The organism is Neorhizobium lilium (assembly GCF_004053875.1).
Taxonomy (GTDB): domain Bacteria; phylum Pseudomonadota; class Alphaproteobacteria; order Rhizobiales; family Rhizobiaceae; genus Neorhizobium; species Neorhizobium lilii.
This window is the reverse complement of the sequence record NZ_SBIP01000002.1, coordinates 562,194-1,019,028: the sequence shown is the minus strand read 5'-3', so window position 1 is coordinate 1,019,028 and position 456,835 is coordinate 562,194. Positions and strand designations below refer to the sequence as shown.

427 protein-coding genes, 8 tRNA genes, 1 other RNA gene and 8 pseudogenes (2 of these 444 only partly in view) are annotated in these 456,835 nt (G+C 60.2%); 235 read left to right on the top strand and 209 right to left on the bottom strand.

The window, feature by feature from the left end; all coding sequences use genetic code 11:
• From glgC to EPK99_RS11050, 8 genes are all read right to left on the bottom strand, one after another.
• A protein-coding gene (gene glgC, locus EPK99_RS11085; RefSeq protein WP_128443077.1) for a glucose-1-phosphate adenylyltransferase crosses the window boundary here: on the bottom strand, positions 1-551 show its beginning. 712 nt of this gene lie to the left of the window's left edge; the window shows 551 of its 1,263 coding nt (coding positions 1-551); its start codon is at positions 549-551; its stop codon lies beyond the left edge, outside the window.
• A gap of 21 nt (positions 552-572) precedes the next feature.
• Positions 573-2,786 carry a 1,4-alpha-glucan branching protein GlgB gene (glgB, locus tag EPK99_RS11080; RefSeq protein WP_128443076.1) on the bottom strand — a complete coding sequence of 738 codons (2,214 nt, stop codon included), beginning with the start codon at positions 2,784-2,786 and terminating at the stop codon, positions 573-575.
• Complete coding sequence (locus EPK99_RS11075) at positions 2,786-5,248, bottom strand: glycogen/starch/alpha-glucan phosphorylase (protein WP_128443075.1); 2,463 nt, start codon at positions 5,246-5,248, stop codon at positions 2,786-2,788. The genes glgB and EPK99_RS11075 overlap by 1 nt, the downstream gene beginning before the upstream one ends.
• A 198-nt stretch (positions 5,249-5,446) precedes the next feature.
• The gene (locus EPK99_RS11070; protein ID WP_128443074.1) at positions 5,447-6,667 is read right to left on the bottom strand and encodes a TadE/TadG family type IV pilus assembly protein; all 1,221 of its coding nucleotides are present in this window, start codon (positions 6,665-6,667) and stop codon (positions 5,447-5,449) included.
• A gap of 133 nt (positions 6,668-6,800) precedes the next feature.
• Positions 6,801-7,679: a transglutaminase family protein gene (locus EPK99_RS11065; protein WP_128443073.1), complete on the bottom strand. Its 879-nt coding sequence runs from the start codon at positions 7,677-7,679 to the stop codon at positions 6,801-6,803.
• Positions 7,680-7,694: 15 nt separating this feature from the next.
• Positions 7,695-10,115 carry a circularly permuted type 2 ATP-grasp protein gene (locus EPK99_RS11060; protein ID WP_128443072.1) on the bottom strand — a complete coding sequence of 807 codons (2,421 nt, stop codon included), beginning with the start codon at positions 10,113-10,115 and terminating at the stop codon, positions 7,695-7,697.
• A gap of 9 nt (positions 10,116-10,124) precedes the next feature.
• The gene (locus EPK99_RS11055; protein WP_128443071.1) at positions 10,125-13,457 is read right to left on the bottom strand and encodes a transglutaminase family protein; all 3,333 of its coding nucleotides are present in this window, start codon (positions 13,455-13,457) and stop codon (positions 10,125-10,127) included.
• 111 nt (positions 13,458-13,568) lie between these two features.
• The gene (locus tag EPK99_RS11050; RefSeq protein WP_128443070.1) at positions 13,569-14,528 is read right to left on the bottom strand and encodes a quinone oxidoreductase family protein; all 960 of its coding nucleotides are present in this window, start codon (positions 14,526-14,528) and stop codon (positions 13,569-13,571) included.
• Between the two features lie 60 nt (positions 14,529-14,588).
• Here EPK99_RS11050 and EPK99_RS11045 point away from each other — a divergent pair, with 60 nt between their 5' ends.
• The 3 genes from EPK99_RS11045 to EPK99_RS11035 all read left to right on the top strand — a co-directional run bounded on the left by EPK99_RS11045 (position 14,589) and on the right by EPK99_RS11035 (position 17,740).
• Positions 14,589-15,083 (top strand): MarR family winged helix-turn-helix transcriptional regulator, encoded by a 495-nt coding sequence (locus EPK99_RS11045; RefSeq protein WP_128443069.1) that lies wholly within the window; start codon positions 14,589-14,591, stop codon positions 15,081-15,083.
• A 117-nt stretch (positions 15,084-15,200) separates the two neighbouring features.
• A complete protein-coding gene (locus tag EPK99_RS11040) occupies positions 15,201-17,024 on the top strand; it encodes an ABC transporter ATP-binding protein/permease (RefSeq protein ID WP_128443068.1) in 1,824 nt (607 codons plus the stop codon).
• A complete protein-coding gene (locus EPK99_RS11035; protein WP_128443067.1) occupies positions 17,021-17,740 on the top strand; it encodes a DUF1003 domain-containing protein in 720 nt (239 codons plus the stop codon). Before EPK99_RS11040 ends, EPK99_RS11035 begins: the two co-directional genes overlap by 4 nt.
• A 29-nt stretch (positions 17,741-17,769) precedes the next feature.
• Here EPK99_RS11035 and EPK99_RS11030 read toward each other — a convergent pair whose 3' ends face one another.
• The 3 genes from EPK99_RS11030 to EPK99_RS11020 all read right to left on the bottom strand — a co-directional run bounded on the left by EPK99_RS11030 (position 17,770) and on the right by EPK99_RS11020 (position 21,639).
• Positions 17,770-18,153, bottom strand: a complete 384-nt coding sequence (locus EPK99_RS11030; protein ID WP_128443066.1) for a response regulator — start codon at positions 18,151-18,153, stop codon at positions 17,770-17,772.
• A gap of 13 nt (positions 18,154-18,166) precedes the next feature.
• Positions 18,167-19,144 (bottom strand): sensor histidine kinase, encoded by a 978-nt coding sequence (locus EPK99_RS11025; protein WP_128443065.1) that lies wholly within the window; start codon positions 19,142-19,144, stop codon positions 18,167-18,169.
• A 425-nt stretch (positions 19,145-19,569) separates the two neighbouring features.
• Positions 19,570-21,639 carry an ATP-dependent helicase gene (locus tag EPK99_RS11020; RefSeq protein WP_128443064.1) on the bottom strand — a complete coding sequence of 690 codons (2,070 nt, stop codon included), beginning with the start codon at positions 21,637-21,639 and terminating at the stop codon, positions 19,570-19,572.
• Positions 21,640-21,796: 157 nt separating this feature from the next.
• On the opposite strand from EPK99_RS11020, the gene EPK99_RS11015 reads away from it, so the two are divergent.
• The 4 genes from EPK99_RS11015 to EPK99_RS11000 all read left to right on the top strand — a co-directional run bounded on the left by EPK99_RS11015 (position 21,797) and on the right by EPK99_RS11000 (position 25,749).
• The gene (locus EPK99_RS11015; RefSeq protein ID WP_128443063.1) at positions 21,797-22,813 is read left to right on the top strand and encodes an iron ABC transporter substrate-binding protein; all 1,017 of its coding nucleotides are present in this window, start codon (positions 21,797-21,799) and stop codon (positions 22,811-22,813) included.
• 70 nt (positions 22,814-22,883) lie between these two features.
• Positions 22,884-24,452, top strand: coding sequence for an ABC transporter permease (locus tag EPK99_RS11010; RefSeq protein ID WP_128443062.1), 1,569 nt, complete (start codon positions 22,884-22,886; stop codon positions 24,450-24,452).
• Positions 24,449-25,483, top strand: a complete 1,035-nt coding sequence (locus tag EPK99_RS11005) for an ABC transporter ATP-binding protein (protein ID WP_128443061.1) — start codon at positions 24,449-24,451, stop codon at positions 25,481-25,483. Before EPK99_RS11010 ends, EPK99_RS11005 begins: the two co-directional genes overlap by 4 nt.
• Before the next feature lie 92 nt (positions 25,484-25,575).
• Positions 25,576-25,749: a DUF1328 domain-containing protein gene (locus EPK99_RS11000; protein WP_128443060.1), complete on the top strand. Its 174-nt coding sequence runs from the start codon at positions 25,576-25,578 to the stop codon at positions 25,747-25,749.
• Positions 25,750-25,809: 60 nt separating this feature from the next.
• Here the strand turns inward: EPK99_RS11000 and EPK99_RS10995 are convergent, their stop codons facing one another.
• The 3 genes from EPK99_RS10995 to cpdR1 form a co-directional block, all read right to left on the bottom strand.
• Positions 25,810-26,049 (bottom strand): hypothetical protein, encoded by a 240-nt coding sequence (locus EPK99_RS10995; RefSeq protein ID WP_128443059.1) that lies wholly within the window; start codon positions 26,047-26,049, stop codon positions 25,810-25,812.
• A gap of 348 nt (positions 26,050-26,397) precedes the next feature.
• Positions 26,398-26,472, bottom strand: a tRNA-Val gene (locus EPK99_RS10990).
• A 105-nt stretch (positions 26,473-26,577) separates the two neighbouring features.
• Positions 26,578-26,940: a response regulator CpdR1 gene (cpdR1, locus tag EPK99_RS10985; RefSeq protein ID WP_128443058.1), complete on the bottom strand. Its 363-nt coding sequence runs from the start codon at positions 26,938-26,940 to the stop codon at positions 26,578-26,580.
• Between the two features lie 182 nt (positions 26,941-27,122).
• On the opposite strand from cpdR1, the gene EPK99_RS10980 reads away from it, so the two are divergent.
• A complete protein-coding gene (locus tag EPK99_RS10980; RefSeq protein WP_128443057.1) occupies positions 27,123-28,010 on the top strand; it encodes an N-formylglutamate amidohydrolase in 888 nt (295 codons plus the stop codon).
• Between the two features lie 262 nt (positions 28,011-28,272).
• Positions 28,273-29,049, top strand: a complete 777-nt coding sequence (hisN, locus tag EPK99_RS10975) for a histidinol-phosphatase (RefSeq protein ID WP_128443056.1) — start codon at positions 28,273-28,275, stop codon at positions 29,047-29,049.
• Between the two features lie 7 nt (positions 29,050-29,056).
• Here the strand turns inward: hisN and EPK99_RS10970 are convergent, their stop codons facing one another.
• On the bottom strand, positions 29,057-30,022 hold the full coding sequence (locus EPK99_RS10970; protein ID WP_128443055.1) for an alpha/beta fold hydrolase: 966 nt from the start codon (positions 30,020-30,022) through the stop codon (positions 29,057-29,059).
• 385 nt (positions 30,023-30,407) lie between these two features.
• Between EPK99_RS10970 and EPK99_RS10965 the strand changes: the two genes are divergently transcribed.
• From EPK99_RS10965 to mazF, 3 genes are all read left to right on the top strand, one after another.
• Entirely contained in the window at positions 30,408-30,890 is a 483-nt protein-coding gene (locus EPK99_RS10965; RefSeq protein WP_128443054.1) for an Hsp20 family protein, read from the top strand.
• Between the two features lie 144 nt (positions 30,891-31,034).
• Positions 31,035-31,277, top strand: coding sequence for an AbrB/MazE/SpoVT family DNA-binding domain-containing protein (locus tag EPK99_RS10960; RefSeq protein WP_128443053.1), 243 nt, complete (start codon positions 31,035-31,037; stop codon positions 31,275-31,277).
• The gene (gene mazF / locus EPK99_RS10955) at positions 31,277-31,609 is read left to right on the top strand and encodes an endoribonuclease MazF (RefSeq protein WP_128443052.1); all 333 of its coding nucleotides are present in this window, start codon (positions 31,277-31,279) and stop codon (positions 31,607-31,609) included. The genes EPK99_RS10960 and mazF overlap by 1 nt, the downstream gene beginning before the upstream one ends.
• A gap of 30 nt (positions 31,610-31,639) precedes the next feature.
• Here the strand turns inward: mazF and EPK99_RS10950 are convergent, their stop codons facing one another.
• Positions 31,640-32,638, bottom strand: coding sequence for a bile acid:sodium symporter family protein (locus EPK99_RS10950; protein WP_128443051.1), 999 nt, complete (start codon positions 32,636-32,638; stop codon positions 31,640-31,642).
• 85 nt (positions 32,639-32,723) lie between these two features.
• Here EPK99_RS10950 and EPK99_RS10945 point away from each other — a divergent pair, with 85 nt between their 5' ends.
• The gene (locus EPK99_RS10945; RefSeq protein WP_128443050.1) at positions 32,724-33,578 is read left to right on the top strand and encodes a LysR substrate-binding domain-containing protein; all 855 of its coding nucleotides are present in this window, start codon (positions 32,724-32,726) and stop codon (positions 33,576-33,578) included.
• A gap of 10 nt (positions 33,579-33,588) precedes the next feature.
• Here the strand turns inward: EPK99_RS10945 and EPK99_RS10940 are convergent, their stop codons facing one another.
• Positions 33,589-34,641 (bottom strand): threonine aldolase family protein, encoded by a 1,053-nt coding sequence (locus tag EPK99_RS10940; protein WP_128443049.1) that lies wholly within the window; start codon positions 34,639-34,641, stop codon positions 33,589-33,591.
• 472 nt (positions 34,642-35,113) lie between these two features.
• Here EPK99_RS10940 and gltB point away from each other — a divergent pair, with 472 nt between their 5' ends.
• Together gltB and EPK99_RS10930 are read left to right on the top strand one after the other, a co-directional pair.
• Complete coding sequence (gene gltB / locus EPK99_RS10935; RefSeq protein ID WP_128443048.1) at positions 35,114-39,847, top strand: glutamate synthase large subunit; 4,734 nt, start codon at positions 35,114-35,116, stop codon at positions 39,845-39,847.
• 68 nt (positions 39,848-39,915) lie between these two features.
• Positions 39,916-41,370, top strand: coding sequence for a glutamate synthase subunit beta (locus EPK99_RS10930; protein ID WP_128443047.1), 1,455 nt, complete (start codon positions 39,916-39,918; stop codon positions 41,368-41,370).
• A gap of 19 nt (positions 41,371-41,389) precedes the next feature.
• Here EPK99_RS10930 and EPK99_RS10925 read toward each other — a convergent pair whose 3' ends face one another.
• Complete coding sequence (locus EPK99_RS10925; RefSeq protein ID WP_245582388.1) at positions 41,390-42,592, bottom strand: SGNH/GDSL hydrolase family protein; 1,203 nt, start codon at positions 42,590-42,592, stop codon at positions 41,390-41,392.
• Positions 42,593-42,655: 63 nt separating this feature from the next.
• A complete protein-coding gene (locus EPK99_RS10920; RefSeq protein WP_128443046.1) occupies positions 42,656-43,876 on the bottom strand; it encodes a lytic murein transglycosylase in 1,221 nt (406 codons plus the stop codon).
• Between the two features lie 199 nt (positions 43,877-44,075).
• Between EPK99_RS10920 and galU the strand changes: the two genes are divergently transcribed.
• The gene (gene galU, locus EPK99_RS10915; RefSeq protein ID WP_128443045.1) at positions 44,076-44,963 is read left to right on the top strand and encodes a UTP--glucose-1-phosphate uridylyltransferase GalU; all 888 of its coding nucleotides are present in this window, start codon (positions 44,076-44,078) and stop codon (positions 44,961-44,963) included.
• 78 nt (positions 44,964-45,041) lie between these two features.
• On the opposite strand, the gene fucP is transcribed toward galU, so the two are convergent.
• Both fucP and EPK99_RS10905 read right to left on the bottom strand, forming a co-directional pair.
• Positions 45,042-46,367, bottom strand: a complete 1,326-nt coding sequence (gene fucP / locus EPK99_RS10910; RefSeq protein WP_205909086.1) for an L-fucose:H+ symporter permease — start codon at positions 46,365-46,367, stop codon at positions 45,042-45,044.
• A gap of 346 nt (positions 46,368-46,713) precedes the next feature.
• A complete protein-coding gene (locus EPK99_RS10905) occupies positions 46,714-48,285 on the bottom strand; it encodes an outer membrane beta-barrel protein (RefSeq protein ID WP_128443043.1) in 1,572 nt (523 codons plus the stop codon).
• Between the two features lie 134 nt (positions 48,286-48,419).
• Between EPK99_RS10905 and EPK99_RS10900 the strand changes: the two genes are divergently transcribed.
• Complete coding sequence (locus EPK99_RS10900; RefSeq protein WP_128443042.1) at positions 48,420-49,415, top strand: KpsF/GutQ family sugar-phosphate isomerase; 996 nt, start codon at positions 48,420-48,422, stop codon at positions 49,413-49,415.
• Positions 49,416-49,420: 5 nt separating this feature from the next.
• On the opposite strand, the gene EPK99_RS10895 is transcribed toward EPK99_RS10900, so the two are convergent.
• Together EPK99_RS10895 and EPK99_RS10890 are read right to left on the bottom strand one after the other, a co-directional pair.
• Positions 49,421-49,879 (bottom strand): NfeD family protein, encoded by a 459-nt coding sequence (locus tag EPK99_RS10895; RefSeq protein WP_128443041.1) that lies wholly within the window; start codon positions 49,877-49,879, stop codon positions 49,421-49,423.
• On the bottom strand, positions 49,876-50,910 hold the full coding sequence (locus EPK99_RS10890; protein WP_128443040.1) for an SPFH domain-containing protein: 1,035 nt from the start codon (positions 50,908-50,910) through the stop codon (positions 49,876-49,878). The genes EPK99_RS10895 and EPK99_RS10890 overlap by 4 nt, the downstream gene beginning before the upstream one ends.
• Before the next feature lie 131 nt (positions 50,911-51,041).
• Here EPK99_RS10890 and queC point away from each other — a divergent pair, with 131 nt between their 5' ends.
• On the top strand, positions 51,042-51,752 hold the full coding sequence (queC, locus tag EPK99_RS10885; RefSeq protein WP_128443039.1) for a 7-cyano-7-deazaguanine synthase QueC: 711 nt from the start codon (positions 51,042-51,044) through the stop codon (positions 51,750-51,752).
• 12 nt (positions 51,753-51,764) lie between these two features.
• On the opposite strand, the gene hemH is transcribed toward queC, so the two are convergent.
• The 5 genes from hemH to EPK99_RS10860 form a co-directional block, all read right to left on the bottom strand.
• Positions 51,765-52,796 (bottom strand): ferrochelatase, encoded by a 1,032-nt coding sequence (hemH, locus tag EPK99_RS10880; protein ID WP_128443038.1) that lies wholly within the window; start codon positions 52,794-52,796, stop codon positions 51,765-51,767.
• Between the two features lie 203 nt (positions 52,797-52,999).
• Positions 53,000-55,018, bottom strand: coding sequence for a 5'-nucleotidase C-terminal domain-containing protein (locus tag EPK99_RS10875; protein ID WP_128443037.1), 2,019 nt, complete (start codon positions 55,016-55,018; stop codon positions 53,000-53,002).
• A gap of 228 nt (positions 55,019-55,246) precedes the next feature.
• On the bottom strand, positions 55,247-55,612 hold the full coding sequence (omp10, locus tag EPK99_RS10870) for an outer membrane lipoprotein Omp10 (protein WP_128443036.1): 366 nt from the start codon (positions 55,610-55,612) through the stop codon (positions 55,247-55,249).
• A 143-nt stretch (positions 55,613-55,755) separates the two neighbouring features.
• Positions 55,756-57,207 (bottom strand): homospermidine synthase, encoded by a 1,452-nt coding sequence (locus EPK99_RS10865; RefSeq protein ID WP_128443035.1) that lies wholly within the window; start codon positions 57,205-57,207, stop codon positions 55,756-55,758.
• A gap of 140 nt (positions 57,208-57,347) precedes the next feature.
• Positions 57,348-58,256, bottom strand: coding sequence for a heme-dependent oxidative N-demethylase family protein (locus EPK99_RS10860; RefSeq protein ID WP_128443034.1), 909 nt, complete (start codon positions 58,254-58,256; stop codon positions 57,348-57,350).
• Between the two features lie 242 nt (positions 58,257-58,498).
• Between EPK99_RS10860 and EPK99_RS10855 the strand changes: the two genes are divergently transcribed.
• From EPK99_RS10855 to EPK99_RS10845, 3 genes and pseudogenes are all read left to right on the top strand, one after another.
• Positions 58,499-59,290: an N-formylglutamate amidohydrolase gene (locus EPK99_RS10855; RefSeq protein ID WP_128443033.1), complete on the top strand. Its 792-nt coding sequence runs from the start codon at positions 58,499-58,501 to the stop codon at positions 59,288-59,290.
• A 23-nt stretch (positions 59,291-59,313) separates the two neighbouring features.
• Positions 59,314-59,659 (top strand): annotated as a pseudogene (locus tag EPK99_RS10850) (DUF1244 domain-containing protein).
• 83 nt (positions 59,660-59,742) lie between these two features.
• On the top strand, positions 59,743-60,015 hold the full coding sequence (locus EPK99_RS10845; protein ID WP_128443032.1) for a DUF2312 domain-containing protein: 273 nt from the start codon (positions 59,743-59,745) through the stop codon (positions 60,013-60,015).
• Between the two features lie 110 nt (positions 60,016-60,125).
• Here EPK99_RS10845 and EPK99_RS10840 read toward each other — a convergent pair whose 3' ends face one another.
• A complete protein-coding gene (locus EPK99_RS10840; protein WP_128443031.1) occupies positions 60,126-61,034 on the bottom strand; it encodes a LysR family transcriptional regulator in 909 nt (302 codons plus the stop codon).
• 107 nt (positions 61,035-61,141) lie between these two features.
• Here EPK99_RS10840 and EPK99_RS10835 point away from each other — a divergent pair, with 107 nt between their 5' ends.
• Positions 61,142-62,368 carry an MFS transporter gene (locus EPK99_RS10835; RefSeq protein ID WP_128443030.1) on the top strand — a complete coding sequence of 409 codons (1,227 nt, stop codon included), beginning with the start codon at positions 61,142-61,144 and terminating at the stop codon, positions 62,366-62,368.
• On the opposite strand, the gene EPK99_RS10830 is transcribed toward EPK99_RS10835, so the two are convergent.
• From EPK99_RS10830 to EPK99_RS10820, 4 genes and pseudogenes are all read right to left on the bottom strand, one after another.
• A complete protein-coding gene (locus tag EPK99_RS10830; RefSeq protein WP_128443029.1) occupies positions 62,365-63,825 on the bottom strand; it encodes a sensor domain-containing diguanylate cyclase in 1,461 nt (486 codons plus the stop codon). The two genes, EPK99_RS10835 and EPK99_RS10830, sit on opposite strands and share 4 nt — an antisense overlap.
• Before the next feature lie 152 nt (positions 63,826-63,977).
• Positions 63,978-65,753, bottom strand: a complete 1,776-nt coding sequence (locus EPK99_RS10825; RefSeq protein ID WP_128443400.1) for a peptidoglycan L,D-endopeptidase MepK — start codon at positions 65,751-65,753, stop codon at positions 63,978-63,980.
• 300 nt (positions 65,754-66,053) lie between these two features.
• Positions 66,054-66,233: pseudogene (locus tag EPK99_RS26090) on the bottom strand (helix-turn-helix domain-containing protein); the annotation flags it as partial.
• 195 nt (positions 66,234-66,428) lie between these two features.
• Positions 66,429-67,616, bottom strand: a pseudogene (locus tag EPK99_RS10820) (sigma-54-dependent transcriptional regulator); the annotation flags it as partial.
• A 160-nt stretch (positions 67,617-67,776) separates the two neighbouring features.
• On the opposite strand from EPK99_RS10820, the gene EPK99_RS10815 reads away from it, so the two are divergent.
• Entirely contained in the window at positions 67,777-69,639 is a 1,863-nt protein-coding gene (locus tag EPK99_RS10815; RefSeq protein ID WP_128443027.1) for a M3 family oligoendopeptidase, read from the top strand.
• Positions 69,632-70,015 carry a nuclear transport factor 2 family protein gene (locus tag EPK99_RS10810; protein WP_128443026.1) on the top strand — a complete coding sequence of 128 codons (384 nt, stop codon included), beginning with the start codon at positions 69,632-69,634 and terminating at the stop codon, positions 70,013-70,015. The genes EPK99_RS10815 and EPK99_RS10810 overlap by 8 nt, the downstream gene beginning before the upstream one ends.
• A gap of 8 nt (positions 70,016-70,023) precedes the next feature.
• Here EPK99_RS10810 and EPK99_RS10805 read toward each other — a convergent pair whose 3' ends face one another.
• Entirely contained in the window at positions 70,024-70,287 is a 264-nt protein-coding gene (locus EPK99_RS10805; RefSeq protein WP_128443399.1) for an Atu4866 domain-containing protein, read from the bottom strand.
• Between the two features lie 162 nt (positions 70,288-70,449).
• A complete protein-coding gene (locus tag EPK99_RS10800) occupies positions 70,450-71,172 on the bottom strand; it encodes an SDR family oxidoreductase (protein WP_128443025.1) in 723 nt (240 codons plus the stop codon).
• Between the two features lie 109 nt (positions 71,173-71,281).
• Between EPK99_RS10800 and EPK99_RS10795 the strand changes: the two genes are divergently transcribed.
• Positions 71,282-72,172, top strand: a complete 891-nt coding sequence (locus tag EPK99_RS10795; RefSeq protein WP_128443024.1) for a LysR family transcriptional regulator — start codon at positions 71,282-71,284, stop codon at positions 72,170-72,172.
• Between the two features lie 32 nt (positions 72,173-72,204).
• Here the strand turns inward: EPK99_RS10795 and EPK99_RS25300 are convergent, their stop codons facing one another.
• Positions 72,205-72,351, bottom strand: coding sequence for a hypothetical protein (locus EPK99_RS25300; protein WP_205909084.1), 147 nt, complete (start codon positions 72,349-72,351; stop codon positions 72,205-72,207).
• 298 nt (positions 72,352-72,649) lie between these two features.
• On the opposite strand from EPK99_RS25300, the gene EPK99_RS10790 reads away from it, so the two are divergent.
• Positions 72,650-73,033 carry a DUF1036 domain-containing protein gene (locus EPK99_RS10790; RefSeq protein WP_245582415.1) on the top strand — a complete coding sequence of 128 codons (384 nt, stop codon included), beginning with the start codon at positions 72,650-72,652 and terminating at the stop codon, positions 73,031-73,033.
• Complete coding sequence (gene pyk, locus EPK99_RS10785) at positions 73,033-74,472, top strand: pyruvate kinase (RefSeq protein ID WP_128443022.1); 1,440 nt, start codon at positions 73,033-73,035, stop codon at positions 74,470-74,472. The genes EPK99_RS10790 and pyk overlap by 1 nt, the downstream gene beginning before the upstream one ends.
• 84 nt (positions 74,473-74,556) lie before the next feature.
• Here the strand turns inward: pyk and EPK99_RS10780 are convergent, their stop codons facing one another.
• From EPK99_RS10780 to EPK99_RS10755, 6 genes are all read right to left on the bottom strand, one after another.
• Positions 74,557-75,597 carry an alpha/beta fold hydrolase gene (locus tag EPK99_RS10780; protein WP_128443021.1) on the bottom strand — a complete coding sequence of 347 codons (1,041 nt, stop codon included), beginning with the start codon at positions 75,595-75,597 and terminating at the stop codon, positions 74,557-74,559.
• 13 nt (positions 75,598-75,610) lie between these two features.
• A complete protein-coding gene (locus EPK99_RS10775) occupies positions 75,611-76,231 on the bottom strand; it encodes a tetratricopeptide repeat protein (protein ID WP_128443020.1) in 621 nt (206 codons plus the stop codon).
• 98 nt (positions 76,232-76,329) lie between these two features.
• Positions 76,330-76,455 carry a type B 50S ribosomal protein L36 gene (gene ykgO, locus EPK99_RS10770; RefSeq protein WP_128443019.1) on the bottom strand — a complete coding sequence of 42 codons (126 nt, stop codon included), beginning with the start codon at positions 76,453-76,455 and terminating at the stop codon, positions 76,330-76,332.
• A 126-nt stretch (positions 76,456-76,581) separates the two neighbouring features.
• A complete protein-coding gene (locus EPK99_RS10765; RefSeq protein ID WP_128443018.1) occupies positions 76,582-77,661 on the bottom strand; it encodes a 5-(carboxyamino)imidazole ribonucleotide synthase in 1,080 nt (359 codons plus the stop codon).
• 18 nt (positions 77,662-77,679) lie between these two features.
• Positions 77,680-78,180 carry a 5-(carboxyamino)imidazole ribonucleotide mutase gene (gene purE, locus EPK99_RS10760; protein WP_128443017.1) on the bottom strand — a complete coding sequence of 167 codons (501 nt, stop codon included), beginning with the start codon at positions 78,178-78,180 and terminating at the stop codon, positions 77,680-77,682.
• An 11-nt stretch (positions 78,181-78,191) separates the two neighbouring features.
• Complete coding sequence (locus EPK99_RS10755) at positions 78,192-78,395, bottom strand: YdcH family protein (protein WP_128443016.1); 204 nt, start codon at positions 78,393-78,395, stop codon at positions 78,192-78,194.
• A 335-nt stretch (positions 78,396-78,730) separates the two neighbouring features.
• Between EPK99_RS10755 and EPK99_RS10750 the strand changes: the two genes are divergently transcribed.
• On the top strand, positions 78,731-78,907 hold the full coding sequence (locus EPK99_RS10750; RefSeq protein WP_128443015.1) for a YdcH family protein: 177 nt from the start codon (positions 78,731-78,733) through the stop codon (positions 78,905-78,907).
• Between the two features lie 106 nt (positions 78,908-79,013).
• Here the strand turns inward: EPK99_RS10750 and EPK99_RS10745 are convergent, their stop codons facing one another.
• Together EPK99_RS10745 and EPK99_RS10740 are read right to left on the bottom strand one after the other, a co-directional pair.
• On the bottom strand, positions 79,014-79,274 hold the full coding sequence (locus EPK99_RS10745) for an ArsR/SmtB family transcription factor (protein WP_128443014.1): 261 nt from the start codon (positions 79,272-79,274) through the stop codon (positions 79,014-79,016).
• A gap of 91 nt (positions 79,275-79,365) precedes the next feature.
• Positions 79,366-80,136, bottom strand: a complete 771-nt coding sequence (locus EPK99_RS10740; RefSeq protein WP_128443013.1) for a sulfite exporter TauE/SafE family protein — start codon at positions 80,134-80,136, stop codon at positions 79,366-79,368.
• 108 nt (positions 80,137-80,244) lie between these two features.
• Here EPK99_RS10740 and EPK99_RS10735 point away from each other — a divergent pair, with 108 nt between their 5' ends.
• Both EPK99_RS10735 and EPK99_RS10730 read left to right on the top strand, forming a co-directional pair.
• On the top strand, positions 80,245-80,895 hold the full coding sequence (locus tag EPK99_RS10735; protein WP_128443012.1) for a thiamine phosphate synthase: 651 nt from the start codon (positions 80,245-80,247) through the stop codon (positions 80,893-80,895).
• Between the two features lie 9 nt (positions 80,896-80,904).
• Positions 80,905-82,017, top strand: coding sequence for a tetratricopeptide repeat protein (locus tag EPK99_RS10730; RefSeq protein WP_245582386.1), 1,113 nt, complete (start codon positions 80,905-80,907; stop codon positions 82,015-82,017).
• A gap of 13 nt (positions 82,018-82,030) precedes the next feature.
• Here the strand turns inward: EPK99_RS10730 and EPK99_RS10725 are convergent, their stop codons facing one another.
• Complete coding sequence (locus EPK99_RS10725) at positions 82,031-82,513, bottom strand: Got1/Sft2-like family vesicle transport protein (RefSeq protein ID WP_128443011.1); 483 nt, start codon at positions 82,511-82,513, stop codon at positions 82,031-82,033.
• A 51-nt stretch (positions 82,514-82,564) separates the two neighbouring features.
• On the opposite strand from EPK99_RS10725, the gene EPK99_RS10720 reads away from it, so the two are divergent.
• A complete protein-coding gene (locus tag EPK99_RS10720; protein WP_128443010.1) occupies positions 82,565-83,365 on the top strand; it encodes an inositol monophosphatase family protein in 801 nt (266 codons plus the stop codon).
• Positions 83,366-83,385: 20 nt separating this feature from the next.
• Here the strand turns inward: EPK99_RS10720 and EPK99_RS10715 are convergent, their stop codons facing one another.
• Entirely contained in the window at positions 83,386-84,303 is a 918-nt protein-coding gene (locus tag EPK99_RS10715; protein ID WP_128443009.1) for a LysR family transcriptional regulator, read from the bottom strand.
• A gap of 88 nt (positions 84,304-84,391) precedes the next feature.
• Between EPK99_RS10715 and EPK99_RS10710 the strand changes: the two genes are divergently transcribed.
• The 4 genes from EPK99_RS10710 (at position 84,392) to EPK99_RS25910 (ending at position 87,631) form a co-directional block, all read left to right on the top strand.
• Positions 84,392-85,198, top strand: a complete 807-nt coding sequence (locus tag EPK99_RS10710) for an NAD(P)H-dependent oxidoreductase (protein ID WP_128443008.1) — start codon at positions 84,392-84,394, stop codon at positions 85,196-85,198.
• 220 nt (positions 85,199-85,418) lie between these two features.
• On the top strand, positions 85,419-86,462 hold the full coding sequence (locus EPK99_RS10705) for a flagellar motor protein MotA (protein ID WP_128443007.1): 1,044 nt from the start codon (positions 85,419-85,421) through the stop codon (positions 86,460-86,462).
• Positions 86,463-86,465: 3 nt separating this feature from the next.
• Positions 86,466-87,497 (top strand): peptidoglycan -binding protein, encoded by a 1,032-nt coding sequence (locus EPK99_RS10700; RefSeq protein WP_128443006.1) that lies wholly within the window; start codon positions 86,466-86,468, stop codon positions 87,495-87,497.
• Between the two features lie 2 nt (positions 87,498-87,499).
• Positions 87,500-87,631: a hypothetical protein gene (locus EPK99_RS25910; protein ID WP_281033456.1), complete on the top strand. Its 132-nt coding sequence runs from the start codon at positions 87,500-87,502 to the stop codon at positions 87,629-87,631.
• Positions 87,632-87,638: 7 nt separating this feature from the next.
• On the opposite strand, the gene EPK99_RS10695 is transcribed toward EPK99_RS25910, so the two are convergent.
• Positions 87,639-87,884: a DUF982 domain-containing protein gene (locus EPK99_RS10695; protein WP_128443005.1), complete on the bottom strand. Its 246-nt coding sequence runs from the start codon at positions 87,882-87,884 to the stop codon at positions 87,639-87,641.
• 42 nt (positions 87,885-87,926) lie between these two features.
• Positions 87,927-89,723 (bottom strand): ABC transporter transmembrane domain-containing protein, encoded by a 1,797-nt coding sequence (locus EPK99_RS10690; protein ID WP_128443004.1) that lies wholly within the window; start codon positions 89,721-89,723, stop codon positions 87,927-87,929.
• Positions 89,724-89,909: 186 nt separating this feature from the next.
• Here EPK99_RS10690 and rpmE point away from each other — a divergent pair, with 186 nt between their 5' ends.
• Positions 89,910-90,131 (top strand): 50S ribosomal protein L31, encoded by a 222-nt coding sequence (rpmE, locus tag EPK99_RS10685; protein WP_128443003.1) that lies wholly within the window; start codon positions 89,910-89,912, stop codon positions 90,129-90,131.
• A gap of 173 nt (positions 90,132-90,304) precedes the next feature.
• Here rpmE and rcdA read toward each other — a convergent pair whose 3' ends face one another.
• The 3 genes from rcdA to EPK99_RS10670 all read right to left on the bottom strand — a co-directional run bounded on the left by rcdA (position 90,305) and on the right by EPK99_RS10670 (position 92,719).
• Complete coding sequence (gene rcdA / locus EPK99_RS10680; RefSeq protein WP_128443002.1) at positions 90,305-90,817, bottom strand: protease adaptor protein RcdA; 513 nt, start codon at positions 90,815-90,817, stop codon at positions 90,305-90,307.
• A 433-nt stretch (positions 90,818-91,250) separates the two neighbouring features.
• On the bottom strand, positions 91,251-91,442 hold the full coding sequence (locus tag EPK99_RS10675; protein ID WP_128443001.1) for a DUF1192 domain-containing protein: 192 nt from the start codon (positions 91,440-91,442) through the stop codon (positions 91,251-91,253).
• An 11-nt stretch (positions 91,443-91,453) separates the two neighbouring features.
• Positions 91,454-92,719 (bottom strand): MFS transporter, encoded by a 1,266-nt coding sequence (locus EPK99_RS10670; RefSeq protein WP_128443000.1) that lies wholly within the window; start codon positions 92,717-92,719, stop codon positions 91,454-91,456.
• A 183-nt stretch (positions 92,720-92,902) separates the two neighbouring features.
• On the opposite strand from EPK99_RS10670, the gene EPK99_RS25295 reads away from it, so the two are divergent.
• The gene (locus tag EPK99_RS25295; RefSeq protein WP_164901750.1) at positions 92,903-93,064 is read left to right on the top strand and encodes a hypothetical protein; all 162 of its coding nucleotides are present in this window, start codon (positions 92,903-92,905) and stop codon (positions 93,062-93,064) included.
• Here the strand turns inward: EPK99_RS25295 and EPK99_RS10665 are convergent, their stop codons facing one another.
• The 4 genes from EPK99_RS10665 to EPK99_RS10650 all read right to left on the bottom strand — a co-directional run bounded on the left by EPK99_RS10665 (position 93,065) and on the right by EPK99_RS10650 (position 98,468).
• The gene (locus tag EPK99_RS10665; RefSeq protein ID WP_128442999.1) at positions 93,065-93,982 is read right to left on the bottom strand and encodes a PhzF family phenazine biosynthesis protein; all 918 of its coding nucleotides are present in this window, start codon (positions 93,980-93,982) and stop codon (positions 93,065-93,067) included.
• A gap of 148 nt (positions 93,983-94,130) precedes the next feature.
• The gene (locus tag EPK99_RS10660; protein WP_128442998.1) at positions 94,131-95,030 is read right to left on the bottom strand and encodes a fructose bisphosphate aldolase; all 900 of its coding nucleotides are present in this window, start codon (positions 95,028-95,030) and stop codon (positions 94,131-94,133) included.
• A gap of 313 nt (positions 95,031-95,343) precedes the next feature.
• The gene (locus EPK99_RS10655) at positions 95,344-96,546 is read right to left on the bottom strand and encodes a phosphoglycerate kinase (RefSeq protein ID WP_128442997.1); all 1,203 of its coding nucleotides are present in this window, start codon (positions 96,544-96,546) and stop codon (positions 95,344-95,346) included.
• Between the two features lie 98 nt (positions 96,547-96,644).
• Positions 96,645-98,468 (bottom strand): potassium/proton antiporter, encoded by a 1,824-nt coding sequence (locus tag EPK99_RS10650; RefSeq protein ID WP_128442996.1) that lies wholly within the window; start codon positions 98,466-98,468, stop codon positions 96,645-96,647.
• A 311-nt stretch (positions 98,469-98,779) separates the two neighbouring features.
• Here EPK99_RS10650 and EPK99_RS10645 point away from each other — a divergent pair, with 311 nt between their 5' ends.
• Complete coding sequence (locus EPK99_RS10645; protein WP_128442995.1) at positions 98,780-99,175, top strand: DUF6632 domain-containing protein; 396 nt, start codon at positions 98,780-98,782, stop codon at positions 99,173-99,175.
• Positions 99,176-99,273: 98 nt separating this feature from the next.
• On the opposite strand, the gene gap is transcribed toward EPK99_RS10645, so the two are convergent.
• Both gap and tkt read right to left on the bottom strand, forming a co-directional pair.
• Positions 99,274-100,284 carry a type I glyceraldehyde-3-phosphate dehydrogenase gene (gap, locus tag EPK99_RS10640; RefSeq protein ID WP_128442994.1) on the bottom strand — a complete coding sequence of 337 codons (1,011 nt, stop codon included), beginning with the start codon at positions 100,282-100,284 and terminating at the stop codon, positions 99,274-99,276.
• Positions 100,285-100,361: 77 nt separating this feature from the next.
• The gene (tkt, locus tag EPK99_RS10635) at positions 100,362-102,335 is read right to left on the bottom strand and encodes a transketolase (RefSeq protein ID WP_128442993.1); all 1,974 of its coding nucleotides are present in this window, start codon (positions 102,333-102,335) and stop codon (positions 100,362-100,364) included.
• Between the two features lie 337 nt (positions 102,336-102,672).
• Here tkt and EPK99_RS10630 point away from each other — a divergent pair, with 337 nt between their 5' ends.
• The 11 genes from EPK99_RS10630 (at position 102,673) to EPK99_RS10580 (ending at position 112,482) form a co-directional block, all read left to right on the top strand.
• On the top strand, positions 102,673-102,945 hold the full coding sequence (locus EPK99_RS10630; RefSeq protein ID WP_128442992.1) for a DUF4164 domain-containing protein: 273 nt from the start codon (positions 102,673-102,675) through the stop codon (positions 102,943-102,945).
• Positions 102,946-102,956: 11 nt separating this feature from the next.
• On the top strand, positions 102,957-103,334 hold the full coding sequence (locus EPK99_RS10625) for a cell division protein ZapA (protein ID WP_128442991.1): 378 nt from the start codon (positions 102,957-102,959) through the stop codon (positions 103,332-103,334).
• A gap of 51 nt (positions 103,335-103,385) precedes the next feature.
• Positions 103,386-103,544: non-coding RNA, 6S RNA (ssrS, locus tag EPK99_RS10620), on the top strand.
• Positions 103,545-103,676: 132 nt separating this feature from the next.
• A complete protein-coding gene (locus EPK99_RS10615) occupies positions 103,677-105,482 on the top strand; it encodes a sensor domain-containing diguanylate cyclase (protein WP_128442990.1) in 1,806 nt (601 codons plus the stop codon).
• 103 nt (positions 105,483-105,585) lie between these two features.
• Positions 105,586-107,085, top strand: coding sequence for a sensor histidine kinase (locus EPK99_RS10610; protein ID WP_128442989.1), 1,500 nt, complete (start codon positions 105,586-105,588; stop codon positions 107,083-107,085).
• Positions 107,082-107,525: a response regulator gene (locus EPK99_RS10605; RefSeq protein WP_128442988.1), complete on the top strand. Its 444-nt coding sequence runs from the start codon at positions 107,082-107,084 to the stop codon at positions 107,523-107,525. The genes EPK99_RS10610 and EPK99_RS10605 overlap by 4 nt, the downstream gene beginning before the upstream one ends.
• Before the next feature lie 8 nt (positions 107,526-107,533).
• Positions 107,534-108,565 (top strand): sensor histidine kinase, encoded by a 1,032-nt coding sequence (locus tag EPK99_RS10600; protein ID WP_128442987.1) that lies wholly within the window; start codon positions 107,534-107,536, stop codon positions 108,563-108,565.
• A gap of 225 nt (positions 108,566-108,790) precedes the next feature.
• Positions 108,791-110,074, top strand: a complete 1,284-nt coding sequence (locus tag EPK99_RS10595) for a hemolysin family protein (protein WP_128442986.1) — start codon at positions 108,791-108,793, stop codon at positions 110,072-110,074.
• A 2-nt stretch (positions 110,075-110,076) separates the two neighbouring features.
• A complete protein-coding gene (locus EPK99_RS10590) occupies positions 110,077-110,667 on the top strand; it encodes a 5-formyltetrahydrofolate cyclo-ligase (RefSeq protein ID WP_128443397.1) in 591 nt (196 codons plus the stop codon).
• Between the two features lie 11 nt (positions 110,668-110,678).
• Positions 110,679-111,503 (top strand): TIGR00282 family metallophosphoesterase, encoded by an 825-nt coding sequence (locus tag EPK99_RS10585; protein WP_128442985.1) that lies wholly within the window; start codon positions 110,679-110,681, stop codon positions 111,501-111,503.
• A gap of 118 nt (positions 111,504-111,621) precedes the next feature.
• Positions 111,622-112,482, top strand: coding sequence for an MBL fold metallo-hydrolase (locus EPK99_RS10580; protein WP_128442984.1), 861 nt, complete (start codon positions 111,622-111,624; stop codon positions 112,480-112,482).
• A gap of 21 nt (positions 112,483-112,503) precedes the next feature.
• On the opposite strand, the gene EPK99_RS10575 is transcribed toward EPK99_RS10580, so the two are convergent.
• A complete protein-coding gene (locus EPK99_RS10575; RefSeq protein ID WP_128442983.1) occupies positions 112,504-113,016 on the bottom strand; it encodes a pyridoxamine 5'-phosphate oxidase family protein in 513 nt (170 codons plus the stop codon).
• 174 nt (positions 113,017-113,190) lie between these two features.
• Here EPK99_RS10575 and EPK99_RS10570 point away from each other — a divergent pair, with 174 nt between their 5' ends.
• Entirely contained in the window at positions 113,191-113,937 is a 747-nt protein-coding gene (locus tag EPK99_RS10570; protein ID WP_128442982.1) for a YebC/PmpR family DNA-binding transcriptional regulator, read from the top strand.
• Between the two features lie 64 nt (positions 113,938-114,001).
• Here EPK99_RS10570 and EPK99_RS10565 read toward each other — a convergent pair whose 3' ends face one another.
• The 3 genes from EPK99_RS10565 to EPK99_RS10555 all read right to left on the bottom strand — a co-directional run bounded on the left by EPK99_RS10565 (position 114,002) and on the right by EPK99_RS10555 (position 118,131).
• Positions 114,002-115,537, bottom strand: coding sequence for an inorganic phosphate transporter (locus EPK99_RS10565; protein ID WP_245582414.1), 1,536 nt, complete (start codon positions 115,535-115,537; stop codon positions 114,002-114,004).
• Between the two features lie 154 nt (positions 115,538-115,691).
• Positions 115,692-116,699 (bottom strand): LLM class flavin-dependent oxidoreductase, encoded by a 1,008-nt coding sequence (locus EPK99_RS10560; RefSeq protein ID WP_128442980.1) that lies wholly within the window; start codon positions 116,697-116,699, stop codon positions 115,692-115,694.
• Between the two features lie 118 nt (positions 116,700-116,817).
• Positions 116,818-118,131: a methyl-accepting chemotaxis protein gene (locus EPK99_RS10555; protein WP_128442979.1), complete on the bottom strand. Its 1,314-nt coding sequence runs from the start codon at positions 118,129-118,131 to the stop codon at positions 116,818-116,820.
• A gap of 174 nt (positions 118,132-118,305) precedes the next feature.
• Between EPK99_RS10555 and ruvC the strand changes: the two genes are divergently transcribed.
• From ruvC to EPK99_RS10515, 8 genes are all read left to right on the top strand, one after another.
• Complete coding sequence (gene ruvC / locus EPK99_RS10550) at positions 118,306-118,815, top strand: crossover junction endodeoxyribonuclease RuvC (RefSeq protein ID WP_128442978.1); 510 nt, start codon at positions 118,306-118,308, stop codon at positions 118,813-118,815.
• A 91-nt stretch (positions 118,816-118,906) separates the two neighbouring features.
• The gene (ruvA, locus tag EPK99_RS10545; RefSeq protein WP_128442977.1) at positions 118,907-119,524 is read left to right on the top strand and encodes a Holliday junction branch migration protein RuvA; all 618 of its coding nucleotides are present in this window, start codon (positions 118,907-118,909) and stop codon (positions 119,522-119,524) included.
• A 59-nt stretch (positions 119,525-119,583) separates the two neighbouring features.
• Positions 119,584-119,895, top strand: a complete 312-nt coding sequence (locus tag EPK99_RS10540) for an AbrB/MazE/SpoVT family DNA-binding domain-containing protein (RefSeq protein WP_128442976.1) — start codon at positions 119,584-119,586, stop codon at positions 119,893-119,895.
• A complete protein-coding gene (locus EPK99_RS10535; RefSeq protein WP_128442975.1) occupies positions 119,892-120,290 on the top strand; it encodes a type II toxin-antitoxin system VapC family toxin in 399 nt (132 codons plus the stop codon). The genes EPK99_RS10540 and EPK99_RS10535 overlap by 4 nt, the downstream gene beginning before the upstream one ends.
• Positions 120,287-121,327, top strand: a complete 1,041-nt coding sequence (ruvB, locus tag EPK99_RS10530) for a Holliday junction branch migration DNA helicase RuvB (protein ID WP_128442974.1) — start codon at positions 120,287-120,289, stop codon at positions 121,325-121,327. The genes EPK99_RS10535 and ruvB overlap by 4 nt, the downstream gene beginning before the upstream one ends.
• The gene (locus EPK99_RS10525; protein WP_128442973.1) at positions 121,320-121,838 is read left to right on the top strand and encodes an NUDIX hydrolase; all 519 of its coding nucleotides are present in this window, start codon (positions 121,320-121,322) and stop codon (positions 121,836-121,838) included. The genes ruvB and EPK99_RS10525 overlap by 8 nt, the downstream gene beginning before the upstream one ends.
• A gap of 54 nt (positions 121,839-121,892) precedes the next feature.
• Positions 121,893-122,114: a hypervirulence associated TUDOR domain-containing protein gene (locus tag EPK99_RS10520; RefSeq protein ID WP_128442972.1), complete on the top strand. Its 222-nt coding sequence runs from the start codon at positions 121,893-121,895 to the stop codon at positions 122,112-122,114.
• A complete protein-coding gene (locus tag EPK99_RS10515; RefSeq protein WP_245582385.1) occupies positions 122,107-122,511 on the top strand; it encodes a hypothetical protein in 405 nt (134 codons plus the stop codon). Before EPK99_RS10520 ends, EPK99_RS10515 begins: the two co-directional genes overlap by 8 nt.
• Here the strand turns inward: EPK99_RS10515 and EPK99_RS10510 are convergent.
• From EPK99_RS10510 to EPK99_RS10500, 3 genes are read right to left on the bottom strand one after another with little or no spacing between them, the layout of a single operon-like run.
• Entirely contained in the window at positions 122,498-123,385 is an 888-nt protein-coding gene (locus EPK99_RS10510) for an NAD-dependent epimerase/dehydratase family protein (RefSeq protein ID WP_128442971.1), read from the bottom strand. The two genes, EPK99_RS10515 and EPK99_RS10510, sit on opposite strands and share 14 nt — an antisense overlap.
• Positions 123,382-124,191: a glycosyltransferase gene (locus tag EPK99_RS10505; protein WP_128442970.1), complete on the bottom strand. Its 810-nt coding sequence runs from the start codon at positions 124,189-124,191 to the stop codon at positions 123,382-123,384. Before EPK99_RS10505 ends, EPK99_RS10510 begins: the two co-directional genes overlap by 4 nt.
• 23 nt (positions 124,192-124,214) lie before the next feature.
• Entirely contained in the window at positions 124,215-125,435 is a 1,221-nt protein-coding gene (locus EPK99_RS10500) for an NAD-dependent epimerase/dehydratase family protein (RefSeq protein ID WP_128442969.1), read from the bottom strand.
• Positions 125,436-125,559: 124 nt separating this feature from the next.
• On the opposite strand from EPK99_RS10500, the gene ybgC reads away from it, so the two are divergent.
• The 10 genes from ybgC (at position 125,560) to glmM (ending at position 137,028) form a co-directional block, all read left to right on the top strand.
• The gene (gene ybgC, locus EPK99_RS10495) at positions 125,560-126,012 is read left to right on the top strand and encodes a tol-pal system-associated acyl-CoA thioesterase (protein WP_128442968.1); all 453 of its coding nucleotides are present in this window, start codon (positions 125,560-125,562) and stop codon (positions 126,010-126,012) included.
• Positions 126,013-126,385: 373 nt separating this feature from the next.
• Positions 126,386-127,105, top strand: a complete 720-nt coding sequence (tolQ, locus tag EPK99_RS10490; RefSeq protein ID WP_128442967.1) for a protein TolQ — start codon at positions 126,386-126,388, stop codon at positions 127,103-127,105.
• A gap of 28 nt (positions 127,106-127,133) precedes the next feature.
• Complete coding sequence (gene tolR, locus EPK99_RS10485; RefSeq protein ID WP_128442966.1) at positions 127,134-127,589, top strand: protein TolR; 456 nt, start codon at positions 127,134-127,136, stop codon at positions 127,587-127,589.
• 10 nt (positions 127,590-127,599) lie between these two features.
• The gene (locus EPK99_RS10480; RefSeq protein WP_128442965.1) at positions 127,600-128,826 is read left to right on the top strand and encodes an energy transducer TonB; all 1,227 of its coding nucleotides are present in this window, start codon (positions 127,600-127,602) and stop codon (positions 128,824-128,826) included.
• A 60-nt stretch (positions 128,827-128,886) separates the two neighbouring features.
• On the top strand, positions 128,887-130,164 hold the full coding sequence (tolB, locus tag EPK99_RS10475) for a Tol-Pal system beta propeller repeat protein TolB (protein WP_425374196.1): 1,278 nt from the start codon (positions 128,887-128,889) through the stop codon (positions 130,162-130,164).
• A gap of 175 nt (positions 130,165-130,339) precedes the next feature.
• Entirely contained in the window at positions 130,340-130,876 is a 537-nt protein-coding gene (gene pal, locus EPK99_RS10470; protein ID WP_128442963.1) for a peptidoglycan-associated lipoprotein Pal, read from the top strand.
• Between the two features lie 182 nt (positions 130,877-131,058).
• Positions 131,059-132,087: a tol-pal system protein YbgF gene (gene ybgF, locus EPK99_RS10465; RefSeq protein WP_128442962.1), complete on the top strand. Its 1,029-nt coding sequence runs from the start codon at positions 131,059-131,061 to the stop codon at positions 132,085-132,087.
• Positions 132,088-132,107: 20 nt separating this feature from the next.
• Positions 132,108-133,427 (top strand): tRNA lysidine(34) synthetase TilS, encoded by a 1,320-nt coding sequence (gene tilS, locus EPK99_RS10460; RefSeq protein WP_128442961.1) that lies wholly within the window; start codon positions 132,108-132,110, stop codon positions 133,425-133,427.
• 104 nt (positions 133,428-133,531) lie between these two features.
• Positions 133,532-135,466, top strand: coding sequence for an ATP-dependent zinc metalloprotease FtsH (gene ftsH, locus EPK99_RS10455; RefSeq protein ID WP_128442960.1), 1,935 nt, complete (start codon positions 133,532-133,534; stop codon positions 135,464-135,466).
• Positions 135,467-135,672: 206 nt separating this feature from the next.
• Positions 135,673-137,028 (top strand): phosphoglucosamine mutase, encoded by a 1,356-nt coding sequence (gene glmM / locus EPK99_RS10450; protein ID WP_128442959.1) that lies wholly within the window; start codon positions 135,673-135,675, stop codon positions 137,026-137,028.
• Positions 137,029-137,381: 353 nt separating this feature from the next.
• Here the strand turns inward: glmM and EPK99_RS10445 are convergent, their stop codons facing one another.
• Entirely contained in the window at positions 137,382-139,190 is a 1,809-nt protein-coding gene (locus EPK99_RS10445) for a glycoside hydrolase family 15 protein (RefSeq protein WP_245582384.1), read from the bottom strand.
• 262 nt (positions 139,191-139,452) lie between these two features.
• Here EPK99_RS10445 and EPK99_RS10440 point away from each other — a divergent pair, with 262 nt between their 5' ends.
• The 4 genes from EPK99_RS10440 to EPK99_RS10425 all read left to right on the top strand — a co-directional run bounded on the left by EPK99_RS10440 (position 139,453) and on the right by EPK99_RS10425 (position 144,643).
• Positions 139,453-140,277 carry an outer membrane protein gene (locus EPK99_RS10440; protein WP_128442958.1) on the top strand — a complete coding sequence of 275 codons (825 nt, stop codon included), beginning with the start codon at positions 139,453-139,455 and terminating at the stop codon, positions 140,275-140,277.
• 186 nt (positions 140,278-140,463) lie between these two features.
• The gene (locus EPK99_RS10435; protein WP_128442957.1) at positions 140,464-141,645 is read left to right on the top strand and encodes a phosphoserine transaminase; all 1,182 of its coding nucleotides are present in this window, start codon (positions 140,464-140,466) and stop codon (positions 141,643-141,645) included.
• An 80-nt stretch (positions 141,646-141,725) separates the two neighbouring features.
• Entirely contained in the window at positions 141,726-143,321 is a 1,596-nt protein-coding gene (gene serA, locus EPK99_RS10430; protein ID WP_128442956.1) for a phosphoglycerate dehydrogenase, read from the top strand.
• A gap of 272 nt (positions 143,322-143,593) precedes the next feature.
• A complete protein-coding gene (locus EPK99_RS10425; protein WP_128442955.1) occupies positions 143,594-144,643 on the top strand; it encodes a Tim44 domain-containing protein in 1,050 nt (349 codons plus the stop codon).
• A 49-nt stretch (positions 144,644-144,692) separates the two neighbouring features.
• Here EPK99_RS10425 and EPK99_RS10420 read toward each other — a convergent pair whose 3' ends face one another.
• A complete protein-coding gene (locus EPK99_RS10420; protein WP_128442954.1) occupies positions 144,693-145,118 on the bottom strand; it encodes a DUF1810 domain-containing protein in 426 nt (141 codons plus the stop codon).
• 95 nt (positions 145,119-145,213) lie between these two features.
• On the opposite strand from EPK99_RS10420, the gene EPK99_RS10415 reads away from it, so the two are divergent.
• The 4 genes from EPK99_RS10415 to EPK99_RS10400 all read left to right on the top strand — a co-directional run bounded on the left by EPK99_RS10415 (position 145,214) and on the right by EPK99_RS10400 (position 148,993).
• Entirely contained in the window at positions 145,214-146,335 is a 1,122-nt protein-coding gene (locus EPK99_RS10415) for a mechanosensitive ion channel family protein (protein ID WP_128442953.1), read from the top strand.
• A gap of 384 nt (positions 146,336-146,719) precedes the next feature.
• On the top strand, positions 146,720-147,916 hold the full coding sequence (gene mnmA / locus EPK99_RS10410) for a tRNA 2-thiouridine(34) synthase MnmA (protein WP_128442952.1): 1,197 nt from the start codon (positions 146,720-146,722) through the stop codon (positions 147,914-147,916).
• Between the two features lie 133 nt (positions 147,917-148,049).
• Positions 148,050-148,126, top strand: a tRNA-Met gene (locus EPK99_RS10405).
• Between the two features lie 162 nt (positions 148,127-148,288).
• Positions 148,289-148,993, top strand: coding sequence for a DUF1796 family putative cysteine peptidase (locus EPK99_RS10400; protein ID WP_342633737.1), 705 nt, complete (start codon positions 148,289-148,291; stop codon positions 148,991-148,993).
• Positions 148,994-149,424: 431 nt separating this feature from the next.
• Here the strand turns inward: EPK99_RS10400 and EPK99_RS10395 are convergent, their stop codons facing one another.
• From EPK99_RS10395 to EPK99_RS10385, 4 genes are all read right to left on the bottom strand, one after another.
• Positions 149,425-149,613, bottom strand: coding sequence for a hypothetical protein (locus tag EPK99_RS10395; RefSeq protein WP_128442950.1), 189 nt, complete (start codon positions 149,611-149,613; stop codon positions 149,425-149,427).
• 77 nt (positions 149,614-149,690) lie between these two features.
• Entirely contained in the window at positions 149,691-149,816 is a 126-nt protein-coding gene (locus EPK99_RS25905) for a hypothetical protein (protein WP_281033455.1), read from the bottom strand.
• Between the two features lie 118 nt (positions 149,817-149,934).
• Positions 149,935-150,585: a DUF2161 domain-containing phosphodiesterase gene (locus tag EPK99_RS10390; RefSeq protein ID WP_128442949.1), complete on the bottom strand. Its 651-nt coding sequence runs from the start codon at positions 150,583-150,585 to the stop codon at positions 149,935-149,937.
• Positions 150,586-150,655: 70 nt separating this feature from the next.
• The gene (locus EPK99_RS10385; protein ID WP_128442948.1) at positions 150,656-150,868 is read right to left on the bottom strand and encodes a hypothetical protein; all 213 of its coding nucleotides are present in this window, start codon (positions 150,866-150,868) and stop codon (positions 150,656-150,658) included.
• A 331-nt stretch (positions 150,869-151,199) separates the two neighbouring features.
• On the opposite strand from EPK99_RS10385, the gene EPK99_RS10380 reads away from it, so the two are divergent.
• On the top strand, positions 151,200-152,060 hold the full coding sequence (locus EPK99_RS10380) for an SMP-30/gluconolactonase/LRE family protein (protein ID WP_128442947.1): 861 nt from the start codon (positions 151,200-151,202) through the stop codon (positions 152,058-152,060).
• 16 nt (positions 152,061-152,076) lie between these two features.
• On the opposite strand, the gene EPK99_RS10375 is transcribed toward EPK99_RS10380, so the two are convergent.
• Positions 152,077-152,337 carry a hypothetical protein gene (locus EPK99_RS10375; protein WP_128442946.1) on the bottom strand — a complete coding sequence of 87 codons (261 nt, stop codon included), beginning with the start codon at positions 152,335-152,337 and terminating at the stop codon, positions 152,077-152,079.
• A 277-nt stretch (positions 152,338-152,614) separates the two neighbouring features.
• Between EPK99_RS10375 and EPK99_RS10370 the strand changes: the two genes are divergently transcribed.
• Complete coding sequence (locus EPK99_RS10370; protein WP_128442945.1) at positions 152,615-154,066, top strand: DHA2 family efflux MFS transporter permease subunit; 1,452 nt, start codon at positions 152,615-152,617, stop codon at positions 154,064-154,066.
• Positions 154,067-154,070: 4 nt separating this feature from the next.
• Here EPK99_RS10370 and EPK99_RS10365 read toward each other — a convergent pair whose 3' ends face one another.
• A complete protein-coding gene (locus EPK99_RS10365) occupies positions 154,071-155,054 on the bottom strand; it encodes a TIGR03885 family FMN-dependent LLM class oxidoreductase (protein ID WP_128442944.1) in 984 nt (327 codons plus the stop codon).
• 204 nt (positions 155,055-155,258) lie between these two features.
• Between EPK99_RS10365 and EPK99_RS10360 the strand changes: the two genes are divergently transcribed.
• From EPK99_RS10360 to EPK99_RS10335, 6 genes are all read left to right on the top strand, one after another.
• The gene (locus EPK99_RS10360; RefSeq protein ID WP_128442943.1) at positions 155,259-155,489 is read left to right on the top strand and encodes a hypothetical protein; all 231 of its coding nucleotides are present in this window, start codon (positions 155,259-155,261) and stop codon (positions 155,487-155,489) included.
• A gap of 139 nt (positions 155,490-155,628) precedes the next feature.
• Positions 155,629-155,919 (top strand): hypothetical protein, encoded by a 291-nt coding sequence (locus tag EPK99_RS10355; protein WP_128442942.1) that lies wholly within the window; start codon positions 155,629-155,631, stop codon positions 155,917-155,919.
• 440 nt (positions 155,920-156,359) lie between these two features.
• The gene (locus EPK99_RS10350) at positions 156,360-157,547 is read left to right on the top strand and encodes a glycosyltransferase (protein WP_128442941.1); all 1,188 of its coding nucleotides are present in this window, start codon (positions 156,360-156,362) and stop codon (positions 157,545-157,547) included.
• 162 nt (positions 157,548-157,709) lie between these two features.
• Positions 157,710-159,776: a family 1 glycosylhydrolase gene (locus EPK99_RS10345; protein ID WP_164901748.1), complete on the top strand. Its 2,067-nt coding sequence runs from the start codon at positions 157,710-157,712 to the stop codon at positions 159,774-159,776.
• Positions 159,773-160,912: a glycoside hydrolase family 1 protein gene (locus EPK99_RS10340; RefSeq protein ID WP_128442939.1), complete on the top strand. Its 1,140-nt coding sequence runs from the start codon at positions 159,773-159,775 to the stop codon at positions 160,910-160,912. The genes EPK99_RS10345 and EPK99_RS10340 overlap by 4 nt, the downstream gene beginning before the upstream one ends.
• Positions 160,905-162,710 carry an ABC transporter ATP-binding protein gene (locus tag EPK99_RS10335; protein ID WP_205909082.1) on the top strand — a complete coding sequence of 602 codons (1,806 nt, stop codon included), beginning with the start codon at positions 160,905-160,907 and terminating at the stop codon, positions 162,708-162,710. Before EPK99_RS10340 ends, EPK99_RS10335 begins: the two co-directional genes overlap by 8 nt.
• Before the next feature lie 251 nt (positions 162,711-162,961).
• Here the strand turns inward: EPK99_RS10335 and EPK99_RS10330 are convergent, their stop codons facing one another.
• The 5 genes from EPK99_RS10330 to EPK99_RS10310 all read right to left on the bottom strand — a co-directional run bounded on the left by EPK99_RS10330 (position 162,962) and on the right by EPK99_RS10310 (position 168,356).
• A complete protein-coding gene (locus tag EPK99_RS10330) occupies positions 162,962-163,876 on the bottom strand; it encodes an SMP-30/gluconolactonase/LRE family protein (protein ID WP_128442938.1) in 915 nt (304 codons plus the stop codon).
• A 22-nt stretch (positions 163,877-163,898) separates the two neighbouring features.
• Positions 163,899-164,846, bottom strand: coding sequence for an ABC transporter permease (locus tag EPK99_RS10325; RefSeq protein ID WP_128442937.1), 948 nt, complete (start codon positions 164,844-164,846; stop codon positions 163,899-163,901).
• Entirely contained in the window at positions 164,843-165,784 is a 942-nt protein-coding gene (locus tag EPK99_RS10320; RefSeq protein WP_128442936.1) for an ABC transporter permease, read from the bottom strand. Before EPK99_RS10320 ends, EPK99_RS10325 begins: the two co-directional genes overlap by 4 nt.
• The gene (locus EPK99_RS10315) at positions 165,781-167,244 is read right to left on the bottom strand and encodes an ATP-binding cassette domain-containing protein (protein ID WP_128442935.1); all 1,464 of its coding nucleotides are present in this window, start codon (positions 167,242-167,244) and stop codon (positions 165,781-165,783) included. Before EPK99_RS10315 ends, EPK99_RS10320 begins: the two co-directional genes overlap by 4 nt.
• A gap of 95 nt (positions 167,245-167,339) precedes the next feature.
• The gene (locus EPK99_RS10310; protein WP_128442934.1) at positions 167,340-168,356 is read right to left on the bottom strand and encodes an ABC transporter substrate-binding protein; all 1,017 of its coding nucleotides are present in this window, start codon (positions 168,354-168,356) and stop codon (positions 167,340-167,342) included.
• Positions 168,357-168,590: 234 nt separating this feature from the next.
• Between EPK99_RS10310 and EPK99_RS10305 the strand changes: the two genes are divergently transcribed.
• Together EPK99_RS10305 and EPK99_RS10300 are read left to right on the top strand one after the other, a co-directional pair.
• Entirely contained in the window at positions 168,591-169,847 is a 1,257-nt protein-coding gene (locus EPK99_RS10305) for a GAF domain-containing sensor histidine kinase (RefSeq protein WP_128442933.1), read from the top strand.
• On the top strand, positions 169,844-170,560 hold the full coding sequence (locus EPK99_RS10300; protein ID WP_128442932.1) for a response regulator transcription factor: 717 nt from the start codon (positions 169,844-169,846) through the stop codon (positions 170,558-170,560). Before EPK99_RS10305 ends, EPK99_RS10300 begins: the two co-directional genes overlap by 4 nt.
• 81 nt (positions 170,561-170,641) lie before the next feature.
• On the opposite strand, the gene EPK99_RS10295 is transcribed toward EPK99_RS10300, so the two are convergent.
• From EPK99_RS10295 to EPK99_RS10280, 4 genes and pseudogenes are all read right to left on the bottom strand, one after another.
• Positions 170,642-170,860 carry a hypothetical protein gene (locus tag EPK99_RS10295; RefSeq protein ID WP_128442931.1) on the bottom strand — a complete coding sequence of 73 codons (219 nt, stop codon included), beginning with the start codon at positions 170,858-170,860 and terminating at the stop codon, positions 170,642-170,644.
• The gene (locus tag EPK99_RS10290) at positions 170,857-171,180 is read right to left on the bottom strand and encodes a hypothetical protein (RefSeq protein ID WP_128442930.1); all 324 of its coding nucleotides are present in this window, start codon (positions 171,178-171,180) and stop codon (positions 170,857-170,859) included. The genes EPK99_RS10295 and EPK99_RS10290 overlap by 4 nt, the downstream gene beginning before the upstream one ends.
• A gap of 77 nt (positions 171,181-171,257) precedes the next feature.
• Positions 171,258-171,620 (bottom strand): annotated as a pseudogene (locus EPK99_RS10285) (response regulator); the annotation flags it as partial.
• A 214-nt stretch (positions 171,621-171,834) separates the two neighbouring features.
• Positions 171,835-173,196, bottom strand: coding sequence for an amidase (locus EPK99_RS10280; RefSeq protein WP_128442928.1), 1,362 nt, complete (start codon positions 173,194-173,196; stop codon positions 171,835-171,837).
• A 154-nt stretch (positions 173,197-173,350) separates the two neighbouring features.
• Between EPK99_RS10280 and EPK99_RS10275 the strand changes: the two genes are divergently transcribed.
• The 4 genes from EPK99_RS10275 to EPK99_RS10260 all read left to right on the top strand — a co-directional run bounded on the left by EPK99_RS10275 (position 173,351) and on the right by EPK99_RS10260 (position 175,499).
• Positions 173,351-173,665: a hypothetical protein gene (locus tag EPK99_RS10275; protein WP_128442927.1), complete on the top strand. Its 315-nt coding sequence runs from the start codon at positions 173,351-173,353 to the stop codon at positions 173,663-173,665.
• Positions 173,666-173,796: 131 nt separating this feature from the next.
• The gene (locus EPK99_RS10270) at positions 173,797-174,216 is read left to right on the top strand and encodes a DUF983 domain-containing protein (protein ID WP_128442926.1); all 420 of its coding nucleotides are present in this window, start codon (positions 173,797-173,799) and stop codon (positions 174,214-174,216) included.
• Between the two features lie 78 nt (positions 174,217-174,294).
• On the top strand, positions 174,295-174,543 hold the full coding sequence (locus EPK99_RS10265) for a hypothetical protein (RefSeq protein ID WP_128442925.1): 249 nt from the start codon (positions 174,295-174,297) through the stop codon (positions 174,541-174,543).
• Between the two features lie 98 nt (positions 174,544-174,641).
• On the top strand, positions 174,642-175,499 hold the full coding sequence (locus EPK99_RS10260) for an SDR family oxidoreductase (protein ID WP_128442924.1): 858 nt from the start codon (positions 174,642-174,644) through the stop codon (positions 175,497-175,499).
• Between the two features lie 59 nt (positions 175,500-175,558).
• On the opposite strand, the gene EPK99_RS10255 is transcribed toward EPK99_RS10260, so the two are convergent.
• From EPK99_RS10255 to EPK99_RS10230, 7 genes are all read right to left on the bottom strand, one after another.
• On the bottom strand, positions 175,559-175,843 hold the full coding sequence (locus tag EPK99_RS10255; RefSeq protein ID WP_128442923.1) for a hypothetical protein: 285 nt from the start codon (positions 175,841-175,843) through the stop codon (positions 175,559-175,561).
• A gap of 342 nt (positions 175,844-176,185) precedes the next feature.
• On the bottom strand, positions 176,186-178,720 hold the full coding sequence (gene treY, locus EPK99_RS10250) for a malto-oligosyltrehalose synthase (RefSeq protein WP_128442922.1): 2,535 nt from the start codon (positions 178,718-178,720) through the stop codon (positions 176,186-176,188).
• The gene (gene treZ, locus EPK99_RS10245; RefSeq protein ID WP_128442921.1) at positions 178,720-180,531 is read right to left on the bottom strand and encodes a malto-oligosyltrehalose trehalohydrolase; all 1,812 of its coding nucleotides are present in this window, start codon (positions 180,529-180,531) and stop codon (positions 178,720-178,722) included. Before treZ ends, treY begins: the two co-directional genes overlap by 1 nt.
• A 128-nt stretch (positions 180,532-180,659) precedes the next feature.
• A complete protein-coding gene (locus tag EPK99_RS25290) occupies positions 180,660-180,797 on the bottom strand; it encodes a hypothetical protein (RefSeq protein WP_164901747.1) in 138 nt (45 codons plus the stop codon).
• 57 nt (positions 180,798-180,854) lie between these two features.
• The gene (locus EPK99_RS10240; protein ID WP_128443393.1) at positions 180,855-181,604 is read right to left on the bottom strand and encodes a metallophosphoesterase family protein; all 750 of its coding nucleotides are present in this window, start codon (positions 181,602-181,604) and stop codon (positions 180,855-180,857) included.
• 17 nt (positions 181,605-181,621) lie between these two features.
• Positions 181,622-182,425, bottom strand: a complete 804-nt coding sequence (locus EPK99_RS10235; protein ID WP_128443392.1) for a nucleotidyltransferase family protein — start codon at positions 182,423-182,425, stop codon at positions 181,622-181,624.
• Positions 182,426-182,578: 153 nt separating this feature from the next.
• The gene (locus tag EPK99_RS10230; protein ID WP_128442920.1) at positions 182,579-182,836 is read right to left on the bottom strand and encodes a hypothetical protein; all 258 of its coding nucleotides are present in this window, start codon (positions 182,834-182,836) and stop codon (positions 182,579-182,581) included.
• A 150-nt stretch (positions 182,837-182,986) separates the two neighbouring features.
• Here EPK99_RS10230 and EPK99_RS10225 point away from each other — a divergent pair, with 150 nt between their 5' ends.
• A complete protein-coding gene (locus EPK99_RS10225) occupies positions 182,987-183,175 on the top strand; it encodes a DUF3008 family protein (RefSeq protein ID WP_128442919.1) in 189 nt (62 codons plus the stop codon).
• A gap of 82 nt (positions 183,176-183,257) precedes the next feature.
• Here the strand turns inward: EPK99_RS10225 and hutX are convergent, their stop codons facing one another.
• Positions 183,258-183,782 carry a heme utilization cystosolic carrier protein HutX gene (gene hutX / locus EPK99_RS10220; RefSeq protein ID WP_128442918.1) on the bottom strand — a complete coding sequence of 175 codons (525 nt, stop codon included), beginning with the start codon at positions 183,780-183,782 and terminating at the stop codon, positions 183,258-183,260.
• Positions 183,783-183,790: 8 nt separating this feature from the next.
• Positions 183,791-184,135: a heme-degrading protein HmuQ gene (gene hmuQ / locus EPK99_RS10215; RefSeq protein WP_128442917.1), complete on the bottom strand. Its 345-nt coding sequence runs from the start codon at positions 184,133-184,135 to the stop codon at positions 183,791-183,793.
• Between the two features lie 156 nt (positions 184,136-184,291).
• Between hmuQ and EPK99_RS10210 the strand changes: the two genes are divergently transcribed.
• The 3 genes and pseudogenes from EPK99_RS10210 to EPK99_RS10200 form a co-directional block, all read left to right on the top strand.
• A complete protein-coding gene (locus EPK99_RS10210; RefSeq protein ID WP_128442916.1) occupies positions 184,292-185,179 on the top strand; it encodes a heme/hemin ABC transporter substrate-binding protein in 888 nt (295 codons plus the stop codon).
• Positions 185,180-185,196: 17 nt separating this feature from the next.
• The gene (locus tag EPK99_RS10205) at positions 185,197-186,267 is read left to right on the top strand and encodes a FecCD family ABC transporter permease (protein WP_425374184.1); all 1,071 of its coding nucleotides are present in this window, start codon (positions 185,197-185,199) and stop codon (positions 186,265-186,267) included.
• A 29-nt stretch (positions 186,268-186,296) separates the two neighbouring features.
• Positions 186,297-187,046, top strand: a pseudogene (locus EPK99_RS10200) (heme ABC transporter ATP-binding protein); the annotation flags it as partial.
• Between the two features lie 20 nt (positions 187,047-187,066).
• Here EPK99_RS10200 and EPK99_RS10195 read toward each other — a convergent pair.
• From EPK99_RS10195 to EPK99_RS10185, 3 genes are read right to left on the bottom strand one after another with little or no spacing between them, the layout of a single operon-like run.
• Positions 187,067-187,423: a YbaN family protein gene (locus EPK99_RS10195; RefSeq protein WP_128442913.1), complete on the bottom strand. Its 357-nt coding sequence runs from the start codon at positions 187,421-187,423 to the stop codon at positions 187,067-187,069.
• 21 nt (positions 187,424-187,444) lie between these two features.
• Positions 187,445-187,768: a helix-turn-helix domain-containing protein gene (locus EPK99_RS10190; RefSeq protein WP_128442912.1), complete on the bottom strand. Its 324-nt coding sequence runs from the start codon at positions 187,766-187,768 to the stop codon at positions 187,445-187,447.
• Positions 187,758-188,123, bottom strand: a complete 366-nt coding sequence (locus EPK99_RS10185; RefSeq protein ID WP_128442911.1) for a type II toxin-antitoxin system RelE/ParE family toxin — start codon at positions 188,121-188,123, stop codon at positions 187,758-187,760. The genes EPK99_RS10190 and EPK99_RS10185 overlap by 11 nt, the downstream gene beginning before the upstream one ends.
• Positions 188,124-188,239: 116 nt before the next feature.
• Here EPK99_RS10185 and galE point away from each other — a divergent pair, with 116 nt between their 5' ends.
• The 4 genes from galE to EPK99_RS10165 all read left to right on the top strand — a co-directional run bounded on the left by galE (position 188,240) and on the right by EPK99_RS10165 (position 191,641).
• The gene (gene galE, locus EPK99_RS10180; RefSeq protein WP_128442910.1) at positions 188,240-189,229 is read left to right on the top strand and encodes a UDP-glucose 4-epimerase GalE; all 990 of its coding nucleotides are present in this window, start codon (positions 188,240-188,242) and stop codon (positions 189,227-189,229) included.
• A gap of 13 nt (positions 189,230-189,242) precedes the next feature.
• Positions 189,243-189,941 (top strand): uracil-DNA glycosylase, encoded by a 699-nt coding sequence (gene ung, locus EPK99_RS10175; RefSeq protein WP_128442909.1) that lies wholly within the window; start codon positions 189,243-189,245, stop codon positions 189,939-189,941.
• A 135-nt stretch (positions 189,942-190,076) separates the two neighbouring features.
• Positions 190,077-191,006, top strand: coding sequence for a VOC family protein (locus EPK99_RS10170; protein WP_128442908.1), 930 nt, complete (start codon positions 190,077-190,079; stop codon positions 191,004-191,006).
• Between the two features lie 20 nt (positions 191,007-191,026).
• Positions 191,027-191,641, top strand: a complete 615-nt coding sequence (locus EPK99_RS10165; protein WP_128442907.1) for an alpha/beta hydrolase — start codon at positions 191,027-191,029, stop codon at positions 191,639-191,641.
• A gap of 38 nt (positions 191,642-191,679) precedes the next feature.
• Here the strand turns inward: EPK99_RS10165 and EPK99_RS10160 are convergent, their stop codons facing one another.
• Positions 191,680-192,255 (bottom strand): transglycosylase SLT domain-containing protein, encoded by a 576-nt coding sequence (locus EPK99_RS10160; RefSeq protein ID WP_128442906.1) that lies wholly within the window; start codon positions 192,253-192,255, stop codon positions 191,680-191,682.
• A 237-nt stretch (positions 192,256-192,492) separates the two neighbouring features.
• Here EPK99_RS10160 and EPK99_RS10155 point away from each other — a divergent pair, with 237 nt between their 5' ends.
• Positions 192,493-193,029: a transglutaminase-like cysteine peptidase gene (locus tag EPK99_RS10155; RefSeq protein ID WP_164901746.1), complete on the top strand. Its 537-nt coding sequence runs from the start codon at positions 192,493-192,495 to the stop codon at positions 193,027-193,029.
• A gap of 32 nt (positions 193,030-193,061) precedes the next feature.
• Here the strand turns inward: EPK99_RS10155 and EPK99_RS10150 are convergent, their stop codons facing one another.
• Entirely contained in the window at positions 193,062-193,949 is an 888-nt protein-coding gene (locus EPK99_RS10150; RefSeq protein WP_128442904.1) for a DMT family transporter, read from the bottom strand.
• Between the two features lie 269 nt (positions 193,950-194,218).
• On the opposite strand from EPK99_RS10150, the gene EPK99_RS10145 reads away from it, so the two are divergent.
• Positions 194,219-195,514 carry an adenylosuccinate synthase gene (locus EPK99_RS10145; protein ID WP_128442903.1) on the top strand — a complete coding sequence of 432 codons (1,296 nt, stop codon included), beginning with the start codon at positions 194,219-194,221 and terminating at the stop codon, positions 195,512-195,514.
• Between the two features lie 59 nt (positions 195,515-195,573).
• Positions 195,574-197,943 (top strand): hypothetical protein, encoded by a 2,370-nt coding sequence (locus tag EPK99_RS10140; protein ID WP_128442902.1) that lies wholly within the window; start codon positions 195,574-195,576, stop codon positions 197,941-197,943.
• 198 nt (positions 197,944-198,141) lie between these two features.
• Here EPK99_RS10140 and rpoH read toward each other — a convergent pair whose 3' ends face one another.
• The 3 genes from rpoH to EPK99_RS10125 form a co-directional block, all read right to left on the bottom strand.
• Positions 198,142-199,044, bottom strand: a complete 903-nt coding sequence (rpoH, locus tag EPK99_RS10135; protein ID WP_128442901.1) for an RNA polymerase sigma factor RpoH — start codon at positions 199,042-199,044, stop codon at positions 198,142-198,144.
• Between the two features lie 193 nt (positions 199,045-199,237).
• A complete protein-coding gene (locus EPK99_RS10130; RefSeq protein ID WP_128442900.1) occupies positions 199,238-200,023 on the bottom strand; it encodes a class I SAM-dependent methyltransferase in 786 nt (261 codons plus the stop codon).
• Positions 200,024-200,253: 230 nt separating this feature from the next.
• Complete coding sequence (locus tag EPK99_RS10125) at positions 200,254-200,952, bottom strand: helix-turn-helix transcriptional regulator (protein ID WP_128442899.1); 699 nt, start codon at positions 200,950-200,952, stop codon at positions 200,254-200,256.
• A 100-nt stretch (positions 200,953-201,052) separates the two neighbouring features.
• Here EPK99_RS10125 and EPK99_RS10120 point away from each other — a divergent pair, with 100 nt between their 5' ends.
• Entirely contained in the window at positions 201,053-201,922 is an 870-nt protein-coding gene (locus EPK99_RS10120) for a DMT family transporter (RefSeq protein ID WP_128442898.1), read from the top strand.
• An 8-nt stretch (positions 201,923-201,930) separates the two neighbouring features.
• Here EPK99_RS10120 and EPK99_RS10115 read toward each other — a convergent pair whose 3' ends face one another.
• Positions 201,931-202,956: an RluA family pseudouridine synthase gene (locus EPK99_RS10115; protein ID WP_128442897.1), complete on the bottom strand. Its 1,026-nt coding sequence runs from the start codon at positions 202,954-202,956 to the stop codon at positions 201,931-201,933.
• A gap of 30 nt (positions 202,957-202,986) precedes the next feature.
• On the opposite strand from EPK99_RS10115, the gene EPK99_RS10110 reads away from it, so the two are divergent.
• Positions 202,987-203,373, top strand: coding sequence for a hypothetical protein (locus EPK99_RS10110; RefSeq protein WP_128442896.1), 387 nt, complete (start codon positions 202,987-202,989; stop codon positions 203,371-203,373).
• Positions 203,370-204,203, top strand: coding sequence for a TrmH family RNA methyltransferase (locus tag EPK99_RS10105; RefSeq protein WP_128442895.1), 834 nt, complete (start codon positions 203,370-203,372; stop codon positions 204,201-204,203). Before EPK99_RS10110 ends, EPK99_RS10105 begins: the two co-directional genes overlap by 4 nt.
• A 15-nt stretch (positions 204,204-204,218) precedes the next feature.
• Here the strand turns inward: EPK99_RS10105 and EPK99_RS10100 are convergent, their stop codons facing one another.
• Both EPK99_RS10100 and EPK99_RS10095 read right to left on the bottom strand, forming a co-directional pair.
• Positions 204,219-205,442, bottom strand: coding sequence for a coiled-coil domain-containing protein (locus EPK99_RS10100; protein ID WP_128442894.1), 1,224 nt, complete (start codon positions 205,440-205,442; stop codon positions 204,219-204,221).
• A 127-nt stretch (positions 205,443-205,569) separates the two neighbouring features.
• Positions 205,570-206,160, bottom strand: coding sequence for a DUF1134 domain-containing protein (locus EPK99_RS10095; protein WP_128442893.1), 591 nt, complete (start codon positions 206,158-206,160; stop codon positions 205,570-205,572).
• A 189-nt stretch (positions 206,161-206,349) separates the two neighbouring features.
• Between EPK99_RS10095 and chpT the strand changes: the two genes are divergently transcribed.
• A complete protein-coding gene (gene chpT, locus EPK99_RS10090; RefSeq protein WP_128442892.1) occupies positions 206,350-206,997 on the top strand; it encodes a histidine phosphotransferase ChpT in 648 nt (215 codons plus the stop codon).
• 98 nt (positions 206,998-207,095) lie between these two features.
• Entirely contained in the window at positions 207,096-207,458 is a 363-nt protein-coding gene (locus tag EPK99_RS10085) for a response regulator (protein WP_128442891.1), read from the top strand.
• A gap of 126 nt (positions 207,459-207,584) precedes the next feature.
• On the opposite strand, the gene ctrA is transcribed toward EPK99_RS10085, so the two are convergent.
• Positions 207,585-208,286, bottom strand: coding sequence for a response regulator transcription factor CtrA (gene ctrA / locus EPK99_RS10080; protein WP_128442890.1), 702 nt, complete (start codon positions 208,284-208,286; stop codon positions 207,585-207,587).
• A gap of 421 nt (positions 208,287-208,707) precedes the next feature.
• On the opposite strand from ctrA, the gene EPK99_RS10075 reads away from it, so the two are divergent.
• Both EPK99_RS10075 and EPK99_RS10070 read left to right on the top strand, forming a co-directional pair.
• Complete coding sequence (locus EPK99_RS10075; protein WP_128442889.1) at positions 208,708-209,061, top strand: flagellar export protein FliJ; 354 nt, start codon at positions 208,708-208,710, stop codon at positions 209,059-209,061.
• 184 nt (positions 209,062-209,245) lie between these two features.
• Positions 209,246-209,695 (top strand): paraquat-inducible protein A, encoded by a 450-nt coding sequence (locus tag EPK99_RS10070; protein WP_128442888.1) that lies wholly within the window; start codon positions 209,246-209,248, stop codon positions 209,693-209,695.
• 87 nt (positions 209,696-209,782) lie between these two features.
• On the opposite strand, the gene sciP is transcribed toward EPK99_RS10070, so the two are convergent.
• Both sciP and EPK99_RS10060 read right to left on the bottom strand, forming a co-directional pair.
• Positions 209,783-210,058, bottom strand: coding sequence for a CtrA inhibitor SciP (sciP, locus tag EPK99_RS10065; RefSeq protein WP_062455190.1), 276 nt, complete (start codon positions 210,056-210,058; stop codon positions 209,783-209,785).
• A 277-nt stretch (positions 210,059-210,335) separates the two neighbouring features.
• Complete coding sequence (locus EPK99_RS10060; RefSeq protein ID WP_128442887.1) at positions 210,336-211,367, bottom strand: DUF2793 domain-containing protein; 1,032 nt, start codon at positions 211,365-211,367, stop codon at positions 210,336-210,338.
• 249 nt (positions 211,368-211,616) lie between these two features.
• Between EPK99_RS10060 and EPK99_RS10055 the strand changes: the two genes are divergently transcribed.
• From EPK99_RS10055 to EPK99_RS10040, 4 genes are read left to right on the top strand one after another with little or no spacing between them, the layout of a single operon-like run.
• Positions 211,617-212,867 (top strand): sarcosine oxidase subunit beta family protein, encoded by a 1,251-nt coding sequence (locus EPK99_RS10055; RefSeq protein ID WP_128442886.1) that lies wholly within the window; start codon positions 211,617-211,619, stop codon positions 212,865-212,867.
• A 9-nt stretch (positions 212,868-212,876) separates the two neighbouring features.
• Positions 212,877-213,158 carry a sarcosine oxidase subunit delta gene (locus EPK99_RS10050; RefSeq protein ID WP_128442885.1) on the top strand — a complete coding sequence of 94 codons (282 nt, stop codon included), beginning with the start codon at positions 212,877-212,879 and terminating at the stop codon, positions 213,156-213,158.
• Positions 213,155-216,112, top strand: coding sequence for a sarcosine oxidase subunit alpha family protein (locus EPK99_RS10045; RefSeq protein WP_128442884.1), 2,958 nt, complete (start codon positions 213,155-213,157; stop codon positions 216,110-216,112). The genes EPK99_RS10050 and EPK99_RS10045 overlap by 4 nt, the downstream gene beginning before the upstream one ends.
• Positions 216,113-216,121: 9 nt before the next feature.
• Positions 216,122-216,673: a sarcosine oxidase subunit gamma gene (locus EPK99_RS10040; RefSeq protein WP_128442883.1), complete on the top strand. Its 552-nt coding sequence runs from the start codon at positions 216,122-216,124 to the stop codon at positions 216,671-216,673.
• A gap of 17 nt (positions 216,674-216,690) precedes the next feature.
• Here the strand turns inward: EPK99_RS10040 and EPK99_RS10035 are convergent, their stop codons facing one another.
• Positions 216,691-216,993: a HigA family addiction module antitoxin gene (locus EPK99_RS10035; RefSeq protein WP_128442882.1), complete on the bottom strand. Its 303-nt coding sequence runs from the start codon at positions 216,991-216,993 to the stop codon at positions 216,691-216,693.
• A 44-nt stretch (positions 216,994-217,037) separates the two neighbouring features.
• Positions 217,038-217,319 (bottom strand): type II toxin-antitoxin system RelE/ParE family toxin, encoded by a 282-nt coding sequence (locus tag EPK99_RS10030; RefSeq protein ID WP_128442881.1) that lies wholly within the window; start codon positions 217,317-217,319, stop codon positions 217,038-217,040.
• Between the two features lie 252 nt (positions 217,320-217,571).
• On the opposite strand from EPK99_RS10030, the gene EPK99_RS10025 reads away from it, so the two are divergent.
• The 7 genes from EPK99_RS10025 (at position 217,572) to EPK99_RS09995 (ending at position 225,786) form a co-directional block, all read left to right on the top strand.
• Positions 217,572-219,998 (top strand): GcvT family protein, encoded by a 2,427-nt coding sequence (locus tag EPK99_RS10025; protein WP_128442880.1) that lies wholly within the window; start codon positions 217,572-217,574, stop codon positions 219,996-219,998.
• 242 nt (positions 219,999-220,240) lie between these two features.
• Positions 220,241-221,143: a branched-chain amino acid ABC transporter permease gene (locus tag EPK99_RS10020; protein ID WP_128442879.1), complete on the top strand. Its 903-nt coding sequence runs from the start codon at positions 220,241-220,243 to the stop codon at positions 221,141-221,143.
• Positions 221,144-221,180: 37 nt separating this feature from the next.
• Positions 221,181-222,533, top strand: a complete 1,353-nt coding sequence (gene livM / locus EPK99_RS10015) for a high-affinity branched-chain amino acid ABC transporter permease LivM (protein ID WP_425374195.1) — start codon at positions 221,181-221,183, stop codon at positions 222,531-222,533.
• Positions 222,533-223,399, top strand: a complete 867-nt coding sequence (locus EPK99_RS10010; RefSeq protein ID WP_128442877.1) for an ABC transporter ATP-binding protein — start codon at positions 222,533-222,535, stop codon at positions 223,397-223,399. The genes livM and EPK99_RS10010 overlap by 1 nt, the downstream gene beginning before the upstream one ends.
• Positions 223,399-224,127 carry an ABC transporter ATP-binding protein gene (locus tag EPK99_RS10005; protein WP_128442876.1) on the top strand — a complete coding sequence of 243 codons (729 nt, stop codon included), beginning with the start codon at positions 223,399-223,401 and terminating at the stop codon, positions 224,125-224,127. The genes EPK99_RS10010 and EPK99_RS10005 overlap by 1 nt, the downstream gene beginning before the upstream one ends.
• 39 nt (positions 224,128-224,166) lie before the next feature.
• The gene (locus EPK99_RS10000; protein ID WP_128442875.1) at positions 224,167-224,520 is read left to right on the top strand and encodes a DUF6867 family protein; all 354 of its coding nucleotides are present in this window, start codon (positions 224,167-224,169) and stop codon (positions 224,518-224,520) included.
• 138 nt (positions 224,521-224,658) lie between these two features.
• A complete protein-coding gene (locus EPK99_RS09995; protein WP_128442874.1) occupies positions 224,659-225,786 on the top strand; it encodes a branched-chain amino acid ABC transporter substrate-binding protein in 1,128 nt (375 codons plus the stop codon).
• A 122-nt stretch (positions 225,787-225,908) separates the two neighbouring features.
• On the opposite strand, the gene EPK99_RS09990 is transcribed toward EPK99_RS09995, so the two are convergent.
• The 3 genes from EPK99_RS09990 to EPK99_RS09980 all read right to left on the bottom strand — a co-directional run bounded on the left by EPK99_RS09990 (position 225,909) and on the right by EPK99_RS09980 (position 231,560).
• Positions 225,909-227,126, bottom strand: a complete 1,218-nt coding sequence (locus tag EPK99_RS09990; RefSeq protein ID WP_128442873.1) for a hypothetical protein — start codon at positions 227,124-227,126, stop codon at positions 225,909-225,911.
• Between the two features lie 131 nt (positions 227,127-227,257).
• A complete protein-coding gene (locus tag EPK99_RS09985) occupies positions 227,258-228,181 on the bottom strand; it encodes a response regulator transcription factor (RefSeq protein WP_128442872.1) in 924 nt (307 codons plus the stop codon).
• The gene (locus EPK99_RS09980) at positions 228,174-231,560 is read right to left on the bottom strand and encodes a hybrid sensor histidine kinase/response regulator (protein WP_128442871.1); all 3,387 of its coding nucleotides are present in this window, start codon (positions 231,558-231,560) and stop codon (positions 228,174-228,176) included. The genes EPK99_RS09985 and EPK99_RS09980 overlap by 8 nt, the downstream gene beginning before the upstream one ends.
• A gap of 298 nt (positions 231,561-231,858) precedes the next feature.
• Here EPK99_RS09980 and olsC point away from each other — a divergent pair, with 298 nt between their 5' ends.
• Positions 231,859-232,680, top strand: a complete 822-nt coding sequence (olsC, locus tag EPK99_RS09975) for an ornithine lipid ester-linked acyl 2-hydroxylase OlsC (protein ID WP_245582383.1) — start codon at positions 231,859-231,861, stop codon at positions 232,678-232,680.
• A gap of 43 nt (positions 232,681-232,723) precedes the next feature.
• Here the strand turns inward: olsC and EPK99_RS09970 are convergent, their stop codons facing one another.
• On the bottom strand, positions 232,724-233,998 hold the full coding sequence (locus EPK99_RS09970) for an MFS transporter (protein ID WP_128442869.1): 1,275 nt from the start codon (positions 233,996-233,998) through the stop codon (positions 232,724-232,726).
• Positions 233,999-234,097: 99 nt separating this feature from the next.
• Positions 234,098-235,759: an alpha-amylase family protein gene (locus EPK99_RS09965; RefSeq protein WP_128442868.1), complete on the bottom strand. Its 1,662-nt coding sequence runs from the start codon at positions 235,757-235,759 to the stop codon at positions 234,098-234,100.
• A gap of 192 nt (positions 235,760-235,951) precedes the next feature.
• Here EPK99_RS09965 and urtA point away from each other — a divergent pair, with 192 nt between their 5' ends.
• The 12 genes from urtA to ureC all read left to right on the top strand — a co-directional run bounded on the left by urtA (position 235,952) and on the right by ureC (position 247,307).
• Positions 235,952-237,241 (top strand): urea ABC transporter substrate-binding protein, encoded by a 1,290-nt coding sequence (urtA, locus tag EPK99_RS09960; RefSeq protein ID WP_128442867.1) that lies wholly within the window; start codon positions 235,952-235,954, stop codon positions 237,239-237,241.
• 323 nt (positions 237,242-237,564) lie between these two features.
• Complete coding sequence (gene urtB / locus EPK99_RS09955; protein ID WP_128442866.1) at positions 237,565-239,184, top strand: urea ABC transporter permease subunit UrtB; 1,620 nt, start codon at positions 237,565-237,567, stop codon at positions 239,182-239,184.
• On the top strand, positions 239,181-240,353 hold the full coding sequence (gene urtC / locus EPK99_RS09950; protein WP_128442865.1) for an urea ABC transporter permease subunit UrtC: 1,173 nt from the start codon (positions 239,181-239,183) through the stop codon (positions 240,351-240,353). Before urtB ends, urtC begins: the two co-directional genes overlap by 4 nt.
• 4 nt (positions 240,354-240,357) lie before the next feature.
• The gene (gene urtD / locus EPK99_RS09945) at positions 240,358-241,119 is read left to right on the top strand and encodes an urea ABC transporter ATP-binding protein UrtD (protein ID WP_128442864.1); all 762 of its coding nucleotides are present in this window, start codon (positions 240,358-240,360) and stop codon (positions 241,117-241,119) included.
• 188 nt (positions 241,120-241,307) lie between these two features.
• Entirely contained in the window at positions 241,308-242,003 is a 696-nt protein-coding gene (gene urtE, locus EPK99_RS09935; protein ID WP_128442863.1) for an urea ABC transporter ATP-binding subunit UrtE, read from the top strand.
• A gap of 113 nt (positions 242,004-242,116) precedes the next feature.
• The gene (locus EPK99_RS09930) at positions 242,117-243,391 is read left to right on the top strand and encodes a CE1 family esterase (protein ID WP_128442862.1); all 1,275 of its coding nucleotides are present in this window, start codon (positions 242,117-242,119) and stop codon (positions 243,389-243,391) included.
• Positions 243,328-244,173, top strand: a complete 846-nt coding sequence (locus EPK99_RS09925; RefSeq protein ID WP_128442861.1) for an urease accessory protein UreD — start codon at positions 243,328-243,330, stop codon at positions 244,171-244,173. Before EPK99_RS09930 ends, EPK99_RS09925 begins: the two co-directional genes overlap by 64 nt.
• 18 nt (positions 244,174-244,191) lie before the next feature.
• The gene (locus EPK99_RS09920) at positions 244,192-244,494 is read left to right on the top strand and encodes an urease subunit gamma (protein WP_128442860.1); all 303 of its coding nucleotides are present in this window, start codon (positions 244,192-244,194) and stop codon (positions 244,492-244,494) included.
• A 9-nt stretch (positions 244,495-244,503) separates the two neighbouring features.
• A complete protein-coding gene (locus tag EPK99_RS09915) occupies positions 244,504-244,755 on the top strand; it encodes a DUF1272 domain-containing protein (RefSeq protein ID WP_128442859.1) in 252 nt (83 codons plus the stop codon).
• 11 nt (positions 244,756-244,766) lie between these two features.
• Complete coding sequence (locus EPK99_RS09910) at positions 244,767-245,072, top strand: urease subunit beta (protein WP_128442858.1); 306 nt, start codon at positions 244,767-244,769, stop codon at positions 245,070-245,072.
• 49 nt (positions 245,073-245,121) lie between these two features.
• Positions 245,122-245,541, top strand: coding sequence for a lysozyme inhibitor LprI family protein (locus tag EPK99_RS09905; protein ID WP_128442857.1), 420 nt, complete (start codon positions 245,122-245,124; stop codon positions 245,539-245,541).
• 56 nt (positions 245,542-245,597) lie between these two features.
• On the top strand, positions 245,598-247,307 hold the full coding sequence (gene ureC / locus EPK99_RS09900; protein ID WP_128442856.1) for an urease subunit alpha: 1,710 nt from the start codon (positions 245,598-245,600) through the stop codon (positions 247,305-247,307).
• A 4-nt stretch (positions 247,308-247,311) separates the two neighbouring features.
• Here ureC and EPK99_RS09895 read toward each other — a convergent pair whose 3' ends face one another.
• Both EPK99_RS09895 and EPK99_RS09890 read right to left on the bottom strand, forming a co-directional pair.
• On the bottom strand, positions 247,312-247,641 hold the full coding sequence (locus EPK99_RS09895) for a hypothetical protein (RefSeq protein WP_128442855.1): 330 nt from the start codon (positions 247,639-247,641) through the stop codon (positions 247,312-247,314).
• Positions 247,641-248,126, bottom strand: coding sequence for a hypothetical protein (locus EPK99_RS09890; RefSeq protein ID WP_128442854.1), 486 nt, complete (start codon positions 248,124-248,126; stop codon positions 247,641-247,643). Before EPK99_RS09890 ends, EPK99_RS09895 begins: the two co-directional genes overlap by 1 nt.
• Before the next feature lie 218 nt (positions 248,127-248,344).
• On the opposite strand from EPK99_RS09890, the gene ureE reads away from it, so the two are divergent.
• From ureE to ureG, 3 genes are read left to right on the top strand one after another with little or no spacing between them, the layout of a single operon-like run.
• Positions 248,345-248,827, top strand: coding sequence for an urease accessory protein UreE (gene ureE, locus EPK99_RS09885; protein ID WP_128442853.1), 483 nt, complete (start codon positions 248,345-248,347; stop codon positions 248,825-248,827).
• A 6-nt stretch (positions 248,828-248,833) separates the two neighbouring features.
• A complete protein-coding gene (locus EPK99_RS09880; protein WP_245582382.1) occupies positions 248,834-249,541 on the top strand; it encodes an urease accessory protein UreF in 708 nt (235 codons plus the stop codon).
• A gap of 38 nt (positions 249,542-249,579) precedes the next feature.
• Positions 249,580-250,191, top strand: a complete 612-nt coding sequence (gene ureG / locus EPK99_RS09875) for an urease accessory protein UreG (RefSeq protein ID WP_128442852.1) — start codon at positions 249,580-249,582, stop codon at positions 250,189-250,191.
• A 123-nt stretch (positions 250,192-250,314) separates the two neighbouring features.
• Here the strand turns inward: ureG and EPK99_RS09870 are convergent, their stop codons facing one another.
• The 12 genes from EPK99_RS09870 to EPK99_RS09815 all read right to left on the bottom strand — a co-directional run bounded on the left by EPK99_RS09870 (position 250,315) and on the right by EPK99_RS09815 (position 263,926).
• On the bottom strand, positions 250,315-250,998 hold the full coding sequence (locus tag EPK99_RS09870) for a Crp/Fnr family transcriptional regulator (RefSeq protein WP_128442851.1): 684 nt from the start codon (positions 250,996-250,998) through the stop codon (positions 250,315-250,317).
• A 137-nt stretch (positions 250,999-251,135) separates the two neighbouring features.
• Positions 251,136-254,486: an efflux RND transporter permease subunit gene (locus EPK99_RS09865; RefSeq protein WP_128442850.1), complete on the bottom strand. Its 3,351-nt coding sequence runs from the start codon at positions 254,484-254,486 to the stop codon at positions 251,136-251,138.
• A gap of 5 nt (positions 254,487-254,491) precedes the next feature.
• Positions 254,492-255,664, bottom strand: a complete 1,173-nt coding sequence (locus EPK99_RS09860; RefSeq protein ID WP_425374193.1) for an efflux RND transporter periplasmic adaptor subunit — start codon at positions 255,662-255,664, stop codon at positions 254,492-254,494.
• A 321-nt stretch (positions 255,665-255,985) separates the two neighbouring features.
• Positions 255,986-256,957, bottom strand: a complete 972-nt coding sequence (locus EPK99_RS09855; protein WP_128442848.1) for an ABC transporter substrate-binding protein — start codon at positions 256,955-256,957, stop codon at positions 255,986-255,988.
• Positions 256,958-257,022: 65 nt separating this feature from the next.
• Positions 257,023-258,159 carry an ABC transporter permease gene (locus EPK99_RS09850; protein ID WP_128442847.1) on the bottom strand — a complete coding sequence of 379 codons (1,137 nt, stop codon included), beginning with the start codon at positions 258,157-258,159 and terminating at the stop codon, positions 257,023-257,025.
• Positions 258,156-259,043, bottom strand: a complete 888-nt coding sequence (locus tag EPK99_RS09845; protein WP_128442846.1) for an ABC transporter permease — start codon at positions 259,041-259,043, stop codon at positions 258,156-258,158. The genes EPK99_RS09850 and EPK99_RS09845 overlap by 4 nt, the downstream gene beginning before the upstream one ends.
• Positions 259,043-259,378, bottom strand: a complete 336-nt coding sequence (locus EPK99_RS09840; protein ID WP_128442845.1) for a hypothetical protein — start codon at positions 259,376-259,378, stop codon at positions 259,043-259,045. The genes EPK99_RS09845 and EPK99_RS09840 overlap by 1 nt, the downstream gene beginning before the upstream one ends.
• A 3-nt stretch (positions 259,379-259,381) precedes the next feature.
• Positions 259,382-260,173 carry an ABC transporter ATP-binding protein gene (locus EPK99_RS09835; protein WP_128442844.1) on the bottom strand — a complete coding sequence of 264 codons (792 nt, stop codon included), beginning with the start codon at positions 260,171-260,173 and terminating at the stop codon, positions 259,382-259,384.
• The gene (locus tag EPK99_RS09830) at positions 260,170-260,529 is read right to left on the bottom strand and encodes a hypothetical protein (RefSeq protein WP_128442843.1); all 360 of its coding nucleotides are present in this window, start codon (positions 260,527-260,529) and stop codon (positions 260,170-260,172) included. The genes EPK99_RS09835 and EPK99_RS09830 overlap by 4 nt, the downstream gene beginning before the upstream one ends.
• Positions 260,530-260,531: 2 nt before the next feature.
• Entirely contained in the window at positions 260,532-261,986 is a 1,455-nt protein-coding gene (hydA, locus tag EPK99_RS09825) for a dihydropyrimidinase (protein WP_128442842.1), read from the bottom strand.
• Positions 261,983-262,657 (bottom strand): endonuclease domain-containing protein, encoded by a 675-nt coding sequence (locus EPK99_RS09820; RefSeq protein WP_128443390.1) that lies wholly within the window; start codon positions 262,655-262,657, stop codon positions 261,983-261,985. Before EPK99_RS09820 ends, hydA begins: the two co-directional genes overlap by 4 nt.
• Before the next feature lie 15 nt (positions 262,658-262,672).
• Positions 262,673-263,926: a Zn-dependent hydrolase gene (locus tag EPK99_RS09815; protein WP_128442841.1), complete on the bottom strand. Its 1,254-nt coding sequence runs from the start codon at positions 263,924-263,926 to the stop codon at positions 262,673-262,675.
• A gap of 226 nt (positions 263,927-264,152) precedes the next feature.
• Here EPK99_RS09815 and EPK99_RS09810 point away from each other — a divergent pair, with 226 nt between their 5' ends.
• Positions 264,153-264,797 (top strand): TetR family transcriptional regulator C-terminal domain-containing protein, encoded by a 645-nt coding sequence (locus tag EPK99_RS09810; protein WP_128442840.1) that lies wholly within the window; start codon positions 264,153-264,155, stop codon positions 264,795-264,797.
• 80 nt (positions 264,798-264,877) lie between these two features.
• On the opposite strand, the gene EPK99_RS09805 is transcribed toward EPK99_RS09810, so the two are convergent.
• On the bottom strand, positions 264,878-265,918 hold the full coding sequence (locus tag EPK99_RS09805) for a glutamine synthetase beta-grasp domain-containing protein (protein ID WP_128442839.1): 1,041 nt from the start codon (positions 265,916-265,918) through the stop codon (positions 264,878-264,880).
• 436 nt (positions 265,919-266,354) lie between these two features.
• Here EPK99_RS09805 and EPK99_RS09800 point away from each other — a divergent pair, with 436 nt between their 5' ends.
• A complete protein-coding gene (locus tag EPK99_RS09800) occupies positions 266,355-266,549 on the top strand; it encodes a DUF2735 domain-containing protein (RefSeq protein WP_128442838.1) in 195 nt (64 codons plus the stop codon).
• Between the two features lie 152 nt (positions 266,550-266,701).
• Here the strand turns inward: EPK99_RS09800 and EPK99_RS09795 are convergent, their stop codons facing one another.
• From EPK99_RS09795 to EPK99_RS09785, 3 genes are all read right to left on the bottom strand, one after another.
• Positions 266,702-268,615 (bottom strand): HAMP domain-containing methyl-accepting chemotaxis protein, encoded by a 1,914-nt coding sequence (locus tag EPK99_RS09795; RefSeq protein ID WP_128442837.1) that lies wholly within the window; start codon positions 268,613-268,615, stop codon positions 266,702-266,704.
• Between the two features lie 259 nt (positions 268,616-268,874).
• Positions 268,875-270,188, bottom strand: a complete 1,314-nt coding sequence (gene preA, locus EPK99_RS09790; protein ID WP_128442836.1) for an NAD-dependent dihydropyrimidine dehydrogenase subunit PreA — start codon at positions 270,186-270,188, stop codon at positions 268,875-268,877.
• Between the two features lie 14 nt (positions 270,189-270,202).
• Positions 270,203-271,564: an NAD(P)-dependent oxidoreductase gene (locus tag EPK99_RS09785; RefSeq protein WP_128442835.1), complete on the bottom strand. Its 1,362-nt coding sequence runs from the start codon at positions 271,562-271,564 to the stop codon at positions 270,203-270,205.
• A gap of 211 nt (positions 271,565-271,775) precedes the next feature.
• Here EPK99_RS09785 and EPK99_RS09780 point away from each other — a divergent pair, with 211 nt between their 5' ends.
• Entirely contained in the window at positions 271,776-272,207 is a 432-nt protein-coding gene (locus tag EPK99_RS09780; RefSeq protein ID WP_128442834.1) for a DUF2325 domain-containing protein, read from the top strand.
• Complete coding sequence (locus EPK99_RS09775) at positions 272,188-272,433, top strand: hypothetical protein (protein ID WP_128442833.1); 246 nt, start codon at positions 272,188-272,190, stop codon at positions 272,431-272,433. The genes EPK99_RS09780 and EPK99_RS09775 overlap by 20 nt, the downstream gene beginning before the upstream one ends.
• An 18-nt stretch (positions 272,434-272,451) precedes the next feature.
• Here EPK99_RS09775 and EPK99_RS09770 read toward each other — a convergent pair whose 3' ends face one another.
• From EPK99_RS09770 to rfbC, 7 genes are all read right to left on the bottom strand, one after another.
• Positions 272,452-272,775 carry a DUF423 domain-containing protein gene (locus tag EPK99_RS09770; protein WP_128443389.1) on the bottom strand — a complete coding sequence of 108 codons (324 nt, stop codon included), beginning with the start codon at positions 272,773-272,775 and terminating at the stop codon, positions 272,452-272,454.
• 55 nt (positions 272,776-272,830) lie between these two features.
• Positions 272,831-273,220 (bottom strand): group II truncated hemoglobin, encoded by a 390-nt coding sequence (locus EPK99_RS09765; RefSeq protein WP_128443388.1) that lies wholly within the window; start codon positions 273,218-273,220, stop codon positions 272,831-272,833.
• A gap of 99 nt (positions 273,221-273,319) precedes the next feature.
• Entirely contained in the window at positions 273,320-273,499 is a 180-nt protein-coding gene (locus EPK99_RS09760) for a hypothetical protein (protein WP_128442832.1), read from the bottom strand.
• 149 nt (positions 273,500-273,648) lie between these two features.
• Positions 273,649-274,524 (bottom strand): glucose-1-phosphate thymidylyltransferase RfbA, encoded by an 876-nt coding sequence (gene rfbA, locus EPK99_RS09755; protein WP_128442831.1) that lies wholly within the window; start codon positions 274,522-274,524, stop codon positions 273,649-273,651.
• Positions 274,525-274,612: 88 nt separating this feature from the next.
• Positions 274,613-275,503, bottom strand: a complete 891-nt coding sequence (gene rfbD / locus EPK99_RS09750; protein WP_128442830.1) for a dTDP-4-dehydrorhamnose reductase — start codon at positions 275,501-275,503, stop codon at positions 274,613-274,615.
• Positions 275,500-276,567, bottom strand: a complete 1,068-nt coding sequence (gene rfbB / locus EPK99_RS09745; protein WP_128442829.1) for a dTDP-glucose 4,6-dehydratase — start codon at positions 276,565-276,567, stop codon at positions 275,500-275,502. Before rfbB ends, rfbD begins: the two co-directional genes overlap by 4 nt.
• 102 nt (positions 276,568-276,669) lie before the next feature.
• Positions 276,670-277,227, bottom strand: coding sequence for a dTDP-4-dehydrorhamnose 3,5-epimerase (rfbC, locus tag EPK99_RS09740; RefSeq protein WP_128442828.1), 558 nt, complete (start codon positions 277,225-277,227; stop codon positions 276,670-276,672).
• A 250-nt stretch (positions 277,228-277,477) separates the two neighbouring features.
• Here rfbC and EPK99_RS09735 point away from each other — a divergent pair.
• A tRNA-Gln gene (locus EPK99_RS09735) sits at positions 277,478-277,552 on the top strand.
• A gap of 45 nt (positions 277,553-277,597) precedes the next feature.
• Here EPK99_RS09735 and EPK99_RS09730 read toward each other — a convergent pair.
• From EPK99_RS09730 to EPK99_RS09690, 9 genes are all read right to left on the bottom strand, one after another.
• Positions 277,598-278,671: a hypothetical protein gene (locus EPK99_RS09730; protein WP_128442827.1), complete on the bottom strand. Its 1,074-nt coding sequence runs from the start codon at positions 278,669-278,671 to the stop codon at positions 277,598-277,600.
• Entirely contained in the window at positions 278,658-280,652 is a 1,995-nt protein-coding gene (locus EPK99_RS09725) for a glycosyltransferase family 2 protein (protein WP_164901745.1), read from the bottom strand. The genes EPK99_RS09730 and EPK99_RS09725 overlap by 14 nt, the downstream gene beginning before the upstream one ends.
• A 111-nt stretch (positions 280,653-280,763) precedes the next feature.
• On the bottom strand, positions 280,764-281,603 hold the full coding sequence (locus EPK99_RS09720; RefSeq protein WP_128442825.1) for an ABC transporter permease: 840 nt from the start codon (positions 281,601-281,603) through the stop codon (positions 280,764-280,766).
• 142 nt (positions 281,604-281,745) lie between these two features.
• The gene (locus EPK99_RS09715) at positions 281,746-282,993 is read right to left on the bottom strand and encodes a KpsE/RkpR family capsule polysaccharide export protein (protein ID WP_128442824.1); all 1,248 of its coding nucleotides are present in this window, start codon (positions 282,991-282,993) and stop codon (positions 281,746-281,748) included.
• 47 nt (positions 282,994-283,040) lie between these two features.
• Positions 283,041-283,694, bottom strand: coding sequence for an ABC transporter ATP-binding protein (locus tag EPK99_RS09710; RefSeq protein ID WP_128442823.1), 654 nt, complete (start codon positions 283,692-283,694; stop codon positions 283,041-283,043).
• Between the two features lie 3 nt (positions 283,695-283,697).
• Positions 283,698-284,897 (bottom strand): KpsE/RkpR family capsule polysaccharide export protein, encoded by a 1,200-nt coding sequence (locus EPK99_RS09705; protein ID WP_128442822.1) that lies wholly within the window; start codon positions 284,895-284,897, stop codon positions 283,698-283,700.
• A 291-nt stretch (positions 284,898-285,188) separates the two neighbouring features.
• Positions 285,189-286,160, bottom strand: a complete 972-nt coding sequence (locus EPK99_RS09700) for a glycosyltransferase family 2 protein (RefSeq protein ID WP_128442821.1) — start codon at positions 286,158-286,160, stop codon at positions 285,189-285,191.
• A complete protein-coding gene (locus EPK99_RS09695) occupies positions 286,160-287,323 on the bottom strand; it encodes a rhamnosyltransferase WsaF family glycosyltransferase (protein WP_164901744.1) in 1,164 nt (387 codons plus the stop codon). The genes EPK99_RS09700 and EPK99_RS09695 overlap by 1 nt, the downstream gene beginning before the upstream one ends.
• A 317-nt stretch (positions 287,324-287,640) precedes the next feature.
• Positions 287,641-287,716, bottom strand: a tRNA-Val gene (locus EPK99_RS09690).
• A 261-nt stretch (positions 287,717-287,977) separates the two neighbouring features.
• On the opposite strand from EPK99_RS09690, the gene EPK99_RS09685 reads away from it, so the two are divergent.
• The 24 genes from EPK99_RS09685 (at position 287,978) to dnaE (ending at position 314,702) form a co-directional block, all read left to right on the top strand.
• Positions 287,978-288,054, top strand: a tRNA-Asp gene (locus EPK99_RS09685).
• A 62-nt stretch (positions 288,055-288,116) separates the two neighbouring features.
• A tRNA-Asp gene (locus EPK99_RS09680) sits at positions 288,117-288,193 on the top strand.
• Between the two features lie 380 nt (positions 288,194-288,573).
• The gene (locus tag EPK99_RS09675; protein ID WP_128442819.1) at positions 288,574-288,939 is read left to right on the top strand and encodes an NADH-quinone oxidoreductase subunit A; all 366 of its coding nucleotides are present in this window, start codon (positions 288,574-288,576) and stop codon (positions 288,937-288,939) included.
• Complete coding sequence (locus tag EPK99_RS09670) at positions 288,930-289,511, top strand: NuoB/complex I 20 kDa subunit family protein (RefSeq protein WP_164901743.1); 582 nt, start codon at positions 288,930-288,932, stop codon at positions 289,509-289,511. The genes EPK99_RS09675 and EPK99_RS09670 overlap by 10 nt, the downstream gene beginning before the upstream one ends.
• A 17-nt stretch (positions 289,512-289,528) precedes the next feature.
• On the top strand, positions 289,529-290,131 hold the full coding sequence (locus tag EPK99_RS09665) for an NADH-quinone oxidoreductase subunit C (RefSeq protein WP_128442817.1): 603 nt from the start codon (positions 289,529-289,531) through the stop codon (positions 290,129-290,131).
• Positions 290,132-290,208: 77 nt separating this feature from the next.
• The gene (locus EPK99_RS09660) at positions 290,209-291,399 is read left to right on the top strand and encodes an NADH-quinone oxidoreductase subunit D (RefSeq protein ID WP_128442816.1); all 1,191 of its coding nucleotides are present in this window, start codon (positions 290,209-290,211) and stop codon (positions 291,397-291,399) included.
• Entirely contained in the window at positions 291,399-291,659 is a 261-nt protein-coding gene (locus EPK99_RS25720; RefSeq protein ID WP_128442815.1) for a hypothetical protein, read from the top strand. The genes EPK99_RS09660 and EPK99_RS25720 overlap by 1 nt, the downstream gene beginning before the upstream one ends.
• Before the next feature lie 16 nt (positions 291,660-291,675).
• On the top strand, positions 291,676-292,617 hold the full coding sequence (gene nuoE / locus EPK99_RS09650; protein ID WP_128442814.1) for an NADH-quinone oxidoreductase subunit NuoE: 942 nt from the start codon (positions 291,676-291,678) through the stop codon (positions 292,615-292,617).
• Positions 292,618-292,708: 91 nt separating this feature from the next.
• Entirely contained in the window at positions 292,709-294,013 is a 1,305-nt protein-coding gene (gene nuoF / locus EPK99_RS09645) for an NADH-quinone oxidoreductase subunit NuoF (protein WP_128442813.1), read from the top strand.
• Between the two features lie 129 nt (positions 294,014-294,142).
• On the top strand, positions 294,143-296,224 hold the full coding sequence (gene nuoG, locus EPK99_RS09640; RefSeq protein ID WP_128442812.1) for an NADH-quinone oxidoreductase subunit NuoG: 2,082 nt from the start codon (positions 294,143-294,145) through the stop codon (positions 296,222-296,224).
• A 7-nt stretch (positions 296,225-296,231) separates the two neighbouring features.
• A complete protein-coding gene (nuoH, locus tag EPK99_RS09635) occupies positions 296,232-297,275 on the top strand; it encodes an NADH-quinone oxidoreductase subunit NuoH (protein ID WP_128443387.1) in 1,044 nt (347 codons plus the stop codon).
• A gap of 40 nt (positions 297,276-297,315) precedes the next feature.
• Complete coding sequence (nuoI, locus tag EPK99_RS09630) at positions 297,316-297,807, top strand: NADH-quinone oxidoreductase subunit NuoI (protein WP_128442811.1); 492 nt, start codon at positions 297,316-297,318, stop codon at positions 297,805-297,807.
• 124 nt (positions 297,808-297,931) lie between these two features.
• Positions 297,932-298,546, top strand: a complete 615-nt coding sequence (locus EPK99_RS09625; protein WP_128443386.1) for an NADH-quinone oxidoreductase subunit J — start codon at positions 297,932-297,934, stop codon at positions 298,544-298,546.
• Between the two features lie 22 nt (positions 298,547-298,568).
• Positions 298,569-298,877 (top strand): NADH-quinone oxidoreductase subunit NuoK, encoded by a 309-nt coding sequence (gene nuoK, locus EPK99_RS09620; protein WP_128442810.1) that lies wholly within the window; start codon positions 298,569-298,571, stop codon positions 298,875-298,877.
• A 7-nt stretch (positions 298,878-298,884) separates the two neighbouring features.
• The gene (gene nuoL / locus EPK99_RS09615; protein ID WP_128442809.1) at positions 298,885-300,885 is read left to right on the top strand and encodes an NADH-quinone oxidoreductase subunit L; all 2,001 of its coding nucleotides are present in this window, start codon (positions 298,885-298,887) and stop codon (positions 300,883-300,885) included.
• Entirely contained in the window at positions 300,885-302,396 is a 1,512-nt protein-coding gene (locus EPK99_RS09610; protein ID WP_128442808.1) for an NADH-quinone oxidoreductase subunit M, read from the top strand. Before nuoL ends, EPK99_RS09610 begins: the two co-directional genes overlap by 1 nt.
• A gap of 18 nt (positions 302,397-302,414) precedes the next feature.
• Positions 302,415-303,857: an NADH-quinone oxidoreductase subunit NuoN gene (gene nuoN, locus EPK99_RS09605; RefSeq protein WP_128442807.1), complete on the top strand. Its 1,443-nt coding sequence runs from the start codon at positions 302,415-302,417 to the stop codon at positions 303,855-303,857.
• Between the two features lie 2 nt (positions 303,858-303,859).
• Positions 303,860-304,633 (top strand): biotin--[acetyl-CoA-carboxylase] ligase, encoded by a 774-nt coding sequence (locus EPK99_RS09600; protein ID WP_128442806.1) that lies wholly within the window; start codon positions 303,860-303,862, stop codon positions 304,631-304,633.
• 7 nt (positions 304,634-304,640) lie between these two features.
• Positions 304,641-306,308: a ribonuclease J gene (locus EPK99_RS09595; RefSeq protein WP_128442805.1), complete on the top strand. Its 1,668-nt coding sequence runs from the start codon at positions 304,641-304,643 to the stop codon at positions 306,306-306,308.
• A 171-nt stretch (positions 306,309-306,479) separates the two neighbouring features.
• The gene (locus tag EPK99_RS09590; RefSeq protein ID WP_128442804.1) at positions 306,480-306,749 is read left to right on the top strand and encodes a DUF1467 family protein; all 270 of its coding nucleotides are present in this window, start codon (positions 306,480-306,482) and stop codon (positions 306,747-306,749) included.
• A 526-nt stretch (positions 306,750-307,275) separates the two neighbouring features.
• Entirely contained in the window at positions 307,276-308,598 is a 1,323-nt protein-coding gene (proS, locus tag EPK99_RS09585) for a proline--tRNA ligase (RefSeq protein ID WP_128442803.1), read from the top strand.
• A gap of 174 nt (positions 308,599-308,772) precedes the next feature.
• Positions 308,773-310,080, top strand: a complete 1,308-nt coding sequence (locus EPK99_RS09580; RefSeq protein WP_128442802.1) for a lipoprotein-releasing ABC transporter permease subunit — start codon at positions 308,773-308,775, stop codon at positions 310,078-310,080.
• A 12-nt stretch (positions 310,081-310,092) separates the two neighbouring features.
• On the top strand, positions 310,093-310,776 hold the full coding sequence (locus tag EPK99_RS09575) for an ABC transporter ATP-binding protein (protein ID WP_128442801.1): 684 nt from the start codon (positions 310,093-310,095) through the stop codon (positions 310,774-310,776).
• A 428-nt stretch (positions 310,777-311,204) separates the two neighbouring features.
• Positions 311,205-314,702 carry a DNA polymerase III subunit alpha gene (gene dnaE, locus EPK99_RS09570; protein ID WP_128442800.1) on the top strand — a complete coding sequence of 1,166 codons (3,498 nt, stop codon included), beginning with the start codon at positions 311,205-311,207 and terminating at the stop codon, positions 314,700-314,702.
• Between the two features lie 18 nt (positions 314,703-314,720).
• On the opposite strand, the gene EPK99_RS09565 is transcribed toward dnaE, so the two are convergent.
• The 4 genes from EPK99_RS09565 to EPK99_RS09550 all read right to left on the bottom strand — a co-directional run bounded on the left by EPK99_RS09565 (position 314,721) and on the right by EPK99_RS09550 (position 318,544).
• Positions 314,721-316,097 carry a L,D-transpeptidase family protein gene (locus tag EPK99_RS09565; RefSeq protein ID WP_128442799.1) on the bottom strand — a complete coding sequence of 459 codons (1,377 nt, stop codon included), beginning with the start codon at positions 316,095-316,097 and terminating at the stop codon, positions 314,721-314,723.
• A 108-nt stretch (positions 316,098-316,205) separates the two neighbouring features.
• Positions 316,206-317,498, bottom strand: coding sequence for a DNA polymerase IV (locus EPK99_RS09560; RefSeq protein ID WP_128442798.1), 1,293 nt, complete (start codon positions 317,496-317,498; stop codon positions 316,206-316,208).
• A gap of 79 nt (positions 317,499-317,577) precedes the next feature.
• Entirely contained in the window at positions 317,578-318,234 is a 657-nt protein-coding gene (locus EPK99_RS09555; RefSeq protein WP_128442797.1) for a hypothetical protein, read from the bottom strand.
• Between the two features lies 1 nt (position 318,235).
• Positions 318,236-318,544: a DUF3572 domain-containing protein gene (locus EPK99_RS09550; RefSeq protein WP_128443385.1), complete on the bottom strand. Its 309-nt coding sequence runs from the start codon at positions 318,542-318,544 to the stop codon at positions 318,236-318,238.
• 131 nt (positions 318,545-318,675) lie between these two features.
• Between EPK99_RS09550 and EPK99_RS09545 the strand changes: the two genes are divergently transcribed.
• Together EPK99_RS09545 and EPK99_RS09540 are read left to right on the top strand one after the other, a co-directional pair.
• A complete protein-coding gene (locus tag EPK99_RS09545; protein WP_128442796.1) occupies positions 318,676-319,047 on the top strand; it encodes a response regulator in 372 nt (123 codons plus the stop codon).
• Positions 319,048-319,057: 10 nt separating this feature from the next.
• On the top strand, positions 319,058-320,428 hold the full coding sequence (locus EPK99_RS09540) for a PleD family two-component system response regulator (RefSeq protein WP_128442795.1): 1,371 nt from the start codon (positions 319,058-319,060) through the stop codon (positions 320,426-320,428).
• Between the two features lie 482 nt (positions 320,429-320,910).
• Here EPK99_RS09540 and rpmG read toward each other — a convergent pair whose 3' ends face one another.
• From rpmG to EPK99_RS09485, 9 genes are all read right to left on the bottom strand, one after another.
• Complete coding sequence (rpmG, locus tag EPK99_RS09530) at positions 320,911-321,078, bottom strand: 50S ribosomal protein L33 (RefSeq protein ID WP_003547442.1); 168 nt, start codon at positions 321,076-321,078, stop codon at positions 320,911-320,913.
• 90 nt (positions 321,079-321,168) lie between these two features.
• Complete coding sequence (locus EPK99_RS09525) at positions 321,169-322,353, bottom strand: MFS transporter (RefSeq protein ID WP_128442793.1); 1,185 nt, start codon at positions 322,351-322,353, stop codon at positions 321,169-321,171.
• A gap of 301 nt (positions 322,354-322,654) precedes the next feature.
• Entirely contained in the window at positions 322,655-323,107 is a 453-nt protein-coding gene (locus EPK99_RS09520; RefSeq protein WP_128442792.1) for a DUF983 domain-containing protein, read from the bottom strand.
• 1 nt (position 323,108) lies between these two features.
• The gene (rnr, locus tag EPK99_RS09515) at positions 323,109-325,460 is read right to left on the bottom strand and encodes a ribonuclease R (RefSeq protein WP_128442791.1); all 2,352 of its coding nucleotides are present in this window, start codon (positions 325,458-325,460) and stop codon (positions 323,109-323,111) included.
• A complete protein-coding gene (gene topA, locus EPK99_RS09510) occupies positions 325,457-328,147 on the bottom strand; it encodes a type I DNA topoisomerase (protein ID WP_128442790.1) in 2,691 nt (896 codons plus the stop codon). Before topA ends, rnr begins: the two co-directional genes overlap by 4 nt.
• Before the next feature lie 429 nt (positions 328,148-328,576).
• Positions 328,577-329,722, bottom strand: coding sequence for a DNA-processing protein DprA (gene dprA / locus EPK99_RS09500; protein ID WP_128442788.1), 1,146 nt, complete (start codon positions 329,720-329,722; stop codon positions 328,577-328,579).
• 4 nt (positions 329,723-329,726) lie between these two features.
• The gene (gene plsY, locus EPK99_RS09495) at positions 329,727-330,344 is read right to left on the bottom strand and encodes a glycerol-3-phosphate 1-O-acyltransferase PlsY (RefSeq protein ID WP_128442787.1); all 618 of its coding nucleotides are present in this window, start codon (positions 330,342-330,344) and stop codon (positions 329,727-329,729) included.
• Between the two features lie 12 nt (positions 330,345-330,356).
• A complete protein-coding gene (locus tag EPK99_RS09490; protein WP_128442786.1) occupies positions 330,357-331,673 on the bottom strand; it encodes a dihydroorotase in 1,317 nt (438 codons plus the stop codon).
• Positions 331,670-332,611 carry an aspartate carbamoyltransferase catalytic subunit gene (locus EPK99_RS09485; protein WP_128442785.1) on the bottom strand — a complete coding sequence of 314 codons (942 nt, stop codon included), beginning with the start codon at positions 332,609-332,611 and terminating at the stop codon, positions 331,670-331,672. The genes EPK99_RS09490 and EPK99_RS09485 overlap by 4 nt, the downstream gene beginning before the upstream one ends.
• A gap of 193 nt (positions 332,612-332,804) precedes the next feature.
• On the opposite strand from EPK99_RS09485, the gene EPK99_RS09480 reads away from it, so the two are divergent.
• Complete coding sequence (locus EPK99_RS09480; RefSeq protein WP_128442784.1) at positions 332,805-334,457, top strand: acyl-CoA dehydrogenase family protein; 1,653 nt, start codon at positions 332,805-332,807, stop codon at positions 334,455-334,457.
• Here EPK99_RS09480 and EPK99_RS09475 read toward each other — a convergent pair.
• The gene (locus EPK99_RS09475) at positions 334,439-335,374 is read right to left on the bottom strand and encodes an AEC family transporter (protein ID WP_128442783.1); all 936 of its coding nucleotides are present in this window, start codon (positions 335,372-335,374) and stop codon (positions 334,439-334,441) included. The two genes, EPK99_RS09480 and EPK99_RS09475, sit on opposite strands and share 19 nt — an antisense overlap.
• A gap of 170 nt (positions 335,375-335,544) precedes the next feature.
• Between EPK99_RS09475 and EPK99_RS09470 the strand changes: the two genes are divergently transcribed.
• The 3 genes from EPK99_RS09470 to EPK99_RS09465 all read left to right on the top strand — a co-directional run bounded on the left by EPK99_RS09470 (position 335,545) and on the right by EPK99_RS09465 (position 336,783).
• Entirely contained in the window at positions 335,545-336,189 is a 645-nt protein-coding gene (locus EPK99_RS09470; protein WP_128442782.1) for a TetR/AcrR family transcriptional regulator, read from the top strand.
• Positions 336,190-336,322: 133 nt separating this feature from the next.
• Complete coding sequence (locus EPK99_RS25285; RefSeq protein WP_164901742.1) at positions 336,323-336,493, top strand: hypothetical protein; 171 nt, start codon at positions 336,323-336,325, stop codon at positions 336,491-336,493.
• Entirely contained in the window at positions 336,490-336,783 is a 294-nt protein-coding gene (locus EPK99_RS09465; RefSeq protein ID WP_128442781.1) for a DUF6105 family protein, read from the top strand. Before EPK99_RS25285 ends, EPK99_RS09465 begins: the two co-directional genes overlap by 4 nt.
• Here EPK99_RS09465 and ruvX read toward each other — a convergent pair.
• The gene (gene ruvX, locus EPK99_RS09460) at positions 336,759-337,253 is read right to left on the bottom strand and encodes a Holliday junction resolvase RuvX (RefSeq protein WP_128442780.1); all 495 of its coding nucleotides are present in this window, start codon (positions 337,251-337,253) and stop codon (positions 336,759-336,761) included. The two genes, EPK99_RS09465 and ruvX, sit on opposite strands and share 25 nt — an antisense overlap.
• A 107-nt stretch (positions 337,254-337,360) precedes the next feature.
• Between ruvX and EPK99_RS09455 the strand changes: the two genes are divergently transcribed.
• From EPK99_RS09455 to gatA, 3 genes are all read left to right on the top strand, one after another.
• On the top strand, positions 337,361-338,071 hold the full coding sequence (locus tag EPK99_RS09455; protein WP_128442779.1) for a metal-dependent hydrolase: 711 nt from the start codon (positions 337,361-337,363) through the stop codon (positions 338,069-338,071).
• A 105-nt stretch (positions 338,072-338,176) separates the two neighbouring features.
• Entirely contained in the window at positions 338,177-338,464 is a 288-nt protein-coding gene (gene gatC / locus EPK99_RS09450; protein WP_128442778.1) for an Asp-tRNA(Asn)/Glu-tRNA(Gln) amidotransferase subunit GatC, read from the top strand.
• Positions 338,465-338,517: 53 nt separating this feature from the next.
• Complete coding sequence (gene gatA, locus EPK99_RS09445; protein WP_128442777.1) at positions 338,518-339,999, top strand: Asp-tRNA(Asn)/Glu-tRNA(Gln) amidotransferase subunit GatA; 1,482 nt, start codon at positions 338,518-338,520, stop codon at positions 339,997-339,999.
• 30 nt (positions 340,000-340,029) lie between these two features.
• Here the strand turns inward: gatA and EPK99_RS09440 are convergent, their stop codons facing one another.
• A complete protein-coding gene (locus tag EPK99_RS09440) occupies positions 340,030-340,323 on the bottom strand; it encodes a type II toxin-antitoxin system RelE/ParE family toxin (RefSeq protein WP_245582381.1) in 294 nt (97 codons plus the stop codon).
• Positions 340,307-340,492, bottom strand: a complete 186-nt coding sequence (locus EPK99_RS09435; protein WP_128442776.1) for a hypothetical protein — start codon at positions 340,490-340,492, stop codon at positions 340,307-340,309. The genes EPK99_RS09440 and EPK99_RS09435 overlap by 17 nt, the downstream gene beginning before the upstream one ends.
• Before the next feature lie 148 nt (positions 340,493-340,640).
• Here EPK99_RS09435 and EPK99_RS09430 point away from each other — a divergent pair, with 148 nt between their 5' ends.
• The 6 genes from EPK99_RS09430 (at position 340,641) to EPK99_RS09405 (ending at position 344,729) form a co-directional block, all read left to right on the top strand.
• Positions 340,641-341,150: a GNAT family N-acetyltransferase gene (locus EPK99_RS09430; RefSeq protein ID WP_128442775.1), complete on the top strand. Its 510-nt coding sequence runs from the start codon at positions 340,641-340,643 to the stop codon at positions 341,148-341,150.
• Positions 341,151-341,238: 88 nt separating this feature from the next.
• Positions 341,239-342,744: an Asp-tRNA(Asn)/Glu-tRNA(Gln) amidotransferase subunit GatB gene (gatB, locus tag EPK99_RS09425; protein ID WP_128442774.1), complete on the top strand. Its 1,506-nt coding sequence runs from the start codon at positions 341,239-341,241 to the stop codon at positions 342,742-342,744.
• 5 nt (positions 342,745-342,749) lie between these two features.
• On the top strand, positions 342,750-343,256 hold the full coding sequence (locus EPK99_RS09420) for a GNAT family N-acetyltransferase (protein ID WP_128442773.1): 507 nt from the start codon (positions 342,750-342,752) through the stop codon (positions 343,254-343,256).
• 11 nt (positions 343,257-343,267) lie between these two features.
• Positions 343,268-343,729, top strand: coding sequence for a GNAT family N-acetyltransferase (locus EPK99_RS09415; protein ID WP_128442772.1), 462 nt, complete (start codon positions 343,268-343,270; stop codon positions 343,727-343,729).
• 103 nt (positions 343,730-343,832) lie between these two features.
• Entirely contained in the window at positions 343,833-344,231 is a 399-nt protein-coding gene (locus tag EPK99_RS09410) for an NADH:ubiquinone oxidoreductase subunit NDUFA12 (protein ID WP_128442771.1), read from the top strand.
• Between the two features lie 66 nt (positions 344,232-344,297).
• Complete coding sequence (locus EPK99_RS09405; protein WP_128442770.1) at positions 344,298-344,729, top strand: DUF2155 domain-containing protein; 432 nt, start codon at positions 344,298-344,300, stop codon at positions 344,727-344,729.
• 6 nt (positions 344,730-344,735) lie between these two features.
• Here the strand turns inward: EPK99_RS09405 and aat are convergent, their stop codons facing one another.
• The 6 genes from aat to EPK99_RS09375 all read right to left on the bottom strand — a co-directional run bounded on the left by aat (position 344,736) and on the right by EPK99_RS09375 (position 351,677).
• The gene (aat, locus tag EPK99_RS09400) at positions 344,736-345,353 is read right to left on the bottom strand and encodes a leucyl/phenylalanyl-tRNA--protein transferase (RefSeq protein WP_128442769.1); all 618 of its coding nucleotides are present in this window, start codon (positions 345,351-345,353) and stop codon (positions 344,736-344,738) included.
• 8 nt (positions 345,354-345,361) lie between these two features.
• Entirely contained in the window at positions 345,362-346,708 is a 1,347-nt protein-coding gene (gene accC / locus EPK99_RS09395; protein ID WP_128442768.1) for an acetyl-CoA carboxylase biotin carboxylase subunit, read from the bottom strand.
• Between the two features lie 9 nt (positions 346,709-346,717).
• On the bottom strand, positions 346,718-347,185 hold the full coding sequence (gene accB / locus EPK99_RS09390; RefSeq protein WP_128442767.1) for an acetyl-CoA carboxylase biotin carboxyl carrier protein: 468 nt from the start codon (positions 347,183-347,185) through the stop codon (positions 346,718-346,720).
• Between the two features lie 28 nt (positions 347,186-347,213).
• Positions 347,214-347,651, bottom strand: coding sequence for a type II 3-dehydroquinate dehydratase (gene aroQ / locus EPK99_RS09385; protein ID WP_128442766.1), 438 nt, complete (start codon positions 347,649-347,651; stop codon positions 347,214-347,216).
• Between the two features lie 124 nt (positions 347,652-347,775).
• Complete coding sequence (locus EPK99_RS09380) at positions 347,776-348,537, bottom strand: DsbA family protein (RefSeq protein ID WP_128442765.1); 762 nt, start codon at positions 348,535-348,537, stop codon at positions 347,776-347,778.
• A gap of 188 nt (positions 348,538-348,725) precedes the next feature.
• Positions 348,726-351,677 carry an Rne/Rng family ribonuclease gene (locus tag EPK99_RS09375; RefSeq protein WP_128442764.1) on the bottom strand — a complete coding sequence of 984 codons (2,952 nt, stop codon included), beginning with the start codon at positions 351,675-351,677 and terminating at the stop codon, positions 348,726-348,728.
• A 640-nt stretch (positions 351,678-352,317) separates the two neighbouring features.
• Between EPK99_RS09375 and EPK99_RS09370 the strand changes: the two genes are divergently transcribed.
• The 3 genes from EPK99_RS09370 to prfB all read left to right on the top strand — a co-directional run bounded on the left by EPK99_RS09370 (position 352,318) and on the right by prfB (position 357,489).
• Complete coding sequence (locus tag EPK99_RS09370; RefSeq protein ID WP_128442763.1) at positions 352,318-353,541, top strand: N-acetylmuramoyl-L-alanine amidase; 1,224 nt, start codon at positions 352,318-352,320, stop codon at positions 353,539-353,541.
• 256 nt (positions 353,542-353,797) lie between these two features.
• A complete protein-coding gene (locus EPK99_RS09365; RefSeq protein WP_128442762.1) occupies positions 353,798-356,263 on the top strand; it encodes a penicillin-binding protein 1A in 2,466 nt (821 codons plus the stop codon).
• Positions 356,264-356,357: 94 nt separating this feature from the next.
• Positions 356,358-357,489 (top strand): peptide chain release factor 2 gene (gene prfB / locus EPK99_RS09360; RefSeq protein WP_128442761.1). Its coding sequence is split into 2 segments (ribosomal slippage): positions 356,358-356,426 and positions 356,428-357,489, totalling 1,131 coding nucleotides; the frame shifts between segments, so codons are not numbered across the junction.
• Positions 357,490-357,563: 74 nt separating this feature from the next.
• Here the strand turns inward: prfB and EPK99_RS09355 are convergent.
• A complete protein-coding gene (locus EPK99_RS09355; RefSeq protein WP_128442760.1) occupies positions 357,564-358,763 on the bottom strand; it encodes a multidrug effflux MFS transporter in 1,200 nt (399 codons plus the stop codon).
• A gap of 161 nt (positions 358,764-358,924) precedes the next feature.
• Between EPK99_RS09355 and EPK99_RS09350 the strand changes: the two genes are divergently transcribed.
• Positions 358,925-359,581, top strand: a complete 657-nt coding sequence (locus EPK99_RS09350; RefSeq protein WP_128442759.1) for a TetR/AcrR family transcriptional regulator — start codon at positions 358,925-358,927, stop codon at positions 359,579-359,581.
• A 24-nt stretch (positions 359,582-359,605) separates the two neighbouring features.
• On the opposite strand, the gene EPK99_RS09345 is transcribed toward EPK99_RS09350, so the two are convergent.
• The gene (locus EPK99_RS09345; protein ID WP_128442758.1) at positions 359,606-360,379 is read right to left on the bottom strand and encodes an NAD kinase; all 774 of its coding nucleotides are present in this window, start codon (positions 360,377-360,379) and stop codon (positions 359,606-359,608) included.
• A 315-nt stretch (positions 360,380-360,694) separates the two neighbouring features.
• On the opposite strand from EPK99_RS09345, the gene EPK99_RS09340 reads away from it, so the two are divergent.
• Both EPK99_RS09340 and EPK99_RS09335 read left to right on the top strand, forming a co-directional pair.
• A tRNA-Thr gene (locus EPK99_RS09340) sits at positions 360,695-360,770 on the top strand.
• A gap of 136 nt (positions 360,771-360,906) precedes the next feature.
• Positions 360,907-361,143 carry a hypothetical protein gene (locus tag EPK99_RS09335; RefSeq protein WP_128442757.1) on the top strand — a complete coding sequence of 79 codons (237 nt, stop codon included), beginning with the start codon at positions 360,907-360,909 and terminating at the stop codon, positions 361,141-361,143.
• 169 nt (positions 361,144-361,312) lie between these two features.
• Here the strand turns inward: EPK99_RS09335 and EPK99_RS09330 are convergent, their stop codons facing one another.
• From EPK99_RS09330 to EPK99_RS09320, 3 genes are all read right to left on the bottom strand, one after another.
• On the bottom strand, positions 361,313-362,740 hold the full coding sequence (locus EPK99_RS09330) for a mannose-1-phosphate guanylyltransferase/mannose-6-phosphate isomerase (protein WP_128442756.1): 1,428 nt from the start codon (positions 362,738-362,740) through the stop codon (positions 361,313-361,315).
• 35 nt (positions 362,741-362,775) lie between these two features.
• Complete coding sequence (locus tag EPK99_RS09325; protein WP_128442755.1) at positions 362,776-364,215, bottom strand: phosphomannomutase; 1,440 nt, start codon at positions 364,213-364,215, stop codon at positions 362,776-362,778.
• Positions 364,216-364,432: 217 nt separating this feature from the next.
• Positions 364,433-365,164: a sugar transferase gene (locus tag EPK99_RS09320; RefSeq protein WP_425374192.1), complete on the bottom strand. Its 732-nt coding sequence runs from the start codon at positions 365,162-365,164 to the stop codon at positions 364,433-364,435.
• 592 nt (positions 365,165-365,756) lie between these two features.
• On the opposite strand from EPK99_RS09320, the gene gmd reads away from it, so the two are divergent.
• The 6 genes from gmd (at position 365,757) to EPK99_RS09290 (ending at position 372,384) form a co-directional block, all read left to right on the top strand.
• On the top strand, positions 365,757-366,899 hold the full coding sequence (gmd, locus tag EPK99_RS09315) for a GDP-mannose 4,6-dehydratase (RefSeq protein ID WP_128442754.1): 1,143 nt from the start codon (positions 365,757-365,759) through the stop codon (positions 366,897-366,899).
• A gap of 1 nt (position 366,900) precedes the next feature.
• Positions 366,901-367,863 (top strand): GDP-L-fucose synthase, encoded by a 963-nt coding sequence (fcl, locus tag EPK99_RS09310; RefSeq protein WP_128442753.1) that lies wholly within the window; start codon positions 366,901-366,903, stop codon positions 367,861-367,863.
• Positions 367,864-367,931: 68 nt separating this feature from the next.
• Positions 367,932-369,161, top strand: coding sequence for a WcaI family glycosyltransferase (locus EPK99_RS09305; RefSeq protein ID WP_245582380.1), 1,230 nt, complete (start codon positions 367,932-367,934; stop codon positions 369,159-369,161).
• Between the two features lie 211 nt (positions 369,162-369,372).
• Complete coding sequence (locus EPK99_RS09300; protein WP_128442751.1) at positions 369,373-370,608, top strand: O-antigen ligase family protein; 1,236 nt, start codon at positions 369,373-369,375, stop codon at positions 370,606-370,608.
• A 40-nt stretch (positions 370,609-370,648) separates the two neighbouring features.
• Complete coding sequence (locus EPK99_RS09295) at positions 370,649-371,815, top strand: glycosyltransferase (protein WP_128442750.1); 1,167 nt, start codon at positions 370,649-370,651, stop codon at positions 371,813-371,815.
• On the top strand, positions 371,812-372,384 hold the full coding sequence (locus EPK99_RS09290) for an LbetaH domain-containing protein (protein ID WP_128442749.1): 573 nt from the start codon (positions 371,812-371,814) through the stop codon (positions 372,382-372,384). The genes EPK99_RS09295 and EPK99_RS09290 overlap by 4 nt, the downstream gene beginning before the upstream one ends.
• A gap of 515 nt (positions 372,385-372,899) precedes the next feature.
• On the opposite strand, the gene EPK99_RS09285 is transcribed toward EPK99_RS09290, so the two are convergent.
• From EPK99_RS09285 to EPK99_RS09280, 3 genes are all read right to left on the bottom strand, one after another.
• On the bottom strand, positions 372,900-374,057 hold the full coding sequence (locus EPK99_RS09285) for an SGNH/GDSL hydrolase family protein (protein WP_128442748.1): 1,158 nt from the start codon (positions 374,055-374,057) through the stop codon (positions 372,900-372,902).
• A 348-nt stretch (positions 374,058-374,405) separates the two neighbouring features.
• Positions 374,406-374,570 (bottom strand): hypothetical protein, encoded by a 165-nt coding sequence (locus tag EPK99_RS25280; RefSeq protein WP_164901741.1) that lies wholly within the window; start codon positions 374,568-374,570, stop codon positions 374,406-374,408.
• 340 nt (positions 374,571-374,910) lie between these two features.
• Positions 374,911-375,546, bottom strand: a complete 636-nt coding sequence (locus EPK99_RS09280) for a TetR/AcrR family transcriptional regulator (protein WP_128442747.1) — start codon at positions 375,544-375,546, stop codon at positions 374,911-374,913.
• A 110-nt stretch (positions 375,547-375,656) separates the two neighbouring features.
• On the opposite strand from EPK99_RS09280, the gene EPK99_RS09275 reads away from it, so the two are divergent.
• From EPK99_RS09275 to EPK99_RS09260, 4 genes are all read left to right on the top strand, one after another.
• Entirely contained in the window at positions 375,657-376,733 is a 1,077-nt protein-coding gene (locus EPK99_RS09275) for an efflux RND transporter periplasmic adaptor subunit (protein WP_128442746.1), read from the top strand.
• Positions 376,730-377,815 carry an efflux RND transporter periplasmic adaptor subunit gene (locus EPK99_RS09270; protein ID WP_128442745.1) on the top strand — a complete coding sequence of 362 codons (1,086 nt, stop codon included), beginning with the start codon at positions 376,730-376,732 and terminating at the stop codon, positions 377,813-377,815. Before EPK99_RS09275 ends, EPK99_RS09270 begins: the two co-directional genes overlap by 4 nt.
• The gene (locus EPK99_RS09265) at positions 377,812-380,883 is read left to right on the top strand and encodes an efflux RND transporter permease subunit (RefSeq protein WP_128442744.1); all 3,072 of its coding nucleotides are present in this window, start codon (positions 377,812-377,814) and stop codon (positions 380,881-380,883) included. Before EPK99_RS09270 ends, EPK99_RS09265 begins: the two co-directional genes overlap by 4 nt.
• 62 nt (positions 380,884-380,945) lie before the next feature.
• Positions 380,946-382,079, top strand: coding sequence for an alpha/beta hydrolase (locus tag EPK99_RS09260; RefSeq protein ID WP_245582379.1), 1,134 nt, complete (start codon positions 380,946-380,948; stop codon positions 382,077-382,079).
• 317 nt (positions 382,080-382,396) lie between these two features.
• Here the strand turns inward: EPK99_RS09260 and EPK99_RS09255 are convergent, their stop codons facing one another.
• From EPK99_RS09255 to EPK99_RS09220, 8 genes are all read right to left on the bottom strand, one after another.
• The gene (locus EPK99_RS09255) at positions 382,397-383,641 is read right to left on the bottom strand and encodes a glycosyltransferase family protein (protein WP_128442743.1); all 1,245 of its coding nucleotides are present in this window, start codon (positions 383,639-383,641) and stop codon (positions 382,397-382,399) included.
• A gap of 1 nt (position 383,642) precedes the next feature.
• Positions 383,643-384,494 (bottom strand): hypothetical protein, encoded by an 852-nt coding sequence (locus tag EPK99_RS09250; protein ID WP_128442742.1) that lies wholly within the window; start codon positions 384,492-384,494, stop codon positions 383,643-383,645.
• Positions 384,467-385,453 (bottom strand): hypothetical protein, encoded by a 987-nt coding sequence (locus EPK99_RS09245; protein ID WP_128442741.1) that lies wholly within the window; start codon positions 385,451-385,453, stop codon positions 384,467-384,469. The genes EPK99_RS09250 and EPK99_RS09245 overlap by 28 nt, the downstream gene beginning before the upstream one ends.
• Positions 385,454-385,472: 19 nt before the next feature.
• Positions 385,473-386,498 carry a polysaccharide pyruvyl transferase family protein gene (locus EPK99_RS09240; protein WP_128442740.1) on the bottom strand — a complete coding sequence of 342 codons (1,026 nt, stop codon included), beginning with the start codon at positions 386,496-386,498 and terminating at the stop codon, positions 385,473-385,475.
• 487 nt (positions 386,499-386,985) lie between these two features.
• Positions 386,986-387,552 (bottom strand): CatB-related O-acetyltransferase, encoded by a 567-nt coding sequence (locus EPK99_RS09235; RefSeq protein ID WP_128442739.1) that lies wholly within the window; start codon positions 387,550-387,552, stop codon positions 386,986-386,988.
• Positions 387,552-388,355, bottom strand: a complete 804-nt coding sequence (locus tag EPK99_RS09230; RefSeq protein ID WP_128442738.1) for a glycosyltransferase family protein — start codon at positions 388,353-388,355, stop codon at positions 387,552-387,554. Before EPK99_RS09230 ends, EPK99_RS09235 begins: the two co-directional genes overlap by 1 nt.
• 200 nt (positions 388,356-388,555) lie before the next feature.
• Positions 388,556-389,623: a GSCFA domain-containing protein gene (locus tag EPK99_RS09225; protein WP_245582411.1), complete on the bottom strand. Its 1,068-nt coding sequence runs from the start codon at positions 389,621-389,623 to the stop codon at positions 388,556-388,558.
• Positions 389,624-389,627: 4 nt separating this feature from the next.
• Positions 389,628-390,479: a WcbI family polysaccharide biosynthesis putative acetyltransferase gene (locus EPK99_RS09220; protein WP_128442736.1), complete on the bottom strand. Its 852-nt coding sequence runs from the start codon at positions 390,477-390,479 to the stop codon at positions 389,628-389,630.
• Between the two features lie 558 nt (positions 390,480-391,037).
• Between EPK99_RS09220 and EPK99_RS09215 the strand changes: the two genes are divergently transcribed.
• On the top strand, positions 391,038-393,710 hold the full coding sequence (locus tag EPK99_RS09215) for a glycosyltransferase family 4 protein (protein WP_128442735.1): 2,673 nt from the start codon (positions 391,038-391,040) through the stop codon (positions 393,708-393,710).
• Positions 393,710-394,621 (top strand): hypothetical protein, encoded by a 912-nt coding sequence (locus tag EPK99_RS09210; RefSeq protein ID WP_128442734.1) that lies wholly within the window; start codon positions 393,710-393,712, stop codon positions 394,619-394,621. Before EPK99_RS09215 ends, EPK99_RS09210 begins: the two co-directional genes overlap by 1 nt.
• On the opposite strand, the gene EPK99_RS09205 is transcribed toward EPK99_RS09210, so the two are convergent.
• Positions 394,605-396,134 carry a glycosyltransferase gene (locus EPK99_RS09205; protein ID WP_128442733.1) on the bottom strand — a complete coding sequence of 510 codons (1,530 nt, stop codon included), beginning with the start codon at positions 396,132-396,134 and terminating at the stop codon, positions 394,605-394,607. The genes EPK99_RS09210 and EPK99_RS09205 overlap by 17 nt on opposite strands.
• Positions 396,135-396,424: 290 nt before the next feature.
• Here EPK99_RS09205 and EPK99_RS09200 point away from each other — a divergent pair, with 290 nt between their 5' ends.
• From EPK99_RS09200 to EPK99_RS09190, 4 genes and pseudogenes are all read left to right on the top strand, one after another.
• Complete coding sequence (locus tag EPK99_RS09200) at positions 396,425-397,912, top strand: phosphomannomutase (RefSeq protein ID WP_128442732.1); 1,488 nt, start codon at positions 396,425-396,427, stop codon at positions 397,910-397,912.
• Positions 397,909-399,336: a mannose-1-phosphate guanylyltransferase/mannose-6-phosphate isomerase gene (locus tag EPK99_RS09195; protein ID WP_128442731.1), complete on the top strand. Its 1,428-nt coding sequence runs from the start codon at positions 397,909-397,911 to the stop codon at positions 399,334-399,336. The genes EPK99_RS09200 and EPK99_RS09195 overlap by 4 nt, the downstream gene beginning before the upstream one ends.
• A 266-nt stretch (positions 399,337-399,602) precedes the next feature.
• Positions 399,603-399,764: pseudogene (locus EPK99_RS26085) on the top strand (IS3 family transposase); the annotation flags it as partial.
• 41 nt (positions 399,765-399,805) lie between these two features.
• A complete protein-coding gene (locus EPK99_RS09190; protein ID WP_164901740.1) occupies positions 399,806-401,293 on the top strand; it encodes a rhamnan synthesis F family protein in 1,488 nt (495 codons plus the stop codon).
• 97 nt (positions 401,294-401,390) lie between these two features.
• On the opposite strand, the pseudogene EPK99_RS09185 reads toward EPK99_RS09190, so the two are convergent.
• Both EPK99_RS09185 and EPK99_RS09180 read right to left on the bottom strand, forming a co-directional pair.
• Positions 401,391-401,582: pseudogene (locus tag EPK99_RS09185) on the bottom strand (IS630 family transposase); the annotation flags it as partial.
• Between the two features lie 78 nt (positions 401,583-401,660).
• A tRNA-Arg gene (locus tag EPK99_RS09180) sits at positions 401,661-401,737 on the bottom strand.
• Positions 401,738-402,026: 289 nt separating this feature from the next.
• Here EPK99_RS09180 and EPK99_RS09175 point away from each other — a divergent pair.
• Complete coding sequence (locus EPK99_RS09175; RefSeq protein ID WP_128442729.1) at positions 402,027-402,242, top strand: DUF3329 domain-containing protein; 216 nt, start codon at positions 402,027-402,029, stop codon at positions 402,240-402,242.
• A 38-nt stretch (positions 402,243-402,280) separates the two neighbouring features.
• On the opposite strand, the gene EPK99_RS09170 is transcribed toward EPK99_RS09175, so the two are convergent.
• Entirely contained in the window at positions 402,281-402,772 is a 492-nt protein-coding gene (locus EPK99_RS09170; protein WP_128442728.1) for a hypothetical protein, read from the bottom strand.
• Positions 402,773-402,889: 117 nt separating this feature from the next.
• On the opposite strand from EPK99_RS09170, the gene EPK99_RS09165 reads away from it, so the two are divergent.
• Positions 402,890-403,135 (top strand): type II toxin-antitoxin system Phd/YefM family antitoxin, encoded by a 246-nt coding sequence (locus tag EPK99_RS09165; RefSeq protein ID WP_128442727.1) that lies wholly within the window; start codon positions 402,890-402,892, stop codon positions 403,133-403,135.
• Entirely contained in the window at positions 403,132-403,542 is a 411-nt protein-coding gene (locus EPK99_RS09160) for a type II toxin-antitoxin system VapC family toxin (RefSeq protein ID WP_128442726.1), read from the top strand. Before EPK99_RS09165 ends, EPK99_RS09160 begins: the two co-directional genes overlap by 4 nt.
• A gap of 373 nt (positions 403,543-403,915) precedes the next feature.
• Here the strand turns inward: EPK99_RS09160 and EPK99_RS09155 are convergent, their stop codons facing one another.
• From EPK99_RS09155 to EPK99_RS09145, 3 genes are read right to left on the bottom strand one after another with little or no spacing between them, the layout of a single operon-like run.
• Positions 403,916-404,770, bottom strand: coding sequence for a transglutaminase family protein (locus EPK99_RS09155; RefSeq protein ID WP_128442725.1), 855 nt, complete (start codon positions 404,768-404,770; stop codon positions 403,916-403,918).
• Between the two features lie 19 nt (positions 404,771-404,789).
• The gene (locus EPK99_RS09150; RefSeq protein ID WP_128442724.1) at positions 404,790-405,731 is read right to left on the bottom strand and encodes an alpha-E domain-containing protein; all 942 of its coding nucleotides are present in this window, start codon (positions 405,729-405,731) and stop codon (positions 404,790-404,792) included.
• 12 nt (positions 405,732-405,743) lie between these two features.
• Positions 405,744-407,153, bottom strand: a complete 1,410-nt coding sequence (locus EPK99_RS09145) for a circularly permuted type 2 ATP-grasp protein (RefSeq protein ID WP_128442723.1) — start codon at positions 407,151-407,153, stop codon at positions 405,744-405,746.
• A gap of 275 nt (positions 407,154-407,428) precedes the next feature.
• Between EPK99_RS09145 and EPK99_RS09140 the strand changes: the two genes are divergently transcribed.
• Positions 407,429-408,304: a DMT family transporter gene (locus EPK99_RS09140; protein WP_128442722.1), complete on the top strand. Its 876-nt coding sequence runs from the start codon at positions 407,429-407,431 to the stop codon at positions 408,302-408,304.
• A gap of 114 nt (positions 408,305-408,418) precedes the next feature.
• Here EPK99_RS09140 and EPK99_RS09135 read toward each other — a convergent pair whose 3' ends face one another.
• The 3 genes from EPK99_RS09135 to EPK99_RS09125 all read right to left on the bottom strand — a co-directional run bounded on the left by EPK99_RS09135 (position 408,419) and on the right by EPK99_RS09125 (position 412,615).
• Positions 408,419-410,080: a DEAD/DEAH box helicase gene (locus tag EPK99_RS09135; protein ID WP_245582378.1), complete on the bottom strand. Its 1,662-nt coding sequence runs from the start codon at positions 410,078-410,080 to the stop codon at positions 408,419-408,421.
• Between the two features lie 381 nt (positions 410,081-410,461).
• Entirely contained in the window at positions 410,462-410,827 is a 366-nt protein-coding gene (locus EPK99_RS09130; protein WP_128442720.1) for a hypothetical protein, read from the bottom strand.
• A 201-nt stretch (positions 410,828-411,028) separates the two neighbouring features.
• On the bottom strand, positions 411,029-412,615 hold the full coding sequence (locus EPK99_RS09125) for a trimethylamine methyltransferase family protein (protein ID WP_128442719.1): 1,587 nt from the start codon (positions 412,613-412,615) through the stop codon (positions 411,029-411,031).
• A gap of 256 nt (positions 412,616-412,871) precedes the next feature.
• Here EPK99_RS09125 and EPK99_RS09120 point away from each other — a divergent pair, with 256 nt between their 5' ends.
• Positions 412,872-416,516: a PAS domain-containing hybrid sensor histidine kinase/response regulator gene (locus tag EPK99_RS09120; RefSeq protein WP_245582377.1), complete on the top strand. Its 3,645-nt coding sequence runs from the start codon at positions 412,872-412,874 to the stop codon at positions 416,514-416,516.
• Positions 416,517-416,575: 59 nt separating this feature from the next.
• On the opposite strand, the gene EPK99_RS09115 is transcribed toward EPK99_RS09120, so the two are convergent.
• Positions 416,576-417,139 (bottom strand): NADPH-dependent FMN reductase, encoded by a 564-nt coding sequence (locus EPK99_RS09115; RefSeq protein WP_128442718.1) that lies wholly within the window; start codon positions 417,137-417,139, stop codon positions 416,576-416,578.
• A gap of 135 nt (positions 417,140-417,274) precedes the next feature.
• Complete coding sequence (gene mnmC2 / locus EPK99_RS09110; RefSeq protein ID WP_164901738.1) at positions 417,275-418,048, bottom strand: tRNA (5-methylaminomethyl-2-thiouridine)(34)-methyltransferase MnmC2; 774 nt, start codon at positions 418,046-418,048, stop codon at positions 417,275-417,277.
• Between mnmC2 and EPK99_RS09105 the strand changes: the two genes are divergently transcribed.
• The 14 genes and pseudogenes from EPK99_RS09105 (at position 418,047) to EPK99_RS09040 (ending at position 427,160) form a co-directional block, all read left to right on the top strand.
• Positions 418,047-419,264, top strand: a complete 1,218-nt coding sequence (locus EPK99_RS09105; protein ID WP_128442717.1) for an NAD(P)/FAD-dependent oxidoreductase — start codon at positions 418,047-418,049, stop codon at positions 419,262-419,264. The two genes, mnmC2 and EPK99_RS09105, sit on opposite strands and share 2 nt — an antisense overlap.
• A gap of 114 nt (positions 419,265-419,378) precedes the next feature.
• On the top strand, positions 419,379-420,086 hold the full coding sequence (locus EPK99_RS09100; RefSeq protein WP_128442716.1) for a DUF1045 domain-containing protein: 708 nt from the start codon (positions 419,379-419,381) through the stop codon (positions 420,084-420,086).
• Between the two features lie 117 nt (positions 420,087-420,203).
• The gene (locus EPK99_RS09095; protein ID WP_128442715.1) at positions 420,204-420,569 is read left to right on the top strand and encodes a hypothetical protein; all 366 of its coding nucleotides are present in this window, start codon (positions 420,204-420,206) and stop codon (positions 420,567-420,569) included.
• A gap of 224 nt (positions 420,570-420,793) precedes the next feature.
• Positions 420,794-421,732, top strand: a complete 939-nt coding sequence (puuE, locus tag EPK99_RS09090) for an allantoinase PuuE (RefSeq protein WP_128442714.1) — start codon at positions 420,794-420,796, stop codon at positions 421,730-421,732.
• Positions 421,729-422,232, top strand: a complete 504-nt coding sequence (gene uraD / locus EPK99_RS09085) for a 2-oxo-4-hydroxy-4-carboxy-5-ureidoimidazoline decarboxylase (RefSeq protein ID WP_128442713.1) — start codon at positions 421,729-421,731, stop codon at positions 422,230-422,232. The genes puuE and uraD overlap by 4 nt, the downstream gene beginning before the upstream one ends.
• Positions 422,229-423,251: an allantoicase gene (gene alc / locus EPK99_RS09080; RefSeq protein WP_128442712.1), complete on the top strand. Its 1,023-nt coding sequence runs from the start codon at positions 422,229-422,231 to the stop codon at positions 423,249-423,251. The genes uraD and alc overlap by 4 nt, the downstream gene beginning before the upstream one ends.
• 57 nt (positions 423,252-423,308) lie before the next feature.
• Positions 423,309-423,599: a nucleotidyltransferase family protein gene (locus EPK99_RS09075; protein WP_128442711.1), complete on the top strand. Its 291-nt coding sequence runs from the start codon at positions 423,309-423,311 to the stop codon at positions 423,597-423,599.
• 32 nt (positions 423,600-423,631) lie between these two features.
• Positions 423,632-423,958, top strand: coding sequence for a HepT-like ribonuclease domain-containing protein (locus EPK99_RS09070; protein WP_205909081.1), 327 nt, complete (start codon positions 423,632-423,634; stop codon positions 423,956-423,958).
• A 75-nt stretch (positions 423,959-424,033) separates the two neighbouring features.
• Positions 424,034-424,327: a nucleotidyltransferase family protein gene (locus tag EPK99_RS09065; RefSeq protein WP_128442709.1), complete on the top strand. Its 294-nt coding sequence runs from the start codon at positions 424,034-424,036 to the stop codon at positions 424,325-424,327.
• A complete protein-coding gene (locus EPK99_RS09060; protein WP_128442708.1) occupies positions 424,324-424,689 on the top strand; it encodes a HepT-like ribonuclease domain-containing protein in 366 nt (121 codons plus the stop codon). Before EPK99_RS09065 ends, EPK99_RS09060 begins: the two co-directional genes overlap by 4 nt.
• Before the next feature lies 1 nt (position 424,690).
• A complete protein-coding gene (locus EPK99_RS09055) occupies positions 424,691-425,191 on the top strand; it encodes an ureidoglycolate lyase (RefSeq protein WP_128442707.1) in 501 nt (166 codons plus the stop codon).
• Positions 425,188-425,544 carry a hydroxyisourate hydrolase gene (gene uraH / locus EPK99_RS09050; RefSeq protein WP_128442706.1) on the top strand — a complete coding sequence of 119 codons (357 nt, stop codon included), beginning with the start codon at positions 425,188-425,190 and terminating at the stop codon, positions 425,542-425,544. The genes EPK99_RS09055 and uraH overlap by 4 nt, the downstream gene beginning before the upstream one ends.
• A pseudogene (locus EPK99_RS09045) lies at positions 425,544-426,290 on the top strand (metallophosphoesterase family protein). Before uraH ends, EPK99_RS09045 begins: the two are co-directional and overlap by 1 nt.
• A 108-nt stretch (positions 426,291-426,398) precedes the next feature.
• On the top strand, positions 426,399-427,160 hold the full coding sequence (locus EPK99_RS09040; RefSeq protein WP_128442705.1) for a hypothetical protein: 762 nt from the start codon (positions 426,399-426,401) through the stop codon (positions 427,158-427,160).
• A gap of 166 nt (positions 427,161-427,326) precedes the next feature.
• Here the strand turns inward: EPK99_RS09040 and EPK99_RS09035 are convergent, their stop codons facing one another.
• Positions 427,327-428,073, bottom strand: a complete 747-nt coding sequence (locus EPK99_RS09035; protein ID WP_128442704.1) for a glucose 1-dehydrogenase — start codon at positions 428,071-428,073, stop codon at positions 427,327-427,329.
• A gap of 104 nt (positions 428,074-428,177) precedes the next feature.
• On the opposite strand from EPK99_RS09035, the gene EPK99_RS09030 reads away from it, so the two are divergent.
• A complete protein-coding gene (locus EPK99_RS09030; protein ID WP_128442703.1) occupies positions 428,178-428,522 on the top strand; it encodes a winged helix-turn-helix domain-containing protein in 345 nt (114 codons plus the stop codon).
• Positions 428,523-428,592: 70 nt separating this feature from the next.
• Here the strand turns inward: EPK99_RS09030 and EPK99_RS09025 are convergent, their stop codons facing one another.
• The gene (locus EPK99_RS09025; protein WP_128442702.1) at positions 428,593-429,738 is read right to left on the bottom strand and encodes an alpha-hydroxy acid oxidase; all 1,146 of its coding nucleotides are present in this window, start codon (positions 429,736-429,738) and stop codon (positions 428,593-428,595) included.
• Between the two features lie 108 nt (positions 429,739-429,846).
• Positions 429,847-430,815: a quinone oxidoreductase family protein gene (locus tag EPK99_RS09020; RefSeq protein WP_128442701.1), complete on the bottom strand. Its 969-nt coding sequence runs from the start codon at positions 430,813-430,815 to the stop codon at positions 429,847-429,849.
• A gap of 92 nt (positions 430,816-430,907) precedes the next feature.
• Here EPK99_RS09020 and EPK99_RS09015 point away from each other — a divergent pair, with 92 nt between their 5' ends.
• Positions 430,908-431,807, top strand: coding sequence for a LysR family transcriptional regulator (locus tag EPK99_RS09015; protein WP_245582376.1), 900 nt, complete (start codon positions 430,908-430,910; stop codon positions 431,805-431,807).
• A gap of 165 nt (positions 431,808-431,972) precedes the next feature.
• On the opposite strand, the gene guaD is transcribed toward EPK99_RS09015, so the two are convergent.
• The 3 genes from guaD to EPK99_RS09000 form a co-directional block, all read right to left on the bottom strand.
• Positions 431,973-433,280, bottom strand: a complete 1,308-nt coding sequence (guaD, locus tag EPK99_RS09010) for a guanine deaminase (protein WP_128442699.1) — start codon at positions 433,278-433,280, stop codon at positions 431,973-431,975.
• A complete protein-coding gene (gene puuD / locus EPK99_RS09005) occupies positions 433,277-434,515 on the bottom strand; it encodes a urate hydroxylase PuuD (protein ID WP_128442698.1) in 1,239 nt (412 codons plus the stop codon). Before puuD ends, guaD begins: the two co-directional genes overlap by 4 nt.
• An 85-nt stretch (positions 434,516-434,600) precedes the next feature.
• Entirely contained in the window at positions 434,601-435,509 is a 909-nt protein-coding gene (locus EPK99_RS09000) for a LysR substrate-binding domain-containing protein (RefSeq protein WP_128442697.1), read from the bottom strand.
• Between EPK99_RS09000 and EPK99_RS08995 the strand changes: the two genes are divergently transcribed.
• Positions 435,508-435,855, top strand: coding sequence for a hypothetical protein (locus EPK99_RS08995; protein WP_128442696.1), 348 nt, complete (start codon positions 435,508-435,510; stop codon positions 435,853-435,855). The genes EPK99_RS09000 and EPK99_RS08995 overlap by 2 nt on opposite strands.
• Here EPK99_RS08995 and xdhC read toward each other — a convergent pair.
• The gene (gene xdhC / locus EPK99_RS08990; RefSeq protein WP_128442695.1) at positions 435,811-436,665 is read right to left on the bottom strand and encodes a xanthine dehydrogenase accessory protein XdhC; all 855 of its coding nucleotides are present in this window, start codon (positions 436,663-436,665) and stop codon (positions 435,811-435,813) included. The genes EPK99_RS08995 and xdhC overlap by 45 nt on opposite strands.
• Positions 436,666-436,968: 303 nt before the next feature.
• On the opposite strand from xdhC, the gene EPK99_RS08985 reads away from it, so the two are divergent.
• A complete protein-coding gene (locus tag EPK99_RS08985) occupies positions 436,969-437,820 on the top strand; it encodes a manganese catalase family protein (RefSeq protein WP_128442694.1) in 852 nt (283 codons plus the stop codon).
• A gap of 133 nt (positions 437,821-437,953) precedes the next feature.
• Positions 437,954-438,268 carry a metal-sensitive transcriptional regulator gene (locus EPK99_RS08980; RefSeq protein WP_128442693.1) on the top strand — a complete coding sequence of 105 codons (315 nt, stop codon included), beginning with the start codon at positions 437,954-437,956 and terminating at the stop codon, positions 438,266-438,268.
• A 14-nt stretch (positions 438,269-438,282) separates the two neighbouring features.
• Here EPK99_RS08980 and xdhB read toward each other — a convergent pair whose 3' ends face one another.
• From xdhB to EPK99_RS08960, 4 genes are all read right to left on the bottom strand, one after another.
• Positions 438,283-440,625, bottom strand: a complete 2,343-nt coding sequence (gene xdhB / locus EPK99_RS08975; protein ID WP_128442692.1) for a xanthine dehydrogenase molybdopterin binding subunit — start codon at positions 440,623-440,625, stop codon at positions 438,283-438,285.
• A gap of 216 nt (positions 440,626-440,841) precedes the next feature.
• Entirely contained in the window at positions 440,842-442,314 is a 1,473-nt protein-coding gene (xdhA, locus tag EPK99_RS08970) for a xanthine dehydrogenase small subunit (protein ID WP_128442691.1), read from the bottom strand.
• Between the two features lie 64 nt (positions 442,315-442,378).
• Positions 442,379-443,155 (bottom strand): 3-hydroxybutyrate dehydrogenase, encoded by a 777-nt coding sequence (locus EPK99_RS08965; protein WP_128442690.1) that lies wholly within the window; start codon positions 443,153-443,155, stop codon positions 442,379-442,381.
• 106 nt (positions 443,156-443,261) lie between these two features.
• Positions 443,262-444,137 (bottom strand): GGDEF domain-containing protein, encoded by an 876-nt coding sequence (locus EPK99_RS08960; protein WP_128442689.1) that lies wholly within the window; start codon positions 444,135-444,137, stop codon positions 443,262-443,264.
• Positions 444,138-444,336: 199 nt separating this feature from the next.
• Between EPK99_RS08960 and glpK the strand changes: the two genes are divergently transcribed.
• Together glpK and EPK99_RS08950 are read left to right on the top strand one after the other, a co-directional pair.
• Positions 444,337-445,824 carry a glycerol kinase GlpK gene (gene glpK / locus EPK99_RS08955; RefSeq protein WP_128442688.1) on the top strand — a complete coding sequence of 496 codons (1,488 nt, stop codon included), beginning with the start codon at positions 444,337-444,339 and terminating at the stop codon, positions 445,822-445,824.
• Between the two features lie 110 nt (positions 445,825-445,934).
• Entirely contained in the window at positions 445,935-447,203 is a 1,269-nt protein-coding gene (locus EPK99_RS08950; protein WP_128442687.1) for a D-alanyl-D-alanine carboxypeptidase, read from the top strand.
• Between the two features lie 23 nt (positions 447,204-447,226).
• Here the strand turns inward: EPK99_RS08950 and EPK99_RS08945 are convergent, their stop codons facing one another.
• On the bottom strand, positions 447,227-447,703 hold the full coding sequence (locus EPK99_RS08945; protein ID WP_128442686.1) for a GFA family protein: 477 nt from the start codon (positions 447,701-447,703) through the stop codon (positions 447,227-447,229).
• A 42-nt stretch (positions 447,704-447,745) separates the two neighbouring features.
• Positions 447,746-448,453, bottom strand: coding sequence for a glutathione S-transferase N-terminal domain-containing protein (locus tag EPK99_RS08940; RefSeq protein WP_128442685.1), 708 nt, complete (start codon positions 448,451-448,453; stop codon positions 447,746-447,748).
• Positions 448,454-448,671: 218 nt separating this feature from the next.
• Here EPK99_RS08940 and EPK99_RS08935 point away from each other — a divergent pair, with 218 nt between their 5' ends.
• The 8 genes from EPK99_RS08935 to sbmA all read left to right on the top strand — a co-directional run.
• Positions 448,672-450,099, top strand: a complete 1,428-nt coding sequence (locus EPK99_RS08935; RefSeq protein WP_128442684.1) for a sensor domain-containing diguanylate cyclase — start codon at positions 448,672-448,674, stop codon at positions 450,097-450,099.
• A gap of 78 nt (positions 450,100-450,177) precedes the next feature.
• Positions 450,178-450,651, top strand: coding sequence for an SRPBCC family protein (locus EPK99_RS08930; RefSeq protein ID WP_128442683.1), 474 nt, complete (start codon positions 450,178-450,180; stop codon positions 450,649-450,651).
• 185 nt (positions 450,652-450,836) lie between these two features.
• On the top strand, positions 450,837-452,312 hold the full coding sequence (locus EPK99_RS08925; protein ID WP_245582375.1) for a sensor histidine kinase: 1,476 nt from the start codon (positions 450,837-450,839) through the stop codon (positions 452,310-452,312).
• Positions 452,299-452,715: a response regulator gene (locus EPK99_RS08920; protein WP_128442682.1), complete on the top strand. Its 417-nt coding sequence runs from the start codon at positions 452,299-452,301 to the stop codon at positions 452,713-452,715. The genes EPK99_RS08925 and EPK99_RS08920 overlap by 14 nt, the downstream gene beginning before the upstream one ends.
• An 80-nt stretch (positions 452,716-452,795) precedes the next feature.
• Positions 452,796-453,869: an LLM class flavin-dependent oxidoreductase gene (locus EPK99_RS08915; protein WP_128442681.1), complete on the top strand. Its 1,074-nt coding sequence runs from the start codon at positions 452,796-452,798 to the stop codon at positions 453,867-453,869.
• Between the two features lie 10 nt (positions 453,870-453,879).
• Complete coding sequence (gene map, locus EPK99_RS08910) at positions 453,880-454,635, top strand: type I methionyl aminopeptidase (RefSeq protein WP_128442680.1); 756 nt, start codon at positions 453,880-453,882, stop codon at positions 454,633-454,635.
• Between the two features lie 108 nt (positions 454,636-454,743).
• Complete coding sequence (locus EPK99_RS08905; protein WP_128442679.1) at positions 454,744-455,919, top strand: YbfB/YjiJ family MFS transporter; 1,176 nt, start codon at positions 454,744-454,746, stop codon at positions 455,917-455,919.
• 129 nt (positions 455,920-456,048) lie between these two features.
• Positions 456,049-456,835, top strand: partial view of a peptide antibiotic transporter SbmA gene (gene sbmA, locus EPK99_RS08900; RefSeq protein WP_128442678.1) — the 5' portion only. Its footprint extends 494 nt past the window's final position; 787 of the gene's 1,281 nt are visible here — the first part of the coding sequence; the start codon lies at positions 456,049-456,051; its stop codon lies off the right edge, out of view.

The window sequence follows — 456,835 nt, the reverse complement described above, 5'->3', positions numbered from 1 at the left end:
TCGATGATCTCGTCCTTCTCGTTGACGTGCATGACGCCAAAGCCCACCGCTTCCATGCGCGGCACTTCCAGGCAACCGACAGTGACGTCGGCGCCGCTGTCCACATGCTGCTGCAGCATGTATTCGTAGTCCATCTTGTAGACGTGGTCGCCGGCCAGGATCACCATGTATTCCGGCGCATAGGCCTCGATGATGTCGATGTTCTGGAAAACGGCGTCCGCCGTGCCTTCGTACCACTGCGTTTCCGAAACGCGCTGGGAGGCGGGCAGGATGTCGAAGCTCTCATTGCGTTCGGGGCGGAAGAAGTTCCAGCCGCGCTGCATGTGGCGGATCAGCGAATGCGCCTTGTACTGGGTGGCGACGCCGATGCGGCGAATGCCGGAATTGAGCGCATTCGACAGCGCGAAGTCGATGATGCGGGCCTTGCCGCCGAAATAGACGGCCGGCTTGGCGCGCCGATCCGTCAGTTCCTTCAGGCGGCTGCCTCGCCCGCCGGCAAGGACATAGGCCATCGCGTCTCGTGACAAAGGCTGAAAGCGTTTCTCGATCATCGTTCCTCCCCCTATGCTTGTTTAAATCTGTTCCAGTTCGAGCATGATGGTTGCAAGCGGCGGCAATGTGATTTCAGCGGATATGGTTCCTCCCGCATTCACCGCCTGCACCCTTCCTCCGTTGCCCTTGCCGCTGCCGCCGTAAATTTCGGCATCGGTATTGAGGATTTCCCGCCATCTTCCCTCGTTTGGCAAGGGGAGGCGGTAATTTTCTCTGTAGACCGGCGTGAAATTGCTGATCACGGCGACGGGCTTTTCCCCAGGCGCCAGGCGCAGCCAGGCAAAGACGGAATTGTCCGCGTCGTCGGCAACCAGCCATTGGAAGCCTTCGCCCTCGCAGTCGCGCGCATGCAGCGCGGGCTTGGAGCGATAGCAGAAGTTGAGGTCGCGGATCAGGCGGCGAACGCCCTCGTGCGGATGGTAGGCGAGGAGATTCCAGTCGAGCGAGCGATTTTCGCTCCATTCGCTCCATTGAGCGAATTCCTGGCCCATGAACAGCAGCTTCTTGCCCGGATGGCCCCACATATACCCGTAATAGGCGCGCAGATTGGCGAATTTCTGCCAGTCGTCGCCGGGCATCTTGGCGATCAGCGATCCTTTGCCATGCACGACTTCGTCGTGGGACAGAGGCAGCACGAAGTTTTCCGAGAAGGCGTAGATCAGCCCGAAGGTCAGCTCGTTGTGGTGATGCCGGCGGTAGATCGGCTCGCGTTTCATGTAGCTCAGCGTATCGTGCATGAAGCCCATGTTCCACTTGAAGCCGAAGCCGAGACCACCTTCATGGACGGGATAGGAGACCTTGGGCCAGGAGGTGCTTTCCTCGGCAATGGTCATGACGCCCGGATGTGCCCCGTAGGAAAGCGTGTTCATCTTCTGCAGAAAGCGCACGGATTCGAGGTTCTCGCGGCCGCCATATTCGTTCGGCACCCATTCGCCCTCCTTCCTCGAATAGTCGAGGTAGAGCATGGAGGCGACCGCATCGACGCGCAGGCCGTCGAGATGGAATTTCTCCGACCAGTAGAGAGCGTTGTTGACCAGGTAGGACAGGACCTCACTGCGGCCGAAATTGTAGATGGCCGTGTTCCAGTCCGGGTGGAAGCCCTGGCGTGGATCTTCATGTTCGTAGAGGGCGGTGCCGTCGAAGAAGCGCAGGCCGTGCTCGTCGGTCGGGAAATGGGCCGGCACCCAGTCGAGGATGACGCCGACGCCGACCTTGTGGCAGCCATTGACGAAGCGCGCAAAGCCCTCCGGCTCGCCGAAGCGGGCGGTCGGTGCGAAAAGCCCGGTCGTCTGGTAGCCCCAGGATGGGTCATAAGGGTGTTCGGTAATCGGCAGAAATTCGATATGGGTGAAGCCCATGTCGGTGCAGTAGGGAATGAGTTCGGAGGCGAGCTCGTCCCAGCTGAGGAAGGAGCCGTCGGGCTTCCTGCGCCAGGAGCCGGCATGCACCTCGTAGATGGAGATCGGCTGACGGCGGTGGTCGGATTTCTCCCAATGCTCCCGATGCGCCGCGTCGTCCCAGGTCTGCTGCAGCTCCGGTGCGGTGACGGAGGCCGTCTTGGGGCGCATTTCGGCGCGGCGGGCATAGGGATCGGCCTTCAGCGGCAGCACTTCACCGCCCTTGCCGACGATCTCGAACTTGTAGGCGGAGCCGGCGCGGATATCGGGTGCGAAGATCTCCCAGATCCCCGTATCCATCCGCAGGCGCATGACGTGGCGCCGGCCGTCCCAATTGTTGAAGTCGCCAACGACGGAGACCCGTTTAGCATTCGGCGCCCAGACGGCGAAGTGGAAGCCCTCGACGCCCTCATGCTTCAGCGGATGAGCGCCCATCTTGTCGAACAGGCGTAGATGCGAACCTTCGCGGACGAAGTAGTCGTCCATGGGACCGAGCACCGGGCCAAAGCTGTAGGGATCGGTAACGGCCCATTCCGTATCGCCGCGGCGGGCACGGTAGCGCAGGGGTTGACGCTGCGTGGCAGTGACGAGGCCTTCGAAAAAGCCATCGTCATGGCGCCGTGCCAGTTCTCCGAGCTCCGCGCCATTGAGGCCAAGCACGCTGACCGCTTCCGCGCCGGGCACGAAACAGCGGACGCGGAACTCTTCGCCGAGCTTGTGAATGCCCAGCACGGCGAAGGGGTTCGTATGCCTGCCTTCCAGAATCGCCTCAATCTCGGATAACGGAATTTCTCCAGGAGCTCTTCCATCGTCCAGAACACTCGGCGATTTTGTCATTAGGCTCTCCAGATCTCCGACGCGTACTGGCGAATGGTTCTGTCAGAGGAGAACCATCCCATCCGGGCGGTGTTGCGGATTGTTTTCGAATACCAGGACTTAGGGTCCGCCCAGATTTGGTCAACGCTGCGCTGCGCAGAAGCATAGGCGTCGAAATCGGCGGCGACCATGAACCAGTCGTGGTTGTAGATACCGTCGATCAACTCCTGGAAGCGCGAACGGTCGTCCGGCGAGAAGACGCCCGATGCGATCGCGTTCAGCGCCTGGGAGAGTTCCGGCGATTTCTCGATCACTGCGCGGGGGTTGTAATCTCCCTGGCGGACCTTCGCGACTTCGTCGGCGGTGAGGCCGAAGATGACGATGTTTTCTTCGCCCACATGGTCGCGCATTTCCACATTGGCGCCGTCGAGCGTGCCGATGGTGAGTGCGCCATTGAGGCCGAACTTCATGTTGCCGGTGCCGGATGCTTCCATGCCGGCAGTCGAGATCTGCTCCGACAGGTCTGCGGCAGGCATGATGATCTCGGCCAGCGAGACATTGTAGTTCGGCACGAAGACCACCTTCAGCAGGCCGCGGACCGCCGGGTCGTTGTTGACGACGCGGGCAACGTCATTGGCGAGCTTGATGATGAGCTTGGCATTGTGGTAGCTCGGCGCCGCCTTGCCGGCAAAAAGCTTGACGCGCGGCGCCCAGTCGAGTTCCGGACGGGACCGGATCTGGTCGTAGAGCGCCACGGCCTCGATGATGTTGAGGAGCTGGCGCTTGTATTCGTGGATGCGCTTGACCTGGATGTCGAAGAGCGCAGAAGGATCGAGCCGCACGCCCATGCGGCTGCTGACCAGATTGGCAAGCTGGACCTTGTTGGCGCGCTTCACATCGGCGAATTTCTTCTGGAAGGTGCTTTCGTCGGCATAGGCATCGAGTGCCGCCAGCGCTTCCGTATTGTCCAGGAATTCGTCGCCAATCGCTTCGCGGATCAGGTTGGTGAGGCCCGGATTGCACTGCATCAGCCATCGGCGCGGGGTAATGCCGTTGGTCTTGTTGTTGATGCGGGTGGGGTAGAGCGTGTGCAGGTCGGAAAAGACCGTCACCTTCATCAGCTCCGTATGGAGCGCCGACACGCCGTTGATGGAATGCGAGCCGACAAAGGCCAGATTGCCCATGCGCACGCGGCGCTCACCAGCTTCCTCGATCAGCGAGATCGAGCGGATCTGCGTATCGGAGAAGCGCTTTTCCTTGCGGGCTTCGAGCAGGATCTTGGTGTTGATCGCATAGACGAGCTGCATGTGGCGCGGCAGGAGCCGCTCGAACAGCGGCACGGGCCAGCTCTCCAGCGCTTCCGGCAGCAGGGTATGATTGGTGTAGGAGAAGGTCTGGCGGGTGATGTTCCAGGCTTCCTCGATGTCCATGCCGTGGATATCGACGAGCAGGCGGATCAGCTCGCCGATCGAGATGGCCGGATGGGTATCGTTGAGCTGGATCGCGACCTTTTCATGCAGATTGGTGAAGTCGGGATATTGCTGGAGGTGGCGGCGCAGGATGTCCTGCAGCGAGGCCGACGAGAAGAAGAATTCCTGCCGCAGGCGCAGTTCCTGGCCGGCCGGATTGGCGTCGGCCGGATACAGCACGCGGGTGAGCGATTCGGCCTTGTTGCTTTCGCGCAGCGCCCCGATGTGGTCGCCGGCGTTGAAGGCGTCGAGCAGGATCGGGTCGATCGGCTGGGCAGACCAGAGGCGCAGCGTATTGACGCGCTTGCCACGCCAACCGACGACCGGCGTATCATAGGCCATGGCGATGACACGCTCGGCCGGCTTCCAGACATAGCGCGGCTGGTCTTCGTAGCCGCCGACGGTTTCCACCGTGCCGCCGAAGCCGATTTCGTAGGAGCTTTCGCGGCGCTCGAATTCCCACGGATTGCCGTGGGCAAGCCAGGTTTCCGGCAGTTCGACCTGCCAGCCGTCGGCCATCTGCTGGCGGAAGAGGCCGTGCACGTAGCGGATGCCGTAGCCATAGGCCGGGATATCGACCGTCGCCATGCTTTCCATGAAGCAGGCTGCGAGGCGTCCGAGACCGCCATTGCCGAGCGCCGCATCCGGCTCAAGCCCGGAGATCACGGCGATATCGACGCCGAGCGAGGTCAGAGCGTCGGTGATTTCCTGCATCAGGCCGAGATTGCTGACCGCATCGCGCATCAGCCGGCCGATCAGGAATTCGAGCGATAGGTAGTACACGCGCTTGCCGCCGGTCCGGTAGACCTTGCGGGTCGATTCCATCCACCTGTCGATGATCCGGTCGCGCACCACGAGGATCGTCGCCGTCAGCCAGTCATGCGGCTTGGCAACCTGGGCGTCCTTGCCGATGCGGTAAGTGAGACGTTCGATGATCTCCTCCGCCAGAATTTCCGGTCGGGAACTGCGCGGAGCCGGATGAGGGATTTCGACGGAAGAAGTGGTGTTTTCCATATATCGCCAACTTTCTGGGAGCAGGGAGGAAGGGCGTCCGGTTCAGTCCATCAGGCATGATGCAGGCTGACAGTTTATGCACCCTTGTAGCATGCTTTCAATGGCGGATTTACGATAGGGAACTTGAGTGGAACTGGCGAGCGCGCAGAATCAAAAACCCCGCCGGCAAGGGCGGGGCTGATCAGGAAGGCGGATGGTTCAATTGGTCAGGCGGGTATCGGTCTTGGCGGCCTTGCGGGCGATCTCGCCGAAGCTCTGTATGAGGCCCGTCATGTCGTCAGGCTCGTAATAATAGTCGCTGCTGGTGGCACAGGTGCTCAGCAATGACTTGCCCCTGTCGGGTGCCATGAAGGCGATCGCGTAGATCTTGATGCCGTCGTCCTTGGACTGCTTGCACAGCGCGCGAACCTTGGTGTCGAGCGACGAGTTCCAGTTGGCGCTGTTGCCCGTCATTTCGCCATCGGTCATCAGGACGATGAAGCGCTCAAAACTGGTGTTCTTCTTTTTCGCCTGTTCGCTGGCCTCGGTGGTATTGGCCTTCTTCAGCGCATTGAACGCATTGGTCATGGCACCTGTCGCGTCCGTTCCACCGTCGGGAACGTCAGGCAGGTTTTTGACATATCTGGCGACATCGGTGGTGCCCCAATTGATCGCCTGCTGGGCCTTGGTCTGGTCGTCGTAGGAATCGGCGCCGACACGGATGAGTTCACTTTGCGGATCGGCGATCTTCAGCTCGCTGAACATGGCCGCGGCCGCGGCCTTCAGGGTCTGCATCTTGGTGATGTAGTTCGTGACGGTCCGGTAGCAGATGCTCCGGTTTCCGCAGCTGTATGCTTCCTGCTTGGTCTTCTGGGCTGAATTGACGGTCGTGGTATCCCACGCCATCGAGCCCGACTCATCCAGTGCGAGATACATGGAAAGCGCATTGCCTTCGCGGCCGCTCTGGCTGGTGCTGGAAACGCTGACATTCATCGTGGTCAGTCCGAGGACGTGGCTGAGACCTGTCAGCGCGATGTCGTAGTTCATCGTCATGCTGATATTGTAGGTCCTGCCGTTTCCAGACGTATTGGTAACCGAGGCGTTGGTTGTACTTCCATCGCTGAGGGCTTTTAGCCGCGCAGCCTTCTGCGCCGGAGACTGACTCCCATCTTCGGTTTCTTGCTCGGCCTGGCCCAGGAAGTAGCTTTTGGCGAATGCATTCGCCTCGGCCGCAGTCATGTCCTTGTCGGACATGGCGGACGCGGTTGCGAGAGTGGTGGAGTCCACCAGGCCTTGCAACTGGTTCTTGACCTGAAGTGCATTCGTAACATCGATCGCTACGCCCGCTGCGCCGACGAGCACCGGCAGAAGTATCGCCGTCATCAGGCCGAAATTGCCGCCTCGGTCTCCGGCGATCCGCGAAAGAAGTGACAATACCATCGTCGTCCCCGGTCAATGTTCAAATCATTTGAACCTGGGATGACGATCTAGCCGCCGCTTGTTGAGGAAGGGCTAAGGCAATCGCTAGGATTGTAACGACTTTGGTAAAAGAGCGTCAAAACGGCGCGAGACCCTATTTCGCGGGAACGACATCCACTGCCTGGACGATCTTTTGATTGCCATAACCCTTCAGCACGCCGATCACGGGTGCTACGTCCGCATAGTCGCGGCCATAGGCAACGACGATGTGGTCGCTGCCCGCCTGGATATTGTTTGTCGGGTCCAGTTCGAGATAACCGGTGGCGTCCCCACACCAGACCCTGACCCAGGCGTGCATGGCATCGGCGCCCTCCAGGCGTTCCTTGCCCGGCGGCGGCGTGGTGCGCAGGAAGCCGGACACGTAGCCTGCCGGGATGCCGAGGCTGCGCAGGGCGACGATCATGATATGGGCGAAATCCTGGCAGACGCCGCGCTTGATCTTGAAGGCCTGGGCCGGCGTGGAATCCACCGTTGTCGCCTTGGCATCGTAGGTGAAGTCCTTGTGGATACGGCTGCACAGCGCGACCGCCATTTCGCGTACGGTCTGGCCCGGCGTCACGAGCGCGCGGGCATAGGCGGCGATCGCAGGGTCCTGCGGCAGGCGCGGGCTCGGTCCCGTCAGGTGGTGCGGCGACTCTGGCGATACCGACCAGAGATCGTCCAGCTCATCCTTCAGCTTTTCTAGCTCCGGCGACAGATCGGCGGTGATCGGTGGCGCCTCCACCAGGACGCGGGCCTGCATGCGGATGTCCAGCCGCTCATGCGGGGCGCGCAGGAGAACGGCGGTCGCCTGCTGGCCGAAGAAATCGATGAAGCTGCTGCGCTCGTCGGCGCCGGGCGAAACGATGACGGAGCCGGCGACAAGGCGCTGCCGGTCCGGCAGGGAGAGCGGCAGGACGCGAATGACGTGCCGGGCACCGGATGCCGGAACGTCGTAGACATAGCCCATATGCAGGGAGAGGTCGTAGAGCATTGCCGCGATCCTCTGCTAACCGAAGTAAGTCTGGCCGAGAATATCGGACAGCTTCTCCATTTCCAGCTCGAGCTTGCGGTAGACCTCCTCGTCCATGGCTTCCGGCGTCATCACCGCGAGCCCGGAATGCAGCCGCATGGCCTCGCGGTAGAAGGTCGACATCTGGCCGTTGACGAAGGCGTTCGGCAATTGCTCCACCTCGGTGCGGATCTCGTTCAGCTGGTAGAGGACGGAGCGCGGATTGAGGGGGTCGAGAGCGAGAAGGTCGGCCACCGTCAGCCGCGCCGTGTTGACATTGTAGCGGCGCCGATGGGTCATGACGCTGTCGCCGATCTCCAGCAGCATATCGAGCGAACCGTCCGGCGCATCGGGTCCCGACATATGGCCGAGCAGGCGGGTCATGTGAAGGCCGCGCTCCAGATAGCGGCCAATGGACAGGAAGCGCCAGCCGGTAAAACGGTACATGTTTTCATGCACGAGGCCGGCGAAGCCCGCGAGCTTGCGCAAAAGCACGGTCATGGCATGGGCCGCGTCGTCGCCAAGCTGTACCGCATCGTGGAAGCGGCGGGCCGTCTTGGCAAGGTCGTTGAGAGCCAGCCAGCCATCGGGTGAGAAGCGGTCGCGGATATTGCTCGCCGAGAAGATGGCGCTTTCGATATTGTGCAGAAGCGGCGCCGGAACCGCCTTGGTCATCTCGATATCGATGCTCTTCAGGTAGCGGCTGACATCGGCCAGCAACGGCGCTTCGGGATCGGCCGATTCGGCATAACGCAGGTTCCATGCGCGCAGGATGCGTAGCGCGCCTTCCGCCCGCTCGATATAGCGGCCGAGCCAGTAGAGATTGTCGGCGGCGCGGCTCGGCAGGCTGCCCGGCATGTTGCGGGTGAAGCTTTCCTCCGGCGGCAGCAGGCTCGGCTTGGCGACCGGCTTGTCGGAGACGATCCAGACGTCGGCGGCGCGCCCTCCCGACTGCATGGCGATGGCCGATACGTCGTCGCCGGAGCCGATGCGGGCAAAGCCGCCCGGCATGAGCTGCCAGCCGTCTTCGGTGCGGGCGGCAAAGACGCGTAGCGACATGGGCCGCGGCGTGAGCTTGCCGTCCACATAGACCGGCGTGGTGGAGAGGGTCACGACTTCCTGGCCGACGAGCTGGGAGCCCTCCGACGCCAGCCAGTCGCCGACGGTATCCCTGGCGGTTTCGCGCAGCGTCGAGCCGAGGACGGACTGGCCGTTGTCGTCGAAGAAGGGCAGGCGGGAATAGGCTGGCCCGATGACCATGCGCTCGATGTTGTTGGCGACATGCTCGCGCTCGGATTTCTGACCGCACCACCATGTAGCGATGGAAGGCATGCTCAGGTCCTTGCCCGTCAGCCGGCGCGAAATGGTCGGCATGAAGGCAAGCAGGGCGCGGGTTTCCAGAATGCCGGATCCGAGGGCATTGACGAGGGTCAGCGAGCCGGACCGCAATGCCTGCACCATGCCCGGCGTGCCGATATGGGAGTTCTGGTCGAGTTCCAGCGGGTCGGCATAAGAGGAATCGAGGCGGCGCCACAGCACGCCGATGGGTTTAAGGCCGGCCACGGTGCGTACCATGACGCGGTTGTTGACCACCGTCAGGTCCTCGCCTTCCAGCAGCATGAAGCCGAGATAGCGCGCGATATAGGCGTGTTCGAAATAGGTTTCGTTGGCCGGGCCGGGGGAAAGCACGGCGATGCGGTCGTCCGGGTTCTGCTTGTGGGTCTGCAGCGCGTGGCGGAAGGCGCCGAAGAAGGAGGCCAGCCGGTGGACATGGCTTTCCGCATAGATGTCGGAAAAGGCGCGGGTGGTGGCGACGCGGTTCTCCAGGGCGAAACCGGCGCCGGAGGGGGCCTGGGTGCGGTCCGCCAGCACCCACCACTTGCCGTCCGGCCCGCGGCCGATCTCGAAGGAACAGAAATGCAGGTAGTGGCCGCCGACCGGCTTCACGCCCACCAGCGGCCGGAGGAATTCCGGATTGGAGGCGAGCAGCTGCGGCGGCAATATGCCTTCCTGCACGAGCCGATTTTCGCCGTAGATATCGGCAATCAGCTTTTCTAGAAGATCGGCGCGCTGCACGAGCCCGCGCGATACCTCAGCCCATTCCTCGCCGTCGATGAGGACGGGAACATGCGAGATCGGCCAGTTGCGTTCAGTCGTTCCACGGATGACGGGCGCGCCATAGGTGCGGTAGAAGACGCCGGCGTCGCGCAGATAGCGGTCCGCACGGGCAAAGCGTTCATGCAGCTCGCCTTCCGACATGCGGCTGAGGCGCGCGATCAGATTGTACCAGACCGGCTTGATCTCGCCTTGGGCGTCCAGCATCTCGTCTGTCACGCCCGGAAGGGCCGCGTAGCCGAGAATGGGATCCTTTCCCAGGGCTTCCGCCGCCTTGCGTTCGATTGCCGGTGCCTTGGACATCAGGCCTTGTTAGACTCCTTGCGGCCGGCGCAGATCGAGCGTCAGCGGGAATTCGGGCGAGGGCGTTTCGGCAAGAAGCGTGTATTGACCCGCCGTATGCCCCCAAGGTTCGAACCGGGAGAGGCGACGGGCTTCCGCTTCGTTGCCATTGACCGGGAAGGTCTCATAACTGCGCCCACCGGGATGGGCAACATGATAGATGCAGCCGCCAACGGAGCGGCTCGACCATATATCATAAATATCGAATGTAAGTGGAGCATTAACCGGCAGCATCGGATGCAGGCCCGACGGCGGCTGCCAGGCCTTGAACCGCACCCCTGCAACCGAAACACCCGCGGTGCCCGTCGGCTTCAGCGGCACGGCGCGGCCGTTGCAGGCCACCGTGTAGCGTTCCGGATTGGCGGTTTCCAGGCGTACCTGCATGCGCTCGACCGAGGAATCGACGTAACGCACCGTGCCGCCGGGCGCACCTTCCTCGCCCATGACGTGCCAGGGTTCCAGTGCCTGGCGAAGCTCGAGCTTCGTGCCCTGGTATTCGACCTCGCCGCAGAAGGGAAAGCGGAATTCTAGCTGCGCCTCGAACCATTCTGGCCGGAAATTGAAGCCGTTTTCGCGGAGATCCTGCAGCACGTCGAGAAAGTCTGCCCAGACATAGTGGGACAGCATGAAGCGGTCGGCAAGCGCCGTGCCCCAGCGGACGAACTTGCCCTGGGCCGGGTTCTGCCAGAAGCGCGCGATCAGGGCGCGGACAAGAAGCTGCTGGGCAAGCGACATGCGGGCATTCGGCGGCATTTCGAAGCCGCGGAATTCGACCAGGCCGAGGCGACCGGTCGGGCCATCCGGCGAAAACAACTTGTCGATGCAGATTTCGGAGCGATGCGTATTGCCGGAAACGTCCGTCAGGAGGTTGCGGAAGAGACGATCGACCATCCATGGGAGCGGCGCCTGCGCCATACCGGGCACGGGCACCTGAGACATGGCGATTTCCAGCTCATAGAGCGTATCGTGGCGGGCCTCGTCGACACGTGGCGCCTGGCTGGTCGGGCCTATGAACATGCCCGAGAACAGGTAGGACAGTGACGGATGCCGCTGCCAGTGCAGTATCAGGCTCTTCAATAGGTCGGGGCGGCGCAGGAACGGGCTGTTGTTGGGATTGCTGCCGCCGACCACGACATGGTTGCCGCCGCCTGTGCCCGTATGACGGCCGTCGATCATGAATTTGTCGGCGCCGAGCCGCGTCTGCCGGGCCTCTTCGTAGACGATCGAGGTGATCGCCACGCAATCGGCCCAGTTCGAGGCCGGATGGATGTTGACCTCGATCACGCCGGGATCGGGAGCGACGCGCATGACGTTGATGCGCTCGTCCTGCGGCGGCGTATATCCTTCGATATGGATCGGCAGTCCGATTTCCTCTGCGGCCTTTTCTGCCGCTGCGACGAGATCGAGATAGTCTTCCATACGTTCGACCGGCGGCATGAAGACGCAGAGCCGCCCGTCGCGGGCCTCGACGCTCATGGCTGTGCGCACGGCGCCGCGGATGTCGCCGGTGGAGCCAGCGAGGTTCTGCTCGTTGCGGCTCTGCTGGGCCTCGCTCGCCTTGCGCGAGGCCTCCGCCATGGCCCGTGCCGGTGTGCCGTAATCCGGCAGCGGGTCGCGGGGGACGGAAGGGTCGGCCTCGTGGATATAGGGATATTCCGATGGCGGGACGTAAGGCAGCGTACCGAGCGGCATCCTGAACCCGACAGGACTGTCGCCGGGGATAAGGAAGATCTTGCCGCGCCGGGTGCGCCAGCGCTCGCTCACCCAGCGACGTCCATCCGCCTTGGCGTTCCAAGCCTGCACAGGCAGGATGTAGCCGGTGGGATTGGTCAGCCCCCGCTCGAACACTTTGGCGATGCGGGCACGTTCTTCCGGGCTTTCCAGTTTGGAGTTGGACGGGTCGACGTTTTCAGGAAGGCTGCCTTCCTTGATGATCCATTCGGCTGGATCCTCGAAGGCTGGAATGACCATGTCCGCTTCGATGTCGAGCTCGGAGGCGATCGCCATGATCAGCTTTTCAGCTTCGTTCGCCGTGACATTGGTATCCTTGCCTTCGGCGGCGATCAGATCCGGGTTCTGCCATATCGGCTTGCCGTCCTTGCGCCAGTAGAGCGAGAAGGTCCAGCGCGGCAGGCTTTCGCCCGGATACCATTTGCCCTGTCCGTAGTGCAGGAAACCGCCTGGCGCGAAGCGCTCACGCAGCTTGCGTATCAGGATATCGGCCTTCTCGCGCTTGGTCGGGCCGACCGCCGTCGTGTTCCATTCTTCGGATTCGAAGTCGTCGATCGATACGAAGGTGGGTTCGCCGCCCATGGTCAGGCGTACGTCCTGCGCCTGCAGGGCGCGGTCGACGTGTTCGCCCAACTGGTTCAGCGCGTCCCAGCTCTCGTCCGAAAACGGCTTGGTGATGCGCGGATGTTCCGCAACCCGCTTCACCGTCATTTCGAAGCCGAAGGACGTCTCCGCCTCGCCGAAATAGCCGCCGGAAATGGGTGCTGCGTTGCGGAAATGCGGCGTGGCGGCGAGCGGAATATGGCTTTCGCCGGTCAGCAGGCCGGAGGTCGGGTCAAGGCCCACCCAGCCGGCGCCCGGCAGGTAGACTTCGCACCAGGCATGCAGATCGGTGAAATCGACGTCCGTGCCGGACGGACCGTCGAGCGCCTTCAGATCCGGCGTCAGCTGGATCAGGTAGCCGGACACGAAGCGGGCAGCCAGACCGAGATGGCGCAGGATCTGCACCAGCAGCCAGCTCGTGTCGCGGCACGAGCCCATCGCGGAGGTGAGCGTCTGCTCCGGCGTCTGAACGCCGGGCTCCATGCGGATCACATAGCCGATCGCCTGCTGCAGGCGCGCATTGATGCCGACCACCATATCGACCGTGGGCTGGCCGGGAGACATGTCGAAGGTCTTCAGATACTCCACCAACGCCGGCTCCGGCGGCTCCGGGGTCCTGTAGATCGAGAGATCCTCGATAAGGTCGGCCGGGTAGGTGAAGGGCCACTTCATCGCATCCTCTTCGACGAAGAAGTCGAAGGGGTTGTAGACGGTCATGTCGGCGATCAGATCGACCTCGATCTTGAATTCCGTGACCGGCTCGGGAAACACATACCGGGCGAGGTAATTGCCGTAGGGGTCCTGCTGAAGGTTCACGAAGTGATTTGCAGGCGTAACCTTCAGCGAATGGCTCAGGACCTTGGTGCGGGAATGGGCGGCAGGCTTGAGGCGGATGATCTGCGGTCCAAGGCGGACCGGCCTGTCGTACTTGTAGTGGGTAAGATGGTATATGCTTGCCTTGATCGACATCGTGCCCCTTTGCCGGCCACTTGAACGGACCGATCCGTGATCGTTGCCGGGAGTTTGTGCAATGCATGAAAAGAATGCAAGGCGGATTCGAGCTTATCACCCATTGCGTCCTCAGGCTTCCGTCACGATGACTGTCCGCCCTCCCGTCTCGTCCCAAGCCCAGGCATTTTCGATATCGGACAGCGGAGCCATCCGTGTCGCAATCCGAAAGCCGCCCCGACCTGCCGCCTTCAGCAGATCGGCGATGCACGCGATCAGCCTGTCCAGGGATATGCTGCCTATGCCGCTTCCCATCAGCTGGATTGCCGAAGAGCGAAGCACGCTGGCCGGCAGATTGATGTCCGAGCCGCTCATGGACCCGACTTGAACGTAGCGGATAGGCCTGGCATCCTGGCCTGCCCGGGCGGCGGCCGTCAGCACAAGTTCGGCGCTCCGGCCCCAAAGATAATCGATCACGACATCCACGCCGGCCGCGAATTCCCGACTGAAGGCGACGTCCAGTGCGCTTTCTTCCTGAAGAAGCGGGATTGTCACATCGGCGCCGAGGCTTTCAAGCTCCTGCAGGGCTTCTTCATTGCGCCCGGTGGCGATAATCCTGCCCGCTCCCATATGCCTGGCGATCTGGACCGCCAGGCGGCCGGATGTTCCCGTCGCGCCGTTGACGAGGACGGTCTCGCCCGGCTTCAGTCTGGCGCGCTCTGCATAGGCTGCCCAGGACGACATGCCCGGATTGGCGATCGCTGCCGCCGTCACGTCGTCCAGATCGTCATGCAGGGGAAGGCAGCGATGGGCAGGCACGACCGTCCGTTCCGCGAGGGCGCCATGCGGCCGGGAGGGGAGCACGAAAAACACCCGGCTGCCGTCCTCCAGCCTGCCGACGCCGTCTATTCCCGCAACGAAGGGGAAATGGCCCGACGAGCTGTAGTGTTTGCCTGAAGCACGGCTGCGGGTCAGGTGGCTCAGCGCGGATGCGGTGACGGCGACCAGACGCTCCTCCGCCAGTGCGGTCGGCTCTGCAAATTCCTCATAGACCGGGGTCTGGGCCAGTCCTTTCACGACGGCTGCTTTCATCGAAATCTCCTTTCAAGGAAGAATTATATGTGTATTATGCACGCATATAAGGAGGTGTGGATGCCGTCAAGAAATAATGTGCAAAATACACACATGTCGGAAACATTGCAGCAGCTGCACAAGGCTCTGCTCGATATTCTGAGCGTGATGAACCGGCCCCAGCGTGACGACGTCCTGATCAGCGAGGCGGGAATCAAGCTGGATAGAGCGCTTTTTCCGCTTCTCGTGGGCATCGATCGGTTCGGTCCGATCGGTGTTGTCGATCTCGCCGACCGCCTGGGGCGCGATCACACGACCGTCAGCCGGCAGGTGGCGAAGCTCGAAAGCCTGGGGCTTGTCGATCGACGGGCAGGCCTTGCGGATAAGCGCGTCCGCGAAGCCGTCGTCAGTCCGGCGGGCAAGGCGATGACGGATCGGATCGACGCCGCTCGCGAACGGATAGGCCAGGCGGTCCTTTCCGGCTGGGACCCCGAAGAGGTTGGTGACCTGGCGCGGCTGATGCGCAAATTCGCCGATGCCATCGCCGATGGTCAAGCCGCCGCGGATCGTCGCTGAGCATCCAGATAATCTGGACCTTATGCCCCGAGCACTCCGTCGCATGCCTGTACATGGGTGAGGCGCGTGGTAAGAGTTGTTGTGTGCATTGCAATGCAAGCAGTTGAAGGAGCAAAGATGACGCAGATTCCGGACGCGGCAGCGCAAGCCTACGAGCTTCCGCTATCCGGTCAGCTTCGGATGATGGTCGGCGCCTTCTGGGGATCGCGGGTGCGCAGCCGCGTGCTGGTGTTGATCGCGGCACTGCTGATCGTCATATTCGCCACCACCTACGCCACCTACCGGCTGAACCAATGGAACGGCCCCTTCTACGACGCGCTGGAGCGGCGCGACATGGGCGAATTCCTGCGCCAACTCGTGGTGTTCGGCGTGATCGCACTCGTGCTGACGCTGCTCAACGTCGTCCAGCAATGGCTGAACCAGATCACCGCGATGCGGATGCGGGAAGGCCTGGCGCGGGACCTGGCCGATGTTTGGCTAACGCCCGGCCGGGCGCTGAAGCTCGCCGCCGCGGGCCAGATCGCCAACAATCCCGACCAGCGGCTGCACGAGGATACCCGTATCCTTGCCGAAAACACGACCTCGCTGGCGATCGGCCTCGTCAATTCCACCATTCTGCTTGCAAGCTTCATCGGTGTGCTATGGGCAATCTCCACGGATTTCGCCTTCACCTTCGGTTCGCGCACCGTCGTCATTCCGGGCTACATGGTCTGGGCCAGCATCGCCTATGCGCTGCTCGGTTCGGTGCTCAGCAATGTCGTGGGTGCCCGGCTGCCGCGGCTCAACGCAGACCGTTACGCCCGCGAGGCGGACCTGCGCTCGTCGCTTGTGCGGGCCAATGAGAACCTCAAGCCGATCACGCTTGCGCGCGGCGAGGAAAGCGAGCGGCGGCGGGTGCATGCGGCGATCGACGCGGTGCTCGAAATGCTGCGCCAGACGGCATGGGCGCTCGCCAACCTCACCTGGGTTTCGGCGGGCTTCGGCTGGCTGGCGCTGGTGGCGCCGATCATCATCGCCTCACCCATGTATTTTTCCGGCCAGCTTTCGTTCGGCGGACTGATGATGGCGGTTGGGGCCTTCAATCAGGTAAACCAGGCACTGCGCTGGTATGTGGCGAATTTCAGCGTCATCGCCGACTGGCGGGCAACGCTGGCGCGCGTGTCGTTTTTCCGCAATGCCCTGCTGATGACGGATACGCCATCGGCGGAAGGAGAGATCATCAGCTACCGCCAGGGTAAAGCCGGTGAGGGGCTCTGCCTCGACAATGTCGAGGTTCATGGCGATTGGGAGGCGGGCGCTGCCGGTCACGGCATCAAGCTGGCCGAATCCTTCTGCCTGATCAATGCGGGCGAGCGGATCATGATCAACGGCGATCCTGGCACGGACCGCCACCTGTTCTTCCAGGCCGTTTCCGGGATCTGGCCCTGGGGCCGGGGCGAGATCAGCGTGCCGCTTGGCGAACGGATGATCATGATGCCGCAGGAAAGCTACCTGCCGACCGCGGCGCTGCGCGAGGTCATGACCTATCCGGCCGGCATACCGGACATTTCCGACGATGCCATGCGCGATGCCTTGACCCGTGTCGGCCTCGCCCGCCTGGCAAACCGGCTGGACACTGTGGAGCGTTGGGACCGGCTGCTGGACAAGGACGAGGAGGTTGCCCTACAGGTGGCCAATGCCGTGCTGCGCAAGCCCGACTGGCTGATCATGGACGATATTTTCGAGGGACTGGAGGCGGAAACGCAGACCCTGCTGATCGAAGTGCTGGGCGGGCTGTCCAACTCCACCCTGATTTATATCGGCCGCTCGGCGGAATTCTCCAAGGCGTTCTCCCCTCAGGTCTACCATGTCTCGCCGCTGCATCCCTCGGGGCAGGCGAATGAGCCTGACACCCGCGGCCAGCCGGAGCCGGCACAGACATCGAACGGGACTGCGACATGAGCAAGCATTCTTCTTCCGTTGCCAGGACCGGGCACTGCATCGTCTGCGGCCGGAGCTTCCCCTTGTCCAGGCTCCGCAAAGTCGACAGCCTGAGGCCGCGCCTTTTCGAGATGATCGCCGAAGAGGTGACGGACTGCACGGTCGAAAGCCTGATCTGCGACGAGGACCTGGGTCGCTACCGTCGCCGCTATGTGGAGAAGTTGCTGGAAGAGGAACGCGGCGAGCTTTCCACGCTCGACCAGAAAGTGCTCGACAGTTTCGAGAAGGGAACGCTGACCGTCCAGCAGAGCGCCGAGGTCGTGGTCGGTGTCAATCCGAGCTTCGGAGAACGGGTGGCCGACAAGGTCGCGTCCTTCGGCGGGTCCTGGACCTTCATCCTGACGTTCCTGGGCATTCTCATGGTCTGGATGGCGGTGAATGTTTCCGGCCTTCTGAGCGAGGCGTTCGATCCTTACCCCTTCATCCTGCTCAATCTGGTCCTGTCATGCGTTGCCGCCCTGCAGGCGCCGGTCATCATGATGAGCCAGAAGCGGCAGGAGGAGAAGGATCGCTTGCGGGGAGAGAACGACTACATGATCAACCTGCGTGCGGAACTGGAAATCCGCCAGTTGCACGAAAAGATCGACCACCAGATGGCCGGACAGTGGGAGCGGTTAGCCGAGCTGCAACAGATCCAGATCGAGCTTCTGGAGCGGCATGGCGAAAGGCGTCAATAAGCGACGGTCGGCCAAGGCTGCCGGGATCTTCAAGCCTGCAGGGCGCGGACGGTTTCAACCAGACGCTTCAGGTCTGTCGGCTTTCCGAGGTTCTCGATGCTTGAGAGCGCTTCATGGCGCGCGAGTTCGTCTGCGCCGCTGGCACTGGTCAGCACGAATGGCACGCCGAGAGACTTCAGGTGAAGGGCAACGGGCGTCACTTTTTCATGGCCGAGATTGAAGTCGAGAACGGCGGCATCCGGGCGCTCTTCATGCAAAAGATCAAGAGCGTGGTCCACCGAGCCTGCAGGTCCCAGCACCCGGAACCCGGCCTCCGTCAAAGCTGTCTTCACGTCCAGCGCTATGAAAAACTCATCTTCGACGACAAGGACGCATCCCGTGGGTCCCAACTCGTTGTCGGTAGCGTCGCTCATCAATGCTTATGCCTCACACTGGAAATTTGATGACGGCGTTTAAACCCTCTGGATGAAACTTAAGTTCCACCATTCCGCCTACATGGGCGCAGGTGGCCTGGATGAGTTCCGTGCCATAGCCTTTGTGTTCGGGCATGGTGACGGCAGGACCATTTTCCTCGCGCCACTCGCACCGGAGAAACACCCGCCCGCGCGGACCGTCTTCAAGCGACCATGTGACGTGAACTTCGCCGTCCTGGCCAGACAAGGCGCCGTACTTCGCCGCATTGGTGGCAAGTTCATGGAATATCATGCTGACTGGCATGATCCGGGAGTTGCTGAGTTGCACGGAAGGGCCTGTGCAATGGAAACGCTCGGCGCCAAGCGGGTTGACCGACTGCCTCAGCAGCGCTTCAAAATCCGCCGGGGTATTGCTGACGGAAATTTCCTGAGCCCGCAGAGTGACATCGAGCCTTCCGAGGAACGTGTCTCGGTAATCGGCCGCCGTACGACCCTTCGTCTCGGTTTGCATGGCGATGGAACGCACGACCGCAAACAGGTTCTTCATGCGGTGGCGGGTTTCGGAGACGATGAAATCCATTTCCGCATCGTGCCGCTGACGCTCGGTCACGTCTTCGAACAGAACCAGGATATTTGCACTGTTGTCATCCGGATGGACGAGGCGCCGCGCATCGACCAGGAAGGTACGCTGCCCGATCACGGGGAAGTCGTGCTTGACCTCATAGCCGATGACCGCGGCGGCCCTTGGGATGATGCCTCCAATGAGCTGCCGGAGCGACTCGATGTCCCACTGGCCATTGCCGAGTTCGAAAAAGACGCGACCCTGGATATCGTCGCGGTCCGCCTTGAAGGTCTTGATGAAGGCATTATTGGCCGTCACCACGCATAAGTTCTGATCAAGAACGATGATTGGCTGGGTTATCGTATCGACCACGCCCTGCGCCTGGACGTGACCGCTTCTGAGCAAGCGATAAAGGTCTTCCAACATCATCTGTGCGTTTTTCCCGGTGCGGAAGTCTCGCTTTTCAAGCTCGTTCTTCCACAATTCCCTTTGCGATTGTCAATTCCTGAGCCAACACATAGGGGAAGACAAAAGCTTTGACAGACCCGCCGCCGCGTTTTTCAATTCGCGTGCAGGAATCCACTATACCGGGCAGTCTATAAACTTGCGGTTGACGTCGCCGACACCCGGATCCGGGCCTCGGTACTTTCCGTCAGGCCGACATGCTCTTTATCGTCTTCGGCATGACAGGCGCGCCGGTATATTTCGTCTGTTCGTCTTGCTCTCCTTTGTCTTGCTCTCCTTTGTCTTGCCAGAGCGACGAACAGGATAACTATGCCAGAGTTCCCGGCACCCCGCCAATCGGTCACTTGCTTCTCATGTCGGGAGCGGCCGGTTCTGTTTTCGGGCTGCCGCTACCGCCACATGCCGCGCATGCGGGCTGTGACGTCGATGCGGACCTGCTGGCGGGCCTGACGCTCCGCATCCGACATGGCCGCAACCACCGGCCAGGCAGCCGTTTCGAAGAACTGCAGCAGGGTTGCGGGAATGAAGCGGCTACGCGCCGCATAGACATGCCGGTCGCCCTGCGAATATTGGCCGTGCACGAAGAAGCGCTGCGGGGTGATGAGGTGCAGATGATCGCGGGCGCGGGTCATGGCGACATAGAGCAACCGCCGCTCCTCCTCCAGTTCCGCCGTCGAGCCGGCGCCGAGATCGGACGGGATGCAGCCATCGACGCAATTGAGCAGGAAGACGGAACGCCATTCCTGACCCTTGGCCGAATGGATGGTCGAGAGGATCAGGTAGTCCTCGTCAAGCAGGGGTACGCCTGCCTCGGCGCTCGTGGCGTCCGGCGGATCGAGCGTCAGTTCGGTCAGGAAGCGTTCGCGGGAGGCATAGCCGGAGGCGATCTGTTCGAGCTGCAGAAGATCGGCCTTGCGCGTCTCGGCATCCTCGTGGATGCGTTCCAGATGCGGCTCGTACCATTGGCGGGCAAGCCCGATCTCAGCCGGCCAGCCCTCCTTCTTGCGGATGGCTTCCAGCATGTCCACGAAAGCGGGCCAGTCGTTGCCGGAGCGCGGTGGCGGCGGGATTTCCTGAAGGGCGGCAAGCGGTTCCGGATCTGCGCTGATGGCGTCGAGGATCTTAGCCGCCGTCTGCGGTCCGATACCGGGCAGAAGCTGCATCAGCCGGAAGCCTGCGACACGGTCGCGCGGGTTCTGGGCAAAGCGCAGGGCGGCCAGCATGTCCTTGACATGGGCGCTGTCGAGGAATTTCAGCCCGCCGAACTTGACGAAGGGGATGTTGCGGCGGGTAAGTTCCACCTCCAGCGGGCCGGAATGGTTGGAAGCGCGGAACAGCACGGCTTGCTGCTTCAGCGTCATGCCCGTTTCGCGGTTCTCCAGCACTTTCTCGACAATGTAGTTCGCCTGCTCGTTCTCGTCCTTGACGGTGACGAGGCGCGGGCGCTCCAGCGATTCCCGATCTGTCCAGAGGTTCTTGGTAAAACGCTCGCGCGCCAGGTCGATCACGCCATTGGCAGCCGCAAGGATGGTGGTGGTCGAGCGGTAGTTGCGGTCGAGCGTGACGATGCTGGCCGGTGGATTGAAGCTGGCGGGAAAATCGAGGATGTTGCGGATCGTCGCGGCCCGGAAGGAGTAGATGGACTGGGCATCGTCGCCGACCACCGTCAGCCCGCGGCCATTAGGCTTCATGCCCATGAGAATGGAGGACTGCAGCCGGTTGGTGTCCTGGTACTCGTCCACCATGACATGATCGAAGCGGCCGCCGACGTCTTCCGCAATTAGCGGCTCAGCCATCATCTGCGCCCAGTAGAGAAGCAGGTCGTCGTAATCGAGCACGTTCTGTGCCTGCTTGGCTTCCACGTACCCGGCGAACAGATCCCGCAACTGCTTGTCCCAGGCCTGGCACCAGGGAAACTGCGCCTTCAGCACCTCGTCGAGCGGCGCCTCCGAATTGACGGCGCGGGAATAGATGGCAAGGCAGGTGCCCTTGGTCGGGAACCGGCTTTCCATCTTCGAGAAGCCGAGCTCATGGCGCACGAGGTTCATCAGGTCGGCGGAATCCTCCCGGTCGTGGATGGTGAAATCCGGATCGAGCCCGATCTGCCCGGCATACATCCTGAGCAGCCGGGCGCCGATGCCGTGAAACGTGCCGGCCCAGGCGAGCGCATCGGTCATGACGCCGGCCTTGGCGCCCAGCACCTGTTTGCAGATTCGCTCGACGCGTCTTGCCATTTCCGAAGCGGCGCGGCGGGAAAAGGTCATCAGCAGGATGCGGCGCGGATCGGCACCCGAGACGATCAGATGCGCCACGCGGTGGGCAAGGGTGTTCGTCTTGCCGGAGCCGGCGCCTGCAATCACGAGAAGGGGACCGGCCGGACCACCGTCGGCGACTTCCGCGCCATGCGCCACAGCGCGTCGCTGGGCATCGTTAAGTTTCTCAAGATAGGCGATGCTCATGCGGATTCCGATTGCCCGTTCCCGGTGTGTTCAAATGAGCAATAGCTGATTCGCTGACCGGCCGCGCCCGTTCACGCATTTGAGATCGGGCTATAACTTGACTGATCTTGTCTTCTTTGTCTAAGAGGGCGTCATTCATTCTCATGCGGAGGCGATTTTGACGACTTCTTACGCTCTGGCTGCCGGTGCAGCCGTTCTCGGCTTTTCCGTTCTGGCATTTTCGACCTCTGCATCTGCGCAGGTGGCCGACAGCCTCACCATCTACAATGCCCAGCACGAAGCCTTGACCAAGGAATGGGCGAACGCCTTTACCGAGGAAACCGGCATCGTCGTGACGGTCCGCAACGGCTCCGACCTGGAATTCGCCAACCAGATCGTCCAGGAAGGCGCCAATTCGCCGGCCGATATCTTCCTGACCGAAAATTCCCCAGCCATGGCGCTGGTGGACGGCAAGGGCCTGTTCGAGCCTGTTGCCAAGGATACGCTGGAGCAGGTGCCGGAAGGTTTCCGCCCGGCCAATGGCCATTGGACCGGCGTTGCCGCCCGCTCCACCGTGTTTGCCTATGACAAGACCAAGCTGACCGAAGACAAGCTGCCGAAGTCGATGCTCGATCTCGCCAAGCCGGAATGGAAGGGCCGTTGGGCCGCATCGCCGTCCGGTGCCGATTTCCAGGCGATCGTCGGCGCCTTCCTGCAGCTCAAGGGCGAGGAAGCGACGGCCGAATGGCTGAAGGGCATGAAGACCAACTTCACCGCCTATCGCGGCAATTCCACCGCCATGAAGGCCGTCAATGCCGGACAGACCGAAGGCGCGCTGATCTATCACTACTACTATTTCGGCGATCAGGCGAAGACGGGTGAAAACAGCAAGAATGTCGCGCTGCATTACTTCAAGCATCAGGACCCGGGTGCCTTCGTGTCCATCTCGGGCGGCGGCATCCTCGCGTCTTCCAAGCACAAGGAGCAGGCCCAGGCCTTCCTCAAGTGGCTGACGGGCAAGGGCGGCCAGAAGGTTCTGCGCGACGGCACCTCGTTCGAATATGCCGTGGGCAAGGGCGAGGCTTCCAACAAGGCGCTGGTGCCGCTTGCCGACCTGCAGGCGCCCAAGGTCGAGCCGTCCACGCTCAACAACGCCAAGGTCACCGACATGATGACCGCAGCAGGCCTGCTCTAAAGGATCGATTCCTATTGCGCGGCGACATCGCAGGGGCTACCTGCGGTGTCTCACATTTGCCGAGTTCCGCATGAGTGCCACCACCGACACCAGGGTCCTGACTGCGCCGCGATACCGCCTGCCTGCCGCGTCGTCCTGGACGCTGACGATCGCAGTCGTGGTGGCGCTGCTGGCTCTGCTGCCGCTCGGCTTCGTGCTGTGGGCGGCATTTGCAACAGGCTGGGACACCGCCGTCCAGTTGATCTTTCGCGAGCGTGTCGGCGACCTGATGGTCGATACGATCCTGCTCGTTCTCCTGACCATCCCGATCTGCACGCTGCTATCCGTCACACTCGCCTGGCTGACGGAGCGGACGGACTTGCCCGGCGCACGGCTCTGGTCCTGGCTCTGCGTGGCGCCGCTTGCCGTGCCGGCCTTCGTGCACTCCTATGCCTGGGTGGGGTTCTGGCCCGGAATCCACGGGCTCGGTGCCGGCGTCGCGATCTCGGTGGTCGCCTATTTCCCGTTTCTCTACCTGCCGGTGTCGGCAGCCTTCCGTATGCTCGATCCGGCGCTCGAGGACCAGGCGGCATCGCTTGGCCTTGCGCCCTTCGCCGTCTTCCGCCGCGTCGTGCTACCGCAGCTGCGGCTGGCGATCTGCGGCGGCACGCTGCTGATCGGCCTGCATCTGCTTGCGGAATACGGCCTCTACGCCATGATCCGCTTCGATACGTTCACGACGGCCATTATCGACCAGTTCCAGTCCACCTATAACGGTGTCGCGGCTTACATGCTGGCGCTGGTGCTGGTGCTGTGTTGCTTCGTCCTGCTGGGCGTCGAGGCGGGCTTGCGGGGCAGCCGTCGCTATGCGCGGCTAGGTTCCGGCGTCGCCCGGCGCACCAGGGTGGCGCGGCTGGGGCGGTGGAAATATCCGCTGCTCATTCTTCCGCTCGTCACCGCCGCGTTTTCGCTGGGCATACCGGCGCTGACGCTTGGCCATTGGCTGGTGGCCGGTGGCGCCGCCATTTGGCGTATGGATGAAATCGGGCTTGCGCTCGGCCAGACGTTGGTGATCTGCCTGATCGGCGGGTTTGCGACGACGGCGGCGGCTGTGCCGATCGCCTGGCTTTCCGTGCGCCGCGCCAACCGGTCGAGCCGCTTCCTCGAAGGCTGTTACTATCTCGCAAGCTCCATGCCGGGCGTGGTGGTTGCCCTTGCTCTTGTGACGGTGACCGTGCGGGTTCTCCTGCCGTTCTACCAGACGCTGGCGACCATCGTGCTTGCCTATGTCATCATGTTCCTGCCGCGTGCGCTGGTAAGCCTGCGCGCCAGCATCGCGCAGGTGCCGGTGGAGCTCGAACAGGCGGCGGCAAGCCTTGGACGCTCGCCCGGCAATGCGCTCTGGTCCACCACAGTGAGACTGGCAGCGCCGGGTGCGGCGGCGGGCGTTGCGCTGTCGTCGCTCGGCATCATGAACGAGCTGACCGCCACGCAGATGCTGGCCCCGAACGGCACCCGGACGCTTGCCATGGCCTTCTGGGCGCTGAGCAGCGAGATCGACTATGCGGGCGCCGCACCCTATGCGGTGCTGATGGTGCTCTTTTCGCTGCCGCTCACCTGGCTGCTCCACCACCAATCGAAAAAGATTGCCGGGCGATGACGTTTCTCAAACTCAATTCCTTACGCAAACACTATGGCGCCGTTGCAGCGCTGGACGGCGTTGATCTTTCCGTGGCCCCCGGCAGCCGCTCCGCGATCGTCGGCCCTTCCGGCTGCGGCAAGACCACGCTTCTTCGGCTGATCGCCGGCTTCGACGTGCCCGAGGCCGGTACTATCCTGCTCGACGGAGAGGTGGTTGCCGACGCCCAGGGCCAGGTGCCGGCGCATCTGCGCAATATCGGCATCGTGGCGCAGGACGGCTGCCTGTTTCCGCATCTTACCGTTGCCGACAATATCGGTTTCGGCCTGAAGACGAGCCGGGAGGCGAAACAGGCGCGGGCCGCCGAGCTGATGGAGATGGTGGGGCTCGACAACGCCATGCTGTCGCGCAAGCCGGACCAGCTTTCGGGCGGCCAGCAGCAGCGCGTGGCGCTTGCCAGGGCGCTTGCCCGCAAGCCGCGGTTGATGCTGCTCGACGAGCCCTTTTCGGCGCTGGACACCGGCCTGAGGGCCGCCACGCGGAAATCCGTGGCGGACGTGCTGTCGGCGGCGGGCATCACCACGATCCTCGTCACCCACGACCAGCAGGAGGCCTTGGCCTTTGCCGACCAGCTGGCGGTGATGCGGGCGGGCAGGTTCGCCCAGGTGGGCGCTCCGCGGGACGTCTATGCCCGGCCGGTGGATGCCGCGACGGCCGCCTTTCTGGGTGAGGCGATCGTGCTGCCTGCAACGGTCAAAGCCGGTCAGGCGCAGAGCCCGCTTGGGCTTCTACCGGTCGATGAACGGGATTTCGAAGGGCAGGCGAGCATTCTGCTGCGGCCCGAGCAGATCTCGGTGGATCGGGCCGAGGGGCTGAAGGCCAATGGGACCGTGGGCGAGGTGGCGTTTGGCGGTTCCACCTGCGATACGCGGGTGACGCTGGACGGTGCGGGAGCATTTTCCTTCCGGCTCGACATTCCCAACCGGGACATGCTGCTGAAAGGGGATCGTATTGCGATCTCCGTCTCCGGCAAAGCGCATGTCTTCCGCTGAGACGGGCGCCTCAAACGGTCACGCGTCTGCCTTTGGAACTCTGGAACCTTTTTAGCGTTATCCGCCCATTCGACTATAAAGGGTAGATTTCCATGCTGAAGTGGGCTCTCATTTTCCTCGTTATTTCGCTGATCTCGGGCTTTCTCGGCTTCTCGGGCGTGTCCGCGGCCACGGCTTCGATTGCTAAGGTCCTGTTCTTCATCGCGATCGTGGTGTTCCTGATTTTCGTCGTGCTCGCTTTCGCAGCCGGCAACGCCATTCTCTAATGGATGCCACCCAGGCGGTCTCGGTGCGGTTTGCGCCGAGACTGCTACACTGTCGCGCCGTCAGCCTCGCGACGGATGCTTCTGGGCGAAAACCAGCATTTTCCAGACGACGGGACCGAGCACGGTGTGCTCATGATGGGTCTTGGGGATGGCAGCGCCCTTGTCGACGACGGTCTCGTCGCCACAGGTGGCGCAGCGGTAGATGCCGGCATTGCGCACCACCTGGCCGGGCTTCCAATCCTGATCGAACGCCCAGGACTTCGTCTCGCTCATATGGGTCGGATATTTGTACTGCGCCATTCCCGTCTCCGCGGTGTATGCGGCGCATCTTATGCCGGGAAAGTAACCAAATCGGTTGGGAATTGGGTGAACGAATTGGAACGCGGCAGCGTAACAATCGAGCTATCCTAAAGCCTTTGAAGGCGAGGGGCAGCCGACGTGGCCTCGTGGCAGCAACGTGACGTCAATCTGTCGCCCGACCCCGTTCTAAAGCTAACGGCGGTCGCACCCCTCGGTTACGCTTCTGACAGACCTGTCGATCCGCGTCCAGCTTTGCCGAAGCCGCACCGCGATTTCTCTCGAACGGCAATCGGAAACACACAACGAAAAAGGCCCTTCGATTTCTCGAAAGGCCTTTTTGGAACTGGATGGTGGGCGTAACAGGGATTGAACCTGTGACCCCTACGATGTCAACGTAGTGCTCTCCCGCTGAGCTATACGCCCATCCGATGGCGGCGCATAGACCATAGACTGGTCGGGCCGTCAACAGGTTTTTGCCGGGAAATTCCAAGCTTTTTCCAAAGCCTTGGATCTCCGGGCTCGGCGCCCTCAGGCAGCCAGAAGCTTGTTCACTTCGTCCACGAGATCGCGCAGGTGGAAGGGCTTGGAAAGCACCTTCGCATCCTTCGGGGCCTTCGAATCGGAGTTGAGTGCGACGGCGGCAAAGCCGGTGATGAACATGACCTTGAGATCGGGATCGAGTTCGGTCGCGCGGCGCGCCAGCTCGATCCCGTCCATTTCGGGCATGACGATGTCCGTCAGAAGCAGCGAGAAGGGCTCTTCACGCAGGCGGTCGTAGGCGCTGGCGCCATTGTCGAAGGAGATAACCTTGTACCCCGCTTTTTCCAGGGCTTTCACCAGGAAGCGGCGCATGTCGTTATCGTCTTCTGCGAGAAGAATTTTCTGGATCATCGTTCGGAGACCGTCATCCGTCTATTTGAAATGTCTGCATGGCCGTTCACACTGCCAAGACGGGGTAAATATCCGTTTAATGGGGTGGAAGCGACGTCGGAAGGATATACATAGTATGGACTTGGCTTCAGGCAACTGGCAACATGCCTGCTCCACAGACTTCGTGACATGGTAAAAGCAGGATGGATTCACCCACGGGCGATCTGGATCATTTCGAAGTTAGGGAGCCCGTAAAGCAAACCATCCCCTTCGTGTTCAATTCTCCGCATAGCGGCCGCCGCTATCCGCCCGAATTCCTGGCCAGCAGCAATCTCGATTCGATCGCCATTCGCCGCTCCGCCGACCACTATGTCGACGATATCTTCGCCGATGCCCCCGAACTTGGCGCTCCGCTGCTGAGGGCTCATTTTCCGCGCGCCTATCTGGATGTCAACCGGGAGCCCTACGAGCTCGATCCGCGCATGTTCGACGGTCCGCTTCCATCCTATGTCAATATCGGCTCGATGCGGGTCGCGGGCGGGCTTGGCACGATCCCCCGCATCGTAGCCGAGAACATGGAAATCTACCGGCGTCGGCTGCCGGTGGACGAAGCCCTTTTCCGGATCGAGACGATCTACAAGCCCTACCATGCCTGCCTGCGCAAATTGATCGCCGCCACCCACGCCCGCTTCGGGCTCTGCCTGCTGATCGACTGCCATTCCATGCCGGGTAATATCCGGCTGTCCGGATCGGACATGCGGCCCGACTTCATTATCGGGGATCGCTATGGCACCAGCGCTTCAGCCGAGCTGTCCCGCGCGGCGCTGCATATTCTCGACGGGATGGGGTTCACGGCCCTGCGCAACAAACCCTATGCGGGTGGCTTCATCACCGAGCATTACGGGCGGCCGGTGCGTGGACTGCATGCGCTGCAGATCGAAATCAACCGGTCACTTTACGTGGACGAGGTAACGCTCGCCAAGAAGCGGGAATTTCCGGCGATTGCCGCAGCACTTTCCACCTTCATGCGGCAGATGGCGGATTTCGTCGCCGACTTCAGCGGCAGCAACAGCGCGCTTGCTGCAGAGTAAGCCTCCGAAAAAGACAAAAAAAACCGCGCTTGTGGCGCGGCTAAGTCTAGGGAGGAAACACCCAAGGAGGGTATTACAGTCAGAGACTGTGATTAAGAAGCTAAGGGTTTATGCTCAATTGTCAAGCATCTTTCTTTGCTGATTAAATTTGCATCGTTTTTAATCGCTATGGTGAGATTTTCGTCACCTCGATGGCGCCGGTCCCGGTTCCTTTCTGAAGCGGCAAGGGGTAGAAGATGCTTCCTGCCATGAGGAAACCGCCATGCTCCCCGACCGCTTCTTCTTCGATGCGCTTGCCGATGCTGCCAAGGCCGAGACGCTGCCGCGATTCCGTACCGGGCTTTCTGTGGTCAACAAGATCGAGGGCGGATTCGACCCGGTCACGGAAGGCGACCGCGCGGCGGAAACCGCCATTCGAGCACTGATCGAAGAGAGATTTCCGGATCATGGCATCCTGGGGGAGGAGCACGAGAATATCGGCCTCGACCGGGAGCATATCTGGGTGATCGACCCGATCGACGGTACGCGGGCTTTCATTTCCGGCCTGCCGGTCTGGGGTACGCTGATCGGCTTCCAGTCCAACGGCCGCGCGACAATGGGCCTCATGGACCAGCCTTTCATCGGCGAGCGCTATTTCGCTGACGGCGAGCGGTCCTGGTATGCAGGGCCGGACGGTGAGCGGCAGATCCAGGTGCGCGATTGCGGCAGCCTTTCCGATGCTATCCTGTTCACCACATCGCCTCACATTTTCACGGGAGAGGCTGCCAACCGCTACAGGGCGGTGGAGGGCCGTGTTCAGCTTTTCCGCTATGGCTGCGATTGCTATGCCTATGCGCTGCTGGCGTCAGGGCATGTGGATCTGGTGGTCGAGAGCAGCCTGAAGCCTTACGATATCGGCGCGCTTATTCCGCTTATCGAGCAGGCGGGCGGCGTCATCACCACCTGGGATGGCGGCCGGCCGGAACAAGGCGGCAATATCGTTGCCGCAGGCTCGCCAACCGTTCATGCTCAGGCGTTGGCGCTGTTGTCCGGCTTGTAAGCCAGGTTCAGGCCGCAGTTTCGGAGAGGTCGAGACCGCCGTCCAGCCCAGGCATGAAGGCTTCGATGGCGGCCAGCGCCTGGGCGCGGTAGATATCGCGTTCCTGCAGCAGTTCATGCCGTCCGCCATTGATGGTGACAAGCTGACCGGCGCGGAAATTGCGCGAAAGTTCCTCCTGCGCCGCATAAGGCACGATGCCGTCGAGCACGGGCGCCAGAATAAGCGTCGGTATGGTGATCCGGGTGAGATGAGCCTGGGAGGTGACGCGCCGTGCCGCCTTGAAGGTTTCGTGCAGCCAGCGCGCAGTGGGTGCTCCAATCTCCAGATCAGGTCGGGCGGTGATTATCTGCGCATTGCGCCGGTAGCGCTCCGGGTCCGAGGTGAGGGGATTGCCTTCGAAGCCTCTCTGGCTCTGGTCCTTGCCGAGCGCCAGGCCACCCAGTCCCGTCCAGCTGAGAGACCGGGCTATGGTGCGGATCGTCCCTTCCGAGAAGGCCTGGCCGGTCAAACCGATATAGGGCGCGGACAAGGCCATGCGGCTGATGCGGTTCGAGAGACGAGGTGCGGCGGAGAGTGCGATCAGCCCGCCGGTGGAATGGCCAAGCAGGAAGAAGGGCAGGCGCGCATCCGGCAGGACGACCTGCTCCAGGAAGATCTCCAGATCCCGCTCATAGTCGCTGAAGCGGCGCACATGACCCTTGCGCGCATTTTTCGCCACTCGGTCCGATCCGCCCTGGCCCCGCAGGTCGTAGGTTGCGACCCACAGGCCGATCGCATTCAGGTCGCGGATCGTCTCGAAATATTTCTCGATGGATTCGTTGCGGCCTGGAACGATGACCATCGTGCCGATTGCGGGCGTCCGTTCCGAACGGAAAAGCCCGTAGCGGATCCGCGTGCCGCGATGTCCCGTGAAGTAGCCGGCGGTATAATTGGCAGGCGCGGGATTTTCGGGAGTAATGTGGAGAATGTCCATGGGGGAGCCACCGTGTCGTTCAGCCTGCCAAGCACACGGCAAGCGCTGCCTTCCGTCAAGGAAAAAAGGCCGGAACCACAATGTGCGGCTCCGGCCAAGGCATGGACCGAAGCGAAGGGACGAATGGACGCTTCGGCCGCGGAGGCAGTCTGCCTTCCAGTTCCGCCGGTATAGGGTGCTGCGGGTGAACCGAGACCGAACTGGGTATTCACTTGTCGTTCAGCCCGCCGCCAAGGCTCGAAAAGGGTCTTGAAGGCGAATTCGGCAATCCCCATCTTGATGCTGCGGGCGCCGATGAGGGCCTGCGAAACCGGGGTTCCGCATCGCCAGAACGGGAGCGGAGCCGCAACTGAAAACCGCAACGTCGCTTCCCAAGGAGGACATTATGCGTCACGTCGATTTTTCGCCCCTCTACCGCTCCACGGTCGGTTTCGACCGCCTCTTCAACCTGCTCGACAATCGTGGGATTGCCGATCAGACGCCGAGCTATCCGCCCTACAATATCGAGCGGACCGGCGATAACACCTATCGCATCACCATGGCCGTCGCCGGTTTCGACGAAAAGGAACTCTCGCTCGAAGCGCATGCCCATGTGCTGACCGTGAAGGGCGAAAAGGCCGAGGCCCCCAGCGTCGGCGAGAGCGAGTATCTCTATCGCGGTATCGCCACGCGCGCTTTCGAACGCCGCTTCCAGCTCGCCGACCATGTTGAAGTCCAGTCCGCTTCGCTCAAGAACGGCCTGCTCCACATAGACCTTCTCCGGAATATTCCGGAAGCCATGAAGCCCCGTCGCATTGCCATCGCTGCCGAAGCCGGTGACGAAGGAAAGACGATCGAAGCTCAGGTCGCCCCGCAGCAGATCAACTAAAGCCCTCGACCCCAAAACCTCCAAGTCAAGGATCGAATGCCGGACGCCTCTTCCCCTCACCGGGGAGGGGCGTTTTTTTGTTGTTCACTCAGCGGGCTGTGGCATGGTATGTAGAGACAATGTATCTACGGTAGAGGTCATCTCATGCGCGTCGTTATCAGGAAGTGGGGTAACAGCGCTTCGGTCCGCATCCCCTCCGCGGTCATGGCTGCGGCTCGTCTCGATATAGATGCTGTGGTCGATGTGTCTGAAGAGGACGGCAAGATCATCATCGAGCCCTTGCGCAAACCATCGGTCGATCTGAATGCCCTGATCGCCCGAATGACCCCGGAGAACCTTCACGAAGAAGCCGATTTCGGAGAACCGCAGGGCAAGGAAGCGCTTTGATGGCACCCTATGTGCCGGATGCTGGCGACATTGTTTGGCTGGAGTTTTCGCCGCAGGCGGGGCATGAGCAAGTGGGGCGGCGGCCTGCAGTGGTGCTCAGTCCAGCCAGCTACAACCGTTTTGGGCTGATGTTGTGCTGCCCGATGACGACCCGAAGGAAGGGTTACCCGTTCGAGGTCGCGATTGCTGACGAGAAGGAGAGCATCGTGCTCGCCGACCAAGTTAAAAGCCTCGACTGGAAGATCCGCAAGGCGCAGTTGCGGAGCAAGGTTTCGGAGACGGAGCTGTCGGAGATCCGGGCCATGGCTGCCGCCCTGATCGGCGCGCCCTGACCCATTCTAAGGATTGACCCTAACGCGCTCTCACGCCACTGCGGGCTCGGCTGCCGCCAGTTTCTCTTGTCGGCGCTGGGCGTATCTCTGGGCGATTACGGCGCAGGTCATCAGCTGGATCTGATGGAAGAGCATTATCGGCAGAACGATGGCGCCCACCGAAGCCGACTGCCCGGAGAAGATGGCGTTGGCCATGGGAACGCCGCTTGCCAGCGACTTCTTGGAGCCGCAGAAGGTGATGGTGATCTCGTCTTCCTTTGAGAAGCCAAGCGCACGGCTGCCGAACATGGTGATGCCAAGAACGGTTGCCAGGAGCGCCATGTCGAGCAGGATGACGGTGCCGATGTCGGCAAGCGAGAAGGTGTGCCACAGGCCTTCCATGACGGCTTCCGAAAAGGCCGAATAGACCACCATCAGGATCGAGCCGCGATCGACCGGCATCAGAAGCGTCTTGCGGGCGCGGATCCAGTTGCCGATCCACGGCTGAAGGAGCTGCCCCAGCAGGAAGGGGGCCAGAAGCTGCAGTGCGATTTTCTCGACCGCATCCAGCGAAACTCCATCGCCACCGGTCGTGGAGAGCAGCAGGCCCGCCAGCAATGGCGTCAGGAACATGCCGAAGAGGTTGGAGCCGGATGCCGATACGATGGCCGCCGGCACATTGCCGCCTGCCATGGAGGTGAAGGCGATGGACGACTGGACCGTTGAGGGCAGTACGCAGAGGAACAGGATGCCCATGTAGAGCGGTGCGGGAAGGATGCTTTCTGGGATGAAACCAATCGCCAGGCCAAGCAGCGGGAAGATCGCAAAGGTCGTCAGCAGAATGGTCAGGTGCAGGCGCCAGTGCAGCATGCCGGCGATCACCACGTCACGCGACAGGCGGGCGCCATGCAGGAAAAAGAGCAGCCCGATGGCGATGTTGGTCGCGATGCCGAACCACTCGGCCCACTGGCCGTGGACGGGCAATACTGACGCCAGGATAACCGTGCAGACCAGCATGATCGTGAAACGATCAGGAAGAAAACGCGTCATGATGTCATTCCTTTTGAGGCTTTACGCATCGCTTATCATAGGACAGAATGCAAACACTAACAGTTATCCGGAAACGTGATTACCCATGCTCAATCTGCAGCATCTCAACAGCTTTCTGACACTGCAACAAACCGGCAGTTTTACCGATGCTGCGGCACGGCTCGGGCTTGGACAATCTACGGTTACGCAACACATTCAACGGCTGGAGAAGTCGCTCGGACGGCGCTTAGTGGCGCGGGACACCCACCAGGTGCGGCTGACGACGGATGGCGAGGCGCTGCTCGGCTATGCCCAGAGCATGCTGGACCTCGACGGCAAGGTTGCGGCACTTTTCGGCGAGAGCCGGTTGCGAGGCCGGCTCAAGCTTGGTGTTTCCGAAGATGTGGTCGCCAACCGCCTGACGGAGATCCTGGAGGATTTCATCCGGCTGCATCCGCTCGTGGATCTCGAACTCACGGTCGCCCTGAGCGCGGTCCTCTACCAGATGCAGGATGTCGGCGATCTTGACCTCGTTCTCGCCAAACGTCATGTCGGCGAGACTCAGGGTCGGCTGTTGTATCGGGAACCGCTGGTCTGGCTGGCGCGTGATCCGGCTTTCATCCTGTCGCGGAGCGAGGCCCTGCCGCTGATCGCCTTCCCGCATCCGTCGATCACGCGGCGAGTGGCGCAGGAGGCGCTCGACGGAGCGAAAGTGCCGTGGCGGATCGTCTGCACCTGCGGCAGCCTGAGCGGGCTGACGGCTGCGGCGCGGGCCGGAATGGGGGTCATGGTTCAGCCGCGCAGCATGGTGCCGGAGGGGCTGAGGGAAATTCCGGCCGACCGGCTGCCGGTTCTGGAAGACGTGGAATTCGTGCTGGTATCGAGGCGCAGCGCCGATGCGGCCATGGTCGATGCGCTGTCCAGCCTGATCGCAGCACGGATGGTGCCGCAATCAGGCTGAGGGGACACGATCAGGCGGCGCCGCAGATCGACAGGAACTGGTCCACATCCTCTTGCGTGGTGGCAAAGCTGGTGACGAGCCGGATCAGGATCTCGTCGCTGCCGACCAGGTCTTTCATGGCGTAGGGAACGGGCCAGTCGTAGAAGGCGGAGCCCTTGGCGCGGGCGGCTTCGGCCGAGGCACGGCTGAGCACAGCGAAGACTTCGTTGGATGTCGTATCCCAGGCCAGGCGCGCGCTGTTCAACGCGCCGATACCGGCCCGCAGGCGGCTCGCCATGGCATTGGCGTGATCTGCGAGGTTAAGCCAGAGGCCGTCCTGCAGATAGGCTTCGAACTGGGCGGAGATGAAGCGCGTCTTCGAGAAAAGCTGGGCCGAGCGTTTGCGGATGTAGCCGAAATCCTTCGCAAGGTCCGGATTGAAGAAGACGATCGCTTCGGCGCACCAGCAGCCGTTTTTGGTGCCGCCGAAGGACAGAACATCGACGCCGCGTTTCCAGGTCATTTCGGCGGGCGTGGTGCCGAGTGCCACGAGCGCATTGGCAAAGCGTGCGCCATCCATGTGGACCGGCAGAGCGTGTTCTCGGGCAATCGCCGTCACGGCTTCGATCTCCTCCAGCGAGTAGACGGTGCCGGTTTCGGTCGCCTGGGTCAGCGTCACCGCAGCGGCACGGCCATGATGCAATGCGTCCTGTGGGAAACCGGCCATCCGGTGTTTCAGTTTTGCCGGGTCGATCTTGCCTCCGGCGCCTTCGACGTCCACCATGCGCATGCCGCTGAAGAAGTCGGGCGCGCCGCATTCGTCCTCGATCACGTGAGCTTCCGAATGGGCGAAGACAACCCCGCCGACCCGTGCAATGCTGGCGAGTGAAAGCGAATTCGCCGCCGTACCCGTGGACACGAAGTAGACGGAGACATCCTTCTCGAAGATTTCGTTGAAGCGGGCTTCGACCGCCTTGTCGAGTTCGCTATTGCCATAGGCCGCCGCAAAGCGGGTGGATTCCTTGGAAAGACGATCGTTGATGGCGGCATGGGCGCCGGCCCAGTTGTCGGAAGCGAAGAACATTGAGGCACCTTGGTGATGGAAGCTTGGGAGGCTGGCGGAGATTAGAAGTTTTGGCGCGCCGTTCAACCGGAAAGGCGAGTTGACGCCGTGGTCTTGTCCGCTCCGCAATCAAACGAACAATGTTTGCCTGTCGCTGTAACAAAGTTGCGCCTGATGGGCTGCAGACGTAATTCGCTGTCGCATAGGATCATGTTTTTATGTTCCAGCTCTTGTGATGTTCCACGATCTATGTCATAGGAATTCAAGAACTAGGTCAGTATGACTGTCCTAAATCGCGGTTGGTGGCTCCAGTTAGGCAGCGTCTGCACCGACGGCGGCTCCGAACTGGTTCATGCCGACTGTTACATGTGGCAGGTTTGGGTCGCACGAAAGCAATGCTTGACTATACCGGACGACGCATTGTCATCCGCAGGAAATGAACGACAGCCACCTTACCGTCTTCAGGATGAAGCGGCCACCAGGAGGAATGACGATGACGAAGATGATCCCCGATATGGCTGGCAAGGCCCCCGGTGCCGATGCGGCCATCTCTTCCGGGACGCCATCCAGCGTTCCCTTCGTCGCGTCGGGTATTCCGGCTGCGCAGGGTCTTTATGATCCGCGCAACGAGCACGATGCCTGCGGCGTCGGCTTCATCGCGCATATGAAGGGCAAGAAGTCGCACCAGATCGTCAAGGACGGCCTGTTCATCCTTGAAAACCTGACACATCGCGGCGCCGTCGGTGCCGACCCGCTGATGGGCGACGGTGCCGGCATTCTGGTGCAGATCCCCGACCGCTTCTTCCGCGAGGAAATGGCAAAGCAGGGAATAACCCTGCCGAAGGCGGGCGAATATGCCGTGGGACATTTTTTCCTGCCGCGCGACCCGGAGCAGATCGAGCACTTCAAGCAAGTCATCATCGACACGACCGCCGAAGAGGGGCAGCAGTTCATCGGTTTCCGTGAAGTGCCGGTCGACAATTCCTCGCTGTCCAAGGCGCCGGATATCGCCGCGACAGAACCCTATCACCTGCAGGTCTTCATCGGCGCCGGCCGCGACGCTGCGACGAACCTGGAATTCGAGCGCAAGCTCTTCCTGGTGCGCAAGGTGATCTCCAACCGCATCTACGACCAGTTCGGTGGCCAGGAAACCGGCTTCTATCCGGTTTCGCTGTCGTCCTCGACCATCGTCTACAAGGGCATGTTCCTGGCCTACCAGGTCGGCGCCTACTACAAGGACTTGTCCGACCCGCGGTTCGAGACGGCGGTGGCGCTTGTCCACCAGCGCTTCTCCACCAACACCTTCCCGTCATGGAAGCTGGCGCATCCCTACCGCATGGTTGCCCATAACGGCGAAATCAACACGCTGCGCGGCAACGTCAACTGGATGGCGGCGCGGCAGGCGTCCGTGTCTTCGCCACTGTTCGGCGAGGACATCTCCAAGCTCTGGCCGATTTCCTACGAGGGCCAGTCGGATACGGCCTGTTTCGATAACGCTTTGGAATTCCTGACGCGCGGCGGCTATTCGCTGGCGCATGCCATGATGATGCTGATCCCTGAAGCATGGGCCGGCAACCAGTCCATGTCGAAGGAGCGCAAGGCGTTCTACGAATACCATGCGGCCCTGATGGAGCCCTGGGACGGACCAGCTGCGGTCTGTTTCACCGACGGCCGCCAGATCGGCGCAACGCTCGACCGCAACGGCCTGCGTCCGGCCCGCTACCTCGTGACGGACGACGATCGCGTCATCCTGGCGTCCGAAGCGGGCGTTCTGCCGGTTCCTGAAGAGAGCATCATCAAGAAGTGGCGCCTGCAGCCGGGCAAGATGCTGCTGCTCGACATGGAAAAGGGCCAGATCATCTCGGATGACGAGCTGAAGTCGCAGCTCGCGACCACGCATCCCTATGGAAAGTGGCTGGACCGTACCCAGCTTATCCTCGAAGAACTGAAGCCGGTGGAGCCGCGGGCGCTGCGCCGCGATGTGTCGCTGCTCGATCGCCAGCAGGCCTTCGGCTATACCAGCGAAGACACCCGTATCCTGATGTCGCCGATGGCGACGACGGGCCAGGAAGCCATCGGCTCCATGGGCACGGATACGCCGATCTCCGCCATGTCGCTGAAGTCGAAGCTGCTCTACACCTATTTCAAGCAGAACTTCGCGCAGGTCACCAACCCGCCGATCGACCCGATCCGTGAAGAGCTCGTCATGAGCCTCGTGTCCTTCATCGGACCGCGCCCGAACATTCTCGATCACGAGGGTGCTGCGCATGCCAAGCGTCTGGAAGTGCGCCAGCCGATCCTGACCAATGGCGATCTGGAAAAGATCCGTTCGATCGGCCATACGGAAGACCGGTTCGACACCAAGACGCTCGATTTCACCTATGACATGGAGCGTGGCGCCGAAGGCATGCCGGAAATGCTCGACCGGCTCTGCGAGCGCGCGGAAGCGGCGGTCAAGGGTGGCTACAACATCATCGTGCTGTCCGACCGCCAGATCGGGCCGGACCGTATCGCGATCCCGGCGCTGCTGGCGACGGCTGCCGTCCATCACCACCTCATCCGCAAGGGGCTGCGCACTTCGGTTGGCCTCGTCGTCGAATCGGGCGAGCCGCGCGAAATCCACCATTTCTGCTGTCTCGCCGGTTACGGCGCCGAGGCGATCAATCCTTACCTTGCCTTCGACACGCTGACCGACATGCACATGCGCGGCGAGTTCCCCAAGGAAGTGGATTCCCAGGAGATCGTCACCCGCTACATCAAGGCCGTCGGTAAGGGCATTCTCAAGGTCATGTCCAAGATGGGCATTTCCACCTACCAGTCCTATTGCGGCGCTCAGATCTTCGACGCGATCGGTCTGAATTCGCAGCTGGTGGAAAAGTACTTCTTCGGCACCGCCACCTCGATCGAGGGGATCGGCCTCGAAGAAATCGCGCAGGAAACCGTGGCTCGCCACCATGCCGCCTTCGGCAAGGACCCGGTTCTGGCGACCACGCTCGATATCGGCGGCGAATATGCCTATCGCATGCGTGGCGAAAGCCATGCCTGGACGCCGGATGCGGTCGCGACGCTGCAGCATGCCGTGCGCGGCAACTCCGAAGAGCGTTACCGCGAATTCGCGCAGATGGTGAACGAGACCGCGCTGCGGATGAACACCATTCGCGGCTTGTTCAAGATCAAGACGGCCGAAGCGCTGGGTCGCCAGCCGATTTCGGTAGACGAGGTCGAATCCGCAGCCGATATCGTCAAGCGCTTCTCGACGGGGGCCATGTCCTTCGGATCGATCAGCCGCGAGGCGCATACGACGCTGGCGATCGCCATGAACCGGATCGGCGGCAAGTCGAACACCGGCGAGGGCGGCGAAGAGAGCGACCGCTACCTGCCGCTGCCGAACGGCAGCCAGAACCCGGAACGGTCGGCGATCAAGCAGATCGCTTCGGGCCGCTTCGGCGTGACGACGGAATACCTGGTCAATGCAGACATGCTGCAGATCAAGGTGGCGCAGGGTGCCAAGCCCGGCGAGGGCGGCCAGCTGCCTGGTCACAAGGTGGATGCGACGGTCGCCAAGACCCGCCATTCGACGCCGGGCGTCGGTCTCATTTCGCCGCCGCCGCATCACGACATCTATTCGATCGAAGATCTGGCACAGCTGATCTTCGACCTGAAGAACGTCAACCCGACCTCCGACATCTCCGTCAAGCTCGTCTCGGAAGTGGGGGTCGGCACGGTTGCGGCCGGCGTTGCCAAGGCGCGCGCCGACCACATCACGGTTGCGGGTTTCGACGGCGGCACCGGCGCTTCGCCGCTGACCTCGCTGAAGCATGCGGGCTCCCCTTGGGAAATCGGGCTTGCCGAAACCCAGCAGACGCTGGTGCTGAACGGGCTTCGCTCGCGCATCGCGCTGCAGGTGGATGGCGGGCTGAAGACCGGCCGCGACGTCATCATCGGGGCGTTGCTGGGTGCAGACGAATTCGGCTTCGCGACGGCTCCGGTCATCGCCGCCGGCTGCATCATGATGCGCAAGTGCCATCTCAACACCTGTCCGGTCGGCGTCGCCACGCAGGATCCGGTGCTGCGCAAGCGCTTCAAGGGCACGCCCGAACACGTCATCAACTACTTCTTCTTCGTGGCCGAGGAAGTGCGTGAAATCCTGGCATCGCTTGGCTTCACCAGGTTCGACGACATTATCGGCCTGTCCGAACTTCTGGAAAAGGACGAGATGATCGCGCACTGGAAGTCCAGAGGCCTCGATTTCTCGAAGATCTTCCACAAGGTGGAGGCTCCCAAGGAAGCGACATACTGGACGACCCGCCAGAAGCATCCGATCGACGACGTGCTGGACCGCAGGCTGATCGAGAAGTCGATGCCGGCGCTGGAAAGCAAGGAGCCGGTGGTCTTCGAAGTGCCGATCAAGAACGTCGATCGGTCTGCTGGCGCCATGCTGTCGGGCGCGCTTGCCAAGCGCTGGGGCCACAAGGGCCTCAAGGACGATACGATCCACGTCACCCTTCGCGGCACGGCCGGCCAGAGCTTCGGTGCGTTTCTGGCGCGGGGCATCACCTTCGATCTGGTGGGCGACGGTAACGACTATGTCGGCAAGGGCCTGTCGGGTGGCCGCATCATCGTGCGTCCGCCGGAGAACTCGCGCATCGTCGCAGAGCATTCGATCATCGTCGGCAATACGGTGCTTTACGGCGCCATCACCGGGGAATGCTATTTCCGCGGCGTGGCAGGCGAGCGCTTCGCGGTCCGCAATTCGGGCGCGATCGCCGTCGTCGAAGGCGTGGGCGACCACGGCTGCGAATACATGACGGGCGGCATCGTGGTGGTGCTGGGCGAGACGGGCCGCAACTTCGCGGCCGGCATGTCGGGCGGTGTCGCCTATGTGCTTGACGAGAGCGGGGATTTCGCCAAGCGCTGCAACATGGCCATGGTCGAGCTGGAGCCGGTTCCAGAGGAGGACGACATGCTGGAGAAGCTGCACCATCACGGCGGCGACCTCATGCACAAGGGCCGCGTGGACGTTTCTGAGGATATGACGCGTCACGACGAGGAGCGCCTCTACCAGATGATCTCGAACCATCTCCACTATACGGGTTCTACCCGCGCCAAGGAGATCCTGGATCGCTGGAGCGAATACCGGCCGAAATTCCGCAAGGTCATGCCGGTGGAATACCGCCGTGCCCTGGTGGAGATGGAACGGATGCGCATGGGCGTGGCTGCGGAGTGAGCCGGCGCGGCAGGTAAACAAGGTTTAACCAGCTGCGCTAGCGGCGGGACGAGTTGAGGGGTTTAAGCATGGGCAAGGTTACGGGTTTCATGGAAATCGACCGGCAGGTGGCGAAGTATCAGCCGGCCTCCGATCGTATCCGCCATTTTCGTGAATTCACGATCCCGATGTCGGATCCGGAAGTGACCAAGCAGGCGGCGCGCTGCATGGACTGTGGCATTCCTTATTGCCACGGCCCGACCGGCTGTCCGGTCCACAACCAGATCCCGGACTGGAACGACCTCGTCTACAACAACAAGTGGGAGGAGGCGATCCGCAACCTTCATTCCACCAACAACTTCCCCGAATTCACCGGCCGTGTCTGCCCGGCGCCTTGCGAGGAAGCCTGCACGCTCAACCTCGAAGACGCGCCCGTGACGATCAAGACGATCGAACAGGCGATCGCCGACAAGGCCTATGAACTGGGCTTCATCGCGCCGCAGCCGGCGACGATTCATACGGGCAAGAAAATTGCGGTGATCGGCTCCGGTCCCGCCGGCATGGCGGCTGCCCAGCAGCTGGGCCGCGCCGGCCACGAAGTCCATCTCTACGAGCGCGAATCCAAGGCGGGCGGCCTGCTTCGCTATGGCATTCCGGACTTCAAGATGGAGAAGAACTTCATCGACCGCCGCGTCGAGCAGATGAAGGGCGAAGGCGTGACCTTCCATACCGGCGTCAATGTGGGCGTCGATCTTCCCGTCGAGCAGCTGATTGCCGAACACGATGCTGTGCTTTACTGCGGCGGCTCGGAAACCCCGCGTCCGGCCGGCATTCCCGGCGCGGACCTGCACGGCGTCTACGATGCCATGCCCTATCTCGTGCAGCAGAACCGCCGCATCGGCCGGGAAAACATCGATAGCGTCGCCTGGGCAGCCGAGCCGATCCTGGCCGGCGGCAAGCATGTCGTGGTGGTCGGCGGTGGCGATACGGCATCCGATTGCGTTGGCACAGCCTTCCGCCAGGGCGCGGTCAAGGTCACGCAGCTCGACATCCGCCCGCAGCCGCCGGAAAAAGAGGACAAGCTTGCCGTCTGGCCCTTCTGGGCAACCAAGATGCGCACCTCGTCTTCCCAGGCTGAAGGGGCGATCCGCGAGTTCCAGGTCGCCACGCTCGAATTCATCGGCGAAGACGGCCAGCTGACCGGTGTGCGCTGCTGCGAAGTGGACGAACGCCGCCAGCCGATCGCCGGCACGGACTTCATCATCAAGGCCGATCTCGCCTTCATCGCCATCGGCTTCTCCGGGCCGATGAAGGAAGGCGTGTTGACCGAGCTGGAAGGCAAGCTGGACGTCAATCTCGACCGCCGCGGTTCAACCAACGTCATCGCCAACGACCGCGACTACAAGACGTCGCTCGACAAGGTCTGGACGGCAGGCGATGTCCGCCGTGGCCAGTCCCTGGTTGTCTGGGCGATCCGCGAAGGCCGGCAGGCCGCCCGGGCGATAGACGAGGCACTTATGGGAAGTTCGGTCCTGCCGCGCTGATGACGGGTGGCTACTACGCTTAGCGCGTGGCGCCGCGCCGGTAGTCGTCTATTCGGCCGGCGGGCGCATCCGGCAGTTCGCCGCGCCGCACCAGCTTGTCGCGCGGCGTTTCCGTCAGGGTGGCGGGCGCCGGTGCCGCTCCGAGCAGATCCTTGCCGCCGTCCAGATTGGGGTCGATCAGGCTGATCGGCTGGGTCTGGAGCGTATCGGCGGGTGACGGCGTCATGGACAGGGCGGGCAGGCTGCCCGCATCCAGGTTGACCATGTCGGGGCTGGCGATGTCGCCCATATGTCGGCGCACGAAACGCTCCACATAGAAGGCCAGCTTCTGTTTGCCCGCCTTGGTGAAGGTGATGCCGTCGGAGCCGCGAAGGCGCACCTGCTGGCCGTTGATATCCGAGCCGGTGACGATGAACTTGCCTTCCTCGTCCACGAAACCATCCCAGACATCGACGAACTCGCCACCCAGCTTTTCCATTTCGCTGCGGTACAGGGCATTGAGCGTGACCGCATCTGCCATCAGCGACGGCGACTGGAAAGCGGGAAGCCCCACCCATAGAAGCGGCAATTTGCGCGAGGTCACGGTCCCGGCCAGCTTGTCGATCCGGGCCGTGTATTCCTTCAGCCAGGCTTCGGTTCGAAATTTCTCCTTCGTGCCGCCCATGCTCATCATCTGCCGGTCGTTGGCGCCCAGCATGACCACGACGATAGCCGGTTTCACCTCATCGATCAGGCCGGGCAGTGCTGCCTGCCAATCCAGGTGGTCGTCTCGCACAAGGCCGGACGAACCGTCGCTGCGATCGACCACCGCGACGCCGGGGGAGCCCTCGAAAGTCGTCTCCAATCCGCTGCCGACATTACCTGCAAGGAAGTCGCCGACGACCAGCACCTTGCGGGCGTTTTCAAGCTTGGCGACCGGTTCCGGTTTGGGGGGCACGGCCGGCAGGGCGGGACGAGGGGTTGCGGCGCGCACGGCACCACGGTTGCGAGGCGCACGGGGCGCCGGTTCCATGATGGCGCCATCGTCCTCGGGGCGGTAGCGGCGCCTGGGCTCGTAGCGCGGATAGTCGTCTTCGTAGCGAGGACCGCCGAACAGCATGTCGAGAAGATTGCGCGCCGAGGCCGGGGCGGGATGAAGCGGCAAGGCCGTGGTGAGCGCGACGATCAAGAGGACCGCGCGCCGGTATCTCCGCTTGTGGCTGTCAGCCGGCAAAATCGTCAAGCCTCCGGTCTCTGGCGTGAGACACCGTTCAATACCCACGATGCGGCGCAAATCAGGCCGTTGTCAACGCAGGGCCTGAAGAAGGCGGCGCGACGGCTCACCATTGGGCTGCATGCCAAGACGCTGCTGGATGGTGGAAATGGCGGCCTTGGAACCGGAGCCGAAATTGCCGTCCACTTCTCCGTTATAATAGCCAAGCTCCTTCATGCGGTTCTGCAGCTCGAACTTCTCCTTGATGTCCAGCGTGCCCTCGGGCCGTGGCCAGGATTGCTGCATTCCGCCATAGCCGGCGATTTCGTCCGCCAGAAGGCCGACCGCAAGAGCGTAGCTGTCGGCAGCATTGTATTTCTTGATGGTGAAGAAGTTGCCGAGCATGAGGAAGGCCGGACCGTTGGCGCCGGCGATCAGCTTGAGCGAGGCGCGCTCACCGCCGTGGGTGAAGCCCTTGCCGTTGGGCCGCTGGAAACCGAGGGCTGCCCACTGGGCGAGCGTCTTTGTCTGGCCTTCATAGCGTTCCCCGCCCGCAGGCAGAACCGCCTCATAGCCCCAGGTCTTGCCGGCCTGCCAGCCGTTCTTGGCAAGCAGGTTGGCGGAGGTGGCAAGTGCGTCGGGGATCGAGTTCCAGATATCGCGCTTGCCGTTGCCGTCCGCATCGACGGCGTAAAGCAGGTAGCTGGTCGGAATGAACTGCGTGTGACCCATGGCGCCTGCCCAGGAACCAGTCAGATGCTTCGGCGTCACATCGCCCGCCTGGAGGATCTTCAGCGCCGCGATCAACTGCGTGCGGGCATATTTGGAACGCTTCGCATCGGCCCATGCGAGGGTCGCCAGCGCCTGCGGCACGCTGTGCAGCCGCTCCGGATTTTCCAGCGCGCTGCCGTAGTTGGATTCCATGGACCAGATGGCAAGCAGAATGTTCTTGTCGACGCCGTACTGACGTTCGAGCGACGTGAGCGTCACCCGGTATTTGGCCGCCATTTCCCGCCCAATCCGAACCGTGTAAGGATTGACGCGCGAATCGAGGTAGTCCCATATTTTCGACTTGAATTCCGGCTGGTAGGCAGCCTTTTCCAACACGTCCCGGTCGGGCTCGGTCACACCGGCAAAGGCCTTTTCATAGGTGGAGCGCGTGATACCGCTGCGGGCCGCAGTTTCGTAGAATTTTGCAATCCACGTCTTGAAACCTGCATCCGCCTGGGCATCTATCGGGCAGGTTGCTGCGACAAGGCCTGCAGCCAGAAGAAAAACAAAACTGCGGATAGGGTGGGTACGGAGGCTTTTCATCGGTAGTCGTGTCCATTCTTCTCTTCAAAAACCGAAGGCGAGACCGGAGTGCGGCTTGACGATGTCATATCAGGATAGGGTCAACAAAATCTTTACCATAGAAATGCCCTTGCGGCAGCCCTTTGTGAAAAGGTAGCAAAGGGGAGATAGAGGCCTGAAGGTCCGTAATCCGCACAATGAAGTGCATCAGGAGGCACGAGTGTCAGAGCAACGCAAAATTCGCAAAGCAGTTTTTCCGGTCGCAGGCCTGGGAACGCGCTTCCTTCCCGCCACCAAGGCCGTGCCCAAGGAAATGCTGACGGTCGTCGATAAGCCGGTCATCCAGTATGTCGTGGATGAGGCGGCCGAAGCCGGCATCGAGCATTTCGTTTTCGTGACCGGCCGCGGCAAGGGCGTCATCGAAGACTATTTCGACATCCAGTACGAGCTGGAGCAGATGCTGCGCGAGCGCAACAAGAATGCCGAGCTGACGCTGTTGTCGCACATCCTGCCGAAGGCGGGTACGGCCAGCTTCACGCGCCAGCAGGTGCCGCTCGGCCTCGGCCATGCGGTCTGGTGCGCCCGCGACATCGTCGGCAACGAGCCCTTCGCCGTTCTGCTGCCGGACATGATCATGTCTTCGGAAAAGAGCTGCCTGAAGGGCATGGTCGATCTCTACGCACAGACTGGTGGCAATGTGCTGGCCGTCGAGGAATGCGCCCCCGACCAGACCCATAAATACGGTATCGTCGGCAAGGGTGCTCCGGTTGGGGAAGGCTTCAAGATCACTGAGATGGTGGAGAAGCCTGCCAAGGGAACCGCGCCCTCTAACTTCTTCATCAACGGCCGCTACATCCTGCAGCCGGAAATCTTCAAGATCTTGGAAACCCAGGAACGCGGCGCCGGCAACGAAATCCAGCTGACCGACGGCATGCTGGCTCTCGCCAAGGCGCAGGAGTTCGCCGCCTATCATTTCCGGGGCGAAACCTACGACTGCGGCGCCAAGGACGGCTTCATTCTTGCCAACCTGGCCTTTGCGCTGAAGCGGGATGATATCCGCCCGTCGATCGAAGGGCCGCTTAAGGCGATGGTCGAGAAGCTGAACTAAGCTTCGCCCGTTCTACTTGCAAAAAAAAGCCGCCGGAGCGATCCAGCGGCTTTTTTACGTTTGGAAAGTTCACGCGCTTCAGGCCGGCTTGTGGCCCTTCACGCCGTAGAAGGCGATGTAGACGTAGCAGACGACCGGCATGAGGAAGGCGAGGTGGATGCCGATCGTATCGGCAAGTCCGCCTTGCAGGACAGGCAGAAGAGCGCCGCCGACGATCGCCAGGCACAGGATGCCGGAGCCCTGGCTGGTGTGGCGGCCAAGGCCCTTCAGCGCCAGGCTGAAGATGGTCGGGAACATGATGGAGTTGAAGAGCCCGACAGCAAGCACGGCCCACATGGCCACCTTGCCGCCTGCAAACACGGTTGCCACCAGAAGCAGGCCCGCAATTACGGCATTGAAGGCGAGCGCCTTGCCGTCATCCACATAGCGCATGGCAAACGAGCCGATGAAACGGCCGATCATGGCGCCACCCCAGAAATAGGCGACGTAGTGGGCAGCCTCGGCTTCCGGCATATTGGCAATGCTCGGTTCGGCCAGGTAGTTTACGAGGAAGCTGCCGATGCTGACTTCTGCTCCGACATAAAGGAAGATGCCGACCGCGCCCAGCACCAGATGGCGGTAGGACCATGCGGAGCCGTGATGCTCGCCGCCGACCGCTTCAGCAACGTCTTCTTCTTCCACTTTCGGCAGCTTCAGCGCCGCGAAGATCGCCGCAAGTACGAGGAAGGCAATCGCAAGGATCATGTAGGGGAAGCGCACGGCGTTCGCCTCCGCGATGCGCAAAGCCTCAACCTGTTCCGGTGAAGCGTTCTGGACGTCGGCGACGGCGGCAGACAGGATCAGCATTGCGCCGAACAAGGGCGCGACGGTGGTGCCGAGCGAGTTGAAGGCCTGAGTGAGCGTGAGGCGGCTTGCAGCCGTTTCCGGAGCGCCAAGCTCGGTGACATAGGGATTGGCAGCCACCTGCAGGATGGTAACGCCGGTTGCGAGCACGAAGAGCGCGCCGAGAAAGAGCGCGTAGACGCGGTAGCTGGCAGCCGGGATGAAGAGGGCGCAGCCGACCGCGGCAATCAGCAGGCCGACGACGATGCCCCATTTATAGCTGATGCGCTTGACCAGCGCGCCGGCCGGCAGGGATACGATGAAGTAGGCCCCGAAGAAGCACAACTGGATCAACATGGACTGCGTGTAGTTGAGCGAAAAGACGTTTTTCAGATGCGGAATGAGGATATCGTTCAGGCAGGTAATGAAACCCCACATGAAAAACAGCGACGTCAACGCAACGAGGGCGAACTGGTGGTTGTTGGTGCTTGGGCGGGCGGAAGACGAAGCTCCTGCCGGCACGCTAGGGCTGGAATAACTTGACACTTTAAACCTCTGATCATGCTGTGCAGCTTGCTGCATTGCGGCAGAAATGCGCCGCTCAGATGCGTATATGTTGCAACTGCTCACAGAAGGAAAGACTTCCGCCGACACCAGCTGCCGGATCGGCCTAAAACAAAGGTGCATAGGTGGACGAGCGAGCTATGCGTTTTTGATAGGACGCTCGTCAACGGATCGAGGGCCGTTCTTCGGCGACGAAACAATCTTGCGCGCAAGGCTTAGAGTAGAACAATTTGAACACGGCACTGCGGTTGGTAGCTCGGCACCGGTTCGTAGCCGCTCAATTTCTGACCATAATCCCTCGAGAGACGGCATTTTCAGGACATGCAAGATCACGGAAACGTGAACTTGTCGCGGGGGACTTCGCTTAGCGTTTCACGCTCAGCCCCACGCCGGCGCGCAGTATGTCCTGTTCCGATCCACCGGTGGTGCGCTCGTATTCGATATCACTCGTGAAGTCGAAGTAGCGGTTGATCGCCCAGGTGAGCCCGGCGCCGGCGACCCAGGTCATGTTGTCCTCGCTTGTGCCGCCGTCGAAATTTCTGAAGGTCGTGCTGCCGGTCAGGCGGCCTGTGAGGTTGTCACGGATCTCATGTGCCACCGCAGAGGTAAGCTGGTACTCGATCCAGCCGCTTTGCCCAGCCGTGGTGGAATCCTGGACCGTGGTCCGAAGGCCGAGGTTGACGTCGGTGCCCCGGCGCGGCGACCAGACCGCCTTGCCGTCGAAGGTGACGGCACCGACGGAGTCGAGCCGGCTATCCTCGTAATCGACGACTTCGTAGCCGGTACCCACTTCCCCGCGCAGCTTGTCGCCGAAGTCGAACTCGACGCCGGTGCGTGCCGCATAGCTCTGGGACGAGCGGGCATAACCGGAATTGTCCCGCTTCTGATCGTAGAAGGTGTGGCCGCTCGCCACCTCGATGAAGGGGATGATCGCCGTTGAAAGCTCGTAACCCAGCCGCAGGCGGCCATCGATACCAGTCCGATCTCGGTCTGCCATGCTGATCACATCGCCACTGGAGAGCTTTGCGTCCGTGTAGATGGAGCGAGTACCTTCGACAGCGGCGAGACCGTGGATACGGCCGAGATCACGCTCCACCGACAGGCCGCCATTGAACTGATGCACACCGGACTGGGTTTCCGCATCGCCTACTGCGTTCGGATCGTCCGTATCTTCGCGGGTAAAGTTGTAGCCGCCGGTAACGTGAGCGATCGTGTCGTCGGCAAGATCGAGCCGCAGGTCGGCCGCGATCGTGCCTTCCGGGGAAAATTGCCTGTTGCCGCCGCTCAAGTCGTGCTCGAACACGCCTTCACCCGTTACCGTCAGCGCGTGGCGCGACCAGTCGGAGGACAGCGTGCCGCGAATGCCTGTCGCCAGGTAGTTGCGTGTATCCTTGGCACCGTTCGAGCGGGTGATCTCGGTGTTGATGCTCTGGCTGACGGAAGGGCGGAGCATGAAGCTTCCAAGTCGAATGCCTGTTGGATCCCCCGGCTGGCGCGGCGCCTCCTGCTGATCGATGGGTTCGCCCGCCGCATCCAGAGGCTCGCTCAAGGGTTGGTTCAAGTCCTCCTCGGCGGCCTCTGCACCAGTGTTCCCTGCGGCTCCGGGTAAAGGTGTGGCGGGCCTCAGATCGTTTGGCGCATTCTGAGTGGTCGGGTCGGCATTGGGATCGGCGGTGAGATCGAGAGCCGTGCCGGCCGGTCGGGCGCCGGTGAAAGAGGTCGAATTCGGCAACCCTTGCGCATTCCGAGTAATGGTCGAGGTGCCGGCCGTGCCTATCTGACTGTCGGACAGTGAGGGCAGCGGGCTTGAATCGGTCGGAAACAGCGTTTGCGAGGCAGCCAGGACGGGCACGACAAGGGCGGAACAGGCCAGCAGCAGGCCAAGCGCCGTCCGCCGCCCCTGCGAGCTCCTGCCTGTCTTTCCTGTGGTTTTCATGAACCTGCCTGGCGAACGGGAATTCTTACCCAAACGTAAAGCGAGGTGGTTAATGTTTGGTTTCTTGCCATGCCGGATTGGCCAGGTTTTGCGAGACGGTGGACTTGGACGTCGAAAAGGACTAAGCCAGCGCCATGATCAAGAGAGCTCTGCAAGCCGTCGAACACGACGTGATCGATTCCGCCTTGAGAACGATTGCCTTTGGAAAGCAGGGGCTTAACGCGCTGGAGCTGGCTCTTCAGAACGGTCTTGGCGATGCGTTCCGCAAATCGGCCGAATTGATCGGCGCAATCGAAGGACGCGTGATCGTGACCGGCATCGGCAAGAGCGGTCATATCGGCGGCAAGATCGCGGCGAGCCTCGCCTCCACGGGCACGCCGGCCTTTTTCGTGCATCCGGTCGAGGCCAATCACGGCGATCTAGGCATGATTACGCCGAGCGACGTGGTTCTCGCGCTCTCCTGGAGCGGCGAAACCGCCGAGCTACAGGGGATCGTATCGTTTACCCGTCGCTTCTCAATTCCGCTGATCGCGATCACGTCCGGCACATTTTCGACGCTTGCGCGGGCGGCGGATCATGTCCTGCTTTTGCCAAAGGAGCAGGAAGCCTGCCCGCACGGATTGGCGCCCACGACCTCGACGCTGATGCAGCTGGCGCTCGGCGACGCGTTGGCCGTGGCGCTGCTCGAGGCGCGCGGTTTTTCGGCCACGGATTTCCGCGTCTATCATCCCGGCGGCAAGCTCGGTGCCATGCTTAGCCATGTCAGCGACCTGATGCACAGCGGTGACCGTATTCCCTTGGTAAGACAAGGCGTTTCCATGCCGGAGGCGATCCACGAGTTGTCCCAGAAGCGTTTCGGCTGCGTCGGAGTTCTCGACGATGACGGGCGGCTGTGCGGCGTGGTCACCGACGGTGATATTGCCCGTCATCTCGACGTCAATCTCGGCACGCTGACCGTGGACGAGGTGATGACGAGAAATCCGAAGACGGTTGGCAAGGAAACGCTGGCGACCGCGGCCATGGCGCTTCTCAACAAGCATAGCATCGGGGCGTTGATCGTCGTGGACGACGACCGCCGGCCGATCGGCATCATCCACTTCCACGATCTTCTGCGGGTCGGCGTGGCCTGACAGGCTCAGGCCTGGGCGACCTTCAGATCGCGCCCACGCGCCTCTACCACGACGACTCGGGCACCCGCCGGCAAGTCGGGACCCATGACCGGCCACCAGGTATCGTCCAGGCGAATCCGTCCGCGACCTTCTGCAATGGGTTCCGCAAGCACAGCTGTGCGTCCTACAAGGCTTTCGCTGCGGCGATTCAGCATGGGTTCGTCGCTGTGCTCGCCACGTCCGGCATAGACGCGGCGTCCGGCGATCGCAAAAACGATCGACAGCACGCCGAACACCAGAAGCTGGACCTGCCAGCTCCACCATCCGGTCTGCCAAAGCCCCAGTGAAATTGCACCGACGACGATTGCGGCCATGCCGATCCAGATGAGGAAGACGCCGGGTGCGGCAAGCTCGGCGACGAGAAGCACGAGGCCAAGGATCCACCAGCCCCAGGGACCCAGGTTTTCAGCGAGACCCTCGATCATCCTTGGGGCTCCCGCGGGAGATCGAAGGGATTGACGGCCGGAGTGGTGCGTGGCGATACGGCGGGGGCACGGGCAGGCACCGGCGGGCGTGGCTGAACGACCGAGGCTGCTCCGTCGCCGAAGATCTCCTTGGAGATTGCGCCGATCCCCCCGAGCGAGCCGATGAGCGAGGAGGCTTCCAGCGGCATCAGCACGATCTTGGAATTGGGCGCCTTGCCGATCTCGACCAGCGCTTCGGTATATTTCTGCGCCACGAAATAGTTGATCGCCTGGACGCCGCCCGCGGCAATCGCCTGCGACACGAATTCGGTCGCCTTGGCTTCGGCCTCGGCAAGCCTTTCGCGCGCCTCAGCCTCCCGAAACGCTGCCTCGCGACGGCCTTCGGCTTCCAGCACGGCCGCCTGCTTGGCGCCTTCGGCACGCAGGATCTGGGCGTTGCGCGAGCCTTCCGCTTCGAGGATCTGGGCACGCTTCTCGCGCTCGGCCTTCATCTGCCGGCCCATGGATTGGACGAGATCGGCCGGCGGCTGGATATCCTTGATCTCGACGCGGGTGACCTTGATGCCCCAGGGGCCAACCGCCTCGTCCACCACGCGCAGCAAGCGGTCGTTGATGACTTCGCGGTTGGACAGGAGTTCGTCCAGATCCATCGAGCCCATGACGGAGCGAATATTGGTCATGGTGAGGTTCTGGATGGCGTTTTCCAGGTTGGAGATCTGGTAGGCCGCCTGGGCCGGATTGAGGACCTGATAGAAGGAGACGGCATCGGCGGAGACGCTGGCATTGTCCTTGGTGATCACCTCCTGCGTCGGGATATTGAGCACCTGCTCCATGACGCTCATGCGTGCGCCGATCCGCTCGATGAAGGGTGTGATCAGGTTGAGACCCGGATCGAGCGTGCGGGTGTAGCGGCCGAAGCGCTCCACCGTGTAACGATAGCCCTGCGGCACCGTCTTGATACCCGCAAAAAGGATCAGGATAGCGAGCGCCACGGCCACGATCACCACAATATCAAAGCCGCCCAGGAACATGGTTTCCTCCACTGTCGTTTGGCGCCGATCCTATTGGAGCCTAACGCCATTCACAAGCGCAACGGGCCGGTCTAGAAAGGATGCACTGCAAACCGGTCGCGGCCTACCCGGACAAAACAAGGACAAATCCCATGAAGACTATCGTCGTCTGCTCCGGCGGACTGGATTCCGTTTCGCTCGCCCATCGGGTCGCCGCACAGCAGGACCTGGCCGGGCTGGTCTCGTTCGACTACGGGCAAAGGCATCGGAAGGAACTGGATTATGCCGCCCGTTGCGCGAGGCGGCTCGGCGTCTTTCACGAGATCATCGACATGACCGCGATCGGCGCCCACCTCACCGGTTCGGCGCTGACGGACGATATCGCGGTGCTGGACGGCCATTATGCGGAGGAGACGATGCGGGTGACCGTGGTGCCGAACCGCAATGCAATCATGTTGGCGATCGCCTTCGGCGTCGCGGCAACGCGTCAGGCGGAAGCCGTCGCGATCGCAGTGCATGGCGGCGACCATTTCATCTATCCCGATTGCCGGCCGGGCTTCATCGATGCCTTCCAGGCGATGCAGGATCAGGCGCTCGACGGCTACGCATCGGTGAAGCTGCTGGCGCCTTACGTCAATGGTTCAAAGGCGGATATCGTCACCGACGGCGCCCGCCATGCCACGCCTTTTGCCGAAACCTGGTCCTGCTACAAGGGCGGTGACAGACATTGCGGCCGCTGCGGAACCTGCGTGGAAAGACGTGAGGCCTTCCATCTGGCCGGCGTGGAGGACCCGACGGACTATGAGGATGAAGACTTCTGGAAAGCCGCGACCGCAGCCTTCCAAGCGGAAGAAATCCGCTAACCTTTTACAGGCTCAGACCCAGCCCTGAAGCTCGCGGCGCACGACCGTTTCGAGAACGTTCATGCCGCCCTCGCTGTCGTTGAGACAGGGAATGTGCACGAATTTCTCGCCGCCATGGTGCATGAAGATCTCGCCCGCCTCGCCGGCGATTTCCTCCAGGGTTTCCAGACAGTCGGAGACGAAGCCGGGGTTCATGATCGCCACCCGCTTGATGCCTTCGGCGGCTAGCGTTTCCATCGTCTTGTCCGTATAGGGTTGCAGCCATTCCTCCGGCCCGAAGCGGGATTGGAAGGTGATGCGGAACTGCTTGTCTGAATAGCCCAGCGCCTCACGCAGCAGGCGCGCCGTCTTCTGGCAGTAGCAGTGATAGGGGTCGCCCTTGGCGAAATAGGATTGCGGAATGCCGTGGAAGGACGTGATCAGCAACTGCGGCTCCCAATCGAGCGTCGCCAGCGTCTGGCGAACCGAATTGGCAAGCGCCTCGATATAGGCCGGGTCGTCGTGATAGGTCGGCACGGTGCGCACGGCCGGCTGCCAGCGCATCTTCATCAGGTGCTGGAAAGCCTTGTCGTTGACGGTGGCGGTCGTTGCCGACGCGTATTGCGGATAAAGCGGGAAGAGGAGGATCTTCTCGCAGCCCTGCGCCTTCAGCGCATCGATGCGCTCGGCGATTGGCGGCTTGCCGTATCGCATGGCCCAATCGACCACGACGTTCGGCAGATCCTTCAGGCGCTCGGCCATCAGCGTCCCCTGGTTGCGCGTGTAGGTCCGCAGATAGCTTTCGTCGAGCGTCTTGTTCCAGATCGCCTCATAAGCCTTGCCCACCTTCTGCGGGCGCTTGTTGAGCACGATGCCGTAGAGGATCGGATACCAGAACAGGCGCGACCACTCGATGACCCGCCGGTCCGACAGGAACTCCGCTAGATAGCGGCGCATCGACCAATAGTCGGTGCCGTCAGGGGTGCCGAGGTTGACGAGCAGGACGCCCACCTTGCCGAACGTGACCTTGGGATGATTGGCGGGCATGGAGAGGGAAGAGGTCATGACGATATTCCAGGTGAACTTGCTGATGCGTTCTACGGTAAAGACGGTTTTGCGGATTGGTGTCGCCTCTCCGTTTAGCCGTAAAATAGGTCCGAAACAAACAACGGCTCGGGAAAGCCCAAGCCGTTGCGGAAAGCGCGACAATTCGCCGACTGTCTATGGTTCAGCCTGCCGATCCGGACCTTGATCCGGATCAAGCCGGATCACTTTGCCGGAAGCTCCAGTTCCTCGCCGACCTGAATGAGATCGGGATGACGCAGCTTGTTGCTCTTGGCAATCTCTGTCCACTTTTCGCCGTCGCCATAGGTCTTCTCGGCGATCTTCCAGAGCGAGTCGCCCTTGACCACGGTGTATTTGGTCGGGCCTGCCGGCTGCGCCGCGACCGGGGCGGTTGTTGCAGGTGCTGCAGGAGCGGCCGGAGTGGAGGCTGCGGGCGCCGGACTGGCTGGCGCAGCGGGAGTTGCCGGGGCTGCGGGAGGCTGGGCAGTCGTTGCAGGAGCAGGAGCAGGAGCTGCGGGTGCAGGAGCAGGAGCTGCGGGTGCAGGGGTCGTTGCGGCAGGGGCGGGCGGTGCCGCAGGAGCCGGCGGCGGAGGCGCCTTGTAGTCGGCCGGCGTCAGGTCGGTGATGCGGCCGTCCGTGTAAGGCTTGTAGGGGTTATGGGCGGCGAGATAGTCCGCGACCGCGTTTTCGAGGTTCGGCCCGAAATCATAAGCGTTCTGCGCTGCCGTCGCGAAGATCTTGTAGCCGTCGCCGCCGCCACGCACATAATTGTTGGTAACGACGCCATAGGTCTTGTTCTGGTCGATCGGAACGAAGGCATCGCCTTCCTTGACCTGCACGTCGCTGACGCGGCTGCCGACCGGCTTCGACTTGTCGAAGGAATACTTGATCCCCGCCACCTGCGGGAAGCGCCCTGCGCCGTCGTCGATCTGGCTGACGCCGTTTTCGAGCGCCTTCAGAAGATCCGAACCCTTGATCTGGAAGGTGGCGATCGTGTTCTGGAAGGGCAGCACGGTCAGGACTTCGCCCATGCCGATCTCGCCGGCATTGATCGAAGCGCGCAGCCCGCCGCCGTTCTGGATGGAGATGGTGATCCCCTGGTCCTTGACCCGGTCCAGCTGGGCATCGGCGAGCAGGTTACCCATCGAGCATTCCTTGGCGCGGCAAACCCTGCGGTCGCCGTCGATCGGGCTTTCGGCCGAGCCGACGACCTTCTTCTTCATCTCCTCGATGGGCGCCTTCAACTCGTTGATGCGGCCGACCATAGACTGGTCCGGCTGGAACTTGTTGTCCACCGGGATCGGTTCGCCGCTCGCTTCCTTGACCACGCCGGCATCGTCGAACACGACCTTCAGGTCGCCGAGATAACGGCTGTACTGGAAGGCCTGGACGACCGGAACCTTGTAGCCGGCCGGATTGTCCACCCAGGTCGGGTAGGGGCCTTCGGCGCCCTTGACCGTGTTGGACAGCAGCGTGTGGGTATGGCCGCCGACAACAACGTCCACATCCGGGATTTTTGCGATAAAGGCGAGATCGCGCGGATAACCGACATGGGTCAGCGCGATGATCTTGTTGACGCCCTGCGCTTTCAGCCCCTGAACGGCCTCGGTGATCTTGGCGACGTCGTCGGCGATGGTGATGTTCGGGCCAGGATTGGCGATCTCAGGCGTATCGTTGGTGACGGCACCGACGATGCCGATCTTCTGGCCGGCGACATCGAGCACGATGGACGGCTTGATGCGATCGCCGATCTTGGCGGCCGCGCTTGGCACCACATTGGCGGTGACGACCGGGAACTGGACCTTGTCCAGGAAGGTTGCCAGCACATCGTCGCTATCGTCGAATTCATGGTTGCCGACGGTCATGGCGTCGAACTTCATGGCGTTGAGGACTTCGGCTTCCACGGCGCCCTTGTAGGTCGTGTAGAAGAGCGAGCCCTGGAAATTGTCGCCGGCGTTGAGCAGCAGAACGTTCTTGTTCTGCCCCTTCAGCGCGTCGCGGGTCTGGTTGATGGCGGTGAGGAGCCGGGCTGCGCCGCCGAAGCATTCGCCCTTGCCCTCTTCCTCGGCAGAGCAGGTGCTGTCGTATTTGTTGACGGATTCGATGCGCGAGTGGAAGTCGTTGATGTGCAGGATGTCGAGCTCGAAATCGGCCAGTGCCGCGCCGCTCGAAAAGGCCATCGCCGATGCGGCCAAGAGGCCAAGCCTCATAGTCTTCATCATCTGTCTCTCTCCTGTTGTTATCTCTGCGCGACGCCGTTCTGCCGCCTGTCGCCAATTTCCGCTTTAGCGTTCCAGCGTGACAATCATTGTGCGGGGCATGGTTTCATCAAGAAAAACCGGTTTCAAGCGAAATATGACAGTCCGGCATTCGCATGACCGTCGCACAACGAAAAAACCCGCCAAGGCGGCGTGCCCGGCGGGTTCATCATCATGCAAATAGTGTCGGCCTCAGGTACGGCGCGCGAGCGAAAACTGGGCGCCGGTGTCCTGCGTGCAGTTCAGCTGGCTTGGTGTCGCAAGCGAACAATTGACGCGCGACTGTGTCTTGCGGACGAGCGAGGTCATGTTGATCTCGACCAGGGTCGGCGAGAGCTTCGTGTAGGTGCCCGATGCCAGTAGCGCGTTGCTGTCGCTGGCGCGCGTGTTGAAGGTGCCGCTCTGGAAGGTCGAGACGATGCCGTTCGGATCGACCCATGTGCCTTCGACCCCCTGCGGCAACGCAGGCTGCAAGGAGGCCATGCGCTGGGGCTGGGAGGAAACGCAAGCCGTGAGGCTGGCGGCGGCCATGAAAACGAGGCCCATCTTGAAGTTCATGATCTTTCTCCCGCGATTCGCACCGTCTGGCGTGTGAAGGTCATATTAGCCCTGACATACTCTAGGGTTCGGTGCAGCCTGTTTCCACACAGAAAACGCCCGCTTGATGGCGGGCGTTTCCAAATACACAGAAAAGTAGTGAATCAGCGAACCAGGATGTTGCGGAACTGCCATGGATCCTTCTCGTCCAGGTCTTCCGGGAAGAGGCCCGGGCGACCGTCGAGCGGGGTCCAATCAGTATAGTGGCCTTCGACTGGGCCGAGATAAGGCAGCTGGACTTCCAGGCAGCGCTTGTAGTCGATCTCGTCGGCTTCGACGATGCCGGCTGTCGGGTTTTCGAGCGCATAGACCATGCCGGCGAGAACAGCCGAGGTCACCTGCAGGCCGGTCGCGTTCTGGTAGGGAGCGATGCGGCGGGTCTCTTCGAGAGAAAGGCGCGAACCGAACCAGTAGGCGTTCTTCTCATGGCCGTAGAGCAGTACGCCGAGTTCATCGACGCCGTCGACCAGTTCGTTCTCGTCGAGAACGTGATGGACAGGCTGCGGATGGCCGCCATTGCCGAACATTTCGTGCAGCGACAGCACGGCATCATTGGCCGGATGGTAGGCGTAGTGGCAGGTCGGGCGGAAGGTCACTTCGCCGTCCTTGTCGCGCACCGTGAAGTAATCGGCGATCGAGATGGATTCGTTGTGGGTAACGAGGAAACCGTATTGCGGGCCAGGCGTCGGGCACCAGGTGCGTACACGGGTGTTGGCGCCCGGCTGCTCCAGATAGATGGCGGCCTGTGAACCCTTCTTGTGCTTCTTGGCGTTCTTCGGCATCCAGTTTTCGTGGGTGCCCCAGCCGAGTTCAGCCGGTTGCAGGCCTTCGGAAATGAAGCCTTCGACGGACCAGGTGTTCCAGAAGACGTTGAGCGGCTTCGGGTTCTTCGTCAGCTGGGTGTCGCGCTCGGCGATGTGGACACCCTTGACGCCGAGCTTCTTCATCAGCTTGGCCCAGCCTTCGCGGTCGTGCTGGTCCGGCTCTTCGAACTTCAGGCCCGTATCGTTGGCGAGGTTGATCAGCGCCTGCTTGACGAACCACGAGACCATGCCCGGGTTTGCGCCGCAGGTGGAAACGGCAGTCGCGCCGCCCGGGTTCTTCTTCTTTTCGTGACGCACGGTTTCGCGTAGCGCGTAGTTGGTGCGCTCGGAATTCTTCATGTTCTTGTCGAAATAGAAGCCGAGCCAGGGTTCGACGACCGTGTCGATATAGAGCACGTCGAGCTTGCGGCAGAGCTTCATCAGGTCGAGCGAGCCGGTATCGACCGACAGGTTGACGCAGAAGCCCTGGCCTTCACCTTCCGTGAGGAGCGGCTTCAGGAGATCCTTGTAGTTCTCCTTCGTCACGTATTCCTTGATGTGGCGGATACCGTGCTTCTTAAGGATTTCCATGTCGGAAGGTTCCTCGCGCGGATCGATGACGACCATCCGGCTCTTGTCGAACTTGAAGTGGCGTTCGATCAGCGGCAGGGTGCCGCGGCCGATCGAGCCGAAACCGATCATGACGATCGGGCCGGTGATTTCGCCGTAAACCGGATAGGTGGTCTCTGCCATGCTTATCTCCTTTGGATCTGCAGCCTGTCGGCCGCCGCCCGCTTCTTCGGCGGTGATTTCTTGCGCAAATGCGCGATTTCGCCGGGCTCTAGATCATAAAACCGCGTCACAATAAAGAGCCTGCTGCGAGCAGAGACTGGTCAGGCTTCAGATTCTGCGAGCACTGCCGGTTGAGAAGCAGCCCGCAGCAGCCGGATCAGCTCGTTGCGTTTCGAAACCAGGCCTTTGTAGCGGGCTTGGTCGATCGTCAGCGCTTCCAGCTGCGCGGCCAGCGATGCGGCAAGTTCGGCGGCATTGGGCTGCGCCAGGATCGTCTTCACCGGATCCAGATAGATGCGGATTGTGAAGAGGATGTCGCCGGAGACAGACAGCTTGCGCAGCGTCTGGCGCTCCACCCGGATCACGGCGTCCCCAGAGGACGCGGAGGCGAGCTCGTTCGCCGGCGTCGGTGCGGGATGATAAAGCGCGGCACGCCAGTTGACCGACCAGTTCCAGCGCACCACGATGCGGCCCGGCGCCAGATTGTCGAACATGCGGTTGATGAGGTCGGCATTGCGGCTGCCGGCGCCGAAATCCGGCACGGGCGCATGCACCTCGTCCATGACCTTTCCGAACTTTTCCTGAAGCGACCAGGAGGATGGGAAGGCAAGGAGAGCGGCCGCGATCCGCCAGCCGTTTTCGCCGCGGCGCATGAGAACGAGATCGTCCTGAACGAGGAAGCCGGCGCACTGCAGCGCGGGCATGGTTGCATCCGTCAGATCGATGGGCCGGCCCGCCACCTGCATCCGGTTCCCGTCGCGACGGTAATAGGCAGGATGACGAGCAGGCAGGTAGTCGATGAGGGCCTGAAGAATTTCGGCCTGTGCCGCTTGGGTGTCCGGCTCTGCCCGGAACACCTGCTCGCCATGCTCTGCCAGGAGCCGTCTCTTTTCCTCCACCTGTTCGGCAAGGTGTTCGTCGGGCTCGATCCAGCGATCGGGATCAAGCTGCGAAAGGCCGATCGTGAAGGGCTTGGACGATCCGTCATAGGGCGTGTGGGCGAGTTTCATGGGATCCGGTTTCATGCTATAACAGGACGAAGTTGGAGGTGCCTGCGCTCATGACTTCTCACGCGATATCCCTCGTATATCGAGCGAGATGAAGGAACGGCTCGATTATTTATCCTCCGTTACCAGCCGGCCCGCAACAGCGATTGCCGAGGAAGCGCTCGAAGAATATCTCCTGCAACAGGAAAGCGAAACGGTGGGCTGTGCAATCAAACCTTCCCCCATGCAGATCGAAGCGGGACGCCATGCAGGATTTCATACCCTTCGAGATCGTAGAAGGCGATTATGACATCGGCATGGTCCTGATCGCCGACCATGCCATGAACCGCCTGCCGGCCGCCTATGGCAGCCTCGGCCTGCCGGAAAGCGCCTTTCGGCGCCACATCGCCTTCGATATCGGCATCGAGGGGCTAACCCGCCGGCTTGCAGCCAGGCTCGGTGTGCCGGCCGTGCTGGGCGGCTTTTCCCGCCTGCTGATCGATCCGAACCGGGGCGAGGACGATCCGACGCTGATCATGAAGATTTCCGACGGCGCGATCGTTCCCGGCAACCACCCGATGGCGCAGGACGAATGGGATTTTCGCCTGGATGCCTTTCACCGGCCCTATCACTGGGCCGTGGAACGTACCATCGTCAGGGCTAGCGCTTCCGGCCGGGCGCCACTGGTTCTATCGCTGCATTCCTTTACCCCCTTCTGGAAGGATTTCGCCCGGCCCTGGCATGCGGCCGTCTTGTGGGATAGCGACGGCCGCGCCGTGACACCGCTACTCGACCTGCTGCGGCAGCCGGGCGATATAATCGTCGGCGACAACGAGCCCTATGACGGTGCCCTCAAAGGCGACACCATGTACCGGCACTGCATGATCCCGGGCATCCCGCATGCGCTTCTCGAAGTTCGTCAGGACCTGATCGCCGACAAAGCCGGCATCGCTGCCTGGGCGGAAAGGCTGGCGCCGATCTTCCAAACACTGAATACGCAACCCACATTGCATGAATACCGCATCTTTCCGTCCCGCACTGGTCCCTATCCGGGCTGAACGCGGGCAAGAGGAGAAAAGCTATGACCGACACTGCTCCACTGGCACCTGCAGGCGCCGTTACCGGTCTCACCAGCCAACAACAGACGGAGTTCGAGGCCGCGGTTTTCCGTCGCCTCGTCCACCACCTGCGCGAGCGCACGGATGTCCAGAACATCGACCTGATGAACATGGCCGGCTTTTGCCGCAACTGCCTGTCCAATTGGTATCTGGACGCCGCGAACGCGGCAGGCGCACCGCTCACCAAAGACCAGTCTCGCGAAGTCGTCTACGGGCATGCCTTACGAGGACTGGAAAAACCTCCACCAGGCAGAAGCTTCGGACGCACAAAAAGCCGCATTCGACGGCAACAAGCCTGTCCATGGTTGATCCGGTCCCGTTTGGACTTGACCTCGGGACAGCTTTTCGGCAGGTGACAGCCACTCTTTCCATCTCACCATCAGGAGACCCAGATGTCTGATGCTCATGGCGTCGCCCGCGACCAGCTCCGCGCTTTTGTCGAGCGCATTGAACGACTCGAAGAAGAAAAGAAGACGATCGCCGACGACATCAAGGACGTCTACGGCGAGGCGAAGGGCATGGGCTTCGACACCAAGATCCTCAAGAAGGTGATTGCCCTGCGCAAGAAGGACGATCAGGAGCGGATGGAAGAGGACATGATCCTCGACACCTACCTCCAGGCGCTGGGCATGATCGAAGCCCCGGCCGAGCAGGACGCTGCCTGACGCTTTCCAAGCAAGGCGAAGGCGCCTGCTTCTGAAGATGGCCTATCGATAGGGAACCCGCCGATGATCTCGGCGGGTTTTTCTTGCCCGGCGTGCGGCGACAGGCTGCTTCACCGGATGCGCAGCTCCTGCGCCAGCAGCGTTATCAGCGCATCGACCTTGGGGCTGAGCTGACGGCTGCGCGGCCAGACCAGATGCAGCGGCAGCCCGTCCGTGGCCGCCTCCGGCAGGACCTGCACCAGTTCGCCCCGCTCGAGCTCGTCCCTGATCAGCCACGTAGCCAGTTGTGCGATCCCGAATCCCGCCTTGACCGCCTCCACCTGCGCCTCTGCGCTCCCGAGGACAAGCCGACCTTCCATGACGCGGGCTTCGGCAGACGCGCCATCCTGTGTGATCCTCCAGGGTATCGTGCTCCCGTCCGCCCTTCCGTAGAGGACGCTGTCGAACTCGGCCAGGTCGTCGATCGAGCCCGGCGAACCCTGTCTTTCGATAAAGCCGGGCGATGCGCAGATGATGAGGCGCTCGGCCCCGAGATGCCGCCGGCCCAAGGCGTCGGGCCAGACGTCCGACGCGGTGATGCGGACGGCAAGATCGACGTTCTCCTCCACCATATCCACGAAACGGTCGGTGAAATTCACCTCGGGACGAAGCCCGGGATGCCTTTCTGCAAGCTGCAGGACGAGCGGCATGACCTGCATGCGGCCAAAGGCGACCGGCACGTTGATCTTCAGGCGTCCAATGGGTTCGTTCTCATGCGATGCCAGCACGGCCTCGGCATCGGCGAGATCGGAAAGCACCCGCAGGCAGATGGCATAAAAGGCGCTGCCGGCATCCGTGAGCGCCAGGCTTCGCGTCGTACGTTCGAACAGCCGGCGGCCGAGCCTCGCCTCCAGCCTGCCGACGCTCTTGCCGACAGCCGAGTTGGTGAGGTTAAGGCGCTGCCCTGCCACGGTGAAGCTGCCGGCCCGCGCCGCTTCGACAAACACCTCTATGCCCTTCAGACGCTCCGTCGGATACATGAGACATCCCGTATTATGGAAACATAGTCCATAATTACCGGAATTTTGACCGCGTGACCAGCCGGCTCTTCCGCAGTAGACCAGTCTCCTTTATCAGGAGCACCCCTATGAGCATCGGCACCTCGGCCACCCCCTTGTCCACTCAGGCCTCAGGCGCGCGGCTTTCCGTTCTTCTTCTCGCAGCGTCTGCTTTCGTCATCGTCACGACGGAATTCATCATCGTCGGCCTGCTTCCAGGCCTGGCCCGAGACCTCGGTATCTCGGTCGCCCTTGCAGGCCAGCTTGTGACGCTATTTGCCTTTACGGTGATGCTGGCCGGACCATTCCTCACTGCCATGGTTTCGCATCTGGATCGCAAGCGGCTGTTCATCTTCATCCTCGGTGTCTTTGCCATATCCAACGCACTGGCTGCACTGGCACCGAACATCTGGGTTCTCGGGCTCGGCCGCTTCCTGCCGGCGCTCGCCCTCCCGGTCTTTTGGGGCACGGCCAGCGAAACTGCAGGCGAACTTGTCGGTCCGGAACGGTCCGGCAAGGCGATCTCGCAGGTCTATATGGGCATTGCCGCCGCCATGGTGTTCGGCATACCGCTTGGAACGCTTGCGGCTGATGCTCTCGCATGGCGCGGCACCTTCTGGCTTCTTGCAGGCCTCTCGGCACTCATGGCGGTTCTGCTCGCCTTCGTCATGCCATCCGTCGTTCAGCCTAAGAAAGTCGGCGCTGCCGACCAAGCACGTATCCTGAAGGAGCCATTCTTTCTCGGCAATATGGCCCTGTCGGTGGTGGTCTTCACTGCCATGTTCACTGCCTATACCTATCTCGCGGACATTCTGGAGAGGATCGCCATGGTTCCGGCCGGGCAGGTCGGCTGGTGGCTGATGGGCTTCGGCGTTCTCGGATTGATCGGCAACTGGCTTGGCGGACACTTCGTCGGCAAGGGACCGCTTGCCGCCACCGGTGTCGCGACGGCCGTTCTGGCCTTGGGCATGGCCGCGACCGTGCCTCTATCTTCCTCTCATGCCCTGCTGATGGTCGCCCTCGGCGTCTGGGGCATCGCCAACACCGCCCTCTACCCCATCTGCCAGGTGCGGGTGATGAAGGCCGCTACCCATGCACAGGCTCTGGCAGGCACCCTCAACGTCTCCATGGCCAATGCCGGCATCGGCCTCGGTGCGATCATCGGCGGCACCGTCATCCAACACCTTGGCCTCGAAAACATCGGCTATGTGGCAGCAGCCATTGCCGTTCTTGGCGTGCTCCTCTCTGTCGGGGTCGCCCGGTTGAAAGGCGGCGACACGGAGAAAGCGATGACAACGCACGGATCTCTGAGCTAAAAAGAGCCCGAATGCTCCGCGCTACCATGATGCTTGACCTGATAATGGGCCTTCTTGTGCTCGTACATCAGCACATCGGCCCGCTTCAGCAGCGATTCCATGGACTCGCCCGGTTCGCTTGTAGCGGCGCCTAACGACATGCTGATCTGGGCAGTCGAATAAAACTGGTTGTTGATCTTCAGCAGCTCGTTGATCGTCTCCATCATCGACGCAGCGGCCTTGGCATCCGCGCCCGGCATGAGGACTGCAAACTCGTCGCCGCCGATGCGGCAGGCATGGTTGGGAGGCGACACTGCGCCATTGAGGATTTCTCCGAACCGGCGCAGCAGGGCGTCACCCGCGTCGTGGCCCATCTGGTCGTTGGTTTCCTTCAGGCCGTTGAGATCGACGACGATAGCGGAAACGGGACGGAGCAGCTTTCGCTCCAGCCGGTTCATTTCGTCCACGTAGAAGGCGCGGTTGTAGAGCTTCGTCAGCACGTCGTGCTTGCCGAGATATTCGAGATAGGCTTCAGCCTTCTTGCGCGCGGTAATGTCCGCCAGCGCCACCTGCACGCGCGACCAGTCGTGCTCATGACCTGGAAACACGGAAAAATGCAAAAGAATATGGCGTTCGCTTCCGTCCAGTGCGTAGTTGATGACCTCGCGGTGGTGGAAGAGATTGCCGTTCCACAGCTCGTTCAGTTGCTCGCGGAAGGGCTTTTCCATATCGTCGCGCAGGACGTCGCCAAGCCGCATCAGCAGTGTCGTCTGGTCCGGTGCGCCGAAGAGATCAAGCGTTGCCTGGTTGACGCTCAGGACGCGAATTTCGCTGATGCATTGCTGCACGAACTCCGGATGCACATCCGTAAAAGTGCGGAAGTCGCTGATGCCGCGCGCGCGGACATTGTCGATCAACTGCTTGATACGGCTGAAATCCTCGATCCAGAGAGAGACGGGGGAATGCTGGAATATCCCCTCCGCATACCGCCTCTGGGCAGCTTCGGCCCGCCGCGCATCCTCCTGCACGGTAATGTCTTCCGTGGTCAGCAGCAGCTTTCCGAGCGTCGCCTCATAGCCCGGCATGACCGCGCCGCGAAGCTGAATGTCGAGCCGCCGCCCTGTCAGGCTATAGTTGACGGTGGGAGTGGAGAAGGAAAGCTTGCCGTCGAACAGCTCGGCGAGCTCGTTGATGTGGGGCTCCAGCATGTCGTCGCGAAAGACCCGCGAGATGTTGGTCCTCAAATGCTCGATATCGTCCGCTTCGAACAGCTCCAGCGTCTTCCTGTTCACCTCGTCGATCCGGATCAGCCGTGAGCATTGGACGACGCGGGACGTCTCCTCCCGAAGAAAGGAGCGGATATCGGTTACTCCTTCCGCCTTCCAGGCGTTGAAGAGGTTGTTCACCTCGCTGAAGTCTTCGATCCACATGGCGATGGGTGCGAGGTTGAAGACATCCGTTCCGAGTGCTTGCGACATGGGGCGTCACCTGAAAAATCTACTTTAATATTGGTGGGGCTGGCTGACCCTAGAATATTTGGTCGATAACGCCGAAGCGTAAACTTACCCTGAACCTAAAAATAACCCGGCGCCGCAAGGAGCCGGGTTTATTTTCGATATCGTGTCATCGATCAGTTGGCTGGGCCGCTGAAGCGGTTGGGATCGATCGCGACCGTAGCGGCGACCGGCTTGAAGCCTCCGCCCGCATAGGCTGCCGAATATTCGCCGTTCAGCGTCCGGCTCACCACGCGGGGAGCCTTGATGGACGCGACGGCATCGACGCGATTGTTGTTGAGCGCCCATTTGGCAAGGGCTTCACCCGTCAAACCCTTGTTGCTGGAAGCAGCAGCGGGCGCCGCACGGCCACCACGGGTTGCCTTGCCCGAAACGCTGCCCATCGAAGCACTAACGGGCTTTGGAGAGTCGAAGCCATCTCCGAACTGCATGGTCTTGGACGACGGCTGGATCAGCTTACGCTCGATCGCTGCGGTCTCCAGCGGCTTGGTGACCGGCAGAGGCCTGGATACAGGCACTACCGCGGCCTGGGTAAGCGGTTGCACCACCGGCATGGCAGCCACGGGAGCTGGTGCTGGCGCAAGCGCCGGAGCCTGGGGCTCCATGCTCTGCGATAGCGCCGCTACAAGTTCAGGCGTCAGCGTCTGCTGTGGATCCGGGGTCCGGCTCGACGCCAGCGTCGTTGTGGCCGGCCGGCGCATCGGCAGCGGGATAGCGCCCAAATCCTCCGACTCCAAAGGTCCGGCCGAAGCCGTCATCAGTTCAGCATCGCCCTTCATGCCGCGCGCGCCGAGCAGCGTCGGGACCGGAACCGCATAGGCGGAAAGATCGGCAAAAGTGTCGCCCACAGGCTGCGAAGGCGTGGCCGGTGCAGAGGCTTGCAGCGCCAACGCATCCTGCGCCGGGTTGCGGGCCTGCGAATAAAGCGCTGTTGCAAGGCCGCCTGGTCCGGCATCCGACCGGAAGGCGGGACGCGACAGGGGTACGGGGGCGACGATGGTAGGAGCCGGCTCAGCCGATGCGACGGCAATTGGAGCGGCAATCTCAGGCACGATAGGCTCCGGTGCCGGCTTGGATGGCACGATTGGCTTGGCCGGAGCAGCGGGCTGTGCGGCTACGTCAGGACCGGTGCTTTCCGCATTGTCTTCTTCCTCGTCGGCACCGCCGCCAAACAGCATGGCAAACAGGCCCGGCCGTTTTTTGTCAGGCGTATTTGACCGGAACCGGCCACCGGCTGAACTGGCGATCTGGATCGAATCGGAGCTGACGCGCTTCTTGTAGTCGGCCATTGCTTCTTCGTAGCCGGGAAGCGGATTGCCGTCGGCAGGAAGATGCAACGTTTTGCCATTCGGGAAGATCTGCACGAGCTCCTGGCGCGTCATGCGCGGCCAGGCGCGAACGCCGCCGACATCGAGATGCACGAAAGGCGAGCCGGACGTGGGATAGAAGCCGACGCCGCCCACCTGCATTTGCATGGCGAGCGCCCGCAGCGTCGAAAGCTTGACACCGGGGATGAAGAAATCCATCGCCTTGCCCTGCATGTGCTGGCTGTTCTTGGCAACGCCCGTATAGCGCGAACGGGTGCGCAGCATGTTGTTTGTCTCAGGCGACCGGAACGCGGAAACGACATGGATATAGTCGGTCGCGCCGCTTCGGCGATAGACCTCCCATACGAGGTCGAACAGGCGCGGATCCATTCGGGTCGGCTGGCCCTTGCGCCAGTCACGCAGGAATTCGTTGATCTGGGCAAGTCCCCTGGGGTCGAACCGGCCATTGCGCTTGAAGGTGATGACGGCCTTTTCGCCGGTATGCACGAAGTAAAGCTTCAGGCTTCGGTCTTCGGCGGCGGCCTCATTGGCCGATGCGGATAAGAACGGGAATGCCACCACCATCAACAGCAGGAATGCGGCTGCCCGCCGGGCCACCACGGAAAGGATGACGGCAGGAAGAAAACCCTGCCACCCGTCCAAGGGCGCTTTTCTTGCATTGAGTTCCGGCAAAACGATCCCCGTCCTGTAGACAACTTCCCTTGTTGTCTCATGTGATGGCAAAATGCGGTCAGAGCATGGCAATTGTGCCACACATGCACAAGCTTCTCTCCTATAGTCAATAAACCACTAACGGGAGATTGACAAAGGGTGACACCACATCCTTGCTCCAGGATTGCGTTTGCGTATGTTCTAAAATAATAATCAGGCCGCTTCCTTCAGGGGATCGTCCGGATCGATGCCGTAATCCTTGAGCTTGCGGTAGAGCGTCGAACGCCCGATTCCAAGCTTGCGCGCCACCTGGCTCATCTGTCCTCGATAGAACTTCAGGGCGAATCGGATCAGCTCTTCCTCCACATCGGCAAGCTTGCGCACCTCACCCGATTCGTCGGTGGTAGCGATGACGTTTTCGGCGGTGGGATAGGCCGCAGCCAGCATTGCCTTGGCGTCGATCCGGCCGTCGCGTCCACGTTCGCTGTTGGCGAATACGGGCGTTTCGGCAAGAGCGTCGCGCACCGCACGCTCGGATTCGGTCGAGACCGAAGGAAGGCTTGGCGTTCCGACCAATTCGCCGCGGTGGTAGTCCGGCAATTGCGCGGCGATCTGCGGGAAATCGGCTTCCGTCAATTCCGTGGTCTGCGCCAGCACGACCGCCCGGAAGATGGCGTTTTCCAGCTGCCGGATGTTGCCCGGCCAGTCATAGGCGGTCAGTAGCGCAAGAGCGCCGGCGCTCAGCGTCACCTGCCGCGGAAGCTTCTGCTCGACGGAGAACCGCTCGGCAAACACGCGCGCCAGATGCGGGATGTCTTCCTTGCGCCGCCGCAATGCCGGGATGGTGATGGGGAAGACGTTCAGGCGGTAGTAGAGATCCTCGCGGAAGCGCCCAAGCCGAACCTCTTCGATCAGATCCTTGTTGGTGGCCGAAATCAGCCGCACGTTGACCTTCTGCACCTTGCCGGCGCCGACGGTCTCGATCTCGCCCTGTTGCACGGCGCGCAGCAGCTTCACCTGCACCTCGAGCGGCAAATCACCGATTTCATCCAGGAACAGCGTGCCGCCATCGGCTTCCACAAACTTGCCCGTGTGCTTTTCGGAAGCACCGGTGAAGGCTCCCTTTTCGTGCCCGAACAGGATGCTTTCCACAAGATTGTGAGGAATCGCGCCACAGTTGACGGTGATGAACGGCTTGCCGGCCTTGTCGCTGGCGGACTGGATCGCCCGCGCCACCATTTCCTTGCCGACGCCTGATTCGCCTTCCAGCACGACTGGGATGTTGGAATGGGCCGCACGCTGCGCTAGGTCGATCACCCGAAGCATGTCGGGGCTGGCCGAGACGATGTCGTTGAAGCCGATTGCCCCGTTGCGGCGGCGCACCGCACGCGATCTCGATTCCTTCTGGTCGACCTTCAGCGCATTGGCGACGGACGCTGCGATGCGTTCGGGCGAGACGGGCTTCACCACGAAATCGAAGGCGCCGGCTCGCATGGCCTCCACCACCGTTTCGATGCCGCCCTGCCCAGTCTGCACGATCACCGGCGTTTCGATGCCGAGATTGCGGATGGCTGCCAGGAAGGTCAGGCCATCCATTTCCGGCATCATCAGGTCGAGGATGATGACGTTCATGATGCCGCTGGTATTGCGCAGGAACTCCAGCGCAACCCGGCCGTTTTCGGCCAAATGCGCGGTATAGCCCTGCCGCTCCACGGCATTTTTCAGAAGTCGGCGCTGGATAGGATCGTCATCGACGATAAGGATGTGCGCAGTCATGCTCGGCTCCCGCAACGTTCATCGTGCGCCCTTCTCGGGCTCTTGTTGATGACGTTGTGTCAGATAGGCTTGAACATCCTCTTTTGAGAAAAGCTTGCATTTTAACGGCCGGCGATCAAAACCATCGGTGATATCTCGACCGAACGGAGAGGAACCCGAAATGACCCTGCTGCACCGCCCGCTGCCTTCCCTGCTCTTGTCCACGGCGTCCGCAGGCGCCGCTGCAACGGCGGCGGCACTTGGCCCCCTGCCGGTCTGGAAGCTGTCCGATCTTTATGAGGCCAAGGACGCACCGCAGCTCAAGCAGGATATGGAAAAGGCAAGCGAACTTTCGCTCGCCTTCGAAGCGAAGTGGAAAGGCAAGCTCGCGGAAGCAGCGGCCAGCACGGGCGCCGGCGGTATTGGCGAAGCGCTGAAGGAATACGAGGCGCTGGACGATCTTCTCGGCAAGATCGGCTCCTTTGCCGGTCTTACCTATTTCTCCGACACATCCGATCCCGCCAACGGCAAGTTCTACGGCGATGTGCAGGCGAAACTGACGGACCTTTCCTCCCACCTGCTGTTCTTCGCGCTGGAACTGAACCGTATCGACGATGCCGTTATGAACGCCTGCATGGATCGGGACCCGTCGGCCGGACATTACCGCCCCTGGATCGTCGATCTGAGGCAGGACAAGCCCTTCCAGCTGGATGACAAGCTGGAACAGCTCTTCCTCGAAAAGTCTATGACGTCGGCAGCCGCCTTCAACCGCCTGTTCGACGAGACCATGGCGGAGCTGCGGTTCGAGGTGGACGGCGAACGCCTGAACCTGGAGCCGACGCTCAACATGCTGCAGGAGCCGCGGCCGGAAGCGCGCGCCAAGGCGGCTGCAGCACTCTCGAAGACTTTCGGCGACAACCTTCGCGTCTTCACGCTGATCACCAATACGCTCGCCAAGGACAAGGAAATCTCCGATCGCTGGCGCGGCTTTGAAGATATCGCCGACAGCCGCCACCTTGCCAATCGTGTCGAGCGGGAGGTTGTGGATGCGCTGGCGGCCGCGGTTCAGGAGGCCTATCCGCGTCTCTCGCACCGCTATTACGCGATGAAGGCGAAATGGCTCGGCATGGACCAGCTGAATTACTGGGACCGCAACGCGCCGCTGCCGGAAACCCCGAATGCGCTCATCCCCTGGAAGGACGCCCAGAATACGGTTCTTTCCGCCTATCGCGACTTCGCGCCGGAGATGGCCGAGATCGCCGGTCGCTTCTTCGACGAGGACTGGATCGACGCGCCCGCGCGTCCCGGCAAGGCGCCTGGGGCCTTCGCCCACCCGACCGTGCCATCGGCTCACCCTTACGTGCTGGTCAACTATATGGGCAAGCCTCGCGACGTTATGACGCTCGCCCACGAACTCGGCCACGGCGTGCATCAGGTTCTGGCCGGCGAACAAGGCGCGCTGATGTGCCAGACGCCGCTGACGCTTGCGGAAACCGCCTCCGTCTTCGGTGAAATGCTGACCTTCCGGGCGCTGCTCGAAAAGACGACCGATACCAGGGAGCGCAAGGCCATGCTGGCCCAGAAGGTGGAGGACATGATCAATACGGTCGTGCGCCAGATCGCCTTCTACCAGTTCGAGCGCAAGCTCCACACGGCGCGCAAGGACGGCGAACTGACGGCTGAGCAGATCGGCGAACTCTGGCTGTCGGTGCAGGCGGAAAGCCTCGGGCCGGCGATCAGGATCTCGGAAGGCTACGAGACCTGGTGGACCTATATCCCCCACTTCATCCACTCGCCCTTCTACGTCTATGCCTATGCCTTCGGCGATTGCCTGGTCAACTCGCTCTATGCCGTCTACCAACAAGCGGCCCCAGGCTTCCAGCAGAAGTATTTCGAACTCCTGAAGGCAGGCGGCACCAAGCATCACTCGGAGCTTCTGAAGCCCTTCGGCCTCGATGCCACCGATCCGTCCTTCTGGTCCAAGGGCCTGTCGATGATCGAAGGCCTGATCGACGAACTGGAGGCGATGGACACAAGTGCCTGAGCCGAACCAAGCCCTGCTCGAGCATTTGCTGGCGCTCGAAGCAGCGCTGCAGACACGAGAGGTCCGCAGCGTCGAGGCAAGGCTGCGCGAATTGCTGGCGCCGGACTTCCGCGAATTCGGGCGATCCGGCGCGGCCTATACGTTGAACGACATTCTTGGCAGTCTTCCCGCCGAAACCGGGCGGGACGACGACACTCTGTCGATCTCGGACTTCCGGATATCGGTGCTGAGCGAAGGCGTCGCGCTGGCCACCTATCTCGGCACCCGAACCAGGCCTGACGGCAGCCGCCTTCTCACCAATAGAAGCTCGATCTGGCGAGAAGAAGCGGACGGCCAATGGCGGATGGTTTTCCATCAGGGAACGCCGGCCATCTGAGATGCACTCTACTTTTCCCGCGTCAGAACCATCCCGGCATGGTGCAGCACGCCGTCGATGAAGTCGCCATCGGCCGTGAAGCCCGTGTCGTCCCAATAGTCGATATGATTGCCCGTCACGGCATAGCGTCCCTGATAGGCGCTTTTGCGGGTTCCGCGAGCCTCGTCATAGCGGCCGTTCGGCAGGAGCTCGTGGCGGATATGGCCGTCGCCGGTTACCCAAATGCCAACGTATGGATGCGTTTCGGTTTGTACCTGGCTCTTATCGTCCATCTTGTCCTCGGCTTTGGCGAAGTGCACCACCGCACCAAGCGACGCGGTGGCAATAATGATGATGGCGGCTATAATTCTGAGAGGGTCGTTCATCCTGTGGCCTCGGCAGGCTGCCCGCCTGGACGGGACTGTTTCGTGAAAAGGCGCCACCGGCAAAGATGCTCAGTTCGCTGATTTGGTGGGCCGGATGACGATCTCGCTGACATCGACATCCTCCGGCTGCTCGATCGCAAAGCGCACGGCCCGACCAATCGCAGCGGGCTTCAGCGCAATGGAACGGTAGTGCTTCATGGCTTCCGCCGCGGCGGGGTCGGTAATCGTGTCCGCCAGTTCGCTTTCCACCACGCCGGGATGGATGCAAGTGACGCGGATATCGTCATGCTCCTGCCGTAGCCCGTCGGAAATTGCGCGTACCGCATATTTCGTGGCGCAGTAGACGGCTGCGGTCGGCGAGACGCTCAAGGCGCCAATCGAGGCGATGTTGATAATGTGTCCTGACCCGCGCGCCCTCATTTCCGGCAGCACGGCGGCGATGCCGTAGAGCACGCCCTTGATGTTGACGTCGATCATCCGGTCCCATTCATCGACCTTCATCGACGCCATCAGGGACAGCGGCATGACGCCGGCATTGTTGACGATGACATCTACCCGCCCGTACGCCTCTCGCGCAGCCTCGGCAAAGGCAGCAACGTTGGCGCGGTCTGTCACATCCAGCTTCCGCGTCAGCACGTGACCGCCGGCGCTGCGGATCTCCTGCGCAAGCGCCTCCAGCCTGTCGGTCCGGCGAGCACCGAGCACCAGTGTCGCGCCGGCGTCTGCCAGTTCGCGGGCGATACCGGCGCCGATGCCGCTGGATGCGCCGGTAATAAGGACAACCTTGTTCATGTCTGTCTCCTGTCAGATCCGCATCATTGCGGTTGCCAGAAAGATAGACCTCGGCCATTGTTGCGATAAGCCGCCCAATTCTTTCCATGCTCGAAAGACTGACTAACCAATGATACCCGATTTCAACGCTCTTGCAGTCTTTGCTCTTGTGGCGGAGGAACGAAGTTTTCGCGCGGCCGCCGACCGGATGGGCGTCACCCGTTCCGCGGTCAGCCAGACGATCCGCAAGCTGGAAGAAAGCCTTGGCATTGCGCTCGTGCAACGAACGACCCGAAGCGTCAGCCTGACGGAAGCCGGCGAGCGGCTTTATGCTGATTCAGCGCCGGCCCTCGCCGGCATGCAGGCCGCTGTCGAAGCGGCAGGCAATCTCAGCGACCGGCCGCGTGGCCGTCTGCAGCTTGCCGTGTCGTCCATCGCAGAAAGTTTCCTGTCCGGCCCTCTGCTCGCCTCCTTCGCGGAACAGAACCCGGACGTGAAAATCCATGTTACCGTGACGGACGACGAGTTCGACATCGTCGCCGAAGGTTACGATGCGGGCGTGAGGCTGGGGGAAGTGATCGCGCAGGACATGATCGCCGTGCCCGTCTCAGGCGACCAGCGCCAGATCGCGGTTGCGTCGCCGGCCTATCTGGAACGCTTCGGCGTGCCATCGCATCCGCGCGAACTGGCGGCACGCCGCTGCATCGGCTGGCGGGCGGGATTGAACGTGGCACCCTATCGTTGGGAATTTTCGGAAGCAGGAAAGGAGTTTGCGGTCGCAGTCGAGGACGCGATCACCACGACCGACATGGCGCTGATGATCCGGCTTGCGATTGCAGGCGCCGGTATCACCTTCGGCATGGAGGAGAGCTTCCGCACGGCCATGGAGCGCGGTGAGCTCGTGCCCGTCCTGGAGGATTTCTGCCCGCGCTTTCCCGGCTTCTATCTCTATTATCCCAGCCGCCGCAATATGGCGCCCAAGCTGCGTGCGCTGGTGGACCATCTGCGGCGCCCGAGATAATCTGGCCAGGGTTACTGAGGCGACTGAATCACCTAACGCGTCGGCCCCGTGCGCGGCTTCAGCCTGCGGCCGTCGAAGACCTCGATGATTTCCAGCTCGTCATCCACGACACGATAGATCAGGGAATAGACTGAGTTGGGCACGACGAGGCGGCGGACGTGCGGCCTCTGTGTCTTCACGCCAACCTGGGGATGTGAATGCAGCACTTCCGCAGCCCGAAACCTGAATGTCGATTGGTCCTAGGGGAAGAGGAGCGCAAGCCGTGGCTGGTCCGAGCCTGTCGGGCGAGTGCCGTCACGTTACAACCGATTAGACTTTCGTTGACTTTCAGGCCCTGCCGCGCGAAGAACGTGCTTCACGAATAACCATGGAGTCCTGACGGAAACCGTGTTGAAGAAATCCCTGAAAACCTATCTCCGCCTTCTGGTTTCCGCGCCTGTGGCCCTGTTCACGGTCTGCGCCGGCGCCCCGCTTCTGATGGCGAGCGCCGCCCACGCAGATTTCCGCGTCTGCAATGGCACCCAGAACCTTGTTGGCGTCGCCATCGGCTATCGCGCCAAGGAAGGCTGGATGACCGAAGGATGGTGGCAGGTTCCTGCCTCCACCTGCGCGACCCTGATCGAAGGCGAGCTGCAGTCCCGATATTATTACCTTTATGCCGAGGATGCGGCCCGTGGCGGCCGCTGGACCGGCAACGTCAACATGTGCGTTGCCGAAAACGAGTTCAAGATTGCCGGCGTCAACGATTGTTTTGCCCGAGGCTACCAGCGCATGGGCTTCAAAGAATATGATACGGGCCGTCAGGGAAGCTGGATGGTCCAGCTATCCGATACGCCCGGCACCCAAGAAGGCCAGAATTGATGAGGCGTAACCGCAAAGTTAAAATCCTTGCCACGCTCGGACCGGCTTCCTCGGAAGAGGCCATGATCCAGAAGCTGCATGAAGCGGGGGCCGACCTCTTCCGCATCAATATGAGCCATGCCAGCCACGACATCATGCGTACGCTGATCCAGCGGATACGAGCGGTCGAGGCAAAGAGCGGACGGCCGATCGGGATCCTTGCCGACCTTCAGGGACCAAAGCTGCGTGTCGGCAAGTTCGCCAACACGAAGGTTATGCTGAAGCCCGGCCAGACCTTCACGCTGGACAACAACCAGGAGCCGGGCGACGAAAACCGTGTCTTTCTTCCGCATCCGGAAATTCTGGAAGCGGTGAAGCCCGGCCACAGGCTGCTGATCGACGACGGCAAGCTGGCGCTGAAGGCCGTGGAATCGGATGGCACGCGCATCGTCTGCACCGTTGTCTCCGGCACAAGCATCTCCGACCGCAAGGGCGTGAGCCTGCCGGACACGCTGCTGAGCGTCGGCGTGCTGACCGACAAGGACCGCGCCGATCTGGATGCGGTGCTGGCGACCGACGATGTCGACTGGGTCGCGCTGTCCTTCGTGCAGCGCCCCGAGGATCTGTCCGAAGTGCGCAAGATCGCCCGTGGGCGCGTCGGCATCATGTCCAAGATCGAAAAGCCCCAGGCCCTGGAGCGGATCGACGAGATCATCGAACTGTCCGACGCCGTCATGGTGGCGCGTGGCGACCTGGGCGTGGAAATGCCGCTCGAAGCCGTTCCCGGCATTCAGAAGCAGCTCACCCGCGCATGTCGGCGTGCCGGCAAGCCGGTCGTCGTGGCGACGCAGATGCTCGAATCGATGATCTCGGCGCCGGTTCCGACCCGCGCCGAAGTCTCGGACGTATCGATCGCCGTTTTCGAGGGTGCGGATGCAATTATGCTTTCGGCCGAATCGGCCTCCGGCGATTATCCCGTCGAGGCGGTTTCGATGATGGCCTCGATCGCCCAAACGGTCGAGAAGGATCCTTATTATCCGAACATCATCTATGCGCAGCGCGCCACTCCGGAAGCGACCGGTGCCGATGCCATTTCGCTTGCCTCGCGGCAGATTGCCGAAACGCTGAAGCTGTCGGCCATCGTCACCTATACCTCGTCCGGTACGACCGGCTTGCGCGCTGCGCGCGAGCGGCCACAGGTGCCGATCATCGCCTTGTCGCCGATCATCAAGACGGCCCGGCGGCTGTCGGTGGTGTGGGGCCTGCATTGCGTGGTCACCCATGATGCCACCGATCTGGACGACATGGTCAATCGCGCCTGCCGGATCGTCGTATCCGAAGGCTTTGGCAAGCCCGGAGACCGGATCATCATCTCTGCCGGTGTACCGCTCGGCACGCCCGGCGCAACGAACATGATCCGCATCGCCTATATCGGCGCCGACGGCCAGACGGGCATTTAATCATCGCGATGATTGAGAAAAACCGCCGGAGCGATCCGGCGGTTTTTTGTTGCGAAAATGGCGAGACTATTCCCGATTCTTGCTTCAGGCTTTCTCGATCGACATGTCAAGTTCTGGCTCCGGGTCGAGTGCCGCCGCTGCGAGGTGCGCTTCCACGCGCCGCGCCGTGGCCTGAAGGTCCCGTGGTAAGCCCGCCAGCTTCTCCACCGCTGCCACGACGACATCTGCCGCGAGATAGTCCGGCTTGTGGCCCAGCCCTTTGATGACGACCAGTTCCGCACCTGCCACGTCGGCTGCCATCTGCCGCGAGTGGATGTCGACGGAGACGATGGCGTCCGTATCCCCCGTTATGATGACTGTCGGTGCCTGGATGGCCTTGTAGCGGGGCGCAACGTCACGCAGGTAGCCGTTGAGCTTAAGGACGTCGATTGCGTTGCTGCGGAAGTTTGCGGGTCGCAGGACAAGGCCCGGAGCGCCGTCTTCCAGATAGCTCTCCGGGCGATGGTTTGGATGAAAGACCGAGCGGGTCGCCTTGTCCAGGAGCGCGAGGCCGGCCGGCAGGGTTAGCAGGCGGGTGAACAGCCGGCCCAGATAAGGCCGCGCGGCAAGATGATAGTACCAGTCCACATCGCCATTCCACGGATGCGTTGCCGGCGATAGGAGCAGCAGGCCTGCCGTCCTGTCGGGATGGTCCACAGCAAAGCTGCTGGCGATTGCGCCGCCAAAGGAATGACCGACGATGATGGCTCGGCGGATGCCGCGTCTCTCCATCAGTTTGGCCACTGCGTCGGCCTGGCCATCGGGTAAATCGTTCCGCGGGCCGCCCCGCTCGGAATAGCCATGACCGGGGCGGTCCACAAACAGCAGCTCCGCCCGACCTTCGAAGATGTGACGGAAGGCTGCGGCCTGGTCGCGCAGATTGCCGCTCGCGCCATGGATGAAAACGATGGGCGGCAGATCCGCACTGGAGGCTGCCGGTAGATGAAGCGCGTTGAGGCTGTAGCCGCCAATATTCGTCATCTGGCCGATATTGGGAAAGCGCGCCTCGATAGCGCGCGACTTCCAGGCGGTGAAGCCATAGGCGGCAGCGACGAGGCCGAGGATGACGGCGGGGAGCATGATCATGCGGCTGTAATCTTCAGGTGCGGCTGCCGGCGAGCTTTTCCGAAAGCTTGGTGACCGCTTCCTGCGCATCGCGGTCGGCTGGGTAGACGTCGAGGTAACGCTCCCAGGCTTTCAGCGCCAGCTGGTCCTTGCCCGATTCCGTCAGTATGCCGGCCATGCCCACCAAGGCGCCCAGATGGCGCGGCTCGCGCCGGAGCACTTCGGCAATATCCGACATGGATTTTCGGGTTTCCCCCATCGTGTAGTGCAGAGTGGCACGGCGGTTCCATCCTTCCGGATAGGCGGGGTCCAGCACCGTCACCTGATCGAGAAAGTCGAGTGCCGCGACGTTGCGCTTTTCCTTGATGGCCGTGGCCGCCCACTGCATCAGCAGATTGACGGTTGCGCTGCCTGAGTCGTTCATGTCCGCCATGATCTGGCTTGCAATGCCGCGCGCCTTGATCGGGTCGCGTTCGCGCTTCAATGCATCGAACAACGAATCGATAGTTTTGGCTGGAGCGATGGCAGCCGGCGCCGCAGGAGCGGGTGGCATGGGCTGGCTCAGGGCAGGTTTCTGGCCTGCGTCTTGGGCAAGAACCACAGCGGCGGGCAGGGACAGGGCGAATGCTAAAAAGCTGAAACGAAAAGGGCGCATCCGGATAAGGTAATCCGCATGCGCCCAAGATCAAATCCGTTTTATCACGCTATCGACAAATTGATCGGCTGCAGCGGATATCCGCAGCCCTTGCCGTATCAGCCCTGACGAGCCTTGAAGCGTGGGTTCAGCTTATTGATGATGTACATGCGGCCCTTGCGACGAACCAAGCGGTTATCGCGATGACGAGCCTTCAGCGCCTTGAGCGAGTTCTTGATCTTCATTTTACTGGTCCAGCAGTCTGTGGGCTCTTCAGCCGATTTTTATCAATCAAAAGCGCGCCGCCTGTCTTTTGGAAGAGGAGCGCGCTTTCAAGTTGGCGGTGCAGATAACCCGCGCCTGTGACCATGTCAACCTTGTGACGGCATTTTCGGCCCGGTCAGCTGGGTTACATGCCCCATTTTTCTGCCCGGTCGGGATTCCGTCTTGCCATAGAGATGGACGAATACGTCAGGCCTGGAGAGCCAGGCAGGAACCTCATCGATGTCGTCGTCGATAAGGTTGGTCATGACACAGTCCGAGTGACGCCGCGGATCGCCAAGCGGCAGTGACGCTACGGCCCTGATGTGCTGCTCGAACTGCGATACGATACAGGCGGCCTCCGTCCAGTGGCCCGAATTGTGAACGCGCGGGGCGATCTCGTTGGCGATCAGGCCGCCGTCCGCCATCACGAAGAACTCCATGCCGATGACGCCGACATAATCCAGTGCCGCAAGCAGTTTCGCGGCCGATTCGCGGGCAGCCAGCGCGGTCGCATCTGAAATCGAGGCCGGCAGGGTGGAGGTGTGGAGAATGCCATCCCGGTGGATGTTCTCGGCCGGGTCGTAGCTGGCAATGGCGCCGTCCGTGCCGCGTGCGGCAATGACGGAGATCTCGCGTTCGAAGGCGACGAAGCTCTCCAGAATGAGGGGCACACCGCCAAGAGCCTCGAAGGCGCCTTGCGGGCTATCGGCGGCGGCGCGGAAGACGCGCTGCCCCTTGCCGTCGTAACCCAGGCGGCGCGTCTTCAGGACGCCCCGGCCGCCGAAATCTGCCAGCGCGTGTTCCAGATCGGCCTGACCGTCGACGGCGTGGAAGCGCGCCGTTTCGATGCCGCAAGCGTTGAGGAAGCGCTTTTCCGTCACCCTGTCCTGTGCAACGTCGAGTGCCTTCGCCGGCGGATGTACCGGGACCGAACGCTGAAGCTCTTGCACGGCCCCGACCGGCACGTTTTCGAACTCGTAGGTGACGACGTCGCAGCGGGCGGCAAGCTCTGCCAGCGCGGCCGGATCGTCATAGGCAGCGACGATCTGCGCACTGGCAACCTGGGCTGCCGGGCAGTCCGGCTGGGGTTCCAGAATAACGGTGCGGAAATTGAGGCGCGCGGCGGCCATGGCCAGCATGCGGCCCAGCTGACCGCCGCCAATGATGCCGATGGTGCGCATGCTCATGATCTCTCTCAATATATCTTAAGGGGCTTCGTCGATGGGGTAGTTGGCGACGGCAGCGCTTTGGCGGGCGCGCCATTCGTCCAGGCGGTCGGCAATCTCTTCGTCATGAAGGGCAAGCACAGCCGCCGCGAGAAGCGCTGCATTGACCGCACCCGCCTTGCCGATGGCAAGCGTACCGACCGGAATGCCGGCCGGCATCTGCACGATCGATAGGAGGCTGTCCTGGCCGGACAGCGCCTTGGACTGGACAGGAACGCCGAAGACGGGAAGGGGTGTCATCGCGGCCGTCATGCCGGGGAGGTGTGCGGCGCCGCCGGCACCGGCGATAATGATCTTGAAGCCTTCGTCACGGGCGCCGGTGGCAAAGCTTACCAGGCGTTCGGGCGTACGATGGGCTGATATGATGCGGGCTTCGTAGCCGATATCGAGCGCTTCGAGCGTATCGGCGGCATTCTTCATGGTCTCCCAGTCCGACTGGCTGCCCATGATGATTGCGACGGCAGGTCTTTCGGCAGACATGGCGCCCTCCTTCAAGCAATGATATCCGGCACGAGCTGATCTTCGATCTGGGTCATCCTGTCCTTGATGGACAGCTTTTTCTTCTTCATGCGCTGGACGCGAAGGGCATCGCATCCGACCTTTATCATGGCATTGATCGCGGCGTCGTAATCCTCGTGTTCCTGGCGCAGTTTTGCGAGCGTCAGGCGCACATCCGCCTGTTCCTGATCAGCCATTATCGCATTCCCCATGTCACGTCCGGCCTTTTGGCGTTGCCCGGCCTGGTTGGCAAGCTCCTACCATCAATCCGCGTTAACAGCTACAGCATGTCGCGCAAAAGTGTGTAGCGGTTTTGCGTCAACGACATGCGATAAAACAAGGGCTTAAAGCGTGGAAAGCGAATCTGAAAGATCGCGGCACGCTTTCGTTAAACAAGGTCACGAATTTGCCCCTTTGAAACCATGATTTCTCCTTCGACAAACGGGTTCGATCGTGTCACACTTCTGTTGTAAACCTGAAGCTTCGGCGAAGGGAACAGCCGAGGCAGGTATCCAAGGAAGGAACATGCCACATGACCGTCCAGGCTCATATCGCATCGCTTGAAAAGAAGCACGTCGCTCTCGAGGAGGAGCTCCAGTCCATTCTCGCGTCCCCCTCTTCCGACGACAAGCAGATCGCCGACCTCAAGCGCCGCAAGCTGCGTCTCAAAGATCAGATGCAGCGACTACAAGCCTCTACGCGTCACTAGTTCTTACCATAGGAGAGACCGCCGCAGCCCGTGTAGTGACTAGTCAGGGCGACTAAATGAAGCGGCACAACCAATCCAAAACAAACCTCTGGTCGTGGTCTCGGTATCACGACCAGAACTGATCGAGCCAGAGACTAACCTTGCCAAAGCCCTTGCTGTTGACCGCGTAGATGCGCCGCGTGCCTTCCGCCGTCACAGTCACAAGGTCACTGTCCAGTAAGGCTTTCAGATGCTGCGAAACGGCTGGCCGACTGATCGGCAGGCCCTGGGCCAGTTCATTGACCGTTTTCGGCGCACGCCGCAATTCCTCCAGCAAGTAGCGCCGGTTCGGATCAGCTATGGCTGCAAAGGGATCAGTGGTGGTCATGTGCCAAAGCGTAGGGCAGACGCTGCATTGCGACAAGACGAATTGTGCGCTGCACACGCTTCCATTTCATCATTAGCATCAGTGCACGTGCTCAGAAAGGAAGCCCGTCCCACAGGAGCTTCAAGCCGGCAATCAACGCCAGGCCGTATGTCATTGGATAGAAGGTTTCCGCCTTCAGGTGCTTCACGACTGCCGCACCGGCAATGGTCGATAATAGGGCTACCGGCAAAAGGGTTGCCGACATGGTCAGGTTCTGGCGATCCAGCGCGCCCAACATCAGATAAGGCACGACCTTCACCGCGTTGACAATGGCGAAGAAGCGGATGCTGGCGCCGGTGTAGGATTTCGGGTCGAGCCGCATCGGCAGGACATAGATCTGGAAAGGCGGGCCGCCGGCATGGGCGACGAAACTCGCATAGCCGGACAAGGCTCCCCAGAAGGTGGCGGCGACCGGCCTGTGCGGCAGCGGCGCGATTTGCCGGTTGGAATGGGAACCATAGACCTGCCAGAAGTAGCGCAAGGTGAAGAGGATGGTGACCGTTGCGATGACCAGACGCAGGGCGCTGTCGGAAACATAGGCCGAGGTGGCCCAGCCGAGCGCGATGCCGATGACGCCGCCGGGCAGGATGATCAGTAGCGTCTTGCGGTCGTTGAAGTTTCGCCACGACCAGAGCGCGACCATGTCCATGACGATCAGGATGGGCAGGAAGATGGCTGCTGCCTGTACGGGTTCCACGGCCAGCGACATGATGGGAACGCCGAGAAGCCCGAACGCGCCTCCGATGCCGCCTTTCGAAAGACCCACGAGCATGACGGCAGGGATGGCGGCGGCGAAAAACGCCATGGTCAGCGTATCGGGCATGAAACTTCGATCTTGCGGGCTGTTGATCCTCGTATCCTTCCGGTCTATCGAAAATAACAATAGAAAACGAGAGCGGATTCCTCACGAATCGGCCGATTGGGACGAGACATGACAAAACAGGAAGACCGTTGCCGGCTCGTGCTGGTCGTGCCGGAGGAGGATGACGCTCAGGCGCTGGCGCAAAAGCTCGAAGCTGCGCTTTCGGGTGGCGATGTCGCCTCGGTGATCGTGCCGCAATATGCTTCCGACGAGCAGGTGTTCCAGAAGCGCGCCGAACTGCTGCTGCCGATCATTCAGGATGCCGGAGCGGCGGGAATGATCGCGGGCGACAGCCGTATCGCCGGCCGGGTCAAGGCCGACGGTCTGCATGTTGAGGTGGTCGCCGAATTGGTGGAGACGATGGAAAAGTTCACGCCGAAGCTGATCGTCGGCGCGGGCGGTGCATCGGACCGGCACAGGGCGCTCGAAATCGGCGAAGCGCGGCCGGACTATATCTTCTTCGGCAAGCTGGACGGCGACATCAAGCCCGAGGCTCATCCGAAGAGCCTTGCTCTGGCCGAGTGGTGGGCGTCCATGGTGGAGATCCCCTGCGTCGTCATGGGCGGCACGGACGGGGCCTCGGTCATACCGGTTTCCGAAACCGGGGCTGAATTCGTGGCGCTACGCGAGGCCGTGTTTTCACATCCGCAGGGGCCGGCGGACGCCGTGCGCGAGATCAACAGCCTGCTTGACGAAAAAGCGCCACGGTTTGGGGCTTGATGGTGCCTCATGCCATCGAACCGTCACCTTCTCCCGACCTTTGCCCTGCTGATTGGACCGCTTTGCGTGGTCACTCTACTGCCGACCGCGGCTGGAGCGCAGGCGTCGCCGCAGCAGCCCGCTGAGGCGGCACAGTCGCGCCAAGTCATGACGCGGCCGGTGGAGCCCGATGCGGGCGCCATGTCGAAGGAGAACCAGCCCGACGGGATCGTACCTTCCGGCGGAGTAGGGCTTTATGAGCGCATGGGGGCCACACTGCCTCCGGCGCCGCCGGAAAAGCCGTTTACCGGGCAAGTGGACGAGGCCTACGGCGCCTACCAGCGGGGCTTTTATGTGACCGCGTTGGACATGGCGTTGCAGAGGGCAAGTGCCGGCGATGCGGCGGCCCAGACGCTAGTCGCCGAGATGATGACCAAAGGGCTAGGCATCAAGCGCGACGCGAAGACGGCTGCTTTCTGGTATCAGCAGGCAGCCGAGCGCGGCGATCCGGCTGCCATGTTCCAATACGCTTTGCTGCTGATGAGCGGGAGAGACGTGCCGAGGGACAAGAAGAAGGCCGACGAATATATGCGCAAAGCGGCCGAGGGCGGCAATTCCTCGGCACAATTCAATTGGGCGCAGATCCTGGTCTCGGAAAATCCAGGCGATCGCGGCCTGGAACTTGCCATGCCTTTTTATGAAAAGGCTGCCCAGCAGGGCGTCGCGGATGCTCAATATGCCGTGGCGCAGGTTTATCGGATATTGAGAAGCCTTCCGCAGGAAAAGAAGGCGCAGGCCCGCATGTGGCTGGAGCGTGCCGCCAAGGCCGGGTTCGACACGGCGCAACTCGATATGGGGATCTGGCTGGTCAACGGGATTGCCGGCCCGCAGGATTACGACAAGGGCTTCGAATGGATGCGCACTGCCGCTCTTCGGGGCAATGTGGTCGCGCAGAACAAGCTCTCCCACCTCTATATCGATGCGCTTGGCACAAGGCCCAATCCGGTGGAAGCCGCCAAGTGGTATGTGCTGTCGCGCCGGGCGGGATTGCAGGACCCGGAGCTCGAAGACTTCTATCTCGGTATAGACGACGAGCAGCAGAAGCAGGCGATCGAGGCTGCCGACAAGTTCCGCCAAAGCTGACGGGTGAACCCGATCAAGCTCCTCGAAGGGCCATCAGCGCGCCTCGGATGATCAGGCCATGGCCTAGTGCCGACACCAGAATGATGGCAAGCCAAAGCATGATGTAGCGTTCAGGCTTCAGCGCGACCCGGGGGGCCATCCTCGGCACAAGCGCAAAGAGTGCCGTCGCGACCAGGAGCGTGACGGGCATAAGGGAAAGGGCCAGGCCTGCGGAAGCGGTGCCGTCCGCGCCCCCCAGTCCGAAGGGCAGGGCGATGCCGTGACCCGGCGGCAAAGCTGTCGCCATGCCGATCGACAGGCAGATCATGGTCGTCAGCATTCCGAGGCTGACGATCAGCGGCAGGGCGATCTTCATGGGGCGTCTCCGGTCGGTCGGGCAGGTGCTTGGCCGCTTGTCGCAAAGGGCGGCGATGCTGGCAAGTGTCACGCTGTCGCGCCCGACTTGAATTTCTCTCGGTTTTGTGGTCTTGAACCCGCCAATCATACCATCGCTCATGGAACGTCGTCCCGAACGAACGCTTTTCGGGGCAACGCAAGGATTTCCCGCATGGCACGCTCCGCCCTTCTCAACGTCATGGTTCAAGCTGCCTTGAAGGCAGGAAAGTCTCTCAGCCGCGATTTCGGCGAGGTCCAGAACCTGCAGGTTTCGGTCAAGGGACCGGGGGATTTCGTATCCCAGGCCGACTTCAAGGCGGAAAAGATCGTCCACGACGAGCTGATGAAGGCTCGCCCCACCTATGGCTTCATGGGTGAAGAGAGCGCAGAAGAAAAAGGCACGGATGGCGCGCATCGCTGGATCGTCGATCCGCTGGACGGCACCACCAACTTCCTGCACGGGATTCCGCAGTTCGCCGTCTCGATAGCCCTGGAGCGCAATGGCGAAGTGGTCGCCGGCGTCATCTTCAATCCGGCAACCGACGAATTGTTCACGGCGGAAAAGGGCGGCGGCGCCTTCATGAACGATCGCCGCATTCGCGTCGCGGCGCGCCGGGTGCTGTCCGATTGCGTGATCGGCTCCGGCGTACCGCATCTCGGCCGCGGCAATCACGGCAAATACCTTGTCGAACTGCGCCATGTCATGGGCGAAGTGGCAGGGATTCGCCGATTCGGCGCCGCCGCGCTCGACCTCGCCTATGTCGCGGCCGGCCGGCTGGACGGGTTCTGGGAGAGCGGATTGTCGCCCTGGGATGTCGCGGCCGGCCTGATCCTGATCCGCGAGGCCGGCGGCTTCGTCAGCGACATGAAGGGCACGACGGATATCTTCGGCAGCGGCGATGTGGTCGCCGGCAACGAACTCATCCACAAGGCGCTGGTGGACGTGGCCAACCGGCCTGTTCCCACCCGCTGAGATTCCAAGATCAGCCAGGTTCAGGCAGTTGGGCCGAGAATGGCCCGGATCCGTTCGGCCAGGAAATCCGCCAGCAGCCTCACGCGCGCAATACCGGCGCGTTCGGGCACGATCAGCATGCTGAGCGGAACCGGGTCCAGCCCGTAATCCGGCAATACCGGTTCAACCTCTCCAGACTGCAGTAAATCATCGACCAGCCAATGATGGGCCGGCGCAATTCCGCGCCCGGCAAGAACCGCTTCCCTGGCCGCCAGCCCATGGTCCACCATCAATCTCCCACCGAACGGCACGATGTGCTGTTTTGTCTTGCCATCGCGAAGAACCAGCATGTCGCTACCTGCGATATTCGCCATGCGGATGCCCTGGTGTTGCCTGAGATCATCGGGGGCGGCCGGCCTTCCATTGCGATCGAGATAATCCGCCGACGCGACCAACAGCCGCCGGCTTGCACCCAGGAGTCTCAGCTTGAGCGAACTGTCGGCGAGTGGCCCGAGCCGGATGGAGAGATCAACGCCTTCCTGCACCAGATCGATGCGCTCGTCCGAAAGGCTCAGATCGATATGGATTTCGGGATAAAGGTCCTGAAACTCGAACAGCAGGCGGCTGACCTTGAGGATGCCAAAAGCACCTGTGCATGAAATCCGGATCATGCCGGCTGGTGCACCACTGACGGTGCGAGCCTCATCCCCGGCCTTGTCCACGAGCCGGAGGATCTGGAGGCATTGCGCATAGTAGGCGCTCCCTTCGGGCGTCAGGTTAAGCCGCCGTGTCGTGCGGCTCAAAAGCGGCACTCCGAGCGCCTCTTCGAGCTCGCGCAACTGCCGGGAAACGGTGGATTGGCCGATGCCGAATTCTCGCGCGACGGCCGAAAGGTTGGCGCGTTCGGCAATCCGGACGAAGATCCTCATCCGTTCGAGCGTGATATTCGATTTATCCATTTTTTGGCACAATCCTATCTGACCTGCATGCCTACTGCATGAGCTGCAGCAAGTCTATTTGAGGTTCACCAACACGATGGAGAGCCACATGAATGTCCTGATCGTCTTTGCCCATCCGGAACCACGGTCGCTCAATGCGTCGCTGCGCGACGTGGCGGTGTCCGAACTGGAACGTCTCGGTCACACGGTTCAGGTTTCCGACCTCTACCAGCAGAAATGGATATCGGAGGTTAGCAAGGCCGATTTTCCGCATCTTGCCGCAGATGATCGCCTGCGGGTGGCGGATGCCTCGGGCGTTGCCTTTGAAGCAGGATCGTTGACCGACGACGTCAAGAACGAGCATGAGAAGCTGCTGTGGGCAGACACCGTGATCCTGCAGTTTCCCCTCTGGTGGTACAGTATGCCGGCGATCCTCAAGGGATGGGTGGATCGCGTCTACGCCTACGGCTTTGCCTATGGCGTGGGCGAACACAGTGCCCGCCGCTGGGGCGACAGGTTTGGCGAAGGAGTTTTTGCCGGTAAGCGGGCCATGCTGATCGTCACTGCGGGCGGCTGGGAAAGCCATTATTCCGCGCGCGGAATCAACGGGCCGATCGATGACCTGCTGTTCCCGATCAACCACGGCATCCTCTATTATCCCGGATTCAGCGTACTGCCTCCTTTCGTCGCCTATCGGGTCGATAAAGTCGATGAGGAGGGCTTTGCCTCGCTGGCCGCTGCCTTGCGCGTCCGCATGCAGCAGATCGAGGTGACGCCGCCTATCGCCTACCGGCAACAGAACGGCGGCGACTACCTCATCCCAGGCATGGAGCTGCGCCCGGGGCTCGGTGGTGAGCGCGCTTCGGGGTTTGCATTGCATGTGGATGACGAGACGAAGTGCGGCCCGCTACGCTGAGAGCGGGGAGGCGTGGCATGTTGCTCGTGCCTGAGGGCACCGGCAGGCGACGAAGTCCGGTTGCAGACGTTCGTGTCATCAATCCGGCGCGGCATCTGCGCTCTTCACGTAACAGCGCAAATCCTTGTGTTCATTACTGAAGTTTTGCGTTGTCCCGACACTTCAATTCGTCGCAATTTTCCACTAGCCTCCGGCGCGAAGCACGGAGGCTAGGCGTAATATGGCGAATGCGACGGTGGACGATCTGGACGAGTCCGAAACGAACCGCGGCGGTTATTCGCACAAGCTTTCCAACCCCGTTTCCTTTCTCTGGACGATAATTATCTTCCTGATCATCGTCGGTTTTGTGGCTGCCATCCTGTATCGCCAGGCTGCCCACGCCTTTCAGACCAATCCCGGCCTCAACGGTTTCATTCTCGGCGTACTCCTGATCGGCATCGTCCTGGTTTTCGTTCAGGTGCTCAGCCTGATGTCGGAAGCGCGCTGGTTCAATTCCTTCCGCGCCGCAGGCAGTGCCGACAAGGTCGGTCGTGAGCCTCGCCTGCTGGCGCCTTTGCGGACGCTGCTCGGCACCCGCCGCAAGGTGGTGCTGTCCACGACGGCCTTCCGTTCCATCCTCGACTCCGTCGGCACCCGCCTCGACGAAACGCGCGACACATCTCGCTATCTCATCGGCCTTCTGGTCTTTCTCGGTCTGCTCGGCACGTTCTGGGGCCTGATTGGGACGATCGGCTCGATCAGCGATGTCATCAGTGCGCTCGACCCTGGTTCAGGGGGCTCCAACGACGTGCTTGCCGCGATCAAGAGCGGCTTGGCCCAGCCGCTGGCCGGCATGGGTACGGCGTTTTCGTCCTCGCTGCTTGGCCTGTCCGGCTCGCTCATCCTGGGCTTTCTCGACCTGCAGGCGGGGCGCGCCCAGAACCGGTTCTATACGGAGCTCGAAAACTGGCTCTCCTCCCTGACCGATGTCGGTTCGGAGCTTCCCTTGGGCGAGGGCCCTGCCGGCGATTCGTCGCGGGAGCTGAAGGCGCTGGCGACGGAACTGCGCAAGCTGACGGCCGCTCAGGCAAAAACCTCCGATGGCGGACAGAATGAGAAGTCGCTGGCCGCCATGGCGAACCTTGCCGAGGGTATTCAGGGACTGGTCAAGAACATGCGCAACGAACAGCAGATGCTGCGCGACTGGATTGAGGCGCAGCAGGAAGAATCGAAGGCCATGCGCCGAACGCTGGACCGACTCTCCGACAAGATCGGGAGCAAATAGGCCATGGGGCTTGCTCGCAACCGACGCCGCGACCGGAGCGTCGACTTCTGGCCCGGCTTCGTGGATGCGCTATCCACGCTGCTGATGGCCATCATGTTCCTGCTCACGGTGTTCGTGCTGGCGCAGTTCCTGCTGAGCCGGGAGATTACCGGTCGCGACGAGGTGCTGAACCGGCTGAACAGCCAGATTGCGGAACTGACCGAACTGCTTGCCCTGGAAAAGGGCAGCAATCAGGATATGGAGGACCAGCTCGCAAACCTGCAATCCTCGCTCGCCAGTGCGGAAAGCGACCGCTCGCGCTTGCAACAGTTGCTGAGCCAGGGAAGCGGCAGCAGCGACGCTGCCAATGCGCGCGTGGGTGACCTGACGAACCAGCTCAGCCAGGAAAAGCAGGTCAGCACGCGGGCCATGAGCCAGATCGAGCTGCTGAACCAGCAGATTGCCGCCTTGCGCGCCCAGATCGCCGCTGTCGAGCAGGCGCTGCAGGCTTCCGAGTCCAAGGATCAGGCTTCGCAGACCCAGATTGCCGATCTTGGACGCCGCCTGAACGTCGCGCTTGCCCAGCGCGTACAGGAGCTGAACCGCTACCGGTCCGACTTCTTCGGACGGCTGCGTGAAATCCTGTCCGACCGCGAAAATATCCGCATCGTTGGCGACCGCTTCGTGTTCCAGTCCGAAGTGCTCTTCCCCGTCGGCGGCAATGAACTGGACGACGCCGGCCATGTGGAGATGGACAAGCTTGCTGCGGCGCTCCTCGACCTTGCCAAGGAAATTCCCGCCGAGATCAACTGGGTGCTGCGCGTGGACGGCCATACGGACAATTCGCCCTTGTCGGGCAACGGACGCTATCGCGACAATTGGGAGCTTTCGTCGGCGCGCGCCACTTCCGTGGTCAAGTATCTGATTTCCAAGGGCGTACCGGCCAACCGGCTGGTGGCCGCTGGCTTTGGCGAATTCCAGCCGATCGCGCCCGGCGATACCCCCGACGCCCGCAACCAGAACCGCCGCATCGAGCTCAAGCTGACCGAGCGCTGACGATGGCCGAAGCCCGCCGCAGCTTCGAGGAAGCCGAGGCGGCGCTGGGCGGACCCGTCACGCTCAAGATGAAGGCGAAGCGGAAACGCAACGGCGATTACGTGGTGAAGTGGACCTTCAAGACTATAGAATAAGCAGGCGTCAGCTTCTGACGAGGATGCCGGCTTCCAGTGCCGCTTCAATAAAAGCCTGTCTTGCCTCTTCGGGCTTGCGCTTTCCGGCATCGACCGCCGCGCAGATCGCCAAGGCTCGGTCGAGCGCGGTTCCATCCTCGATCGGCCAGTCCTCGATCATGGCCCAGGCCGCCCCTTGGGTGGTTTCGATGATCGTTTCCTCAGGCGGTTCACCGAGCGATAGGACGACCGGCTGGGTCCAGGGGGTGTTCATGGCGCTTTTCCTGTCGTTATGCGGGCGTCACCGACTGCCATATCAGATTGCCGCGGCGCTCGGATGCTCAAGATCGTGGAACTGCAGTCGTGCAAGCTTGGCGTAGAGGCCGCCCCTGGCAATCAGGCTCTGGTGCGTGCCTTCCTCGACAATGCGACCGTGGTCCAGAACGAGGATGCGGTCCGCCTTCAACACGGTTGCCAACCGGTGGGCGATGACCAGCGTCGTGCGGTTGCGCATCAGGCCGTCCAAAGCCTTCTGCACCAGCGTTTCGCTTTCGGCGTCCAGTGCTGAGGTCGCTTCGTCGAGCAGCAGAACCGGAGCATCCTTGAGGATGGCGCGTGCGATGGCGATGCGCTGGCGCTGGCCGCCGGACAGCGTGATGCCCCGCTCACCGGCCAGCGTGTCGTAGCCTAGATCGAGCCTGGAAATGAATTCATCCGCCTGGGCCGAGATTGCGGCCGCCCGCACGGCTTCGCGGCTGGCATTCGGCACACCAAAGGCGATGTTGTCATGGATGGAGGCAGCAAAAATCGTCACGTCCTGCGGAACGATGGCAAGCCGCGATCTGATATCGGCGACGCGAGCCCGGTTCAGTTCCACTCCGTCGAGCTTGATGGCGCCCGAAGTGGGGTCATAGAATCGCAGCAGAAGCGAGAAGACGGTGCTCTTGCCTGCACCGGATGGACCGACGATTGCGACCGTCTCTCCAGGTGCGACACGGAAGGACAGGCCGTTCAAGGTGATGGCGCTGACCCGGGCCGGATAGGCAAAGGAGACGGATGAAAACTCCACTTCGCCAAGGGCGGGTACGGGCAGGGCAACAGGGGCCACCGGATCGCGGATGGCCGGCACTTCCTGCAGCAGTTCGGTTAGCCGCTCGGCCGCGCCGCCTGCGGCCGATAGCTCGCCCCAGACTTCTGAGAGCTGCCCGAGCGAGCTCGCAACGATAACGGAGTAAAGGACGAACTGGCCGAGCGTTCCGGCTGTCATGGCGCCGGACAACACGTTCTGGGCACCGTACCAGAGCACGCCGACAATGCTGCCAAAAACCAGAAGAATGCCGAAGCCGGTCAGCAATGCGCGGGCCTTGATCGCGACGCGGGCGGCGTCATAGGCGTCTTCCACCGCCTGTCCGTAGCGACTCGCCGCCATTTCCTCGCCGGTAAAGGCCTGGACGGTGCGGGCGGCGCCGATGGTTTCGGCAGCAAAGGCTGAGGTATGGGCAAGCGTGTCCTGAGCTGCACGGGAGCGTTTTCGCACGGAGCGGCCAAAGCCCACCAGCGGGAAGACGATGAGCGGGATGGCACCCAGCACCAGCGCCGAAAGCTGCGTGCTGGTATAGATCATCATGCCCATCGCACCCAAACAGAGGATGGTGTTGCGCAGAGCCTGGGATGCGGCGGAGCCGAAGGCCGCCTTGATCTGAGTCGTATCGGCCGTGAGGCGCGAGACGATCTCGCCCGACTGGTTGACATCGAAAAAGGATGGCGACAGGCGTGTCACATGGGCAAAGACCTCGCGCCGCAGATCCGCCACCACGCGTTCACCGATCGTGATCACATAGTAATATCGAAGCGCGCTTGCGACTGCGAGCAGGGCGGCGAGCACCAGCAGCATGGCGAAATATTTGTTGATGAAACTGCCGTCTGCGGCTGCAAAGCCGTGGTCGACCATGCGGCGCACGGCAAGCGGCAAAGCAAGCGTCGTCGCAGCCGCCAGAACCAGAAAAACGACCGCCGCCGCCACCATCGACCGGTAGCGAGACAGGTAGGGAATGAGCCTTCCAAGCGGCCTCATGGCGCGGTTTTTCTGCTTGTCGTCTTGGGCTTCGGCCATGTCGTCTCCATGACCCCGGACCGTGCATTCTCGGCCTTGCGGGGTCTTGTACTTAAAGCGACCTTCCTGTATAGGCTCCGCATCCAATTGGGAAGCCGTGGCCATACTGGTCTGCGGCTTCATTTATTAAAGAGGGTCCTCGCTCGCAATTGCGACAAATGGACCTCGCAGAGCAGGATTAGCGACATGAAGGCTGGCATTCATCCCGACTACCACACGATCAAGGTCGTCATGACCGACGGCACCGAGTACGAGACCCGTTCGACCTGGGGCACGGAAGGCGCTACGATGAACCTCGAAATCGACCCCAGCTCGCATCCGGCATGGACGGGCGGCAACCAGCAGCTTCTGGACCGCGGCGGCCGCGTTTCGAAGTTCAACAAGCGTTTCGGCGGCCTCGGCCTCTAATCTGCCTCGCAGACAAGAACAAGAAAAGCCTGGCGAAAGCCGGGCTTTTTGCTGTCTGGGCATGGTGTTCCATCATGAACAGAGCTGCCGCCGAATACGGCAACAAAAAAGGCAGGTCGCGGGACCTGCCTTTGCATTTCATCGATCGATATCAGCCAGCGCAGATTGAGCAATCAGTGCGCGAATGCGGTGCGCAACAAGCTGAGCTGGGCGCGAACGCTGTTTTCATTGTCGGGAACGACGGAAGGTTCGCCCGGGCGATAGATCTCACGGTCGAGCAGGGCGATCCGGTTCTGCAGGCGCAGGGAGCGCTCCACCAGTTCGCGGAAACCTTCCGGCAGATCGAGCCATCCTGGTGCGGTGCGATCGACGTTGAAGCCGTCGAGGCGAACCTTGCTCTTTTCCGAAATAACCTGATCGCGGCTCATTTCGCCATTGTTGACGGCGCGCTGCAGCAGCAGCCAGGAGGCCATCTGCATCAGGCGGGTGGTGAGGCGCATCGATTCGGCAGCGTACAAGACCGAGGCCATGCGCGGCAAAACCTTGGACGCTGCGCGACCCGTTCCATCCAGATAGCTGGCCGTTTCTTCCACCAGTGTCATGCCCTCGGTATAGAGCGCCTTGAACTGAGAAGAGCTGGCGGCGCGGCCGGCAAAGCTGACAGTGTTCAATCCAAGTTCGGACATGGAGGGTTTTCCTGCTGACACATTCAATAAGGCAATGACGGTGAAGAAGAAAAGTTCCGCTGCCTTTTCGTTGGCCTGAAGATGATACTTATAATGGAGATCCGCAAGGCGTTTCTTAAGGAAAGGTTAATACCCACAGGAAGTCGTAAATGCCGAGGATCTTCTTGAAATGGGACATATTCTTGAGTGTGGAAGGCGGGCTTGGCCGCGTCATCCTGTAACGGCAGCGCACTGGCGTCTGCTGCGGATGAACAAAAAAGAAGAGCCGCGGAAAGGCGGCTCTCAAGGTAAAACAGGGAGAAATCAGACCATTCGCCGAAGAGGAGAAACTGCCTGAGTCCGGCAGAACCGGACGTAGCTATATTCTCCGTTAATGATTAATATTCTCTTAAAAGCTCTCGAAATGGCTTGCTAATCTTGGGAAGGATAGCAGTTACGAGCGGAAGAAACTCTCCGCTGCCTTCCGGCCACTGTTTTTCCTGTCGATCTCTGCCTGCAGCCTCTGGATCTCCCCCTGCAGAAGCCCGACACGAGCCGAGAGCTCGTCGGTGGACAGGAGGGAGAGGTCGCTGCCGACCTCGTGAACTGTCGGCTTTTTCGGTCGGTCGTCATCCATGAAGCTCATCGTCCTGCCCTTTACTCGTTATTGTCGCGGCGGCTCTCGTGCTTGGCGCGGGGATCCAGCGAAACGCTCTGCGGTGTCGACAAGGTGCCCGTGGTCGATGGTCCGGTCGTGTAGACCTCCCGTTCCGATGCGGGCACCCGAGCCCTTATCCTGCTGCGGATGATGGCATAGGCGGCAATTAGCACATGGGCAAACGCCGTGACGGCGAACAGCGCATGCGGGCCGGCCCAGGTCATGATCGGGCCACCGACGGAGGGGCCTATGATCGTACCGATTCCGTAGAGAAGAAGCAGGCCTCCCGACACTTTCACGAAGTCTTCCGGGCTGGCGAAGTCGTTCGCATGGGCGACGGCGATCGGGTAAAGCGAATTGGCGGCGGCGCCATATATGGCGACGAGGACGACGATCTCGTACACCCCGGCGGGCCGGATCACGGCAACGGCGAGGCCCGCCAGTGCGGCTGCGGCCGAAAGACCGGCCAGCACATGACGTCGATCCATCCTGTCCGACAGGCGTCCTGCCGGAAACTGCATGATGGCGCCGGCGAAGATCGTGATGCTGACCATGGCGGCGACCGCGCCCTGGTCCAATCCCGCCCGCGTCGCGAAGACGGCGCCCAGCGTGCCATAGGCGCCGTTGGCGATGCCGATCAGCAGGATGCCGACAAAGGAGATCGGCGAGTTTCGGAACAGGCCTTTCAGATCCAGCCGGGCTCGCTTCAGCGGCTGGGGCGAGGCAGCCTTTGAAAGCGTCGTGGGAAGCGCTGCAATGCTGTAGAGGATGCCGCCGATCATGAAGAGCGTGGTGGTCGATACATCGGCCAGCGGCACCAGCAATTGCCCGCCGACCACGCCGAACAGGGTGATGGAGATATAGAAGGAGAAGATCGTGCCGCGGCTTTCGCTGGTGGCGCGCTCGTTGAGCCAGCTCTCGATGATCATCGAGGTGCCTGCGGTGCAGAAGCCGGTGATGGCGCGCAGCACCAGCCAGGCGGTTTCGTCGACAAGCAGGCCGGTCAAAAGGACGTTGAGGCAAATGAGCGCGAGGAAGCTTGAAAAGGCGCGAACATGGCCAATGCGGCGCACCACATTGGGCGCCACGAAGCAGCCGATGACGAAACCGGAGGCCCAGCTGGTGCCGAGCAGGCCAAGCGTGCCGTTGGAATACCCTTCGAGCGATCCGCGCAACGGCAGCAGCAAGCCCTGCAAGCCATTGCCGAGGAAGAGAAAGAGCGTGCCGCAGAGGAGAGCCAGAACGGGTAAGAGATTTCGTCTCATCGTCGATACTGCCCGCTTTCACCGCGAATGAATCACACCAGCCCGCCCGCGCTGTTGCGCAGGGCCGAACCGAGGGTTAACGAAGGCCGGAGCGGACGTTCAGTCCCCGAATCCGCTCCGGGCCTATCTGTGGTGGAGAGCAAACATGTCCAGCCTATGGCACCACGCGAAACGAATGCGTCCATGACCAAAGTCATAGCGATTCTGCTCATCCTCCTCATGCTGATTCAGATCATCAAACCGCTGAATATTCCAGGGCTAAGGCGGAGGATGGACTTCTGGAAGCTCGCGCTCTTCGCATTCGCTATCTGGACGCTTGCGCTGCTGCTGCGCGAATTCACTTAATCAATAAGTAATGGTGCCCCTCATGGCGGCAACGCAGCGGCCGCTGATGCGCACATCGGTGACTGCGCCATCGGATTTGGCGACGGCAAGCTCGATGACGCTGCGACGGCCCATTTCCACGCCCTGTTCGATCGTCAGTTTGATCTCACCATCCCGGAGAGGATCGCTCGTCGCAAGAAGGGCGGCCAGTGCGGCCGACGCGCTGCCGGTGGCAGGATCTTCCTGAACATTGTCCAGCGGCGCGAACATGCGGGCTCGGATCTGCGAAGGGTCCTGCGCATTGCGGACGTAAATGAAGAGAGAGAAATCGCCGGCCTGACGAGGATGGCGTGCGGCAGCCTCGTGGAAAGCGGAAAGATTGGGCTTTGTGGCGGCGAGGGTTTCAAGGTCTTGCAGTTCGGCAATGGCGAAAGGGAGGCCGACAGAGGCGATGACAGGCTTTTGCGGTTGCGTTCGAACCCTTGAGCCGTCGATCGATGCGCAGCGGCCGATAAGCTCCGGGGAAACGTCGTCACCGATCTCAAGCGCTTTCGGGGCGCGGATCGTGGCGCCGACCACGGCGGAATTTTCGCGGAGGAGATCGACCTCCACGATGCCGGCGATCTCCTCGAAACGAAGCCTGTCGCCCAATGGCTTTCCGAAGAGCGTTCCGAGCTGGCCGATCACGAAGGCGGTGCCGACATTGGGATGGCCGGCAAAGGGGATTTCCGCGGTGGGAGTGAATATGCGCACGCGGGCCGTGTTTGCCGGGTCCTGCGGCGGCAGCACGAAGGTGCTTTCCGAATAGTTGAATTCGGTGGCAATCTGCTGCATCTGCCGCGCCGTCAGGTCCCGCGCATCGACGACGACCGCCAGAGGGTTGCCGGTGAACCTTTCCTCGGTAAAGACATCGACGGTGACGTAATCGGCGCTCGGCATGGCAATTTCCTTGAGTGAGCCGCATTATCACCTACGAGCCCAAGCCGTGACCAGCCAATCTTTCTGATGGATGCCATCAGCAAAAGAAAAGGCCGCGCGGTCTGCATTACCGCACGGCCCACTATAGCTTCATGAAAACGGAGTGGGCTCAGGCAGCCTTGTTCACGCTGGCATTGTAGATCTCATCGATCGTTTCGGCCAAGCTCGCGTCGAAGTCTGCGTCGCTCATCGTGACGTGCAGGTTTTCCGTCAGTGCGCGCGAGAAGCTCGCGATCATGCCATGGTTGTGGCTGAGCTTTTCGCAAGCATCCGCGCGACTGTAGCCGCCGGACAGGGCGACGAGCCGGACAACCGATTTGTGTGCAATCAAAGGAGCGTAGAAATCGGCGACTGTCGGGATCGTCAATTTCAGCATCACGGTTTCGCCTGTGGGAAGCTTGTCGAGCTGCTGCGCGATCTCGTCGCGAAGAATGGCTTCAGCCTGTTCTTTCGTCGGGCTCTTGATGGAGACTTCAGGCTCGATGATCGGGATGAGGCCATGGCCGATGATCTGCCGCGCCACCTCGAACTGTTCCTGCACGACAGCGGCAATCCCGACCTTGTCGGCATTGGCGATCACTGAACGCATCTTGGTTCCGAAGATACCCTTTTCGCGGGCGCGGGACAGGAGAGCGTCCAGATCGGGCATCGGCTTCAGCAATTGAACGCCGTTTTCTTCTAGACGGAGGCCCTTGTCGATCTTGAGAAAGGGCACGACGTCGCGCTTTTCCCAGAGATAGGAGGGAACGGCCTGACCATCGACGTCGCCGTCCATGGTTTGTTCAAACAAGATGGCGGCGATGACCTTGTCGCCTGAAAAGGCCGGCGCGCTCATGATGCGGACGCGCATGGCGTGCATCAGGCGGAACATTTCCTCATCACCTTGATAGTCGGACTCGGAAATGCCGTAGAGACGCAACGCTCCGGGTGTTGAACCACCGCTCTGATCCAGCGCCGCGATGAATCCGGGCGCCGAGCTGATCTTCTCCAACATCTTCGCGTCCACCATATTTCGCTCCTATCCCTAAAAATGACGCGTCACGCGCTCACGTATGGTCTTTGATTTTTGCGACCGATCGGCAATGCCGGATCGATCAATCCCCGCATGGATATTTGCAAGACGTTCAGTTTTAGCTCTCTCCCGCCGCTGTCCACCTGCCGATAACAGAAGTTGTTTTAAAGGAAAATGCTTGGCTAAGCCACTGAAACGATTGAAATGTCTTCAATCGTTTGAAATATTTAATTTGCTTGAAAGATCTTGTCGAAAACCCGCGCGGCGCCAACCGCGCGGGTTTTCTGTTCAATACGCAATAGATAGCGCATCATTCGGATTTGGACAGGACCGCGACGCCGGGCAATTCCTTGCCTTCCATCCATTCGAGGAAGGCGCCGCCGGCCGTCGAGACATAGGAAAAGTCGTCCGCCACGCCTGCATGGTTCAACGCTGCGACTGTATCGCCACCGCCTGCGACAGACACCAGCGTCCCAGCCTTGGTCCGCTCGGCGGCGAACCTTGCGGCTGCGACGGTGGCCGCGTCGAACGGCTGGATCTCGAAGGCGCCAAGCGGGCCGTTCCAGACCAGGGTGGCGGCCTTGGCGATCCACTCCTTGACGTCCTCGACGGACTGAGGGCCGACATCGAGGATCATGGCATCGGCGGGGATGAGTTCGGTCACCACGACTTCGTTGGCGGCATTGGCCTTGAATTCGCGGGCGACCACGCCGTCCACGGGAAGCACGATCGTGCAATTGGAGGCTTTCGCCTCGGCCATGATCTTTTGCGCCACGTCCGCGAGGTCGTGTTCGCAGAGCGATTTCCCGACCTCGATGCCGTTCGCTGCGAGGAAGGTGTTGGCCATGCCACCGCCGATCACCAGTGCATCGACTCGTTTCACCAGGTTTTGAAGCAGATCGATCTTGCTGGAGACCTTGGCGCCGCCAACGATGGCAACGACCGGACGCGCCGGATTGCCGAGACCTTTTTCCAGGGCCTCAAGCTCCGCCTGCATGGTGCGGCCGGCATAGGCGGGCAGGTGATGCGCCAGCCCTTCGGTCGATGCGTGGGCACGGTGGGCGGCGGAGAAGGCATCGTTGACAAAAATGTCGCCGTTCTGGGCCAGTTCTTCCGTGAAAGCGGGATCGTTCTTTTCCTCGCCCTTGTGGAAGCGGGTGTTTTCCAGAAGCAGGATATCGCCATTGGCCATCTTCCCGACGGCCTGTTCAGCCTCGGGGCCGATGCAGTCGGCAGCGAAGAATACCTTGCGGCCGAGCACTTCGTTGACGGCGGAGACGATGAGAGACAGCGACATGTCGGCGACCGGCTCGCCCTTGGGACGGCCGAAATGGGCAAGCAGGATGACCTTGGCGCCGCGGGCCGACAGCTCCAGAATGGTCGGCGCGACACGCTCTATACGGGTGGAATCGGTAACCTTGCCGTCGGCGACGGGCACGTTGAGATCGACGCGCAGGAGGATGCGCTTGCCCGCGATATCGGTGAGGTCGTCGAGGGTTTTGAAGGCCGCCATGGTATCATCCGTTCAGTGTTCAAAGGTGAGCGGACCATACTATTCCTGACCGGCGACGCAAGGCGTCGATGCGCCAGGCGGAACGGTTTGCGAGCGCCTCAGCGCCCCTGGCCGGAGACGGCCTTGCCGCGGTATTTGCGCAAGCGATCGCGGATTCGGTGGGCGATGTCTCGCATGTTGATGAAGATCGGGAAGTTGGTGGCCGGCTCCACGGGCTCAAGCGAAATGCCGATGCTGCGGATATGGCCCTGCTCGTCGAGTTCGCGGACGATGAGCACGATCGAGCCGAAGCGCATGCGGTCGGCGTAATCCGCATGGCCGTTCAGCCTATGGGCCATCAGTTCGCCAACGGTCAGGCTTTGCTCTGCCGGTGCGAGCAGGCCCGGACCATAGGCGACATCCAGTTCCTTGGCGGGCCGGTTCGGCGAGATCGAGAAGGCGCCGAAGAAATCCGCATCGTCCTCATCCACCGGCACCCGGCTTGCGAACAACCGGTCGAGCAGGCGGATATAGTTGGGTGTCACGAACAGATAGACCTGATCGCCTTCGCGCAGGCGCCCGGCATACTGGTAGCGCATGCTGCGGCCATCGCGGATGACGAGCGAGGGCATGGCCCAGCGCGGGATGCGCTCGCCGAGCAGGACCGGGCTGTCTTTCATGACGCGGTAGGAGACCAGTTCGTGGGTGGCCTTGCCCGGCAGGTCGAGCTCCACCTTGTCCACGGCGCCGATGCGGGGAGGGATGATGAGGCCGAGATATTGCGCCACCGGCCGAATGGTCCAGCCCTGCAGCAGCAGCGACACCAGCACGATGATGAAGGTGGTGTTGAAGAAGAGGGCGCCGTTTTCCACGCCGCTGAGGATCGGCATGATGGCGAGCAGGATCGAGACCGCGCCGCGCAAGCCGACCCAGGCGACGAAGCCGATTTCCTGCTGGGTGAAATCGTAGGGCAGCAGGCTGAGCCACACGGCGATGGGGCGGGCGACGAAGATCAGGAACAGCGCTAGGCCGACCGCCGGCAGAAGGATGACCGGAAACTGCGACGGCGTCGCGAGCAGCCCGAGCACGAGGAACATGATGATCTGCGCCAGCCAGGTCAGCCCCTCGTTGAAGCGGACGATCTGTTGCTTGGCGAAGAGGCGCTTGTTGCCCGCATAGATGCCGGCGACGTAAACCGCGAGAAAGCCGCTGCCGCCCATGGTGCCGGTGAAGGAGAAGACGAGCAGCGCCAGCGCCAGCACGAAGATCGGCGCCAGGCCCCGGTCGCTGGTGAAGCGGTTGAGCACCCAGACGATCATCATGCCGCCCAGCACGCCGAAGAGAACGCCGAGCCCCATTTCCTCCACGAAAAGCAGCAGGAAGCTGAAGTTGAGGCCGGCAAAGCCCTGGCCGGTGGCGACGAGTTCGGCCAGGGCAACAGTCAGGAAGATCGCCATCGGGTCGTTGGTGCCCGATTCCACTTCCAGCGTAGAGCGCACCTTGTCGCGGATATTGATGCCGCCGATGCGCAGCAGGAAGAAGACGGCCGCCGCATCGGTGGAGGCGACGATCGAGCCGAGCAGCAACCCTTCCAGCCAGGTGAAACCGAGCATGAGGGTGGCGCCGCAGGCAAACACGGCAGAGGTGATGAGCACGCCGACGGATGCGAGCGTCATCGAGGGAATGGCGGCGATCTTGAACGAGTGGACGGGGGTGCTGAAACCCGAATCGAACAGCACGATGGCGAGCGCCAGGGACCCCAGCATGAAGGTGAAGGAGTAGTTCTCGAAACGGATGCCGAGGCCATCGACGCCGGCCAACAGGCCGATGGACAGGAAGATCAGCAGGAGAGGCGCGCCGAAGCGGAAGGCAAGGAGGCTGGAGAAGGCCGCCGTCAGCACCAGCACCGTGCCGACCAGCAGAATGATGTAGAATGCCTCCAAAGTTCCGTCCTTCCCTCGCAGCGCCGCCGTCGCATGATCCCCGTTCGCAGGCCCCGCGGATCATCAGGACCTGTGCCGTGTGCCGCAATGCGGCCTATGCAGAATGGGACAGGCCGGAGCCCGAAGAATCGATTTGACGTTGTCGATTAGGCGGCAAGAATTCCGGCAAGAGAAGGGCGGGGGTCAAAAAAACACGCGGCCGGCGCATGCTTGTCCCAAGTTCTGACAAGCGCTATCATGGCGCAGTGGGCGCAGGGCGCCAGATCGAACATGCCATGGAGAATTGAGACGCCATAGATCTGGAGGGCGAAATGGATGTGGGTTATGGTGCATATCTTCGACATGCGTTGATCGCAGTCGGCTTGATCATGATTTTCGCAATTTACCCCCTGACCATCCTGTGGCCATCCGGCTGGGGATGGGGGCACGGAAGCTCCCATTACATCTACATGATCGTCGGCATCTACGTGACGCTCGGTGCGTTCCTGCTGCTGGCGTCGCGCAATCCGGCAGAGCATGGAAGCCTGATCTGGTTTACGGTCTGGTCCAGCCTTGTCCATGCCGTCATCATGACGGTTCAGGCGATTGAAGACCCGATGGAACGGGGTCACCTGGCCGGGGACGTTCCCGCACTCTACCTCATTGCTATTCTGCTTGCCGTCCTGATGAAACGGCGCAATGCCAGCGTAGTGTCCCCTGCGGTATAAAACATCCCTTCAAAATAAAACCCTCTCCTTTGCGGGGAGAGGGTTCAAGGATAAGCGCCAGCGGCCCGAAGGGTTTACGCTTTGCGTTCTGGATCAGCTCAGATCAGCTTGGCAAGCGCCACGGCCGTGTCCGACATGCGGTTGGAGAAGCCCCATTCATTGTCGTACCAGGAGAGGATGCGCACGAAATTGCCTTCCAGCACCTTGGTCTGGTCGATCGCGAAGATCGAGGAATGGCTGTCGTGGTTGAAGTCGCGGCTGACGAGCGGTTCTTCGGTATAGCCGAGAATGCCCTTGAGCTTGCCGTTGGAGGCGGCCTTGATGGCTTCGTTGACTTCCTCGACCGAGGTCGTCTTCTTGGCGACGAACTTGAAGTCGACAACGGAGACGTTCGGGGTCGGAACGCGGATCGAGGTGCCGTCCAGCTTGCCCTTCAGTTCCGGGAGAACCAGACCGACGGCCTTTGCAGCGCCGGTCGAGGTCGGGATCATCGAGAGCGCAGCCGCGCGGGCGCGGTACAGATCCTTGTGCATGGTATCGAGCGTCGGTTGGTCGCCCGTATAGGAGTGAATGGTGGTCATGAAGCCGTGATCGATGCCGATCGCGTCATTCAGGACCTTTACGACCGGCACCAGGCAGTTGGTCGTGCAGGATGCGTTGGAGATGACCAGGTGGTCCTTGGTCAATTGGTCGTGGTTGACGCCGAAGACGACGGTCAGGTCGGCACCATCGGCCGGAGCCGAAACGATAACGCGCTTGGCGCCGGCCGTCAGATGGGCGGCGGCCTTGTCGCGGGCGGTGAAGATCCCGGTGCATTCCAGCGCAATATCGACGCCCATTTCGCCATGCGGCAGAGCTGCCGGGTCGCGGACCGCGGTCACCTTGATCGGCTTGCCGCCGCCCACGATGATCGTGTCGCCGCTGACTTCGACGCTCGCCGGGAACTTGCCGTGGATCGAGTCGTAGCGCAGCAGGTGGGCATTGGTCTCGACCGGGCCGAGATCGTTGATGGCGACCACTTCGATATCGGTGCGGCCGGATTCGACGATGGCACGAAGGACGTTACGGCCAATGCGGCCGAAACCGTTGATGGCAACCTTGACTGTCATGTGCATTCACTCCCTGGAATGGATCTGTCTTTTGGAAGTGGAGGCGCCCCGGTCGTTGAACCGCAGGCGCCGTCCGATCAGAGCTTGGCTTCGGCGGCGACGACGACCGCATCGGCGGTAATGCCGAAATGCTTGAAGACGTCCTTGGCCGGGCCGGAAGCGCCGAAGCTCTTCATGCCGACAAACGTGCCTTCAGGGCCGATGAATGCGTCCCAGCCTTCGCGAACCCCTGCTTCGACGGCGATCTTCACCGGCGAATTGCCAAGCACGTCCTGGCGATAGGCATCCGGCTGCTCGAAGAAGAGTTCCGTCGAGGGAACCGAAACGACGCGAACACTGACGCCCTTTTCTTCCAACGTCTTGCGGGCGGCAACCGCCAGCTCGACTTCGGAACCCGAAGCGAAGATCGTCACCTTGGCGTCGGCATTGCCGGCCAGCGTATAGGCGCCCTGTTCGCACAGGTTCGTCTCGCTGTATTCGGTGCGAACCGGCGTCAGGTTCTGGCGGGTCAATGCCAGGCCGGTCGGGCGGTTCTTGGTCTTCAGCGCGATCTGCCAGCATTCGGCCGTCTCGGTGACGTCCGCCGGGCGGAACATCATCAGGTTCGGAACGGAGCGCAGGCTCGCCATCTGTTCGACCGGCTGGTGGGTCGGGCCGTCTTCGCCAACGCCGATCGAATCATGGGTCAGCACGTGGATGACGCGGATGCCCATCAGCGAGGCGAGGCGGATCGGCGGGCGGCAGTAATCGGAGAAGATCATGAAGCCGCCGCCATAGGGGATAAGGCCCCCGTGCAGCGCGATGCCGTTCATGGCCGACGCCATGCCGTGTTCGCGAATGCCCCAGTGCATGTAGCGGCCGGAGAAGTCGCTCGGGGTGATCGACACCATCTGGCTGGTCTTGGTGTTGTTCGACGGCGTCAGGTCGGCGGAGCCGCCGAGCGTCTCGGGCAGGAAGCCGTTGATAACTTCCAGCGCGTCTTCGGATGCCTTGCGGGTCGCGATGACCGGCTTGGTATCGATGATCTTGCGCTTGTAGTCGGCAATGGCCGCATCGAAGCCTTCCGGCAGGTCGCCGGCAAAGCGGCGGGCGAATTCCGCCTTGGCAGCAGACGCTTCGAAACGGCCTTCCCAGGCCTTGACGGCTTCGGCCGAGCGGGTGCCGGCGGCGCGCCAGTCGGACAGCACGTCGTTGGGGATGACGAAGCGCTCGTATTCCCAGTTCAGCGCCTTGCGCGTGGCAGCGATCTCATCGGGACCGAGCGGCGAACCGTGAACCTTGTGGCTGCCGGCCTTGTTCGGCGAACCGAAGCCGATCACCGTCTTGCAGGCGATGAAGGTCGGGCGGTCGGACTTGTGAGCTTCCTCGATCGCGGCTGCGATGGCGGCCTGGTCATGGCCATCGACTTCGATCGTGTTCCAGTGAACGGCCTTGAAGCGCATGATCTGGTCGGTCGAATCCGACAGCGAAACGGCGCCGTCGATGGTGATCGAGTTGTTGTCCCAGAACATGATCAGCTTGTTGAGCTTCAGATGTCCGGCAAGCGCGATCGCCTCATGGCTGATGCCTTCCATCAGGCAACCGTCGCCGTGGATCACGTATGTATAGTGATCCTGCAGGTCGGCGCCGAATTCCTCGCGCAGCTTGCGCTCGGCAATCGCCATGCCGACACCATTGGCAATGCCCTGGCCGAGCGGACCCGTGGTCGTCTCGATGCCTGTGGCATGGCCGTATTCCGGATGGCCGGCGGTCTTGGAGCCGAGCTGGCGGAACTGCCTGATGTCGTCGATCGTCATGTCCGGATAGCCGGTCAGATACAGGACCGAGTAGAGCAGCATGGAACCGTGGCCGGCCGACAGCACGAAGCGGTCGCGATCTGGCCAATGGGGCTTGGTCGGGTCGAATTTGAGGTATTTGCTGAAAAGCACCGTCGCCACGTCGGCCATGCCCATCGGCATGCCTGGGTGGCCGGAATTCGCCTTTTCGACAGCATCCATGGCGAGGAAGCGGATCGCATTTGCCATCCGGTCGTGTTGTTCGCGAGAAATCATGGCTAATCCGCTTTTTTTGGATCGGGGTCAGGGTCCCGGGAGGGACCTACGGGAAGCGGCTGATCCTTAACAGGTGCAACGCTCAAGTCAACAAAAGCACGGATATGATGGCGGTTTAATGAGGAGGACGAACGGTCGCATGTTTTTGTTGGTCGGCGCCTCGAATGGGGCAAAGATGCCGAATATAAGCTGCCTCAGGCGCGATCCACAGTTAGCTTCGGCCCCGGAGACCGGCGTTTGTTGACCGGGTCGAAGCCGGCGAATAGTCTCCGATGCGTGTTGGCCGGGCGGTTTCATCGATTCGCAAAGCGCCTGCAGCATCGACAGGAAAAGGCGAATGCCCTCAGAAAAGACCTTGGATGTGGCGCTCTTGGAGCTCCGGGCGGCAATGGGCGGCCTCGAGAGCGCGGTCGATGCGCGCATCGAGCGGCAGCGGGAAAACAGCGAGGCCGAGGGCGAGGTGAGGCGGGTTCATGCCGATCGCGCCCGCCTGGCGCAGGAGCTCGACCAGTCTCAGTTCCGCGCCAACCGGCTCGAAGAGGTCAATCGCGAAGTCTCCCGGCGGCTGGTCACGGCGATGGAAACGATCCGCGCCGTGCTGGACCGGTAAGGATCAGGAATATGGCACAGGTCACGGTCACCATCGACGGCAAGGCGTATCGCATGGCCTGCGAGGAGGGGCAGGAGGGGCATCTTTCCGAGCTCGCCGAGCGCTTCGACCGCTATGTCGGTCACCTGAAAAGCCAGTTCGGCGAGATCGGCGATCTGAGGATCACGGTCATGGCCGGCATCATGATCATGGACGAATTGTCCGAGCTCTCCCGCAAGGTCGCGAGCCTCGAGGGGGAGCTAGACGCGCTCAGATCGAACCGGCTGGGCGCCGCCGAGAGCCAACAGGTGCGTGAACACGAGATGGTTCAAGCGGTTTCGGAGCTTACTGCCCGGCTGGAAGGGCTGACGGCCAAGCTGAACGGCCGCACACTTCCCACAGTCAATTAAATCGCATCGCCTGCCACTGGCGCGGCGAAGCATTCCCCCTTATATTGCTATTGCGATCTGCGCCTCTCGACAGGAACAACAATCCCTGGGGCCATACTCGATCCAAAGGGAGCTGTCCCTGGCTAGGCCCGTGGGCCTGGACACACGGCGCCCACCTACGTTTGTAGGCACCCAGGATCGTAAAAATCCACCGGTTGCCGCGGATCGCACCCTCCGTTCCTTCGTCATGACGAATTCATTTACCCTACCGCGTGCATGACTGCATTCGCGTGGCGCCGGCGGCCTATGTTAACGTCATTTTCAACCGCCCCCCGCAGGTTTTAATAGATCCTGGCTGTAACCATGCGCATAAACGAGATCACCAACTGGGCTTATGGGATCACCGTCGTCCTGACGGTTCTTTCGGGCGGCGCCTTCATCATGTCGTCCCGCAGTGCCGCGCAGGAGAGGGCGGCCATCGAGGAGCGCCAGGCTTTTGACGAGCTTGCAGACGCGCTGGAACTGGGCGCCGAAATGCGATCGGACGCTGCCCGCTCCTATGTGATGACCGGCGAGCAGCGCCATCTGCAGGCTTTTCGCGGCGACGAAAGCGAGGAGCATCGGCTGGAAAAGGAAGCGGATGCCATTCGCTCGCGAGGTGCCGCCGAATTGGAGATCGCCGCGCTCGCCGATATCGAGCGGGATGCGGATGCCCTCGACAAGCTGGAGGAGGATGCGGTTGCGCTTCCAGGCGGCAGTCGCACGGACGCATCCGGGGTTCTCTTCGGCGCGGAGCACGAGCGGTTGGAGACGGCTCTTGCCGAAAGCGTAAACCAGTTCCGCCAACTGGTCAGCGTACGGACGGCGAGTGCCGTCCGGGATGCTCAGGCGCGCAGCGATCAATGGAGCCTTGTGGCCAAGATCATGCTGGGCGTCACCGCCGCGCTGTTCCTCGGCGTACTCTACTTCATCCTCAGGCGGCGGGTCGCCATGCCGTTGATGCGCATGAGCGGCATCGTGACGCGGCTGGCGCGCCAGGATTATGCGGTGGAAGTGCCGCATGATGCCCGCCGTGACGAGATCGGAGACATGCACCAGGCCATCCATGTGTTCCGGGACAATGCTTTGGAACGCGACAGACTGGATGCCGAACGGCGCGCCGAGCAGCATACCAAAGACCTGATCCTGCAGATGATGCACCGGCTGCAGGCCTGCCTGACGCAGCCGGAGCTTGCAGAGGTCGTCTCTCTGTTTGCTCCGCAGATCTTTCCAAAGCTCGCAGGCCGGTTCTTTGTCCTCAACGACAGCCGTACGCTGCTGACGCCCGTCGGCGCCTGGCTCGATCCACAGCAACCGAACGTTTCCTTTTCCTCTAGCGCCTGCTGGGGCGTGCGGCGCGGGCGACCGCATTTGAGCAACCACCATCAGGACGACGTGCCCTGTCCGCATCTGGATGGCGCACTCTCGACATGCCTTTGCGTGCCCTTGACAGCGCAGGGCGACGCCATCGGGCTGCTGTGCTTCGAAGAGGGCGGCGATACCCGATCCGCCGTCGAGGGTTCTCGCCTTTATCTCGAACTGATTGCCGAGAATATCGGCCTTGCGGTCGCCAATCTGCAGCTGCGCGACCGGCTGATGAACCTTGCCGTGCGCGACGCCCTGACGGGGCTTCTCAACCGGCGCTGTCTGGACGAGGCGCTGGCGCGGGCGGAACGGGACGATTCCGGCAAGCCGCTCTCCTGCCTGATGATGGACATCGACCTCTTCAAGCGCTTCAACGACGAATTCGGGCATGACGCCGGCGACAAGGTCATGCAATACGTGGCGCAGATCATGCTGGACGTGGTGAAAGAGACGGGCAACTGCTACCGCTTCGGCGGAGAAGAGTTCACTGTGCTCCTGCCTGGGTGTGGCGGACCGGATGCTTTCGAAGTCGCGGAACGGCTGCGTGAAAAGATTGCGACGGCGCCGCTTTCCCATGGCGGACGGATCCTCGGCATGGTGTCCGTATCGATCGGCGTGGCAGAAGCCGGTTCCAGCCAGGCGGTAGCCAACCTCCTGACGCGTGCGGACTCGGCGCTTCTGGGCGCAAAGGCGAGCGGCCGGAACCGGAGCATGCTTGCCGGCAGCACTGGAAGGACGGAGCAAAACGCCCACCCATCCGCTTGATCCAACGGTCATTCTTTCCGTGCAGGACCATTTTCCAGCTCAACCTTGACAAGCGGCGCGTGGCTGCCGACTAGTGGCCGTCCTTCAATTCGGCTGCTCCTTCATGCCCTTTTCCCAAACCACATTCGCGCGCTCCTCCCTGCTGATGCTTCTGGTGGGCGCGGCGATCCTGCTCGGCATCGTCCTGTCCTCCTTCTTTCTGGCGCAGGCGACGCGGGTCTATTTCGATGACGTGACACGGCTGCGTGCCGTCCGCTCGGCTTCCGCGGATCTTCTTCTGCTGCTGCAAGCCGCCGAGACGGGACAGCGCGGTTATCTCCTCGTCCACAACAGCACGTTCCTTGAGCCCTACAGCAAGGCATTGAACGCGCTGCCGGCGCAGCTCGACAAGTTCGAGCGTGCCGCCTCCAGCCAGTCTGCGGTTGCTGTGCCGGTCGATGACATCCGGCGGCTGATCTCACAGAAGGTTGCCGAGATGCAATCAACCCTGAACCTTGCCGGTAACGGCGATGTCGAGGGTGCTGTGGCAATCGTCAGGAACCAGTCTGGCCTGGAAATGATGACGAATCTCCAGTCCATCCTGGCGGAGGTCATGTCCCAGCTGGACTCCCATCTGGTGTCCGGGATCGAGGACTTGCGCGACTCTGCCGGATCGCTGCAGTGGTTCACCATCGGCGGAGGCGTGCTGATCATCCTGGTCGTGGCCGGCGCGATCCTGGTGGTCGGGCAGCATGTTCGCGAGCTGTCGCGAGCTCGCCGCGAAGTGGAGGATCTGAATGCGGGGCTGGAGGAGCGCGTCAACGAGCGCACCGAGGATCTGATCCAGGCCAATCGCGAGATCCAGCGCTACGCCTATATCGTCTCGCACGATCTGCGCGCGCCGCTCGTCAACATCATGGGCTTTACCAGCGAGCTCGATACGACGCTGAAGGCAGTCAGCAAATATGTGCTCGCTGACGGCGCCGAGCTGAGCGAGAGCGATGTGCGCGATGCGCGGTTGGCTGTCGAAGAGGACCTGCCGGAAGCGATCGGCTTCATCCGGTCCTCGACCAAGAAAATGGACGGGCTGATCAACGCCATCCTGAAAATTTCCCGCGACGGACGCCGCGAGCTGAAGCCGGAACGCATCGATTTGCGGGATCTTCTCGACACGACTGCCGCCACCATCTACCATCAGGTTCACGAAGCCGGCGGCGATGTGAAGATTTCGGTGGATGCGGCGCGCAGCCTGATTACCGATCGCTTCTCCATGGAGCAGATCTTCGGCAATCTCTTCGACAATGCGGTCAAGTATAAGCATCCGGACCGGCCGCTGCTGCTGACCGTCAAGGCAGCGCCTGCGGGGCGAGGCTCCATGCGCATCGAAGTATCCGACAATGGACGAGGCATTGCGCCGCAAGATCACGAACGGGTCTTCGAGCTTTTCCGCCGCTCGGGGGTCCAGGACAAGCAGGGGGAAGGTATCGGCCTCGCCCATGTGCGATCATTAGTCAGAAATTTAGGCGGCGAGATTACGGTGAAATCCACATTGGGAAGCGGGACCACGTTCATCGTCCGCCTGCCCACGGATCTATCCCAATATGTCAGGAGTAACGGGTCATGAAAGCTGCCGGTAAAGAAGTCACCATCGTCATGGTCGAGGATGATGAAGGCCATGCTCGTCTGATCGAGAAGAACGTGCGCCGCGCCGGGGTGAACAACGAGATCGTTCCCTTTACCAATGGCAACGAAGCGCTCGATTTCATCCTCGGTTCCGACCGCTCAGGTTCCGTCAACAGTGACCGCTATCTGTTGATCCTTCTCGATCTCAACCTTCCCGATATGTCGGGTATTGACATCCTCGAGAAGGTGAAGTCCAACGCTCACTCGAAGCGCCTGCCTGTCGTGATCCTGACCACTACGGACGACGAACGGGAGATCCAGCGCTGCTACGACCTCGGCGCCAACGTCTATATTACGAAACCAGTGGACTATGACAGCTTTGCCCACGCGATCAGACAGCTTGGCCTGTTCTTTTCCGTGATGCAGATACCGGGACAATAACGCCATAAATGCCGCAGACGATCCTCTATGTCGATGACGACTTTGCTCTGGCCCGTCTCGCCACACGCCATCTTGGCCGTGCCGGCTACGAGGTCGTGCATGCGCCTGACGGCAAGACAGCGATGGAGGCAATCGACCGAGGCGGCATCGATGCGGTGGTCCTCGACCATTATCTGAAGGCCGAAACCGGGCTGGACATCCTGCGCCGGCTGAAGGACCAGGAGATCTCGATACCGGTCATCTACGTGACCGGGTCGAGCGACGCCACGATCGCAATCGATGCCTTGAAGAACGGCGCTGCCGACTACGTCATCAAGACGGTCGGCGACGAATTCTGGCCGCTCATGGAAAGCGCGATCGCGCAAGGGATTGCGACGGCCGAGCTGCGGCGAGCCAAGGAAAAGGCCGAACAGGAAATCCGCCTCGGCAAGGAACGGGCGGAAGTGCTGCTGGCCGAGGTCAATCACCGCGTGGCCAACAGCCTGGCATTGGTGGCAGCCCTGATCCGGCTGCAGGTCTCCAGCAGCAAGAACGATGACGTGAAGGCAGCGCTGGCCGAAACGCAGGCGCGCATTACGGCCATCGCCGGCATGCACCGGAGCCTCTATACCTCCGACGACGTGCGGCAGGTCGAGATGGACAAATATCTCGGCACGCTGGTGCGCGAGGTGCAAGGCACGGTCAACGACCAGCAGGGTCCATCCATCAAGCTCGATGCCGACGCCATGTCGCTCGCCTCGGACCGGGCCGTATCGGTCGGGATGATCGTCACCGAGCTTTTGACCAATGCCCTCAAATATGCCTATCCGGCCGGCTCCGAAGGGGAGGTGCGCGTGCATCTTCGGCGACAGGACGACGGCAAGGCGCTGCTGTCGGTGGAAGACGACGGAGTAGGCTGGCGGGAAGGGGACGTGCCCAAGGGCACGGGACTGGGCAGCCGGATCGTCAAGTCCATGGCCTCGACGCTCGGCTCCGCTATTCATTACGTTCCCATGTCATCCGGAACGCGCGCCGAGCTCGTTCTCGACCTGCAGGCGTGAATAAGCACGGGCCATCTTGTTCCCGCCATTGCATTGCATCGCCGCCGACCCTATGATTTCTCGATGCGAGTGAAGATGCGCGGTTTCGGGAGAACGATCTTGCTTCCAGACAGTTCATCCAAGCTGCGCTGGCCCGCTGCGGTGTAAAAGCTGTTCGGTTGCCAGTCCGCTTAGCGGAGCATCCGGTATCGCGCGCACGATCATGTCACAGCCAAAGAGCCTCTTTTGTTAACCGAAATTCTCATCGTCATTGCGCTCACTGTTCTCAACGGTGTCCTGTCAATGTCGGAACTCGCGGTCGTGTCCTCGCGACCGATGCGCCTTAAGGTCATGGCCGAACAGGGCAATACGGGCGCTGCCACAGCGCTTAAGCTTGCGGAAGATCCCGGCCGCTTCCTGTCTTCCGTGCAGATCGGCATCACGCTGGTCGGCGTACTTTCCGGTGCCTTCTCGGGCGCCACGCTCGGCGCCCGGCTGACCGGGTGGCTGGAGGCGCAGGGGATGGCCGGTAACATGGCTGACTGGCTCGGTGTCGGCACGGTGGTCGTCTTCATCACCTATCTGTCGCTGATCATCGGCGAACTCGTGCCGAAACAGATCGCGCTTCGCGCGCCGGAAACCATGGCTGCCCGCGTGGCGCCGGCCATGAAGCTGATTGCGACCGTTGGCGGGCCGATCGTCTGGCTGCTCGATGTGTCCGGCCGCATCGTGCTGAGCCTGCTCGGGCAGAGGGGCGAGACCGGCGACAAGGTTACCGACGAGGAGATCCGCACCGTTCTTGCCGAGGCGCATAGCGCCGGCGTGATCGAAACGGAAGAATCGGCGATGATTTCCGGCGTGATGCGCCTTGCCGACCGCACGGCGCGTGGTTTGATGACGCCACGCCGCGACGTGGAAGTGCTCGACACGGAAGACGATCCGGAGGAACTGCGGGCCCAGCTGCGCGCGACCTCGCGCTCCAGGCTGCCGGTGCGCCGGGGCAGTTCGGACGAGGTCCTGGGCGTCCTGTTCGTGAAGGACGCCTATGACTTCATGGCCGGCGGCAGGCTCATCGACATCACCACGATCATGCGCGAGGCGCCCGTGGTGTCCGACCTGACCGGCGCACTGGATGTGATCCAGTCCTTGCGAAAGGCATCGGCGCATATGGTGCTCGTGTTCGACGAATACGGCCATTTCGAAGGCATCATCACCTCCGGCGACATCCTGGAAGCCATTACCGGCGTCTTTCAGGAGGACGAACAGGAGGAGCCCGCCATGGTGGCGCGCGAGGACGGGTCCTTCCTCGTAGCCGGCTGGATGCCGGTGGACGAGTTCGCCGACCAGATGGGCTTTTCGGTCGGTGACGATCCCGGCTACGAGACGGTTGCCGGCTTCGTGCTGGACGAGATGAAGCATCTGCCGGAACTCGGCGAGAGCTTTACCAAGAACGGCTGGATCTTCGAGGTGATCGATCTCGACGGCCGGCGCATCGACAAGCTGCTCATCCGGCGGGCGCCGGATAAATGACGATGACGATCGCCGAGCAGAAGACGGCGCTTCGAAAGGAGCGGCTTGCCGTCCGCGATGCGTTGCCTCCTGTCGAGCGTATCGAAAAGAGCCTTTCCATCGCGTCCCACGGCCTCGATGCGCTCAGCTTCCAAACCGGCACGGTGATCTCAGGCTTTCTGCCCATCCGCTCCGAGGTGGATCTGCGCCCGCTGATGGCGCAACTGCGGGACATGGGCGCACGGCTCTGCGTGCCGGTTATCCTCGACAAGCAGACGATTGTCTTCCGGGAGCTCGTGCGCGGCGCGGAACTGGTGCCCGGCACTTTCGACACGTTCGGGCCGGGACCAGATGCGGCGGAACTTGATCCGCAGATCATGCTGGTTCCGCTTTCGGTGTTCGATGCCCGCGGCGACCGCATCGGCTATGGCGGCGGCTATTACGACCGCGCCATCGACCGTCTGCACCAAAAAGGTTTGCGGCCGGCGCTGATCGGCATTGCCTTTGACTGCCAGGAAGTGGCATCAGTCCCCGATGAACCTCACGATGTCAGGTTGGATGCCGTGCTGACTGAGAGCGGCTATCGACGCTTCGGTGGCAAGCCAAGCCTGTAGATTGGATAAGAATGCGCCTCTTGTTTCTGGGTGACATGGTCGGCAAGACCGGCCGCACGGCGGTCTGGGAAAAGCTGCCCGGCCTTGTCTTCGACCTCAAGCTGGATTTCGTCGTCGTCAACGGGGAAAACGCCGCCGGCGGCTTCGGGATCACCGAGGACATCTTCCTGGAGACGATCAATGCCGGGGCAGATGTGGTGACCACCGGCAACCATGTGTGGGACCAGAAGGAGGCGGTTTCCTTTGCGGGGCGCCACGAACAGTTCCTCCGGCCAGCCAATTATCCGGCCGGCACGCCCGGCCGCGGATCCGGCATCTATTATGCGCGCAACGGAGCGCGGATACTCGTTGCCAACATCATGGGCCGGGTCTTCATGCATCCGGAGCTCGATGATCCCTTCAAGAGCGCGGAAGCCATTCTTGCCGCCTGTCCTTTGAAGGAACAGGCGGACGCGATCGTCTTCGACTTCCACGCGGAAGCAACCAGCGAGAAGCAGTGCTTCGGCCACTTCGTCGATGGCCGTGCCAGCCTGGTGGTGGGCACGCATACGCATGTACCGACGGCCGATTGCCAGATTCTCAATGGCGGCACAGCCTATATGTCCGACGCCGGCATGTGCGGCGATTACGATTCGTCGCTTGGCATGGAAAAGGAAGAGCCGCTCAACCGGTTCATCTCGAAAATGCCGAAGGGGCGCTTTGAGGCGGCAAGCGGTCCGGCGACCATTTGCGGACTGGGTGTCGAGATCTCCGACAGATCCGGCCTGGCCGAGAAGATAGCGCCGCTGCGCATCGGGCCGCGGCTTGCCGAGACGATCCCGAGCTTCTGGGCTTAACACACGAGTCGCAATGACGGCTTTGTGAGAGCAGGGCCTGTCGTCCCATCTGGACGGACCCCGTGTCATGCCGCATCCTTCATCGACATGACGATCGATGGTCGGGCAGGGGGATGGCATGATTCTTCGGGCTCTCGCATTGAGTTTCGGCATGCTGGGTCTGGCGGCGGTGTCAGCGCCGGCACAGCAGACGCCGCAAGCCGGTCAGCCTCAGGTCAGCCAATGCCAGGCGATTGCCGGACGCGTCCCTTCAGCCACATATGCCAGCTTCGAACCTTCCGTCTTGTCTTCGAGACTGATGAGGACCGCGCTGAACGTCTCGCGGGACGAGGAGGTGAAGATCACCTATGTCGGCCACTCGACCTATTTCATCGAAACGCCTGGCGGCATCGGCATTGCGACCGATTATAGCGGCGCCTACCAGCCGTCCCGATTGCCGGACGTGGTGACCATGAACCGGGCGCACTCGACCCATTATACGCTGAGCCCCGATCCGGCGATTGCGCATGTGCTGCATGGCTGGAGCGACGTGCCGGGCGAGAAGGCAGAGTATCGGCTGACGGTTGGCGACGTTTATATCCGTAACGTCGTGTCGGACACCCGCGGCTGGGGCGGGCAGTTGGAAGAGAATGCCAACTCGATCTTCATCTTCGAAGTGGCCGGGCTTTGCATTGGTCATCTCGGGCATCTGCATTTCGAGCTGACGGAAGATCAATATGTGGATATCGGTCGGCTGGACGTGGTGATGGTGCCGGTGGATGGTGGGCTGACCATGGGTGCGGACAGCATGAGCCGCGTGGTACGGCGGCTACGATCATCGCTGATCCTGCCGATGCACCGTTGGGGCCCGCCGCTCGACAATTTCCTGGCGATGTTCGATGGCAAATTTGACGTTGCTTATGCGAGAAATCCGGTCATCACCGTGTCGGTGCGTTCCCTGCCGAAGAAGCCGACGATCATGGTGCCGCAGGGGCTTTGATCACCCCTGCGGCTTATGCGCTTAGTGATATTGTGGGAAGGTGAGGTGCTGCTTGACGCCGACCTCTGGCACCTTCTCGTCGCTGAGATTGGCCTTGGCGATCTCCCAGCCAAATTTGAGCGTGCTGTCTGTGGACGCCCAGATTTCGGCATCGTCGACACGCAGCGCCAGCATTGTCAGCATCGGGTCGTCCTTGCCATGTTCATACCAGGCGGCGGTGACCGCGCTCCAGTACTCGTCCATCTTGGCGCGGTCGATGCGGACTTCCAGCGTGCCCGACAGGAATGCGTGATAGTCGTGGTTCTTGCCAACGACGGAGAGGTATCCTCGGCTGCTGGTGCCGACCGCCTTCACCAGATCCGTATCCGTCCGGGTGAAGAACCAGATCGTGCTCGTCTTCGGATCTGCGTTCGGCGCCATGGGCTGGAAGTGCATGTTGTCGCCCTTGATGCCGAGCATGCCGGCATGGATCTTGCCGATCTCGTCCCAGAGCTGTTGTTCCGGGGCTTCGCGGGCTTCGGTCAAGCTTGCCATCGAGTGTCTCCTTGATTGTTTTTCTCGGTCGAAGAACGGCAGGGCACTGCCTTTGTTCCTGCCGAACAGCGGTTGCGGACCCATCGAGGAGCAATGTCGTCAAAATGCCTTGAATGGCGGGGGCTTGGAAATTATAAGGCGCCATCCCAAACACACCAAAGCGTCAGGGTTGTCATGGCCGGCCATTCACAGTTCAAAAACATCATGCACCGCAAGGGCAAGCAGGACGGCATCCGCTCGAAGATGTTTTCCAAGCTTGCGCGAGAAATCACCGTTGCTGCCAAGACGGGCTTGCCCGATCCCGCCATGAACTCCGCTTTGCGCCTGGCCGTCCAGAACGCTAAGGCACAGTCCATGCCGAAGGATAATATCGACCGCGCCATCAAGAAGGCCTCCGGTGCCGACGCGGAAAGCTACGACTCTGTCCGCTACGAAGGCTATGGCCCGGGCGGAACGGCGATCATCGTGGAAGCGCTGACAGACAACCGCAACCGCACGGCATCGAATGTCCGCTCCATCTTCACCAAGGCGGGCGGTGCACTGGGCGAAACCGGCTCGGTTTCCTTCTCCTTCGATCATGTTGGCGAAATCACCTACAAGACGAGCGTCGGCGACGCAGACAAGGTGATGGAAGCGGCGATCGAGGCCGGCGCGGACGACGTGGTGTCGGACGAAGATGGCCACACGATCGTCTGCGCGTTCGAAAGCATCGGCGAAGTGTCGAAGGCGCTCGAAGCGGTGCTCGGCGAGGCCGATACGGTCAAGACCGTGTGGAAGCCGCAGAACACGATAGAAGTGGACGAGGAAAGGGCGCAGTCGCTTCTGAAACTCATCGACAACCTCGAAGACGACGACGACGTGCAGACCGTCTTCTCGAACTTCGAGGTTTCGGACGAGGTCATGGCGAAGCTCTCGGCCTGAATTTTTCATGCGAAATGCCGGCGGCACGGTCATCACTGTACCGCCGGCATTCGTTTGTGAAACGTCAGAAAATCTGGCGGAGGAGCACGAACAGACCGAAGGCGAGGCCGATCGAGATCGGCAGGGTCAGCACCCAAGCCATCAGCATGTTGCGGACGGTCGACCACTGAAGCCCGGATCCGTTTGCTGCCATGGTTCCGGCCACGCCTGACGAGAGAACATGGGTTGTCGAGACCGGCAGCCCCAGATGGTCGGCAGCACCGATTGTGATCATTGCGACGACTTCGGCGGATGCGCCCTGGCCATAGGTCAGGTGGCTCTTGCCGATCTTTTCGCCCACCGTCACGACGATGCGCTTCCAACCCACCATGGTGCCGAGACCGAGCGCGATGGCGACTGCGATCTTGACCCAAAGCGGAATGTACTTGGTCGCATTGTCGACGGCCTGGTGATAGGCCTTGACCGCATCGAGATCCGCGCCTTCCATAGGCAGGAGTTTCTTCTTGTCGATCAGCTTCAGCGCTTCCCCGATCAAGTAGACATCGTTGCGGATGTTGCCGACCAGGGATGTCGGAACCGCTTCAAGCGTCGGGAATTTCGAGATCTGTTCGCTCGACGAATGAATGAACTGCTGCAGGGCCAGCGTCGTCTTGTCGTTCCACGCCTTGTTCTTGACGGCGTCGGAGACTTCGGCACGAGCATCCGTCACCGCGACGCCCGGCTTGAGGTATTTCTGCAGCACGGTCTCGACGCTTGCCGAGGCAGTCTCATACGCTTTCACATATTGCGCGTCGGGCGTGCGGTTGAGCGCAAAGGCAGTCGGGACCAGGCCGATGAGGATGAGCATGATGAGGCCCATACCCTTCTGGCCGTCGTTGGAGCCATGGGCGAAGCTGACGCCCGTGCAGGTGAAAATCAGCAGGGCACGGATCCATAGAGGCGGCGGCTTGTTGCCCTTCGGCTCCTCGTAAAGCGCCTTGTTGCGCACCAGTGTTTTCATCACCAGCAGCAGGATGGCCGAGAGGCCGAAGCCGATCAGCGGCGAGATCAGCAGCGACAGGCCGATGCTGCTTGCCTGGGACCAGTCGATACCGCTGGTGGCGGTGCCCTGCGCTGCCAGAAACTGGTTGGCCAGGCCAACGCCGATGATGGAGCCGATCAGCGTGTGCGAACTGGAAGACGGCAGGCCCAGATACCAGGTGCCGAGGTTCCAGATGATGGCGGCGATGAGCAGCGCGAAGACCATGGCGAGGCCGGCGCCGGATCCCACCTGCAGGATGAGTTCGACCGGCAGCAGCGCAACGATGCCGAAGGCAACGGCACCGGACGAGAGCAGCACGCCCAGGAAATTGAAGAAGCCGGACCAGATGACCGCCAGTTCGGCGGGCATGGAGCGTGTGTAGATCACGGTCGCAACCGCATTTGCCGTGTCATGGAATCCGTTGACGAACTCGAAGCCGAGCGCGATCAGCAGTGCCAGTCCGAGCAGGAGCCATGGCACGGAGGTAGCGACTTCCAGATCCGCCGCAAGCCCGTAACCGACATAGCCGAGGCCGACTATCAGCACGAGCGCGAAAATCGGCAGGAACCATCTGCCGATAGAGGTCCTCTGTTCGAGAGGATGATAGGAATGGCCGGGATCGCGGCCTGAAGCGGTTGCGTCTGTCACCCTGGAAGCTCCAAGTTTCACCAGTATTAACAAAAACCTAATACGAGTGAATGAAGCTCTTGTGACAGTTTAGCCCGGACACACTCTAAGCAGCCAGCTGCTGTTTCTCCATCAGCGGCAGGCTGGCAAACATCTCCACCGAGCGCAGGCGCGCATCGATGTCATGGATCGGCATCGAGATGATCAACTCGTCCGCTTCCGTCTCGCCCAGGAATTCGCTGAGCTGCGCTTCGATCGTGGACGCCGAGCCGACGGCTGAATAGCGCAGCGTGTGCTCGACGCTCATCTTTTCCATCGGCGTCCAGAAGCCTTCCATGCTGTCGAGCGGCTTGGGGAAGGGAGTGCGCACATTCTTGCGCAGGTTGACGAACTGCTGCTGCGAGGAGGTGAACAGCTTTTGCGCCTCGCTATCGGTTTCCGCCGCCACACCCATGATGCCGACCATGACATAGGGTTGATCGAGATCGGCTGAAGGCTGGAAGCGGTCACGATAAATGGAAACTGCCTCCATCAGCATATCCGGAGCGAAGTGGGACGCAAAAGCGTAAGGCAGGCCGAGCGCCGCTGCCAGATGGGCGCTGTAGATGCTCGACCCAAGCAGCCAGATCGGTACGTTGGCGTTCATACCGGGCACGGCCAGCAGCCCCTGGTCTTTTTCCGGCGCGCCGAGCAGCCGCTGCAGTTCGAGGATGTCGTGTGGGAAGCTCTCGGCACCAGCCTCCAGATTGCGGCGAAGCGCACCTGCCGTGCGCATGTCGGTGCCGGGCGCGCGGCCGAGGCCCAGATCGACGCGGCCGGGGAAGAGAGCTTGCAGCGTGCCGAACTGTTCGGCGATGACCAGTGGTGAATGGTTTGGCAGCATGACGCCGCCGGAGCCGATGCGGATTTTCTTCGTGGCGGCGCCGATATGGCCGATGACCACGGCGGTGGCGGCGCTGGCAATGCCCGGCATGCCATGGTGTTCCGCCAGCCAGACGCGTCTGTACCCTTGTTCCTCCGCCTTGATCGCCATGCGGGCGGACTGATCGAGCGCGTCGCTTACGGTGTAGCCATCGCCGATGGGCGAGAGGTCGAGAAGGGAGAAGGGGATCATAGAGGAGGTCCTGAAACGAATGGAGATATCGTTTCTGTTATTTAGGCAGTCGTTCCTGCCAATACGACCCCCGGCATTCTTCGTCTGTCAGTCTCCATCTCTCATTCCAGCGATTGGTTTATGGCGTGACCAACCGCAAATGCGGAGGTCGTATGGGCTTATCCGTCGGCTGCGGCCTGAAGACGCTGTCAGGCTGGATGATGGTGACGGGAATATATCGGCCCGCCTGCCGATCAAGCGCCATGACCCCTCGCGTCATATCGTCAGCCTTACGCGAAAGCTGTTCCACCTGCACTGCGTGGTCGCGGCTGCTCTTGGCCAATGTCATGACTGCCGAGCGCAGGGAATCAGCGTCCTGGCGCTGTTCTATGGTCGAAGTGCTAAGCTTTTCCGTCTTCTGATGCAGTGCTTCCACGTAGATCCCGATTGCGGCCATTTCTCCAGATACCCGATTGGCCTGTTGTTCGCCGGTGGCGGCAACCTGCGCGGCGCGCCTGCCGAGCACTGCCACTTGTTTGGCGGCCTCGGCGGTTTCCTCTGCCAGGCGGCGAATTTCTTCCGCCAGACCATCCATCGCCGGGGCGTTTCCTTCGCGGTGCGACGCCTGGATATTGAGGTTCATGGCTGCCATGTTTGCCTCCAGGGCCAACTGGACGATCCGGTCGGCGACCGGTGCCATTTCGGTCGTCGTTGCGGAGACCGAGCGCATGGCAGTGAGAGGAACTGAAAACACGTCCTGCGATTTGCGGAGGTCGAGCAGGGCATTGTAGCTCACCGTAGAAAGATGCCTGATTTCCTCATCGCGCTGACGGGTGCTTTCCAGGAGGCTACCTGTTTCGGCTGTGGCTTTTGCAATTGCAGCGGAATGTTCCGCGAAGCTGATCTTTGCGGCATCGACCTGCACCTGAAGTTCGGCACCGCTGCCATGGAGCGCCGACGCCGTGCTGGTCACTGCCTGCAAGGTGTCTTCAATCCGCATGACCGACTGGTTGAAGTCCGTTCGCAAGCCCTCGAACGTCTCTGGAAACTCGTCGGCCAAACGGATGGTCAGATCACCGCAGGCAAGGCGGCGTAGGGCGCCATCCAGAGTGGCCAGCACAGCCTTCATCGCCTCCGCCTCATATCTCAGCGCCTCAAGGCGCAGGTCGTCATCGGATTTGAGGGTCTCGTGGAGCGTAAGCACCAACGCCTGTTTAGGCAGGGAAGCTGGCGGGCTGGTGATACCCGGATTGTCTGGCTCCGCCGCCTGTTCTGTCGGCGGTGTTGAAATAGATAGCATCCAGCCGGTAAGCAGCAGCGATAACAGCATCGCAGTGGTGATCTGCCAGAAGGCCAGGCTGGAACACAGTAAGAGTGCTGTCGCCATCAACAGGTTTTGCGCCGCCGCGAGAGCCGCGAGCCCGAAGGACGGGAAAAGGCGTTTCTTCAACATGACCTGTCTCCTCTCGATGCCTCCAGCCCTCTCTTGAACGTCGTTCTCCGGCAGCCGTTGCACCCGGACAGGGCTTCAGGGTCATTGTGGTTAATGCGCTGTTAACGCTCAAATGTTTCTGGTTTGTTCACTTTTGCGTGGCAGTTGATGTGGATGCACGCTAAACTCACGCACATGACACAGACGATTCGCATCATCGGGATCGACCCCGGGCTTCGGCGCACGGGCTGGGGCATCATCGAGACAATCGGCAACAGCCTGCGTTTCATCGCTTCCGGGACCGTCGTCTCAGACGGCGATCTCGATCTCGCCTCCAGGCTTTGCCAGCTCCATGACGGGCTGGCCGAGGTGGTACACAGCTATCAGCCGAATGAGGCAGCGGTGGAGCAGACCTTCGTCAACAAGGATGCGGTGGCGACGCTGAAGCTTGGGCAGGCGCGCGGCGTGGTCATGCTGGTGCCGGCGCGCGCAGGGCTGCCGGTTGCGGAATATGCTCCTAATGCGGTCAAGAAGTCGGTGATCGGCGTGGGGCATGGCGAAAAGCAGCAGATCCACATGATGTTGAAGATCCTGATGCCGAAGGCGGAATTCAAGGGTAATGACGCGGCGGACGCCTTGGCTATCGCCATTTGCCATGCCCATAATCGCGGCGGACAGCGCATGCGGCAGGCTCTCGCCGGGTGACGTGTTCTTGCGATTCGTTCGGTTACTGAGCCTATTCTCCCTGCGTCGATTTGATCACACCCGACACCCACCCCATTCCAGGATCCCGGCCATGATCGGCAAGCTCAAAGGCACTATCGACGAAATCGGCGACGACTACGTGCTCGTCGATGTTCACGGCGTCTGCTACGAGGTCTTCTGCTCCTCGCGCGTGCTCGGGCGGATGGGATCGGTCGGTGAGGCCATCGTGCTGTTCATCGAGACCTATGTGCGCGAGGACCAGTTCAAGCTGTTCGGCTTCCTGACGGCGCTGGAACGGGAGTGGTTCAACCTGCTGCAAAGCGTGCAAGGCGTGGGGGCAAAGGTGGCGCTGGCGGTGCTGTCCACCCTGACGCCGTCCGAGCTTGCCAATGCCATCGCGCTGCAGGACAAGACGGCGGTGTCGCGTGCCCAAGGCGTCGGGCCTAAGGTTGCGGTGCGGATCGTGACCGAGCTCAAGAACAAGGCCCCGGCCTTTGCGGGCGAAGCTTCCGCCAATATCGGCCTCAAGCAGGAGCTTGGCGAAGGTGTCGCCGCAGCACCGGTGGCGGATGCCGTCTCGGCGCTCACCAATCTCGGCTATACCCGTGATCAGGCCGCCAATGCGGTTGCCGCAGCCCTCAAGACTGCCGGCGAAGACGCCGATAGCGCCAAGCTGATCCGCTTCGGGCTGAAGGAGTTGTCGCGGTAATTTGGCTGTGGAGTCATTTCGAGCTAGGATCGAAATGCACAACCCATGGGGGCCTTGAGATGAGTGCTTTATCAAGATTGAGTTCAAAGGGTCAACTCACCATCCCGAAAGACGTGCGGGATAGGCTGGATCTTTCGCCCGGCACGGAGTTCTACGTGACGGTGGAAGGCGGACGAGTCTTGGCCACGCCCAAGAATTTGACCGGTCCCAAGGAGGCTAATCGAAAGAGCGTCATGGACCTTGCGGGAATTCTTGGTAAGCCGCCGAACGGCAGGAGCTTTACCATAGAGGAGATAGACGAAGCGATCATCAACGCGGTCGTTGAAGATGACGAGCGGATCCAGCGGGAATGGAACGAAGGCCATAAATGATCGGTATAGACACGAACGTCCTGTTGCGATTTCTCGTGGAGGATGAACCGGCGCAGAGCGCGGTTGCGCACCAGTTCATGCTAGAGCGATCCGCTGAGGATCCCGCTTATATCAGCGCCGTAGTGCTTGCCGAAACGGTCTGGTTCTTGAGCCGACGCCTTGATTATCCAAAAACTCGGATTTTCGAAGTCCTGGGAGTGCTTGCTCAATCGGCCGAAATCGTTGTCGAGCATTCTGCCGAACTGAAGCACCTAGTAGCAGCCACTCGGCAGCCAGCCGCCGACATTGCAGACTATCTCGTCGCCTGGTCGGCTTTGAAGTCGGGCTGCAGCAAGACCTTTACCTTCGACCAGAAAGCCGCGACCCGCGTGCCCGGAATGGAACTTCTTGCATGACCGAACCCGCCCGCCTGATATCGCCGGAAAAGCGCGGCGAAGACCTGGATACGGCGCTGCGGCCGCAGTCTTTGGACGAGTTTACCGGCCAGGCCGAGGCGCGCGCCAATCTCAAGGTCTTCATTGAAGCTGCCAAGGGGCGCGGCGAGGCGCTGGACCATGTGCTGTTCGTCGGTCCGCCGGGGCTCGGCAAGACGACGCTGGCGCAGATCATGGCCAAGGAGCTGGGTGTCAATTTCCGCTCCACTTCCGGTCCGGTGATCGCCAAGGCGGGCGATCTGGCGGCGCTTCTGACCAATCTCGAAGAGCGCGACGTGCTGTTCATCGACGAGATCCATCGTCTCAACCCAGCGGTGGAGGAAATCCTCTATCCGGCCATGGAAGATTTCCAGCTCGACCTGATCATCGGGGAGGGGCCGGCGGCGCGGTCGGTGAAGATCGACCTGTCGAAGTTCACGCTGGTGGCGGCAACGACCCGGCTTGGCCTTCTGACGACCCCACTCCGCGACCGTTTCGGCATTCCGGTGCGGCTGTCCTTCTATACGGTCGAGGAACTGGAATTGATCGTGCGGCGCGGGGCGCGGCTGATGAACTTGCCCATGACGGATGAGGGTGCGCGCGAGATCGCGCGGCGGGCTCGCGGGACGCCGCGTATCGCCGGCCGGCTTTTGCGCCGCGTTCGCGACTTCGCCGAGGTTGCCAGGGCGGAATCGGTCACCAAGCAGATCGCCGACGAGGCGCTGACGCGCCTGCTGGTGGACAATATGGGTTTCGACCAGCTCGACAAACGCTATCTCAATATGATTGCGGTCAATTTCGGCGGCGGACCCGTGGGAATAGAGACGATCGCCGCTGGCCTTTCCGAGCCCCGGGATGCGATCGAGGACATTATCGAGCCCTATATGATCCAGCAGGGTTTCATCCAGCGGACGCCGCGGGGCCGCGTACTGACGCCGAATGCTTGGAAACATCTGGGGCTGCAGCCGCCGAAGGATCTGGAAGCTGCACAATTCCGCATGAGCCTGGAAGATGAGTAAGCCTCAGGACCTTCGCATCCGGATGAAGTTCAAGCCGAAGCGCCTTTTCCAGATGCGCATCGCCGGGCTTGGTTTTCGCGACGGACATGTGCTGGTTCACCGCGCGGTGCATGAGGCGTTCTGGACCTTTCCGGGCGGGCGCGCCGAAATGGGCGAGACCTCGGAGGAAACGCTGAAGCGCGAGATGATGGAAGAACTGGGTGTCGACGTCAGTGTCGGGCGGCTTCTCTGGACAGTCGAGAACTTCTTCCATTACGAAGGCTGGAATTGCCATGAACTGGGGTTCTTCTACCTGATGGACGTGCCGCCGCATTTCCCGTTCCATCCGACAGACATCGTCCACCGCGTGCAGGATGGCCATGAGCTGGAGTTCAAATGGGTGCCGGCTACGACGGCTGCCCTGCGTGCGCTCGACATACCGCCCTATTTCATCGCGGAGGAGATCGAGAGCCTGCCGACGACGGTGCGGCACGTGGTCTGGCACGACGGCGACCTCGATTTGAAGTCGTGAATTTCGGAACATCATCCGGCCCCTGTCGTTTGCCTCGGACGGAAGGAGCCAAACATGCAGAACATCAAGGTCGGAAACGAAGTCGAGTGGAAGTGGGGCCGCGGAAAGGCTGAGGGCGAGGTTACGGAGAAATTCACCAAGGACGTCGAGCGCACGATCAAGGGCAAGACCATAAAACGCAAGGCCGATGCCGAAAAGCCAGCCTTCCTCGTCAAGCAGGAAGACGGCGACCGGGTTCTGAAAAGCCAATCGGAGCTGAAGAAGACCGATGGCTAACGCACAAATAGCTCACGACCATAAGGCTTCAACAACCGCGTCCAGCGGCGAGGCAGATTTCCGTCCGCCGGTCGAGGTCGCCGCTGCGGCTGAGAAGGGTCTGAAACTGCGCGAACAGTTCCGGCGCGGCGGTACGACCATCGGCATTGCCCGGGCGCGGGATCTGAAGCATCGGAAGTCTCTTTCGGAGAAGACCGTCAAGCGGATGGTCAGCTATTTCGCCCGCCACAGCGTCGATAAGCGCGCCGAGAACTTCGGAAACGATGAGAATCCATCGGCTGGTTATATTGCCTGGCTGCTCTGGGGCGGCGATGCCGGCCAGAAATGGGCCGAGCAACACAAGGCGGCGATCGAGAAAGCGAAGCAGAGCAAGATGCGGCGCGTCAAGCAGCACTGACTCCCGACGCCAGCAATTGCATCGTCCGGGCAAAGAGCGGTTTGCCGCCCGGATGCCAGCCAAGCGAACGGATCTTCCCAGTGTCCATGATATTGAGACCGCTCATATCCGCAAGGGGCGGCAGGATGGCATGTGCAGGCGTCGGCAGATAACCCAGTATGTCTCGCCGATCGACGACAAGGTCCGACAGGTTGAAGCTTTGGCCGCTGACCAGCTGCGGTTCCGCCTGCAGCATCAGCCGCACCGCCGCGACCACATCCGCTCCATGCACTTCGGTGCCAGCCCGAGGCGTCACAGGCTTTCCCGCCAGATAATCCCCAAACAACCCATCCCATTTGTTTGGCCGAAGACTGCCATAAACGCCGGTCATTCGAAGGCTGGCGGTGGTGAAACCGCTTGTCGCGAGCTCCGCGAGAGCGTGCTCCGTCTGAAGCTTGATTTGGCCGTAAAGGCTATCCGGCACAAGGGTCAAGTCTTCGTGGAGGCGGGTTCCGGCGGGCAACCCGTCATAGACGGCACGGCTCGACAGGAAGACGGTGCGGTGGACGCCGGCGCGCCTGGCCGTTTCGAAGAGCTTCACAGTGCCGTCGAGATTGAGACGGTGGAAGCGGCCGGGGTCCTCTCCTTCGCCGCCTCGATACTTCCCAGGAAGGTGGTCGAAGGCGGCATGGACGAAGGCTGCCGCGTCTTGGAAAGCGTCGGTCTGGTCGAGATCCGGGTTGAGCGAAAGAGGTGTGAAGCCAACGGGGCGGCTGAACAGACCCGGCCGGGGAGGCGTTCGACTGCCCGCAATCACTGTGTAGCCGTCGCCAAGAAGTCCTTCGACGATGTAGCGGCCGACAAGGCCGGTGGCGCCGGATACCAGGACTTTCATGATTTGCCCGGCGGTGACGGCAGCGCGTCCAGATCGACCTCCCGCTCTTCGTAGATGTCTTGCCACAGATCGATCAGCGGCTTCAGTCGCTCGGCCTTCGGATGGTCTTTCTCCCATGGCTTTTCATACTGGTAGTGAAGCACGGCAATGCTGTTCCAATCCCAAAGATCGGGCAGGTTGAACCAGACATATTGCAGCATGTTCATGAAAACCGGCAGGCCGTGCCAATCCGGAAAGAAGCTTTCGAGAAAACTCTGGTCGGTCCGGCGCCAGAAGCGCTCCGGCTCTTCGAGTGCTGTCAGCATGGCCTCATAGGTCGCAACCGAGGGGCGGGCCACGAAAACACCGGAGTTCAGCCGGTGGAAATCGGCAAGGCTTTCATAGACATTCGGCGCGGCTGAAAATTCTGGATAAACGAACAGCTTGTCGATGTTCTTCAGCACGATGGCATCTGCGTCGATGAAAACGCAGCGCTCGTATTGCGTCAGCTGCCATAGGCGCAGCTTGCAGAAATTGTCGAGCGGCGTGTGGAAGTCCGGCTTGCGGCCCTTGGTGAAGGGTGCGGCGCCATGAAGGGTCTTGCGGGCATGCCGCTCGTTGAAGGCGTCCGAGAGCGGCAGATGCTCGACCTCCACCACCCGGCAGCCGAGGGCGGCAAGTGGTGCGAGGTCTGTTTCTGGGACGACGTTCGTATAGAGGACGACGATATCGGCTGTCGTTCCGGTGCGCCGGATCGAGCGCGTCAGCGCGGTGGCGCCCATCGCATAATCTGCGTTGGTCACGAGGGTGACATAGGCGTTGGTCATGAGGTGAGGCGCCTTCAACAAACTCACGACACCGATTTCAGCCGCCTGCCTTCGGGATCGTGCTCCACCTTGGCGGCAATGTCCTTCGTCCAGGCGGATACGGCCGGAACGCGGGAGCGATCGACCCGATAAGCATATTTGCGGGCGACATCGACAATTTCCGACAGCAGGCCTTCGCCGAGCGTGGTCGGGTCCAGACCCAGGCCCAGAAATTTCTCGTTCCTGACCACGAGATCGTTTTCGGGAGCCTCCTTGCGCGGGTTTGGCAACCAGGCGATCTGCGAACCGCTCATGCGGGCAATCATTTCGGCCAGATCGCGAACCCTGTGCGTCTCCGTCATCTGGTTGAAGATCTCGACCCGGCTGCCGCGGACCGGTGGATTGTTGAGCGCGATCTCGATGCAGCGTACCGAATCCTGGATGTGGATGAAGGCGCGCGTCTGGCCTCCCGTACCGTGCACGGTCAGCGGATAGCCGATTGCTGCCTGGATCAGGAAGCGGTTGAGCACGGTTCCGTAGTCGCCGTCATAGTCGAACCGGTTGATCAGCTGCTCGTGGCGGCGGGTCTGTTGCGTATGCGTGCCCCAGACGATGCCCTGGTGGAGATCGGTGATCCGCAAGCCATCGTTCTTGGCGTAGAACTGGAACAGCAGCTGATCCAGGCACTTCGTCATATGGTAGATGGAGCCGGGATTGGCCGGATAAAGGATTTCCTGGGACGCCGTGCGGCCATCGGTCGTCTCGATGCCGACGGGAAGATAGCCTTCGGGGATGGCCGCACCGACCGTGGAATAGCCATAGACGCCCATAGTGCCCAGATGCACGAGATGGGCATCGAGATCGAGCTCCACCATGGCATTCAGCAGGTTATGCGTGGCGTTGACGTTGTTGTTGACCGTATAGTTCTTGTGCCGGTCGCTTTTCATGGAATACGGCGCCGCGCGCTGCTCGGCGAAGTGGATGATCGCGTCCGGGCGGTTCTTCGCCAGCCAGCCCTTCAGCAGCTCGTAGTCCCTGGCCAGGTCGATCAGGTGGAAATGGATGCGGCGGCCGGTTTCCGCGTGCCAGATTCGGGTCCGCTCCTGAATGCTATCCATGGGCGTCAGTGACTGGACCCCGAGTTCGGTATCGATCCAACGGCGGGAAAGATTGTCGAGAATGTGGATGTCGTGGCCCGCCTCCGAGAGATGGAGCGAGGTCGGCCAGCCGACAAAACCGTCGCCGCCGAGAACTGCTATCTTCATCAAGACTCTCCGCTGGTTTTCGGACTATTCCTGATAGGCGGGATATGTGACAGGAATCCGGCGTGGCTGGGTCAATGTTCCAAGTCTAACCAATGAAGCAGCGAAAATTTTCCAAGGCAATGGCATGAGTGACCAAAAATTTCTTCTGGCTGGCGAATTACTGGATGGTGGCCATCGCCTGGTGCAGCGCGTCTACTACGAGGACACGGACTTTTCCGGCATGGTCTACCACGCCCGCTATCTTCACTTCCTCGAGCGCGGCCGCACGGACTATCTGCGCTGCCTCGGCTGCGAGCAGAGCACGCTTCTATCTGCCGACGAGGAGGGGTTGGTCTTCGTCGTCCACCGGATGGAGATCGATTTCAAGCAGCCAGCGCGGATGGACGACATCCTCATGATCCAGACAATGACGGAGAAGGCAGGCGGCGCGAAGATGTTGCTGAATCAGGAAATTCGCCGCGGCGAGACGCTGCTGATCGCCGCCAAAGTGGTGATAGCGGTCATCAACAAACATGGCCGCCCCCGCCGCCTGCCGGAGACCATCGCCGAGAAGTTCCTTACCGCAGCGGCGGAATGAAGACGTTACCTGCCGCCGCAGGTGTGTTGCGAATCGCCCATCGACCAGTTCAGCCGGCTCCCGTGAGATATTTGGTCCGACCCTCACGCGGCTTTGATTGAAGCGCCAGTAATAATCGCGGTGGTGTGCAGAAAGATACTTGAAGCTCCGCCTGTAACACATTCTTAACGATAATGATGTCTTACTGCGGGCTGAGGAAATTGTGCAACGCACGCCTTCCTTTGACCAAATTTGAAAGCGAGAAGCCAAGCTGAAGCTCATTGCGCACAGGGCGAAGGGCGCATCCAGCGAACATTCGGAATTCTCGCGAGAGCGCGCTTTTGAACCCGCCCGGTCTTAAAGCCGGGCGTTTGGATTCGGGGATTGTTGATCGATGGAACAGGTAGGTTTGGCGGCGGCGGCAAGCGAAGTGAGCCTCTGGTCGCTGTTCATGCAGGCGGGTTGGGTCGTCAAGCTGGTGATGATCGGGTTGCTCGGCGCGTCCGTCTGGACCTGGGCGATCGTCATCGACAAATATGTGAGCTTTGCCAAGGCCAAGCGCCAGTTCGACCAGTTCGAGCAGGTGTTCTGGTCCGGCCAGTCGCTGGAAGAGCTCTATCGGAGCCTGGCCGATCGCCAGAATACCGGGCTGGGCGCGATTTTCGTGGCCGCCATGCGGGAATGGAAGAAGAGCTTCGAGCGGGGTGCGCGTTCGCCGATCGGTCTGCAGATGCGCATCGACCGGGCGATGGACGTGACCATAGCACGCGAGGGCGAAGGCTTCGAAGCGCGGCTCGGCTCGCTGGCAACGATCGGCTCCGCCGGTCCCTTCATCGGCCTGTTCGGGACCGTGGTCGGCATCATGACCTCTTTCCAGGCCATTGCCGGTTCCAAATCAACCAATCTTGCGGTCGTGGCGCCGGGTATCGCCGAAGCGCTTCTGGCAACGGCCATCGGTCTCGTGGCCGCTATTCCGGCAGTTATCGCCTACAACAAGTTCATGGGCGATGCCGGCAAGCTGTCGGCCCGCATGGAAGGCTTTGCCGACGAGTTTTCAGCCATCCTGTCACGCCAGATCGATGAAAAGCTGCAGCCGCGCCAGGCTGCGCAGTAACGGTTAGCCGGGCCAAGGAGCACGTATCATGGGCATGTCTGCCGGAGGATCCAAGGCATCGGGAGGCGGACGTCGCAGGCGTGGCGGGCGTCGCGGCGGTGCCATCAGCGAAATCAACGTCACGCCTCTCGTCGACGTCATGCTGGTGCTGTTGATCATCTTCATGGTCGCCGCGCCGATGATGACCGTCGGCGTTCCCATCGACCTGCCTGAAACCCAGGCCAAGGCGATGAACTCCGATACGCAGCCGATCACCATTTCCGTCAATACGAAGGGCGAAATCTTCCTGCAGGAAACGCCGATCGCCATCGACGACATCCTGCCGAAGCTGCAGGCCATTGCCACCACCGGCTATAACGAGCGCATTTACGTGCGCGGAGACACCTCAGCCGCCTATGGCGGGGTGATGAAGGTCATGGCCCGTATTTCTGCAGCTGGTTACAAGAATATCGGTCTTGTAACGCTGCAGGAACAGGAGAAGTGATCGCGGCGCCATGAAAGGTAGTGTCGGCACATCGGTCGCTCTGCACCTGCTGGTTCTCGGCTGGGCGATGTTAACGCTTTCCGCTCCGGCGCCGCTGACGGTTGCCGACGTGGAGGCGTTCCCGGTCGATATCGTGCCGGTGGAATCGATGACGCAGATGCAGCAGGGCGACAAGAAGGCTCCCAACAAGGACAAGCCGTCGCCGAAGGAAACCAAGAACCAAAAGGCCATCGAGAACGCTGAAAATGCGGGCGAGAACGATGTGGACCTGAAGACGCCGCCGACGCCGACGGCAAAGCCGAAGCCAGTCGAGGTGGCTGCTGCGCCGAAGCCTGTCGAACGGCCGACGCCCACGCCAACGCCCGAGCAGAACGAGGTGAAGGAAATCGCGCCGGAGGAGACCGCTCCGAAACCTGTGGAGACGGCAGCGCTGCCGCAGCCTAAACCCGAGCCGACACCGCCCAAGCCGGAACCCACCCCGCCGAAGCCCGAGCCCATGCCGCCGAAGCCGGAAGCGGCCAAGCCGACGCCGGCGCCCGTTCAGGCGGAAAACCAGTCCGAGACCGGAGAGCTGCCGCAAACGCCGCCGCTTCCGATGGCAAAACCGCAGCCGCCCAAGCCCGAGCCGCCGAAGGAAGAGGCAAAGCCGGTCGAGAAGCCCGTGGAAAAGACGCCGGAGAAGAAGCCGGAAACCCCGAAGCCGACCGAAGTCGCCAAGGCCGATACAAAGGCGACGGATACATCCAAGCCGACCGACAAGAAGGAAGGCAAGAAGCAGGACGCCGCCAAGTCTTCGTCGTCGCAGAAAAGCGATTTCAATGCCGACCAGATCGCAGCCATGCTCAACAAGCAGGATGCTTCGGGTGGTGGCGCCAAGCGGTCCGCAACGCCGGCCTCGACGGGAAGCACCAAGCCTTCTACAGGCGCGAAGCTCAGCCAGAGCGAGATGGACGCGTTGCGCGGCCAGATCTCCAACAACTGGTCGACCATTGCCGGCATCGAGGGCCTGCAGGGGATGATTATACGGGTGCATATGAGGCTCGACCAGTCGGGCGCGATCGTGGGCGAGCCGGAGGTTTCCTCCAGCGGCGGCTCCGATACGGCCAGACGAACAATGGAATCAAGCGCCCGCCGCGCAGTGCTGCGGTCGTCACCCTTCAAGAATCTGCCTGCCGACAAGTATGATTCTTGGAGCGAAGTCGTCGTCAATTTCGACCCCAGCGAGCTGGGGCTCTAAGAGATGAAAGCGTAGCTGAAAGGCTTTATGGATATGATCAGACGTTCCTTCCTTGGCCTCATGATGGGAGGCGCCAGCGTGGCGGCTCTCACGTCCCCGGCCCATGCGCTGGTGGAAATCAACATCAACAAGGGCAATGTCGAGCCCTTGCCGATCGCGATCACGGACTTCCTGTCCAATAACGAGCTCGGGCCGCAGATCTCTCAGGTGATTGCAGCCGATCTGCAGCGCTCCGGGCTGTTTGCGCCGGTCAACCGGCAGGCCTTCATCGAGAAGATCACCGATCCGGGCAAAGCACCGCGCTTCGAGGACTGGAAGGCGATCAACGCCCAGGCGCTCGTGGTCGGCCGCGTCAGCCGCGAAGGCGACGGCCGGTTGCGTGCCGAGTTCCGCCTCTGGGATACCTATGCCGGCAGCCAGATGAGCGGCCAGCAATTCTTCACCCAGCCGGAAAACTGGCGCCGCCTGGCCCATATCATCGCCGACGCGATCTATGAGCGCATCACCGGCGAGAAGGGCTATTTCGATACCCGCGTCGTGTTCGTTTCGGAAAGTGGCCCGAAGACTGCCCGCCAGCGGCAGCTTGCCATCATGGACCAGGACGGGTTCAACGTCCGCATGCTGACCAATGGCAAGGACCTGGTGCTGACGCCGCGCTTTTCGCCAAGCCGGCAGGAAGTCACCTACATGTCCTTCGAAGGCAACCAGCCGCGCGTTTATTTGCTGCAGCTGGAAACCGGCCAACGCGAGGTGGTGGGCAATTTCCCCGGCATGACCTTCTCGCCGCGCTTTTCGCCGGATGGCCAGAAGGTCATCATGAGCCTTCAGCAGGAAGGCAATGCGAATATCTACACGATGGACCTTCGCTCGCGCACCACGACGCGCCTGACCAGCACGGCGGCGATCGATACGGCGCCCTCATACTCCCCAGACGGCGGTCGGATCACCTTCGAAAGCGACCGCGGCGGCAAGCAGCAGATCTACGTCATGGGTGCCGACGGTTCCGGCCAGAGCCGCATCTCGTTCGGCGACGGCTCCTATTCGACGCCTGTCTGGTCGCCGCGCGGCGACCTCATCGCCTTTACGAAGCAGTCGGGCGGCAAGTTCTCGATCGGCGTGATGAAGCCGGACGGATCGGGCGAGCGGGTTCTGACCTCTGGCTTCCACAATGAAGGCCCGACCTGGGCGCCCAACGGGCGCGTGCTGATGTTCTTCCGTCAGGCGGCCGGTGCCGGAGGACCCCAGCTATATTCCATCGACCTGACGGGTTATAACGAACAGCTGGTCAAGACGCCGGGTTATGCGTCCGACCCGGCATGGTCGCCGCTGCTCGAATAAGACGGAAACTTGACCTGGCGGCCGACACCGCCTCTTTCCCGCCCTATTCTCTTGGAAAAGGGCGGAACAACGGGACAGACAAGACTTCATTAACCATAGAAGTTTGATCATGGTTAACCGCTTTCGGTTAGAGTCTGGCAACTCTGAAATGCAATCGATCAAGGAGAGACCGGCCATGAGCCGCACTGGAACCCCGGCGATGAGCCGCATGCAGACCCTCGCTCGCAACCCTGCCGTCATCGCGCTGACGCTCGCCCTGGCGCTCGCGGGCTGCGCCAACAAGAAGAACCTGCCCAACAATGCAGGTGATCTCGGCCTCAACGGTGCAGGCTCGGCAACGCCCGGTTCGACCCAGGACTTCACTGTGAATGTCGGCGACCGCATCTTCTTCGATACCGACTCGACCTCGATCCGTGCCGATGCCCAGCAGACGCTCGACCGTCAGGCCCAGTGGCTGCAGCGCTATCCGAAATATGCCATCACGATCGAAGGCCATGCCGACGAACGCGGCACGCGCGAATACAATCTGGCGCTCGGCGCACGCCGCGCTGCCGCCACGAAGGATTATCTGTCTTCACGCGGCATTCCGGCCAATCGCCTGAAGACCATCTCCTACGGCAAGGAACGCCCGGTCGCCGTCTGCGACGACATTTCCTGCTGGTCGCAGAACCGTCGCGCTGTAACGGTGCTTGGCGGCGGCGCCGGCATGTAACCACACCCGGACGGGGTGACAATTTGGTAATAAAAGGCGGCTTCGGGCCGCCTTTTTATTTTTTCCTTAGTTTGGCCCCGATTTGCAGGATTTTGGACCTGACATTGGTTGCTTTTTTACGGCAGTTGTAAAAATCTCCTGACGCGCCATTCCGGCGCAAATCAAAGAGCAGGACGGACGACATGAGAAAAATTGTCTTGGCAGCGATGCTAGGGCTGGCGGTGACGAGCGGCCCTGCGGGCGCCTTTTCGTTGCCGAAACTTTTTCAGGGCGAGCAGACCGTTTCGCAACAGCAGGCGGCCAAGGATCGGCCCGTCATTCTGGCGCAAAGCAACGATGCCGTCCGGATCCAGCAGCTCCAGGAAGAGGTGCGTCAGCTCAATGGTCGCATCGAGGAAATGAGCTATCAGCTGCTGCAGATGCAGGAGCAACTGCGAAAGACGCAGGAAGATAACGAATTTCGTTTCCAGGACCTGGAAAAGAAGAAGAGAACCGAAGTGGACGACACGGCCGGGAAACCGGCCGTGGCGGCCAACCGCGGCACAACCGCCGCCCCACCGGCATCGTCCGGTGCTTCGGACGACGTCGCCCGCATCATCGACCAGCCGTCGGCTGCGATCCCAGGCGCAGGCGCACCTTCTTCATCGGGTCGTGCCGCGCCACCGCCAACGACGCTCGGCTCGATCGATTTCGACCAGAACGGCAATGCTCGTGGGGCATCGCGCAGCCAGACGAACAATTCCGCTGGACTTCCTGGTGTCGATACGGGCGGTCAGACGGCGCGCGGAGCCACAGGCAACCAGGATCAGCAGCAGACGGCATCGCTCGGCAGCGAAAACGACTCTTACAAGATCGCCTATGACCATGTTCTTGCCGGCGACTATCCGCTGGCAGAGAAGGAATTTTCCAGCTACCTCGCCGCCTATCCAAAGAGCACCCGCGCCGGCGATGCCAGTTTCTGGTTGGGCGAAGCCCAGTATTCGCAGGGCAAATATACGGACTCGGCCAAGACGTTCCTCAACGCCCACCAGACTTACGGCAAATCGGCCAAGGCGCCGGAAATGCTGCTGAAGCTCGGCATGTCGCTGGCGCAGCTCGACAACACCGAGACCGCCTGCGCAACACTTCGCGAAGTGCCCAAGCGTTATCCCAATGCGCCCAAGGCCGTGCTGACCAAGGCAACCAGCGAGCAGAAGCGTCTCTCCTGCTGACCGCATTTTCCGGGTAACGGATGCTTTCTCCCGAACAGGCTGCCCGGCGTCTTCTCCAATCCCTCCACAGGCCTTGCCGGTTGCTGGTCGCAGTGTCAGGCGGCAGCGATTCGCTTGGTCTTCTTACGATGCTTGCCGACAGCCTTGGCGCGTCCTCCGCTGACGGTATTTCCCTTGCCGCCGCCACCATCGATCATGGTCTTCGCGCCGAAAGCGCCGACGAGGCTGATGCCGTTGCTCAATTCTGCAGCGCCCGGGGCATACCCCATTTGATCCGCCGATGGGGTGGCGATAAGCCGAAGGCGGGGCTTTCCGCCGCAGCCCGCGAGGCGCGCTACGCCCTGCTGATGGACATAGCCGATGAGCTTGATGCGACGGCTATTCTCACCGGTCATACGCTGGACGACCAGCGGGAGACGGTGGCGATGCGGGCAGCAAGAAGCGACGATCACGACAATCTCGGTCTTGCGGGAATGGCGGAAGAGGTGCTCCTGCAGCGCCGGCGCTGGCTGCTGCGTCCGTTTCTGTCAACGCGGCGGGCAGATATTCGGCTTGCTCTGGTGGAACGGGACATCGCCTGGCTCGATGATCCCAGCAACACCGATCCTCATTACGAGCGGGTGCGGATGCGGCAGGCGCTGGCCACGGAAGCCTTGTCTGTTTCGCGCGAGATCTTTGAGGCCGGGGAGCGGCGGCGCAGACTGTCCGAAGAGGCTGCGGGTTTCTTGCGGCGGCATGCGACGCTGCAGCAGGGTGTACTGGCCCATATCGGACCCGCCGGCCTCGACGAACCGCAAGACGTGCTTCGCCATGGGCTCGCTGCCTTGGCCGCTGTGCTCGGGGGGAGGGAGCACGGATTAAGGCGGGAAAGCCTCGACCGAATCATGGCGTTCGTCGGCGCTCGCCGGCCGGGACGCATTACTGCCGGCCGCGTCATCTTCGACATGAGGCGGGAAGGGCTTTACATGCAGCGTGAAAATCGTGGCCTGCCTTCGGTCGATGTGCTGCCGGGGGAAGACACCGTCTGGGACGGACGCTACCGTATCGACAACGCTAGCGACGATGTGCTTCGGATTGCTTCCATGGCAACGGACAGGGAGGCTGGGGCGAAACTGTTCCCCGACGTGCCGCCATCGGTGGCGTTCAGGGCAATGTCCGTCATGCCGAAGCTAGAAAGCCTTGCTGGCGCGTTATCTGGCCGCGTCCGTATGGAGGTCATGGCTCCGTTCGAGCGCTTCCTGCCTTCGTTCGACCTTGAAATGGCCCGCCAGATTGGGGTTTTGCTCGGATGCAACGATTTCCCGCTGTCGCCGGTTAATGTTTCCAGACGGAAAAGCTAAACCGTGTTCCGCTACTGCCTTGGCAAGCCCGGCCCGCAATCCTATGTTAAGAGCCAAGCAAAGGCGGCCGCCAACGTGCTGGCCGTCGCAGTCCGGGGAGTTCGATGAACCCAAACTTTCGTAATTTTGCCCTCTGGGCTATCATAGCCCTCTTGCTGATCGCTTTGTTCAGCATGTTCCAGACGGCGCCAACGCAGACCAGCTCGCGCGAGATTCCATATTCGCAGTTCCTGCATGATGTGGATTCCGGGCGGGTGCGCGATGTCGTCGTCACGGGCAACAGGGTGCTTGGAACCTATACCGAGAACGGTGCCAGCTTTCAGACCTACTCCCCCGTCATAGACGACACGTTGATGGACCGGCTGCAGTCCAAGAACGTCACCATCGTCGCCCGTCCGGAAACGGATGGGTCTTCTGGTTTTCTGAGCTATCTCGGCACGCTGCTGCCCATGCTGCTGATCCTCGGCGTCTGGCTGTTCTTCATGCGGCAGATGCAGGGCGGTTCGCGCGGGGCCATGGGCTTCGGCAAGTCCAAGGCAAAGCTTCTGACCGAAGCGCATGGCCGCGTGACGTTCGAAGACGTGGCCGGCGTGGACGAGGCCAAGCAGGATCTTGAAGAAATCGTGGAGTTCCTGCGCGATCCGCAGAAGTTCCAGCGGCTCGGCGGCCGTATTCCGCGCGGCGTGCTTCTGGTCGGTCCTCCGGGTACAGGTAAGACGCTTCTGGCCCGCGCCATTGCCGGCGAGGCCAATGTGCCCTTCTTCACCATTTCCGGTTCGGACTTCGTTGAAATGTTCGTCGGCGTCGGCGCAAGCCGTGTGCGCGACATGTTCGAACAGGCCAAGAAGAACGCGCCCTGCATCATCTTCATCGACGAAATCGATGCGGTCGGTCGTCACCGCGGCGCCGGTCTCGGTGGCGGCAATGATGAACGCGAACAGACCCTCAACCAGCTGCTGGTCGAGATGGATGGCTTCGAGGCGAATGAAGGCATCATCCTGATCGCGGCGACCAACCGTCCCGACGTTCTCGATCCGGCGCTGCTGCGTCCGGGCCGTTTCGACCGTCAGGTCGTGGTTCCGAACCCAGACATCGTCGGTCGCGAGCGCATTCTGAAGGTCCATGCCCGCAACGTGCCGCTTGCACCGAATGTCGATCTGAAGGTGCTGGCGCGCGGTACGCCCGGCTTTTCGGGTGCCGACCTGATGAACCTCGTCAACGAAGCTGCCCTCATGGCTGCCCGCCGCAACAAGCGGATGGTCACCATGAGCGAATTTGAAGACGCCAAGGACAAGATCATGATGGGCGCGGAACGCCGCTCCTCCGCCATGACCGAAGCCGAAAAGAAGCTGACCGCGTATCACGAGGCCGGCCATGCCATCACGGCGCTCAACGTGCCGGTTGCCGATCCGCTGCACAAGGCAACGATCATTCCGCGCGGTCGCGCGCTCGGCATGGTGATGCAGCTGCCGGAAGGCGACCGTTATTCCATGAGCTTCAAGTGGATGGTTTCGCGGCTCGTCATCATGATGGGTGGCCGCGTGGCGGAGGAACTGACCTTCGGCAAGGAGAATATTACCTCCGGAGCATCGTCCGATATCGAGCAGGCAACCAAGCTTGCCCGCGCCATGGTCACCCAGTGGGGCTTTTCCGACGTACTCGGGCAGGTCGCCTATGGTGAGAACCAGCAGGAAGTCTTCCTCGGCCATTCGGTTTCGCAATCGAAGAACGTGTCCGAATCGACCGCCCAGAAGATCGATATGGAAGTACGCCGCCTGATCGACGAGGCCTATACCGAAGCTCGCCGCATCCTGACCGAGAAGCACGACGAATTCGTCATCCTGGCCGAAGGGCTGCTGGAATACGAAACAATGTCGGGTGAGGAAATCAAGGCGCTGATCAGAGGCCAGAAGCCTTCGCGCGACACGGGCGACGATTCTCCGACCGCTCGCGGCTCGGCAGTACCAAGTGCAGGGTCCAAGAAGGATGAGCCGAAGGGCGGCGAACCTGAAGGTGGGCTGGAGCCACAGCCGCGCTGACATCGACTGTCATCGACATGGAAAAGGTCGTCCGGCTTCGTCGGGCGGCCTTTTTTGGTAACGGGATATAATCACTTTTGACGCTAATTTATGTGCCAGTACCACCCAAGTGTGGCATTAGCGAAGCTCGCCATATGCGGTAATACAAATATGATCGGGTTCGATCCCCGCGAAGGCCGCCTCAGGGCGATGATGAAGGAGCTTGCATGACACGCCGCTATTTTGGCACCGACGGGATCCGCGGGCATTCGAACGTCTTCCCTATGACGCCCGACCTTGCCATGCGCGTCGGGATTGCCGTAGGCACCATGTTCCGCAACGGCAACCACCGCCATCGCGTGGTGATCGGCAAGGATACCCGCCTTTCCGGCTATATGCTGGAAAATGCCATGGTGGCCGGGTTCACCGCAGCGGGGCTCGACGTCTTCCTGCTTGGCCCGATTCCGACACCCGCGGTCGCCATGCTGACGCGTTCGCTGAGGGCAGATGTCGGTGTGATGATTTCCGCCTCCCATAATCCTTACGAGGACAACGGGATCAAGCTCTTCGGTCCGGACGGCTACAAGCTTTCCGATGAACTCGAGATGCAGATCGAGGATCTCCTCGACAAGGACCCGCATGCGCAACTGGCGAAGTCGGCCGATATCGGCCGTGCCAAGCGCGTAGAGGGCGACATCTACCGCTATATCGAACATGTGAAGCGCACCCTGCCTCGCGACGTGACGCTGCACGGCCTGCGGGTCGCCATCGACTGCGCCAATGGTGCGGCCTACAAGGTCGCCCCGCTCGCTCTCTGGGAACTCGGCGCTGAGGTGGTGACGATCGGCAACGAGCCGAACGGCACCAACATCAATCTCGACTGCGGCTCCACGAGCCCGGCCAATCTTCAGAAGAAGGTTCATGAAGTGCGTGCCGATATCGGCATTGCGCTCGATGGGGATGCGGACCGTGTCATCATCGTGGACGAGCGCGGCGAGATCATCGACGGCGACCAGCTCATGGCGGTAATTGCCGAAAGCTGGGCGGAAGACGAAAAACTGACGGGCGGCGGGATCGTCGCGACCATCATGTCCAATCTGGGACTAGAGCGCTTCCTTCGGGGCAAAGGGCTCGATCTTGCGCGCACCAAAGTGGGCGACCGCTACGTCGTGGAGCACATGCGCAACCACAATTTCAACGTGGGTGGCGAACAATCGGGTCATATCGTGCTGTCCGACTTCGGCACGACAGGCGACGGCCTTGTGGCGGCATTGCAGATCCTGGCACGCGCCAAGCGGCTTGGCCGCCCGGTGAGCGAGATATGCCGACGCTTCGAGCCTGTGCCGCAACTGTTGAAGAACGTCCGTTTTTCGGGAGGTAAGCCGCTGGAGGATATGGTTGTCCGTCAAGCGATCGCCGATGCCGAATCGGAACTCGTTTCGAAAGGCCGGCTTGTGATCCGCCCCTCGGGAACCGAGCCGCTGATCCGCGTCATGGCGGAAGGCGACGACCGGGCGCAGGTGGAGCGTATCGTCGATGGATTGGTTGACGTCATCGCCAATGTGCGCTCGGCTGCTGCCTGATCTAGGACCAATCGACATTCAGGATTTGGAGCGTGGTATGAGGGAAAATCGTTCAGTTCCAGGAGCGAACCCGATGGTGGATCTTATATCCATCGGGGATTCGCGACGCGGAAATGGGCGATTTTCACCATATCCCTGCGGAACGCGCCGGATTTTGTCCCTGGCCCTTCGGGCGTTCGGCTGACAAAAGGTCCACTGGACCTTTTGTCAGGTAAGCCCGATAAACCAGACCTCACCGTCGGAAAGGCCTTGTGGAGGAAAGGCTCCACTGCAGCCTTCCCTCCTGTTCAGAAGCAAAATCCGCTCGCGCCACGCCCGAAACCTGAATGTCGATTGGTCCTAGCTCGGTGTCTTTACGGACGCCACTGGCTGAACCTTCCGTCCAGGGCGCCGTCGAGATAGAAGGCGGCGCTGATCAGCGCCAAATGGGTGAAAGCCTGCGGGAAATTACCGAGGAATTCGCCCCGAGCGTCGAATTCTTCCGAATAGAGCTGCAAGTGGTTGCCGAGCTGCAGCAGCTTTTCCATGTTGATCCGCGCTTCCTCCAGCCGTCCGGCACGGGCCAGGCACTCCACAAACCAGAAGGAGCAGGCAGCGAAATAGCCCTCCTGCCCATCGAGCGCGTCGTCTCGCCGATACCGCATGACCAGGCAGCCATCGGCGAGTTCTGCCGAGATTGCATCCAGTGTCGAAAGCCAGGCCGGGTCCGTCGCGCTGATGAAGCGCACGAGCGGCATCATCAGCATGGACGCGTCGAGGTTGTCGCCGCCTTTCGTGTGGACGAAGTGGCCGAGTTTCTCGTTCCAGAAGTTCTGCCAGATGTTCTCGCTGATGGCGTTCCTTGTCTCGATCCAGCGTCCAAAGGGGGCCGAGAGCGACCGCTTCTGGGCTAGCCGCACAGCGCGGTCCACTGCGACCCAGCACATGAGCCGCGAATGCAGTTGCTCGCTCGGTTCGCTGCGCATTTCCCATATGCCCGCATCCGGCTCCTGCCAGATCTCGCAGACGTGGTCCACCACCTCGCGGACGCCGCTCCAGTTCCGGTGCGAGATGGCTTCACCGTATTTGTTGCTGATGTAGATGGAATCGAGCAACTCGCCGTATATATCGAGCTGAACCTGACCAGCGGCGTCATTGCCGATGCGCACCGGGCGGGCGCCGCCATAGCCCGACAGATGCGGAAGTTCGATCTCTCTAGGAGTCCTGCGTCCATCCAGCCCATACATGATCTGCAACTGGCCGTCGTCGGAACGCTCGGTCCGCTCAGTCAGCCAGTGGGTGAAAGCGTTCGCCTCATCCTGATAGCCGAGCCGCATCAGCGCGTAGATCGTAAAGGAGGCGTCGCGGATCCAGGTTGCGCGGTAATCCCAGTTGCGCTCGCCTCCGGGCGCTTCCGGCAGACCAAATGTGCCGGCGGCGGCGATCGATCCGTATTTCTCGGAGGTCAGCATCTTAAGCGCCAGCGCGGAGCGGGTGACGGCGCCCCTCCAGCGTCCGCGATAGGTCGATTTTTTCGCCCAGCCCTGCCAATAGCTGACGGTTTGCTGGATGATCGCAGTCACCGCTTCCCCTTCCGGCAGGTCGCCGGCATTTCCGTCGAGGACGATATCGAGGGTTTCGCCAGCCTTCAGGCGGAAGGAGGCGCTGACGCCCCCATTCTCTACAACAAAGGACACGGGTGCGGACAGACGCAGGGTCAGGTCTCCCACACTGAAAAAGGCTTGCCCGTCCTCTATCGTGACGTCGGGTTTCTGACGGGCATAGTCGAAACGTGGCCAGCACCGAAGTTCAAATTCGATTTCGCCGCGGCTCACCTCGATACGGCGAATGAGGGACAGCGGCCCGTCCACCTCCTGCGGCAGGGGCATGAGGTCGGTCACCTGAGCGCTCTGGCTTTCGCCCAGCCAGCGGGTGGTGAGGACATTGCTCTCCGGTACGTAAAGCTGCAGGCAGCGTGCGTTCTTTATCTTCGGCGAGAGCTCGAAGGCACCGCCGCGATCGGCATCGAGCAGGGCTGCAAAGATGCTCGGGCTGTCCAGATAGGGCCAGCACAGGAAGTCGATCGTGCCGTCCCGGGCCACCAGGGCCAGCGTGCGCAGATTGCCGATGGCACCATGATCGGAAAGCGGACGCGGCACCGTTGGTTTTATAGCGGCTGACAAGTCTGCGGCGTCTCTTGATGAAATCAAAGCGTGCGTCCTTTCCGCTGGGGCTTCGGTTAACGCGGCCGCGGGGCGCATGGTTTCGTCACGAGCTGTCAAGAGGTAACGCTTGGCGCAGGAAGTAGATAGTTCCAACATGGAGCGGTTTGGTAAACAGGCATAGTTAAGTGGGACTTAACTTTTATCATTCATTCTCCACGACAGACGAGGGTGGCTGCGCGTCGTGCCTGCCATACGCGATACTAGCTTTGGAGATGAACCCATGAACAAGTGCCTGGCCAGCGTCTTCGCGCTGTTGCTGACGGTGAACGCCGCCAATTCCGCAGACCTTTATCAACCGCAGCCCGCGCCCCTTCAGGATGCTCCCGAGGTGACGGTTCAGGAAGCGTCCGGTTGGTATCTGCGCGGCGATGTCGGCTATTCCTTCAATCATATGCGCGGCGCCAAATACTTCCAGGGCTCGAATGCCAACGAAGTCGATTTCGACCACAGCTCCATCAAGGACAGCGCGCTGTTCGGCGGCGGCGTCGGCTACCAGATCAACAACTACCTGCGCACCGACGTGACCTTCGACTACCTTACCAAGGCAAACTTCAAGGGCTCTACGACGGGAAGCTGCTCCGGCTTTACCTGCACCTCGGACGACCGCGCCGACATGCGCGCCTATTCGCTGCTTGCCAATGCCTATGTCGATCTCGGCACCTATGGCTATGTCACGCCCTATATCGGCGCCGGCATCGGCGGTTCCTACGTCAAGTGGAGCAAGCTGCGCAACACGATCTGCGACGATCCGACGGCTCCCGGCTGCTACTCGACCGAACATGGCGGCGAGGGCAAGTGGCGCCTGACCTATGCGCTGATGGCCGGCGCATCGATCGATATCACCTGCAACCTCAAGGCCGACGTAGGCTACCGCTACCGCCACATCGCCGGTGGCGACATGTTCGGCTACGTCGACAATGGCGGTCCCGGCCGCGACAAGGGCTTTGATTCTCATGAAGCCCGCGTCGGCGCCCGCTACGTCTTCGGCGGTTGCGACACCCCGGCTCCCTACGAGCCGGCACCGGAGCCAATCGTCTACAAGTAATCTCTATCAGCCTTTTTCTTCCAGCCGCCCGGTGAAAGCCGGGCGGCTTTCGTTTGGCTCCGACATCTTGCGTCAAAAAAACGCCGGATCGCGACATTCCACTTGACTGGAATCGTGGACGCCATTACCCACGACGGCGGGACACTCCTCCCCAACGAGGAGCCAATTACCTGGAAGGGTATACATATGGCTAATGGCACCGCAAAGCCGGACGTGCGTCCGGAAAACACCCATTTTTCTTCTGGCCCTTGCTCGAAGCGCCCCGGTTGGTCGCTTGATGCTCTCTCCGACGCTCCGCTCGGTCGTTCGCACCGCGCCAAGGTCGGCAAGACGAAGCTGAAGCAGGCCATCGACCTTACCCGTGATATTCTCCAGGTGCCCGCGGATTACCGCATCGGAATCGTGCCCGCTTCAGACACGGGTGCCGTCGAAATGGCGCTATGGTCGCTGCTCGGCGAGCGCGGCGTGGACATGCTGTCCTGGGAGAGCTTTGGCGCCGGCTGGGTTACCGACGTCGTCAAGCAGCTCAAGCTCAAGGACGTGCGCAAGATCGAAGCGGGCTACGGCCTTCTTCCGGACCTTTCCACCGTCGATTTCGACCGTGACGTGGTCTTTACCTGGAACGGAACGACCTCCGGCGTTCGGGTTCCCAATGCCGATTTCATCCCGGCCGACCGCAAGGGCCTGACCATATGCGACGCCACGTCGGCGGCGTTCGCGCAGGACATGGACTTTTCCAAGCTCGATGTCGTCACCTTCTCCTGGCAGAAGGTGCTGGGCGGGGAGGGCGGCCATGGCATGCTTATCCTCAGCCCGCGTGCGGTCGAGCGCCTGCAGAGCTACACGCCGGCCTGGCCGCTGCCGAAGATCTTCCGCCTCACCTCCGGTGGCAAGCTGATCGAAGGCATCTTTACCGGCGAGACGATCAATACGCCGTCCATGCTCTGCGTCGAAGACTATATCGACGCACTGAACTGGGCGAAGTCGCTCGGCGGTCTGAAGGCCCTCACGGCCCGTGCCGACGCCAATGCCAAGGTGATCTTCGATTTCGTGGCGGCCAATGGCTGGATCGAGAACCTTGCCGTCGAAGCGGCGACGCGGTCGAATACCTCCGTCTGCCTCAAGATCGTCGATCCCGACGTTACGGCGCTGGACGACGACGCGCAGGCGGCCTTTGCCAAGGGCGTGGTGGCTATCCTGGAAAACGAAGGCGTCGCCTTCGATACGGGCGCCTATCGCGATGCTCCGTCCGGGCTTCGCATCTGGGCTGGCGCCACGATCGATGAAGCCGACATGAAGGCCCTGATGCCCTGGCTGGATTATGCGTTCAAGACGCAGAAGGCCGCGCTTACCAAGGCTGCCGCCTAGCCAGCACCATATCGGCTCCGCTTCGATGCGGAGCCGCCATTCCCCATTCAGCATCGATCCTCATTTTAGGAGCCCAATCCATGGCACCTCGCGTTCTCGTATCCGACGAACTTTCGGAAACCGCCGTCCAGATCTTCCGCGACCGTGGGGTCGAGGTGGATTTCCAGCCCAAGCTCGGCAAGGACAAAGATAAACTCGCCGAAATCATCTGCAATTACGATGGCCTCGCCATCCGCTCCGCCACAAAGGCGACGGAAAAGCTGATTGCCGCTGCGACCAATCTCAAGGTCATCGGCCGCGCCGGCATCGGCGTGGACAATGTCGATATCCCGGCCGCCTCGCGTCGCGGCATCATCGTCATGAACACGCCCTTCGGTAACTCGATCACAACGGCCGAGCACGCCATCGCCCTGATGTTCGCCGTCTCCCGTCAGCTGCCGCAGGCCGATGCCTCGACCCAGGCCGGCAAATGGGAAAAGTCGAAGTTCATGGGCGTCGAGATCACCGGCAAGACGCTCGGCGTCATTGGCGCCGGCAATATCGGCTCCATCGTCTGCCGTAAGGCAATCGGGCTTGGTATGCACGTCATCGCCTACGACCCCTTCCTTTCCGTGGAGCGGGCGCAGGAAATGGGCGTCGAAAAGGTGGAACTGGAGGAACTGCTGGCGCGTGCCGACTTCATCACGCTGCATGTACCGATGACCGACAAGACGCGCGGCATCCTGAACCGGGAAGCGCTGGCCAAGACCAAGAAGGGTGTCCGCATCATCAACTGCGCGCGTGGCGGTCTGGTCGATGAGGCAGCCCTTGCCGACGCCATCAAGGCCGGCCATGTCGCCGGTGCCGGCTTCGACGTGTTCGAAGTGGAGCCCGCGACGGAAAGCCCGCTGTTTGGCCTCGACAATGTCGTCTGCACGCCGCATCTGGGCGCTTCCACCAGGGAAGCGCAGGAAAATGTCGCCCTGCAGGTGGCCGAGCAGATGTCGGACTACCTGATAAAGGGGGCAGTCTCGAACGCGATCAACATGCCGTCGATCACGGCGGAAGAAGCGCCGCTCCTGAAGCCCTTCATCCGGCTTGCCGACGTGCTGGGTGCTTTCGTCGGCCAGGTGACTGAAGATGCGATCAAGGAGATCGAGATCCTTTATGACGGCGCGACGGCTTCCATGAACACAAAGGCACTTACGAGCGCGCTTCTGGCAGGTCTGATCCGTCCGCAGGTCTCGGATGTGAACATGGTTTCGGCGCCGATCATGATCAAGGAAAAGGGCGTCATCCTGTCCGAGGTCAAGCGCGACAAGTCGGGTGTGTTCGACGGCTATATCAAGCTTACGGTCAAGACCAACACCATGACGCGCTCGGTTGCAGGCACGGTCTTCTCCGATGGCAAGCCGCGCTTCATCCAGATCAAGGACATCAACCTCGATGCCGATGTCGGCGCGCACATGGTCTACATCACCAATACGGACGTTCCCGGCATGATCGGCTTTATCGGTACGACGTTCGGCAATGCCGGCGTCAACATCGCCAACTTCCATCTTGGCCGCGACAGCCAGGGGGGCGACGCGATCGCCTTGCTGTATGTCGACGGGCCGGTCTCGCAGGAGGTGCTCGACAGGCTGACCGCCAATCCGGCGATTCGGCAGGCAAAGCCGTTGGCCTTCAACGTCGATTAAGGCTGGCGAGCCCGGCCTTGATCAGGCGGGCATAAAAAATTTCCTCCCAAGGAATGCGGAAGGCTCGGTGCGATTTGCGCCGGGCCTTTTTGCTTTTTGGCCTTCCGTTCAATGGCTGGTCACTTTTCCGTAGGTTGCAACGGCGGAACTTGCTCCTGCTTTTCTGGTTCGATATCTACTTTTGCGGGAAATGGTGACGTACCCCTAAAATTCGGGAGCTTCCCTTTCTATATACGATGGGACCGCGAAAGCGCGGCCAAGAGGAGAAGATCATGTTATCCAAGCTTCGGCGTTTTCAGAAACTGTTTGCGGTCCTGACGATCGGCATGGCTGTTTCCCTGACCGCCGTGGATATGGCAGAGGCACGCCGCGCAGGCGGGTCCAGCAGCTTCGGCAGCCGCGGCACGCGCACCTATTCGCCGCCCGCTGCGACGAACACCGCACCCGGCGCCGCGACAGGCATTCAGCGCTCGATGACGCCTAACACGCCCCAGAACGCCACGACGCCGCAGCCGGGCTTCGGTCAGCAGGCAGCACAGCAGCCGCGACGCGGCCTGTTCGGTGGTCTCGCCGGCGGTCTTCTCGGCGGTCTGTTCCTGGGCGGCCTGTTCGGCATGATGATGGGCGGCGGGTTTGGCGGTATGGCCGGCATGCTGGGCATGATCTTCCAGATCGCGTTGATCGCAGGCCTTGCTATGCTTGCCTTCCGCTTCTTCGGCCGGCGCCAGCAGCAGGCGGCAGGTCCGACAGGGCGCTACGGCGCCGACAATGCCGACCAGCAGCGCAATGCCTATAACGCGCCGCACCAGAACCAGGGTGGCTTCCAGATCCCCAAGATCGGCGGCTTCGGTCTGGGCGGCGGGAGCGCCAACCCTCAGGCCGCTGCCCCGCGTCAGGCAGGACCTCAGACCGACGAAATCGGCATCACCAGCCGTGACTTCGACCAGTTTGAGAAAATGTTGCAAGATGTGCAGTCGGCCTATGCGGCGGAAGACTATTCGAAGCTTCGCATGCTGACGACGCCGGAGGCCATGTCCTATCTTGCCGAAGAACTCGGCGAAAACGCCACAAATGGCGTGAAGAACGAGGTCAAGGACGTCAAGCTGCTTCAGGGCGACCTCTCGGAAGCCTGGCGCGAAAACGGTCAGGACTATGCGACCGTCGCCATGCGCTACTCGAGCGTGGATTACATGAAGGAGCGGGACAGCGGCAAGGTGGCCAATGGCGACCCGAACCAGCCGAGCGAAACGGTGGAAGTATGGACCTTCGTTCGCAAGCCCGCCAATGACTGGAAGGTCTCGGCCATCCAGTCGGCCGCGTGACAGGTTAACGACTGGAAGGTCTCGGCCATCCAGTCGGCCGCGTGACAGGTTAACGTAGAAGCGCAAGAGTGCGCTCGTCGCGCTCTCCGCCATAATATTGCTCAAGGGCTCGCTCGAAAGGCGAGCCCTTTTTGCTGACAGCCTCGAATAAAGTCATGGAACTCTTGAACTTCAGGTCGTCCGGCGAGCCAAGGATGGCATGCGCCGACAAGCCTTCGTGGCCGAGCATAGCCTCAGTGGATTCCGTCAGGCGAATGCCCAGTATCGGGTGGGTGAGATAGGCTTCAGCTTCCTTGCGCGAGCCGATTGCGAAACGCTCCGCCATGATGGAAAAGCCGAGCCCGGCCACTTGTGGGAAGATGTACCACATCCAATGGGTTCGCTTTCGGCCATTCCGCAGCTCGCGCAGCACCTCCTCGTAGACCGGCGCCTGAGCGTCCAGGAAGCGCACCAGCCTGAATTCATCCGCCGTCATCGCATCGTCCTTGTTGGGTTGCCATGAAGACGCCCAGATCATGAATTTTTTGCGGCCGGGTTTAACATGCTGCACTGCACCCTAACTGAGGGAGCATGAGACATTTGATCGATGAGTTTCGCAACGAAACGGCCTGGCTTCCGGCCTGGCTAGTGAGCTTTGGCGTATTGGCCGCGGCGTTTTTCATTGGCTTGATGATCCACCGCATAGCCTTCCGCTTCTTCAGCCGGGTGGTGGAGAAGCGGGATCTGTTCTGGCGGTCGCTGGTGTCAAGGGGCCGTCGTCCGCTTCGCCTGGCTATCCTTACTTGGACGCTGTCGCTCGGTGCCACCGTGGCGCCGTTGACGTCCGACCAGGCCAGCATCATCCGGCACGTCCTGTTCCTGGGCTTCGTCCTGGTGGTAGGCTGGACCGCTCGCACCGCGCTGCACATCTGGATGACGGTCTATCTGCGGCGCTTCAAGCTCGATGCGGAAGACAATCTTCTCGCCCGCACCCATGTCACCCAATCGCGGATCTTGGAGCGCATCGCGCAGGTGCTGATCATCGGCGTGACGATCGCCATGATGCTGCTGACCTTCCCCGCAGTCCAGCAATATGGTGTCAGCCTGCTGGCGTCCGCGGGCGTTGCCGGCATCGTGCTTGGCCTTGCCTTGCAGCCAGTGCTGAAGAACGTGTTTGCCGGCATTCAGCTCGCTATCACCCAGCCGATCCGTATCGACGATGCGCTGATCGTGGAAGGGGAGTGGGGCAATGTCGAAGAGATCACCTCGACCTATGTCGTGGTGAAGCTTTGGGACTGGCGGCGCATGATCCTTCCGCTCAGCTATTTCATCGAGCAACCTTTCCAGAACTGGACTCGCGAGGGAGCGGCGCTGATCGGCACGGTGATGATCTATCTCGATTATTCCGTTCCCGTGGAAGCGATCCGCCGCAAGGTCGAGGAGATCGTTGCCGGTTCGACCTTATGGGACAAGCGGGTGGTGGCGGTGCAGGTGACGGACTTCCGGGAGACGACGATGGAGGTGCGCATTCTCGCATCGGCCAACAATGCGCCCAAGGTGTTCGATCTGCGCTGCGAGATCCGCGAAAAGCTGATCGAGTTCATCCAGAGGGAATATCGGCATGGCCTGCCGCGGGTGCGGACCGAAGGCGCGGCCGATCCGAACGGCGCCATGGCAACAGAGATGCTTCGTCATTCTTCGTTGCAGGCGTAGATCCTGCACATGGTGAATCCCGTTATAAGCTTTTTAGTTAATTCGAATGCAATATTGTAGTGAACAGTGAATCGCGCTATCCCGGATTCGGGAGGCTACACGGAATTCGAAATGGACACGGTCCAAGCTCTATTGCCACTCATCGTCTTTTTCTTCGTGATCTACCGGTTCTTCAAATGGGTCGTGCATGACATGAACAGAGGCGCGCATCGCTGACGCTCCGCGCGGCATTCGACCACTGATCTGAGCTTAGCGGTCCTGCTTCTTGCGTCTTCGCCCAATCCTTTCTATATCGTCATGAAATGCCCGGTCGGCGGCCGATCCCGCCCCGGCTCATGAACCGGCTGCCAAGCGCCGGTATTGCGACGAGCGAAAGAGAGTTCCGTGAACAGCCTGGATTTTGACAAGAGGCCGGAAGAGACACGCGTTGTCGTTGCCATGTCGGGCGGCGTCGATTCCTCCGTCGTCGCAGGCCTGCTCAAACGCCAGGGCTATGACGTGCTGGGCATCACCCTGCAACTCTACGACCATGGCGCTGCCGTCCACCGCGCCGGTTCCTGCTGCGCCGGCCAGGATATCGACGATGCGCGCCGCGTCTGCGAGACGCTTGGCATCCCGCATTACGTGCTCGACTACGAGCGGCGGTTCCGCGAAACGGTGATCAACCCGTTTGCTGAAGCCTACGCCATGGGCGAGACGCCGGTGCCCTGCGTCGCCTGCAACCAGACCGTCAAATTCGCCGATCTCCTGACGACCGCCAAGGAACTGGGCGCCGATGCGCTGGCGACCGGCCACTATATCCGTTCGGCCCCCAATCCCTCGGCAGACAATCTAAGCCGCCGGGCGCTCTTCCGGCCGGTCGATGCCGACCGCGACCAGAGCTGGTTCCTGTTTGCCACCACGCAGGAGCAGATCGACTACCTGCGCTTCCCGCTTGGCGGAATGTCCAAGGCCGAGGTGCGCGCGCTTGCCGAAGACATGGGCCTGATCGTCGCCAAGAAGGCCGACAGCCAGGACATATGCTTCGTGCCTGCCGGCAAGTATGCCGACATCATCAGCAAGGTGAAGCCCAACGCAGCGCTTGCGGGCGAGATCATCCACCTGGACGGGCGCGTGCTTGGCCGGCATGAGGGGATCGTTCACTACACGATCGGCCAGCGCAAGGGTTTGGGCGTGGCAACCGGCGAGCCGCTCTATGTCATCTTTCTCGATGCCCGCTCGCGCCGCGTCATCGTCGGGCCGAAGGAAGCGCTGGACACGCACCGGGTCTATCTGCGCGATATGAACTGGCTGGGCGATGCTGCTCTCGAAGCGGATGCGGCCGGCGGCTTTACCTGCTTTGCGAAAGTGCGCTCTACGCGCCCGCCAACGCCTGCCACGCTCCACAGCGACGAAAGCGGCATCTATGTGGATTTGTCCATGGGCGAAGCCGGCGTGGCACCGGGCCAGGCCTGTGTGCTTTATTCGGGCGAGGGGTCCGATGAGCGGGTCTATGGCGGCGGCTTCATCCTGCGCTCGGAGCGCGCCGCCGAAGCGGAAGCCTCACTGAAGGTGCTTCTTTCGACGCCCGTCGCGGCCTGATCGGCAAACGGGGAGGGCAGGCTGAGGGCGGCCTGTTTTTCTCCCATCATCTGCTTGACACTTCGGTGACACGGCATTTATAAGCCGCACATCCAAACGGACCCGCACGGTTATCGAGTGTTGGGGTTCCTGTGGCGGGGTAGCTCAGGTGGTTAGAGCAGCGGAATCATAATCCGCGTGTCGGGGGTTCGAGTCCCTCTCCCGCTACCATTTTTCAAAGCTAAAATAACATCAGAAGCTTAGCATGGCATGGCCCGCCGCGCGTTAATGAGGCGATAATAGGTTATCACGTCCGATCACTTCGCGGCAGTTGTGAGAGGGGAGTGGCATGTCTATAAAGAGGCATACAACTCTTTGTAGGGAGAGTGAGCTTTGCGGTTCGATCATGTCGTTAGTTTGGGAGGCTGGTGTCAGGTCGCCATGCAGGTTCGTGCATGCGGGTTGCCTCTTTTGAAAAGCAGTTTCGATTGGTTGGTGACGCCTTGGAACGCGGTCCACGAAATCATGGCCTCGGACGGTGATCATTTCGGACTTGAGGCTGATCTTGATATCGCTGCTAACTCCATGCGATGCCGGTCATATGGCGTCCTCTACCCACATGAATTCGAAAGAGACAGCGACAACGTACCCGTCTTAACTCCTGGTGCGATGGAGAATTGTCGCTCAAAGCTAATTTATAAGCACAGGAAGATGGTCTCCACCATCAACGAAAAACAAGGATCGGATATCCTTTTTGTTCGCTACGGCGGATTGGCCCAAGAGTGCCGGGCATGGCCATATATGGATGACTTTGGAAAGTGCACGGAAGAAGATGTAAACGAACTGTTGCATTCGCTTAAAGCTCTTTTTCCTCAAAACCGTGTGAAACTGCTTTTCGTTTGGGCCGACCCTTTCGTGAAAATTTCGATCGATTCAAGCAAACTCCACCGGGATATTTTCTCACGCCCTTTGCCGGTCGGGTTAAATGCGACATGGGAGGGTGATACTACCCAATGGAGTGATGCCTTTGGCCAAGCGTTTTCTCAGTGGGGTATGGATTCTGTTTTATCCTACCAGAGGGCACTGAACGTCGCGTAGGACGATAAGCGGGCACTTCTCGGACATCGGGCAGCACCTAAGCACTCGTCATAAGACTTTCAGCATCAAATTGCCCCCTATGGGCGCCACCTCAGGCCCCGGCGAAAAAGCTGGCTCTATCTGTTTGAGCAACTCCCCGGCCGACGAATGGCGCGATCCTGGGGCCGTCTGAGTTGTTGTAGCTCAATCCGCGAGGCGGACGTCGCCTGTTGATTTACTCAGTCACTACAGCATGTCGCGCAAAAGTGTGCATCGGTTTTGCGTCAACGACATGCGAAAAAACAAAGGCTTAAGCGTTAAAGCTTACTCTGAAAGATCGCGACACGCTTTAACAGCCTGGCCGTAAAGCTGCCCTTCGGGGGACGAACTAACACGGTTTCCCGCTACCATTTTCCTTAAACTATCGAAGCAGCACGTCACCAAGATGGCTGTTACACCCGGCGTTTGGCATCGCGGGCGTTCTTCGCCTCGCGGCGCAGCCATCGGCGGGTGGGCACTTCCGGCGGAACTTGGCCGGTTGGGGCTTTGCTGGCTTTCCAGTGGTTGAGGATCCACCAGCCAGTGAAGCCGATGCCGGAAATCAATACAGCTGCAAGCGCGATCATCGGCATATAGGTCATCGGGTCAATTCCTTCGCTTGGTTTCTCTCCTAACGAAGGCGATGACGAGGTGTTCCTTGGAGTGTGTCAGACGCTGGCTACCGGATAGCCCCTGTCAGGACGGGATCGATCACTTCCAGCCGGTCCCAGGCGAGGGATGCGCCGAACAGGAGGATTGCCATGATGGGAATGACCAATAGAACGACGGCGCCACTGACACGCATTACAAACTCCAACGGCCTTGAATATGAATAGACGATGTCCGTTACGGGTTAACGACGGGTTAATTCGTGCCGGTTTCGCACAGGGAAGTCGGATATGGCGGGACGGCTCACGCGAATTTTAACCGGCATTCCAACGGTTGATGGCTTCATGGCCAGCCGGAGTCAGGCCATAGAGGCCCTTGTCGATCCTTTCGAACCAGCCATAGTGATTGGCGAGCATTATCCGGCCCGCCGTCGCGGAGGCCTGTTTGAGATCGCGAGGCCGCAGCGGCCCGCTTGCGAGCGCGGCGGCGCAAGCCAGCGCCTGCTGCCTGTATGCGGTCATGATCGGCACTTTTGTGGAGCCCCCCAATGCTGGGTCTCCGCGGCGCCTGGAGTGTTCGTTGACAAGGCGGGTTCTCCGCTTGGGGTTGTTGCGCGGTATAAGTGCTGCCGAACTGACGAGCACCTGAACCTCCCCTTTGTCCGAAATTCCGAGCATGCCGATCCCCAGCCGTCGGCAGAGATCGCGGTAGCGCTTGTCGGCCTCGCGGCCCTTGCCTTTGGCCGAGATGCGCGCCGCGATCCAGACCTCATCGGAAACAGAGGCACGATCGACGGCCTGCAGGATGAGTTCGAGGTTGAAGGTGAGCTTGAGTTCGCAAACCACGACAAGCGGCGGATCGCCTTCGCTCAGGCCGACGACGTCGCAGCCGCCGATTTCGCCCTTGACGGTATAGCCGGCCTTTTCGAGGAAGGCTTTGACGGGCAGGTAAAGCGAGGTTTCCATGGGCGCCTAAGATCGAATCAGCGCCTTGGAATAGCATCAATGGCGACGTGGAGGCGACCGTCGATTGGTCCTAATGGGAAAAGCCGAGCTTCTCGTCTGGGCCGCGGACGACGACGCCTGCCGTTCCCTTACCGCCTTCACTGCGCCACATGATGTCGAACCCACGCGCTTCCAGCGACTTCAGCACCTCTGTGTGATGCTCTCCCTCTAATGTTCCGACAGCGTCGTTCAACCCGTCCACATCGGTACGGTGATAGATCTCGATATATTGGTCTATATTCATTCTGTACTCCTCAGCTGGCTTGCCTGATCCTGATAGTGTCGAATACAAACATAGGCGACGCAATGACCGCGGCGAGATGCCGGTTGCTTCACTCTTGTTCGCGGAAGGTTTCGAGGAACTTCTTCAGCGCTTGAGGCTTCTGCACGGATCAGACATAAAGGCGGGATACCTGCAGGCATCCAGGCGCAGTCTCATCCTCCTTGAAGGCACTGTTTGAGCTAAACACCGCGCCGCTGAGCAATGGCAGTTCGCCGACCCTTATCCCTGTTCCAGCAGCGCACTGCACGCCATTTTTTACGCTCCTAAAATTGATAGACCCAAAGGAACTGACATGAGCACAGCCGAGCCATTGAACCCGTCGCTTGAACCTTCCCAGCTCGGCGAAGGCATATTCTGCGACGAGCGGACGGGCACGATCTATTGGGTCGATATCAAGAAGGGTGTAGTCCACATCCAAAATGCTGCCGGTCAGCACCGGACCGTCGCGACGCCGGGACCGGTGAGCTTCGTCTTTCCATTTGGGTCGGACCGGCTGCTGCTAGGCCTCAAGGATGGGATTTACGAGGCTGCGGCGGAGAAATTCCTCCCCATAGCGCGGCTCGATCTCCCGGCTGAACACAGGCTCAACGACGGCAAATGCGACCCGAGCGGACGGCTATGGGTTGGAACGATCTGCACCGCCTCCGACCGTTCGGATACCGCTGCGCTTTACCGCCTGGACGGTCGTGAGCTTCACGAGGTCGAAGGCGGGTATGTCAACGCTAACGGCAAGGCCTGGAGCCCGGACGGTCAGGTCATGTACCACGCCGATACCAGCCGCAACATCATCTGGCAGTACGACTATAACGCGTCGAGCGGGTCGATTTCCAACAAGCGGGCTTTCGTGCGGGTCGAGGATGGCAGCCCGGACGGGCTATGCTCCGACTCGCGCGGGCGGGTGCTGGTGGCGCTTTACGGCGGCTCGGGCGTCGCCGTCTATTCGCCGCGTGGCGGATTGGTCGAGAAGATCGAACTGCCGGTCCCGAACGTGACGAGTTGCTGCTTCGGCGGGCCGGAGCTGCGCACGCTTTATATTACGACAGCCTATGACGGCATGGAGCCGGCCGAGCGAGAAAAATATCCGTTGGCCGGTCAGGTATTCCGGGCTGAGATGAGTGTGCCAGGTCTGCCGGCTTTCAGGCCTGCCCTGTGATCTACGGCGCGCCGGATCAGAAATCCGCCCCAAGATCCGGCCAGGCCAGATCGTCGGCCGTCGTCGGAAGTGGCGGGCGACCGGCCTTGCGAAGCGTCTCGTTGCGGTGCTGAACCAGGCCGAGATAGCGCCTATGACATTCCGACATCGCGATCTCTCCAGCCACCCAAAGGTCGATCAGGTTCGTGAAGTCGGCATCCTGATCCATAGGGAACCCTCTCTCGCGCATGCGGGCCAGAACCTTGTCTGCTATGCGCCGACGCGTTTCCATCGTCATGGGCGTTCTCCGAATCACAAAGGGAGCCCGTATAGCATGGGTCGCGCATTTTGAGCTTTGCCAAGCCTCGGCTTGTACAGTGGGTGACAAAAAGGCGCTGATTGACCCGGCTTGCTACGTTTGGCAGCGGCAGAAAACGAACGCAAAATAGATCAATGCCATAGCGCTGCCATGATCTGCGGCGTATAGGTTTCTCATCCCCCCAATGGCTTAGGCCATGTCAGATTCGCGGCGCCTCTTCCTCTGGCCGCCGTCGCATTGCGAGTGATTCCGGACGATGTCGGATCAAACATGTGATACGCCCATAGCCGGGCGGGCCGTTCCCAATTTCCGCGTTATCGCCCTGATCGTCGCCAGCGCCATGTTGATGGAAAACATAGACGCGACCGTCCTTGCCACAGCGCTGCCGACCATGGCGCGGGACTTCAGCGTCGATGCGCCGGCCATGTCCATCGCCCTCACGTCCTATCTGCTCAGCCTGGCGATCTTCATTCCGGCAAGCGGCAAGATGGCCGACCGCTACGGATCGCGTACCGTGTTTCGTGCCGCAATCCTGGTGTTCGTCATTGGCTCCATCCTCTGTGCCATTGCGCCGACGCTGTTGCTTCTCGTGCTGGCGCGGCTGCTTCAGGGCATTGGCGGCGCCATGATGATGCCGGTCGGCCGCCTAGTGCTGATGCGCAGCGTCGCCCGCAAGGACATGGTCAGCGCAATGTCATGGCTATTGGTGCCGGCGCTGATCGGGCCGATTGTCGGGCCGCCGCTGGGCGGCTTCATCGTCACCTATCTCGACTGGCGCTGGATCTTTTACATCAACGTGCCGATCGGAATCATCGGCATGATCTTCGTCTCGATCTATATCGAGGAAGTGAAGGGAAAGGCGAGCGGCCCCTTCGATCTCGTCGGTTTCATTCTGTCCGGGATTTCGCTCGGTTCCCTCCTGTTCGGCTTCGAACTGTCGAGCCATCAGGGGCAAGGCGCTTTTGCAATCTTCCTGATTGCGCTCGGCCTGCTCTTCGGCATTGCTTACCTTAAGCATGCGCGCAGACACCCTTCGCCGATCATGGACTTTTCACTGATGAAAATCCCGAGCTTCGGCACGTCTGTGATTGCAGGTTCGCTGACGCGTATTACCCAGGGCGCACAACCCTTTCTGCTGCCGCTGCTGTTCCAGGTGGGATTTGGGCTTTCAGCGGCAGCGGCAGGGCAAATCGTCATCTCGACGGCACTCGGGGCGCTTGCGATGAAGCCGTTGGCAAGAGCGGTGTTCCGGCGCACCGGTTTCCGCACCAGCCTCGTGATCAACGGCATTCTCGGCACGATCGGCTACGGGCTGTGCGCTGCCTTCCGGCCGGACTGGCCCATGCCGCTGATCTTTATCGTGCTGGTGCTCAGCGCATTTTTCATGTCCTTCCAGTTCACCGCTTACAACACCATTGCCTATGACGAGATCGACCAGGAGCGGATGAGCGCCGCCACCAGTTTCTACACGACCTTCCAGCAACTGATGCTCTCGCTCGGGATCTGTATCGGTGCTCTGGCTCTGCACGCCTCGATGGCCGTAAACGGCAATGGCGAGCCGGCGCTTGAGGATTTTTCGTCGGCCTTCGTGGTCGTGGCGCTGATTTCGATCACCGCGACGATCTGGAACCTCCGCTTTGCCCCGAATGCGGGCGAAGAGATCAGCGGCTACAGGGGCAAGGTGAAGCGGGTGTCTGCGGGACGTTAGAGTGTCACAGACCGGAACTGGTATAGCGAAAGGCCGGTAGAACATCGCGACCCATGGCGCGGATGAAGCCCTCTTGGTCACGGGAGATGCCGTGGATGTAGATCTCCCCGAAGCCGCATGAGGCGCCGTCCTCGATCAGGTGAACGACCTCCTCGCCGCTGCTGACCAGCGGAACGACGTCATCCATGGCTTTGGGAGGCACATCCTTCACGGCTTCGTCAAAGGCCTGCGGTGTCCTCAGGTCTGCAAGATCCCTGGGCGGGAGTGCCGCGTGGCGCCATTGGTCCCAGGCTATCATGCGGGCTTCCTCTTTTGTCTCGGCCCAGCATACCTGCAGTTGAAGCGCCATGGGCTTGCCGGTGCCGCCGCCCCGCTGGAAGCTTGAGACGATTTGCTGCAGTTCCGCCTTGGGCTTGTGCACGGTGATGAAGCCATCAGCCCATGACCCCAGCCATTCGGCGGTCTCTGGCGTCAGGGCGGCGCCAAACAGGGCAGGAGGCTTTTCAGGAAGCGACCACAGCCTGGCCTGTTCTGCCGCGAAGCCCGGATGTTGGGCAGTGACCGTCTCGCCGCGAAGGAGCGCCCGCATGATCTCCGTTCCTGCCCGGAGCCGCTCGTTGCGCTCCTGCTTCTCCGGCCAGCCATTGCCCACCATGATCTCGTTTGCCGCTTCGCCGCTGCCGACCGCGATCCAGGGCAGCCGGTCGGGGAACATCTGCGCAAGGGTGGCGATCATGTGGGCGAGGTCCACCGGGTGATGACGCCAGCCACCGGGAATGGAAAGGCTGCCGAAGGGGACGGATGTACCCGCCATGGCAGCACCGAGCCAGGCCCAGTTATTGCCGGAATTGCCTTGCCGTTCGCTCCATGGCGCGATGTGATCGGACGTCATGACCGCCTCGAAGCCGGCTTCGTCCGCCTGCTTCGCATAGGCGAGCAACTGGCTGGGGGAAAACTGCTCATGGGAGGCGTGGTAACCGATAATCACGATTGTCCTCTTGGTCTGTCAATCGGGGCGGTTGTCGAACCGGGCAGCGTCCCGGTTGTTCCCAAACGCGGTTTTGACACGGCCTGGGAGTTCTCCTCAACAAACAGCTCAGAGCATCAAGACAGTGGTGGACCGTAGCGCGAGATAGACTGGAACCATGCTGGGTGCAGGGGGTTGGTGTTCGATAGCTAATGGAGCGCAAACATGACCGATCCCAAATCCACGATTCAAAAAGATGCGCAGGGCCAATTCGCGAAGTCCCAGGCCGACCCGGAGGCATCAGGCGTCGCCAGCGCGAAGCCGACGGTGATTACAGGTTCGGAAGACGCCACTGCCCACAAGCTGCCGCCGGGCGCCAAAGCACCAAAGTCCGAGATCCCGGTCCACTACGACCCGGCTGAGATGAACGAAGGAAGTTTCAGGGGCTCACGCTGAGCCCACTTGAGACGCAAGATACTACAGATCGTTGAGCAGGGATTGCTCGGCCCTTGGCCACGATAAGAAGGGTTCGTAGAACCTGTATCAAGCCTGTAGCGCGCAGCCGCGCAGGCTTCTCAAAGATCGAGAACCCAACATGTTGCAACCGAAAACCATCGGCGAGATGAGCGTGCGTGAGCGCAAGGAGCTTCTGGCGGCCGTGGCCGATACGCTGGACCAAAGCGCCCGGGAAGCGCGGGCCAGTGGCGACGAGCGGTTTGCCCTCAATTCGCGAAGCCTGGCGCTCATCATCCGAGGGAGCGCGGAAGACCTTTCTCATCACGAACTGCATGCGGCAGAACTCCTGCTGGAGCAAGGCATCTCCATGATCGAGGAGTTTCGGGTAAGGGCTGGCACATCCGCCGGTTCGACATCCACATTGCATTAGTAGCTGTGGACAGTTGCGATTTGGAGCGGTATGAAGAAATTGTTAAATTCCAGGTGCGTATCCGAAGGTGGATCTTAATCCATCGAAGGCTTACGACGCAGATGGGCGATCTCACCGTATCCCTCCGGACGTGGTCGATTTTGTACCTGAAGGCACCGGAAGATCTTGTGGAGGAAAGGCTCCACTGCAGCCTTCCCTCCTGTTCAGAAACAATCCTACGCGCGCCACGCCCGAAACCGAATTTTCCACAGGCCTGGAGTTTTCCAGGTTGGATCGGTTCTTCATTTAATTCTTAAATGCTCCAGCAAGCCGCCACCGTGCTCGGATGAATATCCCACGGCAGGGAACTTCTCGTGACATACCCTGTTCGCAGGTCCGTCACACAGCTTTCAATGCCTTCGTCCCGCCTACCTACAGTCTCGACACCGTAAGGAGTGCCCATGCGCCCAGTTCCGAATATTTCCTCGATTCGCTCCTCCACTCCCACTCAGATCCTGGTCTGCCTCTCTCATCTTCGCTGGAACTTCGTCTATCAGAGGCCTCAGCACCTTCTCTCGAGAGCGGCAAAAAATCATCTGGTGTTCTTCTTGGAGGAGCCACTCTTCGAGGATATTTCGGAGCCTCGGCTCGACCTCAATCACACGCCGGAAGGCGTTCGGGTCGGTGTGCCAATTCTTCCCCACGGTCTGTCGCACAGGGAGATCGTGGAGGCGCAGAAGGATATGCTGGACGATCTTCTGGCAGCGCTGCCACCACTTACCCTTGCTTTCTGGTATTACACGCCGATGGCGCTGGAGTTCTCTCGTCATATCGAGCCTGACGTCCTCGTCTACGACAATATGGACGAGCTTTCGGCGTTCCGGGGTGCTCCTGCGCCTTTGCTTGCCCTCGAGCGTGAGCTGTTCGAACGCGCCGACGTCGTCTTCACCGGCGGCGAGAGCCTCTATGAGGCAAAGCGGGGACGCCATCATAATGTCCAGTGCTTCCCCAGCAGCATTGATGTATCCCATTTTGGAAAAACCCGCGCCCTGTCTCGGAAAATCTCAAAAACCCATGTGCCGGACGCGCCTCGGCTCGGCTTTTTCGGCGTTATAGACGAGCGGATGGATCCTGATCTGGTCGCCGCTATCGCCGATCTGCGGCCCGCCTGGCAGATCGACATGGTTGGCCCGGTCGTGAAGATCGATCCCGCCTTGCTGCCGCAGCGCGACAATCTGCACTGGCTCGGTTCAAGATCCTATCAGGAGCTTCCGCAGGAAATGGCGCGTTGGGACATCGGCATCATGCCGTTTGCAATCAATGAGGCGACCCGTTTCATCAGCCCCACTAAGACGCCGGAATTCCTGGCCGCAGGCCTGCCCGTGGTCTGCACCCCAATCCGCGACGTCATCCGGCCCTATGGCCAGTTGGGCCTCGTGGAGATCGCAGCAACTGCGGAAGAGATGGTCGCAAAGATCGAGATCCTTCTTGCGCGTCCACGCGAGCTGTGGCTTGCCGAAGTGGATGCCCATCTTGCCAAGAATTCGTGGGACCGCACCTGGGACGGCATGAACGCTGCCATGGGAGAAGCCTCCAACTCGCTCGCCACGGGATTTGCCTTCGCTGCCAAGGAGCGCGCCAATGTGTGAATTGCTGATTGTCAGCGCCAGCCTGTTCGCAAGCCTGCTGGCCTATCGGACCGCCAACGAGAGGGACCAGGCGTTCCTGCTCGTCCCTCTCCGGGGCAAAGCCTCTGGCAGGTTGGGGGACGTGCGAAACTCGATCGCCGCTTTGCGCCCATCGGGGACCTCTTGAGGAACGCAACTCAGGGCCTGGAGCTGTGGGGCGGGCTTGAGTGCTCGATCGTCCGGATAAAGCAGACCTGGCGCAATCAGGTGGTCGAGACCGGACACCTGACGCGGGATACAGATCTCGATGCGGTAGCGGCACTCGGCATCAGGACGCTTCGTTATCCAGTGCTCTGGGAGCAGGTCAGTCCTCAGTCACCACAGGAAGCGGACTTCACCTGGCACGATCGTCGTATGGCGCAGATGCGCCGGCTCGGCATCACGCCGATGGTGGGCCTGCTTCACCATGGAAGCGGACCTGCCTATACGAGGCTTCTCGATCCGCGCTTCCCGACGCTGTTTGCATCCTACGCAAAGCAGGTTGCGGAGCGATACCCCGACGTCACCGATTTCACGCCCATCAACGAGCCACTGACGACAGCCCGCTTCGTAGGACTTTACGGCCATTGGTATCCGCACAAGCGAACCATGCGTGCCTTTGCAAGGATGCTGGTTAACCAGTGCCGGGCGATCTGCGATGCCATGAAGGCGATCCGTTCGGTCACACCGGGTGCTCGGCTCATCCAGACGGAAGATCTCGGTCGCGTGTTCAGCACGCCCTTGCTTGCCTATCAGGCGGATTACGAAAACGAGCGCCGCTGGCTCAGTTTCGACCTTCTGCATGGACGCGTCGATCGCCATCACCCCTGGCACTCGATCCTCATCCAAAATGGGATTGCCGAGACGGAACTCGATGCGTTCTGCGACGACCCGTGCCCGCCCGATATTATCGGGATCAACCATTACGCGACAAGCGACCGCTTCCTGGAACATCGTCCCGCAAAGCTTCCGGTCGGCATGCGTTTCGGCGGCAATCGCCGGCATCGCTATGCGGACCTGGAAGCGCTCAGGGTGAAGGAAGTGGAAGACTATGTTGGGCCGGAAGCAAGGTTCAGGGAGACCTGGGAGCGCTACGGGCGGCCGATGGCGATTACCGAATGCCATCATGGTTCCACCCGCGACGAACAGTTGCGCTGGCTGGACGAGACGTGGAAAGCGGCGAAAAACCTCCGCGCCGAGGGTGTCGATATACGGGCAGTAACGATCTGGGCGCTGTTCGGTCTCATGGATTGGAAAAGCCTGCTGTTGCGCCGCGACTTCGACTACGAGCCCGGGGCTTTCGATATTCGGTCCAGCCCGCCGCGGCTGACAGCCCTTGGGCGTGCTGCAAGCGAGCTTGCCGGCAGGGGCAGTTTCCAGCATCCCGTGCTCGACATGCCGGGCTGGTGGCGTCGCGGCCAGCGGCACTACAACCATTCCACCCTGTCTCTTGACGATGAAGGCGCACGCTCTGTGCTTGTGCTTTCCGAAGCAACCGATTTCTCGGGCCATTTGCTGGCAACCGCCCGGCATCGCGGGCTGCGCCCGGTCTTTCTTTCCGCAACCTCGATTAATGCCGCACCGGCGCTGATGCTGATGCGGCGGGCAGAGGAGGCGCGAGCCTGGTCCGTCATCGTAGACGTGAGCGACGAGGCCTGGCTTGGCAGCACGACCGCATCTTCGATCGCGATGGCCTGCGGTCATGCCGGGCTTGAAGTTTCCTTCGTTCTCGGCGGCAGGGTCTCGGCTGAAGGTCATCGCTTCGAAAGGGAGGTCCTGCGGGCCAACCGTCAGGCATTGATCCTGCGCTGCGAGGTTGAGCCAGCGGAGGCGGACTGTCGCGAAGGCGGAGCCGGCGAGGGAACTCCCGCCGCATCACCTGTGTTAGAAAGCGAGGCCGCTACCTTCGGTCACGCTGCCTTGTATCAAGGGCTTCTGGATCTGCTGGTCGATCGGGACTGCGGGCTCTGGCAGGCAAAAATGGATCAAGCGCACTCGCGACCGAGCTTTACAAAGGTCGATCTCGCAGGTGCTGAAGATCGGGCAGATCCCCTGCGGCACGAACCGCGTGCGGCGAAGCCGGCTGCCGTCCGCAGGCCACTGATCTTGCCGGTGGTGCATCGGGGAGGCGCTGTCCCTTCTGACGCCCAACCGCAGAATGAAGCCGAAGACGAGACACCTGCACTGGCGGTTGGCGGAGCACTGGGATGATATCGAGTGACGACTTCGGAAGTTTCTTTCTGGGCGGGTTCGAATGCTCGAGCCACAAGCGGGCCGATGGGCGCCGGCTGGATCTTCTGCGCACCACATTTCATGATGCTCTAGCCACTCAGGACTACCAGCAATTGCGTCAATGCGGGATATCGGCCGCCCGCGACGGGTTCCGCTGGCACCTGATTGAGTCGACGCCCGGCCAGTATGACTGGTCGAGTGTGCTTCCCGCGCTGGATGCGGCGCGCGCCAATGGGATACGGGTCATCTGGGACCTCTGCCATTACGGATATCCGGACCACGTGGACATCTGGTCACAGGACTTTATCGACAGCTTCTGCCGGTTCAGCCGGGAAGCGGCTCGTCTGGTAAGGGAACGCACGGGACGCTCCGGGATCTACTGCCCGATCAACGAAATCTCCTATTGGGCCTGGGCCGGCGGAGACATGGCGCAGATCAACCCTTGCGTAACGGGCCGTGGCGCCGAGTTGAAGCACCAACTGGTTCGCGCCGGCGCCGCCTCCGCCAAGGCTATCCGCGAGGTCGATCCTGGGGCGAAGTTCCTCACGGCGGAGCCCGTTATCCATGTGGCGCCGGGAGGCCCCGAGCCAGAAGCCGAATGGGCTGCCGAGAACTACCGGATATCGCAGTACGAAGCGGTGGATTTCCTGATCGGACGAAATGAGCCGCAGCTTGGCGGTCACGACGGCTGCCTGGATATTATCGGGCTCAATTTCTACCCGGCCAATCAATGGTATCTCGGCGGATCGACCATCCCGATGGGACACCATGATTATCGGCCGCTTTCCAGAATGCTGGTGGAAACCTATGAGCGCTATCGTCGCCCGATCCTGATTACCGAGACCGGGGCCGAAGGATCGGCGGCGGCACCCTGGCTGCATTACGTGTGCGCGGAAGTGGAAGATGCGCTGGCCGAGGGCGTGCCGGTGCTCGGCATCTGCCTTTACCCGATCCTCGACTACCCCGGCTGGGAAAACGATCGCATGTGTGAGGTCGGTCTTTTCGGCGCACCCGGACCCGGTGGAGTTCGCAAGGTTCACGAGCGGCTTCTCGCCGAAATTCGGCGTCACGATCATCTCGCACCCGCGGCCCAGAAAATGGTGGCCTATGCTTAAGCGTGTGAACGACGGCAGCGACAAGCGGGCGCTTCGTGCCGCGCAGCCGGAATTCCTGAGCGGGCCGAAGGCCTTCATCTGGTACTATATCAAGACGAGGCCGAAGCAGTTTCTGACGCTTGCGCTGATGGCGACGGGTGCCGCCGGCTGTGCCGTCGCTGTTCAGTACGTCATGAAAATGCTGGTCGATGCCATGGCGTCGCAGAACAACAGCAATACCGCCTTCTTCGCGCTCGGCATCTTCATTGCCCTGATTGCAGTCGAAAGCCTGCTGTGGCGAGCCAGCGGATGGCTCGGCTGCCGTGCTACGATCGGCGTCGGCGTCGATATGCGGCTCGACCTGTTCGACTACCTGAACGGTCATCCGATCCGCTATTTTTCCGAAAACCTCGCAGGCTCGCTCGGGCAGCGCATAACCTCCACGGCTGGGGCGTTCGGCGCCTTCATGAATACGATGGTGTGGCGCATCCTGCCGCCCTGCGTGGATTTCGTCGGCGCCTTGATCGTGTTTTCCCTGGTCGATACCAGCATGATGCTGGCGCTCGCGGCCGCAGTCGTGGTGCTGATGTGCGGCCTGATCCTGTTCGGCGAACGGGGCCGGCACCTTCACCGAACCTTTGCGGCGCAGTCCAACCAGGCCGCCGGCGATCTGGTCGACATCATCTCGAACATGTGGTCGGTCAAGGCTTTTTCCGCCCATCCCCGCGAACGTGGCCGGCTTTCGGGCATTTTCGCTTCCGAGGCTCGGGCACAGCAGGCGAGCTGGATGTACACCGAGCGCGCCCGGTTCATGCACGATATCGCGCTGTGGCTGCTTGCCGGCGGCATGCTGACCTGGGCCGTCACGCTCTGGAGCCGCGGCGGCATTTCGCCCGGCGACGTCGTTGTCGTCAGTGCTCTGACGTTTCGGATCCTGCACGGATCGCGCGATATGGCTCTGTCGCTGGTGGATCTGGTACAGCATTTCGGGGTCATCGACGACACGCTGCGGGTCGTCGGCCAGCCTCAGACGGTGCGAGACGTTATAGGCGCACCGGCGCTTGTAAAGCGCGGCGGGATGGTGGAATTTCGCAAAGTCAGTTTCTCCTATGGCAGTGCCGGCGAGGCGCTGCATGAGATCAATATCGAGATTCCGGCCGGGCAGAAGGTCGGTATCGTCGGGCCTTCCGGCGCCGGCAAATCCACATTGATCCACCTGCTGCAGCGTCTCTACGACGTCAATGGCGGCAGCATTTCCATCGATGGCCAGAACATTGCGGAAGTAACCCAGGACAGTCTGCGCCGCTCCATGGCAGTGGTGCCGCAGGATATCAGCCTGCTTCATCGCACGGTGATGGACAATATCCGCTTTGCACGCCCGGATGCGACGGATGAAGAGATATTCCGGGCAGCCAAGGCGGCCCATTGCGATCGCTTCATCCACAAACTGTCTGAGGGTTACAACACCGTGGTTGGCGAACGCGGAACGAAGCTCTCCGGCGGTCAGAGGCAGCGTATCGGCATCGCGCGGGCCTTCCTGAAGGATGCACCGATCATCGTGCTCGACGAGGCCACGTCGGCGCTGGATACAGAATCCGAGATGGAAATCCAGCGCTCTCTCGTTCGCATGATGGAGGACCGGACAGTCATCGCGGTCGCTCACCGGCTCTCGACACTCTCCGCCTTCGACCGTGTTCTGGTGGTCGATCAGGGGCAGATTGTCGAAGACGGAAGCCCGCTCGATTTGCGCCGGCAAGGCAGCCTGTTCGATCGCATGTGGCGGTTGCAGGCAGAAGGCTTAGCTGTCGAAAACACCTGAGGGTCATAAGCTACGGCCTGATGGGCGATTATTTCACAGTTTGATATCAGAGGGCGTAAAGGCGCGCTGCCTCTGGTGCCATCTTCAATGACGAGGTTCTTATGAGCACCGGAATACCGCTGATCGGATTTCTAATCCTTGCGTCGGCCCTGATCGTCTTTGCCGTGCTCATCTCTGCAGCCGGCTGAAAAACCGTTCTCGTGGGACCCGCTCAATGGGAAGCTGTTCCAGGGAGGTTGAACGCGGATGTGTCATCCCAGCGTAGCGCCTGACGTGGTTAGGTAGACCGCGTAGAGGGAGCGGGTGGCGGTGATGAACAGTCTGTTCCGGCGTGGTCCGCCGAAGGTAAGGTTTGCGACGGTCTGCGGCACCAGGATCTTGCCAAGAAGCGCGCCATCGGCCGAAAAGCAATGCACCCCGTCGCCGGCGCTGGTCCAGACATTGCCGTCGATATCCACCCGGAATCCGTCCGGCAGGCCGTTGTCCAGATGGCAGAAGACACGACCGTTCGCGAGCCGCTTGCCATCGACCACATCGAAGACGCGAATGTAGCGTGGCGCCGTCACGTCATGGCTGGAAGCGGAGTCCGCCACATAGAGCCTGGTTTCATCCGGCGAGAAGGCGAGGCCGTTCGGCTGGCTGAAATCCGTAACCACGGCGTCGAGTCCGCCGCTTTCCGGGTCGATACGGTAGACGTTGCGGGTGGCCTGTTCGGGCTCTGCGCGATAGCCCTCATAGTCAGACTTGATGCCATAGGTCGGATCGGTGAACCAGACGCTGCCGTCCGAGCGCACCACGACGTCGTTGGGCGAATTCAACCGCTTGCCCTGATACCGGTCGGCAAGCACGGTGATCGTGCCGTCGATTTCGGTGCGGGTGACGCGACGGCCTCCATGCTCGCAGGAGACGAGCCGGCCCTGGCGGTCGCGCGTATTGCCGTTGACAAAGTTCGACGGGGACCGGAAGACCGAGACGGTGCCCTCTGCCCAGCGCAGCATGCGCTGGTTCGGAATATCGCTCCAGACCAGGCAGTTGAGATCCGCGAACCAGACCGGGCCTTCGGCCCAGCGGCAATCGGAATAAAGCTCGTCAAGCCCGGCGCTGCCGACGATCAGATGCCGGAACCGGTCGTCGTGGATTTCGTAGATGGAGGCGTTCTGCGGCATGGGATGCGTCCGATTGGGTTCGTTATCGGGTGGATTGGCGGCCGCCGGCAGCCAAGATGACGGCGATGATGATGAGGCCGGTGAGGATGAGGCGGAAGCCTGCGCCGAAGCCGTAGGTGTTGAGCATCGACACGACGAGGAACATGAAGAGCGAGGCACCCCATATGCCGGGAATGTTGGAATTGCCGCCGGCAACGGCGGTGCCGCCGATGACAACCACGGCGATCGACATCAGCAGGTATTCCGCGCCCATGTTGAGTGCGGCACCGCCGGAAAAGCTCGCCAGCAGGTAGCCGCAGATCGATGCCAGAACCGCACAAAGCGCATAGGTGATGAAGCGTGTGCCATCGACCGGAATGCCGGTCATTCGCGCGGCGAATGTGCTCTGGCCGATTGCGGAAATCCAGCGGCCGTAGATGGATTTTTCCAGAAGCACCCAGGCGAGGGCGGACAGGATCAGCGCGACCAGGGCGATGTTGGGGATGCCGACAAGGCTCGACGTCGTGAAATTTGCCAGCGTTTCCGGCGGCTTGATGCGCAGGCCGCGGTTCGCCCATATCGCCGTCGACTGGATAACGAAGCTCATGGACAGCGTCGCGATGATCGGCGGAATGCGCAGAAGCTTGATGAGGGCGTAATTGCCGATGCCGACGAGCAGGCCAAGCACGATGGCAAGCAGCAGGCCGACGGCGATCATGCTGTCCTGCACGTCCATCAGCTTCAGGGCAAGCGTGCCGGACAGCGTCATGGTCGAGGGAACCGACAGATCGATATTGCCGGGGCCGAGCGTGATGACAAACATCTGGCCGATGCCGACGATGACGGAGAAGGCGGCAAAGGTGAGGGCTGCCTGGCTCAGCCCCACCGTGCTTGCGCCGCCCGTGAAGAGGATGGTGATGATCCAGACGGCGGCGGTTGCGACGAAAGACCAGATCCAGGGCTTGGCGAGCAGCGTGCGGGGTGCGTTCATCGGTTCTTCTCCCGCTTTTCGAGGCGGTTCAGCAAAAGGCGCAGTGCCAGCACGACGACGAGGATGGCGCCCTGGGCGCCGATCTGCCAATCCGGCGAGATGCGCATGAAGGACAGGAAGGAGCCGGCAAGCGTCAGCGTCAGTGCGCCGATGACGGCGCCAATGGGCGAGACCTTGCCGCCAACGAATTCGCCGCCGCCAAGGATGACGCCGGCAATGGAAAGCAGCGTGTAGCGCAGCGCGATATTGGCGTCCGCCGATGTGGTGAGGCCCACCAGGGCAATACCGGACAGGACGGCGAAGAAGCCGGCGAGCGCATAGGTGGCGGCGCGGAGCCGGAGTACCGACCAGCCGGCGCGCTCCACGGAGCGATAGTTTCCACCGACGCCTCGGACGACCACGCCGAAGGACGAGCGCATGACGATGAAGTGGGTGATCGCCGCAATCAGAATGCTGGCGACGATGGCCATGGGTATGACGGGCGGTTTGGCCGTCATCAGCCAGCGCGCCCAGACGGGTGCGGCGCCGCCGGGCGAGGGCAGCATCAGCACCGCCAGCCCGCCCCAGACGAAGCTCATGCCGAGCGTCACCACGATAGAGGGCAGTTCACGGACATGGATGACGACGCCGATCCCCGCGTAGACGGCGATCGCACCGATGAAGATGAGAATGCCGATGGCCGGCGACGTCTGCAGGAAGGTGGCGGCAACGCAGGCGCAGAAGCTGACGAACGTGCCCATGGAGAGGTCGAGGTCGTTGACCGCCATGATCAGCATCTGCGCAATTGTTGCCAGCGCAATCGGAACCGCGAGGTTGAAGAGAAGGTTGAGCCCCGTATAGCTCATGGTGCGCGGCTGCATGTAGAAGACAGCGGCGAGCAGCACTGCCAGGGATGCCGCCGGAATGATCAGGCGAACGGTGCCGGAGGAGATTTTCATGCGGCTTCTCCGGATGTGAACGACGCGGCCAGCACGTTCTTCTCGGTGATCTCCTCGCCGATAAGCTCAGAGACGATTGCGCCTTCCCGGAAGACGTAGACCCGGTCGCAGAGCCGGATTTCATCCATTTCCGTCGAATACCAGATGAAGGTGCGCCCGGTGGCCGCTTCGCTGCGCAGGATGTCGTAGACTTCCTGCTTGGTGCCGACATCGACGCCGCGCATCGGATCGTCCATCAGCACCGTCTTTGCCGTCGTCGCAAGCGCGCGGGCGAACAGGACCTTCTGCTGATTGCCGCCCGACAGCGACAGGATGCGGTTGTTCATGTCCGGCGTGCGGATCTCAATCCGCTTCTTCCAGCCTGCCCCAAGCTCGTCTTCGCGGTCGGCATCGACGAGGCTTCGGGAAGAAAGGCTGCCCAGCGAAGCGATGCTGAGGTTCTTCAGGATGCTCCACAGGGGAAATGTGCCGTTGAGGCTGCGGTCGCCGGCGACGAAAGCCAGTTCTTCCTTGCGGCTCGGCCACCAGTTGCTGTTGCGGGAGAGGTAGAGGTCGAGCAGCGCCTGGGTCTGGCCATGGCCGCCAAGTCCGGCGAAGCCGATCATCTCGCCGCGATAAGCTTCGAAGGGAAGGCCACGGCCGCGACGCGGCGGCATGGACAGCACGGGAGTGCTACCGCGCTTGTCCTGCCCGCGGTGAAGTTCCTGTTCGCGCACCACATTGCCCATGGCTTCCACCAGGGTGCGCGTCGAGAATTCGGATGCGGTGCGATCAGCGACGACCCGACCGTCCTTCATCACCACCACACGGTCACAGGTGGAAAGGATCTCGCCCAGGATATGCGAGATGAGCAGGACGGAGCCGCCCTGGCCGACGAAGCGGCGGATATAGGACATGAGCTGTGCCGCCAGACCTGCATCGAGCGAAGAAGTAGGCTCATCTAGGATGACGAGCTTTGGGCGCTCCCTCACGCCGGCAAAGCTGATGGCGATCTCCACCATCTGGCGCTCGGCAATCGACAGGTCGTCCACCGTGCTGTCGCAATCTATGTCGTGGCCGGGAAACACCTCGGCCAGCTGGGTTTCGACAAGTTTAAGTGCGCGCGAACGCCAGTTCCAGCCCTTGAGGCCGGTGTGCATGATACGGGTGTTTTCGTTGACTGTCAGGTTCGGGCAGAGCGATAATTCCTGGAAGACGCAGCGTACGCCATTGGCGCGGGCGGTGGCGATTCCGTGGGCGGCATCCGACCCGCTATAGGATACGGTGCCGTCATGCGGGGTAAGGCCGCCATTGATGACGTTGACGATGGTGGATTTGCCGGCGCCGTTATGGCCCACGAGGCCGAGGCACTCCCCGGAATGGATCACCAGATCGGCCCCGTCGAGCGCCTTTACGGCGCCGAAGGTCACCCGGATGCCGCGGGCGGCAACCACTTCCTGTCTTTCATGTACAGTGATCATGCGCAGTCTACATCCGTGATGCGGGTCATCAGGCGGGAGATAAAGCCGGATCACCGCCCTTGTCGGGACCATGATCCGGCTTCAGGGAGGAGCCTTTACTTGGCGGCGGCGATTACCTTCTGGGCGTCTTCCAGAGAGTATTCGACATTTGCTACGCCGCCCTTCTGGGTGTTGGCCAGATTGGCTTCCAGATTGTCCTGGTCGATGCGCAGGAAGGGCACGACGAGATCCTTCTTGACCTGCTTGCCATCGAGGATCTGCTGAGCGACCCAGAAGGCAAGCGTCGAAACGCCCGGTGCGATGGAGACCGACATGGTCTCGTAGCTGCTCTTGTCCTTCTGCTGCTTCCACCAGACGAGTTCGTCTTCGCGGTTGCCCATGACGATCGTCGGGGTCGGGCGCTTGGCAGCCGCAAAGGCCTGGGCTGCGCCATAACCATCGCCGCCCTGGGTGACGACTGCGGCGATCTCCGGCAGGCTAGGCAGGATGCCGGCCACGGCACGCTGGGCGACGTCCTGCGCCCAATCGCCGTTGACCGAGCCGACGACCTTGAACTGCGGGTTCTTCTTCACGCCGGCTTCGATGCCTGCATGGATCTCGTCATCAACGGAAACGCCTGCAAGGCCGCGGATTTCAAGGAGGTTGCCGCCCTTGGGCAGCTTCTTGGCTAGATAATCGACCTGGCTTTCGCCCATGCCCTTGAAGTCGACGGCAATGCGCCAGGCGCACGGTTCGGTAACGACACCGTCGAAGGAGACGACGACGATGCCGGCATCGCAGGCTTCCTTGATAGCGCCGTTAAGGGCGGTCGGGGAAGCGGCGTCGATGACGATCGCGTCATAGCCCTGAAGGATGAGGTTCTGGATCTGGGCTGCCTGTTCGGTCGCCTGGTTCTCGGCGGTGGTGAAAGGGTCTGCCGCGGCGACCACGCCCTTGGACACTGCCTGCTTGGTGACCTTGTCCCAGGTGGTGAGCATGGCCTGCCGCCACGAATTGCCGGCATAGTTGTTCGACAGGGCAATCTTCTTGCCCGAAGTGTCCGCGAATGCGGTTGCCGGGCCGATCGCGCACGCGACGGCCACGGATGCGAAAAGCATCTTTCTGATGGTCATGATTTCCTCCCAAAGCTCCCTGCTACTCTCCGCCGCTCCTCAACGGTCAATCGGAGATAGATTGCACTGAGCTTTATTTGCCCAGTCAATCGAAGATGAGGGAGAAAGCGCTTGTTGTATAGGCACTTTCAAGCAACTGGTGTGCGGAGGGCCGCGCAAAATATGCGGGATCCCGCAAGACAAAATGATGATGGCGGCGCTTTATGGCTATATGCCTTTGGGAGGAGGTCGCTCATGCTCAACAGGGCGCGCAATTCGCTGTTCGACCGCTATCTCGGCATCTCGCGGCTTCTGGCGGGGCAGCTGGATTTTCACGCCATCATCCAGGCGGTCGCGGTTGAAATCAGCCATATCATCCCGCATGATCATCTCGACGTCTGCATCAAGACGATCGACGGCAAATACCATATCGCCTATGAGAGCGGGCTCGACACCGCCTGGAGCAAGCAACCGCCTGCGCTCCTGACCGGAAGTCCCATCCGCACCCTGCTGGCAGGGGATGTGGACTTTCTCCTGTCGGAAGATGCGTGTTCCGATCCCCGCTTTCACTTTGCCGGGGCCTTCTCTCGGCCAATCATCGATCTTGCGCTGCGCAGCCGGCTGCACGTGCCGCTGAAGGTGCAAGGCAACATCATCGGGGCGCTTAGCTGTTCCAGCCATGAGCGGGACGCCTACACGATGGAAGACGTGGAGTGCGCGCGCTCCATTGCAGACCTTCTGGCGCCGTATTTCTTCGCGCTTCGGGCCGCCGAACAGGCCAAGCGGTCCGCCGTGGTGGAAACGGAGGCGCGGGCACGGGAGGAAGGCTTACGGCTCGGGGCGCTGAAACTCACGGAAGCGCTGGAGGCCGAGCGGCAGCGGATCGGCATGGATCTGCACGACCAGACGCTTGCCGACCTGACGCGGCTTTCGCGGCGGATGGAGCGGCTTGCCACGCAGCCGGACCTGCCGGCCGATGTGCTGGAGCCGCTTTGCCGAACGCTGCAGCAGTGTATGCACGATCTTCGTCAGATCATCGAGGAGGCCAAGCCCACGGTGCTGCAGCTTTTCGGCGTGGCCGAGGCAATCGAGAACCATCTCGACCGCTCCGTGCGCGAGAGCGGTCTGCCGATCCGCTGGCAGGTGACGGACGATAGCGGCGACATGCTGACCGGGCTCGAGCAGACGGTGGCGATCTCGCTTTTCCGTATCGTCCAGGAGGCGGTGAACAACGCCATCCGGCACGGCCAGCCGGATACGATCCTGGTGCGGATCGGGCAAATAGAGCAGGGGTTGCTCGGCATAGAGGTGATCGACGACGGCTGCGGTGTCGCATCTCCGCCGGCTGGCTCGGGTTCGGAGCGCGCCGGCCATGGGGTGGACAATATGAAGACGCGGGCGCGGTTGATTTCAGCCCGGCTCGAGATCGGCCGGGGCTCCGGCGGATATGGGACTGCTGTAAGGCTGAGCCTGCCGCTGGAGAACAAGGCAAGGGTGGAGGCGGGACTATGAGAGTGCTTATCGTGGAAGATGATGCGCTGCACCGCTCCTATCTGCATGAAGCGGTACGTGCCGCGCTGCCCGAATGCGACGACGTGATCGAAGCCGACAACGGCTTCTCAGGCGAAGTGCAGGCGCGCAAGGCGCGTAGCGAGCATGTGGTGATGGATCTCCAGATGAGCGAGCGCAACGGCATAGAGGCGGCCCGCACCATCTGGCGCGAGCGGCCGGACACCAAGATCCTGTTCTGGTCCAACTATTCCGACGAGGCTTATGTCCGCGGCGTGGCGCGGATCGTGCCCGAAGGGGCGACCTATGGCTATGTGTTGAAATCGACGTCCGACGAGCGGCTGAAACTGGCACTGCGCAGCGTCTTCATCGAGTCGCAATGTGTGATCGATCGCGAGGTGCGCGGCATCCAGCAGAAGAGCCTTGGCAATGCCCATGGCCTCAGCGATGCGGAGTATGAAATCCTTGTGGATGTGGCGCTTGGGCTGACCGACAAGGCAATCGCCCAGCGCAAAAAGCTTTCGCTCAGAAGCGTACAGAACCGATTGCAGCAGCTCTACGAAAAACTCGACGTCTACCATCCGACAGGCCAGGGCGGCGAAGGATGGTACAATCTACGCACCCGGGCGGTGGCCGTGGCGCTTTCGCGCAAGGTGCTGAACTCAAATGCGCTGGAGCGCGCAGAGCGGGATTTGCAGGAGGGCTTGAAGTCGTAGAAAGTGGTCTTGAATTGCAAAAAAGGGAGCGGTGCTCTCTTGGCATCGCCCCTCTCGGATTCATCGATCCTTCAAACCACCTCAGTCCGAATTGATACTTGGCAGGTAGGTCTGCACTTCCCGCAGGCGGTCGTCATCGAGCGTCTTGATATTCTCGTTCCAGAAGGCCTCGGCCTCAGGATTGTCATTTTCCCATTTACGGGTATCGACAAGGTTGTCGTCCATGATCGACTGGCGCTTGCCACCGAGCCGAATATATTCTTCCGCAAGCTTTTTGGTTTCCGTTTTTTCGCCGCTCATCGGGTCAGCCCCCAGACGTAACCGACAGCCGCTGCGATCGCCACCGCCGCCAGCGGCCGGGCTTTGATACGGACTTCGAGGTCGTCGCGCAGAGCAACCGTTCCCGAACGAGCCAGGCGTTTGGAGGCGGATGCGACTTCGATTGCCGAGTCCTTCATGCGGGCGACTTCGGCGCGTAACGCGTCCAGTTCTTCCTGCGCCGATACTTTGGCGTCATCGTCCGATGAACGGGATTCGATGGCGGCAAGCGCTTCATCTACCTTGGGTGCAGCCACAGGCCGCGTAAGCTTGTCGTTGTTCTGGTCGGGATCATAGGCCATGGTGAAGCTCCTTTAGACTGCTCCTCCAACGCCTATTGGGACCTAGGGTTCCGCTCTTTGCAGCGAGACACCCCTCGTCAGGCTTCTGCGTTGCGTGCGGAGAAGATATTGGAGATTTCGCGGGCCAGTTGTTCCTGCGAATAAGGCTTGCCCAGCCGCGGAAGATCGATCCCAGCATCCGGTGGCAGATCCGCATAACCGGTAGCGACCAGCACGGGCAGGTCGTTCCTGATCCGGCGAAGACCCATTGCGAGTTCTGCGCCGTTCATGCCCGGCATGGAATAATCGGTGATGACCAGATCGATACGCTCCGCCGCCTTGACGATTTCCAATGCCTGGGCGCCGGACGATGCTTCCAGCACCTGGTGGCCGAGATCCTCCAGCATATCGACCATGCTCATGGAGATCAGCGCATCGTCATCCACGACCAGGATGGTGAGGGCGTCGGGCATGTGAACCATGTCTCTGTCGTCTCTTTCATTCACTGTCGGCTGCTATTGGCGGCAACAGCCGGAATGTGTGATCGCATCACTGCTCGTTCAAGATTCGTGGCGTGAAATGCGTGCCATGGATAGCTGTTAAGTTTAGGTTCTGCCAGATGTTTCCACGCATTGTACGCTGTAGCACCCGGTGGTTTTCCAACAGTCGCTGACATCAGCCGCGGACAACCTCTTCGAGGGCCACCGCGGCGGCAAGGAGACGGTCGTCGTGGTTGGCGGAGCCGGAGAGGAGAAGGCCGACCGGCATCCCCGCATCCCCAGTGCCACAGGGAATCGAAACTCCGCACCAGTCCAGAAAATTGCCGAGTGCGGTATTGGAAAGCGTCTTGACGTTCATGGCAAAGAAGGTCTGGTCATCGGCCAGCAGGGGCTCGATCGCCGGTGCCACATGGGCAACGGTCGGGAATGCCACGAAGCGGTCGCCGATCAAGGCTTCGGTTTCCGCGATGAGGCCCGCCCGGGCATCCAGTATGGCGAGGTAGCTGGAGAGGCTGATCTTCTCGCCCAGCCTCGTCCGCGCCACCACTCTCTGGTCCATGTCGGCGGCTTCCGGCCCGGACAGGCGCTCACGATGCAGTGCGTAAGCCTCGGCGGTCACCAGCGGGCCATATTGGGCCATCAGGTCCAGGATGCGCTCGAAAGCCGGCAGCGCCTGCCGGGTAATCCGCACGCCTGCCTTCTCCAGTCGCTCCAGCGCGGATTCGAAAGCAGCGACCACGCCCGGTTCCGCGCCGTCGAACACGATATTGGTCGGCACGACGATGTCCAAGCCGTTGCTGGAGCGCTTTTGGATCAATGCGGGGGAAAGCCCCCGCATGGCAGCGTCGATCCAGGCGGCATCCTGCACGGTACGGCAGAGGGGCCCAAGTGAATCGAGGCTCCTTGACAGAGGATAGACGCCGCGCATGGCATGGCGGCCACGGGTGGCCTTGTAGCCGACCAGCCCGTTGAATGCCGCTGGAATTCGGACGGAGCCGCCGGTATCCGTGCCCATGGCCACCGGCACCAGATTGGCCGCCACCGCAACGCCTGCGCCGGATGAGGAGCCGCCAGGAATGCGGGGAACGTCAGTGCTTCGAGGGTTATGTGGGGTGCCGTAGTGCGGATTGATGCCGATGCCGGAAAAGGCGAACTCGCTCATATTGGTGCGGCCGATCGCGATCATGCCGGCTTGTTTCAGGAGATCGACCATGTCCGCATCCTTTGCAGCAGGCGCGGCTTTCGCGAGCACCTTGGACCCGGCGGTGGTGACTAGACCTTCGATGTCGAACAGGTCCTTCCAGGCGATCGGGATGCCATCGAGCAGGCCAAGGGAGCGTCCCTCCCTCATGCGCTTCGACGAAGCATGTGCTTCTGCCAGGGCGCGGTCCTTCAGAAGCGAAACGAAGACAGCCTTGTCTTCGTAACGGTCTATGGCTTCGAACACGGCTTCGGCAACTTGCACCGGATCCGCCTTGCCCGCCTGCAAAAGAGTTGAAAGCTGCGCAATCGACATCGCCCCGAAATTCCCCGTCACGTTCACTGCCCCTTGAATGTGTTATGCGAGGTAATTGTGTAGCCGATATTTCGACAAAGCCCAGCAGATTTCGCAGGCTTAGGCGGGGCTGGAACTTTCCATGATCCCTCCGGTTGAACGCGATCAGTCGGCAAATCGTGCGAGGTAGATGCTTATGAACAAGGTCAATTTCATTGCGGGTCTTTCGCTGTTGCTGGTGGGCTGCACGACGGCAGACGTCGAGAGCGATTCCAGCCGGGCGCCTATCCAGAGCGGGTCGAACCTGCGACCCATTCCCGGCAGCATCACCTATGGCGGGCAGCCGCGCACCCGGCTGACCAAGTCTCCCGTCGGCAGCACCGTGCAGCACGAATTCCGCAACGAGTTCGGCGAGCTCACGATCGAAACCTATGTGCTGCAGCCGGACCGCAGCTTGAAGCTTGTCACCCGCCGCGTCATCCGCACGCCCTTCGGCAACGATGATCCGTAAGATGGAGCAACGGCTCGCATAGCATGCCTTTGGGGAGGCGAATTGACGCGCATCAAGGGAATGTCTTGAAGTCAGCCGTGAGTTGAGGCTATCGCCATAAATGCGACCATTATCGTGAGGAGCTGGGTGCGATGGCAGATCAAGCAGACTGGGCACCGATTTCGCCCTATAGTACGGGCGTGCGCGGCCGCTGCCCCCGGTGCGGGCAGGGGCATTTGTTCGACGGCTTCCTGACGCTTCGGCCCAGTTGCGAAATCTGCGGGCTGGATTACTCTTTCGCCGACCCTGCGGACGGTCCTGCATTTTTCGTCATCTGCTTCGCCTGCGTGCCGAGCGTTGCGCTGGCGGTGTGGATCGAAGTCGCTTTCCAGCCGCCTTTCTGGGTCCATCTTCTGATATCGCTGCCTTTCCTGCTGCTCACCTGCATCCTGCCCTTGCGACCGCTCAAGGGATGGCTCGTCGCCAGCCAATATTTCTACAAGGCGGAGCAGGGGCGGATTGACCGCGGCCCATCGCAGCAACCCGGGCCAGGCAAGGGTGGCGGTATCTGACGGTCGCGGGGTCTGACGATTGGCCGGAACAATTCTCCAGCCAAACCATTCGACAGGTACTCAAGAATGGAGCCTGTCATGCCTGATAAGTCTGAAGCTGACCTCGAAGCCCGCCGCCGGTCCCTGGCGCTGGAGGGAGCGTTCCTGCTTCTCATCGATGGGCTTGCCATGCGCGGGACGATTTCCGCCGGAGAGGCAGAGGATATGTTACGCATCCTGGCCAAGAGTTCGGACTTTTCTGCCGCCCGGGCTTCCACCTCCATGCGCATGGTTCAGCAGTTGAAGCAATTGCGGGGCGGCGACGGTGTCGTGACGCCGGGCGCCTGAACGAGTTCGGCATCGCGGCCGACGTGACGAATGCGGGAACCAAGCAGGGTGCGGGAGGTTGGAGGGCTTCAACTCAACCTAAGAAGAGGATCCCGCTTATGGCTGATCATCCCACTCCACCGTTTGCCGAACAGCAGCAGCCGATGCCCGGATATACCGGCCGCATGAACCCTGTGCCGGACCACGGCGAGACCTCTTATCGTGGCTCGGGACGGCTGGCAGGGATGAAGGCTGTAATCACCGGTGGTGACAGCGGCATCGGACGCGCGGTCGCCATCGCCTATGCACGCGAGGGCGCAGATCTGCTGATCTCCTACCTCAACGAACATGAGGATGCGGAAGATACCAAGCGTGTCATCGAAGAAGCTGGTCGCAAGGTCGTGCTGGTGCCAGGCGACATTCAGGACCCGGCCCATTGCCGCGCCATCATCGACAAGGCGGTCTCCGAACTCGGCGGCATCGACATCCTGGTCAATAATGCCGCACACCAGGCGACGTTTTCCACGATTGAGGAAATGCCAGACGAGGAATGGGAACTGACCTTCAAGGTCAACATCCACGCTATGTTCTACCTGACCAAGGCCGCCGTGCCGCACATGAAGCCAGGCAGCGCCATCGTTAACACTGCGTCGGTCAATGCGGACAACCCGAGCCCGACCCTTCTCGCGTACGCGACCACCAAGGGCGCGATCCAGAATTTTACCGCAGGCCTTGCCCAGATGCTGGCGGAGCGAGGCATTCGTGCCAACGCCGTCGCTCCCGGCCCGATCTGGACTCCGCTCATCCCCTCCACGATGCCGGAAGACAAGGTGAAGGAGTTCGGTATGCAGGTCCCCATGAAGCGTCCCGGTCAGCCGGCTGAACTCGCGACGACCTACGTCATGCTGGCCGATCCGCTCTCAAGCTATGTATCCGGAACGATGATTGGCGTGACAGGCGGCAAACCGATTATCTGAGATCACACTCTAAGACGGCAGAAGCTGTGGTCCGTCGTTAGGGACGCGGCTTTTTGTCGTCAGGTCCTGCGGCCGATTTCCCGCGCGAGGTCGTCGAAGCCGATGATCTTGCCACTCGCATGCGCTTCATTGGCGAGCATGAGAAGACGAATGGGAAATGCGACCGCCTTGCGGTTGGACGCGGATATATGGTCGGCCCGCTCGTTTGAAAGCACCTTGCTTTCTGCAGCTTCAAGCGTTTCGCGCAGTTCGTCGTGGGTGGCAAGGCCCTTGTCCACCAGCAGGCGGTTGATGGCGGCGAGCGCCAGATAAAGGCCCTCAAGCTGCGGATTGGCAGTGTTCATGGCTACCTCCCTGTTCAGTGGGGCGGGTTATTCCAGCACTGGCCCGAGTTCCCGCCAACGGTCGCTCAACACCCGCCACGCTTCTTTGTTCCTGTAACATCTGCGGGAACCTTTTGACCGGTTTTCCCGTTCAATTCCCGACATCAAAAAGGAGAAGGTCATGAACAGCATCGTTTGGTTGGTAGGCGCCGTGGTTATCGTTATCGCCGTCCTCAATCTCGTCGGTTTTGCTTGAACCACTCGCATTTGTCGGACGCTCGCTTCCGCTAGGCATCGAAAAGGGCGCTGCTTCCTCCCAAGCAGCGCCCTTTTTTTATTCGGCATGACGTGATTGCTGTGGCCTTACTCGGCCCGCAGCAGCGCAAAGGGATGATCGGCGAAGGCCCAGTTGACCGACAGCCGATCCTTGGGGTCGAAAGCCTTGCCGGTGTAGATGTCGCGGTATCTGAGGCTCGACAGTTCGGCCGGCAGCACGACCTCCGTCTCCGCCCAGCGATCTTCCGGGGTTTCGTCCGAACCCGTATAGAGTGCACTGAAAACCAGCCGCGGCGCGATTACGATCAGAGCGTCTTCCTCATCGACGCGGGCGAAAGCGACAACGTTATCCTCGCGCTTGCCTGACACTTCGAGCGGCAGGTAGCGGCCTTTGCGGAAGAGGCTCGGTACTTCCTGGCGCAAGCGCAGAAGCACGGCCACCACCTGCTGCTTCAGCCGGCCCGTCTGCCATTCATCCTCCTGCGCCGAGGCCAGCACATCCGTTTCTGTGAACTGCTGCTGGAGGGTTTCGAAATCCGGCTCGCGCCGATTGTCCGGATCGACAAGGCTGAGATCGAGGCCTTCGCTGCCCTGGTAGATATCCGGCACACCGGGCGCCGTCAGCTTCACGATCGTCTGGGTGATGCTGTTGACGAGGCCTGCCCGCAGGAAGGGGCGCAAGGTGTCCGTGAAGTCGATCAGGAAGGTCTCATTCTGCGGCGACAGGAGATTGCGTGCATAGCCGAGAACCGCACCTTCGTAAGCCTCGTTCACATCGCTCCAGTTGGTGCGGAGCTTGGCTTCCCTCAGGGACTTTTCCACGTAGGCCGTCAGACGTTCTTCCAGCGCTTTCAGGCCGACTGCATCGTCGTGGCGCAGGTCTGTCGGCCAGACGCCGACGAGTGCCTGGTACAGCATCCACTCGATCTCGGGCTCGGGTGCCGGACCATCGTCCAGGATCTTGACGGATGCCCGGTTCATCTCCCGCCAGCGGTTCACGGCTTTCGCCCAGAGATCGGGCGCTTCACTCAAGGCATAGAGGCGGGCACGGGCGTCCTCGCCGCGCTTGGTGTCGTGGGTGGAGGTTCCTGACAAACCGTCCGGCTGGCGTTCAAGCCGCGTCTGCATCTCGGCATGGAAGCGATCAAGGCTATGGAGGCGGGGCAGGGGTTCGCTGCCGACTTCGTTGAGCGCAAGGGCGGCGTGATGCCGGAAGAAGAGCGTATCTTCCACCGATTTTGCCATCAGCGGGCCCGTCAGTTGCTGGAACCGGACACGGAATTCTCCACTTGGCCCCGACGTCTGGCCTTCGCCACTCAGGATGCCGGAGAGGAAGGTCAGCGCCTGTTCGCCTGGTGCATGCGGTCCCCGCCGCACGGTCTCGACGACCTCGTGCAGCCTCTGACGGCTCTCCGCCGGCATGCCATCGAGCGTGCCATAGGTGCGGTAGACCGGGAAGGCGACCAGCAGCTCTCGCAACGCGCTCTTTACGTCAGCTTCGGGGATTTCGTCCGAAGAGTCGCTCGCCGTCTGGATCTCCATCGCCAGCCTCAGCAGGTTGGAAACCTCGCCGGCGAAATTGTTGTCCGCCATCAGGAGCTTTGCTTTGCGCAGCTCCTCTTCCATCTCAGCCGGCTTCCCGGTGAGTTGATGGTAAGCCTGGCGAAGCTCCGACAAGCCGTTGTTGTCCACCAGTATATCGCTCAGCGCCGCGATGAATTCATAGCCGGTCGTGCCAGAAATCGGCCAATCAGTTGGGATCTGCTCGCCTTCACCCAGGATCTTCTCGACCGTGATGTAGCACTCGGGGCCGGCTTCCTGGCGAAGCCGCTCAAGATAGGCCTTTGGGTCGGCAAGCCCGTCTACATGGTCTACCCGCAGCCCGTCCACCTTTCCGCTGCGGACCAGTTCGAGGATGAGCCGGTGGGTGTCATCGAACACTTCGGGATCTTCCACGCGTACGCCGACAAGGCCGGTGATCTCGAAGAAGCGGCGGTAGGACAGGTCCTTCGGCGCATCGCGCCAGGACATCAGCCGGTAGGGCTGCTCTTCGTGGATGGCAAGGATATCCGCCTCGTCGGTGATGGCAAGAAGCTCCGCTTCCCGGCCCTCATAGGTCGGTGGGGAGAGGGGATAAAAAGTTTCGTAATAGGCGAAGGCGGGCTTGCCGGTCTTCGGGTCCTTCTTTACGGCAATGTCGCCGGCCTCTATGACCGCTTCGAACGTATCGCCCAGGAAGGGCAGGGTCAGCTTGCGGTCCCAGTTGATGTCGAAATAGCGCGCATAGCGGCTCTGCTCGCCGTTTTCGACCACATCCCGCCACCAGGGGTTTTCGAGGGACGCCGCCATATGGTTCGGCACGATGTCGAGGATCAGGCCGAGCCCGTTGTCCTTCAGGGCTATTGACAGGCGTTCGAAGCCTTCGCGGCCGCCGATCGTCGGGTCGATCTCGTTGGCATTGGTCACGTCATAGCCGTGCGTGGAGCCGAAGGTGGCTGTGAAGATTGGAGAGGCGTAGAAATGGCTGATGCCGAGCCGCTTCAGATAGGGAACCAAAGCGGCTGCCCGGTCGAATGTCATGCCGTTGCGGAACTGGATGCGATAGGTAGCGGTCGGAATCATTACGCGGCATCTCCGGCAGGTGCGAGGCTAACGACGATGGCATTCGGCGCCAGATCAGTGGAAGTGTCGGGATAGGCGAAAATGACCTCGCTTTGCTGTTCTTCAAGCTTACGCGGCTTGTCGCTCAGGTTGACGGCCATGCTGAGCTTGCCCTCGGGGAAGGTCCAGGCAACAGCAAAATAGCCGTCACCGGTTTCGAGCACCTCGCCGATATTGCCTCCGGCAGACGCCAGCATGGGCACGATCTTCTCACGGCGCAGCGCCAGCAGCTTGCGGGTAAAGTCCAGCCAGGCCTTGTTTTCGGCACTATCGATCTTGTCCCAGCCGAGCTTGGAATTTTCGAATGTCGATTTGGCATTCGGATCGGGAACGGTCTCGCCTTCATGGCCGGAATGGCCCTCGAACTCCTTGCGGCGCCCTTCGCGAACGGCCTTGGCAAGCTCGCCATGAAAATCTGTAAAGAACAGGAAGGGGTTGGTCTCGCCGTACTCCTCGCCCATGAAGAGCAAAGGAATATGCGGCGACAGCAGGAGTGTCGCCAGCAGCACTTTCGTCTTCTCCGGACCAGCGAGATCGATCAGGCGTTCGCCCAGCGCGCGGTTGCCAACCTGATCGTGGTTCTGGATGAAATCCACGAAGGCAACAGGCGGCTGGCCGGCGCTCGGGACACCGCGTTCCTCGCCCGTCTGCGGCGAAACCTCGCCCTGGTAGGCAAAGCCTTCCGCCAGGATGCGAGCCACTAGCCGGGCGGGCTCGGTCGCGAAATCCTGGTAATAGGCATGGCTTTCGCCGGTTGCGAGCGCATGAGCCGCATTATGGAAGTCGTCGTTCCACTCGGCATCATAGAGCGGAACGCTGCCATCTTCGCCGCGTTCGTGCAGGAAGGTGACGTTGCGGGCATCTTCCGTCGTCAGGTGGATCGGCCGATCGGTGATCTCGGCACGGATGCGTTCAGCGATCTCGATGAGAACATGCTTCTCCGACATGTCCTCAATCTGGTCGATGGCGTCGAAACGCAGACCGTCCAGGTGGAACTCTTCCAGCCAATAGAGCGGCGCGTCGGCAATGTAGCTGCGCATGGCGTCCACGTCATAGGCGATTGCGGCACCCCATGGGGTCCGCTTTTCCGGGTGGAAGCTGGGAGGGGCCAGCAGCGGCAGGTAGTTGCCATCAGGGCCGAAGTGGTTGAGCACGATATCGAGCACGACCGAGATGCCATGGGCATGCGCCGCATCGACGAAAGCCTTGAAATCCTCCGGTGCGCCATAGGCCGCATGCGGCGCATAAAGCAGGACGCCGTCATACCCCCATCCGTGATGTCCGGCGAAATGGGCGAGCGGCAACAGCTCGATCATCGTGATCCCGAGTTCCGCGAGATAGGGCAATTTCTCGATGGCGCTCTGGAAGGTTCCTTCCTGCGTGAAGGTGCCGATATGCAATTCGTAAACGACGGTTTCTTCCCATGGCCGGCATTGCCACCCCGTATCCTTCCAGGCATAGCTCGTCGGATCGATGACCAGAGACGGCCCGGAGACATCCTTCTTCTGCCCGCGCGAGGCAGGATCGGGAACGACGAGGCCATCGGCCAGCACGTAATTGTATTCTGCGCCGGGGGAGACGCCGGTTGCCAACAGCTCGAACCAGCCATCGTCCGTTCGGCTCATGGGGGTGTCGTCACCGTTCAGACGAAGCACGACCTCATCTTGACCGGGTGCCCACAGCCGAAACCGGACTTCGCCGGCTGCGGTAAATTCGGCGCCCCATGTCTTTGGAAAAGCACGAAACTCTGCGACAGACTCTACTTCAGACATTGCAACCAGCCCTTGATGAAACGAGACCGCCAAACGGAGCTAGGGGGCTGTGAGTTCCATAGGGAAACAGGTGTGTGGCGAAAACGGTCAGTGCCAACGAAAGTCCCGCGTAAATCAAGGTGATCTGCTTACGGCTTTGGCTCAGGCGGCTTGTCTTTTGCGCCCGGTTCCCTGTCCGGCTTCTTGGTATCCTGACGGGCGAGTTCCCGGTCGATGACGTCACGCGAGCCTTCGGCTGGCTCCTGGTCGAGATTGGGTTGGGACATGAGACTTCTCCTTGATTCTCTAACCCCCAACAGCTTGTCTGCGGCTTCGTTCCAGGCCTATAGTTCCAATAGGGCGTAGGGCCGGCCTGTCGGCTTTTCGATATGGGAGGCGACGTTGTACACCGGCGCGCCGCCTGGTGTGCGGCCTTCATAGGTGCCGCGATGGGCGTGACCATGCACGACCGCCTTCACCGGAAAGCGGTCGATCGTCTCGGCCAGACGCGACGAGCCGAGGAAGGGATAGATCTCCTGCGGCTCGCCTACCACGGTCTCCTGGATTGGAGCATAGTGCAGGACGACCATGGCCCGCTCCGAGCGCACCTGCCGGAGGGCGTTTTCGAGCCGCATTGTTTCCTCCACGCTTTCGGCAACCATGGCCTTGATCGCCGGCTCTCCGAAAGAGCCAAGCATGTGACGGCCGAAGCCGCCGGCGAAGCCCTTGACGCCTGCAAAGCCGACGCCCTTGATCTCCACGGCCTGTCCTTCCAGAAGCTGCACACCGGCATTCTTGAAGATGCGGCCGATTTCCTCCACGCAGCCGCATTCGTAATCATGGTTGCCCAGGACGGCGACGATGGGAATCGTGCATGAACGCAGGTCGGCTGCAAGGATCTCAGCCTCCTTGGGCTTGCCGAGATCGGTGAGGTCACCAGTCAGGACAAGAATGTCGGCGGCCTGCGAAATTTCGGTGAACAAGTCCTTCAACGAAGGCGATCCATGCTCCTTGACATGCAGGTCGCCCATGGCGGCGATCCGGGCCTTGCCGTTCAGCTTCCCAGCTTCACCGAATTCAGAGCGGCCATTCATTGCATCCGTAGCCTCGTTCACACCGGACCTCCTTCCAGACTTGCCTCATCCACGCCTTCACGAAGCTCGCCTTCGCCGCCGACATCGGCAAAGCCCCATTCCTTCACGTCGATCTCGAAATCCACCCGGCTGAACATACGGCCCCGGCAGATCTTCATCTGTGGCAACGGCAGCTCCCTCTGTGCCCTCAGCCGGTCCAGAAGCTCGTCCATCAGCCAGTCCGGCACCTTGTCGCGCTCGGTGGGGTATATCCAACGGAAATTGAGAAGGTGGATCAGCAGCACTTCCCAATGCACTTCCATGTGGTTCAGGAGGCGGTGCCAGTCGATCTGGTCGTGCGCCCTCAGGATCATGTGGACGACGTCGCCGCCGTCATAGCGATGGCGCAGCTGCACGAAGCACTTGGACCAGATGAGTTCGGTCGGCGCGATAATGCGCACCTTGTGGCCGTTCATCTCGATCTGGCTTGCATTATCGAACCATGTGTCGCTGATCGGCATGGTGCCGTTCGAGCCGGCGAAGATGACATCGAAGAAATGCCTGCCCTTGCGGACCTTGCCCAGCCAACGATCATCCTCGACTTCGATCTCGTAGTCCTTCTCCTTGAAGTGCGCGAGAATGCGGGCGTAGTCGCCGGCCTTGCAGAAGATGTCGAGATCTTTGGTCGGGCGGATAATGCCCGTATAGGCGCTGACGGCAAACGTCCCTGCCAGCAAGTAAGGGATGTGGGATTTCACCAGTTCTTCCAGGGATTCCGCCACGAAGGCTTCGGCATCCGCATCCGCCAGTGTCGGAGCTCCCTTGACCTCAATTCCCGGCATAGCTTCGACCGGGTGCGATCCGGTCTTCCGGTGCTGGTCGTCACCCAGGATGTCGGGGGAATTCATCGGCTTCTCCGCTCAATGTTTGGGCGGTGAATACTTCAAAGCGCCGGAGGTTCCCCACCGGCGCTTTTTCTACGTATTTTAGGAGGCTTAGCGCTCCTGATTGTCCGCGTTGGCCATGGGGCTCGTCCGGCCGTCTGGCTGGTCCGTATCGGAGCGCTGGTCGATATCGTCAAGATCGGACTCGACCAGAAAGTTATCACCACCGCCAAGGCGGGCTGCTTCCTTCACAGCCTCCAAGTTGGTCGCGTCCCGCTGGGTGTGGAGCTCGTCATCCAGATGCTCCCGGTTTTCCTGTTCGACACGAGCCGATTCACTCTCGTCATTCACTTTTGGTTCGGCGTCCATGGTGATTCCTTTCTGAATTCCGGCCGCTTGTGAAATGCGGCGATGGCACAAGAACCCCTAGCTAAGGCTACAAGTTCCGCCATCGCGCATACGGGAACCAAATGAGCAGGAACCGGTTTGAAAATCTTGTCGGAACATGAGGAGGCAGACATGCCAGCCAAATCCCAGGCACAGCAGAAGGCTGCAGGCGCAGCTCTTGCCGCCAAGCGCGGCGATATCAAGAAAGGCGACCTAAAAGGCGCTTCGAAGAGCATGGAGAAATCCATGAGCGAGAAGGAGCTCGACGAGCTGGCTTCCACGAAGCGCAAAGGCAAGCCTGAGCATGTGAAGAAGGACTGATCAACGCCCACGTGTCTGCAGAAGCGGCGGCCATGAGACCTGCGGATGGTGCCGGCACACTGGGCCGGCACCACGGTATAGATCATAATGTGGCGTAGCGATCCCGCAGCGTCTCGAATTTCTGCAGCTGTTCGCCGATCAGTTCGCGCGCTTCGTCGCGTTTAACGAAGACCTTGAACATGGCCGACCCTTTGCCGTTCATGAACCAGACCGAGCAGGACCGGCGGCCGTGAAAGGCGCGATCGACAAAGCTGATCGATACGCAATTGTCCTTGCGGATGTGACCGCCAATCGGGCTGTCGCCATGGATGTTGAACCAGCCATGCCCCTCCGAGCCGACCGGCAAGCTGCCGTCGATTTCGGCGACGACATCCTCGGTATGGACGAGAAACAGAACGACACCCCAGGTGGTGAGCTCGTTCCAGATGTCGAGAAAACTCTCTTTGGGAGCGATGACGACGGAGTCCTTCGGCAGGATCGCGAGGATCTCGGCCGGCGTCACGTCCGCAGCGGTGGCAATGGCTTCGACCACTCCATCCGGCTTTTCAGCCAGTGCGGCCAGTGCCCGTTCACGCCGGTCCGAAATTTGCGCTACAGCGGCGGTCATGACGGGGCTCACGCGGCGTCGGCGCGTGCGCCGTGCTTGTCTTCATGAATGATGACTTCGAAACCCTCGAACTGCGGTCCGGACAGATACTCGATCTTGCCGCGATTTTCGCCGGCCTTGGCATGCGCCGTCCGAAACTGATCCGACTTCGTCCAGGTCTGGAAGTCCTCGAACGTTTCCCAGACTGTGTGAGATGCGTAGAGGGTGTGATCCTCTGCCTTCGGGCCCTTCAACATGTGGAATTCGATGTAACCCGGCATCTCGGCAAGCCGGCCCTGGCGGCTGCGCCACATGGCCTCGAAGGCCTCTTCAAAACCCGGAACGACCCGGAAACGGTTCATCGCGATATACATGGTAGGTCCCTCACCAAAGTTGCATTTCAGGCTCAAGATATCTTTGCCCATCCCTTGAAAAGCGGAAAAAACTTGTCTAGTCAACTCAAGTTATGAGCCGTGCGATGCCGATCATCGCATCCGGCTGATGCTTCAGGCAAGGAAGAGGTAGGGACTATGACAGCGTTTTGGGGATCCCGGGCTTTGTTTGCGGCCGTTCTTATGGGCGCCGGCTCGATGGCCGTGTCGAGCAATGCCTCGGACAAAGCAAATCCCCAGGCACAGCGGATCGTCTCCATAGGCGGGACGATCACCGAGATCCTCTACGACCTCGGCGCTCAAGACCGCATTGTCGCTCGCGATTCCACCAGCACGTTTCCCGCGGACGCAGTTACCAAGCCTGATGTCGGCTATATGCGGGCGTTGTCGGCGGAAGGTATTCTTGGTCAGAAGCCGGACCTGATCCTGATGGAGGAAGGTTCCGGCCCGCCGCCCGTACTGGATATTCTGAAAGCCAGCGAGATTCCCGTCGTGGTCATCCCGACACCGCCCGATGCTGCCAAGATCGGCACCAAGATCCGCGACGTTGGGGCTGCGGTGGGATTGTCTTCCCAAGCCGAAACGCTTGCTGCGCAGACGGAGCAGGACCTGGCGAAGCTCGCGGCGGAGGTTGCTAAAGTGCCTGCGCCCAAGAAGAAGGTGCTGTTCGTGCTGTCGCTTTCCAACGGCCGGATCATGGCAGGCGGCGGCGATACGGAAGCGGGTGCCATTATCGAGCTTGCCGGCGGCGTTAATGCAGCACCAAGCATAACGGGCTACAAGCCGCTGTCCGACGAGGCTGTAATTGCGGCACAACCCGAGGTGATCCTCTCCATGTCCGCGAGTGGCGACCATAGGATAAAGCCGGAGCAGATGTTCGCGCTGCCTTCGATGCAGACAACCCCCGCCGCCGCAAACAATGCACTCGTATCGATGGACGGTCTCCTGCTCCTCGGCTTCGGTCCCCGTACGCCGCAAGCGGCCCGCGCTCTGGCCGCGCAGATCTATCCGGAAGCCATCAACTGATGGGAAGGGCGCTGGCCATGGCTCTGCGTCCGGCGGCCAATGGTGACAGGAACCGGCAGGGTGTGCTGGTGCTCGTTCTTCTGGCACTGCTTCTCGTCCTTGCCTGTGTCGTTTCGCTCGGAGTTGGACCAACCGGCGTCGGCCTCGCAGATCTATGGGCCTATGCCAGCGGCAATGCCGCCAGCCTTTCCACCCAGGAGCGGGTCATTCTTGAAGCCGTGCGGCTGCCGCGTACGGCGCTCGGCCTGTTGGTCGGCATGGGGCTCGCCGTTTCCGGCGCGATGATGCAGGGCCTGTTCCGCAACCCGCTTGCCGATCCGGGCATTGTCGGGGTCACGTCCGGCGCTGGACTTGCGGCGGTCGCGGCCATCATCTTCGGCAATGGCCTGCTGGCGCCTTTCGCCATGCTGCTCGGCAATCAGTTTCTTCCGCTCATGGCCTTCTTTGGCGGCCTGTTCAACACGTGGCTGCTCTATGTCATCGCAACGCGTGACGGACGCACCTCCACGACAGGCCTCATCCTGTCCGGTATCGCGATCGGCGCCCTGACGGGTGCGTTGATGGGCCTCATGATCGTCATGGCAGACGACCGGCAGTTGCGCGACATCACCTTCTGGAGCCTTGGTTCGCTGGGCGGGGCGACCTTCGGGCGCGTCATGTCCATCCTCCCCTTTATCATCGCTGTGCTTGCCATCATGCCCTTCGTTGCGCGCGGGCTCGATGCTCTGGTTCTGGGCGACGCTGCAGCCTTCCACATGGGTATTCCGGTACAGCGCCTGAAGCGCCTCGTCATCGTGGCAGTCGCCGCTGCCTGCGGCTCCACGGTCGCGGTTGCAGGATCGATCGGCTTCGTCGGCATCGTTGTTCCGCATTTGCTGCGGCTTGCCATGGGGCCGTCGCACCGCTTTCTGCTGCCGGGCTCTGCGCTCGGTGGCGCTGCGCTACTGCTGATCGCCGACAGCGTGGCGCGAACCGTCGCGGCGCCAGCGGAACTGCCGATCGGCGTCATCACTGCCTTGTTCGGCGCCCCTGTCTTCCTCTTCCTGCTTCTGGGACGGGGCGGCATGGGCATGCGGGAACTGCCATGATCCGTGCACACAACATCACCGTCACCCGCTCAGGCCGCAAGCTGGTGGACGATGTCAGCATCACGCTGACGCCCGGATTGTTCACCGCCGTCATCGGCCCGAACGGCGCCGGAAAATCGACGCTTCTCAAGGTTCTCTGTGGCGAACTGATCCCGGATACGGGATCTGTCACCTATGCGGATAGCGCGGGCAGTTCTCAAAAACCGGCCGCACTGGCCAGACTACGTGCCGTGCTGCCGCAGGCGACACAGCTTGCGTTTCCGTTCTCGGCGCTCGAGATCGTGCGCATGGGTGCGGTGGCTCAAGGGGCGATGAACCCGACCGCGGAGGCACGCAAGGCCCTGGCTCGCGTCGGCCTGCGCGGTTTCGAGAACCGACCTTATCCCTCGCTGTCGGGCGGCGAGCAGCAACGCGTTCAGTTCGCGCGCGCTCTTGCGCAGGTGCCACAGCCGGTCGTGAGTGGTGTGCCGCGTGCGCTGTTTCTCGATGAGCCGACGGCCAGCCTCGATCTCGGCCATCAGATCGCCGTGCTCGAGATCGCCCGGGATTTCGCAGCCGCTGGCGGCATGGTGCTTGCCATCCTGCACGACCTCAACCTTACAGCCGAGTTCGCCGACCGTTTGGTTGTGCTCAACCATGGCAGGATGGTCGCGGAGGGTCCCTGTCTCGAAACCGTTCAGGACGACGTTATCGCCAGCGTCTATGGCATTACGGGAGCCGTCGGCCGGCTTCCGCCAAGCCACATTCCTTACGTGCTGCCGCAATCACGGCACCGCTGAACTTGCGGCTACGATAACGTCTATGCACTCGGGCGTGTCAGCATGAAGATCGCGGGCGCGATCATGACAGCCGCCACAAGCACGGCGCGCCAGAAGGGCGGCGATGTGCCGAACCAGAAGGCGGCATAGCTTAGGGCCATGAGCGAGATCGCCATGACCTTCGCCCTCGTCGAGATTGCGCCTCTTTCCCGCCAGTTCCGCAGTGGCGGGCCGAACTGCCTATGGTTCATCAGCCATGCCTCAAGCCGCGGCGAGGAACGGGCGAAACAGGCCACCGCGAGCAGAAGAAAGGGCGTCGTCGGCATGACGGGCAGGAAGGCACCGATCACGCCGAGGCCTACGAAGAGCCAGCCGAGAAGCAGGAGGACGATGCGCATGATTGATCTCCGGCATCGAGATCAGGACAATACCCGAAGCCCATGCCTGCGGACGATATCGAGCAATTTCAGCGCCGGGCCACTCGGACGCTTCGCACCGCTCTCCCATTTCTGCACCGTGGATTCGCTCGTGTTCAAATAGCGGGCGAAGACCGGTTGGCTGATGCGATTGTCTTCCCGCAAAGCCTTGATTTCACCCGGCGCCATTTCGAAGGGTACAGAAAGGCAAGTCTCGTCGAACGTTCTCATCGTCTCCTTGTCAATGGTCCCGGCATCGTACATGCCTTCCACCGCGCTGTGGATCGCCTCGAACGCATCGCTTTTGAATTTCCGCTTATTCGCCATTGCAAATCTCCACCAGTGCGCCGTTTTTCAATTCCGCCTCGATGGCTTCGGTTGTCTTTCTTCGATAAAGATCGACCAACTTTCTGAACGCAGCCAACTCGTCTTCATCGATATTGGCTCGATCCTGCTTCGCGAAAAGAAAAGCATAGATCCAGAATGCGTCACCCTTGGCCAAGATGATTGATCTATGGCGATTGTTGTTAAGCCTTTTCTTGAAGACGCCGCCGCCCAGATCATCGGCCTGTCCAAGCGTCACTTGATCGATGGCTTTGCATAGGTCCCGATCTGCTATCGCAGCCTTCCTTGCCGCTTTTGCAAACCAAGCCGTTTTGAATACTCGAATCCCCCATGGCACAACGTAGCACTCGGTGCTACTGAATTCAAGGTTGCCACCGCTTCTCAGCGCCGACCCTTTCCATTTGCCGGACGGCCGCTATAGTTCCGCCGGATTCATAACCGATCGGGGAGACGATGTCGAAAAAGAAGGTACTCGTAGTCGGTGGAGCTGGATATATCGGCTCCCATACATGTCTCGTTCTGGCGGAGCGGGGCTATGAGCCCGTCGTTTTCGACAATCTTTCCAATGGTCACGCGGAATTCGTCCGTTGGGGCGAGCTGGAACAGGGCGATATTCGCGACCGCGCGCGCCTCAATGAAGTCTTCGCCAAGCATAAGCCGGATGCGGTTCTGCATTTCGCAGCACTGATCGAAGTGGGCGAGTCGGTGAAGAACCCGGTCGCCTTCTACGACAACAATGTCATCGGCGCCCTGACGCTTCTTTCGGCGGCGATCGATGCGGGCATCAAGGCTTTCGTGTTTTCCTCGACCTGCGCTACCTATGGCCTTCCCGACCGCGTGCCGATGGACGAAACGCACAAGCAGGCACCGATCAACCCTTACGGCCGTACCAAGTTCATCATCGAACAGGCGCTCAAGGATTACGGGACCTACAAGGACCTCAAGTCCGTGATGCTGCGCTATTTCAATGCGGCTGGTGCGGATTTCGAAGGCCGGATCGGAGAATGGCATACACCTGAAACGCATGCCATTCCGCTGGCAATCGAAGCGGCGCTTGGCCGGCGCCAAGGCTTCAAGGTGTTCGGCGACGACTACGACACGCGCGACGGCACTTGTGTGAGAGACTATATCCACGTGCTCGATCTGGCCGACGCGCATGTGCGGGCAGTGGACTATCTGCTTGAAGGCGGAGAGACGGTGGAGCTCAATCTCGGCACCGGGACAGGCACGACGGTCAAGGAACTGCTGTCGGCGATCTCGGATGTTTCGGGCAAGCCTTTCCCGGTCGAATATGTCGGCCGGCGCGAAGGAGATTCCACCTCGCTTGTGGCGGACAACGAGAAAGCGCGGGCCGTGCTGGGCTGGGAGCCAAAATATTCCCTGCACGACATCATCCGCTCCGCCTGGGATTGGCATTCCCGTTCCAACCACGTGCTACAATAAAGGCGGCGACCGCATGACGGACAGCGAGGTCAAGCTCGAGGAGAGTTGGAAAACGGCGCTCGGCGCCGAATTCTCCGACCCTTATATGGGCGAATTGCGCCGGTTCCTTCTGTCCGAAAAGGAGGCGGGAAAGCGGATCTTCCCTAAGGGCTCGGAATATTTTCGCGCGCTGGACCTGACGCCGCTCGATGCGGTGAAGGTGGTGATCCTGGGGCAGGACCCCTATCACGGTTTTGGCCAGGCGCACGGTCTCTGCTTCAGTGTGCGGCCGGGGACGCGCATTCCGCCGTCGCTCGTCAACATCTACAAGGAGATGCAGACCGATCTCGGGATCGAGCCTGCTCGCCACGGTTTTCTGGAACATTGGGCGCGTCAGGGGGTGTTGCTCTTGAACAGCGTGCTGACCGTGGAAGAAGGAAAGGCCGCAGCCCATCAGGGCCATGGCTGGGAGCGCTTTACCGATGCCGTCATCCGCATGGTGAACGACCGCTGCAATGGTGTCGTCTTCATGCTCTGGGGGTCCTATGCTCAGAAGAAGGCGGCTTTCGTGGACCAGAGCAAGCATCTCGTCCTGAAGGCGCCGCATCCGTCGCCGCTGTCTGCCCATAACGGCTTCTTCGGCTCGCGACACTTTTCCAAAGCGAACGATTTTCTGATCTCCCGCGGAAAGGAACCGATCGACTGGCGCCTGCCGCCGGTTGCCGATCAGTGAACGACAAGAGGATGTTCGTCTTCACCTTGTGAACAATCCGTTCGGATGGTGCCTTCTATCCAAGCGGCCTGGCATAGCCCAAATATTGACCCAGACGAGGCCGCAATCGCGGTTCTCAAGAAAGGGTTTAAGATTATGATCGACCAGATCAAGGGCCTGCACCACATCACCTCCATGGCCGGGAAGGCCAGCACCAACAACGCGTTCTTCACTGACACGCTCGGCCTGCGCCGGGTCAAGAAGACCGTCAATTTCGACGCGCCGGATGTCTACCATCTCTATTATGGCGATGAAGTCGGCTCGCCCGGCTCCGTCATGACCTATTTCCCGTTCCCGCATATTGCCCGCGGTCGCCAGGGCACGGGCGAGGTTGGCACCACGCTGTTCTCCGTTCCGGACGGCTCGCTCGGCTACTGGACCGACCGCCTGACCAAGGCAGGCGTGGAAGGTCTCAAGGCAGACAGCGCATTCGGCGAAAAGCAGCTGCATTTCGCCGGCCCGGACGGGGACGGCTTCGCGCTGGTGGAGATCAAGGACGATCCGCGCAAGAGCTTCACCGGCAATGGGATCAGCGAGGATCACGCGATCCGCGGCTTCCATTCGGCGGCCCTGCGGTTGCGGGACGAAGGTGCGACGGCAGAGCTTCTCAAGTTCATGGGTTATCAACCGGTGGACCATAAGGACGGCGTAACTCGGCTTGCCATCCCCGGCGGCAACGGCGCGGACCTGATCGATCTCGAAACCATGCCGAACATCAGCAGTGCCAAGCTCGGTGCCGGCTCCGTCCATCACATCGCCTTTTCGGTCGAAAACCGCGAGAAGCAGCTCGAAGTCCGCAAGGCACTGATGGATACCGGTTATCAGGTCACCCCGGTGATCGACCGCGACTATTTCTGGGCAATCTATTTCCGCACGCCGGGCGGCATCCTGTTCGAGATCGCCACCAACGAACCCGGTTTTGACCGGGATGAGGATACGGCGCACCTGGGCGAAGCACTGAAGCTGCCGATGCAGCACGCGCATCTGCGGGCGGAGCTCGAGAAGCATCTGGAACCGCTGGCATAACCGCTTTCAGGAGAAAAGACATGAGCCACGACAGTTATGTGCACCGGGTGCGGCCCGGTGCTCCCGGTGCGCCCATCCTGTTCGTCTTTCACGGCACGGGCGGCGACGAAAACCAGTTCTTCGATTTCGGTTCGCGGCTGCTGCCGGGCGCGACGATCGTGTCGCCGCGCGGCGATGTTTCGGAGCATGGAGCCGCCCGCTTCTTCCGTCGCACGGCGGAAGGGATCTACGACTGCGACGACCTTGCGCGGGCAACTGCCCGGATGAGCGAGTTTGCGGAGGCGAACCGCCAGAAGTACGAATCATCCACCGTGCTTGGCCTCGGCTTTTCCAACGGCGCGAATATCCTTGCCAATATCATGATCGAAAGGCCGGGCCTGTTCGAGGCGGGTGTGCTGATGCACCCGCTGATCCCGTTCAAGCCTGCCGATCGGAGCATCGACGCCAAGGCGCATGTGCTGATCACCGCCGGCGAGCGCGACCCGATCTGCCCCGTGCCGCTCACAGTCGAGCTTTCGGATTACTTCAAGCGGCAGGGCGACAAGGTCATGCTGGAATGGCATCCCGGCGGCCACGAGATCCGCCCGAACGAGATCGAGGCGATCAAGACGTTCATGACGCCTTACGGCGCCTGAGGCCCATCCTTGGATGTCAGGCTCAGAGTATGCGGAAATCAGTAACCGCAGCCTCTGAGCTGTTCCTCGTAGCGCTGCGCCATCCCGGCCGATTTCTGTGCAGTCCGTTTGACGCCGCCGCCGAAGTCGCCGCGAGCATAGCCTGCCTGGCCGGTATAGTAGGCAAGGTAGAGATTGTAGCTGTCGTTGAGAGGGATGCCGTTCCGGACATGGCTCTGGTTGTGATACCAGGCGACGAAACGGACTGCATCGCCGAAGTCGCTGCGGCTCGCGCCCCAGCGCCCGGTCTGCCTCTGATAGGTCGCCCATGTGCCGTCCAGCGCCTGCGCATAGCCGTAAGCGGAGGAGATGCGGCCCCAGGGAATAAAGCCGAGGACGTATTTGCGCGGCGGCTTGGCCCGCGCCTGGAAGCCGGACTCCACATAGATGGTCGCCATGAGAATCGGTACAGGCACGCCATACTCCCGCGCCGCCGATTTCGCGTCGCGCGCCCAGTTGTTGAACAGCCCGTCGCGCTGGGAAAAAATGGCGCAAGCGTCCGTGATGCGGCTCGGTGCGGAGGCGCAGGCGGACAGAGACAGCGCCAGAAGGGCGATGAAAAACGCATTACGCATCGCTCGATCTCTCGGTTTGAAACCATACTAAGCGTAAAAATTAACGAAAACTTTAACGGGCAACGTCTTCGTGGGTGTTGAACGCGCAGCCCTCGCGGTGTCCCGGTTCGGGAAAAAAGTGGATTTCAATAAAATTGCACCTTTTCACTTAAGCGGCGGGAAAACGTGGCTGAGTATGGTTGTGCCATGAAGAAACAAAGCGGCAATCAAGTCCGCCGAGCAACAGGGTGCAGTCCGATGATCAAGAAGCTCATCATTTCCGCAGTCATTCTCACCGCTCTCATTTCCGGCAAGGAATCCCATGCGGCCGGCGCCGGCGGTTTTGCCCGCGCTCTTGCCATGGCCCCTGCGGTTCATGTCCAGCTTGCGCAGAACCATTTAGAGCCCCGGCAGACGCTTGGATCCGAGATCCTGTCTCTTGATCAGCGGCAGGAATTGCTGGGCGTCAACTCCGGGGTCAACGGCACGATTGCCGATCTCGACACCTATCTCGGCGGCTTCGACCAGGCTGCGGCGACAGATATGCAGGCCAAGACCTGCTTCGACTGCGCCGATATCAAACGCGACCAGTTGCAGGCCATGGGCTGGTCGAAGGACCGGATGCGGATTGCCTATGCCGTGACCGCCGAAGGCCGGATCGAACGCGTTCTGGTGGTATCGAGCAGGCAAGGCGAGATCGTTCTTGGCAATGACGCCCCGCTGGTGGACTTCAGCGGCAGCGAGCCGGTTCAGGTTTCGGCGCCTTTCGCTCCGGTTGATGCCATCAGTATCTGAACCGTGTCGACCGTAGAAAGCCCGCTCTGCCTTCAGGCAGCGGCGGGTTTTCCCCATTCGGCGATCGTGATGCCGCTGAGGGCCAGCACCAGCGCGACGACGTGGAAGGTCTGCAGGTCTTCGCCCAGGATAGCGACGGACAGGAGCATGCCGAAGACCGGCACGAGGTTGATGAAGAGGCCCGCACGGTTGCCGCCGATGCGTTCCACTCCGAATATGTAGAGGATCTGCGCGATCAGTGACGCGAAGACGGCGGTGTAGATGGCAATCATCCAGCCCTTGGTGTCGGGCCAGAGAACGTTGCCGGCAGACCATTCCCACGCCAGAAGCGGGATCGTCGTCAGAAATGCGAAGAAGGCCGGCAGCGCCATCAGGCTACGCCAATGGATGGGAGGCTTCCAGCGCAGCGATACCGTGTAGACCGCATAAGCGACGATCGCGATGATCATCAGGGCGTCGCCGAAGTTGAGGGTGAGCTGTAGCAGGGACGCCAGGTCTCCGTGGGCGGCGGTCAACGCCACGCCAGTCAATGTCAGCGCAAAGCCCATTATCTGGGCAAGCGACACTTTCATGCGGAAAAAGACGAAGTTAATGAAGAAGATTGTCATTGGGATCGCCGCCTGCTCGATCGTCACGTTGATCGCGGTCGTATATTTGAGCGCGGAGTAGAGGACGGCGTTGAAGGTGGTATAGCCGACGATTCCATAGAAACACAGTAGAGGCAGATGCCGGCGGGCGACGTGCCAGTCCCTGATGAGCTGAGGCACCGAAATTGCAAAGATCAGGCCGCTCGCCAGGAACCATCTCCAGAATGTCAGCATCATCGGGCTGATATGGCCCACTGCCATCTTCCCGGCCACGGCATTGCCGCCCCAGCACAGCGTTGCTATGATCAGGCAGATATAGGCTGTCTTCTGCAAAAGCTGCTCCCGTTGATGCCTTACAGGCGAACGTGATCCGTCGGGCGCGCAATATCGTGTCCTTTGCCCTTTTGTCACGCAAAAACCCTTGCATAGTCACAAAGCGGTCGCTTTCCTTCCGCCAAGGCATTATAGATGCGCCCGTTTGCACAGGCGGGAGCTTTTTGGGCTCCGGATTATAATGTGCAAGAAGTGGCGCTCGAGCTTGGCGGTCGGATCCGCGGCGGGTGCCTGGTTGCGTAAGCTTTGGCCGGGAGCAGGAAAACAAGATGACGAACGTAGTCGTGGTTGGTTCGCAATGGGGTGACGAGGGCAAAGGCAAGATTGTCGATTGGCTCTCTGAACGCGCCGATGTGATCGTCCGCTATCAGGGCGGCCACAACGCCGGCCATACGCTGGTCATCGACGGTGTGAGCTACAAGCTCGCGCTGCTGCCATCCGGCCTCGTGCGCGGCAAGCTCAGCGTTATCGGCAACGGCGTCGTGGTCGATCCGCATCACTTCGTTGCCGAAGTCGAGAAGCTGCGCGGGCAGGGGGTCGCGGTCACGCCGGAAATCCTGCGCATCGCCGACAATGCGCCGCTCATCCTTTCGCTGCATCGCGATCTCGACGGATTCCGCGAGGATGCAGCCTCCAACAATGGCACGAAAATCGGCACGACCCGTCGCGGCATCGGCCCGGCTTACGAGGACAAGGTCGGGCGCCGCGCGATCCGCGTCATCGACCTTGCCGATCCTGATACGCTGCCCGCGAAGATCGACCGCCTGCTGACCCACCATAACGCCCTGCGGCGCGGACTGGGCCTGCCGGAAATCTCGGTCGAATCCATCGAGAAGGAGCTTGCCGACGTTGCCGCGCAGATCCTTCCCTATGTCGACCAGGTCTGGCGCGTTCTCGACGACCAGCGCAAGGCGGGCGCTCGCATCCTGTTCGAAGGGGCACAGGGCGCGCTTCTCGACAACGACCACGGCACCTATCCCTTCGTCACCTCCTCCAATACGGTTGCCGGCCAGGCGTCCGCGGGCTCGGGCCTCGGCCCGACGGCTATCGGCTATGTACTCGGCATCACCAAGGCCTATACGACCCGCGTTGGAGAGGGCCCTTTCCCTTGCGAGCTGCACGACGAGGTCGGCAAGCACTTGTCCACGGTCGGGCGTGAAGTCGGCGTCAATACCGGCCGCCCGCGTCGTTGCGGCTGGTTCGATTCGGTTCTCGTGCGCCAGACGGTGAAGACCTCGGGCATTACAGGTATCGCACTGACCAAGCTCGACGTTCTGGACGGCCTGGACGAGCTGAAGATCTGCGTCGCCTACAAGCTCGACGGCCAGGAGATCGATTACCTGCCGGCAAGTCAGAGTGCACAGGCACGGGTCGAGCCCATCTACATCACGCTCGAAGGCTGGAAGGAATCGACCGTCGGCGCTCGCAAATGGGCAGATCTGCCTGCGCAGGCGATCAAATATGTGCGGCAGGTCGAGGAATTGATCGGCGCGCCGGTCGCCCTACTTTCCACCAGCCCGGAGCGGGAAGACACGATACTTGTGACTGACCCATTTGAAGACTAAAGTCAGGAACTGATTATTCATTCGGCCGGTGAACAGCCGGCGACCATGAGAAAGTGCTGATGGCTGATTTTGTAGCGGTGATCCGCCGCGCTGTCGACGGACTGGCGACGAACACGCCGGAGACGCGCGCGAAAGTGTATGAGAAGGCCCGCGGCGCCGTCCAGCGGCAGCTCGAGAACATGAAGCCCCGCCCGCCGGAAGAAATGCTGCGCCGGCAGATGGACAAGCTTCAGGCAGCCATCGAAGAAGTCGAAACGGAACATCAGGAAGCCTCGACGCCGGCGGAGGGAGCTTTCGTGGCGCCCGTGGCGGCGCCCGAACCGGTGCACTATGCCGAGCCTGACCAGCAGGCGCCTGTCTATGAAGAGCCTGTCGTCGCGGCTGCACCGGCAGTCGTTCCGGTGGACGAAGATCATAGCCGTTACTACCGCGACGAGCCGGAGCAGGCGCCGTCTGCGCCCGTCGTCTATCACGAACCTGAGTCGGAACCTCTTCCTGAGCCTGTGGCCGTCGCGCCTGCGGTTCATGACGAGCACGTCTACGAGGCTCACCCTGCCGAGCCGGAGCCGGCCGAAACGCATGAGGCTCCCTGGAACGAGCATCATGCGCTGGACGTGTCTCCCATGCGCGAAGAGACCTACGAGGTCGATCATCACTCCGATCTGCCGGTCACTCCGGAACAGGTGGAAGAGGATTTCTCCTATTCCGCCCGTAATCCCTATGCGAGCCAAGACGAACCGGTCGCCGCGCCCGTTGCCCCCGATCTTTCCGGGCATGGAACAGACTGGCATGCCGAACAGGCGCCTGATTTGGCTGAACAAACGGCCGAAAGCTGGAACTGGCATGAGCCCGCCCCGGTCGCTCCGACGGAAGTTGCAGCAGCCTGGGACGATGTGCCGGAACTCGTACCGGCCGGCCCGGTAGAATCGATCGAGCGCGGTCCTTCAGCGGACAATATCGAAGCGCATTTCGATCAGGAAACCCATGTCACGGCCGAAGCGGTTCGGATGCCCGCCGTCGCCGATCTGCCGGAGCTTGCCGCCGCCGCAAATGCCGCGCCCGCCGCTAGCCCTGCCGCAGCCGTAGCCCCGGCCTTCGAGGATCCCTTTGCGGATTATGTTTCCAAGCAGCCCAGCGCAAAGACCCCGAAAGACGCCGAGCGCGATCCTTGGGGCGATCTCGAAGACCTTATCGGCTACAACAACATCACCGCATCCGAGCCGGCCGCCAGGCGGACTGCTACCGAAGAGGACGACCTCTCCGATCTGATGCAGCCGCCGGCAAAGCCCTATCGGGTAACCCCGGTGCGCAAACGCAATTACAGCGGCATCGTGCTTGCCCTTATCGGCCTCGTGCTGCTAGGCGGCGGCGGGTATGCCATCTGGATGAACCGCGATGCCCTGACCGGCGTCATGGAAGGCCTGATGCAGCCGGACCTGAAAAACGACCAGTCCGCGAACCAGGCCAAGCCCGCTCAGTCTTCGACGCCGGCCACGCCCGCACCGGCGCAGACGGCAACACAGACGCCGCCTGCTGCTTCGAACAGTAATACGGCCGCGTCCGCCGCTCCTTCTGCGGCCGATTCGGGGGCTGCCCCATCTAAGTTCACGCAGCGGCTGATGCCCGATGGCAAGGAAGTGGACGAAGGTCCTGGCGCCACCGGCGGTCTTGCTCAAAATGCCGAGGGCCAGTCAGTGGCCCAGTTGAACGCGCCTCCGGCCAATCCGGCGCCTGCCGCTCAGGCGTCCAATGGAGCAAGCCCCGTACCGGCCAGCCCGGCGCCGAGCACAGGTGCTGCACCGGCGACCGTTCCTTCCGCTCCGGCACAGGCTCCTGCCGCCAATCCTGCGGATACGCCCGCGGTTGCCGGGGAAAAGATGTTCCTTTACGAGGAGCGGATCGGCCAGACGGCGCCGACGGCACTTGACGGCACTGTTTCCTGGTCGCTGCAGCGGGAGCCGGGCGCCAATGGTGCGCCGCCGGAACCTGTCGTTCAGGGACGGATCACAATTCCGGGCCGCGGTCTGACGGCGCTGATGACGTTCAAGCGCAATACCGACCCGTCGCTGCCGGCCAGCCATCTGATCGAGATCGTGTTCGCCGTTCCACCGGATTTCGAAGGTGGCGCGATCGACAGCGTCCAGCGAATCGCAATGAAGCAGACGGAGCAGGATCGCGGCAATGCGCTCATCGCCGTGCCGGCCAAGATCACCGACGACTTTCACATGATCGCGCTCAACGACTTCCCGGATGCGCGCAATACCAATCTCGACCTCCTGCGGACACGCAACTGGATCGACATTCCGGTCGCCTACCGCAATGGCCGCCGCGCCTTGCTGACCCTTCAGAAGGGGCCTGAAGGCGAAAAGGCTTTCAACGAGGCGATCCGCGAATGGGCCCAGATGGCACCGGCTCCGACGGGCCAGTAAGCACAATCATCTTATCGACGAATATTCCATGACAATGGCGCGGGAACAGGTTGTTCCCGCGCCATTTGCGTATTGCAAACTGGCGACGACGAAGAAGGTCACGGCCAACGCCCAGGCTTCAGCGGCTGTAAGCGCAAAAAAGCCCGCGGGCCAGTTTGGCACGCGGGCTGCGGATGTAGTGGGTTGACGGATCAGGCGTCAGGCGTCCACGACGCGAAGCGCGGTGGCTTGGGCCAGGGCTTCCTTCTGGACGGCCTCCTGAACCTTTTCGAAAGCGCGGACCTCGATCTGCCGGACGCGTTCGCGACTGATGTCGAACTCGGACGAGAGTTCTTCCAGCGTCACCGGATCTTCGGAAAGCCGGCGGGCCTCAAAAATCCGCCGTTCGCGGTCGTTGAGCACGCTCAGCGCTTTGCTCAGCATCCGACGGCGGGTTTCCAGCTCGTCCTGCTCGATCAGGGTCTGTTCCTGGGTCTCATGCTCATCGACTAGCCAATCCTGCCACTGGCCGGCTTCGCCTTCGCTCGCCCGGATCGGGGCATTGAGCGAAGCGTCGCCGGAGAGGCGGCGGTTCATCGAGATGACCTCTTCCTCGGACACTTTCAGCGTCGTTGCGATCTCCTTCACCTGGTCGGGCTTCAGGTCGCCTTCATCGATGGCCTGAATGCGGCCCTTGAGGCGGCGCAGGTTGAAGAACAGCCGCTTCTGGTTGGCGGTGGTGCCCATTTTCACGAGCGACCAGGATCTCAGGATATATTCCTGGATCGAAGCCTTGATCCACCACATGGCATAGGTCGCCAGGCGGAAGCCGCGCTCCGGGTCGAATTTCTTGACGGCCTGCATGAGGCCGACATTGCCTTCGGACACGACTTCGCCGATCGGCAGGCCATAGCCGCGATAACCCATGGCGATCTTTGCCACGAGACGCAGATGGCTTGTCACCAGCTTGTGCGCGGCGTCGCGGTCGCCATGCTCGGCATAGCGCTTCGCGAGCATGTATTCCTGCTGGGGCTCCAGCATGGGAAACTTGCGGATCTCATCCAGGTAACGATTGAGACCGGCTTCGCCGGCGGTAATTGAAGGCAAATTATTGCGGGCCATAAAGCACCCCTTTCCGAACGTTGTCGGCTCCCTCTCGAATGAGCGATACATGCTGGAGGCGAACCGAAAGTGGCGCGGATCGTTCCCCGACCCCACACCAATCCGGGTATGAGATAAGTACGGCAGAAGCGTGATTCAAGAGATCACGGATCTGTTATAGCATTACAATTTGCTTATGGATGTCCGATCTTCATCAGCGGTAAACCCGCTCGGAAAGCGCTCGCATCCCCGTATGGTTCATGAGTTCATAGACCATTCGGCGGGCCAAGGGATTGTTCAATCGTACTGCCGTCGAACCAAGGAAGTCCGTGCGGACGTGCTCGAAGGCCTTGAGGTCGGGAGATTCAGCTATTGCCCGGCAATAGATATCGAGAAAGTCGCTACGGCAGACATAGGTCTTGTATTTGGTCATGCAGAAGGCGGAGAATTTTCCTTGCTGGTCACGCAGGAAATCTGCAACTGCGACCGTTACTTCCGGCCATGCCGGATTGAACGTGTCGTCGAAGGCGATGATCCCGTGATCTGCAAGTGTTTCCATGGCGAGTTCGCTATCCGCCTTCACATGCCGAAGCATGTGGCCGCCGTCGATGCTGAAGAAGCGCGCCTCGCCGATCATGTCCGTAATCTCGCTTGGTTGAAGCACTGTGCTGTCACCCTTGATGATGAGGTTCTCATCGACGGGGAGCCCCAACTTCTTGCCGTTATCGAGAAATCGCTGATACTGAGCGGGCGTACCGTTCGGCTGCACGTCCATGTCGAACAAGTCGATCGCAAGCAGCCTGCCGTTCTCTCCGATCAGCTTCTTCAACAGGAAATATGATCTGCCGTAGTAGACGCCGATTTCGGCGATGCCGCCGCCGAAACTCTTCTTGGTCTGAAATCGCAAGAGCGACAGGAACACCAAAGCATCCGGCGGATCGATATATCCTTCGATCGTTTGGAGATCGCCGAAGATGAATTTTCGTATGTTCGCCTGCATTTCGGTCCATCCTCAGATCTCCGCGAACGGTAGCAGGCCCGTAATTATGCAAGCGATTTGTTTATATTGCGACAGCCCTCCTTTCGAAAGATGCAGGAGACTATCCAAAAGTCGGCTATGGAGTAACCCATAGGGGAGATAGATCGCCTGAAGCGCAGGTGTTGCGAGGGTTGTTCAGCATTGCTTGAAACTTGGTGAAGTTGGCGCCTTGTACGCAATAGATTGCATCTTCAGCGCGGAACGCACTCGCTGAACAGGTCGTGAGACTGCTGCCATTTCTTTCTGAGCCTGTCGCCATTCCCCTTGAAGAAATCGTCGAGAGGTTCGCAGGCTTCGATGCGATCATGGCGGAAGTGGCGAAAGTCCTGACGGAGCTCGCAGAAGCCGGCCAGCAGTATGCCGTCGATGTAGTAAACGACGGCTAGCGGGCAAACGGCCCGCTCAGTGAATTGGCCAGCGCCATCGCGGTAATGCAGTCTGAGCTTTCGCTCGTCGCGAATTGCTCTGCGCAGGCTACGCAAATCGAAATGGGCTGCGGGAATGGAATGCCAAGGTGAAACGATGAGATGTGTCTGGTCTATCGACGGTTGGTGCGTCGGCCGAACGGCATGGATTTTCGACAGCACGCTCTTGCCAGCCATTCCAAGGCTGTGATCTCCTGTCCGCGCGATGAGCGAGAGGCCGACGCTGATCGCCTCGATCTCTTCCGGAGTGAACATCAGAGGCGGGAGATCGTAACCCGTCCGCATGACGTAGCCGATGCCGGCGGCGCCTTCGATTGGAACACCCGCCACCTGCAATGCGGCTATGTCACGGTAGACGGTGCGCTTGGTCACCTCAAGACGTGCCGCAATCGCGTCTGCCGTCAGCGGAAAACGGGAGGCGCGCAGCATCTGCACGACTTCAAACATGCGACCTGGATTCGGCATTGGGGATACTCCACGGCACCGTCCCACTCAACACTGTTGACAGGATGTTGTCAGCAGCAATCTAGTAGCTCAGGCAGATCTCTTTCCTGTGGAGACTGCCATGAAGTTGCAACCTCATGTTCTCGGCCTGATCCTCATATTCGTCTCCACGGTCGTGCTCAGCACGGCGGGCTTGATGGCCCGTCTTGTTGTGCTCGACAGTGTGACGATCGTCTTCTGGCGCGGCCTTGCCGGCGGCCTGGCGCTGCTCGTCGTTCTATTTATTGGGTCGCCAAAACACGGTTTCAGGCAATTCTCTAGTATGAAGTGGCCGGCTCTTCTGGTTGCCGCCGTGACAGCTATCGGCATGACGTTCTTCATCGCGGCCCTCAAGGCAACCAGCGTCGCGCATGTATCGATTATCTTTGCCACCTGCCCCTTCGTATCGGCCGGTCTCGGGTTGATCTTGCTGGGAGAACGGCCGGGCCGCAGCGCACTGCTGGCCAGTATCGTGGCGCTGGCAGGTGTCGTGTTCATGGTGGGGGTCGGTGAGGCTGGTGGCTTGCTCGGCGATCTTTTTGCTTTTGCGATGACCGTCAGCGTCGCGCTGACGACGGTGCTGGTGCGGCGCTATCCGGAGCAGCCTGTAATGCCTTCAGCGGCGCTGGCGGCGATCTTCAGCGCCCTTGCCGCTCTGCCCTTTGCGGAACCTCTGGCGGCATCGGGGCGGGATATCCTGATCGTCGCCTGCTTCGGCATCCTCGGTTTTGCATTGGGGATAAGCCTGCTGTTGAGTGGAGCGCGCCTGCTTTCGCCGGTCGAGACCGCGCTGATCGGGTCGCTCGATGCGCCACTCGCCCCATTGTGGGTCTGGCTCTTCCTCGGAGAACACGTGGACTATGCAACCATGATCGGCGGCGGGATCGTGATGGGAGCGGTCGCCTGCCATGTCGGCGGAGACATGCGCCGACGTACAGTGACATGCACATAGGCCGATGGCTACTGCCGCAGCGCCTCGATCAGTTCAGCCATATCTTGCGGCATCTGGGCCTCGAATTGCATCACGTTGCCGGTGCGGGGATGTTCAAATGCCAGCAGAAAGGCGTGCAGCGCCTGGCGCGGGAAGCGGCTGACGACGCTCTTGGCTGGCTCGGGCAGCAGGTTCGCCTTGGTCTTGAAGCCGCCGGAATATTCCGGATCGCCGATCAGCGGATTGCCGACATGCGCCATATGCACGCGGATCTGGTGGGTGCGTCCGGTTTCGAGCCGGCATTCGATCAGGGCCGCCAGCGAGGTGGCATCGGGCTTCTCCTGGAAGCGTTCGACAACCTGGTAATGGGTGATGGCCTCGCGCGAATCGCTACTGTCTTCCTTTTGCACGGCCCGTTTGGTGCGATCCGCGTTGGAGCGGCCGAGCGGCGCGTCGATCGTGCCCTTCAACCCGGCCGGTCTGCCCCAGACGACCGCCTGGTATGCGCGCTCCAAGGGGCCGGTGCGGCCGTGGTCTGCGAACTGGTCGGCAAGGTGGCGGTGCGCGATGTCATTCTTGGCAACCACCATGACCCCGCTGGTTTCCTTGTCGAGACGATGGACGATGCCGGGGCGCTTGACGCCGCCGATGCCGGAGAGACTGTCGCCGCAGTGGTGGATGAGGGCATTGACCAGTGTGCCGGTCCAGTTGCCGGCACCGGGATGCACGACCAGTCCGGCAGGCTTGGCGATGACGATCAGGTCCTCGTCCTCGTAGAGCACGTCGAGCGGGATGTCCTCGCCCTTGGGCTCCGGATCTTCCGGCTCGGGTAGCACGATCTCGACGTCGTCTCCGGGCGAGACCTTTTTCTTGGGCTCGGTCACCACCTTGCCGTTCAGGCTAACCGCTCCCTGTTCGATCAGCGCCTTGATGCGGCTACGCGAATATTCGCCTGCCAGCACGCCAGTCAACCACGCATCCAGGCGTCCTTCGGCATCTTCCGCCGCGGTCAGGACTTTCCTCGCAGCCTCAGCTTGTTTAAAGGGTTCGATCATAAGACATCCGATGTACTGCAAGGACGCTCCATGCCCCAACCCGAGATCGAGGAACAGGAACAGCCGCTTGATCCGGCAATGGAGAGGATCCGCCGGAAGATGGTGCTGCTGCAGCTCGTTTCGGGCGGGATCTTGTTCGTGTGCTTTATGGCGGTCCTCGCCGCCGTTGTCTACAAGGTCGCACAAAGGCCGGCCCAACCGCCGGCGACGGTCGCTTCCGGAAGCTTTGCCGTCCCGGCCGATCATCCGCTTGCAGCAACCGCCGCGCTGCCGGGCGGCTTCAATATCCAGGACGTGTCCCTATCCGGCAGCCAGCTCGTATTCTACGGCCTGCTCGACGGCGACCAGAAGGTGTTCATCTTCGATCTTACCGTCGGGCGCATCGTTGCCGACGTGACGGTCAGCACGGGCCAGTGACGAACGTCATCCGCATCGAGGATGCCGACGATCCGCGGATTGCCGAATTCGTCGGCGTCCGCGAACGGGATCTGACGCGCGGTGAGGGGCGCTTCATTGCTGAAGGAACGGTCGTCCTGCGCATGCTGGCGGCGGCGCATGACAGGGGCGACCAGTTCCTGGCGGAAAAGATCCTTCTCCTCGAAAACCGGGTGGAGGGCGTATCGGAGATCCTGGCGCAGTTTCCGCCCGAGGTGCCGGTCTATGTGGCCTCGTCAGACGTGCTCGACCGTATCGCGGGCTTTCACCTGCATCGGGGCGTGCTGGCGCTCGGGCGTCGGGTATCCGCCAGGACGTCGTCCGAGCTGCTGGCCGGTCTTCCGCAAGAGGCCTTGGTCGTGGCTGCCTTCGGCATTTCCAATCACGATAATATCGGCTCCATCTTCCGAAATGCCGCAGCCTTCGGCGCCGATGCGGTTCTGCTGGACGATGCCTGCTGCGACCCGCTCTACCGCAAGGCGTTGCGGGTGTCGGTCGGGGCCGTACTTGCGGTTCCCTACGTTCGCGCAGGTAGCATGACCGATATTCTGACCGCTCTTTCGGCACAGGAATACGCGATCTGGGGACTGTCTCCGGGCGGGGAGCTGGAGATAAGCCAAGTGCCGGGACATCCTCGCATGGCGCTGGTCACCGGTACGGAAGGCGAGGGGCTGCCGGCTTCCGTTCTTTCTGTCCTGCAAACCGCCAGGATTGCGCAAGCGCCGGGCCTCGACAGCCTCAATGCCGCGACGGCAACGGGTATTGCGCTTTATACGATCGCAAGGATCCAGGGGCGGCTTAAAAACGCTTGAGCCAGACCGGCTGCCTTATATCGGCTCCCCGTTGAGAGCTGAAAGCGTCTTCTTCGCCTTGACGGCAAGGCTTTCACGGCCGCTGCTGCCGGTCCGCCCTGAAAGGATGGGGTGGATGGGGGATGCCTTGCCCTCGCTGGCGGCCGTCAGGGCGACCATGCTTGCGGCGATAACAGCGAGCTCCTGGCGTAGCGCCTCGTCATTGGCGGTGCTCTTGCTGTTCAACAGTCGCTCGGAAAGAGCCGTTGCGCGATTGCGTGCGTCTTCGGCAAGAGAGGCAATCCGCGCATCAACTTCATCGTCACCGATGACTGCTGCCTGAGGTTTCACTGCGGGAGGCACCGGCTGCGCTACTGGAACAATGTCATTGTCTACGGCCACGTCTTCGTCCTCGTCGCGGGCTGGTGTGGCTACCGGGAGTGCAGTGTCGGGCCTTCCTGCGTCAATCCCGCTCTCAACGGGTGACGCGGCCGAAATGCCCAGTCGTTCGCGCAGACGGGCGATCTCCTGCAGCCGGCGTTCGAGTGCCACCTCCTTGTCCGAGCGGTCGGCAATCTCGCGGTTCAGCCTGTCGTCGAGCCGTGCCACGCGCTCCTCTTCCTGGGCGAGCTTTGTTTCCGCATCCTTGGCTCGCGTCGTCTGCTGGCGAAGCTCGGTGCGGAGATTTTCCCGCTCGTCGCGCAGCGTTGTCATCCGGAGCCTCAGATTTTCCATCTCCGTGTCACGGGTCGAGAGGTCGATGCGGAAGTTGTCGGCGTCCGAGGTCAAGCGAAAGAGCTGCTGGCGAAGCTCGTAGGTCTGGGACGCGCTTTCTGCCTCTGCCTCTTCTGCTTTGGACAGCGCCGCCTTTAGTTCCTGGATATAGCTGTCTTCTTCCCGCAGCCGCGCCCGCGCCTCCGCGGCCGCCACGTCGAACTCATCGATGCGCATCTTCAGTTCGAGTTTTTCGCCCTCCAGGCGCTTCAAGTCCGAGAGCAAGGCATCCAGACGCAGTTGAAAATCGGTATTGCGGTCGCGCTCGCGGACAAGTTCCTGCTTAGTGCGGGCGTTTTCCGCCGCATAAACGGCTCGCGCCATGTCACGCTGGGCGCGAACTTCCTGCGGACTGATGGGCATGGTCGCCCGAATGCGGTTTTCCGTGTATCGCACGATCCGGCGGTGAATGGCCGGCGCGAGCAGCAAGGCCACCAATGCTGCGCTCAGAAAGCCCAAGCCGAACAGAAGAGCAAATTGGATCACGACAACGCCTGTTCTCGTCCGAGTAGGAGTGCGCTTTGTTTAAGCATGTGAGGCATGATGCCACAAGCAGGACCTACGGCCCGGCCGACCGCTCTGGTAAGGCAAGCTTGCCGATGATGGACGGTCTTCAGAAAGGGTTCCAGGTGGCGTCGCGGGTCAGCTTCAGATAGCCGACATTGATGCCGAGCCGGGCGCCGATGCCGGTGCGGATCGGAACGAGGACGACGTTGTTGTTGCGAAGCACCGTCATGCCGACGCCGGCAACGACGAAGGCCGAGCCGGACACGCCGCCAAAGCGCGCATAAAGAGCATCGACGGACGGCAGATCGTAGACGAGCATCATGGTGCGCGTTCCCTGGCCACCATAATCGATGCCAAGCGACGGACCCTGCCAGAAGACCGGATGTTGGCCGGCATTCTTCGTGTAGAGCTGGCCTTCGCCATAGGTCAGGCCGGCGATGAATGCACCTGAGCCTTCCTGGCCAAGAATGTAGCCGTTCGGCAGCCCGTATTTCGAGAAGGCGTTCTCCACGACCTTGGCAAGACCGCCGCTCGTGGACCCGAAGAAGCCGTGTCCGGCATCGACGATCTCCTGCATCGAATATTGCGAGGAGCCCTGCTGCGCCGCAGCCGGGCCGGACGCCAGGCAAAGGGCGCAAAGGAAGGAGACAATAACCCTGGCAAAGCAGGCAAAGGCGGAAACGGTTTGGCGTCGCATCTTCTTGTCCGTTCGATGATCGTCCAGGTGTCAAGCGTCATGCTCAAGCATGTCGCATATTGGGCGGATGATGTTAACAATCGGTTTACCAAATATGGTGTCATTATGACCGGAACATCGGCACCATTTTCGCGCAATCTTGGCGTGGGACATCGGCAGCTGCCGCTCATCATCCAGCAGGAGACATAAATGCCGAAGAATCCCAACCTTACTCTCAGCGGTCCGGATCTGGCGGCTCTCCTGTGTTCAAGGGTCTGCCATGACGTGATTTCACCGGTCGGCGCGATCAATAACGGGCTCGAACTGCTGGACGACGGCGCCGGCGACAGCGATGCGCTCGACCTCATCCGAACCTCAGCGCTCAACGCCTCCGTCCGATTGAAATTTGCGCGCCTTGCTTTCGGTGCCTCCGGCTCGGTCGGTGCTTCCATCGACACCGGCGAGGCGGAAAAGGCCGCCAAGGATTTCGCGATCGCCGAAAAGAAGACGGAAGTCACCTGGAGCGGCCCGCGCGCCATCATCCCCAAGAACAAGGTGAAGCTTCTGCTCAACCTCTTCCTCGTCGCCTATAGCGGTATCCCGCGGGGCGGCGTTATGGATATTACGCTGGAAAATCCGGAAACGGACGCCCGGTTCGTCATCACCATCAAGGGCAAGATGATGCGCGTGCCCGCCAAATTCGTCGAGATCGCCACCGGAACGCTCGAAGAAGCCGTCGATGCCCATTCCATTCAGCCCTATTATACCGTTCTCCTGGCAGACGAATGCGGGATGGACCTGACGCATATTGCTTCCGAGGACAAGATCACCTTCATAGCCGAGACTGCGGCGGCCTGATTCGGGCCGGCGCCTAGTTTCCACGCGTAACGATTCGTTAGCTGCGATCCCCTAATAATAGCTGTCAGCGCCAATGGCCACGGACGGAGGGAGCGCAGATGCAACGGTTAATGATTGTCGACGGGTCGGACATCGTGCGCAAGGTCGGGAAGCGGATCCTTTCCGAACTTGGCTTTCTCGTGGTCGAAGCGGAGAACTCCCGCGAGGCGATCATGCGCTGCCAGGCTGAGCTTCCTGATCTGATCATCGTCGATTCCACCATGGAAGGTGCGCTGGACGTCATCTCCGCGGTGCGCGCCATGCCGACGGGCAAGACTGCCCGCATCTTCTATTGCGTGATCGAGGCCGATCTCAAGAAGATGATGGCCGGCAAGCGGGCAGGGGCCGACGATTTCCTTCTCAAGCCCTTCGACCGCAAGATCCTGACTTCTGTCTTTTCCGGCTTCGCCGCAGCGGCCTGACAGCTTCCCTATTCCTCACGTCTCGAACGGCGACCTTCGGGTTGCCGTTTTCGTTTGACATCAGGGCATAAAAATACCCGCCTCAGGCCGAGGCGGGTATTTTTTGAAAAGGGGAGGAAAGGCGGATCAGGCTGTTTCGGCGAACTCGACAGCGTCCGGCTCGCGCAGCACATAGCCGCGGCCCCAGACGGTTTCGATATAGTTGGCGCCGCCGGCAGCATTGGCGAGCTTCTTGCGGAGCTTGCAGATGAAGACGTCGATGATCTTCAGTTCCGGCTCATCCATGCCGCCATACAGGTGGTTGAGGAACATTTCCTTGGTGAGGGTCGTACCCTTGCGGAGCGAAAGCAGCTCCAGCATCTGGTATTCCTTGCCCGTCAGATGAACGCGCTGGCCGCCGACTTCGACAGTCTTGGCATCCAGGTTGACGATCAGTTCGCCCGTGATGATGATCGACTGGGCGTGACCCTTGGAGCGGCGAACGATGGCGTGGATGCGGGCAACAAGCTCGTCCTTGTGGAAGGGCTTGGTCATGTAGTCGTCGGCACCGAAGCCGAGACCGCGGACCTTGTCCTCGATGCCGGCCATGCCCGACAGGATGAGGATGGGCGTTTTGACCTTCGAGAGACGCAGCGTCCGGAGCACCTCGTAACCCGACATATCGGGCAGGTTGAGGTCGAGAAGGATAATATCGTAATCGTAGAGCTTGCCGAGGTCTACGCCCTCTTCACCGAGGTCGGTGGTGTATACATTGAAGCTTTCCGATTTCAACATCAGCTCGATGCTCTGGGCAGTCGCGCTGTCATCTTCGATGAGTAGAACCCGCATATTTATCCCCTTTGCCGCCGCGTAAGGTTAACTATTGCCCCCTTACTCATCACGGATCCAGACTGAGCCTGATTTGGAAGCTGCCACGAATTGGTTAACAAATTATGATTCCTTCTGGCAAGGTCCATCAATTCATTAAGCAAAATTAGTAGAAGCCTGTTTTCTTTAGAGATTGGCCATCACCAAGATGAATCTACGCGTGAGGAAAGCGCGCTAAGTGATTCATGCGACTCAGACATTGTCGCGGCCGAATTGGCCCTGGCATTTACCGACCCTTAAATGATCAGGCTTATCATTAATGATGCCCGTAAATGAAAGGTTAACGAGGCGTCCAAATTTATTAACGCCACGGAAATTTTTCGGTCCGAAGTGTAACAGTGGGGACACACGGGCTGGTCTCGCTCTCCACGGAGTATTGCGTATGAAGTCGCGTGACAACCTAGTCCGCCTGAAGAGCTTTCAGGTCAACGAGAAGCGTCGCCAGCTGCAGCAGCTGGAAATGATGATGGCAGAATTCGAGCGGATGTCGAAGGAGCTGGAACACCAGATCACGCTCGAGGAGAAAAAGTCGGGAATTTCGGATCCCAATCATTTTGCCTATCCGACATTCGCCAAGGCGGCCCGCCAGCGTGCGGACAATCTTCAGGTTTCCATCCGGGAACTGAAGGTCCAGCAGGAAGCGGCCGAACTGGCGTTGGAAGAGGCGGAAGCCGAATTCTCCAAGGCTGCGGCGCTCGAAGAGCGCGACAGCAGCAGTGTACGCGCCCGCGCTTAACAGCAGGGGCGTTCAATCAACCGGATCTGGTTTCGGAGCGGACAAGGCTTTTCCGAGACCTTTTTCGCGTGGAATTTATAGCAACGCTCAAACCACGGCAAATTGCCGAAGCCTGCGGCTTCATGCGATATGGGGCACATCCGCGTAAACCGTGCGGCGGGCAGGGAGCAGCAAATTGGGCTCGATGACGAGACTGGCGGTTCCGCTTCTCTTCGCAGCAGCCTGCCTTTTTCTGATACTCGGGATCTATCTGCCGATCATCCGCTTCGACAAGCTGTATGTCTTCAGCGAGACGCCGTCCCTGTTGGAACTGGTTTCAACCCTATGGGACGAAGGCGACGTGATGCTCGCGCTTCTTGTCGCCACCTTCTCCATCGGCTTCCCCATTTTCAAGCTGGTCGCACTCGGTGTGGAGATCGCGGCCAAGGACCGTCACCTGCCGCTTCTCCGCCGCGCGATGCCGCACCTGTCCAAGTGGTCCATGATGGATGTGATGCTGGTGGCGATCGTGATCTTTGCGGCGAAGAGCAGTGGCCTGGCAAAGGCGGTCACGCAGCCCGGCTTGTGGTTCTATGCCGGTTCCGCGCTGATCGCCGCTTTGCTGCCTTCGTTAGTGGTCAAGATGCGGCAGTGATGCACCGACCCGCAAAGCGAAAGGTGCCATTGCGGACATTCCGTCAACGACACCTTAAACGGGGGCGGCTGTTCGCCGGATTTCGCCCTAGTGGCGGTACTGCTGGATACGGGTGGTTCTGAGGCCGGCCAGACCATGGTCGTTGATGGAGGCCTGCCAGGACAGGAATTCTTCGACTGTGAGCGTGTACCGCTCGCAGGCTTCTTCCAAGCTCAACAGGCCACCGCGAACCGCTGCGACAACCTCAGCCTTGCGACGGATGACCCAGCGGCGCGTATTGGCCGGCGGCAGGTCCGCAATCGTCAGGGGGCTGCCATCGGGGCCGATGACATATTTCACTCGAGGACGTATCATTTCGGTCATTGGACTCTCTACACAACGCAAGACCACGTCGCACAGCCTAACGGGGCAGTTTTAACATTTGACTAAATCGTGAGGGTCATTTGGAACCAAATGCGACAGTGTTTTCATTTTGTGAGCGCTCTTCGGCAAACTCTTGAAAAGAATAATCTATTTTAGGAATATTAAGACAGGTAGGTGATTCGAATCTCCTCCTTAAGACGGCCAGTTGTCCCAAGGGAAGGCAGATGAAGCCGCCCTGAAGCAAGAAAGGGCGGATCCTTGTGCCCAAAATCCGATCTTAAATCATGACGAGCGAGATCTCGGTTTTGCCACTGCCCAGCTGGATCTCCGCTATGCCGCTATGGCCAAGCGTCAGTACGTCCGAAGCCGCAAGGGCGAAGATGCCGATCGCCGACTGGGTCTGCGCCGCACCGCTCGAACCGGCGACGGAGAGGAGCGTCTGCGTCCCGTTTTTAAGCACGGTCGCGCCGTGGCCGGACGAGGATGCGAGTGCCAGATTGAGGCTGATCTGGTAGATTCCGGCTGCGGGCACGACGATGCCGAAGCCGCCGGCTGCTGCTGCGGAACCACCAAGCGCAAAGCCGCCCTGGTTGAGGCCGAAATCGGTGAAGCCGCTTTGCTGCCCGGCGGTCGGTGTAAATGTGGTTCCGGGGCGAAAGGCGCGTGCAACCGGTTGGGCGGGTTTGGAAACATGCCCGGCGCCGGTTACGGCGAGTGCTGTTTTCCACGACGTGCCGTCGCTGACCTTGATCGAAAACTGATTATTGCCCGCAAGCCCCATCTCTGCATAACCGGTCCAGTTGGACTGGAAGAGGAGCGAAGCGGTGTCGGAGCCGGCCGCCTTGTTGACCTTGATCTGGTGGCCGCTGCCCGCGTGATTGAACAGGCTCGCCGGTGAGGCGAGGGCAAGCCGGTTCGTCACATCCGGCGTCGCGCCGATGCCCAGCTGATCAAGGCTGCCGGACTGCGGCAGCGGGATGTCCTGCCAGGCCGAGCCGGAAAACACCTTCAACCGGCCGATCCCGGCGAACCATGCGCGCCATCCGAGGCGCGGCTGGATGAAGCTCCAGGCGCCATCCTGCCAGCACGCGATGCGGCCTTGCCTGCCATCCCAAGCGCCTGCCGCAGAGGCTGCGACGAGATAACATGCACCTTCATCGGGCGACGGCGGAGGCGTGGGCTGTTCCGCAAGGATGGTCAGGTGCACAAGAGCATCCAGCCGCAGCAGAGCCTCGTTGTGGGTGACGTGTTTCTGCGCCTGCGACGGCAGAATGAAAGGCATTTCAAGGTTGGGGCTCGTATCGGCCATGGCTCGCTCCTGTTCGATCGCCCCAAGTCTATGGGTGCTTCAGGAGGTGGGGAGGTGGTCGACGCCAAACCATTGATCAATATGAAGCAGAGCTTGCGGAATATGCCCGCAAAGCGACGCGTGCCCGAAACGCCACGTTCGCCACCATGCCTGTTTTGTGTCGCGATCTGGCTCTCGAATGTCCTGATTGCGCTTGTCCTTTTGTCCGCATATGCGAATGTGGGGCGGCGGAACGGACGGGATGGGTGAATGCGTTATTCGGCATATTCGATCATCAAGCAGGCACTTTCGGGCAATCGGCTGTGGCAGCCGGCATGGCGTGAGCCGGAGCCGAAGCCGCATTACGACGTGATCATCGTCGGCGGTGGCGGGCATGGTCTGTCGACTGCCTATTATCTCGCCAAGGAATTCGGCATCACCAATGTCGCCGTGCTGGAGAAGGGCTATATCGGCTCCGGCAATGTCGGCCGCAACACGACGATCATCCGCTCCAACTATCTGCTCGAAGGCAATAACCCCTTCTACGAACTGTCACTGCAGCTCTGGGAGGGGCTGGAGCAGGACTTCAACTACAATGCGATGGTTTCCCAGCGCGGCGTCATGAACCTCTTCCACTCGGACGGGCAGCGCGACGCCTATGCGCGGCGCGGCAACGGCATGCGCATGCACGGCGTCGACGCGGAACTGCTCGATCGCGAGCAGGTGCGCCGGATGATGCCCTATCTCAATTTCGACCATGCACGCTTTCCCATCCTTGGCGGTCTCTACCAGCCACGCGGCGGAACCGTCCGTCACGACGCTGTTGCCTGGGGATACGCGCGCGGTGCCAATCAACGCGGTGTGGACGTGATCCAGCATTGCGAGGTGACCGGCATCCGTCGTGAGAACGGGCGCGTTGTCGGTGTCGAGACCAACCGCGGCTTCATCGGCTGCGGCAAGCTGGCCTTGGCGGCTGCCGGCAACACGACGACTGTCGGGCGCATGGCCGATCTCGACCTGCCGATCGAGACGCATGTGCTGCAGGCCTTCGTGTCGGAGGGCCTGAAGCCTGCCATCGATAACGTGATCACCTATGGGGCGGGGCACTTCTACATTTCACAGTCCGACAAGGGCGGGCTGGTGTTCGGTGCCGAGCTCGATTTCTACTCCTCCTACGCGCAGCGCGGCAATCTGCAGACCGTGGAGCATACGCTGGAGGAGGGGGTGACGATGATCCCCGGCCTGTCGCGCGCAAAAGTGCTGCGTGCCTGGGGCGGCGTCATGGATATGTCCATGGATGGGTCGCCGATCATCGACCGCACGCCGATCGACAATCTCTATCTTAACTGTGGCTGGTGCTATGGCGGCTTCAAGGCGACCCCTGCTTCCGGCTTCTGTTTCGCGCATCTGCTTGCCAAGGACGAGCCACATCATGTGGCGCGCTTCCTGCGGCTCGACCGCTTCGAGCGCGGATATATGATCGACGAGTCGGGCAAGGGCCCGCAGCCCAACCTTCACTGAGATCGCGACATGGCAAGCCTGATCACCTGCCCGCATTGCGGGACCAGACCAAAAGAAGAATTTACCATCCGCGGCGACGCGGCTCCCCGACGGCCGGGTTCGGCCGATCGGGACGAGGCTTGGTATGCCTATGTCTATATCCGCGACAATCCCAAAGGCCGCATCCTGGAGTATTGGCATCACGCAGGCGGATGCCGCCGCTGGCTGGTCGTGGATCGCGACAACCTGACCCACGAGGTGTTCGGCGTTGTAGATGCCGCTGATTTTCAGCGTACGGAGGCGGCCGAATGACGTCTTACCGGCTTGACGCAGGCGGCGCGATCAATCGCGCCCAGGCGCTGTCCTTCTCCTTCGACGGCCGCAACTACAAGGGGCTGCAAGGCGATACGCTCGCTTCGGCGCTCCTGGCCAATGACCAGATGCTGATGGGCCGCAGCTTCAAATATCACCGGCCGCGTGGTCCCGTAACGGCAGGTTCCTCCGAGCCGAATGCACTGCTGACGATCGGCAGCGGCGCGCGCTCCGAGCCGAATGCCCGCGCGACCACTGTCGAGCTCTATCAGGGACTGGTGGCAGCAAGCCAGAACCGCTGGCCTTCGCTGAAGCATGACATCGGCGCGGTCAACAGCCTTCTGTCGCCCTTCCTTGGGGCCGGCTTCTACTACAAGACGTTCATGTGGCCTGCCGCCTTCTGGGAAAAGCTCTATGAGCCTCTGATCCGGAAGGCTGCCGGTCTCGGTAAGCTCGCGCTGGAGGCGGATCCGGACCGCTACGAGAAGGCCTGGGCACACTGCGACCTGCTGGTTATCGGTGCCGGTCCTGCGGGGCTGATGGCAGCACTCGTCGCCGGGCGTGCGGGCCTGCGCGTGATCCTCGCGGATGAAGGTTTTCGACCGGGCGGCTCTTTGCTGTCCGAAAGCGTGTCCGTTGCGGGTCTTGCCGCTGTCGATTATGCTGGCGGGCTCGTTTCGGAACTTTCGAGCCTGCCCAATGTCACGCTTATGCCACGCACCACCGTGTTCGGCTGGTACGACGACATGGTGTTCGGCGCAGTCGAGCGGGTCCAGAAGCATGTGGCTTCACCATCTCCGGAGCTTCCGGTCGAGCGCTTGTGGCGCATCGTTGCCAAGCGCGCGATCCTGGCCTCCGGTGCCGAGGAGCGTCCGCTGGTCTTCGGCGGCAATGACAAGCCAGGCGTGATGACGGCCACGGCCGCTCGCACCTATCTCAACCGCTATGGCGTTGCCGTCGGCGGTAAGGTCGCTGTGTTCACCAATGGCGGTTCTGGCTATCGCACAGCTGCCGATCTTGCCGCCAAGGGCGTCGAGGTGACAGCGGTCATCGATGCCCGAGCACAGTCTGCGGATGTCGCGCCGGCCGGTATTCGGGTGATCCGCAATGCCGGCGTGGTGGCGACCAACGGGCGGCATCGGATCGACGGGCTGCTGCTGGAACGGGCAGGGTTCGAGGAGGTCATCGGCTGCGATGCGCTTGCCATGTCCGGCGGCTGGTCGCCAATCGTCCACCTCATGTGCCAGCGCGGCACGAAGCCGGTGTGGTCGGAGGAAAGCCAGGCCTTTCTCGCGCCCAACGTCGGCAACAGCTTCGTTGCGGCCGGCTCGGCAGCCGGCGTCGAGACCATATCCGAATGCCTGAGGGACGGTGCCGCCAAGGCTGCGTCGCTGGCGAGCGAGCTTGGCTTCGCTGCTCATGGCGCGAACCTGCCCGATGTCGAGGGCGAATACGACGCATCCTTCGCGCCTGTCTGGTACGTGCCGGGAGCCAAGGACAAGGCCTTCGTAGACTTCCAGAACGATGTGGCAGTGAGCGACCTCGGAGCCGCCCAGCGCGAGGGTTTTCGCCACATCGAGCACACCAAGCGCTACACAACGGTTGGCATGGCGACCGATCAGGGCAAGCTCGGCAATGTCAATACGGCCGGTATCGTTGCGGCCATGCGCGGCGTTTCGCCGGCCGAGATCGGCACAACGACCTTCCGCCCCTTCTATACGCCGGTCTCATTCGGTGCGCTGGCCGGAGCCGCGCAGGGTGAGCATGGCGCACCGGTAAGGACATCGCCCCTGCATGGCTGGGCGAAAAAGAACGGCGCCAGCTTCGTGGAAGCCGGCCTCTGGTATCGCTCGGCCTGGTTTGCCCGCGACGGCGAAAAGAACTGGCGCGAGAGCGTCGATCGGGAAGTGTTGAGCGTGCGCGCCAATGCCGGGCTCTGCGACGTTTCCACGCTTGGAAAGATCGAGATATTCGGCGCGGGCGCTGCGGAATTCCTTGACCGCATCTATTGCAACGGCTTCCTGAAATTGCCTGTCGGCAAGGCACGCTACGGTCTCATGCTGCGCGAGGACGGGATCGTCTTCGACGACGGCACGACGAGCCGGCTCGGGGAGCATCATTACGTGATGACGACCACGACCGCCTATGCGACTGATGTGATGACGCATATGGAATTCTGTGCCCAGACCTTCTGGCCGGAGCTGGATGTCCGCTTCGTCTCCGTCAGCGATCAATGGGCGCAGATGTCGCTTGCCGGTCCCAAGGCTCGCATCATCATGAGCCGCGTCGTCCAGGACGATCTATCCGACGCGGCTTTTCCTTTCCTTGCGGCGCGCGCGGTGACCCTGCGAGGCGGGCTGAAGGCCCGGCTGTTCCGCATCTCGTTTTCCGGCGAACTTGCCTATGAACTCGCCGTGCCGGCCGGCTATGGCGAGGCAGTGGCCGATGCCATCATGGAAGCCGGTCGCGACGAGGGTATCTGCGCTTACGGCGTCGAGGCGCTCAACGTGCTGCGCATCGAGAAAGGCTTCATCACCCATAACGAACTGGACGGCCGCACGACGGCCGACGATGTGGGGCTTGGACGGATGATGGCGATGCAGAAGCCGGATTTCATAGGCAAGCGGCTCTCCACGCGCTTCGGGCTGACAGCCGCGGATCGTTTGCAGTTGGTGGGACTGAAGCCCGTCGAACCGGAAAAGCAGATCAACGCCGGTGCTCACCTGCTCAAGGAAGCCGCAAAGCCGTCGCTCGCCAACGACCAGGGATTCGTATCTTCGGCCTGCTATTCACCGGCGCTTGGAAGCTTCATAGCGCTCGCCATGCTAAAATCGGGACGCGAGCGCGTGGGCGAACGGATCGTCGTCTGGGACGCGCTGCGGGGAATGGAAGTGCCGGCTGATGTCTGCGCCCCGGTCTTTGTCGATGCCGAAAACGCCAAACTCCATGTTTGAGGTAAGCCGATGACGCTCCATTTCCTTCACCGGCACGTGCTCGAAGATCATCTCGCCGGTTTCGAAACCCGCCCAAATCCGAACCACGTCAATGTGGCTCGGAGACCCGTGATCTTGAGTGTCCTTGCTCATTCGGGCCATGAAGCGGCTGTAGCCGAACGGCTGGCCGAGCTAGCGGGCGGTTCTGTGCGCTTCTGCGGTCCGGGGGAATGGCTGGTCGCGGGTCCAGCCCTTCTCGGCGAAGAGTTGGCGGACCGGCTGGGCGAGATCCCCGGCGCTTCAGTTTGCGACCAGAGCGACGGCAAGGTGCTGATGGCGATCGGCGGTCCGAGTGCGCGCAAGATTCTCGCCAAGTGCGTTGCCGCGGACCTGCACGGGGATGTCTTTGCCGAAGGTCAATCCGCCAACATGCTCTGCTGCCATGTTGCGAGCAACCTTGCCCGCACCGGCGCCGACCTCTTCGAGATCATCGTGCCGCGCTCGTTTGCCGGCTCGGTCTTCGAGGAGTTGATGGAGATGGGGCGGGAATACGCATTGACGGCGTCTTTTTCGGAAGACTGATCAGAGCGTAGCAATCCTCAGCTTGCGAGCGAATATTCCTCGATGCCGGAAAGTTCCTGCTCAAGGGCGGGTGCCTGGATCTTCAGATCATAGCTGATCTGCATGTTTAGCCAAAACTCGGGCGACGTCTTGAAGTACTTGGCAAGACGAAGCGCAGTATCGGGAGTGATCCCGACCTTTTCCGCTACAATCCGTTCGATACGCGTCCGTGGCACATGGAGCTTCTTTGCCAGTGCGTAAGGCGTCATATCCAATGGCTCAAGATAGAGTTCCCGAAGGATTTCGCCCGGGTGGATTGCTGGTAGCTGGGACGTTGCCATGGCTTATGCCTTAATGAGTTACAGCGGTGCAGCCGCCTTGCAGGTCAATGATAATCCGCGATCTCGACATTCTCGGGGCCCGCGTCAGTCCATTCGAAGCAGATCAGCCATTGCTTGTTTATCCGAATCGAATGCTGGCCTGCGCGATCTCCAGAGAGCTTTTCCAATCTATTTCCCGGCGGTGAACGCAAATCTTCGAGCGAAGTGGCCGCCTCAAGCAGAAATAGAAGTTGCTGCGCCCGACGAACGAGTTCGGCCGGGAACCCCTTCTTGACGGACCCATCCCCCACCGACTGGGTCAGCCTGTTCTTGAATGAGCGGATCACGCATATCTCCCTCCGTTGGTATCATACAGAGATACTATCTACCGTCAAGAACAACGTATCATACGACGATACTATGATCGAATTGGGGTGCCGCAAGCTGGAAATCGACGCCGTGGCAATGCCACGGCTGGCGCAATATGAACATTGAGTATGTCGGAAACGACAAAACGCGTTTCGCAGAACAGCCTATTGGGCAGGTGCGAGACAAACTAGGCTGCCGTAACTCGCATTCCTCAGGTGGAGACTGTTTTCATGAAAAGCCATGCCCGGGTCGTCGTCATCGGCGGCGGTGTCGTCGGATGTTCCATCCTCTACCATCTGACGAAATTCGGCTGGACCGACGTCGTGCTGCTGGAGCGCTCCGAGCTGACTTCCGGCTCCACCTGGCATGCGGCGGGCGGCATGCACACGATCAATGGCGATCCCAATGTCGCCAAGCTGCAGAAATACACGGTCGAGCTCTACAAGGAAATCGAGGAGTATTCCGGCCAGGATATCGGGCTGCATATGACCTCGGGCCTGATGCTGGCGGCGACGCCCGAACGCTTCGACTGGATGAAGTCGCTGCTTGCCAAGGGGAAATATGCCGGTGGCGAGGCGAGGTTGATCTCTGCCGAAGAAGCCTATGAGATGATGCCGCTGCTCGATCCCAAGCAGTTCGTCGGCGCCGTCTTCGACCCCCATGAGGGCCATCTCGACCCCTACGGCACCACCCATGCCTATGCCAAATCCGCCAAGAAGAACGGCGCCGAGATCTACCTCCACACCAAGGTGGAGGACCTGGTGCAGCTTGAGGACGGGACCTGGCGGGTGATCACCGACAAGGGCGAGATCCAGGCGGAGCACGTCGTCAATGCTGCGGGGCTCTGGGCGCGCGAAGTCGGCCGTATGGTCGGGCTGGAACTGCCGGTGCTCGCGATGGAGCACATGTATCTGATCACCGAGGACATGCCCGAGGTCATCGAGTTCAACCAGAGCCGCGGCAAGGAACTGATGCACTGCGTCGATTTCGACGGGGAGATCTATATCCGCCAGGAACGCAACGGCATGCTGATGGGCACCTACGAGAAGGATTGCCGACCCTGGTCGCCGATCGAGACGCCCTGGACCTTCGGTCACGAACTGCTGGCCGAAGACCTCGAGCGCATCACCGACGAGCTTGAAGTCGGCTTCCGGCATTTTCCGGCGTTCAACAATGCCGGCATCCGCAAGATCATCAACGGCCCCTTCACCTTCTCGCCGGATGGCAATCCGCTGGTCGGACCGGTGCGCGGCATGACGAATTTCTGGTCGGCCTGCGCGGTCATGGCCGGTTTCAGCCAAGGCGGCGGGGTCGGGCTCGCGCTGGCGCAATGGATCATCGAGGGCGACCCCGGCTTCGACGTTTTTGCGATGGATGTCTGCCGCTATGGCGACTATGCGACGCTTGCCTATACCAATGCCAAGGTGCGGGAAAATTATTCCCGCCGCTTCTCCATCCGTTATCCCAATGAGGAACTGCCGGGTGCCCGGCCGCTTCTCACCACACCGATCTACGACAAGCTCAAGGCTGCGGGTGCCGTCTTCGGGGCCTCCTATGGCCTGGAGACGCCGCTCTGGTTTGCGCCTGCCGGCGTCGAGGACAAATTCTCCTGGCGGCGGTCCACCGATTTCGACTCCGTCGGCCGCGAGGCGAAGCTCGTGCGCGAGGGTGTCGGCGTGATGGAGACCTCCGGATTTGCCAAATATACGGTGAGCGGAGAGGGTGCGCGAGACTGGCTGGATATAATCCTGGCCGGGCGCGTTCCCGATGCCGGTCACATGACGCTGACGCCGATGCTGAACGATGCCGGCAAGCTGATCGGCGACTTCACGCTCGCCAATCTCGAAGACGAGGAATTTCTGCTGATCGGATCTGGCATTGCCGAGGACTACCACATGCGGTGGTTCGAAAGCCATCTGCCGGACGACGGTTCGGTCGTCATCAACACGCTCAATCTTGGGCTGGTCGGACTTTCCATCGCAGGACCAAAGGCGCGGGAGGTTCTGCAAAAGCTGACTCATCTCGATCTTTCCGACGCGGCGTTTCCCTTCATGTCAATTCGCGAACTGGATCTCGGCATGGCGCCGCTCATCCTGGGGCGGGTCAGCTACACAGGCGATCTCGGATACGAGCTCTGGATGAAGCCGGAATACCAGCGCTACCTGTTCGACCTTCTGATGGAGGCGGGCGCCGAATTCGGCATCGGCCTGTTCGGTCTGCGGGCGCTGAACGCGTTGCGGCTGGAGAAGGCTTTCGGCAGTTGGTCACGCGAGTATCGCCCGCTCTACGGACCACTGGAAGCGGGGCTCAGTCGGTTCGTCGCCTACAAAAAGCCTGCCGATTTCATCGGCAAGGTGGCCGCACTGGGGGAAAAGGCCACGGGAGGGGCTCTTCGTCTGGTGACATTCCTGCTCGACGCGAAGGATGCGGACGTCATTGGCGACGAGCCGATTTCGCTCGACGGTGAAGTGTGCGGCTGGGTTACTTCAGGCGGATTTGCCCATGCGTCGGGCGTCTCGGTCGCCATGGGCTATGTGCCCAAGGAAAAGGCCCATGCGACGGAAGGCTGGCAGATCGAACTGCTCGGCGAGATGCTCGACGCACGCCTGCAATCGCATCCGCTTTTCGACGCGAACGGCGCCAGGATGCGCGGATAAACTTATCCGGTTGGAACAAAAGCAGTAGGGTCTGGCGCAATTTCTGCCAAGCCCTGCTGCTTTTTTGCGATTTGTGATGTTTGTGGCGGCATAATGTTGAGAACCGGGCGATTGTTGATCCGGTTTGGGCTTTTGGTCTTCACATTTCTTTCGAAAACGGTATGGAATCGGCGTAGCAAGAACCCATAAGGGACATCCAATACAAGAGATGCGGCTTCGTGACCGCGTCCGGGGGAAAAGGTATGGAGTATTTTATCCAGCAGCTCATAAACGGGCTGACTCTTGGGTCCATCTATGGCCTGGTGGCAATCGGCTATACGATGGTTTACGGCATCATCGGCATGATCAACTTTGCCCATGGTGACATTTTCATGCTCGGCGGCTTTGCCGCCCTCATCATCTTTCTGATCATCACATCCTTCTTTGCCGGCATCCCGATCGCGCTGCTGCTGATCATCATGATGGTGGTCGGCATGCTGGTTACCGGGTTGTGGAACTGGACGATCGAGCGCATCGCCTACCGGCCGTTGCGCGGCTCGTTCCGGCTGGCGCCGCTGATCACCGCCATCGGCATGTCGATCACGCTGTCGAACTTCATCCAGGTGACGCAGGGTCCGCGCAACAAGCCTATCCCGCCGCTGGTCACGGATGTGTTCCACCTGGGCGGATTGACCATTTCGCTGAAGCAGATCCTCATCGTCGTGATCACGGCCATTCTGCTGTTCGCCTTCTGGTACATCGTCAACAAGACGCCGCTGGGACGCGCCCAGCGCGCTACCGAACAGGACCGCAAGATGGCGGCGCTGCTCGGCGTGGACGTGGACCGCACGATTTCCATCACCTTCATCATGGGTGCAGCGCTCGCGGCGGTCGCCGGCAGCATGTATCTGATGTATTACGGTGTGGCCTCGTTCAACGACGGCTTCATTCCGGGTGTCAAGGCCTTCACGGCCGCCGTTCTCGGCGGTATCGGCTCGCTTCCGGGCGCGGTTCTCGGGGGTCTGCTGATCGGGCTGATCGAGTCGCTCTGGTCGGCCTATTTCTCGATCGCCTACAAGGATGTCGCGACCTTCGCGATCCTCGCCTTCGTGTTGATCTTCAAGCCGACCGGCATCCTCGGTCGCCCGGAAGTGGAGAAGGTGTAACATGGCAACCGCTTCTGCAGCCGGCAACCAGGCCGTCATGGGCAAGGCGCTACGCGAAGGCATCTTCGCAGGCGTCGTCGCCTTCCTGATGTTCCTGCTCTTCGTCGGGATCGAGACCTATCAGGACATCAACAACGCGCTCGTCTGGCGCACCCGCTGGGGCTTGCTCGCGATCTTCGTGATCGTCGCAGCGGTCGGGCGCTTCGTCACCGTCGCCTTCATCAAGCCGCATATCGACCAGCGCAAGCTGAACAAGGCCAAGGACGGGCTTCTCGATGTTTCCGAGAAGAAGGGCTTCCTGCGTCGGCATTTCCTCAAGTTCGCGCTTGTGCTGCTGCTCGTTTATCCCTTCCTGTCGCTGCTGATCGTCGGCAAGCAGGGCTCGTTGAAATATGTCGACAATTTCGGCATCCAGATTCTCATCTATGTGATGCTGGCCTGGGGTCTCAACATCGTTGTCGGTCTCGCCGGCCTGCTCGACCTGGGTTATGTGGCCTTCTACGCCGTCGGTGCCTATTCCTACGCGCTGCTGTCGTCGCATTTCGGCTTTTCGTTCTGGATCCTGCTGCCGCTGTCCGGCATCTTCGCAGCGCTCTGGGGCATCATGCTGGGCTTCCCGGTACTGCGCCTGCGAGGCGATTATCTCGCGATCGTGACGCTTGCCTTCGGCGAAATCATCCGGCTGGTGCTGATCAACTGGACGGACGTTACCAAGGGTACATTCGGTATCGCCGGCATTCCGAAGGCGACATTCTTCGGCATCTGGTCCTTCGACACCGGCGCACCGAACAATTTCGTCAAAGCCTGGGGCCTGTCGGCATCGTCGGTCTACTACAAGATCTTCCTGTTCTACATCATCCTGGCGCTCTGCATGCTGACGGCCTATGTCACCATCCGCCTGCGCCGCATGCCCATCGGGCGTGCATGGGAAGCGCTGCGCGAGGACGAAATCGCCTGCCGTTCGCTCGGCATCGATACGGTCACGACCAAGCTCACGGCTTTTGCAACCGGCGCCATGTTCGGCGGCTTCGCCGGCGCCTTCTTTGCCAGCCGGCAGGGCTTTGTCTCGCCGGAAAGCTTCGTCTTCCTGGAATCGGCCGTCATCCTTGCCATTGTCGTTCTCGGCGGCATGGGCTCGCTGACGGGCATCGCGATCGCTGCTGCCGTCATGGTCGGCGGAACAGAAATCCTGCGCGAAATGTCCTTCCTGAAGGTCGTCTTCGGTCCCGACTTTACGCCGGAACTCTACCGCATGCTGCTGTTCGGCCTGGCGATGGTCATCGTCATGTTGTTCAAGCCCCGCGGTTTCGTGGGTACGCGCGAGCCGACTGCCTTCCTCAAGGAAAGGCGCTCCGTCTCCGGAAGCTTTACCAAGGAAGGCCACGGCTGATGGCATCCGGAACAGTTACGATGACAAAAGATACGATTCTGAAGGTCGAGCACCTTTCGATGAAGTTCGGCGGCCTGATGGCCATCAACGACTTCTCCTTTGAGGCCCGCCGAGGCGAGATCACCGCCCTGATCGGCCCCAATGGGGCCGGCAAGACCACGGTGTTCAACTGCATCACCGGCTTTTACAAGCCCACCATGGGCATGATCACGCTGGCGCGCAAAAACGGCAAGGAATTGTTGCTGGAGCGCCTGCGTGACTTCGAGATCAACAAGGTGGGCGGCGTCGCCCGTACCTTCCAGAACATCCGCCTCTTCTCCGGTCTGACCGTTCTGGAAAACCTGCTGGTCGCCCAGCACAATGTGCTGATGAAGGCATCGGGCTATACCATCCTTGGTCTCTTAGGCTTGCCGACCTATCGCAAGGCCGTGGACGCCTCGATAGAGAAGGCGAAATATTGGCTGGACAAGGCGGATCTCACCGATCGTGCCGACGATCCGGCCGGTGACCTCCCTTATGGTGCTCAGCGCCGCCTGGAGATCGCCCGTGCCATGTGCACGGGACCGGAACTTCTCTGCCTCGACGAGCCGGCGGCCGGCCTCAATCCAAGGGAATCTGCGGCACTGAATACGCTGCTGCATTCCATCCGCGACGAGGGCGTATCGATCCTTTTGATCGAACACGACATGTCGGTGGTGATGGAGATTTCGGACCATGTCGTGGTGCTGGAATACGGGCAGAAGATTTCCGACGGTACGCCGGACCATGTGAAGAACGACCCGAAGGTGATTGCGGCCTATCTCGGCGTAGAGGATGACGAGGTGGATGAAGTGATTGCGGTAGAACTGGAAGGAGGGCACCATTGATGGCCGGTGAAACCCTTCTGAAAGTACAGGGCGTCGAGACCTATTACGGAAATATCCGTGCGCTTGCGGGCGTGGATATCTCCGTCGACAAGGGCGAGATCGTCAGCCTGATCGGCGCCAACGGCGCCGGCAAGTCCACTTTGATGATGACAATCTGCGGCAGTCCGCAGGCGCGCGTCGGATCCGTGATTTTCGACGGCGAAGACATCACCAAGCTGCCGACCCATCTGATTGCGCGCAAGCGTATCGCGCAGTCTCCGGAAGGCCGTCGCATTTTTCCGCGGATGACCGTCTATGAGAACCTGCAGATGGGTGCAGGTCTCGATAACCTGAAATATTTCAAGGAAGACGTCGAAAAGATCTTCACCCTGTTTCCGCGGCTAAAGGAGCGGCAAAGCCAGCGTGGCGGCACACTTTCGGGCGGCGAGCAGCAGATGCTGTCGATCGGCCGCGCGCTGATGGCCCGCCCGAAGCTCCTGCTTCTCGACGAGCCGTCGCTCGGCCTCGCGCCGCTGATCGTCAAGGGCATTTTCGCAGCGATCAAAAAGCTTAACCAGGAAGAGGGCCTCACGGTTTTCCTTGTCGAGCAGAACGCATTTGCCGCTCTCAAACTGTCCGACCGCGCCTATGTCATGGTCAACGGCAAGGTGACGATGAGCGGTTCGGGTAGGGAATTGCTTGCCAATCCGGAAGTCCGGGCAGCCTATCTCGAAGGGGGCCGGCATTGAGCGCGGCGTCTTTCATCTTTACGGCCGGAGGGCGATGACATGCAGGGCCTGTTTTTCGAAAGCGACAGCGGTGTGCGGCTGTTTCTCCGCGTCCTTGTGCTGATCCTCGGCTTCTGGACGGCATGGCGGGCCGGCAAGGCTGCGGCAGAAGGCTGGAGCGGTTATGTGGCGGTCGTCGTCTATACGCTGCTGCTTGCCGTCGCCATGCGCTTCCTGCACTACGCGCTGTTCCAGGGGCCGTTCATCGACGCCTTCTATTATGTCGTCGATTCTGTGCTGCTGCTGATCTTTTCCATGGCTGGTTTCCGCATTCGCAGGACGCGGCAAATGGTGCAGAACTACTACTGGCTCTATGAGCCGACCTCGATCTTCTCCTGGAAGAACAAACATTGACAGCAGGGCTTTTCTAACCTCAGATTGGTCCTGGGTCGAATATACGAACCAAGAGTGGAACAGTTTTCTAACGCAATCGTGGTGAGTGTTGCGGTGGATCTTGAAGAACTACTCACCCTAAAAAACTGGGAGTAAATCATGAAGAAAACTCTTCTTTCGGCCGTTGCGCTGACGGCGCTCGTCGCCTTCAGCGGCAGCGCATGGGCCGACGTCGTTATCGCCGTCGGCGGCCCTCTCACGGGTCCGAACGCCGCATTCGGCGCACAGCTCCAGAAGGGTGCCGAGCAGGCTGCTGCAGACATCAATGCAGCTGGCGGCATCAATGGGGAAAAGATCAAGATCGTTCTCGGCGATGACGTTTCCGACCCGAAGCAGGGCATTTCGGTCGCCAACAAGTTTGCGTCCGACGGCGTAAAGTACGTGGTCGGCCACTTCAACTCCGGCGTGTCCATCCCGGCTTCTCAGGAAGTTTACGCTGAAAACGGCATGCTGGAAATCACGCCGGCTGCAACCAACCCGGTCTTCACCGACCGCGGCCTCTGGAACGTCTTCCGCACTTGCGGCCGCGACGACCAGCAGGGCGGCGTTGCCGGCAAATACCTTGCTGAAAAGTTCAAGGACAAGAAGGTCGCCATCATCGACGACAAGACCCCTTATGGTCAGGGTCTCGCCGACGAAACCAAGAAGGCCTATAATGCCTTCGGCATGAAGGAAGTCATCCACGAAGGCGTCAATGTCGGCGACAAGGACTTCTCCGCCCTCATCTCCAAGATGAAGGAAGCCGGTGTTTCGATCATCTACTGGGGCGGCCTCCACACGGAAGCTGGCTTGATCATCCGCCAGGCCAAGGACGCCGGTCTCAAGGCTACGCTGGTCTCCGGTGACGGCATCGTCTCCAACGAACTCGCCTCGATCGCCGGCGATGCCGTTGAAGGCACGCTCAACACCTTCGGTCCCGACCCGACGCTGCGTCCTGAAAACAAGGATCTGGTTGCCAAGTTCAAGGCTGCCGGCTTCAACCCGGAGGCCTACACGCTCTATTCCTACGCGGCCGTTCAGGTGATCGCGGAAGGCATCAAGGCGACCGGCAGTGCAGATGATGCGGAAGCCGTAGCCAAGACGCTGCATGCAAAGGGTCCGTTCAAGACCGTTCTCGGCGACATGGCCTTCGACGCCAAGGGCGACCCGAAGCTTCCCGGCTACATCATGTACGAATGGAAGAAGGGCCCAGACGGCAAGTACAGCTACTTCCCGCAGGGCATATAAGCCTCAAAGGCTTCAGGCAATACAATCGGAAAGCCCGGCCTCGCGCCGGGCTTTCTGCGTTTCAGGGTCGCAACGCGGGAGAAATTGTGCCAGGTCGCATAACCACTTAGTGCCGCCGCCGATCACTCGGCGTCACCGCCACTTGCAAGGTCGCGCGGAGAGAAATCGGCGAACCGCGCAGCCGGCAAGGGGCCGGCGGTCATCAGCGTGAAATCGAAGTTGGATTGCTTTTCGGTATCAAGCACATACTGGCGGTGTACGCGCAGGATGTCATATCTGATGCGTTTGTAGCGCTCCGCGGACAGCATGTTCTTGACGCGGATGAAGGCATTTTTCGCCTGAGGCGCATCTGGATGGCCGGTCAGGCTGACGACACGGCTCTTGTAGAAATTCACGCAATCGGTCAGGCACTGTATCTCCAGCCAGAACACCTGGCGCGTTCGGGCAATCAGTCCTACCCGCTGGCGCAACCGGGAGGCTGGACGCAGCAGCGCGCATTGCAGGATGGCACCGCCCAGCGTGGCGAAGATCACCTGCTTGCCCTTGAAGGCGTCCGGGTCTTCTTCAAGAAGCTCGCCGATGACATGCGCTGCGATCGTCGATCCCATGCTGTGGGAGCTGATGACATATTCATCCGCCTCTTCCTCCATGGCTTTGCGAACGCCGGCAACGCAGGCTGCCAGCCATCGATCGACATCGGGCCGATCGAGGTTGGCCATGGCAATCGCCAGATCCCAGTCTGCAAACAGATGCAGCGTGTGCAGCCGCGCAGTCACGGGCATGACCGCATAACGGACGAAGGCGAGTGCAAGCGGAAGGCTCCAGAGATAGTTCCAGGCATCCATCCGGAGCGTGATGGGCAGGGTGGCAAGGCAAAGGGTGACAAGGACCGACAGCGCCACAAGCAGAAACGGAAAGACAAAGAACAGGCCGAACCGCCAGGCATGGCGAAAATACCCGGTCATGCCCGCTGAGAGGATGACGCGGCCAGCACTGTAGAACCCGGAGACGATGCGTGTCAGCAGCGTCCTGCCGGTCAAGGTGGAGACCAGTGCGGCATGGTCGAAAATGTGAAAGCGGGTTTCGGTGCAGGTCTGTCCGCTCAGACAGGAGATGTCGAAATAGGCGGCGGATCTGTGGGTAGAGAGAGGCCCGACTTTCAGATCCAGCCCCCAGGTCCTTCCGCTCTGGATCGCAACACGCTGATAGCGGGCGTGGTGCAGCCCGGCGTCGAGCGGTTCGAACCCTGGAAAGTGCAACACCACCCTCCTGCCGATGAGGCGGGTGCCGTCAGGATGAGGTGGCTGCAAGCCGGTGGCTGGCGCAAGCGGTCTGGTCATCGTTGAAATTTTGCACCGCCCTGGCTGCCTCGGATGACTGTCCTTTACGAAGGATCAACCGGTGGTCACGATATAGGCCAGTGACGACAGATCGGCAATCCGTGACTGCATCGGGTCCAGACCGGCCAAAGCTACTCGCTATGCAGCACATGAGCCGCCTTCACCGCCGCCGATGCGCGGTTCTCGACGCCAAGCTTCACGTATATCTGTTCCAGATGTTTGTTCACGGTGCGGGAGGACAGGCCGAGGATCTCGCCGATATCGCGGTTGGACTTGCCCTTGGCGATCCAGAGCAGCACTTCCGACTCTCTCATGGTCAGCGGAAAATGCCGTCGCAACACTTCATCGTCGGCGCGCTTGTTGGCGGCCGCAACCCGAAACAGGTACTCGTCGGCGCCGATTGCGCCGAGATAGGTGAACTGGAGATTGGCTTCGCCGCCTTCACTGAGGGTGAAGGAGGCATCGCGAGCAAAGCCGGGCTTGTCACGATCGAGCATCCATTGCCCGATCCGGCGGGTTACCATGCCGAGGCCGTCGTCACTGTTGGTTGCCGCGTTGATAAGCCGGGTCGCCTGCGGCGTGGACCAATGAATTCCGCCGCTTCCCTTCACCGCCAGAAGATGACGACCGGCTGCATCCAGAGCGACACGCGCGCTTTGCGCCGAACGGGCATTGGAAAGGTGCACCCGGATGCGCGCCCGGAGCTCATCGATGTTGATGGGTTTCGTCAGGTAGTCCACGCCGCCCGAATCCAGCGCATTCACCACGTGCTCGGTTTCGGTGAGGCCGGTCATGAAGATCACGGGAACCGGCGCGACGGCGGCATTGGCCTTCAGCTTGCGGCAGGCTTCGAACCCATCCATCCCGGGCATGACGGCATCGAGCAGAATGAGATCGGGCGTGATGCGTTCGACGATGTTGAGTGCAGCTTGCCCTGACGTCGCGATCAGGACGGAGAACCCGTTTTTTTCGAGTGCTTCGGTCAGGAAACCCAGCGCTTCCGGACTATCGTCCACAAGAAGGACGATATCGCGCGGCAGAGCAGCTTCAGCCATCGATCGTCGCCTCCGTTTCCAGGCTCGTCAGGTATTTCATGTAGCCGGAAAGGTCAAAGGCCTGCACATAGGCACCCACCTCTTCCGTGAAGGGACGATGGGCCTCATCCTTGGCAAGATCGGCAAGCTTGGCTTCTATGCCGCGCACATAGCCGATTTCGCCCAGCCGCAACAAGTCCTGCACGTGACTGGCGCCGGGGCTTCTGACGGCTCCTTGCGAACGTTGGGGCGCGGGAACGATGGCCTCATCTTCATAGACCCAGGCGAGGCCGAGATGAACGGCCAGCTTGTCGGCGAGACGGCGGAATTCTACGGGCTTCGAGATGGTGTCGCTGTGCCCCTCGTCGCCGAAATTGGCCTTGCCACCATCGCCAATGTTTGCCGACAGCATGATGATTGGGGCGGTCTGTCCGATATCACGGAGCCTCGACACCAGTTGCCAGCCGTTCATGCCGGGCATGGAGATATCGACGAGGAAAAGGTCCGGCTTCACGCCTTCGATCAGCGTGATGCAGTCCGGTCCACTGGCGGCAGTGAGCACGACGAAATCCATCGGCGACAGGATCTCGCGCATCAGGTCGCGGTGGTCTTCGTTGTCGTCCACCACGACGATGGTACGCTGGGGGCCGCTGTAGGAGACGATCTTGCGTTCAGGCGCCGGTGCCGTGTTCGGGCGTTCCACCGCCGAGAGCATCAGCCGGACCTTGAAGACGGACCCTTCCCCCCTTGTACTTGTGACACTGATTTCTCCCCCCAGCGTATTGGTGAGCAATTGGGTGATGGTGAGCCCAAGCCCGAGGCCTGGCCTTGCAGCTACCCCATCGGCGTCGCCCCGTTGGAAAGGCTCGTAGATCCGCCCGAGATCCTTTTCCGCAATCCCGTAGCCGGTATCCGTCACCGTGAAGGTGGCGACTTGGCTGCGATAGGCCACATCGAACCGAACCTTACCTTCATCGGTGAACTTGATGGCGTTGGAGAGCAGGTTGACGAGGATCTGCCGCAGCCGTTTCTCGTCCGTGCGGACATATTGCGGCAGGGCGGGCGCCCGCTCATGCTCGAAGACAAGGCCCTTGGCATGCGCTTGAAGGCTGAACAACTCGACGATCTGGTCGAGGAAATCCTGGATGTTGATCTCGTTCGAATAGACCTGAAGCCGACCGGCCTCGATCTTGGATATGTCGAGAAGACCGTCGATCAGCCCCGAGAGATGGTCGGCGGATCGGCGGATGACCTTGATCGCCGATTGCCGCGGGGCAGGGATGGTTTCGTCGCGTTCCAGGATCTGGGCATAGCCCATGACGGCGTTCAGCGGCGTGCGCAATTCGTGGCTCAAGCCGACGACATAGCGGCTCTTGGCGCGGTTGGCGGACTCCGCCGTTTCCTTTGCCTGCTGCAGGGCCGCATCCGTTTTCTTGTGGGCGGAGATTTCCTTCAGCAGCAGCGTGTTCTGCCGGGAGGATTCCTCCTCCGCCACGACGCGGCTGTCATGTGCCAGCACGTAGAACCAGGAAACGATGCCGGCCAGGATGGCGAAGACGAAGAAGACGATGAGAATGGTCTGGTAGATGACCTCCGCATTGGCGGGTGTCGCCTGGCCCACCTGGTAGGCGATCATGGAGAGGATCGCGCCTATGGCCGAGATGCCGAGAACGGCGGTGATCCCATAGCGTCCAAGTCGGCTCGTTAGGCGGTCGAGCACGCTCTGTGGCAGGACGGCAGCTGCGACAACGCCCACCTGCGAATTGAGCCGCGCATGCGGCTTGCACATGTCGTGACAACGGCTGTCGAGCGAACAGCAGAGCGAGCAGATGGGCGCCGCATAGGCGGGGCACCATGCCATGTCCTCGTACTCGAAGGGATGCTCGCAAATGGAACAATTGATCGAGCCTAACGTCTTCCAGCTCTGGCGCGGCTTGCGGGCGAGATAGAACTTGCCGCGCGTCACTGCGGCAATTGCGGGCGATATAACGAAGGCGCTCAACGTCACATAGGTGGCCATGGACGCCATGAGCGGTCCGAACAGGCCGAAATGGGCCGCAAGCGCCAAGCCGGCAGAGCCGAAGAGCGAACCAAGACCCACCGGGTTGATGTCGTAAAGATGGGCGCGCTTGAACTCTATCCCTTCCGGCGAGAGCCCGAGCGGCTTGTTGACGAAGAGATCGGCCGAGATAGTACAAAGCCAGGCCATGGCGACGATGGAGAAGATACCGAGCGTGGCTTCCAATAGCCGGTAGATGCCAAGTTCCATCAGGAGCAGGGCTATCACCACGTTGAAGACCAGCCAGACGACCCGGCCCGGATGGCTGTGGGTAAGACGGGAAAAGAAGTTCGACCAGGCCAGCGACCCGGCATAGGCGTTCATGACATTGATCTTGAGCTGCGACACGACGACGAAGGCCACCATCAGCAGCATTGCTGCCCGGTCGTTGGGGATCATGTAGCCGAAGGCGGCCAGATACATGTGAGCGGGATCGCCAGCTTCCCGAACCGGCACGGCCGTCGAGAGCGTCAACACCGCCAGGAAGGAGCCCGCCAGCAGCTTGGGTACGCCGACGATCACCCAGCCGGGACCGGCCAGGAACACCATCAGCCGGTGCCGCCAGTGCCGCACGCCTTCAGCGGGCAAAAAGCGGAGAAAGTCCACCTGCTCACCGATCTGCGGCATCAGGGCCAGGATCACCGCCGAGGCGGCGCCGAACTCCACCAGATCGAAAGGAGCCGCGCCACCCACTTGGGCATTGGAATGATTGACGCCGGCAAAGGCGCGCCAGAGATCGAATTTCTCCCAGTCGGAGAAGGCGATGAAGATGAATGGCAGGATGTTGAGGACGATCCAGAATGGCTGGGTCAGAAGCTGGAAACGCGAGATGAGCTGCACGCCGTAGATCACCAGCGGGATGACCACCGCGGCGCTGATGACATAGCCGACAGCCGGTGGCACCCCGAAAGCGAGATCCAGCGCTCCGGTCATGATCGAGGCTTCGATGGCAAACAGCATGAAGGTGAAGCTGGCATAGATCAGCGATGTCACGGTGGAGCCGATATAGCCGAAGCTAGCGCCGCGGGTCAGCAGATCGATATCCACCCCGTGGCGGATGGCATAGCGGCTGATCGGCAGGCCGATCACCAGCATGGCAATGGCGGCGGCGACGATGGCGAAGATGGCATTGGTCGTGCCGTAAGAGAGGGTGATGGCGCCGCCAATCGCCTCAAGGGCCAGGAAGGAGATGGCGCCAATCGCGGTCTGCGAGATGCGGCTCGAGGAAAAGCGGCGAGCGCTTTTGGCTGTGAACCGGAGGGCGTAATCCTCCAGTGTCTGGTTGGCGACCCAGCGATTATACTCTCGACGAATGGGAATGATGCGTTGCCGCGCGGCCATGCCTAAAAACTAGCGCCTTTGGAGGAGAGACTTTAGTTTGGGCAGTTTCAATTGCGGCGGGGTATTTTGCAAGTCTGCTGTTGGTACGATACAGCTTGCCACCCAGAAATCTTGGCGGCGACCACACATTCGGTTATCTGGAGTGCGTCAGTCACATATTTGTTTTCTTGTGTCACATCTATGACAAAGACGCTTGCATGCTCATGACCGGTGCGCAATGAAGAGAGCGTGCCAGGCGGGTGGAGCAAGCCGGGCCCGCGTTCGCAGCAGATCAACCATTCTTGTCAGGCACATTCTCGTGGAACCGTCATCCTCTACCACATCTCAACATGATCAGACCTTTGGCACCAGCGGCATTGCGCCGATGGAGCGGCCAAGCCGTGTGACCCGCTTCTTCATGGGCATTGTCGCCTGGGCGGAGCACCTGAATTTCAAGCACGCAAAGCTCGGCAACCCGCCAGTCTACGACAACGCGACCTTCCCCTGGTCCGCCGAGGTGGAAAAGGCGGCGCCCGCCATCCGCGCCGAACTCGACCGGATCCTCGTTCGCAAGGACGAGCTTCCGACCTTCCAAGACATCTCGACGGATGTGAAAACGATTTCCAGCGACAATGGCTGGAAGACCTTCTTCCTGCTCGGCTTCGGTGTGAAATCGGAGCAGAACATTAAGGCCTGCCCGGACACATGGAACGCCATGCAGAAGATTCCGGGGCTGACGACAGTGATGTTCTCCATCTTCGAGCCGGGCAAGCACTTGCCGGCTCATCGCGGCCCTTACAACGGCGTGCTGCGCCTGCATCTCGGGCTGATCGTGCCCGATCATCAGGGCGACGAGCTCGCCATTCGCGTCAAGGACCAAGTCTGCCACTGGGAAGAAGGCAAGGTCCTGATCTTCGACGACGCCTTCGAGCACGAAGCGTGGAACCACACGGACAAGACTCGCGTCGTCCTGTTCGTGGATTTCGTCAAGCCGCTCAATTTCCCGGCACGGCTGGTCAACTGGCTGCTGATGCACATGGCGATCTTCACGCCGTTCATCCGCGAAGGTCTCGACAACCACAAGGAATGGGAAAAGAAGTTCTACGCGGAAGCTGAAGCGCTTCGCAACCGCCCGAATTAGAGCGGTTCAGGGTGGCCGGCGTCCGAGCCGGCTTCCTCTCATCCTATTCGAATGCGGCGTTGTTCAACGCCCTGTCGGACAGGCGCCGCCAGAGTAGGACGGTAACGACAGCCATTGCGACGGCTCCGACCGCGAAGGGCATGCCGAGCGCCGCCTCTCTTCCCAACGAACTCTCCGAAGCGTTGACGATGATGCCCGAAAAGGCAATGCCGATCGGAATCGTGCCCCAGCCGAAGAAGCGGTAGACGCTGTTGACTCGCCCGAGCATGTGGCCCGGCACTTGGCGCTGCCGCAGGCTGACGGTCACCGTATTCCAGATCATGCCCATGAATTCGCCGATCACAAGCACGACGAAAACAGGCGCAGCGTTGGCCCAAACGGCGATGACTGCGAGTTGCAGGCAGATGGCTGCGAGCGTCAGGCGGAGCGCCCCGCCCGAGCCGACCTGTTTGACGACTATTCCCGAGCATAGCCCTCCGGCAATGCCGCCCACCGCGCCCGCCGTGAGCAGGAGGCCGAATTCAGCTGAAGACAGCTGTAAGACCTCCTGTGCATAGAGCACGAGCGCGGCCCTCATCATGAAATCCATGGCATTGAGCACGCCGAGGCCGAGCGCCATGTCGCGTAGCAGTGTGTTGCGCCAGAGGAAGCGCGCACCATCGCGCATTTCTACCGCCCAATGCTGGCGTTTATCCACCTTGGCGGGCGTGAAACTGCCGCGGATCGAATAGATCATGATCGCAGAGGCCGCAAAGCCTGCGCCATTCGCAAAAAAGGACAGCGGCAAGGCGAGCGCCAGCAGAATGCCCGCGAGTGGCGGCCCGATAAGCGAATTCCCCAAGACCTCCACGCTCCATAGCCTGCCATTTGCCGCTTCCAGCCGGGATGGTGGCACTATGGCAGGCATGAGGGTCTGGGCCGCATTGTCCCGAAGGACTTCCGCAAAGCCGACCACCAAAGCCGAGCCGAGAAGGAACCAGTAGAGAGAAGCAGTTGGCGGCGAGCCACCCACGGACGCCTCTATTGGGGTCGTCAGGAATACGGCCAGACCCAATGCCAAAAGCATGCCGCAGCGGAAGGCATCCATGGCGATCACAAGGCGACGGCGATCGAACCGGTCTGTGATGACGCCGGCCGGCAAGCTGAAGAGAAGCCAGGGAAGGCGAAACGCGACAGCGACCAAAGCGATTGCGACGGGATCGCGGGTCATCAACGATGCGATCCAGGGCCATGCCACGGTGCCGATGCCGTCACCGAGGTTGGAGACCGCATTCGCGGACAATAGCGCCCAATAGTTCCGCCCGAGTTTTTCCTGCATGCCCTGACTCCTTTCCAGAACAAGAGATCAGGGCCGACCCGCAAAGGCAATATCGTCGCACCGATGCACAAATGGATTCTGGCCAGTTCCAGCCGCGCTTCAGATCTCGCGTCGCTTGAGGAGATAGTCCAGGCCGCCAACGCGGAACCAGCGATAGGCGTAGGCATCCAGCAGCAGTTTATGCTTGCCATTCTTCTGCGCCTGGCTGCTGCCGTCATCGACGATATCGATCAGCGTTGCTCCATCGTCATCGAGGCCTACGTCGAACTCGACCTCCACCGGGGTGGGGTTGAGGTTGTGGACCACGAGGACGGAGTTTTCCCGCCAGTCGTAGCGCAGCGCCAGCACGCCCTTGTCGCCGGTATCGAGCGGCACGCAATCGCCCCAACCGATTTCCGGCGCTTCCTTGCGCATGCGGATCAGGCGTTCCATCCAGTTCAGCATGGAGTTCGGGTCGCGCCGCTGCTGGGCGACATTGGTGTGCTCGAAGCCGAAGGCGCCGCCGCTGATGACAGGAAGAACCGGCTTTTCGTTCTTGCTGAAGCCGCCCTGCGGCTCTGTTGACCACTGCATAGGCGTGCGGGCACAATTGCGCTCCGGCAGCGAGAGGTCGTCGCCCATGCCGATTTCGTCGCCGTAGCGGATGACTGGCGTGCCCGGCAGCGAGAACATCAGGCTATAGGCAAGCTCCAACCGGCGGCGGTCGCCCTTGAGCATCGGCGCCAGACGCCGCCGGATGCCGCGATCATAAAGCTGCATGGATTTGTCCGGCCCGAATTCCGAAAATACGGTCTGGCGCTGTTTTTCCGACAGGCGGCCAAGATCGAGTTCGTCATGATTGCGCAAGAACATGCCCCATTGCGCCGTCTGCGGCCGGCTCATCGTGTCGGTGATCGCCTTGGTCAGGGGGCGGCCGTCTGCGCTTGCAAGCGCATAGAACAGCGCCTGGTTGACGTGGAAGTTGAACATCATCTGCATGCGCTCGCCGTCCTCGCCGAAGTAGTTGAGGTTCTCTTTCGGCACGACATTGGCTTCGGCAAGGATGATGCTGTCGCCCAGCCGCCACTGCAGGAATTCGCGGAACATCCGCAGCATGTCGTACTGCTCTTTCGGCTTCGTAACCTCGGCACCCTTTTCGGCGATCACGAACGGCACCGCATCCATGCGGAAGCCTGCCACGCCGAGCTGGATCCAGAAGCCCATGATCTTGAGGAGTTCAGCCTGCACATGCGGATTGGCGGTGTTGAGGTCCGGCTGGAAATCGTAGAACCGGTGAAAATAATATTGCTTCGCCTTTTCGTCGTAGGTCCAGGTGCTCTTCTGAACGCCCGGGAAAACCATGCCCTCGTCGGCATTGGCCGGCTTCTTGTCCGACCAGAGATACCAGTCGCGATACCGGGAGTCCGGATTGCTGCGGGCGTCCTGGAACCAGGGATGTTCGTCCGAGGTATGGTTGACCACGAGGTCGATCAGCACGCGGATGCCGCGCTGCTTGGCGCCATGGGTGAACTCCACGAAGTCGCCGAGCGTGCCGTAACGCGGGTTGACGTTGTAGTAATCGGAGACGTCATAGCCATCGTCGCGATCCGGCGATGTCTGGAAGGGCATGAGCCAAATGGCCGTGACGCCAAGACCGGCCAGATAATCGAGCCGTCGCTGCAGTCCCTGAAAGTCGCCGACCCCGTCGCCATTGGCATCCATGAAGGTTTCGACGGAAAGGCAGTAGACGACGGCATTCTTGTACCAGAGATCGTTGATCACGGATTGCTCCTGGGCCGGTTGCGGATCGGGGAGGCAATCCACAAAGGCCGGAATTGTTCCAGGCGCGCCCTTCCCGGTTCTCCCCCTCACTTACGTCATTCTGCGTATGTGGTTTCGTCCCGCCGCGACCGATAGTCCCTTAAGCAACGGTTAAGGTCTCGGTTGCGCAAGAACGAGAAGAGGGGTTCACCAATGGCTTTCAAGGCAAAACTGGGCGGCGCATTGCTTGCTGCCGTCATGTCCACGACGGCGCTTTCCGGCGCTTACGCTGCAGACGACACGATCAAGGTCGGCGTGCTGCATTCGCTTTCGGGCACCATGGCGATTTCGGAAACGACGTTGAAGGACGTCATGCTGATGCTCATCGAGGAGCAGAACAAGAAGGGCGGTCTTCTCGGCAAGAAGCTCGAAGCCGTCGTCGTCGATCCGGCCTCCGACTGGCCGCTGTTTGCCGAAAAGGCCCGCCAGCTGATCAGCCAGGACAAGGTTGCTGCCGTTTTCGGTTGCTGGACTTCGTCGTCGCGCAAGTCGGTCCTGCCGGTTTTCGAAGAGCTGAACTCGATCCTGTTCTACCCGGTCCAATACGAGGGTGAAGAGTCCTCGCGCAACATCTTCTACACCGGTGCCGCTCCGAACCAGCAGGCGATCCCGGCGGTCGATTACCTTGCCGACAACGAAGGCGTGAAGCGCTGGGTTCTGGAAGGCACCGACTACGTCTATCCGCAGACGACCAACAAGATCCTCAAGGCCTACCTGATGTCGAAGGGTGTCGCCGAAAGCGATATCCTGATCAACTACACGCCGTTCGGCTTCTCCGACTGGCAGACGGAAGTGTCGAAGATCAAGTCCTTCGGCTCGGCCGGCAAGAAGACCGCCGTCGTCTCGACCATCAATGGCGATGCCAACGTTCCGTTCTACAAGGAACTCGGCAACCAGGGCATCAAGGCGAAGGACATTCCGGTCGTCGCCTTCTCGGTCGGTGAAGAAGAGCTTGCCGGTCTCGACACCAAGCCGCTGGTCGGCCATCTCGCCGCCTGGAACTACTTCCAGTCCGTCGACGCGCCGATCAACGCCGAGTTCATCAAGGAATGGAAGACCTTCACCAAGAACCCGAAGCGCGTGACCAACGACCCGATGGAAGCTGCCTATATCGGCTTCAACGCCTGGGTGAAGGCTGTCGAGGCTGCCGGAACCACCAAGACCGACGCCGTTCTCGACGCGATCATCGGCGTATCCGTGCCGAACCTGTCGGGCGGTTACGCCACCGTGATGCCGAACCACCACATCACCAAGCCGGTGCTGATCGGTGAAATCCAGGCGGACGGCCAGTTCGACATCGTTCAGCAGACGGCCCAGGTCGTCGGCGACGAATGGTCCGACTATCTGCCCGACTCGAAGAACCTGATCTCCGACTGGCGCAAGCCGATGTCCTGCGGCAACTTCAACGTCGCTTCCGGCAAGTGCGGCGGCAAGGGCATGTAATCGGAGGGAAACCCCTCCCCACCCTCCCCACAAGGGGGAGGGCTTAACCTAGCCGATCCGCCGAAGCTCAGTTAAGGCAGGCGGTTGCCGCAAGTTTTCTCCCCCCTTGTGGGGGAGATGGCCGGCAGGCCAGAGGGGGTGAAGCCACACTCTGGCCTTGCCGACTGCGAACCGCCGCTATCGATCAATGACGCTACAGCATGTCGCGCAAAAGTGTGCAGCGGTTTTGCGATAACGACATGCGACGAACCAAAGACTTAAAGTGTGAGGAGCGAATCTGAAAGATCGCGACACGCTTTAGTAGGCGGATGAGGGGCTACATCATGATATTTAGAACTTTCGTCCAGGCCTTTTTTGCCTGCTTTATTCTCTCCTTTTCAGTACCCGCCTTTGCGCAGTCCGGTGCCGATCCGAAGCCGCTGATCGATGGGCTTGCCAAGGCCGATTTTGCCGAAGCCGAGACGCTGATCGGCCAAATCGCTGCGACCGGCGATGTTCGGGTGGTTCCGGCGCTGGACGCCTTTGCCGAAGGCGACCTCTATTTCCGCAAATCTGACAGCGCTGTGTTCATCGGCAAGACCGGCGATGCCGGCTTGGATCTGACCGATCCGCTGACGGGTGTTTCCGCCGGCACCGTGCCGAAGAGCGCCGTGACCAAGATCAAGATCAACAACAATCTTCGCCGCGTCATCAGTTCGGCCACGGGTGGGTTGACGCTGCTCAGCCCTGACCGGAGCGTCCGGCTCGCGGCGGCCGATGCGGTGCTTGCTTCCCCGGGTGCGGAAAATCTAGGCCTCGTCGAAGCAGCGCTTGCCAAGGAGACCGATCCCGAGGTCAAGCTGCGCATGACGGAGGCGCGGGCCGTCTCGGTGCTGTCCTCCGACCGGTCGATCGACGAAAAACGCGACGCGATCAGGACCATCAAGACGATCGGCGGCAACAATGCACTGAGCATCCTCAGTGCCGTTTCGGGCTCGATCGATCCGAGCCTCAAGGGCGACCTCGACGCAGCGCTCGCCGCCTTGCAGAGCGAGCAGAAGCTGTGGGACATGGCCCAGAACGTCTGGTACGGCCTGTCGCTCGGCTCGGTGCTGCTGCTGGCCGCCATCGGGCTTGCCATCACATTCGGCGTCATGGGCATCATCAACATGGCGCATGGCGAAATGGTCATGCTCGGGGCCTATTCGACCTTCATGGTCCAGGAGGTGATCCGCAACCATGCGCCCGGCCTGTTCGACTGGTCGCTGACGATTGCGCTACCGGTCGCCTTCCTCGTCACCGGCGCCGTCGGCCTGGTGATCGAACGTGCCGTGATCCGCTTCCTCTACGGCCGGCCGCTCGAAACGCTGCTCGCCACTTGGGGTGTGTCGCTCATCCTGCAGCAGACGATCCGCTCGATTTTCGGCCCCACCAACCAGGAGGTAGGCAATCCGTCCTGGATGTCCGGCTCCTTCCCGGTCGGCGGCATGACGATCACCTGGAACCGGATGTGGATCATCGTCTTCTCGCTCGTCATCTTCTTTGCGCTGCTCGTCGTCATGAAGAAATCGGCCTACGGGCTGAACATGCGGGCCGTTACCCAGAACCGCCGCATGGCGTCGTCCATGGGCATCCGCACACCTTGGGTCGATGCGCTCACGTTCGCGCTCGGCTCGGGCATTGCCGGCATAGCAGGCGTGGCGCTTTCCCAGATCGACAACGTCTCGCCGAACCTGGGGCAGAGCTACATCATCGACAGCTTCATGGTCGTGGTGTTCGGCGGTGTGGGCAATCTTTGGGGTACGCTGGTAGGCGCTCTGTCGCTTGGTGTCCTCAACAAGTTCCTCGAACCTTCCGTCGGAGCGGTGCTTGGCAAGATCCTCGTGCTCGTGCTGATTATCCTCTTCATCCAGAAACGTCCGCGCGGCCTGTTCGCGCTCAAGGGAAGGGCGGTGGAAGCATGATTTCCGGCTTTATTCTCCGCGCCCTCGAGGGCAAGATCGTCGTCGCGATCGCGGTCCTGATCGCCATCGCCATCCTGGTGCCTGTTCTCAACCTGCTGACCCCGCCCGACAGCGCGCTGCATATCCCGACCTATGCGATGTCGCTGTTCGGCAAATATCTCTGCTACGCGCTGCTGGCATTGGCGCTTGATCTCGTCTGGGGTTATTGCGGTATCCTCTCGCTCGGTCACGGCGCGTTCTTCGCGCTCGGCGGCTATGCGATGGGCATGTATCTGATGCGCCAGATCGGCCCGCGCGGCACTTACGGAAACCCGGTGCTGCCCGATTTCATGGTGTTCCTCAATTACAAGGAACTGCCGTGGTTCTGGTTCGGGATGGACTGGTTCGTCGTTGCCATGGCCATGGTGTTGCTGGTGCCCGGCCTACTTGCCTTCGTGTTCGGCTGGTTCGCCTTCCGCTCCCGCGTCAACGGCGTCTATCTGTCGATCATCACCCAGGCGATGACCTACGCGCTGATGCTCGCCTTCTTCCGCAACGACATGGGTTTCGGCGGCAATAACGGCCTCACCGATTTCAAGGACATTCTCGGCTTCCAGGTGCAGGCCGATGGAACGCGTGCCGTATTGTTTGCGCTGTCGGCGCTGGTGCTTGCACTCTGCCTGCTGACAGCGTCGGCGATCGTGCGCTCAAAATTCGGCAAGGTGCTGGTCGGTGTGCGCGATGCGGAGAGCCGGGTACGCTTCCTGGGCTTCCGCGTGGAGAACATGAAGCTCTTCACCTTCGTGGTGTCGGCGATGTTTGCAGGGATCGCCGGCGCTTTGTTCGTACCGCAGGTGGGCATCATCAACCCCGGTGAATTCGCGCCGGCCAATTCGATCGAAATCGTCGTGTGGACGGCGGTCGGCGGTCGCGGCACGCTGATCGGACCGATCATAGGCGCGGTGCTGGTCAATGCCGGAAAGAGCTTCTTCACCGGCGCCTTTCCGGAGTTCTGGCTGTTTGCGCTGGGCGGCCTGTTCATCTTCGTGACGCTGTTTTTGCCGCGCGGCATCGTCGGTACGATCCAGCATGGCTTCAAGGCACGCAAGGCTCTGAAGGCCGCAGCGGACGCAGAAAAGGGCAGGGGCGACGCCCAAACGGTGGCACAGGCAGTACAGGCAGCGGAGTGAAACGATGAACACGATTGCCGAAACCCGATCGAAAAGTCTGCTCTATCTGGAAAATGTCTCCGTCTCCTTCGACGGGTTCAAGGCGCTGAACTCGCTGTCCTTCGTGGTCGAGCCCGGCGAATTGCGGGCGATCATCGGTCCCAATGGTGCGGGCAAAACCACGATGATGGACATCATCACCGGCAAGACGCGGCCGGATACCGGCACGGTGCTGTTCGAGGATACGATCGACCTCACCAAAAAGGACGAGGCAGACATCGCCCAGCTCGGCATAGGGCGGAAGTTCCAGAAGCCGACCGTATTCGAAAGCCATACCGTCTGGGACAATCTGGAACTGGCGCTCAACCGCGACCGCGGCGTGTTTGGCACGCTATTCTACCGGCTTTCGGCAGAGGACAAGGCGCGTATCGAGGAGATCCTCGATACGGTTCGCCTGACGCATCGCGCCCAGGAATACGCGGCCAACCTCAGCCATGGGCAGAAGCAGTGGCTGGAGATCGGCATGCTTTTGGCGCAGGAACCGAAACTGCTGCTGGTGGACGAGCCTGTGGCCGGCATGACCGATGCGGAGACGGTGGAGACGGCGATCCTCTTGCGGGAGATCGCCAAGACCCGTTCGGTGGTTGTCGTTGAGCATGACATGGGCTTCATCCGCGACCTCGGCGTCAAGGTAACCTGCCTTGCGGAAGGTTCGGTCCTTGCCGAAGGGTCCATCGATTTCGTGTCGAGCGATCCGAAGGTGATCGAGAATTATCTGGGACGGTGAGGGGGCAAAAAAGACATGACAGTTGTGCCACTCGCACCCCCCTCTGCCCTGCCGGGCATCTCCCCCTCAAGGGGGGAGATCGGTTGTGGCGCTGCCGGTTGCCACCAATCTCCCCACCTGAGGGGGAGATGTCACGAAGTGACAGAGGGGGGCGATCTGGCGCCTAGCCATCATTTGGGAGTTCTACCATGCTGACAGTCGACAACGTCAACCTCCACTATGGTGCAGCTCAGGCCTTGCGCGGCGTGTCGGTTACCGCCGAGATGGGCAAGATCACTTGCGTGCTCGGCCGCAATGGGGTCGGAAAGTCGTCGTTGCTGAGGGCGGTCACCGGCCAGCACGCGATCAGCGGCGGCACGATCAGCTTCGGCGGCGAGGTGCTGAACGGGCTTGCGCCATATTCCAGAGCCAAGCACGGCATCGGTTACGTGCCGCAGGGCCGCGAGATCTTTCCGCTTTTGACCGTGCAGGAGAACCTGCAGAGCGGCTACGCACCGCTGGCGCGCAAGGACCGGTTCATCCCCGACGAGATCTTCACGCTCTTTCCGGTGCTCAAATCCATGCTGGGGCGGCGCGGCGGCGACCTGTCCGGTGGGCAGCAGCAGCAGTTGGCTATCGGCCGCGCCATGGTGACGCGCCCAAAGATTCTCGTGCTGGACGAACCGACCGAAGGCATTCAGCCATCGATCATCAAGGATATCGGCAGGGCGATCCGCTATCTGCGTGACTCGACCGGCATGGCGATCCTGCTGGTTGAACAGTATCTCGACTTCTGCCGCGAGCTTGCAGATCAAGTCTATATCATGGATCGTGGCGAGATTGTGCATGAGGGCGCGGCAGAGACGCTAGATACGGCGGAAGCAAGGCGGCATCTGACGGTCTGACGCCAAGAATATCACAGGCGAATGTTTGCATCCCCCCGCGGCGGATCAAGCATTTCAAACCACGACCGCCTATGTTAGTAGGGACGCATTAAATCAACACAAATATATTGTTGATGGCTGTTCGCACCCATGATGAGGCGCTGATGGATTTTGCCTTGGTAGCTGGTTACCTTTCTCGCTCCGCTCTTGTTCGCAGTGCTGCAGCAGGGGCCGTTTTTTTGGGCCTGATGGCATCGGCCGATGCCGCTTCCGCTGCAGGTTGCGGTGAGGTTATGCAGCCGGGCCGTCACCCGATCAGCTTCAACGTCGATGGTGTTTCGCGCTCGGGCGTGTACTTCATTCCGTCCGCCTATGACGGCAGCAAGAAGATGCCGGTGGTGTTCGACTTGCACGGCAGCAACAGCAATCCGGACGGACAGCTGAACCGCAGTTCCTGGGACAAGGTGGCCGAGAAGAACGGTTTCGTGGTGGTGGCGCTGCAGGGCAGCCTGCCGGGCAAGACCAGCGGCACGTTTGCCTGGAACGTGCCGTTCGTGCCGGTAAGCCAGACCATCATCCCCACCGGCGCGCAGGGCGGCATGGACGAGATGGCGTTCATTCAGCAGGCCGTGAAGACCGTGAAGCAGGAGTTTTGCATCGATCCCGCCCGCGTCTACGCATCGGGCTATTCCGGTGGCGGACGCATGCTGTCGGCTTATATTTGCTCCGGCCACGATGATTTCTCTGCCGCAGGCTTCGTGCATTCGCTACGTGCCGGTCGGCCTGTCGAAGTCGAGGGCAAGTGGCTGCCTGATCCTGTCAACTGCACTCCTGGCCGCCCGGTCTCCATCATGGCCTTTGCCGGTGTCAAGGACGGGCAGAACCCTTATTCCGGCGGCGGCAACGCCTATTGGCAATACGGGTTCAAGACGGCCATTCAGCGCTGGACGCAGCTCGACGGATGTAAGGGCAACGGCGACACGAAAACGGTCAACGGAGTGACCTTCAGCCTTTACGGCACCTGCCAGAACGGCGCGCGAATTGCGACCTATGTCTTCGACAATGGCACGCACGACTGGCCGAAACCTGTGCCATCGACGCAGGCGGTTCTTGCTGCGGCCAAGGATGGCGAAACGGGCATGGCAAAGGTCGTAAGCGTTTCTGCATCCAAGCCCGCCTTTGACGCCAATGTCGATCCGGCCTCGCGGATGTGGGACTTCTTCGGCAAGACGGATAGTTCGGATGTGGTCGCCACTGCGGCACCCGCCAAGGTCAATGCCGCAGCCAAGCCTGGCACGAGCGTTGCATCGGACTGCGCGACGGAAGCAGAAAATCAGGGGACTTCGTGCATCAGCAGCCAGCCCATCAATATGCGCCGCAGCGGGCAAGGGGTGCAGGGCGCCTTGTAACCAAGGCTTTCGGCGGGCGTACACGGCTCGCTGAGTTCTTCCAGGAAGGCTGCGCAAAAATTCGCCTTCCGGAAACCTATTCGCCTGAAATGGAGGCGATCCTCATCAATACGTCAGGGGGACTGACGGGCGGCGACGTGATCGAATGGTCCGTCGCCGCCGCGGCTTCCACCAGCCTCTGCGTCACCACGCAGGCGAACGAGAAGATCTATAAGGCCGCCGCCGGCACGGCATCCGTCTCCACCCACATCACCGTCGGCGACAACGCCTCTGTCCATTGGCTTCCTCAGGAAACCATCCTCTTCGACCGCTCATCGCTGACCCGCCGGCTCGACGTGGACCTCGCAGCCGATTCGGAATTTCTCGCCGTGGAAGCCGTGCTGCTCGGGCGCAAGGCGATGGGCGAAGCCGTCCACAACGGCTTCTTCCGCGACCGCTGGCGGATCCGCCGAAACGGGCAGTTGATCCACGCAGAAGAGATGCGGTTCGAAGGCGAGATCGCACAGCTTTCGCAAGCTGCGGCTGTACTTTCCGGGCAGGTTGCCTTTGCGACGCTTTTCTATACCGGACCTTCTGCGGAGACACTGCTTCCCCGGCTTCGCGCTTGTATCGAGACCATGTCGGACGGTGTCACCGTCTGGACTGGCGGGGCCAGCCAGTGGAACGGCAAGCTAATCGCCCGGCTGATGGCGCCGACGGGATATGATCTGAGAAAAATCCTGACACCGGCAATTTCCGTATTGCGCAAAGGCGCGCCAGTGCCGAAAGTCTGGAACATCTAAAGTCATGACGGGATTCCCATGAACCTGACACCGCGAGAAAAAGACAAGCTGCTGATCTCCATGGCAGCCATAGTCGCACGCCGCAGGCTGGAGCGCGGCGTCAAGCTGAACTACCCGGAGGCGATTGCGCTGATTACGGATTACGTCGTCGAAGGCGCGCGCGACGGCCGCTCCGTGGCAGACCTGATGGAAGCCGGCGCTCATGTGGTGACGCGGGACCAGGTCATGGAGGGCATCCCCGAGATGATCCACGACGTGCAGGTGGAGGCCACCTTTCCCGACGGCACCAAGCTCGTCACTGTCCATGAACCGATAAGGTGAGGTGACGACATGCTGGAACTTCGACCCAATTGCGAATGCTGCGACCGTGATCTGCCGCCGGAAAGTCGTGACGCCATGATCTGCACATTCGAATGCACCTATTGCGTGGAGTGTGCCACCGGCGCGCTTAACGGCATTTGCCCCAATTGCAGCGGTGAACTGGTGCGCCGCCCGGTACGTCCGGCCGCTGCACTGGCACGACATCCGGCGTCTGCCAAACGTGTTCTGAAAGCCGAGGGATGTCCGCCCAAGGCGGCATAGGGGAGGAAGCGATGATACCTGGTGAAGTAATCGCCGCTAAAGGCGAAATCGAGCTTAACGCGGGTGCGCCGACTGTGACGGTCGAGGTTTCCAATACCGGCGACCGCCCGGTCCAGGTGGGCAGTCATTATCATTTCTTCGAAACGAATAACGGCCTTGCCTTCGATCGGGAGACGGCGCGCGGCATGCGTCTCGATATTCCGGCAGGAACGGCAGTGCGCTTCGAGCCTGGCCAGACGCGGTCCGTGACGCTGATCCCGCTTTCGGGCAGGCGTCACGTCTACGGGTTCCAGCAGAAGATCATGGGGCCGCTGTGAACGGGCAACGGCAGCGCCGTGAATTGACGAAGTCAGAGAAAGAACGCCAATGTTGAAGAGCTTGCTGCTGCCACTGCTGTGCGGCTGCGTTCTCCTGCAAGATGCGCCGGTGGATGCGCAGGAGCCGAAAGTGGATTGCGAGACGACGGAAATCCAGGTCGAGATGACCTTCTGCTCCGAACAGCAATACAACGTCGCTGACAAGCGGCTCAACTCGCAATATCAGGCAGCTCGGAAGGTAATGAAGGCCTGGGATGCCGATGCCATGGAAGGCTCCGATAGCGCCGATGCGGCCTTCGTGAAGGCCCAAAGAGCCTGGGTGGCATATCGCGACGCACAATGTGAGTCCTACGGCTTTCAGGGCCATGGCGGCAGCATAGAGCCACAGCTTATCTACGATTGCCAACGCGACCTGACAGAAAAGCGCACTGCCGAGATCAAGGAACTTGCCGAAGCGATGGGGAACTGACCGTCGCCTGACGCCGGCTTCGCCGAACTCTTCCGAAATATAGAGGTAGACCGACCATGCCCTACAAGATGTCCCGCGCCGCCTATGCCTCGATGTTCGGTCCGACCACCGGCGACAAGGTCAGGCTGGCCGACACGGAGCTCTTCATCGAAGTTGAGAGGGACTTCACCACCTATGGCGAAGAGGTGAAATTCGGCGGCGGCAAGGTGATCCGCGACGGCATGGGCCAGAGCCAGGCGACGCGCCGCGAGGGGGCCGTGGACACGGTCATTACCAATGCGCTGATCGTAGACCACTCCGGCATCTACAAGGCCGATGTCGGCCTGAAGGACGGCCGCATCCATGCCATCGGCAAGGCAGGCAATCCCGATACGCAGCCGGGAGTGACGATCATCGTCGGGCCTTCGACAGAGGCGATCGCAGGCGAGGGAAAGATCCTGACGGCCGGCGGCATGGACGCGCATATCCACTTCATCTGCCCGCAGCAAATCGAGGAAGCGCTGATGAGCGGCGTTACCACGATGCTTGGCGGCGGCTCGGGTCCCGCCCACGGCACGCTTGCCACGACTTGCACCGGGGCCTGGCATATCGAGCGGATGATCGAGAGCTTCGATGGTTTTCCGATGAACTTGGCGCTCGCTGGCAAGGGCAATGCCTCGCTTCCGGCGCCGCTGGAAGAAATGATCCTTGCCGGCGCTTCCTCTCTGAAGCTGCACGAGGATTGGGGCACGACGCCGGCCGCAATCGACAATTGCCTGACTGTTGCCGACGAATTCGACGTTCAGGTGATGATCCACACCGACACGCTGAACGAAAGCGGCTTCGTCGAGGATACGGTCAATGCCATTCGCGGGCGCACCATCCATGCCTTCCACACGGAGGGAGCTGGCGGCGGCCATGCGCCGGATATCATCAAGATTTGCGGCAATCCGAATGTCATTCCGTCATCCACCAATCCGACGCGGCCCTATACGGTCAATACGCTTGCCGAGCATCTGGACATGCTGATGGTCTGCCATCACCTGTCGCCGTCCATTCCCGAAGACATTGCCTTTGCCGAAAGCCGCATCCGCAAGGAAACGATTGCCGCGGAAGACATCCTCCACGATATCGGCGCCTTCTCGATCATCTCGTCGGACAGCCAGGCGATGGGCCGGGTCGGCGAGGTGGCGATCCGCACCTGGCAGACGGCCGACAAGATGAAACACCAGCGCGGGCAGTTGAAGGAAGAAACCGGCGATAACGACAACTTCCGCGTTCGTCGCTACATCGCCAAGTACACGATCAACCCGGCAATCGCCCATGGCGTCAGCCACGAGATCGGCTCCGTGGAAGTGGGAAAACGCGCAGACCTGGTGCTGTGGAACCCGGCCTTCTTCGGCGTGAAGCCGGAAATGGTGCTGCTCGGGGGCTCGATCGCCGCTGCTCCGATGGGAGACCCGAACGCCTCCATCCCGACGCCGCAGCCCATGCACTACCGCCCGATGTTTGCGGCTTACGGGAAGCTGAGGACCAATTCTTCGGTCACCTTTGTCAGCCAGGCCTCACTCGATGCCGGTCTTTCGCAGCGTCTCGGCGTCGCCAAGAAGCTGGTGGCGGTGAGGAATGTCCGCGGCGGTATATCCAAAGCCTCTATGATCCACAATTCGCTGACGCCGCATGTGGAGGTCGATCCGGAAACCTACGAGGTGCGGGCTGATGGCGAGCTTCTGACCTGTGAGCCCGCAACCGTGCTGCCCATGGCGCAGCGCTATTTCCTGTTTTAGACGCTCAAACGAACAGAAGATGCAGGATTAGGCACACCAGAGCCACAAGGAACAAGCAAAGAGATGCGGCCGCAATAGCTTTTACCGGAGGCATTTCAATTATTTTCGGCTTCTCATGCTGAAGCCGAGGGATCACCAGCAGGAAAAGATAAACTGAGGCTAGAAAGGAGAGAAAGAAGGCGCTGATCGAGATCCACAGAAGTGGACCGGACTCGGTTTCGGAAAAACGCGTTGCGCCAACCAATAATGCGAGTGCGATTGAGATGTCCGCACTCGCTATCACTCTGAAGGAGCCCAGCAGCTCCTTTGTCGATTCCTTGTTGCCATCATCCATCACGACGCCTTCTTGAAGAGGTCGCTGAAGTAGGGTGCCCAGTCATGGTCAGCTCTCTTGTCCTGGAATTTTTTCGATTTCGGAGTCACGTTCAGCTCGGCTTGCCGTAACGCGCAAGCTCTTCGCCAGCAGCCGGCGAACTCCTGGAAATTGCGGTATCCCAATTCGCAAGGAACTTTGGTGCCAGCCGCGACGGGAAATGCTTCCAGATCGCCGATCGCATGTGCGAAATGCCCCACGGCATTGATCTGCAGCCTCAGGGCTTCATCGACGTACCATGATGTCCAGTCGTCAAACGATTTTTCCGTGTGTTCGACCGATTTCTGGATAAGCTCCGCGTCAAGCTTCTCACAAAGCGCTTCCATGAAGCGGCTTATCGAAGCCCTGAGATTGCTACATGGGCCCACGTCCCTAAAGTCGAAATATGAAATCAGGTGTACATCGAGCCTTCTGGTTACTTTCGGTCCTATGATCGCGCCGTCCATCCATTCCTCCTCCGAAAGCTGCAATCTACTTATGATTTAATATAATCAGCAATAAACTTTTTAAGTGCATACGGTTGTCTGTGACAAGTTGGCGTTTCTGCGTGATCTGTTGAACACCTATCCGGAGACGCTTTTTTGAAGGTCTGCACACCAGCGCCCTTGTGCTCGACGCTTCGGTTGACGATGATGGCAAAGCTTTTGCATTCAAAGAGTTATTCATGCAGCACATCCATTCCTACCGCCCGGCCGGCGAGGTCAGTGACCCACCGATCGATGTCGTGACGCTCCCGCATGACCTGCGCCATCTGCGCCGCAAGCTCCTGCATCTGTCGAACGGCGACATGGTCATGCTCGACCTCAAGGAGGCCGTGCTTTTCCATGACGGCGACCGGCTGGTCCTGGATAATGGCGACACGGTGGAAATCCAGGCAGCGCCTGAAAAGCTGTTCGAAATCAAGGCGCACGATACACTGCACCTCATCGAGCTTGCCTGGCATCTTGGCAACCGGCACTTGTCGGCCCAGATCGAGGACAGCCGCATCCTCATCCTGCGCGACCACGTGATCCGCGCCATGCTTGAAGGATTGGGAGCCCAGGTCGTGGAGGTCGAGGAGCCGTTCCAGCCGGCGCGAGGAGCTTATCACGGCCATGGAGGTCATTCGCATGGCGGGCACGATCACCATGGCCATTCACACGATTGAGGGCAGATGACCCGGAGCGTGGGGAGCGATCAGCTGACGGAACCGGCAGCATCAGGCGGAACTCAGGCATTGCTTCGGCTTATGGCCTGGCTGTCGCCGGCCTTCCCGATCGGCGGCTTTGCCTATTCCGGTGGGCTGGAGCGGGCGGTGCACGACAAGCTTATCGCTGATGCGGCAGGGCTTGCGGACTGGCTGGGCATTCTCCTGCAGCATGGCAGCCTGTGGACAGATGGTGTCCTGCTGGTAGAGGCTTGGCGTAGCTATACCGATCAGGCAGCACTTGCGGAAGTCGCAGAGCTTGGGCTCGCGCTAGCAGGTTCGGCCGAGCGCTATGCCGAAACTTCGTCGCTCGGACGCGGGTTTGTCGCGGCGGCGGCGGCCTGGCCGTCCAGTGTCTTTGAAATCCTGCCCAAGGACCTTCCCTTTCCAGTGGCGGTCGGCGCCGTTTCGGCTGCGCATGGAGTTGGAGTGGAGCAGGCGCTCGCGGCCTATCTGCATGCAGCTACTTCGCAGGCCGTGTCGGCTGCCATTCGGCTCAATGTCTGCGGCCAGAGGCAGGGTCTTGGCGTGCTGGCCGGGAGTGAACCGGCAATCGAGGCTTTTGCCGCAGGCGCGCCGCTTCTGACACTGGACGATCTCGGTAGCGCGGCGGTGCAGGCAGACATTGCCTCATTGCGCCACGAAACACAGCATTCCCGGCTTTTCCGCTCTTGAGGCGAGTAGACAGTAGAAGAACGAGAAGGACACAGGACATGAAATCGGCAAACGGTCCCCTGCGTGTCGGCATTGGTGGCCCCGTGGGGTCGGGCAAGACGGCACTGACGGAGAAGCTCTGTAAAGCGCTGCGCGACGACTATTCGATCGCAGTCGTCACCAACGACATCTACACCACGGAAGATGCAGAGGCGCTGGTGCGGATGCAGGCACTTTCATCCGATCGTATCGTCGGGGTCGAGACCGGCGGATGTCCGCACACGGCGATTCGCGAGGACGCGACGATCAACCTGCAGGCCATTGCAGGTCTGAACGAGCGTTTTCCCGATCTGGACCTCGTGTTCATCGAATCCGGCGGTGATAATCTGGCAGCCACTTTCTCACCCGATCTGGCCGACATTACCATTTACGTGATCTCCACCTGCCAGGGCGAGGAGATCCCTCGTAAAGGCGGACCCGCCATCACCCGCTCGGATCTGCTGATCATCAACAAGAAGGATCTCGCTCCTTATGTTGGCGCCGATCTCGATGTCATGACACGGGATGCCATGCGCATGCGTGAGACCAAACCTTTCGTCTTCACCGATATGAAGAGGGGAGAGGGCGTGGACCATGTGGTGCGGTTTCTCAAGGAGCAGGGTGGACTCTGAACGCTTCTCAGAACGCTAAAATAAGCCGGCAATCCTCGGCGGCTGCAGCCCCGATTGGGAAATTCATCCGCCAGTGGCGCGCATCCGGTTTGGTTATTCTGCTGCTGGAGACGCGAGAGTATGTCAGACGTTGCGGAGGTTGGCGACATCGACCACTTGGATGGCGCGTCCCCGAACCGTGACGCCAGACTTGCGGAGGGTCGAGAAGGCGCGGGAGAGGGCCTCCGGGGCAAGTCCGAGCATACCGGCCAGCAGGCTTTTCTGGAAGGGGAGCCGGATCAACGCAGGACCGCCATCCACGGGACAGCGCGCCAGGATGTAATTAGCTACTCTTTGTGGGGCCGTGAACAACCGGTCATTTGCGACGCAGTCTATGATACTCAAGAGATGCCGCGACAGCGAGGCCATGACGGCCTGTGCCACGTCCTTCTCTTCGCTGGCAATATCGCGAATCATCTGCATGTCGAATGCGGCAAGCGCGCTGTGCTCTGCCGTCTGCGCGTTATAGGCATAGGCATTGTCACTGTAGAGCAGACATTCGGCAAAGCTATCGCCGGGGCCGCAAATGCGGATGTCCGCCTCGCGTCCCTCATGGCTGAGCCGGTAGAGACGGACATAGCCGCTCAACACGCAGTAGAAGAGTTCGGCTTTTTCACCTTCACGGAAGATGGAATGGCGCACCGGAAGATTAAGCACCGACATCGCCGACAGCACACGGATGGCAGAATTTGTGCTCAAGCCTTGCATGAAGGAAGTCTTCATCAACACCGCACGGTCACGATTGTCGAGCTTGGAATTGCTGTTCATCGCGTCTGCCGTTCTTCCATTACATGAAGCCGTTAAGCTTTCGAATGGCTTAGACTATCACTTCTAGCAAGAAGAGATTTGACGTCGATCAAATTACGTCTCTTTTTCTTGCCGCTGCGCAGTAAGGCTCGCTCCGGTTATTCCGCAGCCATCGGCGGCAGGCGTAGGACATTGCTGCCTGTCTGCCCGCCGGGCGAGCTGTCATTGGTATTGGTATTGGTATTGGCATTGGTCTGGCGCTCGACGCGGGACAGGCGCTCGTCGATAACCGCAAGTGACTGCGCATTCTGGCGCTGCCCCCGGCCGAGTTCTTCGGCGGAGAGGTCCGTTTCCTCTTCTTCCTTCTTGCCGACGAAGCGCCCGAATATGCGGCCGAGCAGCCGCGACAGGTCGTCCATGATAAGGAAGAAGGAGGGCACGACTACAAGCGAAAGAACGGTGGAGACGATGATGCCACCAATCACCGCAATCGCCATGGGGGCGCGGAAGGAGCCGCCTTCACCTACACCCATGGCCGAGGGAAGCATGCCGGCTGACATGGCGATCGAGGTCATGATGATGGGGCGGGCGCGCTTGCGGCCAGCTTCCACCATGGCATGAACCCGTTCCAGGCCGTGCCGCTTCATCTCGATCGCAAAATCCACGAGCAAGATGGCGTTTTTCGTAACGATGCCCATCAGCATCAGGATGCCGATCAGAACCGGCATGGAGAGCGCGTTCTGTGTCACGAACAGCGCCACGGCCACCCCGCCAATGGCGAGCGGCAACGAGAAGAGGATGGTGAAGGGCTGGATGACATCCTTGAAGAGAAGGATCAGCACCACCAGCACCAGCAGAAGCCCCATCAGCATGGCATTGCCGAAGCTCTTGACCATTTCGCCTTGGACTTTGGCATCGCCGCTTTCGGCGAGGTGGACCGTCTTCGGGATATCCGCCTCGGCGACGATCCGCTTGAATTCGGCCGTTGCCGTGTCGAGCGCCGTGCCATTCGGAACGTCCGAGCCGATCGCGACAACGCGGTTGCGATTGTTGCGCTTTATGGAGCTCGGGCCTTCGGAATAGTCGATATCGGCAACGCTGTAGAGCGGGACGGTCGCGCCCGATGCGGTCTTGACCTTCAGGCCGCGAATGCTCGATAGGTTCCGGCGCATGTCGAGCGAGGTCTGCACGCGGATGGGGATCTGTCGGTCATCCAGAGAGATCTTGGCGAGGTTCGCGTCAATGTCACCGATCGTTGCGATACGAACCGTCTCTGCGATCTGTTGCGGGGTGATGCCCAGCCGCGAGGCTTCGGCCATGCGCGGCCTGATCTGCAGCTCGGGACGCGGAAGAGCGCCTTCGGACGATACGTTTGCGAGGATAGGCGAGGCCCGCAGCTTGGACTCGAGCAGGCTCACCGCATCGTTCAGGTCATCCTCGTTGGAGGACAGGAAGTTGAAGGTGACGTCGCGCTCGGCGCGGTCGTTGACCTTGGAAATCCGGACGTCCGGAATGGAACCGACGGCGGCGAAGATATCCTTTTCCACATCCCATTGCGGACGGGCGCGACCATGCTCCTCCACCCGAGGCACATATTGCCCGATCAGGGGCAGCCGGCCGAGGCCCTTGTTGACGAGAGCCTTGACCAGCGAGTGGTCGATGTTCTGGAGGATCACGCGGACAGTGGCCCGGCGAAGCTCAAGGTCGCCCTTGGGCGAAGCGCCGCCAAGCACGAAGACGCTCTGGACGCCATCGATATGGCGAACCGCCTGATCGATTTTTTCGGTGGTCGATGCGGTCTCATCCAGTGTGGCATTGGGCGGCAATTCGACGGAGAGCACGACACGCGAGTTGTCGTCCGGCGGCAGGAAGCTGCCGGGCACGCGGCTGAGGAGAAGGATGGAGCCGGCAAGAAAGACGATTGCGGCCAGCAGCGTCGCATAACGCCAGTACCAGCGGCGGGTCGTGCCGGTGACGAGGCGCGTATAAGCCTTCATGATCCAGCCGTCATTGTCTGCATGGTCTTCCATCGCGTCTTCGGCCCGCATCAGATAGGCGGCCATCAGCGGCGTGATGAGGCGCGCCACCATGAGCGAAAAGAAGACCGAGAAGGCGACAGTCAGGCCGAACTGGATGAAGTATTGTCCCGGGATGCCGGGCATGAAGGACACGGGCACGAAGACGGCAATGATGGTGAAGCTGGTCGCGATCACCGCCAGGCCGATTTCGTCTGCTGCTTCCAGCGCGGCGCGATAGGGCGTCTTGCCCATTTTGATGTGCCGGGCGATGTTCTCGATCTCGACGATCGCGTCATCGACCAGAATGCCGGTCGCAAGGGTCAGAGCGAGAAAGCTGACGAGGTTCAGCGAGAACCCCATCATGTTCATGATCCAGAAGGTCGGGATGGCCGAGAGCGGCAAAGCAACGGCCGCGATCAATGTGGCGCGCCAGTTTCTAAGGAACAGGAATACCACGATGACGGCAAGGATCGAGCCTTCCATCAGCGTGTGAAGGGCTGCTTCGTAATTGCCGTAGGTGAAGTAGACTGAATCATCGACCATGGCGATATCGACGTCAGGATGCGCCTTGCGCACAATGTCGAGGCTGGACGCGACGGTCTCCGCCACGGAAACTTCACTAGCGCCCTTGGCCCGGAAGACTGCAAAGGTGACGGCCGCGGTTCCGTTGAAGCGCGCAAATGACTTCGGCTCTTCATAGGTGTCGGCTACCGTGCCGAGCTCTGACAGTTTTACGAAGCGGCCGTTGGGCAGGGTGATGGTGGTATCGGCGAGCTGCGCCACGTTGCGGGCATCGCCCAGAGTGCGGATGGTCTGTTCATTGCCTGCCACCTGACCGCGGCCGGATCCCAGATCGACATTGGTGCCGCGCATCTGCTGGTTCACGTCGGCAGCGGTGATGCCATAGGCATCCAGCTTGTCCGGATTCAGCGAGACGCGGACTTCGCGGTCGGCGCCGCCGTAGCGGTCAATACGCCCGATGCCGGCCTGTCCCTGCAGGGCGCGTTTAATCGTGTCGTCTACGAACCAGGAGATTTCCTCCAGTGTCATATTGGGCGAGGACACGGCAAAGGTCTGGATCGCCTGGCCTTCCACATCCACCTTGCTGACGATCGGTTCCTCGATGCCGGCAGGAAGATCGCCGCGGATCTTGTCGATCGCATCCTTGGTATCCTGCACCGCCTCTTCGGTCGGCTTCTCGATGCGGAAGACGACGACGGTCTGCGACTGTCCGTCTGTTATGGTCGACTGGACCTCGTCGATGCCGCTGATCGACGCGACGGCGTCCTCGACTTCCTTTGTCACCTGCATTTCCAGCTCGGCTGGGGACGCGCCGCTCTGGGTGACGGTGATGGAAACGACCGGCACATCGATATTTGGGAAGCGGGTGATCGGCAGGGCATAGAAAGCCTGGATGCCGACAAACATCAGAAGCGCGAAGGCGAGGAGCGGTGCGATGGGGTTGCGGATCGACCAGGCGGAGAAGTTCATCGGGCTCAGCCTCCGTTTTCGATCGCAGAAGGCTCAGCCGTCACCGGCGCGATCCTGTCGCCATCGCGCACGAAGGCCCCGGCCTTGGCCACTACCTTGTCGCCCGGGTTAAGGCCGCTGACGATCTGGACGAAGCTGCCGTCTTGAATGCCTGTTTCGACCTTGACCTGCTTCACGACATTGTCTTCCACCTTGCGGGCGGTCGAGCCGGAACGGCTGGTTGTAACTGCCGACAGCGGCAGAGCCAGCGTTTTCGTCTCGGCAATGATGATTTCGGCGCTGCCATACATGCCAGCGCGGGCGCTGCTGTGGTCATCTACGATGATGTGTACCAGGCCCAGGCGTGTGGTGGCATCGACTGTTGGCGACACCAGCCGCACCTTGCCTTCGATGGGCTTGCGGCTTCCCGCTATCGTGACGTTGGCCCGTTGTCCGACCTTGACCTTTTGGATGTCGTTTTCGGAAAGGTCGGCCACGAGTTCGATGGCGCCGTCCTTGATGACGGTGAACAGCGGTTCGCCCGCTCCGCTGGCAATAGCGCCAATTTTTGCATTTTTGGCGGAGACGATCCCGTTTACCGGGGTCTTGACGCCGGTGCGGGCAAGCTTCAGGTCGATATCCTTGATCTGCGCATCGACCACGGCAATATCGGACTGACCGACGGCCACGGCCTGGTTTGCTGCATTGAGCCGCGCTTCGGCGACTTCCACCTGGGCATTCGCCTGCTCAAGCTGGGAAATGGTGCTCGTGCCGCTCTGGCTCAGGCGTTGCGTGCGGTCGCGCTGACGCCTGGCATCATCCAGATTGGCTTTTGCTTCCAGCATCTGCGCCTTGTACTGCGCGAGGCCCGCTTCCGCCTTGGCGCGATTTGCCTCCTGTTGGCTTCGCTGCAAAATCAGGTCGTCGTCGTTGAGCGAGGCAAGCACGCTATCCGCTTTCACCTCGCTGCCGACATCGACGTTTATCGTTCGAATAGACAAGCCATCCACCAGCGGCTGGACGTAGATTTCATCGACGGGGCGGATCGAGCCGGTCGCGACGACGCGGTCCGTCATCTGCTTTTCGGCGATCTGGGTAATGACGATAGCGGGCAGCTTCGGGCTGGCGGGCGATGGTTGGGCGGCTGTTTCAGCAGGCTTGGGCACTGCCTCCTGAGCCGCTACGGAACCGGCGATCATGAGGCCGGCCAGCAGCGCCGTGGAGCAGACAAGGCTAGGGTAAACGCGAAACATGCAACGACTTCCACATGAGAAGAGGGCATTTCATCGGCTGAGGATCGTCCCAGATCTCGCCACGTCCCTCCACGCGCGAAATCCCGGCTAAGGTGGCAACCGCCAGAACAAGTTGCAAGGCCCGCCGGCCAGATTCCTAAGAGGCTTACCTTAACTTGTCCGGGCGGCACAAATCAATGTGGGAGGGCGATTGGAAACATGAGTAATGCTTATGAGTTCAGGGGAAGAACCGGGTCATTTCCACTGAAACGACCCGGCTCCTTGTTTCTACTTCAGAGCAGCATCGGTAATCTGCGTGGTGTAGGCACCTTCCGGCTTCTTGGAGATGATCTTCTGGTCGAGCAGAGCCTTGACCGTGCGGTCATAGGTGGAGGCATCTAGCTTCCCCGAGCCGTCGCCGATCAGCTTGGCCACTTCGCCCATCATCCGCTTCTGATGGTTCTCGTCCTGGCCGCCATTGTCCATGACGATCCCTGCCGCTTCGTCAGGGTGCTCCATGGCGTATTTCCAGCCTTTCATGGAGGCGCGGACGAACTTCACCATATTCTCCTTGAACTTCGGGTCCTTGAGCTTGGTGTCGAGCGCGTAGAGACCGTCTTCAAGGAGGTCGTTGCCGAGTTTTGTATAGTTGAAGACGACCAGATCTTCCGCCTTGAAGCCGGCATCGATCGCCTGCCAGTATTCATTGTAGGTCATGACCGAAATGCAGTCTGCCTGCTTCTGGACCAGCGGCTGCACGTCGAAGCTCTGCTTCAGAACCGTAACGCCATCCTTGCCGCCTTCAGTTTTCACGCCCAGCTTGTTCATCCAGGCGAAGAACGGGTATTCGTTGCCGAAGAACCAGACGCCCAACGTGTGACCCTTGAAGTCGGCCTCGGTCTTGATCGGGCCATCCTTGGGGCAGATCAGCTCAAGGCCTGACTTCTGGTAAGGCTGGGCGATGTTGACGAGAGGGACACCCTTCTCGCGCGCCACCAGTGCCCCACCCATCCAATCAACGATGACGTCGGCACCGCCGCCGGCGATCACCTGTTCCGGCGCGATGTCCGGACCGCCCGGCTTGATCGTCACGTCAAGGCCTTCTTCCTTGTAGAAGCCCTTGTCCTTGGCGACGTAATAGCCGCCGAACTGGCCCTGGGCGACCCATTTCAGCTGTAGCGTCAGCTTGTCGGCCGCCATCGCCTGGGCTGCCGCCATGGACATGGCGCCTGCCAGCAATCCCATCAAGATCTTCTTCATTGCCGTTTCCCTCTGTTTAGAAGCTGTTTTCATTGCCGCCCCGTCGCTGGGCCGGATTTTAGCGCCTAGCCTTGACGGTTAGACGGATGCCAGAATGTCGTCAGCCGCTCGGCGAGCGCCACGATCCCATAGAAAACCGATCCGGCAAGCGCCGCAACGGCAATTTCCGCCCAGACCATATCGACATTCATGCGGCCGATCTCGGTCGAGATACGAAAGCCCATGCCGACGATCGGCGTGCCGAAGAATTCCGCGACGATCGCGCCGATCAGCGCCAGCGTCGAGTTGATCTTCAGCGCATTGAAGATGAAGGGCATAGCGGCGGGAAGCCGCAGCTTGGCAAGCGTCTGCCAGTAACCGGACGCATAGGACCGCATCAGGTCTCGTTCCATGGCGCCTGAGGCCGAAAGACCGGCCACCGTGTTCACCAGCATGGGGAAGAAGGTCATGACGATGACCACGGCTGCCTTGGACTGCCAGTCGAAGCCGAACCACATGACCATGATGGGCGCGACACCGACGATCGGCAGCGCCGACATGAGATTGCCGATGGGCATGAGACCGCGCCGCAGGAAGCTGATCCGGTCGGCGAGAATCGCAATGACGAAGCCCGAGGCGCAGCCCACGACATAGCCGAAGACTACCGCCTTGAGGATGGTCTGCTGCACATCGGCCCAGAGGATGGCAACCGAGCCTGCGATGCGGACGCCGATGGCCGAAGGTGGCGGCAGGATGATGAACGGGATGCCGGCGCCGCGCGTCGCGGCTTCCCAGAGGATCACGATCCAGGCGCCGAAAATCGCCGGTATCAGCAGTCTCAAGAGGGCGCTGGCGAACGGCGTTCTCACCTCGATGCCCGAAAGCAGCGTCACGCAACGCCATGCGATCAGCCAGCTTGCGGCGATCATCAGGAAAAAGGACAGGCGGTCCAGCCCGTCGCCATCGGCGATTTCCGTCATCAGCAGATATGTCGCCAGATGAGTCAGCACGAACAGGGCGGCGGCGCGCGTGATCGCCGGGCGAGGCAGCGCATCGACTCCGATTGCCGCCATCAGGATCAGCCAGGCAAGAAAAGTGGTGGTCATGGCTGTCGCGGGTGCATCAAGGCCGACCGGCTGGTCTACGAGAGGCAGGTTGAAAAGCGCGACGATCATCAAGATCAGGGCAAGGGCAGCTTGCCAGGACATTCGGAGCAAGCTCATGCCGGCCTCCCGCCTCTAGATTTCTCGACGATCCTTTCGATGATCCCAACAAGGGCAACCAGCAGCGCTGCCAAAATCGAGCCGGCAATCAGAGCCGCCCACATGTCGATCGTCTGGCTGTAATAGGAGCCGGCGAGCAATTTCGAGCCCAATCCGGCCACAGCGCCGGTCGGCAGTTCGCCGACGATGGCCCCGACCAGGCTTGCGGCGATCGCTACCTTCATGGAGGTGAACAGGTAGGGGATGGAAGCGGGCAGGCGCAGCTTCCAGAAGGTTTGCGCCGCCGTGGCATTATAGGTGCGCATGAGGTCGAGCTGGATGAGCTCGGGCGAGCGCAGGCCCTTCACCATGCCCACCGCCACCGGAAAGAAGGAAAGATAGGTGGAGATGAACGCCTTCGGAATGAGGCCGGTGATGTTGATGGCGCCCAGCACCACGATGACCATAGGGGCCACGGCAAGGATCGGCACCATTTGCGAGGCGATGATCCAGGGCATCAGGCTGCGGTCCAGCGTTTTCACATGGACGATGCCGATGGCGATCAGCATGCCGAGGAGGGTGCCGGCCGCAAAGCCGACCATTGTGGAAGAGAGCGTGACCCAGCCATGATAAACGAGGCTGCGATTAGAGGTGAGGCTTCGCATCACCGTGTTTTCGAACAGGTTCTGCATCACCTGGTGAGGCGCCGGCACGACGGGCTTCGGTTGCGCCATGGTCTTCTGCAGGAATTCGACCGGCGTGGAGGTGACATTGGCGCGGCGGTCGAGGTCGCGCTGGAAGGGCGCGTTCATGAAATATGCGCCAGCATACCAGGCGAGGACGATGATCAGGACGATCGCCATGACGGGCAGGATGCGGTGCCGAACCAGGCTTTCCTTCTGCATCAGCTGTTCGCCTCCAACGGAAACAGCATCAGCACCATGGCGACCACGCCCAGCCCGACGCCCGCCAGTTGCAGCGTGCTCGGGCGCTCCCCGAACACGGCAAAGGCAATGACGTTGATCAGCACGAGTTGCGCCACGGCGGAAGCCGAGATGGCGAGGCCCAAGCCTCCTTCGCGCATGAGCTTCACCATCATCAGGTTGCCGATGCAGTAGAGCCCGAGCGACAGCAGAAGCAGAAGGATGTTGCTGTTGGCAATATAGGCCCGGGATGCGGTAGCCGCCGCCAGAAAGACCGCCATTGCGCCGGCCAGCCAAAGGACGAAAGCCAGGTTCATGTCTCACTCCTCATAGCTATGACCCGCTCGCAAGCCTTCCCGCACCCGATGGGCGATGGCGAGGAATTCCGGCGTCTCGCGGATTTCCAGCGGCCGCTCCTTCGGCAGTGTTGAGTCGATGATGTCGGTGACCCGACCCGGGCGGGGTGACATGACGACGATCTTGGTCGAAAGATAAACGGCTTCCGGAATGGAGTGGGTGACGAAACAGATAGTCTTCCGCGTGCGCGCCCACAGCTTCAGCAACTGCTCATTCAGATGGTCGCGGACGATCTCGTCCAAGGCTCCGAAGGGCTCGTCCATCAGCAGCAGATCGGCATCGAAGGCAAGCGCTCTGGCAATAGAGGCCCGCTGCTGCATGCCGCCGGAGAGCTGCCATGGGTATTTCTTGGAGAAGCCCGTGAGATTGACCAGGTCGAGTGTCCGGGCGACGCGGCTCGCCCGCTCCATTTTGCTGTGCCCCATGATCTCCAGCGGCAGGGCGATGTTCTTCTCGATCGTCCGCCATGGGTAAAGCGCCGGCGCCTGAAAGACATAGCCGTAGGAGCGGGATTTGCGGGCTTCCTCCGGCGTCATGCCGTTGACGGTGATCTCGCCGGCCGTCGCCTTTTCAAGATCGGCGATCACCCGCAGGAAGGTTGTCTTGCCGCAGCCCGACGGGCCGATGAAGGAGACGAAATCGCCGCGCTTCACATCGAGATCGACATTGGACAGGGCATGCACCGGCCCGTCACTGGTCTGGAATGTCAGCCCCAGCTTTTTGGCCGAGACGACGGAAAAGCTGCTCTCATTCATCGGCATTTCGGCATTGGCCCCAGTTTGGTGCCGTCGGGAAAGCTCACGGTATATCCTTTGGCCGATTTTGTGAGGGTTGCAGTGTCCAGCGAACCGGCTTCGCCATCAGCCTCACACTCAGCCTGGATAGTGAAACCTGTCGCTGTCTTCGTTGCCTCGCCCTGAAAGTCGCAGGTAGAGACGGACGTGGTGATGCCGTCATCGTTGAGGAGCAAGAAGTCGTCGGCGCCGGAGGACTTGCCCGTCTTGGCATAGACACAGCCTTCCTTACTGCCATAGGCTCCGTCGAGGAAATTGGCTGCTTCGGTGGAGCCGGTTGCCAAGGCCAGGCAGAAGATCGTCAGTGCGATGCGCATTCTCACACTCCCGATGCCGGGATGCCCGACCGCTCCACCTTGCGGGGTGCCGTCAGTTCCTTCCAACTGGACAATGCCTTGTTGACGGCAGGGTAGGGCTCGCGGGCCACGAACTGGCCGTGTCCTTCGCGGGTCTTGACGGCACCATCCTCGATGGCGACGACACCGCGCGTCAGCGTGTAGCGCGGCAGGCCCGTCACCTGCTTGCCCTCGAAGACGTTGTAGTCGATCGCGGATTGCTGTGTGGCGGCGGAAATCGTCTTCGATTTGTTCGGATCGAGCACGACGATATCTGCGTCGGCGCCGACCAGGATGGCGCCCTTCTTCGGATAGACGTTGAGGATCTTGGCGATGTTGGTGGAGGTGACCGCGACAAATTCGTTCATGGTGATGCGGCCGGTCTGCACGCCGTGGGTCCAGAGCATGGGCATGCGGTCTTCGAGCCCGCCTGTGCCGTTCGGTATCTTGCGGAAGTCTCCAACGCCGGTGCGTTTCTGGTCGGTGGTGAAAGCGCAATGGTCGGTCGCCACCACCTGCAGCGAGCCGGAGGCAAGACCGGCCCAGAGTGAGTCCTGGTGCTGCTTGTTGCGGAAGGGCGGGGACATGACGCGGCGTGCCGAATGGTCCCAGTCCTTGTCGAAGTATTCGCTCTCGTCCAGCGTCAGGTGCTGGATCAGGGGCTCCCCATAGACGCGCATGCCGTTTTGCCGGGCGCGGCGAATGGCTTCATGTGCCTGCTCGCATGAGGTGTGGACCACGTAAAGCGGAACGCCTGCCATGTCTGCAATGATGATGGCGCGATTGGTGGCTTCGCCCTCGACGGAGGCGGGACGGGAATAAGCGTGGGCTTCGGGGCCGTTATTACCCTCGTCCATCAGCTTCTGCTGCATGGCGGCGACGATATCGCCATTTTCCGCATGGACAAGGGGCAGGGCGCCTAGCTCGGCGCAGCGCGAAAAGGAGGCGAACATCTCGTCGTCGTTCACCATCAGCGCGCCCTTGTAGGCCATGAAATGCTTGAAGGTGTTGATGCCGTGCTGCTGCACGACTGTCTTCATGTCGTCGAAGACCTGCTCGCCCCACCAGGTGACGGACATGTGGAAGGAATAGTCGCAGTTGGCGCGCGTCGCCTTGTTATCCCAGCGCTTCAGTGCGTCGAGCAGCGATTGGCCGGGATCGGGCAGACAGAAATCCACGACCATGGTGGTACCGCCGGCCAGCGCCGCGCGTGTTCCGCTCTCGAAGTCATCGGCGGAATAGGTGCCCATGAAGGGCATTTCGAGATGCACATGCGGATCGATGCCACCCGGCATGACGTAACAGCCCGCTGCGTCCAGCGTGGTATCGCCAGACAGGTTCGGCCCAATCTCGATGATCCTGCCGCCGTCGATCTTGACGTCCGCCTTGTAGGTGAGGTCGGCGGTGACGATGGTCCCGCCCTTGATGACTGTGGTCATGGTTGTTCCCCTGTCGGTTCAATCGCGGTGAGATCTGCTGGGTGAAAGCGCGTGATTTTGCATAGCTCAATCATTTGACCGCTCAGTGCAGCAAGGATCGTATCCAGCACGGCTCGTCGTTCATGAGTGATCTCGTGGTTCCAGAAGCGTAGGACAGCGTAGCCTTTGGCGTTAAGCCATCGTGTGCGTACTTCATCGTTGCGGCTTTGAGCATGCTGAAAGCCATCGACTTCAATGACTAGTTTTTGCTCGCGACAGAGGAAGTCCGCCACGTATGGGCCAAGCGGAACCTGCCGCGAAAATTTGTAGCCATTTAGAAGGCGGTTTCGCAGTTCACTCCAAAGCCGATACTCTTCCTCTGTCTCGTTTCGGCGAAGTCTTCTCGCCTGCTTGGTCTTGCCAGAACTTCTTTTGGTGATGTCATCTGCTGACATGCGACGCACCCCCTCATCCGGCCCTTCGGGCCACCTTCTCCCCGTGGGGGAGAAGATATTTCTTGCTGGCCTGTGCAAAATCAACCTCGGAACTCGAATCTCAAGAGATGGATTTGGAGAAGAGGGCGCAGCGTATTCCCTCTTCTCCCCAACTGGGAGAAGGTGGCCCGAAGGGCCGGATGAGGGGGTGCTCGTCGAAGATGAGCCATTGATCTTGGGAAATACGGATGTGGTCATGGACCAGTGCATCGGTTACTCCACGATCTCCGCCGTCTCCAGCACCGCATGGAACAGCACGTCGGCGCCTGCCGCTGCCCAGCCCTTGGAAATCTCCTCCGCCTCGTTATGGGAAAGGCCGCCGACGCAGGGGCACATGATCATGGTGGCCGGCGCCACCTTGGCAGCCCAGCAGGCGTCATGGCCGGCGCCGGAAATGACGTTCATGTGGCTGTAGCCCAGTCTTTCGGCGGCATCGCGGACGCGGCCGACAAGAACCGGATCGAAGGTGATCGGATCGAAATGACCGACTGCCTCCACCGAACAGCCGACGCTTAAGTCTTCGCAGATCTTGGCTGCCTGTGACTCGATCCTGGCCCGCATGCGGTCGAGTTTTTCCTGTGTGGGCGTGCGGATGTCGACAGTAAAGACGACCTTGCCCGGCAAGACGTTGCGGGAGTTGGGCGAGAAGAACACTTGGCCGACGCCGCCGACGGCGCCGGGCTGTTCGGCCATGGCGACATCCTGAACCATCTCGAAGATGCGGCCCATGGCAAGGCCGGCATTGACGCGCAGGTTCATCGGCGTCGAGCCCGTATGGGCCTCGCGCCCGGTGAGCGTGAATTCCAGCCACCACAGACCCTGACAGTGCGTCACCACGCCGATCTGCTTGTCCTCCGCCTCGAGGATCGGGCCTTGCTCGATGTGGTACTCGAAATAGGCATGCATCTTGCGCGCGCCTACCTCCTCTTCCCCGACCCAGCCGATGCGTGTCAGTTCGTCGCCGAAGCTCTTGCCGTCCGGGTCCTTGCGGGAATAGGCGTAGTCCACGGAATGCACGCCGGCGAAAACGCCAGAGGCCAGCATGGCGGGCGCAAAACGGGCGCCTTCCTCGTTGGTCCAGTTTGTAACGGTGATAGGGTGCTTCGTCTTGATGCCGAGGTCGTTCAGGCTTCGCACCACTTCCAGCCCGGCCAGCACGCCGAGCACGCCATCGAACTTGCCGCCGGTCGGTTGGGTATCGAGGTGGGAGCCGATATAGACCGGCAGGGCTTGCGGATCGGTGCCCGCCCGCGTCGCGAACATGGTGCCCATCTTGTCGACGCCGATGGTCATGCCTTCCGCTTCGCACCAGGCCTTGAAGAGGTTGCGCCCCTCGGCATCCGCGTCGGTCAGGGTCTGGCGGTTGTTGCCGCCGGCAATGCCGGGACCGATCTTGGCCATCTCCATGAGCATGTCCCAGAGGCGGTCACCATTGATACGCAAGTTCTCGCCTGGCGCTGCCACCATTGCTTCATCCTCACCCGTTTGCGCCGCCTTCGACCGGCGGCATGCTTTTTGTTCCCGTGGTCCTTCGCAGCCTTTGGCTATTGAAGATCAGCGTTGCCTTTGTTTTGCTTGTCGCTGATAATTTGACCGATTGGTAAAAGCTTACAATGTCCGCGGCTTCACTCAAGCCCAAAAACGGCAAAGCCGCAGAATTTATAAGACGCATCACTGAAGGGCAGACAAGCGGATGGCGGTGCCAAGAGCGGCGAAAACACAAAGACGCACACGCATCCAAGAGGAGAAGGAGGAGCGCATTCTCGAAGCGGCGCTGGACGTCTTTTCCGCCCAGGGGTTCCGTGGCTCCACTATCGACCAGATCGCCGATGCCGCCGGCATGTCGAAACCCAATCTCCTCTACTATTTCCGTACGAAGGAGGCGATCCATCGCCAACTCATCGACCGGGTCCTTTCCACCTGGCTGGAACCGCTGCAGGCTTTCGATGCGGAGGGGAGCCCCGAGTCGGAAATCCGCTCCTATATTCGCCGCAAGCTGGAAATGGCCCGCGACTTCCCGCGTGAAAGCAGGCTCTTCGCCAACGAGGTGCTTCAGGGCGCGCCGAATATCGAAGACGAGTTGAAAGGGCCGCTGAAGGAGCTTGTGGACGAGAAGGCGGAGGTCATCCGCGCCTGGGCACGTGCCGGGAAAATCGCCCGGTGCGACCCCTATCATCTGATCTTCTCGATTTGGTCCACGACCCAGCATTATGCGGATTTCGATGTGCAGGTGCGGGCGGTGCTGGGGCAGAAACAGGCAGGTGAGGGCCGATTCGAAGATGCGGCGCGGTTTCTCGAACAGTTGTTCATGGATGGCCTGAGAATTCAGGCGAAATGAGAGGTCACCGGTAAACTTATAATGAAAACGCCGGCCACAAGGGGCCGGCGCATTCGTGTCCTGGGAGGACGTGAGGTAGATCAGGCCGCAGCGGAAGCGTAGCCGGTAGTCGGGACTTCGGCGATCGTCTTCAGAACCTGGGAAGCGATCGCATAGGGGTCGCCCTGGGAGTTCGGGCGACGATCTTCGAGGTAGCCCTTGTAGCCGTTGTTGACGAAGGAGTGTGGCACGCGGATCGACGCGCCACGGTCGGCAACGCCGTAGGAGAACTTGTTCCACGGAGCGGTTTCGTGCTTGCCGGTCAGGCGCAGGTGGTTGTCCGGACCGTAAACGTCGATATGCTCTTTCCAGTTCTTGGAGAAGGCAGCCATAAGGGCTTCGAAATATTCCTTGCCACCAACTTCACGCAGATGCTTGGTGGAGAAATTGCAGTGCATGCCCGAACCGTTCCAGTCGGTGTCGCCGAGCGGCTTGCAATGGAATTCGACGTCGATGCCGTACTTCTCGCACAGGCGAAGAAGCAGGTAGCGAGCGATCCAGATCTGGTCGGCGGCGCGCTTGGAGCCCTTGCCGAAAATCTGGAATTCCCACTGGCCCTTGGCCACTTCGGCGTTGATGCCTTCGTGGTTGATGCCGGCTTCCAGGCAAAGGTCGAGGTGTTCTTCGACGATTTCGCGAGCGATGGAGCCGACATTCTTGTAGCCGACGCCGGTGTAGTAGGGACCCTGCGGAGCCGGGTAGCCCTGCTCAGGGAAGCCGAGCGGACGACCGTCTTCGTAGAAGAAATATTCCTGCTCGAAGCCGAACCAGGCGTCTTCATCGTCGAGGATGGTGGCGCGGGTGTTGGACGTGTGCGGCGTGAGGCCATCCGGCATCATGACTTCGCACATGACCAGGGCACCGTTGGTGCGGGCGGGATCCGGGTAGATGGCAACCGGCTTCAGCACGCAGTCCGAGCTGTGGCCTTCGGCCTGCATGGTCGACGAACCGTCGAAGCCCCAGAGCGGAAGCTGGTCGAGTGTGGGGAAGCTGTCGAATTCCTTGACCTGCGTCTTGCCGCGCAGGTTCGCTACCGGCTTGTAGCCGTCGAGCCAGATGTACTCGAGCTTATACTTGGTCATGTTTTATCTCTCAGGCCGCGTTCATGGTTGAGCAATCCTGAAGCGGAGCACTGCTTTTGCAGCTGTCTGCCCCAGGTATGAAACGATAAACGCACATACCGTGCCAGTTCGAGCGGAACTCCCATGGCCCTTTCAAAAATTGTCGGTGGGCTTGGCTCCGCCACGAAGGGAAGCCGGTGCAGCTCGTTGTTTATCAGCGCCTTCTCACGGAAATTCACGACTTGACAAGCCAGACACACGGCTTCGGAACTGTGGAGGCCGCCGGCCGTTGGGGTAAAATACCAACTGCGAATACCGGTCGCCCCCTCCTAAAGGCTCCTAACGCCTCAAAATGCAGCTAGCATTGGTGCCGGGAATGATGTAAAATAGTGCAATAAGCATAAAAAATGTGCACATTTTGAAAATGGTGCATTCGGTCATCCAGAGGAAGCCACCCATGGCAGTCAGCATTCAAAGCGAGAGCGCCAGAATTTACGAGTTCCCGTTGCGTCCGCGTCGCCGTCTCGAAGATGGGCGCACCGTACCTGCTTCACCTTATGATGCGACCGTGAGCGTCGTCGACCAGTGCTGGTATCACGGCGAGGCCGTTCGAGACGAGCCGACCAAGCCGGATTGGCCGAAGCCATGCTGATCTATGCAGTCCTAAAATCCAATTGGTGATGCTGGTTGTTCTGTGAGGTCTATGACCCTATGAGGGTCATGTCTCTTCTGGAGGGCGACCAGTGCCATAAACGAAACAAGCCCGGGCATGCCCGGGCTTGTTTCGTTGTGTCGTCCTGGATCTCAGGCGGCGTTACGCATTCTCTGTGCAACGGAAGCAAGGTCTGCACCGGAGCCGAGCTTGAAGGCCTGGAGCACCGTTTCCAGGTGGCGGCTTTCATCTGCAAGCGTTTCGCTGGCGGCTGTGGTCTCTTCCACCATCGCGGCGTTCTTCTGGGTCATCTGGTCCATGTGGTTGACGGAGGAGTTGATCTCGGCCAACGCGGTCGCCTGCTCGCGGGCAGCAGTGGCAATCGATTCCACATGCTCGTTCACCCGATTGACCAGGCTTTCTATTTCCACGAGAGCGTCGCCGGTCGAGCGAACGAGCGATACGCCCCCTTCGACCTCGGATGCAGATGCGCTGATCAAGGTCTTTATTTCCTTGGCGGCATTGGCCGAGCGTTGAGCAAGTTCGCGCACTTCCTGGGCAACGACTGCAAAGCCGCGGCCTGCTTCGCCTGCACGGGCGGCTTCGACGCCAGCGTTGAGCGCCAGCAGGTTGGTCTGGAAGGCGATCTCGTCGATGACGCCGATGATCTGGCTGATCTTGGTCGAGGAATCCTCGATGCGGCTCATGGCGGTGACGGCGCTGCGGACGATCTGACCCGACTTGGCAGCGCTCTGCTTTGTTTCATGCACCATATCTCGGGCTTCCGTGGCACGGGAAGAGGCGGCACGGACAGTCGCGGTGATTTCGTCCAGAGCCGCTGCCGTTTCCTCAAGGGCGGCAGCCTGCTGTTCGGTGCGCTTGGAGAGGTCGTTGGCGGCGGAGCTGAGTTCGGCTGAATTGTTGTTGATCGTGCCGGCCGAGCCCCGGATGTTGTTCATGGTGGCGCGCAGCTGGACCATGGTGTGGTTCACGTTGGATTGCAGTTCGGCAAAGGCGCCCTGGAACTGGCCGTTCATGCTTTGCGTCAGGTCGCAATCGGCAAGCGCTGCAATGACGCGGCGCATTTCATTGATTGCGTTATCGACGCTGGATACCAATTCGTTGACACCTGCCGCAAAGCGATTGAGATCCTTGTTTTCGTAGTCCTTGCTGATGCGGCCGGAGAAATTGCCGGCAACGGCTGCGGCGACGACTTCCGAAATGCTGGTCTGGAGGTCGCTGCTGCGTTCGTGAAGAACGGCTTCCTGCGCCTTCAGTTCACGCATGGCCAGCGCATTGCTGCGGAAGACTTCCACCGCGCCGGCCATTTCGCCGATCTCGTCCTTGCGGGAGGTATCGACGGAGATGGTGTCCATCTCGCCCTGAGCGAGGCGGCTCATGGCATGGGTGAGCGAGCGGATCGGGCCGACGATGCCGCGGCGAGCGACTATGGTGCTGATAACGGCACCCAGCACGATGAAGGCGATGGCAGACAGTGCGGCGACCATCATTGCGGTAGAGGAGGAGGACAGGGCTTGGGCGCGGGCGGCGGCCAGGGCATTTCCGGAATAGGTGCTGTAGACCTTGACCGTATCGGTCACGACCTTCTGGGCATCGAGCGCCTTCTTCAGCGAGGCGCTGATGGCGGCAGGATCGGCGCCGTTCTTTTCCGCCGTGTCCACCATGGCGTGAATGGCCGTGAAGTAGCTATAGAGAGCCGTGCGGATCGTTGCGAGCTGCTGCTTCTCGGTGGCGTCGGCGGTGGATTCGATCTTCGGCAGGCGAGCAAGCATTTCCGTGCTGCGCTTGTCCGTTTCAGCGCGGAAGTCCTTGGCTTTTGCCGGCTCGGCGGCCAGCTGGTAGGTCATGCGGCTGATCGCGATGATATCGACCCGCAGATCCATCGCCTCGCGGGCAATTTCTTCCTGGGCGCCGACTGTCGTCATCGCTTTCTGGAGACCATAAAGACCGGATCCGCAAATGCCGGCAATGATGAGGGAGGACAGCCCCATGACGACCACGACGAGGCCGATCTTCTTGGAAATCGAGATATCTTTAAACACCATATTCAACACCAAGCAGCGCTAGAGCGACAAAAACTCCCGTCCGGAGGCCATCACTGCGGAGGCCGCCTCAAGAGATCTGCATAAGATGCTGACAGGTTTGCTCTAATTGAGCGTTAAATTATATTGCGAGATTGAATAAAGCTGAGCACTGGCCAAAAGGCTGTTCAGGTTCTCGGCCTTGATCAGGCAAGGTGCCGCACGCTCTCACCGTTGCACGGAAAGAGCCCCGGCGGGAGTGCAGCCGGGGCAAGACTCAGGATTATTCAGCAGCCTCGCGTGACATCGGGTTGTTCGGATGCTGGGTCCAGTTAGCGTAGCTCGGGTCCACGACCTTGCCGGTGCGTTGGTCGAGTTGACCAGCGGGGAGAGCATCCAAGGTGATGCAGTTCTCGACAGGACAGACATTGACGCAGAGATTGCAGCCGACGCATTCCTCTTCCATTACCTCGAAATGACGGACGCCATCGACCATGTTGGTAATCGCCTGGTGGGACGTGTCCTCGCAGGCGATGTGGCAGCGGCCGCATTTGATGCAGGCGTCCTGGTCGATATGCGCCTTGGCGATATAGTTGAGGTTCAGATACTGCCAGTCGGTCACGTTCTGTACGGCACGGCCGGTAATGTCGTCCAGCGTGCGGTGGCCCTTTTCGTCCATCCAATCGCACAGCCCGGTGATCATTTCCTCCACGATCTTGAAGCCGTAGGTCATGGCGGCCGTACAGACCTGCACATTGCCAGCGCCAAGCGCCAGGAATTCCGCTGCATCGCGCCAGGTGGTAACCCCGCCGATGCCGGAGATCGGCAAGCCGTAGGTTTCCGCATCGCGGGCGATTTCGGCCACCATGTTGAGCGCGATCGGCTTGACCGCCGGACCACAATAGCCGCCATGGCTGCCCTTGCCCCCAATCGACGGATTTGGCGAGAAGCTGTCGAGATCGACGGAGACGATGGACGAGATCGTGTTGATCAGCGAGACTGCGTCGGTGCCGCCCCGCTTGGCGGCCCGGGCCGGATGGCGGATGTCGGTAATGTTGGGCGTCAGCTTGGTGATGACCGGCATGCGGGTATATTGCTTGCACCAGCGAACCACCATTTCGATATATTCCGGCACCTGGCCCACTGCCGAGCCCATGCGGCGTTCCGACATGCCATGCGGACAGCCGAAATTGAGCTCGATGCCATCGACTTCGGTCTCTTCCACCAGCGGCAGGATGGCCTTCCAGGCCTGCTCCTCGCATGGCACCATGATAGAGGCAACCACAGCCCGGTCCGGCCAGTTCTTCTTCACTTCCTTCATTTCGCGAAGGTTGGTGTAGAGGTCGCGGTCGGTGATCAGCTCGATATTGTTCAAGCCAAGCAAGCGGCGGTCGGCGCCCCAGATGGCGCCGTAGCGCGGGCCATTGACATTGACGACCGGTGGGCCTTCTTCGCCGAGTGTTTTCCAGACCACGCCGCCCCAGCCGGCCTTGAAGGCGCGCTCGACATTGTAGGCCTTGTCAGTGGGCGGCGCGGAGGCCAGCCAGAAGGGATTGGGGGATTTGATGCCGACGAAATTATTGCGGATATCAGCCATGATCTCGATCCCTCTCAGGCTACGGCCATGGCGGGCTGTGCAGCCGCCATCAAAGCGCGATTGATGCTTTCAGCAGCGTCCCTGCCCTGAGCCACGGCCGAAACGGTGAGATCCTCGCCGGTGCCGATGCAGTCGCCGCCTGCCCAGATGCCCTCGACAGAGGTGCGGCCTTCCACATCAACCATGATCTTGCCGCGTTCGAACTGAAGCGCGCCGAGCCCGGACGCCGAGAAAGTCTGCCCGATCGCCTTCATGATCTGATCGGCTGCGATGACGCCTGCCTCTCCGGTGCCCACCAGCCTGCCGTCACGCATGGCCGTATATTCCACCTCTATGCCGGCGACACGACCGTCCTCGCCGACGATCTTCTTCGGCGCCAGCCAATGGCGGATAATAACGCCGTTCGCGGTTGCCAGATCCTGCTCGTAAGTAGAGGCGTTCATGTTTTCCTTGCCGCGCCGGTAGCAGATCGTCACTTCTTCCGCGCCAAGGAGCTTGGCCTGGATGGCCGCGTCGATCGCCGTCATGCCACCCCCGATCACGATCACGCGCCGGCCGATCGGAACGAGGCTCTTGTCCGCCGTCTGGCGCAGGACGGCGATGAAATCCACAGCGTCATCGACGCCCTGCAGATCTTCGCCTTCGACACCGAGCCCGTTGACGCCGGCAAGCCCCATGCCGAGGAAGACGCCATCATATTGAGTGCTAAGGTCGGAGAGAGAGAAGTCACGGCCCAGCGCCTGGCCGTTGCGGATCTCGATGCCGCCGATCGCGGTGACATAATCGACCTCTCGGGCTGCGAAGTCATCCACGGCCTTGTAGGTCGCGATGCCGTATTCGTTGAGCCCGCCTGCTTTCTCACGCGCATCGAAGATCACTACGGAATGGCCGTGTCGGGCCAGGCGATGTGCCGCCGCAAGGCCTGCCGGTCCGGCGCCGACTATGGCGACGGTTTTGCCTGTCGATACGGCGCGCTGATAGAATTGGCGGTTCGTTTCCATGGCAATATCTGTGGCGTAGCGCTGAAGCTTGCCGATCTCCACCGGCCGGTCTTCCGCAGTGTTGCGCACGCAAACCTGCTCGCAGAGCGTTTCGGTGGGACAGACGCGCGCGCACATGCCGCCGAGAATGTTCTGGTCGAAGATGGTCTTTGCCGAACCTAGCGGGTTGCCTGTCGATATCTGCCGGATGAACAGCGGAATATCGATGGCGGTGGGACAGGCCGTCATGCACGGCGCGTCGTAGCAGAAGTAACAGCGGTCCGAAGCGACCAGCGCTTCGTGCCTGTCGAGACGCGGATGAAGGTCCGCGAAGTTTGCTTCGTATTCGGCGGGCGCCAGGCGTCCGGCCTCTATGCCATTTCCCAGTCGATCCATCCCTGTTCCCCTTTTTCTGGATTCATGGACAACTATTAGGCAAACGGTAACACAGCCAAAAAATTTATCAAACGGTAAAAGTTTGGATTTGCCAGGCGAGAAATTCATGATGTAGTGGCTCAAGTTTAATCTTGTCTCTCATACTCAACTTTATTAAGGTGCCGCCGAACAAGGTCCCCGTGGAGGGGATCGCCTGCCAGCGAGGAGCGACATGGCGAAGAAGCAGAAGGCAAAGAGCGGCGCCAACCAAGCCGCCAAAGCAAGTGCACCAGGCGCGGGAAACGGGCACGGGGCCGGGCGAGGGGCCAACATTCCGGCAGACGTGCGCAGCTTTCTTTACGTGGGCGGACGGGACTGCCAGGTGGCTCATTTGCGCGAGATCGCCAGCAAACACGGGGCGGAACTTATCCATCATGACGGCGGTTTGCGGGAAGCGGTGTCGCGCATCGATACGGTTCTGCCTTCCGTCGACTGCGTCTTCTGCCCCATCGACTGTATCAGCCACGATGCGTGTCTGCGGGTGAAGACCGGCTGCAAGAAGTTCGGCGTCGCCTTCGTACCGCTTCGAAACGGCTCGAAGTCAAGCCTGGAGCGGGCGCTGCAGACCATGAAGGATCGCAATGATGAACGAAGAACCTCGTGACGGGAGCCTGCTGATCGGGCTGCATAAGCTCGCCGAGCAAAATGGCGATGGTCTTGTGCCGGAACTTTACGCCCTGCTGTCGGGGCGCCGGGAGGCGGCGATGGACGCCGTAAACGTGGTTGCCTTTCCCTGCTCTGCCGCAGCCAGGAGTCCGGCCGGTGCAGCAGTTCAGCGGACGGCTTCCCGCAAAACCGGTGGCGTGGTCCTCCAGCTTCGCAGACCATAAATCCTCACGCCGATGGAATCAGTCTTGCGGGCGCGTCTTGAATAGGGCGCCCGCGGCGACGATAAGCCAGCCGAGCATCATCAGCGTGCCGCCGGTCGGTGCCGCCATGGGAAAGATGCGGTCGCCGAGATAGTGCCGCGAAACTAGATCTGCTGCGAAGATTACGGTGCCGAGCCCCAGGACCAAGCCGGCAAGCGTTGCTGTGCGGAAGAAGCGATGGCCGAGATAAAGCGCCAGCAGAACGGGCGCGTGCGCCAGGCACATGGTCGAGGCCGATCCGAGGAAATGGGTGTCGCCACCATGGCTCGCCGCTGCCGCCAAAGCCACGCCCGAGGCGCCCATCAGCCCGCTCACAAACAGAATCAACGGCCTAAGATTCTCGAATCTTCCCAAGGCGCTATTCCTTGTTCTGCATATGGAAGGCGAGGCGTTCGATCGGCGGCCAGATGATGTCGCGAAGTTTGGGGTTCTCGATCGTCTCCTCCATCGCACGCCGGAAGCAGAGCATCCATTCATCGCGCTCCTGCGGCCCGATCGCCGCCCCGAAATGACGAGACCGCAGCCGTGGATGGCCGTATTTCTCGACATAGACAGGAGGCCCGCCGAGATAGCCGATAAGGTAATCAAGGAGTTTCGCTTCGCTACCGGCAAGGCTTGATGGATGGACGGCCCGGCAGCGGGCCGCCTCGGGCAGCGTATCCATCAAATCGTAGAAGCGCCTGACGAGCGCACGAATGGTATTCTCGCCGCCGATCGCTTCAAACAATGTTATGGTTTCGCCAGTCATCGCCGCCACCCGGATCTCTAAAGGGCGGTGTTAGCCTCCGCCTCACGATAGGGCAAGCGCCATGGCGCGCAGAGGCACAGGACATGCGATCGTTCGGGGTCAGTCGGAACCGACATCGGCGTCCTTGCCATCGTCGTCAGGCAGGGCGCCAGTTCCGGGGGTCTTTTCCATGTCCGTCAGGTCTTTGCGTGCGTGCGGCCCCGCAGCAGGTCGATCCTGCGTTTGCACCGACTTATCGACGTTTTCTACGGCTTCCTGCGCGTTTCTGTCTTCGGCCATGAATGCTCCGTTCCTGTTGACAGAGTCAACGTTCGCGCTGGACGTGAGTTCCGCAAGAGAGTAACGGCCGCTGCGATTGGCCGGCCAAAATCTATTCACCTGATCTAACGAGACACGGAAAGCGATTGCCACACTCGCTGATCAGAGCATTATGGTGAGGACGAGATAACACGCTCTCTGAGATATACCCCATAAGCGCTTTTTCCGTATGTCTCAGCAAGTGTGGTTATCTGATCGCGGTCGATGAAGCCCTTGTGGAAGGCGATTTCTTCCGGGCAGGAAATCTTGAAGCCTTGGCGGCGCTCCAATGTTGCGACGAATTCCGCCGCATTGAGGAGGCTATCCGGCGTGCCTGTATCGAACCAGGCGTAACCACGGCCCATCTGTTCCACATGCAGGTCGCCGCGCTCCAGATAGGCGCGGTTGACGTCGGTGATCTCGAGTTCGCCGCGCGGCGAAGGCTTCAGATTGGCTGCAATTTCCACCACATCCTTGTCGTAGAAGTAAAGTCCGGTAACGGCCCAATTGGAGCGTGGCGCAACGGGCTTTTCCTCGATCGAGAGCGCCCGCATCTGCTTGTCGAACTCGACGACGCCATACCGTTCCGGATCGTTGACGTGATAGGCAAAGACGGTAGCGCCGGGCTGGCGCGTCATGGCGCTGGTGAAGAGTTCGGTGATGCCGTGACCGTAGAAGATGTTATCGCCGAGGATCAGGCAGGACGGGCTGTCGCCGATGAAGTCGGCACCGATGACATAGGCCTGGGCGAGGCCATCCGGCGACGGCTGGACGGCATAGCTAAGCTTCAGACCCCACTGCGAGCCATCGCCAAGAAGACGCTCGAACATCGGCATGTCCGCCGGCGTCGAGATGATCAGTATTTCGTTGATGCCTGCTAGCATCAGCGTCGACAAGGGATAGTAGATCATCGGCTTGTCATAGACCGGCATCAGTTGCTTAGAGACTACCCGTGTCATCGGGTGGAGCCGGGTGCCGCTGCCGCCAGCAAGAATGATACCCTTCATAGGTCGCAGGTCCTTATCACGTTCGTGTCTACGCGGTGCATGTTGTTTATGGCGTAAGATTGTCTTCAGCTTTAGCCTTGGCGCGCAATCATACGAGCCGTGCCACGACCGAAGCCGTCGATTTCGTCCAATCCGGAAGCCGAACACCGTGGATGTCGAACAGTTTGCCACAGTCAAGGCGGGAATTGGCCGGGCGCTTTGCCGGTGTCGGATAGGCGCTCGACGGGATCCGTCCGACTTCTGCTGTCGGGCCGCGTGCAAGCTTCGACTGTGCGAAGATTTCGACGGCAAAATCCGCCCAACTTGCTTCTCCGGACCCCGTCATGTGAAAGACGCCGCGCAGAGCCCTATCGTCGCTTGCGAGGAGATTGCCCGCCACGGCGAGCACGGCATCAGCGATATCAAGCGCCGAGGTCGGATTGCCGATCTGGTCGTCCACGACGTTCAGACTGTCGCGGGTTTCGGCGAGCTTCAGCATGGTCTTCAGAAAATTCTTTCCGAATGGGCTGTAGATCCAGGCGGTGCGCAGGATTGCGTGGTTCGACGTCGCCCTGGTCACGGCGATTTCGCCGGCAAGCTTGGAGCGGCCGTAGGCGCCGAGCGGCGCCACCGGATCGCTTTCGATATATGGCGCCGACTTGCTGCCGTCGAAGACGTAATCGGTCGAAAGATGGATGACAGGTACGTCGAGTGCCGCCGCGGTGTCGGCAAGTCTTCCGGCCGCAACGCCGTTGACGACGGTCGCCACCGCCTCTTCGCTTTCGGCCTGATCGACGGCCGTATAGGCAGCTGCCGAAACGATGATGTCTGGCCGGGCGTGGCGCAAGGCTGCTTCGATCGTGTCGGGTTCGGAGAGATCAAGGTCCGGCCGACCGAGCGCGACTACCTTAAAGAGCCCTTCACACTCGCTGCGCTCCAGCAACGAACGGACGACCTGTCCTTCTCGCCCGGTTACCACCATGCGTCGGCGGTCTGTCATACGGATGCCTTGTCATCCGTATCGAGCAACCCGAGACGACTTCCCTCGTAGCCCTTACGGAGCGGCGCCCACCACCACTCGTTTTCCAGATACCAGCGGACCGTCTTTTCGATGCCCGTATCGAAATTTTCCTGCGCCTTCCAGCCGAGTTCAGTCTCGAGCTTGGTCGCATCTATCGCATAGCGGGCGTCGTGACCCGGTCGATCGGTCACATGAGTGATAAGGTGCGAGTGCGGTTCGGACTGTGGGCGCAGTCGATCCATCAGTTCGCAGATCCGGGTCACGACATCGATGTTGCGGCGCTCGTTGCGACCGCCGACATTGTAGGTCTCGCCGATCCGGCCTCTTTCGGCGATGATGTCGAGCGCCCGGGCGTGATCCTCAACATAGAGCCAGTCGCGAACGTTGGCGCCACTGCCATACACCGGTAACGATTTGCCCTCCAACGCATTCAGGATGATCAGCGGAATAAGCTTTTCCGGGAAATGATAAGGCCCGTAATTGTTGGAGCAGTTCGACACCACGACCGGCAGACCATAAGTCCGGGCCCAGGCCTTGGCGAGATGGTCGGAGGCCGCCTTGGAGGCCGAATAGGGCGAACTCGGATCATAGGGCGTCTCTTCGGTAAACAGACCCTCATCGCCAAGTGAGCCATAAACCTCATCGGTCGACACATGCAGGAAGCGGAACGCTTCCTTCTCGGCGCCGTCGAGCGTCAACCAGTACTGGCGGGCGCATTCGAGCATGGTGAAAGTGCCGACTACATTGGTGTCGATGAAATCCTTGGCGCCCGTGATCGAGCGATCGACATGACTTTCGGCCGCCAGGTGCATGATCCGGTCAGGCTTGAAACCTGCCAGCGCTTCCGCAATCGCAGCGCAATCGCAGATATCGGCCTGAAGGAAGCGATAACCCGGCTGGTCGTCCACAGCCCGCACTGACGTTTTGGTGCCGGCATATGTCAGTTTGTCGATGTTGAGGACCTCGTAGCCCTTGTCCAGCACAAGGTGGCGGACAACTGCCGACCCAATAAAACCGGCACCACCGGTTACTATGACGCGCATTTGCAAAACTCTCCGTTCATCACCACGGACCTGACGGCGGGCGCAAACTCTATGAAAACGACCTGCAGGTTCAACTCCAGGAACCTTCAATCCAAAAAAGCCTTAATAGGTGAAAACATCACCCAGGTCGGCAAGTGGTGGTTGCTTCCTGTCCTTCTCGGATAGTGCTGCCTTCTCTGCCTCTACCGGCCAGTCAATGCCGATCGCCGGATCGTTCCATAACAGGCCCCGATCATGCTCACCGCTGTAATAGTTCGTTACCTTGTAGCTGATCTCGGTGTTAGGGGCGAGCGTGCAGAAGCCATGCGCAAAGCCCGGCGGCACCCAGAGCTGTCTGCCATTTTCCGCCGTCAATTCTACAGCAATGTGCTTTCCGTAGGTGGGTGAGCCGCTACGGATATCCACCGCCACATCCAGCAGCGCGCCGGCAACGCAGCGCACCAATTTGCCCTGCGCTTTCGGCTCCAGCTGGAAATGCAAGCCCCTTACAGTGCCAACTTCGGCCGAGAGCGACTGATTGTCCTGTACGAACTCGAACGGACCTACATGCTCGGCAAACAAAGCCTGACGAAATGTCTCCATGAAATAGCCCCGGGAATCACCAAACTTCTTCGGCGTGATCAAAAACAACCCAGAGATGTCCAGTTTCTCGAAATACATGGCGCACTGCTCACGATAAAAGATGTACCATGCCTAGCTTCGACATCGGATACTGTAAAGGATGTGTCTTTATAGCGGGACCCTCTTCGCAAAAAGACAATTGGGGTTTCACGTCATTATGCCGTCTTCTCTTTAGCCTCTAAGCAGTCGTCTGAAATGCGCGGAAAATGAGGGTGGTGCAGTTGCCGGGACTCTCAAGCTTTGCTAGAGCAGCGGCATTCGAAAGCTGCTCATTATAGCTCTTTCATATTGGGGCGTCGCCAAGCGGTAAGGCACCGGTTTTTGGTACCGGCATTCCCAGGTTCGAATCCTGGCGCCCCAGCCACGCACTTTCAACCAAGGAAGCGGCGGTTCGGCTGGACATCGGCGTCTATGCGCTATTCAGCAGGAGGCCGCTGTCGGCATCGCTACTCATTTGCCCAACCAGCAGCCGGGTTGCCTCAGCGCCGGCAGCACGTCTTGCCGGATCGTCGATAAGCTCCAGCAGTGTTTGATGCCATATATCCCGATTGTAAAGCAGGCGGATCTCACAGCTTCCATCTGGCTCGCCATAAGCGCTCGATGCAGAAAATATGCCCGCCGCCTCAAGGCGTGCCACGTCGATTCGCTTTGTGGGCGAACGACAATCGTTTACTTTCGTGGGAGCCAGTGGGACGAGCATGATGTCGATTTGCCGGTTTTCGCATTCCTTGACATAGCCTTGCCAAGGCAGAGGGTCGCGAATGTCCACGCGGTCCATACCCTTCCAAATCGGCCTTGTCCTGTTGTCGGCGAAAACCTCGAAGATGGCATTCGGGCGGGCTGCCAGGACGTCGGCTATCACGGGTTGAAGGAAAGAATGCTCCTTCACGTGGATGCCGGTAGCATGGTAGGCGATCGAGATAGTCTCACTGTCGGCTCTTGACGATTTCCTCCCCGCAACGTCCCATAGAAAGGTCGGGGGAGCCGGCGGCAGAACCTGGGCGTCGATGCAACCGACTGCTTCCGCCAACTTCGGCGTCGACACCCATAAAATGTCCAGTTCGCGGTTTAGGCGGCGCAACGGCATTATGGCGTTCTTCAGCAATGACAGCTTGTAGCGGATACTGGACTCGTCACTCAGGATGACGGAAGGAATATCGTCATCGAGAAAAAGGCCAACCCCTGCAAGCCGACTGTGCGATGCCTCGATCCAATCCAGCACCCGCGACGAGGCATATCGGCAGATGATGATGAACGCCCCTTCCGGGTTCAGCCTGTGCAAATTCCTGTCTGCCATATCGACTATTTCATAAGGGGGCATGCCTCGTGCGGACAGCCTCGCGCCGAAATAGTAGTCCGTTGTCGGATTGGGATGACGGCCGAACAGAATGATCTGATTTATCGTTTTCCTGGTCGGCCTCCGTGGGCTTGGACGAATCTGCGGCCGAAGCATCAGGCGATCCCAATATTCAGAAAAGAGCATGATGCTCCTCTTCGCCCTGGCTCTTATCCCGTCCGGTGGAAGTCGTGCCGCCTTGGTCCTGCTCGTTAAAATTCCGAGCCTTGGCTCGCGCAAACCTGGGCGAGAGATCGCGGGGCTCTACGTCGAGGCAGCGGTCGCCGACTATGAGCGACAGGTTTGGGTTATAGAATGGGTCGTTCTGAAGCACCTCTCCCCATCGTTCGTGCATATAGGCTTCTTCCTTGGCGAACCGCTCCAGCTTCGCCGGCGTGTCATCGCGCCCGCGTGAGACCGACTCGTGATGAATTAGCCGGGCATGTGGTGTCCACATGATGCCCTTGCCGATTTCGCGTAGCTTTAGGCAGTAATCGACGTCATTGAAAGCAACGGTCAACCGCTCCTCGTTCATGCCGCCCACCGCATGCCACAAGCTGCGGCGGGTCAACAGACAGGCGCCGGTCACGGCGCTCATCTCCTGCCTTTGCTCGATCAAGCCCCAATCTCCACGTTCGCCAGGCTTACGAAACTGGAAACTGTGTCTTGCAACTGAGCCGGATCCGAGGGTGACGCCAGCGTGTTGCACATAACCATCGGGGAAGAGAAGCAGAGCGCCGACCGCTCCGATATCGTCATCATCCAGTTCCGCGACCATTTGGTCGAGCCACTCAGGATTGATCGGTTCAACATCGTTGTTAAGTAGCAACACGAGATCGTGCCTCGCATGAGCGACGCCCAGGTTGCAGGCACGGGAGAAATTGAAGCTTCCGGGCAAAGGCACGCGATTGACCAGACCTTGTCCCTCGTATTTTGCGAAAAGCGCATGGGTTTCAGGTTCGGCACTTTCGTTATCGATGACAATGACGTCGAGCTCGTCAAAGCGGGTTCTCTTCAATAGCCCATCCAGACAGGCGCTGAGCAAGTCGGCTCGGTCCCGCGTTGGTATGATGACGCTGACCTTTGTCCTAGCGCTCGCAACTTTAGGCCTTGAGGGGAGGGCGGGAGTCAGTGGAGATAACCTATGAAGCATAACTCGTGGGATATGGGCTATTCGTCCACGTTTTGAGGCCTCGAGCAGCAGTTGGCCGGACGTGGATTGCTCCAGATCGATTTCTTTTTGCAGTGCGCTCACGCGGATGATCGCGCCGTCGGGTGCCAGCCATCCGGTCTCTGCGAGTGGCGCATTCCAGGCGGGCTTGAAAAAAGGCGCGTCACGTCCGCCGTCCGCGTCCATCATGTCCTCGTCGCAATAGATGCCGGCAATGTCCGGATTGTCCAGCAAGGGTTGAAGCATAGCCTCTACCGCTTTCTCGTGAAGGCAAACTCCGGCGGGGAGGCGAAGCCAGAAAGCCTCACCTTTGTCCTTGAGGGGCATCTCGATCTGGCTCGGATCTCGCGCTTCTATATCGCGGTAGGACTGTCTCTCTATCGATTGGAGTGTCGCCTCCCTAGCGTCATTTCCGATGACCGAAACAAAGACGCGAGGTTTCAGACCAGTTTCAGAGCCTAGATTAAAAGCTGCCTGGTTCCTTCGTTTGAGCCAATTCTCGTAAGAAGGCTCGTTCAAGCTCTCGTAGAGTCTTCCGAAGCGATAGCGCACCCCCCGAATATTACGCGCTAAAAGTAGCTTGATTATCTGTCCCACTGCCAGGGGTGATTTGCGCGCGACCAAAAAGGCAATTTTCCATAATGGAACCGTGTTGAGCGCAACCAATAGCTTCAATTGGGCCGGCTCGACAGACCCATCGGTTTGAAGGGCGATGCCGTTTAGCTTGCCTGGTCCCCAGCCATAGAACCGTCCGCAACCGTTCTCATCCAACAAAACCTTGCGGACCAAAGTCGCGGGTACTCTGCCGCGGCGCTGGAACAGGATAGTCGCGACCGGGCCAAGATCTGGATTGTGAAAGCTGAGAGATAAAGCGTGTCCCGTATATTTCGTGGCATCCTGTCCTGTGAGTATCGCAGCTGTATGACCGCCCGCGTTATTCGATTTTGGTGGGGTCACTGGCCAGAGCTCCAAGGGGCGCATTAAAGCGTGTCGGCTAATTGAATTAGTTTTGTTTGCTTAAATTGGAACAGATGGGATCCATAGGAGCCCAGAATAAATGCCGCTTTGCTAATTGTTCAAGATCTGTGTCTTGAGTAGGCGCTCCATCAGCAGCCCCAGGCTCAAACTACCTAACCCCCATGAGAGTAGATAGGTCTTGTCCAGATATTGGTCCGAATAGCCCACATAATATGCGGTTCTCATCCATTCCACCGCGTGAAACGCAGGATTGAAGGAACAATAGTAAACGACCTGATCTGGAAACGACTGAAGATAAATGGGTCCGCCGGATGTCAGGTAGATTATCGCTGTAAATAGGGAATAGATCATTGCAAAGAATGGAAATATCGCTGATATCACGCTTACGACGACACCTACGCCTATTGCCAGAAATGCCACGGCCAGCAGGGCTAGGGCTGCATCCGCCGGATCTTGCGGCACTGGATTCGTACCTACCGAGATCAGCAAGATCGTCATGAATACGATTGATATGACGATGCCGATGAATTCCAATGCGGACCTAGCCAATATGATGTCCAAGAGGTGGACCGCGGGAAAAGCCAACATGCTTTTGTTGGCTGAGACCGAAACGGACATAAACCTGGAGATGTAATTAAATGTCAGAACCGGGATAAGCCCGGTGGCAAAGAAGAGAATTAGGTCGTCCCCAAATATCGCCTGGCGGTTCATCACAGTGTATATTCCCAGCAGGAGCGTGGCGTGCGCAACCGGAAATAGTGGCACCATGAGAAACCCGAGCCCATGGTTGAAGAAGCGACTACGGATGTCGCGCAGTATCACTGCATGCATGACATTGACTTGCCGGCGAAGCGCTACCCGAATGCTGGGTTTGTGATAGGCAGAGTTCTTATTTGCCGAATTGACAGGAGTGAGATTGTTGATCTCCATCACGTGGGATCCTCGTGGACTTAATTCTCAGTCAGAGAGTTTCAGCAGCTTTATTAAGGCAGTTGCCTTGGGAAACATCGCGACATATCAGGCGGTTCACGCTTGAAGACGAGTTGCCACCATTGCGATCAGCCGCTGGCAGCTAGTCCAGCTTGTTACGTATTAAAGCCAGCAGACCACATGTCGAGCAGCAGATAGCGGCGCATATCAGGAACGCCAAAAAAATCTTGAGAGGAGCGTTCGGGTAGGTGCTGCTATCCGGCAGGCTGGGTTTAGTGAAATTGTCTACGTAAACCAGTTGCAGAGAACTTACCAGCTTGGCCTTTTCCAGATCTCTGATAGCGGATTTCAATTTCGCTTCCGACATGCTCAAGCTCAGCTTGAGTTGGTCGAATTCACTCGAATATTGCGCTAGATTTCCGGCAGCACCATCGGATTGACCTGCGGTCTTCGCCTTCAAATCTTTGGACTGCGCCTCAAGGGCGCTGATCTGTCTGTCTATTTCGGCAAGCTGCGGACTGCCTTGCGTCAACGTCTGGTGAAGAGCGTCTCTCCGACCCCTCAACTCGGCAAGCTTACCCTCCACCCCTGTCAGGACCGACATGATGCTTTGAGCAGACAGGTCAAGATCGTAGACGCCGGTCGCGTTTTGAACGTCCCTCATTTGGCTACGAAGATCTGTCACTTCCTTGGTGGCATTGTCCACATCGCGTTGTGTGGAAGTGAGAAGGCTATCCCACATGCCTGAACTCAACCTGTTGACCTGCTGCTCTGCAAGTTTGAGCACAAGTGTCGCAAGATCGTGCGCCTGCTTGGGATCGAAGGCAGTGATCCTAAGCTCGGCAATCCCACTTTTCGGGTTAACAGACGCGCTGTAATGTTTTCGCCAATAGCGCAGAAGGTCGTCCTGCAACGCGTCGCTGCGAAGCCGTGACAAAGGATCGATTGCAGCGCTGCCGAAGATCTGTTTCAGATCGACGCTCTTTTGCAGATCCTCAATGATTGCTGGGCTGTCAAGGTAGTTCAGCAGGATAGCAGTATCCTGCACAATCTTCGCTTTCGGTTCGACAGTCTCACTGGAATATCGGTCACGAGACAGCAATGGCACAGAGGATCTTACAACGAAACGAACTTCCGAAACATAGCCGGGACTCGCTATCAAGCCATAATAGCCCGCACTTCCCAGCATGGGTAAAACAAAAGTAAGCAAGATCGCCGCTGCCAGGAGCCCAGAGAAAATGCGGTCACGCGTGCGTGGAGCGAGACCTGCCAGGCGGTAGAGATTGCGCCGGCTTCTGTTTTCAAAGGTGAGTGCCCGCGCATAGGAACTCAAGGCCGCGGCGACCTTCTCATGCCGACTGAGCGAAGATGCCAGCTTCGGCTGCTCCACAACGTTGTCCTGGGTGGCTGACTTTTCTTGCACCGGTAATTCGACCTCTAGCGATTGAGACGCATGTACGTTGCGATGGCCTCTTCGACATCGTCGAACTGGACCATATTCCCGTCGATAAGAACGAAGGCTACATCGCAATAATCTTTGATCGTACCCATGTCATGGGAAATCATTATGACGTCCGACTTCAAACGGCGGGCCTGGAAAGCTTCCCGGCAACGTCGCTGGAAGTTAGAGTCACCGACTGCAGTAATCTCATCGACCAGATAGCAGTCAAATTCGATTGCCATGGAAAGGCCGAATGCGAAACGCGCGCCCATCCCGGAGGAATAGGTCCGCAGCGGTTCGTTGATATAACTCCCGATTTCCGCAAATTCGGACACAAAACGCAGGACGCGCCTGAAGTCCTCTCCGTAGGCTCGGGCAACAAACTTGATATTTTCCTTGCCGCTCAGCAGCGGGTTTAGCCCGTTGACAAAACCGAGGGGCCAGGAAACGCGTACCTGCCGCCGGACCCGGCCTCTATTGGGCAACTCGGCTCCGGAAATTAAACGCATCGTCGTCGATTTGCCGGCTCCATTCACGCCGAGCAAACCATAGGACCTACCTGCCGAAAACTGCAGCGACTGATTGCGCAGAATGTACTTTCGGTGAGCGGCAGTTTTGTAATATTTCGTAACGTTGTCTAGCGTAATCATCCATCACACCCGGTGGTCTTCAATAGACATCCCAATAAGGGTGCCGGTCAACCAAAATGCCAAAAACCCAGCAGTCAGGATAAGCCATTGCGAAAGGCGATGTGGGTATTTTGATTTCTCGGGCATGTGGGCGGCGGAAAAGACGGAGATGAACGTGGTTCTCTTCAAGGCGGTCGATTTAGCCGTATCAAGATTGCGCACTGTAGATTCATAAAGCGCTTGCGTGACGATACGATGCGTCTCAAGACTTGCAAATTCGGTCATGCTGCTCGACAGTTGCGGCTCCCCGCCCGCATTAGTCCCCGCAAGGCTGGACTGTCTCAGCTTGATCTGCTCATCGACAGCCTCGATCGACCGACGCAACTGGCGGGCTCGCGCGGTATCGTCGGCCTTGGCTGCCACCAGGACATTCAGGCTGACTTGAAGGCCGAGTTTTTGTTCCGTCAGCTTGCCAATGATGGCGCTCGTCATTTTGGCCGACGAGGCCGGATCCAAGATACCCGTCTTGTTTTGATAGTCGCGAAGGTCGAGCAGTGCTTGCTGATAGTCATTGAGACTGAGAACGACGTCGTGTTCCCCCCGGTTCACCAAGTCGTTCTTTGCGCGCTCCGAAATCTGATCGATCATCTCATTCGCGGCAGACAGTGCTGCTTTCGATATCGTAATTGAGTCTGCAGGTGAAAATGCACGTACGGTGAACACGATTATGCCAGAAGGACCATCGACATAAATGTCCACATGATGCTGCCAAAAGTCATGCAGATCTTCAAAGGAGGCGTCAGATGAAAGCCGTGACAAAAAATCGACGTCCTGCCTTATGAAAAGCTTGCGCAGATTGATCTCGTCTTCCAGCTTCCGCACCAACTGAGGAGACTTCAGATAATTTGCGACAATATAAGAATCCTGCGTCAGCGAGTCGCCACCGACGATCGATCGCCCATCACGCTGTTCTGATGTGTCAAACCGTTCGCTCACCCCGATAGTTCGGACAACCATGCGTGTTTCCGCCACGTACTGCGGGCTTGCTATACCAAAATAATAAATCGCGCCCAGCACGCATGGAAGCAAAACGAAGAACAGAAACGAGTTCTTCATGTTAAAAAATCTTGCCAGACCTATTTGCGGTGTAGCCTGATCATGATTTAGCGACGATCTCGCACTCTTCTGCGCCAGCTCACCGCTATAACTGACTTCGATACTCATCTTGCTTCCCGTTGAGCCAGGTGTCACCCCTCGCATTGCCATGCACGTTGGACTCGGCTCAGTTCTGTGAAGTTCACTGTCGCTCCTGAAAGAGAAGCAGACTGAAGCCCAACCCTCGCACCGATTGATAAGTTAACACGCTGTGGATATCGGCGGTAGATATGGCTTTAGAAAGGCGGCATCAAGGACGCCACCGCCGTCTTAAGCGCTGTTGAAGATCAGATAGGGTAGATCTTCAGCATGAGTCAGTTCTGCATCATGTTCTCAGATCTCGGTATGGATGAAACGTGCCTATGCCCTGAAGAGGCGGCTATCAAGCGACAGGCGTGTTGATAAAAAAACCGGCAGTTTCTCGTGATTGGCGCCAAGGCAATGGCCTGCGACCAAAGCCACTCGTTGCGCAGCCCGTTCGACGCGATCTTTTATCGTCACTGTCCCGAACCTGCTGTCAAGATTCTGTCGAAAGGCCTGAAGAGCGAGTTTTGCCATGCTTTCCAAAGCTTTCAGAGGATGCGGCGACAACCGATACCCAAAATATTTTTTGAAATTACGCGATTCGTCGAAAGCGCGCCGCAATTGATCGAGGAAGCTGTAGTCGTGGGAGTGGTAGACGGTGGCATTCGGAGCATAAGCCTTAAGATAGCCCGCTTCGATAATGCTGCGGGCCCAGAGCTGGTCCTCCGCAAATTCCACATCAGGGTAGGGGAGTATCTGCCAGACCGACTTGCGCAGGAGCGAATTATTGTCGGAGTAGAAGTGGAGAAGCTGTCGCCAGCCCTGATCTGTCTCATAGCGTGCTGTGTCGAGGTCGCGGGAGACAATCAGGGGGTGACGAAGAAAACCCTCGAAATGCTGGTGAAGATCGTTTTTTGTGAAAGGTGAGGCGCTGTCATAGGCTATATGGCGACCGAATACCCCAGCAATTCGTTCGTCCTGCTCCGCGACGGCGACAAGGTCGGCAAGCCAGTCGGTGTTGACCGGCTCCGCGTCGTGAGTGAGGAATGCGACAAAATCCGCATCCGCTACATGGACGCCCAAGTTTCTCGTGCGACCGTGACCGAAGTCCTCAGGTGGAATTTCGATCAGTCTAACAGCGTTCAGTTCACGAAGATAAGCCGTCGTGCCGTCGCTCGAGCCCGAGTCTATCACTATGACTTCGTAGTTCCACGGAGTCTGTTGTGCGAGGACCTTGGACATGACGTTCCGAAGCCCAGGCATCGCGTTTTTTGTTAGGATGACAATAGCTGCACGATATTTTGCCATCACTTCACTCCTTCGGCCGCAGCGCTAACGCGTTGGCGGATCGCTGCCTCGATCATACGCGCCGACTTCTCCCAGGAAAACTCTTGGACATAGTTCAATGCCCTTTCAGCCATTGTCTGTCGCTCGACGGGGGACGTCAGCAGACGCTCGATCTCATCGGCTATTCCTTCGGGGGTCGGCTTTGCAAATGCCATAGAATCGGCCGGGAAAATTGAGCGTACTGTATTGAGATCCAAGTCTACGACGGGAAGCCCGCAAGCCATCATCTCTTTGTTGACCAAAGAATGATTCGTGGCGGAAAAGACAACTCCGATGGTTGCCTGGCGATAGACGTCGGCGAGTTCCGATGCGCTCAGAATGCCCAAATCTCGATAAGGGTAGGGGACGCTCAGTTTGCCCAAGGGCCAGCCGAAAAAATCCACTTCGAAGTCCAAATTGCGACCGCGCAGGATCTCCAGCGCCATGAAAGCAAGTTCTACGGCCCGACGGGACGTAACATAGCGGGCATATAAGGCAATCCGATTTGACGTCCTGGGGATTTCACCCATCCCGAGGTTGTAAACGCTTGCATCATAAGCAAGAGGCCATGACATAGACCAGCGGCCAAACTCCTCCGACATGCGCTTGTGAAGCCAGTTACCTGCGCAGAGGCAATCGAAATCAAAGTGATAGGTAGCTTCCGTCAGTAGCGCCTCGGCGCCCGCTGGATAGAAGTTAGACTCATAGTCCTGTACGAAATAGAATTTGCGCGTGAACCCGCCCATTGCCTCCACTGGATAGCAGGTGAAGCGGTCTGTTGCGATCAACGCATCGCCTTCCGCTTTCGGCGTTGTTTCGCTGAAGAGCTGAACGGATCCCGAAAACGGCTGAAAATGGCGGTTGATGGTTTCGGCTGCAGCTTCGGACGTATTGTGGATGCTGGGGTTCTGAACCAGAAATGTTATTTGATGGCCGAACTGCTCCAGATGGCTTGCGATCCGGAAGATCGTCATGTGGCCGCCAGCTCCAGGCATGAAATCGGGAATGACCCAGGTGATCCGCAGACGCGAAAGATCCATGGTCTCGACCGGGGGTGGAGCGCTTGATGCTTTATAACTCACAAACTTCTTGAGATGATCGACCTGACGTTCAATCGGCGTTTTCTTCGGCTTGGTCAGGCGCAAGAACCGAAGTACACGCCGTGTGGCAGATGATAAAGTCACCGACGCCATCTCCTGGCTGTGAGGACGGTCTTGAAGTTATGGGGCTCTTCTTGCCGACTATGCGAAAAAATTCAAGGTGCGGTCGGGTGATGCCGGCAGCGAAGCCCTGTGGACAGCACCACATGACGCAGCTGGGCGCGAGCGACGCATCTTTGGTGTCATCGGGAAAAAACAAGGGGCTGGATTCAGCTCGCGTCAGTACGTGTAGGATATGGAAACACCATTCACGCAGTAACTTTGGAGGCATCAAATCAGATGAGAAAATCCAGCTTGCTGAATGGTGGGCGATGACGGACTCGAACCGCCGACATCCTCGGTGTAAACGAGGCGCTCTACCAACTGAGCTAATCGCCCTTCGCGAAAGCAGCCCAAAAGGCCGCCGCGTCGGTGGCCGTGATCTATTCGGATCGCATCAAAATCGCAAGAGCCTTCATGATGTTTTTTTGAAAATTTTGGCGAAGTGCCATTGGGAAAGGGGAGGGGCTTAAATAAGCTGAGTCTGTCATCCTTTTGTCTTCGAACCAGCTTGACACCCGGTAACGAACCTCTTAGGAACCCGCTCAACCGAGCGATCTAGGTCACCCGGTCCGAAGGCTTCGGCCTTAAGAGAGATGCGCGGGTGTAGCTCAGTTGGTTAGAGTGCCGGCCTGTCACGCCGGAGGTCGCGGGTTCGAGCCCCGTCACTCGCGCCATTCTCTCCTTGGAATTCGACTTTCTGCCCCGGTGGAAAGTCAGCCGCAATGCGGTATAATGCGCGGGTGTAGCTCAGTCGGTTAGAGTGCCGGCCTGTCACGCCGGAGGTCGCGGGTTCGAGCCCCGTCACTCGCGCCATTTCAGCTCTCAGGTGTATCTCTGCACGCTCTTATGTAAGATTTATCTAAAATAGTTGCGGTTGCCCGTTGCGGCGGTCCGGTCGCCGGCTTATCTAGGTCGTGTGTCCGTCCGTTCTTGATGTTTATGCGCCGGCTAGATCCTTTCTGATGCAGTTCGTCGCCAAGAGTGCTGCCTCTGCCGCATCTGCATTTCCGGGCTTATGGATCAGCGCGAAAATCTTTGGCCGCAGTTGCACCATTTTGGTACAGGAAGGGCTATTCAAAACGCTTGCGTGGCCGCTTCGGCTGCGCTAGTCACGGCTTGTTGCAATGCACGTTCGCTTGCCGCATTGAGTCTGAGCGCTTCCCGGCGTTTCTGGCAAGCAGGGATCGACTATCATGAGTGAACTTCTCACTTCCTATGTCCCGATCGCGATCTTTATGGGTATTTCCCTGGTCATAGGCCTGGCGCTTCTTATTGCGCCGTTCGCCGTGGCTTACAAAGCGCCTGACTCGGAAAAGCTGTCCGCGTACGAATGCGGGTTCAACGCTTTCGATGACGCGCGCATGAAGTTCGATATCCGGTTCTATCTGGTCTCCATCCTCTTCATCATCTTCGACCTCGAGGTCGCCTTCCTGTTTCCCTGGGCCGTGTCGTTCAGTGCAATAGGCTGGTTCGGCTTCTGGTCGATGATGATCTTCCTCGGTGTTCTGACCATCGGTTTCATCTATGAATGGAAGAAAGGAGCGCTGGAATGGGAGTAGTCGATCACGGCAACACCCTCGTTGCGCAACAGCCCAAGGGTATTCTCGATCCCGCAACCGGCAAGCCGGTGGGCGGCGACGACCGGTTCTTCAGCGAGGTCAATAACGAGCTCGCCGACAAGGGCTTTCTCGTCACCTCGACCGACGAGCTCATCAACTGGGCCCGCACCGGTTCGCTGATGTGGATGACGTTCGGTCTCGCCTGCTGCGCTGTCGAAATGATGCAGCTGTCCATGCCGCGCTACGACGTGGAGCGATTTGGCTTTGCTCCGCGCGCCTCGCCGCGCCAGTCCGACGTGATGATCGTCGCAGGAACGCTCACGAACAAGATGGCGCCGGCGCTGCGCAAGGTCTATGACCAGATGCCCGAGCCTCGTTATGTCATCTCCATGGGCTCCTGTGCCAATGGCGGCGGTTATTACCACTATTCTTATTCGGTGGTCCGCGGCTGCGATCGCGTCGTACCTGTCGATATCTACGTGCCGGGCTGTCCCCCCACAGCAGAGGCTTTGCTTTACGGCGTGCTTCTGCTGCAGAAAAAGATCCGTCGGACCGGTACGATCGAACGCTGAGGGTTGAGGACAATACCATGACTGAAGCCCTGAACGAGCTTTCGATCTACATCCGCGAGGCGCATCCGACTGTTGTTACGGATGCGCAAATCGCTTACGGCGAACTGACGCTGACGGCTGAGGCCTCGGCGATCGTGCCCCTGCTGACTTTCCTGCGTGATGATCCGCGTTGTGGCTTCATCAGCTTCATCGATATCTCCGGTGTTGATTATCCGGCCCGGGAGAAGCGGTTCGACGTCGTCTACCATATGCTTTCGCCGCGCCATAACAGCCGGGTGCGCGTTAAGATCGTGGCGGGCGAAGATGAGGCCGTGCCCTCGGTCTATAGCGTCTATCCGGGCGCGGACTGGTTCGAGCGCGAAGCCTGGGACATGTATGGCATCATATTCGACGGACATCCGGATCTTCGCCGGATTCTGACGGATTACGGATTTGAAGGTCATCCGCTGCGAAAGGATTTTCCTCTCACGGGCTTCGTCGAAGTTCGCTATGACGACAGCGCCAAGCGGGTGGTCTACGAGCCGGTCGAGTTGCGCCAGGAATTCCGCAGTTTCGATTTCCTTTCGCCCTGGGAAGGGACGGATTACCTCCTGCCTGGGGATGAAAAGGCAAAAGCTTAAAGACTGGCGCATCGGCGCCGGCCACTTAGACTTATTTCCCGTCCGGTGTCGTCGCACACTCGGCATGGAGCGCGCACATGACTGAACACAACGTCCGGAACTTCAACATCAATTTCGGTCCGCAGCACCCGGCGGCGCACGGTGTGCTTCGGCTTGTGCTGGAGCTGGACGGCGAAATCGTCGAACGTGTCGATCCGCATATCGGTCTCCTACATCGCGGCACCGAAAAGCTGATCGAGGCGAAGACCTATCTGCAGGCTCTGCCTTACTTCGACCGCCTCGATTACGTGGCGCCGATGAGCCAGGAGCATGCCTACTGTCTCGCCGTGGAAAAGCTGCTTGGCCTCGACGTGCCGATCCGCGGCCAGCTCATCCGCGTCCTTTACGCGGAAATCAGCCGCATCCTGTCGCATCTTCTCAATGTCACGACGCAGGCCATGGACGTAGGCGCGCTGACGCCGCCGCTCTGGGGCTTCGAAGAACGCGAAAAGCTGATGGTGTTTTATGAGCGCGCTTCCGGCTCGCGTATGCATGCTGCCTATTTCCGTCCGGGCGGCGTCCACCAGGATCTACCGCCGGAGCTGGTCGAGGATATTGGTCGGTGGTGCGATGAATTTCCGGGCAAGATCGACGACATTGCCGGACTGATCAGCGACAACCGCATCTTCAAGCAGCGCAACGTCGATATCGGCGTGATCACCCTTGAAGAGGCCTGGGCCTGGGGCTTTTCCGGCGTAATGGTGCGTGGTTCGGGGGCTGCCTGGGACCTGCGCAAATCGCAGCCCTACGAATGCTATGCCGATATGGATTTCGACATTCCAATCGGCAAGAACGGCGATTGCTACGACCGCTACGTGATCCGCATGATCGAGATGCACGAATCGGTGAAGATCATGAAGCAGTGCATCAACCGTTTGCTGGGCGACGCCAAGACCGGTCCCGTCTCCTCTTCCGACGGCAAGGTCGTGCCGCCGAAACGCGGAGAGATGAAACGGTCGATGGAGGCCTTGATCCATCACTTCAAGCTCTACACGGAAGGCTATCACGTACCGGCCGGCGAAGTGTATGCGGCCGTCGAGGCGCCCAAGGGCGAGTTCGGCGTCTATCTGGTCGCCGACGGCACCAACAAGCCTTATCGCTGCAAGATCCGCGCGCCGGGTTATGCCCACCTGCAGGCCATGGATTTCATGTGCCGCGGGCATCAGCTGGCGGACGTGTCTGCGGTGCTCGGTTCGCTCGACATCGTGTTCGGTGAGGTGGACCGCTAATGATACGTTTGGCCGTTACAGCCGCTCTTCTGGCCGCTGCGCCTGCCGCCTTCGCGCAGCAGGCCGAGGCGCCGGAAACGGGCGGTTCGACGGTCTCAGGCGGAACCAAGTCGATGGGCGATTTGCTGTCTCAGGGGTTTGAGATCAAATCTTCCGTTGCCAATGGTACAAAGTTCATCGTGTTCATGCAGAAAGACAAGTCAGCCTATGCCTGCGATTTCGTATCTTTGACGAGATCCCGGTGTGGAGCCATAAACTGATAAGGCGTGGGAAAGTATGTCTGTCCGTCGACTAGCCGAAGACCAGTTTCAGCCGCCGGCATTCGCCTTCAATGAGGAGAATGCGGTCTGGGCCGAGGCAACGATCAGGAAATATCCTCCTGCTCGGCAGCAGTCTGCCGTGATCCCTCTGCTCATGCGTGCGCAGGAGCAGGATGGATGGGTCACCAAGGCCGCCATCGAGCATGTCGCCGATCGGCTGGAAATGCCGCTGATCCGCGTGCTCGAAGTGGCGACGTTCTATACCCAGTTCCAGCTGAAGCCGGTCGGTACGCGCGCCCATGTTCAGGTCTGCGGTACGACGCCCTGCATGCTGCGCGGCGCCGAGCAGTTGATGGACGTCTGTCGTCACAAGATCCACCATGATCCCCTCACGCCCAATGCGGAAGGCACGCTGTCCTGGGAAGAGGTGGAGTGTCAGGGCGCCTGCGTGAACGCACCGATGGTCATCATCTTCAAGGATGCCTATGAGGATCTGACCTCTGAGCGGCTCGAAGAGATCATTGATGCCTTCGAGGCCGGACGTGGCAGCGAAATCCAGCCAGGTCCGCAGATCGACCGAGCCTTTTCGGCGCCTGAAGGCGGTCCGTTGACGCTGCTGGACGAGATCAAGCCTGTTCGCACCAATCTGGAGCCGCAGCCGGCACCGGAGGGCGAAGTCACGGCAGCGGGTGCTCCCGACAATGCTGGGCGCCACAAGGATACTGCACCGGAAACGGATGCGTCGCTGAAGACGCCAGTTACCGATAAGGAAGGCGCTAAGACCCAGGCCAAGGCGGCGGAAACTGGCCCTTTGTCGGCGACGATGAAGAGCGAGCCGGATCCGAAAGTTGCCGGAGGCGCCGGCGAAGGCGCGCCAGCCGAACCTGGCACCGTATCCGGCGACTTGAAGCAGAAGCGTGCACGTAAGAAGACGTCGGCCGAAGACGGAACGGCTTGATGAACATGAATTCTTGTGCGGCCGGATCGAAAACCCGCATAATGGCTAGCAATGTCCGACTGAGCTTGTCGGCAGACCCTTGGAACAGATCATGCTAAACGATCAGGATCGTATCTTTACCAATATCTACGGTCTCAAGGACAAGTCCCTGAAGGGCGCCATGAGCCGTGGGCATTGGGATGGCACCAAGCAGATCATCGAGAAGGGCAGGGACTGGATCATCAACGAGATGAAGGCTTCCGGTCTTCGCGGGCGTGGTGGTGCAGGCTTCCCGACAGGCCTCAAATGGTCCTTCATGCCGAAGGAGTCGGACGGCCGTCCGCATTATCTCGTCGTCAATGCAGACGAGTCGGAACCTGGCACCTGCAAGGACCGCGATATCATGCGCCACGATCCGCATACGCTGATCGAAGGCTGCGTCATTGCCGGTTTCGCCATGGGCGCCCACACAGCCTATATCTACGTACGCGGCGAATACATGCGCGAACGCGAGGCGCTGCAGGCGGCGATCGACGAGTGTTACGATGCTGGTCTTCTTGGCGGGAACAACAAGAACGGCTGGGACTTCGACATCTACGTGCATCACGGTGCCGGCGCCTATATCTGCGGCGAAGAAACGGCTCTGCTGGAAAGCCTCGAAGGTAAGAAGGGCCAGCCGCGCCTGAAGCCTCCGTTCCCGGCGAATATGGGCCTCTACGGCTGCCCAACGACGGTCAACAATGTCGAATCGATCGCAGTCGCGCCGACCATTCTGCGCCGTGGCGGTGGCTGGTTCGCCGGTATCGGACGTCCGAACAATGTCGGCACAAAGCTGTTCATGATCTCGGGCCACGTCAACAAGCCTTGCACGGTCGAGGAAGCCATGGGCATTCCCTTCCGTGAGCTGATCGAAAAACATGCCGGCGGTATCCGCGGCGGATGGGACAATCTCCTCGCAGTCATTCCCGGCGGCGCTTCCTGCCCGATCATCCGGGGCGAGGACATGGACGATGCGATCATGGACTTCGACGGCATGCGCGACAAGAAGTCGTCCTTCGGCACGGCGGCGATCATCGTCATGGACAAGTCGACCGACGTGATCAAGGCGATTGCCCGGCTTTCCGCCTTCTTCAAGCACGAAAGTTGCGGCCAGTGCACGCCTTGCCGCGAAGGCACAGGCTGGATGTGGCGCGTGATGGAGCGCATGGTAAAGGGCAATGCCCAGAAGCGCGAGATCGACATGCTGCTACAGGTCTCCAAGCAGATCGAAGGTCACACGATCTGCGCTCTCGGCGACGCAGCTGCATGGCCGGTGCAGGGCCTCATCCGCAATTTCCGCGATGAGATCGAAAAGCGCATCGACCAGTACACTTATAATTCGACGTCGCATGGCGCCGTCATGGAAGCGGCGGAGTAGAGCAGTTGGCGGGGGCTCGGGGGCAGATCCGGCCGAGTGACCAGGCTGGCAAGGCGAATTCGCTGTTGAAGGGCAAGGATTGATCTCCGGTCGGCGACTGCGGGATGAACGAAGGACGTAAGTGAGACGATGGTTAAGCTGAAGGTTGACGGCAAAGAGGTCGAAGTTCCGGATCATTTCACGCTGCTTCAGGCATGCGAGGAAGCCGGCGCCGAAGTTCCGCGCTTTTGTTTCCACGAGCGTCTTTCGGTCGCGGGCAATTGCCGCATGTGCCTGATAGAGGTGAAGGGCGGCCCGCCGAAGCCGGCCGCCTCCTGCGCCATGGGTGTGCGCGATGTCCGCGGCGGCCCGAACGGCGAACTGCCGGAAGTTTTCACCAATACGCCGATGGTCAAGAAGGCCCGCGAAGGCGTGATGGAATTCCTGCTGATCAACCATCCGCTGGATTGCCCGATCTGCGACCAGGGTGGCGAATGCGACCTGCAGGACCAGGCCATGGCGTTCGGCATCGACAGCTCGCGCTATACGGAAAACAAGCGCGCCGTCGAAGACAAGTATATCGGCCCGTTGGTGAAGACGGTGATGAACCGCTGCATCCATTGCACACGCTGCGTCCGCTTTACCACTGAAGTTGCAGGCATTTCCGAACTCGGCCTGATCGGTCGAGGTGAAGATGCAGAGATCACGACCTATCTCGAACAGGCCATGACGTCCGAGCTCCAGGGCAACGTAGTCGATCTCTGCCCGGTCGGCGCGCTGACCTCGAAGCCGTTCGCCTTCACCGCCCGTCCGTGGGAACTCGGCAAGACAGAATCGATCGACGTCATGGACGCTGTCGGTTCGGCCATCCGCGTCGATACGCGTGGCCGCGAAGTGATGCGCATCATGCCGCGCGTCAACGAGCAGGTGAACGAAGAGTGGATTTCCGACAAGACCCGCTTCATCTGGGACGGCCTGAAGACCCAGCGTCTCGACCGGCCTTACGTCCGCAGGAACGGCCGGTTGACCGCCGCTACCTGGGGCGAAGCGTTTGGCGCCATTAAGGCTGCCGTCTCGGCAACCTCCGCTGCCAAGATCGGCGCGATCGCCGGCGATCTAGCCGCCGTCGAGGAAATGTATGCCCTGAAGGAGCTGATCCGTTCGCTCGGATCGGATAATCTCGACTGTCGCCAGGACGGGACGGCGCTCGATCCGTCGCAAGGCCGCGCAAGCTATATCTTCAACCCGACGATCGAAGGCATCGAACAGGCTGGCGCGCTCCTTCTCATCGGCGCTAACCCGCGCTTCGAGGCAGCGGTGCTAAATGCCCGCATCCGTAAGCGTTTCCGGTGCGGCAACTTCCCGATCGCCGCCATCGGCGACGTGAGCGATCTGCGCTATCCTTATGAATATCTTGGCGCTGGCACCGATACGCTGTCGGACCTCGCGGCTGGGCGCCTCGGCTTTGCCGACACCATGCGCGGCGTCAAGAACCCGATGATCATCGTGGGGCAGGGGGCACTTGCCCGGCCCGATGGTGCGGCCATTCTTGCTGCCGCAGCAAAGCTTGCCGGTTCCGTCGGCGCGATTACCGCCGAATGGAATGGCTTCGGCGTTCTCCATACGGCGGCGGCTCGCGTGGGCGGTCTCGATCTCGGCTTCGTGCCCGGTGCCAATGGCGTCAATGCGGCCGACATGCTGACTGGCATGGACGTTCTCTTCCTGCTCGGCGCCGACGAACTCGATTTCTCGAAGAAGAGTGCGGGCTTCACCGTCTATATCGGCAGCCATGGCGATGCCGGTGCCCACCATGCGGACGTCATCCTGCCGGGCGCGACCTATACGGAAAAGTCGGGCACCTGGGTCAATACAGAAGGCCGTGTCCAGATGGGCAGCCGCGCCGGGTTTGCGCCGGGCGAAGCACGCGAAGACTGGGCCATTCTGCGCGCCCTGTCGGACGTGCTCGGCAAGCGGCTCCCCTTCGACTCGCTACCGGCCCTGCGTGCCAGGCTCTATGCGGATTACCCGCATTTTGCGGCACTCGACGAGATCACACCCGGTTCCGTAGACCAAATTGCGACACTCGGACAAAAAGGCGGTGAGATGTCGAAGTCCGTGTTTGCTTCGCCGATCAAAGACTTCTATTTGACGAACCCGATCGCACGCGCTTCGGCAGTGATGGCCGAATGCTCGTCCTTGGCCCGCAACAATTTCCAGGCTGCGGCGGAGTAATATGAACATGGACTCGTTCTTCTCGACCTATGCCTGGCCGGCAATCGTCATGATCGCGCAGTCGCTGCTGCTGCTGGTCTGCCTTCTGATCTTCATCGCCTATATTCTTCTGGCAGACCGCAAGATCTGGGCAGCCGTTCAGTTGCGCCGCGGCCCGAACGTGGTTGGTCCTTTCGGCCTGTTCCAGTCCTTTGCCGACCTTCTGAAGTTCGTCTTCAAGGAGCCGATCATTCCGGCTGGCGCCAACAAGGGCGTCTTCCTCCTCGCTCCCCTGGTGTCGGTGACGTTGGCACTGGCCACCTGGGCGGTCATTCCGTTCAACCCCAACTGGGTGATCGCCAACATCAATGTCGGTCTGCTCTACGTGTTTGCGATTTCCTCGCTGGAAGTCTACGGCATCATCATGAGCGGCTGGGCATCGAACTCGAAATACGCTTTCTTAGGCGCGCTTCGCTCGGCTGCACAGATGGTGTCCTACGAAGTCTCCATCGGTTTCGTGATCGTGACCGTGCTGCTCTGTGTTGGATCGCTCAACCTGACGGATATCGTCAACGCCCAGCATACGGGCCTTGGCACGATGATGGGGCTGCCCAGCTCATTCCTCGACTGGCACTTCATCCCGCTCTTCCCGATGTTCGTGGTGTTCTTCATTTCGGGCCTTGCCGAAACCAACCGTCCTCCCTTCGACCTTCCGGAGGCGGAATCGGAACTGGTCGCCGGTTACATGGTCGAATATTCCTCGGCGCCGTACATGATGCTGATGCTCGGTGAATATGCCGCCATCCTGCTCATCTGCTCGCTGACCAGCATTCTCTTCCTGGGCGGCTGGCTTCCCCCGGTGGACTTCTGGCTGATCAACTGGGTGCCGGGCATTATCTGGTTCATTCTCAAGGTTGGGCTGATCTTCTTCGGCTACGCCATGGTCAAAGCCTTCGTGCCGCGCTACCGCTACGACCAACTGATGCGACTCGGCTGGAAGGTCTTCCTTCCGCTGTCGCTGGCAATGGTCGTCATCACCGCATTCGTGCTGAAGCTGACGGGTTGGGCTTGATCATGGCCCACCTCGCTTACGGCCACACTGGAGAATAAAGATGGCTAGTCTTACCCAGACCGTCAACTCGCTGTTCCTGAAGGAATTCGTCAGCGCATTCTTCCTGTCGATGCGTTATTTCTTCAAGCAGAAGGCGACGATCAACTATCCTTTCGAAAAGGGGCCGATCTCGCCGCGCTTTCGTGGTGAACACGCTCTTCGCCGCTACCCGAACGGGGAAGAGCGCTGCATCGCCTGCAAGCTGTGCGAGGCGATCTGTCCCGCCCAGGCCATTACCATCGAAGCCGGTCCGCGCCGCAATGACGGCACGCGCCGCACGGTGCGTTACGATATCGACATGGTGAAGTGCATCTATTGCGGCTTCTGCCAGGAGGCTTGCCCGGTCGATGCGATCGTGGAAGGCCCGAATTTCGAATTCTCGACCGAGACGCGCGAAGAGCTTTACTACGACAAGGAACGGCTGCTGGAAAACGGCGACCGCTGGGAGCGGGAAATCGCCCGCAACATCACGATGGACGCGCCTTACCGTTGAGGCGTATCCGGGCGGCGTCGCGCCGCTCGACAGGGACTGAATATTCCGGTGCATGTCCATGCGCCGGATTCTGACGGAAAGGGGCGGGGCGCTCCTGTTCCGAGAGGCACGAAAAGGCACCACGATGGGTCTGCAGGCTATCTTCTTCTATATCTTCGCGTTCGTCGCGATCGCATCGGCGTTCATGGTCATCTCGGCCAAGAACCCGGTCCACTCGGTGCTGTTTCTCATCCTGGTCTTCTTCAATGCCGCGGGCCTGTTTCTGCTGACGGGCGCCGAATTCCTGGCGATGATCCTGCTGGTCGTCTATATCGGCGCCGTTGCGGTGCTGTTTCTCTTCGTGGTGATGATGCTCGACATCGACTTTGCGGAGCTTCGTTCGGGCGTTCTGCAATATGCGCCGATCGGCATCCTCGTCGGCCTCATCGTGGCGGCAGAACTCATCGTCGTGATCGGTGGCAGCGTGCTCACCCCGCAGGCTGCGCAGTCGATCACCATGCCCATTCCGAACCCGGCGCAGCGGACCAATACCGCCGCCCTGGGCGACGTGCTCTACACGAACTACGTCTATTTCTTCCAGATCGCCGGCATGATCCTGCTGGTGGCGATGATCGGCGCGATCGTGCTGACACTTCGCCATCGCCAGCATATCAAGCGTCAGGATATCTCGCGCCAGGTGGCCCGGACGCCGGCAACGGCCGTCGAGGTCGTCAAGGTCAAATCAGGCCAGGGCCTCTGAAGCGGGCATAAGGAACAAGAATATGGAAATCGGTCTTTCCCATTACCTCACGGTCAGCGCCATCCTCTTCACGCTCGGCATTTTCGGGATCTTCCTGAACCGCAAGAACGTCATCATCATCCTGATGTCCGTCGAGCTCATCCTGCTTGCCGTGAACCTGAACATGGTGGCCTTCTCCTCCTTCCTGAACGACATCGTCGGCCAGGTGTTCGCATTGTTCATTCTGACCGTCGCCGCTGCCGAAGCCGCCATCGGTCTTGCAATTCTCGTCGTCTTCTACCGCAACCGTGGCTCGATCGCGGTTGAAGACGTCAATATGATGAAGGGCTGATCGGGTTATGATCTACAAGGCAATCGTCTTTCTTCCCCTGATCGGCTTCCTGATCGTCGGCCTTTTTGGCCGCTCGATCGGTTCCAAGGCATCCGAATATGTCACCAGCGGCCTGATGATCATCGCTGCCGTCTTGTCCTGGATCGTGTTCTTCAACGTCGCGATCGCACATGGCGAAGCAGGCGAAGTGATTAAGGTGCCGGTGCTACGCTGGATCCAGTCCGGCGGCATCGATGTCGAGTGGGCCTTCCGCGTCGATACGCTGACGGCGATCATGTTCGTCGTGGTCAATTCGGTCTCGACGCTCGTGCATATCTACTCGATCGGCTACATGCACCACGACCCGCATCGGCCGCGCTTCTTCGCCTATCTGTCGCTCTTCACCTTCGCCATGCTGATGCTGATCACGTCGGACAATCTGGCGCAGATGTTCTTCGGCTGGGAAGGCGTGGGCCTTGCGTCCTATCTGCTGATCGGCTTCTGGTACAAGAAGCCCTCCGCGTCGGCTGCGGCGATGAAGGCCTTCATCGTCAACCGCGTTGGCGATTTCGGCTTCATTCTCGGCATTTCCGGCCTGTTCGTGCTGTTCGGCTCGATCAACTTCGAGACCATCTTTGCGGCAGCCGCCAATTACCTGCCGAAGGAAGGTGCCGCCGATGCCACGCAGGCGGTCATCAACATCTTCGGCATGCACCTGGACAAGGCGCAGGCCGTAACGGTCGTCTGCCTGCTGCTCTTCATGGGCGCTATGGGCAAGTCGGCGCAGTTCCTGCTGCACACCTGGCTTCCGGACGCGATGGAAGGCCCGACGCCTGTTTCAGCGCTGATCCACGCCGCGACCATGGTTACGGCCGGCGTCTTCCTTGTCGCCCGCATGTCGCCGATCTTCGAACTGTCGCCCAACGCCCTTCTTTTCGTGACGATTATCGGTGCCATTACCGCATTTTTTGCGGCGACCGTCGGCCTGGTGCAAAACGATATCAAGCGCGTCATCGCCTACTCGACCTGCTCGCAGCTGGGCTACATGTTCGTGGCGCTCGGCGTCGGGGCCTATGGCGCGGCGATCTTCCATCTGTTCACGCACGCCTTCTTCAAGGCGCTGCTGTTCCTCTGCGCCGGTTCGGTCATCCATGCCGTCGATGGCGAACAGGACATGCGCCACATGGGCGGCCTGCGTCCGCACATCAAGATCACCTTCGCCATGATGATGATCGGGACGTTTGCGATCACCGGCGTCGGTATTCCCTTTACGCCGATCGGCTTTGCGGGCTTCTTCTCCAAGGACGTGATCATCGAGGCGACCTATGCCTCGCATTCGCCGGCCTCGGGCTTCGCCTTCACGCTGCTCGTCATCGCGGCGATGTTCACCAGCTTCTATTCCTGGCGGCTGATCTTCCTCACGTTCTTCGGCAAGCCGCGGGCAAGCCATGACGTGATGCACCATGTGCATGAATCGCCGAGCGTCATGCTGGTTCCGCTCTACATCCTTGCCATCGGTGCGGTCGTGGCGGGCTTCGTCTTCGAAGGCATGTTCTACGGCGAAGAATATATGGAGTTCTGGAAGGGTGCGCTCTTCACGTCAGAGCACAACGAGCTTCTGGCCGAGTTCCATCACGTTCCGGTATGGGTGGGCCTGAGCCCCTTCGTCGCCATGCTGATCGGCTTCGTGACCGCCTGGTACTTCTACATCAAATCGCCGGAGACGCCGAAGCGTCTCGCGGCCTCGCAGCGGGTGCTCTATGAATTCCTGCTCAACAAGTGGTATTTCGACGAGCTCTACGACTTCCTCTTCGTGCGTTCTGCCAAGGCACTCGGCCGCTTCCTGTGGAAGAAGGGCGACATCGCCGTCATCGACGCTTATGGCCCCAACGGCGTTGCCGCCCGCGTGGTCGATGTTACAAACCGGGTTGTGAAACTGCAGTCCGGCTACCTTTATCACTATGCCTTCGCCATGATGATCGGTATCGCAGCCCTGGTCACCTGGATGATGCTTGGGAGCTCCATGTAATGACCGACTGGCCCATTCTCTCGACGGTCACCTTCCTGCCGCTGGTCGGCGTTCTGCTTCTCCTGTTCATGAACGGGGAGGGGGCGAACGGCCGCCGCAACGTCCTGAACATATCGCTGCTGACGACGGTCGCCACATTTGTGGTGTCGTTGTTCGTGTGGATCGGCTTCGACAATTCGAATGCCGGCTTCCAGATGGTCGAGAAGCATGACTGGCTCAACACCGGTATCGCCTACCATCTCGGGGTGGACGGCATCTCCATGCTGTTCGTCATCCTGACGACCTTCCTCATGCCCTTCTGCGTGCTGGCGAGTTGGGAAGCGGTAGACAAGCGTATCAAGGAATACATGATCGCCTTCCTGCTTCTGGAAGTGGTCATGGTCGGCGTCTTCGTCGCCCTCGATATCGTGCTCTTCTACGTCTTCTTCGAAGCGACGCTGATCCCGATGTTCGTGATCATCGGCGTATGGGGCGGCAAGGACCGCGTCTATGCGTCCTACAAGTTCTTCCTTTACACCCTGGCCGGCTCGGTTCTGACCATGCTTGCGATCATGGCCATGTATTGGCAGGCCGGTACGACCGACATCACGGAACTGCTGAAATTCGGCTTCCCGGCCGGCATGCAGACCTGGCTGTGGCTCGCCTTCTTCGCAGCCTTCTCGGTGAAGATGCCCATGTGGCCGGTTCATACCTGGCTGCCCGATGCGCACGTGCAGGCACCGACCGCCGGCTCCGTCATTCTGGCCGGCGTCATGCTGAAGCTCGGCGGCTACGGCTTCGTCCGTTTCTCGCTCTCCATGCTGCCGCTGGCATCGGAGCATTTCGCGCCCTTCGTCTTTACGCTCTCCGTGCTTGCCATCATCTACACCTCGCTGGTGGCGCTGATGCAAGACGACATCAAGAAGTTGATTGCCTATTCCTCCGTTGCCCATATGGGCTACGTGACCATGGGCATTTTCGCGGCCAATACGCAGGGCCTGCAGGGCGCGTTGTTCCAGATGCTGTCGCACGGCATCGTATCCGGTGCGCTCTTCCTCTGCGTCGGCGTCGTCTATGACCGGCTGCACACCCGTGAAATCTCGGCCTATGGCGGCCTCGTCAGCAACATGCCGAAATATGCCGTCGCCTTGATGGTTTTCACCATGGCCAATGTCGGGCTGCCGGGCACTTCCGGCTTTATTGGGGAATTCCTGACGATCATCGGCGTCTTCCGCGTCAACACCTGGGTGGCGCTGTTTGCGGCTACCGGGGTCATCCTGTCGGCCTCCTACGCTCTGTGGCTCTATCGCCGGGTGATCTTCGGCCCGCTGGAGAAGGAAAGCCTGAAGTCGCTGCTGGATCTTTCGAACCGCGAAAAGCTCATTCTCTATCCGCTGCTCGTTCTGACCATCTTTTTCGGCGTCTATCCGGCTCCGGTCTTCGATGCGACCGCTGCCTCGGTAGACCTCGTGGTGAACAACTATACCGCAGCCCTGCAGGCGGCGAAGAACCTTGCACTGAATGTGCAGTGAGACGGGACAAGATTAGACATGACCGCTGAACTCCTCTCTCTCAGTCTGCACCTCTCCATGCCGGAGGTTATCCTGGCGGTTGGCGCTCTTGCGCTTCTGATGATCGGCGTGTTCACCGGCGAAAAGTCGGCGCCTTTGGTCACCGGTCTTGCGGTGGCGCTGCTGGCCGTCGCGGCGCTCTGGCTGGTTTTCTCTCCGGCAAGTGGCGAAGCCTGGGGCGGGGCCTTCATGCTTGATCCTTTCGCCCGCTTCATGAAGGTGCTGGCGCTGATCGGCTCTATCGTCGCCATCGCCCTGTCCTTCGGTCAGGCCCGCTTCCTGCAACTCGACAGCTTCGAGTTTCCGGTCGTCCTGGTGCTGTCGACGCTCGGCATGATGGTGCTGATTTCGGCGAATGACCTGATCGCCTTCTATCTCGGCCTCGAATTGATGTCGCTTTCGCTTTACGTCGTGGCGGCGTTCAACCGGGACAGCATCCGCTCGACGGAAGCCGGCCTCAAGTATTTCGTACTCGGCGCGCTGTCGTCGGGCATGATGCTCTATGGCATGTCGCTGGTCTACGGCTTCACAGGCAATACGGGCTTCGACGAAATCGCCAAGGTTCTCTCCACCGAAACCCGCGGGCTCGGCCTCATCTTCGGCATGGTTTTCGTGCTCGCCGGTGCCTGCTTCAAGATCTCCGCCGTGCCGTTCCATATGTGGACGCCCGACGTGTACGAAGGCGCGCCGACCCCTGTCACCGCCTTCTTCGCGGCCGGTCCCAAGGTTGCCGCCATGGCGATCCTGGTGCGCGTCGTCTCGGAAGCCTTCTCGCCGATCGTTGCCGACTGGCGCCAGATCATCGTTTTCGTATCGATCGCGTCCATGCTGCTCGGTTCGTTTGCCGCGATCGGCCAGCGGAACATCAAGCGCCTGATGGCCTATTCCTCGATCGGCCACATGGGCTTTGCGCTGGTCGGTCTCGCTGCAGGCTCGGAAACGGGCGTATCGGGTGTCGTGCTCTACATGACCATCTACATGATCATGACACTCGGAACCTTCGCCTGCATTCTAGCCATGCGCCGTCCTGACGGGCTTTATGTCGAGAGCGTAGACGATCTTGCAGGACTTTCGTCCACCAAGCCGTTCATGGCGGTGATGCTGACTGCGCTGATGTTCTCGATGGCCGGCATTCCGCCGCTCGCCGGCTTCTTCGCCAAGTATTTCGTGTTCGTCGCGGCTATCCAGGCAAAGCTCTATGCGCTGTCGGTCATCGGCGTTCTGTCATCGGTCGTCGGCGCCTATTACTACCTGCGCATCGTCAAGCTGATGTGGTTCGACCAGCCAACAGGCGAGTTCGCGCGCACCGGCGGCATGCTGAAGCTGGTATTCGGCCTGTCCGGCCTGTTCGTCATCGCCTATGTGGTGATCGGCGGGCCGATCGGCAGTGCGGCACAAGCCGCAGCAAAGTCCTTCTTCTGAGGATGGCAGTTGGTCGGAACGGGCGGTTCTCATTGGAGGCCTTCCGCCATGAGTCGCTGTCCGAAGTCGGCTCCACCAATAGCGAATGTCTCGCCCGCGCTCGCGCGGGCGATTCCGGTTTGTTATGGGTGACGGCGGACCGCCAGACGGCCGGGCGAGGCCGCCGTGGGCGCTCCTGGATGTCGGAGCCTGGCAATCTATACGCCTCGTTGCTGATGCTCGACCCGGCACCGCCGCATCTGGTGGGCTCCCTTCCGCTCGCCGTAGCTGTAGCCGTGCATGGCGCTATCCGGTCGGTTCTTCCGGCCGGCGCTCCTGCGCTTGAAGTGAAATGGCCGAACGACATTCTGATCGGCCGCGCCAAGACCTGCGGCATCCTGATCGAAGGCGAGATCATGCCGAATAGTCGCCATGCGCTGGTCGTGGGCATCGGCATCAATATTCAGCACATGCCCGACAATGCGCCTTATGGGGTAACGCGTCTTGCCGACCATCGTGCCGGTGTTTCGGCGCAAGAGGTTTTCGCACATCTTTACAGGGAGATGGCGGAGGTTCTGGAGCTTTGGAACGAAGGGCAGGGAACCCGGGAGGTGACCCGGCGTTGGCGCAGCATAGCCTGCGGCATTGGGGAAAACATCACCGTCAACCTGCCGGAGCGGTCGCTTGTCGGGCGATTTGCCGGTATCAATGACGATGGCTTTCTGCAATTGGAAACAAAAGACGGCATTATGTTGCCCATTGCGGCGGGTGACGTATTTTTTCACGGATCGGAATAAGTAGCGAATGGCAAACCAAGAAGAACTGGTGTTTCTTCCCCTCGGCGGCGTGGGCGAGATCGGCATGAACCTCGCCCTTTACGGCTACGGCGCCCAAGGAAAGCGCCAGTGGATCATGGTGGATTGTGGCGTGACCTTTCCGGGGCTGGATCTGCCGGGCGTGGATCTCGTGCTGCCGGACATCCGCTTTCTCAAAGCGGAGCGCAACAACCTCAAGGCCATGATCATCACCCATGCCCATGAGGACCATTACGGCGCGATGAACGATCTGTGGCCGGGTCTGAACGTTCCCGTCTACGCATCGCCGTTTACGGCCGGCATGCTCGAGGCCAAGCGCAACTACGAAGGCGGTAGGGCCAATATTCCGGTGACCATCTTCAAAGCTGGGGACCGCATCGAAGTGGGTCCTTTCAGCATCGAGGCGGTCGGCGTCAATCACTCGATCCCTGAGCCCATGTCGCTGGTGATCCGCACGCCGCTCGGCACTGTCGTGCATACGGGCGACTGGAAGATCGACCATGCCCCGTCGCTTGGCCCGCTGACCGACGAAGACCGGTTCCGCAAGATCGGTGACGAAGGCGTTCTAGCGTTGATGTGCGACTCGACCAACGCCCTGCGCGAAGGCGTATCGCCTTCCGAAGAGGAGGTGTCCGAAGGCCTGCGGAAGGTCATCGAAGCCGCAGAAGGCCGCGTCGCCGTCACGACCTTCTCTTCCAATGTGGGCCGTATTCGCTCCATTGCCGAGGCCGCGCAGGCTGCCGGTCGCGAAGTCCTGCTGCTCGGCAGTTCCCTGAAGCGTGTCGTCGCCGTGGCGCGGGACCTCGGGATCATGGAAGGCCTGAAGCCGTTCATTGCCGAGGACGAATACGGCTACATTCCGCGCGACAAGATGGTGGTGATCCTGACGGGAAGCCAGGGCGAGTCCCGGGCGGCGCTTGCCAAGATTTCCCGTGACGAGATGCGCCATGTTGCGCTGTCGGCAGGCGATACGGTGGTGTTTTCGTCGCGCACGATCCCTGGCAACGAGAAAGGCATCATCGAGATCAAGAATGCCCTCATCGAGCGGGGCGTGAAGATCATCACCGACACCGATGCGCTGGTACACGTCTCGGGTCATCCCCGCCGCAACGAATTGCTGAAAATGTACGAGTGGACCCGGCCGCAGATTCTGGTGCCCGTGCATGGCGAAGCCGCTCACCTGACGGCGCAGGCGGCGCTTGGCGCGTCGGCCGGCATCCAGAGCATTCCGCGTGTTCGCAACGGCAATATCCTGAGGCTCGCGCCCGGACCGGCAGAAGTCATCGGCGACGCTCCGCATGGCCGCATATTCAAGGATGGCAAGCTGATCGGTGACATGGAGGAGATGGGGATCAATGATCGCCGCAAGCTCTCCTATGTCGGCCATGTCTCGGTCAACGTGCTGCTCGACAGCCGCTTTGACTTCCTTGGCGATCCGGATCTCGAAGCCTTCGGCCTGCCGGAGCTCGACCACGAGGGGGAAGAGATGGAGGATACGCTGTACGACGCCGTTCTCGGGGCAGTCGAGAGCATCCCACGGGCGCGCCGCAAGGATCTTGAGACGCTGCGGGAGGCAATTCGCCGTGCCGTGCGTTCGACGGCCAATGAAGCCTGGGGCAAGAAGCCGATCGTCACGGTTTTCGTGACCCGCGTGTAAGGCACAGGACTGGGCCCTGCCCGTCGTTTCTGCAAGAGACGATGGGCCGAGCGAGACATGTCGGGTGAGGGCGCTGCGCCACGCGCCTCTGCAAAAAATGTCGCAGAAAACCGCTGCACACTTTTGCCCTCACATGCTCTATAAAGTCAGTCTCTCAACAGGATCCGCACCATGCCGCTGCTGACGGTTGCCGCCATCTTCTTCGTTCTCTGGTGGACTGTGCTTTTCATCGTCCTGCCGCTCGGCTACCGCAGCCAGGCAGAAGATGGGGAGATTACGCTGGGGACAATTGAAAGCGCGCCTGCCCGTTTTCGGGGTGGAAGAGTGCTGCTTCTGACGACAGTAATTTCGGTGGTGCTCTATGGGGGCTACTACCTCCTCTCCAGCTACTTTGGAGTGGGCGTCGCGAATATCCCAAATATCGTGCCGAGTTTCGACTAGCGACACCAGGCTTTCTTGGGCTTCCGTCATGCGGATGTCATCAAAATGAGGCATGCAGCGGTACAGCAAATTGAGCCGCGAATTAGCCGCTTCAAAAGGCAAAAAAAAACAAGGCGGTGAAGCCTTGTTTTTCCAGTTTCGCGTGATCCTTAACCGTTGCCGGGGCTGCGACATAAGCGCGCCTAAGATCTGATCCTCCCAAGACTTTACCGCGATTGGCAAGAATTTAACCTCCTTGCCTCTTTTGTGAGCCAAACCTAGCTCAAAGGTTGTGCTTTGTCATGCGATTTTTTTGTATTTTTGTGACACTCGCGTAAAATATTTCGATTGGGGAAAAATCGGTTGTTCTGCCACGATTTTCCCGCTTTTCGAGCGGTGGTCGTTGCCGCTGTTGTGAAACAGAGACGTTGGCATAGAATAGTAGCGGGTTCCCTTGAAGGTGCGGAACGGCTATGAACGCACGCTAACCTGCCCTCCAGAACGGCCGATTCTCACACAGAAACGCCGGCAACCTCGGAAAACAAGAATGCGCCTTTCCCGCTATTTCATGCCCATTCTCAAGGAGAATCCCAAGGAGGCGGAAATCGTCTCGCACCGGCTCATGTTGCGCGCAGGGATGATCCGCCAGCAGAGCCAGGGGATCTATTCCTGGTTGCCGCTCGGCAAGAAGGTTCTGGACAAGGTCTGCGGCATCGTTCGCGAGGAGCAGAACCGTGCGGGCGCCGTCGAGCTTTTGATGCCGACGCTACAGTCGGCCGAGCTTTGGCAGGAAAGCGGCCGCTACGATGCCTATGGCAAGGAAATGCTGCGGATCAAGGACCGGCAGGACCGGCCCATGCTCTACGGTCCGACCAACGAGGAAATGATCACGGACATCTTCCGGTCCTACGTCAAGTCCTACAAGAACCTGCCGCTCAACCTCTATCATATACAGCTGAAGTTCCGAGACGAGATCCGCCCCCGTTTCGGCACGATGCGCTCGCGCGAGTTCCTGATGAAGGACGCCTATTCCTTCGATCTTACCAAGGATGCTGCCGTCCACGCCTACAACAAGATGTTCGTGGCCTATCTGCGCACGTTCGACAGGCTCGGCCTGCGCGCCATCCCGATGCGTGCCGATACAGGTCCGATCGGCGGCAACCACAGCCACGAATTCATCATCCTGGCGGATACCGGCGAATCCGAAGTCTACAGCCATAAGGACTTCGTGAATTTCGACATCCCTGCCGTCGACACCGATTTCGATGACGTTGCCGGGTTGCAGGCGATCTTCGAGAAATGGACATCCGTCTACGCCGCGACCTCCGAGATGCACGACGAAGCCGCTTTCGATGCGATTCCCGAGACGGATCGGCTTTCGGCGCGCGGCATCGAGGTCGGGCATATCTTCTACTTTGGGACTAAATATTCCGAGCCCATGGGCGCCAAGGTGCAGGGACCTGACGGTAAGGAGCACCTTGTTCACATGGGCTCCTACGGCATCGGCCCGACGCGTCTTGTCCCGGCCATCATTGAAGCATCGCATGACGAAAACGGCATTATCTGGCCAGCTTCTGTTGCGCCATTTGACGCCGTGATCATCAACATGAAACCGGGCGACGAAGCCTGCGATCGGATTTCCGATAGCCTTTATGCGAGCCTCGGCAATGCTGGCAAGGACGTACTCTACGACGACACTGACGAGCGGGCAGGCACGAAGTTTGCGACGGCGGATTTGATCGGCGTGCCAGTGCAGATCATCGTCGGGCCGCGGTCTGCTGCCAGCGGCGAGGTCGAAATCAAGGACCGGAAGACCGGCGCGCGCGAAACCATGACGGCAGAAGCAGCGCTGAATCGCATCCTCGGCTGATGGCGCGCGCCGTTGCCTCCGAATGGACGCAAAGGCGCGCTTAAGCCTCTATAGCTGTGTATCTACCCGGTGCCGAAACGGTGGCGGAGTGGCATGCGCCAGTCTGGCGACAGGTGCGGCAGGCATATGAACCGGTGGCGGATTGTGTTCCGCCTTGCGTGTGAGGAAGCGTAAATGGCGAGCGTCGCAGCAAGTGGTGAGACGGAGAAGGCTGCACGGACGAAAGCGGCCGGCGCGTTTTCAGCCTTCGAACGCATGGTCGCCTGGCGCTATCTGCGGTCGCGCCGCAAGGAGGCCTTCATCTCCGTCATAGCCGGCTTCTCCTTTGTCGGCATCATGCTGGGTGTTGCTACCCTCATCATCGTTATGGCGGTGATGAACGGTTTCCGCACAGAGTTGATCTCGCGCATTCTCGGTATCAACGGCCACATGATCATCCAGCCGATCGACGCGCCGTTCAACGATTATGCCGAACTGACCAAGAAGTTTGCAGCTGTGCCGGGTGTGCGGATGGCGCTACCGCTCGTGGAGGGCCAGACGCTGGCATCCGGGCGCGGTGGTGCTGGATCCGGTGCTCTGGTTCGCGGCGTGCGTCCCGAGGATCTCGAGAAGCTCAACGAAGTGTCTTCGAACATCAAGTCCGGCGATATCGTGGGCTTTGCCTCGGGGCAAGGGGTGCTGGTCGGTTCGCGGCTTGCGGCCCAGCTCGGCCTCTCGGCCGGCGACCAGATCACGCTGATCTCGCCGGAAGGCGACGTGACACCGATGGGCGTCAACCCGCGGGTCAAATCCTATCCGGTTTCCGGTATTTTCGAGATCGGCATGTCGGAGTACGACGCGACGATCATCTACATGCCGCTGGAGGAATCCCAGAACTACTTCAATGCGGACGGTATCGTTCAATCGATCGAGCTTTTCGTGGACGATCCGGACGCGGTGGACGACCTGCGTCCGCTCATCGAGACTGCGGCCGGCCGGCCGATCTTGGTTACCGATTGGCGGCAGCGAAACCAAACCTTCTTCTCGGCACTTCAAGTGGAGCGGAACGTGATGTTCATGATCCTGACGCTGATCGTGCTGGTGGCCGCGCTCAACATTATTTCGGGTCTCATCATGCTGGTGAAGGACAAGGGCAGCGACATCGCCATTCTTCGCACCATGGGGGCAGGGTCCGGCGCCGTCATGCGTATCTTCTTCATGACCGGCGCTGCGATCGGCATTGTCGGCACGATTGCCGGCGTGCTTCTCGGCGTACTGGTCTGCCTCAACATCGAGTCGATCCGGCAGTTCTTCTCCTGGCTCTCGGGTACGGTGCTGTTCAATCCGGAACTCTATTTCCTGAGCGAACTCCCGGCCGAAATGAGCCTGAGCGAGACATTGTCCGTTGTCGGGATGGCTCTCGTGCTCTCCTTCATCGCCACCATTTTCCCGGCCTGGCGTGCCTCGCGGCTCGATCCGGTCCAGGCTCTCCGCTACGAATAGATTGAGGTTCATATGCCACGCAAACCCGTTTTGCAGCTTTCGGGCGTAGAGCGTCACTATGGTCAGGGCGAAACCACGCTTTCGATCCTGAACGGTGCAGATTTCGAGCTGAATAGCGGCGAGATCGTCGCGCTGGTTGCCCCGTCCGGGACGGGCAAATCGACGCTCCTGCATCTGGCGGGGCTGCTCGAGCATCCGGACGCCGGCGAAGTCACCATGAGGGGGCGTGCCTGCAACGGCCTGTCCGATGACGAGCGGACCGCAATCCGCCGCAACGAAATCGGCTTCGTCTACCAGTTTCACCACCTGCTGCCCGAGTTTACGGCGTTGGAAAACATTATGATGCCGCAGCTCATTGCAGGGCTCACCAAGGCGGAAGCTGCGGAACGCGCCGGTCAACTGCTCGACTACATGCGGATCGGGCATCGCGGCGACCATCGGCCGGCAGAGCTTTCCGGAGGTGAACAGCAGCGCGTGGCGATAGCTCGGGCGGTCGCCAATGCCCCGCGGGTGCTGCTGGCCGACGAACCGACCGGCAATCTCGACCCGACGACAGCGTCCTATGTCTTCGATGCACTGGAGGCCCTAGTGCGTCAATCCGGCCTCGCGGCCCTGATCGCAACCCACAACCACGATCTTGCCCAGCGCATGGACCGCCGCATTACAATCGAGGGCGGCAAAGTCGTCGAGATGTAGGATGCTGGGTGGCTCGCCACCCATTATTGCCCGCGCCACGTCGCGGATGCACGACCCAGACATCCATTGATCTCCATAAGAAGATTACCCGCGCCCGGCCCGCATAAGAGCGGTGGGGTAGGTCTCACGTCATTGCTCTCTCTCTTAACCATAATCGACCCCGTGATATTCTCCTTCTGTTCTCCTTGTTGACTTCCGGACAAATAGAGAACAAAATAAAAACATACAAGAACGGGAGACGACAATGACTGACCTGCTTCGTGACATTGCTGCATTCGCTTCCATCGCCACATTCGTCGCTAGCCTGTCGATGATCGTGCTGGTGATGTAGCGTCTGACCGAAACCGTTAAGAACGGAATTCGCAGCTGGACTCTCCGGTGCCCGCGCCCGAAAATGACCCGATTCATGAGATGGGTGTGGCGTGGACATGGCAGCGATTTTGGATGACAGGCAGGCGGTAGAAAAGCTGGGGAAAGCCCCGCAATTCGTGCATCTGCGTGTTCATTCCGCTTATTCCCTTCTCGAAGGAGCGCTGCCGCTCAAGAAGATCCTCTCCAAAGCAGTGTCGGACAGTCAGCCGGCGCTTGCCATAACCGACACCAACAATCTCTTCGTCGCCCTGGAATTTGCTCAGAAGGCGATCGGCGAAGGTCTGCAGCCGATCATCGGCTGTCAGCTTTCGATCGACATGGAGGACCAGGGTGAGGAGCGGCGAAATGGCCAGCAGCAGCTCGTCAAGCTGCCGGCGATCGTGCTTCTGGCCGCCAATGCCGTCGGCTATGAACGGCTGGTGGATCTCGTCAGCCGTGCCTATCTGAGTGGCGAGGGACATACTTCCATACATGTTCGCCGCTCGTGGTTGGAGGACGGCGGTATGGAAGGGCTGATCGCGCTCACGGGCTCCGTAGGCGGCCCGGTCGATATTCCTCTGAAGGACGGCAATGGGACGCTGGCGGAGGCGCGGCTGCTGACGCTGAAGCGGATTTTTGGTGATCGGCTTTATATAGAACTGCAGCGGCACGGGGCCTATGACCGCCGCCTCGAGCAGAGACTTGTGGCGCTGGCCTACCAGCACGACGTGCCGCTGGTTGCGACCAACGAAGCCTTTTTTCCCACGAAGGCGGATTATGACGCGCATGATGCGCTGATGGCGGTGGCGCATAATGCGATCGTCTCGGACGACCGGCGCTTCCGCCTGACGCCCGATCACTACATGAAAAGCCAGGCCGAAATGGCGAAGCTTTTCGCAGACTTGCCGGAGGCGCTTGAGAACACGGTCGAGATCGCGCATCGCTGCTCCTTCGTGCTGCAGACGCGCAGCCCGATCCTGCCGCGCTTCACCGGTGCATCCGCCGATCCAGAGGAGGCCGATCGGGCCGAATCCGCGGAACTGCGCCGTCAGGCAGTCGAGGGGCTGGAAGAGCGTATCGCGACCCTGGGTATGACGGTGGGCTACACTGAGCAGGATTATCGCGAGCGACTGGATTTCGAGCTCAGCGTCATCGAGAAGATGAAATTCCCGGGCTACTTCCTGATCGTTGCCGACTTCATCAAATGGGCAAAGATGCAGGGCATTCCGGTCGGTCCCGGTCGTGGATCCGGTGCTGGTTCGCTGGTCGCCTATGCGCTGACCATCACCGATGTCGATCCGCTGCGCTTCTCTTTGCTGTTCGAACGCTTCCTCAACCCCGACCGCGTGTCGATGCCTGACTTCGACATCGACTTTTGCCAGGACCGCCGCGAAGAGGTGATCCGCTACGTGCAGCAGAAATACGGCCGCGAGCAGGTGGCGCAGATCATCACCTTCGGTTCGCTGCAGGCGCGCGCGGCATTGCGGGACGTCGGCCGCGTTCTCGAAATGCCCTATGGCCAGGTCGACCGGATCTGCAAGCTGGTGCCCAACAATCCGGCCAATCCGACGCCGCTGTCGAAGGCGATCGAGGACGAACCGAAGTTCCAGGAGGAGGCGGATAAGGAGCCGGTGGTCGCGCGTCTGCTCGACATCGCCCAGAAGATCGAGGGGCTCTACCGGCACGCCTCGACCCATGCCGCCGGCATCGTGATTGGGGATCGGCCGCTGTCGAAGCTCGTTCCGATGTACCGGGACCCGCGTTCCGACATGCCGGTCACGCAGTTCAACATGAAGTGGGTCGAGCAGGCCGGGCTCGTCAAGTTCGACTTCCTTGGCCTGAAGACCTTGACGGTGCTGAAGACCGCCGTCGATTTCTGCCGCAAGCGCGGTATCGAGATCGACCTCACCAAGATCCCGCTGGACGACACCAAGACCTATGAAATGCTGGCCCGCGGTGAAACTGTCGGGGTGTTCCAGGTGGAAAGTGCCGGCATGCGCAAGGCGCTGATCGGCATGAAGCCCGACTGTATCGAGGACATCATTGCCCTGGTGGCGCTCTATCGCCCGGGGCCGATGGAAAACATTCCGACATACAATGCCCGCAAGCACGGCGATGAGGAGATCGAGTCGATCCATCCGATGATCGACCATCTTCTGAAGGAGACGCAAGGGGTCATCGTCTACCAGGAGCAGGTGATGCAGATCGCCCAGGTCCTGTCGGGCTATTCGCTCGGCGAGGCCGACCTGTTGCGCCGCGCGATGGGCAAGAAGATCAAGGCGGAGATGGACCAGCAGAGCGAACGCTTTGTCGGTGGCGCCATCAGGAACGGCGTCTCCAAGCCGCAGGCTAATAACATCTTCGAATTGCTGGCCAAGTTCGCCAATTACGGCTTTAACAAGTCGCATGCGGCCGCCTATGCGATCGTCTCCTATCAGACGGCCTTCATGAAGGCGCATTACCCGGTCGAGTTCCTAGCTGCGTCGATGACCTACGACATGGCAAACAGCGAAAAGATCAACGACTTTCGCGAGGATGCCGGCCGTCTCGGCATCAAGGTGATCCCGCCTTCGGTGCAGACCTCCTTCCGCCATTTCGAGACGGGCGATAACAAGATCTATTACGCGTTGGCGGCGCTGAAGGGTGTCGGCGAAGCGGCTGTCGAGCACATCGTCGCCGTGCGCGGCGATACGGTGTTCGCCAGCATCGAGGATTTCTGCCTGAGGATCGATCCGAAGCAGATCAACCGTCGCGTCATGGAAAGCCTGATCTGCGCCGGTGCCTTCGACTGCTTCGGGCGGGATCGGTCAGAGCTTATCGCCGGCCTTGACCGGATCATCGGTTATGCACAGCGCGCGCAGGGCGAAAAGACCAGCGGGCAGCACGACATGTTCGGCTCATCTTCCGCATCTGGACCGGAAACGCTGGTTTTCCCGGCCTTCGACCCATGGATGCCTTCGGAAAAGCTGATGCGGGAATATCAGGTTCTCGGCTTCTATCTGTCAGCCCATCCGCTCGACGCCTATGCAAACGTGCTTGCCAAGATGCGGGTGCAAACCTTTGCGGATTTCTCGGGCGCCGTCCGGCAAGGGGCAACGGCGGGGCGTCTCGCCGGCACGGTGACCGGCCGACAGGAGCGCAAGACACGCACCGGCAACAAGATGGGCATCGTAACCTTCTCGGATTCGTCCGGGCAGTTCGAAGCGGTTCTGTTTTCGGAGGGCCTTGCGCAATACCGGGATCTGCTAGAGCCCGGCAAGTCGCTGGTCATCACCGTGCAGGCGGAAGAGCGGCCGGAAGGAATCGGTTTGCGCATCCAGACCGCCCAGTCGCTGGAAGAAAAATCGGTCCAGATGCAGAAGGCTTTGCGCGTCTATGTTCGGGATTCCGGCCCGTTGAAGGCGGTGACACGCCATCTCAACGCCAAGGGGGATGGGCTGGTATCCTTCGTCATCATTAAGGACGACGGCAAGCGCGAGATCGAGGTGGAGCTGACGGAGAAATATCGCATTTCGCCGGAAATCGCTGCAGCGCTGAAGACAGCGCCGGGGGTTCTCGATGTGGAGCTCGTTTGAGCTCCACCGGATTGGTCGTCAATAGAGGCCGATCGCGCGGTGCTTGATAACCGATCGGGTGCTGGTTGCCTGAGGCTTTTCCGACACCTCTTCCACCATGGCGGTGTCCGGCTGTGACTTGGTGATGGTAATGAAGTCGGTGCCGTTGCCCGTGTCCGGCCCAAGCCCCTGGTCGTTGATGGTGATCGAGGTGCCGTCGGTCATCGTGGTTTCGATCCGATCGCGGATGTCCTCCGGAATATCAATGCGGTCGAGGGCAGCCCTGGCGGAATCGGTCACCGAAGGCTCGTTCGCGACCTTGATCCGTAGCCGCTGCATCGTAGCTGCGGGAAGCTCGTTCGGCAGTGTGATGGCATGCCATTCCGCCGTCTCGTCCTGCCGGTCCACTTTATCTGCGGTAATAAGATGCGTCCCGAGCGCGATTTCCGGGTCTTTGATGCCGACCGCAGCCTCGAACAGCGGCTTGAAGTTCTGCCGCACCATGATCTGGCCTGCCGGCGGCTTTGGCTGCCCTGCGGCTGCATAGAGCGTATCGATGAATTCGGCGCTGACCAGGGTTCCTTTTGTGGAAAGGTTCTTCCAACGCTTGAAGCCGGCAATCGCATCTCGAGTCATCGGACCGGCAAAACCATCGCTGCCGCCGGTGTCGAAGCCAAGCTCCTCAAGAAGGACCTGGGCGTCCATCAGCGTCTCGCGGTCGCCGCGGCGCGTGATGAGAATGCGCAATGGCGCCCCATTCGGGTCGGCGTCGGCGGTTTCCGGATATGATGCCGGCGGTGCCATCGGCTGCGCGGGAGCTGTGTCGTGCACGATGGCCGGATTGTCCGGCGTCACGTTCATGGCCACTTCCACCGGTTTTCCGCGTGCGCGGATGGAGGACGTCCGAAGTTGCGTATCGGACAATAGTGGCCCGCTCGGCAGCGGCTTGTGTGGCTGGAACAGGGTGACGTCCTCGATCCGCTCCGGCACGACGGGCGCATCGGTCACAATCACATGGGCTCCGGCTTCGGTCATCCGGTAGAGCGACAGAGCGAAGGCCTTTGGCAGGCGGATGCAGCCATGGGAAGCCGGATAATTCGGCACGACGCCTTCATGCAGCGCGATGCCCGACCAGGTCAGCCGCTGCATCCAGGGCATGGGTGCGTTCGAATAGATGTTCGACTCGTGGTATTTTTCCTTGGCAAGAATGGAAAATATTCCTCCGGGCGTCGTATGTCCGGCCTTGCCGCTCGACACCTTGGATGTCGCGATCACGGTTTCGCCGTCATAAACAACCAGCGACTGTTTTTCCTTGGACACGATGATCTGCAGCGCGCGGGGATTTTCCGCGAAAGCTGCATGCGACAGCATGGTCGCCGACAAGAGACTGAAACCGAAAACCAGGCGACTCAACATTCACCGACCCCATACGCAATACACATCGGCCATTTTCAGCGATCGAGGTTTAAGGAAGGTTATTGTCGCGGCGAAAACATGCTTCAGATGGGGATGAAGCATCACATTTCATTGATCGCGGCGGCGGCTGCCAAAAGTGTAGCCGGTTTCCACCGCCGCCTTGCCGAACTTGTCCCTCAGCTTATCCATTGCGGCTTCCGCGGCCGCCCTTCGGCCTGCATTCTGGTCCACCAGATCTGGCGGATCCGCCAGCGCCGGATCACAAAGATCGGTAACGCCGATCCCGATCAGCCGGAACTTCGTGCCATCCGTTTCCTTCTCCAACAGCATCAGGCCCGTCCGGAAAATCCGATCCGCCAGTTGTGTCGGATCCTCCAGCCTTCGATTACGGGTACGGCTTTTGAAATCCGCACTCTTCATCTTCAAGACGACGGTATGGCCCGCAATGCCCTGCTTCTTCAGGCGTGCGGAAACCTTCTCCGAAAGCCGGCGCATGATAGGCACCAGGTCATCATAGCGCGAGATGTCGTCAAAAAAGGTCGTCTCGGCCGAGACACTTTTAGCGGGATCATTGGGATGCACCTCGCGATCGTCGATGCCGCGCGCCAAGCGATAGAGCCGCTGTCCCATAACGCCATAGCGCCGCATGAGCATAGCCTCGTCCATGGTCTGCAACTGGCCGATGGTGCGGATGCCGTCCGCCTCCAGGGTGCCGTTGAAGGCGCGCCCCACTCCCCAAATGGTCGTGACCGGCCGGGGAGCAAGAAATTCGACAGCTTCCTCGCGGCCGATCACCGAGAAGCCGCGAGGCTTCTGCAGGTCCGAGGCAACCTTCGCGAGGAATTTGCAATAGGAAAGACCGACGGAGATCGTGATTCCAAGTTCGTTCTCCACACGCTTGGTGAATTTCGCTAGGGTCCGGGCCGGCGGGTCCCGGTGCAGTTGCTGGGTGCCCGCGAGCTCGAGGAAGGCTTCATCGATGGAGAGCGGTTGCACGAGCGGCGTCAGGTCTTGCATCAGGGCGCGGACCTGCCGACCGACGCTCGCATACTTTTCCATATTGGGCGGGATGACGACCGCGTCAGGGCACAGCTCGAGAGCCTTGAACATGGGCATGGCGGATCGCACCCCGTTGATACGGGCTATGTAGCAGGCGGTGGAGACGACGCCGCGCTTGCCGCCGCCGATGATCACCGGCCGCTCGGCCAGCTCCGGATTGTCCCGCTTCTCGATCGTCGCGTAGAAGGCGTCGCAATCCACATGCGCCAGGGTGAGGTCGTAAAGTTCCTTGTGGGCAAGCAGCCGCGGGCTCCCGCAGTTGCGGCAGCGGCGGGTCTCGCTCTTCTGCTCCGCCAAGCAGTCGCGACAGAAAAAGGGTTGCCTTTGGGTTGCCGAGGTCATTGCCGGAACAAATGTTGAACACCGTCACCATAGCCATAGGGTGGACGAGTCTCAAGCAGCAACGGCGTAGAGGCCAGTGTTATGCAGGACGCGCATTTTGCCGGAAATGGGTGCGGATCAGTTCGGCTGCATGCGGCCAGTCCAGCGCACGGGCAACATCATCGGCAGCCTTGGGAGCAAGCATATGAAGGGCCGAATCCGGCATCATGTGCAGGATCAGGCATTCGGGCACATGGTCCTGCACCGACTGCAGGTTATGGACCATGTCATCGATGAAGACGCAGGGCAGGGGCCGTGTTCCATGCAGCTTTCGCAGGATCGGCCCCTTTGCTTCTTCGCTTGCAACCAGGGGAAACTCCAGCCCGAGCCTGTCGAGAAGCCGTCGCCTCTGCTCGCGGAAGCGTGGCGGCATGGCCGTCAGGAAGACGATGTCCGCCTCGCCGGAAAGGCTGCACAGCGTATCCACCACCTGTTCGAACGGAACCTGATGGCTCTCCTGGGCCTCGAAGAAAGCCTCGATCAACTGGCGCACGTCCTGATGCTCCAGTGCGACCTGAGTTTCGATCGAGACGATATTGCCGGTCAGGCGAAACGAGCGGGGGATGAGTTCATGGCCGCCGCCGCGCAGAAAATCCTGGAAGGGTGCTGCGAAGTGCAGAACGACGTCGTCCACGTCGCAGACAATGAGCGGTCTATCCGAAAGGCGGACATGCGACAGGTCGAGAATCTCACCCATATCAGTATTCGCCCGACCCGAAGCCCGGCTTCGTGTAATAGTGGGAGGCGGCCGCTACCGCTTCCGGCTTTGTTCCAGTTGCTTCGCAAAAGGCCATCAGCGTCGGTTCGTGGCCCATCAGGAAGTCGATCATGCCTGCCAGGAACTGCGGATCGGCGACGGCGTCACGCAATTGCTGAGGCTGAACTCCGGACAGCGCCAAGAAGCGGCCGAGCATTTCGGGATCACCGGCCAGCCAGCCAAGAACGGCCCCGGCGATCTCCTCGGCCTGTGCGGCCTCGTTGCGATTGCCGCTGTAATCCATCCGCATCGCCAATCGGTTACCTCTTTTTCAACTAAATGATCTTACCTTAGTTCGAACGCGGCTCTGGGAATCGACCACCCGGAGAACTTATATGCTGAACCCATGCTTGCAAGCCGCGATTTAAGGAACGAGTCTCCATGCCCAAACGGGTCATGATTGTCGAAGACAACGAGCTGAACATGAAGCTCTTCCGCGATCTCATCGAAGCGTCAGGCTATGAGACGGTCCAGACACGCAATGGCATGGAAGCGCTTGACCTCGCCCGCAAATATCGTCCGGACCTGATCCTCATGGATATTCAGCTTCCCGAGGTTTCGGGGCTGGAGGTCACCAAATGGCTCAAGGAAGACGACGAACTGCACGTCATTCCTGTTATTGCGGTGACCGCCTTCGCCATGAAGGGTGATGAGGAGCGTATCCGCCAAGGTGGCTGCGAAGCTTACGTCTCCAAGCCGATCTCGGTGCCGAAGTTTATCGAGACGATCAAGACCTATCTCGGCGACGCATGAAGGACCGGTCATGACAGCACGCATCCTCGTCGTCGACGATATCCCTGCCAACCTCAAGCTCTTGGAAGCCCGGCTGCTTGCCGAATATTTCGACGTGCTGACGGCCGACGATGGTTATAAAGCGCTGTCAATCTGCGAAAATACCTCTGTAGACGTCATCCTTCTCGACGTCATGATGCCGGGGATAGACGGGTTCGAGGTCTGCGAGCGCCTGAAGACCAATCCCCGCACCGCCCATATCCCTGTCGTCATGGTGACGGCGCTGGACCAGCCGTCGGACCGGGTTCGCGGCTTGAAAGCGGGTGCCGACGATTTCCTGACCAAGCCGGTCAATGACCTGCAGCTGATTTCGCGCGTGAAGAGCCTGGTGCGGCTGAAGACGCTCAGCGACGAATTGCGCATGCGCGCGGACACAGCCCATAACATCGTTCTGGAGGACATGCTGAAGGGCGTGGACGGGCGCGAAGAGGTGGGGCAGGTGCTGCTGGTGGATAGCCGTGCAAGCTCCCAGGAGCGCATCGTCCGTACGCTGAAGCCGGTTGCCCGAGTGACGGCCATGTCCGATCCCCAGGCGGCGCTGTTCGAAGCGGCTGAGAATCCGTTCGACCTTGTGATCGTCAATGCCGCCATCGACGAGTATGACCCGCTGCGACTCTGCTCGCAACTCCGCTCGCTGGAACGGACCCGTTTCCTGCCCATGCTCCTGGTTACCGAACTGGGGGCTGACGAGGTGGTCGTGCGAGCACTCGATCTCGGCGTCAACGACTATATCGTGCGGCCGATCGATCCGAACGAGCTGGTGGCCCGCACGCTGACCCAGATCAAGCGCAAGCGCTACAACGACCGGCTGCGCATGAGTCTTCGCCAGACGATCGAGCTTGCCGTCACCGATGCGCTGACCGGGCTCCACAACCGCCGTTATCTCGACAACCACCTCAAGGTGCTGTTCAACCGGGCCTCCGCCCGTTCACGTCCTCTTTCTGTTTGCATCACGGATATCGACCGGTTCAAGGCCGTCAACGACACCTATGGCCACGACGCTGGCGATGAGGTGTTGCGTGAGTTTGCGGCCCGGATACGATCGACCGTCCGAGGTGCCGATCTCGCTTGCCGATACGGTGGCGAAGAGTTCGTATTGGTGATGCCCGACACGGATGCCGTCTCGGCGGCGTCAATTGCCGAGCGGCTGCGCGACACGATCGAGCGCAGCCCCTTCCAGTTGAAGGCTGCAGGCGTCGCCATCAACATCACCGCGTCGCTCGGCATTTCGTCAAACATCATGGGGGCGGAAACCCCTGAGCAATTGCTGAAGCAGGCTGACCGGGCGCTCTACGAAGCCAAGAATGCTGGCCGCAACCGCGTGGTTGCCGCAGCAGCCTGATGGCGGGCAGGATAGATTAGGCTGTGCGATAAAGCACATGTGAGCAAGTGTGATGAAAAATTCACATGGTGACTGTCCGCGCTGCACGTTATCCTTAACAAATCGAAGCAAAACCTCCTTATCTGTCCGGATTTTAACCAACAAAGCAGACGGAACGTCGGCGCAGTTAAGATTACATTGATTTTATCATCGTTCTGCGCAATTTTGGCCCGGACGAAAACATCCCGAGAGGGATCAGGATACCCCATGATGCTCAGGTCCGCCGCATCTCCTGGGTCGTGGGGTCGGTCGACCGGCAGGCATACCAAAGCGGTTCCTCGTGCCGTGATTGCTTGTTGGTCGACCCCCAATCAAAAAACGCCGTTGTTATGAACAGCGGCGTTTTTTTGCGTTATCGAGACTCAGAAGCTTTTTCAACCACAAAAAGAAAAGGCGCCGGCCATCACAGCCTGCGCCTTTGCGGTAGACCCAAAGATCAAGGCTTACTTGATCTTTGTTTCCTTGAATTCGACATGCTTCTTGGCGACCGGATCGTACTTGGTCTTGGTCATCTTGTCGGTCATCGTACGGCTGTTCTTCGTCGTCACGTAGAAGAAACCGGTGTCAGCCGTGGACAGCAGCTTGATCTTGATGGTCGTAGCTTTCGCCATGGTGGTTTTGCCTCTGATAAAAATGAAGCCGCGGACGCGGAAGGGCCCACGGCGAAATCTGGCGCGAAATTACAAATCGCGGCCCAAAAGTCAACCGCGTTTCGGGTTAAAAACCACTCGGCAGACGGAAACCAGCACGTAAAGGCCGAAGAAGCTGGCCAGTGCCCAGGCAAATCCGTCATTTCCGGTGAGGTCGATGGCAGCGCCTATGCCTTGCGGACCGGCTACGGTGCCTACCGCATAGCAGAAAACGAAAGCCGCATTTGCGGCCGCGAGGTCCGAGCCCTTGAGTCGCGACCCAAGATGAGCAAGCCCTACCGTGTAGAGACCAGACACGCATCCACCCCAGAAAAACAGGACCACGGCCATCAGGGCCCAGCTCTCCACCAGGAAGGGGATGGCGAGGGCGCCGATCAGGCCGGTAACGGCCATGGCAGTCAGGAGCGGGCGCCGGTCGCGCAGGCGGTCGGAAACGATACCGAGAGGGATCTGGCACGCCATGTTGCCGATCCCCATGACGGTGAGGAGAAGGGCGGACTGCGCCTCGGTGAAGCCGGAGCGGTTTGCATAAATGGGAAACAGCGAAAGGCCGCCCGCCTCGACCGCACCAAAGACGAAGACGGCAACGGTTGCCGTCGGAACCAGCCATACATAACGCAGGAAGTGCTTCTGCGGCTTCTCGTCCAGCGCCGGGCTTTCGTTTCGTGCGATGTAGATGGGAATGGCTGCGACGAGAATGGCAGCCGCTCCTACCAGGAAGGGCAGGATGCCTTCGCTGCCGATGACCGAGAAGATCAGCGGTCCTATGGCAAAGCCGACGGATAGCACCGTGGCGTAGATGCCAAGCACCAGGCCTCGCCGACGCGGAGGCGCTGCGGCATTGATCCAGAATTCGGACAGGATGAACAGCGTGGTGATGCCGCCATGGAACACCACGCGGAGCGGAAACCACATCCAGAAGGCTGTAGCATAGTAGAAGCCCATGGCGGAGAAGGCCGAAACGAACACGGCTGCGAGCATTGTCGGCGCCACGCCGAATTTGTGAGCGAGCTTGGTGGTGACCGGCGCCGCTGCCATGGCGGCTATCCCGGCCATGGCGGAATTCAGGCCGATCAGCGTGGAAGAAATGCCGCGTTTCTCAAGGATGATACTGAGTAGTGGCAGGCCGAGACCGATCGCGATCCCAACCGCGCTGATGGCCGAAATGGCAGCAAACAGCGAGGGCCAGTGGATTTCTTCCGGATGCCCGTGGGCATCGAGCGTCGGCTGGGACATCAAACAATCCTTACGGTCGGCTGCGAACGGTGCGTCGATGGCACGTCGCGCGAGAAGGCAGGAGGCCTTCGAGCAAGGGAAATCGATCCATCTGTATTGGTCCTGGCTCCTGACCTCTGGCACTCTACCGCCGGAGCAGTAAAGCGCGGGAGTTTCAGACCATTATGCGCCCGCCTGTCAAGCCATTGGCGTTCAGGAGCCGTGCTGTCAGGTCCGACACGCTGGGCGCGAGGGCAGTTCTGCCTATGTAAAAAGGCGTGCCCATCCAAGCCGGATGGCCCCGTATTAGAACGGATAGCAGTCATTCGGCAGGTCCACCCCGCCCCGGATCGACGGCATCTTCGTCATGTCCGCCGAAGCCGTGCATGCGGCATGCCCATTGAAGCCCGATAACACCGCCCTTGACGGGTTGGATCGTCACAAGCGCCGCCAGCACCGCAAGCGGCGCCCAGATCGCCAGGTGGATCCATGAGGATGCTGGGAAGACCATGTCCGTCAGCAGATAGCCCGTCATCAGCACGTGTCCGACGATGACGATCACGATATAGGCGGGCAGGTCGTCGGCGCGCTGGTGGTGCAGATCCTCGCCGCAGACCGCGCATTGATCGACCGGCTTCAGGAAAGCCCAAAAAAGCAGTCCATCGCCGCAATGGGGACAACGTCCGAGCAAGCCTCGCTTGATCGAACGCCCGATCGGCCTTTCGGCCTGCTGGTTTCCGCCAAAGCTGACTGGCTGTTGCTGCTCTGCGCGCATCTTATCTCCCTCGACCGCTGCGGGGCGGTCGTGTGCCGGGTTTCCCCCGGCCGCCGGACCGGTCGCGGCGCCCCGCCTTATGGAAGGAGCGCATCCCGGCCGGCAGTTTCTTGCCTTCGCTCAGCATTGCAAACTGCAACGAGCCGGCCAGCGGCACCGCTGCGACCAACTTGACCTCGACGGTATCGCCGATCTGGTAGCCGAGCCCGCTTTTCTCTCCCGTCAGCGCCTGATGCGCCTCGTCGTAGATGAAATAGTCGTTGCCAAGCGTCGATATAGGGATGAAGCCATCGGCGCCATAGGTCGGCAGCGAGACAAAAAGTCCCGCCTTGGTGACGCCCGAGACGCGACCGTTGAACTCCTCGCCGATGCGGCCGCCGAGATGGTGGGCGATCAGCCGGTTGACCGTGTCCCGTTCTGCAGCCATGGCGCGGCGTTCGAAGGTGGAGATTTCGGCCGCGATATCGTCGAGCTGCGCTTCCTCGTCGGCGGTGATGCCGCCGTCTCCGAGCCCCAGCGATCCCACCAGCGCACGATGAACGATCAGGTCCGCATAACGGCGGATGGGGGAGGTGAAATGGGCGTATTTCATCAGATTGAGGCCGAAATGGCCGATATTGTCAGGACTGTAGACGGCCTGGCTCTGGGAGCGCAGCACCATCTCGTTGACCATAACCTGATGCGCCGTGTCCTGCGCCTTGGCCAGGATGCCGTTGAACGAGTTGGCGCGAACCTGCCCGCCCTTGGCCATGGGGATGCCGAGCGTGGCCAGAAACTCCCGCAGCGTCTCTTGCTTAGCGAGCGAAGGCGCGTCGTGCACCCTGTAGACCAGCGGCTGACGCTTCTTCTCCAGCGTTTCGGCGGCGCAGACATTGGCCTGGATCATCATCTCTTCGATGAGCTTGTGGGCGTCCAGACGCTCCGGCACGAAAACGCGATCCACCGTACCATCCGGCTTCAACAGGATCTTGCGCTCCGGCATGTCGAGTTCGAGCGGCTGGCGTCGTTCGCGGCCGAGCTTCAGGATGGCGTAGGCGTGCCATAGCGGCTTCAGGATCGGGTCGAGCAGCGGACCTGTCTTGTCGTCCGGCTTGCCGTCGATCGCCGCCTGAGCCTGTTGGTAGGATAGCTTAGCCGCACTCTTCATCATCACCCGGTGGAAGGTGTGGCTGGCCTTGCGGCCCTCTTTCGAGAAGACCATGCGCACGGCAAGTGCCGGCCGATCCTCGCCTTCGCGCAGCGAGCAGAGATCGTTGGAGATGCGCTCGGGCAGCATAGGCACAACGCGGTCAGGAAAGTAGACGGAGTTGCCGCGCCGCAGAGCCTCGCGGTCGAGCGCGGAACCGGTGCGGATATAAAGGGCCACATCGGCGATTGCGACCGTGACGATGACGCCATCCGGATTGTCGGGCGAAGGGTCAAGCTCCGCATAGACCGCATCGTCGTGATCCTTCGCGTCGGCCGGATCGATGGTGACCAGCGGCACGTGTCGCCAGTCTTCGCGGTGCGCCATGGTTGCCGCGCGCGCCGCTTCGGACTCGTCGAGCACGGGCTTGGGGAAGATGTGGGGGATGCCGTGCGCGTAGATGGCAATCATGGAGATCGCCTTTTCCGAGGCGACGGAACCGACGACAGACAGAACGCGGGCGCGGGGCAGGCCAAAGCGCCCGGTGCGGACGGTTTCCGCCTCCACGAGGTCGCCGACCTTGGCATCGCCCATGCCATCGGGTTCGATCACCATTTCCTCGCCGCGGCGCTCGACGGGCATTAGCCGCATCTCGCCATCGGCTAGCTGCTGCACGACGCCGAGCGACGCACCGCGCCGCTTGTCGATGACCTTGATGACGCGCGCCGTATAGGCTGGGCCTGTGCGGTCCTTGTTCGGAAAGATTTTTGCCAGGATGCGGTCGTTGAGGCCAGCCGCGGGCGTCTTGCCCTTGCCGCGATTATCCGACGACTGACGGATCAGGACGGCAGGCGCCACGCCCTGATCTTCCGGCCATTCCGCCGGACGACCGATCAGTTCGCCGTCCTTGTCGCGCGTGGTGATGTCGAGAACGGTAACCGGAGGCAGGGCGCCCGGGCGGGCCAGCGACTTGCGGTTCTTGGTAAGAAGACCTTCCTCCTCCAGAACCCGCAGGAGATCCTTCAGCTCGACTCGCGCCTCGCCCTTCAACCCGAAGGCCTTGGCGATCTCGCGCTTGGAGCCCTTGTCCGGATTGGCGGAAATGAACTCGAGCAAGGTATCGCGCGGAGGCACGACGCCCTGGATGATCACCGGCTTTTCACCTGCGCGCTCCCCTCTTTCGGCACGCTTCTGCTGGCGGTTGGATCTGTCTTGCGGTTCGTTCACGTGCCCGTCTTCTTCGCCTTGGGTGCAGCCTTCTTGACCGGAGCCTTCTTGGCGGCCGTCTTCGCCTTGGTGGCGGCCTTGGCCTTGGCAGGGCTTTTGGCCGTGTCGGCATCGGACTTGGCGGCAGCCTTCTTCGGCTTTGCCTTGGCCGGTGCCGCCTTGCCGCCTTTTTCGATGATGAAGGCCATGGCCTGTTCCATGGTCACCGACTGCGGATCGAGCCCCTTGGGCAGGGTCGCGTTGATCTTGCCCCAATTGACGTAGGGGCCGTATTTGCCATCGCGTACGGTGATCGAACCGCCATCGGGATGATCGCCGAGTTCCTTGAGGGCCGCCGGCGTTCCCCGGCCTCGGCCACCCCCTGCTGCCATCTTGCTCTGCTTTTCCGCAAGCACGGTGACGGCGCGATTGAGGCCGATGGAAAACACGTCTTCGACAGTTTCCAGATTGGCATAGGTTCCGTCATGCAGCAGGAAAGGTCCATAACGGCCGAGGCCTGCGGAAATCATCTTGGCCGATTCCGGATGCTTGCCCACGTCGCGCGGAAGGCCGATCAGCGCCAGCGCTTTTTCATAGTCGATGTCTTCCGGCTTCCAGCTTTTCGGCAGCGAGGAGCGTTTGGCCTCCTTGCCATCGCCCCGCTGGACATAAGGCCCGAAGCGGCCCGAACGCAGCGTCAGCGGTTCACCCGTATGGGGGTCCTCGCCGAGTGCCTTCGGTTCGCTGAGGCCGGATGCATCCGCTTCTGCGCCGCCTTCCGAGGAAAGCTGGCGGGTGAAGTTGCATTCGGGATAGTTCGAGCAGCCGACGAAGGCGCCGTATTTGCCGAGCTTCAGCGACAGGTTGCCGGTGCCGCAGACTTGGCAGATGCGGGGATCGCTGCCGTCCTCGCGCTTGGGGAAGACCAGCGGTGCAAGGGCCTCGTTCAGCGCATCCAGCACGTTTGTAACGCGCAGTTCCTTGGTGTCCTCGATCTGCGCGAAGAAGTCCTTCCAGAATTCGCGCAGCACCTGCTTCCAGTCGAGTTCGCCGGCGGAGATCTTGTCGAGCTTTTCCTCAAGGTCGGCAGTGAAATCATACTCGACATATTTGGTGAAGAAGCTTTCCAGAAAGGCGGTGACCAGACGGCCCTTGGCCTGCGGGATCAGCTTGCGCTTGTCCATGGTCACATATTCGCGGTCACCGAGCGTCTTCAGCGTCGCGGCATAGGTGGAGGGACGGCCGATGCCCAGCTCTTCCATCTTCTTGATCAGCGAGGCTTCCGAGTAACGCGGCGGCGGTTCGGTGAAGTGCTGGCTCGCGTCAATCTTGCGCTTGTCGAGTTTTTCACGCGCGTTGATCGGCGGCAGGCGGCCATCGTCCTCGTCGTCCTCCGACTTCTCTGCGTCTTCACGGTTGTCCACGTAGGCGCCGAGGAAGCCGTCGAAGCGAACGACAGTGCCGACGGCGCGCAGCCCGGCCTTCTCGCCGCCATTGTCGGCGATGATCTCGACCGTGGTCCGCTCCATTTCGGCGGATGCCATCTGGCTGGCGATGCCGCGCTTCCAGACGAGTTCATAGAGACGGGCCTGATCGGCATCGACGTAACGGCGCACCTGATCCGGCGTGCGATTGAAGTCGGTCGGGCGGATGGCTTCGTGAGCCTCCTGCGCGTTCTTCGCCTTGGTGGAATAGAAGCGGGGCTTTTCCGGTAGATAGCGGTCGCCGAACTGATCGACGATGGCAAGTCGGGCCGCCTCAACGGCTTCGGGCGCCATCTGGACGCCGTCGGTACGCATATAGGTAATGAGGCCGACGGTCTCACCGCCGATATCGACGCCTTCATAGAGCCTCTGAGCAACCTGCATGGTGCGGGAGGCATTGAAGCCGAGGTTGGAGGATGCCGCCTGTTGCAGGGTCGAGGTAGTGAAGGGCGGGCCTGGATTGCGCTTGACCGGCTTTGCCTCGACCGTGTCCACCGTATAGGTAGAGCCTTCCAGCAGAGCCTTCAGACGGTGCGCGTCGTCGCCTGTCTTGATGCCACGGTTCTGCAGCCGCTTGCCGTCGGCGGACACCAGGCGTGCTTCGAACTCGTCGCCACGCGGCGTGCGCAGCAGGGCGGAAAGGTTCCAGTATTCTTCCGAGACGAAGCGCTCGATTTCGTTTTCCCGGTCGCAAACGAGTCGCAGCGCGACAGACTGGACGCGGCCGGCCGAACGGGCACCGGGAAGCTTGCGCCACAGAACCGGGGACAGGTTGAAGCCGACCAGATAATCGAGTGCACGGCGCGCAAGATAGGCGTCTACCAGCGGCACGTCGATGTCGCGCGGGTTCGCCATGGCGTCCAGCACCGCCTTTTTGGTGATGGCGTTGAAGACGACACGCTTGACGGGCTTTTCACCGATGACGCGCTTCTTTTTCAGAAGGTCGAGCACGTGCCAGGAAATCGCTTCACCCTCGCGATCAGGGTCGGTCGCCAGGAAGAGACCGTCGGAGTTCTTCACCGCATCTGCGATTTCCTTCATGCGTTTCTGCGACGCGGGATCGACCTCCCAGGACATTTCGAAATCCTGGTCGGGAAGCACGGACCCGTCCTTTGCAGGAAGATCGCGCACGTGGCCGAAAGAGGCGAGAACCTTATAGCCTGGGCCAAGATACTTATTGATCGTCTTGGCTTTGGCTGGAGATTCTACAACGACAACATTCATTTTGCTTCTCTGGGGATAGAGGCTTGCTCTCAAGTACGGGTACTGGAGCAGAAATCTTGGCCTCTCGACATGGAGGCCGTTTCGCCCGCGGTCAAGAGCCCATCGCAATTTAGGCGGCACAACGCGATACAACCCAAGGATTTAATGCGAAAGGTTGCAATCATAAATAAAAAGGTTATCGTCCGCCTGTCGGTTTAAAGTGAAATAAATTGGACTACCAACCTCTTTCTATGGGAACGCATTATGGTCTCCTTAAGTCAAACTCAGAGCAGGCGTGAGGACAGTCAGCAGGAAAGCATATCTTATATTAGACAGATGCTCGGAGAGCTTCGGCAGGTTGCGCTAGGCGAGGGGGCCGACATGCTGTGCTATCTCATCGAGATGGCTTATGTGGAGGCGGGGGATGTGCAGGCGGGGCTTCGCCCGCGTTCAGTATTCCATCGCGATGGAAACAAGCCCGCCAACATGCCGGTGTAAGCGTCCGGCCAGATCCAGTTCCAGCAAGACAAGATAAACCGCTGATGCGGCCAGCCCGGTATGGCGGATGATATCGTCCACTTCTACCGGGGTTGGTCCAAGTGCCGAGACGACGATGCTTCGGTCGTCATCGTCGGGCGGCAGCATGCCGCCGCCTGTCCATTCCGGCTCCTCGACCACCGTCCCGCCAAAAAGATCGAGCTGCGACAGCGGCGCCAGCCCGTCGAGCACGTCCTGAGAACCAGTGGTCACGATGGCGCCCTGCTTGAGCAGGCCGTTCGTCCCATGACAGCGCGGGTCGAGCGGGGAGCCTGGAACGGCAAACACCAGCCGGCCGAAATCGCCCGCCATTCGGGCCGTGATCAGCGAGCCCGATCTCTCGGCCGCTTCCACGACGACGACGCCGAGCGAGATGCCGGCAATCAGCCGGTTGCGGCGGGGGAAGTCGCGGGCGCGAGGTTCCCAGCCGAAGGGCATTTCGCTGACGGCCAGGCCGGCGCCCTCAGTGATTTCGTCAAGCAGGGATATGTTTTCCGGAGGATAGGGCTGGTCCAGCCCGCCTGCCAGCACGGCAATCGTGCCCGTCTGGAGACTGGCGCGATGCGCGGCAGTGTCGATCCCACGGGCAAGGCCGGAAGTAATCGTATATCCGGCGCGGCCGCCATCGTGGGCAATCATCGCCGCAAATTTGGCGCCAGAAATGGAGGCGTTGCGCGAGCCGACAATGCCGATCGAGGGGCGGGTGGCCGTGGCGAGGTTTCCCTTTACGGCAATGAGCGGCGGAGCGCCGTCGATCTGGCGCAGGGCCGGCGGGTAGTCGGGTTCGCCAATACCGAGGAAGCGCGCCCCGTGCCGGTAGGCTATTTCCAGTTCCCGCTCGGCATCGCCCGTACTGGCAACGCGGATGGAGCGGGTCGCACCGCCGCGGAGAGAAAGCTCGGGAAGCATGGCAAGCGCATTTTCGGCCGAGCCGCAGTGGTTGATTAGGTCGCGGAAGGTGGCTGGGCCGACATTGTCCGAACGGATCAGCCGAAGCCAGGCGATCCTCTGCCGTTCCGTCAGCGCAATTCCCGTTCGCCCTGCGCTGCCGTCCGGCATGTCTTCAGTCCTTCTGCCCGATCCTGCTTTCCGTTCCTGCAATCAGCCGTTCGATATTGGTTTTGTGCTTCAGCCAGGAGATGACCGTCATGACTGCCATCACGGCCGCAATCTTCGGCTCGTTTATGAACCATAGCACAACCGGAATGACAAGCGTTGCAACCAGTGCGGACAGGGACGAGTATTTGCTGAGCTTGGCGACCAACAGCCATACAGTAGCGAAGACCAGCACCATCCAAGGCGCGACCCCGAGAAGCATGCCGATATAGGTGGCAACTCCCTTGCCGCCCTTGAAACCAAGCCAGACCGGGAAGAGGTGACCCATGAAGGCGGCGAACCCGGCAATAAGCCCTGCTTCCATGCCAAGGACGTACCAGGCAATCAATACTGCCGCAGCCGCCTTCAGCGCGTCGAGCAGAAGGGTTGCGGCGGCGAGCTTCTTGTTGCCGGTACGCAATACGTTGGTCGCGCCGATATTGCCCGAGCCGATCGACCTTATGTCACCCAGCCCCGCTGCCTTGGTCAGGAGCAGGCCGAAAGGAATGGAGCCGAGAAGATAGCCGAACACCAGCGCAGCAATCGCGATCGGCAGAGTGATCTGCCAATTCAACAATTCATTCACTTTCGATCCCCCTCAAAGCGAATAGACGCAGCGGCCGCCGACATAGGTGGCCACGGCGCGGCCGGAAAAACGCGCATCCTCGAAAGGCGTGTTCTTCGAGCGCGAGAGAAGCATATCCTTGGCGACGATCCAAGGCTCATCGAGGTCGATCAGCGTAATATCGGCTTTGGCGCCCGGCTTGAGCGTCCCGGCATCGAGCCCGAAGACGTGTGCCGGCCGCGTTGACATGGCATCGATCAGGCGCATCAACGGCACCCGGCTGTCGTGATGGAGCCGGAGCGCTGCTGCCAGCATTGTCTCCAGACCGATCGCCCCATCCTCGGCATCCCCAAAGGGCAGGCGCTTGGTATCGACATCCTGCGGGTCGTGCGAGGAGACGATGATGTCGATCGTCCCGTCGGCGACCGCATCGGCCATGGCAACCCGATCATCTTCCGAACGCAGCGGCGGGGAAAGTTTGAAGAAGGTGCGGTATTCGCCGATATCGTTCTCGTTGAGCGACAGGTGGTTGATGGATACGCCGCAGGTGGCGTTTACGCCGCGGGCGCGGGCGACCCGAATGGCCTCTGCGGATTCGGCGACGGAAATCTTGGCGGCATGATATTTGGCGCGGGTCAGGCCGGCGATCCGGAGGTCGCGTTCGAGCGGGATGATCTCCGCTTCCTTGGGCACGCCGGAGAGGCCGAGCCAGCTGGCGAACAGGCCCTCGTTCATCACGCCGTTGCCGAGGTATTTCTCCCGCAACTCAAGCGATATGACCGCATCGAATTCCCGGGCATAGGTCATGGCGCGGCGAAGCAGCAGCGTATCGTTGAGACCGTGGCGGCCGTTGGTGAAGGCGACGGCGCCGGAGCGTTGCAGCAGCCCGATCTCGGTCATCTCAATGCCGGCGAGCCCCTTTGTCAGGGCTGCTGCCGGATGCACGTTGACCACGGCCTTGTCGCGGGCGGTCTTCTGAACGAATTCCACAAGAGCGATGTCGTCGAGGACCGGATCCGTGTCCGGCATCATGATGAAAGAGGTGATGCCGCCGGCGGCTGCGGCACGGCTGGCCGATTCGATCGTTTCGCGGTGTTCGGCCCCCGGCTCGCCGAGATAGACACGGGCATCCACCAGGCCAGGCGTCGCCACCAGACCCCGGCAGTCGCGCACCGTCGCGCCGTCTGGCACGCCTTGGTTCTGCGCGTCGCTGCCGGCTGCCAGGATGCGGCCGTCTTCTCCGATGATGATCGTGCCGGTTTCGTCGAGGCGCCGCGAGGGGTCGATGATCCGGACGTTTTTCAAGACCGTTGTGGTCGGGAGGGCGGGGTTCGGGGTAGCGGGGCTCATGCACGCTCTCCCTGGTTCTGCGAGACGAGCAGCGTCTCCATCACGGCCATGCGCACAGCCACCCCCATTTCGACCTGTTGTTCGATCACGCTTTGCGGGCCATCGGCCACTTCCGAGGCGATCTCGACGCCACGGTTCATCGGCCCGGGGTGCATGACAAGAGCATCTTCTTTCGCGGCCTTCAGCTTTTCCGCATCAAGACCGAAGAAGTGGAAATATTCGCGCACCGACGGCACGAAGGCGCCTGCCATGCGCTCCCGCTGCAGCCGCAGCATCATGACGACATCGGCGTCCTTCAAGCCTTCCTCCATCGAGTGGAAGACTTCGACGCTCATGTCGCGGATGCCGGATGGAAGCAGCGTCGAAGGTGCCACGACACGAACCCGTGCACCCATGGCGTTGAGCAGCAGGATGTTGGAGCGGGCGACGCGCGAATGGAGAACGTCGCCGCAGATGGCGACGATGATCCGCGACAGCTTGCCCTTGGCGCGGCGGATGGTCAGCGCGTCGAGCAGCGCCTGGGTCGGGTGTTCATGCTGGCCGTCGCCCGCATTGACCACGGAGCAGGCGACCTTCTGCGCCAGAAGCGCTGCCGCACCGGCGGAGGAGTGTCGCAGCACCAGCACGTCCGGCCGCATGGCGTTCAGCGTCATGGCCGTATCGATCAGCGTCTCGCCCTTCTTTACAGAAGAGTTGCCGACAGACATGTTCATGACATCGGCGCCGAGGCGTTTGCCGGCAAGCTCGAAGGAAGCCTGGGTGCGGGTGGATGCTTCGAAGAAAAGATTGATCTGGGTAAGGCCTCGAAGCGTCGAGGTCTTCTTTTCCCGCTGCCGGGAAATCTTCACGGCCTCGTCGGCCTTGTCCAGAAGATAGGTGATATCCTGTTCGGTAAGACCCTTGATGCCGAGGAGGTGGCGGTGAGGGAAGAAGACCATGGACGGTGCCTCCGCTTGCGTTCGGCGGTCTATAAGGTCTGGAGCCCGCAGCCGCAAGCGCAGACGGGTGCTTAGCGGTGGTTGTCGATATCTTCTTAAGGGTGTCGCAGGGGCAACGGGGCATTTGTTGAGAAAGCCATATTCCTCAATTGGCGCCGTTCCCACGCTCGGCAAGTTCGGTTAGATGTGCTTCATGAACGACATGTCCCGTGACGAAGAGAAATTCGCCGATCTGAACCAGCCGAGCCCCTGGTCCGGCATCAACGCTTACCGCTCCGATCCCCTCATTGTGGACCTGACGGGCGAGTTGCACCGCAGCGTTCGCGAGGAATACGACCAGCTCGGCAATTACGTGACCTCGCCGGAAGCGCAGGAACTGGCGCGGATGGCGAACGAGAATCCGCCAAAGCTCAAGACCCATGGTCCCCGCGGCGAGCGTCTCGACGTAGTAGAGTTCCATCCCGCCTGGCACGCGCTGATGCGCCGCTCCATGCAGACGGGGCTGCATTCCTCGGTTTGGGAGAACACCCCGGAAACAAAGGGCCGGGCGCACAAGGCGCGTGCGACCAGGTTCTACCTCACCGCGCAGCTCGAATGCGGCCATCTCTGCCCCTTGACCATGACCAGTGCTTCCGTGGCTGCCCTGATGGCCTCGCCCCGCGTCCACAAGGAATGGGCGCCGAAGATCCTGTCGCGCAAATACGATTCCAGCAACCGGCCGGCGCTTCAGAAGCATGCCGTCACGCTTGGCATGGGCATGACGGAGAAGCAGGGCGGCACGGATGTGCGCGCCAATCGCACCACGGCCGATCGCGTCGGCGAGGGGATTTACCGGCTGTCAGGCCACAAATGGTTCATGTCGGCGCCGATGAGCGACGGCTTCGTCATGCTGGCCAAGACTAATGAGGGGATCGGCTGCTTCCTGGTGCCGAGACTTCTGGAGGATGGCTCTGCCAACGGGCTGCAGTTCCAGCGTCTCAAGGACAAGCTGGGCAACCGCTCCAATGCCTCGTCCGAGGTCGAATTTACCGATGCCTTCGGCTACTTACTTGGCGAATCGGGTGCGGGCGTGCGGACCATCCTCGACATGGTCACGCTGACGCGGCTCGATTGTGCGCTTGCCTCGGCGGGGATGATGCGCGCCTCGCTGGCCGAGGCCGTGCACCACACGCGTGGACGCAGCGTCTTCGGCAAGAAACTGATCGACCAGCCGCTGATGACACGCGTGCTGGCCGACATGGCGCTCGATGTGGCTGCGGCCACCGCACTCGCCTTCCGCCTGGCCGACGCCTTTGACCGCGCCGGATCTAGCCCTGCAGATGCGGCCTTCGCCCGCGTCATGACGCCCGTCGTCAAATACTGGAACTGCAAGATCGCCCCGGCTCTCATCTACGAGGCGATGGAGTGCATCGGCGGCAACGGCTATATCGAGGAACGGCCGATCGCCCGTCACTACCGCGAGGCTCCGGTCAACGCGATATGGGAAGGCTCGGGCAATGTCATGGCGCTCGACGTGCTGCGCGTGCTGTCGCGCGGTCGCGATCTGTTCGACATGGTGCTGGCGGGTTTCGAGCGCGATCTCGGACCATCGGGCAAGAAGACGGTAGAAGTGCTGCGGGCTGCCATGGCGCTCTGCGAGAGCGACGAAGGCGGCGCAAGACTGCTGGTCGAGCAGTTGGCGCTCGCTGCCGGTGCCGCCGAACTGTTCCGTCTCGGGGCTGGCAAGATCGCCGACGCGTTCCTCGAGACGCGGCTGGCCGGCGGCTGGCGCTCGACCTACGGCATGATCGATGTCCGATTCGACGCCCGCTATATCGTCGACCTTCTTTATCCGCCGGTCACGTAACGGGCAAAGCTCATGGCGACAGGTATGGTGAAGAAGGCAAGCGCCGTCTGCACCGTGGCTGCCGCCGCATAGAATTCGGCGTCGCCGCCCATCTGCTTGGCCAGCACATAGCCGTTCATCGCGGTCGGGACGGCGGCGCTCAGCGCCAGCAGCGCAAGATTGGTGCCTGTCAAGCCGAGGCCCATGCCGACGCCGATCGCCAGCAAGGGGAAGACCGCCAGCTTGAGCACGACTGCGGCGATGACGCCTGAACTCGGCTTCAGTGCATCGGCAATACGCAGTCCCGCGCCGACGGTGATGAGGCCGAGGCTGAGCGAAGCGGCGGCAAGCATGCCGATCGTATCGAAGATCGGCTGGTAGATGGGGACATGCGCGAGGTTTATGGCGATGCCTGCGAGTGTCGAGATAATCATCGGATTGCTGACAATGCGGATGGCCAGCGCCCTGTAGCTGCGGTTGCCGGCGGTGAACCAGGCCAGTACCGCAATACTACCGGCATTCACCGGGACAACGACCGCCGCCATCACCATCCCGACCACCATCAGCCCATGGTCGCCCCCTGTTCTCGATGCGATCGCAAGAGCCATAAAACCGTTCCAACGCGTCGCCGTCTGGTAGAGCGAGGTATAGGTGGGTGGCGGCATGCCGATCCGCTTCAGCATGGGCCAGCAGGCCAGGACCAGAAGCGACATGGCAAGGAAGGAGATGATGGCAATCATGCTGACCGTCACGGCAATCGTATCGGAGAAGTCAGCCCTCGCCATGGTCTGGAAGAGGAGCGCCGGGAAGAGCACGTAATAACTGCATTGTTCCATGCCGTCCCAGAAGCTGCCGTTGATCAACGACGTGCGCTTGAGGCCGATGCCGAGCAGGACGAGCAGAAAGACGGGAAGAATGCTTTCGAAGATGACGAGCATGAGGGCAATCGAGCTGTTTCTATGTGCTTCCCCGCCCGGCAGTTCTGCACGGAAGAAGAGGTGAAAGCAATATCATTACTCTATCCTGTGCATGGCGCAGCAAGGTTGTTGCGGTCGAAGTGGTGGCAGACTATCGCTGCGTTAACAATTCCTTAACGACGGTCGCACGGATGCTGCAGTTAGAAGAGCTTACGGCTACGCAAAGCCTTGCAGCAAAGCCCCGCAATCGCGCCAGCACCGAACAGTCGATCTTTCTGGCAGCGCGCGATCTTTTGGCCGAGCAGGGTTTCCAGGGCTTTGGCATCAATGCCGTTGCCCGCCGTGCAGGGTGCGACAAGCAACTCATCTACCGCTATTTCGGCGGCCTCGACGGTCTGCTCGACGCGATCGGGGCGGACCTTGGAAATTGGGTGAAGGACCGGATCCCGCAGGATTCGGGCGGTGCCTTTCTGCTGACCTATGGCGATCTCATGGAGCGTCTGGCGATTCTTTTCATGGAGGCGCTGCAGGACGACCCACTCGTCTGCAAGATCATTGCCTGGGAAGTATCCAAGGAAACGCCGCAGGTTCGTCGCCTATCGGAGGCGAGAACCAAGGCCCTTGCCAAGTGGCTGGAGAAGATGCGCGGCTCGCTCGCACCTCCTAAGGGTGTGGATGCGGCAATCATGAATGCCTTGCTGTTCGCCGCTATCCAGCACCTTGTGATTTCGGCTGCTGCCAGTGGACAATTTGCCGGCGTTCCGCTGAAGACGGGCAAGGACTGGGACAAGGTTGCGGCCGCCGTTCGCCGTCTGGTACGCGCCATCTACGGCTGACACCGTCGTTTGGCTTATCCACAGGCGTTGGCCGAATTAACCATGTCGGGGGCTTTCGGTTGCGGCAAATCCATTGAGGTCTAAGGTCTGGCTTAACGCTTTGTTAACCAAAGACTGGACCCTCGGGCTCGCTATGGGAACCATAATCAGAGACCATACATTGCTGATCGTCATGACGACGATCTTTGCCGTTCTGGCTCTGGACATCAGCATTCCGGCGGTCGTTCTCAGCCTGATGGCTCTGTCGAAGCTGCTGGTCGAGATGGATATCCTTCCATTCCAGGCAGAGGGGGAGACCGCATGAAGTGGTTCCTGATCTTATGGGCCGGTCCTGTCGCGCTGTTGATAAGCTGGTACGGACTTTCGTACTACGACATGAGCTTCGGCTTTTTCATGCTGACCCGCCAGACGCATGACCTTGTATTCGAGATCTACGGAAATATTCTCGGCGTACCGCCGGAGATCCTTCCGCCGCTTGTCGCCCGCGCCATTGCCTTCGACAGCATGGTGGTCCTGGGCATCGTGCTGTTCCGCAAGCGCAGGGAAATCAGCGCCTGGTGGCGTCGCCGTCAGGTATCGGGGTCGCCGTCCTGAGACCGTGCTATCGCCGTTAGTCGGTCTAGCGCACCTTGCAGGATGAAGCTCGCGGCTGCCGAATCGATGCGCTCGGCACGCTTGGCCCGCGACACGTCCATCTCCAGAAGCGCACGTTCGGCAGCAACGGTCGAAAGACGCTCGTCCCAATAGACGAAGGGAATATCCGTCTTCTCGCTCATGGAGCGGACGAAGGCGCGCGTCGCCTGGACGCGCGGACCCGACGACCCATCCATGTTCACCGGCAGGCCGATCACGAAGGCCGCCACTTTCTCCCGTGCGGCTATGGCGAGTAGGGTTTCGGCGTCCTTGCCGAACTTCACCCGCTTGATGACGGGGCGAGGAGATGCAAAGCGCCGTCCGAGATCCGACATGGAAATCCCTATCGTCTTGGTGCCGAGGTCCAAACCGGCAATGGCCTGGCCGGTTTGGAGCGTGTTCGCAAGCTCCTCTATTGTCAGGACTGTCATTCGGGATACATCTGCTTGGCTAGAGTGTGCTCGCCGGCCTTCGCCTGGCGCAAGTTCGTCTTTAGCATCCCCATCGGGTTTTGCATCACCAATCGAAAGAGACTTCCATGAAGATCACCTGGCTCGGCCACGCCGCTTTTCGCATCGAAACGGCCAAGGCAAAAATCCTGATCGATCCATTCCTTACCCATAACGCGAGCTTCGCCGGCGCTGGCCTCGACATCAAGGATGTGACCGACGGCATCACGCATATCCTGTTGACCCATGGCCATGGCGACCATGTCGGCGACACGGTTGCGATCGCCAAGGAAAAGGGCGCCGTCGTGCTTGCCAATGCGGACCTTGCCTCCTGGCTCGGCACCAAAGGCGTCGAGAAGCTCGAAATGGGCAATACCGGCGGAACGGTCTCGTTTGACGGCTTCACCGCCACCTTTACGCAGGCTCTGCATTCTTCAGGTCAGGTGGACGAGATGGGTGTCGCCCATTCGCTGGGGAGCGCGAACGGCCTGATGATACATTTCGAGGACGAAATGTCGGTGCTCCATATGGGCGATACCGACATCTTCACCGACATGGGCCTGATCAACGAACTGCATCAGCCGGATATCGGCATCGTGCCGATCGGCGACCGCTTCACCATGGGCGGCGCCGTGGCGGCCCTGGCTTGCCAGCGCTTCTTCGACTTCAAGCACACGATTCCCTGCCATTACGGCACGTTCCCGATCATCGACCAGACGCCGGACAAGTTCGTGAAGGGCATGGAAGGCAGCCGCTCAAGGGTCGAAACACCGCAACCCGGCGGCAGCCTGAGCTACTGATCCAAGCTGAACAGGCGGCATGCCCGGCAAATGGGTATGCTGCCTGTTGCGAAGGGCGGATGCGGCGATTATAGCGGAGGAGAAATTCTTGCCCGGAGTCATGCCATGTCCGTCGATCTCGCCACCGTCAAGCGCGTCGCGCGCCTCGCCCGCATCGCGGTCACCGAGGACGAAGCCAACCGCATGGTGGGTGAGCTGAACGGCATACTCGGCTTTGTGGAGCAGCTTTCCGAGGTGGATGTCAGCGGTGTCGAGCCGATGACGTCGGTTACGCCCATGATAATGCGCGAGCGCACAGATGCTGTGACCGACGGCGACAAGGCGGCAGACATCGTCGCCAATGCGCCCCTTACAGACCGTAATTTCTTTCTGGTGCCGAAGGTCGTCGAATAAGCGCGTCCAGCGCTTCCTCCGCCTTTCCTCCATTCGAATGATTTGAAGAGCCCATGACCGAACTTACCAGCCTCACCATTGCCGAAGCCCGCGAAAAGCTGAAGGCCAAGGAATTTACATCCGTCGAACTGACCCAGGCCTATCTGGATACGATCGACGCGGCCAACGCCGTGTTAAACGCCTATGTGAAGGTGACGCCGGAAAAGGCGATCGCCATGGCCAGGGCCTCCGACGAGCGCCGCGCAGCCGGCAAGGTCGGCGCACTGGAGGGCATTCCGCTGGGCATCAAGGACCTGTTTGCTACCCAGGACGTCCACACCCAGGCCTGCTCGCACATCTTGGACGGGTTCGAGCCGAAATACGAATCGACCGTTACCCAGAACCTCTGGGATGATGGCGCCGTCATGCTGGGCAAGCTCAACATGGACGAGTTCGCCATGGGCTCCTCCAACGAGACGTCCTTTTACGGTCCTGTGATCAACCCCTGGAAAGCCGAGGGTTCGAACCAGCAGCTCGTGCCTGGCGGCTCGTCCGGCGGTTCGGCCTCTGCCGTCGCCGCGCATCTGTGCGCCGGTGCGACCGCGACAGATACGGGGGGGTCCATCCGCCAGCCGGCGGCCTTCACGGGCACGGTCGGGATCAAGCCCACCTATGGCCGCTGCTCGCGCTGGGGCACCGTCGCCTTCGCCTCGTCGCTCGACCAGGCCGGTCCGATCGCCCGCGATGTGCGCGATGCGGCGATCATGCTGAAGTCGATGGCGTCGGTGGATGCAAAGGATACGACCTCGGTCGATCTGCCGGTGCCGGATTACGAAGCCGCACTCGGTCAGTCGCTGAAGGGCATGAAGATCGGCATTCCCAAGGAATATCGGGTCGAAGGCATGCCAGATGAAATCGAAAAGCTCTGGCAGCAGGGTATTCAGTGGCTGAAAGATGCCGGCGCCGAAATCGTCGATATCAGCCTGCCGCACACGAAATACGCTCTGCCGGCCTATTACATCGTGGCGCCCGCCGAAGCCTCGTCCAACCTCGCCCGCTACGATGGCGTTCGCTATGGCCTGCGCGTCGATGGCAAGGACATCGTCGACATGTACGAGAAGACCCGCGCTGCCGGCTTCGGCACCGAGGTCAAGCGCCGCATCATGATCGGCACTTATGTTCTGTCGGCCGGTTATTACGATGCCTATTACCTGCAAGCCCAGAAGGTCCGCACGCTGATCAAGCGCGACTTCGAGATTGTCTTCCATGACGGCGTCGATGCGATCCTGACGCCGGCGACGCCATCCTCGGCCTTCGGTATCGCCGACGAGGACCTCGCAGCGGATCCAGTGAAGATGTATCTCAACGACATTTTCACGGTCACGGTCAACATGGCCGGATTGCCGGGCATTGCCGTTCCCGCCGGCCTCGATGCCAAGGGCCTGCCGCTCGGGCTGCAGCTGATTGGCAAGCCTTTCGAGGAAGAGACGCTGTTCCGCACTGCTTATGTCATCGAACAGGCGGCGGGCAGGTTCACGCCGACGAAGTGGTGGTAGGGAGCTTAGCGCCTATTGCTCCAATCCAACCTAGGACCGGGGCGGATACAGCTTTCGCTGATGGATTATCGTCAAGACATCGAGGTCTGTCACTGACACGATGCGGTAGACGATCGTGTAGGGGAGCCCCGAAACGGCAAACTCGCGCGTGTCTTCCAGACTGCCGGGGCGCCCGATCAGGGGGAAATTCTGGAAGATTTCGATGACTTGGCGGATGCGGGATATCACCCGATCCGCAGTGCGCGGGCTGGCTTCAGAAATATGGCTGTGAATTTCAACAAGATCCGCAAAGGCTTGCGGTGCGAAGTTAACGTTCAAAGCCAAACCGCTTCCAGACGTCGTCCAGCGGGATCACACACGAGCGATCTTTCGACTCTTCCAGGGCGGTTCTGATCTTGGCGATCTTCCAAGCTTCATAGCCCTCATCCGCAGGCGCGGAGGATGAGGGTGAAACAAGCTCTTCGAGGGTCAGTTTTTCCTTAAGATCGCTCATGGGCGCATGATAACCTGAACGCGCAATCAAGCCAAGCCTCTAGAACCATCGACATCGACCCACGAATCTTGATCCGCTGCGCCCCTTTTCCTTGCCTCTGGCCAAATCCGTCACCCGATGCTCTACTATCCCCGATATAGGGGACATCATGGCCACAATCCGGAATGCGCGTGAAGACGAAGCGGAGCTCCTGGCCGAGATAGGATTTCGCGCCTGGGAAAAGGCGATGATCTCCATCGGCGAGATGACCGATATGAGCGAGAGCGCCTGGGAGGCGTTCCGCAACTTCGCTCGGAAGGATTGGCTGACTATCAGTACCGTCGAGGAGCGCGGGGCTCTCGCCGGATGGGCGGCGCGCGAAAAGCTCGACGAACTGATTTCCGACTTCTGGATCGATCCGCAATATCAGGGGCAGGGGCTTGGCGGTGCGCTGCTGGCTGAAGTCGAGGCGGAAATCGTCAAGCAGGGGCTGGAGGAGGCGCGGGTGGAAACCCATGCGCATAATCTCGAAGCGATTGGCTTCTTCGAAAAACACGGCTACGCCATCAACTGGCTGTCCATTGCCTATTCTCCCAAGATCGATCGCGATGTGCAGTCCGTGGGGCTATACAAACGTCTCGTGCCGGACGTGCCGGAGACCTATGGGCCAAGCTTCTGAACACCCCAAACCCATCGGTTAAGCTTGCGCCGCCGCGCCATTTGCTCTACCTCGAAACGACCTGAACAGACCATCTCAAGAGCATCCGATGACCCTAGTCGACGTCCGTACGCCTGATCCGAAACGCTTCATTCCCGGTGCCACCGGTGATTGGGAAGTGATCATCGGCATGGAAGTGCATGCTCAGGTCCTGTCTAATTCCAAGCTATTTTCCGGCGCTTCCACCGAGTTCGGCAAGCCCGCCAATTCGAACGTCTCGCTGGTCGATGCCGCCATGCCCGGCATGCTGCCCGTGATCAACGAGGAATGCGTGAAGCAGGCGGTCCGTACCGGTCTCGGCCTCAAGGCGCAGATCAACAAGCGCTCGTTGTTCGACCGCAAGAACTACTTCTACCCGGACCTGCCGCAGGGCTACCAGATTTCGCAGTTCAAGGATCCGATCGTCGGCGAAGGTACGATTGTCATATCGCTTGGGCCGGACCGCCAGGGCCAGTTCGAGGATATCGAGATCGGCATCGAGCGCCTGCATCTGGAGCAGGACGCCGGCAAGTCCATGCACGACCAGCATCCGACCATGTCCTATGTGGACCTGAACCGTTCCGGCGTGGCGCTGATGGAAATCGTTTCCAAGCCGGACATGCGCTCATCCGACGAAGCCAAGGCCTACATGACCAAGCTGCGTTCCATCGTGCGCTATCTCGGAACCTGCGATGGCAATATGGACGAAGGCTCCATGCGCGCCGACGTCAACGTATCGGTGCGTCGTCCTGGCGGAGATTTCGGAACCCGCTGCGAGATCAAGAACGTGAACTCCATTCGTTTCATCGGCCAGGCCATCGAATACGAGGCGCGCCGCCAGATCGGCATTCTCGAAGACGGCGGCTCGATCGATCAGGAAACTCGCCTGTTCGATCCGGGCAAGGGCGAGACGCGCTCCATGCGCTCCAAGGAAGATGCGCATGACTATCGCTATTTCCCTGACCCGGATCTGCTGCCGCTCGAATTCGACGATGCTTTCGTCGCTGAGCTCGCGAAGGACCTGCCGGAATTGCCGGACGACAAGAAGGCTCGTTTTGTCAGCGAGCTCGGCCTGTCTATCTACGATGCGTCCGTGCTCGTATCGGAAAAGGCGATCGCGGATTACTTCGAAGCTGTGGCCGCAGGGCGCGACGGCAAGATGGCGGCGAACTGGATTATCAACGACTTGCTGGGCGCCTTGAACAGAACCGGCGAATCTATTGAAGAGACAACGGTTTCTCCCGCCCAGCTTGGAGCGATCATCGACCTCATCAAGGCCGAAACCATCTCCGGAAAGATCGCCAAGGATCTGTTCGAGATCGTGCTTGCCGAAGGCGGAGATCCGGCCGAGATCGTGGAAGCGCGCGGCATGCGCCAAGTCACCGATACCGGCGCGATCGAAAAGGCCGTGGACGAGATCATCGCCGCCAATCCCGACCAGGTCGCCAAGGTGAAGGCAAAGCCGACACTGGCCGGCTGGTTCGTCGGCCAGGTCATGAAGTCCACTGGCGGCAAGGCCAACCCGCAGGCCGTGCAGGCGCTGGTCAAGGCAAAGCTCGGCATCGAAGAGGAATAGGCCTGATGGTCTACTTCGTCCGCACCGCCGGAGAAGCTGACGTCGAAAAGATACGCGTGCTGCTCGCGGAGACGTTCCACAATACCTATGATCCGTTCTACGGAGCGGAGCACGTGGGGCGATTGGTTGGAGCCTGGCATTCGCCGGCAGCCATCCGCTCCCGCATCCTAAAGCGCGAGGGCGAATTCCTCGTCGCCGATAGCGGGCGGGAGATCGGCGGCATCGGTTATGCGGCCATGTATCCCAAGATGGTGAAGACGGCGATGCTGCATCAGCTCTACGTCAAGCCATCCTGCCAGAACGAAGGCATCGGGCGAGATATATTTGCCGAACTGGAAACCTGCTTTCCGGATGCGGAAATCATGCGGGTAGAGGTAGCCCTTCCCAATGTGCGCGCCATGTCCTTCTATCAGCGTCTCGGCTTCGTCGAAGTCGATCGCATGGAAGAGTGGGGAGCGCCAAACTCGGGGCTCCCCGCAGTGATCATGGAAAAGCAACTGGCGACGCAATAGGAGGTTTCCTCATGGCCGAGATCGTCATCCGTCGCGCCCGCGAGGCAGATCTGCCCGAACTGATCGCCCTCTTTGCCGAGGACGGCATTGGCGGACATGGGGACACGACGGAGGCTTCCGCTTTTGACGATTATCTCCGCGCCTTCCACATGATCGACGCTTCCGGCAACGAGCAGCTTTTCGTGGCCGACCGGGAGGGTGAGGTCGTCGGCACCTTCCAGATCCTGTTCAATCGCACGCTGACTGGCCGCGGATCTCTGTCGATGATCATCGAGGCCGTGCAGACGCGCGCCGATATGCGGGGTCAGGGAATCGGCGCCAGGATGATCGCCTACGCGATCGAGGAGGCGCGGCGCCGCGACTGCCGGCTGGTCCAGCTGACATCCAACGGCGCGCGGGTGGATGCCCATCGCTTCTACGAGCGCCTGGGCTTTTCCAAGAGCCATTTCGGCTTCAAGATGAAACTCAAATGAGCTCCACGCCTGGTGGAATCACTGGACATCGCGGAGTGCAAGCGGCATAACCGATGCACCTAGTTCAATGGCAAACCTGTTTTGCCAAGCCGACGGACATATCATGAAAACGCTTCTGCTTCAGATTTTCACCTGGTGGAATGGCCAGACGCTCGGCACGCGGTTCTTCACCTGGCGTCACGGCAAGAGGGTAGGCGAAGACGAATTCGGCAATATCTATTACGAAGGGCCGATGACCTCCTGGGGCAAGCCGAAGCGCTGGGTCATCTATAAGGATTATGCGGAAGCGTCAAAGATCGCGTCAGGCTGGCACGGCTGGATGCACTACCGCACGGACGTTCCGCCATCTCAGGAAGACTACAAGCCGCGCGAGTGGCAAAAGCCTCACAAGCCGAACCTGACCGGCACATCGGAGGCTTATCGGCCGAAGGGTTCCCTTGCGGGCGCTGGCGAACGTCCGCGTGTTACCGGCGACTATGATGCCTGGACGCCCGGCAATTGATACCTGCTTTGGCCACAATCGACATCTAGTCCTCGGCGCGGGCATGCGGCCGAGACGGGACTGATAATGACACGAAAGACGCTTTTTGTCGGCAAGCTGGTTGCCGCTGCTGCCTTGGCGGCGCTTTCGGTTCTGCCGGCAGAGCAGGCCGCCGCGGCACGGATTTCCAATTCGGTTGCGGTCTTTGCCGGGATCGACAAGATCACCGGACGCATTACGACATTCGATGTCTATGTGAACGAGACTGTCCAGTATGGCGCCCTGCAGGTGACGCCAAAGGTCTGCTATTCCCGTGACGAGAACGAGGCTCAGAAGATCGACGGCTTCGTGGAGGTGGATGAAATCACGCTCGACCGAAAGATCCGGCGGGTGTTTTCCGGCTGGATGTTCGCCGATAGCCCAGGCCTTAACGCAGTCGAACATCCGATCTACGATGTCTGGCTGACCGGCTGCAAGCAGAGCTCGGATGTTCCGGCGCCCGCCAAGCCGACGAACTGATTTTATTCAGAACGCCAGATGCGGCGAATCGACTGCTTGCTTCAGCAAGCCGAGATAATCGTCCTTGGGCACATCGATCGCTCCGAACGTCTTGAGATGCTCGGTGGTGAACTGCGTATCGAGAAGCGTGAAGCCCTTGGTCTTCAATCGGTCCACCAGATAGACCAGGCACATCTTGGACGCATTGGTGCGGCGGGAGAACATGCTTTCGCCGAAGAAGGCGGAGCCGAGCGAGACTCCGTAAAGGCCGCCCACCAGTTCTTCGCCCTCCCAGGCCTCCACGCTGTGGGCGTGGCCCATCCGATGAAGCTCGGAGTAGAGCTTGCGGATGGTGGAGTTGATCCAGGTGCTGGGACGATCCTGTGCCGGTTCCGCGCAGAGCGCCATCACGCCGGTGAAGTCTGTATTCACCCGGATGTCGAAAGGCGTCTTGCGGATCGCCTTGGCGAGGCTTTTGGAGACGTGAAAACCGTTGAGCGGCAGGACGCCGCGCATTTCGGGCTCGACCCAGAATATTTCCGGATCGTCGGCGGATTCCGCCATAGGGAAGAGCCCGATAGAATAGGCGCGCAGCAGGATTTCCGGAGTAATCGCCGGGTAGTATCTGCCGCGCCGCCCTGCCATTCTGTTCCTTAATGCGCTTCGTCGCCAGCCAGGTATTTCTCCAACCAATGGATATCATAGTCGCCGTTGGCGATGTCGGGATTATCGACCAGATCCCTGAAGAGCGGCAGCGTGGTCTTGATGCCCTCCACGACGAATTCATCGAGAACGCGGCGCAGGCGCATCATGCACTCGACGCGCGTGCGCCCGTGCACGATCAGCTTGCCGATCAGGCTGTCGTAGTAAGGCGGGATCTTGTAGCCCGCATAGGCGCCGGAATCAACGCGTACGCCAAGGCCACCGGGGACGTGGAAGTGCGTGATCGTGCCCGGCGAGGGAACGAAGGTGCGCGGATCTTCCGCGTTGATGCGGCACTCGATTGCGTGGCCGTTGAAGGAGATCTCGTCCTGGGTGACGGACAGGCCGGCGCCTGAAGCGACACGGATCTGCTCGTGCACAAGGTCGATGCCGGTGATCGCTTCGGTGATCGGATGCTCCACCTGCAGGCGGGTGTTCATTTCGATGAAATAGAACTCGCCGTTTTCGTAGAGGAACTCGATCGTGCCGGCGCCGCGGTATTTGAGCTTCTTCATGGCATCGGCGCAGACCTGGCCGATCTTCATGCGCTGCTCGACATTGAGGGCAGGGGAGTTGGCCTCTTCCCAAACCTTCTGGTGGCGGCGCTGAAGCGAGCAATCGCGTTCGCCGAGATGAATGGCGTTGCCTTCGCCATCGCCCACGACCTGGACTTCGATGTGGCGTGGTGTGCCGAGGTATTTTTCCATATAGACGGCTTCGTTGCCGAAGGCTGCCAGAGCCTCGGAGCGGGCCGTGGAGACGGCTTCATCGAGTTCAGCCTCGGTCTTGGCCACCTTCATGCCGCGTCCGCCGCCGCCGGCAGTCGCCTTGATCAGCACAGGAAAGCCGATTTCGCGGGCGATCTCTAGCGCGTTCTCCGGCTTGACCTCGCCGGCCGATCCGGGAACCACGGGAATACCCAGCGACTTGGCTGTTTCCTTGGCGGTGATCTTGTCACCCATGATACGGATATGCTCGGCGGTTGGGCCGATGAAGGTGATCCCGTGCGCATCCAGAATATCCGCGAACTTGGCGTTCTCGGACAGGAAGCCATAGCCGGGATGGACCGCGTCGGCGCCGGTGATCTCACAGGCGGCCACGATCTGGTGGATATTCAGGTAACTGTCGCGTGACGGCGGCGGGCCGATGCAGACGCTTTCGTCGGCCAGGCGCACGTGCATGGCATCCGAGTCCGCGGTGGAGTGAACCGCGACCGTCGCAATTCCGAGCTCCTTGCAGGCGCGCAGCACGCGAAGCGCGATTTCACCGCGGTTGGCTATGAGGATCTTGGAAATCATGAGATGGCCTTACTCGACAATAACGAGCGGCTGACCGTATTCGACGGGCTGCGCATCGTTGATGAGGATTTCCGTCACCTTGCCCGAGCGAGGCGAAGGGATCTGGTTCATCGTCTTCATGGCCTCGATGATCAGCAGCGTCTGGCCTTCCTTGACGGTCGCGCCTACTTCGATGAAGTCGCGCGCGCCGGGAGCAGGAGCGAGATAGACGGTGCCAACCATGGGTGCGGTGACCGCGTTCTTGTTGTCTGCGGCACTGGGTGCGGCGACGGCGGGTGCGGAAGCCGCGGCGGCCGGAGCCGGAGCATAGGCGGGGCCTGCCATGGGCGCCTGAATATATTGCGGAGTGCCGGCGCGCGAAACGCGGATGCGCAGGTCGTCCTGCTCCACTTCGATTTCCGTCAGATCGGTCTCATTGAGGATGTTCGCGAGGTCGCGGATCAGTCCCTTGTCGATCCCGTTTTTTTTCTCAGACATGGCAAACCCTATTGTTCTGTTTATCTTGTCAGGTGTTTATGGATTTCAAAGCATGCAGGGCAAGAATGTAGCTCGATGGTCCGAAGCCGCATATCACGCCCTTGCAGGCCGCCGCGATCATGGAATGATGGCGGAATTCTTCGCGCGCATGAACATTGGAAATGTGAAGCTCGACGACCGGTATGGAGATCGCCTTGATAGCGTCATGGAGAGCGAGCGATGTATGGGTATAGGCGCCGGCATTGATAGCAACGCCCACAGCTTTCTCGCCCGCCTCATGCAGCCAATCGACCAACAGGCCCTCGTGGTTGCTTTGACGGAAGTCGATCTCGAAGTCCAGTTCCCGACCGGCCACACGGCAATCGTCCTCGATGTCCTTCAAGGTCTTGCCGCCATAGATGCCAGGCTCGCGCTTTCCAAGCATGTTCAGGTTGGGGCCATTGAGGACGAAGATCGTCTTGCTCATCGCTGGTCTATTGTTCCATTGCACTATTCAGCGGCCACCTATAGACCGCCGCAAAGGCAAGGGAAAGCCCCTGGCGCGCGCAAACAGCCTGCGTCCACTGGAGCCGTGCGTGGATCGTGTCCGGTCAGCAGGTGGACTTACCGCAGGACCGGACATTCGCAATCTTTTCCTCGATTGCTTCCTGTCCGACGGCTCCGAACAAAGCCTCATTCCCGACCACATAGGTAGGCGTACCGGTAATTCCGATTGCATTGGCAAGCTGATAGGCCTGCCGTACCTGGCCGTCGTTTGGATTTTGCACCATCGACTTGCGGATTTCGGCTTCGTTGAGGCCAAGCGAAGTGGCGACGGCAATGGCCGTCTGCTCCGAAGCATGTTCCTGGCCGCCGAGAAGCGCCCGATGAAACTGTGCATACTTCTCCGGCGCCAGCAGGCGCACCGCATTGGCGACCCGATGCGCCGCGATGGAGTCTGGCCCCAGGATCGGAAATTCCTTGAGGATGAAGCGGACGTTCTTGTCCTTGGCCAGGATGTCGTCCATGTCGCTCAGCGCATGCTTGCAGTAGCCGCAATTGTAATCGAAGAACTCGACGATGGTGACATCGCCCTTCGGATTGCCAAGCGTGATGTCTACCGGCGAGGCGAAGATCTGGTCCTTGTTTTCGGTCACGCCCTTGGTGGATTGCGCCAGCCGCATGGCCTGTTGCTTGGCTTCGAGCGCATTCTGCGCCTCGATCAACACTTCGGGGTTCTGCACCAGGTATTCCCGGATGAAATCGCCCATTTCCTTCTTTTGGCTGTCGTCCAGCGCCAGTGCCGGCGCTGCGGTCGACAGGAGCACGGCCAGGGCCGAACCGGCGGCCAGGGTTTTGAACAGGGGCTTCATGATTATCCTCGACTTGTCGTGCAGGGCAGAGCCCTCGAATTGATTTGCCGCCAACTTATGCGATGGGGACGAAGGGCGAAACCGGAAACAAGCGGCCGCCAGCCAAGCTCGTTCAAAACTCCGGCACAACTGTCCAAAAGAGACGGCCGCGGAGTGCGCGGCCGTCTCGTCAGTTCATGTCATTGTTCTCAGAAGAAGCCGCGGCGCTGCCACCAGCCCGCCTTCTTCGGCTTGCTCGGGTCAGTCTCGCCGTCGTTTTCCGCCGAGGGGGCAGGATCGGAGCTGCGGACGACCGGCGGGCTGGACGAGGAAATGTTGGACGCGCGATTGGCGCGGCTTCTGGTTTCCTCAATCTCAGCGGTGCTCTCGACCTCCGCTTCCGGTGCAGCCGGCTGTTCTGCCGCAGCTTCAGGAGCCGTTTCTACTTGCGAAGCCACGGGTGCTTCCGGTGTTTCGGCAGCAGTTTCAGAGGGCTGCTCGGCAGCGGCTTCCGCTGGAGCGGATACATCTTCCGCGGCTGCAGGCGCGCTCTTGGCACGACGCGGACGGCGGCCCTTCTTAGGTTCCTCGACCGGAGCGGCTACAGCCTCCTCGGCCTCGACCGGAGCAGTTGCGGCCTCGACGGCGGGTTCTGCCGACATTACGTCCGCTTCTACCGTGCTATCGCCGATAACCTCAGCGGAACCTTCTTCGGCATCGTCCGAAGCCTGGACTTCCTGGCCATCCTCGTCTTCGCGACCACGACGACCGCCACGCTTTCCACGCCGGCGGCGCTTGCGGCGACCGTTCTCATCGGTCTCGGATTCTGCGGGAGGCGTCGCCAGTTCGGCTGCGGTCTCGTCGCCTTCCTCGTGCTCGTCATCACCTTCGTCATCGGAATCCTGGTCGGACTGCGCAGCCTGTGCATCGCCATTCCGTTCGCCATTGCGGTTACGGCGACGACGACGACGCTTGCGCTTGCGGCCGTTCTGGTCGTCACCCTGGCTCGGTTGTTCACCTTGCGCCGCTGGGGCGGGAGCCGCAGCAACGACGTCGTCCTCTTCCTCCTCATCGGCTTCGATGATGACCTCGTCATCCTCTTCCTCGACAGGCAGGGCCGCGAACTGCATCAGGCTTTCGATCCGGACCGGGGTTTCCACCGGTTCGCCGCGGTCGATTGCAAAATGGCTGGCGCCGATGCTGATGTCCGACTCGATGAAGATCGCGACGCCGAAGCGGTTTTCGTAATCCATCACCGTCTGGCGTTTGTGGTTCAGCAGATAGAGCGCAATGTCCTGCGTGGTGCGAACCGTGATGTCATGCGTGGTGTTCTTGAGGAGATATTCCTCGATGCCGCGCAGAACATGCAGCGCGACCGACGACTGCGACCGGACATGCCCGGTGCCGCCGCAATGCGAGCAGATCTGGGTGGTCGATTCCAGCACTGAAGCGCGAATGCGCTGGCGCGACATTTCCATCAGACCGAAATGCGAGATGCGGCCGACCTGGATGCGGGCGCGGTCGTTCTTCAGGCAATCCTTCAGCTTCTTCTCGACGGCGCGATTGTTGCGCTTCTCTTCCATGTCGATGAAGTCGATGACGATCAGGCCGGCCAGGTCGCGCAGCCGCAACTGGCGAGCCACTTCCTCGGCAGCTTCCAGGTTCGTCTGCAGTGCCGTTTCTTCGATTGAGTGCTCGCGGGTCGAGCGACCCGAGTTGACGTCGATCGCCACCAGCGCTTCGGTCTGGTTTATGATCAGGTAACCGCCAGACTTCAGCGTCACCTGCGGCTGCAGCATGCGGTCCAGCTGCGCCTCGATGCCCGAGCGCGAGAAGATCGGATGAATATCGCGATAGGGCTGAACCACCTTGGCGTGGCTCGGCATCAGCATCTTCATGAAGTCCTTGGCTTCACGATAGCCTTCCTCGCCCGAAACGATGATCTCCGAGATGTCCTTGTTGTAAAGGTCACGGATGGAGCGCTTGATGAGCGAGCCTTCCTCGTAGACGAGGGTGGGAGCAGTCGAGGCGAGCGTCAGCGTGCGGACGTTTTCCCACAGGCGCATCAAATATTCGAAGTCGCGTTTGATCTCGACACGAGTGCGGTTCGCACCGGCCGTGCGCAGGATAACCCCCATGCCCTGCGGCACTTCGAGCTCGCGCGCAACTTCCTTGAGACGCTTGCGGTCCTGTGGCTGGGTGATCTTGCGGGAAATACCGCCGCCACGCGCCGTGTTGGGCATCAGCACCGAGTAGCGTCCGGCAAGCGACAGATAGGTGGTGAGGGCCGCGCCCTTGTTGCCGCGTTCTTCCTTGGCAACCTGCACCAGCAGGATCTGCCGGCGCTTGATGACTTCCTGGATGCGGTACTGCTTGCGCGGCTTGCGCATGACGCGGTCCGGAACCTCTTCCATGGCATCTTCGGCGCCGACCGATTCGATCACTTCCTTTTCGCCGTGATCGTCGTCGTCATCATCGTCGTCATCGTGGCGGCGGCCGACATCGACATCCTCCGAGATCGAATCGGCATCGACCATCGCGGCCATCCCGCCGGGCGTGGAGCCGTCGTCGTCATTGTCCGAAGTCTCGGAAGACGGGGTCTCGGAGGTGGATTCGTCGGCGGCTGCCTTGGTTTCTTCGGCTGCCGGCTCCACGACCTTCTTGCGCGAACGGCTGCGGCGCGGCTTGGCCTTTGCAGGCGCTTCATCCGCTACGATAGGCGTTTCGCCGGGGCTGACCTCGGCGGCTTCGGCGCCAGCCTCGCTAGCGAGTTCTTCAACGTGCGAGGCGTCGGCGATGCCGACATCCGGCTGCTCTTCGCTGGCGAAATCGACGATCGGATCCGCACCTTCGGCCTCAGCGATCCTGCGCTGATCCTCGGCTTCCTGCTGCATCAGAGCCTGACGGTCTGCCAGCGGGATCTGGTAATAATCGGGATGGATTTCGGCAAAAGCCAGAAAACCATGGCGATTGCCGCCGTAATCAACGAAGGCCGCCTGAAGCGAGGGTTCTACCCGGGTGACTTTCGCCAGATAGATATTGCCGCGTATCTGTTTCTTATGCTGCGATTCGAAATCGAATTCTTCGATACGACTGCCGCGAACAACGACTACGCGCGTCTCCTCTTCGTGAGACGCATCGATAAGCATTTTGTCTGCCATTGAAATTCTGCTCCTCGGCGCCGCGCGGATGCAGAAAAGCCTGCCACAGGGATTTCCCCTTGGACAGGCTCGTCAAACCAAACATGCGTCGTGCCGGATAAAGATGATCCCGCCCGGTGCGGTTGTGGCGGCAGCCGCAAAGACAGCGGAGACATAGGCCTCCCTGATCTCTGCCGGTTCTGAAAATTGTGCCGCGACATCAAAAACCAAACGAGAATGACGTAACCAAAGACCCGAAGGTCCGATGAAATTGCTCCAATGAGCTGGGTGGCGTGCCACCCGGGTACTGCTCCGGCCACCGCCGGACGGATCGTGCATCAGGAAAAAATGTAGCGACGGCGGATGACTGTTTGGTCCTCGGCGCCAGGTCCTGAAGAGGTTGGCCAGCCCACCGGCAGACTATCCCGTCAACACTTTAACCTTCGTCCGCGTTGTATGGTTTATCTGTCACAATAGCAAGGGAAAAGCCGGAACCGCCTTATTGTCGATGGAATTTGCACTCTTAACAGCAGGGCGGACAGGCAGACGATTCGGTTCAATTTCGAGCAAAAACGTTGCGGCATAGGCGTTTGCGTCAGGATGCCGGGAACGCCTTCGTGCGCAGCATCGAAATGCGGATCAAGAGCGGGGCTGAGGTCGAATGAGAGTTGTGCGGCTGAGAGCGGTAATAGTGCGAATCGCTTGGCGTGCACTGCTTCTGCTCAGCCTTGGATCAGGCGGATTGTCTCACGCTTCCGCAGCCCAGCCTATGCTTGCCTTTGCTGCCCGCATTGCCGGAGATGCCGCCCGCACCCGCATCGTGCTGGACTTCGAGGAGAAGCCGGAATTCTCCATACATTATATATCAGGGCCGGACCGGGTCATCGTGGATCTTCCGGCCACTGCTTTCGGCTTCCCGGCCGACCAGCTCGCGCCCCGCGGTCTGTTCAAGGATATCCGCTATGGCACCATGGGCGAAGATAGTGCCCGCATCGTGCTGACGGCGATCAAGCCGGTGAAGCTCGTGCTGGCTCAGACACAGGCGAACGAGAATGGCGGCTATCGGCTGGTTCTCGATGCGGAAATGACGACCCGTGAGGAATTTGCCGGCCTGATGAAGAGCCAGAGCTGGGGCGCCGTGGTGCCGGATGTTTCGCAGGCCGTCCCGCTGGAAGATGGCGCCAAGGACAGCGTCTTCACTGTCGCGATCGATGCCGGCCATGGTGGGATCGATGCCGGGGCGACGGCATCCGTCAGCAAGATGCCGGAAAAAACCATCACGCTGGGCTTTGCCCGGATGCTGGCCGAGAGGATGAATAAGCTCCCGGGCGTAAAGGCCTTCCTCACGCGCGACGACGACACCTTCCTTTCCCTATCGGAACGGGTGGCGATCGCGCGTCAACACCATGCCGATCTGTTCATCTCGCTGCATGCGGACACGCTGTCGCAGAAAGATATTCGTGGGGCGACCGTCTACACGCTTTCCGACAAGGCTTCGGACCGCATGGCGGAAAACCTTGCGGCACGCGAAAATCTGTCCGATGAAATTGCCGGCTTCACCATTCAGAGCGGGCCTCCTGAAGTGGCCGACATTCTGCTCGACCTTGCGCGCCGGGAAACCCAGGCCTTTTCGATCGCGCTTGCGGATAATGTCGTGAAATCTTTCGAAGGACAGGTGGGGCTGATCAACAATCCGCACCGGCAGGCGGGCTTCCAGGTTCTGCGCGCGCCGGACATTCCCTCCGTCCTGCTGGAACTCGGCTTTCTCTCCAACCCCGAGGACGAGAAGCTGCTGATGGACGAAGCCTGGCGCAGCAAGATCGCCGACCTGCTTACCAATGCGGTCGATCGATACCGCGGACGCTCTCTCGTCAATGGCGGCTGACAGAGGTTCGGTTGCCGTGGCTCATCGGTCACAAGTAACCGACTTCGTCTGCGACGCCGCATGCTTGCGGGAATTACCGGGGCAGAGCCCTATTTTACTCACATTCAAACGGTTATTCCCTAAGGATCAAGCGCGAACAATAACAAGGGGTCGATCCTCGTCATGTCTTGCGCTGGCGTCATCACCATGCAAAACGCCTGAAACTGTGCGATAGTGTGCTTTGCGCACCGATGGAAAGCTGGACGGTAGTTCCGACATGATCAGACTGATTGGATATTTCTTTGGAATGGCCTGCGTCCTGTTTCTGGGCGTCGCAGCGGCCGCCGCCATTTATCTGAGTGTCATGATCAAGGGGCTTCCCGATTACGAAGTTCTTGCATCGTATGAGCCGCCTGTCGCGACGCGCGTGCATGCAGGCAATGGGGCGTTGATGTCGGAATATGCGCGCGAACGCCGCCTGTTCCTGCCGATCCAGGCGATCCCGGATCGTGTCAAGGCCGCCTTTCTCTCGGCCGAAGACAAGAATTTCTACAATCACCCGGGCGTCGACATTTCCGGTCTCGGCCGTGCCGTGATGCTGCTGGCAACAGGTGGCCCCATGCAGGGTGGCTCCACGATCACCCAGCAGGTCGCGAAGAACTTTCTTCTCACCAATGAGAGGTCCTTCGAGCGCAAGGTCAAGGAAGCCATTCTGTCCTTCCGCATCGAGCAGGCCTATTCGAAGGACAAGATCCTCGAACTCTACCTCAACGAGATCTTCTTCGGGCTCAACGCCTATGGCATTGCCGGCGCTGCACTTACCTATTTCGACAAGTCCGTGACCGAATTGACGACGTCGGAGGCCGCTTATCTCGCCTCGCTTCCCAAGGGCCCGGCGAACTACAATCCCTATCGCCACCCGGAGGCTGCGCTCGAGCGCCGTAACTGGGTGATCGATCGCATGGCCGAGAATGGCTACATCACCCAAAGCGATGCCGACGACGCCAAGAAACAACCTCTCGGCGTCAAGCAGCGCCGCAGTGGCGGCCAGGTATTCGCCTCCGATTTCTTCGCGGAAGAAGTTCGCCGGCAGTTGATCGAGCGCTATGGCGACAAATCCCTCTACGAGGGCGGGTTGTCTGTGCGCACGTCGCTGGACCCGCAATTGCAGATCATGGCGCGCAGGGCGCTTCAGAATGGCCTCGTGGAATATGACGAGCGCCGCGGCTATCGTGGTCCTATGGCCTCCATCGATATTTCGTCGGATTGGGGACCGGCCCTCGTCAAGGCGATCGGCGAAGGCAAGTTCGTCGATCTGCGCGACGTGCCCGAGTGGAAGCTTGCAGTGGTGCTGAGCACCTCGGCGAAATCGGTCGAAATCGGCCTGCGGCCTGGAACTGACGGTGCCGGCAAAGTAGAAGCCGCCCGCGAAACCGGGACGATCGCCGCGGACGACATGAAATGGGCCTATCGGGACGCCAGCGGAGACCGCAAGACGGCAAGATCGCCGGACGGCGTGTTGAAGCGCGGGGACGTCGTCTATGTCGAGCCGCTGCCGGGTGATGGCAGGACCTACCGCCTGCGGCAGCCGCCGAAGGTTCAGGGCGGTTTCGTTGCGATGGATCCGAACACTGGACGCGTGCTTGCCATGGTCGGCGGATTTTCCTACGCGCAATCGGAATTCAACCGTGCCACGCAGGCCATGCGCCAGCCGGGCTCGTCGTTCAAGCCCTTCGTCTACGCGGCTGCTCTCGACAACGGCTATACGCCTGCATCGGTGATCCTGGACGCGCCGATCGAGGTCGTCTCCGGCGGCAAGGTCTGGAGCCCGGACAATTACGGGGAAGAGGGCAGCAACGGCCCATCGACGCTTCGTTTCGGTATCGAACATTCGCGCAACCAGATGACCGTCCGTCTGGCCCAGGACATGGGCATGGAACTGGTGGCGGAATATGCCGAGCGCTTCGGCATCTACGACAAGATGCTGCCGGTACTGGCCATGTCGCTCGGCTCCGGCGAGACGACGGTCATGCGCATGGTCTCGGCCTATGCCGTGATCGCCAATGGCGGCAAGCAGATCAAGCCGACCGTCATCGACCGTATCCAGGACCGCTACGGCAAGACGATTTTCCGCCACGAGGAACGCACCTGCGACGGCTGCAATGCCAATGACTGGGCGAACCAGGAAGAGCCCGTCCTGGCGGATAACCGGGAACAGGTTCTGGACCCGATGACCTCCTACCAGATCACGTCCATGATGCAGGGTGTGGTGACGCGGGGAACCGCGGCCGGCAAGATCCCCGTCAAGGACCGGGACGTAGCCGGCAAGACCGGTACGACCAATGATGAAAAGGACGCATGGTTCGTCGGCTTTACCCCCAATCTGGTGGCGGGACTTTACCTTGGCTTCGACACGCCGGCGCCGCTTGGCCGCGGCAGCACGGGCGGCGGTCTCTCGGCTCCGATTTTCGGTCAGTTTCTGGCCGACGCCGCCAAGCTGATGCCGGCCGAGCGGTTCCATGTGCCAGAAGGCATGCAGCTTATCGCCGTCAACCGCAAGACCGGCATGGCGGCAATGGAAGGCGAGCCGGACACGATCGTCGAAGCCTTCAAGCCTGGTACAGGCCCGGCCGATTCCTTCCACGTGATCGGTGAAGGCGAGAATATGAGCCAGGACCAGATCCTGGAATCCTCGCCGCAGGCGCAGCAGGCCGTGACCTCGGGCGCCGCCGGCCTATTCTGAACTCCGAGCCTCACCCGCAGGTCTTTACAACCGTTGTCGGCGCAACTATGTCGGCGGCAACCTCAACTTCTGTAATGAGAGAAGACGAAGCGCCATGCGTGCGGAAATGATCAACGTAGTCGATGAAATCAAGCAGGCCATAAGCCTGCTGAGGAGGCATCTTTGACTGGGACCAGGCGGTAAGACGGCTGGACTGGCTGAACAACAAGTCCGAAGACCCGAACCTTTGGAACGATGCCACTGAAGCGCAGAAGCTGATGCGCGAGCGTCAGAATCTCGACGATTCCATCAGCGGCGTGCGCAAGCTTGAACAGCAGGTCGAAGACAATATCGAGATGATCGCGCTCGGCGAGGAAGAGGGCGATGCGGGCATCGTCGCGGAAGCCGAAGAAGCTTTGAAGGCGCTGCGCAACGAGGCATCGCGCCGGCAGGTCGAGGCCATGCTCTCGGGCGAAGCCGACAGCAACGACACCTATGTCGAAGTCCATTCGGGTGCCGGCGGCACGGAAAGCCAGGACTGGGCCAACATGCTTCTGCGCATGTATACCCGCTGGGCCGAACGCCAGCGCTTCAAGGTCGAGCTTCTCGAAGTGCATGACGGCGAAGAAGCAGGCATCAAGTCGGCGACGCTGCTGGTCAAGGGGCACAATGCCTATGGCTGGCTGAAGACCGAATCAGGCGTGCACCGGCTGGTGCGCATTTCGCCCTATGACAGCAATGCCCGGCGCCATACCTCGTTCTCGTCGATCTGGGTTTATCCGGTCGTCGATGATTCCATCCAGATCGATATCAACGAGAGCGATTGCCGTATCGATACCTATCGCTCCTCTGGCGCCGGCGGCCAGCACGTCAACACGACGGACTCTGCCGTGCGCATTACCCATATGCCTTCGGGGATCGTCGTGGCGTGCCAGCAGGAACGCTCGCAGCACAAGAACCGGGCAACGGCGTGGGAAATGCTGCGTGCCCGCTTGTACGAAGCCGAACTGAAGAAGCGCGAGGATGCCGCCAATGCCGAAGCGGCCTCGAAATCCGAGATCGGCTGGGGTCACCAGATCCGTTCCTACGTGCTGCAGCCCTACCAGCAGGTCAAGGATCTACGCACGGGCGTTGTGAGCACCGCTCCGGACGACGTGCTCGACGGCGATCTCAACCCATTCATGGAAGCAGCACTGGCGCACCGCATCAGCGGCAAGCCCGACTTGGACGTAGCTGACGCCGAATAACGGCGACTCAATGGTAAGTTTGAAAACGGCCGGATCCTCATGATCCGGCCGTTTTCGTTCGTACGAGAATATCTCTACTGTGTAACAGAGGCAGCCGCGCGGCTGCGCAGCACGACCAGGGATAGCAGGAAGACGACGACCGAACAGGCGGCGATGATCGTCACCATGGGGCGGGAGGTGCCATCGACGAAGAGCCCTCCTATGCCGATAACGGTCGCGGAAGTGACGAACTGGATCGTTCCCATCATTGCCGAGGCGGTTCCTGCAATCCGACCGTGCTGTTCAAGCGCCAGGACTGCAGCCGTCGGGATGATCATGCCGAGGAAGGCATAGCCGCCGAACAGGAAGGCCGCCATCACATCCAGGCGTTCGATCCCGAAGGATGTCACCACCGCCAGCGAGACCATCATTGCGGAATATCCAAGCACCGCGCTGCGGATGACCTTGCGAAGTCCAATCCTTCTGGCAAGCCACCCGTTCATCTGGGACATGCCGATGAAGCCGACGGCATTGATGGAGAAGACGACGCTGTAGAATGATGGCGACAACCCGTAATGCTCGATCAAAACGAAAGCGGAGTTCGCGACATAGATCATGTAGCTGGCCATGCCGAAGGAAGCGATCAGCACCAGGCCGATGTAATAGGGGTCAGCCAGCAGGCTGCCATAGGCGCGGAATGCGCTTCGGACACTGCTTTCACTGCGGGCGGCGGGCAGGCGGGTTTCTTCCAGCCGGTAGAAGGTGACGGCGAAGCCCACGAGGCTGGCTGCGACCATGACCCAAAAGATCAGCCGCCAGTCGCCGAAGACGGTGACGATGCTGCCGGCAAGGGGAGCAAGGATGGGTGAGATGCTGAAGACCAGCATGAGCCGCGACATCAGTTGGGCGGCAGCCGGACCGGTGTGAAGGTCACGGACGATCGCCCGCGATATGACGACGCCCGCGCAAGCGCCCATGCCCTGAAGGAACCTGAAGCCGATCAGCCATTCGATGGACGGAGCGAGGGCGCAGCCGATCGCTCCGATTGCGTAAAGCATGAGGCCGATGTAGAGCGGCCGTTTTCGCCCGAACATGTCGGACAGTGGACCGTACACAATCTGCGAGACGGCCATGGCGGCGAAAAACGAGATGAGACTGGCCTGAACGGCGTGGCTGTCGGCCTTGAGGTCGGCGCTGATCGTGGGCAATGCCGGCAGATACATATCGAGCGCGAACAGCCCAATCGCCGAGAGCACCCCAAGCGTCAGGGCATGCGAGGAAGCTTTGCTTTGCATTTTGGAAAAGCCTTTCCCGTCACCACATCTGCAGAGAGATTGAGGTGTAGGACGATTATGGGATAGTGACATTGTTACAGCCTCTATGATCTCATGAGACTGTAATGTAAAATATTCTGGACACAATTGTCCAATCCGTCAAGCCCCGCTATGGTCATGTCATGAAAACTTCGTCTGCCGCTGCCAATCCGGACCTTGAAGCCAGCTCTCCCGCCCAGAGCAAGCGGCAGGCAATTCTGTCGGCGGCGGCGGATGTTTTTGCCGAAGAGGGATTTGCCGGCGCAAGTATCGACGCCATCGCCTCCCGGGCGGGGGTGTCGCGGCAGACGGTCTACAATCAGCTGGGTGACAAGGATAACCTCTTCAAGGTGGTCGTTGCGGAGATAACCGACCGGTCCACCTCCGGCTTCTTTCGTGTCCTGGACAATTTTCCCGTCGCTCCGGAAGACCTGGACAAGGAACTTACGGAGTTCTCGGCGCAACTCCTGCGCAAAGCCGTTTGCGATCCGAACGGCCGCTGGCTGAGAAAGCTGGTGGAAACCGAAGGCGCACGCTTTCCGGAGCTTTTCCAGACATGGAAGGAATACGGGCCCGGCAGGAAGTACCCGGCGATTGCAGCGAGGCTGGCGCAGCTCGCCCATGCGGGCTATCTCGATATCGACGATCCGGCACTCGCGGCCCGCCAGTATATGGCGCTGCTGGCGACAGACTTGCGCATCGATCTCCAGGTCGGACGCCTAACGCCGGATTCGGAAATCGACCGGATGGCCGCGGATGGAACCAGTACATTCCTGCGGGCCTTCAGGCGCAGGTCCTGAAACTGCGGGCTGCCCCCGGAATGCTCAGTTATTGAACTGTTCGGCCAGGATGCGGTCCGACCAGGAATGATCTGGATCGGACAGGATGCGGGCGCGAAGCTCCGGCATCTGCGCGACGCGCACCTGCAGCACAGACTTGATCTCCGTATTGTCGGCGACGGCATTCACGGGCCGCTTTTCCGGTTCCAGAATGGTGAGATCGACGCAGACCTGGTTGGGCAGAAGCGCACCGCGCCACCGGCGTGGCCGGAAGGCGGATACCGGCGTCATGGCCAGTAGCGGGGCTTCCAGTGGCAGGATCGGTCCATGGGCGGATAGGTTGTAAGCGGTGGAGCCGGCGGGCGTGGCGATCATGAGGCCATCGCAGATCAGTTCTTCCAGCCTGACCCTGCCGTCTATCACCACCTGCAGCTTTGCCGCCTGGTAGGATTGCCGAAACAGATAGACCTCGTTGATCGCCAGCGCTACCGATTCCGTTCCGTCGGTATTGACGGTTGTCATGCGAAGCGGATGAAACTCGTTCTCGACAGCGGCCGTCACCCGGGCATGGAGATTGTCCGAACGATAATCGTTCATCAGGAAGCCGACCGATCCGCAGTTCATGCCGTAAACCCGTTGGCCGCTGTGGATCGTTTCGTGGAGGGTCTGCAGCATGAAGCCGTCGCCGCCAAGCGCAACGACCATATCCGCCTCTTCCATGGGTACGTTGCCGTAAAGCCCGACCAGTTCTTCAAGCGCCGACTGCGAGTCCGGCGTATTGGAGGCGATGAAGGATAGCTTCGGAGGGCTGGACGACATGAACGAGCCTTATGACGGAGCCGCCGCCGATAGGCGTGCAAGGAATGCAGATGACCGGGCGAGGGTTAAGATCGATAAAAGCCGGCCGCTACTGCCAGATATAGAAAATACCGCACGAGACACAAGCGCTTTGCGAGAGAGACGCCACTGGATTGCACCACCCGGCGTCAGTACCCACCGGGCGGCTCTCTTGTCACGCGGCCGGTGCTGCCTTTGCCATGTCACATGGCGTCGCTCAGCTGAAACGACCTCGTGTCGAACCATACCAGTTTTCCCTTTACAGCCCGCCAGAATCTGGTAACTCCCACGGCCAGTGCCCTTGTAGCTCAGTTGGTAGAGCACCTGATTTGTAATCAGGGGGTCGCGGGTTCGAACCCTGCCGGGGGCACCAGTCTTTTAGAAGTTTTTTTGGCATGACGCCCAAGCTGTACATGCGCCGTCGATCCGACAGCCAGCCTCCCCAACATGAACAGCATATGACTTTGCGTTTCAGAAGTGGTTCAGCGGCTCCCGCCTAGAGGTGGGGCATGTCTACAATCACACGATCGGCGGTCGTACCGCCCGCGGTGGATTGGGCCGCTGCTCCGCGCCATGCCCGCTGGTGGGCTATGGAAGAAGGGGGCGAAGCCTTTTGGTATTGCGTTCCACAGCTTGCACCCATGACGGGCTTCTGGTTCTGCGACCAGCTGCCCGCACCCGGTTTCGGTTACACCGGCAATTGGCAATATAGCCTCACGGAAAGGCCGGGAAGGCCGAACGAATGAGGCTATACTAATTCGCCAGCCGTGCAATGGACGGAGAGCGTTAGCCGCTCCGTCCGCCGTCTCATCTTGCTTCCTTGGTGTGATCGGCCAAGCGGAGTCCCCAATGGCAGCCTGTATAGCCAAAATTCAACTCTAAGCTGTCTCGCCTCAAGGTTTGGCGCTACGGACTCTACTGCCTGCCGAATTCGTCGACGATGCGGATTATGTCGTCTTCGCCGAGATAGGATCCTGTCTGGACCTCGATCATTTCCAGCAGGATCTTGCCGGGATTGGCGAGGCGATGGACCTCGCCCTGGGGGATGTAGACGGATTCGTTCTCGCGCAAAGTCTTGATCTGGTCTCCGATCGTCACTTCGGCTGTTCCCTTGACGCAGATCCAATGCTCGGCGCGGTGATGGTGCTTCTGCAGCGACAGCTTCTTGCCCGGCGTCACGAACAAGCGTTTCACCTGGAAACGGTCGCCGTTGAGGATGGAGGTGTAGCCCCCCCAAGGACGGTAGGAAGTCGGATGCGTTTCAGTCAGTGCCGAGGTTGCCTTGGCGCCAGCGAGATGCTTGACGAGCTTGCCGACATTCTGGCTGTCGTCGAGACGGCCGACATAGATGGCGTCCTCGCTTGCCACCACGGCGACACCCTCCAGTCCCTGAACGGCCAGATGCCCGTGGCGCGACATGATCAGCGAGTTCTTCGTGTCCATGATCGTGGCATTGCCGGAGATGACATTGCCAGCCTCATCGCGCTTGCCGAGCTTCCAGACGGCGTCCCAGCTGCCCATGTCCGACCAGGTGAAGGAGGAGGGGACGACCGCCGCATTGGCGGTCTTTTCCATCAGCGCATAATCAACCGAGATGTCCGGGCTTGCGGCGAAGGCATCCGCATCCAGGCGGATGAAGTCGAGATCGCCTTGCGCGGTCTTCACGGCGGCAATGGCGGCCTCGGCCGCCTTGGGTGCAAAGCTCTTCAGCTCCGCCAATACCTGTCCTGCCTGGAACATGAAGATGCCGGAGTTCCAGACAAAGCCGCCAGAGGCAAGCATGTCTTCCGCTTGGGCCAAGGCCGGCTTTTCCACGAAGCGCTTGACTGCGTGGGCACCCGTCTTCAGCTCGGTGCCCACTTCGATATAACCATAGCCGGTGGCAGGTTCGGTCGGGGCGATGCCGAAGGTTACAAGCTTGCCGGCAGCAGCCGTCTCTCGAGCGATCCGGATGGCGCTGGTGTAGTCTTCGCCAGCGACAATCTCGTGATCGGAAGCGAGCACCTGCAGGATGGCTGTTTCGCCGAAACGGTTCGCCACAAAGGCGGCCGCAGCTGCGACGGCAGGTGCCGTGTTGCGGGCGACAGGCTCCAGAAGGATGGCAGCCAGCGTGGCGCCAAGCTCACGCGCCTGCTCGGCGGCCAGGAAGCGGAAGTCTTCATTGGTGATGACGATCGCCGGTTCGTAAAGCTCCGGATCGGACACACGCGACAGTGTCGCCTGGAAGAGCGTCCGGTCGCCGACGAACTGGATGAACTGCTTTGGCGCAGACGCCCGGGACAGCGGCCAGAGACGCGTGCCCTTGCCGCCTGCCATAATCACCGGAATGATTTTATTGCTCATGAACGAAGTCTCCCGTCGCCGCCTGGTGCCCGCGGTTATTGATTGTGATGTGCCGCCGCCCAGCGGCGAATGAGGTCGAGGCCTTGCCTCAGGAGGCTGGCTGCCGCTTCTTGTGTTTCCGCCTCGACATAGCAGCGCATTTCCGGGGCATTGCCTGAGGGGCGCAGATGCAGAATGCTGCCATCGGCAAGCGTTACCCGCAAGCCGTCGATGTCGCTCTGAGCCGCGATCGTGCCTATCGCTGCCAGGAAGTCGGCAAGCGCCCTCTCCGAACCACGCAGATGCGCCATCAGCGCCGCACTCGTCTCGACGGGAAAATCCTCTAGCCGGTCGGCAGCGGCGAAGGGAAGATGGAAAGCAGCGGCGATCTGAGACAGCGGCGCATTCCGCTCCTTGCGCAGATGGAGAACGGCCAGCGCCGGCAGAAAGCTGTCGCGGGTCGGAAGCGGCGCAAGAGGGCCACCGGCAACGGCAAATTCGGACCCTGTCAGCGTGCCGCCATTGGCCTCGAAGCCTACAACGCCCCTTGCTGGGCCTCCCGCCGTCTCTTCAAGCGCAGTATTCATGCCGGCGATCACGAAGGGCGATCCGACCCGGGTGCGCACCACGGTGAACCCGCCAGCCGCCTCGATGCCGGAATTAGAGGTGACAGGTGTGACGACCACGTCGGCGCCAAGGAACTGAGCCGCCGCCAGCCCGAGCAGATCGCCACGCAAGGGCTCACCCGTCTCGTCTGACACCAGCGGCCGGTCGCCGTCGCCGTCCGCAGAAACGATCGCATCCAACCTATGTTCGGCGGCCCATGCCTTGAGCTGACGCACTGTTTCGGAAGAGACCGCTTCCGTATCGACCGGAATGAAAGTCTCCGAGCGGCCAAGAGCAAGGACCTGGGCACCGTAATGCTCGAGCACTTCCACGAACAGGTCGCGGGCAACCGTGGAATGCTGGTAGACGCCGATCGTTAGACCGGAAAGTGCTTGGGCCGGCAAGAGGCTGGTATTGCGCGCCAGGAATAGCGCTGCTGCTTCTGCAGACTGATCCGGCGCCGTGCCGGGTCTTTCGTCTATGGCCGTGGCACCCAGTTCGGCGGCAATCGCGGTAATGCCCGCTTCGTCGCTCTTATCGATTTCGCCATCGGGACGATAGAATTTTATACCGTTGCGGTCGGCGGGGATATGGGAACCCGTCACCATCAGCGAGGCTGCGCCCAGCTTCAGCCCGTAAAGTGCCAAAGCCGGTGTCGCGATCGCGCCGCAGTCGATCGGCATCAGGCCGGCCCGTTCCAGCGCGCCGATGCAGGTTGCGGCAATGCCTGGGCTCGAAGGCCTGAAATCGCGCCCGACCAGGACTGGGCTACCCGGTTTCGCGGCCCCGATCGCTATCAAATGCCGCGCAAAGGCCTGCGCGTAAAGCGACGAGGTCCGTCCTTCAAGATCAACAACAAGACCGCGAAGGCCGCTCGTTCCGAATTTCATGCGATGTCCGTCGATTAGGTGCAGAGGATATTTAAACTCGTCCCGCCGCGGGATGCGCGATTCGACACGAAGGCTGCGTCATGCGTATGACAGGTGTAACGCAATCGAGGCGGGAAGGGGAGCTTTGACAAGGCGGAGGGTTAACAGCCCAGTAGGATTCGTAGCAGCGGTTCGTCGCAACGACTTCGATATTAGGCAAAGGTATCGGGTCAGGACCCTAGAAGCCCTTGCCGCCCCGGAACTCGGTGTAAAGCGTCCCCAAGATGATGCGGAGGTCTAGCCAAATCGAATAATTGTTGACGTAGTGAAGGTCGCAGGCGATGCGGGCTCGCGCCTTGGACGGTCGGTCGGTTGGGCCACGCAGTCCGCGCATTTGAGCAAGCCCCGTCATGCCCGGCCGCATCGTATGCCGCTCATGATATTCCGGCACGAGCTCTTCATAGGCAATGCCGGCGGCCAGCATCCCGACAGCATGGCAGCGAGGACCGACCAGGGACATATCCCCTTTTACTACATTCAGAAGCTGCGGAAGCTCGTCAATATTGAGACGGCGGATGATCTTGCCGATCCGCGTCACCCTTGGATCGTTGCGAACGGTCTGTGATACGCCGGAAAGGTCACAGGTGGCGGTATACATCGACCGAAACTTGAAAATCTTGATATGGCTACCGTCTTTGCCCCACCGGATTTGCCGGAACAAGATTGGTCCGGAGCTCTCCAGCCTGATTGCCGTGGCAATCGAGATGAGAAGAGGCAAAAGGACTATGAGTGCAACCAGGGAAATACTCAAATCCATTCCGCGTTTAAGAAAGAGCTCCCATGCGGGAGCGCTCCTTCTTTCATCGGAAAGCGATACGTCCGGCCGCGAATAGCCAGCGTGAGGAATTGGTTTAGTAGCATTCTCGAAAGCTGAGAACGAACTACTGTTGTCGAGCTCAAGGGTACGCAATGAACCACCAAAATATTGAGAATGATTAGTAATGCACTCTTTTGCGACGTAATAAACCAAGCTTAACGCTTTGTCAGCATCGAAATTAAGGGATGGTTAAACATGATGCTGCTGATGATTTGCGGTTACACTAGTCGAGGTTGTCGCTGCACTGCGACAACAAGAGAAAAGTATGAAATTCCTGCGAAAAACGAAGGAAATCTCGTGCTAAACGGCATTGACCAGAGCTTTTCGAGAATAAGCAAAAATGCTTATGTATGTCGGAGGTAAGATTGCACCCGTTCGAATTCATATAGGAAGCTGATTGAAACAGTGACCATTTTTAAAGTAGCATTTCCTTCTTCGAGTGATTATTAGCTAAGTTTCACATGAGGTTTGTATATGCGTCACTTTAATGAACTTGCATTGTCACTAAAATCATCCGCCTGAACATAATTTGTGCGATTAACTAACACCTTGCTCCGAGCTTGCCGCGGTGCAGCAGAAAGTTTAAAGCTATCAACGGGGACGCCGGACTTTCGGTGTCAGTATTGTTAAGATGACGCTCCATGCGTCTCTGTTGCTTATACGGATTATTCCTTAGGGGGACATGATGAGTGCGAATGTAAAGAGCAACGGCAAAGTTGCTCTTATCACTGGTGTGACCGGCCAAGATGGCTCCTACCTTGCCGAATTTCTTCTGGCGAAAGGATATGTGGTTCACGGCATCAAGCGGCGTGCATCCTTGTTCAACACATCGCGCGTGGATCACATCTACGAAGATCCGCATCTGGCCGATGCTCGGTTCAAGCTGCATTACGGCGATCTTTCCGACACCCTCAACTTGACCCGCCTCGTTCGCGATATAGAACCCGATGAGGTCTATAACCTGGGTGCGCAGTCCCATGTGGCTGTCAGCTTCGAAGCGCCGGAATATACTGCCGACGTGGATGCGATCGGCACCCTGCGGCTGCTCGAGTCGATCCGGTTCCTCGGGCTGGAAAAGAAGACGAGGTTCTATCAGGCCTCCACTTCGGAACTTTACGGCCTCGTCCAGGAAACTCCGCAGCGGGAAACGACACCCTTCTATCCTCGGTCGCCTTACGCGGTTGCCAAGCTTTACGCCTACTGGATCACGGTCAATTACCGTGAGGCTTATGGGATGTACGCCTGCAACGGTATCCTGTTCAACCACGAGTCTCCTCGCCGCGGCGAGACCTTCGTGACCCGCAAGATTACCCGCGGGTTGTCCAATATCGCAATGGGCCTCGAATCCTGCCTGTATATGGGTAATATCGATAGTCTGCGCGACTGGGGGCACGCAAAGGACTATGTTCGCATGCAGTGGATGATGCTGCAGCAGGACAAGCCCGAGGACTTCGTGATTTCGACCGGGCTGCAGTATTCCGTGCGTGAGTTCGTTCAGTGGACGGCGGCTGAATTGGGCATCACGCTGGAGTTCTCCGGCGAAGGCGTCAATGAGATCGCAACGGTCGCGGCCGTCAACGGGAACATGTCTCCTTCGCTGAAGGTTGGTGATGTGGTGTTACGTATCGATCCGCGCTACTTCCGACCTGCCGAAGTCGATACCTTGCTGGGCAGTTCCGAAAAGGCAAAGGAGAGGCTCGGCTGGGTGCCGGAAATTACTGCGCGCGAAATGTGTGCCGAAATGGTGGCCGAGGATCACAAGGCGGCCCGCCGCCACTCACTCCTGAAAGAGCACGGCCTGAGCCTGCCTGTCAGCCTGGAGGGCTAAGATGACCTACGAACTTACCGGCAAGAAGGTCTACGTCGCCGGTCATCGCGGCATGGTGGGATCGGCAATTGTGCGCAGGCTCGCCTCTGAAGGCTGCAAGGTGCTGACGGCCTCACGGGCGCAGATGGACCTTACCCGGCAGGACCAGGTGGAGGCCTGGATGGAGAAGAACCGCCCGGACGCCGTCTTTGTGGCTGCCGCCAAGGTGGGCGGCATTCTTGCCAATGACAGCTATCCGGCCGACTTCCTCTACGACAACCTGATCCTGGAAGCCAACCTCATCCATGCCGCCCATAAGGTTGGCGTGGAGAAGCTGATGTTTCTCGGCTCTTCCTGCATCTATCCCAAGCTTGCCGACCAGCCGATCGTCGAAGAGGCGTTGCTGACCGGCCCGCTCGAGCCGACCAATGAATGGTATGCGATTGCCAAGATTGCCGGCATCAAGCTCTGCCAGGCCTATCGCCGGCAGCATGGTCGTGACTTTATCTCCGCCATGCCGACCAATCTCTATGGCCCTGGCGACAATTTCGACCTGAAATCGAGCCATGTCATGCCGGCGCTGATCCGCAAGGCGCATGAGGCAAAGGTCAATCACCAGGCGGAGATCACGATCTGGGGCACGGGCACGCCGCGGCGGGAATTCCTGCATGTGGACGACTGCGCCGATGCCTGCGTTCACCTGATGAAGACCTATTCGGACGACAGCCATGTCAATGTCGGCTCCGGCGAGGACGTCACCATCCTCGAACTGACGAAGCTCGTCTGCCGGGTGGTCGGCTTCCAGGGCAGGATCGTGCACGACCTGTCCAAACCGGACGGTACGCCGCGCAAGCTGATGAGTGCCGCCAAGCTCCGCGGTCTCGGCTGGGCGCCGACGATCGCGCTCGAGGAGGGTATCGCGACTGCCTACCAGGCTTTCCTCAACGGCGAATATCTGGAGCGCCGGCAGGGGGATGCGGCCTGATGGTTGCAGCTTTGCCGTCAATCGCAGTTGAAGATGCAGTCCCGCCCGCAGCTTCAGGGGAAGCCGCTTTGGCAACCAGGCAGCGCGTCATCGTCTACTGCATGAATTTCGCGCCGGAGATTGCAGGCGTCGGGAAATACACCGGGGAAATCGCCGAACATCTGATAGCGGAGGGTGCGGACGTCACCGTCGTCACCACGCCGCCTCATTATCCGGGCTGGCGGGTGCAGTCGGGCTATGGCAACCGTTATTCCACCTCCATGCAGGATGGCATGCGGGTGCTCCGGGTGCCGCTGATACTGCGCCGGAACATGAAAGGCATATGGAGGCTGATCGCCCCTCTGTCCTTTGCGGCGACTTCCGCACCTGTCATTTTCTGGCAGATCCTGCGCACGCGGCCAGCGACTGTCTTCTGCATCGAACCCACCTTGTTCGCGGCGCCCATCGCCCAGTTGGCGGCAAAGCTCGTAGGGTCCCAGGTGGTTCTTCATGTCCAGGACCTGGAGGTCGATGCGGCTTTCGCAGTCGGGCATCTAGGATCCAAGACCTGGCTGAAGAAGCTCGGCTATGCCTTCGAACGCATGACCCTTCACGGCTTCGACCGCGTTGTCACCATTTCCAACCGCATGGCGGACAAGTTGGTGGAAAAGGGACTTGCTGCCGAACGGGTTTCGGTGGTGCGAAACTGGGTGGATCTGTCGCATATCTTCCCCATGCGCGAGATCAGCCCCTACCGCGCGGAGCTTGGCTTTGGCGAGCGGGATTTCGTCGTTCTGTATTCCGGCAATATTGGCGCGAAACAGGGCCTGAACATATTGCTGCAAGCAGCGGAGCAATTGCGCCCGGCCTCCCATATCCATTTCGTCGTCGCAGGCGAGGGGCCGGCAAAGGCAGATCTTCAGTCGCGCTACGGCCACTTGCCCAATATTCGTTTCCTGCCCTTTCAGCCCTATTCGCGGCTCAACGAATTCCTCAATATGCCCGATCTGCATGTGCTTCCCCAGGAAAGGGATGCGGCAGACCTGGTACTGCCGTCAAAACTCGGTGGCATGCTGGCGAGCGGCCAGCCGATCCTGGTCACAGCGGACCCAGACACCGAGCTCGCGCATGTGTTGGGCGATGCGGTATGCTATTGCGAGCCTGGCAATGCGGGGGCGCTGGCGGATGCTATCCAAGCCGTGACAATAGGCCCTGCGGGTCGAAAGGACGCTCGGCTCGAGATCGCGGGAACCCTTGGCAAAGACGAGTGCCTGCGGATGATCAGCCTTGCGGTCGCGCCCGCGCCCTCCACGGATTGAGCGCCGATCATGTCGCGTCTTCGCAACCATGGTGGGTGGATCGGTCAAGGCGTCCGGTCTTACGCCCGTGCGCTGAGCGAAAAAGCGAAGAGCAGGAAACCATCTTCACTCTTTGGTGCATTTTGAGAGCGTAAGTGGACGGCTCAAGTATCGTGCGGCAGAGGCAGAACAAGGCAGCGACCAGGATGACGATCCCGCCGGGAGGGCGTTGATGTTTATTCCCCTGATGATCCTGGGTGTGCTTCCCTTCATCCAGCTGGGAGTATCCTATTACGCTTCTGTCGGCGTGGTGGGTGGGCTCATCCTGTTTTGGTTTCAGCGGGCGCACCTGCTTGTGCTGTTCCAGCGCTTCCTTTTGGCGCGCCTGGCCATAGTGGCCTTGATGATCCTGTTTACGTGGGGATATCCCGGCTCCAGCAGCGATGTTCTTCGCGCGGCTCGCGAAGGCATCTTCTTCTTTCTGGTAACCGGGTGCGTCGGCTGGCGGTTGCCTGGCCTTGAGGGCAGCGTGACCAACGCCGCCCGCTACACGAAGCTCTTGTTGCTGGGGCTCCTCGGTCTCACGCTGCTGCAGACGTTCTTCTTGAGCCGTGGCGTCTACTTCGGTATCCCGCGCGCGCTGTTCAGCCAGAACTCCAATACGATTGCGGGTGAACTGGACCTTTACTATTCGGATATCCGACCGAACGGACCTTACGGCGAGCCGTCCTATCTGGGAGGTGTGTGCCTCTGCCTGATGTTCGCCTTTGGCCCGATCCTGCTCAAGAAGAGCTCGGTCAATCATAACACAGTGCTTGCCCTCATCGTCGTCATCGTTTCCAGATCGTTTTCAGGCCTTGTCTTCTGCCTGCTCATGCTGTTTTCCAACCTTTGGAAGCTCGTCAGCAGCTTTACGACGAAGCTTTTCGTTCTGGCTGGCATCGTGGTGGTCTGCGCCGGGTTGTTGATGACGGAGAACACGGTGACATCACGTCTTGACCGGCTGCGCTCCGGTGAGGACGTATCCTCCATGGCGCGCGTGGTGCAGCCGATCGCGATGATTCCGGACATATTGACCAGGAACCCGACGGGCATTCCGCTAAATGCGTTCATGGAACTAGGCTATGTTCCTGCTGTCGGGGTCTATTCGGAAGATCTCGTCCACAATGCTTTGCTGAACCTGATCCTGAACTACGGCTGGCTCGGTTTGATTGCCATAGGTGTCTGGATGTGCGTTCTGCCTGACTTCAACAGCAGGTTGTTCATGCTGCTTCTCGCCATGCAGAACGGCGCCATTCTAACGCCGGACAAGTTCGTGTTAATCGCGTTGTCGTTTATGATCTACAACAGCTGCCGGGCGAGTTTGCCTTCACGCGCCCCTGATCAGCTTAAGGTCGGCGCGCAGCCTTCCGCGCAGCATGAGCAGGTCGTCTACCGGCCGATAACGGAGACCAAGCCTTGGAACTGACATGTTGCGGCTCATCGCTTTTAGGCAGGAGATCAAGATCGTGAGAATCCTGCGCATCATTTCCGATGTCGATCCTCGGGCGGGCGGGCCTGTCGAGGGCTTGCGGCTAAGTTCGATGGCCTTGGCGGAAATGGGCCATGAGACCGAGGTGGTATGTCTTGACGATCCTCAGGCTGCCTATGTCTCCAGTTTTCCTTTTCCGGTGCATGCCTGTGGACCCGTTGCCAGAAAGTATGGCTATACGCCTGCCTTGAGCCGCTGGATCCTTGCCAATGGCCATCGTTTCGATGCGGCGGCAGTGCATGGGCTTTGGAACCACGCTTCCATCGGGGGGTGGCAAGGCCTGCGTCGCGCCAAGCTACCTTATGTCGTCTTCACACACGGCATGATGGACCCTTGGTTCAAACAGACTGCTCCTCTCAAGCACTGGGCCAAGCAGGCTTTCTGGCTGGCTTGGCAGGGCAAAGTTTTACGTGATGCGCAGGCGGTGCTGTTCACCTCCGAGGAAGAGCGGCGGCAAGCGCGCGGCATATTCTGGGGATATGATTATGCCGAGCGAGTCGTGGCCTATGGTTCCAGCGGGCCATCAGCAGATGCGCAAGGGGAGATAGCGGCATTCCATGCTCGCCTGCCGGAAGTTTCCGGCAAACGCTTCCTGCTGTTTCTAAGCCGCATTCACTCCAAAAAGGGGTGCGACCTGTTGTTGGAGGCGTTTGCGTCCGTTGCCGGCAAATACCCCGATGTCGATCTTGTCATCGCCGGGCCGGATCAGGTCGGCTTGAAAGCGCTCCTGATGGAACGTGCCGAGAAGGCAGGCCTGACGGCCCGCATCCACTGGCCGGGCATGCTTTCCGGTCCCGCTAAATGGGGCGCTTTTCGTGCAGCGGAAGCGTTCGTGCTGCCGTCCCACCAGGAGAATTTCGGCATCGTGGTTGCCGAAGCCATGGCTTGCGGCACGCCCGTGCTCATCACGGACAAGGTCAATATCTGGCGGCAGGTCGAAGCCAGCGGCGGCGGTCTTGTTCGTCCCGACACACTCACCGGCATCACCGATCTGCTTATGGCCTGGTTTGATTTGGCCGGGGAAAGGCGAGACGAGATGAGGTACGCAGCCAGACTTGGCTTTGAACGGCATTTTCGTGCGGATGTTGCGGCACGTGATCTTGCCGACGCCCTGCAGCTTGCCGCTGGAAAGAAGGCGGCATGACACCGCTTGACGCCAAACAGGCCCGATCACGCGAAGGCGGACCGAGTTTTCCGTTGTCTCACCGGCTTCTGCGGTTGGCCTGGAGCCTTACTTGGACTTTGCTGGGGCGGTGGACGCCGGTGCCCTTCCATGGCTGGCGCCGTTTTCTGCTGTGCAGCTTCGGTGCGGACCTGCATCCCACGGCCAGGGTCTATCCGACGGTGAAGGTCTGGTATCCGCCCAATCTCGCCATGCGGGAACATGCTTGCCTAGGGCCTGACGTCAATTGCTACTGCATGGACCGTATCGAACTTGGGCCTTACGCAGTGGTGTCACAGGGCACCTATCTTTGCGGCGGCAGCCATGACGTCGATGACCCCCATTTCCAGCTTATTACCAAGCCTATCCTCATCGGGTGCAATGCCTGGGTGGCGGCTCAAGCCTTTGTCGGCCCCGGCGTGACCGTCGGGGAGGGCGCGGTCCTCGGCGCCCGCAGTGTCACGGTCAAAAACCTCGAACCCTATACGATTTATGCCGGAAACCCTGCCAAACTCCTGCGGAAACGCAAGCTTGACGGAGCCGGTGCGTGACGATTCTTGCGCTTTAGGGTCAAGGCTTCCGGCGGTGCCGCAGCCGACAGTAAGAATGCGATTGACCGAAATGATGATCGAGCCAGGGTACGGTCCAAATCCTCGCCCGAATGTGGATAGTAGGCTTCCTCGGCAACTATTGGTTCCTCTGGGCCTGTTAGCGCTTTGGGTCATACGGCTCACATATTCGGCGATTGAGAATAAAGGAATTACGCGGCATCTTGCGCGCATCGGCCGGTTCACCCTACAGATCTACCTTGCGCAAGACGTTTACTTCAAAATCCTGAAGCTGGCCGAGATCGAGATTGCTCCAACTCCATTCTGGTTTGGAGCGCTACCGGCAAGCTTGTTGTTCGCTGGCTTGGTCACTCTACTCGTTATCCGTACGGGTAATTCGCCGTTCTCACTCTCGTTATGGGGCATATCACGCAAGGGAAAGCAGCCGGGCTTGGCGGAAGCCCGGCTGCTTTGGGATAGTAAGCGCCGGCAGGAAGGTCTGTTGCCGGCGCTTAGCCTTACGTCCAGCCGAGGGCGGTCATTTTGGCCGAGATCGTGTTGGCATCGACGCCGTAGCCGGTGTCGTTGTGGTGGATCGTGTCCGAGGTCGCCAGATAGGCGGGGTTCGGATAGCCGCCGGCAGCCGTGCAGATCGGCGTGTACATGTCGGCGATCAATGATCCCCATTGCGAAGCTGCCAGTTGCGCATTCACATATTGCGCAGCCGCTACGACACCGGCATTCCAGGCAGTCGAAGTGACGCTGTTGCAGATGATCGTCTTGGCCCCGGATTTGCGATTGCCCATGATCTGCGCCAGCCTGGTCAGCACCGTGTTGGCCCAGGTTGGTCCATCGCCCGTTGCATCGTTTTCTGGTCCCCAGATGATCATGTCGAGGCTCTTCGCGCGCGGATCGGCAAGCACGCGGTCGGCAAAGGAAGCGCTCCCAGCGGCATAGGTCTGACCGCCAAGCCCGAGATTGCTGATCGACCGGCCTGGCTTGAGCCCGCGAAGTTGAGAGACAACGTCATTGCCGGCGGTTGCGCCCGTTCCCTCGACCAGACTGTGACCGAAGAACAGGGTCGCATTCGACGGCACATAGAAGGACGGGTCGGTGCCCGGCGACAGAAGCTCGGCATAGCCGGAGTTCATAGCGACCGTGTCGGCGGCCACTGCGCCCAAGTAGAAACGGATCTCGCTTGTCTGGTCGAAATCGATCAACCTCGTCTCCTGTGTCGGCGGCGTGCTGTAGGTGGCGAAGGCCACGGATGCCGAGCGCGCCCGGGCACCCAAATTTGCAGAACCTGCATTCTTCGCGATGTAGTTGGTAAAGCTACCCGCCGCCACCGAACCAGTCGCGCCGTTGAAGACGTTCACCGAATCCATGAAGCCGAACTTGCGGTCGGCACTGAAGGTCAGTTCTGCGCGCCAGTTGAAAAACAGCAGCGAGGCGTTGATGAAGGCCTGCGTGATCACCACTTCATTGGCGCCCTGCGCGACGGTCACCTTCAGGTTGTGACCGCCATTGGCGGTCCCGAACTTGTTGATATGGCCACCGAAGCGAAGGGTCGCGTTCGGCGTGATTGCGCCTGCCGGCACGGGGCAAACGAATGCCGGAAGATAGGTGGTGTTGCCGCTGCCCCGCATCGGTCCGCTTTCGGCGCCAACCATGAGCATTTTGGATCGAGCGCTTTTTGCTTCCGATAGTAACCGTGTATTGGCCATTATGCAGTCTCCAGAAGGTAAGAGCCGTCCTGATCGAGCAGGTACGCGCCGTCGCTGTCAGTCAGGTAGATGTTGTTGTCTGGTAGGATGGTGATGTTTTGCGAGATTTCCGTTAGGTTTCCGTCGCCATCATCAAGTATAAAATCCAGATTGTAGGATCCCGGCGCGAGAACGCCTGGGATATCTGACGCATTCTGGAATATATCCAATCCAGAACCGTTATCGGTTAGTGTATATGAGAATCGCACTGTGCTTCACTCCCGCAATCGATTCCGCAATACCGAAGTATTGCCGTGATATTCATGCGTTTTTGGTGGGAGGAATGTCTTCAACCAATAGGTTGCCATCCTCATCCGAGAGGTAGGCACCATCATCGTCCAGCAGGAAGACATAGCCGGGCGGAGGCAGGTTCAAGGCTGATGTCCTGGGGATCCCAGGGCAGAGGGAGAGGTTGATACCGATCATGCAAGCCATCCCGTGGCTTCCGGCGAATGCGTTGCAGCACCAGTTTCTACCTTGCTTCTCGTCATTGCTTTCTCCGTCGCGGTTGCGCTGCCAAGCCATTGAGCCGGCAGGTCAGGAGCAAGTGTAGAAGCGCGCTGAGGGGTGGGGATGAATCACATTGGGCAGAAACGACGGGGCCTGCGCAGTCATGGTCGCGCCGTGCGGCTATCTGCCTAAAATCATGGATGATCGGCGTGGCGACGCTCAACCTTTTTATAGTGCAAGCCGGTCTATTCGACCGGTATTTATCCCCGTCTCATCTTGAACGGCCGGGCTGTTATCCTGGAGCGTTGGGACCCGTTTACGCGGTCTCTACAGCCGACCGATGAAGACCGTGCAGGAGCAGTTCCATATGGGCCTTGATGTAGGCCTCCTTGTCCACTTCCCTGCGGTCGCCAAAGATCAGCCGCATCACGGTGACTGTGACAATCGGAGCGACCATGAGTTCCGCGAAACCTGCCGGTCCAGGATGGAACTGCCCCAGGCCGACGCCCTCGGCCAGAATAGCCTCGACACTGGCGATGACTGGGTTGACGAAATCCCGCTCGTGCCGCTCGACGATATCCGGAAATTTCGGACCTTCCGAAATCACAAGTCTCATGACTTCGCGTGTCTGGCGATCGTCGAAAAGCTGCTCATAGACCATACGCAGAAGCGCCGTCAGTTTCTCTGGCGGGGATCCGACAAGCGTCTCCGCATTTGTCGCAATCTCTCCAAATGGGCGGGAGACGTGGCGAATCATTGACTCGAACAGCAGCTCCTTGGTTTCGAAGTAGACATAGACCGTTCCTTTCGTCACCCCGACGCGTTCCGCAATGTCCTCCACGCGCGTCGCGGCATAGCCGTTCTTGACGAATTCCTCGAAAGCAGCGTCGAGAATCTGCAACGGCCGCTGCGCTTTCTGCTCCGCCCGCGTCAGCTTTCGTTCCTTGACCATTGCACTGAACCCCGCATCGTATTTTCCTGGCATCACCCTCGCCACATACCATTGACTTACGGGTCAGTCAAATTTATGAAATGGGTAACGAAGCAGAAGAAGGTCCTGCTATGAAGTTCTTGTTCCTGATTCTGTCGCTCTGCGGTGTGGGCCTTCTATCGGCCTGCAGCGACGACCAAGCCTCCGCCACGCCAAAGCCCCGGCAAGTCGCAACCGTTATTGCCAAGGTTCAGCCGCTGGTCACCGGCGGCTCGATTACCGGTGAGGTCCGAGCGCGTCTTCAGACGGATCTTTCTTTCCGCGTTGGCGGCAAGATCGTGGAGAGGCTGGTGGATGTGGGTGACCATGTAAAGCAGGGACAGCTTCTGGCTCGCCTCGATGCAGAGGAGCAGAAGGCGGAACTGGAGGTCGCACAGGCCAACCTGAATTCCGCCGAGGCGCAGCAGACGCAGGCCCAGTTGGCCATGAACCGTCAGCAGAACCTTTTCAGGACGCAGGTCACGACCCGCGCCGAACTGGACCAGGCCCAGGAATCGCTGCTCACGGCGCAGGGCAGCGTCAAATCGGCTCAGGCGCAATTGGCAAACGCCCAGGACACGCTTTCCTACACGAATATGACCGCTCCCGCCGACGGGATCATCACGGCCCGCGACGGCGAGGTCGGGCAGGTTGCGCAGGCAGCGGAAATGATCTTCACACTGGCGCATGATGGCCCCCGCGACGCCGTCTTCGATGTAATGGAGAGCCTTTTCCTGGGGCGGGCCGTCGAACCGCAGGTACAGGTGAGCCTGCTTTCCGATCCTTCGCGGAAGGTACAAGCAAGCGTTCGGGAAATCTCGCCGACCATCGACTCGTCGACCGGAACCATCAAGGTCAAGGTCGGTCTTCCCGGTGACGACCCGATGCCATTGAGCGCCGCCGTCTCCGGTGCATTCCAATACAAGCCGCAGAACGTGATCCAGCTTCCCTGGTCGGCCATGGCGTCGAAGGCTGGTGTCCCGGCTGTATGGGTGATCGATGTCAGCTCGTCAAAAGTTTCGCTTAGGGCAGTCGAGGTCGGGGACTACGAGACCGGCACTTTCGTGATCAAGAGCGGTCTGTCGGAAGGAGAGGTCGTCGTATCGCAAGGCATCAAGTTCCTGCGGCAGGGAGAAGTCGTGGCGTACGACAAAGGAGCGTCCAAGTGAAGTATTCGATCAGTATCATCGCTCTGCTTCTTGCCGCCACGACCCTTTCAGGATGTCAGAAGCAGGATGAGAATACCGCTGAGGCGCCCCGTCCCGTGCTCTCTGTCGTTGCAGCGGAGACCCCCGCAGACACGCTTCGGCTTCCAGGCACGATCCAGCCGAAGTTCGAAACGCAACTCGGCTTCCGGGTGCTGGGCAGGCTGATTGCACGCAATGTCAGCGTTGGCGATGTCGTCAAGAAGGGCGATGTGGTTGCCGCCATCGATCCGCTTTCGCTTGAACTTGCCGTCAGAAGCTCTCAGTCGGATCTGTCGAACGCGCAGGCGGGCCTTAGAAACGCCCAGAGCACCCAGCAGCGCCAACTCCTGCTTGCCGAAAGCAGGTCAGGCACGGCGGCGGCGCTCGAGCAGGCCCAGCAGGGCCTGAAAACTGCGATCGCGTCTGTTGCCAAGGCGCAGGCAAACCTCGACAAGGCAAACGAACAGCTTGGCTATGCGCAGCTCCACGCAGAGTTCGACGGCGTCGTTACGGCGACCTCCGCGGAAGTCGGTCAGATCGTGTCGGCCGGTCAGGTGGTCGTTACCATCGCACGTCCGGACGAGCGGGACGCGGTCGTGGACGTTCCCCAGGCTGCGGCCGGCAAGCTTCAGGCCGGAGCGCCGTTCGAGGTGTCGCTACAGCTCGATCCCAGCATCCGCACGAGCGGAACCGTGCGCGAGATCGCTCCGGCGGCGGATGCCGCCACTCGTACGAGGCGGACGAAGATCGCGCTTGCCGATCCGCCGGAGGCTTTCCGGCTGGGCTCCGTGGTTACGGTGTCCGCAACCATTTCGGCCAAGCCCCGCATCGTGCTGCCGGCATCGGCGATCCTGTTCCGCGATGGGGCGACCAGCGTGTGGATCGTGGATGCAGCTGCAAGGAAGGTCATCATCCGGCCCGTAAGCGTCGCGGATCCGGTGGTGCCGGGAGGTGTCGTGACCATTGCGGACGGCGTCCATCCCGGCGACCGGGTCGTCGTCGCGGGCGTCAACAAACTGAAGGATGGCCAGGCCATCAAGATCGATCAGGAGATAAACCAGTGAAGAAGTTCAACCTCTCCGACTGGGCGCTCGAGCACCGCTCTCTCGTCTGGTACTTCATGATCGTCTTCGTGATCGCCGGCACCTTCTCCTACTTCAACCTCGGCCGGGAAGAAGATCCGAACTTCACCATCAAGACCATGGTGATCACGGCGCAGTGGCCGGGCGCTTCTGCCGAGGAGGTGACCAGGCAGGTCACGGATCGCATCGAGAAGAAACTGCAGGAACTCGAATCGCTCGACTACACGAAAAGCCGGACGATCGCCGGGCAGACGACGGTCTTCCTCGAACTCTTGCCGACCACGAAGGCAAGAGACGTTGAGCCGACCTGGCGGCGCGTGCGCAACATGATCGCCGACATCCAGGGAGACTTCCCGAGCGGTGTCGTCGGCCCTTTCTTCAACGACCGTTTCGGCGACGTATACGGCAATATCTTTGCCTTCACGAGCGATGGGCTGACGCAGCGCAAGCTCCGAGACTTGGTCGAAAACGCGCGCTCCGAGATCCTGACTGTGCCGAATGTCGGCAAGGTCGATGTCATCGGCGCGCAGGACGAAGCCATCTATCTTGAATTTTCGACACGCCAGATCGCTGCGCTCGGCATTGATCGGCAGTCCGTCATCCAGACCCTACAGGAACAGAATGCGGTCACCCAGTCCGGCTTCGTCGATGCCGGACCGGAGCGGATCGCGCTGAGGGTCGGCGGTCAGTTCGCCTCGGAGGAGAGTCTCAAGCAGATCAATCTTCGTGTGAACGACCGTTTCTTCCCCCTTACCGACGTCGCCACCATCAGGCGCGGCTATGTGGATCCGCCATCCTCGCTGTTTCGATTCAACGGTCAGCCAGCGCTCGCGCTGGCGATCGGAATGAAGCCGGGCGCCAATCTGCTGAAATTCGGAGAGGGGCTTGATGCGGAAATAAAAGCAGTTGTCGCCGACCTTCCGATCGGCGTCGATGTTCACCGCATTTCCGACCAGCCGGCAGTGGTCGATGAGGCCGTTTCGGGCTTCACCCGCGCATTGTTCGAGGCGATCGCGATCGTCCTCGTCATCAGCTTCATCAGCCTGGGGCTGAGGGCAGGGATGGTGGTCGCGGTGTCGATCCCGCTCGTGCTTGCCATCACCTTCGTCTACATGGAGTACACCGGTATCTCGCTCCAGCGCATTTCGCTCGGGGCGCTGATCATCGCGCTCGGTCTGCTGGTGGACGATGCCATGATCGCTGTCGAGATGATGGTCTCGCGCCTCGAAGCAGGCGACCCCTTGAGAAAGGCGGCCACCGCCGTTTACACCTCGACTGCCTTTCCAATGCTGACGGGAACCCTCGTCACCGTGGCGGGCTTCATCCCGATCGGCCTCAACAGCAGCGCGGCAGGCGAATTCACCTTCACTTTGTTCGTGGTGATCGCGGTCTCGCTCGTCGTCTCGTGGGTCGTGGCCGTGTTGTTCACGCCTCTGCTGGGCGTGGCCATTCTTCCGAAGACGATGAAGTCGCACCACGGGAAGAAGGGCCGCTTCTCCTCCGCATTTTCATGGCTGCTCAAGCTTGCCATGCGCTGGCGCTGGATCACGATCGTGCTGACGGTCGGCGTCTTCGCTGTGTCGGTCGCCGGCATGAGCCTCGTGCAGCAGCAGTTCTTTCCAGCCTCTGACCGTGTCGAGCTTGTTGTCGACTGGAACTTGCCCCAGAACAGTTCGATTGCCGAAACCAACCGCCAGATGGCGCAGTTCGAGAAGGAAAAGCTCGCCGGCAATCCGGATATCGACCATTGGTCGACCTATGTGGGGGAAGGAGCGCCGCGCTTTATCCTGTCCTTCGACGTGCAGACCCCGGATGTTTCCTTCGGCCAGACGATCATCGTCACCAAGAGCCTCGAAGTTCGCGACCGCCTCAGGGCCGATCTCCAGGACTACCTCCTGAAAGCCTTTCCCGGCACGGATGCTTTCGTGAAGCTGCTCGATATCGGTCCGCCGGTCGGCAAGCCGGTTCAATACCGCATCAGTGGCCCCGACATCCAGAAGGTACGCGAAGTTTCGCAGCGGTTCGCCGAAATCATGGGAAGCAATCCGCTGCTCACGAACATGAATTTCGACTGGAACGAGCCAGCGAGGGTGGTCAGGATCGACGTTCTGCAGGACAAGGCCCGGCAGCTCGGGGTCTCGTCGCAGGACATTGCCACGGTCCTGAACAGTATCGTGCAGGGATCTTCGGCCACGCAGGTCAGGGACGATATTTACCTGGTGAACGTCATCGGACGAGCTGCGGCGTCCGAGCGCGGCAGCATCGAGACACTGCAGAATCTGCAGATCGGCACCTCGAACGGCAAGTCCGTCCCGCTGTCGGCCGTCGCGAACTTCCGCTACGAACTGGAGCAGCCGACGATCTGGCGCCGTGACCGTATCCCGACAGTTACGATCCAGGCAGCCGTCACCGGATCGACGCAACCGGCCACCATCGTCCAGCAGCTGACCCCCCGGGTGACGGAGTTCCAGAACAGCCTGCCGGCCGGTTACAAGGTCGAGATCGGCGGCGCCGTCGAATCAAGCGATGAGGCGCAAGGGCCAATCGCCGCCGTCGCGCCAATGATGCTGTTCGCCATGGCAACGATCCTGATGCTCCAGTTGCAAAGCTTCAGCAGGCTGTTCCTGGTGTTCGCCGTTGCTCCGACGGCGCTCATCGGTGTCGTCGCGGCGCTCCTGCTCAGCAACTCGCCCATGGGCTTCGTCGCGATCCTGGGTATCCTCGCCCTGATCGGTATCCTGATCCGCAACTCGGTCATTCTCGTCGTGCAGATCGAACACCTGCGCAGCGAAGGTGCTCCGGCATGGGCTGCGGTGGTTGAGGCAACCGAACACCGCATGCGGCCGATCTTGCTGACGGCAGCGGCGGCGACGCTGGCACTCATACCGATCTCCCGCGAAGTGTTCTGGGGGCCGATGGCCTACGCGATGATGGGGGGTATTGTGGTCGGCACGGTCCTTACGCTCTTCTTCCTTCCCGCCCTCTATGTTGCGTGGTTCCGGATCCCGCGGGACGGCGACGGCCGGCAAGCGCCGCCAGCCGAGGCATGATCGACATCCGCATGCTGGCTAACCACACTACGCATCCGCACCACCCGGAAAGGAACGACGGAATGAAATCCCTGCATAGGTTCGGGCTTTTGATGCCGCTCGCCATCTGCGTAATCGTGTCGGGATGTGCGACGAGGCCGGATGCGGGCGTTCTCCAACCCGTTGCCGATTCCACATTGGTCGGCAAGCCTTCTGTCGGCGAGCGCATCCGGGTTCTCACTGCCACCAATCGTCAACCGGAAGGCAAGGGCTTTAGCGCGACACCGTCTGACAATACGACCTATGAGGCTTACGACATCACCGTGCCCCCAGACCGCAAGGGCGCCGAGATCGCCTATGCGTCCCACCGGCCGGACCCACAGCGCCAATATATTGTGCGGCGCCGGGCCGAGCTTTCCGAAGCGCAGTTCGAGACTGCAGTCGGGCAAAGCGCCAGTTCCGACGGGACGGTCGGCGTGTTTGTCCACGGTTACAACTACAGCTACCAGGAGGCCCTTTTCCGGACTGCGCAAGTCGCGGTAGATGCGAATGTGGGTGCGGTTCCCGTTCTCTTTTCCTGGCCCTCGGCTGCTTCCGTGACTGGCTATGTGGCGGACCGCGATGCAGTGCTCTATTCGCGGCGCCGCCTCGATGCGCTGCTGGACGATCTTTCAAGCGCTCGCAACGTGAAACGCATCGTCCTCTTCGGCCACAGCATGGGGGCGTTTCTGGCCATGGAGGCCGTACGGGAACTCAAGCTGCAACATCGGCAGGATGTGCTCGACAAGCTGGAGGTGATACTGGCGTCTCCGGACATCGATGTCGATGTCTTCCGTTCGCAACTTCGGGAAATCGGCGCCATGAAGACGCCAATCACCCTGCTGGTGGCACGGACGGACAGGGCTTTGCAGGTGTCGAGCCTGATTGCCAATGACCGCGCCCGCATCGGTCGGCTCGACATCGACGACCCGGTTATACAGGCCGCAGCCCGAGAAGAGCATGTGCGGGTGATCGACATCACCGCGATCGATGGAACCGACGGATTGGGGCATGACCGTTTTGCTTCACTCGCCCGGTTTGGCTCCAAGCTCCGCAGCTTCGATGGTGACAAGAAAGCCAGTGCCGGTGATGTGGGCGCCTATGTTTTCGACGCTGCAGGCGCACTCGTCTCGTCCCCATTCCGACTGGCCGGCAGTTTGTCCAGGGCGGGGCAGTGAGGGGCGACCGGCTTTGAGAAGGTAGAGCTTGGTTGCGCCGGTTCGCCCCTGATTGCTCTGATTCCCAAAAACTGAACCGTTTTTGATTGGAGTTTCCGCGCTGGATTCCGGTTGGGAACAGGAGTGGAAACGATGAAGGCATCGAACTTTTCGGGTGCCCAGAAGGGGTTCACTCTGAAGCAGGTGACGGATGCGCGATTCACCTATCGGGGCGAAGATGTGGTTCAGATGTTGCAACGTATCTGTAAAGGAACCGGCTATTCCAGGACGGTCAGATGGGTCCGTCAAAGATGAAAGGCTCTCGGTCTCGATTTAAACTACGCGGCTGTTGTAGCTGAAAAAATCTCCGCAAGTACACCGTACTCTACAGGCGCTATCTGCATGTGCTGCGGATTTTCATTGCGGATATTCCATAAACCGAGCTTCCACTTCTCAAAATTGCTGCATATTGAGCTGGCGATATTGAAAGCCTCAAAATGAGGAAGGAAGGTCATCGCTTCGTGGGCCGGCTCCTCATTCATGGCTTGATATCGCGTTTTTACGACCCTTGCACCTGTGCCTTGGGCCAAATTGATGGTGCCGCTCGTCTCCCCGCATGACGGAAACCTCAAGTTGTATATCAAGTTGCATGTTGTAACCAGGCGTTCAAATTCCTCATCCGGCTGATAACCGAGAAAACGAACGTTTTTAGAAAGTGCAAGGAAATTGGATGCCGATATAACGTCATAATTGGGATCATTCGGTAGCTTGCCGACAACGATGAGCTCAATATGTTTCGCCGCTCCAGAGGGCAGGCGGTCCAAAGCCAATCTAAGCCCGACCAGGATTTCGCGAACTCTTTTAGCTAGAGAAATCCATCCAAAAATGCCTATCCTAAACAGCGGCTGGCTCTCTTTATCGCCGATATCATGTCGACTTAGATCATCTTTCGGATGCGCATAGACTCGGTATCTAGCTGATTCAGGACCTCCGCGATTTTCGGTGCGCAATACTTCCGCCGCAAATCGGCTATGCGTCCAAATCTCATCACTGCTATGATAGAGTCCGTTCTGAGCCAACACCACGTGGTTGAATATGTTATCAACCAAACCTTTATCTGCGTCATCCAGAAGGCGTTTGCCCCGGTCGCCGAACTGTGTATTCAGCCCCTTAACCAATCGGTCGGAGCTATAATCTTGTTTATTATTGTAGCTTAGGTGCCGAAGGAGCATATAATTTGATGGCTCATGTACGATAGAAATAACTCTACCGCCAGCAATCTTGCGCAAGCTATCTATGATTTCATGGACGTATCCGTGAAAATCATTATTCGCGAGAAATAGAAACCAAGTTTCATTCTCCCCTACAACGCGGGGAATTTCCCGATAATCTCTGACGCGGACTCCATGATAATGAGTTGGATAACCATCTCCGATAGCCTTGGAATCTATTACAACTTCAATATCGGATTTCTCGATCACGTTGAGAGATAAGACTCGTCGCAGTACCTTATCGAAATAGGTCGCCGTGCCGGTTGTCATAGGCACGATCGGCGAAAAAAAGCGGTAAAGGCGCCGGGCCATTCTAGCTCTCGAAATCTGCAATTAATATTTCCCGAAGAAGCACTGGCGAATTCAGACCTTGGAAGACGCGAATTTCCACCACATGATTGACTGATGCCGGCGACCAATCAAACACGAGCTCGGCCCGGAAGGCTCGCTTAAACTCTTTAGCACGTACCGTTTTGATGCACATTTGCTCATTTATTGTGCTGTCATGAATGTCGAAGCTCATGGAGCCGTTTAGTTGGTCCAAATCGGCCAATATTTCCAACTCGAAGCTAACTCGATACTTGCCGACCTTAAGTCGTTTATAGGGTCCAAATATAACGGCCCCAAAGACCCCGGCTTCGATCCTTATGCAGTCACCCATGTCTCGAGCTGCGCGCGGATCTAATCTGAATCCATGCAGTGTCAAAGCCCCACGTTTAGGGCCGACTGACAGATCACCACTGACGAGATCCTTGATGTTGATATCTGTAATTGCAGGCGTGTTGGCAAACCCCCCTAGCAAAAGGTCACGAAGGCGGTTTTCTACCTCTTCCTCGATCATAATTTCGGCCGCGGGCAATTCGCCAGCGTCATGTCTTAGTGCGGCCTGATAGATTGAATCTACCCGCGATTCGAAAAATATTAGAGCTGTTTCAAATTTCGAAGCCAGGCTTTGGAATTCATGTCGCACAATGGCATTGTCCCTACGCAGTTCGTTTATATGCTTTTCGGCGTCATAGAGCCTTTCCAGCAGTTCGCGCTCTGAAGAGGTGGTTCTATGCTCGTTCAAAGGTTCTGTCCCTTTCCTGGAATTTTCAGTTTTCGTCCAGGAGTCAATTATTCTGCGCAGCATACCCGTTAGCCTACTCTGGAGCTTACTTTCCATTCGCTGTCCTTGATGGTCTGGATCGTTGGATCCGGAATGATACCGTCTTTAGCAGCCAGGAATTCTACAACTAAATTTGAACCTTCATCAGATACTACCCGTCCAATCAGGCTACTCCCGACAGCTGGGTCGTTCTGAGGCCGAAAATCATCCGATTCCGTCGTCTTGTAATCGATAACCTCAATTTTTGACCGGGAAAACACTCTGAGTGCATCCGAATTCAAGTGCTGTCCGAATTTGGCATATTCTGGTCCGTACATTTTGAATGTGCCTCCCGCTGCGTCGAACCGGTATTCGTCTGATGCTTCAAATCTGAGGTCAAGGGCCGCGGAAACGGCTGGTTGTATCGGCAATATTATCTCTGGCTGCAGAAGCTGCTCGTAGCGATAAAAGTCATGCGATACATCAATTGAAAGTCGTTTTGAAATTTCCCATACAGCGTACCGATACAATACATTTGATGGATGATCTGGCGTTAAAAAAAGCCTGGTATCTCTATAGTACTTCAAAATGAAGTCGGATATTTTTAAATTTGTTCTATTTGTTTCTTCGTGTTGCTTTAGGCGATCCGTCGTTATTTCAGCGGATTTCACTATCTCAATGCGAGCTTGATCAGGCTCCAAATCGTGCCCTACTGGAAACCAATGGTTCAAGCCCAGAAATTCTCTTTTTTCTGTAAAGGGATGGTAGCCGTTCCATTGCATCCAGGGATAGGATATTGATTTTATCCCGTGTTTATTGCAGTAATCTTCAATATATTTCGTATTGTACTCATCCTTATTGTTGATCGGAGAAAATACGACTGCATCATAATTGTGGAGACGTTCATAGGGGAACGGTAAATTAGACGCTATGAGCTCATAGTTCACAACGACGTCGCAAACATCGGCGCTACCCCATTCCCGAAAAACGCGAGCAAATACCTGCGCGTGGCAGCCGCCATAGAAAAATATCTTCATTGATTTTACTCCTGCGGCGTCATTTCATTATGAACGTGCGGAACGCTTGGGCCTGCACTTTCGCTTCATTGATAAGGCGAAGCCGCGCCTGACTGACCCTGTCGGAGAACGGCGGATATTCGGCAACTTTCACCGCGGCCATCACTGAGGCTTCAGAAAAATTATCTTCCGCGACGGAGGCGTCAGCAAAAGAGTTTTCCTGGCAAAAAAGCGCATTTTTTCTGGTAGTTGCAATGTTCACAAAAGGCGTCCCCGCCAGGCAAGCAAATATTAATCCATGAAACTTCATGGTCAAAACCAGGTCTGCTTCGGAAGTAGCCTTTATTGCTTCCTTGAATACTTTTAGAGGTTTCTTGATCGTGACACTAGATCGATTATGCATCAATGTGTATATATCGCAACAATAAGACATGTCATAATCATTTAAATCCTGAGATAACGGATAAAAATTGAAGTCATACCAAGGTGAAAGCAGATCGAGGACCTTCGCTAATTTAATTTTTCTATTTAATTCGTCATTAAACAGCAGCAGGTCGCGGCCATAAAGAGAGTATTGCGTCGAATTATTTGAAAAAAAACATGCAGCTACTTTTTTCGCTCGGTTTTTTACGGATTTTACAGGCATGTTTTCATTGCCGAGCTGGAAAACTATGTCCGGCGTATATTGAGCTTCAATTCCTCTGTCACGCAATGCTTCAACGTCAGTTTTATTTCTTAGCCATGTCCCAATAATTCGCTTTTTAATTGATTCCATATATTCAACATCACTTGTGCTGGATAACCCCGCGCCGTAAATTATTATTTTGGTAGAGGGAGCAAGCCGCTCGACATAAAATGGCTTTATGACGTCACCGGCACCGAGCACAACGACTTCATCTTGCTTGCTATATTTGCCGCGTTCGTTATCCCAAATCAGATCAAAGTGGGTATCGTCTGAGTCTTCGAACAGGCTTTTATGTGCCTCCTTAAAGCACTCATCTCCGCAGTTTGCGTGGCCGTACCATCCTAAAAATCGGATTGTGCGATGCTTGAGTTTGGACGCCAATCTTTCCCCCCACCGTTGCCGTCAATGACAGATGGTGTGTAAGCGATTTTTTGGATCATTTCCAGAACATATGCTGGCAGCTGGATTCCGCGCGTCGAGTGCACCATCTTCGGTATCGCCGTGGATGCGTCCGATAATCGCATTCGAATATCGACCTCACACTATTTGCGGTGACGGACTTGCCGTTGCTGTGAAGGTCAGCAGGTCGATCCTCTCCTCCTATGGGGCAGCTCTTCTTGCGCCCTTACAGGCATTTCAATATCAAACCTGCTGCTCGCAATAGCGAGCTGTAATACACGTCGGTGCAGGAGCTGAGGCGGCGGCAACGGATGAACGCTATGTTGCTTTCTGATCCACTTCCAAACAGGTTAGCATCGACGCGGTGCTTGCCGATGCGCCAGGTTCAAGGCCCACCGCGATAAGCCGGTCTTTCGACCCAGGATCGCCAGGGCCGTCGCGGAGGCTGTCGTCTGTGCCGCCACGGCAGTCAATCAACCAGCGACGCTTTGATGTCAGCAGTTGAGCACGAGGATAGATCTAAGAGGAAAAACCTTTTATTACGTCGGATTTTTTCTTCAGACCAATTCCACCACTGAATTTCTTGCATAAGAATCGCTACCTCAACCGGAAATCTGTCTCGAATTGTACGGCAGGGGGAGCCTGCTGCGACGTGGTAGGCCGGAATAGACTTCGTGACAATTGAACCTGCGCCAATGCAGGCGCCGTCGCCAATCTCAACACCGCTCAATATCGTAACATTATCGGCAATCCAGACATCGTTCCCGATAGTTATTCCGCCCTTGGATCGCGATCTGCTGGGCAATCCTGATTCACCAGGATGACCTTCGCCAAACATCTCACGGTAGACGGTTCCCTGTATAGCAGCGAACCGGGTATCATGGTTGACAGGCATTATAGTCAAATTGCGGCCAATAGCGCAGTAGGAGCCTATCGAAACCGGGGAATCTGCGGTCCCGACCACAACACATTCCCCGTTATAAAGGGTATTGTGTCCTACGGTAACATAACCCTGACTTTCAAGCTTCTTCGTCATTATCCTTCCCCAATGCTATTTTTGATATGAGGGAAATACATGGCGTATGGCTCGGACTGCTCCTGAGGGAGAAGAAACTCACTAAGGCCGTACTTCTCAGCAAAATCAATCATCTGCAATCGCTTGCTACGTTCAGGATCGTAAGTGAAGTGTACTAGGAAATGGTCGTTGGCATTCTGGAAATGAAATGGTCGCGTGTTGAACCGTGTATAGTCCAGCAATGCATATTTGCTACGCCGGTGCGGAAAGTGCTCTAACTGATGAATCATGGCCTCTTGGTCGAATGGACCCCAGTAGGGACCATATTTCTCTTCGCTCCAAAATTCCTTGGACTGCTCTCCCGTTGTCGCGAGGCAGTCTTGAATGAACGCTACCGCATCAGGGCAATTCCTGATCAAAAAATTTCCAGACGATAAAAATGTAGTTATTCCCCTGTTGACGGGACTTTTGCAATAGATCGCAAAAATCTTGGGATCCTGCATCTCGGGAACCAAGCTTTCCAACGACATGTCTAGCTGTGTGAAGGCCGCGTCATCATCAAGCCAAAAAAGCCAATCGCAGTCGTTGAGACCGTCCAGCAAGGTAGCGAGCTTATGGTAATAAAAATTTGGAAGGTTTGGATAGGGATTGATGTTAAATCTATACCGGTATCCATGGCGTGCGGCATAAACAGAGTGATTGATTGCTGTTGGAAAACGGATCTGAGTGCTACCCGAACATATTAGTATTTTCGGCTTAATAGACGTTGATGAATTAATATTGGGGGTAGAAAGCGCCAAGCGCCGGATAATTTTCTGAAACATGACGGCCTAATACAGACAATTGCGGTTACCTCATTCCATAATGTGAGGCTTGATCTTTATCAAGGCAGGAGCCCGTTAGCGCCATATCAATGGTGCCTCATCTCAATCCTCCATATTGCGCCTCAAACGAAGAGAGCGCTAATCATCTCAAGCCAGCCTTGCCCAACTCTGTCAAAGCAGTGCTAGTCTGGCTGTCAAAATCAAATGTTCACTGCGTCAATTGCTTCTTCATCGCAGATGATGGCAGGCATTTCTCCCGTTCCTGGATTTTTTCTTTCCGGCCGACTGTCGCGTATCTCCTCAATTTCCACCCGCTCAGCGCCTGAAGTATAATTTCTAACAAAACAACGCATAGCGTGAGCAACTCCTAAAGGCGACACTTCTCTATAATCGCTTTCGAAGTACATTCCTCCCGTGCTGCTGGCGGTAATTATTTCGAAAGAGGGGAAATAGTCTACCCAATCATACTTCTCGACATATTCTTGAGCCGCTATCCGTAAAACAGCTTTACTATATGTCGTGGAGGCCAAGATATGTCTATCTTCGTAAGTTGCGATCAGTGGAACAGGTGACACAGTCAGAAGGACTTTTATATCTGGATTTACATTCTTAAGCTTATCAAGAGCTTCGCCGAGGATTTTTGTGGTCTCTCGAACGGAATAATTGTGAAATTCGTGCTTTTCCGGATCGAAGCTTCCTGCAACCACACCTGGCGCTAAAGGAAAGACGGCGCCATCAACCTTTGAACGCCATGATTCTGTCAGGCCTAGAGTGAAAATGAATACTTCGGACTCGCGAAAAACCCGCCGAGCAGCTTCCAGATGTTCCTTCCTTGCGTAGACAACCTCATCGGGTGAGCTAAAGCCAACAGGCTCTATTTGCGGCCTATACGGATCGACAAACCGCCCATCTGGTCTTTGCCATGCTGTTTCGCTAAATTCCCGTCCCTCAAAGCACTCGTCAAGCAGCTGTGACAGCTGTGCTGGGGTGTAGAGGTTCCCATACCGCGCCGAATACACGCCAAATTGTCTTGTGACTTTTTCGTGGTGGGAAAGATCGTCACCTGATTCAGTGATCAGGTAATTGAAGCCTATTTCGGCAATTTTCTTGGCGATATGCTGAGCGAAACAACTCCCTGCTGTTCCCACCCGCGTGCTTGTCGCCAATTGAAAACGAGGCGTCACAACTGGGTCAACCAGATGGGGCTCGATGCGCGCTACCGCTCGTCTCCACATCTGATAAGGTTTCGCGTCTGAATACGGATTCACCAACTTACGGCTCCATTATCTGTAAAAGCTTCTGAAAACGGTCGTCAGCCATGCCGTCGACGACGACTGACTTAGGATCGTGTCCCTCAAGCAAACGATAGCTTCCCCGAACGAAATCCTCGAGGGAGAGGAGGCGGTAGTGTCCCTGTTCTTTGAAAAACTCAAAGCCTTTGATGCCGCAATGTTCGGCGACCTCATTGTAAATCGCGAAGCATGGCCCGTTCGTGAGATTGTCGTGCGGCAGCAGTCGGGCTTCTAATGAATTGACGCCCATTCGTTTCAACGTCGCTGCCGCGATATCGAACACCACGTCGATGTTAGGATGATTGACTGAGTACATGAATGGCTTATAGCGCCCCCAGCGAAGGAAGCCTTCCGAAAGGTCTAGGCCGTAGTTATTGAACAGGTTGAGTATATGCTGTTTGTCTCGGCTCCAGACGTCGAAGAAACCTGCACGCTCGTAAGTTCTGGCATTGTAGTGCTGCAACGCCTGGTCAACGGTTAATCCGTTCCGGTAGGCGGAAAGACAAATCATGGAATTGTACGCCCCTATAGGGCTGTCTATTCCGCCGCTGCTCGATGCAGCATAGCATGAATCCGGATGATACGCGGAGAAAAACATTGACGGTACAATAATCGGATCGATGACCTGATTAAGTTTCGATTCCGAAATATCCAGAAATTCTGGATGAACGATGATCTTTTGATAGTTATGCAGCTTGGCGTCATGTCCGGCGATATCAGATTTATATGCCCATACATCTAGTGAATCGATCGTTGCACTCGGATATTGTATAGTCAAGCTATTCGCCAGGCCGAACGTCTGGCAATTCGAAAGCACCAGCCACTTTTCCAATTATCGCTCCCTTTGCGACCAATAATAATATAGAGTCTTCTATATCTGACCGTGTTTGTTTTCAGGCTACAGGAATTCGAGCCGAAAATTCGATGCGGACCTATTGGAGTAAAGAAATTCTTCGATACACTCACAACTAGTTGTCTCTATTCGAGGCATCTCGTTATGGACGAAATATTATCGCATTACCGGTACAGCGTCTAGTCAGGCGAGGGGGTGGATTTCGCCAATCACGCATGATACCTGTCGGCTCAATGGTGAGCGATTTCGTGCTGGGGCCAGGATGTTCAGATATAGCGAATCGCTGAGTCCGCTTTAGGCGGGTTGCAGTATTTGGCGGATACCGCCAGGCACAGGTAGCTGTGCAATTTAGGTTAACGAACCTCTTTTCACGAAGACCTTTTTGCGTTTAATCAAGTGGCCTTGAATTCAACAGGATATCTTGGCCCAGACGGCTTTTGCGCCGACATATGTGTTTATTTTCCGTATCGGTCTTCGGCGTCGACTGTTCGGCGTCAATCCGCTGGAAATACAGATTTAGAGGGCTGAATAGCGGCTATGGGTAGCAGATCGAAGCAGAAAGCGCTCCTGATTGGCTTAAGCAGAAAATTTGATAAATTTATCGAGTCAATTTTACCATCGAGCAGAGGAAGCGTTGACGAACTGTCATTGCGCTGCGCGCAGGGTTGGGCGATCGTTGGCGATGGTAGTGAGCCGGCGCAGATTGCCGTCATTGTCGCTGGTCAAGTGGTCGCAATAGCGACCGCAAACGGTATTCGCAATGACGTTAAGGCGGCGGGTCATCGGACCGAAGTCTGTGGCTTCTCGATAGAACTGGATTTGTCTCCGCGAGACTTGCTGGGTAACAATGTTCGAGTGGCTTTTTGGTCAGGGACTAAGGTTAGGGCGGACCTTCCCATAAATTCTGATGCTCGTCCATGGAGCCTGGGCTTTTGGGATCAAAGCGGACAGCCTGTAATCGAGCGATGGCGCAGCTTGGCTGCAAGGATAAAGCTCGAAAGAGATTTGCTGCCGGTCGTAGCCGCCTCTCGCGTGCCGGAAAAAACTCTATTATTTGAAGGTCCTTTGCGCGGCGATTACAGTATCGCGATTGTAAATCGCAATTTTGCAAAGGCTGTTTTGCAAAAAAAAGCGAATGTAACGCTCACATCCAAAAATGAGCGGCTCGATGATGATCCGTTTTTTAACGCGGAAAAAGATCTGGTCGATCGGTACAAAGAATCGCCTCTCAGTGCCGACTTTGACGTTCATAGTCTAAATACCTGGCCGCCAGAGACAGGCTTGATGGCTTCTAGATTCAAGACGTTACATTGCTATGCGTGGGAAGAAAGCTCATTTCCCCCGAAGTTTTTGGCAGCTTTTAACAGCGACTTGGATCTGGTGTGCGTTACCTCTAAATTTACGCAAATCGCTCTCCAGAATTCGGGTCTTACTGTACCGACAGCCGTCGTTGGGAATGGGATCGATAAGGAGCTTTTCAATTTACGCCGCCGAAAAAGACGAGCGAAAGATCGCTTTCGCTTCCTGCACATCTCTTCCTGCTTTGCGCGAAAAGCGGCCGATAAGCTTGTGCAAGCGTTCGTTGAGGAATTTTATGGCGAGAATGTAGAGCTGCATATCAAGACCTTTGATAATCCGCACAATAATATTAGAGAAATTATTTCCTCATATGGGGATAGGGCGAAGAACATTACTTCAAATTTCGCCAATTTGAGCCAACTCGAAATTCGGCAGCTTTATTTGAAATCCGATTGTTTGGTTGCGGCCAGCAGGGGTGAGGGTTTTTTGCTTCCAGCTGCGGAAGCCATGGCCGTTGGCCTGCCGGTGATAACAACGGATGCTGGCGGCCAGGCCGATTTTTGCGATAATACCACAGCCTGGCTTGTTAAATCGACAGCCGTTGCGTCCGAGACTCACATGTCACTGAGCGGCTCTTATTGGTACGAGCCAGACTTACAAAGTTTGCGTCGACAGATGCGCTTAGTGTATGAGGCGACGGATCAAGAACTAGAGGTTAAGACCTCACCGGCGAGAGAACTTGTTCGCAACACATATGCTTGGGACAAGGTCGCTGCTCGTTATTTAGCAGCTTTAGAGCGCAAGGATATCAAGTCGCCCGGGCGACCAAAGCTTGCGATCGTGACGACATGGAACCAAAGTTGCGGGATTGCAACCTACTCTGAAGAGCTAGTTCCTCATCTTGAAAAGGACTTTGAGGTAAATGTCATTTCCGAGTTGGCGGAAAAGCTAACTGGCGTTGATCAGGATTTTGTCAGACGGCAATGGCGGAGGCGAAGCGATAGCATGCCTCCGCTCGCGGATGCTGTGATCGATGGCGGTTTGGATGCGGTGTTGATCCAGCATCATCCCAGTCATGTAGGCTGGGCGGATCTTGGCTACTTGATAGATTGCATAGTTCAAGGCGGAAATGGCAGAATAAAGGTCTTTTGCCAACTGCACTCTACTGCAGGTCAGTCCTCAAGCATACAGGGTGCGAGGCTATCGCTTGCACGTACAGAGGGGATTTTTGTTCATACTCTTGCTGATGTGGAAGCACTTGGTCCGATTGCTGCCGACACGAGAGTAGCGGTTATTCCGCATGGAATACCGAAGATTGCCGATGACCTGCGCCGCCAAAAAGATTCGTCCGCTAAATTCCACATCGGGTCGTTCGGCTTCTGCATGCCTCACAAGGGCATTATGAATCATCTTCGAAGTATTGCTATAATACGGGAAAAGATACCTGATATTAAGGTGACGTTACTGCATGCCGTCAATGACGATCAAAAAACAGTTTTTCATGCGTTGGAGATAATGCAGCTCATTCGTCAATTGTCGCTCGATGATGTCGTTGATATTGACTTCAGGTTCCTGTCGAAAAAAGAAGTGTCTTCACGACTGAGTTCTTGCGATCTACTTGTGCTGCCATACGACAACAATTTGGAAAGTGCGAGCGGTGCCATTAGAGATGTTTTGGGGATTTCGGTGCCAATTTTGACGACCGATATATCGACATTTTCGGACGTGTCGGATTTCGTTTTCAAGGTTACTAATAACCACCCCTTGAATCTCGCCAGTAAAATTCTGCAGCTTTATTCAGAACCGTCTAAGCGAGTTTCAAAGCTCGAGGATCAAATAGCTTACGTCGATGGAATTTCGTGGGAAAAAATCGGCTCACGAATGTCTGGCATCATGCGGAGCGTCCTGTGATGACTAACAACAACATGAGCAATCTTCTGTTATCTGATCTGCTTGAGCTTGAGCAAGAACGCATGTGGATCATAGCGTTAGCTCAAATTTATGGTGTCGATGATGTTCTCCTGGCGCTGGACTATGCCGAGAAATCAAAGATGATGAAATTGGATATTGCCGATCAAATTCTTCGTGTTTTGAATTTGCTTCCAATTTCGGCTGTGTCCACTTCGGCCGGTGTTCCGATAAGGTTAACAAAAGACATTCGAAATTCGTTGGCAAATATTATGGATCCAAGCTCTTTAGAAGCAGTATCGGATGCTTTGATCAAGGCAGTTGATGTCGCGGGTGATCCCAAAAAATTTCAATTTGAATTCTGGGGGGGTGTTCGTGACATGAGGCGTATGGGTAATCAGTATATGAACATGAAAAATGACAAAGCGCCTGCGAATGCCGTCCGCGCTGCAATGCTCGACAAAAGCTATTTGGTGGCGGCTAGAGGCGAAAATGCGGAACTTTTCTTAGGGCCTGATGTCAGTTTTTACGGCATTGCAGATGGGAACGGCTACTATCGGTTTTCATCAGGCTGGATGTTTTTTGGACCTGGAATTGATCTTGATGCCGGCTCTTACCTTGTCGAAATTGAAATCCGATGTCTTAATCCGACTGATCGGCTTATCTTGGATGTAACGACAGATGTTGGCTTAAATAAACTTCTTGAAATAAAGACCGTTGGTGACGTCGTTGTGGCTCTGGCATTCGACGTCAGTTCCCACCATGGAAAAATCGAAGTCCGATGCGTCAATCCATCAGATAACGACGTTATATGTGACATACGGCGAGTAGCATTTGGTCGCCAAAATGTTCTGACCCCATGTGTAGGAGAGGTAGAAATAGGCCCTCTCTTTTCGCCTACTCGAATTGAGTAGTGTTGATGTGCTGAAGTCTCTCTCTGTATCGAGCGGCAGCTTCTCGTATTGAAAATACTTCAGATAAACCCTTTTGCTTTATCTGCATTCTGTTGGAATAAAGATTCTTCATTTTCTGGGCTAGATCGGAAGTGTCGATTTCTGCCCACAATGCGCCTTCTGAATAGATGTATCCAGCTTGACCGACTGTTGTATATTGCCAGCTAACTTCTTCATCGGGGTCCAGAAAATCCCTAGCACCCGAGTATCCCGTCGATAGTACGCAGACGCCTAGGGCTTTGGCTTCAGCGATATTTCTTCCGAAGCCTTCGGCACGGTGAGGCGATAAAAAGCAATCTGCTGACGACAGAAGAGCCAAATATGCGCTTCTGTCGTGGGTACCAATGTTATACCGTATCCTAGGATCGTCTTTAGATATTTTTTGCAGATTTTGCGTGAATTTATCTTCTGCATTCGATCCGTTTACGAGGAAGAGTAGAGATGCGTGAATAGACTTATCTGGAAATGCGAGCAAAAATCCTTCGATTGCTGCTTGTGGATTCTTCCGCGTGACGAATGAATTTGGATCGTACGAACATATAAACCTGAACGTATCCGTCTCTGACCTGACTTTGGACTTTGCTTGACCGTTCACGTTGACGGCTGGGGGCATATATATGCAGGGCGTTCGCGTCGCATTTTGATACGCTTTTGAGACGTGTTCGCTAATTCCCCAAAGCTCATCGACCCAACCAAGAGCAGGTGCCCATTCACGCGGGAATACTTCCAGTTCCCATGGGGAATAGGCGATGACGTACTTCTCGTTGAATACCTGGTTTCCGAATTCTTGAGCGATCCGTGGTATATCGAAAGGGCTTACGCACAATATCGATACCGGGTAGGGGGGAGCCGTCGCGAATTTTTCATCTAACGTATGATCATGAAGGCGTGCGTTCGACCCGTTTGGCAAATTGAATACGCAGTATTCAATTTCCGCGGCCTCTATACACTTTGCAAGAGTTCGGATGTCCTCGCCTAAGCCGAATTCCCCTTGTGCATAGCCAATCAGATTTACGCCGAAGCCGATGTCTTGTCTGAGCTTCGCTAATATGCGCGAACGCGGCGACCCCTCAACGGCCACTTTTGCTGCTTTGTGAGGGCCAGAGTAGGCCGCTGAGATTAAGTGGGCTGCGTTGAGCTCGTGTTGGCCATAGGACTCGTACCATTGCATTAATTTGGTCGGGGTTTTCGGATCTTGGCGAGGGAATGCTTTCTGTAAATCCGGCCGCCCTTGGTAAATGTGTTGTAAAAAACGCGGTAGCCGAAGTCCTGGCACAAAAGTTTTTACTTCATGCAGTACAGAAATAGATTCTTCAGATAATGGAACGGCTGAGCTTCGGCCGATTTTAGAAAAATACCATTCCGTCAAGAAGCGCTTTTGCGATTCGGGGTCATGGATACCATTTCCAAACCTATTCTCGTGTTGAGCCGCCCAGTCGAGCCACTGTTCCTCTGTAAAAAAATGAGGTATCATCTGTATGGTCCCTCCGTCTGAGAGAATAATTGCCGGAAAATTGGATATATATTTGATAAATGTTGTAAGATATTTTTTCTAAGCGAAATCCACCGATACCGGCTCGCGTTAACGCGACTAGGTAGTGGTTCATTGGACGAAAGTGCATAAAAGCGTATTCGGCGCGACGAACTGTCTGGCCGGGTTTTTAGTGAAAATTATGACGGCAGTCCATGTGGGAAATCTATTTTTTCGCTTTATTTTGCGTGAAAAATTGCTAGGACGCTCTCTGATTTTGACGGAATTTTTGTATGAAGTTCGGAACGAGTGGCCTTCGCGGTCTTGTAACTGATCTTAAGGGGCGGGTGTCGTCTTTATATCCGGCCGCTTTTGCGCAGTATCTTTTCAAGGCCGGTTTGGCGCAGAGCGGAAGCGTTATTCTCGTCGGCCGTGATTTCCGTTCATCAAGCCCGTCCATTTCGGACACCGTGATTGGCGCCCTTTTTCGTTCCGGTCTGTCTCCGGTCGATTGCGGCACGCTGCCGACGCCGGCACTTGCGCTTTACGGCCTGAAGATAGGCGCCGCGTCGCTTATGGTTACCGGCTCGCATATTCCCGACGATCGCAATGGCATCAAGTTCTACCGTCCAGATGGAGAGATCGGTAAAGCGGATGAATTGGGCATTAGCCAAATAGCAACTGAGCTCGACCAGGGCGGCGCTGGCACGATCGATATCCGAAGCGGTACTGCGCCGAACCATTCAGGGGCGGCCGAAGCGCTGTTCGTTGCTCGTAATCAAGGTTTGTTGGCCGCTGGTGCGCTGGCCGGCCTCAAGATCGGCGTCTACCAACATTCGACGGTTGCCCGCGATCTTTTGCTGCAGGTTTTGCAGGGTTATAGTGCCTATGTCATAGCTCTCGGCCGCTCCGAAGAATTCATCCCGATCGATACTGAGTCGGTCTCAGCAGAGACAATCGCCAAGCTGAGGAAATGGGCTGCAGAGCATAAATTGGACGCGATCGTTTCCGCTGATGGTGACGGCGATCGCCCATTGCTGGCCGATGAAACCGGCGAACCGTTGCGTGGCGATCTGCTCGGCCTGATCACCGCACAATTCCTTAGCGCCAAGGTTGTGGTCACCCCGGTGACCTCCAATTCTGGCATCGAGGTTGCTGGACAATCGGGCGAAGGCGTTGAAATCGTTCGCACCAAGGTCGGGTCCCCTTTCGTCATTGCGGGCATGCTGGAGGCACTCGCAGCAGGTAAATCCGACGTTATGGGCTTTGAAGCCAATGGCGGCGTGCTGACCGGCTCGGCCTTTACGATCAGTGGCAAGGTTCTCGATCCGCTGCCGACCAGAGACAGCTTCCTGCCGATCTTAGCCACCTTGTCGTTCGCCGTCCTTAAGGAACAGGCGCTGTCTCGGGTCGCTGCCGGTTTCTCACTGCCTTTCGCCATGGCAGACCGATTGGAAAATTTTGCCGTCGAGGCAAGTGCTGTGCTGATGACGTATCTCCGGGCGAGCGATGCCAACCTCGCCGCCTTCCTCGCACCCGTTGGCGCCGTCTTATCGACGAGCGACATCGATGGATTGCGGGTCACGCTGGCAGACGGCCGGATCATCCACTTCCGCCCGTCCGGCAACGCCCCGGAAATGCGCTGCTATGTCGAGGCGGCAACACAAGAAGAGGCCGGCCTGCTGCTTGAGCAGGGGCTTCAGCTCATCCGCGATTGGGCTTCGCATTTCGATGCCCGTTCCACATCATCTGATAGCCAAGATCGGAGACCGTCATCGTGACCCAAAAGATCATTCCCGTCATCATGGCCGGCGGCAAGGGAACGAGGCTCTGGCCACTGTCGCGCGCCACGGCGCCCAAACAGTTCATCCAGTTCGTCGGCGACCGCACGCTGTTTCAGGCGACACTGTCGCGCGTTTCCGATACCGCGCTGTATGAAGCGCCTGTTGTCATCACTAACGAGGATTTCCGCTTTCTGGTGGCGGAACAAGCGCGTGAGCTCGGCATCGCCTTGTCGGGCATTCTGCTGGAGCCGGTGGCCCGCAACACCGCACCCGCCGTCGCGGCTGCCGCCGCCTTCGTCGGCGTGCGCTTCGGCGAGGAAGCCGTTATGCAGGTGCTCGCCTCCGATCATGAGATCGTTTCCGACGAGCGCTATTTCGATGCGATCCGAGTCGCCCGCGACACGGCCGCATCCGGCAAGCTCGTCACCTTCGGTATTGCGCCTGCTGAGCCGGCCACAGGCTACGGCTATATCGAGATCGGCAAGGCGCTGCCGGGCGGTGCCGCCCAGGTGAAGCGCTTCGTGGAGAAGCCATCTTTGCCGGAAGCAGAAAAGATGCTGACGTCAGGTGGTTTCGTTTGGAACTCCGGCATCTTCATGTTCAAGGCCGGCCAGGTCCTGGCTGAATTGGCGCAATTTGCGCCGGACGTCGAACAGGCCGCTTGTGCCGCCTTCGCCAATGCGACCGGCGATCTGGACTTCACGCGACTGGATGCGGATGCTTTTGCCAAGAGCCCAGATATTTCAATCGACTACGCGATCATGGAGAAATCCTCCAACGTCGCGGTCGTGCCATCGGCTTTCACTTGGTCGGACATGGGCAGCTGGGACGCGGTCTGGAAGCTCGGCAGTCGCGACGAGGCTGGCAATGTCTCTTCCGGCAATGCGACGCTGATCAACACCAAGAACTCGCTGGTCATGTCTCGCCACGGCCACTTGGCGGTGCAGGGCCTTGACGGCGTCGCCGTCATCGCCTCGGAAGATGCGGTCTATGTCGGGCGTCTCGACGACAGCCAGAATGTCGGCATGTTGGTCAAGCAACTCGCCTCCGCCAAGGCGACCGCGGCGCTGACTGAAACTCACCCAACGGCCTACCGTCCGTGGGGCGGCTATACCTCTATTCTCAATGGTGACCGTTTCCAGGTGAAGCGCCTGTTCGTGACGCCGGGCAAGAAGCTGTCGCTGCAGAAGCATCATCACCGGTCCGAGCATTGGATCTGCGTCAAGGGTACGGCTGAAGTGACGATCGGCGACACCGTGCAGACCCTCCGCGAAAACGAGAGCGTCTATATTCCGCAGGGCGAGGTGCATCGTCTCGCCAATCCCGGCAAGATCTTGCTGGAAATGATCGAGGTCCAGACGGGATCCTATCTCGGCGAAGACGACATCATCCGCATCGTTGATGAATTCGGAAGAGGGTAAATCGATCGACAGAGAGCTTGGGCGAAAATTCGTTGTACTTCGCGTTCAACTCTCTTGCATCTCCGGATTAAATTGTCGCTGAAGGGCGGCAATGTCGAATGGCGTTGATTGTGAATCATGAATACGCCGTAGGGCGTTGGAAGCAGGGTGACGTAGTGTGCCAGTCGCTGAGACAGCCGTGAGGCAAGGATCAGCCAGGTGACCTATTCCAAATGGCGCAAGAAAGTACGCAGGCCTGCTGCCGAGACCACTTACGCCGTGATGGATGGACCTACGTCTACAAGACCGTATCCGGGGCCAGCGCAGCCATCCTCCAATACCCGAGCTACAACAGCCGACGCCGATATTCATCCCTTGACCGGCAGACGCCGCATCGGGCTTACTTCAATGTGTTGACCTCGGTGATGGTGGCAGCTGAGTTTGCTTAGATGCCGAAGTTTCGTCGGAGTTGTGCCGATCGGAAAATATGATGATTTCGAAATTATATAAAAATGATTGGGTGCGTATCGTAACTGATTTTTTACGTATTCGTATCTCGATATATTTCGATCGGCTTTTTCCTGTTGGTGTAACTAGGCTTGGCGTCGTCGGCGGCGCATGGGCCTATCGGTGCAATGAGGCTCGCTGGGAGCATGCGACTTCGCCATTTTTTGATAACCACTATTACTTCGTCGCTAGCCCGGACGTTAAAGCTGCGGGCCTGGAACCCATCTCGCATTACTTAAAACACGGCCGGCAAGAATTGCGTTCGCCTTCGCCCTACTTTGATGCTGAACGATTTGCTGAAGAGCACTCGCAGTTCTCTCGTACGCAAAGCGATCTCGCAGAAGTTTGTTTGCGACTTTACGGCTCCTATGCCTGGAAAGTCGATGGTAAAACTGCGCCCGTCGTAATTGATGATTTGACTCAAGCAACCAAACCCTTCAGTCGGAGGGAATTGCGGGTGCTGTTCAAAAGATGGCGAAAATATCGAACGCACTTCGATGCAGATTTCTATCTAAAGGAGTATCCAGAGACAGCTTCAACACCTAATGACGCATTTGTTCATTATATGCATCAAGGATTTTCCGAGGATCGGCAGCCGAGGCCGGATTTTGATGGATATAACTATCGAAGGAAGAAAAAGCTCTCACGGTCGCAGAACCCTTTTCGCGATTGCATTGACCGACTGGAAAAACATAGCGAACTTTTTCTTCCGTATACCGGAGATAGTCTTATCCTTAAACCTTCTCCCGAGCCGCGGGAGGGGAACTCAAGTCTTTGCGTCCATATACACTGTTTCTATATTGATTTACTACCTGAGATTGCCGATCTTCTCAAAAATATAAATACATCATTTTCTGTTGTTGTAACTGTTTGCAGAGAAAAAGACGTAACTGCGGCCGAAGAAATTCTGAGTAACGTGATAAGTTGTAACGAAATTCGTATTTTGATAGTTGAAAATAGAGGCCGTGACATTGCGCCATTTCTTTTAGATGCAAGTGTCGTGTGGGCCAGATCTGATTTTGTCCTGCATCTGCATACAAAAAGAAGCCCCCACATCTCCTGGGGAGATAATTGGCGCCGTTACCTCTATGATAAAACGATTGGAGGCCCAAACCATCTGAATGAAATTCTCCGGTATTTCGAAAATAACCCAATAGTTGGCGCCATGTATCCGGAAAATTACGGCATGATTAGATATTTTACGGAGCAAAATAATAATAATAATCTTATCAGCCGAATTTCTGAGACACTTGGACTTTCGCAGAATGGAGAATACGATGAGTATCCTGCCGGATCCATGGCATTCTATCGCGTATCTGCGCTTCAAGGACTGGTAGATTCCGACCTTTTGAAAGGGCTATTTGAAGAGGAGCAGGCCCAGTTGGATGGCACCGCGGCACATGCGCTAGAGCGGCTCATGCCCGAGGTTGTTCGACAAAGTGGTTACGAGGTAAGGGCCTACAAAATATAAACTGACGTAATACTCGCCTGCCGTACCTGATAGAATAGATCAGCTATGATGCGTCTATTTTTACAACGTCACTTTGCGGAAATAATGGGTTTGAGCTAAAGATCAGCTTCTCCAGATTGAGGTCCAGTTGACGTCGAACCAAATGCTGCGGCGCTTCAGGACATCCGGCCGGTCTTGCTCCAGTTAGTGTGCGGTATTTTTAAGGTCCCGCCTCGGCCTCGAAGGCAGCGCCAAGTGCGCTGCGGCTGATCTTAACCTGCCGTTCGGGAGACAAGCGCTCGACCATTTGGCAACACTATGGCCGAGGAGCATCCTCTCGATCGTGGTTTTATGCCAAGCCATTTCGCAGGGATGGTGTGAGATTTAATGGCGCACCCGACAGGATTCGAACCTGTGACCTTTGGAATCGGAATCCAACACTCTATCCAGCTGAGCTACGGGTGCTAACCGTGTAGCGCGATGACTCGCGCTGTCCGACGAAGGCTACTTAGCTGACCCGGTGATCCTCTTCAATGGGTAATTTTCAGATCCCGCTTTGTTCCCTTGTATTGCCATCCGATAAGATGCCGGACCCATGGCCCGGCATGTCATCCGACAAGCGGCACGTCTGTCGCCGAGAGGCAGCTGATTTTGGCAAGGCTGCAACGCGGTCACCCCACCCTTGCTTTTTGTGACGGGGGCAGGGATATGCTGCTGACGGCTGCCGAGAATGGCCGGGCTGCGGAGCATGTACATGATCGACCCCAATCACCCGTTTTACGAGCCGCTCTGGCGCCGCGTCGTCATTCCGGCGATCTGCTTTGTCTGGGCCGGCATCGAGCTTTATTCCGGCTCTGTGACCTGGGCGATGATCTCGGCGGCTCTGGGGCTGTTTGCCGCTTACAAGCTGCTCATCGAACGGCGGTCCTCGCCACCTGCTGCCGTAGAGGACGACTCGCAGCGCGATTGACGCGCCATTGCGTCCATGCCGAGGCTTGAGCTTGAGTGTCAGCGCCAGGCGAGGCGCTTGATGGCTTCGTCGATCAGCAGGTTGGCAGTTTGCATGCGAATGTTGGCATTGTCGCGATAGTCCGGGGCGACCCGATCGGGATGGTTTGCCTTGGCAAATCGTCGTCGTTTTTCCGCAAGGCTTGGCTCCGTATCCTGTGCCGTGATCGCCAGTTCGTCGGCGATCTCCTCCCGTGTCAGCCGTAAAAGGTGAGCAGGGGCAGGCGGCTCAGGGATGTGTTCCACAACCTCATCCGGCGACGGAGGAGCTATGGTCTCAGCGACGGCTAGATCGGGCTGGTCGTGGAGGAACGCGAAATAGGCTTCAGTTCCCGTTCCCGTCACGTCCGCCTCGTCGGTGGTGGAGGCGACAAATCCCATGCCGAGCCCACGGATCCGGAAGCTCTCGTCCGTCGCTTCCTCCAGATCGTCTTCGTGTTCCGTTTTTAGCCGTGTCACCACGGATTGGAAGAGCGATTGCCCGAACAACATCTTCACCTCGCCTGCGTGGTGTGGAAACAGATCACGCCGAGGTGGTGCCGGGCTTGCGGCAGTTGATCAATGACGTGAGTGACTATATATGTATCCATCTGTACAGGAGAAATGGTCATGAATGAAAAGATCATTGCTGCGGCAGAGTTCAAGGCGACGTGCCTGCGTCTAATCGACGAGATGAATTCTGACGGTCAGCCAATCACTATCACCAAACGCGGCAAACCTGTTGCAAAGCTCGTGCCCGCTTCAGATGCGGTCAAGATCGAGCCGTTGTGGGGTTACATGAAAGGCACCGTTCTCCATTATGAAGATCCTTTTGCTCCGGCCATTGATCCCGACGAATGGGAAGCCAACAAGTGATCCTGATTGACACGCATGTCCTGATCTGGGTGATGAGCCGCGACATCAAGCTTGGCTCGAAAGCTAGACATAGTCTGGATACAAGTGGTGTAGGAGAGGTGCTGGTTTCTGCCATCACGCCTTGGGAGATTGCGCTTCTGGACCGCAAAGGTCGGCTGCCCCTTGGAAGGGAGGTCGGTCAATGGTTGGAAGACGCTCTCGGTCATCCGCGCATCCGGCTGGTGCCCCTCGAACCGGCCATTTCTGTCGAAAGTACAAGACTGCCCGGAGAGTTTCACAGCGATCCCGCTGACCGCATTATCGCGGCCACTGCTCGGCATCTAGGTATCCCGCTCCTAACAGCAGATCGCGCAATCCTGGCATATGGTGAACAGGGCTATCTTCGCGTTGTTGATGCGTCCTTATAATAGGAGGCTTTGTTCCGTGGCGCGCCATTAGAGTGTGTCCGGGCTAAATTGAACCGTTCTGCCGGGGAGATTTTGCGTCAGGATCAAGGTTTTCGGCGAAGGGCATACCTGCCGGTACGGTCGAGACGAAAGCCGAAGATACTGGCGGAAAAGCACCCGGCCCTTCGGGTTGGTTGAAGCGGGGCATCGTTCGGCGGGCAATCGATTCACTGGATCGATTGCTTGTCCGCCTCACTGTCGAGCGGCTTGGCCGTATGCGACGGCTACGACTCGGCGCCGCTCTCCTCGCATCTGCTCCCGCTTGAGCCAACAGAACTGTTTCCATTTAGCCCGGACACACTCTAGAGTTTGCTTTTCATCCGCCCGCCGATCCTCACCCCTGCGACTGGCTTTGGCTCTGTCCTTTTTGGCTCTGGCTTTGCGTCTGCACCTCGCTCGGCGTGACTGACAGCGACACGGTCAGGTCTTCGTTCGCAGGGCCCAAGCGCAGGCCGGAAACGGGCGCGCAGTCCGTGTAGGAGAGGCCCGACGCAATGCGGACATAGCGCTCGTCGGGGCAGACATTGTTAGCGGCGTCGAATCCGACCCAGCCCAGTCCCGGGACATGCGCTTCGGCCCAGGCGTGGGTCGCCGTCTGCTCCGGCTGTCCGTCCATCAGCAGATAGCCGGAGACGTAGCGCGCCGGTATCTCCATCAGGCGCGCGGCGGAAATGAATACATGCGCATGATCCTGGCAGACGCCGGTCTTGGCCGCCAGCACATCCTCGGCAGGCGTCTCCGTTGTCGTGGTTCCGGGAATATAGGCGACGTCCGCATTCACAGCCTCCATCAGCGCGTGCATGCGGGCGAGGTCGTTCTCTCCCTCAAGCGTCTTCACGAGCGCTTCCACGAGCGGGCCGGGCGCGGTCAGGGGCGTCTCGCGCAGGAAGAGCCAGAGCGGGCAGAAGCCCTGATGCGGCCCGACGACGCCGGACTTGTCCTCAGTTTCCACTTCGCCGGCCGCGACGATGCGGATCGTGTTCTGGGTTCCCTCTGCCGAGACGAGTTCGACGCGGTTGCCGAAGTGGTCGGCATAACCGGCCTCCACCTTGGCGCCATCGACGCTGACCATCCAGCTCAGCACCTTCTGATTCGGCCCATCCACCGGCGTCAGCCGCAGCCGCTGCAGCGAGTAGGGAACCGGCTCGTCGTATTCATATACCGTCGTATGCGAAATCTTGAGGCGCATGAAAGCTGATCCTGTTGCCCTAGAGGTAGAAGCGGTAGCCTTCCGAAATATCGGCACTCAGCTGGTTGTTGCGGCTGATGAAATCCTGGAGGAATTCATGCAGGCCCTGGTCCATGATATCGGTGATCGAGCCACGTCTCAGCATGGCCTTGATGGCATCCGCGGTGGCATGCGCCTTGTGACGCTCACCGTAGTCAGCTTCCAGATAAGACAGGTTGCTGACGATCTTCTCGTAGCAATAGGCGAGAGACCGTGGCATCTGCACTTTGAGGATCAGGAAATCGGCGATATTGGCCGCCTGATATTCGCTGTCGTAGACCCAGCCATAGGATCGGTGCGCCGAGACCGAGCGCAGGATGGATTCCCACTGGAAATTGTCGAGGGCTGAGCCGACCTGGCTGATCGACGGCAACAGCACGTAATATTTGACGTCAAGAATGCGGCTGGTGTTATCAGCCCTCTCTATAAACGTCCCGATACGCGAGAAATTGTAGATTTCATTGCGCAACATGGAGCCATGAAAAGCGCCGCGGATAAGTCCGGCGCGGCGCTTGATCAGGTCGATGGCGTCCGGCAGGTCGGTCGCCTTCAGCGGGCGGGACAGGCGCGCCTTGAGGTCTATCCATGCTTCGTTGGTCGCTTCCCAGGTTTCGCGCGTCAGCGCCGTGCGCACCATGCGGGCATTGTTGCGGGCCGACTCGATACAAGCAAGGACGCTTGAAGGATTGGCGGTATCGCGCAGCAGGTAATCGACGGCATTGGCTGCCGTCAGCTCCGGATGGACTTCCGAGTAGGCTTCACGAACGCCCGCGCTTTCAAGCACGCCGTGCCAGTCCTCGTCCGAGGAGCCGGCCCGGGTCAGGGCGACGCGCAATCCCGCATCGACCAGGCGGGCGATGTTTTCCGCTCGTTCGATATAGCGGAACATCCAGTAGAGGCCGTTTGCAGTTCTTCCCAACATGACCTTACGCCCTCAATCTTCCAGAACCCAAGTGTCCTTGGTGCCGCCGCCCTGGCTCGAATTCACCACTAGAGAGCCCTGCTTCAGCGCCACGCGCGTCAGGCCTCCGGGGATGATCTTCACCTTGTCGGAGACAAGCACATAGGGACGCAGGTCCACATGCCGTGGCGCGACGCCCTTGTTGACGAAAATGGGCACAGTGGACAGGGCGAGCGTTGGTTGGGCGATATAGTTGTGCGGCTTGGCTGCAAGCTTCTGGGAGAATTCCTCGCATTCCTTCTTTGTCGCCGTCGGGCCGACCAGCATGCCGTAGCCGCCGGAGCCGTGGACTTCCTTGACCACAAGTTCGTCGATGTGCTCCAGAACATATTTCAGGCTGGCAGGCTCGGCGCAACGCCAGGTGGGCACGTTTTCGAGCAGCGCCTTGCGACCTGTATAGAACTCGACGATTTCCGGCATGTAGGAATAGATGGCCTTGTCGTCACAGATGCCGGTGCCTGGAGCATTGGCGATGGTGATGTTGCCGGCGCGGTAGACATCCATGATTCCGGGTATACCCAGCGCCGACTCAGAGCGGAAAGTGAGGGGATCGAGAAAATCGTCATCGACGCGCCGGTAGATCACGTCGATCGCCTCATAGCCGCGCGTGGTACGCATCTTTACGCGACCGTCGATCACCCTGAGATCGGAGCCTTCCACCAGCTCGACACCCATCTGGTCGGCCAGAAAGGAATGCTCGTAATAGGCGGAATTGTAGATGCCGGGGGTCAGAACCGCGACACGGGGACGCCCCTTGCAGCCGGGCGGCGCGACCGATGCCAGCGACTGGCGCAGCAGGCGCGGATAATCCTCCACGCGCTGCACCTTGTTGAGCGCGAAAAGCTCCGGAAACATCTGCATCATCGTTTCGCGGTTCTCCAGCATGTAGGAGACGCCGGACGGCGTGCGGGCATTATCCTCCAGCACGTAGAACTGGTCCTCGCCGGTGCGGACGATATCGGTGCCGACGATATGGGTATAGACCCCGCCCGGCGGCTTGAAGCCGATCATCTGGGGCAGGAAGGCAACGTTCTTCTCGATCAGCTCGCGAGGGATGCGGCCTGCCCGGATGATCTCCTGCTTGTGGTAGATGTCGTCCAGAAAGGCATTGATTGCCAGAACCCGCTGCTCGATGCCCTGAGCAAGCCTGCGCCATTCGCGGGCTGCGATGATGCGGGGGATGATGTCAAAGGGGATGAGCTTTTCGGCACTGTCGGCGTGGCCGTAAACCGCGAAGGTAATGCCGGTCTTGCGGAAAATGTTCTCCGCGTCTTGCGTCTTGCGGATCAGGTGCGCGGTATCCTGAGCGGCGTACCATTCGTGATAGTTCTGATATGGCGGGCGCGGAAGATTTTCCGCAGTCAACATTTCATCAAATGCCAAAGGCGCGTTCCCCGGTTTTTGATCATAAGAATACAATGGCAAGGGCAATGCAAGAAGCGTGCTTGTTTGCATCTGATAATTCGAGCGCGGTCAATCCGCTTATCCGTCCTTCAACGGGCATTGTCTCACCGCCGATTGGCAAGAAAATCATCAGCTGCCCATGCAGATGCACAGACCATGAGCGAGATTCATCGCAGCATCAGATTTTCTGCTTTGACCCTCCAGGCCAGGCACCATAACAGTCGGCGGCGCGTTTCGTGCCGGGACTTTGAACAATGCTTGACCGTCTGGCTCCGGCCATCTTCGTGTTCCTCTGGTCGACCGGATGGATCGTTGCCAAGTATGCCGTCGTCCATGCCGATCCGATCACCTTCCTCGCTGTTCGGCATGCGCTGGCCGCTGTCGTCTTCCTTCTCGTCTGCATTGCCATGGGCGCGAAATGGCCGGCAATTCGTGGCCAGGCCCGTCACGCTCTGGTCTCCGGCATCTTCTTGCATGGGCTTTATCTGGCCGGCGTCTGGTATGCGATCGGCCGTGGCGTGCCGGCCGGTCTGTCAGGCATCATCGCCGGGTTACAGCCACTGCTGACGGCACTTGCCGCATCCTATATGTTGCGGGAAAAGCTGCAACCGCTTCAAAATACAGGCTTGCTGCTCGGCTTTGTCGGTATCGCCATCGCCATTTCGCCGCAGATTCTCGATCTTGGCCGTCATGGTCTACAGGGCCTGGGGTGGCCGGTGCTCGTCAATCTGGTGGCCATGGGCTCTGCCACCTACGGAACGCTTTACCAGAAGCGGCATCTGCAGGAGGGGGATCTTCTGACGATCGCGACGCTTCAATATGTGGGCGCGCTGCTGGTCACTGTCCCGCTTGCGCTCAGCCTGGAAAACCTGCGCTTTGACTTCACTCTCCAGGCGATGGCTGCCATGGCCTGGTCCGTCATCGGAATTTCCATGGGTGCGGTCGGCCTGCTGCTTTATCTGATCCGCCAGGGTCAGGTATCGCGCGCGGCGTCGCTCATCTACCTCATGCCGCCGGTGGTGGCGATCGAAGCGACCATCATGTTCGGCGAGCCGCTGACGCTGCCGATGATCGTCGGCACCATCATCGTGGTGGCCGCCGTCTACATGGTCAATCGCCGGGCCACGTGACCGGTTGAAGCTTTGGGCCGGTCCCTTGAGCAAGCCTGCGTTCCCCTAAAATGAAAAGGCCCCCGGCATCATAAATGCCGAGGGCCTCGCTATTCAAAGCCTATACTTCAAGCCTTATGCGCCGCTGCGCTTGCGGCCCTGGAGGCCACCGCCGCGCTGATCCGTGCGGTTGTCGTTGCCATTGCCACCGAAGCGAACCGGGCCGCCGGTCTTGGCGCGCCCGCGGGCTTCACCCTGGCGGACCTGTTCGGCTGCCGGCTGGCGAGGCTTGGAAGCAGTCTGCGGAGCTGCAGGCCGGGGGGCGCTACGGGCTGCAGGAGCGCCGGCGGCAGCATTGCCCGCTGCCGGAAGTCCCTTGAAGTCGCCGGGGCGAGCGCCCTTGCGATGTTCGGTGCGGGCCGGACGCTGTTCGCCCTGAGCCTGGCGGGCGGGACGCTCACGCTGTTCCGATCCGCGTTCACTTGCTTCGCCGTCGGCGAAGAAAGGCTTGCGGGCCGGACGGGCGCGCCGTTCGGGACGGCCTTCGCCGCCTGCGCGCTCGCCGCGGCCTTCTCCGCCGCGGGCCTGGCCATTGCCGGCCCGGCCACGATTGCCGTTGGCGCCGCGATTGTTGTTGCCGCCACGGGCGGGGCGACCCATGCCTTCCGGCCGTTCGCCGGAAGCCGTCTGGATCTCGATGCCCATCATCTTCTCGATGTCGCGCAGCAAGCCCGCTTCGTCAGGGGCGCAGAATGCGATGGCAATGCCTTCGCGGCCGGCGCGGGCCGTACGTCCGATGCGGTGGATATAGGCGTCCGGCACTTCCGGAAGGTCGTAATTGTAGACGTGGCTGACGGCCGGAATGTCGATGCCGCGGGCAGCGACGTCGGTTGCAACCAGAACGCTGATCTCGCCGTCACGGAAAGCCTTCAGTGCCCGCTCGCGCTGGCCCTGGCTCTTGTTGCCGTGGATGGAGGCGACCTTGAAATCTACCTGCTCCAGATGCTTGGCGAGCTTCTCGGCGGTATGCTTGGTGCGCAGGAAGACGATGGCGCGCCCATCCGGATTGGCCTTCAGCGTTTCCTTCAGGAGAACAGTCTTGTCGTTCTTGCCGGCGACGAAATGCACGAACTGATCGATCTTGTCGGCAGCCTTGCCCGCAGGCGTTACTTCGACCTTGACTGGATCGACCAGGAACTCGGCAGCGAGATCGGCAATCGCCTTCGGCATGGTCGCCGAAAACAGCATGGTCTGGCGGCGCTTCGGCACCATCTTGGCGATCTTGCGAAGATCATGCACGAAGCCGAGGTCGAGCATCTGGTCGGCTTCGTCGAGGATGAGGAAGCGCACCGTCGTCAGCGACAGCGCGCGGCGGTTGATCAGGTCGAGCAGGCGGCCGGGCGTCGCGACGAGAATGTCGGTGCCGCGTTCGAGCTGCTGCTGCTGCTTGTTGATGGAGACGCCGCCGACCACGAGGTTGATGCGCAGCGGCGACTTCTTGATGTAAGATTTCAGGTTGGCGGCAATCTGGTTCACCAGCTCGCGGGTCGGGGCGAGGATCAGCGAACGGGTCGTGCGATTGTCGGGGCGGATGTCTTCCGCCATCAGGCGCTCGATGAGCGGAAGGCCGAAAGCGGCTGTCTTACCGGTGCCGGTCTGGGCAAGGCCGATCAGGTCGCGGCCTTCGAGAAGGCGCGGGATGGCCTGCGATTGGATAGGGGTAGGAGTTTCAATACCGAGCTCGGAGAGCGTCGCGACGATCTGCTTGGACACACCAAGAGATTCAAAATTCGTCAAGTCGAGTACCTTTCGGGGCGCCAAAAGCATCACCGCCATAAACGGCACCATGCCGTCAAGGCTGCTTTTGGCGTCAAGAACCCCGCGTGAAGTGGGAACTTGCAAGTTGGAAAAACTTTCCAGCGCTCACACCCCGTGCAATCGGGGCAACTTCATATTCGCGCCTTTTTCCTTCCTTGCGATTTTTACGCAGGGCCAACTCACGCGGCGGCCGGAAGGTGAAAGCTGAACTGCATGTGGTCTTTTCGGGACAAAAAGTCAAGTGAATGTTTGTGCCTGGCTTGATATCGTCCTCGCCACAGGGCGGGTCAGGCCTTACGCCGAAACGAAAGACCCGCCGCTTTGGAGCGGCGGGTCTTCTTTTTCATTGTCCATTGTTGGTTAATAGCAGACGCGGGCCCGATAGGCGTCGCCGTATTCGTTCTCGACCCACTCGAAGTGGCAACGAGGCTGCGGCGGTGCCACGTAATAGGCCGGCCGGTAAGCCGTGTAGCCTGAGCGGTAATACGCCGGCGGTGGGGGAGGCGGCGCGTATTCCGGCTCCGCATAGACCGGGCGCTGGGCGCCGGCAATCAGTGCGCCGCCGATAAGGCCGCCGGCCAGTCCGGCTGCGGCACCGGCCCACACATCATTGCTGTGGTGGTGGTAACGGTCCCGCGCTTCTGCCGCAGGAGCGGTGATTGCAAGCGTGCCGGCAAGCGTCGCAAGGACGAGGCCGCCGGAGACTGTTTTCTTCATGATCGACATGACGTTGTTCCTTTCCCTTTGCCATCAAGGGTACGGAGAGATCATGATCTTCAATGGCGGCAGTTTCATGGAAGGATGAAAACTATAGTCTGAACGGGTGTTCAGACTGGTTCCTCCTTTAGTTGATTCTCGTTAAGCACCCGCAACTTCTGTAATATTTTATGGCGAGATTACGGCGGGAATTGGGAAGAACAGAGACGGCTAAAAATCGGTTGCGACGCCACCCTCAGCCTTCCGCTTTGCGACGAAAGCATCCAGCTCCTCCTCGATCGCTGGATCGAGAGGCGGCTTCTCATAGGCGTTCAGCGCCTCCTTGAAGATGCGGTTGGCGTGGTCGTAGGTGGTCGGGCGGCCAGCGTCCGACCAGGTTTCGAAATTGCGCCAGTCGGACAGGATCGGGGAGTAGAAGGCGTTCTCGTAGCGGGCGAGCGTGTGGGCGGTGCCGAAGTAGTGGCCGCCAGGACCGACTTCACGGACCGCGTCGAGCGCCAGCGCATCGGGGCTGACATCCAGCGGCGTCAGGAACTCAGCCACCATTTGCAGCATGTCCACGTCGAGGATGAACTTTTCGAAGGATGCGGTTAGCCCGCCTTCGGTCCATCCGGCCGAGTGCAGCACGAAATTGCCGCCGCCTTGTGTGAGCGCCCAGAGCGACATCGCCGATTCATAAGCGGCCTGTGCATCGAGCGTATTGGCGGCATTGGTGTTGGAGGTTCGGTAGGGAATACCGTAGCGGCGCGCCAGCTGCCCCCCGGCGATCACTGCCTTCATGTATTCCGGCGTGCCGAAGGCCGGCGCTCCCGTCTTCATGTCGACATTCGAGGTGAAGCCGCCATACATGACCGGAGCGCCCTTGCGCACCATCTGTGTAAAGGCAATGCCGCACAGCGCCTCGGCGTTCTGCTGCACCAGCGCACCGGCAATCGTAACAGGCGCCATGGCGCCGGCCAGCGTGAACGGTGTCATGATCACGACCTGGTTGCGCGACGACATCTCGATGATGCCCTGCAGCATGGGACCGTCGAGCCGTAGCGGTGAAGAGGAGTTGATGACCGTGAACAGCGACGGTTCGCGCTCCATCTGCTCCATGGAAATGCCGCGGCCAATGCGGGCGATCTCCAGCCCGTCGAGATTGCGCTCCTGCCCGAGCGAGTAGCTGTGGAATACCTTGTCGGTCAGCTTCACCAGGTCGGACAGGCAGTCGAGATGACGCACGGAAGCATGGATATCGACCGGCTCTACCGGATAGCCGCCGGTCGTGTGGATAATATCGTAATGCTGGGCAAGCTTGATCAGCTTGCGGAAGTCTTCCTGGTTGCCGGCCCGCCTGCCGCCTTCGCGGTCCGCAACGAAGGGCGCGCTGGCCACCTGGGCAAACACCAGGTTGCGGCCGCCGATCTCGACATTGCGGGCGGGATTTCGCGCGTGCATGGTGAAAGAGGAAGGCGCCGAGGCAATCATGTCGAGGATCAGCCCGCGGTCGAAGCGCACACGGTTGCTTCCCTGGGTCACGTCCGCGCCGGCAGCTTTCATCCTGTCTCGGGCTTCGGGCAGGATGACGTCCATGCCGATCTCTTCAAGCACCGTCAGCGAGGCCTCGTGAATGTCTTCCAGCGCTTCGGGCGAAAGGATTTCCGTCTTGGCCAGAGAGTTGACGAGCTTCTGATACTTGGTGGTGCCAGTGTTGCGATGGCGCTCGCCGCTCCGACCGCCCGTGCGGCGGCGCCGTTCCGGCACGGATGCGGCAGCTGCGTTTTCCAGGGAAGTGGGCGTCGTAATCTCGCTCATGGATGTTCCGTCCGCGTCATGGTCGCTGCACTTTGTCAGAACCGGGCCGAAAATACCGCGATCATTTGCGACTATCGGCCGCCTCAACTGGAACATCCGGGGCTCTGTTTGCGACATGCGTCGCAGAACCTGGCGAAAGGCAGAAAAACCAGAGCTTGTGCGCCCGCTGAACAACACGTTGTTAACGCTCACCATGATGTTATCCTTCAATCAAGGGATAACGAATCGGCCTGCTGAAGCGGGAAAGCGGGGAAAAGTGTCAAGCGAGCTGTTAAGACGAGCCTGTGCGCGCATTAACGACCTCGCCGAGCCGGCCTTCATCAAGGACAGCGCTCTCAATTACGTTGCCGTGAACCAGGCCTATGCGAAGTTGTTCGGGAAGCATCCCGAGGAACTTGTGGGCGAAGCCAGCCGCAGCCTCGGGGGCATTGGCGACGATGCGGAGCGTCATGAAAAGGAATGCCGGGTCATCGTCTTCGGCAGCGATGAGACCGCGCTCTGCTTCGATCGCACCGGCGTGCTGCGGCACGAGATCAATATCGAGCGCTTCCTGACGGAAAACGACCACGCCTACCTGTTCGGCACGTTCGCGCCGGTCACGCCCTTTGCCGAAAGCCCACCTGCGCAACCCGCGCTCCGCGTCGTGCAGCCGGCAGCGGAAAAGGCTTCCGTGTTCGATGACGACCTCGTCGACAATGCGCTCGACATGCTCGAAATGGGCATCGGCATTTATGACAAGAACAATGTGCTGATCTACTGCAACTCGCAGCTCGCCCACCATTTCGGCTCGATGGGGATCGAGATCAAGCCGGGTACGAAGCTGCAGGAGATCATCGGTTACGCCTTCGACCGCCGCCAGGGTCTTGTCGGCACGGACGGCGACGAGCGCCTGTCCGATCGCGAAGCCTGGATCGCCGAGCGGATGAAGCCTTTCGCGCTTGCCCATCACGAGGGGATCGATCAGCTGCCGGACGGTCGGTGGGTGCGGCATATGAACAGGCGTCTCGATAACGGGGTGCTGATTGCTGTTCGCTACGACGTGACCAAGTTCAAGGATCAGGAATTGAAGCTCCGCAGCCAGGTCGGCGAGACGGAGCTGTTCCGGGCGATCCTTGAAGACCTGCCGGCGCCTGTTTTCGTGCGCAATGCCGACTACCAGCTCAGCTACGCCAACCACGCCTATGAGTATATGCTGGGCGGCGCCCGCGAACAGTTCCTCGGCAAGACGGAAATGGAGATGTTTCCCTGGGCGGCGGATCGCTTCCGGGCTGAGAACGTCCGGGTCATGAGCGGCGAGTCGATCGACAAGAACGAAGAGGTGAAGTTTCCGGACGGCTCGATCGTCCCGGTCATCACCCGGCTGCGGCGTATCGATACGGAGGAGGGGCAGCACTACCTCGTCGGATCGCGCACGGATGTCTCGCTGATCAGGCAAGCCCAGGCCAAGGCGGAGAAGATCAGCGAAGACCTGCAGAACATCCTTGCCGCTCTGCCGGTAGGGATCGCGATCCTGAGCGACGACTTCGTGTTCGAATATGCCAATCCTTCGCTCTACGATTTCTGGGATGCGGACGAGCGTTTCGATCTCGTGGGGCGATCCTATCGCGATTACCTGCGCGCCAATTTCGACAAAGGCTCCTATGCGTGGTGCGACCTCGGCTTCGACGAGATTTATGAGGAGCGGATAGCGGCTCTGCTCGATCCCGAAGGCCGTCCGCCGATCGAGATCCGGACGCTGCATGGCATGGTGATGGTGGTGGCGGCGGAGCGGCTGTCCGGGGGCAAGATCCTTCTCACCTATATGGACATCACATCCGTCCGGCGGCGGGACGAAGAGATCCAGGAGGCGCGGGCAGCGCTCGACCGCCAAGGCGAGCTGATGCGTCACGCGACCGGCGCCATGTCGCAGGGCTTGCTCATCCTGCATGACGGCGCGGTGGTGTTCTCCAATGATGCGGTCGCCGCAATGCTGGAACTGCCCCCTGGCCTGATAACGCTTGGCGCGCGCTGGCGCGACCTCTTCCGTTTCTGCGTCGGCCGCGGCGATCTGGGCGCTCCGCTGGAGGCAGCCGGTGCGCTGCGCAACTGGGAGCAGAGCATCGTCGATGGCACCCCGGTGCATGTGTCCTTCCGGATCGACGGCCGCAAATGGATACAGGTCGAGGCAAAGCTTACAGGCAGCGACCACTGGCTCACCGTCTTCACGGATGTCACCGAGATGAAGGAGCGTGAGGAGGAACTGACGCGTCTTCTGCAGCGCGCCGAAGCGGCCGATCGGGCAAAGTCTGAATTCCTTGCCAATATGAGCCACGAGATCCGCACTCCGATGAATGGCGTGCTCGGTATGGCCGAGCTGCTGGCCAAGTCTAATCTTGACACCCGACAGAAGACTTTCATCGACATCATCGTCAAATCCGGCAACGCGCTGCTGACGATCATCAACGACATCCTCGACTTCTCCAAGATCGATGCCGGTCAGATGACGCTACGCAGGACGCCGTTCGACCCGGTCGAGGCGATCGAGGATGTGGCGACGCTTCTGTCCTCCTCGGCGGCGGAAAAGGATATCGAGCTCATCGTGCGCGGCGAAGTGTCCGTGCGCGAAACGGTTCTGGGCGATGCCGGCCGTTTCCGCCAGATTGTCACCAATCTCGTCGGCAATGCGGTGAAGTTCACCGAGAAGGGCCATGTCTTCATCGACCTTAAGTCGGAACCCCGCGCGGATGGCGAGCTGATGCTGTCCATCCGCATCGAGGATACCGGCCTTGGAATTCCCGAAGAGAAGCTGAAGTCGGTTTTCGAGAAGTTCTCGCAGGTGGACACGTCCTCGACCCGAAGGCACGAGGGGACGGGCCTCGGGCTCGCTATCACGTCCGGCCTGGTGGACCTGTTCGGCGGGTTCATCGAAGTGGAAAGCGAGGTCGGTCGCGGATCGGCCTTTACCGTGCACCTGCCTTTTCCGGTCGTCAGCGAACGCAAGTTGGACGCGACGCTGCCGATCAACACCAGCGGCGCGAAGGTTCTGGTGGTCGATGACAATGCCGTCAACCGCCGCATCCTCACCGAACAGCTGACCATGTGGGGCTTTGATTGCGTGGCCGCCGACAACGGCGCGGAAGGCCTTACCATCCTGCGCGCTGCAGCCGAGATCGGTGTCACGGTCGATGCGCTCGTGCTCGATTTCCACATGCCGGAAATGAACGGGCTCGATTTTGCCCGCTTGATGCGCGCCGACCGCCGGTTCGACGGAACAGGCATCATTTTCCTCACCTCCATGGATATGGGGAGCGACGAGCGCATCTACGCCGAGCTCAATATCCAGGCGCATTTGATGAAGCCGGCCCGCGCCAACTTGCTGCGCAGTACGATCATCGATGTCGTTCGCTCGGTGCGCACCAAGAGGCACCATGTTCTTCCCCCAGTAATCCAGACGCCTGTGATGCCTGTACCGTCGGCTCGCAGCGAAAAGCCTGCGGGATCGACGCTGCCGATCACAACCGCGCCGATGCTGGACGTGCTGGTGGCGGAAGACAACGAGGTCAACCAGATCGTCTTCACCCAGATTCTCCAAACGACCGGTTGGCTGTTTCAGATCGTCAGAAACGGCGCGGAAGCAGTCGAGGCCTGGCAGAAGCAGCACCCTGCCGTTATCGTCATGGATGTGTCCATGCCGGTCATGAACGGGCATCAGGCGACGCAAAAGATCCGGGAATTGGAAGCCGAGATCGGCGGCCATACGCCGATCATCGGCGTGACGGCGCATGCTCTCGAAAGCGACCGGGAACTCTGCTTCCAGGTCGGCATGGACGACTATCTGTCGAAGCCGATCAGCCCGGAAGCGCTGGAGGACAAGATCCGCAATTGGATCGGCGGCTCAAGGCGCGCGCTGCAGTCGAATTAGCCTTCTGCCGGAAAGTGGAGGCGGCATCGCTGCCGCCACACCGATTAGCCGGTTCAGCCCTAGCGAGCGTTCTTGAGCGCCGTCGCCCATTTTGCCAACTGTTCGAGCGCGCCGTTCAGGCCCTCGATCATCTGCTCGTTCGGGGCAAAGACCTGCTCGTCGTTGATGAATTTCGAGAAAAAGGGCAGCGGCACCGTCTGCGTGATCGCCACCATGTCAAGATTGCCGATAAGCTGGCGCAGCTCCTGAGCTGAGCGCAGCCCGCCCGAAATGCCGCCATAGCTGACGACGCCGGCCGCCTTGAACGACCATTCCCGCGACAGCGCCTGCAAGGCGTTCACCAGTGCGGCATTGGGGAAGTAATCGTATTCTGGCGTCACGAAGAGATAGGCATCGGCGGAAGCGACGCTGGCGCTCCAGCGCTTAGTATGCTCGTGCTGGTATTGCTGCAGGCGCGGGTGGGAAGCTTCGTCCAGAAGCGGCAGGTGGAAGTCGGCAAGATCGACCAATTCCACCTCGAACTTGCCGTGACCCTTTGCCTGATCGGCAACCCATTTGGCGACGGTTGGGCCAGCGCGGCCGGGCCGCGTGCTGCCGATGATGACGTTCAGCTTCAAAGACATGTTCTCACTTTCTCAATTTGATGAAGAGGCATTCCGGTTGCCGGCCAATCCGGCCATGGACAGGAGTGAATTGGAGATGCCCCATCTGCAAGGCAAGGTCTTGTATCTTTCTCTCCAGTTCAGGCAGCGGCGGTATCACTGGTCGGAGACGGCGCTCTTGATGCCGCACAGCATCTCGCGCTTGCCGGCAAAGCCCGGGCGCCGCTCGACCGTGAAGCCTGCGGCGGCAAGATTACGGCGCACGAAGCCGGCTGCCGCATAGGTGCCAAACGTGCCGCCCGGCTTCGTCTTGTCGAAGAGGGTCTGCATGAGCCTCTGCGACCACATGTCCGGATTGCGGGACGGGGCAAAGCCATCGAGGAACCAGGCGTCGAACTCAGGCTCCTCGGCGGCCACACCCTCCAGCGCAGGCCCGCAGACCACCGTCAGACGGATCTGCCCATCGGCTTCGATTTCGATACGACCCGAAGGCGTGTCCGGCCATGCGGCGGTAAGCGCCAGACGCTCTGCCGCGATTTCCGGCCAGCGTGCCAGTGCCCGGTCGAGATCGTCGCGCTGCATCGGGTAGAGCTCGAACGAAGTAAAGTGCAGCTGCGCTCCCGGCTGGCGCGCCAGTTTCCACTGCCGCCAGGTTTCGCAGAAGTTGAGGCCGGTGCCGAAGCCGAGTTCGCCGATCCTGAAGTCTCCGGCTTGTGACGGAGTGCTTAGCCAGCGGTCGGGAAGCTGGTTGCCGGCCAGAAAGACATGTCCGCACTCCAGCCGGCCGTCGGTGCGGCAATAAAAGTGATCGCCAAATTCCTGGGAGTAGGGCATATCGCCCTCGTGCCAATCCAGCGTCTGCGACGCCGGCATCTGGCCCTGCACAGAAGAGATTTCGGAATCACGGTCATTGATGTCAGGGGCGCTCATGGCACAAGCGGATAATGCGGCCGGGCCTGCCGGTCAATTGCGCAGCCTGGCTGGTCAGGATCTGCCGGCCTCCTGCGACCTCGTTATCCTCGGCGGCGGCATCATGGGCCTTTGGGCTGCCGTCCAGGCGGAACGAGCGGGCATTGATACCGTCCTTGTCGATCAGGGCCAGCTTGGGCAGGGGGCAAGCGGCGGTCTGCTGGGCGCGCTGATGCCGCATATGCCCGACCAGTGGAACGACAAGAAGCAATTCCAGTTCGACGCGCTCGTATCCCTGGAGCGCGAAGTGGCGGAGGTCGAGGCGGCAACCGGCATCTCCTGCGGCTACCGGCGGAGCGGACGGCTGATCCCGCTTCCCAAGCCGCATCTGCGCGACATTGCGCTACGCCGCTCGCAAGACGCCCGAGATCATTGGCGGGAGCTCGGGCCGGTCGGCGACCGCCAGTTCCAGTGGAACGTGCTTGATACCTCGCCCGAAAGCGGTTGGCCCGATGCAAGCTTCACGGAAGCCGGGCTCGTTCATGACACGTTGGCCGCTCGTGTTTCGCCGCGTGGGCTCATTTCTGCTCTTGCGGCTTTTCTGCGCATGGGCAGCCATGTCAGGATCGTGGCAGGGCTGGAAGCGCAGGCGATCGATACGCAAGAGGATACGGTCCTCTTCAGCGGTGGGCAGAAGCTCGCCTTTGGCCATTGCATCATTGCGGCCGGTTACCGGTCCTTTCCGCTGATCGAAGCGATATCGGCGCCTCTGCCACGGCCTGTCGGCCAGCCGGTCAAGGGCCAGGCCGCCTTGCTCCGTGCCGACGTGGACCCCGGCCTTCCGGTGATCTTCCTAAACGGGCTTTATGTCGTGGCGCATGAGGATGGCCATGTAGCTATAGGCAGTACCAGCGAGGAGGAATTCGCCGACGCTTATGCGACGGACGAACGGCTCGACGACCTTATATCCCGTGCCCGCGCCCTTGTGCCGGCGCTGAGGGATGCGCCGGTGGTGGAGCGCTGGGCGGGTTTGCGGCCCAAGGCGATCGGTCGAGACCCGATGGTCGGACCGCACCCCGATCACGGGCGAATTGTGGCGCTGACGGGCGGCTTCAAAGTGAGCTTCGGCCTTGCCCATGCGCTTGCGGCAGAGGCCTTGGCGGCCGTGGCTGGCCGGTCCATGACGCTTCCAGCCTCTTTCACGCTCGCGAACCATCTTTCGGTGGCTGCCCGTTGAACACATGAGCGACCGCTGATCCTCGTCGTCAAGCTGTCACGCAAATCACCTACCCCCTGACATGGGGCTAGGCATTGCATGAAGACAGTCCATAATGCGAGGATAAGGTGACGCATGCGCTATGCCATATGTTTTACGCCACCGGCCCATGACGCTCTGGCCGTCGCTGCCGCCCAGTGGCTGGGCCGCAATGTGTTTTCAGGCGAAGCTGTCGATCTGCCGCCGATCCGCGGCATGGATATCCAGGACATTGCCTACAATACGGCCCTGCCGCGCCGCTATGGCTTCCATGGTCTCCTGAAGGCGCCGTTCCGGCTGCCGGCAGAAGTCTCCGAAGCCACGCTCTTGCGCCATATGATGCGGTTTGCAGGCGCTTGCGAGCCTTTCGACCTGCCCGCGCTGGAAGTCGTCCGGCTGGGGAGTTTCTGCGGCCTGGCGCCAGCCGTGCCTTGCGAAACCATGCGGCTGCTGGCAGCTGCCGTCGTCCAGGAATTCGACAGTTTCCGTGCGCCGCTCGGCGAAGCGGAACTGGAGCGCAGCGATCCGGGCAATTTGTCGGCGGCCCAATTCGCCAATCTCTACCGCTGGGGCCATCCTTACGTCATGGACGAGTTCCGTTTCCACATGGCCTTGACGGGACCGCTGCCGCCGAAGGAGTTGCCGCGTTTCGAACTGGCGCTTCGGAACTTCTTCGCACCTTACCTGAACAGGCATGTCGAGGTGACGAACCTTGCCCTGTTTGTGGAGGAAGAGCAGGGCGCACCCTTCCAGGTGCATTCTCTGCATCCCATGGGGCGCGTTTCGGCCCGCAAGATCGCATAGGGCAAGTCGCTCCACCAATGGGAGATCCAAGCGGAACTCTCGCGCGTTGTGCTGGTTAACACGTCAACTGCCGTCTTCCCCAGGCAGCCGTTCTTTCCAGCACAATCGGATATTTTCATGAGCAATCGAACCAAGATCATCGCCGGCGCTGTCGGCCTTGCCTGTCTTATGCTGACAGGCTGCGTCAGCGAAGGCGGGAGCTATTCCCGTGGCGGCTATGCGGGCTACAATCCCGTCTACGAGCGCAGCGATAGGTCCGACCGTTACTGGCGCAACCGCCGCGACCGCGACCGCAATCATGACAGAGGCCCGCGTAACGGGTACGGCGACCGCGGTCGGAATGGCATGAACCAAGCGGCCTATGCGCGTGACAAGCCAGACCCGACCTGGGCCGGCAACGGCCCACGTGGTCGCGACAATGGACCCGGCCGCGGCGATGCAGGGCGCTCGGGCGGTCGCGACATCCTGATCCCCAACCAGTAATGTGCAGACGGACAGGGCAGTTTCCTCGACATCGCATGTCGCGGCTACTGCCACTGCCTTCCTGAAGGATTCTATACGGATGGCTCGCTTCGGCGGGCCATTTTTGCATACAGTTCAGGCTCCCTCCACAGAGCAATTCAACGCTGTCGTGTCACGTCACGTTTCCATCTCGACAGGCGCGGAAGGCATGCGCTACCGTCACGGCGAATGTTCGAGGTGGTACGATGCAGGCAAGAGATTATCCCCGCGATCTGGTGGGTTACGGCCGTACGCCGCCCGACCCGAAATGGCCCGGCGGCGCGCATGTGGCGGTCCAATTCGTCATCAACTACGAGGAGGGTGCAGAAAGCTCCATCCTCGACGGCGATCCTGCATCCGAATCGCTTCTGTCGGAAATCGTCGGCGCCGCGCCCTGGCCGGGCCAGCGCAACCTCAACATGGAATCGATCTACGAATACGGCTCGCGTGCAGGGTTCTGGCGGCTGTGGCGGCTGTTCACCGAGCTCAAGGTGCAGACCACCGTCTATGGCGTCACGCTTGCCATGGCCCGCAATCCGGAAGCTGTCGCCGCCATGAAGGAAGCCGGCTGGGAGATCGCCAGTCACGGCTATCGCTGGCTGGAATACAGGGATTTTCCGCAAGCCAAAGAGCGCGAGCATATTCTCGAGGCGGTTCGCCTCCATACGGAACTGACCGGCGAGCGGCCCTACGGCATGTACCAGGGCAAGCCTTCCGACAACACGCTAAGGCTGGTGATGGAGGAGGGCGGCTTCCTGTATTCCTCCGATTCCTATGCCGACGACCTGCCCTATTGGGTGCCGGGCCTGGGCGACAAGCCGTTCCTGATCATTCCCTACACGCTCGATACAAACGACATGCGGTTTGCCACCCCCCAGGGCTTCAATTCCGGCGACCAGTTCTTCACCTATCTGAAGGACGCCTTTGACGTGCTCTATCGCGAAGGCCAGGAGGGTAGCCCGAAGATGATGTCGGTCGGGCTTCATTGCCGTCTCGTCGGCCGCCCAGGCCGGCTCGCGGCACTTCGGCGTTTCGTGGAATATGTTCTTTCCCACGACAAGGTCTGGCTGCCGCAGCGGATCGAGATCGCCCGGCATTGGCATGCGTATCACCAGCCTTCCAACGGTTCCGCAGGTGCCTTTTGACGGCGCGCGGAGATTTCATCGAAGTATTCGGCGGCGTGTTCGAGCATTCGCCCTTCATCGCAGAGCGGGTCTATGACGAAGGCCTGATCTTCGTGCCGATGACGGCGAAGGGCCTGCACGATGCGATGGTCTCGGTCTTCCGCCGCGCAAGCCGCGAGGAGCGGCTTTCCGTGTTGCGCGCCCATCCGGATCTGGCCGGCCGTCTAGCCATCGCAGGTGAGCTTACCGAAGACAGCCGACAGGAGCAGGCGGGCGCTGGCCTGGACCGGCTGAACGCGGCGGAGCATGCGCGCTTCACCGAACTCAACGCCGCCTATACCGGCAAGTTCGGCTTTCCCTTCATCATCGCCGTCAAGGGGCTCGACAAGAGCGACATCCTGGCCGCCTTCGAGACGCGCATCCACAACAGCGCCGATGAGGAATTCGAAACCGCCGCTGCCCAGGTGGAGAAAATCGCCCGCCTGCGCCTCGTCACATTGCTTCCGGAGAACCCGAAATGACGGCAAACGCCGACCTTGCCCTGCCTCCCTTCGCGCTCGGAGCCATCAACCTTGCCTCCGCCCGGCTCGGCGCCAAGGCGCTTTTCGCAACGGACGAATTCTTCGCGCCGCTGGAGCGGATGCTGGCGGACGTGCCTGCGAGCTTCGATCCGGATCTTTATGACGACAACGGCAAGTACATGGACGGCTGGGAAAGCCGCCGCAAGCGCGTGCCTGGCCATGACTGGGCGATCGTCAGGCTCGCCATGCCGGGCCGCATTTTCGGCTTCGACGTGGATACCAGCTATTTCACGGGCAATTATCCGCCACACTGCTCCATCGAGGCTGCCTTCATCGAAGAGGATGCGTCGCTAGACAATGTCCAGTGGACGGAGATCCTCGACAAGTCGGCGCTCGGCCCAAGCGCCCACCACTTTTTCGAAAATGCCGACAGGCAAAAGGTCTGGACGCATTTGCGCCTCCATATCTATCCGGATGGCGGCATCGCACGCCTGCGCGTCTATGGGGCGGCCCATTTCGACTGGTCGAAGGTCGGGGCGGAGGACGAGATCGACCTTGCCTATATTTTCCATGGCGCCAAGTCGCTCGCATGGTCGGATGCTCATTACGGCCATCCCGACAAGATGCTGGGGCCGGGACGCGGGCTCAACATGGGCGATGGCTGGGAAACCAAGCGCCGCCGCGGACCCGGCCACGACTGGGCGGTGATCCGGCTCGGCCATCCCGGCACGATCCGCCGCGTCGTGGTGGACACCGCCTTTTACAAGGGCAATTTCCCCGATACTTGCGAGCTTCTGGGCGCCTATCTGCCGGACCTCGGAGATAGCCCATCCGAAGCTGAGATCGCCGCATCAGAAGCCTGGAAACCGATCCTGCCGCAGCAGAAGCTGCAGATGGACCATGCGCACGAGTTTGGCTCCGATGTCGTTGCCGACATCGGGCCGGTGACGCATGTTCGCTATGCCATGCACCCGGACGGGGGGACGATGCGGCTGCGGCTCTTCGGGACGAAGGCGTGAGTGCTTTCCTGTCCGCGTTCGCTCGCCTATAGTGCTGGGATCAGGAGCTTTGCCGCCATGCGACCGTCTGAGGTGTTGGAGAAAAACCGGGATATCATAAGGGCTATCGTCGCGCGCCGACGGGTTTCCAACCCACGCGTATATGGTTCCGTGCTGTATGGGCGGGACAGTGACGATAGTGATTTGGACATCCTTGTCGACCCATCGCCTGAGACCTCTCTTTTCACGCTTGGCGGGCTCCAGTGGGAGCTTGAGGACGCTCTCGGTGTACAGGTCGATATCAAGGTTCCCGGCGACTTTCCGCCCGGCATTAGGGAGCGGCTTCTGGCAGAGGCCCTGCCTATATGACGGGAAGCCGGCTGAGCGTTTATCTGGATCGCATGGCGGCTGCAGCCGAGCGCGCGATTGACTATGTCGGAGACATGGAGCGCTTGGATTTCGAGGCAGATCAGCGCACTCAGGATGCGGTAGTCGCGAATATTGCAGCTATCGGCGAGTGCGTTGCGAAGATCATGGATGGCTTTCCCGACTTTGTAGCCGAGCATTCGGAGATCCCCTGGAGAGATATCAGGACGATGCGCAACCGCATTGCTCACCAATATTTCGAAATCGACCAAAACACAGTCTGGATCACTGTGAGCCAGAGCCTTCCCGAACTTGTGTCTCGGCTCGATGCCCTGCGCCATTGGCGCGCCCAAGGTGAGTGACCGGCTTGGTCGGCCCGAGATAATTGACCGCTTCCCGCACTTGCCTATAGTGCTGGGATCAGGAGCTTTGCCGCCATGCGACCGTCCGAAGTGCTGGAGAAGAACCGCGAAGCGATCCGCGAAGCGACCAAACGCTTCAACGCGGCCAACCCGCGCGTCTTCGGCTCCGTGGCACGGGGGGAGGACCGGTCCGACAGCGATATCGACATCCTTGTCGATGCGCTTCCGGGAAGCACGCTGTTGACTTTGGGCGGGCTGCAGGATGCTCTGGAGCAGATGATGATCGGAACCCCCATACACGTTCTAACGCCGGGGGACTTCCCCGAAAACGTCAGGCGGCGCGTATTGGCCGAGGCCAAACCCATATGAGCTATACCGATAGGACAGCTTCTCTGCTGTCCCGCATGCGTCAGGCCGCTGTGGATGCCAATCTTCTCGTAGAGGGAGCGGACAAGGCGGACTTCCTGAAAAATATCATGCTGAACCGGTCTGTCGGAATGAGTTTGCTGATGGCGTCCGAGATAGCCGCCCAGATCATGCGAGTCGATCCTGCTTTCGTCGCCGAGCATCCGGATTTTCCGTGGAGCGCCATGCGCGGCATGCGCAACCGCATCGCCCACAACTATTTCGATATAGACCTCGAGCGGATCTGGGACACCGCGATAAACGACGTTCCCAATCTCATCGAGGCGCTTGATGCAATCACCAACTGGCGCGCACAAGGCGAATGATTTGAGCGAATATCTTCCCATCCACCCCCTCACCAAACAGGCCTTTTTGCCTTACGGCGATGTGATCGAGGCCGATCCTTCCACCATGCGGCTGATCAATGGCGGCACGACGGAGCGCTACCATGCGCTGGCGGAACCCGTCGTCACAGGCGAACCTGAACGGCTGATCTTCAGCATCTTCCGAGGCAAGCCGCGCGCCTTCCCCTATGCGCTGACGATGATGGAGCGGCATCCGCATGCGAGCCAAAGCTTCATGCCACTGTCCGGCCGCCCTTTTCTCGTCGCTGTTTCGGACGACGTGGACGGTCGCCCTGGACAGCCGAAGGTTTTTCTCGTGCAGGCTCATCAGGGGGTCAACTACTTTCCCAAGACCTGGCATCATCCTCTGATGGTGCTGGGCGAGGTGAGCGATTTCCTGGTGGTGGACCGCGACAACACCAAACAGAACCTCGAAGAACAGACGCTTGAGAGGCCTTACATGATCGCGGAGCCGACGCTGTGACCGGTCTCACCACCCATGTCCTCGATACCGCAGCCGGGGTTCCGGCCGAAGGCCTCGTCATAGATCTCTACCGCATTTCGGGCTCGATCAGCGAGAAGCTTAAGAGCATCACCACCAATAGCGATGGGCGCGTCGATGGTGGTCCCATCCTGATTGGTGAGAGCTTCGTGCCCGGTGAATACGAACTCGTCTTTCATGCGGGGGATTATCTGCGCGCGCGCGGCGTCTCGCTGCCGGACCCGGCCTTTCTCGACGTGATCCCGATCCGCTTCGGCATTGCCGACATCACCGCCCATTACCACGTGCCGTTGCTGCTCTCGCCCTTCGGCTATTCCACCTATAGGGGAAGCTGATGCGCATCGCGGCCATTGCCGACATCCATGGCAACCATGCCGCCTTGAAAGCCGTGCTGGACGATATCGCAGCGCTCGGTCTGCGGGACGTGGTCAATCTTGGCGACTGCCTCAGCGGCCCCCTGGAGGCAGGGCAGACAGCCGACCTGCTGCTGCTGCTCGACCCGGAGGCGACGGCGACGGTGCGCGGCAACCATGACCGCTACCTCCTTGAAACGCCCGCGGCGACCATGGGCAGCTGGGAAAGCGACGCCCATAGCCAACTGGCGCCACGGCACCTGCATTGGCTGTCGAAGCTTGAGCCGACCCTTGTCTATCGTAACGAGATATTTTTGTGTCATGCAACGCCTGCCACCGACGAGGTCTACTGGCTGGAGCGGGTGTCGCCGGAAGGGCATGTGCATCTGCGGCCACAGGATGAAATCGAGGCGTTTGCGGAAGGTATTTCCCAGCCTCTCATTCTCTGAGGCCACAGCCATGTCCCGCGCATGGTGCAGCTTTCCGACGGGCGGCTGATCGTCAACCCAGGCAGCGTCGGCAGCCCTGCCTATGACGACGACCATCCGGTCTTCCACAAGGTGGAGAACGGGCATGCCATGGCGTCCTATGCCGTTCTGGAAAAGACGGACAAGGGCTGGACGGCCCAGTTTCGTAACGTGCCCTACGACAATATGGCCATGTCACGTCTGGCGGCGAACCGGAGACGCATAGACTGGGCGCTGGCCTTAGCAAGCGGTCGGGTTTAGGCCGACACTTATTGCCCGCCAACAGATTTGAACCGTGTTCGGGAGCGGTGGAAACCATTCCGCAATCCTTGAGATCGATACTCCGGACGATTCTCCAGGAGACGACTCATGGCCCAGACGCGCGCAAAACCGGCGACCCGACGCAAGAGCGTAAAGCGAGCCAAGCCATCAGGCGGCAATTCCATGCTGCCCTGGATCGCAGCGCTTACCATGCTCGGCGGTGGCATCCTCCTCTATGACAATGTCAAGCCGGTCCGGCAGGCAATCGCCAGCCTGACGTCTGGACGTCCAGCGCGGCTGGCCGAGGCGCCAGCGGGTGCTCCGAGCCGGTCGCCGGTTGCGAAGCCGGTGGTATCGGCTCCGCCGCTGCCGCAGCGACCTGTCACGCCATCGCCGGCGGCACGGCAGCCGGATCACAGCATCACTGCGGCAATCATTCCTCCGGCTCCGATCGGCAAGCCTGAACCGCAGCCGCCCGCTGCGATACAGGCGATGGTGCGGCCGGGTGAAGCGCTTGCGGGATCTTACGAAGCGAAATTTTTTCTTTGCGGCACAGCCAAACAGGACGATTGCGTGATGTCGGCAGATCGCTTCGTCTTCCACGGCCAGAAGATCAGGCTGGTTGGCATCCAGGTGCCGGACATCAAGAAGCCGCGTTGCGAGGCTGAGCGCATCAAGGCGAGCGATGCCGAACTCAGGGTGCGGGCCTTCCTCGATTCAGGCCCGTTCGATCTGGTCAGCTGGCAGGGCAATGGCGAAGAGGTAGACGGTCACAAGCTGCGCGTCGTCAGCCGCAACGGCCGGTCGCTTGCGGATATTCTCGTCAACGAAGGTCTTGCCAAGCGCCCGGGTGCCGGCGGCTGGTGCTGAGCCAGTATTGTACGTTCTGCGCTGAGAGGCCTGCATCAATCGTGTGCTTTTTCAATGGCACGGCTTTCCCCCTTTTGGATGAAGGCAGGATTTCTCTGATGATGTCCGGGGCCAAGGCCCCGGTTCGAGAGATAGTGCGGCTGGAATTATGGTCCGACCTTCGATCTCAACGGAATCCGCCGCTTGCGGTGAGGTGTTCGCCGGTCAGCCATTTCGCATCGTCGGAAGCAAGGAAGACGGCGACACCGGCAATGTCATCCGGCTGGCCGATGCGGCCGAGCGGTGTCTGTGAGACCGCGTCACGCTCAAAATCGGAACCGACAAAACCTGCGGTGTGCGTACCTTCGGTCTCCACGATACCGGGAAGGATGGCGTTGACCCGGATCTTGCGGGAGCCCAGTTCCTTGGCCAGCACGCTGGTGATGGCGTCCACCGCCGCCTTGGTGCCGGTATAGACGGAGGAGGTGGGAGGATTGAGGCTGGTCACGGCGGACGAGATATTTATCACGCTGCTGCCTTCACCAAGGTGTTTGACGGCGGCCTGGGTCGTCAAGAGAACGCCCAGAACGTTCACATCGAACATGCGGCGATAATGTTCCTCAGTAATGTCTTCAATCGCCCCGAACTCGTAGACACCCGAATTGTTGACCAGAATGTCCAGATGACCGAATTCCTTGATCGCGGCGTCGACCAGACCCTGCGCTTGCTCGGCCTTGGAGACATCGCCCTGTACCGCGACAGCCTTGCCACCGGAACTCGTGATCGATTGGACCACGGCATCTGCTCCCGCGCGGCTGGAGGCGTAGTTCACCACGACCTGCGCGCCTTCGGCGGCAAGCGCCTTGGCAATTCCAGCACCGATACCCTTGGATGCGCCCGTTACAAGCGCGACTTTTCCTGCAAGCTTCGACATGATCATTCCTTTCGACACGGATACCGCCGCCATCGGCAGTTTGTTCCGTAGTTCAGGAAATCGGAACTCTTGAACTGAGTTTCAAGTGCGCTTATATAAATTCCATGAGACCGCTCTTTCATCCCGCAATTGAGGACGTCCGGCCGGAGGCCATCCTGTACGCTCTTTCCGATCCGGAACGCGCGACGATATTCGCGCAAATCGCAGGGGTCGGTTCCAGCGGAACCTGTTCAGCGCTCTCTAGTCTCGGTGAACGCGTGATCCCGAAGTCGTCACTGTCGCAACACGTCAAAGTGCTGCGTGAATCGGGTTTGATCCGCTGTGAGCGCCGGGGAGTGGAGATGAGCAACCATTCTCGCTGTTCGGAAGTGGACGGCCGTTTTCCTGGACTGATTGCGGCGATTTTGACAGCTTATGGGCGTGATACCGGAGATGGCGCTTCGGGTTAGCCGATCGGCACGGCTCCCTGACGCGGACTCCGGGTTTCGCGTTGCGTCTGAGCGACCTATTCGCTCACACTCAAAACGGCATATTCGCCAACACGTTGCGGTCGATATCCTGGATGTCGCGCTTGCCGCACAGAGCCATGGTGACGTCCATTTCCTTGCGGATGATCTCCAGCGCCGCGGTGACACCGGGTTTGCCCATGGCGCCGAGGCCGTAAAGGAACGGCCGGCCGATATAGGTGCCGCGCGCGCCCATCGCCACGGCCTTCAGCACGTCCTGGCCAGAGCGGATGCCGCCGTCGAAATGCACCTCGATACGGTCGCTGACGGCCTCTACGATCTTCGGCAGCATGCTGATGGAGGAGGGCGCGCCGTCCAATTGACGGCCGCCATGGTTGGACACGATGATTGCATCGGCGCCGGTATCCGCCGCCGCCCGTGCATCCTCCTCGTCCAGAATGCCCTTGATGATCAGCTTGCCGCCCCAAAGCTCCTTGATCCAGCGGATGTCGTCCCAGGACAGGCGGGGGTCGAACTGTTCCGCCGTCCAGGCCCCGAGCGAAGAGAGGTCGGAGACATTGCTGGCATGGCCGACGATATTGCCGAAGCCGCGGCGCTTCGTGCGCAGCATGTCCAGGCACCATTGCGGCCGGGTGGCAAGCTGAAAGGCGCTGTTGAGAGTCCATTTCGGCGGCGCGCTGAGGCCGTTGCGAATGTCCTTGTGGCGCTGGCCGAGGACCTGCAGATCGGCGGTCACGACCAGCGCCGAGCACTTTGCGGCCTTGGCGCGGGCGATCAGCCGCTCGATGAAGCCTCGGTCCTTCATGACGTAAAGCTGGAACCAGAATGGCTTGGTGGTGACAGAGGCCACATCCTCGATAGAGCAGATGCTCATGGTGGACAGCGTAAAGGGAACGCCGAATTCCTCGGCGGCCTTGGCTGCCAGCATTTCTCCGTCAGCATGCTGCATACCCGTCATGCCAGTCGGCGCCAGCGCCACGGGCATGGAGGCGCGCTCGCCGATCATCGTCGTTTCAAGCGAACGATTGGTCATGTCCACCAGCACGCGCTGACGCAGCTTGATCTTGCTGAAATCGTCCTCGTTTGCGCGGTACGTGCCTTCCGTCCATGCGCCGCTATCGGCATAGTCGAAGAACATTTTGGGCACGCGGCGGCGGGCAAGAATTTTCAGGTCGGCGATCGTCAGCGGCTTGGACATAGGCGGGAAGTCTCCTCCTTCACGAGAAGTCGAGGACTATCATATCCCAGGCCCGTCGCCACCGGAATCCAACTGCATATCGAGGTTTTTGGCAAGCTTGCGGATGGTTCATGGGATGAGCAGCGGGCTTCCGGCTAGTCTGCCGCTTTCCAGCACCGCATGTGCCTCCGAGACCTGGGCGAGAGGAAATTCAGCCGCGACGGTCGAAACGATGCCGTGTTTCATCGCCGCGATCGCCGCCTCCGCCGCGTCCCGGTAATTCGCAACATCGACTGAATACGCCATGATGCTGGGTTGGCACAGGAATTTTCCCGGTCGAAGCATGTCGATCTCAATCGGCGGGATCGGGCCGGATGCGCGGCCGAGCGAGGCGGCCGTGCCGAAGGGCCGCACGCATTGAAGTGTGCGGGCAAGCATATCGCCGCCAATACCGTCATAGGCGATATCGACGCCGCGCCCGTCGGTTCGTGCCTTGACCTCGGAGACGATATCCGCATCGCGACCGATAACGAGATGATCGACGCCGGCCGTGCGGGCAAGTTCCGCCTTCTCCAGCGAGCCGACAGTGCCGATCACCGTTGCACCCAGATGTTTCGCCCAACGGACAAGGATCTGCCCAAGCCCACCTGCCGCGGCGTGGACAAGAACCGTGGTGCCGGCCGCGACGGGATAGGTTTTATGCAGAAGCATATAGGCGGTCATGCCTTTGAGAAGCGAAGCGGTCGCAGTGCTTGAGGAAATGGCATCGGGCAGGCGGATGGCGCGTCCCGCCGGCAATCGCCGTGCAGAGGCATAGGCGCCGATCGTTGCTGCATAAGCCACGCGGTCGCCGACTGAAAAGCCATCGACGCCTTCGCCCACCGCCTCCACCCTGCCGGCGGCCTCGACGCCGATAACGGCCGGAAAGGCCGGCAGGCTGTATGTCCCTATCCGGTGATAGATGTCGACGAAGTTCATGCCGATTGCCTCCTGCCGGACGACGATCTCGCCCTTTGCCGGCGCGAGCCCGCCCAACTCAGAAACCACAAGCTTTTCCGGCCCGCCGCAACCCGTCAGTTCCACCACAAGATCCGTCATCGTTTTTCTCCATCGATCGGTCCTAGACGTGGCGGATGGCGCACTGTTTGAAAATTCCCTATTATTTCCCAACCTATGGGAAAATTTGCACAATGATCGATTGGGAAAACCTTCGTTACTTCGCCGCCCTGGCTGGCAAGGGCACGTTTCTCGGTGCTGCCCGGTCGCTTGGCGTCGAGCATGCGACGGTCAGCCGGCGAGTGGCTTTGCTGGAGGAGCAGTTACAGTTGCGCCTGGTCGATCGTCGCGGCCGGCGGATAGAACTGACGCCGGATGGCGCACGGATCGCCGCCATGGCAAGCCGGATGGAAGAACAGGTGCTGGCGATCGGTCGGGCGGCACTGCCGCAGGATCGGCTAACGGGTACGGTTCGAATCAGCGCGCCGCCGGCCTTGTCGAGTTCTCTCCTGCCGGGGCCGATCTCCGAGCTGCGCCGGCATCACCCGGATATCGAAGTCACCGTGGTCGGCGAGAAACGTTACGCGTCGCTCGACAAGCGTGAAGCGGACATCGCGGTCCGGCTTTCGCGACCTGACCAGGGCGACCTCACGATGGCCCGCATCGGTAGCGTCACCTTCAACTTCTACGCATCGCCGTCCTACCTTGCCGAGGTGCCGGAAGCGGAATGGAGTTTCATCAGCTATGGCGCCGACATGGAGAATTCGCCGCAGCATCTGAGGCTGATACAGACGGCGGCCGGGCGGCGCATCGGTCTCAAGGCCTCGACGCTTGAATTGCAGCGTGCCGCGGCGCAGGCAGGGGGAGGCGTGGCGATGCTGCCCGATTTCTTCGTCAATCCCAGTTACGGGCTGGTGACGGCGCTTGACGACAAGGAGCCGATCCGCCGCGATATCTGGCTCGTCGTTCATTCGGATATCCGCAGCGTGCCTACCATCCGCACGGTGATGGATGCGATTCGGCGGGGCGCAAGGCAGATGGCCCGTAACGATGTTTCGGGAGATGGTTGGGCGGGCAAGAGCTTGGTGCCCTGATCCATTGTGTTGACCGCTATGGTGATCCCCCGCAGGCCGACCGACCGTTCGCGGGCGGATTCCACGATCGCGCCGACATCCCGGTCGATCTCCTGCCCTTCGGCGGCGATCACTTCAAGAGCCGCTAGGATACAAGGCAGCGGAACTTAAAGACGTCGGCACTTATCAGTGCGGCTTCAAAGCCTTGCCCGCCACATAGGTTTCCACGATAGCGCGGTCGTCGCCCATGGTCTGCAACAGGAAGAGCTCTTCCGGTAGGGTCCTGATCGTTTCCATGCGCAGTTTCATGGCCGGCGTCTTCTCGGCGGAAAGCACGACAAGATCGGCCGTTGAGCCGATATCGAGCGTGCCGATATCCCGCTCCATACCTAACGCCTCGGCATTGCCACGGGTCATCAGGTAAAGGCTTTCAAGCGGGTTCAGCCGTTCGCCTAGCAGCTGCTGGATCTTATAGGCTTCGTCCAGCGTGCGCAGCATGGAATAGCTTGAGCCGCCGCCGATATCGGTCGCCACCGCGACCCGCACCGGCTTGTCGCGCCGCATCAGCGCTTTCATGGGAAACAAGCCGGAGCCAAGGAACAGGTTGGAGGTCGGGCAGTGAACGGCAACCGCGCCTGCTTCCGACAGCGCATCCGCTTCGCGGTCGGACAGGTGGATGGCGTGACCCAGCAACGTCTTTTTGCCGAGCAGGCCATAACGGGCATAAATGTCCGTGTAATCTGTCGCGTCGGGATAAAGTTCGCTGGTGTAGCGGATTTCCTCATGATTTTCTGAAAGATGCGTCTGGATAAAAAGGTCGGGAAATTCCTGCGCCAGCGCCTGGGCGGCCTGCATCTGTCCCGGCGTCGAGGTGATGGCGAAGCGCGGGGTGATCGCCACGTGGTTCCGTCCCTTGGCGTGCCAGTCGGCAATCACGGCACGGGTTTCGTCATAGCCCATCTGCGGTGTGTCGAGCAGACCCTGCGGCGCGTTGCGGTCCATCATTACCTTGCCGCCGACCATGCACATGCCGCGCCGAAGGCTTTCCGCAAAGAAAGCATCGGCGGAGGTCTTGTGGACGGAGCAATAGGCGACTGCCGTCGTGGTGCCGTGCCGCAGCAGCTCGTCGTAGAAATGCGTGGCGATGCGCGCGGCATGGTCGCTTTCCACGAAGCGGCATTCCTCCGGGAACGTATAGGTGTTCAGCCATTCCAGGAGATTGGCGGCATACGAGGCGATCACCTGCATCTGCGGAAAATGCACATGGCAATCGATGAAGCCCGGCAGGATGAGATGCGGCCGGTGGTCGGTTTCCTCCACCGCGTCCGGTGCCTGCATCTTCACCACGGCATAGTCGCCGAGGGCGGCGATCTTTCCGCCGGTCACGAGAAGTGCGCCGTCATGTTCGTAGAGGTAGCTGTCCGTGTCGGTCAGCGAAAGCGGCGCCCGCTTGAAGGAGAGCAGGCGTCCGCGAATCAATGTCGTATCGGTCATTCGGAAAGGGTGCTTTCGTACCAGGCCACGAGCAGCTGGCGCTCCTGCGGCGAGATGTAGGTGACATTGCCAGGCGGCATGGCATGGCTGCGGCCGGCCTGGATATAAATGTCCCGTGCATGCGAGGCAATCTCGGCGTCCGTTTCCAGCTTCACGGTCTTCGGCGTGAAGCGGACGCCTTCATAGACCGGCTCGGCAGCATGGCACATCGAACAGCGGGCCTGGACCACATCGCGAGCCGCACCGAAATGGGCGTTGGCGGCAAATCTCTGGCTCATGGCGGTGGTCGGCGGACCGACGGCGGTATCGGCTTGGCCCGTCAGAATTTTCGGCACGGTCGATAGCCAGATGATGACGATGAAGAGAATCACCGTGACCAGCCAGGTCCAGGTGGGCCGTCCCTTGCGGGCATGGGTGGTGTTGAACCAGTGGCGGATCGTCACTCCCATCAGGAAGACGAGCGCCGCAATGACCCAGTTGAAGGCGGTCGCAAACGCCAGCGGATAGTGGTTCGACAGCATGAAGAAGATGACTGGCAGGGTCAGGTAGTTGTTGTGCAGCGAGCGCTGCTTGGCGATGACGCCGTATTTCGGGTCCGGCTTGCGGCCGGCGATCAGGTCCGCCACGACGATCTTCTGGTTGGGGATGATGATCATGAAGACATTGGCCGACATGATCGTCGCGGTGAAGGCGCCGAGGTGCAGGAAAGCCGCGCGTCCCGTAAAGACCTGCGTGTAGCCCCAGGCCATCGCCACCAGCACGACATAGAGGACGATCATCAGCCCCCAGGTGTTGCGGCCGATGGGAGACTTGCAGAGCTGGTCGTAGAAAACCCAGCCGAAGGCAAGCGAGGCAAGCGAGATCAGAATTGCCTGCCAGGGCGTCAGGTCCATCACCGATCGATCCACCAGAAAGAGATCGGCGCCGCCGTAGTAGACGATACAGAGCATCAGGAAGCCGGACAGCCAGGCAAAATAGCTCTCGTATTTGAACCATGTCAGGTGTTCCGGCATCTGGGCAGGTGCCACCAGATATTTCTGGATATGGTAGAAGCCGCCGCCATGCACCTGCCATTCCTCGCCATAGGCGCCGGCCGGCAGATGCGGCCGCTTTACCAGCCCGAGATCAAGCGCGATGAAATAGAAGGACGAGCCGATCCAGGCAATGGCAGTGATCACATGGAACCAGCGTGCGGCAAAGCTGAGCCACTCCCATGCGACGGCATATTCATACATCGACACTTCCCCTGTTTGCGCCCCGACTTGTCACTTTGCGAAAAAATTGCAGGCGTGGGAAGTGCCGATTGGCACGGCCAGCGTCTCAGGCGGAGCGATCTGGCATCGCATCCGGCAGCATGGCGGTGATCCATGTCCGGAAAGCGCGGATCTTGGGCACGTTGCGTCGGCTTTCCGCATAGACGAGCCAATAGTCTGTGCCGTCATGGGCCAGCGTTTCAAGCGGCTGGATCAGCCGGCCAAGCGCGACGTCGTCCGTATAGAATTCCGGGCGGAGGATAGCCACGCCCTGGCCGGCGATTGCAGCGGCCGCCTCGACCGCCTGGGCGCCGAACTTGCTGCTCGGGCGGCCGCTCAGATCGACATCCGGCATGCCTGCCGCCGCAAACCAGATCGGCCACCAGATATCGCCCGGATCGATGATCCTGAGTTTGAGGAGATCGGCAGGTGTCTTCACGCCGCCGATCGTTGCGGCAAGTTCCGGGCTCAGCATCGGCGTGAAGTGGCTCTTCAACAGGAAATGCGCCCTCAAGCCAGGCCAGTTTCCCTTGCCGGTGCGGATGGCCACGTCGGCCTGGGTGCGGGAAAAGTCGATGAGTTCCTGCGACGTTTCCAGCCGGACCGCCATGCCCGGATTGGCCAGCTGGAAAGTTCCCAGATGGCGCGCCAGCCAGCGTGCGGCGAAGGTCGCGGTCGCATGGATGATGAGCGTACCTTCCGGCGTGTCCTTCAGGCTCGCGATCGCATCGTTCATCAGCGCGAAGGCTTCCGAGATCTTCGGCGCCAGCTTCTCCCCCGCCTCGGTCAGCGTTACCTGCCGAGGCCGGCGCAGGAAAAGCTGTTCTCCGAGCGTGTCTTCCAGCAGCTTCACCTGGTAGCTCACCGCCGTCTGCGTCAGCCCAAGTTCCTCGCCGGCCTTGGTAAAGCTCATCTGCCGCGCCGTGCATTCGAACACCCGCAGCGCATTGAGCGGAAACTGTCGTGACATCTTCATGGAAAAGCTCTCTTCATCCGTGCCGCATGTCTTTCGATTGGATTGCGCGGCATTGAGCGAGCACACTACCTCCAGAAAGACGAAAGAGAAATCGATCATGTTCTGGAGAAACAAGATGTTTGCATCCATTCACCAGCCTTACGGCACGGCTTTGCCGAAGCTCAGGATTTTCGGCTGGCTTGGCAGGAAAGCGGCGACGCATCAAAATCGTTTGTATCCGGATGAGATGCCGGACAGCTTGAAGCGAGATCTGGGACTGATGGACGGCCGCATGCGTCGCGGCCGACCCAGCGAGGACGGATCAAGGGCGGTTATGCGTCTCTTCAGGGTGGAGCGTGGACTTTGACGATCCCGCCTGTCGTGCAGCATAGGTCACCAGCAGTTCCGCGGCCACCATGGCGGCGATGACTTCAGGCCGCTTGTCCTTCACGAGAGCGCCGCCCACCGGAAGCACGAGGCGCGACATGATCGCGTCGGTCTCTCCGGCCGAGCCGTCCTGACGCTTCAGCCAATGGGCGAAGGTGGCGCGTTTCGTGGCGGAGCCGATCATGCCGACATAGGCAAGGTCGTTTCGTTTCAGCGCTCGCTCGGCGATAAGGAAGTCCAGGGCATGGTCGTGGGTGAGGATGAGCGCGCCGCCGCTGGGCGGGATATCGTCCACCTCCGCTTCCGGCATGGCAGACAGACGCGCCGTGATCCCATACGGCAGGTCTTCCAGCGCTTGCCTGCGCGTTTCGACCACCGTGACGGCGAAGGGCAGGGGAAGGAGGGCCTGGGCGAGCGCGCGTCCGACATGACCCGAGCCGAACAGGAAGACCGTGGGCCTGTTGTCCCGGGCCTGCTTCACCCGGTCGTCCAGCATCGATGCAAGCGCATCCGTCATCACCCGGAAGGAGAGGCGGGTTCGGCCGCCGCAGCATTGACCGATCTCCGGTCCAAGCGGTATGTCCATCACCGTCTCGCCACGGCCCGCCAGAACCGCCCGGGCATTGTCGATCGCCATATATTCCAGTGCGCCGCCGCCGATCGTTCCCAAGACGGCGATCTCCGAGACGAGCATGACTGTGCCCGTCTCGCGTGGCGTCGAACCCCTGGCTTCGGCGATCTCAACCAGCACGCAAATGGGATGAGCGGCCAAAAAACTCCTTACCTCCATGAGGGACCCTCCTGCCGTGCTTTTGGCCAGGCTCGTTGCACGCTTCGGAGCGATGTTTTTCGGCTCATCTGACGTCGCATTTGCAACCTTTGCTTTGCCCCCTTGTAAGAGGCTCCATGAGAATGGCGCAAGCGGTGCTGCCCAGCAAGGTCGACGTTCGATGCCTCCGGCGCCACGGCCGCAAATGCAGAAAATGAACTTGAGCGGGAACCATGTCTATTCTGTCCTGTTCGGCAGGTCAGGTACTCCCCGGGAGTATCGAGAATTTAAGCTCAACCGTTCGATGAACGAAGGAGAATTTCCATGTACAGTTTCGACAAACGTCTCCAATATCCGGTCAAAGTGGCAAGCCCAGATCCGGCTTTCGCCCGCATGCTTCAGCAGGCCATCGGCGGCGTGGAAGGCGAAATCCGCGTCTGCATGCAGTATTTCTTCCAGGCGTGGGGCGCGCGCGGCCCGACCACCAAGTACCGCGACATGCTGCTCAACACGGCGACCGAAGAGATGGGCCATATCGAGATGCTCGCAACTGCGGTTGCGCTGAACCTCGAAACCGCGCCGACCAGCCTTCAGGAAGCCGGCGCCAAGGACAGTATCGTCGGCGCCGTCATGGGTGGTGAAAATCCGCGTCATGTGATCGAAGGTGCGATCCAGAAGCATATTCTCTCGACGGGCATGGCAGCCTTTCCGGCCGATGCCGATGGCGTGCCCTTCAACATGTCGCATATCTATGCCAGCGGAAACCTTGCAGCCGACATGTATTGTAACGTCGCTGCCGAAAGCACCGGCCGCGTTCTAGCCGTTCGCCTCTACAATGCAGCGCATGATTCCGGCATGAAAGACATGCTTCACTTCATGATCGCCCGCGACACGATGCACCAGCAGCAATGGCTTGCCGTCATCGAGGAGCTTGGCGGCCCATCGGCGATGCCGATCCCCAACAGCTTCCCGCAGGAAAAGGAAGACCAGGAGCACAACTACGACTTCTTCGCGACAGCCTCGGACGGCACGCTTCCGCCGCCGGCACGCTGGAACGAAGGTCCGTCCATCGACGGGAAGGGCCAGTTCACCATCTTCCCGAACGAGCCGATGGGCGATGAGCCGGTTCTCGGCCCGGCTCGCCCCGACAGCGGCGCTCAGCTCGAGCAGATGTAACAACAGGCATGGCGAGCCTCGATATCGAGGCTCGCCATTTCGTGTTCATCGTGATGCGAAGTTTTGCTTTCCCTGCGTCACAAGTTCCTTCACCCTCTGCCGGATCGACAGCGCAGCAGGCAAGACGGCAGAGATGGAATCCTTCATAAACAACGACCGCATCGAACTGCGGCGGACGGAAGCCGAAAGAAAACCGCTGATCCAGCGCCTCAACCGGATCGAAGGCCAGGTACGCGGCCTGAAGGCGATGATCGAGGAAGACCGCTACTGCCAGGACGAGGTGCAACAGGTGAGCGCCATCACCGCCGCCTTGCGGGAAGTGGCGCTGCTCGTCATTGCGCAGCACATGGAGCAGGGCCTGCAAGTCGCCATGCGGCCCGAAGACCGGGAGCTCGCCATGGGTGACATTACTCAGGTCCTGCGGTCAGCGATGCGGCTGTGCGAGTAGGGCTGCGCGTCTCTTCATTCCCCTAGGGTTTTCAGCCGTTCCACTGCCATCAGAACCCGCTCCGGGGTCGCCGGTGAGTCGAGCCTCGGGCAGACGGCGTAGTCGGCCACGCTCGCGACCGCCATGGAGATCGCTTCCAGCACCGAGATCGCCAGCATGAAGGGCGGCTCGCCGACGGCCTTGGAGCGGCCAATGGTCGGTTCGCGGTTTTCCGACCAGTCGGCCAGCTTCACGTTGAAGATCTTCGGCCGGTCCGAGGCGAGCGGGATCTTATAGGTGGAGGGCGCGTGCGTCCGGAGCCGCCCCTTGTCGTCCCACCAGAGTTCTTCGGTCGTCAGCCAGCCCATGCCCTGCACGAAGGCGCCCTCGATCTGGCCGATATCCAGTGCCGGGTTAAGCGAGCGCCCGACGTCGTGGAGGATATCGGCGCGCTCCACCATATATTCGCCGGTCAGCGTGTCGATCGCCACTTCCGAAACTGCGGCCCCATAGGCAAAATAGTAGAACGGGCGACCCTTGCCCGCCTTGCGGTCCCAATGGATGTCGGGGGTCTTGTAGAAGCCGGCGGCCGACAACTGGACGCGGTCGTAATAGGCGGCCCGCACAAGCGTGTCGAAGGGCACGATATCATCGCCGACCCGCACTCGGTTCGGCAGGAACTCCACCTGTGCCTTGTCCACCTTCCACTGACGGCTGGCGAAATCCACCAGCCTCTCCTTGATCTGCCGGGCCGCGTCATAAGCGGCCATGCCGTTCAGGTCCGTGCCGGAGGAGGCGGCGGTGGCGGAGGTATTGGGCACCTTGCCGGTTGTGGTGGCGGTGATCTTCACCCGGTCGATATCCACCTGGAAAGCGTCCGCCACCACCTGCGCCACCTTCGTATAAAGGCCCTGGCCCATTTCGGTGCCGCCGTGGTTCAGGTGGATCGAGCCGTCCTGGTAGATGTGGACGAGGGCGCCTGCCTGATTATAGGCGGTCATGGTGAAGGAGATGCCGAACTTCACCGGCGTCAGCGCAATGCCCCGGCGGATGACGGGGCTGTTGGCATTGAAGTCGATGATGGCCTGGCGGCGCGCTCGATAATCCGAGTTAGCTTCCAGTTCCTCCACGAGCCGCATCAGGATATTGTCCTCCACCTCCTGATGGTAGGGCGTCAGGGTGCGGCCGGAACCGGGCTCGCCGTAGAAGTTCAGCTTGCGGATATCGAGCGGGTCGCGGCCCACGGCATAGGCGATCTCCTCGATTATCCTTTCTGCGCCCAGCATGCCCTGCGGTCCGCCGAAACCGCGAAAGGCGGTGTTGGAAACCGTATGGGTCTTCAGCGGTTGCGAGGCGAGATGGACATGCGGGTAGAAATAGCTCGAATCCGCATGGAAGAGCGCACGGTCCGTGACCGGGCCGGACAGATCCGCCGAAAAGCCGCAGCGTGCCGCGTAGAGCGTATCGACCGCATGGATGCGGCCTTCCTCGTCGAAAGCGACATCGTAGTCCACGCGAAAGTCGTGCCGCTTGCCTGTCATCGCCATGTCCTCGTCGCGATCAGGACGGAACTTGACGGCGCGGTTGAGCTTCTTGGCGGCAACGGCCGCGAGCGCTGCAAACTGATTGCCCTGCGTCTCCTTGCCGCCGAAGCCGCCGCCCATGCGGCGCGTCTTCACCTCAACCGCGTGCTGCGGGCAGCCCATTACATGCGCCACCATGTGCTGCACTTCGCTTGGATGCTGGGTCGAAGACCAGACGACGAGGTCGTCGTCCTCGCCGGGAATGACCAGGGCGATATGGCTTTCCAGGTAGAAATGTTCCTGGCCGCCGATCACCATCGATCCCTGGATGCGCAGGGGCGGCTTGCCGATTTCCGTTTCCGGGTCGCCGCGCTTCAGCACCATGGGCTCGACCACCAAAGGGGCGCCGTTGTCGCGGGCGCTGTCGATGTCGGTCCAGTGCGGCAGGTCGCGATATTCGATCTTCGCCAGCCGTGCCGCCCGCCTTGCCTGGTCGCGGGTCTCGGCGATCACCGCGAATATCGGCTGGCCGTGGAACTGCACCAGGTCTGTCGCCAGCAGCGGCTCGTCCCGCTGGCCGGTGGAGGCGACGTCGTTGAAGCCGGGAATGTCAGCGGCGGTGATGACGGCGACCACACCGGGCGCTGTTTTCACGGCATCGAGATCGATGGAAACGATCTGCGCATGGGCGCGGTCCGAAAGCCCCAGCCCGCCATGCAGCAGCCCCGCGGGTTCTGGAATATCGTCTATGTATTCGGCACTTCCGGTGACATGTTTATGTGCAGAATCATGTTGCAGCGACGTGTGCATGGGGCCGTTGATGACAGGCTGGGTGTCGAAGCTGGACTTGTCCATCAGCGGGCTCCTCCGCGTTCTTTGGAGGCTGCCGAAGTGTCATCCGTATAGCTCCCCTCATTCCTGTGCTTGTCACAGGAATCCAGCCAAGGCGCGTCTGCGCCTTGAACGAACGTTTTGTGGTCAGTGGGTCTTTGGCGCCCAAGGACTTGGGCGCGCTGGATTCCTGTGACAAGCACAGGAATGAGGGAGATTGGGGGAGCAATGGTTTTCATACTACGCCTCCTCCAGCTCGAAGCGGCTTAGCTCCTGGCTCTGGCCGGCGGTTTCCAGGAAGAAGCGGGTCAGCAGGTTCTTGGCGGCAAGGCTGCGGTATTCCGCCGTTGCGCGCCAATCGGTGAGCGGCTGGTAGTCTTCGCCGAACGCCTCCCGGACGGCAGCAATGGTGCTCCAACTCCAGATCTGGCCTGTCAGCGCCTGTTCCACATGGGTCGCGCGCTTCGGGATTGCCGCCATGCCGCCGAAGGCGATGCGGATCGCGGCAACGCGGCCCTCGCTATCCAGCGACAGGTGGAAGGCGCCGCAAAGGGCGGAAATATCCTCGTCGCGGCGCTTGGAGAGTTTGTAGACGGCGAAGTAGTCGATCTCTGCCGGGCGCGGCACGAAGATCTTTTCCACGAATTCGCCGGGCAGACGGTCCTGCCTGCCATAGGCGAGGAAGTAGTTTTCGAGCGGCATGCTGCGGCGGCCCGAGTGAGACCGCAGCGTCAGTTCGGCGCCGAGTGCAATCAGCGGCGGCGGCGTGTCGCCGATCGGTGAGCCGTTGGCGATGTTTCCGCCGATCGTGCCCATATTGCGCACCTGCGTGCCTCCGATCCGGTCGATGAGGCGGCCAAACGCGGGAATTTCCTCCGCCAGCGTTTCATGGGCGCGGGTGTAGCTGACGCCGGCGCCGATCGTCAGTCCCGTCTCGTCCACGGCAATTGCCTGCAGCTCGGTCAGGTGATTGATGAAGACCACGGGATTGATGATGCGCATCTGCTTGGTGACCCACAGGCCGACATCGGTGGCGCCGGCCACCACGGTCGCATTCGGCTCTTCCGCGAGAATTTCGGCAAAGGCCTCGATCGAGGTGGGTACGATGGAGCGGGCTCCATCTTTTTCGACTACCATTGTTTCGGGTTCGGAGCGGATCGACCACAGCCGTGCCAGGATCTCGGCCCGGTCGCGTTCCAGCGGGTCGAAGAGGGCGCTCGGCCGCTCCTGCGCCACCTGCTCGGCCGCCCGCACGATGGGCTCGTAGCCTGTGCAGCGACAGAGATTGCCCTGGAGCGCGCTTTCAATGTCCTGCCGGGTGGGCTCGTCGTTGGAAAGCCAAAGGCCATAGAGCGACATGACGAAGCCCGGCGTGCAGAAACCGCATTGCGAGCCGTGACAATCCACCATGGCTTGCTGAACCGGGTGCAGCGTGCCATCCTGTGCGGCCAGATGCTCGACGGTGACGATATGCGTCCCGTGCAGCGAGCCCAGAAAACGGATGCAGGCGTTGACGCTCTCATAGCTCAGGCCGCGATCGCTCAGCCGGCCGACCAGCACTGTGCAGGCGCCGCAATCGCCCTCAGCGCAGCCTTCCTTGGTTCCCGTCAGCCGCCGCCTCAGCCGCAGGTAGTCGAGAAGCGTTTCCGTGGGTGAGAAATTGCCCAGGGTCACGTCCTGCCCGTTCAGGATGAAGCGGATGGCTGCCGTCATGTCTCTCCTTCGTCCGCCGTTGCCGGCCTTGGGCTCACATTCCTCATGTGTCGCGCATTCGACTCTATTGCGCGGTCCAGCCGCCGTCTATCGAGATATGCGTTCCGGTTATGCTCCTGGCCGCATCGCTGGCGAGGAAGATGGCCGTGGCCGCCACTTCCTCGATCGATACGAATTCCTTGGTGGCCTGCAGCCGCAGCATAACCTCGCTCTTCACCTCGGCTTCCGAAATGCCACGTTCCCGGGCCGTGTCGGGGATCTGCCTTTCCACCAAAGGCGTCAGTACATAGCCCGGGCAGATGGCATTCACCGTGATCCCGAACTCCGCCAGTTCCAGTGCGGCCGTCTTCGTCAGGCCGAGAATGCCGTGCTTTGCGGCGACATAGGCCGATTTGAACGGGGAGGCGGCCAGCGCATGGGCGGAGGCGACGTTGATGATCCGTCCATAGCCGGCCCGCTTCATGATCGGGATCGTATGGCGCATGGTGTGAAAGGCCGAGGACAGGAGGATGGCAATCAGCTGATCCCATTTGTCAGGCGGGAAATCCTCAATCTTCGCAACGTGCTGGATGCCGGCATTGTTGACCAGAACGTCGATCGTGCCGAACGTTTTCTCGGCCGTGGTGATCAGGTCCTCGATTTCCGATGGTTTTGTCATGTCGGCCGGATGGTAAAGCACTGTGCCTTCCCCCAGTCCATCGAGCTCGCGCAGCGTCGTCTGGATTTCCTCCGCCGGGCCGAAGCCGTTGATCACCACATTGGCGCCGTCGGCCGCAAAGGCGCGGGCAATGCCCAGCCCAATTCCGCTGGTGGAGCCGGTCACCACTACCGTTTTTGTCATCCGCCTGCCTCCCTGCCATGGCGGCGTTCTGCTGCCGTTCTGCTGCGCCGCCCTTTTAGCAGGTTATGCGCAAATCAGGCAGGCTGGCAATCATGCGAAGGCGGTTCTACCGGTCGCTTGCAAGCTGCGCGGCATCCGCAATACGGTTGCGGCCGGTGCGCTTGGCATCGTAAAGCGCTTTGTCCGCCATGGACAGAATGTGTTGGAGGGCGTCTCCCGGAGCGGCCTCGTAGATGCCGAAGCTCGCCGTGACACTGCCGGGCGGCAGGGGTAGCATCTCCAGGGCGGCAAACGCCTTGCGCAGCCGCTCTGCGATCATGAGAGCATCGGCGCGCCGGGTTCGCGGCAGCACGACACAGAATTCCTCGCCGCCGATGCGGGCCGCAAGATCGTAACGACGCAGATGGGTGCGCACCAACTGGGCGACGGCAACCAGCACCTGATCGCCGACATGATGGCCATGGCTGTCGTTGATGGCCTTGAACAGGTCGAGATCGAACAGAACTACCGACAGCGGTTCCGCCTGACGGGATGCGCGCGCCAACTCGTCATCCACTCGTTCCGATAGCCAGCGGCGGTTGCCGAGGCCTGTAAGGGCGTCGGTGGTGGCCTGGTGGTGAAGGCGCCTCACGGCGCCGTCCATGCGGGTCACCATGGTCGAGACGGCGGCCGTCACTGTCCCGATCTCGTCCTCGCTTCTGGCAGCAAGGTTCAAGGAGCCGCCATTGGCCTGATAGGTTTCTACTGCGCTTGCCAGTTCCTTGAGCGGGCGGATGAGCCACCAGAGGCCGAGAAAGCAGAGCCCCGTGCCGGCCACGGTCGCAATCAGCAGCAAAAAGAGAAGCGGCATTGGCTCCGCGCCGAAGCCACTGCCGAGATAGGCGATGACGGCAATCAGCGGCATGTGGACGCAGACGAAGCAAAGGGTGAAGATCTTCAACGTCAGCGATCTGCGCAGGATACGCAGTATTCTTGTCGGCATCGGGACTCGTGGCCTCCTTCTCAACATCAAGGCCAGCAGAAACTAGGTCCGGCACTCGAAAAGGAAAGTTGGTGGCGGGCTTCAAATCCTCGCCGCTGTTGCCCTGCCGCCGTTTGGTCGGCTGCGCTTTTCGTTTGACAGGCTCCGACCGCTTCTGGTCAAACCCTTGGCCAATGGATGCGACCTGGGGAGGAGCGGCATGGCGGGTTATGTTCTGGCAATCGATCAGGGGACGACATCGACAAGGGCGATCGTCTTCAATGGCGAGATGAAGATCGCCGGCATGGGCCAGAAGGAATTCAGGCAGATCTTTCCGAAATCCGGCTGGGTGGAGCACGATCCGGAGGAAATCTGGGACAGCGTGGTCTGGACGGTCAAGCAGGCCCTGAAGGAGGCGAGGCTAAAAGCTTCCGATATTGCCGCGATCGGTATCACAAATCAGCGGGAAACCGTGGTCGTGTGGGACCGGGAGACCGGTAAACCCATCCACAACGCCATCGTCTGGCAGGACAGGCGCACGGCGCGCTATTGCGAGACGCTGAAGCGCCAGGGGCTGGAAAAGCTCTTCACGCGCCGGACCGGCCTGCTGCTCGACCCTTATTTCTCCGGCACCAAGCTTTCCTGGATGCTCTCGAACGTCAAGGGCGCGCGGGCGCGGGCCGCCAAAGGCGAGCTCTGCTTCGGCACGATCGACACTTTCCTCATCTGGCGGCTGACGGGCGGCAGGAGCCATGTCACCGATGCCACGAATGCCTCGCGCACGCTGCTCTACAATATCGGTGACAATTGCTGGGACGAGGATCTGCTGGAGGTGCTTCGCGTGCCGGCGGCCATGCTGCCTGAGGTCAAGGATTGCTCGGACCATTTCGGCATCTGCGACGAGGGATTGTTCGGCGCGGCCATTCCGATCCTGGGCGTTGCCGGCGACCAGCAGGCGGCGACCATCGGCCAGGCCTGTTTCGAGCCCGGCATGATGAAATCGACCTATGGCACCGGCTGCTTTGCGGTGCTGAACACCGGCACGGATCTTTGCCGCTCCAAGAACCGGCTGCTCACGACCATCGCCTACCGGCTCGACGGCGAGACGACCTATGCGCTGGAAGGCTCGATCTTCATTGCCGGGGCCGCTGTCCAGTGGCTTCGGGACGAGCTGGGCATCATCGAAAAAGCGAGTCAGTCCGGCGAGTTGGCGGCGGAAGCGGATCCTCAGCAGGAGGTTTATCTCGTGCCTGCCTTCACCGGTCTTGGCGCGCCTCACTGGGATGCGGAAGCGCGGGGCGCGATCTTCGGCCTGACGAGGGCCACCGGCCCTGCGGAGCTGTCGCGGGCGGCACTCGAAGCGGTCTGCTACCAGACGCGAGACCTGCTGGACGCCATGCGCAAGGATTGGCGCTCTCATGGCGGGGAGACGGTGCTGCGGGTGGATGGCGGCATGGTCGCGTCCGACTGGACCATGCAGCGGCTTGCCGATCTTCTCGACGCGCCGGTGGACCGTCCGACCATTCTCGAAACCACGGCGCTTGGCGCTGCTTGGCTTGCAGGCTCGAAGGCAGGCGTCTGGCCCGACAGGAAGGCATTTGCCGAAAGCTGGGCCCGGCAGCGGCGTTTTGAACCGCAGATGGACGAGAAGACCCGCAGCGCAAAACTGCGCGGCTGGAAGGACGCCGTGAGGAGGACGCTCACGTAATCGACGCGCCGGCGCAGGAAAACCCTCGGAAATATGACAGTATTCGTCGTCACGCCATTTTCACGCCAGCATCGGCAGCTTATGGTCCCGTCACATTAAGAGGGTGACTGATGTTTCGATTTGCGCGTGTCTTGGCTTTCCTGATCCTGGCCGGCTCCGGTCTTGCGGCAGGAAAGACTGAGGCCCAGGCGGGCTATGCCCATTTCATCTATGATGCGACAACGGGCAAGGTTCTGACGTCCGAGAATGCCGATGTGATCAATCACCCGGCCTCGCTCACCAAGATGATGACGCTCTACATCACCTTCGAGGCTCTGAGGCAGCGCAAGATCTCCTGGGACGACCAGATCGTCATGACCCAGAATGCGGCGAGCAAGATCCCCTTCAAGCTCGGCGTCAGGCCGGGCCAGCCCATCACGGTGCGCGAGGCGGTCTATGGCATGGCGATCCGTTCCGCCAACGACGCGGCGGCCGCCATGGCCGATCATCTCGGCGGCTCGGAGGACCGCTTCGGCTCGATGATGACAGCCAAGGCGCGGACGCTCGGCATGAGCCAGACCGTGTTTCGCAATGCGTCCGGCCTGCCGGATGATGCCCAGGTAACGAGTGCGCGCGACATGGCGACGCTTGCCATGGCGCTGATCCGCGACTACCCGGAAGAGTACAAGATCTTCTCGATGCGCTCCTTCCAGTTCCGCGGCAAGAAGATCCCAGGCCACAACAACCTGATGTACCGATATCCGGGCATGGACGGCGTCAAGACCGGTTTCGTCAACGCCTCCGGCTTCAATATCGCCAGCGCGGTGACGATCAACGGCCACCGCATCATCGGCGTGATCATGGGTGGCAAGAGCGCCCGCAAGCGGGACGACCAGATGGCGGCGCTGCTCGACCAATATGCGGCGGGCGGGGGTTCCATGGTGGCCAAGGCACCGCAGACGGTCCAGCCGGACACATCGCTTCCGGCTAACCAGCCGCCCGGCGTCGCAGTTGCGGCGGCTCCTGCCGCAAGGCCTGCACCGGATGGCGCGAAGGTCCTCTCCTTTGCCGCGCCGCGCAAGGAAATCATGCTCGGCAGCCCACCGGTCACGGCCTCGCTTGGCGATCTCGACAGTCAGGCCAGGAATATCCGTGCGGCCGAGTGGCGCATACAGATCGCAGCGGCCGGAACGCAGGAAGCCGCACTTGCGCTTCTTCAGCGGGCCATGCCGATCCTGTCGGGCAGCTATGCTCAGGCCTCGCCCAGCGTGGAAGGCTATACGGATGCGGGCCGCGAGTATTACCGCGCCCGGTTTGCGGGCTTTGCCTCCAAGGATGCCGCCAGCGGCGCCTGCGCCTTGCTCAAGGCGAAGTCGGTCAACTGCGTGGTGGTGCGATAAAGCGGCAGGCTTAGCGGAGAATATCAGGCCACGCTGCCGGAAGCTTCCTCACGCGCGGCGAATTCCCTGATCAGTCCTTCATAGGCTTCGAAGGGCGGGAAGGCGTCGTAGGAGTAGACTGCCGACGTTGTGGCCCATGGCAGCTTCTCGCTGACATAGGTTTCCACGAACGGCTCGAACCAGCCAGCATCGTCCAGCATGGTCGGGCGCAGGTTTATGAAAGCGTCCACGCTGACCATGCGGCTGAAGAGCCAGCTTTTGCAATGCGGGCAATGGTAGTGGTTAAGCTGCGGCGAATGCATACCGCCGATTACCGGCTCTCCCTGTAACACCTCGAAGCCTTTCGTTGGAATGGCTGCGGAGAGCGAATAGGCGCTGGCGCTCATCTTCTGGCAGCCGGTGCAGTGGCAGGCCATGGTGAGCAGAGGCTGCGCCTTTATCCGCAGCCGGATCTGGCCGCAGCGGCAACCGCCTTCAAGAGGAAGCGTGGGTTTGGACAAGGTAGGACTCCGGCATAGGTGGTTTACGGGGACGCGCTGTCGTCAGGCCGGACGCTTGGGGATATCCAGCCCGCGTTGCACGGCCGGACGGGCCAGCGCCCGCTCCAGCCATTGCGGCACCCGCTTCAGTTCGTCATAGGCCACGAGTTCGCCGGCACCATAAAAGCCGATAAGGTTGCGGACCCATCCGATCATCGAAATATCGGCGATGGTGTATTCGTCGCCCATGATCCAGTCGCGGCCCTCCAGGCGGCTCTCGATAACCCGGATCAGGCGATGGGATTCCTTGGCGTAGCGGTCGCGCGGACGCTTGTCTTCGAAGTCCTTGCCGGCGAATTTGTGGAAGAAGCCGAGCTGACCGAACATCGGACCAAGTCCGCCCATCTGGAACATGACCCACTGGATGGTTTCGTAGCGCTTCGCCGGATCGGAAGGCAGGAGTTTTCCGGTCTTTTCGGCCAGGTAGAGCAGGATCGCGCCGCTTTCGAACAGGCCGAGTGGCTTGCCGCCTGGGCCATCCGGATCGATGATCGCGGGGATCTTGCCGTTGGGGTTGAGCGCCAGATATTCCGGCCCCCAGGTCTCGTCGGCGCCGATATTGATGAAATGCGGCTCGTAGGGCAGGCCGATCTCTTCCAGCATGATCGACACCTTGACGCCGTTGGGCGTCGGCGTCGAATAGAGCTGCAGGACGCTTGCGTCCTTCGGCGGCCACTTGGCTGTGATGGGAAAGGCGGAAAGATCGGCCATGGGAACTCCTGCGAATTTCTCGCGCGACTATAGCGATCGAAGCCGCAGGCGCCAGCGTCATCTCGGCCTTCGGCAGGAGGCGATGACGCGCAATGCACTGTTAATGCGATGCAAAGTATAAACCCCAAAAGCGGATGGGCGCTAACGGGGTCGTAAGCCTCGCAAGTCTATATTGCCGCCACCACACTCGTCCCGGTCTCTGAGGAGAGCCATTCACCATGCGCTTCATACAGCTCAGACTGGTCGGGCCGGCCATCATCGGTGTCGCCCTGCTGATTGCCGGGCTGGCGACCATTCCTTATTTTGCCGTCGCCCGCATCGACGCGGAAGCGCGAGAACGGCAGGAAAAACTGGTCAGCGGAAATGTCGGCCTCTGGATCAAGGACATCGAGTTTTCGCTGACTGCCTGGACCGTCTGGGACGAGGCCATCGCCAATCTCGACAACAAGTTCAATTTCGACTGGGCGGACCGCAATATGGGGGCATCCCTTATCGGGACCTCGCGCACCCGTTTTGCCGCGGTTCTCGACCCTTCCAATGCCATGTTCTATTCGCGCACGGACGAAAGCGTCCAACGCAACGGCTTCTTTACGCGCGGCGCGACCGCCATCGTGGCCGACGCCTCCAGCCTGGTGGACGAGGTGCGCCGGCGCGAGCAGGAGTCAAGAAAGGCTGGTATTCCCGATCAGCTCGCCAACAGTCGCATCGAGGTGCTGGGGGACGAAGCAGTGCTGTTGACGGCGGCCCTGTTCCAGCCGGATTTCGGCACCGCCAAACTTAAAGGCGACCGGGCGCCGGTGCTCGTTACCGCCATGCCGATCGCCGGAAGCCTGCAGAGCTTCTTCGGGTCCCGCTTTTTGCTCGACGATCCACATCTGAGTCTGCTGTCGGAGGTGACGTCCGACCGGGCGCGGGCCGACATTGCGGTCGGCGCCGATGGAAGGCCGGTTGTGCTGTCCTGGCGTTCACCGACGCCGGCTGCCGACATGATGCGGCAATCGCTGCCTTTCATCGTAGCCGTCGGCGTCTCGCTCGTCGCCTTCGCGGTATTCGCGCTGCGCGTATCGCAGACGGCGGCTCAGGCTCTGGTCGGACGCGAACAGGAGATGCGGTACGCGGCCACCCACGATTTCCTCACCGGTCTCGCCAACCGATCACGGCTGGACGCGGAATATATGCGGTTGAGGGCGCAGGGGCCTCTTGCGGTGGTCTGCCTCGACCTGGACGGGTTCAAGACCGTCAACGACACTTACGGGCATGCAGCGGGAGATGCCCTCCTGCAGGCGGTGGCGGGCAGGCTGAAACAGGGAGCCCGGAAAGGCGATCGGCTTTTTCGCCTGGGTGGCGACGAATTTGCGATCTTCATGCCACAGACGTTGCCGGAGGACGCGGTGCGGCTTTGCCAAAGCCTCGGCAGGCTCCTGTACCAGCCTTTCGACCTGCCGACGTGCCAGGTCACGATTGGAGCCTCGTTCGGCGTCCAGCATGTTTCCGATGATGCCGTCACCAGCGAGGCTGCTCTAAAGGCGGCAGATATGGCGCTCTACGAGGTAAAATCCGCCCGCCGGGGCGGGATGGCTTCTTTGCCCGGCGACATTCGCCAAGCAGCCGCGCCGGTGCGGCGACGAGTGAGTAAAGCTTCCTGATACTCGCTGAGCCCGCTGTTGACACCGGCGTATCCGGGGAGTCTCTTGAAGGAGGGAAGAATACCAGGAGGAGACGGCATGCTCACATCCGAGGCCACGACCCACTCGCTGCAGATCATACGGGAACTGGAGGCGACGGCCGATCAACTTTTCAAGGCGTGGACGACGCCCGAGCGAATGGGCGAATGGTTCTGCCCGAAGCCCTGGCGAGTGACGGAAGCCCGGCTCGACGTGCGGCCGGGCGGCAGCAGCTTCATCCTGATGGAGGGGCCGAACGGCGAGAAGGTCCCCAACCGGGGCGTCTATCTGGACGTGGTGCCGGGCAGGAAGTTGGTCTTCACGGACGCCTATACCAGTGCGTGGGTGCCCTCCGAAAAGCCATTCATGACCGGCATCATCGAATTCGAAGACCTTGGAAGCGGCAGAACGCTCTACACGGCGACGGCTCTCCATTGGAGCGAGGAAGACAGGGAGACCCACGACAAGATGGGCTTCGAGGAGGGATGGGGGATCGTCGCGACACAGCTGGAGGCGGTTGCGAGGACGTTCTGACGCGCTTCGGCATGGTCTTCTGCGCGAGCATATCTCGCTACGGTTCGCGCTGAGACAAGACTGCGGCGGCAGATCATCCGTCGCCGTAAAAATTCTGTCCTGCAACCGGCTTTTCGTGTTGGACACGGCCAAGGCCTGCCCTACCTCTCTCTCAACAAGCATGTAAAAAAAATGGGAGCGTTGGATTGGTTGCGCCACAAGAGCAACAGACGGAGAGCCTGGTCTTTCCCGCCGGTGGTGGCGAGACAGGCGAACTGATCCGGAACTTCGACTGGTCGAAGACGCCGCTCGGTCCGCTCTCCGGATGGCCCCAAAGCCTGAAGACCGTGACCAACATGCTGCTTCTCTCGCCGGTGCCGATCGTGCTCCTGTGGGGCGAAGACGGCATCATGATCTACAATGACGCCTATTCCGGCTTTGCGGGTAGCCGGCACCCGCAGCTGCTCGGCTCCAAGGTTCGCGAGGGCTGGGCCGAGATTGCCGATTTCAACGACAATGTCATGAAAGTGGGGCTTGCCGGCGGCACGCTCGCCTATGAGAACCAGCAATTGACGCTCTTCCGGCGCGGAAAGCCGGAGCCGGTCTGGATGAACCTCGATTATTCGCCGGTGGTCGATGAAAGCGGCAGGCCTCGCGGCGTCATTGCCATCGTGGTGGAGACGACGCAGGAAGTGCTGGGGCAGCAAAAACTGCGCCAGAGCGAGCAGCGTTTCCGGGCACTGACGGAGGCGACCTCCGACATCGTCTACCGCATGAGCCCGCACTGGACCGAGATCCGGCAACTCGACGGGCGGGGCTTTCTCACCGATGTGGCGAGCCCGAGCACCGCCTGGCAGGAAGAGTATCTTCTGCCCGAAGACCGGCCGGTTCTGCAGCAGGTGATCGATGAAGCGGTGCGCAGCAAGAGCGTCTTTCAGCACGAGCACCGGGTTCGCCGGACTGACGGCACGATAGGCTGGATCTTCTCCCGCGCCGTACCCATTCTGGACGACCAGGGCGAGATCGTCGAATGGTTCGGTGCCGCCTCCGACGTCACCGAACGGCGGCGCAACGAAGAATATTTGCGGCTGGTGGTCCACGAGCTCAACCACCGCGTCAAGAACAACCTCGCGATGACGCAGGCAATCGCCGCACAGACCTTTCGCAATGTCACGGACCTGAAGGAAGCGCAGGCGCGCTTCTCCGGACGTATGGTGGCGCTGGGGCAGGCCAACGATTTGCTGACGGGCGAGCGCTGGGTCGGCGCGTCGCTGCTGGGCGCGATCCGGCAGGCCATCCATCCGCATTGCCCGGAAGAACACCGATGCGAGACAGGCGGCCAGGACGTCAAGCTTTCGCCCAAGACCGCGCTCGCGCTGACGCTGGCCGCGCATGAACTGGCAACGAACGCTTTGAAATACGGAGCCTGGTCCGACGAGACGGGCAAGGTGGTCGTATCATGCTCCACCTACAAGGATAGCGACGGCAACGAACGCATCCGCATCGAGTGGCGCGAAAGCGGCGGCCCTCCCGTCCTGCCGCCGCAGCGGCGCGGCTTCGGGTCGACGCTGATCGAGCGTGGGCTGACGCGTGAAATGGGCGGCGAGGTCAAGATGGACTTCCAGCCCGACGGTCTGGTCTGCATCGTAGACGCGCCCGAGAGCCCCTATGCGAAAGGCTGACGGCTCGCTGCGAATCCTCGTGGTTGAGGATGAAATGACCATCGCCATGCTGGTAGAGGACATGCTTACCGAGCTTGGTCACCAAGTGATCGATCTTGCGATGCGGCTGCCGTACGCAGCCGAACTTGCGCGGACGGCGGCGTTCGATCTGGCCATTCTCGACATCAACCTGGATGGCCGCAAATCCTTTCCCGTTGCCGATATTCTCAAGGAGCGCGGCATTCCCTTCATCTTCGCGACCGGTTACGGCGCCGCCGGTCTCGATGCCGCCTATGTCGGGTATCCGGTGCTGACCAAGCCTTTTCTGGTCCAGGACCTCGGCGCTGCAATCGCGGGGCTCGGTCTTGATGGTTGTCGCGATGACGCCCGGCACTCGACCTCGCCCGGCCATCCAAATCCTTGAACAATTCGTTCGAGCATTTGAGGTTTGCACAGACGGTGTGTGGAGCTTATCTCAGCCGATCGACAAATGGGTTTGAAACGATGGAACTGGGGCTTCATACATTCGGCGACGTGGATGCGACCGCTGCCGACAAGGGTGCGGACGCGGCGCGGCGGATCAGGGATCTGCTCGAGGAAATCGAGCTTGCCGACCAGGTGGGGCTCGACATCTTCGGCCTCGGGGAACATCACCGGCCGGACTATGCCATTTCGGCGCCGGCCGTCGTGCTTGCGGCAGCGGCGGCGCGCACGAAGACCATCCGCCTGACCAGCGCCGTGACCGTGCTGAGCTCTGACGATCCGGTGCGGGTCTTCCAGCAATTCTCCACCCTCGACGCGATCTCGAACGGTCGCGCCGAGATCATGGCCGGCCGAGGCTCCTTCATCGAATCCTTCCCGCTGTTCGGCTACGACCTGGGCGACTATGACGCGCTGTTTTCCGAGAAGCTGGAACTGCTGCTTGCGTTGCGCGACCATGAGGACGTGACGTGGCAGGGCACGGTGCGCGCTCCCATCCATGGCCGGGGCGTCTATCCGCGCCCGGTGCAGAAGCCGTTGCCGGTCTGGATCGCCGTCGGCGGCACGCCGCAATCGGCGGTGCGGGCGGGTATGCTCGGTCTGCCGCTGGCGGTCGCCATTATCGGCGGCGAATATCCGCGATTTGCGCCTTTCTTCAAGCTCTACCGAGAGGCTGGGATGAAGGCAGGACACGACCCGTCTTTGCTCAAGACCAGCATCAACGTCCATGGCTTCATTGCCGATACGACGGAGGCGGCCGCCGATACGTTTTACGGGCCGCAGGCGCAGGTGATGGACCGTATCGGCCGCGAGCGGGGCTGGGGTCCGACCAACCGGGCGCATTTCGACCAGGCGCGGTCTCCGCTCGGCAATCTTTTTCTCGGTGAGCCGGAACTGGTGGCGGAGAAGATCATCGCCGCCCACAAGGTGTTCGGAATGGACCGCTTCCTGTTGCAGATGGCGATCGGCCCCATGCCGCACCAGGCCATCATGCGCGGCATCGAGCTCTACGGCACGAAAGTCGCGCCGCTGGTCAGAAAAGCATTGACCGGCTCAAGCGACAGGGCGAAACCGGCCATTTCGGGCGCACAGGCATGACAGGCTGATCATGGTTATTTCCACCGACGACGAATTGGCGAAGCTTAAGGAGATCGGCCGGCTTTGCGCGCTTGCCATGGAGACCATGGCGAAGTCGCTGGAGCCCGGCATAACTACGCGGGAACTGGATGCGATCGGCCGCAAGCTGCTGGAGGAAAACGGCGCGCTTTCGGCACCGGAGACCAGCTATAAATTTCCGGGCGCGACCTGCATCAGCGTCAACGAGGAAGTGGCGCATGGTATTCCGGGAGACCGGGTGATCCAGGCGGGCGATCTCGTCAACATCGACGTTTCGGCGGTCAAGGACGGCTTCTACGGCGATACCGGCTCTTCCTATGCGGTGCCGCCGGTGAAGCGGGAAATCGAGAAACTGTGCCGCGACGGCCGGCGTGCCCTGTGGACCGGTCTGCAGCAGGTGAAGACGGGAAAGCCGGTCGCCGGTATCGGCAATGCGATCGGCACGTTTGCCAGGAAGAACCGCTATACGCTGATCACCAACCTTTCTAGCCACGGCATCGGGCGCTCGCTGCACGAGGACCCAAAGGAAGTGCCGACATGGCCCGATCCGCAGGAGCGTCGGCAACTCGAAGAGGGGCTGGTGCTGACGGTCGAGCCGTTTCTGTCGCTCGGCGCCGAGTGGGCGGAGGATGGCGGTAATGGCGACCCATGGACGCTCTACAGCGATCCGAAGGCTCCGACCGTGCAATACGAGCATACGGTCGTCGTGACCCGCAACGGCCCGCTGATCCTGACGCTCGCCGCCTGAGGCCGGGCCATTTACCAGCCGCCGAGGCGCAGATCCATCAGCCGGCTTGATCGCAGCGATGACTTTTCTTTGCTTGCGGCGCCTCTTGTGCGGCGCGATAAGGTGCGCATGCTTCAGATGTCCTCCTCCTCGTCGGGCCGCCCCTTGCTGACCGGATTTGCCGGTGCCATCGCCATGGCCGCGGCTATGGGTTTCGGACGGTTCTTTTATACGCCGATCCTGCCGGGCATGATGGCGGGCATTCCGCTTTCGGCGGCCGATGCCGGCTATGTCGCAGCCGGCAATTTCGCAGGATATCTCGCCGGCGCCATCCTGTCGGCCTTCGGTTGGGCGGCAGGGCGGGAACGCCGGGTGGCTCTGGGAGGCCTGTTCGCCACCGCCGTCCTGCTGGCGCTGATGGCAGCTACGACCTCTGTGCCCGCCTTCATCGTCATCCGCTTCTTGGCCGGCCTTGCCAGCGCGCTCGCGATGATCTTCACCTCGTCCATCGTGCTGCCGCATGCGGCGGGCCGCAACATGGTCAGTGTGCTGCATTTCGGCGGGGTCGGGGTCGGCATCGCGCTGTCTTCGGCGCTCGTGCTTGCCGTCAACACGCTTGCCGGGGACGGCGCCCATGGCTGGCGGATCAACTGGCTTGCAGGAGCCGCAATCGTGCTCGCGGTATTCCTGATCGTCATCCGCATCCTGCCCCGCCCGATAGCCGGCGGGGCGAGGGTTGTGGAGCCTCCACTGGACTGGCGGCTGCCGTTGGTGCTGATCACCGCGTCCTACGGGCTGTTCGGCTTCGGCTATGTGATCACCGCGACCTTCCTCGTCACGATTGCCCGGCAGGGTGCGGCCGGACCTCTTGTGGAGTTTCTCGCCTGGTTCGTCACGGGCTGCGCTGCTGCGATTTCGCTGCTGGCATGGCAGCCGGCTGTGCGGCGCATCGGGCTCGCCAAGACCTATCTTGCCGCCATTCTGGCGCTCGCGGTCGGCGTCGTCGGTTCCGTCAGCCTGCCGCCGATGGAAGGCGCACTGGTCGGCGGCTTGCTGCTCGGCGCGACCTTCATGGTGGTCACGGCCTTCGGCCTGCAGATCGGCCGCAACCTGACACCGCAGAGCCCAAGGCGCGCCTTTGCCTTCATGACCGCTGCCTTCGGGACGGGGCAGATCATCGGGCCGCTTGTGGCCGGCTGGCTGGCAGAGTGGAGCGGAAGCTTCACGGCTCCCACGCTTGCCGCGGCCGGAGTACTGGTGGTCTGCGTGATCCTCGCTTTTCCGCTTGCACTCCGCAGGCTTTGAAAGCGCCCGTTACATTTCGTTAACAAAAACCCGCGGCCATTGCCGCTCCCTTGGAACTGCCTTAGTTTCCGGCTCAATCGTTGTTTTCGATAGTGTCCGCAGATTCGAACTCAGGAAAGCTCAAGCTTCGTGTTCTATTCCTTCTTTCCCCGGCCAAAACTGTTTTTCATATCGGCTGCTGTTTGGGCTGCTGTCTGCATTTTCGTCTGGTATGCCGCCGGGCCGCAAATGGGCACAGCACTTGGCATGCCTCCCCTTGCACCCGGTGAGCAGGCGCCGCTTGGACTTGCCTATTTCCTGACGCCGGACAATCTCTGGTTCTATCTGTACTTCACGATTTTTGTGCTGGTCTTCGGATTGGCGTGGAAGGCGCTCGACAGGGGACATCCCTGGTCGAACTGGTCGATTTGGGGCTCGGCCTTCATCATCTTCATCGCCTATTTCGTGGTGCAGATCTCGGTGGCGCTGAACAACTGGCGTGGGCCGTTTTTCGATCTGTTCCAGCGAGCGCTTGAGAAGCAGCCCGGCATTACGGCCTGGCAGTTCTACGATTTGCAGTTACGCTTTCTTGAGATCGGCATGATCTCGGTTGCAATGAACATCATCACGTCTTTCTTCACCAGCCACTATGTTTTCCGCTGGCGCACGGCGATGAACGATTTCTATCTGTCGAAATGGGACAAGCTGCGTCATATCGAAGGCGCCTCGCAGCGTATTCAGGAAGACACGATGCGCTTTGCCAGTATCGTTGAAAGCCTTGGCGTCTATCTTGTAAATTCGGTGATGACGCTGGTCATCTTCCTACCCATCCTGTTCCAACTGTCGGGAAATGTCTCCGAGTTGCCGATCTTGGGCGCGATCCCGCATTCGTTGTTCTGGCTGGCATTGCTTTGGTCGGTCTTCGGTACGTTTCTGC

Bases quoted from the DNA above. Each gene is read 5' to 3' on its own strand.
- EPK99_RS10645 (WP_128442995.1), top strand. From the start codon at position 98,780: ATGGATGTGGGTTATGGTGCATATCTTCGACATGCGTTGATCGCAGTC.
- EPK99_RS10615 (WP_128442990.1), top strand. From the start codon at position 103,677: ATGCGCATAAACGAGATCACCAACTGGGCTTATGGGATCACCGTCGTC.
- EPK99_RS10140 (WP_128442902.1), top strand. From the start codon at position 195,574: ATGGCTGATTTTGTAGCGGTGATCCGCCGCGCTGTCGACGGACTGGCG.
- gatA (WP_128442777.1), top strand. From the start codon at position 338,518: ATGACCGAACTTACCAGCCTCACCATTGCCGAAGCCCGCGAAAAGCTG.
- EPK99_RS09770 (WP_128443389.1), bottom strand. From the start codon at position 272,775: ATGGGCGCCTCGGGCGTGGCTTTGGCGGCAGCGGCGAGCCATGGTGGC.
- guaD (WP_128442699.1), bottom strand. From the start codon at position 433,280: ATGACCGATACGACATTGATTCGCGGACGCCTGCTCTCCTTCAAGCGG.
- EPK99_RS09555 (WP_128442797.1), bottom strand. From the start codon at position 318,234: ATGGGTGAGATTCTCGACCTGTCGCATGTCCGCCTTTCGGATAGACCG.
- map (WP_128442680.1), top strand. From the start codon at position 453,880: ATGGTTATTTCCACCGACGACGAATTGGCGAAGCTTAAGGAGATCGGC.
- fucP (WP_205909086.1), bottom strand. From the start codon at position 46,367: ATGCAGCAAGCTGCACAGCATGATCAGAGGTTTAAAGTGTCAAGTTAT.
- EPK99_RS09560 (WP_128442798.1), bottom strand. From the start codon at position 317,498: ATGACCTCGGCAACCCAAAGGCAACCCTTTTTCTGTCGCGACTGCTTG.
- EPK99_RS10120 (WP_128442898.1), top strand. From the start codon at position 201,053: ATGAAGTTGCAACCTCATGTTCTCGGCCTGATCCTCATATTCGTCTCC.
- EPK99_RS09985 (WP_128442872.1), bottom strand. From the start codon at position 228,181: ATGGCTGAAGCTGCTCTGCCGCGCGATATCGTCCTTCTTGTGGACGAT.
- EPK99_RS10515 (WP_245582385.1), top strand. From the start codon at position 122,107: ATGGCTAACGCACAAATAGCTCACGACCATAAGGCTTCAACAACCGCG.
- EPK99_RS10970 (WP_128443055.1), bottom strand. From the start codon at position 30,022: ATGGACATTCTCCACATTACTCCCGAAAATCCCGCGCCTGCCAATTAT.
- nuoN (WP_128442807.1), top strand. From the start codon at position 302,415: ATGACCGCTGAACTCCTCTCTCTCAGTCTGCACCTCTCCATGCCGGAG.
- EPK99_RS08980 (WP_128442693.1), top strand. From the start codon at position 437,954: ATGGAATCCTTCATAAACAACGACCGCATCGAACTGCGGCGGACGGAA.
- EPK99_RS09850 (WP_128442847.1), bottom strand. From the start codon at position 258,159: ATGAGCTTGCTCCGAATGTCCTGGCAAGCTGCCCTTGCCCTGATCTTG.
- EPK99_RS08940 (WP_128442685.1), bottom strand. From the start codon at position 448,453: ATGGCCGATCTTTCCGCCTTTCCCATCACAGCCAAGTGGCCGCCGAAG.
- EPK99_RS10585 (WP_128442985.1), top strand. From the start codon at position 110,679: ATGCGCCTCTTGTTTCTGGGTGACATGGTCGGCAAGACCGGCCGCACG.
- EPK99_RS09020 (WP_128442701.1), bottom strand. From the start codon at position 430,815: ATGACGGATCTTGTGGTGGAACTGACGGGTTGCGGCGGGCCGGAAAAG.
- EPK99_RS09525 (WP_128442793.1), bottom strand. From the start codon at position 322,353: ATGTCCCAGCCGACGCTCGATGCCCACGGGCATCCGGAAGAAATCCAC.
- EPK99_RS25910 (WP_281033456.1), top strand. From the start codon at position 87,500: ATGGCCGAAGCCCGCCGCAGCTTCGAGGAAGCCGAGGCGGCGCTGGGC.
- EPK99_RS09540 (WP_128442795.1), top strand. From the start codon at position 319,058: ATGACAGCACGCATCCTCGTCGTCGACGATATCCCTGCCAACCTCAAG.
- EPK99_RS10840 (WP_128443031.1), bottom strand. From the start codon at position 61,034: ATGTATCCGACGGAGCGTCTGAAGGGCATAGAGGTGTTTGTCGAAGCG.
- EPK99_RS09070 (WP_205909081.1), top strand. From the start codon at position 423,632: ATGGCGGCTGCAGCCGAGCGCGCGATTGACTATGTCGGAGACATGGAG.
- EPK99_RS10780 (WP_128443021.1), bottom strand. From the start codon at position 75,597: ATGATCATGCTCCCCGCCGTCATCCTCGGCCTCGTCGCTGCCGCCTAT.
- EPK99_RS10660 (WP_128442998.1), bottom strand. From the start codon at position 95,030: ATGGTGGACGCGAAGATGTTGGAGAAGATCAGCTCGGCGCCCGGATTC.
- EPK99_RS11005 (WP_128443061.1), top strand. From the start codon at position 24,449: ATGACGTTTCTCAAACTCAATTCCTTACGCAAACACTATGGCGCCGTT.
- EPK99_RS10945 (WP_128443050.1), top strand. From the start codon at position 32,724: ATGCTCAATCTGCAGCATCTCAACAGCTTTCTGACACTGCAACAAACC.
- EPK99_RS11000 (WP_128443060.1), top strand. From the start codon at position 25,576: ATGCTGAAGTGGGCTCTCATTTTCCTCGTTATTTCGCTGATCTCGGGC.
- EPK99_RS10725 (WP_128443011.1), bottom strand. From the start codon at position 82,513: ATGAGCGATGGTATGATTGGCGGGTTCAAGACCACAAAACCGAGAGAA.
- EPK99_RS10905 (WP_128443043.1), bottom strand. From the start codon at position 48,285: ATGAAAACCACAGGAAAGACAGGCAGGAGCTCGCAGGGGCGGCGGACG.
- ykgO (WP_128443019.1), bottom strand. From the start codon at position 76,455: ATGAAGATCAAGAACTCGCTCAAGGCGCTGAAGGCTCGTCATCGCGAT.
- EPK99_RS10000 (WP_128442875.1), top strand. From the start codon at position 224,167: ATGCAGGGCCTGTTTTTCGAAAGCGACAGCGGTGTGCGGCTGTTTCTC.
- EPK99_RS09025 (WP_128442702.1), bottom strand. From the start codon at position 429,738: ATGTCCAAGCCGCTGACGATCGCCGACCTGAAAATTCTTGCCCGCCGC.
- EPK99_RS09930 (WP_128442862.1), top strand. From the start codon at position 242,117: ATGGCTGTTCGCACCCATGATGAGGCGCTGATGGATTTTGCCTTGGTA.
- EPK99_RS10855 (WP_128443033.1), top strand. From the start codon at position 58,499: ATGCAGGATTTCATACCCTTCGAGATCGTAGAAGGCGATTATGACATC.
- rpmE (WP_128443003.1), top strand. From the start codon at position 89,910: ATGAAGGCTGGCATTCATCCCGACTACCACACGATCAAGGTCGTCATG.
- urtA (WP_128442867.1), top strand. From the start codon at position 235,952: ATGGCTTTCAAGGCAAAACTGGGCGGCGCATTGCTTGCTGCCGTCATG.
- EPK99_RS10605 (WP_128442988.1), top strand. From the start codon at position 107,082: ATGAAAGCTGCCGGTAAAGAAGTCACCATCGTCATGGTCGAGGATGAT.
- rfbD (WP_128442830.1), bottom strand. From the start codon at position 275,503: ATGACAGACCGCCGACGCATGGTGGTAACCGGGCGAGAAGGACAGGTC.
- EPK99_RS09415 (WP_128442772.1), top strand. From the start codon at position 343,268: ATGGCCGAGATCGTCATCCGTCGCGCCCGCGAGGCAGATCTGCCCGAA.
- EPK99_RS09475 (WP_128442783.1), bottom strand. From the start codon at position 335,374: ATGCTCGTCATCTTCGAAAGCATTCTTCCCGTCTTTCTGCTCGTCCTG.
- EPK99_RS10195 (WP_128442913.1), bottom strand. From the start codon at position 187,423: ATGCGCATCGTCCTCCTGCTTCTCGGCTGGCTCTTCGTAGGCCTCGGC.
- EPK99_RS10260 (WP_128442924.1), top strand. From the start codon at position 174,642: ATGGCTGATCATCCCACTCCACCGTTTGCCGAACAGCAGCAGCCGATG.
- EPK99_RS10540 (WP_128442976.1), top strand. From the start codon at position 119,584: ATGAGTGCTTTATCAAGATTGAGTTCAAAGGGTCAACTCACCATCCCG.
- EPK99_RS09870 (WP_128442851.1), bottom strand. From the start codon at position 250,998: ATGAACAGCAATTCCAAGCTCGACAATCGTGACCGTGCGGTGTTGATG.
- EPK99_RS25290 (WP_164901747.1), bottom strand. From the start codon at position 180,797: ATGTCCCAACCCAATCTCGACCAGGAGCCAGCCGAAGGCTCGCGTGAC.
- EPK99_RS10335 (WP_205909082.1), top strand. From the start codon at position 160,905: ATGCTTAAGCGTGTGAACGACGGCAGCGACAAGCGGGCGCTTCGTGCC.
- EPK99_RS25905 (WP_281033455.1), bottom strand. From the start codon at position 149,816: ATGCGTGTCAGTGGCGCCGTCGTTCTATTGGTCATTCCCATCATGGCA.
- EPK99_RS09600 (WP_128442806.1), top strand. From the start codon at position 303,860: ATGGCAGTTGGTCGGAACGGGCGGTTCTCATTGGAGGCCTTCCGCCAT.
- EPK99_RS10025 (WP_128442880.1), top strand. From the start codon at position 217,572: ATGAAAAGCCATGCCCGGGTCGTCGTCATCGGCGGCGGTGTCGTCGGA.
- EPK99_RS10705 (WP_128443007.1), top strand. From the start codon at position 85,419: ATGGCGAATGCGACGGTGGACGATCTGGACGAGTCCGAAACGAACCGC.
- EPK99_RS09275 (WP_128442746.1), top strand. From the start codon at position 375,657: ATGAAGTTCTTGTTCCTGATTCTGTCGCTCTGCGGTGTGGGCCTTCTA.
- accC (WP_128442768.1), bottom strand. From the start codon at position 346,708: ATGATTTCCAAGATCCTCATAGCCAACCGCGGTGAAATCGCGCTTCGC.
- glgB (WP_128443076.1), bottom strand. From the start codon at position 2,786: ATGACAAAATCGCCGAGTGTTCTGGACGATGGAAGAGCTCCTGGAGAA.
- EPK99_RS10340 (WP_128442939.1), top strand. From the start codon at position 159,773: ATGATATCGAGTGACGACTTCGGAAGTTTCTTTCTGGGCGGGTTCGAA.
- EPK99_RS08920 (WP_128442682.1), top strand. From the start codon at position 452,299: ATGCGAAAGGCTGACGGCTCGCTGCGAATCCTCGTGGTTGAGGATGAA.
- EPK99_RS09410 (WP_128442771.1), top strand. From the start codon at position 343,833: ATGAAAACGCTTCTGCTTCAGATTTTCACCTGGTGGAATGGCCAGACG.
- nuoG (WP_128442812.1), top strand. From the start codon at position 294,143: ATGGTTAAGCTGAAGGTTGACGGCAAAGAGGTCGAAGTTCCGGATCAT.
- EPK99_RS09325 (WP_128442755.1), bottom strand. From the start codon at position 364,215: ATGAAATTCGGAACGAGCGGCCTTCGCGGTCTTGTTGTTGATCTTGAA.
- EPK99_RS10325 (WP_128442937.1), bottom strand. From the start codon at position 164,846: ATGAACGCACCCCGCACGCTGCTCGCCAAGCCCTGGATCTGGTCTTTC.
- rfbC (WP_128442828.1), bottom strand. From the start codon at position 277,227: ATGTATTTCGAGAAACTGGACATCTCTGGGTTGTTTTTGATCACGCCG.
- EPK99_RS10570 (WP_128442982.1), top strand. From the start codon at position 113,191: ATGGCCGGCCATTCACAGTTCAAAAACATCATGCACCGCAAGGGCAAG.
- EPK99_RS09610 (WP_128442808.1), top strand. From the start codon at position 300,885: ATGACCGACTGGCCCATTCTCTCGACGGTCACCTTCCTGCCGCTGGTC.
- EPK99_RS10670 (WP_128443000.1), bottom strand. From the start codon at position 92,719: ATGAGACGAAATCTCTTACCCGTTCTGGCTCTCCTCTGCGGCACGCTC.
- EPK99_RS09575 (WP_128442801.1), top strand. From the start codon at position 310,093: ATGCCACGCAAACCCGTTTTGCAGCTTTCGGGCGTAGAGCGTCACTAT.
- EPK99_RS10920 (WP_128443046.1), bottom strand. From the start codon at position 43,876: ATGAAAAGCCTCCGTACCCACCCTATCCGCAGTTTTGTTTTTCTTCTG.
- EPK99_RS10775 (WP_128443020.1), bottom strand. From the start codon at position 76,231: ATGCGCCCTTTTCGTTTCAGCTTTTTAGCATTCGCCCTGTCCCTGCCC.
- EPK99_RS25280 (WP_164901741.1), bottom strand. From the start codon at position 374,570: ATGATCGGTATCAACCTCTCCCTCTGCCCTGGGATCCCCAGGACATCA.
- EPK99_RS10590 (WP_128443397.1), top strand. From the start codon at position 110,077: ATGACGATCGCCGAGCAGAAGACGGCGCTTCGAAAGGAGCGGCTTGCC.
- hydA (WP_128442842.1), bottom strand. From the start codon at position 261,986: ATGACCACAGTCATCAAGGGCGGGACCATCGTCACCGCCGACCTCACC.
- EPK99_RS10805 (WP_128443399.1), bottom strand. From the start codon at position 70,287: ATGGACGATAAGAGCCAGGTACAAACCGAAACGCATCCATACGTTGGC.
- hmuQ (WP_128442917.1), bottom strand. From the start codon at position 184,135: ATGTATATCGCGATGAACCGTTTCCGGGTCGTTCCGGGTTTTGAAGAG.
- urtB (WP_128442866.1), top strand. From the start codon at position 237,565: ATGATATTTAGAACTTTCGTCCAGGCCTTTTTTGCCTGCTTTATTCTC.
- EPK99_RS11055 (WP_128443071.1), bottom strand. From the start codon at position 13,457: ATGTCGATCAAGGCAAGCATATACCATCTTACCCACTACAAGTACGAC.
- EPK99_RS11030 (WP_128443066.1), bottom strand. From the start codon at position 18,153: ATGAGCGACGCTACCGACAACGAGTTGGGACCCACGGGATGCGTCCTT.
- EPK99_RS10370 (WP_128442945.1), top strand. From the start codon at position 152,615: ATGTCGGATCAAACATGTGATACGCCCATAGCCGGGCGGGCCGTTCCC.
- EPK99_RS11075 (WP_128443075.1), bottom strand. From the start codon at position 5,248: ATGGAAAACACCACTTCTTCCGTCGAAATCCCTCATCCGGCTCCGCGC.
- EPK99_RS09230 (WP_128442738.1), bottom strand. From the start codon at position 388,355: ATGTTTCAGAAAATTATCCGGCGCTTGGCGCTTTCTACCCCCAATATT.
- EPK99_RS09710 (WP_128442823.1), bottom strand. From the start codon at position 283,694: ATGATTACGCTAGACAACGTTACGAAATATTACAAAACTGCCGCTCAC.
- EPK99_RS10675 (WP_128443001.1), bottom strand. From the start codon at position 91,442: ATGAGCTTCATGGATGACGACCGACCGAAAAAGCCGACAGTTCACGAG.
- EPK99_RS09040 (WP_128442705.1), top strand. From the start codon at position 426,399: ATGGCCCAGACGCGCGCAAAACCGGCGACCCGACGCAAGAGCGTAAAG.
- mazF (WP_128443052.1), top strand. From the start codon at position 31,277: ATGGCACCCTATGTGCCGGATGCTGGCGACATTGTTTGGCTGGAGTTT.
- EPK99_RS09520 (WP_128442792.1), bottom strand. From the start codon at position 323,107: ATGCGCGCAGAGCAGCAACAGCCAGTCAGCTTTGGCGGAAACCAGCAG.
- EPK99_RS10830 (WP_128443029.1), bottom strand. From the start codon at position 63,825: ATGTCGCAAGCACTCGGAACGGATGTCTTCAACCTCGCACCCATCGCC.
- EPK99_RS10050 (WP_128442885.1), top strand. From the start codon at position 212,877: ATGGCAAGCCTGATCACCTGCCCGCATTGCGGGACCAGACCAAAAGAA.
- EPK99_RS09290 (WP_128442749.1), top strand. From the start codon at position 371,812: ATGACACCGCTTGACGCCAAACAGGCCCGATCACGCGAAGGCGGACCG.
- EPK99_RS09890 (WP_128442854.1), bottom strand. From the start codon at position 248,126: ATGGACGGCGCGATCATAGGACCGAAAGTAACCAGAAGGCTCGATGTA.
- EPK99_RS11025 (WP_128443065.1), bottom strand. From the start codon at position 19,144: ATGATGTTGGAAGACCTTTATCGCTTGCTCAGAAGCGGTCACGTCCAG.
- EPK99_RS10865 (WP_128443035.1), bottom strand. From the start codon at position 57,207: ATGGCAGAGACCACCTATCCGGTTTACGGCGAAATCACCGGCCCGATC.
- gltB (WP_128443048.1), top strand. From the start codon at position 35,114: ATGACGAAGATGATCCCCGATATGGCTGGCAAGGCCCCCGGTGCCGAT.
- EPK99_RS08965 (WP_128442690.1), bottom strand. From the start codon at position 443,155: ATGACAAAAACGGTAGTGGTGACCGGCTCCACCAGCGGAATTGGGCTG.
- urtE (WP_128442863.1), top strand. From the start codon at position 241,308: ATGCTGACAGTCGACAACGTCAACCTCCACTATGGTGCAGCTCAGGCC.
- EPK99_RS09100 (WP_128442716.1), top strand. From the start codon at position 419,379: ATGCGCTATGCCATATGTTTTACGCCACCGGCCCATGACGCTCTGGCC.
- gap (WP_128442994.1), bottom strand. From the start codon at position 100,284: ATGACAGTCAAGGTTGCCATCAACGGTTTCGGCCGCATTGGCCGTAAC.
- EPK99_RS09805 (WP_128442839.1), bottom strand. From the start codon at position 265,918: ATGACCAAGTATAAGCTCGAGTACATCTGGCTCGACGGCTACAAGCCG.
- EPK99_RS11060 (WP_128443072.1), bottom strand. From the start codon at position 10,115: ATGTCCAAGGCACCGGCAATCGAACGCAAGGCGGCGGAAGCCCTGGGA.
- EPK99_RS10965 (WP_128443054.1), top strand. From the start codon at position 30,408: ATGCGTCACGTCGATTTTTCGCCCCTCTACCGCTCCACGGTCGGTTTC.
- omp10 (WP_128443036.1), bottom strand. From the start codon at position 55,612: ATGAACTTCAAGATGGGCCTCGTTTTCATGGCCGCCGCCAGCCTCACG.
- EPK99_RS10380 (WP_128442947.1), top strand. From the start codon at position 151,200: ATGAGCACAGCCGAGCCATTGAACCCGTCGCTTGAACCTTCCCAGCTC.
- EPK99_RS10860 (WP_128443034.1), bottom strand. From the start codon at position 58,256: ATGAAACTCGCCCACACGCCCTATGACGGATCGTCCAAGCCCTTCACG.
- EPK99_RS10875 (WP_128443037.1), bottom strand. From the start codon at position 55,018: ATGATGAAGACTATGAGGCTTGGCCTCTTGGCCGCATCGGCGATGGCC.
- EPK99_RS10315 (WP_128442935.1), bottom strand. From the start codon at position 167,244: ATGATCACTGTACATGAAAGACAGGAAGTGGTTGCCGCCCGCGGCATC.
- EPK99_RS10735 (WP_128443012.1), top strand. From the start codon at position 80,245: ATGACAAAACAGGAAGACCGTTGCCGGCTCGTGCTGGTCGTGCCGGAG.
- EPK99_RS09860 (WP_425374193.1), bottom strand. From the start codon at position 255,664: ATGATCGCCGGTTCCGTAGCGGCTCAGGAGGCAGTGCCCAAGCCTGCT.
- EPK99_RS10115 (WP_128442897.1), bottom strand. From the start codon at position 202,956: ATGATCGAACCCTTTAAACAAGCTGAGGCTGCGAGGAAAGTCCTGACC.
- EPK99_RS09670 (WP_164901743.1), top strand. From the start codon at position 288,930: ATGGGAGTAGTCGATCACGGCAACACCCTCGTTGCGCAACAGCCCAAG.
- EPK99_RS09720 (WP_128442825.1), bottom strand. From the start codon at position 281,603: ATGGAGATCAACAATCTCACTCCTGTCAATTCGGCAAATAAGAACTCT.
- EPK99_RS08935 (WP_128442684.1), top strand. From the start codon at position 448,672: ATGCGCTTCATACAGCTCAGACTGGTCGGGCCGGCCATCATCGGTGTC.
- EPK99_RS10225 (WP_128442919.1), top strand. From the start codon at position 182,987: ATGCCAGCCAAATCCCAGGCACAGCAGAAGGCTGCAGGCGCAGCTCTT.
- EPK99_RS09485 (WP_128442785.1), bottom strand. From the start codon at position 332,611: ATGGTCTTCTTCCCTCACCGCCACCTCCTCGGCATCAAGGGTCTTACC.
- EPK99_RS09255 (WP_128442743.1), bottom strand. From the start codon at position 383,641: ATGGCCCGGCGCCTTTACCGCTTTTTTTCGCCGATCGTGCCTATGACA.
- EPK99_RS10995 (WP_128443059.1), bottom strand. From the start codon at position 26,049: ATGGCGCAGTACAAATATCCGACCCATATGAGCGAGACGAAGTCCTGG.
- EPK99_RS10240 (WP_128443393.1), bottom strand. From the start codon at position 181,604: ATGAATGGCCGCTCTGAATTCGGTGAAGCTGGGAAGCTGAACGGCAAG.
- EPK99_RS10230 (WP_128442920.1), bottom strand. From the start codon at position 182,836: ATGGACGCCGAACCAAAAGTGAATGACGAGAGTGAATCGGCTCGTGTC.
- nuoF (WP_128442813.1), top strand. From the start codon at position 292,709: ATGCTAAACGATCAGGATCGTATCTTTACCAATATCTACGGTCTCAAG.
- EPK99_RS10330 (WP_128442938.1), bottom strand. From the start codon at position 163,876: ATGCCGCAGAACGCCTCCATCTACGAAATCCACGACGACCGGTTCCGG.
- EPK99_RS09835 (WP_128442844.1), bottom strand. From the start codon at position 260,173: ATGAATGAGAGCAGCTTTTCCGTCGTCTCGGCCAAAAAGCTGGGGCTG.
- EPK99_RS09200 (WP_128442732.1), top strand. From the start codon at position 396,425: ATGAAGTTCGGAACGAGTGGCCTTCGCGGTCTTGTAACTGATCTTAAG.
- ruvC (WP_128442978.1), top strand. From the start codon at position 118,306: ATGACACAGACGATTCGCATCATCGGGATCGACCCCGGGCTTCGGCGC.
- EPK99_RS10110 (WP_128442896.1), top strand. From the start codon at position 202,987: ATGCCCCAACCCGAGATCGAGGAACAGGAACAGCCGCTTGATCCGGCA.
- EPK99_RS11020 (WP_128443064.1), bottom strand. From the start codon at position 21,639: ATGAGCATCGCCTATCTTGAGAAACTTAACGATGCCCAGCGACGCGCT.
- EPK99_RS09595 (WP_128442805.1), top strand. From the start codon at position 304,641: ATGGCAAACCAAGAAGAACTGGTGTTTCTTCCCCTCGGCGGCGTGGGC.
- rpmG (WP_003547442.1), bottom strand. From the start codon at position 321,078: ATGGCGAAAGCTACGACCATCAAGATCAAGCTGCTGTCCACGGCTGAC.
- EPK99_RS10095 (WP_128442893.1), bottom strand. From the start codon at position 206,160: ATGCGACGCCAAACCGTTTCCGCCTTTGCCTGCTTTGCCAGGGTTATT.
- EPK99_RS10825 (WP_128443400.1), bottom strand. From the start codon at position 65,753: ATGGTGGTGGCATTCCCGTTCTTATCCGCATCGGCCAATGAGGCCGCC.
- EPK99_RS09705 (WP_128442822.1), bottom strand. From the start codon at position 284,897: ATGAGTATCGAAGTCAGTTATAGCGGTGAGCTGGCGCAGAAGAGTGCG.
- EPK99_RS09260 (WP_245582379.1), top strand. From the start codon at position 380,946: ATGAAATCCCTGCATAGGTTCGGGCTTTTGATGCCGCTCGCCATCTGC.
- EPK99_RS10700 (WP_128443006.1), top strand. From the start codon at position 86,466: ATGGGGCTTGCTCGCAACCGACGCCGCGACCGGAGCGTCGACTTCTGG.
- gatC (WP_128442778.1), top strand. From the start codon at position 338,177: ATGTCCGTCGATCTCGCCACCGTCAAGCGCGTCGCGCGCCTCGCCCGC.
- EPK99_RS10125 (WP_128442899.1), bottom strand. From the start codon at position 200,952: ATGCCGAATCCAGGTCGCATGTTTGAAGTCGTGCAGATGCTGCGCGCC.
- EPK99_RS10440 (WP_128442958.1), top strand. From the start codon at position 139,453: ATGAACAAGTGCCTGGCCAGCGTCTTCGCGCTGTTGCTGACGGTGAAC.
- pal (WP_128442963.1), top strand. From the start codon at position 130,340: ATGAGCCGCACTGGAACCCCGGCGATGAGCCGCATGCAGACCCTCGCT.
- EPK99_RS10005 (WP_128442876.1), top strand. From the start codon at position 223,399: ATGGCCGGTGAAACCCTTCTGAAAGTACAGGGCGTCGAGACCTATTAC.
- gatB (WP_128442774.1), top strand. From the start codon at position 341,239: ATGACCCTAGTCGACGTCCGTACGCCTGATCCGAAACGCTTCATTCCC.
- dprA (WP_128442788.1), bottom strand. From the start codon at position 329,722: ATGCCGGACGGCAGCGCAGGGCGAACGGGAATTGCGCTGACGGAACGG.
- EPK99_RS10655 (WP_128442997.1), bottom strand. From the start codon at position 96,546: ATGGCGGCCTTCAAAACCCTCGACGACCTCACCGATATCGCGGGCAAG.
- treY (WP_128442922.1), bottom strand. From the start codon at position 178,720: ATGATTCCGACCGCTACCTATCGCATCCAGTTCCGCAACGGCATGACA.
- EPK99_RS10375 (WP_128442946.1), bottom strand. From the start codon at position 152,337: ATGACGATGGAAACGCGTCGGCGCATAGCAGACAAGGTTCTGGCCCGC.
- EPK99_RS10940 (WP_128443049.1), bottom strand. From the start codon at position 34,641: ATGTTCTTCGCTTCCGACAACTGGGCCGGCGCCCATGCCGCCATCAAC.
- EPK99_RS09365 (WP_128442762.1), top strand. From the start codon at position 353,798: ATGATCAGACTGATTGGATATTTCTTTGGAATGGCCTGCGTCCTGTTT.
- EPK99_RS09345 (WP_128442758.1), bottom strand. From the start codon at position 360,379: ATGTCGTCCAGCCCTCCGAAGCTATCCTTCATCGCCTCCAATACGCCG.
- treZ (WP_128442921.1), bottom strand. From the start codon at position 180,531: ATGTCTGAAGTAGAGTCTGTCGCAGAGTTTCGTGCTTTTCCAAAGACA.
- cpdR1 (WP_128443058.1), bottom strand. From the start codon at position 26,940: ATGATCCAGAAAATTCTTCTCGCAGAAGACGATAACGACATGCGCCGC.
- EPK99_RS09375 (WP_128442764.1), bottom strand. From the start codon at position 351,677: ATGGCAGACAAAATGCTTATCGATGCGTCTCACGAAGAGGAGACGCGC.
- preA (WP_128442836.1), bottom strand. From the start codon at position 270,188: ATGGCTGATATCCGCAATAATTTCGTCGGCATCAAATCCCCCAATCCC.
- EPK99_RS11010 (WP_128443062.1), top strand. From the start codon at position 22,884: ATGAGTGCCACCACCGACACCAGGGTCCTGACTGCGCCGCGATACCGC.
- EPK99_RS09170 (WP_128442728.1), bottom strand. From the start codon at position 402,772: ATGTTGTTCGGGCAATCGCTCTTCCAATCCGTGGTGACACGGCTAAAA.
- puuD (WP_128442698.1), bottom strand. From the start codon at position 434,515: ATGTATGAATATGCCGTCGCATGGGAGTGGCTCAGCTTTGCCGCACGC.
- EPK99_RS10745 (WP_128443014.1), bottom strand. From the start codon at position 79,274: ATGACCACCACTGATCCCTTTGCAGCCATAGCTGATCCGAACCGGCGC.
- topA (WP_128442790.1), bottom strand. From the start codon at position 328,147: ATGAATGTTGTCGTTGTAGAATCTCCAGCCAAAGCCAAGACGATCAAT.
- EPK99_RS10520 (WP_128442972.1), top strand. From the start codon at position 121,893: ATGCAGAACATCAAGGTCGGAAACGAAGTCGAGTGGAAGTGGGGCCGC.
- ung (WP_128442909.1), top strand. From the start codon at position 189,243: ATGACGGACAGCGAGGTCAAGCTCGAGGAGAGTTGGAAAACGGCGCTC.
- EPK99_RS09590 (WP_128442804.1), top strand. From the start codon at position 306,480: ATGCCGCTGCTGACGGTTGCCGCCATCTTCTTCGTTCTCTGGTGGACT.
- purE (WP_128443017.1), bottom strand. From the start codon at position 78,180: ATGTCTGCCGAAAGACCTGCCGTCGCAATCATCATGGGCAGCCAGTCG.
- EPK99_RS10265 (WP_128442925.1), top strand. From the start codon at position 174,295: ATGCCTGATAAGTCTGAAGCTGACCTCGAAGCCCGCCGCCGGTCCCTG.
- EPK99_RS10415 (WP_128442953.1), top strand. From the start codon at position 145,214: ATGAGACATTTGATCGATGAGTTTCGCAACGAAACGGCCTGGCTTCCG.
- EPK99_RS09810 (WP_128442840.1), top strand. From the start codon at position 264,153: ATGGCGGTGCCAAGAGCGGCGAAAACACAAAGACGCACACGCATCCAA.
- EPK99_RS09470 (WP_128442782.1), top strand. From the start codon at position 335,545: ATGCTGCAGTTAGAAGAGCTTACGGCTACGCAAAGCCTTGCAGCAAAG.
- EPK99_RS09480 (WP_128442784.1), top strand. From the start codon at position 332,805: ATGAACGACATGTCCCGTGACGAAGAGAAATTCGCCGATCTGAACCAG.
- EPK99_RS08905 (WP_128442679.1), top strand. From the start codon at position 454,744: ATGCTTCAGATGTCCTCCTCCTCGTCGGGCCGCCCCTTGCTGACCGGA.
- EPK99_RS09065 (WP_128442709.1), top strand. From the start codon at position 424,034: ATGCGACCGTCCGAAGTGCTGGAGAAGAACCGCGAAGCGATCCGCGAA.
- EPK99_RS08995 (WP_128442696.1), top strand. From the start codon at position 435,508: ATGGAAAAGCTCTCTTCATCCGTGCCGCATGTCTTTCGATTGGATTGC.
- EPK99_RS09980 (WP_128442871.1), bottom strand. From the start codon at position 231,560: ATGGCCGCGCGGCAACGCATCATTCCCATTCGTCGAGAGTATAATCGC.
- EPK99_RS10845 (WP_128443032.1), top strand. From the start codon at position 59,743: ATGTCTGATGCTCATGGCGTCGCCCGCGACCAGCTCCGCGCTTTTGTC.
- EPK99_RS09060 (WP_128442708.1), top strand. From the start codon at position 424,324: ATGAGCTATACCGATAGGACAGCTTCTCTGCTGTCCCGCATGCGTCAG.
- EPK99_RS09150 (WP_128442724.1), bottom strand. From the start codon at position 405,731: ATGTTGGGAAGAACTGCAAACGGCCTCTACTGGATGTTCCGCTATATC.
- EPK99_RS09780 (WP_128442834.1), top strand. From the start codon at position 271,776: ATGGCGAAGAAGCAGAAGGCAAAGAGCGGCGCCAACCAAGCCGCCAAA.
- EPK99_RS09155 (WP_128442725.1), bottom strand. From the start codon at position 404,770: ATGCGCCTCAAGATTTCGCATACGACGGTATATGAATACGACGAGCCG.
- EPK99_RS10480 (WP_128442965.1), top strand. From the start codon at position 127,600: ATGAAAGGTAGTGTCGGCACATCGGTCGCTCTGCACCTGCTGGTTCTC.
- EPK99_RS09300 (WP_128442751.1), top strand. From the start codon at position 369,373: ATGTTTATTCCCCTGATGATCCTGGGTGTGCTTCCCTTCATCCAGCTG.
- EPK99_RS10395 (WP_128442950.1), bottom strand. From the start codon at position 149,613: ATGACCTATATGCCGATGATCGCGCTTGCAGCTGTATTGATTTCCGGC.
- EPK99_RS09865 (WP_128442850.1), bottom strand. From the start codon at position 254,486: ATGAACTTCTCCGCCTGGTCGATCCGCAACCCCATCGCACCGCTCCTC.
- gmd (WP_128442754.1), top strand. From the start codon at position 365,757: ATGAGTGCGAATGTAAAGAGCAACGGCAAAGTTGCTCTTATCACTGGT.
- EPK99_RS08930 (WP_128442683.1), top strand. From the start codon at position 450,178: ATGCTCACATCCGAGGCCACGACCCACTCGCTGCAGATCATACGGGAA.
- EPK99_RS09235 (WP_128442739.1), bottom strand. From the start codon at position 387,552: ATGACGAAGAAGCTTGAAAGTCAGGGTTATGTTACCGTAGGACACAAT.
- EPK99_RS09855 (WP_128442848.1), bottom strand. From the start codon at position 256,957: ATGAAGAAGATCTTGATGGGATTGCTGGCAGGCGCCATGTCCATGGCG.
- EPK99_RS08915 (WP_128442681.1), top strand. From the start codon at position 452,796: ATGGAACTGGGGCTTCATACATTCGGCGACGTGGATGCGACCGCTGCC.
- EPK99_RS25720 (WP_128442815.1), top strand. From the start codon at position 291,399: ATGATACGTTTGGCCGTTACAGCCGCTCTTCTGGCCGCTGCGCCTGCC.
- EPK99_RS10020 (WP_128442879.1), top strand. From the start codon at position 220,241: ATGGAGTATTTTATCCAGCAGCTCATAAACGGGCTGACTCTTGGGTCC.
- EPK99_RS09420 (WP_128442773.1), top strand. From the start codon at position 342,750: ATGGTCTACTTCGTCCGCACCGCCGGAGAAGCTGACGTCGAAAAGATA.
- EPK99_RS10510 (WP_128442971.1), bottom strand. From the start codon at position 123,385: ATGAAAGTCCTGGTATCCGGCGCCACCGGCCTTGTCGGCCGCTACATC.
- urtC (WP_128442865.1), top strand. From the start codon at position 239,181: ATGATTTCCGGCTTTATTCTCCGCGCCCTCGAGGGCAAGATCGTCGTC.
- ctrA (WP_128442890.1), bottom strand. From the start codon at position 208,286: ATGCGGGTTCTACTCATCGAAGATGACAGCGCGACTGCCCAGAGCATC.
- EPK99_RS10695 (WP_128443005.1), bottom strand. From the start codon at position 87,884: ATGAACACCCCCTGGACCCAGCCGGTCGTCCTATCGCTCGGTGAACCG.
- glmM (WP_128442959.1), top strand. From the start codon at position 135,673: ATGACACGCCGCTATTTTGGCACCGACGGGATCCGCGGGCATTCGAAC.
- EPK99_RS09075 (WP_128442711.1), top strand. From the start codon at position 423,309: ATGCGACCGTCTGAGGTGTTGGAGAAAAACCGGGATATCATAAGGGCT.
- mnmC2 (WP_164901738.1), bottom strand. From the start codon at position 418,048: ATGAGCGCCCCTGACATCAATGACCGTGATTCCGAAATCTCTTCTGTG.
- EPK99_RS10350 (WP_128442941.1), top strand. From the start codon at position 156,360: ATGCGCCCAGTTCCGAATATTTCCTCGATTCGCTCCTCCACTCCCACT.
- EPK99_RS10755 (WP_128443016.1), bottom strand. From the start codon at position 78,395: ATGGCTGATCAGGAACAGGCGGATGTGCGCCTGACGCTCGCAAAACTG.
- EPK99_RS10740 (WP_128443013.1), bottom strand. From the start codon at position 80,136: ATGCCCGATACGCTGACCATGGCGTTTTTCGCCGCCGCCATCCCTGCC.
- EPK99_RS10145 (WP_128442903.1), top strand. From the start codon at position 194,219: ATGACGAACGTAGTCGTGGTTGGTTCGCAATGGGGTGACGAGGGCAAA.
- EPK99_RS09995 (WP_128442874.1), top strand. From the start codon at position 224,659: ATGAAGAAAACTCTTCTTTCGGCCGTTGCGCTGACGGCGCTCGTCGCC.
- EPK99_RS09095 (WP_128442715.1), top strand. From the start codon at position 420,204: ATGAGCAATCGAACCAAGATCATCGCCGGCGCTGTCGGCCTTGCCTGT.
- xdhA (WP_128442691.1), bottom strand. From the start codon at position 442,314: ATGACGGCAGCCATCCGCTTCATCCTGAACGGGCAGGACGTGACCCTG.
- EPK99_RS10505 (WP_128442970.1), bottom strand. From the start codon at position 124,191: ATGACCAACGCCTATGTCACCCTCGTGACCAACGCAGATTATGCGATG.
- EPK99_RS09435 (WP_128442776.1), bottom strand. From the start codon at position 340,492: ATGAGCGATCTTAAGGAAAAACTGACCCTCGAAGAGCTTGTTTCACCC.
- EPK99_RS09335 (WP_128442757.1), top strand. From the start codon at position 360,907: ATGTCTACAATCACACGATCGGCGGTCGTACCGCCCGCGGTGGATTGG.
- EPK99_RS10085 (WP_128442891.1), top strand. From the start codon at position 207,096: ATGCAACGGTTAATGATTGTCGACGGGTCGGACATCGTGCGCAAGGTC.
- ureC (WP_128442856.1), top strand. From the start codon at position 245,598: ATGCCCTACAAGATGTCCCGCGCCGCCTATGCCTCGATGTTCGGTCCG.
- EPK99_RS10355 (WP_128442942.1), top strand. From the start codon at position 155,629: ATGTTGCAACCGAAAACCATCGGCGAGATGAGCGTGCGTGAGCGCAAG.
- EPK99_RS25285 (WP_164901742.1), top strand. From the start codon at position 336,323: ATGGGAACCATAATCAGAGACCATACATTGCTGATCGTCATGACGACG.
- tolR (WP_128442966.1), top strand. From the start codon at position 127,134: ATGGGCATGTCTGCCGGAGGATCCAAGGCATCGGGAGGCGGACGTCGC.
- EPK99_RS09370 (WP_128442763.1), top strand. From the start codon at position 352,318: ATGAGAGTTGTGCGGCTGAGAGCGGTAATAGTGCGAATCGCTTGGCGT.
- EPK99_RS10070 (WP_128442888.1), top strand. From the start codon at position 209,246: ATGACGAGACTGGCGGTTCCGCTTCTCTTCGCAGCAGCCTGCCTTTTT.
- EPK99_RS09895 (WP_128442855.1), bottom strand. From the start codon at position 247,641: ATGGATGATGGCAACAAGGAATCGACAAAGGAGCTGCTGGGCTCCTTC.
- EPK99_RS09355 (WP_128442760.1), bottom strand. From the start codon at position 358,763: ATGCAAAGCAAAGCTTCCTCGCATGCCCTGACGCTTGGGGTGCTCTCG.
- EPK99_RS09430 (WP_128442775.1), top strand. From the start codon at position 340,641: ATGGCCACAATCCGGAATGCGCGTGAAGACGAAGCGGAGCTCCTGGCC.
- ruvB (WP_128442974.1), top strand. From the start codon at position 120,287: ATGACCGAACCCGCCCGCCTGATATCGCCGGAAAAGCGCGGCGAAGAC.
- EPK99_RS09140 (WP_128442722.1), top strand. From the start codon at position 407,429: ATGCTTGACCGTCTGGCTCCGGCCATCTTCGTGTTCCTCTGGTCGACC.
- EPK99_RS09580 (WP_128442802.1), top strand. From the start codon at position 308,773: ATGGCGAGCGTCGCAGCAAGTGGTGAGACGGAGAAGGCTGCACGGACG.
- tkt (WP_128442993.1), bottom strand. From the start codon at position 102,335: ATGATTTCTCGCGAACAACACGACCGGATGGCAAATGCGATCCGCTTC.
- EPK99_RS09625 (WP_128443386.1), top strand. From the start codon at position 297,932: ATGGGTCTGCAGGCTATCTTCTTCTATATCTTCGCGTTCGTCGCGATC.
- puuE (WP_128442714.1), top strand. From the start codon at position 420,794: ATGCAGGCAAGAGATTATCCCCGCGATCTGGTGGGTTACGGCCGTACG.
- EPK99_RS10715 (WP_128443009.1), bottom strand. From the start codon at position 84,303: ATGGATAAATCGAATATCACGCTCGAACGGATGAGGATCTTCGTCCGG.
- EPK99_RS10960 (WP_128443053.1), top strand. From the start codon at position 31,035: ATGCGCGTCGTTATCAGGAAGTGGGGTAACAGCGCTTCGGTCCGCATC.
- EPK99_RS10535 (WP_128442975.1), top strand. From the start codon at position 119,892: ATGATCGGTATAGACACGAACGTCCTGTTGCGATTTCTCGTGGAGGAT.
- EPK99_RS08985 (WP_128442694.1), top strand. From the start codon at position 436,969: ATGTACAGTTTCGACAAACGTCTCCAATATCCGGTCAAAGTGGCAAGC.
- EPK99_RS10625 (WP_128442991.1), top strand. From the start codon at position 102,957: ATGGCACAGGTCACGGTCACCATCGACGGCAAGGCGTATCGCATGGCC.
- EPK99_RS09730 (WP_128442827.1), bottom strand. From the start codon at position 278,671: ATGCTCTTTTCTGAATATTGGGATCGCCTGATGCTTCGGCCGCAGATT.
- hemH (WP_128443038.1), bottom strand. From the start codon at position 52,796: ATGACCTCTTCCCTCTCCATGCCCGCCAATCATCCCAAGGTCACGTTC.
- EPK99_RS09840 (WP_128442845.1), bottom strand. From the start codon at position 259,378: ATGAACCTGGCTTTCGTCCTTTGGCTGGCCGGCGCAATGGCGGTCTTT.
- pyk (WP_128443022.1), top strand. From the start codon at position 73,033: ATGAGGCGTAACCGCAAAGTTAAAATCCTTGCCACGCTCGGACCGGCT.
- EPK99_RS10610 (WP_128442989.1), top strand. From the start codon at position 105,586: ATGCCCTTTTCCCAAACCACATTCGCGCGCTCCTCCCTGCTGATGCTT.
- EPK99_RS09845 (WP_128442846.1), bottom strand. From the start codon at position 259,043: ATGCAGAAGGAAAGCCTGGTTCGGCACCGCATCCTGCCCGTCATGGCG.
- EPK99_RS09545 (WP_128442796.1), top strand. From the start codon at position 318,676: ATGCCCAAACGGGTCATGATTGTCGAAGACAACGAGCTGAACATGAAG.
- EPK99_RS10130 (WP_128442900.1), bottom strand. From the start codon at position 200,023: ATGCAGGCGAACATACGAAAATTCATCTTCGGCGATCTCCAAACGATC.
- EPK99_RS10305 (WP_128442933.1), top strand. From the start codon at position 168,591: ATGCTCAACAGGGCGCGCAATTCGCTGTTCGACCGCTATCTCGGCATC.
- EPK99_RS09250 (WP_128442742.1), bottom strand. From the start codon at position 384,494: ATGGAAAGTAAGCTCCAGAGTAGGCTAACGGGTATGCTGCGCAGAATA.
- EPK99_RS10060 (WP_128442887.1), bottom strand. From the start codon at position 211,367: ATGGCCGATACGAGCCCCAACCTTGAAATGCCTTTCATTCTGCCGTCG.
- EPK99_RS09660 (WP_128442816.1), top strand. From the start codon at position 290,209: ATGACTGAACACAACGTCCGGAACTTCAACATCAATTTCGGTCCGCAG.
- EPK99_RS10435 (WP_128442957.1), top strand. From the start codon at position 140,464: ATGGCTAATGGCACCGCAAAGCCGGACGTGCGTCCGGAAAACACCCAT.
- EPK99_RS09565 (WP_128442799.1), bottom strand. From the start codon at position 316,097: ATGTTGAGTCGCCTGGTTTTCGGTTTCAGTCTCTTGTCGGCGACCATG.
- xdhC (WP_128442695.1), bottom strand. From the start codon at position 436,665: ATGGAGGTAAGGAGTTTTTTGGCCGCTCATCCCATTTGCGTGCTGGTT.
- tolB (WP_425374196.1), top strand. From the start codon at position 128,887: ATGATGGGAGGCGCCAGCGTGGCGGCTCTCACGTCCCCGGCCCATGCG.
- queC (WP_128443039.1), top strand. From the start codon at position 51,042: ATGAAGACTATCGTCGTCTGCTCCGGCGGACTGGATTCCGTTTCGCTC.
- EPK99_RS10795 (WP_128443024.1), top strand. From the start codon at position 71,282: ATGATACCCGATTTCAACGCTCTTGCAGTCTTTGCTCTTGTGGCGGAG.
- rcdA (WP_128443002.1), bottom strand. From the start codon at position 90,817: ATGTCCGAACTTGGATTGAACACTGTCAGCTTTGCCGGCCGCGCCGCC.
- rpoH (WP_128442901.1), bottom strand. From the start codon at position 199,044: ATGGCCCGCAATAATTTGCCTTCAATTACCGCCGGCGAAGCCGGTCTC.
- EPK99_RS25295 (WP_164901750.1), top strand. From the start codon at position 92,903: ATGACCAAAGTCATAGCGATTCTGCTCATCCTCCTCATGCTGATTCAG.
- urtD (WP_128442864.1), top strand. From the start codon at position 240,358: ATGAACACGATTGCCGAAACCCGATCGAAAAGTCTGCTCTATCTGGAA.
- EPK99_RS10720 (WP_128443010.1), top strand. From the start codon at position 82,565: ATGGCACGCTCCGCCCTTCTCAACGTCATGGTTCAAGCTGCCTTGAAG.
- EPK99_RS09330 (WP_128442756.1), bottom strand. From the start codon at position 362,740: ATGAGCAATAAAATCATTCCGGTGATTATGGCAGGCGGCAAGGGCACG.
- EPK99_RS10055 (WP_128442886.1), top strand. From the start codon at position 211,617: ATGCGTTATTCGGCATATTCGATCATCAAGCAGGCACTTTCGGGCAAT.
- EPK99_RS08960 (WP_128442689.1), bottom strand. From the start codon at position 444,137: ATGCCGACAAGAATACTGCGTATCCTGCGCAGATCGCTGACGTTGAAG.
- EPK99_RS09215 (WP_128442735.1), top strand. From the start codon at position 391,038: ATGGGTAGCAGATCGAAGCAGAAAGCGCTCCTGATTGGCTTAAGCAGA.
- EPK99_RS10980 (WP_128443057.1), top strand. From the start codon at position 27,123: ATGGATTCACCCACGGGCGATCTGGATCATTTCGAAGTTAGGGAGCCC.
- hutX (WP_128442918.1), bottom strand. From the start codon at position 183,782: ATGACCGCCGCTGTAGCGCAAATTTCGGACCGGCGTGAACGGGCACTG.
- EPK99_RS11050 (WP_128443070.1), bottom strand. From the start codon at position 14,528: ATGAAAGCAGCCGTCGTGAAAGGACTGGCCCAGACCCCGGTCTATGAG.
- EPK99_RS10310 (WP_128442934.1), bottom strand. From the start codon at position 168,356: ATGACCATCAGAAAGATGCTTTTCGCATCCGTGGCCGTCGCGTGCGCG.
- EPK99_RS09165 (WP_128442727.1), top strand. From the start codon at position 402,890: ATGAATGAAAAGATCATTGCTGCGGCAGAGTTCAAGGCGACGTGCCTG.
- rfbA (WP_128442831.1), bottom strand. From the start codon at position 274,524: ATGAAGGGTATCATTCTTGCTGGCGGCAGCGGCACCCGGCTCCACCCG.
- EPK99_RS10045 (WP_128442884.1), top strand. From the start codon at position 213,155: ATGACGTCTTACCGGCTTGACGCAGGCGGCGCGATCAATCGCGCCCAG.
- EPK99_RS10555 (WP_128442979.1), bottom strand. From the start codon at position 118,131: ATGTTGAAGAAACGCCTTTTCCCGTCCTTCGGGCTCGCGGCTCTCGCG.
- EPK99_RS09915 (WP_128442859.1), top strand. From the start codon at position 244,504: ATGCTGGAACTTCGACCCAATTGCGAATGCTGCGACCGTGATCTGCCG.
- EPK99_RS09910 (WP_128442858.1), top strand. From the start codon at position 244,767: ATGATACCTGGTGAAGTAATCGCCGCTAAAGGCGAAATCGAGCTTAAC.
- EPK99_RS09035 (WP_128442704.1), bottom strand. From the start codon at position 428,073: ATGTCGAAGCTTGCAGGAAAAGTCGCGCTTGTAACGGGCGCATCCAAG.
- EPK99_RS10730 (WP_245582386.1), top strand. From the start codon at position 80,905: ATGCCATCGAACCGTCACCTTCTCCCGACCTTTGCCCTGCTGATTGGA.
- EPK99_RS10600 (WP_128442987.1), top strand. From the start codon at position 107,534: ATGCCGCAGACGATCCTCTATGTCGATGACGACTTTGCTCTGGCCCGT.
- EPK99_RS10800 (WP_128443025.1), bottom strand. From the start codon at position 71,172: ATGAACAAGGTTGTCCTTATTACCGGCGCATCCAGCGGCATCGGCGCC.
- EPK99_RS09115 (WP_128442718.1), bottom strand. From the start codon at position 417,139: ATGTCTTTGAAGCTGAACGTCATCATCGGCAGCACGCGGCCCGGCCGC.
- EPK99_RS09030 (WP_128442703.1), top strand. From the start codon at position 428,178: ATGAGACCGCTCTTTCATCCCGCAATTGAGGACGTCCGGCCGGAGGCC.
- EPK99_RS10210 (WP_128442916.1), top strand. From the start codon at position 184,292: ATGACAGCGTTTTGGGGATCCCGGGCTTTGTTTGCGGCCGTTCTTATG.
- EPK99_RS10930 (WP_128443047.1), top strand. From the start codon at position 39,916: ATGGGCAAGGTTACGGGTTTCATGGAAATCGACCGGCAGGTGGCGAAG.
- glpK (WP_128442688.1), top strand. From the start codon at position 444,337: ATGGCGGGTTATGTTCTGGCAATCGATCAGGGGACGACATCGACAAGG.
- EPK99_RS09775 (WP_128442833.1), top strand. From the start codon at position 272,188: ATGAACGAAGAACCTCGTGACGGGAGCCTGCTGATCGGGCTGCATAAG.
- EPK99_RS10170 (WP_128442908.1), top strand. From the start codon at position 190,077: ATGATCGACCAGATCAAGGGCCTGCACCACATCACCTCCATGGCCGGG.
- ureG (WP_128442852.1), top strand. From the start codon at position 249,580: ATGAAATCGGCAAACGGTCCCCTGCGTGTCGGCATTGGTGGCCCCGTG.
- EPK99_RS11035 (WP_128443067.1), top strand. From the start codon at position 17,021: ATGAGCAAGCATTCTTCTTCCGTTGCCAGGACCGGGCACTGCATCGTC.
- EPK99_RS09190 (WP_164901740.1), top strand. From the start codon at position 399,806: ATGATTTCGAAATTATATAAAAATGATTGGGTGCGTATCGTAACTGAT.
- nuoL (WP_128442809.1), top strand. From the start codon at position 298,885: ATGATCTACAAGGCAATCGTCTTTCTTCCCCTGATCGGCTTCCTGATC.
- EPK99_RS09905 (WP_128442857.1), top strand. From the start codon at position 245,122: ATGTTGAAGAGCTTGCTGCTGCCACTGCTGTGCGGCTGCGTTCTCCTG.
- EPK99_RS10190 (WP_128442912.1), bottom strand. From the start codon at position 187,768: ATGGCGAATAAGCGGAAATTCAAAAGCGATGCGTTCGAGGCGATCCAC.
- sciP (WP_062455190.1), bottom strand. From the start codon at position 210,058: ATGACCGAAATGATACGTCCTCGAGTGAAATATGTCATCGGCCCCGAT.
- EPK99_RS11065 (WP_128443073.1), bottom strand. From the start codon at position 7,679: ATGCTCTACGACCTCTCCCTGCATATGGGCTATGTCTACGACGTTCCG.
- EPK99_RS10235 (WP_128443392.1), bottom strand. From the start codon at position 182,425: ATGCCGGGAATTGAGGTCAAGGGAGCTCCGACACTGGCGGATGCGGAT.
- EPK99_RS10390 (WP_128442949.1), bottom strand. From the start codon at position 150,585: ATGGAAACCTCGCTTTACCTGCCCGTCAAAGCCTTCCTCGAAAAGGCC.
- EPK99_RS09990 (WP_128442873.1), bottom strand. From the start codon at position 227,126: ATGACCAGACCGCTTGCGCCAGCCACCGGCTTGCAGCCACCTCATCCT.
- EPK99_RS08950 (WP_128442687.1), top strand. From the start codon at position 445,935: ATGTTTCGATTTGCGCGTGTCTTGGCTTTCCTGATCCTGGCCGGCTCC.
- EPK99_RS10690 (WP_128443004.1), bottom strand. From the start codon at position 89,723: ATGGCCGAAGCCCAAGACGACAAGCAGAAAAACCGCGCCATGAGGCCG.
- EPK99_RS09285 (WP_128442748.1), bottom strand. From the start codon at position 374,057: ATGCTCATGGTTGGCGCCGAAAGCGGACCGATGCGGGGCAGCGGCAAC.
- EPK99_RS10360 (WP_128442943.1), top strand. From the start codon at position 155,259: ATGACCGATCCCAAATCCACGATTCAAAAAGATGCGCAGGGCCAATTC.
- EPK99_RS09760 (WP_128442832.1), bottom strand. From the start codon at position 273,499: ATGGCCGAAGACAGAAACGCGCAGGAAGCCGTAGAAAACGTCGATAAG.
- livM (WP_425374195.1), top strand. From the start codon at position 221,181: ATGGGCAAGGCGCTACGCGAAGGCATCTTCGCAGGCGTCGTCGCCTTC.
- EPK99_RS11040 (WP_128443068.1), top strand. From the start codon at position 15,201: ATGACGCAGATTCCGGACGCGGCAGCGCAAGCCTACGAGCTTCCGCTA.
- EPK99_RS10950 (WP_128443051.1), bottom strand. From the start codon at position 32,638: ATGACGCGTTTTCTTCCTGATCGTTTCACGATCATGCTGGTCTGCACG.
- EPK99_RS10295 (WP_128442931.1), bottom strand. From the start codon at position 170,860: ATGAGCGGCGAAAAAACGGAAACCAAAAAGCTTGCGGAAGAATATATT.
- tolQ (WP_128442967.1), top strand. From the start codon at position 126,386: ATGGAACAGGTAGGTTTGGCGGCGGCGGCAAGCGAAGTGAGCCTCTGG.
- EPK99_RS09210 (WP_128442734.1), top strand. From the start codon at position 393,710: ATGACTAACAACAACATGAGCAATCTTCTGTTATCTGATCTGCTTGAG.
- EPK99_RS10155 (WP_164901746.1), top strand. From the start codon at position 192,493: ATGATCAAGAAGCTCATCATTTCCGCAGTCATTCTCACCGCTCTCATT.
- serA (WP_128442956.1), top strand. From the start codon at position 141,726: ATGGCACCTCGCGTTCTCGTATCCGACGAACTTTCGGAAACCGCCGTC.
- EPK99_RS10425 (WP_128442955.1), top strand. From the start codon at position 143,594: ATGTTATCCAAGCTTCGGCGTTTTCAGAAACTGTTTGCGGTCCTGACG.
- EPK99_RS10560 (WP_128442980.1), bottom strand. From the start codon at position 116,699: ATGATCCCCTTCTCCCTTCTCGACCTCTCGCCCATCGGCGATGGCTAC.
- EPK99_RS09550 (WP_128443385.1), bottom strand. From the start codon at position 318,544: ATGCGGATGGATTACAGCGGCAATCGCAACGAGGCCGCACAGGCCGAG.
- EPK99_RS10420 (WP_128442954.1), bottom strand. From the start codon at position 145,118: ATGACGGCGGATGAATTCAGGCTGGTGCGCTTCCTGGACGCTCAGGCG.
- EPK99_RS10270 (WP_128442926.1), top strand. From the start codon at position 173,797: ATGGCAGATCAAGCAGACTGGGCACCGATTTCGCCCTATAGTACGGGC.
- nuoK (WP_128442810.1), top strand. From the start codon at position 298,569: ATGGAAATCGGTCTTTCCCATTACCTCACGGTCAGCGCCATCCTCTTC.
- EPK99_RS10900 (WP_128443042.1), top strand. From the start codon at position 48,420: ATGATCAAGAGAGCTCTGCAAGCCGTCGAACACGACGTGATCGATTCC.
- accB (WP_128442767.1), bottom strand. From the start codon at position 347,185: ATGTCTGAGAAAAAAAACGGGATCGACAAGGGACTGATCCGCGACCTC.
- EPK99_RS10290 (WP_128442930.1), bottom strand. From the start codon at position 171,180: ATGGCCTATGATCCCGACCAGAACAACGACAAGCTTACGCGGCCTGTG.
- EPK99_RS10300 (WP_128442932.1), top strand. From the start codon at position 169,844: ATGAGAGTGCTTATCGTGGAAGATGATGCGCTGCACCGCTCCTATCTG.
- EPK99_RS09105 (WP_128442717.1), top strand. From the start codon at position 418,047: ATGGCACAAGCGGATAATGCGGCCGGGCCTGCCGGTCAATTGCGCAGC.
- EPK99_RS09880 (WP_245582382.1), top strand. From the start codon at position 248,834: ATGACCCGGAGCGTGGGGAGCGATCAGCTGACGGAACCGGCAGCATCA.
- EPK99_RS09490 (WP_128442786.1), bottom strand. From the start codon at position 331,673: ATGAGCCCCGCTACCCCGAACCCCGCCCTCCCGACCACAACGGTCTTG.
- EPK99_RS09245 (WP_128442741.1), bottom strand. From the start codon at position 385,453: ATGAAGATATTTTTCTATGGCGGCTGCCACGCGCAGGTATTTGCTCGC.
- EPK99_RS09795 (WP_128442837.1), bottom strand. From the start codon at position 268,615: ATGGTGTTTAAAGATATCTCGATTTCCAAGAAGATCGGCCTCGTCGTG.
- proS (WP_128442803.1), top strand. From the start codon at position 307,276: ATGCGCCTTTCCCGCTATTTCATGCCCATTCTCAAGGAGAATCCCAAG.
- EPK99_RS09830 (WP_128442843.1), bottom strand. From the start codon at position 260,529: ATGCGCATCGCACTGACGATCTTCTGCCTGGCCTTGGCAACCGGCTCC.
- EPK99_RS10255 (WP_128442923.1), bottom strand. From the start codon at position 175,843: ATGAACACTGCCAATCCGCAGCTTGAGGGCCTTTATCTGGCGCTCGCC.
- EPK99_RS09970 (WP_128442869.1), bottom strand. From the start codon at position 233,998: ATGCAGGAAAAACTCGGGCGGAACTATTGGGCGCTATTGTCCGCGAAT.
- aat (WP_128442769.1), bottom strand. From the start codon at position 345,353: ATGGCAGGGCGGCGCGGCAGATACTACCCGGCGATTACTCCGGAAATC.
- EPK99_RS10665 (WP_128442999.1), bottom strand. From the start codon at position 93,982: ATGCCGAGCGCCGATTACGTCACCGTCGATGTCTTTACCGAGGAAAGG.
- rfbB (WP_128442829.1), bottom strand. From the start codon at position 276,567: ATGCGCGTCATAGTAACCGGTGGTGCCGGTTTTATTGGGTCGGCAGTT.
- EPK99_RS10580 (WP_128442984.1), top strand. From the start codon at position 111,622: ATGATTCTTCGGGCTCTCGCATTGAGTTTCGGCATGCTGGGTCTGGCG.
- EPK99_RS09800 (WP_128442838.1), top strand. From the start codon at position 266,355: ATGGCAGTCAGCATTCAAAGCGAGAGCGCCAGAATTTACGAGTTCCCG.
- EPK99_RS09175 (WP_128442729.1), top strand. From the start codon at position 402,027: ATGATCGACCCCAATCACCCGTTTTACGAGCCGCTCTGGCGCCGCGTC.
- EPK99_RS09015 (WP_245582376.1), top strand. From the start codon at position 430,908: ATGATCGATTGGGAAAACCTTCGTTACTTCGCCGCCCTGGCTGGCAAG.
- ruvA (WP_128442977.1), top strand. From the start codon at position 118,907: ATGATCGGCAAGCTCAAAGGCACTATCGACGAAATCGGCGACGACTAC.
- EPK99_RS09205 (WP_128442733.1), bottom strand. From the start codon at position 396,134: ATGATACCTCATTTTTTTACAGAGGAACAGTGGCTCGACTGGGCGGCT.
- aroQ (WP_128442766.1), bottom strand. From the start codon at position 347,651: ATGAGCAAGACGATCTTCGTCCTCAATGGCCCCAACCTGAACATGCTT.
- EPK99_RS10790 (WP_245582415.1), top strand. From the start codon at position 72,650: ATGGCGAGCGCCGCCCACGCAGATTTCCGCGTCTGCAATGGCACCCAG.
- EPK99_RS09455 (WP_128442779.1), top strand. From the start codon at position 337,361: ATGAAGATCACCTGGCTCGGCCACGCCGCTTTTCGCATCGAAACGGCC.
- EPK99_RS10205 (WP_425374184.1), top strand. From the start codon at position 185,197: ATGGCTCTGCGTCCGGCGGCCAATGGTGACAGGAACCGGCAGGGTGTG.
- EPK99_RS09130 (WP_128442720.1), bottom strand. From the start codon at position 410,827: ATGTCGATCATGAAGAAAACAGTCTCCGGCGGCCTCGTCCTTGCGACG.
- EPK99_RS10160 (WP_128442906.1), bottom strand. From the start codon at position 192,255: ATGCGTAATGCGTTTTTCATCGCCCTTCTGGCGCTGTCTCTGTCCGCC.
- EPK99_RS10525 (WP_128442973.1), top strand. From the start codon at position 121,320: ATGAGTAAGCCTCAGGACCTTCGCATCCGGATGAAGTTCAAGCCGAAG.
- EPK99_RS10835 (WP_128443030.1), top strand. From the start codon at position 61,142: ATGAGCATCGGCACCTCGGCCACCCCCTTGTCCACTCAGGCCTCAGGC.
- EPK99_RS10320 (WP_128442936.1), bottom strand. From the start codon at position 165,784: ATGAAAATCTCCTCCGGCACCGTTCGCCTGATCATTCCGGCGGCATCC.
- EPK99_RS11070 (WP_128443074.1), bottom strand. From the start codon at position 6,667: ATGGTATTGTCACTTCTTTCGCGGATCGCCGGAGACCGAGGCGGCAAT.
- hisN (WP_128443056.1), top strand. From the start codon at position 28,273: ATGCTCCCCGACCGCTTCTTCTTCGATGCGCTTGCCGATGCTGCCAAG.
- galE (WP_128442910.1), top strand. From the start codon at position 188,240: ATGTCGAAAAAGAAGGTACTCGTAGTCGGTGGAGCTGGATATATCGGC.
- EPK99_RS10040 (WP_128442883.1), top strand. From the start codon at position 216,122: ATGACGCTCCATTTCCTTCACCGGCACGTGCTCGAAGATCATCTCGCC.
- ruvX (WP_128442780.1), bottom strand. From the start codon at position 337,253: ATGACAGTCCTGACAATAGAGGAGCTTGCGAACACGCTCCAAACCGGC.
- EPK99_RS10010 (WP_128442877.1), top strand. From the start codon at position 222,533: ATGGCATCCGGAACAGTTACGATGACAAAAGATACGATTCTGAAGGTC.
- EPK99_RS10890 (WP_128443040.1), bottom strand. From the start codon at position 50,910: ATGTTCCTGGGCGGCTTTGATATTGTGGTGATCGTGGCCGTGGCGCTC.
- chpT (WP_128442892.1), top strand. From the start codon at position 206,350: ATGCCGAAGAATCCCAACCTTACTCTCAGCGGTCCGGATCTGGCGGCT.
- nuoE (WP_128442814.1), top strand. From the start codon at position 291,676: ATGTCTGTCCGTCGACTAGCCGAAGACCAGTTTCAGCCGCCGGCATTC.
- ftsH (WP_128442960.1), top strand. From the start codon at position 133,532: ATGAACCCAAACTTTCGTAATTTTGCCCTCTGGGCTATCATAGCCCTC.
- EPK99_RS10815 (WP_128443027.1), top strand. From the start codon at position 67,777: ATGACCCTGCTGCACCGCCCGCTGCCTTCCCTGCTCTTGTCCACGGCG.
- EPK99_RS09125 (WP_128442719.1), bottom strand. From the start codon at position 412,615: ATGAGCGAGATTACGACGCCCACTTCCCTGGAAAACGCAGCTGCCGCA.
- tilS (WP_128442961.1), top strand. From the start codon at position 132,108: ATGCTTTCTCCCGAACAGGCTGCCCGGCGTCTTCTCCAATCCCTCCAC.
- EPK99_RS09765 (WP_128443388.1), bottom strand. From the start codon at position 273,220: ATGACTGGCGAAACCATAACATTGTTTGAAGCGATCGGCGGCGAGAAT.
- EPK99_RS09820 (WP_128443390.1), bottom strand. From the start codon at position 262,657: ATGACCACATCCGTATTTCCCAAGATCAATGGCTCATCTTCGACGAGC.
- nuoH (WP_128443387.1), top strand. From the start codon at position 296,232: ATGGACTCGTTCTTCTCGACCTATGCCTGGCCGGCAATCGTCATGATC.
- ybgF (WP_128442962.1), top strand. From the start codon at position 131,059: ATGAGAAAAATTGTCTTGGCAGCGATGCTAGGGCTGGCGGTGACGAGC.
- alc (WP_128442712.1), top strand. From the start codon at position 422,229: ATGACGGCAAACGCCGACCTTGCCCTGCCTCCCTTCGCGCTCGGAGCC.
- EPK99_RS09465 (WP_128442781.1), top strand. From the start codon at position 336,490: ATGAAGTGGTTCCTGATCTTATGGGCCGGTCCTGTCGCGCTGTTGATA.
- EPK99_RS09000 (WP_128442697.1), bottom strand. From the start codon at position 435,509: ATGAAGATGTCACGACAGTTTCCGCTCAATGCGCTGCGGGTGTTCGAA.
- EPK99_RS09350 (WP_128442759.1), top strand. From the start codon at position 358,925: ATGAAAACTTCGTCTGCCGCTGCCAATCCGGACCTTGAAGCCAGCTCT.
- EPK99_RS09785 (WP_128442835.1), bottom strand. From the start codon at position 271,564: ATGGATCGACTGGGAAATGGCATAGAGGCCGGACGCCTGGCGCCCGCC.
- EPK99_RS10035 (WP_128442882.1), bottom strand. From the start codon at position 216,993: ATGGCAACGTCCCAGCTACCAGCAATCCACCCGGGCGAAATCCTTCGG.
- nuoI (WP_128442811.1), top strand. From the start codon at position 297,316: ATGGCTAGTCTTACCCAGACCGTCAACTCGCTGTTCCTGAAGGAATTC.
- ybgC (WP_128442968.1), top strand. From the start codon at position 125,560: ATGAGTGACCAAAAATTTCTTCTGGCTGGCGAATTACTGGATGGTGGC.
- EPK99_RS09675 (WP_128442819.1), top strand. From the start codon at position 288,574: ATGAGTGAACTTCTCACTTCCTATGTCCCGATCGCGATCTTTATGGGT.
- EPK99_RS10075 (WP_128442889.1), top strand. From the start codon at position 208,708: ATGAAGTCGCGTGACAACCTAGTCCGCCTGAAGAGCTTTCAGGTCAAC.
- EPK99_RS09920 (WP_128442860.1), top strand. From the start codon at position 244,192: ATGAACCTGACACCGCGAGAAAAAGACAAGCTGCTGATCTCCATGGCA.
- EPK99_RS09405 (WP_128442770.1), top strand. From the start codon at position 344,298: ATGACACGAAAGACGCTTTTTGTCGGCAAGCTGGTTGCCGCTGCTGCC.
- xdhB (WP_128442692.1), bottom strand. From the start codon at position 440,625: ATGGACAAGTCCAGCTTCGACACCCAGCCTGTCATCAACGGCCCCATG.
- EPK99_RS09700 (WP_128442821.1), bottom strand. From the start codon at position 286,160: ATGGCAAAATATCGTGCAGCTATTGTCATCCTAACAAAAAACGCGATG.
- EPK99_RS10275 (WP_128442927.1), top strand. From the start codon at position 173,351: ATGAACAAGGTCAATTTCATTGCGGGTCTTTCGCTGTTGCTGGTGGGC.
- EPK99_RS10765 (WP_128443018.1), bottom strand. From the start codon at position 77,661: ATGAGCATGCGCACCATCGGCATCATTGGCGGCGGTCAGCTGGGCCGC.
- ureE (WP_128442853.1), top strand. From the start codon at position 248,345: ATGCAGCACATCCATTCCTACCGCCCGGCCGGCGAGGTCAGTGACCCA.
- EPK99_RS10710 (WP_128443008.1), top strand. From the start codon at position 84,392: ATGAATGTCCTGATCGTCTTTGCCCATCCGGAACCACGGTCGCTCAAT.
- EPK99_RS10385 (WP_128442948.1), bottom strand. From the start codon at position 150,868: ATGAATATAGACCAATATATCGAGATCTATCACCGTACCGATGTGGAC.
- EPK99_RS11045 (WP_128443069.1), top strand. From the start codon at position 14,589: ATGCCGTCAAGAAATAATGTGCAAAATACACACATGTCGGAAACATTG.
- EPK99_RS10575 (WP_128442983.1), bottom strand. From the start codon at position 113,016: ATGGCAAGCTTGACCGAAGCCCGCGAAGCCCCGGAACAACAGCTCTGG.
- EPK99_RS09380 (WP_128442765.1), bottom strand. From the start codon at position 348,537: ATGAAGCCCCTGTTCAAAACCCTGGCCGCCGGTTCGGCCCTGGCCGTG.
- EPK99_RS10750 (WP_128443015.1), top strand. From the start codon at position 78,731: ATGACCGTCCAGGCTCATATCGCATCGCTTGAAAAGAAGCACGTCGCT.
- EPK99_RS09280 (WP_128442747.1), bottom strand. From the start codon at position 375,546: ATGGTCAAGGAACGAAAGCTGACGCGGGCGGAGCAGAAAGCGCAGCGG.
- EPK99_RS10500 (WP_128442969.1), bottom strand. From the start codon at position 125,435: ATGAAGATAGCAGTTCTCGGCGGCGACGGTTTTGTCGGCTGGCCGACC.
- EPK99_RS09665 (WP_128442817.1), top strand. From the start codon at position 289,529: ATGACTGAAGCCCTGAACGAGCTTTCGATCTACATCCGCGAGGCGCAT.
- EPK99_RS09815 (WP_128442841.1), bottom strand. From the start codon at position 263,926: ATGGTGGCAGCGCCAGGCGAGAACTTGCGTATCAATGGTGACCGCCTC.
- fcl (WP_128442753.1), top strand. From the start codon at position 366,901: ATGACCTACGAACTTACCGGCAAGAAGGTCTACGTCGCCGGTCATCGC.
- EPK99_RS10630 (WP_128442992.1), top strand. From the start codon at position 102,673: ATGCCCTCAGAAAAGACCTTGGATGTGGCGCTCTTGGAGCTCCGGGCG.
- dnaE (WP_128442800.1), top strand. From the start codon at position 311,205: ATGGCAGCGATTTTGGATGACAGGCAGGCGGTAGAAAAGCTGGGGAAA.
- EPK99_RS10165 (WP_128442907.1), top strand. From the start codon at position 191,027: ATGAGCCACGACAGTTATGTGCACCGGGTGCGGCCCGGTGCTCCCGGT.
- EPK99_RS10895 (WP_128443041.1), bottom strand. From the start codon at position 49,879: ATGATCGAGGGTCTCGCTGAAAACCTGGGTCCCTGGGGCTGGTGGATC.